At 65.6% G+C, this 444,845-nt stretch carries 429 protein-coding genes, 1 tRNA gene and 3 riboswitches (1 of these 433 cut by a window edge); of the genes, 220 read left to right on the top strand and 210 right to left on the bottom strand.

Translation table 11 applies throughout. The annotated features are described in order from the left end of the window. Positions 1–1,190 carry the 5' portion of a pectate lyase family protein gene (locus ABDB87_RS07665; protein ID WP_345925631.1) on the bottom strand. It extends 205 nt beyond the left edge of the window, so the window shows 1,190 of its 1,395 coding nt (coding positions 1–1,190); its start codon is at positions 1,188–1,190; its stop codon lies off the left edge, out of view. A 219-nt stretch (positions 1,191–1,409) separates the two neighbouring features. Beyond that, entirely contained in the window at positions 1,410–1,874 is a 465-nt protein-coding gene (locus ABDB87_RS07660; RefSeq protein ID WP_345925629.1) for an Lrp/AsnC family transcriptional regulator, read from the bottom strand. 449 nt (positions 1,875–2,323) lie between these two features. On the opposite strand from ABDB87_RS07660, the gene ABDB87_RS07655 reads away from it, so the two are divergent. Both ABDB87_RS07655 and ABDB87_RS07650 read left to right on the top strand, forming a co-directional pair. Further along, the gene (locus ABDB87_RS07655) at positions 2,324–4,048 is read left to right on the top strand and encodes a tannase/feruloyl esterase family alpha/beta hydrolase (RefSeq protein WP_345925628.1); all 1,725 of its coding nucleotides are present in this window, start codon (positions 2,324–2,326) and stop codon (positions 4,046–4,048) included. Positions 4,049–4,282: 234 nt separating this feature from the next. Continuing rightward, a complete protein-coding gene (locus ABDB87_RS07650; protein ID WP_345925627.1) occupies positions 4,283–5,236 on the top strand; it encodes a sensor domain-containing diguanylate cyclase in 954 nt (317 codons plus the stop codon). 18 nt (positions 5,237–5,254) lie between these two features. Here ABDB87_RS07650 and ABDB87_RS07645 read toward each other — a convergent pair whose 3' ends face one another. The 3 genes from ABDB87_RS07645 to polA form a co-directional block, all read right to left on the bottom strand. After that, positions 5,255–6,331 (bottom strand): serine endopeptidase, encoded by a 1,077-nt coding sequence (locus ABDB87_RS07645; protein ID WP_345925625.1) that lies wholly within the window; start codon positions 6,329–6,331, stop codon positions 5,255–5,257. 197 nt (positions 6,332–6,528) lie between these two features. Then, positions 6,529–7,062 (bottom strand): REP-associated tyrosine transposase, encoded by a 534-nt coding sequence (locus ABDB87_RS07640; RefSeq protein WP_345925623.1) that lies wholly within the window; start codon positions 7,060–7,062, stop codon positions 6,529–6,531. A gap of 258 nt (positions 7,063–7,320) precedes the next feature. Then, positions 7,321–10,101 carry a DNA polymerase I gene (polA, locus tag ABDB87_RS07635; RefSeq protein WP_345925621.1) on the bottom strand — a complete coding sequence of 927 codons (2,781 nt, stop codon included), beginning with the start codon at positions 10,099–10,101 and terminating at the stop codon, positions 7,321–7,323. A gap of 156 nt (positions 10,102–10,257) precedes the next feature. On the opposite strand from polA, the gene ABDB87_RS07630 reads away from it, so the two are divergent. The 3 genes from ABDB87_RS07630 to ABDB87_RS07620 are packed head-to-tail and all read left to right on the top strand — an operon-like array spanning position 10,258 to position 12,162. Next, complete coding sequence (locus ABDB87_RS07630) at positions 10,258–10,986, top strand: LOG family protein (RefSeq protein WP_345925620.1); 729 nt, start codon at positions 10,258–10,260, stop codon at positions 10,984–10,986. 49 nt (positions 10,987–11,035) lie between these two features. Beyond that, positions 11,036–11,191 carry a hypothetical protein gene (locus tag ABDB87_RS07625; RefSeq protein WP_345925619.1) on the top strand — a complete coding sequence of 52 codons (156 nt, stop codon included), beginning with the start codon at positions 11,036–11,038 and terminating at the stop codon, positions 11,189–11,191. After that, positions 11,188–12,162, top strand: coding sequence for a Gfo/Idh/MocA family protein (locus ABDB87_RS07620; RefSeq protein WP_345925617.1), 975 nt, complete (start codon positions 11,188–11,190; stop codon positions 12,160–12,162). Before ABDB87_RS07625 ends, ABDB87_RS07620 begins: the two co-directional genes overlap by 4 nt. Positions 12,163–12,225: 63 nt before the next feature. On the opposite strand, the gene ABDB87_RS07615 is transcribed toward ABDB87_RS07620, so the two are convergent. From ABDB87_RS07615 to ABDB87_RS07600, 4 genes are all read right to left on the bottom strand, one after another. Then, positions 12,226–13,272, bottom strand: coding sequence for an OmpA family protein (locus ABDB87_RS07615; protein ID WP_345925615.1), 1,047 nt, complete (start codon positions 13,270–13,272; stop codon positions 12,226–12,228). A gap of 245 nt (positions 13,273–13,517) precedes the next feature. Beyond that, positions 13,518–14,582, bottom strand: a complete 1,065-nt coding sequence (locus tag ABDB87_RS07610) for an OmpA family protein (RefSeq protein ID WP_345925613.1) — start codon at positions 14,580–14,582, stop codon at positions 13,518–13,520. Positions 14,583–14,978: 396 nt separating this feature from the next. Then, a complete protein-coding gene (locus ABDB87_RS07605; RefSeq protein WP_345925611.1) occupies positions 14,979–15,464 on the bottom strand; it encodes a nucleoside 2-deoxyribosyltransferase in 486 nt (161 codons plus the stop codon). Between the two features lie 234 nt (positions 15,465–15,698). Beyond that, a complete protein-coding gene (locus ABDB87_RS07600; RefSeq protein WP_345926066.1) occupies positions 15,699–16,598 on the bottom strand; it encodes a recombination-associated protein RdgC in 900 nt (299 codons plus the stop codon). Between the two features lie 97 nt (positions 16,599–16,695). Here ABDB87_RS07600 and ABDB87_RS07595 point away from each other — a divergent pair, with 97 nt between their 5' ends. Genes ABDB87_RS07595 through murB form a run of 3 tightly spaced genes read left to right on the top strand, consistent with a single transcriptional unit; the run spans position 16,696 to position 18,168 of the window. Continuing rightward, positions 16,696–16,911: a hypothetical protein gene (locus ABDB87_RS07595; protein ID WP_345925609.1), complete on the top strand. Its 216-nt coding sequence runs from the start codon at positions 16,696–16,698 to the stop codon at positions 16,909–16,911. Between the two features lie 36 nt (positions 16,912–16,947). Continuing rightward, positions 16,948–17,121: a hypothetical protein gene (locus ABDB87_RS07590; RefSeq protein ID WP_345925607.1), complete on the top strand. Its 174-nt coding sequence runs from the start codon at positions 16,948–16,950 to the stop codon at positions 17,119–17,121. A 24-nt stretch (positions 17,122–17,145) separates the two neighbouring features. Further along, positions 17,146–18,168: a UDP-N-acetylmuramate dehydrogenase gene (gene murB, locus ABDB87_RS07585; RefSeq protein ID WP_345925605.1), complete on the top strand. Its 1,023-nt coding sequence runs from the start codon at positions 17,146–17,148 to the stop codon at positions 18,166–18,168. Here murB and ABDB87_RS07580 read toward each other — a convergent pair. Then, positions 18,159–18,341 (bottom strand): oxidoreductase-like domain-containing protein, encoded by a 183-nt coding sequence (locus ABDB87_RS07580; RefSeq protein ID WP_345925603.1) that lies wholly within the window; start codon positions 18,339–18,341, stop codon positions 18,159–18,161. The two genes, murB and ABDB87_RS07580, sit on opposite strands and share 10 nt — an antisense overlap. A 67-nt stretch (positions 18,342–18,408) precedes the next feature. On the opposite strand from ABDB87_RS07580, the gene ABDB87_RS07575 reads away from it, so the two are divergent. From ABDB87_RS07575 to purU, 4 genes are all read left to right on the top strand, one after another. Beyond that, entirely contained in the window at positions 18,409–18,885 is a 477-nt protein-coding gene (locus ABDB87_RS07575; RefSeq protein ID WP_345925601.1) for a hypothetical protein, read from the top strand. Between the two features lie 73 nt (positions 18,886–18,958). Further along, positions 18,959–19,579 carry a bifunctional phosphoserine phosphatase/homoserine phosphotransferase ThrH gene (thrH, locus tag ABDB87_RS07570; protein ID WP_345925599.1) on the top strand — a complete coding sequence of 207 codons (621 nt, stop codon included), beginning with the start codon at positions 18,959–18,961 and terminating at the stop codon, positions 19,577–19,579. Positions 19,580–19,584: 5 nt separating this feature from the next. Then, entirely contained in the window at positions 19,585–19,947 is a 363-nt protein-coding gene (locus tag ABDB87_RS07565) for a 5-carboxymethyl-2-hydroxymuconate Delta-isomerase (RefSeq protein WP_345925598.1), read from the top strand. 5 nt (positions 19,948–19,952) lie between these two features. Beyond that, entirely contained in the window at positions 19,953–20,816 is an 864-nt protein-coding gene (purU, locus tag ABDB87_RS07560) for a formyltetrahydrofolate deformylase (protein WP_345925597.1), read from the top strand. Positions 20,817–20,891: 75 nt separating this feature from the next. Here purU and ABDB87_RS07555 read toward each other — a convergent pair whose 3' ends face one another. The 5 genes from ABDB87_RS07555 to ABDB87_RS07535 all read right to left on the bottom strand — a co-directional run bounded on the left by ABDB87_RS07555 (position 20,892) and on the right by ABDB87_RS07535 (position 25,924). Continuing rightward, positions 20,892–21,407, bottom strand: coding sequence for a lipocalin family protein (locus ABDB87_RS07555; protein ID WP_345925595.1), 516 nt, complete (start codon positions 21,405–21,407; stop codon positions 20,892–20,894). Between the two features lie 93 nt (positions 21,408–21,500). Then, entirely contained in the window at positions 21,501–23,150 is a 1,650-nt protein-coding gene (locus ABDB87_RS07550) for a hypothetical protein (RefSeq protein WP_345925593.1), read from the bottom strand. A gap of 174 nt (positions 23,151–23,324) precedes the next feature. Beyond that, entirely contained in the window at positions 23,325–24,824 is a 1,500-nt protein-coding gene (amt, locus tag ABDB87_RS07545) for an ammonium transporter (RefSeq protein WP_345925591.1), read from the bottom strand. Positions 24,825–24,844: 20 nt separating this feature from the next. After that, positions 24,845–25,183, bottom strand: coding sequence for a P-II family nitrogen regulator (gene glnK, locus ABDB87_RS07540; RefSeq protein ID WP_345925589.1), 339 nt, complete (start codon positions 25,181–25,183; stop codon positions 24,845–24,847). A gap of 54 nt (positions 25,184–25,237) precedes the next feature. Next, positions 25,238–25,924, bottom strand: a complete 687-nt coding sequence (locus ABDB87_RS07535; protein ID WP_345925587.1) for a TorF family putative porin — start codon at positions 25,922–25,924, stop codon at positions 25,238–25,240. A gap of 296 nt (positions 25,925–26,220) precedes the next feature. Between ABDB87_RS07535 and ABDB87_RS07530 the strand changes: the two genes are divergently transcribed. The 4 genes from ABDB87_RS07530 (at position 26,221) to ABDB87_RS07515 (ending at position 29,138) form a co-directional block, all read left to right on the top strand. Continuing rightward, positions 26,221–26,484, top strand: coding sequence for an accessory factor UbiK family protein (locus ABDB87_RS07530; RefSeq protein ID WP_345925585.1), 264 nt, complete (start codon positions 26,221–26,223; stop codon positions 26,482–26,484). 52 nt (positions 26,485–26,536) lie between these two features. Continuing rightward, positions 26,537–28,036 (top strand): YifB family Mg chelatase-like AAA ATPase, encoded by a 1,500-nt coding sequence (locus ABDB87_RS07525; RefSeq protein ID WP_345925583.1) that lies wholly within the window; start codon positions 26,537–26,539, stop codon positions 28,034–28,036. Between the two features lie 123 nt (positions 28,037–28,159). Then, complete coding sequence (locus tag ABDB87_RS07520; protein WP_345925581.1) at positions 28,160–28,705, top strand: DUF2628 domain-containing protein; 546 nt, start codon at positions 28,160–28,162, stop codon at positions 28,703–28,705. A 43-nt stretch (positions 28,706–28,748) separates the two neighbouring features. Continuing rightward, positions 28,749–29,138 (top strand): YchJ family protein, encoded by a 390-nt coding sequence (locus tag ABDB87_RS07515; protein ID WP_345925580.1) that lies wholly within the window; start codon positions 28,749–28,751, stop codon positions 29,136–29,138. 4 nt (positions 29,139–29,142) lie between these two features. Here the strand turns inward: ABDB87_RS07515 and queC are convergent, their stop codons facing one another. From queC to ABDB87_RS07500, 3 genes are all read right to left on the bottom strand, one after another. Further along, positions 29,143–29,826, bottom strand: coding sequence for a 7-cyano-7-deazaguanine synthase QueC (queC, locus tag ABDB87_RS07510; protein WP_345925579.1), 684 nt, complete (start codon positions 29,824–29,826; stop codon positions 29,143–29,145). A gap of 81 nt (positions 29,827–29,907) precedes the next feature. Beyond that, on the bottom strand, positions 29,908–30,297 hold the full coding sequence (locus tag ABDB87_RS07505) for a group II truncated hemoglobin (protein WP_345925578.1): 390 nt from the start codon (positions 30,295–30,297) through the stop codon (positions 29,908–29,910). Continuing rightward, positions 30,290–30,874 carry a 5-formyltetrahydrofolate cyclo-ligase gene (locus tag ABDB87_RS07500; RefSeq protein ID WP_345925577.1) on the bottom strand — a complete coding sequence of 195 codons (585 nt, stop codon included), beginning with the start codon at positions 30,872–30,874 and terminating at the stop codon, positions 30,290–30,292. The genes ABDB87_RS07505 and ABDB87_RS07500 overlap by 8 nt, the downstream gene beginning before the upstream one ends. Positions 30,875–30,915: 41 nt before the next feature. On the opposite strand from ABDB87_RS07500, the gene ABDB87_RS07495 reads away from it, so the two are divergent. The 3 genes from ABDB87_RS07495 to ABDB87_RS07485 all read left to right on the top strand — a co-directional run bounded on the left by ABDB87_RS07495 (position 30,916) and on the right by ABDB87_RS07485 (position 33,983). After that, a complete protein-coding gene (locus ABDB87_RS07495) occupies positions 30,916–32,853 on the top strand; it encodes a lytic transglycosylase domain-containing protein (RefSeq protein WP_345925575.1) in 1,938 nt (645 codons plus the stop codon). A 98-nt stretch (positions 32,854–32,951) separates the two neighbouring features. Continuing rightward, positions 32,952–33,590: a glutathione S-transferase family protein gene (locus ABDB87_RS07490; protein ID WP_345925573.1), complete on the top strand. Its 639-nt coding sequence runs from the start codon at positions 32,952–32,954 to the stop codon at positions 33,588–33,590. Next, complete coding sequence (locus tag ABDB87_RS07485; protein WP_345925571.1) at positions 33,591–33,983, top strand: RNA-binding S4 domain-containing protein; 393 nt, start codon at positions 33,591–33,593, stop codon at positions 33,981–33,983. Between the two features lie 31 nt (positions 33,984–34,014). Here ABDB87_RS07485 and ABDB87_RS07480 read toward each other — a convergent pair whose 3' ends face one another. From ABDB87_RS07480 to dksA, 4 genes are all read right to left on the bottom strand, one after another. Further along, on the bottom strand, positions 34,015–34,890 hold the full coding sequence (locus tag ABDB87_RS07480; protein ID WP_345925569.1) for an AEC family transporter: 876 nt from the start codon (positions 34,888–34,890) through the stop codon (positions 34,015–34,017). 12 nt (positions 34,891–34,902) lie between these two features. Next, positions 34,903–35,973 carry a hypothetical protein gene (locus ABDB87_RS07475; protein WP_345925567.1) on the bottom strand — a complete coding sequence of 357 codons (1,071 nt, stop codon included), beginning with the start codon at positions 35,971–35,973 and terminating at the stop codon, positions 34,903–34,905. 29 nt (positions 35,974–36,002) lie between these two features. Further along, a complete protein-coding gene (locus ABDB87_RS07470; RefSeq protein WP_345925565.1) occupies positions 36,003–37,160 on the bottom strand; it encodes an STAS domain-containing protein in 1,158 nt (385 codons plus the stop codon). Between the two features lie 122 nt (positions 37,161–37,282). Beyond that, on the bottom strand, positions 37,283–37,690 hold the full coding sequence (dksA, locus tag ABDB87_RS07465; RefSeq protein WP_345925563.1) for an RNA polymerase-binding protein DksA: 408 nt from the start codon (positions 37,688–37,690) through the stop codon (positions 37,283–37,285). A 156-nt stretch (positions 37,691–37,846) separates the two neighbouring features. Here dksA and ybgC point away from each other — a divergent pair, with 156 nt between their 5' ends. From ybgC to ABDB87_RS07420, 9 genes are all read left to right on the top strand, one after another. Beyond that, positions 37,847–38,275, top strand: a complete 429-nt coding sequence (gene ybgC, locus ABDB87_RS07460; protein WP_345925561.1) for a tol-pal system-associated acyl-CoA thioesterase — start codon at positions 37,847–37,849, stop codon at positions 38,273–38,275. Continuing rightward, complete coding sequence (gene tolQ / locus ABDB87_RS07455) at positions 38,272–38,949, top strand: protein TolQ (protein WP_345925559.1); 678 nt, start codon at positions 38,272–38,274, stop codon at positions 38,947–38,949. Before ybgC ends, tolQ begins: the two co-directional genes overlap by 4 nt. A 3-nt stretch (positions 38,950–38,952) precedes the next feature. After that, on the top strand, positions 38,953–39,360 hold the full coding sequence (tolR, locus tag ABDB87_RS07450; RefSeq protein ID WP_345925557.1) for a protein TolR: 408 nt from the start codon (positions 38,953–38,955) through the stop codon (positions 39,358–39,360). Between the two features lie 11 nt (positions 39,361–39,371). Next, positions 39,372–40,223 carry an energy transducer TonB gene (locus ABDB87_RS07445; protein ID WP_345925555.1) on the top strand — a complete coding sequence of 284 codons (852 nt, stop codon included), beginning with the start codon at positions 39,372–39,374 and terminating at the stop codon, positions 40,221–40,223. A 25-nt stretch (positions 40,224–40,248) separates the two neighbouring features. After that, complete coding sequence (tolB, locus tag ABDB87_RS07440; RefSeq protein ID WP_345926064.1) at positions 40,249–41,535, top strand: Tol-Pal system beta propeller repeat protein TolB; 1,287 nt, start codon at positions 40,249–40,251, stop codon at positions 41,533–41,535. Between the two features lie 47 nt (positions 41,536–41,582). Beyond that, positions 41,583–42,104, top strand: coding sequence for a peptidoglycan-associated lipoprotein Pal (gene pal / locus ABDB87_RS07435; protein WP_345925553.1), 522 nt, complete (start codon positions 41,583–41,585; stop codon positions 42,102–42,104). 71 nt (positions 42,105–42,175) lie between these two features. Then, a complete protein-coding gene (ybgF, locus tag ABDB87_RS07430) occupies positions 42,176–42,934 on the top strand; it encodes a tol-pal system protein YbgF (protein WP_345925551.1) in 759 nt (252 codons plus the stop codon). 48 nt (positions 42,935–42,982) lie between these two features. Next, on the top strand, positions 42,983–43,636 hold the full coding sequence (gene queE, locus ABDB87_RS07425) for a 7-carboxy-7-deazaguanine synthase QueE (protein WP_345925549.1): 654 nt from the start codon (positions 42,983–42,985) through the stop codon (positions 43,634–43,636). 118 nt (positions 43,637–43,754) lie between these two features. Next, positions 43,755–43,928: a hypothetical protein gene (locus ABDB87_RS07420; RefSeq protein ID WP_345925547.1), complete on the top strand. Its 174-nt coding sequence runs from the start codon at positions 43,755–43,757 to the stop codon at positions 43,926–43,928. A gap of 29 nt (positions 43,929–43,957) precedes the next feature. Here ABDB87_RS07420 and ABDB87_RS07415 read toward each other — a convergent pair whose 3' ends face one another. Next, entirely contained in the window at positions 43,958–45,949 is a 1,992-nt protein-coding gene (locus tag ABDB87_RS07415) for a UvrD-helicase domain-containing protein (RefSeq protein WP_345925545.1), read from the bottom strand. A 268-nt stretch (positions 45,950–46,217) separates the two neighbouring features. On the opposite strand from ABDB87_RS07415, the gene ABDB87_RS07410 reads away from it, so the two are divergent. Next, the gene (locus tag ABDB87_RS07410) at positions 46,218–46,727 is read left to right on the top strand and encodes a hypothetical protein (protein WP_345925543.1); all 510 of its coding nucleotides are present in this window, start codon (positions 46,218–46,220) and stop codon (positions 46,725–46,727) included. Positions 46,728–46,799: 72 nt separating this feature from the next. Here the strand turns inward: ABDB87_RS07410 and ABDB87_RS07405 are convergent, their stop codons facing one another. Both ABDB87_RS07405 and ABDB87_RS07400 read right to left on the bottom strand, forming a co-directional pair. Next, positions 46,800–48,263, bottom strand: coding sequence for a tetratricopeptide repeat protein (locus ABDB87_RS07405; protein ID WP_345925541.1), 1,464 nt, complete (start codon positions 48,261–48,263; stop codon positions 46,800–46,802). Then, positions 48,260–49,498, bottom strand: coding sequence for a TIGR03862 family flavoprotein (locus ABDB87_RS07400; RefSeq protein ID WP_345925539.1), 1,239 nt, complete (start codon positions 49,496–49,498; stop codon positions 48,260–48,262). Before ABDB87_RS07400 ends, ABDB87_RS07405 begins: the two co-directional genes overlap by 4 nt. A gap of 227 nt (positions 49,499–49,725) precedes the next feature. Here ABDB87_RS07400 and pta point away from each other — a divergent pair, with 227 nt between their 5' ends. Then, positions 49,726–51,777: a phosphate acetyltransferase gene (gene pta, locus ABDB87_RS07395; protein ID WP_345925537.1), complete on the top strand. Its 2,052-nt coding sequence runs from the start codon at positions 49,726–49,728 to the stop codon at positions 51,775–51,777. Positions 51,778–51,839: 62 nt separating this feature from the next. Here the strand turns inward: pta and ABDB87_RS07390 are convergent, their stop codons facing one another. Further along, positions 51,840–53,540, bottom strand: a complete 1,701-nt coding sequence (locus ABDB87_RS07390; RefSeq protein WP_345925535.1) for a cation:proton antiporter domain-containing protein — start codon at positions 53,538–53,540, stop codon at positions 51,840–51,842. 202 nt (positions 53,541–53,742) lie between these two features. On the opposite strand from ABDB87_RS07390, the gene ABDB87_RS07385 reads away from it, so the two are divergent. The 3 genes from ABDB87_RS07385 (at position 53,743) to arsC (ending at position 55,740) form a co-directional block, all read left to right on the top strand. Then, the gene (locus ABDB87_RS07385) at positions 53,743–54,078 is read left to right on the top strand and encodes an ArsR/SmtB family transcription factor (protein ID WP_345925533.1); all 336 of its coding nucleotides are present in this window, start codon (positions 53,743–53,745) and stop codon (positions 54,076–54,078) included. A 144-nt stretch (positions 54,079–54,222) separates the two neighbouring features. Further along, the gene (gene arsB / locus ABDB87_RS07380; protein WP_345925531.1) at positions 54,223–55,251 is read left to right on the top strand and encodes an ACR3 family arsenite efflux transporter; all 1,029 of its coding nucleotides are present in this window, start codon (positions 54,223–54,225) and stop codon (positions 55,249–55,251) included. Between the two features lie 69 nt (positions 55,252–55,320). Continuing rightward, positions 55,321–55,740, top strand: a complete 420-nt coding sequence (gene arsC / locus ABDB87_RS07375; RefSeq protein ID WP_345926062.1) for an arsenate reductase (glutaredoxin) — start codon at positions 55,321–55,323, stop codon at positions 55,738–55,740. A gap of 25 nt (positions 55,741–55,765) precedes the next feature. Here the strand turns inward: arsC and ABDB87_RS07370 are convergent, their stop codons facing one another. From ABDB87_RS07370 to ABDB87_RS07345, 6 genes are all read right to left on the bottom strand, one after another. Further along, a complete protein-coding gene (locus ABDB87_RS07370; RefSeq protein ID WP_345925529.1) occupies positions 55,766–56,629 on the bottom strand; it encodes an NAD(P)-dependent oxidoreductase in 864 nt (287 codons plus the stop codon). 2 nt (positions 56,630–56,631) lie between these two features. Then, positions 56,632–57,144, bottom strand: a complete 513-nt coding sequence (locus ABDB87_RS07365) for an SRPBCC family protein (protein WP_345925527.1) — start codon at positions 57,142–57,144, stop codon at positions 56,632–56,634. A gap of 118 nt (positions 57,145–57,262) precedes the next feature. Next, positions 57,263–58,081: a Cof-type HAD-IIB family hydrolase gene (locus ABDB87_RS07360; RefSeq protein WP_345925525.1), complete on the bottom strand. Its 819-nt coding sequence runs from the start codon at positions 58,079–58,081 to the stop codon at positions 57,263–57,265. Between the two features lie 58 nt (positions 58,082–58,139). Continuing rightward, on the bottom strand, positions 58,140–58,745 hold the full coding sequence (locus tag ABDB87_RS07355) for a GNAT family N-acetyltransferase (RefSeq protein ID WP_345925523.1): 606 nt from the start codon (positions 58,743–58,745) through the stop codon (positions 58,140–58,142). Positions 58,746–58,783: 38 nt separating this feature from the next. Beyond that, entirely contained in the window at positions 58,784–59,704 is a 921-nt protein-coding gene (locus tag ABDB87_RS07350; RefSeq protein ID WP_345925521.1) for a LysR family transcriptional regulator, read from the bottom strand. Positions 59,705–59,742: 38 nt separating this feature from the next. Continuing rightward, the gene (locus ABDB87_RS07345) at positions 59,743–60,249 is read right to left on the bottom strand and encodes a disulfide bond formation protein B (protein WP_345925519.1); all 507 of its coding nucleotides are present in this window, start codon (positions 60,247–60,249) and stop codon (positions 59,743–59,745) included. Positions 60,250–60,439: 190 nt separating this feature from the next. On the opposite strand from ABDB87_RS07345, the gene ABDB87_RS07340 reads away from it, so the two are divergent. After that, positions 60,440–61,366: a DMT family transporter gene (locus tag ABDB87_RS07340; protein ID WP_345925517.1), complete on the top strand. Its 927-nt coding sequence runs from the start codon at positions 60,440–60,442 to the stop codon at positions 61,364–61,366. Here ABDB87_RS07340 and ABDB87_RS07335 read toward each other — a convergent pair. Genes ABDB87_RS07335 through crcB form a run of 3 tightly spaced genes read right to left on the bottom strand, consistent with a single transcriptional unit; the run spans position 61,357 to position 62,583 of the window. After that, positions 61,357–61,869, bottom strand: a complete 513-nt coding sequence (locus tag ABDB87_RS07335; RefSeq protein WP_345925515.1) for a YkgJ family cysteine cluster protein — start codon at positions 61,867–61,869, stop codon at positions 61,357–61,359. The genes ABDB87_RS07340 and ABDB87_RS07335 overlap by 10 nt on opposite strands. After that, a complete protein-coding gene (locus ABDB87_RS07330) occupies positions 61,866–62,174 on the bottom strand; it encodes a hypothetical protein (protein WP_345925513.1) in 309 nt (102 codons plus the stop codon). Before ABDB87_RS07330 ends, ABDB87_RS07335 begins: the two co-directional genes overlap by 4 nt. Positions 62,175–62,199: 25 nt before the next feature. Next, entirely contained in the window at positions 62,200–62,583 is a 384-nt protein-coding gene (gene crcB, locus ABDB87_RS07325) for a fluoride efflux transporter CrcB (RefSeq protein WP_345925511.1), read from the bottom strand. A gap of 102 nt (positions 62,584–62,685) precedes the next feature. On the opposite strand from crcB, the gene ABDB87_RS07320 reads away from it, so the two are divergent. The 3 genes from ABDB87_RS07320 to ABDB87_RS07310 all read left to right on the top strand — a co-directional run bounded on the left by ABDB87_RS07320 (position 62,686) and on the right by ABDB87_RS07310 (position 66,751). Beyond that, positions 62,686–63,123, top strand: a complete 438-nt coding sequence (locus tag ABDB87_RS07320; RefSeq protein WP_345925509.1) for a copper chaperone PCu(A)C — start codon at positions 62,686–62,688, stop codon at positions 63,121–63,123. Between the two features lie 219 nt (positions 63,124–63,342). Further along, positions 63,343–64,827 (top strand): amino acid permease, encoded by a 1,485-nt coding sequence (locus tag ABDB87_RS07315; RefSeq protein ID WP_345925507.1) that lies wholly within the window; start codon positions 63,343–63,345, stop codon positions 64,825–64,827. Between the two features lie 91 nt (positions 64,828–64,918). Beyond that, positions 64,919–66,751 carry a glycosyl hydrolase family 28 protein gene (locus ABDB87_RS07310; RefSeq protein ID WP_345925504.1) on the top strand — a complete coding sequence of 611 codons (1,833 nt, stop codon included), beginning with the start codon at positions 64,919–64,921 and terminating at the stop codon, positions 66,749–66,751. Between the two features lie 13 nt (positions 66,752–66,764). Here the strand turns inward: ABDB87_RS07310 and ABDB87_RS07305 are convergent, their stop codons facing one another. Then, on the bottom strand, positions 66,765–67,049 hold the full coding sequence (locus ABDB87_RS07305; RefSeq protein ID WP_345925502.1) for an STAS domain-containing protein: 285 nt from the start codon (positions 67,047–67,049) through the stop codon (positions 66,765–66,767). A gap of 147 nt (positions 67,050–67,196) precedes the next feature. On the opposite strand from ABDB87_RS07305, the gene ABDB87_RS07300 reads away from it, so the two are divergent. Genes ABDB87_RS07300 through ABDB87_RS07285 form a run of 4 tightly spaced genes read left to right on the top strand, consistent with a single transcriptional unit; the run spans position 67,197 to position 69,708 of the window. Next, positions 67,197–67,832: a spermine/spermidine synthase domain-containing protein gene (locus tag ABDB87_RS07300; RefSeq protein ID WP_345925500.1), complete on the top strand. Its 636-nt coding sequence runs from the start codon at positions 67,197–67,199 to the stop codon at positions 67,830–67,832. Continuing rightward, positions 67,811–67,966, top strand: coding sequence for a hypothetical protein (locus ABDB87_RS07295; protein ID WP_345925499.1), 156 nt, complete (start codon positions 67,811–67,813; stop codon positions 67,964–67,966). The genes ABDB87_RS07300 and ABDB87_RS07295 overlap by 22 nt, the downstream gene beginning before the upstream one ends. Positions 67,967–67,979: 13 nt before the next feature. Further along, on the top strand, positions 67,980–69,191 hold the full coding sequence (gene hemW / locus ABDB87_RS07290; RefSeq protein WP_345925498.1) for a radical SAM family heme chaperone HemW: 1,212 nt from the start codon (positions 67,980–67,982) through the stop codon (positions 69,189–69,191). A gap of 19 nt (positions 69,192–69,210) precedes the next feature. After that, positions 69,211–69,708 (top strand): GNAT family N-acetyltransferase, encoded by a 498-nt coding sequence (locus ABDB87_RS07285; RefSeq protein ID WP_345925497.1) that lies wholly within the window; start codon positions 69,211–69,213, stop codon positions 69,706–69,708. 132 nt (positions 69,709–69,840) lie between these two features. Here the strand turns inward: ABDB87_RS07285 and ABDB87_RS07280 are convergent, their stop codons facing one another. From ABDB87_RS07280 to ABDB87_RS07270, 3 genes are all read right to left on the bottom strand, one after another. Further along, the gene (locus ABDB87_RS07280) at positions 69,841–70,410 is read right to left on the bottom strand and encodes a hypothetical protein (protein WP_345925496.1); all 570 of its coding nucleotides are present in this window, start codon (positions 70,408–70,410) and stop codon (positions 69,841–69,843) included. A gap of 100 nt (positions 70,411–70,510) precedes the next feature. After that, positions 70,511–71,317 carry a polysaccharide lyase family 7 protein gene (locus ABDB87_RS07275; RefSeq protein ID WP_345925495.1) on the bottom strand — a complete coding sequence of 269 codons (807 nt, stop codon included), beginning with the start codon at positions 71,315–71,317 and terminating at the stop codon, positions 70,511–70,513. Beyond that, positions 71,314–71,703 (bottom strand): hypothetical protein, encoded by a 390-nt coding sequence (locus ABDB87_RS07270; RefSeq protein WP_345925493.1) that lies wholly within the window; start codon positions 71,701–71,703, stop codon positions 71,314–71,316. The genes ABDB87_RS07275 and ABDB87_RS07270 overlap by 4 nt, the downstream gene beginning before the upstream one ends. Positions 71,704–71,808: 105 nt before the next feature. On the opposite strand from ABDB87_RS07270, the gene ABDB87_RS07265 reads away from it, so the two are divergent. Then, positions 71,809–72,339: a hypothetical protein gene (locus ABDB87_RS07265; RefSeq protein WP_345925491.1), complete on the top strand. Its 531-nt coding sequence runs from the start codon at positions 71,809–71,811 to the stop codon at positions 72,337–72,339. Positions 72,340–72,344: 5 nt separating this feature from the next. On the opposite strand, the gene ABDB87_RS07260 is transcribed toward ABDB87_RS07265, so the two are convergent. The 12 genes from ABDB87_RS07260 to rpmH all read right to left on the bottom strand — a co-directional run bounded on the left by ABDB87_RS07260 (position 72,345) and on the right by rpmH (position 81,733). After that, positions 72,345–72,680 (bottom strand): cupin domain-containing protein, encoded by a 336-nt coding sequence (locus tag ABDB87_RS07260; RefSeq protein ID WP_345925489.1) that lies wholly within the window; start codon positions 72,678–72,680, stop codon positions 72,345–72,347. After that, on the bottom strand, positions 72,673–73,209 hold the full coding sequence (locus ABDB87_RS07255) for a hypothetical protein (protein WP_345925487.1): 537 nt from the start codon (positions 73,207–73,209) through the stop codon (positions 72,673–72,675). The genes ABDB87_RS07260 and ABDB87_RS07255 overlap by 8 nt, the downstream gene beginning before the upstream one ends. 40 nt (positions 73,210–73,249) lie before the next feature. Next, positions 73,250–74,107, bottom strand: a complete 858-nt coding sequence (locus tag ABDB87_RS07250) for a ParB/RepB/Spo0J family partition protein (RefSeq protein WP_345925486.1) — start codon at positions 74,105–74,107, stop codon at positions 73,250–73,252. Between the two features lie 16 nt (positions 74,108–74,123). Next, positions 74,124–74,894: a ParA family protein gene (locus ABDB87_RS07245; RefSeq protein ID WP_345925484.1), complete on the bottom strand. Its 771-nt coding sequence runs from the start codon at positions 74,892–74,894 to the stop codon at positions 74,124–74,126. Between the two features lie 8 nt (positions 74,895–74,902). Beyond that, a complete protein-coding gene (gene rsmG / locus ABDB87_RS07240; RefSeq protein WP_345925482.1) occupies positions 74,903–75,532 on the bottom strand; it encodes a 16S rRNA (guanine(527)-N(7))-methyltransferase RsmG in 630 nt (209 codons plus the stop codon). After that, on the bottom strand, positions 75,529–77,436 hold the full coding sequence (gene mnmG, locus ABDB87_RS07235; protein WP_345925480.1) for a tRNA uridine-5-carboxymethylaminomethyl(34) synthesis enzyme MnmG: 1,908 nt from the start codon (positions 77,434–77,436) through the stop codon (positions 75,529–75,531). The genes rsmG and mnmG overlap by 4 nt, the downstream gene beginning before the upstream one ends. A 192-nt stretch (positions 77,437–77,628) precedes the next feature. After that, positions 77,629–77,949, bottom strand: coding sequence for a hypothetical protein (locus ABDB87_RS07230; RefSeq protein WP_345925478.1), 321 nt, complete (start codon positions 77,947–77,949; stop codon positions 77,629–77,631). Between the two features lies 1 nt (position 77,950). Then, complete coding sequence (mnmE, locus tag ABDB87_RS07225; protein ID WP_345925476.1) at positions 77,951–79,303, bottom strand: tRNA uridine-5-carboxymethylaminomethyl(34) synthesis GTPase MnmE; 1,353 nt, start codon at positions 79,301–79,303, stop codon at positions 77,951–77,953. Next, positions 79,278–80,945: a membrane protein insertase YidC gene (yidC, locus tag ABDB87_RS07220; RefSeq protein ID WP_345926061.1), complete on the bottom strand. Its 1,668-nt coding sequence runs from the start codon at positions 80,943–80,945 to the stop codon at positions 79,278–79,280. The genes mnmE and yidC overlap by 26 nt, the downstream gene beginning before the upstream one ends. Positions 80,946–80,988: 43 nt before the next feature. After that, positions 80,989–81,198 (bottom strand): membrane protein insertion efficiency factor YidD, encoded by a 210-nt coding sequence (gene yidD / locus ABDB87_RS07215; RefSeq protein WP_345925474.1) that lies wholly within the window; start codon positions 81,196–81,198, stop codon positions 80,989–80,991. Further along, positions 81,195–81,536 carry a ribonuclease P protein component gene (gene rnpA / locus ABDB87_RS07210; protein ID WP_345925472.1) on the bottom strand — a complete coding sequence of 114 codons (342 nt, stop codon included), beginning with the start codon at positions 81,534–81,536 and terminating at the stop codon, positions 81,195–81,197. The genes yidD and rnpA overlap by 4 nt, the downstream gene beginning before the upstream one ends. Positions 81,537–81,598: 62 nt before the next feature. After that, on the bottom strand, positions 81,599–81,733 hold the full coding sequence (gene rpmH / locus ABDB87_RS07205; RefSeq protein WP_018604832.1) for a 50S ribosomal protein L34: 135 nt from the start codon (positions 81,731–81,733) through the stop codon (positions 81,599–81,601). Positions 81,734–82,044: 311 nt separating this feature from the next. On the opposite strand from rpmH, the gene dnaA reads away from it, so the two are divergent. From dnaA to ABDB87_RS07105, 20 genes are all read left to right on the top strand, one after another. Beyond that, the gene (gene dnaA, locus ABDB87_RS07200; RefSeq protein WP_345925469.1) at positions 82,045–83,484 is read left to right on the top strand and encodes a chromosomal replication initiator protein DnaA; all 1,440 of its coding nucleotides are present in this window, start codon (positions 82,045–82,047) and stop codon (positions 83,482–83,484) included. Between the two features lie 597 nt (positions 83,485–84,081). After that, the gene (gene dnaN, locus ABDB87_RS07195; RefSeq protein ID WP_345925467.1) at positions 84,082–85,182 is read left to right on the top strand and encodes a DNA polymerase III subunit beta; all 1,101 of its coding nucleotides are present in this window, start codon (positions 84,082–84,084) and stop codon (positions 85,180–85,182) included. Between the two features lie 119 nt (positions 85,183–85,301). After that, on the top strand, positions 85,302–85,598 hold the full coding sequence (locus ABDB87_RS07190) for a hypothetical protein (protein ID WP_345925465.1): 297 nt from the start codon (positions 85,302–85,304) through the stop codon (positions 85,596–85,598). Between the two features lie 49 nt (positions 85,599–85,647). Continuing rightward, positions 85,648–88,125, top strand: a complete 2,478-nt coding sequence (gene gyrB, locus ABDB87_RS07185; RefSeq protein WP_345925463.1) for a DNA topoisomerase (ATP-hydrolyzing) subunit B — start codon at positions 85,648–85,650, stop codon at positions 88,123–88,125. Positions 88,126–88,461: 336 nt separating this feature from the next. Next, positions 88,462–89,850 (top strand): amino acid permease, encoded by a 1,389-nt coding sequence (locus ABDB87_RS07180; RefSeq protein ID WP_345925461.1) that lies wholly within the window; start codon positions 88,462–88,464, stop codon positions 89,848–89,850. 47 nt (positions 89,851–89,897) lie between these two features. Beyond that, a complete protein-coding gene (locus ABDB87_RS07175) occupies positions 89,898–91,451 on the top strand; it encodes a M20/M25/M40 family metallo-hydrolase (RefSeq protein WP_345925459.1) in 1,554 nt (517 codons plus the stop codon). Positions 91,452–91,541: 90 nt separating this feature from the next. Continuing rightward, a complete protein-coding gene (locus ABDB87_RS07170) occupies positions 91,542–92,015 on the top strand; it encodes an Lrp/AsnC family transcriptional regulator (protein ID WP_345925458.1) in 474 nt (157 codons plus the stop codon). A gap of 93 nt (positions 92,016–92,108) precedes the next feature. Next, the gene (locus tag ABDB87_RS07165) at positions 92,109–92,723 is read left to right on the top strand and encodes a YitT family protein (RefSeq protein WP_345925455.1); all 615 of its coding nucleotides are present in this window, start codon (positions 92,109–92,111) and stop codon (positions 92,721–92,723) included. A 55-nt stretch (positions 92,724–92,778) separates the two neighbouring features. Next, the gene (locus tag ABDB87_RS07160) at positions 92,779–93,975 is read left to right on the top strand and encodes an amino acid aminotransferase (protein WP_345925454.1); all 1,197 of its coding nucleotides are present in this window, start codon (positions 92,779–92,781) and stop codon (positions 93,973–93,975) included. Between the two features lie 130 nt (positions 93,976–94,105). Then, positions 94,106–94,987: a helix-turn-helix transcriptional regulator gene (locus tag ABDB87_RS07155; RefSeq protein ID WP_345925453.1), complete on the top strand. Its 882-nt coding sequence runs from the start codon at positions 94,106–94,108 to the stop codon at positions 94,985–94,987. A gap of 89 nt (positions 94,988–95,076) precedes the next feature. Further along, positions 95,077–96,477 (top strand): MATE family efflux transporter, encoded by a 1,401-nt coding sequence (locus ABDB87_RS07150; protein ID WP_345925451.1) that lies wholly within the window; start codon positions 95,077–95,079, stop codon positions 96,475–96,477. Positions 96,478–96,576: 99 nt separating this feature from the next. Next, positions 96,577–96,840, top strand: a complete 264-nt coding sequence (locus tag ABDB87_RS07145) for a BufA1 family periplasmic bufferin-type metallophore (protein ID WP_345925449.1) — start codon at positions 96,577–96,579, stop codon at positions 96,838–96,840. A 20-nt stretch (positions 96,841–96,860) separates the two neighbouring features. Then, positions 96,861–97,691 (top strand): MNIO family bufferin maturase, encoded by an 831-nt coding sequence (gene bufB, locus ABDB87_RS07140; protein WP_345925447.1) that lies wholly within the window; start codon positions 96,861–96,863, stop codon positions 97,689–97,691. Further along, entirely contained in the window at positions 97,684–98,478 is a 795-nt protein-coding gene (locus ABDB87_RS07135) for an HvfC/BufC family peptide modification chaperone (protein ID WP_345925445.1), read from the top strand. The genes bufB and ABDB87_RS07135 overlap by 8 nt, the downstream gene beginning before the upstream one ends. Continuing rightward, positions 98,475–98,954, top strand: a complete 480-nt coding sequence (locus ABDB87_RS07130) for a DoxX family protein (RefSeq protein WP_345925444.1) — start codon at positions 98,475–98,477, stop codon at positions 98,952–98,954. The genes ABDB87_RS07135 and ABDB87_RS07130 overlap by 4 nt, the downstream gene beginning before the upstream one ends. Before the next feature lie 7 nt (positions 98,955–98,961). After that, positions 98,962–99,477, top strand: a complete 516-nt coding sequence (locus ABDB87_RS07125) for a sigma-70 family RNA polymerase sigma factor (protein ID WP_345925442.1) — start codon at positions 98,962–98,964, stop codon at positions 99,475–99,477. Next, positions 99,474–100,205, top strand: a complete 732-nt coding sequence (locus tag ABDB87_RS07120; protein WP_345925440.1) for a DUF3379 family protein — start codon at positions 99,474–99,476, stop codon at positions 100,203–100,205. Before ABDB87_RS07125 ends, ABDB87_RS07120 begins: the two co-directional genes overlap by 4 nt. A 42-nt stretch (positions 100,206–100,247) precedes the next feature. Further along, complete coding sequence (locus tag ABDB87_RS07115) at positions 100,248–101,150, top strand: histone deacetylase family protein (RefSeq protein ID WP_345925438.1); 903 nt, start codon at positions 100,248–100,250, stop codon at positions 101,148–101,150. Continuing rightward, on the top strand, positions 101,143–101,967 hold the full coding sequence (locus ABDB87_RS07110) for a DUF429 domain-containing protein (protein ID WP_345925436.1): 825 nt from the start codon (positions 101,143–101,145) through the stop codon (positions 101,965–101,967). Before ABDB87_RS07115 ends, ABDB87_RS07110 begins: the two co-directional genes overlap by 8 nt. Before the next feature lie 30 nt (positions 101,968–101,997). Next, on the top strand, positions 101,998–105,264 hold the full coding sequence (locus ABDB87_RS07105) for a DEAD/DEAH box helicase (RefSeq protein WP_345925434.1): 3,267 nt from the start codon (positions 101,998–102,000) through the stop codon (positions 105,262–105,264). A 28-nt stretch (positions 105,265–105,292) separates the two neighbouring features. On the opposite strand, the gene htpX is transcribed toward ABDB87_RS07105, so the two are convergent. From htpX to def, 4 genes are all read right to left on the bottom strand, one after another. Next, a complete protein-coding gene (gene htpX, locus ABDB87_RS07100; RefSeq protein ID WP_345925432.1) occupies positions 105,293–106,132 on the bottom strand; it encodes a zinc metalloprotease HtpX in 840 nt (279 codons plus the stop codon). A 147-nt stretch (positions 106,133–106,279) separates the two neighbouring features. Continuing rightward, entirely contained in the window at positions 106,280–106,993 is a 714-nt protein-coding gene (aqpZ, locus tag ABDB87_RS07095; RefSeq protein WP_345925430.1) for an aquaporin Z, read from the bottom strand. A 95-nt stretch (positions 106,994–107,088) separates the two neighbouring features. Further along, on the bottom strand, positions 107,089–108,021 hold the full coding sequence (fmt, locus tag ABDB87_RS07090; RefSeq protein ID WP_345925428.1) for a methionyl-tRNA formyltransferase: 933 nt from the start codon (positions 108,019–108,021) through the stop codon (positions 107,089–107,091). Between the two features lie 67 nt (positions 108,022–108,088). Then, positions 108,089–108,592 (bottom strand): peptide deformylase, encoded by a 504-nt coding sequence (gene def, locus ABDB87_RS07085; protein ID WP_345925426.1) that lies wholly within the window; start codon positions 108,590–108,592, stop codon positions 108,089–108,091. Positions 108,593–108,777: 185 nt separating this feature from the next. On the opposite strand from def, the gene ABDB87_RS07080 reads away from it, so the two are divergent. From ABDB87_RS07080 to ABDB87_RS07060, 5 genes are all read left to right on the top strand, one after another. Then, positions 108,778–109,812 carry a LysM peptidoglycan-binding domain-containing protein gene (locus tag ABDB87_RS07080; protein ID WP_345925424.1) on the top strand — a complete coding sequence of 345 codons (1,035 nt, stop codon included), beginning with the start codon at positions 108,778–108,780 and terminating at the stop codon, positions 109,810–109,812. 4 nt (positions 109,813–109,816) lie between these two features. Then, positions 109,817–110,935: a DNA-processing protein DprA gene (gene dprA / locus ABDB87_RS07075; RefSeq protein WP_345925422.1), complete on the top strand. Its 1,119-nt coding sequence runs from the start codon at positions 109,817–109,819 to the stop codon at positions 110,933–110,935. Positions 110,936–110,958: 23 nt separating this feature from the next. Further along, positions 110,959–111,447 carry a Smg family protein gene (locus ABDB87_RS07070; RefSeq protein WP_345925420.1) on the top strand — a complete coding sequence of 163 codons (489 nt, stop codon included), beginning with the start codon at positions 110,959–110,961 and terminating at the stop codon, positions 111,445–111,447. Positions 111,448–111,572: 125 nt separating this feature from the next. After that, entirely contained in the window at positions 111,573–114,152 is a 2,580-nt protein-coding gene (locus ABDB87_RS07065; protein ID WP_345925418.1) for a DNA topoisomerase III, read from the top strand. Between the two features lie 99 nt (positions 114,153–114,251). Beyond that, the gene (locus ABDB87_RS07060; protein ID WP_345925416.1) at positions 114,252–115,055 is read left to right on the top strand and encodes a DUF481 domain-containing protein; all 804 of its coding nucleotides are present in this window, start codon (positions 114,252–114,254) and stop codon (positions 115,053–115,055) included. Positions 115,056–115,128: 73 nt separating this feature from the next. On the opposite strand, the gene ABDB87_RS07055 is transcribed toward ABDB87_RS07060, so the two are convergent. Next, positions 115,129–115,821 carry a hypothetical protein gene (locus ABDB87_RS07055; RefSeq protein ID WP_345925414.1) on the bottom strand — a complete coding sequence of 231 codons (693 nt, stop codon included), beginning with the start codon at positions 115,819–115,821 and terminating at the stop codon, positions 115,129–115,131. Positions 115,822–116,085: 264 nt separating this feature from the next. On the opposite strand from ABDB87_RS07055, the gene gltS reads away from it, so the two are divergent. The 13 genes from gltS to ABDB87_RS06990 all read left to right on the top strand — a co-directional run bounded on the left by gltS (position 116,086) and on the right by ABDB87_RS06990 (position 128,245). Next, positions 116,086–117,279, top strand: coding sequence for a sodium/glutamate symporter (gltS, locus tag ABDB87_RS07050; RefSeq protein WP_345925412.1), 1,194 nt, complete (start codon positions 116,086–116,088; stop codon positions 117,277–117,279). A 42-nt stretch (positions 117,280–117,321) separates the two neighbouring features. After that, positions 117,322–117,581, top strand: a riboswitch (cobalamin riboswitch). A gap of 165 nt (positions 117,582–117,746) precedes the next feature. After that, a complete protein-coding gene (locus ABDB87_RS07045) occupies positions 117,747–118,406 on the top strand; it encodes an energy-coupling factor ABC transporter permease (RefSeq protein WP_345925410.1) in 660 nt (219 codons plus the stop codon). Next, positions 118,403–119,206: a precorrin-4 C(11)-methyltransferase gene (gene cobM, locus ABDB87_RS07040; protein WP_345925408.1), complete on the top strand. Its 804-nt coding sequence runs from the start codon at positions 118,403–118,405 to the stop codon at positions 119,204–119,206. The genes ABDB87_RS07045 and cobM overlap by 4 nt, the downstream gene beginning before the upstream one ends. After that, positions 119,203–120,081 (top strand): sirohydrochlorin chelatase, encoded by an 879-nt coding sequence (locus tag ABDB87_RS07035; RefSeq protein WP_345925406.1) that lies wholly within the window; start codon positions 119,203–119,205, stop codon positions 120,079–120,081. The genes cobM and ABDB87_RS07035 overlap by 4 nt, the downstream gene beginning before the upstream one ends. Then, a complete protein-coding gene (locus ABDB87_RS07030; protein WP_345925404.1) occupies positions 120,081–120,758 on the top strand; it encodes a precorrin-8X methylmutase in 678 nt (225 codons plus the stop codon). The genes ABDB87_RS07035 and ABDB87_RS07030 overlap by 1 nt, the downstream gene beginning before the upstream one ends. Beyond that, positions 120,755–121,969 carry a cobalt-precorrin-5B (C(1))-methyltransferase gene (locus ABDB87_RS07025; protein ID WP_345925402.1) on the top strand — a complete coding sequence of 405 codons (1,215 nt, stop codon included), beginning with the start codon at positions 120,755–120,757 and terminating at the stop codon, positions 121,967–121,969. Before ABDB87_RS07030 ends, ABDB87_RS07025 begins: the two co-directional genes overlap by 4 nt. Further along, a complete protein-coding gene (gene cbiE / locus ABDB87_RS07020; protein WP_345925400.1) occupies positions 121,953–123,308 on the top strand; it encodes a precorrin-6y C5,15-methyltransferase (decarboxylating) subunit CbiE in 1,356 nt (451 codons plus the stop codon). The genes ABDB87_RS07025 and cbiE overlap by 17 nt, the downstream gene beginning before the upstream one ends. Then, on the top strand, positions 123,301–124,122 hold the full coding sequence (gene cobI / locus ABDB87_RS07015; protein WP_345925398.1) for a precorrin-2 C(20)-methyltransferase: 822 nt from the start codon (positions 123,301–123,303) through the stop codon (positions 124,120–124,122). Before cbiE ends, cobI begins: the two co-directional genes overlap by 8 nt. Before the next feature lie 2 nt (positions 124,123–124,124). Next, entirely contained in the window at positions 124,125–124,871 is a 747-nt protein-coding gene (locus ABDB87_RS07010; protein WP_345925396.1) for a cobalamin biosynthesis central domain-containing protein, read from the top strand. Further along, positions 124,868–125,929, top strand: a complete 1,062-nt coding sequence (bluB, locus tag ABDB87_RS07005) for a 5,6-dimethylbenzimidazole synthase (RefSeq protein ID WP_345925394.1) — start codon at positions 124,868–124,870, stop codon at positions 125,927–125,929. Before ABDB87_RS07010 ends, bluB begins: the two co-directional genes overlap by 4 nt. A 55-nt stretch (positions 125,930–125,984) precedes the next feature. Next, positions 125,985–126,971, top strand: coding sequence for a precorrin-3B C(17)-methyltransferase (gene cobJ / locus ABDB87_RS07000; RefSeq protein ID WP_385917463.1), 987 nt, complete (start codon positions 125,985–125,987; stop codon positions 126,969–126,971). Beyond that, complete coding sequence (locus ABDB87_RS06995; protein WP_345925391.1) at positions 126,968–127,345, top strand: (2Fe-2S) ferredoxin domain-containing protein; 378 nt, start codon at positions 126,968–126,970, stop codon at positions 127,343–127,345. The genes cobJ and ABDB87_RS06995 overlap by 4 nt, the downstream gene beginning before the upstream one ends. 93 nt (positions 127,346–127,438) lie before the next feature. Continuing rightward, positions 127,439–128,245 (top strand): hypothetical protein, encoded by an 807-nt coding sequence (locus ABDB87_RS06990; RefSeq protein ID WP_345925389.1) that lies wholly within the window; start codon positions 127,439–127,441, stop codon positions 128,243–128,245. Positions 128,246–128,502: 257 nt separating this feature from the next. Here ABDB87_RS06990 and dmeF read toward each other — a convergent pair whose 3' ends face one another. Further along, positions 128,503–129,450, bottom strand: coding sequence for a CDF family Co(II)/Ni(II) efflux transporter DmeF (gene dmeF, locus ABDB87_RS06985; RefSeq protein WP_345925387.1), 948 nt, complete (start codon positions 129,448–129,450; stop codon positions 128,503–128,505). A 61-nt stretch (positions 129,451–129,511) separates the two neighbouring features. Here dmeF and ABDB87_RS06980 point away from each other — a divergent pair, with 61 nt between their 5' ends. After that, a complete protein-coding gene (locus tag ABDB87_RS06980; protein ID WP_345925386.1) occupies positions 129,512–129,787 on the top strand; it encodes a metal/formaldehyde-sensitive transcriptional repressor in 276 nt (91 codons plus the stop codon). Between the two features lie 172 nt (positions 129,788–129,959). On the opposite strand, the gene ABDB87_RS06975 is transcribed toward ABDB87_RS06980, so the two are convergent. Beyond that, a complete protein-coding gene (locus ABDB87_RS06975; protein ID WP_345925384.1) occupies positions 129,960–131,198 on the bottom strand; it encodes a cystathionine gamma-synthase family protein in 1,239 nt (412 codons plus the stop codon). A gap of 173 nt (positions 131,199–131,371) precedes the next feature. Between ABDB87_RS06975 and eco the strand changes: the two genes are divergently transcribed. Continuing rightward, positions 131,372–131,839, top strand: coding sequence for a serine protease inhibitor ecotin (eco, locus tag ABDB87_RS06970; protein ID WP_345925382.1), 468 nt, complete (start codon positions 131,372–131,374; stop codon positions 131,837–131,839). Between the two features lie 10 nt (positions 131,840–131,849). Here eco and ABDB87_RS06965 read toward each other — a convergent pair whose 3' ends face one another. Then, a complete protein-coding gene (locus ABDB87_RS06965) occupies positions 131,850–132,728 on the bottom strand; it encodes a hypothetical protein (protein ID WP_345925380.1) in 879 nt (292 codons plus the stop codon). Between the two features lie 245 nt (positions 132,729–132,973). On the opposite strand from ABDB87_RS06965, the gene ABDB87_RS06960 reads away from it, so the two are divergent. Then, a complete protein-coding gene (locus ABDB87_RS06960; RefSeq protein ID WP_345925378.1) occupies positions 132,974–133,570 on the top strand; it encodes an outer membrane protein in 597 nt (198 codons plus the stop codon). A 54-nt stretch (positions 133,571–133,624) separates the two neighbouring features. On the opposite strand, the gene ABDB87_RS06955 is transcribed toward ABDB87_RS06960, so the two are convergent. Both ABDB87_RS06955 and ABDB87_RS06950 read right to left on the bottom strand, forming a co-directional pair. Next, positions 133,625–135,142, bottom strand: coding sequence for a fumarate hydratase (locus ABDB87_RS06955; RefSeq protein ID WP_345925376.1), 1,518 nt, complete (start codon positions 135,140–135,142; stop codon positions 133,625–133,627). A 44-nt stretch (positions 135,143–135,186) separates the two neighbouring features. Then, positions 135,187–135,753 (bottom strand): TIGR00645 family protein, encoded by a 567-nt coding sequence (locus ABDB87_RS06950; RefSeq protein WP_345925374.1) that lies wholly within the window; start codon positions 135,751–135,753, stop codon positions 135,187–135,189. 187 nt (positions 135,754–135,940) lie between these two features. Here ABDB87_RS06950 and ABDB87_RS06945 point away from each other — a divergent pair, with 187 nt between their 5' ends. The 3 genes from ABDB87_RS06945 to ABDB87_RS06935 all read left to right on the top strand — a co-directional run bounded on the left by ABDB87_RS06945 (position 135,941) and on the right by ABDB87_RS06935 (position 139,253). Next, a complete protein-coding gene (locus tag ABDB87_RS06945; RefSeq protein ID WP_345925372.1) occupies positions 135,941–136,498 on the top strand; it encodes an adenine phosphoribosyltransferase in 558 nt (185 codons plus the stop codon). 7 nt (positions 136,499–136,505) lie between these two features. Next, positions 136,506–136,991 carry a YbaK/EbsC family protein gene (locus ABDB87_RS06940; protein WP_345925370.1) on the top strand — a complete coding sequence of 162 codons (486 nt, stop codon included), beginning with the start codon at positions 136,506–136,508 and terminating at the stop codon, positions 136,989–136,991. A 177-nt stretch (positions 136,992–137,168) separates the two neighbouring features. Next, positions 137,169–139,253 (top strand): glycosyl hydrolase family 28 protein, encoded by a 2,085-nt coding sequence (locus tag ABDB87_RS06935; RefSeq protein WP_345925369.1) that lies wholly within the window; start codon positions 137,169–137,171, stop codon positions 139,251–139,253. A gap of 42 nt (positions 139,254–139,295) precedes the next feature. On the opposite strand, the gene ABDB87_RS06930 is transcribed toward ABDB87_RS06935, so the two are convergent. The 25 genes from ABDB87_RS06930 to aas all read right to left on the bottom strand — a co-directional run bounded on the left by ABDB87_RS06930 (position 139,296) and on the right by aas (position 170,699). After that, complete coding sequence (locus ABDB87_RS06930; RefSeq protein ID WP_345925367.1) at positions 139,296–140,507, bottom strand: MFS transporter; 1,212 nt, start codon at positions 140,505–140,507, stop codon at positions 139,296–139,298. Between the two features lie 9 nt (positions 140,508–140,516). Beyond that, positions 140,517–141,044: a hypothetical protein gene (locus tag ABDB87_RS06925; RefSeq protein WP_345925365.1), complete on the bottom strand. Its 528-nt coding sequence runs from the start codon at positions 141,042–141,044 to the stop codon at positions 140,517–140,519. 3 nt (positions 141,045–141,047) lie between these two features. After that, positions 141,048–141,962 (bottom strand): oxygen-dependent coproporphyrinogen oxidase, encoded by a 915-nt coding sequence (gene hemF / locus ABDB87_RS06920; RefSeq protein ID WP_345925363.1) that lies wholly within the window; start codon positions 141,960–141,962, stop codon positions 141,048–141,050. A gap of 80 nt (positions 141,963–142,042) precedes the next feature. Next, complete coding sequence (locus ABDB87_RS06915; RefSeq protein ID WP_345925362.1) at positions 142,043–142,357, bottom strand: DUF2782 domain-containing protein; 315 nt, start codon at positions 142,355–142,357, stop codon at positions 142,043–142,045. Between the two features lie 40 nt (positions 142,358–142,397). Next, positions 142,398–144,422: a DUF1631 family protein gene (locus ABDB87_RS06910; RefSeq protein ID WP_345925360.1), complete on the bottom strand. Its 2,025-nt coding sequence runs from the start codon at positions 144,420–144,422 to the stop codon at positions 142,398–142,400. Positions 144,423–144,431: 9 nt separating this feature from the next. Continuing rightward, the gene (rdgB, locus tag ABDB87_RS06905; protein WP_345925358.1) at positions 144,432–145,022 is read right to left on the bottom strand and encodes an RdgB/HAM1 family non-canonical purine NTP pyrophosphatase; all 591 of its coding nucleotides are present in this window, start codon (positions 145,020–145,022) and stop codon (positions 144,432–144,434) included. Between the two features lie 89 nt (positions 145,023–145,111). After that, positions 145,112–146,083: a potassium channel beta subunit family protein gene (locus ABDB87_RS06900; RefSeq protein ID WP_345925356.1), complete on the bottom strand. Its 972-nt coding sequence runs from the start codon at positions 146,081–146,083 to the stop codon at positions 145,112–145,114. Between the two features lie 97 nt (positions 146,084–146,180). Continuing rightward, a complete protein-coding gene (locus ABDB87_RS06895; RefSeq protein ID WP_345925353.1) occupies positions 146,181–147,368 on the bottom strand; it encodes a multidrug effflux MFS transporter in 1,188 nt (395 codons plus the stop codon). Between the two features lie 132 nt (positions 147,369–147,500). Further along, a complete protein-coding gene (locus tag ABDB87_RS06890) occupies positions 147,501–149,390 on the bottom strand; it encodes an MFS transporter (protein ID WP_345925351.1) in 1,890 nt (629 codons plus the stop codon). A gap of 75 nt (positions 149,391–149,465) precedes the next feature. Continuing rightward, complete coding sequence (locus ABDB87_RS06885; protein ID WP_345925349.1) at positions 149,466–151,634, bottom strand: GumC family protein; 2,169 nt, start codon at positions 151,632–151,634, stop codon at positions 149,466–149,468. A gap of 33 nt (positions 151,635–151,667) precedes the next feature. Continuing rightward, positions 151,668–152,711: an acyltransferase family protein gene (locus ABDB87_RS06880; RefSeq protein WP_345925347.1), complete on the bottom strand. Its 1,044-nt coding sequence runs from the start codon at positions 152,709–152,711 to the stop codon at positions 151,668–151,670. Then, positions 152,708–153,820: a glycosyltransferase family 4 protein gene (locus ABDB87_RS06875; protein ID WP_345925345.1), complete on the bottom strand. Its 1,113-nt coding sequence runs from the start codon at positions 153,818–153,820 to the stop codon at positions 152,708–152,710. Before ABDB87_RS06875 ends, ABDB87_RS06880 begins: the two co-directional genes overlap by 4 nt. Before the next feature lie 19 nt (positions 153,821–153,839). Beyond that, positions 153,840–154,844, bottom strand: a complete 1,005-nt coding sequence (locus ABDB87_RS06870) for an acyltransferase family protein (RefSeq protein WP_345925343.1) — start codon at positions 154,842–154,844, stop codon at positions 153,840–153,842. Further along, entirely contained in the window at positions 154,831–155,937 is a 1,107-nt protein-coding gene (locus ABDB87_RS06865; protein ID WP_345925341.1) for an acyltransferase family protein, read from the bottom strand. Before ABDB87_RS06865 ends, ABDB87_RS06870 begins: the two co-directional genes overlap by 14 nt. Beyond that, a complete protein-coding gene (locus tag ABDB87_RS06860) occupies positions 155,934–156,971 on the bottom strand; it encodes a glycosyltransferase (protein ID WP_345925339.1) in 1,038 nt (345 codons plus the stop codon). Before ABDB87_RS06860 ends, ABDB87_RS06865 begins: the two co-directional genes overlap by 4 nt. After that, a complete protein-coding gene (locus tag ABDB87_RS06855; protein ID WP_345925338.1) occupies positions 156,968–158,044 on the bottom strand; it encodes a glycosyltransferase family 4 protein in 1,077 nt (358 codons plus the stop codon). Before ABDB87_RS06855 ends, ABDB87_RS06860 begins: the two co-directional genes overlap by 4 nt. Beyond that, on the bottom strand, positions 158,041–159,294 hold the full coding sequence (locus ABDB87_RS06850; protein ID WP_345925337.1) for a glycosyltransferase family 9 protein: 1,254 nt from the start codon (positions 159,292–159,294) through the stop codon (positions 158,041–158,043). Before ABDB87_RS06850 ends, ABDB87_RS06855 begins: the two co-directional genes overlap by 4 nt. Beyond that, complete coding sequence (locus ABDB87_RS06845) at positions 159,291–160,715, bottom strand: hypothetical protein (protein WP_345925336.1); 1,425 nt, start codon at positions 160,713–160,715, stop codon at positions 159,291–159,293. The genes ABDB87_RS06850 and ABDB87_RS06845 overlap by 4 nt, the downstream gene beginning before the upstream one ends. An 11-nt stretch (positions 160,716–160,726) precedes the next feature. Beyond that, a complete protein-coding gene (locus tag ABDB87_RS06840; protein ID WP_345925334.1) occupies positions 160,727–161,659 on the bottom strand; it encodes a glycosyltransferase family 2 protein in 933 nt (310 codons plus the stop codon). Next, a complete protein-coding gene (locus ABDB87_RS06835) occupies positions 161,656–162,984 on the bottom strand; it encodes an oligosaccharide flippase family protein (protein ID WP_345925332.1) in 1,329 nt (442 codons plus the stop codon). The genes ABDB87_RS06840 and ABDB87_RS06835 overlap by 4 nt, the downstream gene beginning before the upstream one ends. An 8-nt stretch (positions 162,985–162,992) precedes the next feature. Next, the gene (locus ABDB87_RS06830) at positions 162,993–164,324 is read right to left on the bottom strand and encodes a hypothetical protein (RefSeq protein WP_345925330.1); all 1,332 of its coding nucleotides are present in this window, start codon (positions 164,322–164,324) and stop codon (positions 162,993–162,995) included. 18 nt (positions 164,325–164,342) lie between these two features. Continuing rightward, complete coding sequence (locus ABDB87_RS06825; protein WP_345925328.1) at positions 164,343–164,504, bottom strand: hypothetical protein; 162 nt, start codon at positions 164,502–164,504, stop codon at positions 164,343–164,345. Between the two features lie 78 nt (positions 164,505–164,582). Further along, positions 164,583–165,989, bottom strand: a complete 1,407-nt coding sequence (locus tag ABDB87_RS06820) for an undecaprenyl-phosphate glucose phosphotransferase (RefSeq protein ID WP_345925326.1) — start codon at positions 165,987–165,989, stop codon at positions 164,583–164,585. A 311-nt stretch (positions 165,990–166,300) separates the two neighbouring features. Further along, entirely contained in the window at positions 166,301–168,475 is a 2,175-nt protein-coding gene (locus ABDB87_RS06815) for an AMP-binding protein (protein ID WP_345925324.1), read from the bottom strand. Between the two features lie 73 nt (positions 168,476–168,548). Further along, complete coding sequence (gene aas, locus ABDB87_RS06810) at positions 168,549–170,699, bottom strand: bifunctional acyl-ACP--phospholipid O-acyltransferase/long-chain-fatty-acid--ACP ligase (RefSeq protein ID WP_345925322.1); 2,151 nt, start codon at positions 170,697–170,699, stop codon at positions 168,549–168,551. 464 nt (positions 170,700–171,163) lie between these two features. Here aas and ABDB87_RS06805 point away from each other — a divergent pair, with 464 nt between their 5' ends. The 11 genes from ABDB87_RS06805 (at position 171,164) to ABDB87_RS06755 (ending at position 180,967) form a co-directional block, all read left to right on the top strand. Continuing rightward, positions 171,164–171,505, top strand: a complete 342-nt coding sequence (locus ABDB87_RS06805) for an ATP synthase subunit I (protein ID WP_345925320.1) — start codon at positions 171,164–171,166, stop codon at positions 171,503–171,505. Position 171,506: 1 nt separating this feature from the next. Further along, complete coding sequence (gene atpB / locus ABDB87_RS06800; RefSeq protein ID WP_345925318.1) at positions 171,507–172,406, top strand: F0F1 ATP synthase subunit A; 900 nt, start codon at positions 171,507–171,509, stop codon at positions 172,404–172,406. 77 nt (positions 172,407–172,483) lie between these two features. Then, positions 172,484–172,726, top strand: coding sequence for a F0F1 ATP synthase subunit C (gene atpE, locus ABDB87_RS06795; protein WP_385917445.1), 243 nt, complete (start codon positions 172,484–172,486; stop codon positions 172,724–172,726). A gap of 48 nt (positions 172,727–172,774) precedes the next feature. After that, positions 172,775–173,248, top strand: a complete 474-nt coding sequence (locus ABDB87_RS06790) for a F0F1 ATP synthase subunit B (RefSeq protein ID WP_345925316.1) — start codon at positions 172,775–172,777, stop codon at positions 173,246–173,248. Positions 173,249–173,251: 3 nt separating this feature from the next. Then, positions 173,252–173,788 (top strand): F0F1 ATP synthase subunit delta, encoded by a 537-nt coding sequence (locus tag ABDB87_RS06785; protein WP_345925315.1) that lies wholly within the window; start codon positions 173,252–173,254, stop codon positions 173,786–173,788. A gap of 10 nt (positions 173,789–173,798) precedes the next feature. After that, positions 173,799–175,337, top strand: coding sequence for a F0F1 ATP synthase subunit alpha (gene atpA, locus ABDB87_RS06780; RefSeq protein ID WP_345925313.1), 1,539 nt, complete (start codon positions 173,799–173,801; stop codon positions 175,335–175,337). A 13-nt stretch (positions 175,338–175,350) separates the two neighbouring features. Then, positions 175,351–176,220: a F0F1 ATP synthase subunit gamma gene (atpG, locus tag ABDB87_RS06775; RefSeq protein ID WP_345925311.1), complete on the top strand. Its 870-nt coding sequence runs from the start codon at positions 175,351–175,353 to the stop codon at positions 176,218–176,220. Positions 176,221–176,243: 23 nt separating this feature from the next. Continuing rightward, the gene (atpD, locus tag ABDB87_RS06770) at positions 176,244–177,668 is read left to right on the top strand and encodes a F0F1 ATP synthase subunit beta (protein WP_345925309.1); all 1,425 of its coding nucleotides are present in this window, start codon (positions 176,244–176,246) and stop codon (positions 177,666–177,668) included. A gap of 99 nt (positions 177,669–177,767) precedes the next feature. Further along, on the top strand, positions 177,768–178,193 hold the full coding sequence (locus ABDB87_RS06765; protein ID WP_345925308.1) for a F0F1 ATP synthase subunit epsilon: 426 nt from the start codon (positions 177,768–177,770) through the stop codon (positions 178,191–178,193). A gap of 416 nt (positions 178,194–178,609) precedes the next feature. Continuing rightward, positions 178,610–179,008, top strand: a complete 399-nt coding sequence (locus ABDB87_RS06760; RefSeq protein WP_345925306.1) for a hypothetical protein — start codon at positions 178,610–178,612, stop codon at positions 179,006–179,008. Between the two features lie 336 nt (positions 179,009–179,344). Further along, positions 179,345–180,967, top strand: a complete 1,623-nt coding sequence (locus ABDB87_RS06755) for a HAMP domain-containing methyl-accepting chemotaxis protein (RefSeq protein ID WP_345925303.1) — start codon at positions 179,345–179,347, stop codon at positions 180,965–180,967. A gap of 177 nt (positions 180,968–181,144) precedes the next feature. Here the strand turns inward: ABDB87_RS06755 and ABDB87_RS06750 are convergent, their stop codons facing one another. Together ABDB87_RS06750 and ABDB87_RS06745 are read right to left on the bottom strand one after the other, a co-directional pair. Beyond that, positions 181,145–183,271, bottom strand: coding sequence for a putative bifunctional diguanylate cyclase/phosphodiesterase (locus ABDB87_RS06750; RefSeq protein ID WP_345925301.1), 2,127 nt, complete (start codon positions 183,269–183,271; stop codon positions 181,145–181,147). Between the two features lie 462 nt (positions 183,272–183,733). Continuing rightward, positions 183,734–184,081 carry a PilZ domain-containing protein gene (locus tag ABDB87_RS06745; protein WP_345925299.1) on the bottom strand — a complete coding sequence of 116 codons (348 nt, stop codon included), beginning with the start codon at positions 184,079–184,081 and terminating at the stop codon, positions 183,734–183,736. A 402-nt stretch (positions 184,082–184,483) separates the two neighbouring features. On the opposite strand from ABDB87_RS06745, the gene ABDB87_RS06740 reads away from it, so the two are divergent. Together ABDB87_RS06740 and ABDB87_RS06735 are read left to right on the top strand one after the other, a co-directional pair. Then, positions 184,484–185,347, top strand: coding sequence for a M15 family metallopeptidase (locus ABDB87_RS06740; RefSeq protein ID WP_345925298.1), 864 nt, complete (start codon positions 184,484–184,486; stop codon positions 185,345–185,347). Between the two features lie 8 nt (positions 185,348–185,355). Beyond that, positions 185,356–185,805: a hypothetical protein gene (locus ABDB87_RS06735; RefSeq protein WP_345925297.1), complete on the top strand. Its 450-nt coding sequence runs from the start codon at positions 185,356–185,358 to the stop codon at positions 185,803–185,805. Positions 185,806–185,823: 18 nt separating this feature from the next. On the opposite strand, the gene ABDB87_RS06730 is transcribed toward ABDB87_RS06735, so the two are convergent. From ABDB87_RS06730 to ABDB87_RS06720, 3 genes are all read right to left on the bottom strand, one after another. Continuing rightward, positions 185,824–186,372 carry an NUDIX domain-containing protein gene (locus tag ABDB87_RS06730; protein ID WP_345925295.1) on the bottom strand — a complete coding sequence of 183 codons (549 nt, stop codon included), beginning with the start codon at positions 186,370–186,372 and terminating at the stop codon, positions 185,824–185,826. Between the two features lie 72 nt (positions 186,373–186,444). Further along, positions 186,445–187,419 carry a helix-turn-helix transcriptional regulator gene (locus ABDB87_RS06725; protein ID WP_345925293.1) on the bottom strand — a complete coding sequence of 325 codons (975 nt, stop codon included), beginning with the start codon at positions 187,417–187,419 and terminating at the stop codon, positions 186,445–186,447. A 265-nt stretch (positions 187,420–187,684) separates the two neighbouring features. After that, positions 187,685–188,878 (bottom strand): hypothetical protein, encoded by a 1,194-nt coding sequence (locus ABDB87_RS06720; protein WP_345925291.1) that lies wholly within the window; start codon positions 188,876–188,878, stop codon positions 187,685–187,687. Positions 188,879–189,116: 238 nt separating this feature from the next. On the opposite strand from ABDB87_RS06720, the gene ABDB87_RS06715 reads away from it, so the two are divergent. Beyond that, the gene (locus tag ABDB87_RS06715; RefSeq protein WP_345925289.1) at positions 189,117–189,479 is read left to right on the top strand and encodes a hypothetical protein; all 363 of its coding nucleotides are present in this window, start codon (positions 189,117–189,119) and stop codon (positions 189,477–189,479) included. Between the two features lie 65 nt (positions 189,480–189,544). Here ABDB87_RS06715 and ABDB87_RS06710 read toward each other — a convergent pair whose 3' ends face one another. The 6 genes from ABDB87_RS06710 to ABDB87_RS06685 all read right to left on the bottom strand — a co-directional run bounded on the left by ABDB87_RS06710 (position 189,545) and on the right by ABDB87_RS06685 (position 196,674). Further along, entirely contained in the window at positions 189,545–190,660 is a 1,116-nt protein-coding gene (locus ABDB87_RS06710) for a ribonucleotide-diphosphate reductase subunit beta (protein ID WP_345925287.1), read from the bottom strand. Further along, complete coding sequence (locus ABDB87_RS06705; protein WP_345925286.1) at positions 190,657–193,455, bottom strand: ribonucleoside-diphosphate reductase subunit alpha; 2,799 nt, start codon at positions 193,453–193,455, stop codon at positions 190,657–190,659. The genes ABDB87_RS06710 and ABDB87_RS06705 overlap by 4 nt, the downstream gene beginning before the upstream one ends. Before the next feature lie 161 nt (positions 193,456–193,616). After that, positions 193,617–193,810: riboswitch (cobalamin riboswitch) on the bottom strand. A 96-nt stretch (positions 193,811–193,906) separates the two neighbouring features. Further along, positions 193,907–194,464 carry a ubiquinone biosynthesis accessory factor UbiJ gene (locus ABDB87_RS06700; RefSeq protein ID WP_345925284.1) on the bottom strand — a complete coding sequence of 186 codons (558 nt, stop codon included), beginning with the start codon at positions 194,462–194,464 and terminating at the stop codon, positions 193,907–193,909. Between the two features lie 72 nt (positions 194,465–194,536). After that, on the bottom strand, positions 194,537–195,421 hold the full coding sequence (locus ABDB87_RS06695) for a Tim44 domain-containing protein (protein WP_345925283.1): 885 nt from the start codon (positions 195,419–195,421) through the stop codon (positions 194,537–194,539). A gap of 68 nt (positions 195,422–195,489) precedes the next feature. Then, positions 195,490–196,233: a bifunctional demethylmenaquinone methyltransferase/2-methoxy-6-polyprenyl-1,4-benzoquinol methylase UbiE gene (gene ubiE, locus ABDB87_RS06690; RefSeq protein ID WP_345925281.1), complete on the bottom strand. Its 744-nt coding sequence runs from the start codon at positions 196,231–196,233 to the stop codon at positions 195,490–195,492. 9 nt (positions 196,234–196,242) lie between these two features. Beyond that, a complete protein-coding gene (locus ABDB87_RS06685; RefSeq protein WP_345925279.1) occupies positions 196,243–196,674 on the bottom strand; it encodes a gamma-butyrobetaine hydroxylase family protein in 432 nt (143 codons plus the stop codon). Between the two features lie 190 nt (positions 196,675–196,864). Between ABDB87_RS06685 and phoB the strand changes: the two genes are divergently transcribed. Both phoB and phoR read left to right on the top strand, forming a co-directional pair. Then, positions 196,865–197,572, top strand: a complete 708-nt coding sequence (phoB, locus tag ABDB87_RS06680) for a phosphate regulon transcriptional regulator PhoB (RefSeq protein ID WP_345925277.1) — start codon at positions 196,865–196,867, stop codon at positions 197,570–197,572. After that, positions 197,544–198,899, top strand: coding sequence for a phosphate regulon sensor histidine kinase PhoR (gene phoR / locus ABDB87_RS06675; protein WP_345926059.1), 1,356 nt, complete (start codon positions 197,544–197,546; stop codon positions 198,897–198,899). The genes phoB and phoR overlap by 29 nt, the downstream gene beginning before the upstream one ends. Here the strand turns inward: phoR and ABDB87_RS06670 are convergent. The 5 genes from ABDB87_RS06670 to ABDB87_RS06650 all read right to left on the bottom strand — a co-directional run bounded on the left by ABDB87_RS06670 (position 198,874) and on the right by ABDB87_RS06650 (position 203,999). Next, the gene (locus ABDB87_RS06670; RefSeq protein WP_345925275.1) at positions 198,874–200,514 is read right to left on the bottom strand and encodes a hypothetical protein; all 1,641 of its coding nucleotides are present in this window, start codon (positions 200,512–200,514) and stop codon (positions 198,874–198,876) included. The genes phoR and ABDB87_RS06670 overlap by 26 nt on opposite strands. 213 nt (positions 200,515–200,727) lie before the next feature. Next, positions 200,728–201,774 carry a CobW family GTP-binding protein gene (locus ABDB87_RS06665; protein WP_345925273.1) on the bottom strand — a complete coding sequence of 349 codons (1,047 nt, stop codon included), beginning with the start codon at positions 201,772–201,774 and terminating at the stop codon, positions 200,728–200,730. Between the two features lie 10 nt (positions 201,775–201,784). Next, complete coding sequence (locus ABDB87_RS06660; protein WP_345925272.1) at positions 201,785–202,570, bottom strand: ZIP family metal transporter; 786 nt, start codon at positions 202,568–202,570, stop codon at positions 201,785–201,787. Further along, positions 202,567–203,007, bottom strand: coding sequence for a Fur family transcriptional regulator (locus ABDB87_RS06655; protein ID WP_345925269.1), 441 nt, complete (start codon positions 203,005–203,007; stop codon positions 202,567–202,569). The genes ABDB87_RS06660 and ABDB87_RS06655 overlap by 4 nt, the downstream gene beginning before the upstream one ends. 56 nt (positions 203,008–203,063) lie before the next feature. After that, positions 203,064–203,999, bottom strand: coding sequence for a ZIP family metal transporter (locus tag ABDB87_RS06650; RefSeq protein WP_345925267.1), 936 nt, complete (start codon positions 203,997–203,999; stop codon positions 203,064–203,066). Positions 204,000–204,191: 192 nt separating this feature from the next. Between ABDB87_RS06650 and ABDB87_RS06645 the strand changes: the two genes are divergently transcribed. After that, positions 204,192–206,096, top strand: coding sequence for a rhamnogalacturonan acetylesterase (locus ABDB87_RS06645; RefSeq protein ID WP_345925265.1), 1,905 nt, complete (start codon positions 204,192–204,194; stop codon positions 206,094–206,096). Between the two features lie 228 nt (positions 206,097–206,324). Then, positions 206,325–206,582 (top strand): TIGR02647 family protein, encoded by a 258-nt coding sequence (locus ABDB87_RS06640; RefSeq protein ID WP_345925263.1) that lies wholly within the window; start codon positions 206,325–206,327, stop codon positions 206,580–206,582. Positions 206,583–206,714: 132 nt separating this feature from the next. On the opposite strand, the gene ABDB87_RS06635 is transcribed toward ABDB87_RS06640, so the two are convergent. Then, the gene (locus tag ABDB87_RS06635; protein WP_345925261.1) at positions 206,715–207,704 is read right to left on the bottom strand and encodes a M14 family metallopeptidase; all 990 of its coding nucleotides are present in this window, start codon (positions 207,702–207,704) and stop codon (positions 206,715–206,717) included. A gap of 216 nt (positions 207,705–207,920) precedes the next feature. On the opposite strand from ABDB87_RS06635, the gene yciA reads away from it, so the two are divergent. Beyond that, the gene (gene yciA, locus ABDB87_RS06630; RefSeq protein WP_345925259.1) at positions 207,921–208,364 is read left to right on the top strand and encodes an acyl-CoA thioester hydrolase YciA; all 444 of its coding nucleotides are present in this window, start codon (positions 207,921–207,923) and stop codon (positions 208,362–208,364) included. 31 nt (positions 208,365–208,395) lie between these two features. Here the strand turns inward: yciA and ABDB87_RS06625 are convergent, their stop codons facing one another. Then, complete coding sequence (locus ABDB87_RS06625; RefSeq protein WP_345925258.1) at positions 208,396–208,587, bottom strand: hypothetical protein; 192 nt, start codon at positions 208,585–208,587, stop codon at positions 208,396–208,398. After that, on the bottom strand, positions 208,584–209,519 hold the full coding sequence (locus ABDB87_RS06620) for an alpha/beta hydrolase (RefSeq protein ID WP_345925255.1): 936 nt from the start codon (positions 209,517–209,519) through the stop codon (positions 208,584–208,586). The genes ABDB87_RS06625 and ABDB87_RS06620 overlap by 4 nt, the downstream gene beginning before the upstream one ends. A 185-nt stretch (positions 209,520–209,704) precedes the next feature. Here ABDB87_RS06620 and ABDB87_RS06615 point away from each other — a divergent pair, with 185 nt between their 5' ends. Both ABDB87_RS06615 and ABDB87_RS06610 read left to right on the top strand, forming a co-directional pair. Further along, a complete protein-coding gene (locus tag ABDB87_RS06615) occupies positions 209,705–210,136 on the top strand; it encodes a hypothetical protein (RefSeq protein ID WP_345925253.1) in 432 nt (143 codons plus the stop codon). A 30-nt stretch (positions 210,137–210,166) separates the two neighbouring features. After that, positions 210,167–210,598, top strand: a complete 432-nt coding sequence (locus ABDB87_RS06610) for a hypothetical protein (RefSeq protein ID WP_345925252.1) — start codon at positions 210,167–210,169, stop codon at positions 210,596–210,598. 18 nt (positions 210,599–210,616) lie between these two features. Here ABDB87_RS06610 and ABDB87_RS06605 read toward each other — a convergent pair whose 3' ends face one another. Then, complete coding sequence (locus ABDB87_RS06605) at positions 210,617–211,336, bottom strand: rhamnogalacturonan acetylesterase (protein WP_345925250.1); 720 nt, start codon at positions 211,334–211,336, stop codon at positions 210,617–210,619. A 235-nt stretch (positions 211,337–211,571) separates the two neighbouring features. Between ABDB87_RS06605 and ABDB87_RS06600 the strand changes: the two genes are divergently transcribed. The 4 genes from ABDB87_RS06600 (at position 211,572) to ABDB87_RS06585 (ending at position 217,212) form a co-directional block, all read left to right on the top strand. Beyond that, positions 211,572–212,885, top strand: coding sequence for a right-handed parallel beta-helix repeat-containing protein (locus ABDB87_RS06600; protein WP_345925248.1), 1,314 nt, complete (start codon positions 211,572–211,574; stop codon positions 212,883–212,885). 130 nt (positions 212,886–213,015) lie between these two features. Next, positions 213,016–214,422, top strand: a complete 1,407-nt coding sequence (locus ABDB87_RS06595) for an MFS transporter (protein WP_345925246.1) — start codon at positions 213,016–213,018, stop codon at positions 214,420–214,422. A gap of 160 nt (positions 214,423–214,582) precedes the next feature. Continuing rightward, a complete protein-coding gene (locus tag ABDB87_RS06590) occupies positions 214,583–216,622 on the top strand; it encodes a M3 family metallopeptidase (protein WP_345925244.1) in 2,040 nt (679 codons plus the stop codon). A 92-nt stretch (positions 216,623–216,714) separates the two neighbouring features. Next, a complete protein-coding gene (locus ABDB87_RS06585; RefSeq protein WP_345925242.1) occupies positions 216,715–217,212 on the top strand; it encodes a LexA family protein in 498 nt (165 codons plus the stop codon). A gap of 18 nt (positions 217,213–217,230) precedes the next feature. Here ABDB87_RS06585 and ABDB87_RS06580 read toward each other — a convergent pair whose 3' ends face one another. After that, a complete protein-coding gene (locus ABDB87_RS06580) occupies positions 217,231–217,596 on the bottom strand; it encodes a hypothetical protein (RefSeq protein WP_345925240.1) in 366 nt (121 codons plus the stop codon). Positions 217,597–217,815: 219 nt separating this feature from the next. On the opposite strand from ABDB87_RS06580, the gene ABDB87_RS06575 reads away from it, so the two are divergent. Beyond that, positions 217,816–218,202 carry a NirD/YgiW/YdeI family stress tolerance protein gene (locus ABDB87_RS06575; protein ID WP_345925238.1) on the top strand — a complete coding sequence of 129 codons (387 nt, stop codon included), beginning with the start codon at positions 217,816–217,818 and terminating at the stop codon, positions 218,200–218,202. A gap of 31 nt (positions 218,203–218,233) precedes the next feature. Here ABDB87_RS06575 and ABDB87_RS06570 read toward each other — a convergent pair whose 3' ends face one another. From ABDB87_RS06570 to ABDB87_RS06535, 8 genes are all read right to left on the bottom strand, one after another. Beyond that, complete coding sequence (locus ABDB87_RS06570) at positions 218,234–220,258, bottom strand: helicase-related protein (protein ID WP_345925236.1); 2,025 nt, start codon at positions 220,256–220,258, stop codon at positions 218,234–218,236. A gap of 268 nt (positions 220,259–220,526) precedes the next feature. Then, a complete protein-coding gene (locus ABDB87_RS06565; RefSeq protein WP_345925235.1) occupies positions 220,527–221,030 on the bottom strand; it encodes a hypothetical protein in 504 nt (167 codons plus the stop codon). A 132-nt stretch (positions 221,031–221,162) separates the two neighbouring features. Then, positions 221,163–221,546: a nuclear transport factor 2 family protein gene (locus ABDB87_RS06560; protein WP_345925233.1), complete on the bottom strand. Its 384-nt coding sequence runs from the start codon at positions 221,544–221,546 to the stop codon at positions 221,163–221,165. A 233-nt stretch (positions 221,547–221,779) separates the two neighbouring features. Continuing rightward, complete coding sequence (locus tag ABDB87_RS06555; protein WP_345925231.1) at positions 221,780–222,568, bottom strand: LysE family translocator; 789 nt, start codon at positions 222,566–222,568, stop codon at positions 221,780–221,782. Positions 222,569–222,972: 404 nt separating this feature from the next. Next, positions 222,973–223,596, bottom strand: coding sequence for a leucine-rich repeat domain-containing protein (locus ABDB87_RS06550; protein ID WP_345925229.1), 624 nt, complete (start codon positions 223,594–223,596; stop codon positions 222,973–222,975). 96 nt (positions 223,597–223,692) lie between these two features. Then, complete coding sequence (locus ABDB87_RS06545) at positions 223,693–224,253, bottom strand: SMI1/KNR4 family protein (protein ID WP_345925227.1); 561 nt, start codon at positions 224,251–224,253, stop codon at positions 223,693–223,695. A gap of 29 nt (positions 224,254–224,282) precedes the next feature. Next, complete coding sequence (locus ABDB87_RS06540) at positions 224,283–224,765, bottom strand: hypothetical protein (RefSeq protein WP_345925226.1); 483 nt, start codon at positions 224,763–224,765, stop codon at positions 224,283–224,285. A 469-nt stretch (positions 224,766–225,234) separates the two neighbouring features. Beyond that, on the bottom strand, positions 225,235–225,783 hold the full coding sequence (locus tag ABDB87_RS06535) for a GNAT family N-acetyltransferase (RefSeq protein ID WP_345925225.1): 549 nt from the start codon (positions 225,781–225,783) through the stop codon (positions 225,235–225,237). A gap of 151 nt (positions 225,784–225,934) precedes the next feature. Between ABDB87_RS06535 and ABDB87_RS06530 the strand changes: the two genes are divergently transcribed. The 9 genes from ABDB87_RS06530 to ribB all read left to right on the top strand — a co-directional run bounded on the left by ABDB87_RS06530 (position 225,935) and on the right by ribB (position 233,373). Then, positions 225,935–226,570: a 3'-5' exonuclease gene (locus ABDB87_RS06530; protein ID WP_345925224.1), complete on the top strand. Its 636-nt coding sequence runs from the start codon at positions 225,935–225,937 to the stop codon at positions 226,568–226,570. Between the two features lie 107 nt (positions 226,571–226,677). Then, a complete protein-coding gene (locus ABDB87_RS06525; protein WP_345925222.1) occupies positions 226,678–227,130 on the top strand; it encodes a cache domain-containing protein in 453 nt (150 codons plus the stop codon). Between the two features lie 54 nt (positions 227,131–227,184). Next, on the top strand, positions 227,185–228,801 hold the full coding sequence (locus ABDB87_RS06520; RefSeq protein ID WP_345925220.1) for a methyl-accepting chemotaxis protein: 1,617 nt from the start codon (positions 227,185–227,187) through the stop codon (positions 228,799–228,801). Between the two features lie 98 nt (positions 228,802–228,899). Further along, a complete protein-coding gene (locus ABDB87_RS06515; protein WP_345925218.1) occupies positions 228,900–229,319 on the top strand; it encodes a nucleotide triphosphate diphosphatase NUDT15 in 420 nt (139 codons plus the stop codon). Between the two features lie 154 nt (positions 229,320–229,473). Next, positions 229,474–230,454: a TRAP transporter substrate-binding protein gene (locus ABDB87_RS06510; protein ID WP_345925216.1), complete on the top strand. Its 981-nt coding sequence runs from the start codon at positions 229,474–229,476 to the stop codon at positions 230,452–230,454. A 69-nt stretch (positions 230,455–230,523) separates the two neighbouring features. After that, complete coding sequence (locus tag ABDB87_RS06505; RefSeq protein WP_345925214.1) at positions 230,524–231,012, top strand: prolyl-tRNA synthetase associated domain-containing protein; 489 nt, start codon at positions 230,524–230,526, stop codon at positions 231,010–231,012. A 168-nt stretch (positions 231,013–231,180) separates the two neighbouring features. Further along, positions 231,181–231,714, top strand: coding sequence for a hypothetical protein (locus tag ABDB87_RS06500; protein WP_345925211.1), 534 nt, complete (start codon positions 231,181–231,183; stop codon positions 231,712–231,714). An 83-nt stretch (positions 231,715–231,797) separates the two neighbouring features. Further along, on the top strand, positions 231,798–232,415 hold the full coding sequence (locus ABDB87_RS06495; protein WP_345925208.1) for a LysE family transporter: 618 nt from the start codon (positions 231,798–231,800) through the stop codon (positions 232,413–232,415). 74 nt (positions 232,416–232,489) lie between these two features. Next, a riboswitch (FMN riboswitch) is annotated at positions 232,490–232,634 on the top strand. Between the two features lie 106 nt (positions 232,635–232,740). After that, a complete protein-coding gene (ribB, locus tag ABDB87_RS06490) occupies positions 232,741–233,373 on the top strand; it encodes a 3,4-dihydroxy-2-butanone-4-phosphate synthase (RefSeq protein ID WP_345925206.1) in 633 nt (210 codons plus the stop codon). Between the two features lie 20 nt (positions 233,374–233,393). Here ribB and ABDB87_RS06485 read toward each other — a convergent pair whose 3' ends face one another. Continuing rightward, the gene (locus tag ABDB87_RS06485; RefSeq protein WP_345925204.1) at positions 233,394–233,936 is read right to left on the bottom strand and encodes a GNAT family N-acetyltransferase; all 543 of its coding nucleotides are present in this window, start codon (positions 233,934–233,936) and stop codon (positions 233,394–233,396) included. A gap of 189 nt (positions 233,937–234,125) precedes the next feature. Between ABDB87_RS06485 and ABDB87_RS06480 the strand changes: the two genes are divergently transcribed. Together ABDB87_RS06480 and ABDB87_RS06475 are read left to right on the top strand one after the other, a co-directional pair. Then, positions 234,126–234,593, top strand: a complete 468-nt coding sequence (locus tag ABDB87_RS06480; protein ID WP_345925202.1) for a hypothetical protein — start codon at positions 234,126–234,128, stop codon at positions 234,591–234,593. Between the two features lie 101 nt (positions 234,594–234,694). Beyond that, entirely contained in the window at positions 234,695–235,204 is a 510-nt protein-coding gene (locus ABDB87_RS06475; RefSeq protein ID WP_345925200.1) for a hypothetical protein, read from the top strand. Between the two features lie 14 nt (positions 235,205–235,218). Here the strand turns inward: ABDB87_RS06475 and ABDB87_RS06470 are convergent, their stop codons facing one another. From ABDB87_RS06470 to ABDB87_RS06455, 4 genes are all read right to left on the bottom strand, one after another. After that, positions 235,219–235,500 (bottom strand): DUF2164 domain-containing protein, encoded by a 282-nt coding sequence (locus ABDB87_RS06470; RefSeq protein WP_345925198.1) that lies wholly within the window; start codon positions 235,498–235,500, stop codon positions 235,219–235,221. A gap of 12 nt (positions 235,501–235,512) precedes the next feature. After that, positions 235,513–237,024: an AMP nucleosidase gene (locus ABDB87_RS06465; protein ID WP_345925196.1), complete on the bottom strand. Its 1,512-nt coding sequence runs from the start codon at positions 237,022–237,024 to the stop codon at positions 235,513–235,515. 104 nt (positions 237,025–237,128) lie between these two features. Then, the gene (locus ABDB87_RS06460; RefSeq protein WP_345925194.1) at positions 237,129–237,488 is read right to left on the bottom strand and encodes a YbaN family protein; all 360 of its coding nucleotides are present in this window, start codon (positions 237,486–237,488) and stop codon (positions 237,129–237,131) included. After that, positions 237,485–237,955 (bottom strand): GNAT family N-acetyltransferase, encoded by a 471-nt coding sequence (locus ABDB87_RS06455; RefSeq protein WP_345925192.1) that lies wholly within the window; start codon positions 237,953–237,955, stop codon positions 237,485–237,487. Before ABDB87_RS06455 ends, ABDB87_RS06460 begins: the two co-directional genes overlap by 4 nt. Before the next feature lie 204 nt (positions 237,956–238,159). Between ABDB87_RS06455 and ABDB87_RS06450 the strand changes: the two genes are divergently transcribed. Next, positions 238,160–238,720: a gamma carbonic anhydrase family protein gene (locus ABDB87_RS06450; RefSeq protein ID WP_345925191.1), complete on the top strand. Its 561-nt coding sequence runs from the start codon at positions 238,160–238,162 to the stop codon at positions 238,718–238,720. A 154-nt stretch (positions 238,721–238,874) separates the two neighbouring features. Next, the gene (locus tag ABDB87_RS06445; RefSeq protein WP_345925189.1) at positions 238,875–240,929 is read left to right on the top strand and encodes a TonB-dependent receptor domain-containing protein; all 2,055 of its coding nucleotides are present in this window, start codon (positions 238,875–238,877) and stop codon (positions 240,927–240,929) included. Between the two features lie 87 nt (positions 240,930–241,016). On the opposite strand, the gene ABDB87_RS06440 is transcribed toward ABDB87_RS06445, so the two are convergent. Next, positions 241,017–241,523: a DUF1993 domain-containing protein gene (locus ABDB87_RS06440; RefSeq protein ID WP_345925187.1), complete on the bottom strand. Its 507-nt coding sequence runs from the start codon at positions 241,521–241,523 to the stop codon at positions 241,017–241,019. A gap of 199 nt (positions 241,524–241,722) precedes the next feature. Between ABDB87_RS06440 and ABDB87_RS06435 the strand changes: the two genes are divergently transcribed. Beyond that, positions 241,723–243,309 carry a protein adenylyltransferase SelO gene (locus ABDB87_RS06435; RefSeq protein ID WP_345925184.1) on the top strand — a complete coding sequence of 529 codons (1,587 nt, stop codon included), beginning with the start codon at positions 241,723–241,725 and terminating at the stop codon, positions 243,307–243,309. An 18-nt stretch (positions 243,310–243,327) separates the two neighbouring features. Here ABDB87_RS06435 and sbcB read toward each other — a convergent pair whose 3' ends face one another. After that, entirely contained in the window at positions 243,328–244,758 is a 1,431-nt protein-coding gene (gene sbcB / locus ABDB87_RS06430) for an exodeoxyribonuclease I (RefSeq protein ID WP_345925181.1), read from the bottom strand. A gap of 106 nt (positions 244,759–244,864) precedes the next feature. Between sbcB and ABDB87_RS06425 the strand changes: the two genes are divergently transcribed. Together ABDB87_RS06425 and ABDB87_RS06420 are read left to right on the top strand one after the other, a co-directional pair. Beyond that, positions 244,865–246,232 carry an MATE family efflux transporter gene (locus ABDB87_RS06425; RefSeq protein WP_345925179.1) on the top strand — a complete coding sequence of 456 codons (1,368 nt, stop codon included), beginning with the start codon at positions 244,865–244,867 and terminating at the stop codon, positions 246,230–246,232. A gap of 126 nt (positions 246,233–246,358) precedes the next feature. After that, positions 246,359–247,462: an EAL domain-containing protein gene (locus tag ABDB87_RS06420; protein WP_345925177.1), complete on the top strand. Its 1,104-nt coding sequence runs from the start codon at positions 246,359–246,361 to the stop codon at positions 247,460–247,462. A gap of 6 nt (positions 247,463–247,468) precedes the next feature. Here the strand turns inward: ABDB87_RS06420 and ABDB87_RS06415 are convergent, their stop codons facing one another. Beyond that, positions 247,469–248,674 carry an MFS transporter gene (locus tag ABDB87_RS06415; RefSeq protein ID WP_345925175.1) on the bottom strand — a complete coding sequence of 402 codons (1,206 nt, stop codon included), beginning with the start codon at positions 248,672–248,674 and terminating at the stop codon, positions 247,469–247,471. Positions 248,675–248,771: 97 nt separating this feature from the next. Between ABDB87_RS06415 and ABDB87_RS06410 the strand changes: the two genes are divergently transcribed. The 3 genes from ABDB87_RS06410 to ABDB87_RS06400 all read left to right on the top strand — a co-directional run bounded on the left by ABDB87_RS06410 (position 248,772) and on the right by ABDB87_RS06400 (position 251,415). Continuing rightward, entirely contained in the window at positions 248,772–249,671 is a 900-nt protein-coding gene (locus ABDB87_RS06410) for a LysR family transcriptional regulator (RefSeq protein ID WP_345925173.1), read from the top strand. A 251-nt stretch (positions 249,672–249,922) separates the two neighbouring features. Then, positions 249,923–250,822: a DMT family transporter gene (locus tag ABDB87_RS06405; RefSeq protein WP_345925171.1), complete on the top strand. Its 900-nt coding sequence runs from the start codon at positions 249,923–249,925 to the stop codon at positions 250,820–250,822. Positions 250,823–250,962: 140 nt separating this feature from the next. Beyond that, the gene (locus ABDB87_RS06400) at positions 250,963–251,415 is read left to right on the top strand and encodes a CBS domain-containing protein (protein ID WP_345925169.1); all 453 of its coding nucleotides are present in this window, start codon (positions 250,963–250,965) and stop codon (positions 251,413–251,415) included. 21 nt (positions 251,416–251,436) lie between these two features. On the opposite strand, the gene ABDB87_RS06395 is transcribed toward ABDB87_RS06400, so the two are convergent. Beyond that, complete coding sequence (locus tag ABDB87_RS06395) at positions 251,437–251,889, bottom strand: acyl-CoA thioesterase (RefSeq protein WP_345925167.1); 453 nt, start codon at positions 251,887–251,889, stop codon at positions 251,437–251,439. Positions 251,890–251,953: 64 nt separating this feature from the next. Beyond that, positions 251,954–253,126, bottom strand: a complete 1,173-nt coding sequence (locus ABDB87_RS06390; RefSeq protein ID WP_345925165.1) for an Eco57I restriction-modification methylase domain-containing protein — start codon at positions 253,124–253,126, stop codon at positions 251,954–251,956. Positions 253,127–253,178: 52 nt separating this feature from the next. On the opposite strand from ABDB87_RS06390, the gene ABDB87_RS06385 reads away from it, so the two are divergent. Then, positions 253,179–254,618, top strand: coding sequence for a rhomboid family intramembrane serine protease (locus ABDB87_RS06385; protein WP_345925164.1), 1,440 nt, complete (start codon positions 253,179–253,181; stop codon positions 254,616–254,618). On the opposite strand, the gene ABDB87_RS06380 is transcribed toward ABDB87_RS06385, so the two are convergent. Then, on the bottom strand, positions 254,609–256,084 hold the full coding sequence (locus tag ABDB87_RS06380; protein WP_345925162.1) for a hypothetical protein: 1,476 nt from the start codon (positions 256,082–256,084) through the stop codon (positions 254,609–254,611). The two genes, ABDB87_RS06385 and ABDB87_RS06380, sit on opposite strands and share 10 nt — an antisense overlap. A 156-nt stretch (positions 256,085–256,240) precedes the next feature. On the opposite strand from ABDB87_RS06380, the gene ABDB87_RS06375 reads away from it, so the two are divergent. Next, entirely contained in the window at positions 256,241–258,382 is a 2,142-nt protein-coding gene (locus ABDB87_RS06375) for a TonB-dependent siderophore receptor (protein ID WP_345925160.1), read from the top strand. A gap of 27 nt (positions 258,383–258,409) precedes the next feature. Here the strand turns inward: ABDB87_RS06375 and ABDB87_RS06370 are convergent, their stop codons facing one another. Both ABDB87_RS06370 and ABDB87_RS06365 read right to left on the bottom strand, forming a co-directional pair. Next, positions 258,410–259,942: a helicase HerA-like domain-containing protein gene (locus ABDB87_RS06370; protein WP_345925159.1), complete on the bottom strand. Its 1,533-nt coding sequence runs from the start codon at positions 259,940–259,942 to the stop codon at positions 258,410–258,412. A gap of 147 nt (positions 259,943–260,089) precedes the next feature. Then, positions 260,090–260,794 (bottom strand): hypothetical protein, encoded by a 705-nt coding sequence (locus ABDB87_RS06365; RefSeq protein ID WP_345925157.1) that lies wholly within the window; start codon positions 260,792–260,794, stop codon positions 260,090–260,092. 123 nt (positions 260,795–260,917) lie between these two features. On the opposite strand from ABDB87_RS06365, the gene ABDB87_RS06360 reads away from it, so the two are divergent. Continuing rightward, entirely contained in the window at positions 260,918–261,643 is a 726-nt protein-coding gene (locus ABDB87_RS06360; RefSeq protein WP_345925155.1) for a YebC/PmpR family DNA-binding transcriptional regulator, read from the top strand. A 71-nt stretch (positions 261,644–261,714) separates the two neighbouring features. Next, positions 261,715–262,581: a DMT family transporter gene (locus ABDB87_RS06355; RefSeq protein WP_345925153.1), complete on the top strand. Its 867-nt coding sequence runs from the start codon at positions 261,715–261,717 to the stop codon at positions 262,579–262,581. A 6-nt stretch (positions 262,582–262,587) separates the two neighbouring features. On the opposite strand, the gene ABDB87_RS06350 is transcribed toward ABDB87_RS06355, so the two are convergent. The 6 genes from ABDB87_RS06350 to ABDB87_RS06325 all read right to left on the bottom strand — a co-directional run bounded on the left by ABDB87_RS06350 (position 262,588) and on the right by ABDB87_RS06325 (position 268,242). Then, on the bottom strand, positions 262,588–263,970 hold the full coding sequence (locus tag ABDB87_RS06350) for an exonuclease domain-containing protein (protein ID WP_345925151.1): 1,383 nt from the start codon (positions 263,968–263,970) through the stop codon (positions 262,588–262,590). A gap of 72 nt (positions 263,971–264,042) precedes the next feature. Beyond that, entirely contained in the window at positions 264,043–264,228 is a 186-nt protein-coding gene (locus ABDB87_RS06345) for a DUF3460 family protein (RefSeq protein ID WP_345925149.1), read from the bottom strand. A gap of 17 nt (positions 264,229–264,245) precedes the next feature. After that, positions 264,246–266,507 (bottom strand): RelA/SpoT family protein, encoded by a 2,262-nt coding sequence (locus ABDB87_RS06340; RefSeq protein ID WP_345925147.1) that lies wholly within the window; start codon positions 266,505–266,507, stop codon positions 264,246–264,248. A 34-nt stretch (positions 266,508–266,541) separates the two neighbouring features. Beyond that, positions 266,542–266,748: a DNA-directed RNA polymerase subunit omega gene (gene rpoZ, locus ABDB87_RS06335; protein ID WP_385917402.1), complete on the bottom strand. Its 207-nt coding sequence runs from the start codon at positions 266,746–266,748 to the stop codon at positions 266,542–266,544. Positions 266,749–266,764: 16 nt separating this feature from the next. Then, on the bottom strand, positions 266,765–267,373 hold the full coding sequence (gene gmk / locus ABDB87_RS06330) for a guanylate kinase (RefSeq protein ID WP_345925145.1): 609 nt from the start codon (positions 267,371–267,373) through the stop codon (positions 266,765–266,767). 2 nt (positions 267,374–267,375) lie between these two features. Beyond that, on the bottom strand, positions 267,376–268,242 hold the full coding sequence (locus ABDB87_RS06325; protein WP_345925143.1) for a YicC/YloC family endoribonuclease: 867 nt from the start codon (positions 268,240–268,242) through the stop codon (positions 267,376–267,378). Positions 268,243–268,335: 93 nt separating this feature from the next. Here ABDB87_RS06325 and ABDB87_RS06320 point away from each other — a divergent pair, with 93 nt between their 5' ends. The 8 genes from ABDB87_RS06320 to ABDB87_RS06285 all read left to right on the top strand — a co-directional run bounded on the left by ABDB87_RS06320 (position 268,336) and on the right by ABDB87_RS06285 (position 274,777). Further along, positions 268,336–269,289 (top strand): serine/threonine protein kinase, encoded by a 954-nt coding sequence (locus ABDB87_RS06320; protein WP_345925141.1) that lies wholly within the window; start codon positions 268,336–268,338, stop codon positions 269,287–269,289. After that, positions 269,286–270,218 (top strand): PP2C family protein-serine/threonine phosphatase, encoded by a 933-nt coding sequence (locus tag ABDB87_RS06315; protein ID WP_345925139.1) that lies wholly within the window; start codon positions 269,286–269,288, stop codon positions 270,216–270,218. Before ABDB87_RS06320 ends, ABDB87_RS06315 begins: the two co-directional genes overlap by 4 nt. Before the next feature lie 184 nt (positions 270,219–270,402). After that, on the top strand, positions 270,403–271,119 hold the full coding sequence (gene rph, locus ABDB87_RS06310) for a ribonuclease PH (RefSeq protein ID WP_345925137.1): 717 nt from the start codon (positions 270,403–270,405) through the stop codon (positions 271,117–271,119). A 13-nt stretch (positions 271,120–271,132) separates the two neighbouring features. Further along, the gene (can, locus tag ABDB87_RS06305; RefSeq protein WP_345925135.1) at positions 271,133–271,789 is read left to right on the top strand and encodes a carbonate dehydratase; all 657 of its coding nucleotides are present in this window, start codon (positions 271,133–271,135) and stop codon (positions 271,787–271,789) included. Positions 271,790–271,871: 82 nt separating this feature from the next. Then, a complete protein-coding gene (locus ABDB87_RS06300) occupies positions 271,872–272,453 on the top strand; it encodes an SPOR domain-containing protein (RefSeq protein ID WP_345925133.1) in 582 nt (193 codons plus the stop codon). A gap of 40 nt (positions 272,454–272,493) precedes the next feature. Further along, complete coding sequence (locus ABDB87_RS06295) at positions 272,494–273,111, top strand: thiol:disulfide interchange protein DsbA/DsbL (RefSeq protein ID WP_345925131.1); 618 nt, start codon at positions 272,494–272,496, stop codon at positions 273,109–273,111. Continuing rightward, positions 273,108–273,878, top strand: a complete 771-nt coding sequence (locus ABDB87_RS06290; protein ID WP_345925130.1) for an SDR family oxidoreductase — start codon at positions 273,108–273,110, stop codon at positions 273,876–273,878. The genes ABDB87_RS06295 and ABDB87_RS06290 overlap by 4 nt, the downstream gene beginning before the upstream one ends. A gap of 5 nt (positions 273,879–273,883) precedes the next feature. Next, positions 273,884–274,777, top strand: coding sequence for a DMT family transporter (locus ABDB87_RS06285; protein ID WP_345925128.1), 894 nt, complete (start codon positions 273,884–273,886; stop codon positions 274,775–274,777). Between the two features lie 5 nt (positions 274,778–274,782). On the opposite strand, the gene ABDB87_RS06280 is transcribed toward ABDB87_RS06285, so the two are convergent. From ABDB87_RS06280 to lptM, 3 genes are all read right to left on the bottom strand, one after another. Further along, complete coding sequence (locus ABDB87_RS06280; RefSeq protein WP_345925126.1) at positions 274,783–277,530, bottom strand: PAS domain S-box protein; 2,748 nt, start codon at positions 277,528–277,530, stop codon at positions 274,783–274,785. 30 nt (positions 277,531–277,560) lie between these two features. Then, a complete protein-coding gene (locus ABDB87_RS06275) occupies positions 277,561–279,798 on the bottom strand; it encodes an EAL domain-containing response regulator (protein ID WP_345925124.1) in 2,238 nt (745 codons plus the stop codon). A gap of 236 nt (positions 279,799–280,034) precedes the next feature. Beyond that, positions 280,035–280,169, bottom strand: coding sequence for an LPS translocon maturation chaperone LptM (gene lptM, locus ABDB87_RS06270; protein ID WP_345925122.1), 135 nt, complete (start codon positions 280,167–280,169; stop codon positions 280,035–280,037). Positions 280,170–280,223: 54 nt separating this feature from the next. Between lptM and cyaY the strand changes: the two genes are divergently transcribed. After that, on the top strand, positions 280,224–280,556 hold the full coding sequence (cyaY, locus tag ABDB87_RS06265; protein ID WP_345925120.1) for an iron donor protein CyaY: 333 nt from the start codon (positions 280,224–280,226) through the stop codon (positions 280,554–280,556). A gap of 36 nt (positions 280,557–280,592) precedes the next feature. Here the strand turns inward: cyaY and ABDB87_RS06260 are convergent, their stop codons facing one another. Further along, positions 280,593–282,893 (bottom strand): penicillin-binding protein 1A, encoded by a 2,301-nt coding sequence (locus ABDB87_RS06260; RefSeq protein WP_345925118.1) that lies wholly within the window; start codon positions 282,891–282,893, stop codon positions 280,593–280,595. 215 nt (positions 282,894–283,108) lie between these two features. Here ABDB87_RS06260 and ABDB87_RS06255 point away from each other — a divergent pair, with 215 nt between their 5' ends. The 14 genes from ABDB87_RS06255 to ABDB87_RS06190 all read left to right on the top strand — a co-directional run bounded on the left by ABDB87_RS06255 (position 283,109) and on the right by ABDB87_RS06190 (position 301,742). Then, complete coding sequence (locus tag ABDB87_RS06255) at positions 283,109–284,185, top strand: pilus assembly protein PilM (RefSeq protein WP_345925116.1); 1,077 nt, start codon at positions 283,109–283,111, stop codon at positions 284,183–284,185. Next, the gene (locus ABDB87_RS06250) at positions 284,182–284,772 is read left to right on the top strand and encodes a PilN domain-containing protein (protein ID WP_345925115.1); all 591 of its coding nucleotides are present in this window, start codon (positions 284,182–284,184) and stop codon (positions 284,770–284,772) included. The genes ABDB87_RS06255 and ABDB87_RS06250 overlap by 4 nt, the downstream gene beginning before the upstream one ends. Continuing rightward, positions 284,769–285,413 carry a type IV pilus inner membrane component PilO gene (locus tag ABDB87_RS06245; RefSeq protein WP_345925113.1) on the top strand — a complete coding sequence of 215 codons (645 nt, stop codon included), beginning with the start codon at positions 284,769–284,771 and terminating at the stop codon, positions 285,411–285,413. Before ABDB87_RS06250 ends, ABDB87_RS06245 begins: the two co-directional genes overlap by 4 nt. A gap of 13 nt (positions 285,414–285,426) precedes the next feature. Continuing rightward, positions 285,427–285,945: a pilus assembly protein PilP gene (locus ABDB87_RS06240; RefSeq protein ID WP_345925111.1), complete on the top strand. Its 519-nt coding sequence runs from the start codon at positions 285,427–285,429 to the stop codon at positions 285,943–285,945. Continuing rightward, the gene (locus tag ABDB87_RS06235; protein WP_345925109.1) at positions 285,942–288,080 is read left to right on the top strand and encodes a type IV pilus secretin PilQ; all 2,139 of its coding nucleotides are present in this window, start codon (positions 285,942–285,944) and stop codon (positions 288,078–288,080) included. Before ABDB87_RS06240 ends, ABDB87_RS06235 begins: the two co-directional genes overlap by 4 nt. A gap of 117 nt (positions 288,081–288,197) precedes the next feature. Continuing rightward, positions 288,198–288,707, top strand: a complete 510-nt coding sequence (locus tag ABDB87_RS06230; RefSeq protein ID WP_385917680.1) for a shikimate kinase — start codon at positions 288,198–288,200, stop codon at positions 288,705–288,707. Next, positions 288,689–289,771, top strand: coding sequence for a 3-dehydroquinate synthase (aroB, locus tag ABDB87_RS06225; protein ID WP_345925105.1), 1,083 nt, complete (start codon positions 288,689–288,691; stop codon positions 289,769–289,771). The genes ABDB87_RS06230 and aroB overlap by 19 nt, the downstream gene beginning before the upstream one ends. Positions 289,772–289,775: 4 nt before the next feature. Next, positions 289,776–290,903, top strand: coding sequence for a deoxyguanosinetriphosphate triphosphohydrolase (locus ABDB87_RS06220; protein ID WP_345925103.1), 1,128 nt, complete (start codon positions 289,776–289,778; stop codon positions 290,901–290,903). Positions 290,904–290,911: 8 nt separating this feature from the next. Beyond that, entirely contained in the window at positions 290,912–291,616 is a 705-nt protein-coding gene (locus ABDB87_RS06215; RefSeq protein WP_345925101.1) for a transposase, read from the top strand. A gap of 230 nt (positions 291,617–291,846) precedes the next feature. Beyond that, positions 291,847–296,523 carry a glutamate synthase-related protein gene (locus ABDB87_RS06210; RefSeq protein ID WP_345925099.1) on the top strand — a complete coding sequence of 1,559 codons (4,677 nt, stop codon included), beginning with the start codon at positions 291,847–291,849 and terminating at the stop codon, positions 296,521–296,523. Between the two features lie 17 nt (positions 296,524–296,540). Beyond that, positions 296,541–298,022, top strand: a complete 1,482-nt coding sequence (locus ABDB87_RS06205) for a glutamate synthase subunit beta (RefSeq protein ID WP_345925097.1) — start codon at positions 296,541–296,543, stop codon at positions 298,020–298,022. A 154-nt stretch (positions 298,023–298,176) separates the two neighbouring features. Then, on the top strand, positions 298,177–299,310 hold the full coding sequence (locus tag ABDB87_RS06200) for a hypothetical protein (RefSeq protein WP_345925095.1): 1,134 nt from the start codon (positions 298,177–298,179) through the stop codon (positions 299,308–299,310). Between the two features lie 218 nt (positions 299,311–299,528). Then, complete coding sequence (locus tag ABDB87_RS06195) at positions 299,529–300,608, top strand: hypothetical protein (RefSeq protein WP_345925094.1); 1,080 nt, start codon at positions 299,529–299,531, stop codon at positions 300,606–300,608. Between the two features lie 120 nt (positions 300,609–300,728). Further along, on the top strand, positions 300,729–301,742 hold the full coding sequence (locus ABDB87_RS06190; RefSeq protein WP_345925093.1) for a Fe(3+) ABC transporter substrate-binding protein: 1,014 nt from the start codon (positions 300,729–300,731) through the stop codon (positions 301,740–301,742). 38 nt (positions 301,743–301,780) lie between these two features. On the opposite strand, the gene ABDB87_RS06185 is transcribed toward ABDB87_RS06190, so the two are convergent. From ABDB87_RS06185 to ABDB87_RS06175, 3 genes are all read right to left on the bottom strand, one after another. Then, positions 301,781–303,439 (bottom strand): diguanylate cyclase domain-containing protein, encoded by a 1,659-nt coding sequence (locus tag ABDB87_RS06185; protein WP_345925092.1) that lies wholly within the window; start codon positions 303,437–303,439, stop codon positions 301,781–301,783. Between the two features lie 301 nt (positions 303,440–303,740). Next, the gene (locus ABDB87_RS06180) at positions 303,741–304,046 is read right to left on the bottom strand and encodes a hypothetical protein (protein ID WP_345925091.1); all 306 of its coding nucleotides are present in this window, start codon (positions 304,044–304,046) and stop codon (positions 303,741–303,743) included. A gap of 91 nt (positions 304,047–304,137) precedes the next feature. Continuing rightward, positions 304,138–305,838 (bottom strand): ABC transporter permease, encoded by a 1,701-nt coding sequence (locus ABDB87_RS06175; RefSeq protein WP_345925090.1) that lies wholly within the window; start codon positions 305,836–305,838, stop codon positions 304,138–304,140. A 23-nt stretch (positions 305,839–305,861) separates the two neighbouring features. Between ABDB87_RS06175 and ABDB87_RS06170 the strand changes: the two genes are divergently transcribed. Together ABDB87_RS06170 and ABDB87_RS06165 are read left to right on the top strand one after the other, a co-directional pair. Continuing rightward, on the top strand, positions 305,862–306,920 hold the full coding sequence (locus ABDB87_RS06170) for an ABC transporter ATP-binding protein (RefSeq protein ID WP_345925089.1): 1,059 nt from the start codon (positions 305,862–305,864) through the stop codon (positions 306,918–306,920). A 53-nt stretch (positions 306,921–306,973) separates the two neighbouring features. Continuing rightward, complete coding sequence (locus tag ABDB87_RS06165; protein WP_345925088.1) at positions 306,974–307,390, top strand: hypothetical protein; 417 nt, start codon at positions 306,974–306,976, stop codon at positions 307,388–307,390. Between the two features lie 16 nt (positions 307,391–307,406). Here the strand turns inward: ABDB87_RS06165 and pdxH are convergent, their stop codons facing one another. From pdxH to ABDB87_RS06105, 12 genes are all read right to left on the bottom strand, one after another. Then, the gene (gene pdxH, locus ABDB87_RS06160) at positions 307,407–308,000 is read right to left on the bottom strand and encodes a pyridoxamine 5'-phosphate oxidase (RefSeq protein ID WP_345925087.1); all 594 of its coding nucleotides are present in this window, start codon (positions 307,998–308,000) and stop codon (positions 307,407–307,409) included. A gap of 97 nt (positions 308,001–308,097) precedes the next feature. After that, positions 308,098–308,523, bottom strand: coding sequence for a hypothetical protein (locus ABDB87_RS06155; protein WP_345925086.1), 426 nt, complete (start codon positions 308,521–308,523; stop codon positions 308,098–308,100). 172 nt (positions 308,524–308,695) lie between these two features. After that, the gene (locus ABDB87_RS06150; protein ID WP_345925085.1) at positions 308,696–312,619 is read right to left on the bottom strand and encodes a DUF3683 domain-containing protein; all 3,924 of its coding nucleotides are present in this window, start codon (positions 312,617–312,619) and stop codon (positions 308,696–308,698) included. A 131-nt stretch (positions 312,620–312,750) separates the two neighbouring features. Further along, a complete protein-coding gene (locus ABDB87_RS06145; protein ID WP_345925084.1) occupies positions 312,751–313,107 on the bottom strand; it encodes a RidA family protein in 357 nt (118 codons plus the stop codon). 6 nt (positions 313,108–313,113) lie between these two features. Continuing rightward, positions 313,114–314,991 (bottom strand): protein-disulfide reductase DsbD, encoded by a 1,878-nt coding sequence (gene dsbD / locus ABDB87_RS06140; RefSeq protein WP_345925083.1) that lies wholly within the window; start codon positions 314,989–314,991, stop codon positions 313,114–313,116. Then, positions 314,988–315,311 carry a divalent-cation tolerance protein CutA gene (gene cutA, locus ABDB87_RS06135; protein WP_345925082.1) on the bottom strand — a complete coding sequence of 108 codons (324 nt, stop codon included), beginning with the start codon at positions 315,309–315,311 and terminating at the stop codon, positions 314,988–314,990. Before cutA ends, dsbD begins: the two co-directional genes overlap by 4 nt. After that, positions 315,304–316,806: a sensor histidine kinase gene (locus ABDB87_RS06130; protein WP_345925081.1), complete on the bottom strand. Its 1,503-nt coding sequence runs from the start codon at positions 316,804–316,806 to the stop codon at positions 315,304–315,306. The genes cutA and ABDB87_RS06130 overlap by 8 nt, the downstream gene beginning before the upstream one ends. 25 nt (positions 316,807–316,831) lie before the next feature. Further along, positions 316,832–317,440, bottom strand: coding sequence for a glutathione S-transferase (locus ABDB87_RS06125; RefSeq protein WP_345925080.1), 609 nt, complete (start codon positions 317,438–317,440; stop codon positions 316,832–316,834). A 97-nt stretch (positions 317,441–317,537) separates the two neighbouring features. Then, positions 317,538–318,215, bottom strand: a complete 678-nt coding sequence (locus ABDB87_RS06120; RefSeq protein WP_345925079.1) for an alpha/beta hydrolase — start codon at positions 318,213–318,215, stop codon at positions 317,538–317,540. Then, positions 318,212–318,523 (bottom strand): (2Fe-2S) ferredoxin domain-containing protein, encoded by a 312-nt coding sequence (locus tag ABDB87_RS06115; RefSeq protein ID WP_345925078.1) that lies wholly within the window; start codon positions 318,521–318,523, stop codon positions 318,212–318,214. The genes ABDB87_RS06120 and ABDB87_RS06115 overlap by 4 nt, the downstream gene beginning before the upstream one ends. A 330-nt stretch (positions 318,524–318,853) precedes the next feature. Further along, positions 318,854–320,761, bottom strand: a complete 1,908-nt coding sequence (locus ABDB87_RS06110) for an ATP-binding protein (RefSeq protein ID WP_345925077.1) — start codon at positions 320,759–320,761, stop codon at positions 318,854–318,856. Continuing rightward, positions 320,758–322,050, bottom strand: a complete 1,293-nt coding sequence (locus ABDB87_RS06105; RefSeq protein ID WP_345925076.1) for an HD-GYP domain-containing protein — start codon at positions 322,048–322,050, stop codon at positions 320,758–320,760. The genes ABDB87_RS06110 and ABDB87_RS06105 overlap by 4 nt, the downstream gene beginning before the upstream one ends. Positions 322,051–322,195: 145 nt before the next feature. Here ABDB87_RS06105 and ABDB87_RS06100 point away from each other — a divergent pair. Continuing rightward, positions 322,196–322,271 (top strand) — tRNA-Phe (locus tag ABDB87_RS06100). A 164-nt stretch (positions 322,272–322,435) separates the two neighbouring features. On the opposite strand, the gene ABDB87_RS06095 is transcribed toward ABDB87_RS06100, so the two are convergent. After that, positions 322,436–322,840: a rhodanese-like domain-containing protein gene (locus ABDB87_RS06095; RefSeq protein WP_345925075.1), complete on the bottom strand. Its 405-nt coding sequence runs from the start codon at positions 322,838–322,840 to the stop codon at positions 322,436–322,438. A 95-nt stretch (positions 322,841–322,935) separates the two neighbouring features. Here ABDB87_RS06095 and ftrA point away from each other — a divergent pair, with 95 nt between their 5' ends. Together ftrA and ABDB87_RS06085 are read left to right on the top strand one after the other, a co-directional pair. Further along, positions 322,936–323,949, top strand: coding sequence for a transcriptional regulator FtrA (ftrA, locus tag ABDB87_RS06090; protein WP_345925074.1), 1,014 nt, complete (start codon positions 322,936–322,938; stop codon positions 323,947–323,949). A gap of 680 nt (positions 323,950–324,629) precedes the next feature. Beyond that, on the top strand, positions 324,630–326,510 hold the full coding sequence (locus tag ABDB87_RS06085) for a glycoside hydrolase family 64 protein (protein WP_345925073.1): 1,881 nt from the start codon (positions 324,630–324,632) through the stop codon (positions 326,508–326,510). A gap of 122 nt (positions 326,511–326,632) precedes the next feature. Here ABDB87_RS06085 and ABDB87_RS06080 read toward each other — a convergent pair whose 3' ends face one another. The 4 genes from ABDB87_RS06080 to ABDB87_RS06065 all read right to left on the bottom strand — a co-directional run bounded on the left by ABDB87_RS06080 (position 326,633) and on the right by ABDB87_RS06065 (position 329,816). After that, positions 326,633–327,103 (bottom strand): GNAT family N-acetyltransferase, encoded by a 471-nt coding sequence (locus tag ABDB87_RS06080; RefSeq protein ID WP_345925072.1) that lies wholly within the window; start codon positions 327,101–327,103, stop codon positions 326,633–326,635. A gap of 30 nt (positions 327,104–327,133) precedes the next feature. Beyond that, on the bottom strand, positions 327,134–327,580 hold the full coding sequence (locus ABDB87_RS06075) for a GNAT family N-acetyltransferase (RefSeq protein ID WP_345925071.1): 447 nt from the start codon (positions 327,578–327,580) through the stop codon (positions 327,134–327,136). Positions 327,581–327,760: 180 nt separating this feature from the next. After that, positions 327,761–329,002 carry an FAD-dependent oxidoreductase gene (locus tag ABDB87_RS06070; RefSeq protein WP_345925070.1) on the bottom strand — a complete coding sequence of 414 codons (1,242 nt, stop codon included), beginning with the start codon at positions 329,000–329,002 and terminating at the stop codon, positions 327,761–327,763. 214 nt (positions 329,003–329,216) lie between these two features. After that, positions 329,217–329,816, bottom strand: a complete 600-nt coding sequence (locus tag ABDB87_RS06065; RefSeq protein WP_345925069.1) for a TetR/AcrR family transcriptional regulator C-terminal domain-containing protein — start codon at positions 329,814–329,816, stop codon at positions 329,217–329,219. A gap of 146 nt (positions 329,817–329,962) precedes the next feature. Here ABDB87_RS06065 and ABDB87_RS06060 point away from each other — a divergent pair, with 146 nt between their 5' ends. Genes ABDB87_RS06060 through ABDB87_RS06050 form a run of 3 tightly spaced genes read left to right on the top strand, consistent with a single transcriptional unit; the run spans position 329,963 to position 334,153 of the window. Next, a complete protein-coding gene (locus tag ABDB87_RS06060) occupies positions 329,963–331,378 on the top strand; it encodes an efflux transporter outer membrane subunit (protein WP_345925068.1) in 1,416 nt (471 codons plus the stop codon). 53 nt (positions 331,379–331,431) lie between these two features. Next, complete coding sequence (locus tag ABDB87_RS06055; RefSeq protein WP_345925067.1) at positions 331,432–332,580, top strand: HlyD family secretion protein; 1,149 nt, start codon at positions 331,432–331,434, stop codon at positions 332,578–332,580. 10 nt (positions 332,581–332,590) lie between these two features. Next, positions 332,591–334,153: a DHA2 family efflux MFS transporter permease subunit gene (locus ABDB87_RS06050; protein WP_345925066.1), complete on the top strand. Its 1,563-nt coding sequence runs from the start codon at positions 332,591–332,593 to the stop codon at positions 334,151–334,153. 67 nt (positions 334,154–334,220) lie between these two features. On the opposite strand, the gene ABDB87_RS06045 is transcribed toward ABDB87_RS06050, so the two are convergent. Continuing rightward, positions 334,221–334,730 (bottom strand): phenolic acid decarboxylase, encoded by a 510-nt coding sequence (locus tag ABDB87_RS06045; protein WP_345925065.1) that lies wholly within the window; start codon positions 334,728–334,730, stop codon positions 334,221–334,223. Between the two features lie 131 nt (positions 334,731–334,861). Between ABDB87_RS06045 and ABDB87_RS06040 the strand changes: the two genes are divergently transcribed. Beyond that, entirely contained in the window at positions 334,862–335,746 is an 885-nt protein-coding gene (locus ABDB87_RS06040; protein WP_345925064.1) for a LysR family transcriptional regulator, read from the top strand. Here the strand turns inward: ABDB87_RS06040 and ABDB87_RS06035 are convergent. The 11 genes from ABDB87_RS06035 to ABDB87_RS05985 all read right to left on the bottom strand — a co-directional run bounded on the left by ABDB87_RS06035 (position 335,743) and on the right by ABDB87_RS05985 (position 351,007). After that, a complete protein-coding gene (locus ABDB87_RS06035) occupies positions 335,743–336,372 on the bottom strand; it encodes a LysE family translocator (RefSeq protein ID WP_345925063.1) in 630 nt (209 codons plus the stop codon). The two genes, ABDB87_RS06040 and ABDB87_RS06035, sit on opposite strands and share 4 nt — an antisense overlap. 32 nt (positions 336,373–336,404) lie before the next feature. Beyond that, entirely contained in the window at positions 336,405–336,986 is a 582-nt protein-coding gene (locus ABDB87_RS06030; protein ID WP_345925062.1) for a GNAT family N-acetyltransferase, read from the bottom strand. 38 nt (positions 336,987–337,024) lie between these two features. Continuing rightward, a complete protein-coding gene (locus tag ABDB87_RS06025; RefSeq protein WP_345925061.1) occupies positions 337,025–337,510 on the bottom strand; it encodes an arsinothricin resistance N-acetyltransferase ArsN1 family B in 486 nt (161 codons plus the stop codon). 192 nt (positions 337,511–337,702) lie between these two features. Further along, on the bottom strand, positions 337,703–338,575 hold the full coding sequence (locus ABDB87_RS06020) for a spermine/spermidine synthase domain-containing protein (protein WP_345925060.1): 873 nt from the start codon (positions 338,573–338,575) through the stop codon (positions 337,703–337,705). Between the two features lie 27 nt (positions 338,576–338,602). Next, positions 338,603–339,973, bottom strand: coding sequence for an exopolysaccharide Pel transporter PelG (gene pelG, locus ABDB87_RS06015; protein WP_345925059.1), 1,371 nt, complete (start codon positions 339,971–339,973; stop codon positions 338,603–338,605). Next, the gene (gene pelF / locus ABDB87_RS06010) at positions 339,973–341,556 is read right to left on the bottom strand and encodes a GT4 family glycosyltransferase PelF (protein WP_345925058.1); all 1,584 of its coding nucleotides are present in this window, start codon (positions 341,554–341,556) and stop codon (positions 339,973–339,975) included. Before pelF ends, pelG begins: the two co-directional genes overlap by 1 nt. After that, positions 341,553–342,545, bottom strand: coding sequence for a hypothetical protein (locus ABDB87_RS06005; protein ID WP_345925057.1), 993 nt, complete (start codon positions 342,543–342,545; stop codon positions 341,553–341,555). The genes pelF and ABDB87_RS06005 overlap by 4 nt, the downstream gene beginning before the upstream one ends. Beyond that, positions 342,505–343,872 (bottom strand): PelD GGDEF domain-containing protein, encoded by a 1,368-nt coding sequence (locus ABDB87_RS06000; RefSeq protein WP_345925056.1) that lies wholly within the window; start codon positions 343,870–343,872, stop codon positions 342,505–342,507. Before ABDB87_RS06000 ends, ABDB87_RS06005 begins: the two co-directional genes overlap by 41 nt. A 13-nt stretch (positions 343,873–343,885) precedes the next feature. Beyond that, positions 343,886–344,431 (bottom strand): hypothetical protein, encoded by a 546-nt coding sequence (locus ABDB87_RS05995; protein ID WP_345925055.1) that lies wholly within the window; start codon positions 344,429–344,431, stop codon positions 343,886–343,888. A 35-nt stretch (positions 344,432–344,466) separates the two neighbouring features. Beyond that, positions 344,467–348,186 carry a tetratricopeptide repeat protein gene (locus ABDB87_RS05990; protein WP_345925054.1) on the bottom strand — a complete coding sequence of 1,240 codons (3,720 nt, stop codon included), beginning with the start codon at positions 348,184–348,186 and terminating at the stop codon, positions 344,467–344,469. Continuing rightward, on the bottom strand, positions 348,146–351,007 hold the full coding sequence (locus ABDB87_RS05985; RefSeq protein ID WP_345925053.1) for a bifunctional glycoside hydrolase/polysaccharide deacetylase family protein: 2,862 nt from the start codon (positions 351,005–351,007) through the stop codon (positions 348,146–348,148). Before ABDB87_RS05985 ends, ABDB87_RS05990 begins: the two co-directional genes overlap by 41 nt. Before the next feature lie 576 nt (positions 351,008–351,583). Here ABDB87_RS05985 and ABDB87_RS05980 point away from each other — a divergent pair. Next, the gene (locus tag ABDB87_RS05980; RefSeq protein ID WP_345925052.1) at positions 351,584–351,898 is read left to right on the top strand and encodes a DUF2249 domain-containing protein; all 315 of its coding nucleotides are present in this window, start codon (positions 351,584–351,586) and stop codon (positions 351,896–351,898) included. 45 nt (positions 351,899–351,943) lie between these two features. Here ABDB87_RS05980 and ABDB87_RS05975 read toward each other — a convergent pair whose 3' ends face one another. Then, complete coding sequence (locus tag ABDB87_RS05975) at positions 351,944–354,325, bottom strand: membrane-bound PQQ-dependent dehydrogenase, glucose/quinate/shikimate family (RefSeq protein ID WP_345925051.1); 2,382 nt, start codon at positions 354,323–354,325, stop codon at positions 351,944–351,946. Between the two features lie 195 nt (positions 354,326–354,520). Between ABDB87_RS05975 and ABDB87_RS05970 the strand changes: the two genes are divergently transcribed. Beyond that, positions 354,521–354,781, top strand: a complete 261-nt coding sequence (locus ABDB87_RS05970; protein WP_345925050.1) for a DUF2249 domain-containing protein — start codon at positions 354,521–354,523, stop codon at positions 354,779–354,781. A gap of 23 nt (positions 354,782–354,804) precedes the next feature. Here ABDB87_RS05970 and ABDB87_RS05965 read toward each other — a convergent pair whose 3' ends face one another. Further along, complete coding sequence (locus ABDB87_RS05965) at positions 354,805–355,236, bottom strand: DUF6691 family protein (protein WP_345925049.1); 432 nt, start codon at positions 355,234–355,236, stop codon at positions 354,805–354,807. Further along, complete coding sequence (locus ABDB87_RS05960; RefSeq protein ID WP_345925048.1) at positions 355,233–355,667, bottom strand: YeeE/YedE family protein; 435 nt, start codon at positions 355,665–355,667, stop codon at positions 355,233–355,235. Before ABDB87_RS05960 ends, ABDB87_RS05965 begins: the two co-directional genes overlap by 4 nt. A gap of 207 nt (positions 355,668–355,874) precedes the next feature. Here ABDB87_RS05960 and ABDB87_RS05955 point away from each other — a divergent pair, with 207 nt between their 5' ends. Further along, a complete protein-coding gene (locus tag ABDB87_RS05955) occupies positions 355,875–356,357 on the top strand; it encodes a helix-turn-helix domain-containing protein (protein WP_345925047.1) in 483 nt (160 codons plus the stop codon). Positions 356,358–356,675: 318 nt separating this feature from the next. Here ABDB87_RS05955 and ABDB87_RS05950 read toward each other — a convergent pair whose 3' ends face one another. From ABDB87_RS05950 to ABDB87_RS05935, 4 genes are all read right to left on the bottom strand, one after another. Continuing rightward, positions 356,676–357,182, bottom strand: a complete 507-nt coding sequence (locus ABDB87_RS05950; RefSeq protein ID WP_345925046.1) for a hypothetical protein — start codon at positions 357,180–357,182, stop codon at positions 356,676–356,678. A 1,018-nt stretch (positions 357,183–358,200) separates the two neighbouring features. Then, positions 358,201–359,847 (bottom strand): chaperonin GroEL, encoded by a 1,647-nt coding sequence (gene groL / locus ABDB87_RS05945; protein ID WP_345925045.1) that lies wholly within the window; start codon positions 359,845–359,847, stop codon positions 358,201–358,203. 156 nt (positions 359,848–360,003) lie between these two features. Further along, the gene (locus ABDB87_RS05940) at positions 360,004–360,294 is read right to left on the bottom strand and encodes a co-chaperone GroES (protein WP_345925044.1); all 291 of its coding nucleotides are present in this window, start codon (positions 360,292–360,294) and stop codon (positions 360,004–360,006) included. Between the two features lie 229 nt (positions 360,295–360,523). Continuing rightward, complete coding sequence (locus tag ABDB87_RS05935) at positions 360,524–361,585, bottom strand: LysR family transcriptional regulator (protein WP_345925042.1); 1,062 nt, start codon at positions 361,583–361,585, stop codon at positions 360,524–360,526. A 226-nt stretch (positions 361,586–361,811) separates the two neighbouring features. On the opposite strand from ABDB87_RS05935, the gene ABDB87_RS05930 reads away from it, so the two are divergent. The 10 genes from ABDB87_RS05930 (at position 361,812) to ABDB87_RS05885 (ending at position 373,218) form a co-directional block, all read left to right on the top strand. Next, positions 361,812–363,005, top strand: coding sequence for an efflux RND transporter periplasmic adaptor subunit (locus ABDB87_RS05930; RefSeq protein WP_345925040.1), 1,194 nt, complete (start codon positions 361,812–361,814; stop codon positions 363,003–363,005). Between the two features lie 39 nt (positions 363,006–363,044). Continuing rightward, the gene (locus tag ABDB87_RS05925) at positions 363,045–366,233 is read left to right on the top strand and encodes an efflux RND transporter permease subunit (protein ID WP_345925038.1); all 3,189 of its coding nucleotides are present in this window, start codon (positions 363,045–363,047) and stop codon (positions 366,231–366,233) included. Between the two features lie 15 nt (positions 366,234–366,248). Next, on the top strand, positions 366,249–367,742 hold the full coding sequence (locus tag ABDB87_RS05920) for an efflux transporter outer membrane subunit (protein ID WP_345925037.1): 1,494 nt from the start codon (positions 366,249–366,251) through the stop codon (positions 367,740–367,742). 102 nt (positions 367,743–367,844) lie between these two features. Beyond that, complete coding sequence (bamE, locus tag ABDB87_RS05915) at positions 367,845–368,144, top strand: outer membrane protein assembly factor BamE domain-containing protein (RefSeq protein WP_345925035.1); 300 nt, start codon at positions 367,845–367,847, stop codon at positions 368,142–368,144. Positions 368,145–368,327: 183 nt separating this feature from the next. Further along, the gene (locus ABDB87_RS05910) at positions 368,328–368,621 is read left to right on the top strand and encodes a hypothetical protein (RefSeq protein WP_345925033.1); all 294 of its coding nucleotides are present in this window, start codon (positions 368,328–368,330) and stop codon (positions 368,619–368,621) included. A gap of 320 nt (positions 368,622–368,941) precedes the next feature. Next, complete coding sequence (locus ABDB87_RS05905) at positions 368,942–369,235, top strand: hypothetical protein (protein WP_345925031.1); 294 nt, start codon at positions 368,942–368,944, stop codon at positions 369,233–369,235. A gap of 106 nt (positions 369,236–369,341) precedes the next feature. Then, the gene (locus ABDB87_RS05900) at positions 369,342–370,001 is read left to right on the top strand and encodes a response regulator (protein WP_345925029.1); all 660 of its coding nucleotides are present in this window, start codon (positions 369,342–369,344) and stop codon (positions 369,999–370,001) included. 10 nt (positions 370,002–370,011) lie between these two features. After that, positions 370,012–371,367, top strand: a complete 1,356-nt coding sequence (locus tag ABDB87_RS05895) for an ATP-binding protein (RefSeq protein ID WP_345925028.1) — start codon at positions 370,012–370,014, stop codon at positions 371,365–371,367. A 200-nt stretch (positions 371,368–371,567) separates the two neighbouring features. Continuing rightward, a complete protein-coding gene (locus ABDB87_RS05890; RefSeq protein ID WP_345925027.1) occupies positions 371,568–372,743 on the top strand; it encodes a phosphoglycerate dehydrogenase in 1,176 nt (391 codons plus the stop codon). Between the two features lie 106 nt (positions 372,744–372,849). Next, positions 372,850–373,218 carry a VOC family protein gene (locus ABDB87_RS05885; RefSeq protein WP_345925025.1) on the top strand — a complete coding sequence of 123 codons (369 nt, stop codon included), beginning with the start codon at positions 372,850–372,852 and terminating at the stop codon, positions 373,216–373,218. Between the two features lie 171 nt (positions 373,219–373,389). Here ABDB87_RS05885 and ABDB87_RS05880 read toward each other — a convergent pair whose 3' ends face one another. The 3 genes from ABDB87_RS05880 to ABDB87_RS05870 all read right to left on the bottom strand — a co-directional run bounded on the left by ABDB87_RS05880 (position 373,390) and on the right by ABDB87_RS05870 (position 377,753). Continuing rightward, positions 373,390–375,102: a diphosphate--fructose-6-phosphate 1-phosphotransferase gene (locus tag ABDB87_RS05880; RefSeq protein WP_345925023.1), complete on the bottom strand. Its 1,713-nt coding sequence runs from the start codon at positions 375,100–375,102 to the stop codon at positions 373,390–373,392. Positions 375,103–375,274: 172 nt separating this feature from the next. After that, complete coding sequence (locus tag ABDB87_RS05875) at positions 375,275–375,622, bottom strand: hypothetical protein (protein WP_345925021.1); 348 nt, start codon at positions 375,620–375,622, stop codon at positions 375,275–375,277. 175 nt (positions 375,623–375,797) lie between these two features. After that, positions 375,798–377,753, bottom strand: a complete 1,956-nt coding sequence (locus ABDB87_RS05870; RefSeq protein ID WP_345925019.1) for a DUF4914 family protein — start codon at positions 377,751–377,753, stop codon at positions 375,798–375,800. Between the two features lie 181 nt (positions 377,754–377,934). On the opposite strand from ABDB87_RS05870, the gene mtgA reads away from it, so the two are divergent. Then, positions 377,935–378,627, top strand: a complete 693-nt coding sequence (mtgA, locus tag ABDB87_RS05865) for a monofunctional biosynthetic peptidoglycan transglycosylase (protein WP_345925017.1) — start codon at positions 377,935–377,937, stop codon at positions 378,625–378,627. A gap of 95 nt (positions 378,628–378,722) precedes the next feature. After that, positions 378,723–380,054: a magnesium/cobalt transporter CorA gene (gene corA, locus ABDB87_RS05860; RefSeq protein ID WP_345925015.1), complete on the top strand. Its 1,332-nt coding sequence runs from the start codon at positions 378,723–378,725 to the stop codon at positions 380,052–380,054. A 12-nt stretch (positions 380,055–380,066) separates the two neighbouring features. Here corA and ABDB87_RS05855 read toward each other — a convergent pair whose 3' ends face one another. Continuing rightward, positions 380,067–382,058 carry a diguanylate cyclase gene (locus ABDB87_RS05855; protein ID WP_345925013.1) on the bottom strand — a complete coding sequence of 664 codons (1,992 nt, stop codon included), beginning with the start codon at positions 382,056–382,058 and terminating at the stop codon, positions 380,067–380,069. 199 nt (positions 382,059–382,257) lie between these two features. Here ABDB87_RS05855 and ABDB87_RS05850 point away from each other — a divergent pair, with 199 nt between their 5' ends. Beyond that, positions 382,258–383,628, top strand: a complete 1,371-nt coding sequence (locus tag ABDB87_RS05850) for a peptidase U32 family protein (RefSeq protein ID WP_345925012.1) — start codon at positions 382,258–382,260, stop codon at positions 383,626–383,628. Positions 383,629–383,667: 39 nt separating this feature from the next. Beyond that, complete coding sequence (locus ABDB87_RS05845; protein ID WP_345925010.1) at positions 383,668–384,654, top strand: LLM class flavin-dependent oxidoreductase; 987 nt, start codon at positions 383,668–383,670, stop codon at positions 384,652–384,654. Here the strand turns inward: ABDB87_RS05845 and ABDB87_RS05840 are convergent, their stop codons facing one another. The 7 genes from ABDB87_RS05840 to ABDB87_RS05810 form a co-directional block, all read right to left on the bottom strand. Further along, complete coding sequence (locus ABDB87_RS05840; RefSeq protein ID WP_345925008.1) at positions 384,655–385,125, bottom strand: SRPBCC domain-containing protein; 471 nt, start codon at positions 385,123–385,125, stop codon at positions 384,655–384,657. A gap of 6 nt (positions 385,126–385,131) precedes the next feature. Then, positions 385,132–385,566 carry a VOC family protein gene (locus ABDB87_RS05835; protein ID WP_345925006.1) on the bottom strand — a complete coding sequence of 145 codons (435 nt, stop codon included), beginning with the start codon at positions 385,564–385,566 and terminating at the stop codon, positions 385,132–385,134. A 28-nt stretch (positions 385,567–385,594) separates the two neighbouring features. Then, positions 385,595–385,954, bottom strand: coding sequence for a GFA family protein (locus ABDB87_RS05830; protein ID WP_345925004.1), 360 nt, complete (start codon positions 385,952–385,954; stop codon positions 385,595–385,597). Between the two features lie 18 nt (positions 385,955–385,972). Next, on the bottom strand, positions 385,973–386,419 hold the full coding sequence (locus tag ABDB87_RS05825) for an SRPBCC family protein (RefSeq protein ID WP_345925002.1): 447 nt from the start codon (positions 386,417–386,419) through the stop codon (positions 385,973–385,975). A gap of 70 nt (positions 386,420–386,489) precedes the next feature. After that, positions 386,490–386,978, bottom strand: a complete 489-nt coding sequence (locus ABDB87_RS05820; protein ID WP_345925000.1) for an SRPBCC family protein — start codon at positions 386,976–386,978, stop codon at positions 386,490–386,492. A 15-nt stretch (positions 386,979–386,993) separates the two neighbouring features. Next, positions 386,994–387,332: an ArsR/SmtB family transcription factor gene (locus tag ABDB87_RS05815; protein WP_345924998.1), complete on the bottom strand. Its 339-nt coding sequence runs from the start codon at positions 387,330–387,332 to the stop codon at positions 386,994–386,996. A gap of 95 nt (positions 387,333–387,427) precedes the next feature. Further along, complete coding sequence (locus ABDB87_RS05810) at positions 387,428–387,895, bottom strand: hypothetical protein (protein ID WP_345924997.1); 468 nt, start codon at positions 387,893–387,895, stop codon at positions 387,428–387,430. 179 nt (positions 387,896–388,074) lie between these two features. Here ABDB87_RS05810 and ruvA point away from each other — a divergent pair, with 179 nt between their 5' ends. Together ruvA and ABDB87_RS05800 are read left to right on the top strand one after the other, a co-directional pair. After that, complete coding sequence (ruvA, locus tag ABDB87_RS05805) at positions 388,075–388,662, top strand: Holliday junction branch migration protein RuvA (RefSeq protein ID WP_345924996.1); 588 nt, start codon at positions 388,075–388,077, stop codon at positions 388,660–388,662. Between the two features lie 8 nt (positions 388,663–388,670). Next, entirely contained in the window at positions 388,671–389,036 is a 366-nt protein-coding gene (locus ABDB87_RS05800; RefSeq protein WP_345924994.1) for a DUF3592 domain-containing protein, read from the top strand. Here the strand turns inward: ABDB87_RS05800 and ydiK are convergent, their stop codons facing one another. Both ydiK and ABDB87_RS05790 read right to left on the bottom strand, forming a co-directional pair. After that, on the bottom strand, positions 389,037–390,158 hold the full coding sequence (gene ydiK / locus ABDB87_RS05795; RefSeq protein ID WP_345924992.1) for an AI-2E family transporter YdiK: 1,122 nt from the start codon (positions 390,156–390,158) through the stop codon (positions 389,037–389,039). Positions 390,159–390,247: 89 nt separating this feature from the next. Next, entirely contained in the window at positions 390,248–391,273 is a 1,026-nt protein-coding gene (locus ABDB87_RS05790) for a hypothetical protein (RefSeq protein WP_345924990.1), read from the bottom strand. 69 nt (positions 391,274–391,342) lie between these two features. Between ABDB87_RS05790 and ruvB the strand changes: the two genes are divergently transcribed. The 3 genes from ruvB to ABDB87_RS05775 all read left to right on the top strand — a co-directional run bounded on the left by ruvB (position 391,343) and on the right by ABDB87_RS05775 (position 393,831). After that, positions 391,343–392,398 (top strand): Holliday junction branch migration DNA helicase RuvB, encoded by a 1,056-nt coding sequence (gene ruvB, locus ABDB87_RS05785; RefSeq protein WP_345924988.1) that lies wholly within the window; start codon positions 391,343–391,345, stop codon positions 392,396–392,398. Beyond that, entirely contained in the window at positions 392,395–393,036 is a 642-nt protein-coding gene (locus tag ABDB87_RS05780) for a DUF502 domain-containing protein (protein ID WP_345924986.1), read from the top strand. The genes ruvB and ABDB87_RS05780 overlap by 4 nt, the downstream gene beginning before the upstream one ends. A gap of 81 nt (positions 393,037–393,117) precedes the next feature. Then, positions 393,118–393,831: a UPF0149 family protein gene (locus ABDB87_RS05775; RefSeq protein ID WP_345924984.1), complete on the top strand. Its 714-nt coding sequence runs from the start codon at positions 393,118–393,120 to the stop codon at positions 393,829–393,831. 60 nt (positions 393,832–393,891) lie between these two features. On the opposite strand, the gene ABDB87_RS05770 is transcribed toward ABDB87_RS05775, so the two are convergent. The 3 genes from ABDB87_RS05770 to aroE form a co-directional block, all read right to left on the bottom strand. Next, positions 393,892–394,125, bottom strand: a complete 234-nt coding sequence (locus tag ABDB87_RS05770; protein ID WP_345924982.1) for a DUF2789 domain-containing protein — start codon at positions 394,123–394,125, stop codon at positions 393,892–393,894. Between the two features lie 225 nt (positions 394,126–394,350). Continuing rightward, positions 394,351–395,121: a sulfite exporter TauE/SafE family protein gene (locus ABDB87_RS05765; protein ID WP_345924981.1), complete on the bottom strand. Its 771-nt coding sequence runs from the start codon at positions 395,119–395,121 to the stop codon at positions 394,351–394,353. A gap of 119 nt (positions 395,122–395,240) precedes the next feature. Further along, complete coding sequence (gene aroE, locus ABDB87_RS05760) at positions 395,241–396,059, bottom strand: shikimate dehydrogenase (RefSeq protein WP_345924978.1); 819 nt, start codon at positions 396,057–396,059, stop codon at positions 395,241–395,243. Between the two features lie 135 nt (positions 396,060–396,194). On the opposite strand from aroE, the gene ABDB87_RS05755 reads away from it, so the two are divergent. The 9 genes from ABDB87_RS05755 to garD all read left to right on the top strand — a co-directional run bounded on the left by ABDB87_RS05755 (position 396,195) and on the right by garD (position 406,838). After that, positions 396,195–397,085 carry a LysR substrate-binding domain-containing protein gene (locus ABDB87_RS05755; RefSeq protein WP_345924976.1) on the top strand — a complete coding sequence of 297 codons (891 nt, stop codon included), beginning with the start codon at positions 396,195–396,197 and terminating at the stop codon, positions 397,083–397,085. Between the two features lie 191 nt (positions 397,086–397,276). Beyond that, complete coding sequence (locus tag ABDB87_RS05750) at positions 397,277–398,164, top strand: LysR substrate-binding domain-containing protein (RefSeq protein WP_345924973.1); 888 nt, start codon at positions 397,277–397,279, stop codon at positions 398,162–398,164. 234 nt (positions 398,165–398,398) lie between these two features. Next, on the top strand, positions 398,399–399,808 hold the full coding sequence (locus ABDB87_RS05745) for an MFS transporter (RefSeq protein WP_345924971.1): 1,410 nt from the start codon (positions 398,399–398,401) through the stop codon (positions 399,806–399,808). A 55-nt stretch (positions 399,809–399,863) separates the two neighbouring features. Beyond that, on the top strand, positions 399,864–401,204 hold the full coding sequence (gudD, locus tag ABDB87_RS05740; protein ID WP_345924970.1) for a glucarate dehydratase: 1,341 nt from the start codon (positions 399,864–399,866) through the stop codon (positions 401,202–401,204). A 15-nt stretch (positions 401,205–401,219) separates the two neighbouring features. Next, positions 401,220–401,996: a 2-dehydro-3-deoxyglucarate aldolase gene (garL, locus tag ABDB87_RS05735; RefSeq protein WP_345924968.1), complete on the top strand. Its 777-nt coding sequence runs from the start codon at positions 401,220–401,222 to the stop codon at positions 401,994–401,996. A 184-nt stretch (positions 401,997–402,180) separates the two neighbouring features. Further along, positions 402,181–403,071: a 2-hydroxy-3-oxopropionate reductase gene (glxR, locus tag ABDB87_RS05730; protein ID WP_345924966.1), complete on the top strand. Its 891-nt coding sequence runs from the start codon at positions 402,181–402,183 to the stop codon at positions 403,069–403,071. 10 nt (positions 403,072–403,081) lie between these two features. Then, entirely contained in the window at positions 403,082–404,359 is a 1,278-nt protein-coding gene (locus tag ABDB87_RS05725) for a glycerate kinase type-2 family protein (RefSeq protein ID WP_345924964.1), read from the top strand. Next, entirely contained in the window at positions 404,356–405,186 is an 831-nt protein-coding gene (locus ABDB87_RS05720; protein ID WP_345924962.1) for an aldo/keto reductase, read from the top strand. Before ABDB87_RS05725 ends, ABDB87_RS05720 begins: the two co-directional genes overlap by 4 nt. Positions 405,187–405,257: 71 nt before the next feature. Then, positions 405,258–406,838, top strand: coding sequence for a galactarate dehydratase (gene garD, locus ABDB87_RS05715; protein ID WP_345924960.1), 1,581 nt, complete (start codon positions 405,258–405,260; stop codon positions 406,836–406,838). Positions 406,839–406,926: 88 nt separating this feature from the next. On the opposite strand, the gene ABDB87_RS05710 is transcribed toward garD, so the two are convergent. The 3 genes from ABDB87_RS05710 to ABDB87_RS05700 all read right to left on the bottom strand — a co-directional run bounded on the left by ABDB87_RS05710 (position 406,927) and on the right by ABDB87_RS05700 (position 412,690). Next, positions 406,927–408,603 (bottom strand): DEAD/DEAH box helicase, encoded by a 1,677-nt coding sequence (locus ABDB87_RS05710; RefSeq protein ID WP_345924958.1) that lies wholly within the window; start codon positions 408,601–408,603, stop codon positions 406,927–406,929. A gap of 418 nt (positions 408,604–409,021) precedes the next feature. After that, positions 409,022–411,535, bottom strand: coding sequence for a rhamnogalacturonan lyase (locus ABDB87_RS05705; protein WP_345924956.1), 2,514 nt, complete (start codon positions 411,533–411,535; stop codon positions 409,022–409,024). 162 nt (positions 411,536–411,697) lie between these two features. After that, positions 411,698–412,690: a TRAP transporter substrate-binding protein gene (locus tag ABDB87_RS05700; protein ID WP_345924955.1), complete on the bottom strand. Its 993-nt coding sequence runs from the start codon at positions 412,688–412,690 to the stop codon at positions 411,698–411,700. Positions 412,691–412,923: 233 nt separating this feature from the next. Here ABDB87_RS05700 and ccmA point away from each other — a divergent pair, with 233 nt between their 5' ends. The 11 genes from ccmA (at position 412,924) to ABDB87_RS05645 (ending at position 420,993) form a co-directional block, all read left to right on the top strand. Further along, the gene (ccmA, locus tag ABDB87_RS05695; RefSeq protein ID WP_345924954.1) at positions 412,924–413,550 is read left to right on the top strand and encodes a cytochrome c biogenesis heme-transporting ATPase CcmA; all 627 of its coding nucleotides are present in this window, start codon (positions 412,924–412,926) and stop codon (positions 413,548–413,550) included. Further along, on the top strand, positions 413,547–414,212 hold the full coding sequence (gene ccmB, locus ABDB87_RS05690; protein ID WP_345924953.1) for a heme exporter protein CcmB: 666 nt from the start codon (positions 413,547–413,549) through the stop codon (positions 414,210–414,212). The genes ccmA and ccmB overlap by 4 nt, the downstream gene beginning before the upstream one ends. Positions 414,213–414,291: 79 nt before the next feature. Then, the gene (gene ccmC, locus ABDB87_RS05685) at positions 414,292–415,047 is read left to right on the top strand and encodes a heme ABC transporter permease CcmC (RefSeq protein WP_345924951.1); all 756 of its coding nucleotides are present in this window, start codon (positions 414,292–414,294) and stop codon (positions 415,045–415,047) included. Continuing rightward, the gene (ccmD, locus tag ABDB87_RS05680) at positions 415,044–415,220 is read left to right on the top strand and encodes a heme exporter protein CcmD (RefSeq protein ID WP_345924949.1); all 177 of its coding nucleotides are present in this window, start codon (positions 415,044–415,046) and stop codon (positions 415,218–415,220) included. Before ccmC ends, ccmD begins: the two co-directional genes overlap by 4 nt. 2 nt (positions 415,221–415,222) lie before the next feature. Next, the gene (locus ABDB87_RS05675) at positions 415,223–415,867 is read left to right on the top strand and encodes a class I SAM-dependent methyltransferase (RefSeq protein ID WP_345924947.1); all 645 of its coding nucleotides are present in this window, start codon (positions 415,223–415,225) and stop codon (positions 415,865–415,867) included. 18 nt (positions 415,868–415,885) lie between these two features. After that, positions 415,886–416,332: a cytochrome c maturation protein CcmE gene (gene ccmE / locus ABDB87_RS05670; RefSeq protein ID WP_345924945.1), complete on the top strand. Its 447-nt coding sequence runs from the start codon at positions 415,886–415,888 to the stop codon at positions 416,330–416,332. Between the two features lie 62 nt (positions 416,333–416,394). Next, positions 416,395–418,329 carry a heme lyase CcmF/NrfE family subunit gene (locus tag ABDB87_RS05665; RefSeq protein WP_345924943.1) on the top strand — a complete coding sequence of 645 codons (1,935 nt, stop codon included), beginning with the start codon at positions 416,395–416,397 and terminating at the stop codon, positions 418,327–418,329. A 1-nt stretch (position 418,330) separates the two neighbouring features. Further along, on the top strand, positions 418,331–418,858 hold the full coding sequence (locus tag ABDB87_RS05660; RefSeq protein ID WP_345924941.1) for a DsbE family thiol:disulfide interchange protein: 528 nt from the start codon (positions 418,331–418,333) through the stop codon (positions 418,856–418,858). Next, on the top strand, positions 418,851–419,345 hold the full coding sequence (locus ABDB87_RS05655) for a cytochrome c-type biogenesis protein (protein WP_385917326.1): 495 nt from the start codon (positions 418,851–418,853) through the stop codon (positions 419,343–419,345). Before ABDB87_RS05660 ends, ABDB87_RS05655 begins: the two co-directional genes overlap by 8 nt. Further along, on the top strand, positions 419,342–420,529 hold the full coding sequence (gene ccmI, locus ABDB87_RS05650; protein ID WP_345924938.1) for a c-type cytochrome biogenesis protein CcmI: 1,188 nt from the start codon (positions 419,342–419,344) through the stop codon (positions 420,527–420,529). The genes ABDB87_RS05655 and ccmI overlap by 4 nt, the downstream gene beginning before the upstream one ends. Before the next feature lie 170 nt (positions 420,530–420,699). Continuing rightward, a complete protein-coding gene (locus tag ABDB87_RS05645; protein ID WP_345924936.1) occupies positions 420,700–420,993 on the top strand; it encodes a hypothetical protein in 294 nt (97 codons plus the stop codon). On the opposite strand, the gene ABDB87_RS05640 is transcribed toward ABDB87_RS05645, so the two are convergent. The 7 genes from ABDB87_RS05640 to ABDB87_RS05610 all read right to left on the bottom strand — a co-directional run bounded on the left by ABDB87_RS05640 (position 420,909) and on the right by ABDB87_RS05610 (position 426,681). Next, the gene (locus tag ABDB87_RS05640; RefSeq protein ID WP_345924934.1) at positions 420,909–421,655 is read right to left on the bottom strand and encodes a hypothetical protein; all 747 of its coding nucleotides are present in this window, start codon (positions 421,653–421,655) and stop codon (positions 420,909–420,911) included. The two genes, ABDB87_RS05645 and ABDB87_RS05640, sit on opposite strands and share 85 nt — an antisense overlap. Positions 421,656–421,659: 4 nt before the next feature. Beyond that, positions 421,660–422,286 carry a YceH family protein gene (locus ABDB87_RS05635; RefSeq protein ID WP_345924931.1) on the bottom strand — a complete coding sequence of 209 codons (627 nt, stop codon included), beginning with the start codon at positions 422,284–422,286 and terminating at the stop codon, positions 421,660–421,662. 12 nt (positions 422,287–422,298) lie between these two features. Next, positions 422,299–422,991 carry a pseudouridine synthase gene (locus ABDB87_RS05630; protein ID WP_345924929.1) on the bottom strand — a complete coding sequence of 231 codons (693 nt, stop codon included), beginning with the start codon at positions 422,989–422,991 and terminating at the stop codon, positions 422,299–422,301. Beyond that, entirely contained in the window at positions 422,988–423,815 is an 828-nt protein-coding gene (gene thiD / locus ABDB87_RS05625; RefSeq protein WP_345924927.1) for a bifunctional hydroxymethylpyrimidine kinase/phosphomethylpyrimidine kinase, read from the bottom strand. Before thiD ends, ABDB87_RS05630 begins: the two co-directional genes overlap by 4 nt. Then, positions 423,812–424,348 carry a DUF2062 domain-containing protein gene (locus ABDB87_RS05620; protein WP_345924925.1) on the bottom strand — a complete coding sequence of 179 codons (537 nt, stop codon included), beginning with the start codon at positions 424,346–424,348 and terminating at the stop codon, positions 423,812–423,814. The genes thiD and ABDB87_RS05620 overlap by 4 nt, the downstream gene beginning before the upstream one ends. Before the next feature lie 9 nt (positions 424,349–424,357). Continuing rightward, positions 424,358–426,319, bottom strand: coding sequence for a peptidase U32 family protein (locus ABDB87_RS05615; protein ID WP_345924923.1), 1,962 nt, complete (start codon positions 426,317–426,319; stop codon positions 424,358–424,360). 182 nt (positions 426,320–426,501) lie between these two features. Further along, a complete protein-coding gene (locus ABDB87_RS05610) occupies positions 426,502–426,681 on the bottom strand; it encodes a hypothetical protein (protein ID WP_345924921.1) in 180 nt (59 codons plus the stop codon). A gap of 265 nt (positions 426,682–426,946) precedes the next feature. On the opposite strand from ABDB87_RS05610, the gene ABDB87_RS05605 reads away from it, so the two are divergent. Further along, positions 426,947–428,497, top strand: a complete 1,551-nt coding sequence (locus ABDB87_RS05605) for a putative bifunctional diguanylate cyclase/phosphodiesterase (protein WP_345924919.1) — start codon at positions 426,947–426,949, stop codon at positions 428,495–428,497. Positions 428,498–428,612: 115 nt separating this feature from the next. Here the strand turns inward: ABDB87_RS05605 and ABDB87_RS05600 are convergent, their stop codons facing one another. The 5 genes from ABDB87_RS05600 to ABDB87_RS05580 form a co-directional block, all read right to left on the bottom strand. Continuing rightward, positions 428,613–429,830, bottom strand: a complete 1,218-nt coding sequence (locus ABDB87_RS05600) for an ABC transporter permease (RefSeq protein ID WP_345924917.1) — start codon at positions 429,828–429,830, stop codon at positions 428,613–428,615. Further along, complete coding sequence (locus tag ABDB87_RS05595; RefSeq protein ID WP_345924915.1) at positions 429,827–430,531, bottom strand: ABC transporter ATP-binding protein; 705 nt, start codon at positions 430,529–430,531, stop codon at positions 429,827–429,829. The genes ABDB87_RS05600 and ABDB87_RS05595 overlap by 4 nt, the downstream gene beginning before the upstream one ends. Then, positions 430,528–431,808 (bottom strand): efflux RND transporter periplasmic adaptor subunit, encoded by a 1,281-nt coding sequence (locus tag ABDB87_RS05590; protein ID WP_345924913.1) that lies wholly within the window; start codon positions 431,806–431,808, stop codon positions 430,528–430,530. Before ABDB87_RS05590 ends, ABDB87_RS05595 begins: the two co-directional genes overlap by 4 nt. Further along, a complete protein-coding gene (locus tag ABDB87_RS05585; RefSeq protein ID WP_345924911.1) occupies positions 431,805–433,208 on the bottom strand; it encodes an efflux transporter outer membrane subunit in 1,404 nt (467 codons plus the stop codon). Before ABDB87_RS05585 ends, ABDB87_RS05590 begins: the two co-directional genes overlap by 4 nt. 117 nt (positions 433,209–433,325) lie before the next feature. Continuing rightward, positions 433,326–433,874 carry a Spy/CpxP family protein refolding chaperone gene (locus ABDB87_RS05580; RefSeq protein ID WP_345924909.1) on the bottom strand — a complete coding sequence of 183 codons (549 nt, stop codon included), beginning with the start codon at positions 433,872–433,874 and terminating at the stop codon, positions 433,326–433,328. A gap of 170 nt (positions 433,875–434,044) precedes the next feature. Here ABDB87_RS05580 and ABDB87_RS05575 point away from each other — a divergent pair, with 170 nt between their 5' ends. Genes ABDB87_RS05575 through ABDB87_RS05560 form a run of 4 tightly spaced genes read left to right on the top strand, consistent with a single transcriptional unit; the run spans position 434,045 to position 438,294 of the window. Beyond that, on the top strand, positions 434,045–434,731 hold the full coding sequence (locus ABDB87_RS05575) for a response regulator (RefSeq protein ID WP_345924907.1): 687 nt from the start codon (positions 434,045–434,047) through the stop codon (positions 434,729–434,731). A 5-nt stretch (positions 434,732–434,736) separates the two neighbouring features. Further along, a complete protein-coding gene (locus ABDB87_RS05570) occupies positions 434,737–436,122 on the top strand; it encodes a HAMP domain-containing sensor histidine kinase (protein WP_345924905.1) in 1,386 nt (461 codons plus the stop codon). 44 nt (positions 436,123–436,166) lie between these two features. Then, entirely contained in the window at positions 436,167–436,589 is a 423-nt protein-coding gene (gene trxC, locus ABDB87_RS05565; RefSeq protein ID WP_345924904.1) for a thioredoxin TrxC, read from the top strand. 40 nt (positions 436,590–436,629) lie between these two features. Then, complete coding sequence (locus ABDB87_RS05560; RefSeq protein ID WP_345924902.1) at positions 436,630–438,294, top strand: FAD-dependent oxidoreductase; 1,665 nt, start codon at positions 436,630–436,632, stop codon at positions 438,292–438,294. A 47-nt stretch (positions 438,295–438,341) separates the two neighbouring features. Here the strand turns inward: ABDB87_RS05560 and ABDB87_RS05555 are convergent, their stop codons facing one another. Continuing rightward, positions 438,342–440,156 (bottom strand): PHA/PHB synthase family protein, encoded by a 1,815-nt coding sequence (locus ABDB87_RS05555; protein ID WP_345924900.1) that lies wholly within the window; start codon positions 440,154–440,156, stop codon positions 438,342–438,344. A 33-nt stretch (positions 440,157–440,189) separates the two neighbouring features. Further along, complete coding sequence (locus ABDB87_RS05550; protein WP_345924899.1) at positions 440,190–441,209, bottom strand: MBL fold metallo-hydrolase; 1,020 nt, start codon at positions 441,207–441,209, stop codon at positions 440,190–440,192. A gap of 149 nt (positions 441,210–441,358) precedes the next feature. On the opposite strand from ABDB87_RS05550, the gene ABDB87_RS05545 reads away from it, so the two are divergent. The 6 genes from ABDB87_RS05545 to ABDB87_RS05520 all read left to right on the top strand — a co-directional run bounded on the left by ABDB87_RS05545 (position 441,359) and on the right by ABDB87_RS05520 (position 444,824). Next, a complete protein-coding gene (locus tag ABDB87_RS05545) occupies positions 441,359–442,036 on the top strand; it encodes an SDR family NAD(P)-dependent oxidoreductase (RefSeq protein WP_345924897.1) in 678 nt (225 codons plus the stop codon). A 5-nt stretch (positions 442,037–442,041) separates the two neighbouring features. Beyond that, complete coding sequence (locus ABDB87_RS05540; RefSeq protein WP_345924895.1) at positions 442,042–442,245, top strand: DUF1289 domain-containing protein; 204 nt, start codon at positions 442,042–442,044, stop codon at positions 442,243–442,245. A gap of 70 nt (positions 442,246–442,315) precedes the next feature. Beyond that, positions 442,316–443,176: an RNase adapter RapZ gene (rapZ, locus tag ABDB87_RS05535; protein ID WP_345924893.1), complete on the top strand. Its 861-nt coding sequence runs from the start codon at positions 442,316–442,318 to the stop codon at positions 443,174–443,176. Between the two features lies 1 nt (position 443,177). After that, the gene (locus ABDB87_RS05530) at positions 443,178–443,567 is read left to right on the top strand and encodes a NusG domain II-containing protein (protein ID WP_385917311.1); all 390 of its coding nucleotides are present in this window, start codon (positions 443,178–443,180) and stop codon (positions 443,565–443,567) included. Between the two features lies 1 nt (position 443,568). Continuing rightward, positions 443,569–444,126: a Gx transporter family protein gene (locus ABDB87_RS05525; RefSeq protein WP_345924891.1), complete on the top strand. Its 558-nt coding sequence runs from the start codon at positions 443,569–443,571 to the stop codon at positions 444,124–444,126. Positions 444,127–444,224: 98 nt separating this feature from the next. Further along, positions 444,225–444,824, top strand: coding sequence for a flavin prenyltransferase UbiX (locus tag ABDB87_RS05520; protein WP_345924888.1), 600 nt, complete (start codon positions 444,225–444,227; stop codon positions 444,822–444,824). The last annotated feature ends 21 nt before the right edge of the window (positions 444,825–444,845 follow it).

Genomic DNA, 444,845 nt, shown 5'->3' with positions numbered 1-444,845 from the left:
CCCGCCGGTGCGCTGGCGTCATGCAGCTCGGGCTCGTCGTCATCCTTGCCGAGGCAGGCCACCGGGGTGAGCTGCTTGAGCTGCTTGCCCACGCCGGCGTACTTGCGCAGCTTGTTCTTCACGCATTGCGGGCTGACCGTTTCATAGAGATAGGGCAGCGTCTTCGGGAACACGGCGGTGGTCTTCCACTCGATGGCGGTAATCGTGTTGATGCCGTCATTGGGGGTCCAGGTGATGCCGTAGCGGGCGAAGTCGGCCGGGCTGGTCACGTTGTTGTTGCGCAGATCCCACCAGCCGCACAGCGTGGTGTCATAACGGCAGACCACCGGGTTCACCGAGTCTTCGAACCAGTTGCGCTCGATCAGGGTGTAGCCCTCGCGGCGCACGTTGATGCCGGAATCGGTGATGCCGCTGTAGAGGTTGTTGTACATGTGCGTCCAGCCTCCGCGCTGCAGGGGCAGGCGCTGACTCACGTTCGAGTACAGGTTGTGGTGGAAGGTGATCTCGCGGCCGCCGGCAATGTCGGTGCCCGAGGAGCCATCCAGGCCGACCTTCTTGTGGTCGTGGATGTAGTTGTAGGAAACGGTGACGTTGTGCGAATTTTTCTTGATGTCGATCGCGCCTTCGAAAGTCAGGTCGCCTTCGGGCGAACCGTTGCATTCGTGGCTGTTGCTGAGCAGCTCGTTGTGATCGATCCAGATGTTGGACGATGAATCGACGCGCAGCAGGTCGGCATCATTGGCGGCACCGCCCAGGGCGCCCAGTTTCATGTTGCGGATGACGACATTGCTCGAGTTCGTCATCGTGATCCCGAAGTTGCCGGAGGAGCCATCGATCCCCTGGATCGTCAGGCCGGCGGTGTAACCGGTGACCGGCACCTGGCGATAGGTCTCGCTCCAGTGCGGGTTCGGACAGTTGCCGGCGGCATCCGGGTTGTGGTCCATCACGATCTTGGCGATGGCGGCATCTTCATTGCCGGTGTAGGTGATGACAAGCGGATAGGCACCGCCCGCCACGGTCGACGCGGCGGTGATGATGTCGTTGATTTCCTGATAGGTGGCGGCCGTGAAGTGGCGCGCACCGGGCAGGTCACCACCGTCGGTGGTGGCGAAACCGCCGGTCCGGGCGGCGAGTGCGTTGCCTGCCAGCAGCACGAGGGCCGAGGCAAGGGTGGTCTTGATGAGCTTCATTCTGTATGTCCCGGGGAAAGGGTGGTGTTGCAGAAATATGCCGTCTGGGCGTCGTCATGCATTGCGGGTATGCCTTCGTGCTGACAGCGCAGAAGATACGGGTTAACCATTAAGACTTTGGTGATAATCTTTACACTTACCTGACAGACGGTTGCCGCCTCACCCCGAGCGGTCGGAAGAGACTGACGAAATGCCGGCCGGCACCGGCAGGCCCGGCGCTCAGTCGAGCGGCAGGGTGTCCCGACTCACCACCCGGCGCAGCACGAAACTGGTGTGCACGCCGCTGACCCCCTCGATGCGGGTGATCTTTTCCAGCAGCAGGCGCTGGTAGTCATCCATGTCCCGCACGACCACCTTGAGCTGATAGTCGGATTGCTGGCCGGTGATCAGCAGGCACTCGATCACCTCGGGAATCGCGCCGACCGCCGCCTCGAAAGCCTCGAAGCGCTCCGGCGTGTGGCGATCCATCGAAATGCTCAGCAGCGCGATCAGCGAGAGGCCCAGCTTGCGGGCGTCCAGCACCGCGTGATAGCCGGTGATCAGGCCCGATTCTTCCAGCGCCCGCACCCGGCGCAGACAGGGCGAGGGAGACAGACCGACGCGGGCAGCCAGGTCCTGGTTGCTGATGCGGCCTTCATGCTGAAGCACTTCCAGAATGCGGCGGTCGTAGCGGTCGATTTCCATGGGCGGGCGGGATCCGGAATGAATGCGCAATCTTATGCCCTGAAAACCTCACATCAAAGCAGATTACTGTGCAAACAAGGCATTCCTGCAAACACTTCGCAAGCCTATGCCGGGCGGAGAGACGTAAGATTTCTCCCGTAGCCTGATCGCCCCAACGCTCCATCCCGGCGTTGCATGCGCTGACTTCCCGACGCCCACAAGGCCACCGGAAGCCCCCGCTCCCACCAGGAGCGCCAGCCGCGAAACCCGAAGCCACCTGCCTCTGCGTGATCCCCGTCAGCGGCAGGTGGCTTTTTCATGCAGCGGACCCTACCCGGCCTCGATCCGCCCGCGCGCCGCGCTGCCGGCGCCGTCCCTGAACCGCTTTTACACCGTGCTCACAATTGCCTCATATTTCGCGGCAGCTCGCTGTCTATGATGAGGGCATCCCTTCCTGCGGACCCGTCCCGATGCGCGCTCCCACCCTCGCCCTGCTGCTGATGTGCCTGGCACTGCTGCCGCTCTCACCTGCACAGGCCTCAAACGCCCCGCTCGAAACCCTTGCCGCCACAACCAGTTGCGCCTCGCTCGCCAGCCTCGACATTGAAGCCATCGGCGGCGCAGGCAGCCGGATCCGCCAGGCCACCGAACAGGATGAGCAGGGCATTGCCCAATGCGTGGTCGAAGGCACGCTGGCGCCCGCGATCGGCTTCCGGATCAGGCTGCCGGTGAAGACCTGGACGCAGCGCTACCTGCAGATCGGCTGCGGCGGTCTGTGCGGCAACATCTCCGGCCAGGTGGGTGCAGCCGGTGGCTGCGCACCGCTGGCCGCGGGCGGTTTCGTGCAGGGTGCGACCGACATGGGTCACCAGGGCAATGACGCAAGCTTCGGCGACGACGCCGGACTGCGCCGCGACTTTGCCTATCGCGCCCAGCACGTCACCGCGCTGCTCGCCAAATCCCTGATCCGCGCCTATTACGGTCGCCCACAGGCCTATGCCTATTTCAGCGGCTGCTCGGATGGCGGACGCGAAGCCCTGATGGAGGCGCAGCGCTATCCGGACGATTTCGACGGCATCATCGCAGGCGCGGCGGCGCTCAATTTCGGTGTGCAGAATGGCCTCTATCACGCCTGGCAGGCGATGGCGAATACCGGGCCGGACGGCCGCGCGGTCCTGCTCGCGAGCCGTCTGCCGGTGCTGCACCGCGCAGTGCTTGCGCAATGTGACGCGCTCGATGGCCAGACCGATGGCCTGCTGGCCGATCCGCGCCTCTGTCAGCCAGACCTGGCCGCCATCCAGTGCCCGGCAGCCCAGGCCGATACCAGCGCCTGCCTCAGCGCTGCCGAGATCGCCGTGGTACGCAAGCTCTATGACGGCCCCCGGGATCCGCAGAGCGGCGAGCGCCTCACCGCCGGCGGGCCGCAGCCGGGCTCCGAACTGCAATGGGCCGGCGTATTCGTACCGATGGCGGCCGATCAGCGCATCTTCAGCAACCAGATCGCTGAAGAAGCCCTGCGCCATGTGCTCTTCGAGACCAATCCGCCGGCCAGCTTCCGGCTCGCCGATCTGCCCTTCACGCGTGACACCTTTGCCCGCCTCGCCCGGACCCACGCGCTCTATGGTGCCACCAATCCAGATCTGGCCCGCTTTGCCGCCAGCGGCCGCAAGCTGATCCTCTGGCACGGCTGGAGCGACCCGCACATCTCGCCGCTCAACACCATCGCCTACCACGAGGCGCTGAAAGGCCAGCTCGGCGACACGGTAGTGCAGGGCTTCGAGCGGCTCTACCTGCTGCCGGGCGTGTCGCATTGCTCCGGCGGCGAAGGCCCGAGCGAGCTGGATCTGCTGACGCCGATGATGAACTGGGTCGAACAGGGCATCGCGCCCGGGGCCGTTCTCACCACCCAGCCCGACCCCGCCCGGCGCAACAGCTTCGGCCAGCCCGGCGGCGCACCCGGCGCCAAACGCACGGCCGGCGCCGACGGCCCGCCCCCCGGCATGATGGCGCCGTCGACGGTGCGTTCGCCGGTGCAGTCGCGCCCGGTCTATCCCTATCCGGCCGTCTCCCGCTACAGCGGCCGGGGCGACCCGCTGCAGGCGGCCAGCCAGCAGGCCGGCGCGCCACTCTTCACCGGCCCACTGCCGGCCTGGATCGGCAGCGGCCTTTTCGCCCTCTACCGCTTTCAGGACTGATCGCACCCGCGGCGCTCAGCCCGGGTATTTCACCGGCATGCTGCACGAAATCCGCCAGCGGCCCGAGAGGGCCGCCTGACGGATTTTCACAACGGGTTTGAACTTACTGTCGAAAGGGGTATTCAGGCTGTTGGCCGGGTGTGCTGCCGTCAACAATGAATCCGGTGCAGTGCATTGTCGACCGCTGCATTTCCTGATGCCGCACGACCTTTCCGGACTTCGCCCCGCCCCGTCATGAACGCCAGACCTGAAAACCTGCCCCGGCGCCAGGCAGCCCCTGAAACGCAGAGCGATTTCCTGGCGGCATTGGTCGACGCGCTGGAAGAGCAGGTTTCAGTGATCGATGAGGACGGCCGGATCATCTATGTAAATGCCGCATGGCAACGCTTCGGCGAAGAAAACGGCATCCCGCCCGGGGCCGACTGGCTCGGCAGCAACTATCTCGAGACCTGCCGCCAGGCACGGGGAGACCGTATTGCGCAGCGGGTGGCCCGGAGTGTCGAGCACATGCTCTCCGCCCCGCCCGGCTCCTCTGTCACGGTGGAGTATCCCTGTCACAGCCCCACGGCGCAGCGCTGGTTCCTGATGCGTGCGACGCGCATGACCACCGGCGAGGGCCGCTTCGTCGTGATCGTTCATGAAAACATCACCCGCCGCAAACAGGCGGAGCAGCGTGTCGCCGCGCTGGCGCTGCATGACCCGCTGACCGGGCTGCCCAACCGGCGCGCCTTCAACCAGGAGCTGAGCCGTGCCTGGTCACGCTGCCGCCGCAGCCACAGCCCGCTGAGCCTGCTCAGCATCGACGTGGATCACTTCAAGAAAATCAACGACACCTTCGGCCACCCGGCCGGAGACGCCTGTCTGAAATCGGTGGCGCGCATCATCAGGCGGCATGCGCGGCGCCCCGGCGATCTGGCCGCACGCGTCGGCGGGGAAGAATTCTTCCTGCTCCTGCCCGACACCGAAGTCGGCATGGCCCACCACATCGCCGGACACCTGCACCAGGCCATCTCGCATCAGGGCGGTGCCAAAGGCGTGCCGCATGCCACCCTCACCGCAAGCATCGGCCTGGTCGGCGTCATCCCCCGGCATGACCTCCGGCCGGAAGTGCTCCTGACCGCCGCCGACGTCGCGCTCTATGCCGCCAAGCGCGAGGGCCGCAACCGCATCATGCTGGGCGTGGCCTGAAGCGCCTGCGACCGAACCTCACACCGGCGCCGGCTCGCTGCCCGCGCCATCTGCAGCCACAGCCTTCGCCGGCAGCCCGCAGGAGAAGCAGTAGCGCGCAAACGCATTCTTGCGGGCATTGCACCGCACACAGTGGTCATACAGGCTCAGGCCGCAGTGCGGGCAGAAATCGGTCTTGCCGTCATTCATGTCTACGCCGCGCTCGCAGCCCGGGCAGATGTGCTTCGCCATGCGCACCTGTGCCTGGTCATAGTCCAGCTCGCGCTGGCGTGCCTGGGCCGGCTGCGCCTCGGCTGCCTTCTGCTGATCCAGGTAGCGCTGCAGCGCCTGGATCGCGTAGCGCCCGCCCACCACCGTCAACACGATGCCGACGATGTAGCGCACATAGCCGCCATAGCTGGGCAGGTAAGGCACCAGCTCCACGAAGAAGGCAAACAGCGCGAAGAAGATGAAGCCCCACACAAAAGGCCAGGAAGGCGTCTTGCGCTTTTTCGCGAAGAGCCAGCCCGCCGCGACCAGCAGGGGCAAGGTCAGCAGCAGGCGGTAGCCGAACACGCGCAGCTCCTGTGCCCGCCGGGCGCGCTCATACTCGACGCGGGCGCTGTCCTGCAGGTCCTGCAGCTCGCGCTCGGCATGCTCGCGGGCCTGGCGTGCATCCAGCGCCGACTGCTGCTGCGCTTCCATTGCGGCCAGCGCCTCGCGCTCGGCCCGCTTCAGATCATCCAGCTGCTGGGTGCGCGCAATCAGCTCCTGATCCTGCTCGGGACGCGCCGTGACCTTGCGGGTCGCCAGCCAGTTGCCGAAGGTTTCGCGCGCGGCGCGATTGCTCGCCTCGGCAGACTGATAACGCAGCTGTGCCTGATCCAGCGCCTCCTGCGCTTCCCGCGCTTTCTGCTGCGCCACCCGGATCGTCTCCTGCACCGCCGGCGCGCGTGCCGGATCCAGATAATCATCGAGCGAACGCTGGACCTCCACCTGCGGCAGATCGCCCACGATGCTGCTGCCCAGCCCGATCAGGAACCAGGCAAACAGAAAGGCCACCAGCCACAGGCCGCGGTGAAACCACTTCTCGGACAAACGCAGGGTTTTGCTCATGCGGTGCTCCTCATTGTTGAATCCAGTTGCCTTGTTTCACGCCGCCATTCGCAAGGCGGGGTAAGGCAAAACGCGGTCTGATACTGGCGACGCTCAGATGGTCCAGAGTAGCCCGGATGCAGCGTAGCGGAATCCGGGATCGGAACGTCGCAAAAAGGCCCCGGATTCCGGCCTGCGGCCTTCATCCAGGCTACACATCACAACGCTTCACCAAAATCATCTGCGGCGAAATCCATATTCGCGCCCCAATCAGCGGTGATGACACCTCGCTCGATGAAGCGATGGATCGAAGAGTGCGGCCAGCTCGCCGGGCTAGTGACGTAACCGTGTTTCACCGGGTTGTAATGAATGTAATCGACATGCCGGTTGAAATCGTTTTCATCCCGGAGGGTGTGCTCCCAGAAGCGGCGCTGCCACACCTCGGCCTCGCCGCGTGCATTGCGCGCTACCTCAACGCCATGCTTCGTCAGGGCGCGCACAAAACCTGATTTGATGGCGCGCCAGCGCCCGGAGTAATCAGCGTCACCCTCTGGAAGCGTCCAGATGGCATGCAGGTGTTCCGGCATCACCACCATCGCTTCAATGGAGAACGGTCGCTTCGCCTTGATTTCGGCAATGGCCTGCTTCAACAGATCTGCTTGGCGAAGCAAGAGATCCGAGCGCCGATCGCGCAAGGCCACGGTGAAGAAAAACGTTCCGCCTGCGATGTAGTTCCTTCGATAGAGAACCATGTTTCTCCCGGATCGAAAGGGAAGCCCGGCGTCATGGTAGCCCGGATGCAGCGAAGCGGAATCCGGGGCCTTTTCCCACGCCCATCCCCGGATTCCGGCCTGCGGCCTGCATCCGGGCTACCTGTGCACCACGCACGCCTAGAAGGAGGAAGAAATCGTCGCGAGCGGTTCGAGGTCGCGAGGCGCACCGGAGCCGTATGGGAATACGGCGAGGAGCACAGTCGCGAGATCGGGCCATGCAGTAGATTTATTCCCCTTCTAGTGGGCTTCGTCCCAGTTGGCGCCGACGCCGACTTCCGCGAGCAGCGGCACCTTCAACTCTGCCACGCCGGCCATCAGCTTCGGCAGCTTTTCGCGCACCAGGGCCAGCTCCGATTCCGGCACTTCGAGGATCAGTTCGTCATGCACCTGGAGCAACAGTTTCGATTGCAGGCCGTCCCGAATCAGCCAGTCGTAGACGCTGCGCATGGCGAGCTTCACCAGATCGGCGGCGGTGCCCTGCATGGGCGCGTTGATAGCGGCGCGCTCGGCGCCCTGGCGGCGGCCGGCGTTGCTGCTCTTGAGTTCGGGCAGGATCAGGCGGCGGCCGAAGACGGTTTCGACATAGCCCTGGGCACGGGCATTCGCGCGGGTTTCTTCCATGTAGCGGGCCACGCCGGGATAGCGGGCGAAGTAGCAATCGATCCAGCTTTGCGCGGCGCTGCGTTCGATTTCCAGCGAACGGGCAAGGCCGTGGGCGCTCATGCCGTAGATGAGGCCGAAGTTGATGGTCTTGGCATAGCGGCGCTGTTCGCTGCTGACCTCGGCGCTGGACACACCGAAGACTTCGGCGGCAGTAGCGCGGTGCACGTCCTCGCCCTGGGCGAAGGCTTCGAGCAGGCGCTCGTCGCTCGAGAGGTGGGCCATGATGCGCAGTTCGATCTGCGAGTAGTCGGCCGAGACGATATGCCATCCGGATGGCGCGACGAAGGCCTGGCGAATCCGGCGGCCCTCTTGAGTGCGCACCGGGATGTTCTGCAGATTGGGCTCGGATGAAGCCAGGCGCCCTGTGATCGCACCGGTCTGCGAGAAGCTGGTGTGGACGCGGCCGGTGGCCGGATTGACCATGCGCGGCAGCTTGTCGGTATAGGTGTTCTTGAGCTTGGCCATGCCGCGGTATTCGAGCAGCAGGCGCGGCAGCGGGTAGTCGAGCGCGAGTTCGGCGAGCACTTCCTCATCGGTCGAGGGCGCACCGGTCGCGGTCTTCTTCTTGATCGGCAGCTTCTGGCGTTCGAAGAGGATTTCGCCGAGCTGCTTGGGGCTGTTCAGGTTGAAGGGCTGGCCGGCGGCTTCATAAGCCTGCTGCTCGATCTCCAGCATCTTGCGGCCGAGCTCATCACTCTGCTGTGCGAGCAGGCCGGCATCGATCAGCACGCCCTGGCGCTCCATCGCCCACAGCACTTCCTGCACCGGCAACTCGATCTCGCGATAGACGCGGGTGAGCCCCGGCTCGGCCGCGATCTTCGGGGCGAGCTGCTGGTGGACCCGCAAGGTCACGTCGGCATCCTCGGCGCCGTAGGCGGTGGCCTGTTCGAGCGGCACGTCGGCAAAGCTGATGGCCTTGGCACCCTTGCCGCAGACGTCGGCATAGGAAAGCGTGGCGAGATCGGTATAGCGCTTGGCGAGGCCGTCGAGATCGTGGTTCTTGTCGCTCTCCCAGGCCGCGGATTCGAGCAGGGTGTCCTCCGCCACGCCGCGCAGGGTGATGCCCTGGTTGGCGAGTACGTGCATGTCATATTTCAGGTTCTGGCCGAGCTTCGGGCGGCTCGCGTCTTCCAGCCAGGGCTTGAGGGCGGCCAGCACTTCGGCCAGCGGCAGCTGCTCGGCCACGCCGGGTCCGCGATGGGCGAGCGGCAGGTAGGCGGCTTCACCCGGCGTGACGCAGAAGCTCATGCCGACGATCTGCGCCAGCATCGGGTCGAGACTGTCGGTTTCGGTGTCAAAGGCGGTCAGCGAGGCGGCGCTGATTTTCGCGATCCATTTGTCGAGGGCATCTCGGGTGAGGATGCATTCGTAGGCCTCGCGATGCGCGGCACTGCGTTCGACGGCTTCCGCTTGCTCGTGCGTCACGGCAGCCACGGCAGATACGGATGCGCTTCGGGCGGCTTCGGCAAACAGGCCGCCCTGCTCACCCGATGCGGGCAACGGCGCGGCTTCGGCCTGCAGTGCGCGCAGCCAGCTCCGGAATTCCCAGCGGGTGTAATGCTCGATCAGCGTGGCGGTGTCCGGCTCGCGCCAGGTGAGTTCATCGAGCGTCTCATTCAGCGGCACATCGGTCACGATGGTGACGAGCTTGCGACCCATCGGAATGAAGTCCAGTGCCTTCCTCAGGTTATCGCCCACCACGCCCTTGATGCTGTCGGCATGGGCGATGATGTTGTCGAGCGAACCGTATTCGGAGAGCCATTTCACGGCGGTCTTGGGGCCGCATTTCTCGACGCCGGGCACGTTGTCGACCGCGTCGCCCATCAGCGTGAGGTAATCGACGATGCGCTCGGGCGGCACGCCGAATTTCTCGCGCACGCCCTCGATATCGAGCGTTTCGCCGGTCATGGTGTTCATCAGCGTGACGCCGGGCTGCACCAGCTGGGCCATGTCCTTGTCGCCGGTGGAGATGATGACCTCGAAGCCGCGCTCGACGGCCTGACGGGTCAGCGTGCCGATCACGTCATCGGCCTCCACGCCGGGCTCCACGATCACCGGCCAGCCCAGCGCGCGGGTGCAGGTCTGGATCGGCTCGATCTGCGGAATCAGGTCTTCCGGCGTGGGCTTGCGGGTGGCCTTGTATTCGGGATACCAGTCGTTGCGGAAAGTCTTGCCCTTGGCGTCGAAAACGCAAACGGCATGCGTGGCGCCAACGCTGGTGCGCAGGGGCAGCAACATGCTCAGCACGCCGCGCAGCGCACCGGTCGGCTCGCCCGCCTTGTTGCGCAGGTCGGGCAGCGCATGAAAGGCGCGGAAAAGGTAGCTGGAGCCGTCAACAAGGAGGAGTCTGGACATGGCGGAATTCGGCGGAAGGTTTAAATTCGGGCGGGCGCACTTGCCTCGCGACACGGCTTGAACGCAGTATGGAGCCTTGAGCCGGAGCCGGCCTGGTCCGCCGCCCGCATCACAGCGGGCTTTCAGGACCGGCCTCACTGTCAGAACAGGAAAACCATGAGCGCAAAGAACAAGCTGCCGCCCTTCAAGGCCCCCTCGATCAACGAACAGGGCGAGCTGGCCCGCGAGGCCTGGCGGATCTTCGGGATTATGTCAGAGTTCGTCGAGGCGACTGAGCGGCTCAAGCCCATCCGCCCCGCCGTGAGCATCTTCGGCTCGGCCCGCACCAAGCCCGACCATCCCTACTACCAGCTGACCGAGCGCATCGCCCGCCTGCTGTCGGATTCAGGCTTCTCGGTGATCTCGGGCGGCGGCCCCGGCATCATGGAAGCCGCCAACAAGGGCGCTTTCCACGGCAAGGGCCTGTCGGTCGGGCTCAACATCCAGCTGCCGCACGAGCAGAGCGGCAACGCCTTCCAGGACATCTCGCAGACCTTCCGCCATTTCTTCCCGCGCAAGGTGATGTTCGTGCGCTTTGCCCAGGCCTATGTGGTGATGCCCGGCGGCTTCGGCACCCTGGATGAAGTGATGGAAGCGCTGACCCTGATCCAGACCGGCAAGGGCCGCAAGATTCCGGTGATCCTGGTCTGCCGCGAATTCTGGGCTGGCCTGGTCGACTGGTTCCGCGACACCCTGGTGCGCGAGAAGATGATCAATCCGGCCGACATGGACCTTATCCAGATCATCGACGAGCCCGAAGAGATCGTCGCGGCGATCTTCAGCCACTACGAGCGTCGCGGCTTCAAGGATCTGCCGGACGAACACGAGCTGATGCTCAACCTCTGAGCACGCAATCATGGCCGGCCTAAACCGCGAATGGCATGCAGCCCACCGCATGCCCGCGAAGGCCTCGGGCGAACAGCGCATCGCCTGGCACCTCGCGCATGCCGCGGCCTGTGGCTGCCGGCCCATTCCGGCCGGCGTGCTGGCATTGATGGCGGCACGCGGCATCCCTATTTCCCCCTCACAAGAACAGAAAGACCCTCAATGAGCAAGACAGTACGCTGGGGCATCCTCGGATGCGGAGAAGTCACCGAAGTCAAGAGCGGCCCGGGTTTCCAGAAGGCAGAGGGCTCGCAGCTGGTCGCAGTGATGCGCCGCAATGGCGAACTCGCCGCCGACTATGCAAAGCGCCATGGCGTGCCGCGCTGGTATGACGAGGCGCAAGCGCTGATCAATGATCCGGAAGTGGACGCGGTCTACGTGGCCACGCCGCCGGCCTCGCACAAGCCGCTGGCCCTGCTCTGCGCGGCGGCCGGCAAGCCCTGCTATGTGGAAAAGCCGATGTCCATGGGTCACGCCGAGAGCCTCGAGATGATCGAAGCCTTCAGGCAGGCCGGCGTGCCGCTCTTCACCGCCTATTACCGCCGCGCGATGCCACGCTTCGTGAAGGTGCACGAGCTGCTGGCGGCAGGCGCCATCGGCGCGGTGCGCTATGTGAATCTGGTGCTGCACCAGCCGCCCGCAGCGGAAGACCTTGACCCGACAACGCAGCCTTGGCGCGTGGATCCGGCAATTGCCGGCGGCGGCCGTTTCGTGGACATGGGTTCGCACCAGCTCGATTTCATCGATGCGCTGTTCGGCCCGATCACCGATGTGCAGGGCTATTTCGCCAGCCATCTGCCCGGCGCGCGGGTGGAAGACACGGTCAGCGCGAGCTTCCGCTGCGCCTCCGGCGTGATCGGCAGCGCCAGCTGGTGCTTTGCCGCGCCGGACAAGCTCGATCGCTGCGAGATCGTTGGCGAAACCGGCCGGCTGGTGTTCTCGACCTTTGACGAAAGCCCGGTGCAGCTGATCACCGCCGCCGGCAGCGAAGCTTTCGCGATCGCGAACCCGGCGCATGTGCAGCAGCCGCTGATCCAGAACGTGGTCGACTGCCTGCTGGGCCGCGCCGAACCGCTCTCCACCGGCGAGAGCGCAGCGCGCACCGACGCCGTGATCGACCGCATTCTCGGTCGCTGAAGGCGCGCCGAACGCAGCAAAAGGCCAGCCCTCGGGCTGGCCGTTTCATTTGGCGGACGCGGCTTACTGCACGCGGCGCTGCACGACGATGTCTTCCACTTCGACCCGGCGGTTGGGCTCGAGGCAGCGGATCAGCGCCGCGCGATTGCGCTCGTTGCAGGTGACCACCGGATCCGCCTCGCCCCGGCCGGTCGCGTTGAGCCGATCGGGCGGCACGCCCAGCCCGGCCAGATAGGCCTTCACTGCATCAGCCCGCTGCTGCGAGAGCTTGAGGTTGTACTTCTCCGAGCCCAGCCTGTCGGTGTAGCCGATGATGTCTACCGTCCCGACATCCGGATTCGCCTTGATCGCTGCGGCGATCTCGTCGAGCTTCGGTTGCGAGGATTTCAACCGGGCACTGTCGAAATCGAACAGCTCGGTCGCAGACATCGTGGTGCGCTCGAAGCGCGGGGCCGGTGCGGGCGGCGGAGGCGGGGGAGCAACCTGCACCGGAGGCGGCTCGACCGCGGCGACCGGCTGCGGGGCGGGTGCGGGAGCCGGCTTGTCGAAGGCGTAGGTCAGCGCCACGGTCGCCATCTTCGTGTTGGCGCGCGAGAAGCCGTAGCCGCGCGGCTGAACATAGGCATGCATCAGGCGGTAGTCGGCCTGCACGCTGAGCCGGTCATTGATCAGATATTGCGCGCCCACGCCCACATTCACATAGGGAGAGGTGCCGGATTCCTTGAGGCCGTTGCGCTGGATGCGGTCGTACTGCGCGCCGGCACCCGCCAGCAGGAAGGGGCGGAAGCGACTGCGCGAGAACATGTACAGCGCATCCGCGCCGAGGGTGTTCTGACGATACTGGTTGCCGCCGTCCCAGGCGTGGGAGTAGGTGGTGCCGAGCTGCAGGTCCCAGGAGGGGGCGATCGGCTTGCCGACGCGCAGATTGAAGCCGCCGCCATTCGTGGGCTGCTTGAAGTCGTCATCCGGCCAAGTGGCATTGAGCCCCGGCGCGATGTACCACGACGGGTTGTAGGCGGTCTGCGCCTGCGCCGGGCCGGCGGCAAACCCCGCCGAAACAAGTACCGGAATCACGATGGCATGGAGTTTCTTGCTTGCGCGTCTGTTCATGGTGACCTCTTCTGTTCGATGGGCAAGTCGGGGGCCAGCGCCGCAGCGGAGCGGCCGGACCGGTGAAGTCCTGCGGCGCGCGGCGTGCCGCGAGGCAGGACGGGTACCGATGAATGCACTCTAGTGAAGGCCAGGGGTCCGCCGGATCAGCAGGCAGCGCAGCTGCGTGTAGGACAAGGCCGTGCGGCCAGACGCAAAAAGCCAGCCCGAAGGCTGGCTTTCACTGGCGCGAGATGCAGCGCGGATCAGTTCACGCGGCGCTCGACCACGATCTCTTCGATCTCGACGCGACGGTTCGGCTCCAGACACTTGATGAGTGCCGGGCGTGCCTTCTGCGTGCAGGTCACGACCGGGTTGGCCTTGCCCTTGCCCACGGCGTTGAGGCGTTCAGCGGGCACGCCCTTGCCGGCCAGGTAAGCCTTGACCGCATCGGCACGCGCCTGCGAGAGCTTCGTGTTGTAGCGATCCGAACCCAGGCGATCGGTGTAGCCGTAGATGTTGGCCTTGCTGCTGTTCTGGTCAGCCTTCATGCCCTCGGCAATCTGGTCCAGCTTCGGCTGGTCGGCACGCAGCACGGCGCTGTTGAAGCCGAACAGTTCGTTGGCCGACAGGGTCTGGCGTTCGACACGCGGAGCCGGCGCCACCACCGGCGCGACGACGGGCGCGGGAGCGGAAGCTTCGGCCACCGGAGCGGGCGCTGCAGGCAGCGGTGCGGGAGCGGCTTCAGGCTTGCTGAACGCCCAGACCAGACCCACATTGAGCTGCTTGGTGTTGGCACGGCTGAAGCCGAAACCGCGCGGCTTCACATAGGCGTGGGCCACACGGTAGTCGGCCTGCAGGCCCAGGGTGTCGGTCAGCTGATACTGGAAGCCGACACCGGCATTGACGTAGGGCGAGGTGCCGGCTTCGGCCAGCTCATCGCGCTTGATCTTGTCATATTGCGCACCGCCGCCGACGAGCAGGAAGGGACGGAAGCTGCTGCGCGAGAACATGTACAGTGCGTCGAGACCGAGCGTGTTCTGGCGGTAGTTCGAGCTGCTGTCATACGCATGCGAATAGGTCGTGCCCAGTTGCAGATCCCAGGAGTCGGAGATCGGCTTGCCGATGCGCAGCGTAGCGCCATGACCGTTCTTCGGTTCCTGGAACCTGTCGGACGGATAGGTCCAGTTCGCTGCCGGAGCAAGGTAGAACGAAGGGTTGTAGGAGGGCTGGGCTTGCTTGACTTCCTGCGCCTGGGCGGCGACGGTGCCGAACATGCCGAGTGCGAAGACAGATGCCGCGATGGCCTTGATCTTGTTGCCTTGCTTCATGATCACCTCTTGTCAGTCAGACTTGTGTATTTCGGGGGAAGCGCACCTTAACACCCGCCCGGAAACGCTCGTGTTGCAGACTGTTTCAGGCCAGACCGGCACAGCGCTCATCGCCCCTCTGCCACGCCCACACAATGCCTTTGGCATGAAGTTTCATGTAATGCCATGGGCATGACGCTCGTCCCGCGGCCATGTCGGCCAGGGTCGGCACACCGTGCGAATACCGGCGGAAAGCCCCCGCACAGCAGGCGTGACGGGAAGCAGGCCGTGCAGGGAGCCGCGTCGGAGACGGCCGCAGAGTCGCCTGGTCGATCAGGCCCGGCAGGCCTGCTCCGCCGCGCAAGACGGATTCTGTTGCTGAAGGTGTCGACAGGCCTGCACGGCAGGCCGGATGGCTCAGCCGGCGGTGAGCCGGCGCAAGGCGGCCTCGAGGCCGCCCGCCACGATGGCAGCGGCGGACTCGGCCAGCATGAGGTTGGCCGGGTGGCCGAAGTTTTCCACCAGCCAGCCGTCCCGATCGCGCAGCACGCCCTCGACGAGTTCGGGCGCCTGCCCCTGCCAGGCGCGCAGGCGCGAGTGGCTGTCGGCGGGTTCGGTGGTGTAACCGATCACCCGCTTGCCGAGCGCCACCGCATAGCCCGCCTCGAAGCAGGTGCCGGAATCCGGCTCTGCGCCACGGAAGGAATCAAGATTGGCCAGCACCACATCAGCCTGCGCGATCAGCGCAAGGTTGTGCCGATAGATCTCGTCGGCACGGGTCAGCACGCTATCCAGCGGCACCAGCGCCTCGACCCCGAAGGCCGCGCACAGCGCACGTGCCTCCGCCGCCCAGGCGAGCGCGTCGGGCCGGAATACATCGGGGCCTGCGAGATAGGCTTTCATTTCGCTTCGCTGAGGACTGAGGACTGAGGACTGAGGACTGAGGACTGAGGACTGAGGACTGAGGACTGAGGACTGAGGACTGAGGACTGAGGACTGAGGACTGAGGACTGAGGACCGCAAAATGATGGTCTGGCGAGCCGGACCGTCAAGTTTCGGGTGCTATTGCGCCGGCACAGCCGGCGCTGACTTCACTCGGCACTCAGTCCTCGTGACCGAGTCCTGTGCTGCAGGCGCTCAGATCGTCTTCACTTCCCCGCCCAGCGCGTCGAGCAGCGCCGGGAAGAGCTTGCCGAGTTCGAGGCTCATCAGCATGAGGTCGGCGTCGAACTGCTCTTCGCGGGTTTTCGCGTCGCCTTCTTCCTTGGTGTTGAGCGTATCGAGCGGCTGCACCCGCTTGATTTCGAACTTGTCGGTCAGGATGAAGCTGATGCGGTCGTCGAAGGTCAGCGCCAGCTTGCTGACCTGCTTGCCGGCCGCGATGTGCTCGCGGATTTCCTCGCCTTCGAGGCTGTGCCGCACATAGCGCACGGCGCTGGCTTCGTCGGTCACGGCGCGCAGTTCGCAATCCTGATCGATGGTGAAACCTGCAGGCGCTTCGCCGCCGGCCAGCCAGTCGGTCATCGCCGCGGCCGGGCCGCGTTCGGTGTTGAGCAGCTTGAGCGGCAGTTCGTCGAGCGCCTTGTGCAGGGCTTCCACGAAAGGTTCGGCAGCGCTGCGGCTGGAGGCGTCGATCGCGAGCCAGCCGTTCTTCGGGTCGATCCAGGCATAGGCCTTGCGGCGACGCGTGAAGGCGCGCGGCAGGAGCTCCTGGGTCACCGCTTCCTTGAGCTCCTTGAGCTGCTTGCGGCCGGGCTTGAAGCCCTGCTGGGCCTCGATTTCCTCGGCGCGGTCATCGCAGACCTGCTTGACGACGGAGGCCGGCAACAAGCGCTGCTCGACACCCAGTGCGATCAGCCACTGACCACCGACGCTGTGCACCAGCGACTCGTTGACGACCGGCGCCCAGCCGGAGCTGGCCAGATCCTGGCTGCCGCAAGGCTGGAACTGGAGACGTTCGAGTTGTTCGGACAGGCGATCAGCGGTCATGTCCCACTGTTCGGGCAGGCGGTAGAGTTGAACGTTACGGAACCACATGGCAGAAACCCGGAATGAAACGAAAGGCGCGATGATACGTGTTGCCGCCTTGCCTTGCTTGCCTGCGGTCATTCATCCCCTCAAGGAGTGCGCGATCATGAAATGGACGATTTGTGTATCCTGCATGCTGGTGGGCTGGCTTGCCGGCTGCGGCGTGTCGGAAACCGCCGTGACGGCTGCCGCGGCCGGCAAGGGCAAGGCTGAAGAGATCCGCCAGGGCCAGGAAACCCTCAAGCAGGTGCAGACCCGGATCGACGCCGCCACCCAGCAGGCTGACGCGCAGCGCAAGGAGCTGGACGCCGCCGCCCAATGACCCGACCCGGTAACGGGCCTTTTGAAAGGAACTCCCATGCAGAACAAACCCCGCAATCCGGTGGTGCCCGCGATGGCACGCCGATCCGGCGCCGGTGCGCACGGAAAATCCGGCAAGGCGAACCGCCAGGCAGACAAGCGCGCGCTGCGCCAGCTCCTGCGTCGTGGCCGCGATGAAGCGGGTTTTGTCCAGCGCACCGCCGTGTGCTGAACAAAACCCGTTTCCCGCACCTTCATGTCCGTCACCTTCCAGCAAGACGTTCCGCTCGACCGGTACAACACCTTCGGCCTGCCCTGCGTCGCCAGGCGTTATGCCGAGATCATCACGCCGGCACAGCTCTCCGAGCTGGCGCGGGCCGGCGAATTCGGCAGCCGCTCGCCACTGATCCTCGGCGGAGGCAGCAATCTGCTGCTGCCCGCCGAGCTCGATGACATCGTACTGAAGATCTCGATCCGTGGCCGCGAGCTGATCGGCAGCGACGACGACCATCATTTCGTGCGCGCCGGCGCCGGCGAGAACTGGCACGACTTCGTGCGCTGGACGCTGGACATGGGCTGGCCGGGTCTGGAAAACCTCTCGCTGATTCCGGGCACGGTGGGCGCCGCCCCGGTGCAGAACATCGGCGCCTACGGCCTCGAGATGTGCGAGCGCATGCTGATGCTCGAGACGGTCGATCTGCGCAGCGGGGCGCGGGTCACGATGGATTTCGACGCCTGCCGCTTCGGCTACCGCGACAGCCTCTTCAAGCATGAAGGCGCGGGCCGCTTCGCGATCACCGCAGTGACTTTCCGGCTGCCCAAGCGCTGGACGCCGCTGACACGCTACCTGGATGTGGCCAAGGAGCTGGCGGCCCGCGGCATCATCGATCCGACGCCGCTGGACGTCTCCGACGCCATCATCGCGATCCGCCTGCGCAAGCTGCCGGACCCGGAAAAAATCGGCAATGCCGGCAGCTTCTTCAAGAACCCGGTGGTCAGCGCGAGCCTGCATGACGCGCTGCTGGCGCGCTTTCCGGCGATTCCGGCGCATCGCCAGTTCGATGGCAGCATGAAACTCGCCGCGGGCTGGCTGATCGAGCAGGCAGGCTGGAAGGGGCGTGACCTCGGCCCGGTCGGCATGTTCGAAGGGCAGGCGCTGGTGATGGTCAACCGGGGGGGTGCCACCCGGCTCGATGTGCAGAAGCTCGCCGAAACCGTTCAGGCCGATGTGCTCGACAAATTCGGTGTACGGCTGGAGATCGAGCCCGTTCAGCCCTGATCGTCGGCGTCGAGCTGGCGCAGCAGCCAGGCGTCCAGCTCGCGTTCATGGCGGCGCTGCAGCTGCCGATAGATTGTCCACACGCAGGCCTCACCACATTCGTTGCCGCAACAGTCGAAGGGACCGGGCTCCCGCGGCGGCAGCGGGCGCGGGTCTTCTGCGTTCTCATCCATGCCGCGATCTTAACCCGGCATCCTGCCGGCCATAGAATGTGGCCGAACCCGAATCAGCGGAGACGCCATGAACATCCGGATCCTTCTTCCCGCCCTGCTGGGCCTCTCGGCGAGCCTGCCGGCCCTGGCGGCAGACGCCATGCCGGCACTGCAGCCCCTCGCCGCCCGTGACATTCCCGCCGGTTGCGGCTGCAGCTTCGGCACCCGGCGCGGCGAGCCCCTGCTCGTCTGGAGCTGGGAAGAGGAAAAGCAGTACGCCTACATCCGTGAGGCAGAAGGCGGCCTGCGCAAGCTGCGCCTCTACGACGAGAAGTATTTCCCCGCCCAGCACGAACCGCCCCGGCCCGGTGACCGGATGGCGCTGATGTTCTCCTACTCCCGCTGGGCCGTGGAAACCGCCAGCCAGGTCACGAAAACCTGCTCGCCGAAGGCAAAGACCTGCAACGGCACCGAGTACTCGAACATGATCGTGCTGCGCTGGTCAGGCCGGCAGCGCACCGAACTGCGCGGCTGGGGGCACTGCGGCTGTCCGGCCGTGAATTGAGCGCCCGCAGACCGTCTGCACGGGCGGCAAGGGTACAATGCCGGGTTTCCGACAATTCTCGTGAAGGTTCATCGTGCAGATCGTTTGTCTCGACATGGAAGGCGTGCTGGTTCCCGAAATCTGGATCGCGTTCGCCGAACGCACCGGCATCCCCGAACTGCGCCGCACGACACGTGACGAGCCGGACTACGACAAGCTCATGCAGTATCGGCTCGCCATCCTGCGCGAACACAAGCTGGGCCTGCCGGACATCCAGAAAGTCATCGGCGAGATGGGTCCGATGGAAGGCTGCAAGGCGTTTCTCGACGCCCTGCGGCTGGATTACCAGGTCGTGATCCTGTCGGACACCTTCTATGAATTCGCCCGCCCGCTGATGGCGCAGATGGGCCAGCCGACCCTCTTCTGCCACGGCCTCGAAGCCGACGCGAACGGCATGCTGGTGAATTACCACCTGCGCATGCCGGATCAGAAGCGCCATGCGGTGGAAGCCTTCAAGCGCCTGAACTTCAAGGTCATCGCCGCCGGTGACAGCTACAACGACACCGCCATGCTCGGCGCGGCAGACGCCGGCATCCTGATGCACCCGCCCGAGAATGTGGTGCGCGAGTTCCCGCAGTATCCGGTCGTGCGCAGCTATGCCGACCTTCGCGCCGAAATCGACCGGGCGGCGGCACGCATCATCCAGGCAGCCTGAACACGATGCCGCATCTCGTCCTCGAATACACCGCCAACCTGTTGCCGGACTTCGATCCGGCCCAGGCCCTGCACCGCATGAACACCGTGCTGCTAGCCTCCGGTGAGTTCGTGCCGGACCACATCAAGAGCCGCGCGATCCGCTTCGACGATTTTCTCGTCGGCGATGCAGCGCCCGGCAGCTTCCTGCATGCCCGCCTGCATCTGCTCGACGGCCGCAGTCAGCCGGTCAAGCGTGCCATCACCGAAGGGCTGGTTGCCGCGCTGCGCTCCTGCGTGATCGACAATACCGCCCAACCGGTGCAGATCACTGCCGAGGCACTCGACATGGATCGCGGCGCCTACTCGAAAGCCATCATCCCGAATTGACCGCCATGCACACGCAACGCTTCTACACGCTGACAGGCTCCTGCCCCGACCGGGCCGGCATCGTCGCCCGCATCACCGGCTTCATCGCCGAGCACGGCGGCTGGATCTTCGAATCCAACATGCACACCGATCACGAGCAGCAGCGCTACTTCCTGCGCATCGAGATCCGTGCGGATTCCATTCCCTATCTGCTGGCCGAGTTCCGCGAGCGCTTCCGGCCGCTGGCCGACGAGCTGGGCATGGACGACTGGAAGATCAACGACAGCGCGGTGAAGAAGCGCGTGGTGCTGATGGTCAGCAAGCAGGAACACTGCCTCTACGACCTGCTCTCGCGCTGGCAGAGCAAGGAGCTCGATATCGAGATCCCCTGCGTGATCTCCAACCATGACACCTTCCGTGGCCTCGTCGAATGGCACGGCATTCCCTTCCACCATGTGCCGGTGACCGCCGACAACAAGCCCGCGGCCTACGCCGAAGTGCGCCGCATCTATGAAGAAGTGCGCGGCGACGTGATGGTGCTGGCGCGCTACATGCAGATCATTCCGCCCGACATGTGCCGCGACTACCCGGGCCGGATCATCAACATCCACCACAGCTTCCTGCCGAGCTTCGTCGGCGCCAAGCCCTACCATCAGGCCCACGCACGCGGGGTGAAACTCATCGGTGCGACCTGCCACTACGTCACCGAAGAGCTGGACCAGGGCCCGATCATCGAGCAGGACGTGATCCGCATCGACCACTCGGATTCAGTCGACGACATGGTCCGCTATGGCAAGGACATCGAGAAGGCGGTGCTGGCCCGCGGCCTGCGCTACCACCTCGAAGACCGCGTGCTGGTGCACGGCAACAAGACCGTCGTGTTCCGCTGACGCGCCTCGCCCGCGAGCCTTTCCAGACCCCGTCCGGCATTCGCCCGGCGGGGTTTTTCATGTCTGGCAGAGCGCTCAGGGCTGGGCGGGGAAAATCAGCCGGCGGGTGTCAAAACCCAGTGCCGCCGCGCGATCGAGCAGCCGCTGGCGCGTCGCCTCGTCGATCTTCGGCGTGCGCGAGAGCAGCCAGAGATAGGACACGTCCGGCCCGCTGACGAGCGCGTAGCGGTAATCCGGATCGAGCTCGAAGATGCCGTAGGCGCCATAGAAAGGCCCGAAGAAGCTCACCTTGAGGTGGCCCACATCCGGCGCCCCCACCGGATAGGCACGGCCCTCCGCCTCCTTCCAGCGCGCGTTGGCCGTGTCATAACCGCGATTGAGCACGCGCACGCCACCATCTTCGCGCAGGCTGTACTCGGCGCTGACGCGGTCGAGCCCGCGCTCGAAGCCGTGATCCAGCCGGGCCACTTCATACCAGGTGCCGAGATAGCGCGACAGCTCGAAGCCGCGCACCGGCTGGACCTGCGGCGGCAGGCTGGTGCAGCCCGCCAGCCACATGGCGGCGAGCAGGGTTCCGATCAGATGCTTCATGCGATGCTCCTTGCGGCCAGGGGCCGGCGTGAAGATGTGAAAAGGGCCGGCCTCCTGCTGGAAACCGGCCCCTTGAGGGGACAGAACGCCGACTCAGGCCATCGTGAGCGGGTAGATGTCCTTGATGTCCATGATGTTCTTCTTGCTGCCATCCTCGATCTGGATGTCGCCGTGAATGTAGCCGCCCTGCGAACGGAAACCGGGCACGAGCTCGGGGCAGCCGCGTTCGGTCGCAATCAGGGTGAGCAGAGCCAGCGCGTCGGTATCGTCGAAGCGGCAGTAGATGTGCTTGTCGCTCGGCAGGAACATGCCGCGATGGGCGTGTTGCTCCATGATCCGCTCGCCGATGCTCTTCGCCAGCTCGAGATAGGCGGACACACCGGTCGCTCGCGCCACTTCGAGCACGGCGAAAAGCAGGATCGCGTCGGCCTTGCTGGCCGTCAGCCGATCGCCGGGCGCCTTGGGGTCCGCCGGATTCCATTCGCCCAGGCCGAAATTCTTTGCCATCGCGACCACATGCTGCCAGAGCGACTCGCGGCCGGTCATGGCCCAGGCCGTCACGGTGGAGAGGAAGACGATGGTGTTGATCGGCTTGCGCTCGAAGGTCCAGCCCTTGCGGCCATAGAAGCCGCGACGCTGGAAGACCTGACCGGTCAGATCCTTGCCATCGGCAAACATCGGCTTGATCTCGTTGGTCTCCGGCACATAGGCGTAGTGCAGCCAGGCTTCAAGGCCATCGACCGCCCACTTCTTCAGCGTTTCCCCCTTATCGCCGAGCTGGCGGGCGAGCGTGAGCTGGGCGAGCGTGGAATCACCGTAGATGCCCTCGGGGCCGTTCATGGCGTCCGGGTCCATCTTGAACAGCACCCAGGCCTCCTTGGCCACTTCGCCGTATTCCGGGCCGAACTGGCGCTCGGCGCGATCGCCGTAGAAGGAGTAGGTGAATTGCGGATGATTCTCGTCGGTCGGCGCCTCTTCGCGCTTGACCGGACGGTTGAACTGGTAGCAGCCCAGACCGGTTGCCGGGTAACGCGTGCGCACATATTGCCAGGCCATGAATTCGGCCCATTCCAGCGCACGCTCTTCGCCCGGCACCGTCTGGCCCAGCAGGCCGGCGGAATAGATCAGGTCATTGCCGATATTCACGAAGGACAGGCCCTTGGCTTCGCGCAGGATTTCCAGATCGCGGTGCATGGGTTTGTCCCAGAAACCCTTTTCCTGCAGCGGGCGGCCGTAGCTGCCGTGCCGCGTGAGCTCGAGCGTTTCCCAGTTGTCGATGTGGCAGTTCCACTCGGCCTTGATGAGCCGCGCGGTTGCCTGCGGATCAACCTCGAACATCAACTCGTAGAACGGATAGTGATGCTTGATCTCGTGCACCTTGTTCTTGCCCTCGGGGCCCACGGTGTCGAGCGTCTTCAGATCGAGGAAGCAGTGGCCGCCCCAGGTCAGCAGACCCGAGGAATCCGCATGGTCGAAATGCCACTTGATGGCCGCCTTGGCCGCATCCTTGTACCGGCTCTCACCGGTGAGTGCGGACAGCCCCGCCAGGGTGCGAAAGAGGTTTTGCTGCGAAGCGATGTTCGACGGCTCCCAGTCGGTGCCTTCCATGTTCCGCCACTTCACCGGATCACCGGTCAGCGTATTCATCCCGTCAAAGAACAGCGGCGTGCCGTGATAGGGGTCGCGATATCGGTCAAGGATGGTGTCGGCGTACTGACGGATGTATTCAAGCATGGCATTCATGGGCAAAAAATCCTGAAACGGTATTCCGGCGCAATCTCCGGCTCCCGCTAGCTTACGACATGGGCACGATTCACTTGAGCAATTACGCGCAATCTTTCCGATAGCGCAAAAAAAAACGGGCGCCGCAAGGCGCCCGCCGTCAGGAGCCCGCCCGGAGGCAGGCTCTTCTCATGCTCAGTAGTGGTAAGCCGATTCGCCGTGGCTGGTAACGTCCAGACCTTCGCGCTCTTCGTCTTCCGGCACACGCAGGCCGATGAACATATCAACCAGCTTGTAGGCCACCACGGCCACCACGCCCGACCAGACGATGGTCAGCAGCACGGCCTTGGCCTGGATCCAGACCTGGCCAGCGATCGAGTAGTCGGGTGCGACACCGTTGGCCACGTAGTCATAGATGCCGACACCACCCAGCGAGGGCGAAGCGAACACACCGGTCAGCAGCGCGCCGAGGATACCTCCCACGCCGTGGACACCGAACACGTCCAGCGCGTCGTCAGCACCCAGCAGACGCTTGAGGCCATTCACGCCCCACAAGCAGATCACGCCAGCCAGCAGGCCGAGGACCAGCGCACCACCCACGCCGACGAAGCCGGCAGCAGGCGTCACGGCAACCAGACCTGCCACGGCGCCGGATGCAGCACCCAGCATCGAGGGCTTGCCCTTGATCATCCATTCGGCAATCAGCCAGGACATGGTGGCGGCGGCTGTCGCGACCCAGGTATTCACGAAAGCCAGACCAGCGGAACCGTTGGCTTCCAGTGCGGAGCCGGCGTTGAAACCGAACCAGCCCACCCACAGCAGGGAAGCGCCGATCATCGTCATCGTCAGGCTGTGAGGCGCCATGGCTTCCTTGCCGAAACCGATGCGCTTGCCCACCATGAAGGCGCCGACCAGACCGGCCACGGCAGCGTTGATGTGCACCACGGTGCCGCCTGCGAAGTCGAGGCCGCCCCACTGGAAGATCTGACCCGCCGTTGCACCGGCCGCTTCAGCCGCAGCTGCGGTGGTGTAGGCATCCGGACCCGCCCAGTACCAGACCATGTGGCAGACCGGCAGATAGGAGAAGGTGAACCACAAGACGGAGAAGACCAGCACGGCGCTGAACTTCATGCGTTCCGCAAAGGCACCGAGGATCAGGGCCACGGTGATCGCGGCGAAAGCGCCCTGGAAGGCCACGTAGATCAGCTCGCTGACCACGACCCCCTTCGAGAAGGTCGCGGCAGCCGAATCAGGCGTTACACCGGCGAGGAAGAGCTTGCTGAAGCTGCCGATGAAGGCATTGCCCTCGGTGAAAGCCAGCGAGTAGCCATAGACCACCCACAGCACCGTGATCAACGCGAACACCACGAAGACCTGGATCAGCACGGACAGGGCGTTCTTGGTGCGCACCAGGCCGCCGTAGAACAGCGCGAGGCCGGGAATCGACATCATGATGACCAGCGCAGCCGAAATCAGCAGCCAGGCATTGTCACCCTTGTTCGGGGTCGGTGCTGCAGCGGCCGGCGCGGACGCTTCGGCAGCCGGTGCAGCAGTCGCTGCAGCAGCGGGCGCCGGGGCAGGCGCAGCAGCGGAAGCCTCGGTGGCCACCGGGGCGCTGGCAGCCTCTTGGGCTCCTGCAGCGCCGGAAAGCATGACGGAGAAAACCGTCAATGCAATGGCAAGGAATTTCTTCATTTACTTGACTCCCTTGTGGATCAGAGTGCTTCAGCGCCGGTTTCACCGGTGCGGATGCGGATGGCTTGCTGCAGGTCGAACACGAAAATCTTGCCGTCGCCGATCTTGCCGGTGTTGGCGGCCTTCTCGATGGCTTCGATCACCTGATCGAGGAGGGCGTCGTCAATCGCGACTTCGACCTTGACCTTGGGCAGGAAATCGACCACGTACTCGGCGCCACGGTACAGCTCGGTGTGGCCCTTCTGACGGCCGAAACCCTTCACCTCGGTCACGGTGATGCCCTGCACGCCGATCGCGGACAGCGCTTCACGGACTTCGTCGAGCTTGAAGGGCTTGATGATGGCTGATACGAATTTCATGGATTGCTCCTCGATTCAGGAGCGCCGCTTGCGCGACGCGCCCCGGTTTGGAAATCAGAACGACTTGCCGACCGTGAAGACGGCGCGCGGCTTGCTGATGTCGGTATCCACGTAAAACGCGCCGACGGTCAGACCCAGTACTTCCTTGGTGACACCGAGTTTCCAGTCGTTGTAGGAAGTGCCCTTCTCGATGTGCTGGCGGCCGACGTGCGCCGACGCGGTAAAGCCCGCGCCCAGCTCGGCCGAGTAGTTCAGCTCGGGGTAGTAGCTGCCCTTGGAATCCTCGACGCCGAACAGATTGGTCACCGCATGCGAGTACTTGGCGGTCAGGCCCATCCAGGTTGCTGCGGCATAGAGTTCGGTGGTGTCCGCGCTGGTCACGCCATCCACCTTGGCACCGGGATAGATGTACTGCAGCGCGCCCACGTCGAAGGCCACCGGACCGGCGTTGAACTTGTAGCCGCCGTACACGTCCCATTCCATGCTGCTCTTGCCGGAGGCATCCAGCCAGCTGATGTTGCTGGCCCAGGTGCCGGCATAGACGCCGCTGGCGTGGGAATAATCGAAACCGCCCTGGAGCGCGGGCTTGTCGTCGGTCTGGGTCAGACCGCGATACATGTAGTTGTTGGTGAAATTGAAATTGCCGGTGAAGGTATGGGGAGAAGCCGGCGCATCGGCAGCGTGGGTCGGCAGGGTGGCAAACACGGACAGCAGGCTTGCAGCAACGATGGACAGACGCATTTCAGATCGCTCCTTGATTTTTATGGTGATGCCCACAAGGTGGTGCGAGCCCTACTAGCTTGAATCGTGCCAGATGCTTGTAACCCACATGAAATGAAGCGCCTGAGGTGCCCGGGCGAAGGATGCCGGGCGCATCGAGGCACAGATATCGCGCAGGTTTGACGGCTCTGCACCGACACGATGCGTCAAGGTGGTGCATGCGACTCTGAAGGGGTCGGAGAAGCCCAGAAATAAGGAAATACCACTAAACTCAAGCCAAGTCGGGCACACCGCCCGCCAACCTTTGGAGCAGCCTCATGATCGATTCCAGCACCCCCGCCAAGATGTTCGAAGAATTCGGCAACAAGATGAACGAGCTCATGCAGAGCGGGCCGGCCAAAGATTTCGAGAAGAATGCCAAAGCCATGCTCAGCGCCGGATTTTCGAAACTCGACCTCGTCACCCGTGAAGAATTCGAAGTCCAGAAAGCCCTGCTGGAAAACGCCCTGAGTCGCATCGATGCACTCGAAAAGCGCATCGCCGGTCTGGAAGGCAAGCCCGCCCCGACGCTGCCGGAGTGATACCCACGGGCATTGCCGTGTCATGAAGGGAGGGCTTCCCTAGACTCCGCGCATGACACTCGCAATGATCAAAAGCCGTGCCCTCGCCGGCATGGACGCCCCGGAAGTGACCGTCGAAGTGCATCTCGCCGGCGGCCTTCCGTCCATTTCACTGGTCGGTCTGCCGGACACCGAAGTCAAGGAAGCGCGAGACAGGGTGCGAGCCGCCCTGCTGACCTGCCAGTTCGAATTCCCGCAACGTCGTGTCACGGTCAACCTGGCGCCGGCCGACCTGCCCAAGGAATCCGGGCGCTTCGATCTGCCGATCGCCCTGGGCATTCTCGCCGCCTCCGACCAGATCCGGACTGCGGGCCTGGCGGACCATGAAATGGCCGGCGAACTCTCGCTCTCCGGCGAACTGCGTCCGGTTCGCGGCGCGCTCGCGATGGCCTGGCGTGCCGCACAGGCCGGTCGCACACTGATCCTGCCGCACGACAACGCAGCCGAGGCGGCGCTGGTCAAGGGGCTCACCATCCTGCCGGCACGCAACCTGCTGGAAGTGGCCGCCCATTTCAACGGTCAGCGTGCGCTGACGCCCCATCAAGGTGCGGCGCTGGGCAGCCTGCCGGCCTACCCTGACCTGATGGACGTACGCGGGCAACTGCCTGCCCGGCGCCTGCTCGAAGTCGCGGCCTGCGGACTGCACTCCCTGCTGCTCTACGGCCCGCCGGGCACCGGAAAGTCCATGCTGGCCAGCCGCCTGCCCGGGCTGCTGCCACCGCTGACGGAAGTCGAAGCGCTCGAAACCGCAGCCGTCCAGTCCCTCGAGGGTCGCTTCGATCCGGCTCGCTTCCGCAGCCGCCCCTTCCGCAATCCGCATCACTCGGCTTCGGCGCCCGCACTGGTCGGCGGCGGCATGGTGCCGCGGCCCGGCGAGATCAGCCTCTCGCATCATGGCGTGCTTTTCCTGGACGAGCTGCCGGAGTTCGACCGCCGCGTGCTCGAAGCGCTTCGCGAACCGCTCGAAACCGGTCAGATCACCATCTCGCGCGCCACCAGCCGCGCAGAATTTCCGGCCCGCTTCCAGTTCGTGGCAGCGATGAATCCCTGTCCCTGCGGCTATCTGGGCCATCCCTCCCGTCCCTGCCGATGCACGCCCGACCAGGTCGCACGCTATCGCGGCAAGCTCTCGGGGCCGCTGCTCGACCGCATCGATCTCAGCATGGAAATTCCGGCCCCGACGATTGCGGAGCTTCAGGACGCGCCGACGGGTGAAGCCTCGGCCGCCGTGCGTGAGCGCGTGATGGCCGCGCACGCCCGCCAGCATGCACGCCAGGGCAAGGCCAACGCCCATCTTGCTGCCGGCGAGATCGACACCCACTGCCCGCTCGACGACCGTGCGGCCGCGCTGCTGCGCCAGGCGATGGAGCGCATGGGCCTGTCGGCACGGGCGTATCACCGCACCCTGCGAGTGGCGCGCAGCATCGCCGACCTCGCGCAGGAAGAGGTCATCCGGAGCAGCCATGTGGCGGAGGCGGTGCAGTACCGACGCGGACTTCCAACCGGCAAATAAGCCGGAATCGACGAATTCAGCTTGCGTTCGTCGTGTTTCGACGACTTTCTGCGCCGAAAATCACTGACAGCCCTAACAGCGAAGCGCAAGAATGCTGTCGTTAACGCACGCTCCGAGCCCGCCATGTCCGAAGCCCTGTCCTGCATGCCCGCCCCTTCCCGCGCTCTTGCCGATGCGCAGCCCGTCCGGCCGCTCGATGCCGCGGATCGTGCCCGCGCGCAATTCGTCGGCAGCAGCTTTCCGGCCTATCAGGCACGCTGGGAAGCCCTGCGCAGCAAGGGTTTTTCCTGGAACTGGGCAGCCTTCTGCTTCGGGCCGGGCTGGCTTGCCTACCGCAAGATGCCCGTGCCCTGCGCCGCGCTGCTGGGCTTCGTGATGTTCGAGACCTCGCTGGAGCAGATCGCGAGCGTACCGGCCAGCATCACCGCCGCCATCTATCTGCTGATGGCCATCGGTTTCGGCGTTTCAGGCGATCGTCTTTACAGATACCACGTCGACAGCAGCGTGCGGCTCATCACCGGCAGCGGCAGCGCACCGGCGGCCGTCGATGCGGAGCTGATCCACAAGGGCGGCACGAGCCTGTGCCACGCGATGGGTTTCGTGATGCTGCTGGTGGCCGTGCTGGTCGCGATCGTGGTGGTGCTCGCCGAGCCGGCCGCCCTGCCCTGAGCCCGGCAAGGCGCTACACTGGCGCCCCGCCATCCGGTCCATCATGATGTCTCCACGCCATGTGCCCTGTCCCTGCGGCCTGCCGGGCCCCCTTGCAGACTGCTGCGGCCGCTATCATGCCGGCGCCGCCGCACCGACGCCCGAAGCGCTGATGCGCTCGCGTTACAGCGCCTTTGCGCTGGGGCTGGGCGACTATCTGCAAGCCACCTGGCATGCTTCGACACGCCCCGCCACGCTTGATGTGAGCACGCCTCCGCAACCGAAATGGATCGGCCTGAAGGTCGTGGCCAGCGCGCTGCAGGACGAAACCCGCGGCACCGTGCATTTCATTGCCCGCTGCCGGGTGAGCGGACGCGCGGAACGTCTGGAAGAGACCAGCCGCTTCGTGAAGGAAGACGGCCGCTGGTATTACCTCGACGGCGATCTCGCCTGAAGCCTCAGGCGTAACGCGTCGGATCAGCCAGGCCCGCAGCCTGGAAGCCGGCGCGACGCAGCCGGCAGGCTTCGCACAGACCGCAGGCGCGGCCCTCATCATCGGCCTTGTAGCAGGTCACGGTCATGCCGTAATCCACACCCAGCGCAGTACCACGCTGCACGATCTCGGCCTTGGTCAGCTGGATCAGCGGCGCCCGGATCGTCATCTTGAGGCCTTCGACGCCGGTCTTGGTCGCCAGGTTGGCCATGGCTTCGAAAGCCTCGATGAAAGCCGGCCGGCAATCTGGATAACCGGAATAGTCCACCGCATTCACGCCAACAAAGATCGCGTTGGCCTTGAGCACTTCCGCCCAGCCCAGCGCGAGCGACAGCATCACCGTATTGCGGGCCGGCACATAGGTCACCGGAATCACGTTGGCGGCAGACTCGCCGCTGACCGGCACCTCGATGCTGGCATCCGTCAGCGCCGAGCCGCCAAACTGACCCAGGTCGACATGGCCGATGCGATGCTCCTTCGCGCCGAGGGCTGCGGCAACCCGCCCGGCCGCGTTGAGTTCGGCCGCATGACGCTGCCCGTAAGCCACTGACAGGGCATAGGTCTCGAAACCCTCCGAGCGGGCAATGGCAAGACAGGTGGCGGAATCGAGTCCGCCCGAAAGCAGGACGACGGCGCGAGGAGAGCTCATGGGGAACACCCGGAAAAGACTGGAAACGGGCGCGATTATCCTCCGCTTGCGCCGCCCCCCGCTAGCCGGAACGAGCGATACTCAGTTTTCGCGATTGCGCATCCAGTCCGCCAGCCCCACGACGCGCTCCCAGAACGCATCGCGCTGAGGCCCGGCCGGCAGGACTTCCTCGAATGCCATCTGCATGCACATCAGCCAGGCATCGCGCTCGGCTTCGCCAATCGAAAACGGCATGTGGCGGGCTCGCATGCGCGGATGACCATACTTCGATTCGAACAGCGGCGGTCCGCCAAGCCAGCCGGTGAAGTACTCGAAGAGCTTCTGCCGCGCGCTGTCGAGGCTCTCCTGGTGAATCTTGCGGATCACCCAGGCCTCCGGCAGCGTGTCCATGTGGTCGTAGAAGCGGTCGACCAGGCGCCGGATCACCGGCTCGCCGCCGAAAGCTTCGTAAGGTGTCTGTTCTTCACTCATTGTGCGGTCCCACCACGATTCCCGATTCGGTCACGATCCAGTCCAGCGGACGGTCATGCGCGAGCGGAAACACGTCCTCGACACGCGCCAGATCGAAGCCGACGCCGATCGTGCGCGGCGCCGGATCCAGCGCAGCCAGGGTGCGATCAAAGAAACCGCCGCCATAGCCGATCCGGTAGCCCTTCGGATCGAAGCCATTGACCGGAACGATCAAGAGATCCGGCGCAACGAAACCGGTGTCGATCGGCGCCGGGATGCCGAAGCGGTCGGGCGCGGTCGGCACGCCGGGTCGCCAGCTCCGGAAACGCAGCGGCCCCTCCCCTTCGGGAAGCACCGGCAGGCCGAGGGAACGATCCCTGCCCTGCGCCCTCCACAGACTGAGGTACTCACGCAGGTCGGGCTCTCCGCGGTAAGGCCAGCAGAAGCCCACGCACCGCGGCGCCAGGCGATCGAGCAGTTCGCCGAGATGCGGCAGGATCTCCGCCTGCAACTGCAGACGCAGAACGGGCGAGAGGGTTTCACGCTGTGCAATGAGCTCGGAGCGTAACGTTTTGCGATCGGGCCGGGGAAGGGTCACGTGCTATGCTGGTTTGCTGGAATCTGAAGGGATCTTACGTCATGAGATGTGGCTTGTGGGCCGGCGTGCTGCTGCTGGTCGGGGTGGTTGGAAGTGTTGCCGCAGCCCCCGGCGACGACCGCATCCTCCTCGCGCGTGACGCGGCCAGCAAGGGTGACGTCGCCACACTCGCCAGCCTGGCGGCCACGCCGTCGAACCATGTGCTCGAACCCTATGTCCAGTACTGGTTGCTCAGCGCCCGTATCGCACGCCTGACCGAAGCCGTCGACGGCCAGCAGGTCGGCAGTTTCCTCTCGGCCAATACCGGCAGCATGCTGGCCGACCGGCTGCGCGGCGAATGGGTCCGCCGCCTCGGCTACGAGAAGCGCTGGGCGGAATTCGATGCGCAATACGGCTTGTTGCAGCAGGCGGATCTCGCCACCCAGTGCTACGCCATCCAGGGCGGTGGCACCTACGCGGCCGAAGCCAATCGCGCGCTCGCGGCACAGTGGCTCACCCTCAACGACGTGCCCGCAAGCTGCGAACTGCCCCTGCAGAACCTCGCGCTGAGCGGCCAGATCAGTACCGAAAACCTCTGGCAACGCTTCCGCCGTCTGGTCGAGAACAAGCGCTTCGCAGCCGCGCGGAACGTGCTCTCCTGGATCGGCAACGGACAGGTCCCGGCGGCGTTCAACACCGCCCTGAACTCTCCCGAGCGCTATCTCGCCAGCGCACGCGCCAGCACCAGCCGGATGGATCGCGAGCTGATCCTGGCCGCGGTCGCGCGAGCGGCCCGGAATGACGCCCGCACGGCCGCAAGCCGCTGGCGCGGCATCGAAGGCAACAGTTTCAGCAGCGAGGAAAGAGCCTATGCCTGGGGGCAGCTCGGCTGGCTGGGCGGACTCTCGCGCCTGCCGGAAGCCGCCGCCTGGTACAAGCTCGCCCGCGGGACCGACATGAGCGCGGAACAGCGTGCCTGGAACATCCGCGCCCATCTGCGCATCAGCGACTGGGCCGGCGTGCGTCAAGCCATCGAGGAACTGCCGGCCGACCAGCGCGACACCCCCGACTGGGCCTACTGGCTCGGCCGCGCCCTGCAGGCTCAGGGCCAGACCGACGCTGCACGCCAGCAGTTCCTGCGCTATGCCGACACGCCGACCTTCTACGGCATCCTGTCAACCGAAGCACTCGGTCGTGCCTATGCCTGGCCTGCAGCGGCGGCGCCCGCCAGCAACGAAGAGCTGACAATGGTCCGCACCCTGCCGGATTTCCGTCGCGCGGCCGCGCTCTACCAGCTCGACCTGCGCACCGAGGGCATGCGCGAATGGAACTGGGGCCTGCGGGGCGGCAGCGACCGCTACCTGCTCGCCGCGGCCGAACATGCGCGCGAACTGGGTCTCTACGATCGTGCGATCAGCTCGGCCGAGCGCACGCGCAACGAACATGACTTCAGCCTGCGCTATCTGGCGCCCTACTACGACGTTTTCGCGCGCAACGCGGAAGCCCAGCAGCTGGATCTGGCCTGGGTCTACGGTCTGGTCCGGCAGGAGAGCCGCTTCCAGTCGGTCGCCCGCTCCGGCGTGGGCGCCCAGGGCCTCATGCAGGTCATGCCTGCCACCGGAAAATGGATCGCCGGCAAGCAGGGCTGGTCGGACTACCACCCTGGCTGGCTGACCGGCATTGACACCAACGTCAGGCTCGGCAGTGCCTATCTGCGCCATGTGCTGGACAGCCTCAGCAACCATCGCGTGCTCGCCACCGCCGCCTACAATGCCGGCCCCGGCCGTGCCCGACGCTGGCGCGATGCCAGACCGCTGGAAGGCGCGATCTACACTGAGACCATTCCCTTCACCGAAACGCGGGATTACGTGAAGAAAGTCATGGCCAATGCCGAGCTCTACGCGACATTATTCGACAAGCGCCCGGTCTCGCTCGGCAGCCGCCTTGGCACCGTGCCCGCCGCAGTGCAGGATGCTGCTTCAAACGTCGACGAGCCCTGACTCGCCATTCGTCTGTCATTTCCGGCTCACAACGGCGGAGGACGGACAAAGCGCTGTGCCACGCCTATCATCCTCCGGACCCGAACACGGACCCGAACATGAAGCTGATCATCGCGAACCGGACGTACTCTTCCTGGTCATTGCGCGCCTGGCTGGCCGTGAAGGCCAGCGGCCATCCGTTTGAAGAGCAGCTTGTCCTGCTCAGACAAGCCGATACCCGCGCCAGCATCCTGCGCTGGAGCCCCTCGGGCAAACTGCCCTGCCTGATCGACAACGAGCTGGCCATCTGGGACTCACTGGCCATCGCCGAATATCTGGCCGAGGAAACGCCACCGCTGTGGCCGCTCGATGGCGCCTCGCGCGCGGTCGCCCGCTCGATTTCGGCCGAGATGCACAGCGGCTTCCAGGCCCTGCGCAGCCAGATGCCGATGAACCTGCGCCGCAACGCGCCGCTGAAGACCCTGAGCCCTGAACTGGTGGCCGACATCCAGCGCATCGAAACGCTCTGGACGGAATGCCGCCAGCGCTTCGGCGATCGCGATCCGTATCTGTTCGGCGCTTGGTCGATTGCTGACATGATGTATGCGCCAGTCTGTCTGCGCTTCGAGAGCTACCAGGTCGAACTCGGCCCGGTTGCCCGCGACTACCTCCAGCATGTTCTGGCTCATCCGCATATCCTGGAATGGCGCGCAGCTGCCGAACAGGAAACGGCAGTGATTCCCGACTATGACGTGTGAATGCCCATGCCCGAACTGAGCGCAGTCCGCATCGACAAATGGCTCTGGGCTGCACGCTTCTTCAAGACGCGCTCGCTGGCAACCGAAGCCGTCGACGGCGGGCGTGTCCAGCTCAACGGCCTGCGCGTCAAACCCTCGAAGGAAGTGAAAGCGGGAGACCGGGTCGAAGTCAGCATCGGTGACCTGCGCTGGGAACTCAGGGTCGAGGGACTCTCCGAAAAACGGGGCCCGGCCACCGAGGCCCGCAAGCTCTACAGCGAGACCGAAGCGAGCCTGGCCCAGCGCCAGAAGGTGCAGGAGGAGCGGCATCTGCGCGTGGAGCCCGCCCAGGAAATCCACGGCCGCCCGACCAAACGCGACCGCCGCCAGATCGACCGCTGGCGCGGCGACTGAGTCCGGCCGGAAGTCAGGCAGCGGGCGCTGCTCAGGGCAGCGCGAACCAGAGCGCCACAGGCAGCACGACCACGCTGAGCAGGTTGCCGATCATCACGATCGAGGCAACGCGATCCGGATCGGCGTCATAGCGCTCGGCAAAGATGTAGTTCATCACGGCGGGCGGCAGGGCGCCGTAGATCACCAGCAGCCCCTGCTCGAACCCGCGCAGCCCCAGCCCCTCTGCCACGGCCCATGCGATCAGCATTCCGGCGGCGGGCCGAAGCAGGCCGGTGGCAAGCCCCAGCCCCCAGCCGCTGAACGAGATGTCGGTCATCCGGACGCCCAATGCGAAGAGCATCAGGGGAATGCAGATGTCTCCAAGCATGCGCAAGGCCAGCACCGCAGGCTGCCAGACCTGGATGCCACAGAGCGATACCGCCAGCCCCGCAATCATCGCCAGCAGGGAAGGCACCCGCCACATCTGCGAAATCCGCGCCTTGTGATCGAGCAGCCAGAGGCCGAAGGAATAGTGCAGCAGGCTCGAGATCAGGAAGAGCACGATCGCGGGTTGCAGCGCATGGTTGCCGAAGGCCAGCACGGCGACCGGCACACCGAGATTGACCGAGTTGGAAAACATCATCGGCGGAATCAGGATGCGCGGCCCGATCTTCATCCGGTGCGCCATGCCCCATCCCACGACGCCGCAACCGAGGGTCACGCAAAACATCGCCAGCGCGAGCCCGCGGTATTCAAGGATCTGGAAGTTGCGATCGGCCAGCGCGCCGAAGACCAGTGCGGGCACGAACACGTCGGCAATCAGGCGATTGGTTTCGGCGAGGTCCGGTCGGCGCCGGCGGGCCACCAGATAGCCCACGGCGGGAATGAGAAAGACCGGAAACAGGATGGAGACGATGCGTTCGATCATGAGGCTCTGCGCTCAGTGCGCGACGGAAGTTGCGGAGGGCAGCAGCCAGGGCCGGGCGAGGGGCGACGTGAGCACGCAGGCCGGCTGATGCCCGCAGCCCGGAATCACGATCAGCGGCGCCGGCCGGTCCGGACGGATGAAGGTGTTTTCATGGGCCGCAAACGCCAGGCCCCGCTGCAGGCGATAAGGCCCCTGGGCCCGCGCACCGCACGATTTGTCGAGGATCCGGTAAGCGCTGCCCGGCCCTTCGCCGGTATCGAGCGCGCCTTCGAGATAAACGATGTCGGCGGCAGCGCGCCGGGCCTGCAGGATTTCGGGCGGCAGCGCAAGATGCGCCGGCCGATTCCGCAGGCCGAACTTCCAGTCCAGCGCGGCCGGACAGTCCGCGGGCACGGACCAGCTGAAGTCGCACGCGCCCTCACCCGTAGCCGCCGTGCACGCACGCCAGTCTACCGCTTCGCCATGCTTCACCGGCTGCGGACGGCGGTCATCCGGATAAAGCCAGGATCCGGGATCCGCCACCACGAATCGCAGGCGCATGTCCGCAGGAATCTGCGCAAATCCGGCATAACGCTGCACGAACTGGCCGCCGGCGGAAAAACCGGCCAGCGTTACCTGATGTGCCTCCGGCCAGCGCCGGCCGAGTTCAGCCAGCAGACGATCCATCGCCGCAAAGGCGCTCAGCGCGCGGCCATGGGCCAGACCGCCTTCCTGCCAGTCCGAGCAGGTCCATTCCGCATCACCGGCCTCGAAGGCGGGCGTATCCGCACGGCTGCACGCCGCAGCCCCGGTTCGAACCGGAAAGAGGGGGGCGACCACCAGCACTCCGGCGTCCGTGCCAGCCAGCTCCGCTACCCGGAGACCGGCCGCCAGGCTGTCGTTCATGTCGCGTGCATGGCCGTGCAGGATGATCAGGATGCGCTGGACGGGGCCGGATTGACCGGCACGCGCGTGAAACCAGGGAAAGCGGCCCGCCTCGGTTTCCAGCCGCTCCATCACCAAGGGTCCGGCATCGGCCAGCGCTGTGCCGCAGAGCGTCGCGAAGAGGACAACACCGTGCAGCAGGAATGGAGCGAGCTTCAAGGGGCGCCTGCAGCCCACCCGCGGGTGGCCTAGAACTTCTTGTATTCGATCTCCGCGACCTGATCGATCCCCATCACGCGCATCAGTGCTGCCACCATCTCGTTGGGATGGCGGATGACCGTGAGCTTGCCCTGGGTACGGAAGGTGGCGAACTGGTTGAACAGCGAACCGGCACTGACGAACTCGAGACGCTTGAGCCCCGAGGCATTGATCTCGACAGCGTCATGCTCCGAGGCATAGACCGCCAGCTTGCGCAGGATCTCCGGCTGGGGGCCGCCAATGATGCCGTCCATGACGAACCCCGTGGGGGGTGTCTGTTCCGGAACCGGCGCGGCAGGCGCCACTTCGACCGGTGGCTGCAGGATTTCGGGCGGATCCCAGGACGGAGGCGACTCCTCGAAGGTGATGGCGAAGTTGATCGCCATGTCTTCGAAATGTTCCTGCTCACCGAGTTGCTGAAGCATGGCCAGCGCGCAGAGCCAGAAGGCCCGGCCGCCGGGTTCCCCGACCTTGATGTGCGGCTCCAGCAGGGACAAGGCCTGACGCGCGCCCAGCAGGCCAACCGTGACCTTGGCGCGACGCAGGGCATCGATGGTATCGCTGAGCAGCGTGGCGCCGGTTTCGTCGATGCCTTTCAGGCGTGAAAGCTCGATGCGCAACTTGCCGGTCTTGGCGCCGATGCGCGCCAACTGTTCGAACTGCGGCCGGGCATTGCCGGAGAGGTTGCCGGAGAGGTTGACGGCCGGTGCAGCGTCTTTCGGCACGGCGCGCGCGGCTGCCACCGGCGTGGCTTCATCCCAGATCGGAGGCGATTTTTCGAACAGCTGGGCAAACACGACGCCGCGTGATTCGAACGAGGCCCGGTCGCCGGAAAGCCGGTAGAGGTCGAACAGCATGCGCCAGAGCCGGTCGGAGCGCTTGTTGCCGCCCTCCAGCGCCTCTTCGAGCACCGCCTTGGCGCCGCTCTCGTTGGCGTTGGCATACAGGACCGCTGCTTCCTCGATGGCAGCGACGTCCTCGACCGAAACCTCCACGACCTGGATCTTGTCCGCAGCGGCAGCAAGCGACCTGCCAATGCTGCCGGCATGCGTGAACTCCAGGGACGTGGTCGTCTCGCCGAGACTGTTGTCGGAAGCCTTGTTACTGGAGCCAGGTCCTGGCTTCTTGCCGAAAAAAGGTAAAACCATCGTGACTGCAACCTTGCGCTACACGCAGACGGTGTCTGCATCAGTGTTGCACTGAATCAGCACGGTCTGCAGGGATTCGAGCCGGACGGCGCGGAGCACGCCGCCGGCATGGGCCCGGTGATTCAGTCTGCGTACATTTTCTGCAGGCGTTCGCGCCGGGCCTGGGCCTCCACCGACAACGTGGCGGTAGGCCGTGCGAGCAGGCGGGCCAGACCGATCGGCTCGCCGGTTTCCTCGCAATAACCATAGGATTCGTCGTTGATCCGGGCCAGCGCCTGCTCGATCTTCTTCAGCAGCTTGCGCTCACGGTCACGCGTACGCAACTCCAGCGCGTGCTCTTCCTCGACCGTTGCCCGGTCGGCCGGGTCGGCAACAACCTCCTGCTCACGCATATGCTCGACGGTTTCATCCACCTTGAGCTGGAGCTCGTCACGCATTCCAACAAGACGTTCACGAAAGAACTCGAGTTGCTCGGCATTCATGTAATCCGACTCGGGCATCTTCAGCAGTGCAGCTTCTGTCAGCGCCATGGACAGGTCCTCCATCAGGGTTATGCGACCGAAAAGGCGGGCATTTTGCCGAACTCGTCGGGCTTTTCAAGCCTTCGGTCTTGATATTCATGTGGTCTGGTGCAATCAGGCCATCTGCATGCGCGGCACCGTTGGTCCGGGCGGTACAATAGCAGGATGCCCCTGATTCACAATACCAGCTTCGATCCGTCTGTCTGGCCGGTGCGCGTATACTATGAAGATACCGACGCCGGCGGTGTTGTCTATTACGCAAACTACCTACGCTTCTGCGAGCGAGCCCGGACCGAGCGACTGCGTGCCCTGGGCATCGATCAGCGCGCCCTCGCAGCAGAGCACGGCATCGTATTCGTCGTGCGCCGCGTTGAAGCGGATTACCTGCGAGGTGCGGAACTTGACGACGCCTTGCAGGTCATCACCCGAGTCATCGACATGGGAGCAGCATCCCTGAAGTTCGACCAGCAGATCCTTCGTGGCGAAGCGCTTCTCTTCTCGGCCAGCGTCACCATCGCATGCGTTGATTCCCGTCGCTGGCGCGCCACCCGAATTCCAGAATTCCTCCGAACACTCCTTGAAAGCGAAGCATGATTCATTCCGGAGATATGTCCATCCTCAGCCTGATCGCCGAGGCCAGCATTGTCGTCAAGTTCGTCATGGCCATCCTGGCCGGCGTGTCCTTCATGTCGTGGTACTGGATCTTCCGCAAAGGTCTGTCGATCCGTGCCGCACGCAATGAGACACTGGATTTCGAACAACAGTTCTGGAGCGGATCCGATCTGGTCAATCTGTACCGAACCGTGTCCCAGACCCGGGACGAAGCCGGCCCGCTGGCCCGGATCTTCGAGTCCGGCTTCCGCGAATTCTCCAAACTGCATGGCCAGAAAGGCCATGAGGCCGCGGACATCATCAACGGCGCCCGCCGCGCGATGCGCGCCACCTACCAGCGCGAAATCGACGACCTCGAGGCGCATCTGGCGTTCCTGGCTTCGGTCGGTTCGGTCAGCCCCTATGTCGGTCTGTTCGGCACGGTCTGGGGGATCATGAATGCCTTCCGCGGCCTGGGTGATGTCGGCACGGCCACCCTGGCGCATGTGGCACCGGGCATTGCCGAGGCGCTGGTCGCCACCGCCATCGGCCTCTTTGCCGCCATTCCTGCGGTGGTGGCCTATAACCGCTATATCCATGAAGTCGATCGTCTCTCGATCCGCTTCGAGAGCTTCATGGAGGAATTCTCCAACATCCTCCAGCGCCAGTTGAGATAAGCCATGCGACAACGCCGAGTGATGAACCAGATCAACGTCGTGCCCTATATCGACGTGATGCTGGTGCTGCTGGTCATCTTCATGGTCACGGCGCCGATGATGCCCAGCGGCACCGTCGACCTGCCCAGTGTTTCCAAGGCCTCGCAGGTCAAGACCGACCCGCTCAAGATTTCGGTGCGCGGCATGGACCGTTACGATTTTGTCGATGACAAGACCCAGACGCGCCTGCCGTCCGTTTCAGAGGAGAGCCTGCTCGAAAAGCTGCGCGACGCCCAGACCGAGAACCCGGACCGCGCAGTGGTGATCGAAGCGGAAAAGAGCGTCCGCTATGAAGCGGTGATGAAGGTCATGGACCTGCTCCAGCGCAACAACATCAGCAAGGTCGGGCTCCTCGTGAAGCCTGCGCAATAAGTATCGAACGGATGGAACACACCTTTCAGCGCCCCGAACCCGGAAAATGGGCGTCGGCGGTTTTCAGTTTCGCCATGCATGCCCTGCTGCTCGGCGCCCTCTTCTGGGGCGTGCAGTGGCAAAGCAGGCCACCCGAGCCGGTGAGCGTGGAGCTCGTGCGGGCCATGCCCGCGAGCACGCCTCCGACCGTGGAACGCCAGCCCGAACCCGAAGCCCGTGTCGAAACGCCGCCGCCCCGGCCTGAACCCAAGCCGGTCGAGGAAAAAGCCCCCGAGCCCAGACCCGCACCAAAACCCGACATCGCCCTGAAAGAGCCGGAGAAGAAAAAACCGGAACCCAAGCGCGAACCGCCCAAGCCGGAACCGGAAAAGAAGGTCGAGAAGAAGCCGGAACCGAAGCCCGAGCCCAAGCCCGTCGAGAAGAAGGAAGAACCGAAGCCACCGATGTCGGATCTGGACAAGATGCTGGCGCGCGAGAACCAGCGTGTGCGTGAGGTGAAGAATCGCGCCATCCAGGACCAGCAAACGGCCGATCTGAATGCCAAACTGGATGCAGCGGCCAATGCAGCCTCGATGGGCCGTGCGCAGGCCGACTGGGTCCATCGCATCAGCCAGAAAGTGCGCTCGAACCTGATCCTGCCGCCCGGCACCACCGGCAATCCGAAGCTGGTGTTCCGGCTGCAGATCCTGCCCACCGGCGAGATCCTCGGTGAGCCGAAACTGGTTTCCAACACCGGCAATGCTGCACTGGAAGAAGCGGTGCGGCGTGCCATCCTGAAATCTTCCCCTCTGCCCAAACCGGAGAAGAACGAGGTCTTCCAGCGGGATCTCAACTTCAACTTCTTCCCGATGCAGAACGATTAACCCTTCACGGACGAGAACCTTGCCGATGAAAGTCTTCCGCCATGCATTCGCCCTTCTTGCCGCGCTGAGCTGCCTTCTGCTCGGCCTGCCCGCCAGCGCCCAGCTCAATGTAGAGATCTACGGAGCCGGCGCAGACCGCATTCCGATCACGATCGCGGACTTCGGGGACGAGAGCGCGATGCAGGGCGATGACAAGCTGACCGGCATCATCCGCAAGGACCTGGAGCTCTCCGGCATGTTCCGCATGATCAGCCAGGGCACGCTTCCGGCGGTCGAAGGCACCGTACCTGATTACGCAGCCTGGCGCGGCCAGGGCGCTGACGCGCTGGTGGTCGGCAGCCTCAGCCGGAATCCGAACGGCATGGTCGACGTCCGCTTCCGCCTCTATGACGTCACGCGGACCAGCGAGCTGCTCTCGCTCAAGCTGTCGGTCGCGGCCAACCAGAAACGTGCGCTGGCCCACCACATCGCCAACAAGATCTACGAAAAGCTCGTCGGCCAGCCCGGCATCTTCGCCACCCGCATCGCCTATGTCGAAAAGGTCGGCAACCGCTATCAGCTGCTGGTCGCCGATTTCGACGGCGAAAACGCCGTGCCCGCACTGCTCTCCGCCGAACCCATCATGTCGCCCACCTGGTCGCCCGATGGCAAGCAGATCGCCTATGTGAGCTTCGAGAAGAAGAAGCCGATCGTCTATGTGGCCACGCTGGCAACCGGCCGCCGCATCACGCTGGCCAACTACAAGGGCTCGAACTCCGCACCGGCCTGGTCGCCTGACGGCCGCCGGCTGGCCCTGACGCTGACGAAGGACGGTCTCTCGCAGATCTATATCGTCAATGCCGACGGCTCCGGTCTGCGTCGCCTGACCAGCTCGAACGGCATCGATACCGAGCCGCGCTGGTCGCCGGACGGCAGTTCCATCTATTTCACGTCCGACCGCGGCGGCAGCCCCCAGATCTACCGTGCCAGCGTGGATAACGGAAATGCCCAACGCTTAAGCTTCGCAGGGGCGTACAATGTCACTCCGAGAATTTCGCCGGACGGCAAGACGCTGGTATATGTGTCCCGCAACAACGGGCGCTTCCAGATCACCATGATGGACCTGGCCAGTCAGCAAACCCAGGTCCTGACGGACTCCGACCGCGACGAATCTCCCAGTTTTGCGCCTGATGGCCGCACCATCCTCTATGCAACGGAGGTGGGTGGCCGGGGCGTATTGTCGGTTGTCTCCACCGACGGTCGTACGCGTTACCGCCTGAACAACAGGGCCGGTGACGTACGCGAACCGACCTGGGGACCGTTTGAAAAGTAAGTTGTAATCTGAAGCTGTTCGAATCCTCTAGGACTCAGGAGAAACGCATGAAGTACTCGCTCATCGCTACTGCAACCCTGGCCGCCATGCTGGCAGCCTGTTCCACCACCCCGACCGCTCCGGTTGAAGAAAAGGCTCCGGTTGCTGCTGCTCCGGCCGCTGCCGCTGCCAAGCCGGCTGCTGTCACCGCAGGCGATCCTTTCGCTGATGCTGACGCACTGAACAAGATCCCCCTGCTGCAAAAGCGCAGCATCTACTTCGAGTTCGACAGCTTCGCGATCCCCCTGGACTACGTGAGCATCATCGAAGCCCACTCCAAGTACCTGAAGGCCAACGCTGGCGCCAAGGTCCTGATCCAGGGCAACACCGACGAACGCGGTTCGCGTGAATACAACCTGGCCCTGGGCCAGAAGCGTGCTGACGCCGTCAAGAGCAACCTGACCCTGCTGGGTGTCAAGGAATCGCAAGTCGAAGCCGTCAGCCTGGGCGAAGAAAAGCCCAAGGCCACCGGTCATGACGAAGCTGCCTGGACGGAAAACCGTCGCGCCGACCTCGTGTACGGCAACTGATCAGGCGTCCGCCTGAAAAGTCGAAGCGGGCCCTGGTGGCCCGCTTTCCCCTTTTGTGGAGACCCGTGTTGATGAAACTGCGTGACCTGTGCCTCGCCGTAACGCTCGCCACCACCCTGCCTGCTCACGCCGGCGTGTTTGATGATGACGAAGCGCGCCGCCGCATCGACGTCCTGCGTCAGGACACCGATGCCCGCCTGCAGAAGCTCGAGACCAGCGCAGAAAACAATACACGTGCCATCCTCAACCTGAACGCGCAGATCGAGAACGCGCGTCAGGAAATCGCCCGCATCCGGGGCCAGCTCGAACTGCTGACCAACGACGGCGATCAGGCCCAGAAGCGCCAGAAAGACTTCTACATCGATCTCGATTCGCGCCTGCGCAAGCTCGAGGGCAACCTGCAGACCGCAGCCGCCGGCGGCGAACAGTCGGTGCCGGCCGAATCCCGCCCGGCAGACCCCGCGCAGGAAGCGCGGGACTATGAAGCCGGCATCAACCTGCTGCGTGGTGGCAAGCATGCGGACGCCATCGCCGCATTCAAGAAGTTCATCCAGAACTGGCCGAAGAGCAGCTTCCAGCCCGGTGCCCACTTCTGGACGGCCGCCGCACTGGCCCAGACCAAGGATTACGCGGGCGCCAAGGAATACTACGCACGCCTCGTGCAGAACTGGCCCGATGATTCGATGGCGCCTGATGCCCTGCTGGGTCAGGCCAATGCCGAGCAGAGCGCCGGCGCCGCCAAGACCTCGCGTGCCACGCTGGAAAAGCTGATTGCCAGCTACCCGAACAGCGATGCCGCCAAGACGGCGCGCCAGCGCATCAAGAAGTAACCCCGACGGGCCCTGACCGGGTCCGTCCGCCGCAACAGAAATCCAGTCATGAGCCAGCCCCAGCCCCGCCTCCGGATCAGCGAAATCTTCCATTCGCTGCAGGGGGAATCGACAAGAGTGGGCCTGCCCACCGTATTCGTCCGCCTCACCGGCTGCCCGTTGCGCTGTGTGTGGTGCGACACCGAGTACGCGTTCACCGGTGGCGAGATGCGCCAGCTGGACGACATCCTGAGCGAAGTGGCAGGCCACGGTGCCCGTCATGTCTGCGTCACCGGTGGCGAACCGCTCGCACAGAAGCCCTGCCTCGACCTGCTGCGTGCGCTGTGTGACGCCGGCTACTCGGTTTCGCTGGAAACCAGCGGTGCGCTGGATGTGGCACCGGTCGATCCGCGCGTCTCGAAGATCATGGATCTGAAAGCCCCGGGCTCGGGCGAGGTCGACAAGAACCTCTGGTCCAACCTCGAACACATTACCGCCAGCGACGAAATCAAGATCATCATCGCCAGCGAAGCCGACTATGCGTGGGCGCGCGAAGTGCTGGCCCGACACGGCCTCACGCAGCGCTGCACGGTGCTGCTTTCGCCCGGCGCCGGCCTGGTCGACCCGCAGGATCTGGCCGCCTGGATCCTGCGCGACCGCCTGGCCGTACGCATGCAATTGCAGATGCACCGGATCATCTGGGGCGACCGCACCGGCGTCTGAACCCGGCGCCTGCCCGCCTTATCGGGCAATCAGAAAGCAGAATTTGCAGTGCCCCGGACAGGCATCCAAGCTGAAAGCAGAGGCTCCCCCCTTCCTCTGCCCCCTGGAGATGACTGTCATGAATACCTTCCTTGCGCCCCGACACAAGGCGCCGCCTGGCGTCCACCACAGGCCTTTCGAGGCCATTCCGCTGATCAGCATACTGATGAGCATTTTCTCGCGGCCAAGACGCCCGCCCGTGCCGGACAACCCCGACTGGGAGCGCGACGAGCCGATGACCGGGCTTTCCTGATTGAGCCCGCTCCGCGCTGAAAGGCCGCGTTATTTCGCCGGTTTCGCGCTCAGCATGGCGCGCAGATTGGCGAGCTTGGCGCGGCCTTCTTCCTGTGACACCGGTGCCGCATCCTTGCCGGTGCGGCGCAGGCCGTCGCCCATCTCGTCGATGAAGCGCGAAGGATCAACCATCTTTCGCTCGCCCGCCACGCGACGGGTTTCGCAGGCGGTGATCGTGAGCCCGCGCTGCGCGCGCGTCACGCCGACATACATCAGCCGCCGCTCTTCCTCGATGGTGTCGCCATCGATGCTGCTCTGGTGCGGCAGCATGCCTTCCTCCACGCCGATCAGATACACATAGGGCCACTCCAGCCCCTTGCTGGCATGCAGGGTGGCGAGCTGAACGGCGTCCGCCTCGTCCTCGTTCCCCTTGTCGAGCATGTTGATCAACGCAATGGTCTGAACGAGCTCATGCAGGGTCTTCTGATCCTGCTCGCCCTTGCGGCTGAGCCAGTCGACGAAGTCCCGCACGTTGCGCCACTTGGTTTCGGCTTCCTTCACTTCGCAGCTCTCCATCAGCCAGGCCTGGTAACCGATCGCACGCAGCAGCTCTTCGAGCAGCACACCGGCCGACTCCTGGTGGGCACGATGCGAGAGCTGGCGGATGTAGTCACCGAACTTGCGCACGCTCTCCAGCTGGCGCGCCGCGATGTGTTCGCTCACCCCCTCCTCGAACACCGTGGCGAACAGGCTGGCATGACGCCGGCCGGCATAGGTGCCGAGCGCTTCGAGCGTGGCCGCTCCGACGCCGCGCCGTGGCGTCGTGATGGCACGGATGAAGGCGAGGTCGTCGTCCTCGTTGGCCATCAGGCGGAGGTAGGAGAGCAGGTCGCGGATCTCTGCACGGTCAAAGAAACTCTGCCCGCCCGACATCACATACGGAATGTGATGATTCCGCAGCTGCTGTTCGATCACCCGCGCCTGGTGGTTGCCGCGATAGAGGATCGCGTAGTCCCTGAAATGCGTCTTGAACTCGAACTTGTGAGCGGTGAGCTTCATCGCCACGAGCTCGGCCTCGTGGTCGGGGTCGCGCGCCATGCTGATCTGGATCGGCTCGCCCAATCCGTGCTCGCTCCAGAGCTTCTTCTCGAACAGCTTTTCGTTGTTTGCGATCAGGGTGTTCGCGGCACTGAGGATGCGGTTGGAAGAGCGGTAATTCTGCTCGAGCTTGATGACGCGCAGCTGCGGGTAATCCTTCTGCAGCAGGTGCAGGTTTTCCACATCCGCGCCGCGCCAGGCGTAGATGGCCTGGTCATCGTCTCCCACCGCCGTGAAGGCGCCGCGCTGCCCGGCAAGCTGGCGCAGGAGCTTGTACTGGGCCTTGTTGGTGTCCTGATACTCATCGACCAGCAGGTAGCGCAGGCGGATGCGCCAACGCTCCAGCGCCTCCGGCTCGGTATCGAAGAGGCGCACCGGCAGGGCGATCAGATCATCGAAGTCCACGCCCTGATAGGCCCGCAGCGTTTTCTCGTACGCCGGGTAGATCTTCGCGGCGGCATGGCTGATCTCGTCGTTGACCAGCTTTACCGCTTCTTCCGGCCGGATCAGCGCGTTCTTCCAGCCTGAAATGGTCCACTGCAGGCCACGGATGAGGTTCTTGTCGGCGTTGCCCGAGAGCTCGGCCAGGATCTGCTGGAGGTCCGAGGTATCGAGAATGGAAAACTGCGGCTTGAGGCCGACCAGTCTTGCTTCCTGCCGCACGATACGCACCCCCAGGGCGTGGAAGGTGCAGACGGTGAGCTGCCGCGCCGAGCGCGAATCAAGGAGTTTGCCGACGCGTTCCTGCATCTCGCGCGCCGCCTTGTTGGTGAAGGTGATGGCCGCGATGTTGCGCGCCTCCAGGCCGCACTCCTGGACCATGTAGGCGATTTTCTGGGTGATGACCCGGGTCTTGCCGCTGCCGGCACCGGCCAGCACGAGACAGGGGCCGTCGAGGTATTTCACGGCTTCGCGCTGAGGCGCATTCAGATGGGACAGCATGTCGGGCAGGAGCGTTGGAGGCAGTCGGGATTCTAGCCCAGGGCTTTCAATACACCCTTCCGTCTCGGTTAACGGCCGCTTCCGCAAAGATGCCGTCCGGGTTTGCCCTTCGGTCTGCACCTATATTTTTCAAAGACTTGCACAACACCCGTGGGACTCAAACACCGTTCGTCCTGCGTTGCAGCACAAATCGAATTTATCTATTCGCAATCATTTTTCCGCTTCACAGAATGAGAGGAAACAACCCCGACCCACCACAGGATCCAAGATGAACGAACGCTTCCCCGACACCCTTGTCCCCCATAAGACCCTCTTTGGCGCCCGCCTCATTGCCACGCCGGATCCCAGCCTTTCTGCCGCCCTGCGCCGCCTGCTGCTGCTCGCGGACGGACACCGCAACATCGGCACGCTGGCGATGATGATGCCGGAGCGCGACATCCAGCCCGATCTGGGTGAGCTCGTCCAGCGCGGTCTGCTTGAAACCTCGCCGGCCGGTGCCCCTGCCCGCCGCATCGAGCCTGACGAGCACGGACATGAAGACCTGCCCGAAGGCTGGGAAACGGCTTCCGGCTTCATGGCCGCCCGGGCACGCGAAAGTCTCGGCGTGAAAGCCGTCGAGGTCATCGAGGCGCTGGAACATGCCCGTGACCCCGAAGAAGCCCGGCATGCGATGAGCCAGTGGTATCGCGCCATGCGCAACTCCCGCGAAGGCCGCCTGCAGGCCGACGTGGACCGGATCAAGGCGGCAGCCCTGCTGCGCAGTCAGCTGCCGGCCTGAACCCCGCAGTTCCTCCCGTAGCACCCTCGGCCCTGCGCTGATCCGCAGGGCTTTTTTTGGGCGCTTGACGCCTTACCGGCGCAGCACGGTCTCGCGCAGCTCCGCGACAAGCGCGGCGATCATGGGCTCAACGCCTTCGCCCCGGGTGCGACGGAAAAGCCGCGCCGAGGGATACCAGGGGCTGTCAGTGCGCTCAAGCAGCCAGCGCCACTCCGGTGTGGGCGAGAGCAGGATGCAGACCGGTACGCCGAGCGCCCCCGCCAGATGGGCCACCGAGGTATCCACGGCAATGACCAGATCCAGCGCCGCGACCAGGGCTGCGGTATCGGCAAAGTCTTCCAGTCCGGAGCTGGCGTCCAGCAGGCCGGGCCAGGCCTCGAAGGCGGGCCGGTCAAGCGGCCGGAGCGCTTTCTGGAGCGACACGAAGCCTGCATCGAGCGCCTGCAGGGGCTGGAGCGAGGCCAGCGGCAAGGAGCGGTTGGCGTCATCCTGATGAGCTGCGCTGCCCGACCAGACGAGCCCGATGCGCGGCCCGGGCAGGGAGGCCAGGCGTTGCTGCCAGGCCGCCAGCGCCGCTGGGTCCGGCTTGAGATAGGCGCGCTCGCAGGGAATGCTGGCCAGGGTGTCGCCGAAAGCCAGCGGCAGGCTCAGCAAGGGGCTATGGAAATCGGTCTGCGGCAGGGTTTCGCCCTGCGCCAATACCCGGATGCCTGCAAAAGCGTGCTCGCACAAACGCTTGAGCCCGGGCTGGACTTCGAGGATGACTTCGGCGCCTGCGGCACGCAGCCGCGGCAGGTAACGCAGGAACTGCAGCGTGTCGCCCAGCCCCTGTTCAGCGTGAATCAGGAGGCTGCGCCCCTGCAGCGAGGTCTGGCCGAGCCATTGCGGTTGCCTGAAGCTGCGCCGCCGGGAAGTGAAGGAGGGCTTTTTCCAGCGCCACTCATAGGCTTTCCAGCCAGCCGGATAATCCCCTTCAAGCAGCAGGTTCAGGGCCGCATTCCAGTGCGCCTCGGCATAGTCGGGCGCCAGTGCCAGCGCCTGCCGGTAGGCCAGCCCGGCCTCGGCGCAACGCGCCAGCTCATGCAGGACGCGGCCGCGATTATTGTGCGCGTCGGCAGCCTGTGGCTCGATCTGCACCAGCCGGTCAAACATCGCCAGCGCACGTTCATGCTCGCCCAGCGCGCGCAGCAGGTTGCCGAGATTGTTGAGCGTGTCGGCGTGGTCGGGCGCCCTGAGCAGGCCTTGCTCATAGGCCGCGCGCGCGGCAGCGGGCTGGCCACAGCGCTCGCGGGCAAGTCCGAGATTGTTGCAGGCACCCGCGTCATCGGGCTGCAGCGCCAGCAGGCGCTCGAAGCAATCCGCCGCTTCGGCCGCGCGGCCCTGAAGCAGGCAGAGCACGCCCAGCTCGCGCCAGACCTCCGGCAAACGGGCTTGCTCCTGCAGCACGCTGCGATACAGGCCTTCGGCCACGGCCGGCTGGCCTGCGCGCTGCATCTCGCGGGCCATGAGCAGACGCGTACGACAGTCCGGACTCATCCCGCCCTCCCGGCGAGCCAGTCTGCAGCACCCTGCCCTGCCGCGCGCCCGGTCGCCAGGCAGGCCGTCAGCAGGTAACCGCCGGTGGGGGCTTCCCAGTCGAGCATCTCGCCAGCACAGAACACGCCGGGCAAGGCGTGCAGCATGAGTCGCTCGTCCAGCGCGTCGACACGCACGCCTCCGGCCGAGCTGATCGCTTCGGCCAGCGGACGCGGGCGCGCAAGCCGCAGCGGCAGAGCCTTGATGGCCGCTGCCAGACGCGTGGGGTCCCGCATCGTTTCACGATCGAGGCATTCATTGAGCAGGCCGAGCTTCACACCGCGCAGGCCGAGCCGGCCCTGCAGATGCGAGGAGAGCGAACGCGCGCCACGCGGATGCGCGACCTCGGCCGCCACCCTCGCCGCCTCATGGCCGGGCAGCAGATCCAGCAGCAGGCTTGCGCTGCCCTGGTCGCGGCAGCCGTCGCGCAGCGGCGCGGAGAGGGCATAGACCAGGCCGCCCTCGATACCCGTCGCACTGATCAGGGCTTCTCCCTGGCGTTGCCAGAGCTGGCCGTCCGGCCCGGTACAGCTCGCGGCGATGTTCTTCACCGGCTCGCCTGTGAAACGCTCGAGGAAATGCGCGGACCAGGCCACGTCAAAACCGCAGTTCGAGGGCTCGAAGGGTTGCAGCGCCACGCCGCGCTCGGCCAGCCAGGCAGTCCAGGCTGCGTCCGAACCCAGCTGGGGCCAGCTCGCGCCGCCCAGCGCCAGCACCGTGGCGGCCGCGTCGACCCGGTGCTCGCCCGCGGGGGTGGCGAAACGCAGCGCGCCGGCTTCGTCCCAACCCAGCCAGCGATGACGCACATGAATCGTGACGCCACCTTCGCGCAGGCGGTGCAGCCAGGCGCGCAGCAGCGGCGCGGCTTTCATCTCGCGCGGAAAGACCCGTCCCGACGTGCCGACAAAGGTTTCGATGCCCAGGCCGTGGATCCAGTCGCGCAGGGCCTGCGGACCGAAGGTCTCGATGAAGGGTGCGAGCCACGCGCTGCGCTCGCCGTAGCGCGCCAGAAAGCGGTCGGCCGGTTCGGAATGGGTGATGTTCATCCCACCCTTGCCGGCCATGAGGAACTTGCGGCCGACCGAGGGCATGGCATCGAAGATCTCGACGCGGTGACCGGCAGCGGCCAGCTTTTCGGCAGCCATCAGGCCAGCCGGACCGGCGCCTATGATCGCGATGCGGGAGGTGGAATTCATCTGGTGAGCGGACGGAGGACTGCCCGGATTCTAGCCGCCTGGAGTGTCCGGAATAGCCATGAAAATCGTAGGGTCAAGCCGGTCCGGGCGTCTGGCCCAGATCAAAAATTGTCCATTTCGGGTGCCGGAATCTACATGAAAGTTCTAACATTGCGACGGTTTTGACTTCATGTGGCGACGCAGCAACACCTGTCGTCTGTTCGACCCCCCTAACGGTATCCAAGAACATGCAAACCTTCTTCCTTGCACCGACCCGCCAGAATGTGGGTCTGACCTCGGTAGCCCTCGGCGTCGTCCGCGCCCTGCAGCGCCAGGGTCTGCGCGTGGGCTTCGCCAAGCCCGTCACCCAGGACGAAACGGCCAGCGAGCGCTCCGTTCACTTTGCCCGCGAGATCTGCAAGATCGATGCGCCTGCCGCCCTGCCCACCGCCAAGGTCGTGGCACGGATCTCGGAAGGCCAGATCGACGAGCTGCTGGAAGACATCGTGAGCCTGTGCATGAGCGCCGCCAAGGATGCCGACGTGCTGGTCATCGAAGGTCTGCATACCGACCCGAGCTTCTCCTACACCACCCGCCTGAACGCCGACATCGCCCGCAGCCTGCAGGCTGAAATGGTGCTGATCTCCGGCGCGCAGGATGAAGAACTCACCGCCGCCGAAATCCGCCTCACCGCCAGCCAGTTCCGCGCGGCCGGCTGCAAGATCGCCGGCGCCGTGCTGAACAAGGCCGCAGCCGGTTTTGATGCCGCCAAGGCAGCGGCTGCGCTGGAAGACATCCCGCTGTGGGGCGTGGTGCAGAACAACCCCGACCTGCTGGCGCCGCGCACGCTGGATGTGGCCCGCCACCTGAATGCCGAAGTCGTTGTGCCCGGCGAGATCTCCAAGCGCCGCGTGCTCGAAACCGCCGTGGCCGCCCGCTCCGCCGCCGACATGATCGACCGCCTCAAGCCGCACACCCTGATCGTATGCCCCGGCGAGCGTGACGACGTGATGCTCGCCACCGCGCTGGCCGCCTCCAGCGGCACCCAGATCGCCGGCCTGCTGCTGACGCACTCCACCTCGATCGACCCGCGCATCCAGAAGCTGGCTGCACAGGCTTTCGATTCCGGCCTGCCCATCCTGCGCGTCGATACCGACAGCTATGTCACCGCCACCAACATCAGCCGCATCTCGCCGGCCGTCGCCGCTGACGACTCCGAGCGCATGGAGCAGGTGCTCGACGGCGTGGCCGAAGCCCTGAATGCCGACGCGCTGATGGCCAGCGTGAAGGTGCCGGCTTCTACCCGCATGAGCCCGCCGGCTTTCCGCTACCAGCTGATCCAGAAGGCCCGTGCCGCGAACAAGCGCATCGTGCTGCCGGAAGGCGACGAGCCGCGCACCATCAAGGCCGCCGTGATCTGCGAAGAAAAGGGCATTGCACGCTGCGTACTGCTCGGCAAGCCGGAAACCATCAAGGCGGTTGCCGCCGCCCAGGGCGTGACCCTGCCGGCTTCGCTGGAAATCATCGATCCCGACACCATCCGCGAAAAGTATGTGCCGCCGATGGTCGAGCTGCGCAAGAGCAAGGGTCTGACCCCGGGTCAGGCCAACGACCAGCTGCAGGACACCGTGGTGCTCGGCACGATGATGCTGGCCACCGACGACGTCGACGGCCTCGTCTCCGGCGCGGTGCACACCACCGCCAACACCGTGCGTCCCGCCCTGCAGCTGATCAAGACGGCACCGGGCTCCTCCATCGTGTCCTCGGTGTTCTTCATGCTGATGCCCGACCAGGTGCTGGTCTATGGCGACTGCGCGATCAACCCGGATCCGAATGCGCAGGAACTGGCCGAAATCGCGCTGCAGTCCGCCGCATCGGCGACCGCTTTCGGTGTCGATCCGAAGGTCGCGATGATCTCCTACTCGACCGGCACCTCCGGTCAGGGTGCAGACGTTGAAAAGGTCAAGGAAGCGACCGCCATCGCCCGGGAAAAAGCGCCCGAGCTGGCCCTGGACGGCCCGCTGCAGTACGACGCCGCTTCGGTGATGGACGTGGCCCGCTCCAAGGCTCCGGGCTCCAAGGTTGCCGGTCAGGCCACCGTCTTCGTCTTCCCGGACCTGAACACCGGCAACACCACCTACAAGGCGGTGCAGCGTTCAGCCAACGTGGTGTCGGTCGGTCCGATGCTGCAAGGTCTGCGCAAGCCGGTGAACGACCTCTCGCGCGGCGCACTGGTGGATGACATCGTCTTCACCATCGCGCTGACCGCGATCCAGGCTGACGCCCGCGCCAAGGCCTGATCCGGCCTCCCGGCATCCGCCCGAACGGCCCTCCACGGAGGGCCGTTTTCATGGCCGGGCGCTCAGTGCGCCGGTGCTGACTCGCGGCCGAAGCGGCGGCCCACATGCTGGCCGATGGCTGCCGCCAGCTCGGCGTCCTTGAAGAACACGCGATCAGCCCCGTCAGCTTCGAGCAGCTTCGCTTCCTCCGGACTGCCCGCCAGCACCGCGATCTCGATCGCCGGATTGAGTTCGCGCGCCAGCGCCAGAATGCGCCGCACGCTGACCGCATCCGGAATCGTCACCAGCAGCAGGCCGGCATTCGCCACATGGGCCTGCACCAGCACCAGCGGCTCGGTCGCATCGCCCCACACACACTGCACGCCGGTTTCACGCAGGCGGGCCACCCGCTCGCGCTGCTGCTCCGCCACCACATGCGGAATATCGTTGAGCGCCAGGATTTCACCCACGCGATGGCCGATGCGGCCATAGCCCGCCAGCACCACATGACCGGAAAGGAAATCGGCCCGCGTTTCCTGCGGCAGCTCGGCCAGCGGATGCGCCTGGCTCTCGATGCGCCGCGCCAGCGCGGAATTGCGCTGCAGCCAGCCCAATGCGGGGCCGACTGCCTTGAACAGCACCGGATTCACCGCAATCGAGATCAGCGCGCCGGCCAGGATCAGGCTCTGCCCCAGCGGCGGCAGCATGCCCAGCGACACGCCCAGCCCGGCGAGGATGAAGGAGAACTCGCCGATCTGCGCCAGGCTGGCCGACACCGTCAGCGCGGTGTGCAGCGGATAGCGGAAGCCCAGCACCAGAATCGCCGCCGCCAGCGACTTGCCGAAGACGATGATGGCCACCACCACCAGCACTTCGAGCGGATGGGCGATCAGGATCTTGGGGTCGATCAGCATGCCGACCGACACGAAGAACAGCACCGCAAAGGCCTCGCGCAACGGCAGGGATTCCTCGGCGGCACGATGGCTGAATTCGGACTCGCGCATCACCATGCCGGCGAAGAAGGCCCCCAGCGCGAAGGACACCCCGAACAGCTGGGACGCCAGATACGCAATCGAAATCGCTGCCGCCAGCACCGACAGCGTGAAAAGCTCGCGCGAACCGCTTTTTGCCACCCGCCACAGCAGACGCGGCATCAGCTTGCGGCCGGCCAGCAGCATCAGTGCGATGAAGGCAATCACCTGAAGCAGGGTGCGGCCGAGCAGGCTCAGAATGCCGCTGGCATCCCCGCTTTCGCCATTCAGGACGCCCGCCAGCGGCGGTAGCAGCACCAGCACCAGCACCATCACAAGGTCTTCGACCACCAGCCAGCCGACGGCAATGCGGCCGTTCTGCGAATCCAGCACGCCGGCGGATTCGAGCGCGCGCAGCAGCACCACGGTGCTCGCTACCGACAGGGCGAGACCGAAAATCAGTGCGCCGGGCAGTGACCAGCCCCACAGCGCCGCCGCGCCAGCGCCCATCGCCGTCGCCACCACGATCTGCAGGATCGCGCCCGGCAGCGCGATGCGGCGCACCGCGAGCAGGTCATCCAGCGAGAAATGCAGGCCGACGCCGAACATCAGCAGCATCACCCCGATCTCGGCCAACTGGGTAGCGAGCTCGGCATTGGCGACATAGCCGGGGGTGAAGGGCCCGATCAGGATGCCCGCCAGCAGGTAGCCCAGCAGGGCGGGCAGACGCAGGCGCAAGGCCAGGAAACCGAACACCAGCGCGAGGCCGAAGCTCGCCGCGAGGGTGGTAATGAGAGGGTAGTCGTGATGCATGGGGGCGCCACTCCGGTAATCGATGCCAGAGACGGAATCAGGATGAGAGTCAGGTGCGACCATGCTCCCGCCATTTGATTCCTGCAATGCGAAAAGAATTTTTCCGTCCGGGCACCCAGCAGCGTCATGCCTGCCCAGTCCAGCCGCTACCTGTGGGTAACGGGCTTGCCAGACCGGACATTATTTCCATAAACTTGGAAACATGGAAACGAAAACCGCCGTCGCCCAGCTCGCTGCACTGGCCCAGGAAAACCGCCTCGCCATCTTCCGCCTGCTCGTCCAGGCCGGGCCGGAAGGCCTCAGCGCGGGCCGCATCGCGGAAAGCCTCGGGCTACCCAACGCGACACTGTCTTTCCATCTGCGCACCCTGTCGCAGGCTGATCTGCTCAGCGCCACGCAGGCGGGCCGCTTCATCCGCTATGCCGCGAATTTCCCGGCCATGAACGCGCTGATCGGCTTTCTGGGTGAAAACTGCTGCGCCGGCGAAGCCTGCGGCCTGCCGGCCCTGAACTGCTGCACCAAGGAGGAATGCTCATGAAACGCTTTCACGACCACGTCGCGGTCCCGACCTTCAACAAGGGCCAAAATCTGGCCCATGCCCGCACCTGCTGACTCCCGACTCCCGACTCCCGACTCCCGACTCCCGACTCCCGACTCCCGACTCCCGACTCCCGACTCCAAAATGAGTGTATTCGAACGCTATCTCTCCCTCTGGGTCATGCTCTGCATCGTGGCCGGCATCGCACTCGGTCAGGCCTTCCCGGCTGCCGTGCACACCGTTGGCGCGATGGAAATCGCCCAGGTGAACCTGCCGGTGGGTCTGCTGATCTGGGTGATGATCATCCCGATGCTGCTGAAGGTGGATTTCGGCGCCCTGCATCAGGTGCGTCAGCATGTGCGCGGCATTGGCGTGACCCTGTTCGTGAACTGGCTGGTGAAGCCCTTCTCGATGGCCTTCCTCGGCTGGCTGTTCATCCGCAACGTGTTCGCCCCGCTGCTGCCCGCCGACCAGCTCGACAGCTACATCGCCGGCCTGATCCTGCTCGCTGCCGCGCCCTGCACCGCGATGGTCTTCGTGTGGAGCCGATTAACCGGCGGCGAACCGCTGTTCACGCTGAGTCAGGTCGCCTTGAATGACACCATCATGGTCTTCGCCTTCGCCCCGCTGGTGGGCCTGCTCCTCGGCGTAGCCAGCATCTCGGTGCCCTGGGACACGCTCTTCATCTCGGTGCTGCTCTACATCGTGATCCCGGTGATCCTCGCCCAACTGATCCGCCGCGCGCTGCTGGCAAAGGGCCAGGCCGCCTTCGATGCGGCGCTGGCCAGGATCGGCCCGTGGTCGATCAGCGCCCTGCTGCTCACCCTGGTGCTGCTTTTCGCCTTCCAGGGCGAAGCCATCATCCGCCAGCCGCTGGTGATCGCCCTGCTGGCCGTGCCGATCCTGATCCAGGTCTTCTTCAACTCCGCACTCGCCTACTGGCTCAACCGCAAGCTTGGCGAAGCCCACAACGTGGCCTGCCCCTCGGCCCTGATCGGCGCCTCCAACTTCTTCGAGCTGGCCGTGGCCGCCGCGATCAGCCTGTATGGCTTCGAATCCGGCGCCGCGCTGGCTACGGTGGTCGGTGTGCTGATCGAGGTGCCGGTGATGCTGGTGGTGGTGCGCATCGTGAACGCCAGCAAGGGCTGGTACGAAAAAGGCGGTGCTGCATGAGTGCTGAGTGCTGAAATCAGCATGCCCGAAAACCCGTTTACCTACTCCCGACTCCCCACTCCCGAGAAAATGACCACGATCTATCACAACCCTGCCTGCGGCACCTCGCGCAACACGCTCGCCATGATCAGCAATGCCGGCATCGAACCCACGGTGATTGAATATCTGAAGACCCCGCCGGACCGCGCCACACTCGTGAAGCTCATCGCCGACGCCGGCCTCACGGTGCGCGGTGCACTGCGCGAGAAGTGCGAGCCTTACGAGGCGCTGGGCCTTGCGGAAGACCGCTTCAGCGACGACGAGCTGCTGGACTTCATCGGCCAGCACCCCATCCTCATGAACCGCCCCTTCGTCGTCACCGGGCTGGGCACGCGCCTGTGCCGGCCCTCGGAAGTGGTGCTGGACATCCTGCCCGCCGCGCAGCAAGGCGCGTTCAGCAAGGAAGACGGTGAGGCCGTGGTGGACGCCTCGGGCCGGCGGGTGAAGTGAGGCCCGCCGGCTTGCCTTTGCCCGCTCAGCCGGCGAAGAGGCGGATCACGGCCGTCATGTTGTCAGCCGCCAGGCCCCGATCGATGCCCTGACGGAACACGGCCCGGGTGGCGGCCAGGGTCGGTGCGGCGGCCTCGCTGCCGATGGCGGAGAGCAGATAGGCGAAGTCCTTCTCGATCAGCTCGACCGGGAACTGCGGCCGGAAGTCTCCCTGCAGCATGCTGCCCGCCAGCACCTGTGCGACCGCCGAGCACACCGGTGTTGCGGCCACCGCCTGCAGCACGCGGGCCGGGTCAACGCCGCGGCCTTGCAGCCAGGCGATCAGCTCGGCCAGCGCGCTGACCTGGATGCCCAGCAGCGCATTGGTCGCGAGCTTGGTCACACAGCCAACCCCCAGCGGGCCGACATGCCGGATCGCCGCGCCCATCACGCCCAGCACGCTTTCCGCGCGCGCCAGCACGGCCGCTTCACCGCCGACCAGATAGACCAGCTTGCCGGCCTCGGCCGCCGGCCGCGAGCCGGATACCGGCGCTTCGAGCAGCGCAATGCCTCTGGCATGCGCCGCGGCGCCCAGGCGGCGGATGCCGTCCGGCGAGAGCGTGGAGCTTTCGATGGCAATGGCATCCGATGACATCGTGCTGAACGCGCCCTGCGCCGGATCGCACCACACCTGCTGCGAGGCTTCATCGTCGCGCAGCATGGCGATCACGAAGTCCGCCCCTTTTGCCGCGTCGGCCGGGCTGGCCGCGAGTCGGGCACCGGCCTGAACCAGCGCGTCAGCCGCCTGCGGGCTGCGATTCCACACCGTGAGCGCATGGCCTGCCGCGAGCAGGCGCGCCGCCATGCGACTGCCCATGGCGCCGAGGCCGAGAAATGCGATGCGCGCCATGCTCAGGCCTTTGCCTTCAGCGCGGCGGCAACCATGCCCCGCAGCCACTGGTCATGGCCGTTGATCATCGGATTCGGCTCGGCGGCGGCGAGCGCCTGCGCCGGCTTGCCGCGCTGGGTTTCCTGGGTCAGGATGCGCACCCGGCCGCCGGAGAGATCTTCAAGCAGCCAGGCGTGATGCACGTCGAGGCGATCTTCCGGCGTGCTGCCGGCCCAGCCGTGCCAGGCCACGCGGGCCGGTTCACCGGGCTGTGGCGCAACATGCTCCACCACCTGCGCCTCGACCGGAAAGCCGAAAGTCTCGAAGTAGAAGCGCAGGCCGTCCGCCAGCGCCGGGCCCTTGCCATCGTAGAAGCGCACATTGGCCGAGTTGGCGTAATAGGTGGGCCACAGCGCGGGCGTGTTGAGCAGGGGCCAGACCTCAGCCACGCTGAGGCCGGCCACGATCATTTCGTTGGAAGCGAAGTTGTCGGTGAAGCCGGGCAAATAGCCTTCAGGCCAGATGATCTCGTTCATGCTGGATTCCTTGTGTCAGAGCCCGGGCGGTCTGCCCGGCGCAGTGATCACAGGATGCGCAGGAACGAGATATCAATCCAATCGCGTATTTGTATTCAACACATCACACAAATGTATATCACAGCCCCAGCACGCTGCGGATGGTGCGCACCACGCCGTTCTCGGTATTGGCCGGGGCGAGGTGGCGGGCACGCGCCTTGAGCTCGGGATGGGCATTCGCCATCGCGTAGGAGTGCAGGGCTTCGTCCATCATCTCGAGGTCGTTGAGGAAATCACCGAAGACCATGGTCTGCTCGCGGGTGACACCCAGCGCCTGCTGCAGATGGCGCAGGCCGCTGCCCTTGTTGGCGCCCGGCGGCATGATGTCGAGCCAGTGCTGGCCGGAGACCACCACCTGATAGTCCGGCCGCAGCGCCTCGAAAGCCGGCAGCAAGCCCTGCTCCGAGCTGACCGAGTCATGCAGCGCGATCTTGAGGAAATCGTCTTCCACCGCGAGCAGGTCGTCGACGATCTCAAGGCGCAGGTAGTAGCGCGCCACTTCCTCGACGAACCGCGGGTGGGTGCGCTCGATGCGCGCTGCCCCCTTGCCGCACAGCACCACGCCCACCGGCGCGCCGGCCTGCTGCAGTTCGCGGATGCGCAGCACCTGGGCGCGGGCGAGCTCGCGCGGCACGCAGTCGGAACTCAGCTCGCGGCCCTCATGCATCACCAGGCAGCCGTTTTCGGCGATGAAGGCCATCTCGCCGGCCTGCGGCCCGAAGCAGTCGCGCAGATTGTGATACTGGCGGCCGCTGGCCGGACAGAACACGATGCCGCGCCGGTGCAGCGCGTCCACCAGTGGCCAGAACTCGTCATGGATGGCGTGCTGGTCGTCCAGCAGGGTTCCGTCCATGTCGCAGGCGATCAGGCGGATGTCGGGGGCAGCGGGGGATGTCATCGGCAGGCAGGCAGGGTTGAGGCAGACCCGATTCTAGCCCCTGCCGGTTCCGGCAGCCTCAGCCCTCGGGCCGGTCGCGCGCGACCAGTTCGAGGTAGGCGGCCAGCTCGCCGCCGCGCAGCGGCTTGACCATCACCCTCACGTCATGGCGCTGCTCGCCCACCTGCACGTCCTGGCGCAGGCGCACGCAGCGATAGCCGGTTTTTTCCCAGAACCGGGCTGCCCGCGGGTTCTTCACCAGCACGCCCAGGCGCATCCAGTGCGCCTGCCGGCTCAGCGCCAGGTCTTCAAGCCAGCGCACCAGGGACTGTGCCTCGCCACGGCCATGGCGTTCGGTCGCCAGGATGAACAAGCCGATATGCCATACGGATTCAACCATCAGACCACCGATCACCTGCGCCATCGCGCCGAGCCGGTCGTCCGGCGCAAAGAAGCCGAACACCCCCTTCGAAGACCATGAAAGCTCCGGCGGCGGCGCATCCCGCAGGGTTTCGATGGCTTCCTCCGGCCCGGCCGCATGGCCGTCTGAGCGCTGGAAATAGTCCGGGTTCGCATCGAAGAAAGCCTGCAGCAGCGGGGCATCGGCATCCCCGAGCAGCCGCACCGTCCAGCCCGCCAGCGAAAGCGGCGGGAGCACGAACTCGGACATCGGCGGTGGATTCATCAATCATTCCTTTGTCATTTTCTGCCTGTGCTGACGGCTCAGCCCGCCGCGCAGTCTCCTGGCGCCTGGCAGCAGCTGGCGAGCAACTCGCGCAGCCAGCGCTGGCCGGGTTCCTGATGGCTGCGCGGATGCCAGGCGAGCAGCTTGGTGAAACCGGGCACCTCCAGCGGCAGCTCGCGCTGGACCAAACCCGGCTGACCGGCCACGAGGCGTTGCGGCAGCACCGAAACCAGGTCGCTTGCGCGCAGGATGTCGGGCAGCACCAGGAAGGCGGGCACGGACAGGCTGACGCGGCGGCTGCGCCCGAGCCGGGCGAGCGCTTCATCGGTGACGCCGCTGAAGCTGCCACCGGAGCTGGACACCAGCGCGTGCTCCACCGCGCAGAAGCGATCGAGATCGAGCGTGGGCAAGTCCGCCGCCGGATGCCCTGCCCGCATGACGCAGACATAACGCTCGTCGAACAGGCGGCGCGCATGCAGCGCCGCCGGCGTGCTCTCCGGCGTCAGCAGGGCAAGATCGAGCTCGCCGCGCGCCATGGCCTCCTCCAGCCCGGCTTCACGCAGGGGCAGCAAGGCAAGGCGGATGCCGGGCGCGAGCCGGCGCAGTGCGGCCAGAAAGGGCACCGCGACCGCGCGCTGGGCGTAATCGGTCGCGGCCAGGCGCAGGGTGAAGTTCGCCGCGGCCGGGTCGAACATCACCGGCTGCAGCAGGGCGTCGATACCGCCCAGGATTTCCTTGAGCGGGCCGGCCAGCGCCAGCGCACGCGGTGTCGGCACGATGCCGCGCTGGCTGCGCACGAAGAGCGGATCCTGGAAGACATCGCGCAGGCGGGTGAGCATGCCGCTCATGGCCGGCTGCGTCACATGCAGGCGCTCGGCCGCGCGGGTGACGCTGCCTTCGTCGAGCAGCGCATCGAGCGCCTTGAGCAGGTTCAGATCGGTGGTTTTGAGCTCGCGCATGGCGGCAGCATAGCCCGGCCTGCCGCCCGATGGCAGCTTCAGCGTGCTGCGCCGCGCCGGCCGATGAGCCAGGTCAGATAGACCAGGCCGATCACGCAGAAAGCCAGCAGGCTCCACTGCGGCAGCTGCAGGCCAAGGAAGAGCGGCTGGTTTTCGCTGCATTCCACGCCGCCGACCAGCCCGGCCTTGAAGAAGGCTTCATAGTTGCCGATCTGCAGGTAGTACCTGAGCCCGGCGCCGCAGCTGCCGCTGGCCTGCTCCGGATGGATCAGCAGCCAGCTCTGCCGCGCCGCACTCGCGAAGCCCGCCAGCAGGCCGAGCTCGCCCAGACGCTGGGTCAGGATCGCACCCGGCGGCCACGCGGCGGCGAGCAGGAAACCGCTGCCGGCGAGCAGGAAGCCCAGACGCTGGAACCAGCACATCGAGCAGGCTTCCAGATCGAAGAGATAACCCAGCAGCACGGCCAGGCCGACCGAGCCGAAGCAGAACAGGGCGAATGCGAGCAGCACGACGCGGCGATTGGCCTGAAAAAGGCGGGACAGCATGAGGAAAACTCCGTCAGGTTGAGGGGAAGAACAGGCGCTTTGAACCCGGAATGCATGAAGGGTTCGCCCCGTTCATCGCGCCGGTGCCACACTGTACCGGCAGCGCGACCGGGCCGCATCGCGCGGGGTGTCCCTGCCCGCCTGCGCGACGCCGATGCAGACTGCGTCCTCGTATCCGTGGAGTCCTGTCGTGCCTGCCTTGCCAAGCTTTGCCCTCTACCTGCTGTCCAGCCTGATCTGGGGTTCGACCTGGATGGCCATCACCTTCCAGTTCGGCCTTGTCGATCCGGCTGCCTCGGTGGGCTACCGCTTCCTGCTCGCCGGCCTGATCTTCCTGGCCTGGAGCGTGTGGCGCGGCGAGGGCTGGCGCCTGCCGCTGCACCATCTGCGCTGGGTGGCGCTGCAGGGGGTGCTGCTCTTCGGCATCAGCTACACCGCCACCTATGAAGCCGAGCGCCACATCGCCTCGGGCCTGATGGCGGTGCTCAACTCGGCGACCATGCTGTTCAACCTGATCGGCCTGCGCATCGCCTTCGGCAAGCGCCTGGATGCGAAATCCCTCGCCGGAGCCTGTCTGGGTTGCCTCGGCATCGTGCTCGTGTTCTGGCCTGAACTCGCCAGCGTGAAGGACGCTTCGGCCTGGCTGGGCGTGGGTTTCGGGCTGAGTGCCGCGGTGCTGGCCTCGGTGGGCAATCTGGTCGCGCAGCGCAATCACCAGCACAAGGTGCCGCTGCAGGCCGGGATCGGCTGGGCCATGCTCTTCGGAGGTGCTACCGCGCTGCTGATCGCGCTCGGCAAGGGTGAAGCGCTGGTGTTCGACACGCGCCCCGGCTACATCGCCTCGCTGCTCTACCTCGCGATCTTCGGCTCGGTGATCGCGTTCGCCAGCTATTTCACGCTGATCGGCCGCATGGGCGCCGGCCGCGCCGGTTATGTGGCGGTAGCGGTGCCGATTCTCGCGCTGGTGCTGTCGGGCTTCTTCGAAGGCTTTGTCTGGCAGTTGTGGACGGTGCTGGGCATTGCCTGCGCGGTGGCCGGCAACCTGATCATGATGCTGGAGCCGGCGCGCCTGCAGCGCCTCGCCTTCTGGCGGCGCGCGCCGGACGCTCAGGCCTGAGGCGGCCCGGCCCGCCAGGCCGCGTACCAGTCGGTGAGCAGGCGCTGCTCGCCCTGCGCGGCCAGCGCCTGATCCACCGCATCCTGATTGCCCCAGATCACGTCGGCCAGCTCGCCCCGCTCGACCTGCGCCCGGATATCGTCGCAGTACATGCCCAGCTCGCGCTGCACATGAAAACCGTAGCTGCGACAGACCACCGGCCGGTGCGCATAGACCGGGCAGGCCCCGCTCTGCCGGTCCAGAAACGGGCAGACAAAGGGCCGCACCTGCTGCTGCGCCAGCGCCGCCATGCGGGCGTCGAATCCGGCCAGCACCGGGTCCGGCAACACGGCCAGGCCTTCCTGCAGCAGCGCCCATTCGCCCGCGCTGATCACCGGCACCGCGGCAAGCTGGCGACAGCAGCTGTCGCAGCCCTTGCTGCAGAGCCAGTCCGGCTTCTGCGTGCGGATCGCGGCGGCCCGTTCATCCAGCCGCCGATGCAGGCTCAGCAGCGCTTCCCTCATTCGGCCGGCGCCGCGGGCGGCGGATTGCAGCGACCCTTCTTTTCGAGCCAGTAGACGGTGTTGCCGACCACCACGATGCTGCCGGAAATCACCGCAGAAGCCGCGGCCACGGCACCGACCACCGCGGCGCCACCCAGGCAGCCGGCGTTCTGGCACAGACCAAGCCGGACACCGCCGACATTCACCGCTTCCAGACTCATCTCGCGGACATAGATCTGGCAGCTGCGGTCATAGACCTCTTCGGTCTTCGGCATCACCACGCAGCCCGCCAGCAGTGGCAGCACGGCGCTCAGCAGCGCACGCATGGCCGGATGCCGGCGCGACACCGGTTCAGTGCGCACGGAATGCCGCCACGCTCGCCAGGCCTGCCAGCGTCATCAGCAGTGAGCCGACGACATGGATCGCGATCGCGCCGCAGGCCCAGCTCAGCCGGCCCTGCTGCAGCAGCGCGGTGACTTCGGCCGAGAAGGTGGAGAAGGTGGTGAGACCGCCGAGGAAGCCGGTGATCACGAACAGCCGCCACTCCGGCGCCAGCCCCGCATGATGCGAAAAGAAGGCAATCGCGACACCGATCAGGTAACCCCCGATCAGATTGGCCAGCAGCGTACCGGGCGGCAGCGTGGGAAACAGCGCGTTGAGCGCCGAGCCGAGTCCCCAGCGGAGGACTGCGCCGAGCGAGGCACCGGCACTGATGGCAAGGATCGAGGCGAACATGGGCATCCGGAAAAAGGGAAAACTTCGTGGCAAGCATACCGCGGCGTCCGGAAGGCGTCAGTGCCGCGCGTTATCATTCGGGCCTGCCCACGGAGCCCTGCCATGAAAAGAGTTGTTCTCGCCTGCGCCGCCAGCCTGCTTGCCCTCACCGCCCAGGCGGCCGAGGTCGTCATCAGCAAACCCTGGGTGAAGGGCACGCTCGCCAGCGCTCGCAGCTCCACCGCCTACCTGGAATTCCTCTGCGACGAAGCCGGCAGCATCGTCGCGGCCCGCTCACCGCTCGCCAGCTCGGTGAGCCTGCAGGACATGCGCTTCGAGCTTGACGGCGGCCCGCTGCGACCCACACCGGTCAAGTCCCTGCCCTTCGAGAAACGCCGCAAGCTGCTGCTCACGCCGGTGACCGGCCACCTCGTGCTGCAGGGCCTCAGCGGCCCGGTCAAGGCCGGCGACCGCATCCCCCTGATCCTCACCCTGCGCCTGGCCGACGGCAGCGAACAGGAAGTCACGGTGGAAGCGATCGGGCGCGGTGTGATGCCCTGAGCGACTCCGCTTCCGCGCAAGGCCTCCGGCCCCCCCGCCTTCGATCTGAACCCGCGGCGTCACCTCCGGCCGCGCTGCAGCGCATGAGGCAGGCTTGCAACAAACGATGACTGCGGAGGCTCTGCGGCGTCGTGTCGGGATACCATCGCGACCTCATCTTTCCGGACCCTGCTGGCTTGTGGTGTCGGCGGTCCGGCGAGGGATGGAGGATTTTCTCCCATGACTGCTCCTGCAAACGCCCCGCAACAGGGCGAAGGGCTGCGCCGCAGCCTCAAGGCACGCCATCTCACCATGATCGCGATCGGTGGCTCGATCGGTACCGGGCTCTTCGTCGCCTCCGGCGCAACAGTGGCCCAGGCAGGCCCGGGTGGTGCCCTGCTCGGCTATGCGCTGATCGGCCTGATGGTGTATTTCCTGATGACCAGCCTCGGCGAGATGGCGGCCCACATGCCGGTGGCCGGTTCCTTCTCGACCTATGGCGCACGCTTCGTGGAGCCGGGTTTCGGCTTCGCGCTGGGCTGGAACTACTGGTACAACTGGGCGGTGACCATCGCGGTGGAACTCGTCGCCGCGGCGATCATCATGAAGTACTGGTTCCCCGAAGTGCCCGGCATCGTGTGGAGCGGCGCGGCGCTGACGCTGATGTTCGCGCTCAACGCGATCTCGGTGAAAGGCTTCGGCGAAGGCGAATACTGGTTCTCGCTGATCAAGGTCGTGACCGTGATCGTGTTCATCGGCATCGGCCTGATGATGGTCTTCGGGATCATGCACCGGGGCGACACGCTGCCGCTGGAGAACTTCACCGCCGGGGATGCACCCTTTTCGGGCGGCATCATGGCGCTGATCGGGGTGGCGATGATTGCCGGCTTCTCCTTCCAGGGGACCGAGCTGATCGGCATCGCCGCGGGTGAATCGGATGATCCGGCGCGCAACATTCCGCGTGCGGTGCGTCAGGTGTTCTGGCGCATCCTGCTGTTCTACGTGCTGGCGATCCTGATCATCGGCCTGCTGATTCCGCATACCGACCCGAGCCTGCTCAAGAACGATGCCACCGACATCAGCGTGAGCCCCTTCACACTGGTCTTCGAGCGGGCCGGCATTGCCTTTGCCGCAAGCGTGATGAATGCGGTGATCCTGACCGCGATCCTCTCGGCCGGAAACTCGGGCATGTACGCCTCGACCCGGATGCTCTACGCCCTGGCCTGCGACGGCAAGGCACCGGCCTGCTTCGCGCGGCTGACGAAGAACGGCGTGCCCTTCAACGCGCTGCTGGCCACCACCGCTGTCGGCGCGCTGTGCTTCCTGACCTCGATCTTCGGGGACCAGACGGTCTATCTCTGGCTGCTCAACACCTCGGGCATGACCGGCTTCATCGCCTGGCTGGGCATCGCCGTGTGCCATTACCGCTTCCGCCGCGCCTGGCTGCTGCAGGGGCGTGATCTGGCCGAGCTGCCCTACCGCTCGAAGTTTTTCCCCTTCGGTCCGCTGTTTGCCTTCGGCCTCTGCCTGCTGATCGCGCTGGGTCAGAACTGGCAGGCCTTCTCTGCCGAGCGTGTCGACTGGATGGGGCTGATCGCGACCTATATCGGGATTCCGCTCTTCCTGCTGATCTGGGCCGGCTACCGCCTGCGTCGCGGCAGCCGCCTGATTCCGCTTGCCCGGATCGATCTCGACACCGACGCGCTCACCAGGCGCCGCCGCTGAACGCGCACTGCCGCCGGGCTGTCAGTCCGGCGTCAGGCAGGCGCAAGGGCTTGCACCTAGCATGCGGAATCCAACCGATTCCGGAGTCCGCATGCCTTCCTTCTCCCGCCGCCGCCTGCAGCGGGCCCTGTTGTGCAGCCTGCCGGCCGCCTTGCCGCTGCTGGTGCAGGCAGCTGAAACGCCCGGCCAGCCCGAAATCCCGGCCCAGGGGCTGGATGCTCATCACGCGGTACTGATCTGGCAGAAGCCGGCGGACTATCGCGAGGTGGTGGATTACCGGGTCTATCGCAACGGCCAGACCCTGGGCAGCGCGCGCGACAACGCCGCCCGCCTCTCGCCGGTCGCGCCCTATGTTGCGCATTTCGAAGCGGCGGACCGCGCGGCACAGCAGGTCCGCACCGATCTGCATCACTACCGGATCACCGATCTCTCGCCCGACAGCGATTACGATTTCAGCGTGCGCGCGGTCTATCGCGACGGCAGCCTCTCGCGCCCCTCGGCCACGCTACACGTCCGCACGCCGGCCGAATCGCCGCGCTGCGATGTGCGCGAGCAAGGCGCGAAAGGAGACGGCGAAACGCTCGACACCGTCGCGCTGCAGGCCAGCATCGACCGCTGCCCGGCCGGCGGCACGGTCTTTCTTCCGCCCGGCCGCTACCGCAGCGGCGCGCTCTTCCTGAAAAGCCGGATGACGCTGGAAATCGCTCGTGGCGCGACCCTGCTCGGTTCGGACCGCGCCGAGGACTATCCGCTCGACAAGGGCTATCTGCTCTACCCCTACTCCACCGTGCGGCGCCCGCCCTCGCTGCTGAACGCCTACGACCCGCGCCCGGGCAGCCATACCGCTTTCAATGACATTCGCATCGTCGGCGAAGGCGTGGTGGACGGCAACGGCTGGCGGCGTGACGAAGCCGCGGAAGCACCGGATGAAACCGGCCGCACCGCCCCGCGCTACCTGAAAGGCAATCGCAGCAGCGTGGACCAGACCGGCCTGCTGGCCGCAACGCAGGTCAAGGCAGGGCTCGCTGCCGGCCTCAAGCTGGAGACGGCCTATGGCCAGAGCCGGTCGAGCCTGATGACGCTGCGCGATGTGGACGGCGTGTATGTGTCCGGCCCCACCTTCCGCAACCCCGCCAACCACGGCCTGATGTTCCTCGAGGTCCGGCATGCCACGGTGGAAGGCGTCCGCATCGAGACCTTCAACGCCAACAACGGCGACGGTGTGGAGTTCGGCAACAGCACGGACGTGAAGGTGTTCGACAGCTTCTTCGACACCGGCGATGACTGCGTCAATTTCGCCGCCGGCACTGGCGCCGACGCGGCCCGCCAGCCGCCGATGAAGGGGGCCTGGATCTTCGACAACTACATGCGCCACGGTCACGGCGGCGTGGTGATCGGCAGCCATACCGGCGCCTGGATCGAAGACCTTCTGGCTGAAGACAACGTCATGTACCTGACCCAGGTCGGCCTGCGCGCCAAGAGCAATACCGCCAATGGCGGCGGGGGCCGGCAGGTGGTCTATCGCGACAATGCCCACCGCGATCTGGAGCGCGAGGCAGTCGTCATCACGCTCGACTATTCGGATGCCAACCAGCTGCTGGACTTCCGCCCGGCTCGTGAATCCGGCCGCTTCAGCGATTTCCGCATCCTGCACAACTCGGTCGTGGGCCGCCCGCCGGAAGCCGGTGCGGACATGCCGGCCGCCCTCACCGTCACCGCCAACCCGGCACAGCAGGTTTTCCACCAGAACATCAGCATCGAAGACCTGCGCCTGAGCGGCACCGGCGGCCTGCGCATCGACGGCCTGCTGCGCGGCAGCCTGCGGGACATCCGGCTGGACGATTACCGTGGCAGCGGCCCGGCGCTCTCGCTGGCCCATGCACCGGCGCTGAAGCGGGAGCATCTGGTCCTGCCGCAGCCCTGAAGCGCGCGGCGTCTCAGCGCATGCAGACGACGCAGGCGCCCAGCACATGCTCGAGATGATGCACGCGCAGCTGCTCGCTCACGACCGGACTGGGATTGGCCAGCGCCAGATGGGTGCCGGCGCGTGCGGCTTCACGGCGCACCGCGAGCAGCAATTGCAGCCCGGCGCCATCGATGGCGCTGACGGCGGAGAGATCCAGGGCGAGGATGTCTCCGCTGCTGGCGAGATCGAGCAGTTGCGGCAACAGTTCGTGTGCCGCAATCCGGTCGAGCGCGCCTGACACGGCGAGTGCAGTCATCAGGGCAGCTCCTCCTGCAGCCGGGCCGGCCGGAAACCGGCGCTCACGGGCGTTTCCATTACGGAACAGGCCGATGCCGGTTTCCTGAAGCCTGCCCCTTGGTTAGGCTTGGCAGACCGCTTTTCGCACACTGCCCTGCCGGAAACCATGCTGACATCCTTCCGTGAAACGCTCGCCCCCGGCCTCGTGATGGAGGTCGAAGGCCGCCTGCTGGCCAGCGGACGCAGTCCGCATCAGGCCTGGGAAGTCTGGCAGACGCCGGCTTTCGGCCGCCTCTACCGGCTGGACAATCGCAGCATGGCGGCCGAAGCCGATAGCCACCTGTGCCATGAGCCGCTGGTACACGTCGCCGGGCTCGCCCATCCCGGCCCGCAGCGTGCGCTGGTGCTGGGCGGCGGAGATGGCGCGAGCTGTGCGGAGCTCCTGCGCTACCCCACGCTGCGCGAGATCGTGCTTGCCGAGCTGGATCCGGCCGTCCTGGCACTGGCCCGCGAATGGCTGCCCGCGCTGCACGCCGGCGCACTCGACGACGCCCGGGTGACGCTCCGCCTGGGCGATGCGCAGGAGGTCGTTACCGCCTGGCAGCCCGGCGACGAGCCCTTCGATCTGGTGATCTTCGACCTGACCGATCCCGACACCGCGGCCGCCCCGCTGTTTTCCACCGCCTTCTTCCGGGCCTGCTGGCGCGGCTGCGCGAGGTGTTCCGCGAGCTCACGCCGGTCCGGACCAGCATCCCGCTCTATGGCGGCGCCTGGGCGCTCGTGGTGGCGTCCGATACGCTGAAACCCGCGTCGCTCGATCCGGCGCTGCTTGCCCGCCGCCTCGCCCGGCTTGGCGGCGGGCTGCGCCTGATCGATGCCAGCCGGTATCATGCGCTGCTCGCCGGCGCACTGCTGCCGGCCTCCACCGCCCCCTGATCCGCCCGGCACCATGTCCCGCACCATCCCCATCCTTCCGCGCGCTGCCAGCCGCCTGCCGCAGGCACCGCAACTCACCGCACCCCCGCCACTGTCGCTCTACATCCACTATCCGTGGTGCGTGCGTAAATGCCCGTATTGCGACTTCAACTCGCACAACGTGAAGGAAGCCGGCATTCCGGAAGCCGCCTACATCGATGCGCTGCTGCGCGATCTGGAAGGCTCGCTGCCTTCGGTGTGGGGCCGCCGGGTGCATAGCATCTTCATCGGCGGCGGCACGCCCAGCCTGCTCTCGCCGGAGGGCCTGGACCGCCTGCTGACCGCCACGCGCAGCCTGCTGCCGCTGGAGCCGGATTGCGAGATCACGCTCGAAGCCAATCCCGGCACGGTGGAGTCCGACCGCTTCGCGGCCTTCCGCGCGGCCGGCGTGACCCGCGTCAGCGTGGGCATCCAGAGCTTCAACGCAGCCCATCTGAAAGCACTGGGCCGCATCCATGACCGCGACGAAGCGATGCGCGCACTCGAAGCCGCGGCACGGCATTTCGACACCTGGAACGCGGACCTGATGTACGCCCTGCCGCAGCAGAGCCTGGCCGAAGCCGAAGCGGACCTGGATCAGGTGCTGGCCTTCGCGCCGCCGCATCTCTCCTGCTACCACCTCACGCTGGAGCCCAACACCCTCTTCCACCGCGATCCACCGCCGCTGCCGGACGACGATCTGTCGGCCGACATGCAGGAGATGATCGAAGCGCGGCTCGCCGCAGCCGGTTACCTGCATTACGAGACCTCGGCCTTCGCCCGGCCGGGCCACCGCTGTCGCCACAACCTCAACTACTGGCGCTTCGGCGACTATCTGGGCATCGGCGCCGGCGCGCACGGCAAGCTTTCGGATCACCTGGGCATCCACCGCACGATGCGTCACAAGCATCCGAACGCCTATCTGGACGCCGCCGCCAGCGGCCAGTTCACCCAGGATGCGCACGATGTGGGGGTGGCCGACCTGCCCTTCGAATTCATGATGAACGCGCTGCGCCTCACTGAAGGCGTGCCGCGTTCGCTGTTTGCCGAGCGCACCGGCCTGCCGCTGGAAAGCATCGAAAGCCAGCTGCTCGAAGCCCGCAAGCAAGGCCTGCTGGAGATTACCGACAGCCTGATCCGGCCGACGGACCAGGGCCAGCGCTTTCTCAATGACCTGCTCGGGCTCTTCCTGCCCGCGCAGTCCTGAACACCGAAAGGACCGGATCATGATCGACAACGCCGACGAGGGAGCCGTGGAGGTTTCCACCCGCGACTACCAGCCCGCCGATGCCGCGGCACTGGCGGCAGTTTTCCGCGCGGCAGTGCTGGAAACCGGCCCCGCCGCCTATTCGGCCGAGCAATGCGCCGCCTGGGCGGCCAGCGCGGACGACGCTGCGGCCTGGGCACAGCGCCTGCAGGACAACTGGGTTCGCGTGGCCGTGGATGAAGCGGGCGAAATCGCCGGCTTCGGCGCGATCCGCATGCCCGGCCATATCGACCTGATCTTCACCGCGCCCGAATTCAACCGCCAGGGCGTGGGCAGCCTGATCCTCGAAGATCTGCTCGAACTCGCCGCGGCGATGGGCGCGAAGCAGCTCACCACGACCGCCAGCGAGCTCTCCCGGCCCTTCTTCGAAAAGCACGGCTTCCGGGTGCAGGAATCCGGCGCCCACGAGCGCTGCGGCCAGATGCTCACCTGCCACGCGATGGTGCGCGGCCGATAGACCTGCCTGGCCGCTCGGTGCGGTCGACAGTGCCGCTGCCGGGCCGGAGCCGGGCGCAAAAAAGCCGGGGCAGCGCATGCCCCGGCAAACTCAGGAGTGCAGCAGAAATCCGGGGGGCCAGGAGTCGGCCGCTCAGATCGGTGCGATATGGATCGATTCGATTTTCACCGCAGCGCCTGATTCGGCGCGGATCTGCACGAAGGAGCGGGCGTCACCGATCCTGCCCTCGAACACATTGTCTCCGACCTTCAGCTCGCCCACGCTGGCCTTGACCAGCTGCGAGCCGCTGCCCAGCGGGGATTGGTCGCGCTTCGAGGTGCTGTTGTTCACATAGATGAAGAAGTTGTCCTTGCCGGGATGGGTCGCCACCGCCTCGGCCACCCGGATGGTGATCCGGTAGGGTTTGCTGAGATCCAGCACGCCATCGGGCCGGCCGGAACCATCGGAGTCGGCCAGCTTGCCACCGGCTTCGGGCACCGCACCGATGGCAAAGCGGCCATTGGCGAGCACGAGCTTGCCATCTTCGACCACATGCCGGCCGCCGGTGGAGACCAGCATCGGCGTGCCGGGCTGCTCCGGCAGATGCCTGAATGCCGGGCTGAAGGGCTCGCTGCCGGTGAAATGCAGGTCCAGCGGAATGGCGGCCTGGGCCCAGCCCGCCGCGAGGAGCGCCAGGCTGCTGGCGATCAGTTTGAGTTTCATCGTTTGTCTCCGTCTTTTCTGGTCAGGAACAGCGCCGGTCGAGCGACGCTGTCGGTGTTCTTGACCGGATGCGGGGAGACAAGTTCCGCCTCGCAGCGCCTCAGCGCGGGGGCGAATCGAGTTCGAGCGCCTGGATCCGGACTTCCGCCCGGGCCTCCGGCGCATCATGCCGCGCGGGCGCCCAGCCCTTGCGAAGGCAGGCCTGATTCGGCTGGCCGGCGAGATCGGTGGTGCTGCAGGCCTGGATGTAGAGGCCGGCCTTGAAGAAGCAGGCGCCCTCGATGCGCGTCGGGTCGAGCCTGGCCTCGAGCGCGTGGTCCAGACCGCTGGCGAGATTGCGGTAGCGGACCGCAAGCCTGCCCTGGCGGATTTCGATATCTACCGCCATCGGCTGGCCCAGCACATAGGCGGGGTCGAGCGTGCCGGCCCGGGCTGCGTTGTTCCACAGCATCTCGATGCGGCCGGTATCGCTGTGGCCATTCGCACCGGGCGGGCCGACATAGCGCAGCATCAGCTTGTCGTCGCGGGCGTCGTGAATCTGGCCGATCACCACTTCGGGCTTGGCCGGGGTGGTGGCCAGCAGGCGCTGCTCGAGGCGCATCCTGCGGGCAGCCTGGAGGCAATCCCAGGCGGCAGGGCGGCCGGAAGTGTCCATTTCGCGCAGTTCGCTGCGGGCATAGGCCGTGTTGCCCGTGGTCCGCGCCCCCCCCGCTGGCGCACGAAACACGAGGTCCTGCCCGTCCTGCTCGAACCAGGGCGGCACCGATGCACCGGCCGGATCCGCGATTTCATCGGCACGGCCATTGGCGTCGGCATCCACCGGCAGGGTCAGCTTCCAGCGCGAGAGATCGACCCCGGCCTGCGCGGGCAATGCCAGGAGGCACAGCAGCGCCGCCGCCGGCCTCACTTGCGGCGGGTCCAGTAATCGATACGGCGCCCGTCACGCCAGGTGTATTCGTCACGCAGCCGGTCTCCGCTGGCGAGGCTCAGCTGGCTGTCGGTGCGCCATTTCGTGGAGCGGAGCAGGAAGCCGGCGCGCAGGAACTGGCCATCCCACTGGATTTCGGGAATCTCAAACCACTCGTCCGCCTGCATGTCCCGCGCCAGGAGGCAGACCTGCCTGTCGCGCATGAAAAGGGAATACCGGACCTTCCACTGCGCGATTTCCCAGTTGCCGAGAAAGGCACTGTCAAAATGCCGGCCAGGCAGGAAGCAGACCGGATCGGGTTGCGGTGCGGCCTGCGCCGGCAAGGCCAGCAGGGCAGACAGCAGCAGGAAAGCAAGACGGCTCATCGGGCGGGACGGGAGGAAGGCGGACACTGGCGCCGATCTTAGCCCGAAAGGCGCATCATCACACCTTGTGAAAGATGCTCCGGCGCCTCACATGTGTGTCATGTCGTGACCGGAATCACTGCTCTGAAAACAGATCGCCGCAGTTTTTTCCACCGCCTCGCGCGGTCTGCCAGCTTCCCCCTCGTCCTGCTCGCCGCGTGCCTGCTCTGGCTCGAGGACTGGTTGTGGGAGCCGCTCGCGCAGCTGATGCAGCGGCTCGGCCGCCTGCCGCTGCTGTGCCGCATCGAGGCGCTGATCCGCGCCGCGCCCCCCTGGCTGGCACTCGCGTGCTACGGCATTCCGATGCTGGTGCTGCTGCCCTTCAAGTTCGCCGGGCTGTGGCTCTTCGCACGGGGGCATTTCCTGTTCGGCGGGGGCGTGTTCCTGCTCGCCAAGATTGCCGGCACCGCAGTCGCCGCGCACCTTTTCACGCTGACCCGCGCCAGCCTCATGAAGCTGGCCTGGTTCGCCCGCCTGTATGCCGGTTTCATGAAGCTGCGCGACTATGCGTACTGCCGCGTGCGCCGCAACCGGCTCTGGCGGCTGACCCGGATCGGGCGCTGGCGCCTCGGACGAAAGCTCCGCAGCCTGGCCTGAAAGCGTCAGGCCGGCGGAAAGAACAGCGCCAGCCAGACCGTCCGCGAGGCGGTCTGCGCGACCCGGTGCGCACAGCCAGCGGGAATCAGCAGGCTGTCGCCGGCAGTCAGCATGATGCGGGTGTCATCACGGTACTCCAGCTCGGCCGTGCCCTGCAGCAGCAGGACCCACTCGTCCTCGGCCTGCTCGTACCAGAATCCGGGCGGGCTCACCTGCCCGTCCGACACGATGCGTTCGATACGCAGACCCGGTCGTTCAAGCAGCGTGAGAAAGTGCTCCTCGAAGCCTGCCGGCGGCAGATCGCGAAGCAGGGAAAGTCCGCCGGAACGGGCCTCACTCATGCAGGCCTCCCGGCGTGCACAGCGTGGTCGCATGGGTCATCAGCAGGGCAAACGCCAGCGCCAGCGGCAGGCAGAGCAGCGCACCACCTTTCCAGTGCCCGGCAAAGCCACTGGAACGCCTCATGGCGGGCTCGAACAGCAGCGGAAGGGGGGTGACCGCGGCAAGCAGTGGCAAACCGCGTACAAGCCACATCAGTGCGGCGGAAGCTGAACAGGAGGCGAACAGTGCCATCAGGCCGATCACGGTGAGCAGCAGGATCAGCTGCCGGAGGACGAACCGGACACGCTCATGGCGAATCCGCCGACTGAGCCAGAGGCCATACAGCGGCCAGCTCACCGCACCGCTCATCAGCAGCACATGCTGTTCGCGCAGGCTGCTGAGGGCGACCAGCTCATAGACGACCAGCGGAAACAGGATGACCAGCAGCAGCACCAGCAGATGGCCTGCCAGCCGCAACAGGATGCCGGAAATCCGGCGCAGGAGGCCTGACCGGTTTGCGGAGGCCGGCGTGCTGGATGCTGATGTCATGAAAAGTCTCTGGGCGGACGCGAAGATCCGCCCTGCCGGATCAGGCCTGCAGCTTGCCGATCAGGCCATCGAGCTGGTCCAGGCTGGCAAACTCGATGATGAGGCTGCCGGCGCCCTTGCGGTTGGCCTTGATTTTCACCACCGCGCCAAGCCTGTCCGCCAGTTCTTCCTCGAGGCGAGCCACATCGCGATCGGGGGCCGGTTTCGCCTTGAGGCTGTTTTCCTTCGGCTTCACCTGGCTGCTGACCAGCTTTTCGGTTTCACGCACCGACAGGCGCTTGGCCACCACCTGGTTGGCGGTCAGGATCTGATCGGCCGAGGGCAGCGCCAGCAGGCTGCGGGCATGGCCCATCTCGATATCGCCGGCCATCAGCAGTTCCTGCACCGGGCCGGGCAGCTGCAGCAGGCGCAGCAGGTTGGAAGTGGCCGGGCGCGAGCGGCCCACCGCATCGGCAGCCGCCTGGTGAGTCATGCCGAACTCGTCGATCAGGCGCTGGATGCCGGTGGCTTCTTCCAGCGGGTTGAGGTCTTCGCGCTGGATGTTTTCGATCAGCGACATGGCCAGCGCGGCCTCGTCCGGAATCTCGCGGATGATGACCGGCACTTCGGTGAGTTCCGCGATCTGTGCGGCACGCCAGCGACGCTCGCCGGCGATGATTTCATGCCGCCCTCCTCCCACCGGACGCACCGTGATCGGCTGCATCAGGCCCTGGGCCTTGATCGACGCGGCCAGCTCCTCGAGCGAGCCGGCATCCATGCGGGTACGCGGCTGATACTTGCCCGGCTGGAGATTGCCGACCGGCAGCGTGGTGAGGTTGCCGTTGTCGGACGAAGGCAGATCGTCACCGCCGAGCAGGGCTTCGAGGCCTCGACCGAGGCCTTTCATCTTGGGTTTCATGTTGCGTGGATTCCGTTCAGATGGTCTGGATGCGCTCGATCATTTCGGCGGCAAACTGCATGTAGGCCTGCGAGCCGCGGGCGGCCTTGTCAAAGACCACGCCGGGCATGCCGTGGCTGGGGGCTTCGGCCAGCCGCACATTGCGCGGAATGATGGCCTTGAAGACCTTGTCGCCGAAGTGCGCTTCGAGCTGGGCCGAGACCTGTTGCGAGAGCGTGCTGCGGGTGTCGAACATCACGCGCAACAGACCGATGATCTTGAGGTCGCGGTTGAGCTTGGCGTGTACCTGCTTGATCGTGTTCACCAGGTCGGAGAGACCTTCAAGCGCGTAGTACTCGCATTGCATCGGGATGATCACGCCGTGGGCGCCGCAGAGGCCGTTGAGCGTGAGCATGGAAAGGCTGGGCGGGCAATCGACCAGCACGAAGTCGTATTGCTCGTCGACCGCCGCCAGAGCGTCCTTGAGGCGCTTCTCGCGATTGTCGAGACTGACAAGCTCGATCTCGGCACCGGCGAGCTCGCGGTTGGAGGCCAGTACATCGTAGCCACCGGACTCCGACCTGGCGCGTGCTTCCGCCACACTGTTCTGCCCGATCAGGACCTGATACACGGTGGACGGCACCGTGCGCTTGTCGATGCCCGACCCCATCGTGGCATTGCCCTGGGGATCAAGATCGACCAGCAGGACGCGCTGGCCGTGCGCTGCAAGGGCAGCCGCGAGGTTGACGGTGGTGGTGGTCTTGCCGACGCCACCCTTCTGGTTTGCAACCGCAAAGATGCGTGCCATATGCGTGCTCAGGTCCGGGAAATGAAGAGGAGATGTCTTTCGGCATCGACGCCGGGTACCTGCAGCCGGCGCGATTCGAGGAGTTTGCAGCCCGCCGGCAGGGCCGCGAGCTCGTCGTCAGGATACTGGCCCTTCATGGCAATCCAGCGACCACCCGGAGCCAGCAGATGCCCGGTCAGGCTGACGAAATCCGCCAGACTCGCAAAGGCCCGCGAACTCACTGCCGGAAAAGGCTCGGCGGGCTGGAATTGTTCCACCCGGATGTTGTGCACGGAGAGATTGGCGAGCTTGAGCTCGGCCTTCGCCTGGAGCAGGAAACTTGTTTTCTTGCCAACCGTTTCGACCAGCGCCACTTCACAGTCCGGCCGGCAGATCGCCAGCGGAATGCCCGGCAGACCACCGCCGGCGCCGATATCAGCCACCCGGGTGACATCGGCCACATGCGGCAGAATGGAAAGCGAATCGAGCAGATGAAGGTCGATCATCGACGCTTCATCGCGGATCGCAGTAAGGTTGTAGACCCGATTCCATTTCATCAGCAGCGCGCCATAGGCGAGCAGACGTTCCCGGGTTCCGGCATCCAGATCCAGACCGAGCTTTTCAAGACCGGCAGCCAGGCGTTGGGCAGTCGCACTCATGCCTCGGCGCTCCCCTTCATGCGCGAGGCCATCTCGCGCTTCTTCAGGTGAATCAGCAGCAGCGAAATCGCGGCGGGCGTGATGCCCTGGATGCGGGATGCCTGACCAATGGTTTCGGGCTGGTGCTGACGCAGCTTCTGCTGCACTTCGCGCGACAGGCCGCTGACGCTGGCGTAATCCAGATCGGCCGGCAGCACGGTGTTTTCCTGGGTCGCCGCGCGCTGAACATCTTCCTGCTGCCGCTCGATATAACCCTGGTACTTGGCCGAAATCTCGATCTGCTCGACAACTTGCGGATCGGTTTCCGGGTTTTCCGGCGCGAGCGACAGGCTCATCAGCGCCGCGTAAGTCATGTTGGGCCGGCGCAGCAGATCGAAGAAACGGTACTCGCGTTCGAGCTCCTGACCGAAAACACGCTGGGCTTCTCCTTCGACAAGCTTGTGCGGCACCGCCCAGGTGGCACGCAAGCGGGCCGATTCACGTTCGATGGCTTCACGCTTGGTACAGAAAGCTGCCCAGCGTCGCTCATCGATCAGGCCCAGTGCACGGCCCTGTTCGGTCAGACGCAGATCCGCATTGTCTTCGCGCAGGGACAGGCGGAACTCCGCACGCGAGGTAAACATGCGGTAGGGTTCGGTGACGCCGCGGGTAATGAGGTCATCCACCATCACGCCCAGATAGCTCTCGGCGCGCGAAGGCGTCCAGGCAGGTTTGCCCTGAGCCAGCAGTGCGGCATTCACGCCAGCCAGCAGACCTTGTGCAGCGGCTTCTTCATAACCGGTGGTGCCGTTGATCTGCCCCGCGAAGAAGAGACCGGCAATACTCTTGGTTTCGAAACTCGCCTTCAGGTTGCGCGGATCGAAGTAGTCGTACTCGATGGCATACCCGGGGCGCAGAATGTGTGCGTTTTCCAGCCCGCGGATCGAGCGGACCAGCGCGAGTTGCACATCGAACGGCAGAGAAGTCGAGATGCCGTTCGGATAGATCTCGTGCGAGCTGAGGCTTTCAGGCTCCAGGAAGATGTTGTGACTGTCCTTGCCGGCAAAGCGATGAATCTTGTCTTCGATCGAAGGGCAGTAACGCGGCCCCACGCCTTCGATCACGCCGGTGTACATCGGCGAGCGATCCAGCCCTCCGCGGATGATGTCGTGTGTGTGGGCATTGGTTTGCGTCACCCAGCACGGCATCTGCTTCGGGTGCTGGGCGGCATTGCCTAGGAAGGAAAACACCGGCAGCGGGTCATCACTGTGCTGCTCCTGCATCACCGAAAAATCGATGGTTTTGCCATCCAGGCGCGGCGGCGTACCGGTTTTGAGGCGCCCCACCGGCAAAGCCAGTTCGCGCAGCCGATGGGAAAGCGAGATGGCAGGAGGATCCCCTGCCCGGCCTCCGGAGTAATTCTCGAGACCGACGTGGATCTTGCCGTTCAGAAAAGTCCCCGCAGTCAGCACGACCGTCGGCGCTTCAAAGCGCAGGCCGATGGCGGTCACCACACCGCTAACCCGTTCGCCGACGACGGTAATGTCATCAACTGCTTGCTGGAACAGGGTCAGATTTGGCTGATTTTCCAGACGGCGACGGATCGCTGCCTTATAGAGGATACGATCGGCCTGTGCCCGGGTAGCACGCACAGCAGGTCCCTTGGAAGCATTCAGGATCCTGAACTGAATCCCGCCTTCATCGGTTGCCTCGGCCATGGCACCCCCGAGCGCATCGACTTCCTTGACCAGATGCCCCTTGCCGATGCCACCGATCGAGGGATTACAGCTCATTTGCCCCAAGGTCTCGATGTTGTGGGTAAGCAGCAGCGTCTTGCTGCCTGCACGCGCCGCGGCGAGCGCAGCCTCCGTACCGGCGTGACCGCCACCAACGACAATGACATCAAAAGCGTGTGGATACAGCATGGGACAAACCTTCAATTGGGCTGGCAATGATACGCCGCGGGCAGATCAGGGCCTAGTGGATAGATCTGTGGAAAAGCTGTGCAGCAGCTTGTATAAGCTGAATCGCATGTTTCACGTGAAACATGGATAAGCAGCGGAAAGCAGAGCTGCACCAGAAAATTCAGATTGAGGAATGTTTCACGTGAAACAAGCTCAACTCTTTTCAGCCCAGAGCGCACGTGCGACGGCTTTCCAGACGTCGTCACCATGAACTTCCTCCCCCTTGCCTGCGCCCTCTTCCATGGTTCGCAGCATCAGTGCAATGAGACCATAGAACTTGAGACGGGCATGTTCGCGGATATCGCCGGGAGCAATCGGAGCCGAAGAGGCATCCGGTTTGTAAGCCAGTGCTTCACGCGCCAGGGAACGCAACTGCTGCTCGCTGTTCCAGTCGACACCCAGCGCAATCAGAACACCCGCCAATTCGGAGGAAATCTGACGAGCACCCTTCTGCTGATCTTCAAAATCGGACATGTCATTTTCCTATGCAGAATCTGGAAAAAATTACACCGAGCAAATCGTCTGCACCGAATTCTCCGGTGATCGTATTGACAGCTTCCTGTGCAAGCCGGAGTTCTTCAGCCAGAAGATCCAGCTGACTCACCATCTCGAGTGCAGTGCCGACATGTCGGGCTGCTTCGCGCAAGGCTTCAAGATGACGTTCTCTGGCGAGAAACACGTCTTCACCGTGCGCCTCCCAACCGACAATTTCCAGCAGGGTTTTGCGCAAAAGCTCCATGCCTTCGCCGGTTCGGGCGGATATCCAGAGCGCGATACCAGCGTCGAGATTTTCACGCCGGACATTTTCTCCGTGACGATCGATCTTGTTGAAGATCCAGACGACCGGAACACCATCAGGCAATCGCGCATCGATTTCATGGTCTTCAGCCGTAATACCGACACCAGCATCCACCATGCGCAGTACGACATCCGCAGCCGCAATCTCGCGCCAGGAACGTTCAATACCGATTTTCTCGACGACATCATCCGTATCCCGCAAACCCGCGGTATCGATGATGTGCAGGGGAATGCCCTCGATCTGGATTACCTCGCGAAGAACGTCGCGCGTAGTGCCGGCCACTTCCGTCACGATGGCACGATCTTCACCGGAAAGCTGATTGAGCAGACTCGATTTGCCCACGTTGGGCTGACCTGCCAGCACGACCTGCAAGCCACGCCGCAGCAGGCTGCCCTGCTTTGCACGGGAGAGAATGTTTTCCAGTTCACCGCTCAAGGCATGAAGACGGGGAATGGCACGCGCCGACTCGAGGAAGTCGACTTCCTCTTCCGGAAAATCCAGTGTGGCTTCCACCAGCATGCGCAGATCGACCAGCCTGTCCCGCCAGGCATGAATCTCGTCCGAGAACCGGCCCGAAAGCGAGCGCAGCGCAGAGCGCGCTGCCGCCGTTGTCGATGCATCGATGAGGTCGATCACGCCTTCGGCCTGAGCCAGATCGAGCCGGTCATTGAGAAAAGCGCGGCGCGTGAATTCTCCAGGCTCCGCCAGTCTCGCACCTAACTCGACACAGCGCGCCAGCAGCATCTGCATGACCACCGGACCACCATGGCCCTGAATCTCGACGACATCCTCACCGGTGTAGGAGTGCGGCGCAGGAAAATACAGTAGCAAGCCCTGATCAATGGGGCGCTGCTCAGCATCGAGGAAATTCGCCAGGGACGCCAGGCGGGGCTTGGGAAGTCGTCCGGTAAGGGCATCTGCGAAGCTGGAAAGATCCGGGCCGGACACCCGGATCACTCCGATGCCACCGCGACCGGGAGCGGTCGCGATGGCGGCAATCACGTCACTTGGCAGGCTTGACTGCACCATTTTCGATGGACCGCGTGATGTACCACTGCTGTGCGATGGACAGCGTGTTGTTGAGCACCCAGTACAGCACCAGACCCGACGGGAACCAGAGGAACATGAAGGTGAACATGATCGGCATCAGCAGCATCACCTTGGCTTGGACGGGGTCCGGCGGCGTGGGGTTCAGCCTGGTCTGGATCAGCATGGTGGCCCCCATGATGACGGGCAGGATGAAGTACGGATCCTTAACCGAAAGGTCGGTGATCCAGAACATCCAGGGAGCCTGGCGCATTTCAACTACACCCAGCAGTACCCAGTAGAGCGCGATGAAGACCGGCATCTGGATCAGGATGGGCAGACAGCCTCCCATCGGATTGACCTTCTCGGTCTTGTAGAGCTCCATCATGGCCTGATTGAGCTTCATCTTGTCGTCCTTGTACCGCTCCTGCAGTGCCTTCATCTTCGGCATCAGCGTCTTCATCTTCGCCATCGAGCGATAGGATGCGGCAGACAACGGGAAGAAGCAGGCCTTGATCAGGATGGTCACGATGATGATCGCCCAGCCCCAGTTACCGACCAGGGTATGGATATGTGACAGCACCCAGAACAGGGGCACGGCGATGATGGTCACCCAGCCGTAGTCGACGACCAGATTGAATCCGGGAGCAATCGCCTTGAGTTTGTTCTGCTCTTGCGGACCGACATACAGGGGTACATCGATCACGCCTTTCTGACCCGCCGCGACAGCCACCGGCAGCTTCACGCCAGCGCCGAAGACATCACCGGCAATCTTGTGGGTATAGAACTCACGGTCAACATTGCCCTGCGGCAACCAGGCACTCACGAAATAATGCTGGACCATGGCCACCCAGCCGTCCTTGGCACTCTTCACATACTTGGCTTCATCCTTCTCGATCTTCTTGAAATCGATCTTCTGGAACTTGCCTTCCTCTGTATAGACGGCCGGGCCGGTAAAGGAACTCACACCACCAAAGAAACCGGCAGAGTGCTCAACCGGCTTGCTGTCGCGGGCAAGCTGGAAATATGCCGTTGTATTGAGCGCCGCAGCGGTGGTGTTATTGATCTCGTAAGCCACGTCGATCAGATAGGAACCGCGATGGAAGGTCAGAACCTTGCTGACTTCAACGCCATTCACTGCGGGAGCAGTCATCCGGATCTGAACGCTGTCTTCGCCATCCTTGAGCGAATAATCGCCCCCTTTCAGGCTGAACACGGTCTTGTGATTCGGCAGCTCATTGCCGATCAGGCCACTATTGGCTACATAGAAATGCTCGCCCTGATCCTGGAGGACGACGAAATTCTTGCTGTGGTCAGCACTCTGCTTGTGCTGGGTCAGCTCGACATTGATGATGTCACCGCCCTGAGCCGACACCGTGGCAATCAGGGTGTCCGTCCTGACAACTGCGCGGGCAGCCGTCACATAAGCCGATTCGGGACCTTGTGCCGCACCGGGCACTGCCTGGCTCGGCGCTGCTGCGCTCACGCCGGAAGCCATCGGAGCCGGCAAGGCCGCTCCTTGAGCCGTCGCCGACTGGGCTGCAACAGGTGGCAACTTCGGCGCATTGTGCTGCTGCCATCTTTCCCACAGCATGATCACGGAAAAGGCAAACACTGCCATCAGGATAAGACGCTTGTAATCCATCTGCATGATGAGGACTCTGAATGGGAAAGTAGGAACGCCTCTTTCACGGCACCGGATCGTGTCCACCATCACTCCATGGATGGCAGCGACCCAGCCGGAAAACGGCAAGTTTAAGGCCTTTCAGCAAGCCATGCTTCTGCAGGGCTTCCGCGGCATAGGACGAACAGCTCGGGTGAAACCGGCATCGGTTTCCCAGCCACGGGCTGACGAGATACTGATAGGCCCGGATGAGCCCCAGCAGGATGACTTTCATTTCGGCAAACGCCGGAAGAGACCCGCGAGATCTCCCCTGAGTTCCGCCTTGCTCACAGCCTTGGCCGGCGCATTGAGGCGCAGGATCATATCGTGGCAGGGCAGGATTTCGCGCGTATGGCGGAAATGCTCACGTGCCATTCGCTTGATGAGATTGCGCAGCACGGCACGCCGTGCCAACTTCTTGGCAACCACGACGCCAAGACGGGCACAGGCGTACTCGGAAGGCTTGTAATGGAGCACGAAATAGCGCCCTCTTACAGCCTTTCTGAAAGCAAAAACGGATGAATACTCATCCGTTTTGCACAAGCGATACGCGGGTCTGAAAGACCGCGACACTGCCTGCGGATCCGTGTTGCCAGCCGACACCCTGATCAGCCTCGAATCCGCAATCAGCCTGCTCAGACAGCCAGGCGATGACGGCCCTTGGCGCGACGAGCAGCAATCACCTTGCGGCCACCCTTGGTAGCCATGCGAACCAGAAAACCGTGGGTGCGCTTGCGGCGGACCACAGAAGGTTGATACGTGCGTTTCATGATCTTTCCCTAATCCAACTTATGCGGCGAACTCGCGATTAGATAGCTCGAACGCATTTTTGTCAAGCGAAAACATATACATCCCTCTTCCGAAGCTGTGGATAAATACGGGGGGAAACTGTAGAATTCCCACTTCCGGCTCAATCCCCCGCAGCCTTGCACAAGTAGGGGAGCAGCCGGGTTGCCCCCTCTGATCATGCATGCCCGGCCTGCCCTGTGGACAGTTCGGGCGAGCTGCATTGCAACCACCGGTGAAAGCCGCATCTGCCCGCTTGCAGGCAGTTGAGTCAAAGAACAAGCCTGTACAAATCGTGAGTCAAAGCTTCTGGAACGCCTGCCTTGCCCGCCTGGAAAGTGAACTGCCGTCGCAGCAGTTCAACACCTGGATCCGTGCCCTCGAGATCGCCGAGGCCGTCGAAGGAGAAGGCGTTCGCCTGTTCGCACCCAACCGCTTTGTGCTTCAGTGGGTCCGTGAGCGTTACCAGAAACGTCTGGAACAGCTGGCCGAAGAGTTCTTCGGCGGCCCCACTGCACTGAGTTTAGAAGTCCGCGTTCCCAGCAAGAAATCCACCGCTGCTGCGCAACAGCCCATCCGCACCCCTTCGCCGGCCGAGCGCGCCAGCGCCGCAGCCAGTGGCCGCAATACGCCCGTCCCGCCACCTGCCCAGCAGCATCACCAGCCCGAGGCGCCGGCCATCATTACTCCGGCAGGCAACGCATACGAAAAAACCCGCCTGAATCCGTCCTTCACCTTCGACACACTGGTGACGGGCCGCGCCAACGACCTCGCCCGTGCAGCAGCCATTTCAGTCGCCAATAACCCGGGCACCTCGTACAACCCGCTGTTCGTCTATGGTGGCGTCGGCCTCGGCAAGACCCACTTGATTCACGCCATCGGCAACGAAGTGCTGCGACACAATCCCAAGGCCGTCGTGCGTTACGTCCACGTGGAAGACTACTTCTCCGACGTACTGCGCGCTTACCAACAGAAGAGCTTTGACCAGTTCCAGCGCTACTACCGCTCGCTGGACCTGCTGCTGATCGACGACATCCAGTTCCTAGGTGTCGGCAACAAGGAACGCACCCGTGACGAGTTCTTCCACGCTTTCAATGCGCTGACCGAAGCCCGGAAGCAGATCGTCATCACCTGCGACACGTATCCAAAGGATATCCAGGGTCTGGAAGACCGCCTGATTTCGCGCTTCGACTGGGGTCTGACAGTGCAGATCGAGCCGCCCGAGCTCGAGATGCGGATCGCGATCCTCAAGAAGAAGGCCGAGTTCGACAACGTTCCGCTGCCGGATGACGTCGCCTTCCTGATCGCCAAGAACCTGCGCTCCAACGTCCGCGAGCTCGAAGGCGCACTCAAGAAGGTTGTCGCCTACGCCCGCTTCCACAGCCGTGACATCACGCTGGAAGTGGCTCGCGAGGCCCTGCGCGACCTGCTTGCAGCCCACAACCGCCAGATCACCTTCGAACTGATCCAGAAGACCGTGGCGGACTTCTACAAGATCAAGCTCGCCGAGCTGCTCTCCAAGAAGCGGACACGCAATATCGCCCGCCCGCGTCAGGTCGCCATGTATCTGGCAAAGGAACTCACGCCTTCCTCACTGCCCGCCATCGGCGATGCCTTCGGCGGTCGGGATCACACAACTGTGCTTCATGCCTGTCGTACGATTACGGAATTAAGACTTAATGATCAACAACTTAACCATGATCTTCACGTTCTGACGCAAACGCTCAGAGGTTAGATCAGGCTTGTGGACAAAGCCTGTACAAGGCTGCGGAGCAAATGTGCGCAAGGCTGGGCAAATCCCGAAGCATGGAATTCATCCCCACTCGCCCACATCGTTCAAGGAGACTGTTCCACAAGGTCTTCAACATACTCAACGCCTTGTTTTGTATTGGTAAAAATGATTTATCCACAGAAACAGGCTCGATATATTAGTAGTAAACGGTTTATATAAAGACTCTGTTAACAACAACGTCATGACGGCAATTTCAGGCGCGCTGACGCTTGCTGACTGGATGCTGCTCCTAAAGACTTTCCGGTTCACACCACGGAAACCGATCGGAGGAGCTGGTCGGGAATGAAAAGGCGGCTCCGAGACGTTCCAGAAATCGTCGTTTCCCCTGACAATGTGGATAAGCAGGCTGACAAGCCGGGAAGCAAATGTGGACAAGTGTGGTCAATTGCCGGACCCCGATTCTTGTCCCCAATTGCACACAGCGCTCTCCCCCCGGTTTCAAACAGCTTGATCAACGAAGCAAGTTATTGAACAGATTGAAGTTTTAAGTGTTTTCCACAGAAACTGGCCAGATATATTAATAATAGGAGGTTTATATAAATGCTCTTGTTAACAAGCACTCGTGATGCCTTGCTGGCCCCTCTCCAGTCGGTTTCAGGCATCGTGGAAAAGCGGCATACGCTGCCTATCCTCTCCAATGTGCTGATCGAGAAGCGGGGCGATGCCCTGACGCTGCTGGCAACCGACATCGAAATCCAGATCACCACCAACCAGACTTCCCAGGGCGGCGAAGACGCTTCGATCACCGTGGGCGCCCGCAAGCTGCAGGACATCCTGCGTGCACTGCCCGACAGCGAAGTCAGCCTGGTTCTGGACGACAAACGCCTCACGCTCAAGGCTGGCAAGAGCCGCTACAACCTGCAGACGCTGCCGGCGACCGATTACCCGCGCATGCAGCTCAACACCGGCGAAAGCCTGACGGTGCGCCTGCCGCAGAAGGATTTCCGTCGCCAGCTGGCCCAGGTGGCCTATGCCATGGCCGCTCAGGACATCCGCTACTACCTCAACGGCCTGCTGATGCAGGTGATGGGCACCGAGCTGCGCATGGTGGCCACCGATGGTCACCGTCTGGCACTCTCCTCGAGCACGCTGGAGCAGAGCTACGAGAAGACCGAAGTCATCCTGCCGCGCAAGACCGTGCTGGAGCTCACCCGTCAGCTGGCTGACAGTGAAGATCCGGTCGAGATCGTGATTACCGGCAACCAGGCCTGCTTCCGTTTCGGTCCGATCGAACTGATCACCAAGCTCATCGATGGCAAGTTTCCGGACTACGAACGCGTGATTCCGCAGGGCAATCCGAAGCTGGTGACGGCGCACCGTGCAAGCCTGCTCTCCGCGCTGCAGCGTGCGGCCATCCTGACCAACGAGAAATTCCGCGGCCTGCGGGTGGTGCTGGAATCCGGCCTGTTGCGCGTGATCAGCTCCAATGCCGAGCAGGAAGAAGCGCAGGAAGAGCTCGAGGTGTCCTATGCGGGTGACAGCCTGGAAGTGGGATTCAACGTGACCTATCTGCTCGACGTGCTCAACAACGTGAGTACCGACACCGTTGAGATCCACCTCAACGAACCGATGTCGTCTGCGCTCTTCACGCTGCCTGGCAATGAGCAGTTCAAGGCCGTCGTAATGCCGATGCGCATCTGATGCTCGAGCGCCCGATCAGGTCTGCAGCTGTCCGTCTGGCCTGCTGCCTCGTTTTCGCCGGACTGGCTGCCTGCAGCAACCCGTCCGGCGTCCGGGAAGAGCCTGCCGCCGATCCCGGAATGGTGCCTGTCCGAAAAGTCATCGGGCGCGAGCAGCTCGAAGGGCGTATCCTTGGACGTTTTGCTTCCGGCGCCCGCTTTGCCAGTCTCGAGATCGGCATGTCGCGCAGTGAAGTGGAAAAACTGCTGGGTGCCCCTGATTCGGTCGAAATCCATTCTACCGGAACGGCTTGGGTGCCCTACTACTTCGGCGCTGATGCCTGGAGCATTGCCAGCAACTACAAGGGTGAAGGGAGGCTGATCTTCAACGCTGACAGCCTTCTGATCCTCATCGACGCAAGCGGATCCGCGCGCTGAACGCCCGCCTGCCTCGCGCTTCAAAATCACACTGAACGAATCGATCACAATGTCCGAACAGAATCAGCAACCTGCCTACGACGAATCGTCCATCCAGCAGCTCGAAGGCCTTGAAGCCGTGCGCAAGCGGCCGGGCATGTACATCGGAGACACCTCCGATGGCACGGGCCTGCACCACATGGTTTTCGAAGTCGTGGACAACGCGATTGACGAAGCGCTGGCCGGGCATTGCGACGACATCGTGGTTACGATCCACAAGGACAACTCGATTTCCGTTTCGGACAACGGTCGCGGCATTCCGGTGGGCATCAAGTTCGACGACAAGCACGAACCCAAGCGCTCCGCGGCCGAAATCATCATGTGTTCGCTGCACGCGGGCGGCAAGTTCAACCAGAACAGCTACAAGGTGTCCGGCGGCCTGCACGGCGTGGGTGTCACCTGCGTGAATGCGCTCTCCAAATGGCTGCGCCTGACCATCCGGCGCGATGGCAAGAAGCACTTCATCGAATTCAACCAGGGACATGCGGTCGACCGCATCGTCGAGATCCGCGAGGGCGTCGAGGTTTCTCCGCTCAAAATCGTGGGAGACACCGAAAAGCGCGGTACCGAAGTGCATTTCCTGGCTGACGACGAAATCTTCGGCCATGTCGAGTTCCACTACGACATCCTCGCCAAGCGCCTGCGCGAGCTCTCCTTCCTGAACAACGGGGTGGCGATCCGCCTGGTCGACCAGCGCACCGGCAAGGACGAGAACTTCGCTTTCTCGGGCGGCGTGAAGGGCTTTGTCGACTACATCAATCGCGCCAAGACCGTGCTGCATCCCAACGTGTTCTACGCCTCGGGCACCAGCCGGGTCACTACCGGTAACGTTCAGGACGTCGAGCTCACCGTTGAAGTAGCCATGCAGTGGAACGACAGCTACCAGGAACAGGTGCTGTGCTTCACCAACAACATTCCCCAGTCCGATGGTGGCACCCACCTCACCGGCCTGCGCGCAGCGATGACGCGCGTCATCAACAAGTACATCGAAGAAAACGAGATCGCCAAGAAGGCGAAGGTGGATATCTCGGGTGATGACATGCGCGAAGGTCTGGCCTGCGTGCTGTCCGTCAAGATGCCGGATCCCAAGTTCGCCTCGCAGACGAAGATGAAGCTGGTATCAAGCGAAGCCCGGCCGGCCGTGGAAGAAGTCGTGGCCGCCAAGCTTGCGGAGTTCCTGCTTGAGCGCCCGATTGACGCCAAAACCATCTGCGGCAAGATCGTCGAAGCTTCGCGTGCGCGCGAAGCGGCCCGCAAGGCGCGCGAAATGACGCGCCGCAAAGGCGTGCTGGACGGCATTGGCCTGCCCGGCAAGCTCGCCGACTGTCAGGAAAAGGATCCCTCGAAGTGCGAGATCTACATCGTCGAGGGTGACTCCGCAGGGGGCTCCGCCAAGCAGGGCCGCGACCGCAAGTTCCAGGCCATCCTCCCGTTGCGCGGCAAGGTGCTCAACGTCGAGCGCGCCCGCTTCGACAAGCTGATTTCCTCCGAGCAGATCGCCACCCTGATCACCGCGCTGGGCACCGGCATCGGCAAGGACGACTACAAGCCCGAAAAACTGCGCTACCACCGCATCATCATCATGACCGATGCGGACGTCGACGGCGCCCACATCCGCACCCTGCTGCTGACCTTCTTCTACCGCCAGATGCCCGAGCTGGTCGAAGGGGGCCACATCTACATCGCCCAGCCGCCGCTCTACAAGATCAAGCTCGGCCGCAACGAAACCTACATCAAGGACGATACCGAGCTCTCAGCTCACCTGCTGCGCCTGGCGCTCGACGGCTCGCAACTGCTGCCGCGTGAAGGCGCTGATGTGATTCAGGGCGAGGCACTGGCTGAAATGGCCCGCGTCTACCTGCTCGCCGAAGCCGTCATCAATCGCCTGACCGGCTGGATCGATTCCGACGTGCTGCAGGCTGTGCTGGCCCATGGCATCGAACTCTCGCTCGAAGACGAAGCCGCCGCACGCGATTCCGCCACCCGCCTGCAGGCTGTCGCGCCCGCCGGCATTACCGTGACCGCCTACTACCACGAGATCAAGGAAGCCTGGCATCTGGCTCTGGAGCGCATGCATCACGGCAACGTCAAGCGTACCGAAATCGATCCCGAGTTCATTCACTCCGGTGATTACCCGGCCATTCGCCGCGCCAGCGAACTCATCAGCGGCCTGATCGGCGAAGGGGCTGCGATGCACCGAGGCGAAAAGAGCAGCCCGGTGAAGAGTTTCGGTGAAGCCATCACCTGGATGCTCAACGAAGTCGAGCGCAACCTCGGCAAGCAGCGCTACAAGGGTCTCGGCGAGATGAATCCCGAGCAGTTGTGGGAAACGACCATGGATCCTGGCGTGCGCCGTCTGCTCAAGGTGCAGATTGACGACGCCATCGCGGCCGACGAAATCTTCACCACGCTCATGGGCGACCAAGTCGAACCGCGCCGCGATTTCATCGAACGCAACGCGCTCAACGCTCGCAACATCGACGTCTGAAAATGTCGTGTTGTGTGCGAATGCGCAATTCATGATCCACGAAACCTTCCATGCACGTTCGTGCGATATGAAGATTGTTTGTTGCACAAAGCATGCAACCAAATTGTGCGTTAACTCGTTTTCATGCACACGAAAGATGCATTTCGTGTTCATGAACGCATGTTTCGTGCTGTTCGTCGCCCGGGATTGACTACAAGTTATTGTTATTGAAAGAATTTCTATCGCATTCGTAATGCTGGCCTTGTTCTTGCTGAAGAGACGGGCAGGCCGAGCGTTTTGCTGCGAAAGTGCGCTTCCGGTCTGCTTCCCATCCTTTTTTGCCGGAACAGCCTTTCGATGCCTGAACACGACAAGAACCCGGCCCTGAAACGGGGCCTGAAGAATCGCCATATCCAGCTGATTGCGCTGGGCGGTGCCATCGGTACCGGATTGTTCCTGGGCATTGCCCAGACCATCCAGCTGGCCGGGCCTTCGGTGCTGCTCGGTTATGCCGTGGCGGGTCTGGTGGCCTTTTTCATCATGCGTCAGCTCGGTGAGATGGTGGTCGAGGAGCCGGTGGCCGGTTCCTTCAGCCATTTTGCCAATCGCTACTGGGGCGGGCTGGCCGGCTTCATGTCGGGCTGGAATTACTGGGTGCTCTATGTGCTGGTCAGCATGGCCGAGCTGACGGCGGTGGGCATCTATGTGCAGTACTGGTGGCCGGGGATTCCGACCTGGGCGTCGGCGCTGTTCTTCTTTCTCGCCATCAATGCGATCAACCTGCTCCATGTGAAGCTTTTCGGCGAGATGGAGTTCTGGTTCGCGATCATCAAGGTGCTGGCCATCGTCGGCATGATTGCCTTCGGCGCTTACCTGCTGCTCAGCGGTCGCGGCGGTGAGCAGGCCAGCGTGGCCAATCTGTGGCAGCTCGGTGGATTCTTTCCGCATGGCGTGGGCGGGCTGGTGATGGCGATGGCCGTGATCATGTTTTCCTTCGGGGGCCTGGAGCTGGTCGGCATCACGGCGGCCGAGGCGGATGATCCTGCCAGGAGCATTCCGAAAGCCACGAATCAGGTGATCTACCGCATCCTGATCTTCTACGTGGGCGCGCTGGCCGTGCTGCTGTCGCTGTTTCCCTGGGACAAGGTGCAGGAAGGCGGCAGCCCCTTCGTGATGATCTTCCACGCGCTCGATTCCGATCTGGTCGCCACGATCCTGAATGTGGTGGTGCTCACCGCGGCGCTGTCTGTCTATAACAGCTGCGTGTATTGCAACAGCCGCATGCTGCTGGGCCTGGCCCTGCAGGGCAATGCGCCGGCGGCACTGGGCCGGGTCAATCGCCGCGGCATTCCGGTGAGTGCGCTGGGCGTGTCGGCGCTGGCGACCGCCTCCTGCGTGCTGCTCAACTACCTGATGCCGGGCAAGGCCTTCGGTCTGCTGATGGCGCTGGTGGTGGCCGCGCTGATCATCAACTGGGCGATGATCAGCATCACGCATCTGCGCTTCCGCCAGGCGATGCAGGCGCGTGGCATCACGCCGCGCTATCCGAGCCGGGCCGCGCCGCTGACGAACTATCTCTGCCTCGCTTTCATGGCCGGCATTCTGGTCGTGATGTGGCTGACGCCCGACACCCGCATCTCGGTTTCGCTGATCCCGGCCTGGCTGCTTCTGCTGTGGGTGGCGCATGCCCTGCGTCGCCGGCTGCCCGAAGCGGCGGCCGAGGCTGTTCCGGTGCGGAGCAACTGATGATTCCCTTCCCCCTGTCCTCTTCCTGTTTCCTTTCCGGAGTCGCCATGCTGTCTGCATTCTGCGGGGCCCTGCGCCCGCGCCTCGTTCTTCCCCTGCTCCTGCTGGCCGCGCTGCCGGCGCGGGCGCAATATGTGATCCCGGCAGACGAGGCGGTGAAGCTTGCGCGCCAGAGCATGCCGGAGTATTTCGAGTTCCTCTCGCTGCCTTCGGATGCGGTGAATCCGGAAGACATCCAGCGCAATGCCGCCTGGCTGGAGAAGGCCTTCCAGAAGCGCGGCTTCAGCACGAAGCAGCTCGCCAACGAAGGCCGGCCGCTGGTATATGCGGAATACGGCAAGCCGGTGAAGGGCCGCAAGACCATCCTCTTCTACATGCATTTCGATGCGCAGCCGGTGACGCCGGCCGAGTGGAAGACCGATCCCTGGAAGCCGGTGCTCAAGGCGCGCAATGCCGATGGCAGCTGGGCGGAGCTGGATGCCGGGCGCCTGCAGGAGGCGATCGATCCGGAGTGGCGCGTGTATGCCCGCGCCTCGGCGGACGACAAGGGCCCGATCATGATGTTCCTCGCCGCGATGGACGGCCTGCGCGCTGCTGGCAAGGCGCCGGCGGTAAACATCAAGCTGATTCTGGACTCGCAGGAAGAGAAGGGCTCGCCGCGCCTTCACATCGTGATGCAGGAGAACCAGGCGCTGCTCGCCAGTGACGGTCTCATCGTGTATGACGGCGCCATGCCGTCGAGTAATCAGCCGGGCGTGAACTTCGGCAATCGCGGCTCCATCCAGCTCGACCTGACGGTGTTCGGTGCCAGCTCGGCACCGCATAGCGGAACCTATGGCAACGTCATTCCGAATCCGGCCCTGCGTCTGGCCACGCTGCTGGCGGGCATGAAGGATGCGGACGGGCGCGTCACCATTCCCGGCTTCTATGAAGGCGTGGAGATCAGCGCGCAGGATCGCGAAGGCATGGCCGCGATTGCGCCGCCGGCCGGCACGCTCGAAAAGCGCTTCGGCGTGGCGAAGCTCGATGGCCTGGCTGCTGCGGCCAATCCGGTCGAAGCCGTGCAGTACCCCTCGCTCGACATTCTCGGCCTGGAAGCCGCACGTGTCGGCCCGCGCGCTGCCAACGCGATTCCCTCACAAGCCATGGCCAGCCTGAACATCCGCACCGTGCCGGAGATCGCGCCGAAGGCGATGTTCGAGAAAGTCCGCACCTACGTCGAAGGCCACGGCTTCCATCTGATCGAGGGTGAGGCTCCGAGCGCAGAAGAGCGCGCTCGCTATGGCCTGCTTGCCCGCCTGGGGCTGGTGGCCTACCCGAGCACCTCCAGCGCCGCGCGTGTGGCGATGGATTCCCCGCTCGCCAGATGGGTGCTGAGCGGTGTGAAGGCGCCCCGCCAGATCGAGCCGGAAAAGGTGCGCATGGGCGGCTCCACGCTGCCCATGAGCGGCGCGGTGGATGTGCTGAAGATGTCTTACGTGGTCGTGCCGCTGGTGAATGCCGACAACAACCAGCACAGCTTCGACGAGAACCTGCGCCTGGGCAATTACCTGGAGGGCATCCGCACGATCGGGGCGATGCTTACCACGCGTTCGTTCTGAGAGACTGCTCGCAGGCGGCTTGCATCAGGGGCCGCCTGCAGCCGATCATCCGGAGCAGTTGCCACCCACTTTCCCGGAGACCCCAGCAGCATGACCGATTCCATCGACGACAAGGACCGCAGGATGCTTGACCTGCTGCGCCAGAACGGCCGCCTCACCAATCAGGAGCTGGCTGACCTGATCGGGCTCTCGGCGTCGCAATGCTCGCGCAAGCGCATCGCGCTGGAGCAGGCCGGGCTGATCCTCGGCTACCACGCCCAGCTCTCGCCCGAGGCCGATGGCACGCCGGTGATGGGCGTGGTCGAGGTGCGCCTGCAGAACCATACCGGTGAAGCGGTGGCGATCTTTCACGACTTCGTCTGCAAGGCCGACGCGATCCGCGACGTGCTCAAGCTCACCGGTGACTACGACTATCTGCTCAAGGTGGCCGTGGCGGATCTGGCCAGCCTGAGCCGGCTGATCCAGGAGCTGGCCGGCCTGCGCAACTGCGTGAGCCATCTGCGGACCTCGGTGGTGCTGGAGCGGCTGAAGGAAGCCGGGGTGGTCATCCCCGATAAAAGCTGAAAAGCACGGATCGCCTGTTTATTGACTTTATAAGGTTGATTTGTGCGTTTACAACACTAAAATTGCACGATTAACTTGATTCTTACGCTGTAAATGACAACCGCAAGCCTTCCCGACCGCGTTCCCCACACCACGCTCGAAGACGTCATGGCCCTGCTGCTGGGCACCCTCGTCGTCTCCTTCGGCGCCAGCCTGCTCAAGCAGGCCGGCGCACTCACCGGCGGCATGGCTGGCCTGGCTTTCCTGGTGCACTACGCCACCGGCGTGAAGTTCGGCGTGGCCTTCTTCCTGCTCAATGTGCCCTTCTACTGGCTGGCTTTCCGGCGCATGGGCCGGGCTTTCGTGATCAAGACCTTCTGCGCGATCGCGCTGGTGTCGGTGTTCACCGAGCTGCATCCGCACTTCATCGACATCTCGCGTCTGAACCCGCTCTACGCCGCGATCTTCGCCAATGCGGTGATGGGCCTGGGCTTCATCGTGCTGTTCCGCCACAAGGCCAGCCTGGGCGGCGTGAACATCCTCGCGCTCTACCTGCAGGACCGCTACGGCATCCGCGCCGGCAAGGTCATGATGGGGGTGGATGTCTGCATCGTGCTGGCCTCGCTGGCCGTGGTGAGCCTGCCGCTGCTGGCCGCTTCGGTCTGCGGTGCGGTGATCCTGAACCTCATCATCGCGATGAACCACCGCCCCAACCGCTATCTGGCCTGACAGGCCTGCTAATCTTGCGCTCCCGCGCCCTTCAGAAACTTCCGGACTCCGCCCCATGTTCCAGCATATCGACGCCTACGCCGGCGACCCCATCCTGTCGCTGATGGAAACCTTCAAGACCGATCCGCGCAGCGACAAGGTCAATCTTTCCATTGGCCTCTACTACGACGCCCAGGGCGTGATTCCCCAGTTGGACGCAGTGAAGCAGGCCTATGGCCGCATCGAAGGGCGCCGCAACGTGCCGAGCCTGTACCTGCCGATGGAGGGCATGAAGCCCTACCGCGAAGGCATCCAGAGCCTGCTCTTCGGTGCGGACAGCGCCGCGGTGAAGGCCGGCCGCGTCGCCACCATCCAGACCCTGGGCGGCTCGGGTGCGCTGAAGGTGGGCTCCGACTTCCTCAAGCGCTACTTCCCGCAGTCCGAAGTGTGGGTGTCGGACCCGACCTGGGACAACCACGTCGCGATCTTCGAGGGCGCGGGTTTCAAGGTGCATACCTATCCCTACTTTGATCCGAAGACCCTGGGCGTGGCTTTTGACGCCATGCTGGGCGCGCTGTCCGCCCTGCCGGCGAAGAGCATCGTGCTGCTGCACCCCTGCTGCCACAACCCGACCGGCTCGGATCTCACGCCGGCCCAGTGGGATCGCGTGATCGAAGTGGTACGCGCCCGCGAGCTGATTCCCTTCCTCGACATCGCCTACCAGGGCTTCGGCGCCGGTATGGAGCAGGATGCCTACGCGATCCGCGCGCTGGCGGCAGCTGACCTGCCTTTCCTGGTGGCCAACTCCTTCTCCAAGATCTTCTCACTCTACGGTGAGCGCGTCGGCGGCCTGTCGGTGGTGTGCAGCGAGGCTGCCGTGGCCGAGCGCGTGCTGGGCCAGCTCAAGGCCACCGTGCGCCGCAACTATTCCAGCCCGCCCATGCTGGGCGCCGAGCTCGTCAACGCAGTGCTTGCCGACCAAGCGCTCAAGGCCGGCTGGCTCGCCGAAGTGGAAGGCATGCGCACCCGCATCATCGCGATGCGCGAAACGCTCGTGAGCGCGCTCAAGACCACCCTGCCCGGCCGCAATTTCGACTACCTCGTCGAGCAGCGCGGCATGTTCAGCTACACCGGTCTCTCCGCCGCACAGGTCGATCGCCTGCGCGAGGAATTCGGTATCTACCTGGTGCGCAGCGGCCGCATCTGCGTGGCCGGTCTGAATGACGGCAACGTCGGTCGCGTGGCCGAGGCCTTCGCCAAGGTCATGGCCTGATCCCCTGCCGGCGCGCGTCTGCCCGAGGCGCGCCGGCAGAGTCACGCTGGCGGGCGTATTCCCGCCCCGGATCGCAGCCCCCATAATGAGCAGCTGCGTCGTATGCCGACGCCATGCCTGCCGGGGACCCATGCCACTGAGCCTCTTCGCCTATCGTCGTCAGAACGGCAACATGCGCCGTGTGACCAACAGGATCGCGGCGAGTCTGGATGAAGACGTCACGCTCGACGATCTGGCCGCCGCAACGAATCTCTCGCCGGCCCACATGGTGCGGCAGTACAGCCGGCTTTGCGGCGAATCCCCGATGCAGACGCTGCGCCGTCTGCGTCTCCAGCGCGCTTTCGACCAGATCGGCAAAGGGCCTTATGGCCGCTTTACGGCCATTGGCTTTGAGGCGGGCTATGGCTCCAGCGCGGCCTTCACCCACGCTTTCCGGAAGCAGTTTGGCATCGCGCCGAGTGATGTGCCCTCGATCCTCCGGCCCGAGTCGAAGCCCGTGCCGCTGCGCCTCGAATACCTGCCCGAGCGGCTCGTGTGGAAGTTCGACTACGAAGGCCTGTACGCCCAGAACGGCTGGTACAAGGCCCATCTGGTGTGGCAGTGCACTTTGGCCGGACGGGACGATCTGTTTGCTTGGCGAGTGAATGACCGTGACCACCCTTTTTCGGAAAACGGTGGCAATCGAGTCAAGCTCACTCACTTCGTGCCGGCCAGTGATTTGCCCTTGCCGCTGGAGGCTGATCGTCTCACCCTACCCGGTGGTCATTACGTGGTGACCGAAACGGTGTTCAACGAGCGCGTGGGCTTCGTGCGTGCGCTCGAGGACCGGATCCGCGAGGAGCTCGGTTGCAAGCTGATCGACCGCCCGAGCCTCGAACGAGAGCCGGCCGAGCGCTGCTGGCGGGTGCCCGAAGAGCGCCGGGTGGTGATGTATCTGCCGATCGAGCAGATCGATGCGCATGGGCGGCAGCGTTGCCTCGAAGCTGAAGCCATCTGCAGACGCAAATCCTGATCAAAACCTCGCGCTGCGCGTGCTGCAGAGTCAGGGTCTGGCGCAAGCCTTGTCCGCTCCGGGACAGGCGCCCTGCAGAGGATCGGAATATGTCGAGGAAAGCATCCGCAAGCTCGTCGCAGCACGAACTGGGCTTGTATGAGTTGTCCTGGCCCATCTTCGTCGAGATGGCCTTGTTCATGGCGATTGGCACTCTGGGCCTGTGGATGGCGGGTCATGTATCGGCCGCCGCCGTGGCCGTGTTCGGCATGGCCAACCAGCTGCGCACCGTGTTCGACCGCATCTTCCGCGTGGTCAGCATGGGCAGCAGCGTGGTGGTGACGCAGAGCCGTGGCGCAGGCGACGCGGAGGGAGCGCGCGCGCTGGCTCGCGCCGGTTTCTCCACTTCGCTGTGGCTGGGCTTGTGCGCTGCACTGCTGGTCGGCGCCGTGCCGGAGGCGCTGCTGCGCGTGCTGCATCTGCCCGCCGAACTGATGGCCAGCGCCGTGCCCTTCATGCGTGTAATCGCGGTGGCACTGGCCGTCGAGGCGGTGAACATCACCATGTTCGCGGTGCTGCGCGCTTTCACCTTAACCCGCGTGTCGATGCGTCTGGTGCTGGCCATGAATCTGCTGCACGTGCTGGTCAGCGCGCCGCTGGTCTTCGGCTGGGCAGATCTGCCTGCGCTCGGCGTGATGGGCCTGGCCTGGGGACAACTCGCCTCGCGGACGCTGGTGTTCAGCCTGCTGGTGTGGGTGTGGGCACGCCAGCTGGGCATCCGTCTGAGCCCTTTCGATCTGGTGCGGGTGCCGCGCGAACCGTTGCGCTCCATCCTGCGCATCGGCCTGCCCAGCGCCGGCGAGAAGGTTGGCTTCCGCGTGTGCTTCATGGCCACTGTGGCGATGGCCGGCAGCCTCGGCACCGCCGCGCTGGCCGTGCATGCCTATGCCATGCAGATCAACGGCATCGTGAACATGGTGGTGAACGCGGTGGCCAGCGGCGTGGAAATCATCACCGGCCATTTGGTTGGGGCCGGGCGCCTGCGCGAGGCAAATGCGCTGATGCGGCGCGCCTTGCGCATCAGTCTGGTGGCCAGCGGGCTGGGCAGCCTGCTGGCCTGGCTGATCATGCCGCAGGCCGTCGCGCTGTTTTCGGATAACCCGCAGGTGCCGCTGCTGCTCGCCAGCATCCTCGCCATCGAGCTGCTGGCGGGGCAGGGTCGCGCGCTCAACGTGCTGGTCACGGGCGGTCTGCGGGCTGCCGGCGACGTGCTCTTCACGGCCAAGACCAGCATCTACATCAACGTGCTGGCCGGCACCCTGCTGGCCTGGCTGCTGGGCATTCACTTTAATCTCGGCCTGCCCGGCATCTGGCTTGGTTACATGGCAGATGAATGCCTGCGCGGGCTGGTGGTGTTGCTGCGCTGGCAGTGGCGCACCTGGACGCCGCATGCCCGCCTTGCCCGGCGCCGGGCACTGGCGCGGCAGAAGCAGGTGCTGCCGGCAAGCTGATTTATTTGCAGGGAGGATGTAAGGATCGACGGGCTCATCCGGTCTTGTGTCGGGAGAGGCGCATTTTCGCCTCTTCCTTCACTGACAGGAGAGACCCGGATGAACAAGCAGATCCTTACGACTTCCGCCCTCGCGGCCATTCTTTCGCTGGCAGCGGCCCAGCCTGCCTTCGCGGCCGATACCGGGAAGGAAAAGTGTTACGGCGTGGCCAAGGCGGGCGCCAACGACTGTGCGTCGGCGACCGGCGCGCATGCCTGCGTGGGCCAGGCGAAGATGGACAATGACCCCAATTCCTTCAAGCTGGTGGCCATGGGCAGCTGCGAGAAGATGGGCGGCATGCTCAAGCCGGCTGGCAAGAAGTAAGCGGGCAAGGGGCCACAGCCATGTCAGCCAGGCATTCCCGCCCGCGTGTCGGCATCGGGCTGCGCGCCCCGCATTACCGCGAGTTGCTGGGCACCCTGCCCGCACTCGATTTCCTTGAAGTGCATGCCGAGAACTTTTTCCATGCCGGCGGAGCAGTGCTGGCAGTCCTGGAAGCGGTGCGCGCACATTACCCGCTGAGCCTGCACGGCGTCGGCCTGTCGCTCGGCTCGGCGGATGGCTTGCGCGAGACGCATCTCGACAAGCTCGCAGCGCTGGTCGAGCGCGTGCAACCGGAATGGGTGTCGGAACACATGGCCTGGGCGGCGGTGGACGCGCTGCACATGGCCGACCTGCTGCCGGTGCCGACGACCGATGAAGCCCTGACGCGGATGGCCGAGCATGTCGATCGCCTGCAGACACGGCTGCGCCGGCCGATTCTCGTCGAGAACATTTCGAGCTATCTGCGTTATCAGGATGGCGGGCAGGGCGACCTGGCCTTTCTGGCCGGGCTGGCCAGGCGCACCGGCTGCGGCGTGCTGCTCGACGTGAACAACCTGTATGTCAATGCCATCAACCACGGTTTTGATGCGCTGGCCGAACTGCACAGCCTGCCAGCGGATTGCGTGGGCGAAATCCATCTCGCGGGCCACAGCGAAACGCCGCTCGGGCTGATCGATACGCATGGCAGCCCGGTCTGTGAAGACGTCTGGCAACTCTATCGTGCGGCGATTGCACACTGCGGGCCGCAGCCGACGCTGATCGAGCGCGATACCGACATTCCGTCTCTGGCCGAGTTGCTGGCCGAGGCAGATCAGGCTCGCTGCTGCCTGGGGGCGCCCGTACATGTCTGAGCTCCTGACGCTGCAGCGCGAGTTTGCGGCGGCACTGAGGCAGCCGGAGCGGGTGCCGGCCATGCTCGCCCGCCTGATCGGCCCGGCCTCCCGCAATGCGGATCTGCTCTCGATCTACCGCGCCAACTCGGTCGGCAATGCGCGTGCGGCCTTGCGCCTGGCTTATCCGGTCTGCGCTGAAGTGCTGGGCGAGGAATGCTTCAGCCTGCTGGCGCGGCGTTACTGGCAGGCCGTGCCGGCGACGGAGGGGGATCTGAACCTCTATGGCGGGGCAATGCCCGCCTTCATCGCCGGGCAGGAAGATCTGGTGTCGCTGCCCTGGCTGGCCGATCTGGCGCAACTCGAATGGGCGCTGCATGAAGCGGGCATGGCGCCGGATCATGCACCGCGGCCCTTCGTCGAGCTGGCGGCGCTGTCGCCCGAGAGCCTGGCCGGTCTGCGTCTGGGTTTCCAGCCGGCGCTGCGCCTGATCCCTTCTGCCTGGCCGATCGCCAGCCTCTGGCAGCAGCATCAGCCGGCCTGGCGGGCAGAGCATGGCGAAGTCTTCCGGCTCGACGACTGCGGCCCGGAAAACGCGCTGATCCATCGCACTGGATGGCGTCCGGCCGTGCTTGCCCTGCCGCCCTCTCAGGCCCGTCTGCTCGCTGCGCTGCTGGCAGGCGAAGCCCTCGCGACGGCGCTGGCAGCGGCTTCAGCGGAAGATCCGGCGTTTCAGGCCGAACACGCGCTGTACGAACTCTTCAGCTGCGGTCTCGTGACCGCCCTCATTCCCGGAGACGCACCATGAAGCTTGCCCTGCCCGCCCCCCTCCGTCATGGCTGCGAGCGCGGTCTGGCGAGCCTGCGCGAGCTGCTCCTGCTGGCCCTGCGCCTCTACATTGCCTCGGTGTTTTTCAAGTCCGGCCTGACCAAGATCCAGGACTGGCAGGGCACGCTCGCCCTCTTCCAATACGAATACAGCGTGCCCCTGCTGCCTCCGGCGCTGGCTGCAGCAGCGGGAACGGCGGGTGAGCTGCTGTTCTCGGCGCTGCTGGCGCTGGGCCTCTCCGGCCGGTTTGCCGCGCTGGGGCTCGGCATCGTGAATGCGATGGCGGTGCTCAGCTATCCCGCCCTGTGGGGATTCGAGTGCCCGGCGGCGATCCAGTCGCATTTCTTCTGGGCGGGCAGTCTGCTCTTCCTGCTGGCCTTTGGTGCCGGCGCGCTGTCGGTCGATGCCGTTCTGGCGCGTTGGCGGGGCTGTTCCGCGGCGCGTGAGGGCCGATAATTCCGCCATGTTCTTCAAGTCTTCCGCCCAGCGCGAATTCGAACAGGTGGTACGAGCCTGGAGCGCGGAGCTTTACCGCTTCGCCTGGTGGCTCTCGCGTGACCGTTTTCTGGCCGACGAGCTGGTGCAGGAAACCTTTGCCCGCGCCTGGCGCGCCTGGGACCAGTTGCAGGATCCCGCCAATCCCAAGCCCTGGCTGATCAGCATCCTGCGCAACGAGCATGCGCGGCATCATGCCCGCAAGCAGTTCGATTACAGCGACGAAGCCCCCGAGGCGCTGAGTCTGCCGGCCGTGGATGATCACGCCACCCAATACGAGATGGAGAACCTGATCGGCAGCCTGCCGCTTTCGCTGCGCGAACCTTTCCTGCTGCAGACGCTCGGTGGATACAGTTGCGCCGAGATCGCGGCCGAGTTGCAGACCAGCGAGGGCGCCGTCATGGTGCGCCTGACCCGCGCCCGCAAAGCCTTGCAGGAAGCCCTGATCGCACCGGCCAGCGGCCGCCACAGGAAGTTGTCATGAGCCAGGAAAACATTTCCGCCAGCTGTCTGGAATTTCGTCGTGCCTGCCTGGCCGACCCGCGCCATGTCAGCGCCGAAGCGCTGGCTCATGCCGATCAATGTGCCCTGTGCCGGGCCTGGCGCCAGCGGGCGGACCGGGCCGAGCAGCAGCTCACGCAGGCGCTGTCTGCCGTTCCGCTGCCAGAGGGGCTGAACGAGCGCATCCTGCTGCGCGCGCGTGATGCCGCCCCCTGGTACGCGGGTCGCTGGCAAGCCTTTGCACTGGCCGCCAGCCTGCTGATCACCTGCACGCTGGGCGTGGCACTGTGGCATCAGCGACCGGTAGCGGCGGGCGATCTCGCGCTCGCGGCCGTGCGCCATGTCAGTGACGAAGGCCTGGAGCGCTTCACCCATCGCAGCGAGCCGCCCGAACGCTTCGGCGCCGTGCTGGCGAGTTTCGGCGGGCATCTGCAGGCGCCGCTGGGCAAGATCAGCTACATCCATCTGTGCCCGGTGGAAGGTTTCGGCCAGGGCTGGCACATCGTCTACCTCACGCCCGCCGGCAAGCTGACCCTGCTGCTGATTCCGGCGCGTGAAGGCGCTGCCACGGTCCGGACGGTGCAGGTCGAAGGGCGCAGCGTGAAAGTGGAACGTGCGGGGGCCGGCTACTACGCGCTCATCGCCGACAATCCGCACACGCTCGAAGAGGCGGCCCTCAACCTGAAGCAGCGGGTGCGCTGGGGAAGCTGAGCCAGGGGCGCCAGCGCCCGGCGCTTGTGGCAAGCTCCGCGCATGGAGCTTTTCTACACCGATCATTTCGTGCTGCCCCTGCCCGAGGGGCATCGTTTTCCGATGAGCAAGTACCGCCTGCTGCGTGAGCGCCTGATCGCGAGCGGCCGCTTCGGCGAGGCGGATTTCCGGATTCCGCCGGCGGCGACCGACGCACAGCTCTTCCGCGCGCATGCGCCGGATTATGTGCAGCGGGTGGTTCGCGGCGAACTGGCTGCCGCGCAATTGCGCGAGATCGGTTTTCCCTGGTCGCCTGAAATGGTCGAGCGCTCGCGCCGCTCTTCCGGCGCCACCCTGGCCGCGGCGCGTGCCGCGTTGGCAGGCCGTGGCTGTGCGGTGAATCTTGCCGGCGGCACGCATCATGCGCAGTCCGGCAAGGGCAGCGGCTTCTGCGTGTTCAATGATGCTGCGGTCACGGCGCGTGCGCTGCAGGCCGAAGACGGCATCGACAGGATTGCGGTGGTGGATTGCGATGTGCATCAGGGCGATGGCACGGCGGAAATCCTCGGTCATGACGAAAGCATCTTCACCTTCAGCATCCATGGCGAGAAGAATTTCCCGGCGCGCAAACAGCAGAGCCATCTCGACATCGGCCTGCCCGACGACTGCGGGGACGCCGACTATCTTGCCGCGCTCGAAGGCGCGCTGGAGCGGGTCTTCGACGGCTTCCGGCCCGATTGCGTGCTCTATCTCGCCGGCGCAGACCCCTTTGCGGGTGACCGCCTGGGTCGCCTCGCGCTGAGCAAGGAAGGCCTGCTCGAGCGTGACCGGCGAGTGCTGATGCGCTGCCGCATGGCGGGCATTCCGGTCGCGGTCGCGATGGCGGGCGGCTATGCCGACAACATCGAGGACATCGTCGACATCCACAGCGCGACGGTATTTCTGGCGGCGGACCTGTATGGCTGAGATGCGCCTGTTCGGTGTCGATTTCACCTCTGCACCGCGTGCGGGCAAGGCGATCACGGTGGCGTCCGGTCATCTGGATGCACATGGCATGGTCCGGGTCGAAGCCCTGCAAGGGTGTGCTGACTGGCCTGCCTTCGAGGCGCTGCTGGCGCAAGCCGGGCCCTGGTGCGGCGGTTTCGATTTTCCTTTCGGCCTGCCGCGCGAGCTGGTCCTTGAGCTGGGCTGGCCGGGCGATTGGGCGGGGCTCGTCCGCCATGTGAAGGCGCTCGGCAAGCCGGCCTTTCGCGCGGCGCTGGATGCGGTGCGCGAGTCGCGGCCGATGGGCAGCCGCTACATTCATCGCGCCTGTGATCTGCCGGCGAAATCGCACAGCCCGATGAAGCTGGTGAATCCGCCGGTGGGCCTGATGTTCTTCGAGGGTGCGCCGCGTCTGCTTGAAGCCGGCGTCACGCTGCCCGGCATGCACGCCGGTGATCCGCAGCGCATCGCGCTGGAGGCCTATCCCGGTTTGCTGGCGCGGGAGATCGTGCAGGGCAGCTACAAGAGCGACGATCGTGCGCGCCAGACGCCGGCACGGCACGAGGCGCGGCAGATCCTGCTCGGCCGCCTGCGGAGCGGTGAGCATTCGCTGAAGCTGCCGTTGCGCATCGATGCTGCGGCCTGTACTGAAGTACTGGACGACGCCAGCGGTGACCGGCTCGATGCCCTGCTGGCACTGGTCCAGACGGCCTGGTGCTGGCAGCGGCGCGAGCGGGGATACGGATTGTCACCAGGCTTCGACCCGATCGAGGGTTGGATCGCGGCTTGCCGGGGCTAGAATCGACCGTTTGCGTTCCGGTTTGTCCGAATGAATTCCAAAGCGTCTGCACGACTGTTTACCCGCGAGGATGCGAGCCGCTGGTTTGGCGAGAGCACGCTCGCCAAGGCCGAAGACTATGTGAGCCGGGTCAGCCAGCTGCACATCAGCGATTCGGAAATCAGCGCGCTGGTGCAGGGCACCGAGCGGCGTCCCTACACAGTGCGCATCGTGTTCAATGCCGGCAAGCGCGGCACGCTCGTCAACACGCGCTGTACCTGTCCGGCCGGTAGCGGCTGCCGCCATGCCGCGGCGGCGATCCTGCTCGCACTGGCGCAGCGCGACGAACAGAAAGCGATGCCGGATGCGCGCGTGATCGCCTGGCTGAAGGACTTCCGCCTGCTGCTGGGCGAAGCCGCGGCGGCGCAGGCGGCGGGCAGTCCGTCCCGCGAGCAGCTGTTCTACCTGATCCAGCGTGATCCGGCCGATGGCCGCGTCAGCGTGGCCATCAGCAAGGCGCGGCTGCGCAGCGACGGACGCCTGCCGGAAAACCCTTCGCCCTGGGACAACATCGAGCGGGCTCTGGTGCAGCCGCCGGCTTTCCTGGATGAAAACGAGCTGGTGATCCTGCGTCAGCTCTGGCTCGCGCGTGACCGTGAAGGGCTCTACATCCGCCTTCGCCTGGAAGGTCGCAAGGTCGAGGATCTGCTGCCCCGCCTGCTCGCTACCGGGCGATGCCGTTTCGGGGACCTGCAGGCGCCCGCCCTGCAGCCCGGCGAGCGTCGCCAGGGCAGACTGGCCTGGCAGAAGGGGGAGGACGGACTGCTCCGGGCCGGGGTCGAAGCGGGGCACGATCTGGTCGTGCTGCCGACCGATCCGCCCTGGTACATCGACGAGGCCGAAGCGCTGGCCGGTCCGCTGGAAGTCGGCCTGCCGGCCGCACAGGTGCTGAGCCTGCTGTCTTCGCCGCCGCTGCGTCCGGTTGACGCGGCGCTGGTGGCGCGCGAGCTGGCTGCGCTGGATCCGGCCCTGCCGCGACCGGGTTCCGGCCGCGAGGCGGTGCTGCGCGAGTTGCGCGTGAAGCCGGGTCTGGTGTTGCGCGCCTTCACGCGCACGGTGGATACCTGCCGGCCCTGGCGGCAGTACCCGTTGACCGGCCGCTTCCTGCTCGACTATGTGCAGCCCTGCTTCGATTACGGTGGCCTGCTGATCACGCCGGACGAGCGCCGCGAGTTTCACCTGCTCGGCACCGATACCATTCGTCTGGTCCGCGATCGCCGCAGCGAAGCCGCCGCGCTCGAGCATCTGGCCACGCTGGGTTTCGAAGCCCTGCCGGAGCGCATGTTCAACTACTGGTCCATTCCGCAGGAAAAATCCATTCTCGGTCTGCCCGGCGAATCCGCCTGGCAGGGCTGGATGGGGCACATCGTGCCGGCCTTGCGCGCGGCTGGCTGGCAGCTGCGGCTGGGCCCGGATTTCCGCCATCACATCGTGGAGCCGGACAGCGTTTTCGCCGAGGTCAGCCCGGGAGGCACCGGCTGGCTCAAGGTCGGTCTGGGCTTCGAGCTCGATGGCGAGCGCCGCTCGCTCGCCCCCCTGCTCGCCAGCCTGCTGGAGAGTCGCCCCGAGCTGCTCGAAGCCGGCGCGCTCGACCGGCTTCCGGATCAGGGCAGCCTGCAGGTGCAGCTCGACGACGGTCAGCGCCTGCGCCTGCCGGTGGAGCGCATCCGGCCGCTGCTGCGGACCTTCATGGATCTCTTCGACGGCGGCGACAGCCTGCGCGTATCCACGCTCGACAGCGTTCGCCTTGCGGCCCTGCCGCCGGTGCAGAGCGGTGCCGAAGCGGTCAGCCTCGCGCTCGAGCGCGTTGCCGGGCTCGCACGGCCGCCGGCCGTGGCGCAACCGGAAGGCCTCGGCCTGCAACTGCGCAGCTACCAGCTCGAAGGCCTGGCCTGGCTTCAGCAACTGCGCGCACTGGATCTGGCCGGCATCCTGGCGGACGACATGGGCCTGGGCAAGACGGCACAGACCCTGGCTCACCTGCTGGTCGAGAAGCAGGCCGGGCGGCTCGACCGCCCGGCGCTGATCGTGCTGCCCACTTCGCTGGTCTTCAACTGGCAACGCGAAGCCGCGCACATCGCACCGGCGCTGCGCGTGCTCGCGCTGCATGGCCCGGCGCGCGATTTCGCCGCGATTCCGGACCATGACCTCGTGCTGACGACCTATCCGCTGGTCTGGCGCGATGCGGAGCAACTCCGCCAGCATGCCTACCATCTGCTGATCCTCGATGAGGCGCAGACCGTCAAGAACGCTGCCAGCCGCGCCGCAGGCGTGGTGCGCCAGCTCGATGCCCGTCACCGCCTGTGTCTGACCGGCACGCCGATGGAAAATCATCTGGGCGAACTCTGGGCGCAGTTCGATTTCCTGCTGCCCGGCTTTCTCGGCAACGAGCGCGATTTCGCCCGCCGCTGGCGCACCCCCATCGAGAAGCAGGGCGACCTGCTGCGACGCGATCTGCTCGCCCGGCGGGTGAAGCCCTTCGTGTTGCGGCGGCGCAAGGAAGACGTGGCCCGCGAGCTGCCTTCGCGCAATGTCGTCGTGCGCAGCGTGGAGCTGGCCGGCGCTCAGCGCGAACTCTATGAAACGGTGCGTGCCGCGATGGATCAGCGGGTGCGCGAAGCCCTGCACGGCCGGGGCGTGGGGCGCAGCCAGCTCTTGATCCTCGACGCGCTGCTCAAGCTGCGCCAGGTCTGCTGCGATCCACGCCTGCTCGATCTGCCGGGCGCGGCCGGGATCGAGGAACACGCCAAGCTCGACATCCTGATGGAGATGCTGCCCGAGCTGATCGAGGAGGGCCGCCGGGTGCTGATCTTCTCGCAGTTCGTGAGCATGCTTTCGCTGATCGAGACCGCACTGAAGGAGGCAGATATCGCCTTCAGCAAGCTGACCGGGCAGACGAAAAAGCGCGAGGAGGCGGTGGCCCGTTTCCAGGAAGGTGACGTGCCGGTCTTCCTGATCAGCCTGAAGGCCGGTGGTGTCGGGCTCAACCTCACCGCGGCGGATACGGTGATCCACTTCGATCCCTGGTGGAACCCTGCCGCCGAAGCCCAGGCCACCGACCGCGCCCACCGCATCGGCCAGCTGCGGCCGGTCTTCGTCTACAAGCTGATCGTGGCCGGCAGCATCGAGGAGCGCATCCTCTCGCTGCAGGAACGCAAGGCCGAGCTGGCCGCAGCCGTGCTGAGCGGGGAAGCGCAGGGTGACGCATTGTTCAGCGAGGAAGATCTCGCGGCACTGCTGGCCCCGATGCCCGAATGAAAAAGCCCGGCGCGTGGCCGGGCTTTTTTCATCTCATCGCGCGCAGGCGACGGATACGTTCCTCGGTCGGCGGGTGGGTTGAAAAGAGCCCCGCCAGGCCGCCGCCCGAAAGCGGATTCATGATCATCATCTGCGCCGTGGCCGGGTGCTCGTCCGCCACCGGCATCGGGATGCCGCGGGCGTAGTAGTCGATCTTCTGCAGCGCATCGGCCAGCGCATGCGGGTCGCCACAGAAGGCCGCACCGCCGGCGTCAGCCTCGTATTCGCGGGCACGCGAAATCGCCATCTGGATCAGGCTGGCCGCAAGCGGCGCGAGCAGGGCCACCGCAATGCTGGCAATCGGGTTCGCCGGGCGGCCGTTTTCGTCACGTCCGCCGAAGAACATCGCGAAGTTTGCCAGCGCGGAGATCGCGCCGGCCATGGTCGCCGAGATCGTCGAGATCAGGATGTCGCGGTGCTTCACATGGGCCAGCTCGTGCGCCATCACGCCGCGCAGTTCGCGCTCGGTGAGCATCTGCAGGATGCCGGTGGTGGCCGCCACGGCGGCATGCTCCGGGTTGCGGCCGGTGGCAAAGGCGTTGGGCTGATGCTCGTCGATGATGTACACCTTGGGCATCGGCAGCTGGGCGCGCTGGGCAAGCTGCTTCACCATGTTGTAGAGATAGGGTGAGCTTGCCTCGTCGACTTCCTGCGCGTTGTACATGCGCAGCACCATCTTGTCCGAGAACCAGTAGGAGAACACGTTCATCGCGCCACCGAAGAGCAGCGCCAGGATCATGCCCTGCTGGCCACCGATCATGGCCCCCACGATGCCGAACAAGGCCACGATGCCTGCCATCAGGATCGAAGTCTTGAGCCAGTTGAACATTGTCTTAACCTGCCTTCCGCAATTGAAACCGTGCTCATGCACGCGGGGGATTAGATCAGGCCAGAGTGAAAAAATTCAATTGTCTGCAGGCAGAAACACAATAAAAAGCCCGGCAGGCTGCCGGGCTTCGTGTGCTGCGCGAGGCGTTCAGGCGCGTGCGCAGTCTTTCTCGCAGCCGATGCAGCGATAGATCAGTGCACCGAGCACCGCCCCCGCGATCGGAGCGATCCAGAACAGCCACAGCTGATCCAGCGCCCAGCCACCGGCAAATACGGCCACACCGGTGCTGCGCGCCGGATTCACGGAAGTGTTGGTGACCGGGATGCTGATCAGGTGGATCAGCGTGAGGCACAGGCCGATCGCGATCGGCGCAAAGCCCGCCGGCGCCCGCTTGTCGGTCGCGCCGAGGATCACGATCAGGAACATCGCCGTCATCACTACTTCACAGACCAGCGCAGCCATCATCGAATAGCCGCCGGGCGAATGCTCGCCAAAGCCGTTCGAGGCAAAACCGGCCGTCACGTCGAAACCGGCCTTGCCGGATGCGATCAGATACAGCACACCGCCCGCCGCGACGGCACCCAGAACCTGGGAAACGATGTAGGGCAGGAGCTTGCCGGCCTCGAAACGGCCGCCGGCCCAGAGGCCGATGGATACCGCTGGATTCAGGTGGCAGCCCGAGATGTGGCCGATGGCGTAGGCCATCGTCAGCACGGTCAGGCCGAAGGCGAGCGAGACGCCGTGCAGGCCGATGCCGACTTCCGGAAAGGCCGCGGCCAGCACCGCACTGCCACACCCGCCGAGCACCAGCCAGAAGGTTCCCACGAACTCCGCTGCATACGCTTTTGTTGCCGCATTCATTGCTTTTCTCCCTTGGATTCAGGCCGGGAAGATGCCCCGGGCATGAGCGCTGCCGATTCTACGCAGCTGGGAAAAAACAACTGTGGCAGTTCATTTCAGGCCGGCAGATCGAAGTGCTCACCGACGATTAAAGCAAAGCCGCGCAGGAAGTCTCCTGCTGCAAGGCGCTTGCTGCCGGGTTTCTGCAGCACGGTGAGCCGCAGTGCACCTTCGCCGCAAGCCACCATGACGCCGTCCTGACTGGCTTCCAGGATGCAGCCGGGGCTGCCCTTGCCCTCATGGGCAGTGCCCGCCCAGAGTTTCAGCGGGGTGCCGCGGATCGTGGCGGCGCCGCCGGGAAAAGGGTCGAAGGCGCGCAGCTTGCGAGCCAGGACGTTCGCGGGCTGGCGGAAATCGAGCTGACTTTCGGCCTTGTCGATCTTGTGCGCGTAGGTCACGCCCTCCTCCGGCTGGACCGTGGCCGGCAGCGGGCCATTTTCAAGCGCACGCAGCGCCTCGACGATCATCTCGCCGCCGAGCGTGGCGAGCCTGTCGTGCAGGCTGGCGGTGGTGTCGGCAGGCAGGATGGGCACGCCACGCCGCAGCAGCATCGGCCCGGTATCGAGCCCGGCTTCCATCTGCATGATCGTGATCCCGGTCTCCGCGTCACCCGCTTCGATGGCGCGGTGGATCGGTGCTGCGCCGCGCCAGCGGGGCAGCAGCGAGCCGTGGATGTTCAGGCAGCCCAGGCGCGGCAGGTCGAGCACGGCCTGCGGCAGGATCAGGCCATAGGCCGCGACCACCAGCACATCGGGTGCGCAGCTCGCGAGTGCCGACTGCTGCTCTGGCGTGCGCAGGCGCTCGGGCTGATCGACGGCAATGCCGTGTTCGAGCGCGACCTGTTTCACCGCCGAGGGTTGCAGCTGCATGCCGCGACCGGCGGGCCGGTCAGGCTGGGTGAGGACGAGCGGTACTTCGAAGCCCGCTTCAAGGATGGCACGCAGGGCGACCGCGGCGAATTCCGGAGTTCCGGCGAAGGCGATTTTCATGGGAGTCGGGAGTTGGGAGTCGGGAGTGGTTTGGGGGAGGCGGTTTTCCGACTCCCGACTCCCGGCGTTACGCGGTGATGCGTGCCTTTTTGGCAAGCTTGGTCTTGATGCGGTTCTGCTTGAGCTGCGAGAGGTACTCGACGAAAACCTTGCCGTCGAGGTGATCGATCTCATGCTGAACGCATACCGCGAGCAGGCCGTCGGCTTCGAACTCGATCGTTTCGCCCTTTTCATTGAGGGCGCGGACCTTCACCCGTTCGGCGCGGGTCACCGTGTCATAGATGCCCGGTACCGACAGGCAGCCTTCTTCGCAGGTCTGCTCGCCCGAGCGTTCGATGATTTCGGGATTGATCAGGGCCATCAGGCCGCTCTTGTCTTCGGAGACGTCGATCACGATCACGCGCTCGTGAACATTGACCTGGCTCGCGGCCAGGCCGACGCCCGGCGCGGCATACATCGTTTCCGCCATGTCGGCGGCGAGGGTCCGGATACGGTCATCCACGACGGCAACCGGAGTGGCCTTCGTATGCAGTCGGGGATCGGGATAATGGAGGATGGGCAGCAGTGCCATTTGTCTGAAAAACCCTTGCTGTGAGAGCATGCTATGGGCAGAATCTAACGCAAAACATGAAGATCTGCAGCCTTGGAGTGCCTCTCGGCACGATAGAAGCGGCATATCGGAAGCGCCCGGATGACCCGTCTTTCTCACCGCGGAAAGATCCCGCGGGTCGCGACAAACCACGAATGGGGTTCGCAATGCTCAGAAGAACTTTCCTTGCTGTATTCATGGCGCTTGGCGCCGCTTCAGCGATGGCTGCCAGCAAGGTCGATATTGCAGAAAACGCGCCGGACTCCTACGTCGTCAAGAAGGGCGACACGCTGTGGGCCATTTCCGGCATGTTCCTCAAGCAGCCCTGGCGCTGGCCCGAAGTCTGGAAAATGAACCAGGACCAGATCCGCAATCCGCACCTGATCTATCCGGGTCAGATTGTAGTCCTGGATCGCACGACCGGCACGCTGTCGCTGGGGCGTTCGGTTACCAACGGCAATGATCGCCTGTCGCCCCAGATCTACGAAACCGACGCCACGTCGCCCATCGCCAGCATTCCGATGGATGCCATTCGTCCTTTCCTGGTCGAGCCCCAGTTCGGTGATGACGCCGACAGCAGCCGTCTGCCCACCGTGGTGGCCGCACAGGAAGAGCGCGTGCTGGCCGGTGCATTCGGCGACACGATCTATGCCAAGAATCTCGGCTCCGGTGACGTCTGGGACGTCTATCGCCGCGGCAAGGCCATCAAGGATCCGGTGAGCGAGAAGCTGCTGGGTTATGAAGCCCAGTTCGTCGGTTCCGCCAAGGTGACCCAGCCGTCCGAAGGCGGCAAGGCGGCCGAGCTCAGCGTTATCAACGCCAAGCATGAAATCCTCGCCGGCGACCGCCTGGCGCCTGCCGCGAAGTCGGATCTGGTGGCCGTTCCGCCGCACGCTGCGCCGGCTGGCCTGACGGTTTATGTGGCGTCGGTCTATGGCGGTGTGGACATTGCCGGTCGCAATTCCGTCGTGGCGCTGTCCGGTGGCCGCAATGCCGGCCTCGAGCCCGGCCATGTCGTGGCGCTGGCACGGACCAACGGCAAGATCACCTATCGCGCAGACGGCGACAACGAGAAGGTCTCGCTGCCGGATTCGCGTCTGGGCATCGCCTACGTGTTCCGCACCTTTGATCGTCTCTCCTACGCACTGATAATGGATTCGAATGGTCCGGTGCGCGTGGGCGACAAGGTACAGGCGCCCTGAGCGCTTGAGCGCGCCAGACCTGCGCGACTGGCTGCGTCTGTGCCTGATTCCGGGCATTGGTCCCGAGCGTCAGCGCGCCCTGCTTGCTTCATTCGGACTGCCCGAGCGGATCTTTTCTGCCGGGCAGTTTTCCATTGCGCAGGTCATCGGTCAGAAACTGGCACGCCTGCTGCTGACCCACGATAACGCCGCTCAGGTTGATGCGGCACTGGCCTGGGCCAGTGAGCCCGGCAACCTGATCCTCACCCTGGCGGATCCCGCCTATCCGCGAGCCCTGCTCGAAACCGCCGATCCGCCCAGCCTGCTCTATGCCAAAGGCAATGCCGCGCTGCTCGAGACGCCAGCGCTGGCCATGGTCGGTGCGCGCAGCGCCACGCCGCAGGGCGAAGCCAACGCCATGGCTTTTGCCGAAAGTTTTGCCGCGGCTGGCCTGACCGTCGTCAGCGGACTGGCCCTCGGCATCGATGCCGCCGCGCATCGCGGCGCGCTCAAGGCCTCCGGTGGCACCATTGCGGTGGTCGGAACGGGGGCCGACCGCATCTATCCGGCGCGCAATGCGGCGCTCGCCCGGGAAATCGCCCAGCGCGGCCTGGTGCTTTCGGAGTTTCCGCTCGGGACGCCGCCAGCCGCCCACAACTTTCCGCGCCGGAACCGGCTCATTTCCGGGCTTTCGCGTGGCGTGCTGGTGGTCGAGGCTGCGCTCGACAGCGGTTCGCTGACGACGGCCCGCCTGGCGGCGGAGCAGGGGCGCGAGGTGTTCGCGATTCCCGGCTCCATCCACTCTCCCACCGCACGGGGCTGCCATCACCTCATCAAGCAGGGGGCCAAGCTCGTAGAAAGCGCTCAGGATGTGCTCGAGGAGTTGCACTGGGCTTCGCCCGCCGCAGCCGGCTCGCCTGCCGCGCTTCCCGCCTCCGCAGAGGCCGGGGCAGCCGACGACGCGCAGCGTGTGGTGCTCGATGCAATGGGATTCGATCCGGTAGACCCGGATCATCTTGCCCGGCGCACAGGCTTGACGGCAGATGCGCTCTTCGCCATCCTGACCATGCTGGAACTCGAAGGCTGCTTGGCAAGGCTTGCCGGGGGCCGGTTTCAGAGAATCACAGTGCCTTCGTCCGGATGAGAGGGCCTACCAAGGAGGCTGCCATGATCGACATACTGGTTTATCTGTTCGAGACTTATGGCTACGCCGATGCCTGCCCCGAAGAGCCCGAGCAACTCTCGCGCAAACTCGCGATGGCAGGTTTTGAAGAAGCCGATATTGATGAAGCGGTCGAGTGGTTGAAGGGCTTGCGCGTGGCCGCCAGCCAGGAATCTCCCCGCGAAGTGACCGGAAGCCGGTCCATCCGCTTCTACACTGACGCTGAGCAGGCTCGGCTGGATGTGGGCACGCGCGGGTTCATCTCCTTCCTTGAATCTGCCGGCGTGCTCGACATGCGGCGTCGCGAGATGGCCATCGAACGTGCCATGGCGCTGCATGACGCGGAAGTCAGCGTTTCGCAGTTCAAGGTCATCGTGCTGATGGTGCTGTGGCAGGAGCGTGCCAGCGTGGATGCGCTGCTGCTCGATGAACTGCTCACCGATGAAGTCGCTGATCCGGAAGACTTCTGGCAGGAAGCGGTCAGCACCCATTGATCCGGCCGCTGCCCGGGCCGTCGCTGTTAAAACTTGCGCCGCCTTGTGCGGCGCTCCTATCATCGAAATCGGTTTTCGAGATCGCGGCAGACCAGCCGCGTTTATTTTGCCCGTAGCCCTGAGAAATGACCAAACAACTCATCATCGCCGAAAAACCTTCCGTGGCGCAGGACATTGCCCGGGCGCTGGGCGGCTTCACGCGCCAGGGAGACTATTTCGAGAGCGATGAATTCGTGCTGTCTTCCGCTGTCGGCCACCTGCTCGAGCTCGCCGTGCCGGAGGAATTCGAAGTCAAGCGTGGCAAGTGGAGTTTTGCCAACCTGCCGATGATTCCGCCGCATTTCAAGCTCAATCCGATCGAGAAGAGCGCGGAGCGCCTGCGCCTCCTGACCAAGCTGATCAAGCGCAAGGACGTGACCGGCCTGATCAACGCCTGTGACGCGGGGCGCGAGGGCGAGCTGATCTTTACCTATGTGGCGCGACATGCGGGCACCAACAAGCCCGCCCGCCGCCTCTGGCTGCAGAGCATGACGCCGCAGGCCATCCGCGATGGCTTCGGCAATCTGCGTACCGATACCGACATGAGCGGGCTGCGTGAGGCGGCGATGTGCCGCGCCGAGAGCGACTGGCTGATCGGCATCAACGGCACCCGGGCCATGACGGCCTTCAATTCCAAGAGCGGCGGCTTCCACCTGACCACCGTTGGTCGCGTCCAGACCCCGACGCTGGCACTGGTCGTCGAGCGCGAAGCGCGCATCCGTGCATTCAAGGCGCGCGACTACTGGGAAGTCGAAGCCACCTTCGGCGTGTCGGCGGGCGAGTATGCCGGCCGCTGGTTCGACGAAAAGTTCAAGAAGCCCGAAGACGACGAGCATGCCACCGCTCCCCGGATCTGGGATCAGGCCAAGGCCGAGGCGATCCGTGCGAAATGTGCCGGCAAGCCGGGTCTGGTCGAGGAAGAGTCCAAGCCCTCGACCCAGCTCTCCCCGCTGCTCTTTGACCTGACCTCGCTGCAGCGCGAAGCCAACGGCCGTTTCGGCTTCTCGGCCCGCACCACGCTGCAACTGGCGCAGGCGCTGTACGAAAAGCACAAGGTGCTGACCTACCCGCGGACCGATTCGCGCGCCCTGCCCGAAGACTATGTGGCGACCGTCCCCGGCATCCTGGGCGCCTTGCCCGACGAATACACCGGCTTCGCGACGCAGATCCTCAAGCGGGGCTGGGTCAAGCCGAACAAGCGCATCTTCAACAACGCCAAGATCTCGGACCACTTCGCGATCGTGCCGACCGGGACCGCGCCGAAGAGCCTGTCCGAAGCCGAATACAAGATCTACGACCTGGTCACCAAGCGTTTCCTGGCCGTGTTCTTCCCCGCCGCCGAGTACCAGATCACCACCCGCATCACCCGGGTTGAAGGCGAAGCCTTCAAGACCGAGGGCAAGGTGCTGGTGAATTCGGGCTGGCTGGCCATCTACGGCAAGGAAGCCGCGGTCGAGGGCGAAGAGGCCACCGGTTCGCTGGTGCCGGTGCAGCAGGGCGAAGGCGCGCAGACCGAGGCCATCAACGTCAAGCACAGCCAGACCAAGCCGCCCGCACGCTACAACGAAGCCACGCTGCTCTCCGCCATGGAAGGCGCGGGCAAGCTGGTGGATGACGAAGAGCTGCGTGCGGCCATGGCCGGCCGCGGGCTCGGCACGCCGGCCACGCGTGCCCAGATCATCGAGAACCTGATCGCCGAAACCTACATGCTGCGCGAAGGGCGTGAGCTGATTCCGACCGCCAAGGCGTTTTCGCTTGTCACCCTGCTCAAGGGCCTCGGGATCAGCGAACTGGCTTCCGCAGAGCTGACCGGCGAGTGGGAATACAAGCTCGCCCAGCTCGAAAAGGGCGAGATCACGCGCGCCAAGTTCATGGGCGAGATTGAGGCCATGACGCGCGACATCGTCGAGCGCGCCAAGACCTACGATTCCGACACGATTCCGGGCGATTTCGGCCTCATCAAGGCGCCCTGTCCCAAGTGCGGCGGCCTCATCCGCGAAAACTACAAGAAGTTCCAGTGCTCCGACTGCGACTATTCGCTGTGGAAGATCGTGGCCGGCCGCCAGTTCGAGCCGCACGAGATCGAAACCCTGCTGACCACCGGCCGGGTGGGGCCCCTGCTGGGCTTCCGCAACAAGATGGGCCGGGCCTTCAATGCCGAGATCCGTCTCAACGACGACAAGCTGCCCGAGTTCGATTTCGGTCAGCCGCGTGAGGGTGAAACGGCCGAAGCGCCGGACTTTTCCGACCAGACCAGTCTGGGCGCCTGCCCCAAGTGCGGCAGCGGCGTGTTCGAGCATGGCACCACCTATGTCTGCGAGAAGGCGGTCGGCCCCGAAAAGAGCTGCGATTTCCGGTCCGGCAAGGTGATCCTGCAGCAGCCGATCGAGCCCGAGCAGATGCAGAAGCTGCTCGCAAACGGCAAGACCGACCTGCTGCGGTTGTTCGTGTCTTCACGCACCCATCGCAAGTTCTCCGCGATGCTGGTGTGGGACGCCAAGGCCGGTAAGGTCGGGTTCGAGTTCGAGCCGCGCGCCCCCAAGGCGCCTGCCAAGGGCAAGGCGGCTGCGGCAGCGGGTACGGAAGCGGAGGGTGAAGCGCCGGCCACCGCCAAGAAGCCCGCAGCGAAGAAACCGGCCACCCGCAGTCGCAAGACCACGGCCTGATTCCACGCGTAAAATGAAGGGCCTGCCGCAAGGCAGGCCCTTCTGCCATTCAGCCGGCCTTGCGCTTGTCCGGCTCAGTCCCCGCATTTCCTGCAGATCATGAAGCACACCCCCCGTTCAGCCTCCCTCGCCCTTTGCCTCGGTCTTGCCGCCGCCTTTCAGCCGGTACATGCCCAGGATGAGCCCGACCTTCCCTCCGTCGTGCAGGACAGCATGTTCCACAAGCTTGCGGCCGAGCCGGAGCTCAAGGACGGCAACGGGAAATGGAAGGGCTCCTTCGGCGCCGGCCTCACCATGCGGCGTGGCAGTACCAATTCCACCGAGGGCAGCCTGAGTCTGGACGGCACCCGAGTGATGCGCGACAGCCGCCTGGTGGCCACCGCGCTGGCCGTGCGCAGTTCCGAAAACGGCGAGCGCAGCGGGGATACCGCGAACGGCGATTTCCGTGGCGAGCGGCGTCTGGACGAGAAGCTCTTCGGCTTTGCCGGGCTGGGCGCCGAACGCGACGCGATGCAGGACATGACCTTCCGTTCGAGTCTCTCCAGCGGTATCGGCACCCGCCTGATCGAGGAAGACAACACCACACTCAACCTCTACGGCGGTCTGGCCTACAGTGCGGAGCGCTACACGACGGGTGACAAACCGAAGGGCGTCGAAACGCTGCTGGGCTCGGAATTCATGCACCGGCTGACGGCCGGCAGCCGGATCACGCACCGTCTGGTGCTGTATCCCGATTCGGTCAGCGGCGGCACCCGCTTCGCGATGCAGGCCGACCTGACCACAACCATCACCGAGCATTTCGGCCTGCGCCTGTCGGTGCTGCACAAGTACCGCGAGAAGGTGCGTAACGACAACAGCCATGTCGACACGGTGTTCTTCACCGGCATCACCGCCAACTTCTGAAATCACAGCGTCCACCGATGCAGAAACGCCCCGGAAACGGCGGTTTCCGGGGCGTTTCTGCAGGCGCCGGGGCTCAGCGCATCTTCGGATCGTGGTTGATCATCACGACCAGGTGCCGGCCGCCGAAACCGCCCGCGTTGAAGGCGATGCTGCCCTGGCCGCTGTAGATCCATTCCACGCGGGCCGAGTCATTGCCGAAATAGAAGGGGATGAAGGCCTTGCCGGTGACATAGCTGGAAATGTCATCCGGCTCGCCGATGGCCTTGCGGACTTCGCCTTCGGTCATGCCGATCTTCACCTTCGCGAGCTTGCTGCCCGGCGCCGGACTGCCGTAGACCGTGCCTTCCACGCTGCCGTCATCCGACTTCACCTGGCGTGACGGACGATCGCCGTCCTTGCCGGCAGCGGCGCTGCTCGACGAGGCCGAAGCGGCCTGCGCGGCCGGTGTGCTCACGACGGCGTCATAGCCTGCCGGGCACTTGCCATCGGCATCTGCCGGCATCGTTGCCGGAGCGGCCTCGCTGCTCGATGAGGCCGACGATGCGGCGCTAGCCTTCTTGCCCTTCGGCGCCGGCCTGGCCGGTTTGCCCTTTGCGGCAGCCGGTGCGGGAGCGGCCGGCTTCGGCTTGGCAACGCAAGTCACCACGGGTTTGGGCGGCTCTGCCGGCGGGGGCGGCGCAGCGTCTTCCCTGGCTGCGCCGCGACTGCCGCAGGCAGCCAGCACCGATGCAGCCAGCACCGGCAGAAGAAGGGTCTCGATTCTCATGTCACGACTCCGGACAGACGTTTGGGGGAGCGTCGATTCTAGATCCGGGCCCCGGTGCGGCGGGCGTTGAAGGCCCTGTCCTTTCGGCCCCCGCGGCGAGGTTCAGGCATTTCCGCCACAGTTGCAAGCCTGTCTGGTCCCTGCTTGACGCATGGCAAAGCCGTTGCGCGTCGGGCGAACGCAAGCCGCCCGCGCCGGTCTCGAAGCGGATACGGACCGCTTGCCAGACCGGCGGAGCCGTCCGCAACTACAAGGAAATCCCCCATGCAATTCGACAGTTACCTGACGCTTGTCGCGGCCTCCGGCGTTCTTCTGCTTGGCAGGCTGCTCGTCAGCCGGATCCGTGTGCTGCAGAGCTGGAGCATCCCCGAGCCGGTGGCCGGCGGTCTCGCCGTGGCCCTGCTGCTCACGCTGCTGCGCCAGACGAGTGGTTTCACGCTGCAGCTCGACACCAGCCTGCAGGCGCCGCTGATGCTCGCCTTCTTTGCCACCATCGGCCTCAACGCCGATCTGCGCAGCCTTGCCCGCGGGGGCCGCATGCTCGGCCGCTTCCTGCTTGTCGTGGTCGGCCTGCTGATTCTGCAGAACCTCGTCGGCGTGTCGGTCGCGCGTCTGCTGGGTCTGGATGGCCTCGTCGGTCTGCTGGCCGGATCGATCACGCTCTCCGGCGGACACGGCACCGGCGCGGCCTGGAGCAGCAGCTTCGCGAGCGAACACGGGCTGCTCCAGGCCAGCGAACTGGCCATGGCGGTGGCCACCTTCGGCCTCGTTCTGGGTGGCCTCTGCGGCGGTCCGGTCGCGCGCTGGCTGATGCGCCGGCCGGAAGTACTCGCCAGTGCCGCCCCGCCCGACGACGAAACCCTGGCCTACGAGCAGCCCGAGGCTGTGCGGCTCATCACTGCGCCGCGCATGATCGATACCCTGGCCCTGATTGCCGCCAGCCTGTCGCTGGGCAGTCTGCTGGCGGGCGCGCTGGCCGGCACACCGCTCGCGCTGCCGGCCTTCGTCTGCGTGCTGTTCGTCGGTGCCCTGCTGCGCAACCTGCTGGCGATTCCGGGCTGGTACGAGCCGGAAGCCCGCGCGGTGTCGGTGCTGGGCAACGTGTCGCTGGCGCTCTTCCTCGCGATGGCGCTGATGAGCCTGCGGCTGTGGGAACTCAGCGCGCTGGCCCTGCCGCTCCTGGCGATCATCGCAGCCCAGCTGCTGCTGATGCTGGCTTATGCGGTATTCGTGACCTTCCGCTTCATGGGCGGCAACTACGATGCAGCGGTGCTGGCCGCCGGGCATTGCGGCTTCGGCATGGGGGCCACGCCCACCGCGATTGCCAACATGCAGGCGGTGACCCAGCGCTACGGCCCGTCCCACCTCGCCTTCCTGCTGGTTCCGATGGTCGGCGCTTTCTTCATCGACATCGTCAATGCCGCAGTCATCAAGGTCTTCGTCATGCTGATGGGCTGAGCGCTGCGAGAATGCGCTGGTCTTTGTGCGGCGCTCTGGCTACACTCGCCCCCAGCTTCAGGTTCCTGCCGCGTCGCAAGCGTGCGCAGGTTAAACGGGAAGCCGGTGCGTTGCAGCCTGCGGGTTGCGGCAATGCCGGCGCTGCCCCCGCAACGGTAAGCGAGTCAAGGAAGAACCGGTCAGCAGTCCGTCTGCCGATCCTGCCACTGTATCCATTCCGGATATGGGAAGGTGGTTCTCCCCGGCGTGCCCACGGCCCGCCGCTCGCAAGCCCGGAGACCGGCCTGGCGCATTGACGCAGGCCGTTGCGGTGGGCGACGGGGTGCATGTCATGCAGTGCATGCGCCTTGTCGCATGCTGCCGGCACGCCCGGCCCTCATGACGTTCATCCCCTTCTCTCCGCCAGTCCGGCATGCGTCTTTCCATCACCGCATCAGCGCCCGGTGGGGGCGCAAGGGAGAGTCGCAATGCATATCGAACCCGGCCAGCTGGCCGCTTCAACCATTCTTGGCGCCAATCTGGTTGCCGCTTCCGTACTCGTCAGCCAGGCACCGGCTCTGCTGCGCCGCCCGGCGCTGTGGCTGCGCACCCTGCTCGCCGCCGGCTTCTTCTCGCTGCTGATGCAGTCCTGGCACATGCAGGCCGGCGCGTCCGAACTGCATCTGATCGGCGCGATGCCGATCTATCTGCTCTTCGGCTTCCTGCCTTCGCTGTTCGGATTCGCGCTGGGTCTGCTGATGGAGGGCCTGCTCTTCGAGCCGCAGGACCTGATCCATCTGGGTGTGAATGCGCTCTCCCTGATCGTGCCGCTGATTGCGCTGCATGCGAGCATCGGCCCGCGTCTGGCGGCTGCCGCACGCGAGCGTTCGGTGGCGGCCGTGCTTCGACTCGACGCTGCGTACTACGGCGGCGTCACGCTGATGGTCGGCTTCTGGCTCAGCCAGGGTCTGGAAGCCACGCCTTTCCAGGCCTGGCTGCATTTCGCGCTGAGCTACGTGCTGCTGGTGCTGTTCGAGCCGCTGGTGACCTGGGCGCTGGTCAGCCTGCTGGCGCGGCGCGAGGGCGCGGCTCCCGCCTGGCTCACGCTGTGCCTCGATGAAAGCCTGACCCGCCGCAGCGCAGCGTGAGCGCGCCTGCAGAAACGCCTGCCCGCGGCACCGTGTGGTTCGTCGGTGCCGGGCCGGGCGACCCCGAGCTCATCACCGTGAAGGGCCGCGGCCTGATCGAGCGTGCCGGCGCGATCCTGTTCGCCGGCTCGCTGGTCAGCGAGGCCGCGACCCGCTGGGCGCCGCCGCACTGCACGATCGCCGACAGCAAGGACATGACCCTCGAAGCCATGACCGACTGGCTCGCCACCCAGGCGGCCCGGCACGAGATCGTGGTACGCCTGCAGACCGGCGACCCGGCGCTCTACGGCACGCTGATCGAGATGGTGCGTCCGCTCGATGCATTCGGCATACCGGTGGCCGTGGTGCCGGGCGTGTCGTCGGCGATGGCTTCCGCCGCTGCGGCGGTCGAGAGCTTCACCCTGCCGGAAGTGACCCAGACCACGATCTTCACCCGGGTGGAGGGGCGCACGCCGATGCCACCGGGCGAGGATCTGGCCACGCTGGCCGCGCACCGCTGCACGCTGTGCATCTTCCTCTCGATCACCCTGATGCATCGCGTCGAGGCCGGGCTGCGCGAAGCCGGCTGGCCGGAGGAGGCGCCCGTCCTGGTGGTGCACAAGGCGAGCTGGCCGGGCGAGGAGCAGATCCTGCGCGGCACGCTCGCCACCATCCGTCAGCAGTGTCGCGAGGCCCGCATCAACAGCCAGGCCATGGTCATCGCCAGCCCCACCCTAGGCGCGCGCGAATGGCCCGAACTCGCGCGTTCCAAACTCTACGACCCGCGCTTTACCCATCGATTCAGAAAGGCCAGCGCATGAATGACACGACCATCCTGATTGTCGGCCACGGCTCGCGTGAAGAGTCCGGCAATGCCGAAATCCGCGACTTCCTGAGCCAGTGGCGGGCGCTTCGGCCCGGCTGGCGTATCGAAGCCTGCTTCATCGAGTTCGCCCCGCCCTCGCTGCATGACGGCCTGCTCGCGGCTGGCCGCAACAGCCGGCGCGTTCTGGTGCTGCCGCTGATCCTCAATGCGGCCGGCCATGTGAAGATGGAAATTCCGGAAGCCATCGAGCATGCGCGCGCGCACTGCCCCGGCGTGAGCTTCCAGTACGCGCCGCACCTCACCGCCTGCGAGCCGGTGCTGGAGATCCTGCGCCGCCGCCTGCGCGGCGCGATGCACCAGCTCGACATGCCGGACCCGACCACCACCGGCGTGATCCTGCTCGGTCGTGGCTCCTCGGATCGTGGCGCCAATGGCGACATGGCCCGCATGGCGCGCTGGCTGCAGGAAGCGGGCGAGCACGAGCTGGTCGAGCTCGCCTTCACCGGCATCACCTGGCCGCGGCTTGAGCGTGTGGTGCAGCGCCAGAGCCTGATCGGCATGCGCCAGATCGTGGTGCTGCCCTATTACCTCTTCACCGGCACCCTGATGCAGCGCATCCACCGCCAGGTGGCCCATCTGCGCAGCCAGTATCCGCAGATCCGTTTTGCCTGCAGCACGCACTTCGGCTTCGAGCCGGAGATCTTCGCGCTGCTCGAAACGCGGGTGGACGACCTCATCGCCGGTCGCGAAGGCAGCGCCCTGCCCTGCGATGGCTGCAGCTACCGCGAGCTCGCGCATGACATGGGCCATGGTCACTCGCATGAGCACACCCATGCCGCCGTGATTCCGCTCCAGGTGGAGCCCGCCTGATGAGCAGCGTGAATACCGTCACCGAGCAGCTGACCCGCGCCGGTCAGGCGATCGAGCACGACAGCTTCGCGATCATCGATGCCGAGGCCGGGCCGCATGCCTACACCGCCGCACAGTGGCCGATCGTGCGGCGGATGATCCATGCCAATGCGGACTTCGATTTCAACGGCCTGACCGACTTCCACCCGGGCGCCGTGGAGGCCGGCGTGCAGGCGATGCTGCGCGGCGGCGCGGCGATGGTCGCCGATGTGGAGATGATCTGTTCGGGATTGTCGCGGCCCCGCCTGGCGCATTTCGGCATCCAGCCGCAGCAGTTCATCAGTGATGCGGATGTCATTGAAGCGGCGCAGAGGGAAGACAGCACCCGCGCCGTTCAGGCCATGCGCAAGGCGCATCGGCTGGGCCTGCTGTCAGGCGCGATCGTCGGCATCGGCAATGCGCCCACCGCGCTGATCGAGCTGGTGCGCCTGATCCGCGAGGAGGGCGTGCGGCCGGCGCTGGTCATCGGCATGCCGGTGGGATTCGTGTCGGCCGCCGAGTCGAAAGACCTGATGGCGCAGCAGGATGAGGTGCCCTGGATCGTGATCCGTGGCCGCAAGGGCGGCTCCACGCTCGTCGTGGCGGCGCTGCATGCTCTGCTCTCGCTCGCCGAGGCGCGGCAGAAAGCGCAGGCGTGAAGGAAGCAGGCGCCAAACCGCGCGGCACGCGCACCGGCTTCACCACTGGCGCCTGTTCGGCTGCGGCCGCGCGGGCGGCCGCAGTCGGTCTTGTCGAAGGCCGCGTGCCGGACGATATCGAAGCCCTGCTGCCCAATGGCCAGCGGGTGCGCTTCGCGGTGCAGGATGCGCACTGCGAAGGCGCGGCGGACGGGCGAGTTCTGTCGGCTCGCGCGGTGGTGGTGAAGTTCGCCGGCGATGATCCGGACTGCACCGACGGCGCACACCTCACCGCCCTTGTGCAGCGCCTGCCCGGCCGCGCCGGCTGCATCGAGATCGCCGGCGGCGAGGGCGTGGGCGTGGTGACGCTGCCGGGGCTCGGCTTGACCGTGGGCGAAGCGGCGATCAACCCGGTGCCACGCGCGAGCATCGAGGCCAATCTGCGCGAAGCCGTCGCCGGCCTGCTCGAGCGCGATGGCCTGCGCGTGATCGTCTCGGTGCCGCAGGGCGAAGAGATGGCGCGCAAGACGCACAACGCGCGGCTGGGCATTCTCGGTGGCATCTCGATCCTCGGCACCACCGGCATCGTGAAGCCCTACAGCACCGCTGCCTGGCGCGCGAGCGTGGTGCAGGGCATCCAGGTGGCGGCCACGCTGGGCCGTGAAACCGGACGCCCGGTCGTGGTGCTCACCACCGGTGGCCGCACCGAGCAGTTCGCGATGCGCGAATACGAGCAGCTGCCGCCGACCTGCTTCGTGCAGATGGGCGACTTCCTGCGCTATGCGCTGGACGAGGCGGTGGCCCAGGGCATCGCCATCGTGGTGATCGCCGGCATGGTGGGCAAGCTCACCAAGATTGCCCAGGGCGAATCCATCACCCACGCCAACCGCGCCGAGGTCGATACCGCCCTGCTCGCCGAACTGGCTCGCAGCATCGGTGCGGCCGAGGTTGATTGTGCCGACATCGCCGCCTCGCCCACCGCCCGCTTCGCCGCCGAGCGCATGGCCGAACGCGGCCTCCACCTCGCCTTTCACCAGGCACTTGCCGAACGCACCGTGCACACCCTGTGCGACCCCGAAACGGGTCGCTATGCCGGCCGCTTTGCGCTGCAGGTGCTGGTCTGTGATTTCGATGGTCAGAAGATCTGCGAGGCACGCTCGCAGGCACACGACGGAAACCTGGCCGCGCAGCCGCTGGCTGCCTTGCCCGGAACGGATGATGATGAAGATTGAAACCGAAGCCCTGAACGAGGCAGACCGCCACCGCGTGCGGCCCGACCCCTCACCCTGCCGCGTGATCGGCGTGCTCGATGACGGCGCCGCCAGCCTCGCCACGCCTGCGCTGGCCCATCTGCGCGCGGCGCGGGTGGTGATCGGCGCAGCCCGCACCCTGGCCCTGTTCGAAGATGAAATCTCCCCGTCGGCCGAGCGCCATGTGCTGGGTAATCTGGAGGCGGCGGCCGAGCGCATCCGTGCCGCCCGCGAGGCCGGCGATGCTGTCGTCATGCTGGCGACCGGCGACCCGCTCTGTCACGGCATTGCCGGCTGGCTCGCCTCGCATCTGTGCGTGCAGGCCATCGAAGTGCTGCCGAACGTGTCGACGCTGCAGCTCGCCTGTGCGCGGATCGGGCTGCCCTGGGCGGATGCGCGCATCGTGTCCATTCATGCCCGCGATGCCGGTGAATGGGCGCGTGGTGCCGGCCCGTCGCACGGCCTTCATGCGCTGGCCCAGGCCTTGCGCACGCAGGATCGCCTGCTGGTGCTGACCAGCCCGGCCAATACGCCGGATCGCGTCGCGCGCCTGATGCTGATTGAGGGCATGGCAGAGGATTTCCAGCTCGCGGTGGCCGAGCGCCTGAACCAGGCCGGCGAGCGCGTGCTGGCCGATCTGGCGGTGGCGGATGCCGCTGGCATGCGCTTTGCCGACCCCAATGTGCTGCTGATCTGGCGTCAGCGCGCGCGGCCCAATCCGGTGCGCTTCGGCCTGATGGACTCGGCCTATGCGCAGCGCCAGCCGGAGAAGGGGCTCATCACCAAGCAGGAGGTCCGCGCGGTGTCGCTCGCGCGCCTGCAGCTGCGTGCCGACAGCCGGGTGTGGGACATCGGTGCCGGCAGCGGCTCGGTCGGGCTGGAGGCGGCACGCCTGTGCCCGCAAGGCCATGTCTGGGCCATCGAGAAGAATCATGATGACTTTGTTATTGCCGGGCGGAATCGCGATGGCTTCGGCCTCTCCAACTACACCCTGATCCATGGCAAGGCGCCGGAGGGCCTGGAGCTGTGGCCCGATCCGGATGCGGTCTTCATCGGCGGCTCGGGTGGCGAGCTGGCCGGTCTGATCCATCTCTGCCTGGCCCGCCTGCGGCCGGGCGGATGGCTGGTGATGAACTTCGTCACGCTCGAGAATCTGGCGACCGCCACCGCCACGCTGGAGGCGGCTTCTGCCGTCTGGGACGTGCTGCAGTTGCAGGCCGCGCGCAGCCGCCCGATTCTCGCCATGCACCGCATGGCCGCCGAGAATCCGGTCTGGATCGTCTGTGCGCAGGCCGCCGCAAAGGAGGCTGCCCATGGCTGAATCGCCGACGCGCTACGGCACCTTCTACGGCGTGAGCCTCGGTCCGGGCGACCCCGGTCTGATTACCTGCCGGGCCTGGGCGCTGCTGGAGCGGCGCGATGCGGTCTGGGTCTATCCCGCGCGCAGCAGCAGGACCCCGAGCTATGCCTTTGACATTGTCAGCCGTGCCGGGCTGACACCACCGGCGCAGCATCAGACCCTGCTGTTCCCGATGACCCATGACGCGGAAAAGCTGGTCCGCAGCTGGTCGCGCGCAGCCGATGTGGTGCTGCCACTGCTGCAGGCCGGGCGTGACGTGATGTTCCTCGTCGAGGGTGACGCCAGCACCTATGCCACCTTCGGCCATCTGCTGCGCGTGCTGCGCGAGCGGGATGCGGCCGTGCCGGTCGAGGTGGTGGCCGGCGTCAATTCCTTCAGCGCGGCGAGTGCGGCGCTCGCCCGGCCGCTGTGCGAGCAGGACGACACCGTGGCCATCGTGCCGGCGGCCTACGGCGTGAGCGCAATCGATCGCCTGCTGCAGGATTTCGACAGCCTGGTGCTGCTCAAGGTGAAGCCCCTGATCGAGGACTTGTTCGACTGGCTCGAAGCGCGCGGGCTGCTGGCCGACGCCTGCTTCATCGAGCGCTGCGGCGCACCGGACGAGCGCGTCGTCCGCGGTGCCGCGATGCTGGCCCTGCGCGGCAGCACGGTCAGCTATCTGTCATTGATGCTGGTGAAAAGCCCGCACCGGGTGCGCGGCGAGCGCATCCGTGGCTGTCTGAAGAAAGCCGGGCCGGGCGGGGTGTCTGCGCTGGCCACGGCGGAAGAGGAATGAACATGGATGTCTTGCAGCAAACACGGGTGAGCCTGGTGGCGATCACCCGGCATGGCGCGGCGCAGGTCGCCCGCCTCGCGGCGGAAATGCCCGCTGCCACGGTGCGCGTGTCGGCGAAGTTTGCCGCGGCGATGGCGGGCCTCGCCAACCCGGTGCGGGTGCATGAAGGCGCCTTGCGCGACGAGATCGCGGCGATGATGGCGGAGAGTGACCAGATCGTGTTCTTCGTGTCGCTCGGCGCGGTGGTGCGTCTGGTCGCCCCGCATCTGAAGAGCAAGGATGAAGACCCCGGCGTGCTGGTGGTGGACGACGCGGCGCAGTACGTGATTCCGGTGCTCTCCGGGCATGTTGGCGGCGCCAACGCGATGGCGGAGCAGGTCGCCGCGCTGCTCGGGGCTACGCCGGTGATCACCACCGCATCGGATGTGGGCCGCACGATTCCGGTCGATATTCTCGGCCGCGAACTCGGCTGGCGGGTCGAGGCGCCCAAGCTCAACATCACCCGGGTTTCGGCTGCCGTGGTCAATGAAGAGCCGGTCGCTTTCGTGCAGGAAGCCGGCACCCCGCACTGGTGGACCCGGCCCACGCCGCTGCCGGCCAACATCCACCGCTATGCCAGCCTGGCCGAGGTGGATCTCACGCGTTATGCCGCTGTCCTGCTGGTGACGCATGCCGAGCTGAGCCCCGAACAATGGCAGGCGCTGCCCGAGCGGCTGGTGGTGTATCGCCCGCCGCGGGAGGGCACATGAGGATCGCGATCGGTCTCGGGTGTGACCGCGGCACCCCGCAGGCCACGCTGGCCCGGGCCGTCGATGAGGCGCTTGCCCGGTCCGGCTTCGCCGAAGCCGAGGTGGTCGCCGCGGCCAGCATCACGCTGAAGGCGGATGAGCCGGGCCTGTGCGGGCTCGCCCGTTCCCGCGGCTGGCCCTTGCGCTTCTATCCGGCGGAGCTGCTGATGGAGGTGGCGGTGCCGAATCCCTCGGAAACGGTGCGCCGGTATACCGGCACGCCCTCGGTCAGCGAAGCCGCCGCGCTGCTTGCCGCCCAGGCGGAAGACGCCTCCGCGCTGATCGTTGAGAAGCACCGTCTCAAAGGCCTGGACGGACGCAATGCCACCGTCTCCATTGCGCGTGCCAATCCGCATCGCGGACTGTTCAATGCCGCCGAACGTCAGGCGGCCCAGCGCGTGCTGGCGGCGCGGCGCGACATGCGCCATTTCCAGCCCGGCTGCCTGATCGACGACGCCACGCGCGAGCGTCTGCAGATCGCGCTGATGCAGGCACCCTCGGTCGGCCTGATGCAGCCTTGGCGCGTGTTGCGGATCACCGATCCGGTGCTGCGCGAGCGCCTGGCCGCCATCGTGATCCGCGAGTGCGAGGAAACGGCCCGGGCGATGGGCGAGCGCGAGGCAGCGTTCCGTGCGCTGAAGGTCGAAGGTGTGCGCGAGGCCGCCGAGTTGTGGGCCGTGGTGCTGGCGCCGGATGACGGCACGCTCTTCGGCCGTCGCACGATGCCCGACGAAATGGCCTGGTGTTCGGTGGGCGCGGCGGTACAGAACCTCTGGCTGGCCGCACGCGCCGAAAACCTGGGGCTGGGCTGGGTGTCGCTCTTCGATCCGCAGGCGCTGGCCGACGCGCTTGGCCTGCCGCCGGGCGCGATGCCGCTGGGCCTGCTGTGCATCGGCCCGGTCGCCGCCTTCTATCCCGGTCCGATGCTGACCCTCGCCGGCTGGCGCTCGCCCCGCGAGGCGAGCGCACTCTTCGGCGAGAACCGCTGGGCCTTTGCCGCGCCGGAACACACAGGCTGAATCCATGCCATACAAGGAAAAACAGGACACTTTCCCCATGCACACAGACACGCAAATGCCATCGGCATCAGGTGGCCGGATCATGCTGGTCGGCATCGGCCCGGGCAGCACCGAGCACATGACGCTGCGCGCACGCGAAGCGATTGCCGAGGCCGACACCATCATCGGCTATGTCACCTACATCAGGCTGGTGGCCGATCTCATCGAGGGCAAGGAGGTCATCCGCAAGAGCATGACCGAGGAACTCGATCGCGCGGTCGAGGCGCTGGCGCGCGCCCGCGAAGGCCGCAAGGTGGCGCTGATTTCTTCCGGAGACGCTGGCGTCTACGGCATGGCCGGGCCGACCTACGAAGTGCTGTTCCAGGCTGGCTGGACGCCCGACAGCGGCATCGAGGTCGAGATCGTGCCGGGGGCCTCGGCGCTCAACAGCTGTGCGGCGCTGATCGGTGCGCCGCTGACGCACGACTTCTGCGCGATCTCGCTGTCGGACCTGCTGACGCCCTGGCCGGTGATCGCGCGCCGGCTTGATGCCGCGGCGGCGGCGGATTTCGTCGTGGCGCTCTACAACCCCAAGAGCGGCCGGCGCACCCGGCAGATTGTGGAGGCGCAGCGCCTCTTCCTGCGCCATCGTCATCCCGACACGCCGGTTGCCATCGTCAAGAGCGCCTACCGCCGTCGCGAACACATCGTGCTCAGCACGCTCGCACAGATGACGGAGGCGGACATCGGCATGCTCAGCACCGTGCTGATCGGCAACAGCAGCACCTTCGTGCGCGAGGGCCTGATGGTCACGCCGCGCGGCTATGCCAACAAATACGATCTCGATGAAGGGGGCAGCGCACGCGAAGGCGAGCGGGCCGGCCGTTCGCTGTCCACCGGCCTCAACGGCTGGCTCGCCGGCCTGCAGGAAGATCTGGCCGCAGGCATTGCGCTGGAAACATTGGCCGCCCGCCATCGACTGCCCGCGGACTATCTGCGCGAGACCCTGGCCGAGCCGCTGGACCTCCTTGTCGCCAGCGAAGCAGAGGAGGGCGGGGAATGAGCGGAAAGGACCTCATTGAGCCCGTGGTGAAACCGAAGATCGGTGACTACGGCCGCCACCTGCTGGTGTGCACCGGCCCGCGCTGCGCGCAGGACGGTGCCGCGCAGGCGCTGTTCGACAGCCTCGGCGAGCGCCTGAAGGCGGCCGGGCTCAACGAAGGCGCGCTGCGGGTGAAACGCAGCCGGGTCAGCTGTTTCGCCGCCTGCAAGGGGGGCCCCATCGTCTGCGTGCAGCCCGATGGCAGCTGGTATTACAACGTGACGCCGGAAAACATGGACCGCATCATCCGCGAGCACCTGGTCGGCGGTCGCCCGGTGGCCGAACTGTGCTTCCACCAGGGGCCGGGTACGGCCTGCGATGTGCAGCGTGACTGATGCCGAAGTCATTGCCTGCGCTGCGTGCCGGTCGCTGGAGAAAGCCGTTATGCTGCCATGCAGCACCCCCTTGTTGCGGCAGGAGCCTTTCCGATGAATCCTTGTCACGGTTTTGCCGGAATGCTCCGGCGCTTTCTGCAAGCCGGCGCACTCGCTGCGCTGCTGCTGCCCGGTCTGCCGGCCCGGGCGCTGGAACTCAGGCTCGAATTCATCAACGCCCTGCCCACGGTGACGGCGACGCTTCCGGACGGGCAGACCCTGCACCTGCTTGTCGACCTCGGCGGCGACGCTGCCTTGCGGCTCAATCGCGAATGGATCACCCGCCTCGGGCTGACGGCCCTGCCCACAGAAGGCAAGAGTCAGGACGCTTTCGCCCGCGGCCTCGACAACACACGCTACGGGGCGCTGGATCTCCAGCTGGGCGGGGAGCGTTTTCACATTGACGACGTACGCCCCGGCCGTGACCGCCCGGGCATTGATGGCTACATCGGTGCGCCGCTGCTGATGCCGTACCGCATCGTGTTCGAGTATGCGCAGCAGCGCATCCGCCTGCTGCCGCCGGCGCAGGCGGATGCCGTCTGCCAGGGCAAGACCCTGCCGCTGCAGAAAATGGGGCGGCTGCTGGTGGTCGAGGCGCAGAGTGCGCTGGGGCCGCTGCGCCTGGGCATCGATTCCGGCGCGAATTACAACGTCATCCAGCGCAGTCGCCTTCTTGCTGACAGCGACGCCGTCCAGACCCTGCCGGCGCTGCAACTGGCCGGCCTGCCGCAAGCGGACCTGCGCTTCAAGCCCCTGGCGCTGCAGATCAGCGGCCTCGACGGTTTCCTCGGGACGCCATTCTTCAGCGCGCAGCCGGTGTGCATCGACGCGGCGGCCGCGACGATGATCCTCGGCAGCTGAGCAGCCTCCTTCAGCCTCCATGAACCGGGCCTGTGGAAGCGAACCCGGCGCGCGGAGCCTCGTAGGGCGCACTGAGCGAAGCGAACTGCGCCGCAGTCCTGCGCTTCCGGCCCTAGGAATGACTCCGAAAGCAAGCGTTCGACCCAGGCGGATCGGTCGTCCGGCCTGCGGGGCAGCTACGGCGCGCTTCGCTACGCTCAGGGCGCCCTGCGTGTCGGGCACGAGCACATCATCCTGCGCACCCAACACCCGGATTTTCAGGCCGGTTCGATTTCCACCGTCACATGCACCAGTTCTTCATGAATCGCCAGTTGCTGGCGGAAGTATTCGGCGCTGGCGGGTTCGCGGGTGGCGAGGCGCAGGATGCAGGCATAGCTGCCCTTGCCGACGCGCCACACATGCAGGTCGAGGATGCGGGCGGGAATCGGGCTGGCGGCGATGACTTCGCGCACTTCCTCGACCACCGGTGCATCCATTTCGGCGTCCAGCAGCACGCGGCCGGTCTGGCGCAGCAGGCCCAGCGACCATCTGCCGACTAGCACCGCGCCGGCGAGGCCCATCACCGGGTCCAGCCAGTCCGCGCCCCACAGCTTGCCGGCGGCGAGTGCCACGATGGCCGCCACCGAGGTCGCCGCATCCGCGAGCACATGCAGGTAGGCGGCGCGCTGGTTGAGGTCATGGTGATGCTCGTGCCCGTGCCCGTGCCCGTGCCCGTGCGCATGGCCGTGATCGTGATCATGGTCGTGAGGGTGTTCGTCCTTCAGCAGCCAGGCGCAGACCAGATTCACTGCCAGGCCGATGGCCGCGATCAGCATGGCTTCGTCATAACGGATCGGGCGCGGCGCGAAGAGGCGCCCGGTCGATTCGAACACCATCACGCCGGCTACACCCAGCAGGCACAGCGCGCTGGTATAGCCGCCGAGCACTTCGAATTTCCAGGCACCGAAGGAAAAGCGCGGATCGCGCGCAAAGCGGCGTGCCAGCGCATAGGCCAGCAGCGCGAGGCCCAGCGCCAGCGCGTGCGAACTCATGTGCCAGCCGTCGGCCAGCAGCGCCATGGAGTTGTAGTACCAGCCGCCGCTGATCTCGGCGACCATCATCAGCGCGGTCAGCAAGACGGCCCAGCGCGTCTTGCGCTCGGCCAGGGGATTGCCTTCGTCAAACCGGCCGACGTGGCTGCAATGATGGGCAAGACTCGCATTCATGATCGGGGGCGTCCTGTATATACTCCCCCCCAGTATAAGCATCCCACCGGAGAAGCACCATATGGCTCATACCCTGCGTGACAGGAAACCGCTGCTCGCCCGCGTCCGCCGCCTCCAGGGCCAGTTGCGCTCGCTTGAAACCGTGCTTGAGGAGGGCGGCGAGTGCGCCAGGGTGCTGCAACAGATCGCTGCGGTGCGCGGTGCGGTGAATGGCCTGATGAATCAGGTCCTCGAAGGTCACATCCGCGAGCATCTGGCGCGGCCCGACGCCACGCCGGCGGAGCGCGAGGCGGATGCGGATGAGGTGCTGGCGGTGCTTCGCAGCTATCTCAAGTGAAGGGAAGGGCGGGCGTTTGCCGTGCTTGCTGCCGGGGAGGCAGACAGGTGGCGCCCGGCGCAGGGCTTTGGGCGGATGAAGCGGATGGGATGCGCCGCCTTGCGGGAGCAGCGGAGCGCGGAATCCGGGTGCCACGCGTGAGGCGCAGCCCGGATTCCGCATGCGGCCGCGCTCAGCCTGCGCTGGCCAGCGCCTGGCCGAAATCGGCGAGCAGGTCGTCGATGTCTTCGATGCCGACCGAGATCCGCACCGTGCCGTCGGAAATGCCCATCTCGGCGCGGCGCACCGGGCCCATCTCGGCGTAGATGGTGTGCGCAACCGGAATCACCAGAGTCCGGTTGTCACCCAGATTGCTGGCCAGCACCGCGAGTTCCAGCGCATCCAGAAAGCGGAAGCAGTCGACTTCCGGCTTCAGCTCGATGGCCATCAGCGCGCCGAAATGGCGGAAGAGCCCCTGGGCGCGGCCATGCTGGGGATGGGCCTCAAGGCTCGGATGGAAGACCCGGGCGATCGCCGGATGCGCGGCAAACCAGGTCGCCAGCTTGGCGGCATTGGCGGCGGAGCGTTCCTGGCGCAGCGAGAGCGTTTCGGCGCCGATCGCGATGTGATGTGCCGATTCCGGTGCCAGCGTGGCGCCCATGTCGCGCAGGCCCTTTTTCTTGATCTGCAGCAGGCCCCAGTTCTGCGCGGCGCCGGTCTTGTAGGCATCGATAATGTTGGGGAAGTTCGCCCAGTCGAACACTCCGGTTTCGGTGACCGAGCCGCCGAGCGCGTTGCCATGCCCGCCGATGTATTTCGACAGCGAGTTGATGACCAGCCCGGCGCCGACTGCTTTCGGCTGGAAGCACCAGGGCGAGGTCATGGTGTTGTCGACGATGTAGAGCAGGCCCTGCTCGCCGCACAGCTTGCCGATGGCGGCCAGATCGGCGATCTGGGTGCAGGGGTTGGCGATGGTTTCAACAAAGACCGCGCGCGTATTGGGCTGCAGCGCGGCGGCCACGTTGGCGACGTCGGTCGCATCGACGAAGCTCACCTCGATGCCGTAGTTCTTCAGCGTGTTGAACACGCTGTTGGTATTGCCGAAGAGAAAGCTGCTCGACACCAGGTGGTCGCCCGCTTTCAGCAGCGAGAGCAGGGTGGCGCTGATCGCGGCCATGCCGGTGGCAAAGCAGGTGGTGGCCAGCCCGCCTTCCATCAGGCTCAGCTTCTTTTCGAGCGCCACGACGGTCGGGTTGACCTGCCGGCCGTAGGTGTAGCCGGCTTTCTTGCCCTGGAACACGGCGGCGATGTCGGCCGCGGTTTCGTGTTCGAAGGTGATCGAGTTGTGAACCGGTTTGTGCAGCGAGCCGTGTTCGACGCCGATTGCGCGGTCGCTGTGCAGGATCCGGGTAGTGAAGCCTTTCGTGCTCATGTGATGCGTCTTTCTTGCCTGTGGCCGAAAGGAAGGATTCTAGACCTTTCGACGCGGCTTTCGTCCGGCGCCGGCTGCAGCAGGCGAACCCCGGGCGCACACTGTGGTCAGACCCTGAACGGCCGCGGAGCGCCGCCGGCCTTCGAGCCACCCTTGCCGAACCGAGGAGAAACATGTCCGTCCGACTTTTTGCAGCCCTGCTGCCTGTGACCTTCGCCCTGGCCCAGCCCGCGCTGGCCGACGATGCCCTGAAACCCTTTCCGGAGGCCGCGCCGGGCATGGTTCGCCATGTGCTGAAGCTGGCCGAGGTGGCTGATCCGGATGCCTTCCGCGTCGAGATCCTGGCAGGCCGCACGGTGGAGGCCGACTGCAACCTGAAGCGCTACGGTGCCACGATCACCATGCAGGACGTGCCCGGCTGGGGCTACACCTACTACACCGTGTCCCCCTTGCAGGGCCCGGCGAGCACGATGATGGCTTGCCCGCCCGAGCATCGCGAGCGGCGCTTCGTGGCCGCCCGCTTCGGCGACAACGCCCTGCTGCGCTACAACCCGCGTCTGCCGCTGGTGATCTACGCGCCGGCCGATGTCGAGGTGAAATACCGCGTCTGGCAGGCGGGTGCGCTGCAGGACGCGCCCTGAGGCGAGGGGCTCAGCGCGCGTCAGCCTTCGCGGCGGCAAATGCCATCCGCAGCGTCCGGGCCATGGCCCAGAACAGCAGCAGCGGGATCAGCAGCGCCTGCATCAGGAAGTACACGATCAGGTGGATCATGTGATTCACCCACTGATCCGCCTGACTCCTGAGCGTCTCGTAGAGCTGCTTTGCGCTTTGCAGCGGTGAGCTCAGGACTTCGCCTGCCTCGTGCAGGCCACGCATGATGCGGTCGAAGGTGCTGCGCTCTTGCTCGGCAGCCGGTTTCGCGGCGGACATCTGACTGCGCAGGCTGTCGACCTGGTGTGCGCCGCGATCCAGCGCCTGGGTGGCGTTCGAATAGTCCTGCTGCATGAAGCGGGACCACGCCAGATCCGAACCGATGGCCGCCAGTGGCAGGCCGAAGCGCGCCATCAGCAGCACCAGCAGTGCAGACAGAAGCGGGCGCGGAACGCGCCAGCCCTGCCAGGCACAGGCCGCCACCAGTGCCGCGCCCGCACTCAGCAGGAGCGGCAGCAGCGAGCTTGCGCCCATCACCAGCAGCAGCTTTTGCAGTGCGAAGGCGGCGGTGATGAAGAGCATGATGTTGGAGAAGTCTTCCACCATGTCGTTGAGCGGATCGAGCAGCTCGCCCGGCGCGATGCTGCCGCCGCTGCCCAGCAGCGGAATGCTGACATTGACAGTGGTGCTCTGCAGGAAGGAAATGCCCGCGTTCAGGCTGCGGGCCACTGCAAAGGTGGTGGCCGAGCGCTTGAAGCCGGCGTCCACATAGCCGGCAGACAGCGTGTCGAGCAGGGGAAGCCAGGCGATCACGGCCAGAACAATCAGGGCGATGGGCAGCGCCAGCATTCGGGCGCGGGAGGCGGGAGCGGTGTGCATGGGGAGAGTCCGGAACGGGCGAAGAGACCGGCCCTCATTCTTTGGCCTGGCTTGAAAGCCGGCCAGCCGCTGCGCGCAAGCCACCGCTTTTTTTCACAGACTGCAAGGATCCGGAAACTGCCGGGCGCGGCTTTGCCTGCTTTTGCCCGGCTTGATACCCGCTGACCGCGATTCACCTTTTCCCCGTGCAGGATGCGCGCAGCGGTTGCAGTCCGCAGCCGGTATCCCGTCTTCCGGAGAAAAACTTGAAACCCCTCTTCCCAGCCCTCGCCCTCCTCGCGCTCTGCGCGTCCCCTTCCGTTTTCGCTGGCGGCTTTGACGGGCCCTATGTGCAGGGCCTGCTGGGCGTCAATCGTGGCTCCTTGCACGACAATCTGGATGGCTCGAAATCCGGCATGCGTGCGGTCGGCCAGATCTCCGCCGGCTCGACCCGCACCTATGGCGAGAGCGAACTGTTCAACCTCGGCGTGGGCTTTTTCTACACCGCCGGCAGGCAATCCTTCACCAGTGCCGACAGCGCAGGCGCTTCCGCCCGCTACACGGTGAAAGACGCCATGGGCCTCACGTTCGAGCCCGGCCTCAACCTCGGCGCGAACGCGCTGCTCTACACCAAGCTTGGCTATGTGAAGGCCACCGTCGACGCGCGCCGCAGCGACGCGGCAGGCGCCAGCACGAGCGCCGGCAACGGTTATGACGGCATCATCTACGGCCTCGGCGCGAAAGTCCGTCTGAGCGAAACCGTCTACGGCGTGGCCGAAATCCAGCAGTACGCCTTCAACAAGAAGGAAGACGTGAAGCCCGCCTCGCTCGGCGCATATGTCGGCGTGGGCTATCGCTTCTGAGTGTTGTCTGCATGTGAAAACGCCCGCATTGTCGCGGGCGTTTTTGCGTCGGGCTCAGGCTACGGTGACCGGGATCTTGCCGATCTTCGTCTGCCATTCCTTCGGCCCGGTGTTGTGTACCGAAATGCCGGCGGAATCCACGGCTACGGTCACCGGCATGTCCTGCACGGTGAATTCGTAGATGGCTTCCATGCCCAGGTCTTCAAAGGCCAGTACCTTCGCGGCCTTGATCGCCTTGGAGACGAGGTAGGCGGCGCCGCCCACGGCCATCAGGTACACCGACTGGTGGCGCTTGATCGCTTCAATGGCGACCGGGCCGCGTTCGGACTTGCCGATCATGCCGAGCAGGCCGGTTTCAGCCAGCACCTGCTCGGTAAACTTGTCCATGCGCGTGGCGGTGGTGGGGCCGGCCGGGCCGACGACTTCATCACGCACCGGGTCGACCGGGCCGACGTAGTAGATGAACTTGCCGGCCAGATCCACCGGCAGCTTTTCGCCGCGGTTCAACATGTCGGTCATGCGCTTGTGCGCGGCGTCTCGGCCGGTCAGCATCTTGCCGTTCAGGAGCAACACGTCACCGGGTTTCCACGAGGCGACTTCTTCGCGGGTCACGGTGTCGAGATTCACGCGGCGGCCCTTGGACGCGTCGTAAGTGAGGCTCGGCCAGTCATCCAGTGAAGGCGGATCCAGATAGACCGGGCCGGAGCCGTCCAGTTCGAAGTGGGCGTGGCGGGTGGCGGCGCAGTTCGGGATGATCGCGACCGGCAGGTTGGCGGCGTGGGTCGGGTAGTCCGACACCTTCACGTCCAGCACGGTGGTGAGGCCGCCGAGGCCTTGTGCGCCGATGCCCAGCGCATTGACCTTCTCGTAGAGCTCGATGCGCAGCTCTTCGGCGCGATTGCTCGGGCCGCGGGCGATCAGGTCCTGAATGTCGATCGGCTCCATCAGCGCTTCCTTCGCGAGCAGCATGGCCTTCTCGGCGGTGCCGCCGATGCCGATGCCGAGCATGCCCGGCGGGCACCAGCCGGCGCCCATGGTCGGCACGGTCTTGAGCACCCAGTCGACGATGGAGTCGGACGGATTCAGCATCGCGAACTTGCTCTTGGCTTCCGAACCACCGCCCTTGGCGGCGACGATCACGTCCAGCTTGTCGCCTGGCACGATGCTCATGTTGATCACCGCCGGGGTGTTGTCCTTGGTGTTGGCGCGCTTGCCGGCCGGGTCGGCCAGGACGGACGCGCGCAGCTTGTTGTCCGGATGCAGGTAGGCACGGCGCACGCCTTCGTTCACCGCATCTTCGAGCGAACCGGTGAAGCCTTCCCACTGCACGTTCATGCCGACCTTGAGGAAGACGGTGACGATGCCGGTGTCCTGACAGATCGGGCGATGGCCTTCGGCGCACATGCGCGAGTTGATCAGGATCTGCGCCATGGCGTCGCGCGCGGCGGGGCTCTCTTCGCGCTCGTAGGCGGCGGCGAGGCCCTTGATGTAATCAACCGGGTGGTAGTAGCTGATGTACTGCAGCGCGCCGGCGACGCTGTCGATCAGGTCGGCTTGCTTGATGATGGCCATGGCGGTTTCCTGTCAGAGAAATGGGGCTGTGCGGGGCGGTTGGATCAGTGTTCGAGTTCTTTGGTGAGGACAAGCGTGCTGTTCATCAGCTTGTCGGTGTAGGCCATGAGCAGTGCGGAGATCACGAAGGTCAGGTGGATGCCGACCTGGAACATGACGCCGTGCTCGAGCTTGGTCAGCGAAAACGCATCAGGCGCCTGGGCCATCTTGCTGCCGACTTCGATGAAGGTCTTGAGCAGGTGGATCGACGAGATGCCGATCAGTGCGGTGGCGAGCTTGACCTTCAGCACGCCGGCATTCACATGCGAGAGCCACTCCGGCTGATCGGGATGGTCATCCAGATCCAGGCGGGACACGAAGGTCTGGTAACCCCCCACGGTCACCATGATCAGCAGGTTGGCCACCATGACCACGTCGATCAGGCCCAGCACGATCAGCATGATCTCGACCTCGCTCAGCGAGACAGTATGGCTGACGAGATGAACCAGCTCCTGCAGGAACTTGAACACATACACGCCCTGGGCAAAAACCAGGCCGAGGTAGAGCGGGGCTTGCAGCCAGCGGCTGCCGAAGAGGAAGGCTTCGAGGTGGTGCGAGAAGGGTTTGCTCATGGTCTCTCTTCCGGTCTCCGGCCTGCCGTGTGGCGCGCGCGGTGGGCGTGCGCACCGTGCCGGCGCGGCAATCATCAAACGGAATCAAATGGTTGGGAGAAGGTGCCGGATCTGTGCCCGGTCAAGGCAGCAGTATAACAGTGGCGCCGGGCGTGCCTGCCGCGGCTAGAATCCCGGGATTACCCCCATGAAGGCCTGTTCCATGCTGCTCGACCCGAATTATCTGCGTGACCACATCCGTACCGTTCCCGACTGGCCCATTCCCGGCGTGCAGTTCCGCGACATCACGCCGCTGCTGCAGAACCCGGAGAGCCTGCGGGTGCTGGTCCAGCATTTCGTGCTGCGTTACATGCATCAGAAGATCGACGTGGTGGCCGGGCTGGACGCACGCGGCTTCATCATCGGCTCCATCGTGGCTTACGAGCTCAATGTGGGCTTCGTGCCGATCCGCAAGAAGGGCAAGCTGCCCTACACCACGATCGCCGAGGAGTACGAACTCGAATACGGCAGCGCCACCGTCGAGATGCATGCCGACGCCTGCAAGGCCGGCGATCGCGTACTGCTGATCGACGACCTGATCGCCACCGGCGGCACCATGATGGCTGGCAAGAAGCTGCTCGAGCGTCTCGGTGCGACCGTGGTCGAAGGTGCCGCCATCGTCGACCTGCCCGAGCTGGGCGGCTCGAAGCTGCTGCGTGAGGCGGGTCTGAAACTCTTCACGCTGGTCGACTTCGCCGGCCACTGAGCGCGCCATGAAAACCACTACGCACCCTGACGCCATACGCATCCAGCGCCTGCTGGATGCCGCCGGTATTTCCGCCACCGTGGTGGAGTTCGAGCAGAGCACGCACAGCTCGGCCGAAGCCGCGGCCGCGGTGGGCTGCGCGGTCGAAGAAATCGCCAAGACCGTGGTGTTTCGTGGCAGGCAGAGCGGCGCGGCAGCGGTGGTCATCGCCAGTGGTGCCAACCGCATCTGCGAAAAGAAGCTTGCTGCACTGCTGGGCGAGAAGCCCGGCCGTGCGGATGCCGACTTCGTGCTGCAAGCCACCGGTTATGTGGTGGGCGGCGTGGCGCCCCTGGGCCATCCCGCGCCGCTGCGCCTGTTTCTCGATGCCGACCTGCAGCGCTTCCCGCGCATCTGGTCGGCTGCCGGCACGCCCAACGCCGTCTTCCCCCTCAGCCCCGCCCAGCTCGCGCAGCTGACCGCCGCGCCCTGGGCGGATGTCCGCAAGGACTGAGCGGACCACCTCGTCGTTTTGCCCGTCCTGAAGCGTCCGTTTGCGCGCCGTGCGCCTTGGCCGAGGCGCGTCAAAAATCGACCGGAGCGCTGAGAAAAAGCTGAAATTTCAAGCCTCTCCGACCCCCTATACTGCCCCGCACGCAACAGGAACGACGCAAAAAAAGGGGGAGACAGCATGCGGGCAATCAGGGGAGTGCTGGCCGGCGGTCAGATCCGCACGGCGATGCCGTGGATTCTGGCGGGGCTGGTGGGGGCGTGCGGAGGCGGCAATCAGGTGAGCCCTGAAGTGCCGGCCGGCAGCAGCAGTGCCAGTTCGGCCAGTGCATCGAGTCAGGCTGCCAGTTCCAGCGCGGCCAGCAGCGCAGGCAGCTCGGCTGCGGCGAGCAGCAGTACGGCCTCCTCGGCCGCGACGATCCTGCCGCCGGTCGCCCTTCAGGTGCCCACCCTGGCCTATGACGACAGCCATATCGAACTCGTCTGGAAGAAGCCGGAGGTCTATGCCGACATCGTGGATTACAGGGTCTACCTGAACGGCAGCCTGCTGGGCAGTGCCTCGGCGAACGCGCTGCAGCACTCGCCGGCCGCGTCCTACATCAAGGGCTTCCGCGAAGCCGATACGGCGAACTTCCATGTGTCGGTGCGGCACCACGCCTTCAGCGTGAGTGGCCTCAAGGCCGATACCGAGTACCGCTTCACCGTGCGCTCGGTCAACAGCAAGGGTGAGGAATCTGCTGACAGCGCGCCGCTACTGGCCCGCACCGCACCCGCTTTCGCGAAGACGGTGAATGTCGCGGCCGCCGGCGCGAAAGGCGATGGCGCCACGCTCAACACCGCCGTGATCCAGCAGGCGATCGATGACTGCGCTAGGGGCTCCGGCTCGGCCTATGGCTGTCGCGTGCTGATTCCGGGGGACGACGCCAGCGGCAAGGTTTTCGTGACCGGTGCGCTCTTCCTGCGCAGCAACATGACGCTGGAAATCGCGGCCGGTGCCACCCTGCAGGCCTCCTCGAACGCGGCGGATTTCCCGCTCGAAAAGGGTTACCAGCTCTACAGCTTCTTCAACAGCTCGGTGGATGACCGCCGCCCGCCCTCGGTGCTGAACCTGCTCTCGGACGCGCATCGCAACGGCGCCGCGGCCCTGACCGATCACCAGGGTTATGACGACACCCGCAATGTGTTCAGCAATGTGCGCATCGTGGGTCAGGGCGCGATCGATGGCAGTGGCTGGGTGCGTGACGGGGTGACGCTGACCGACGAGATCGGCAACAAGCTGCCGAACTTTCTCAACAGCGGCGTGAAGAACTGGAACGCCTACGGCCTGCTCGTGCGCAGCCAGGTGCTCGCCGCCCAGACCGCGCTGGGTCGTGCTTTCACCAGCACAGAGGAGACCGAGTACTACAACCAGCGGCGCTCGAGTCTGGCGACATTCCGCGGCGTGAAGAACATCCTGCTGAGCGGCCTCACCCTTCTCAATCCGGCCAATCACGGCCCGATGTTCCTCGAGAGCGAAAACGTGGTGCTGGCGGGCACCGCCTCCAAGACCTACGACATCAACAATGCTGACGGCGTGGAGTTCGGCAGCAGCAGCGGCATCACGGTCTACAACAACTTCTTCGATACCGGCGACGACTGCGTGAACTTCGCGGCCGGGCAGGGCAGCGACTATGAAGCCGGCCATCCGGCCGAGCAGGCCTGGATCTTCAACAACTACATGCGCGAGGGGCATGGCGCAGTGGTGGCCGGCAGCCATACGGCGGCCTGGATCCAGGATTTCCTGGTCGAGGACAATGTGATGTATCACACCGACAACGGCCTGCGCATGAAGAGCCAGCCCCAGACCGGCGGCGGCGCGCGGCGTATCGTGTTCCGCGACAACGCGATGAAGGACATGAGCACCAATGCCTTCATCATGACGCTGGCCTACAGCGCGGTGACCACGCAATACAGCAAGGCGAGCGCTGTGGCGCAGTTCCGCGACATCACCATCAGCAACATCTCGCTCGACAACATCTCGGCCGGCGGAGCGCCGATCCTGGTCGATGCCTATGCCGGCACCGACGCTTCGCTGGGCTATCCGGAAACTTTCCATGAGAACGTGGTCTTCCGGGGGGTGAAGATCGCCAACGCGAAGACGGCCACCAAAATCAGCCGTCTCGCCCGCAGCAGCTTCACCGATGTGAGCGTCACCAACAGCGCGTCGGGTTTCTGGGTGGTCAGCGACTCGCCGGCTCTGGTCTTTACAAATGTGACCGGCAAGTGAGGAGCGTGCCCGGGTCACTCGCCCGGGCGCCGCAGTGGGTGTTCATCGCACCGGAGCGCAGCGGCGGCCGACCCATGTCGCCACGCCCAGCAAGGCCAGCAGCGCGACGCTGCCGTCGAGCAGGAAGAGCGCTGACACGCTGAGGTGAGGAATGAGCAGGGCGGCCACCCAGGGCGCGATCAGCATCGCGCCGCTCTGGAAGGCCTGCATTCTTGCGCTCGCGAGGGCCACGCCCTGCGGAAAGCGCTGTACCACCACCACGCTGGACTGGATGGTCTGCACCGATGCGCAGAGGCCGGTGCAGAAGAAGAGCAGGCCGGCGAACCAGGGTGCGAGCGCCGGCGGCAAGCGGAAGGCGAAGCCGAGTCCGATGAAGCAGACCGCAACGAGGCCGCTGGCGAACAGGGTGAGGCGCAGCGGATCCGGCCCGGCCTGTGCGGCCCGCTTGCGGCGGGCCAGCCAGGCGGCCGCCAGGATGCCGCCCGCGCCGGAGCAGGACACCAGCAGGCCCAGCAGCGCCTTGTCGAAACCTGCCTTGTGCAGCAGTACCGGCAACTGGTTGTTGATCAGGAAGACCATGAAGGAAAAGACGGTCACCGTGCCCAGCAGGGTGCGCAGCAGATCGCGGTTTTCATCGACTGGCGCCCCGCTGGCAGGGACCGGGGCTTCGCGCACCGGCTTCGGCGTGCCGGGGCCGATGGCGGCCTGACCCCGGAAGGCCGCGGCCAGCAGGGCGAGCGCGATCAGGCTCAGCAGGATTGATGCGCTCAGCGCCGAGGCTTCGCCAAAGCGTGAGGCCAGCGTGCTGCCGATGACCGGTGCGGCGATCTTCGAGGCATTGCGCAGCACGCCCAGCATGCTGAAGTAGCGCGGCACGTCTTCCGTTTTCACGACGCGGGCCACGAGCAGATTGGCGGCGGACTCCGTCGGCGTGTTGAACAGCGCGCGCAGCACCAGCAGCCCGCAGAAGAGCGCGACGGGTGCCTGCAGCAGCAGAAGGCCGGTGCTGAGCGTGCGCAGGCCCAGCGCGGCGAGCAGGATGGGCAGCGGCCGGCTGCGGTCCAGCCAGCGCCCGATGCGCGGCCCGAGCAGCATCGAGGGCAGCACGAAGATCGCGCTGATCAGCGCCATCAGGCTGGCGCTGGCCTGATACACATAGGCCGCCAGGGTCAGGATCGCGAGAAAGTCGATCCAGCCGCCAAAGCCGGCCAGCGCGGTGCCCAGCATCAGCCCCCGCGTGGTCCTGTTCCACATCCTGCGGGCCTACTTGCCGGGCAGGCGGGCGGAGAGGGTGACGAGGAAGGGGAAGTCGCGGTCGGCGCGCTCGCGCAGGCGAGCCTCAGGCCCCAGCGCTTCCTGCAGACGGGCTTTCAGCGCTTCGATATCGACCGCTTCACAGCGCAGATCCGCCATCACTTCGCCTTCGTTTTCATAGACCGGAAAGTCGCTGCAGCCGACCGGCTTGAGCGGCGTGGTGTAGACCGTGCAGCCGCAGGCCGGGTCGAAGGCCGGGCAGGGGCGGCTGTGTGCGTAGTAGAGGCCGTTGGCCGGGCGGATCTCGATCGGGCCGCGGCCGCTGGCGAGGCGCTTGTCGAATTCCTTGCGCGACTCCTCCAGCTTCCAGAGACCTTTGGTCTGCGCCCAGTCGAGCTCCAGCACCAGCTTGTCGAGCTTGCAGCAGGGCGCGGCGCAGCTCGGGCAGTGCGGGATGACGGACTCGCGCTGATAGCGGGCGGCGGTGTCGGCGAGCGTTTGCGTCAGGTGCTGGCGGGCCTTGTTCGGAGTCGCCATGCTTCAGACCCAGTCCCGCACCGGCAGGAAGTCGGTGTAGAGCACAGCTTCCGGGCTGCCGGGCTCCGGTTGCCAGTCGTAGCGCCATTTCACTTCCGGTGGCATCGACATCAGGATGGATTCGGTCCGCCCGCCCGACTGCAGGCCGAAGAGCGTGCCGCGGTCGAAAACCAGGTTGAACTCCACATAGCGGCCGCGCCGGTAGGCCTGGAAGTCGCGTTCGCGCTCGCCGTAAGGCGTGTCACGGCGTCGCTCGATGATCGGCAGGTAGGCGGTGAGGAAGGCATCCCCCACGCTGCGGGTCAGCCCGAAGCTCTGCACGAAGCCGGTCTCGTTGAAATCATCGAAGAAGAGCCCGCCCACGCCGCGCGCCTCGTTGCGGTGTTTCAGGTGGAAGTAGCGGTCGCACCAGTCCTTGAAGCGCGGATGCAGCCCGGCGCCGAAGGGTTCGACGGCCGCCTTGCAGCTGGCATGGAAGTGGCGCACGTCTTCAACATCACCGTAGTACGGAGTCAGGTCCATGCCGCCGCCGAACCACCACACCGGTTCGACCGAGGCGTCCTGCGGTCTGGCAATGAAGAAGCGCACATTCATGTGCACCGTGGGGCAATACGGGTTGCGCGGATGCAGCACCAGTGACACGCCCATCGCCTCGAAACCGCTGCCGGCAAGCTCCGGGCGGCCGGCCGAGGCCGAAGGCGGCAGCCTGCTGCCGAAGACATGCGAGAAATTCACCCCGCCACGTTCGAAAAACCGGCCGCCTTCGATGACGCGGGTGAGGCCTTCGCCGCCTTCGGGCCGCTGCCAGCGGTCGCTGCGGAAAGCCTGGCCGTCAAAGGCTTCGAGGCTGCGGACGATCTGGTCCTGCAGGCCGGTGAGGTAGTCGCGCACGGCGGTGGCGTCGGGGCGGTCAGTCATGTCGGGGCAATTCCGTTGCGGAGGGCAGGAAGAAAAAAGCCGCCGGGTGGCGGCGGCCGGGGCGGCGCCTCAGTGGGGTCTTACCACTTGAAGAGGACCCATTGGGTCACGGTGCGGGCACGGTCGAGGTCGTCGACGCGCTCGAAGGCGCCGCCTTTCTCGCGCGAGACCAGGTAATACGGTTTGCCGACGCGGGGGGTCACCTTGATCATGTAGAGCTGGCCACGCACCCGGTATTCCTCATAGCGGTCTTCACCCCGCTGGCGGATGGTGACATCGGGCTCTTCGTCAGTGACGCCGGGGGGCGCGGGCGGATCGGGAATCGGTTCGAGCTTCTGGGCGATTGCCAGCTGCGCAGTCAGCGCAAGGGCTGCGGCAAATGCGGTTTTTTTCATGTTCATCTCCCGGTGCAGGCGGAGTTTGCCTGCCTTGATTCTAGCCCGCCGCCCGCTGCTCGGCGGTTTCGGCTGCCAGTTCGAACAATGCTTGCATGGGAATCGGCCGGCCCGCCGGAATGCCCGAGCGCCCGAGCCAGTGCGCCGGCAGGATGAGGCGGAAGTCGCCATCCAGCGTGGCGCCGAGCAGCACGCGCGGATGGCCCTCGACCCAGCTCAGGCGCAGCCGGCGCCAGCCGTGTTCGGGCACTTCGAGGTCGAGGCACTGACCCGCAACGAGCTGGCCGACCCAATCCGGCAGGCCCCGATCGGGCTCGGCCGTCGGCGGCAGGCGCAGCACGAAGGCGCCCGGCAGGCCATTGATCGGCTCCACGCGTGGCGGGCTGGCCGACATGATGTCGTTGTCGGGCGAGTTGTCCGGCTTGCGGCCGTGAATGATGGCGCTGTGAACCGAGGCGAAACTCTTGAAGGCCCGCTCGCGCAGGGCTTCGGGCACGCCGATCGCATCCAGCCCGGCGCGCAGCTCGGCCAGCAGCGGCGGCAGGCTGCTCAGCAGGGCGTCGCGCGAGTTGATGTCGCGCGGCTCCACGCTTTCGACCAGCTGGTTTGCGGTGTGGAGTGCACGCAGCCAGGCGCCGGACTTGTCGCCGCCGCCATGCTGGTGGATGACCGCCAGCACGCGGATCCAGAGCTGCTCCAGAAACACGCGGACCGGGCGCGGCAGATCGGTGCCGGTGCACAGCGCCCGGATCGCCCGTGCGGCGTGATGGCGGGAGTGCTCGCGCTGGGCTTCATGGCGCGCCTGCGGCAGCAGCGCTGCGCAGGCTTCGGCGTGCGCGGCGAGCAGCCGCGTTTCAAGGGCTTCGAGGCTGGCCCCGGCCTCGCTGAAAATGGCCTGGTCCAGTTCGAATTCCTGCTGGATACGCCGGGTGGCGGTCTCGATGGCCTGGCACACCGGGTGCTCTTCGCCCGTTTGCGGCGGCAGGCTGAAGCCCAGGCGCAGCACGGTCTCGAGGAAGCGGCGCGGCGGATGCTCCAGGCTGGCGGGGAAGCCGCCGGCCATGAGCGCTACCTTGCTCACCGGCAGGCGCAGCCGGGCGAGGCTCGCGCGCACCGGCGCGCAGAGCCGCGTATCGCTGCCGAGCACGTCGAAGGCCATGCCGATCGCGTCGATGGCGGCATTGCTGGGCGCGGGCAGCAGCGGCCGCAGTTCGGTCAGGTTGGTGCTTTCGGTGGTGCTGGCGCTCTGCTGGCGCTCGGTGAGCCAGATGAACACGCGCTCCATGATGGCGGCGAGCAGGGCCGGGTCGAGACTCGGCGCGGCGCTGGCGCCCGCCCCGGCGGCCTGCCGGCGCATCAGGCGGCTCTGCAGGCGACCGAGCGGGCCATCCAGCGTGTGGCCGGACTCCAGCACTTCGTTCTGGCCGGCGGCGCTGTAGCCGCCGCCGTGACCGAGGCTGCCGGGCGGGCCGGCGAAGACGTCTTCGCCCCCGGGCGGACGCGTGGGGGCCGGCGCCTGGCCGCTGCGGGTGAGCGAGGCCGGCTCCACGCCGCTGTCGCCCAGTTCGCGGGTGAGATCGGCATAGAACAGGCGCAGGGCTTCGATGAGATGCGGCTGGGCCAGGCGCGGCAGGTTCTGGCGCAGGTCGGGCGGCAGCTCGCCGGAGTCACACAGGCCACGCAGCGCGATGCAGACGGCTTCCGGCCCGACCGGGAGCTGGTCCTGCACGGCATTGTGCTGGTCGAGCAGGCGCATGAAGAGCAGGTGCAGGCGCGGCAGCTCGCGCTCGCAGGCGTCGGTCAGCGCATGGCTCAGGTTGATCAGGTCGACCGTGAGGTCCATGTCCTCGGGGTGGACCAGGCTGATGCGTGAGGCGGTGACGCTGCGTTTGCGCTGATAGTCTTCCTTGCTGCGCAGCTCGGCCAGCTCGTCAAAAGCACTGCCGGCCGCACGCTCCACGGCCTGCAGCAGGGGCGGCAGGCGCAGGCCGCATTCCCGCAGCGCCAGCACCAGGGTGGCGGCGAAGCGGCTGCGGCTGAGTTCGAGGAGCTGGCGGGTTTCCATGAGAAGAAATTATCCCAGCGCCCGCAGACGTTCGATCAGATGGCGACAGGCGGCGCCGCGGTGGCTCAGTGCGTTCTTGAGCGCCGGGTCGAGCTCGGCCGCGGTCTGGCCCATCTGCGGCAGCAGGAAGTAGGGGTCGTAGCCGAAACCGCCTTCACCGCGCGGGCTGCTGATGACTTCGCCATGCCATTCGCCTTCGCCAATGATCGGCTGGGGGTCGTCGGCGCTGCGCACCATGACCAGCACGCACACGTAATGAGCGCCACGATCCTGCTCGCTGGCGAGCTTCTCGATCAGCAGGGCGTTGTTGGCCGCATCCGACTTCGGTTCGCCGGCAAACCGTGCCGAATGCACGCCCGGCGCGCCGCCCAGCGCATGCACGCAGATGCCGGAGTCATCCGCCAGCGCGGGCAGGCCGGTGTGGGCCGAAGCGTGGCGGGCTTTCGCCAGGGCGTTTTCGACGAAGGTGCAATGCGGTTCTTCGGCTTCGGGCACGCCCAGTTCGGCCTGCGGAATCACCGTCCAGCCCAGCGGCGCCAGCAGGGCCTGGAATTCACGCAGCTTGCCGGCGTTGTTGGAGGCGAGGACGAGTTTTTTCATGGCTGGGTGTCCGGATCCGGGATTCCGCCCATTCTAGGCGCACAGATCATGCGTCTGACGGCCGGCTTGAGGGAATTTCCCGTGTTATTTCAAGAACTGCAAGTTTCGCAGGCGGCTTCCATCCGCGCCATGATCTCGGTCGTCAGACGCGGCAGAATCTCCAGCGCCTTCATGTTTTCGTCCACCTGCGCCACGCGGGAGGCGCCGGTGATCACCGAAGAGACCTGCGGATGCTTCAGGCACCAGGCCAGGGAGAGTTGTGCCAGGCTGCAGCCGAGTTCATCGGCCAGCGGCTTGAGGCGGGCCGCCGCCGCGTTGCGCTCGGCATTCACCAGGCGTTCGCGCAGCCATTCGTAGCCGGGCAGCGTGCCGCGCGAGTCGGCGGGGATGCCTCCCACATATTTGCCGCTCAGCACGCCGGAGGCCAGCGGGCTCCAGGTGGTGAGGCCCAGTCCGATGTCCTCGTACAGGCGCCGGTATTCCTGCTCGACCCGCTTGCGCACGAAGAGGTTGTACTGCGGCTGCTCCATGACCGGCTTGTGCAGGTGGTGGCGTTCGGCGATGTCCCAGGCCGCGCGGATCTCGTCCGCGCTCCATTCCGAGGTGCCCCAGTAGAGCGCCTTGCCGCGCGAGATGATGTCGTGCATTGCCCACACGGTTTCCTCGATCGGGGTGTTGGGGTCCGGGCGGTGGCAGTAGATCAGATCGAGGTAATCCAGACCGAAGCGGCGCAGCGAGCCGTCGATGGCACCCATCAAGTATTTGCGGTTGAGCGTGTGATGCACATTGGGGTCCTCGCTCAGACCCCAGAAGAACTTGCTCGACACCACATAGTGCTCGCGCGCCCAGCCCAGTTCGCGGAAAGCCGCGCCCATGATGCGTTCGGACTCGCCTGCGGCGTAGGTTTCCGCGTTGTCAAAGAAATTCACGCCATGGTCGCGGGCGGCGGCCATGATCTCGCGGGCGCTGGTGGCATTGACCTGGTTCGAATAGGTCACCCAGGAACCCAGCGACAGCGCGCTCACCTTGAGGCCGGAACGGCCCAGACGACGGTATTCCATCTGCAATCCTCCTGAATGGACAGGCGGCCCGCGATGGGCGGGCGCCCGGAAAAATGCGAATGTACGCCCGGCCGGGCGGGGGTGCCAGCCGCCGGGATCAGGCGCGGACGAGCTTGCGGCTGGCGGTGTAGAGCAGGAAGGACAGCGCGCACATCACCGCCATCGCCACCGCCATCTGGCGCGTCGAATCCCACAGCAGCGGGGCCAGTACGCCGGCGACGGCCGACATGATCAGGGTGTGGATGAAGCCCTGGCAGCTTGCCGCCATGCCGCGCCGGTGCGGGAACATGTCCAGCGCGATCAGGGTAAGGCTGGGAAAGGCCAGGTTCATCGAGAAGCTCTGCAGCGCGAGCTGCGGGATCCGGGTGAGCACCGTGTCGGGCAGCAGGAAGTTTGCCAGCAGGTTCCAGACCGCGGCGAAGGCCGACACGCAGAAGGCGATGCCGATGATCCTGCCGTAGCTGTAGCGGTGCGAGAGCTTCACCGCGGTGAAGGAGCCGCAGATCATGCCGGTCACGAGCGGCACGAAGAGATAGCCGAACTGGGTGGCGCTCAGGCCGAGGTGATCCATCAGGAAGACCGGGGCCGACATGACGTAGAGGAAGAAGCCGGTGAAGATGAAACTCATCGACAGCGCAATCAGCACGAAGCGGCCGCTGCCCAGCACCGCCAGATAGCCGGCGAAGAGGTTGCGCGGCGCGAGCGCCTGCCGCTTCTCGACCGGCAGGGTTTCGGGCAGATAGCGCCAGGTCATGAAGAGCTGGGCGGCCGAGAGCAGCACCAGGAACACGAAGATCGAGCGCCAGCCGAGGCTTGCGGTCAGCCAGCCGCCCATGATGGGCGCAATGGCCGGTGCGATCGCGAAGACCATCGCCACATGCGACATCATGCGCTGGGCGGCCGGGCCTTCCAGCACATCGCGCACCACGGCGCGACCGACGATCACGCCGCTGCCTGCCGAGAGGCCCTGCAGCACGCGGCCGATCAGCAGCACATGGATGTTCGGCGCGAAGGCGCAGAGCAGCGAGGCGACGAAATACACCAGCAGACCGGCCACGATGACCCGCTTGCGGCCCAGCGCGTCGGAGATCGAGCCGTGCCACAGCATCATCACCGAGAAGGGGATCATGTAGGCGGTAAGCGATTGCTGCATGGCCACCGCATCGGTGGCCAGCGCTTTCTGCATCGCCGGAAAGGCCGGCAGGTAGGCGTCGATCGAGAAAGGGCCGATGGAATTGAGGAATGCCAGCATCAGCGCCAGCATCGGATAGGAAATGTTTTTCATGGTGCAGCGGAGGGGAGGGGACGTGCCGGTGATGAGCCCCGGCACAATCCACAACCCTAGCATGCGGCGCAGCAAAAGTCCGTCAGACAAGGTCTGACACGCGCCTTCACCGCGTCTTGCGGCGCGGCGTGCTCAGGGCCGCTCGCCGCGCAGGGCGACCACTTCCTCACGCAGGCGCGAAGGGGTGAGCCCTTCCGGAGCCAGCGGCTCGCCGACCGTGAGCAGCACCCGGTTGAAGGCGCCGCGCACGAAGGGCCGCGTCATGGCGCGACCGTACTTGCGCGAGAAGAAACTGCCCCACAGCCCGGACAGCGCCATCGGAATCACCGGCACCGGATTGCGGCGCAGGATCTTGTTGAGCCCGCCCTTGAAGGGCGCGATCTCGCCATCCGGACTCAGCCGGCCCTCGGGAAAGATGAAAACCAGATCGCCGGCTTCGAGCGTGGCCGCGATCTCGTCATAGGCGCGCTGCACGCTGTGGCGATCTTCATGCGCGCTGGCCACCGGAATCGTGCGGCTGGCGCGGAACAGCCAGCTCACCAGCGGCGTGCGGTGGATCTGCTGGTCGATCACGAAGCGCGGCAGGCGCGGCAGCACGCCCATCAGCACCACCGCATCGGCAAAGCTCACATGGTTGCAGATCAGCACCGCAGGGCCGCGTGCCGGAATGTGTTCCATGCCCTGGCGCTCCACGCGGTAGATCACATGGGTCAGCGTCCAGGCAATCGCGCGCAGGTAGAACTCCGGCACGCGCAGGAAGAGGAGCGCGCCGACGACCAGGTTGGCGCCCGCGCAGGCCAGGAACAGCCCGGCCACGCTGAGGCCGCTGCCCAGCAGCAGCATGGCGCACAGCGAGGCCACGACCATGAAGGCCGAGTTCAGAATGTTGTTGGCGGCGATGATGCGCGAGCGCTCGGCGACTTCCGAACGGCTCTGGATCAGCGCATACAGCGGCACGGTGAAGAAGCCACCGGAGACCCCGATCATCACCAGGTCGAACAGGATGCGCCAGCTCCCCGGCTGCGCAAGGAAGCGGCCGAGATCGGTCGGCATCGCCGCGGCCGGGCTGGCCAGCCAGAGGTCCGCGGCAAACAGCGACAGGCCCAGGCAGCCCAGGGGCACCAGGCCCAGCTCCACCTGGCGTGCCGAGAAACGCTCGCAGAGGAAGGAGCCGGCCGCGATTCCGATGATGAAAGTGCCCAGCAGCGTGGTGACCATCAGCTCGTCGCCCCCCAGCGTGTCTTTCACATAGGGGGCGAACTCGGTCAGCAGGATGGCGCCGAAGAACCAGAACCAGGAAATGCCGAGCAGGCCGGTGAAGACGGTGCGGTCCCGGGCCGCGAGGCGCAGGTTGCGGAAGGTCTCGCCGATGAAGTTGTGATGGATCTTCAGCTCGGGCGCGGGCGGCGGCGCGGCGGGAATCCTGCGGCTGGCCGCATAGCCGGCAAGCGCAACCAGCAGGGCGAGGCCGCCGCAGAGCTCGGGTCCGATCGGCGGGACGGCCATCAGCAGGCCGGAGAGCACGCTGCCGGCCAGGATCGCGACGAAGGTGCCGCTCTCGACCCAGGCATTGCCGCCGACCAGCTCTTCCCGGCGCAGATGCTGCGGCAGGATGGAATATTTCAGCGGCCCGAAGAAGGTCGAATGCACACCCATCAGGAACAGCGTAACGAGCAGCAGCTCGGCATGCCGGCTGACGAAACCGATGGCCGCGATCAGGGCGATCGCGATTTCGGCCAGCTTGATCAGGCGGATGAGGCGCGTTTTCTCGTACTTGTCGGCCAGCTGCCCGGCCAGCGCCGAGAACAGGAAGAAGGGCAGTACGAAAAGCCCGGCCGCGAGCTGCACTGCCACCGCAGGCGCCAGCCCGAACACCGCACCGCTCTGGAAGGTGATCAGCAGGACCAGCGAGTTCTTGAAGACATTGTCATTGAAGGCGCCGCAGAACTGCGTTGCGAAGAGCGGGCCGAAACGGCGGCGGGCAAGCAGCGAAAAGGTCGAGCCGGATTCACGCGAAGACATGTTGGCAGGCAGGAAAGGGAAGCGCACCGAGCATAGCGCAGCTTGCCGTCCAGGGGCGCTGCCGTGTGGCTGCGCTCAGTTCATCAGGGCGTCGGAGAGCTCGATCGGCTCGGCAGCGTGCTGCACTTCGGGCCGGCGGCTGTCGTTGAAGGCGATCCCCAGCGGCCGGGCGCGGCTGCGGGAGAGCAGGGCCAGGCTGCGGCGCAGTACGGACCAGGGCGTCAGGCGCGCCCTCACCACCAGCAGCGTGCGGTCGCACAGCGCCGCAATCAGCTGTGCATCGCTGACCGGCAGCAGCGGTGGCGAGTCGATCACGATGCTGTCGTAGCGCGGCGCGAGCCCTGCGAGCAGATCGGCGAAAGCGGTGCTGGAGAGCAGCTCCAGCGGCTGCTCGCTCAGACTGCCACTCGGAATCAGGTCCAGGCCGGCCTCGCGGCGGTGGATGCAGTCCACGCGTTCCGGGCGGGCGAGCAGATCGCTCAGGCCGGCCTGCTCGCGGGACAGGCCGAGTCGCCCGCTCAAGCCGGCCCGGCGCATGTCGGCATCGATCAGCAGACAGCGGCCGGTGGCGGCCAGCGAATAGGCCAGGTTGGCGGCCAGGGTCGTCTTGCCTTCGCCGGGCAGGCTGGAGGTGACCAGGATGCGCCGGCAGGGCAGGTCGATGTCGCTCAGCAGCACGGCCGAGCGCAGGGTGCGGACCGCTTCTGAAAAGCCGCTGGCGGGGCGGTTCAGCGTGGTGCGCGCCAGCGCGGCGGGATCGAAATCCTCGTCGCTCGAGAGCTCCGCCAGCACCGGCAGCCCGCTGCGCTGCTCGAGTTCCTGGGCGTCGTGGAACACGAGCCAGAAACGCTCCCGGATCAGCACGGCGAGCGCACACAGCAGCATGCCGCCGACGAGACCGCCCAGCCCCAGCAGCAGCGGAGAGGGGCGGTGCGGGGTGAATTCGGGTCGTGCAGGCTGGATCAGGCGGACCGGATCGGCCTTGATGTCGCGGAGGGCACTGAGCTCGTTGCGCCGGTTGCGGGTGATGTCGTAGAGCTGACGATCGCCGGCGGCATTGAGCGAGAGCGTGTCGAGCGCGGCTTCATTGCGGTTCAGATCCTGCACGCGCGAACGGGCGATCGCCAGCTCGGTGCGCAGCGCGGTTTCGGCTGCACTGGCCGCCAGGGCGTCGCGCTCGAGTGCGGCAACGGCCTGCTGGCTCAGCTGGTTCAGATGCGCGCGGGCCGTGTCTTCTTCGGCGCGGGCTTCGAGCATGCGGGGATGCTCCGGGCCGTAGCGCTGGGAGAGCTCGGCAAGCCTGACCCGCGCGGCATCCAGCTGCGAAGCGGCTTCGCCCACGCCGGCACCGGCCTGCACGCCGGGCAGATGTGCGTAGTCCGCAGGGGCGGTGTTGCGGGCCTGCTCCCAGGCCGACTCGGCGGTCACGCGGCGGGTGTGGGCCTGGGCCAGGCGGCCGGTGAGCTGGGCGATCTGCAGGGCGACCAGGGTCTGGTCGGAGCCGTTCAGCCGGGCCATGCCTTTGGCATTGCGGAAGGACTGGAGTGACTGCTGCGATTCGTCGAGCTGCGCCAGCAGGCGGTTTTCCTCGGCGCTCAGGCGGGCGCTGGCGTGATCATTGAGCATCAGGCGCGTGGCCTGCAGGGCTTCGAGATAGGCATTGACCACCGCGTTGCTGACGCGGGCGGCGAAGGCTGGCTCGGTGGCACTGAAGCTCACCAGGATGAGCCGGCTTTCCGGCACCGGGAGGATGCGCAGGCTTTTCGCGAAGCGCCCCCAGCAGGCTTCGGCCAGCAGTTCCGGGGTCCAGTCCGGCTGGGGCCGCGGCCGGCCGGCCAGGGCCAGCAGGCGGTCGAGCGGAGAAGGCGGTTCGCGGCGCGGGTCGAAGCCGGGTTCTTCCCACAGGGCCAGCGAGCTGATGACCTGCAGGCCCAGCTTGTAGGACTGGAGGTATTCCAGTTGCGTCATGTAGTGCGCGCGTCCGCCTGCGCCTTCGCTGGTCGTGTCATCGATCGAGAGGATGCGGCCCCCCTCGTCGTCGACCAGCAGCATGGCGGTGGACTCGAAGCGCGGCGTGGCCTGCAGCGCCAGGAAGATCGCCAGCGCGGCGCAGAAGCATCCGCAGCCGAGCACCAGCCAGCGCTTGCGTGCGATGCTTCTGGCATAGCCGGCGAGCTCGGAGAGCCCGGTGGCGCCAGGCGCACTGCGTTCGAAGCGGAGGTAGCGGGCTTCCAGTCTGGACATGGGCGATCCGGCACGGGGCATTCGGGATGCCCGCTAGTGTTTCAGGTAATCCGTGAGGCGCCGTTCGACATGAACGTGCATCAGGCGCCCCAGCACGCAGGCGCCGATTACGGCCAGCACCCCGGCGACCACTACTGCGGTCATCGACTCCGCCAGCGCGCCCTTGAGCAGCCGGGCCAGCACGATCATGACGAAACCGTGGCTCAGATAAAGTGTATAGGAAGCATCTCCCATGCCGGTCAGCCACCGGCCTGTACGGCCACCCGCAAAGGGACGACCGGTGCTCACCGCCACGATCAGCGCAGCCGGCACGCCCCAGGCCAGCCACCGGACGCTGTCGGACAGGCCGGCCGTTTTCGCGTCGGGCCACCAGAGGCAGGCGGCCACCATCATGAAGCAGGCCGCGATCAGGACTGGTGCATGCCAGGCTTTGCGGCCGGCTGGTGCGTGCAGGGCGCCGAGTCCGAGTCCGAAGCAGAATTCCAGCACGATCGGGTCGGCATACCAGCTCTCGCCGCTGTGCCAGCCGGCCAGCCCGGCCAGCACCGGCAGGCCGCCGAGCAGCAGCAGGATGAAGAGCGGGCGCAGCCGCACCGGGCGCAGGCACAGCGCCATCGTGCAGACCGCGTAGAAGTACATTTCATACACCAGCGTCCAGGCCACGCCGACGATCAGCGAGCTGTCGCGATCGATGCCCGGAATCAGGCTCAGGGATGAAAACAGCAGCACTGGCGAGAGCTGCAGCGAGCGGTAGCCGATGCCGCTGGCCCAGATCAGCAGCAGCAGGCCGAGGCAGAACCAGTAGATCGGATAGATCCGGAAAAAACGCCGCCGCAGGAAGCCCAGCGGTGACACGCCCTCGGCAAAGCCGCGCGTGCTGTGCCACATCACGTAACCGCTGATCACGAAGAAGATGTCCACCCCGCAGGCGCCCACGGTGGTGAGTGCATAGGGCAGCTGCACCAGCGGGCTGGCATGCAGCTCCTCGAGCACATGATGGATCAGCACCAGCAGCGCCGCGAAGAAGCGCAGCTGCTGCAGGCCCTCGAGCCGGGCAGAGGACGGGCTCCCGCTCATCGCGTGATCCGGGCGATGATGTCGAGGAAGCGGGCGCGGAAAGCCTCGGTCGAGAATTTCTCTGCATGCTGGCGACATACCGCCGGATCGAAGGCCGGGCCGCGCTCGAAGCGCTCCACTGCCGCAATGATCGCGTCGGCTTCCTGCTCGGCGAAGAAGAGCCCGGTGCGCTGTGCCGGGTCCTCGCTCTCCACCACCGTTTCAAGCGCGCCGCCCCGGCCGAAGGCAATCACCGGTGTGCCGCAGGCCTGGGCTTCGACCGGCGCGATGCCGAAATCCTCCTCGGCCGCGAAGACGAAGGCGCGTGCCCGCTGCATGTGGCTGCGCAGCGACTCGAAACTCTGGTAGCCGAGGATCTTCACGTTGGGGCCGGCGGCGGCGCGGCAGCGGTCCATGTCGGGCCCGTCGCCGATCATCACCAGTTGCCGGTCGGGCATTCTGGAGAAGGCTTCGACGATCATCGGCATCTTCTTGTAGGGCACCATGCGCGAGGCGGCGAGGTAGAAGTCTTCCTTCTCCGTCGCCAGCGCGAAGCCGGAGACATCGACCGGCGGCGGCAGCACCTCGGCCTCGCGGCGGTAGACCTTGCGGATGCGGCGGGCGATGAAGCCCGAGTTGGCCACGAAATGATCCACGCCATTCGCGGTGCGCAGATCCCACAGGCGCATGTAGTGCAGCAGCCCGCGCGCCAGCCAGCTCTTCAGGCCGCGGGTGAGGCCGGACTCCTGCAGGTACTGGTGCTGCAGATCCCAGGCATAGCGGATCGGCGAATGGCAGTAGCAGACATGGATCTGGTCCGGCCCGGTCAGCACGCCCTTGGCCACCGCATGGTTGCTCGAAATGATGAGGTCATAGCCGGAGAGATCGTGCTGCTCGACGGCCAGCGGCATCAGCGGCAGGTAATGGCGGAACCAGCGCGCCGCTTTCGGCAGCTTCTGGATGAAGGTGGTGCGCGGCGTCCTGCCCTGCAGGAAACCGCGCTCCTTCTCCGGCACGAAATCCACCACCGAAAAGAGATCCGCCTGCGGAAACATGAGCAGGATCTGCTCGAGCACCTTTTCGCTGCCGGCGTAGGTGGCCAGCCATTCATGGACGACAGCGATCTTCAAGATGCATTCCTTTCAGGTTTCAGCCCAGTCCGGCCAGGCGGTTGAGGTCATGGCGGCGCGCCAGCCAGGTGATGAACATCGGGATCAGGATGCCGGCCGCCATCTGCAGCGGCATCACCAGTGCGGCGTTGTCGACATGGAAAAGCTTCACCAGCACGATGCGCAGGCCGGCCACCACCATCACATGCAGCACGTAAATGCCCATGGAATAAAGGCCGAGGGTGCGCAGCCAGCCGGAGGATTCACCATACCGGCGGCTCAGCAGCAGCAGGGCGATCATGCCGCCGAGCGTGGCGGGCAAGGCGATGAGGGAACTGCCGGAGGCGGCCCCGCTGAGCCGGGCGTATTCCGACGCGACCGCACAGAGCACGACAAGGATCAGCGACAGCGGCAGCGTGAGCGACTTCAGGCGCTCGTCACCGGGGAAGATGCAGCGTGCCGCGCAGGCAGCGCCCCAGTAATAGGCCCAGGTGACCTGCATCGTCCAGGCCAGGACGCCGTCAGGCATCCAGAGGTGGCCGGCCAGTGACACCAGCACGGCGATCACCAGCCCGGCCGAGGCCGGCAGGCGGCACAGCAGCAGCGCGGAGAGGTGCAGCAGGCACAGCGAATACAGGAACCAGAACTGCGCGGCCGGCGCCCACAGGAAGGCGATCACGCGGTCGGCATCGAAGGGATACTGGTGGTTGGTATAGGACGCCGCCAGGTGATTCAGGCCGCTCTGCAGGAAGCTCCACAGGAAGTACGGCCAGACGATGCCGATCAGCAGCGCCCGCAGGAAGTTGGGCCGGCTGCGCTCGATGCGGCTCCTGACAAGGCTGCCGGCGAGCCAGAAGAACACCGGCATGTGGAAGGTGTAGATCATGAAGAACAGGCGGTCGAAAAAGCCGCCTGCGGGCAGCAGCCCGCCATCGCGCAGGCCACCGATCACATGGCCCAGTACGACGAGGATGATGCCGGCTCCGCGTGCTGCGTCGAGCCAGCCCAGGCGTGCCTTGCCTGACTGTGCTTCAACGGAAGCCATGCTGGTGTTTTCTCAGGAAGTTGCGTGGATAGAAGAAGAGCTGCCCGAGGCTGTGCCGGTTGAGCAGCGCCCGGTCCAGGACGACCGGAATCAGCAGGCCGCCGGTGAAGCCCAGCCAGGGGCCGATGCCGCCCCCGATCCGGCTCAGGCTGTGCTGAATCATCGGGTGCAGCACCATGACCGCCAGGCTGCTGCGACCGATCCAGGCGGCAAAGCGCAGTTGCTGGCCGGAGCGGCGCAGCAGCAGGATCCAGAAGGTGCAGCCGGCGAGCGCGGCCAGGGTGGTCCAGGCCGGATCCGGGCCGATCTGGGCGTGGGAGAGATCGAGCGTCCAGGGCAGCATGCCGGCACCGGAGCGCAGGAAGCAGCCGATCCAGAGCAGGCCGAGGCAAGCGATTGCGACGCCGGCCACGGCCGGCCGGGCCTCAGGCAGCCGGACCAGCGCGCGTCCGAGCAGGATGAAGCCGGTAATGAAGGGGACGATATTCGCCGTCCAGGGCCACAGACGCTGCGTTCCGGCGCCGGCCCAGGCCAGTTGTTTGGTCATGGGGCTGCGGTCGATGTCATGCAGGCCAGCGCTGCCCAGCGTGACCAGCAGCAGCGCGAGGCCGAAGAGCACGAAGCCGCGGCGACGCTCGTCGCCGATCCGTGTCTCACAGGCACTCACGATCGGCCAGGCCAGGAGGCAACCCAGGGCGAGTACGGGCAGAAACCACAGCGTATCGATCCGGATCGTGCTGGAGACGCCATAGGCAATACCGGCCAGGATGTTGGGCAGGACCGGTTGCGGAGTCGGGATGAAATTGCCGTCATGCATCAGCGCGAGCGGCAGGAAAACGAGCGACAGCATGGCGTAGATCCACAGCAGCGAGAGCGTCCGCTGCGCCCATTGCGCCGGTCGCAGCGCGCACAGCGTGAGGCCGCTCAGGGCAAAGAACATCGGCATGTGGAAGGAATAGATCAGCCCGCGCAGCGCGCCGTAGCCGACCAGCTCCGGATTGTGGCCGAAGACGACGAGCGCCACGCCGAAGCCCTTGAGGGCGTCGATCCAGATCTCGCGTGCAGCAAGCGGCGCGGCGGATGGGGTCGTCAAGCCGCACCTCCACGGTGGTTTGGCAGCGGATGATGTTCGCTGAGCCCCATGCGGCCGCCTTCGCCGTCATGCATCGCGGCACGCAGCAGGCGCAGCCGGCCAAGCCGGCCCCAGGCGAGCGCGCAGCCCGCCAGCAGGCTCCAGAACATGGCCCGGTTGAGGCGGTTCATGAGCCCGTAATGGCCCTGCTGCTGCTCGAGATTGCAGCGGTTGCGGAACTCGTAATAGGTCCGGAAATCGCTGCTGCCGCAGAGCAGGGAGACAAATACGTTCGGATAGATCGCCGCCGAATGACCGGAATTGTCCACGTCCTCGATCCGTGCCCGGCTATCGAGCACGATCCGGCCGCCGGCCGCCACCAGTCGCATGCTCCACTCGATATCGTCGTTGTAGAGCACATAGTCGGCGCGGGGCAGACCGATGCGTTCGGGCACCTGGCGGTGAAACAGCAGCCCGCCCCAGGGCGCCCAGCGCAGCTCCGCCGGCATGGCCGGCACCGCCGCCGCGCGACGCCGGGCAGGATGGAGATGGTTCAGGATCTTGGCCGGCAGATCGAGGATGCGGAAGCCGAGATAGGCGTCGGCATGGCCCGAGAAATCGCTGCTGCTGAGCGACTCGGCGACAAAGTGCTCGTCACGCAGCGCCAGTACGGCCAGTGCGTCCGCGGCCGTGGTCCGCAGGCCTTCCGCATGCGTGGCCAGCATTCTCGACAGGGCGCCCGGCGTGAAGACATTGTCATCATCCAGCAGACACAGGAGGGCGTGCGGATGCCGCATCGCTTCGCGCATGCCGGCATGAAAACCGCCGGCCGAGCCCAGATTGCGCTCAAGGCGGATGAGGCTCACGCGCTCATCGAAGCGCCGTTGCAGCTGGGCTGCGGTGTTGTCGGCCGCGCCGTTGTCGACCACGGTCACATGACCGGCCCCTTCATGCAGCGCTGCTTCGATGGTCTGCTCGAGCAGGCGCCAGCGATCGCCATAGGTGACCGTCACCACGTGAACGCTGGCGGGCGGAAAGGGGGACGCGGAGCTCATGGCAGCGCCTCGAGCAGCGCATGTGCGGCCAGCGACCAGCGCCAGCGTTCGCTGCGCAGCTTGCCGGCTTCCCGCGCGGCCTGCTGCCAGGCCGTGTCGGCCAGACTCGTTTCGAGCAGGGCAGCCAGCTCGCGATCATTGCCCGGCTCGAAGTAGCGGGCGGCTTCACCGCAGACTTCGGGAATCGAGGCGGCCCGCGCCGCGATCACCGGGCAGCCCAGTACCATGGCCTCGGTCAGTGGCAGACCGAAGCCCTCGTAATAGGAGGGGAAGACGAAACAGGCCGCGTGCTCGTAGAGCGCGCGCAGCTCGCCATCGCTGACATAGCCGGCATGACGGACCGACTCGGGCAGGCGGGCACCGGCAAAGATGCGCGGATCGGTGCCCCCGGCAATCACCACGTCGAACCCGGCCTGGTCACCCAGCTGCTCGGCGGCGCGGACCAGCGTGGCGAAATCCTTGTGCGGCACCATGCTGCTGACGGCCAGCACGAAGGGTCGGGCATGCAGCCCGAGGCGGTCCAGGATGGCGGTGTCGGGCGTTACCCGCAACATGTGTTCGCCGGACTCGGGCAACACCCGGATCTTGTTGCCGGGAATGCCATAGGCCGCCGCGATTTCCCGGCGCGAAAATTCCGACACGGTCAGCACGCGGCGCGAGAGCCGGCCCAGCCAGGGCATCAGCAGTCGGTACCAGAGGCGGAAGCGGAAGCCGTAGGACTCGGGGACGCGGGCCGGCGCGGCGTCATGGATGGTCACGATCTGGGCGCGCTTGAAGAGCGGCGCGGCATTGCACAGGCTCAGCAGCGGGCGCCCGCGGGCCGCCTGCGGCAAGTCGATCTGTTCCCACGCAAAGCCCTGGCGCTGGCCGACCTGCTCGCTCGGGATATGGCGGAATTCGGTGAGCACGCCGCTCGGCACCAGCAGCCTGAAGCGCGGCGGGTTGGTGCCGGCGGGCGCCAGCCCGATCAGCTCGTCGAGTGCGCGCAGCAGTTCATGCGCGAAGCGATCCACGCCGGTGGGGCGTCGGCCGAGGAAGCGGCCATTGATGAGGATTTCGCCGGACGCGCTCATGAGCTCACTCCAGGACGCAGCAGATCATCGAGCGCCAGGCTCGCGGCACTGGCGGGCGTGTCACGCAGACAGCTCATGCGGCTGCAGCCGCCGGGCAGGAAGCAGGGCGAGCAGGGCATCGGCGTGGTCACGATCCGTGCCCGGCTGCTGGCGGGCCGCCAGCTGCCATCCATGATGCCGGGCTGGATGCCGACCAGGGGCACGCCAAACGCGGCTGCAAGGTGAATGGCCATCGAGTCGAGCCCCACAAACAGGCGGGCACCGGCGATGCAGGCTGCGAGCTCGGCGAAGGCGAGGCGTCCGGCCAGATTGACGGCGCCCGGGGCGGCGGCTGCAATGCGTCCGGCCAGGGCTTCTTCCTCCCGGCCGAAGCCCAGCAGCACGATCGGCAGGCCGTGGCGTTCCGCGTCACGGGCCAGCGCGATCCAGGCCGATTCATGCCATTGCTTGAAAGCGCCCCCCGCGCCGACATGGAAGCACAGATAGCTGGCGGTGACGCCGGCTGCGGCGAGCTGGTCGCGGCAACGTGCGACAGCTTCCGGCACCAGCGGAAAAGAAGGTGCGAGGGCGTCGAGATGCGCCTGGCAGGCCGGGATGCTTGCCAGCAGGCGACGATGCCATTCGAGTACATGCAGGCCCGGCAGCTGCCAGTCCCGGGCATGGGTCAGAAGCCCGCCGAAGCCACCGCTCGCCCAGCCCAGGCGGACCGGGATGCGCGCCGCACGCAGCAGCGGGACGCTGTTCGGGAAGTAGGCGTAGAGATCGATGGCGAGATCGTAATCACGCGACCGCAGCTGGTGCAGCAGGCCACGACGCTGCCGCAGGTAGTTCAGCATCCTGCGCCACAGCGGCTGGCCCGAACGGTCGAGCTTCCAGTGCGTGAGCACATGCAGCTGGTCCAGATCGGGGTGGCCGGCCAGCAGGTGGGCGGCGGCGGGGTGGACGAGGAAATCGATCTTTGCCTCCGGCCAGGTGGCGCGGAGTACCGGAATGGCCGCGCTGGCGTAGATGAGATCGCCGATGTGGGCCTGCATGCAGAGCAGCACGCGGCGAGGCGCGGCAACACTGACCGGCCCCGTTTCAAGCCGGCGTGACAGCCCGGTGAGCGCGTCAAAGACCCGCATGAAGACATGCTGCGCCCGGTTGAAGAACAGGTAACGCCCCCGCGACAGGCCGCTGCGCAGCGGCCGGCCATCCGGCGTCAGGCGGGGCGGAGGCTGCATGGCGTGCGGGGAGGGTGTGGCGTTCATGCGGCGACTCCTGCCAGGCGGGTGTTCGCGGCCGGCTCGCGCACCGGTCGGTAGAGCATGGCCGGCGTGCACGCGATCGCGCAGAACACGTAGAACAGCACACCGAGGTCGAACACCGAGGCGACCAGCACCGCCACGATGAGGGCGGCGCCTACGCCATGGCGTGCGGCCTTCGTGATGGCACGGTGCTGCGGGTCGATGCCGGCGGGCAAGCGGCCGAGCAGGACCTGCCAGATGAAGGCCAGGAAGAGCAGGGTGCCGGGCAGACCGAGGTTGGAGACCAGTACCATCGGCAGGCTCGAGGCGCGCGCACTGCCGAGCCCGACGCCCAGCCCCCAGGTGTCGAGGAAGGCGTTCCATGACACCAGGTTCCATTCGCCGCGCTCCATGGCCGAGGAGCTCTCTCCCTTGTAGAGCAGCGTGCTCTCGATAATTGTCCAGGCCTGCTCGCGCAACGAGGGCAGTGCCAGCAGCAGGATCGTGATGGCGAGCGCGCCCCAGGCGCCCAGGGCCATGTAGTGGCCGACATGGGTCTTGCCGCCCTGGCGCAGACCGCTTGCCAGCGAAACTGCCACTGCGCAGGCGGCATAGAGCGCAATGCCGCCATAGCCGGCGCTGGAGGTCGAGAGCAGCAGGACGACCAGACTGGCCAGTGCCAGGGGGCCGGTCGTGCGGCGCCACAGGCCTTCGCGATAGAGCACATAGCAGAAGGCCAGCACCGGCAGTGTGAAGCCGGCAAATGCGGAGGCTTCGGGGAAGGTGCCGTTGATGCGCTTGATGCCGGCGAAGGCGGCCTCCGGCATGAAGGCGAAACTCGCCGTCTGCAGCGGTTCGAGCAGATTGCCCAGGCCGCTGTAGAAGCCGAAGAGGTCGATGCAGGCAGCCAGCACATTGAGCCCGGCTACCCAGATCACTGCCCGCGCGGCGAGCCTCAATCCGTCTTCAAGCTGAAGGAAGATCAGCGCGACGGAGAACACCGCCAGTTCGCCGACGACATACAACGGCTGGGTGATGTTGCCCGAGCCGGGGGACAGCAGATCGATCGGCACACCGTCACCGGCTCCGAAGGCGGCGCGATTCATCGAGACCACGCTCACATCGCCGCTGAAAAGGCGCGGCAGCACCGAGGCCGAGAGGATGCCCCAGAGCGTCAGCAGCAGGAGCCAGAAACCCGCCTTGCCCGGCGCCATGCTTTCGAACAGGTTGTTGAGATGGCCGAATTTCAGGATGCAGACCGACAGGATCGCGAGGCACAGCAGCGCCGGCGCCACGGTGGTGCCGCCCAGTGCAGGCAGGCTGATCGCGGCGCTGCCGCCGAACACGGTCGCCACGATCTGCAGGCCGAGCAGGCGCTCCGGCCGTGACCACAGGAACACCATGGCCACCGCCAGAAACACCATGCCGATCCACTCGAGCGCCATGTCGTGTCGTCCTAGAGCGAGAGGATGCGTGTCGGGTGAAGCTTGCCCAGACCTGCATCAAAGAGCGCCTGGAGATTGCCGCGCAGGCGTCCGGAATAGTCCTTGCGCCGGTTCAGGCGCAGCGTGTTGAACAGGTTCGAGGCGATGTTGCGGCAGGCCAGGCGCGTGCCGAAACCGGCCCGCATGCTGCCCTTGCGGATCAGGTAGGCCGGGTTGGCAATCTGCGAGTAGCCAAACCGGACGCCGCTCGTGCGCGCACCCTGCACGCCCATATGCACGCCCCGGCAGGCCGGATCGCAGACGAGGCGGCCCAGTTTGCGCGCGCGGCCAGCGTAGTCGATGTCTTCCTGCCAGCCGTAGAGCGGCAGATCCTCGTCGAAGCGCTGAGCAAGGGCCACCGTGTCGCGGTAGGCCATGTTGCAGCCGTACAGTCCGTCGGCGAGTTCGGTCAGCGTGCGATGGGCCCAGTGGGCTTCAGGCGGGCGCCGGCCGATCAGGTAGTCTCGGGCCGTCCCTTCATCAAAACCGGTGGTGCGGATGCCATCGGCCAGAACGTTGCCGCATATGCCCGCGACATCCGGCGAGGTGCTGAAGCGCTGGCTGCAGTGCTCGAGCCAGTCGGCAGCGGGCCGGAAGTCGTCGTCGAAGAAGACCACGAACCAGGGATCGGCGGTGAGCGTCGGCGCCAGCCGTGCGAGCGCGTCGAGCCCTGCATTGCGCTGGATGGTGAGGCCTGCGCGCGGCGCGATCAGCGTGCTGGCCTTGCCGGCCAGTGTCAGCGGATGGCGGTCGAGCCCCGCAATGTCGGCCGGCTCGCTGCCGGCGATGAGGATGTGCAGCGGCGCCAGGGTCTGGCTGGCGAGACTGTCGAGCAGGTGGAAGGTCTCGACGGCTCGTCCCTTGGTTGCAACGATCACGAAGCCTTGCATGGCCTGTCCGTTCATGATTTTCTCCGGGAAAAATCCGCAACAAGCCGCCCGAGGATGCCCATGCGCCAGAGGGCATGGATCAGCAGGCTGGCCACGACGGCTTCGCCGACCACGCGTGCCACCGCCATGCCCATCGCGCCCCAGGCCAGCGAGGCCGGAATGGCAATGAGCAGGTTCAGCACGGCGCCGCCGATCGTGATGCGGGTAAGGATCTTTTCCTGGTGAAGCGGGACCAGGATGTAGTTGCCGATGATCAGCGTCAGCGCGGCGAGCGGGAACACGCAGGCCAGCATCCTGAGGATCGGTACGCTGCCCGCGAAGCCCTGGCCGAAAATCAGCGGAACGATCCAGGGCCCCAGCGCCAGACTGAAACACAGCCCGGCCACGCCGGTGCCGAAGAGCACCACCAGGGCCTTGCGGATTTCGCCATAGGCGGCGCGCTCGTCACGCGCGAACAGCGCGGTAATCCGGGGAATGAAGATCTGCCCTGCCGGGCCCATGACGCTCAGGCCGACACTGACGAGCCGCTCGGCAGCACCGAAGTGGCCGACTTCGCTGCTCGATGCGAGCAGGCTCAGCAGGAAGGTGGAAGATGCGACCAGGATGGCCGAGCTGCAGTTGTAGATGAACAGGGTGCTGGTCTCCGACACCAGCTTCAGGCCGCGCTCGCGTACGAAGCGCAGCGGGAGGATTTCCCGCTTGACCCACCAGTGCGCCAGCAGGAGCGAGAGGAAGGCCGAGACGAGCAGGCAGGCCAGCACGATGATGGCGTCATCCTTGTGGCGGACCAGCAGCAGGATGGGCACCAGGCTCAGGATGAAGCCCAGCACTTCGAGCTTGACCGTTGCGCGCGGCCGCTGGCTGGCGGTGAAATACCAGCCGAGGTTATAGGCCGACACGATGCCCAGCAGCACGGCACAGACGCCGATCAGGGGCTGGCGCGCCAGCACGGGCGAGGCAAAGCTGGCGACGATGCCGGCAACCAGGGCCAGGCCGGCCAGCAGCGTGCGGGCCGAGAAATGGCGCCAGAAGATGTCGCCATAGGTGCTGCGCGAAGCGGTGGCAATCTCGCGCCCGCCGGCCGGCACGAAGCCCCAGCTTACGAACAGCCAGACCATGTTCATCAGTGACATCGCGGCCAGTACCTGGGCATAGCCGTCTACGCCGAGTACACGCCCGTAGAAGGGCGTGAGTACCAGCAGATAGACATAGCGCAGGGCGTAGGCCGCATAGACGAAGACAAGATCCGCCCGCTCGCGGCCGCTGCGGACCGGCGGCGTGCTGTCCGCCGGCATGGGCATGCCGTCGGCGGTGGTCGGAAAACCGGAAAGACCTGACATGTCCGGCCTCACTGCAGCGTGTCCGGAACGTTCAGGGCGACGTCCGTGGTGGCAGCTTTTCTGCCGGGGGTGGCGTCAGGCTTGACGGGCTCGATGGCCGAAGGGGCCGCGCATGCCGGAGCGACCGCCGGGCGCTGGTAATCCACACGGCCGCTGTCGGAGAGGGCCGGCATGGCGCGCCAGCTGGCCACGATCGGCCCCCGGGTGTCCTGGAACAGGAAGGACAGCTGCCGGGAGTTGGCCGGGCCGCTCGATGGCAGCTGGCAGATGTAGCGCGAAGCACCCAGTTCGGCGTTCAGCTGTTTGTAGGCGGCATAGGCGGCCCGCTTGCGGCCGCCGTTTTCCGTCAGGCCCATGGGACCATCCACCGAATCCTGACTGCTGAACCAGCAGGTGGCTTTTGCACCGGCCGCCGCTGCCAGGATGAAGGCGCGCGGCAGGTAGCCTGCAACCGTTTCCTCGCGAACTGGCCCCAGCGGCGAGTTTTCGCCCACGCCCCAGCCCCATTCGGTGAGCCAGATTTCGGGCCGCTTGCCCAGCTTCTGCTCCCCGAAGGCAAACAGGCGGCGCATCGCGGAGCCGAAGCTGCGGTCTTCGTCGACGACCGTATAGGGGCGCGTCCAGTCGGTGTCATGGGTGACTGCCGTGAGTTCCGGCATGTCGCCTCCGGTATAGGGGTGTACGCCCAGGCCATCAATCTGGCGGGTCAGCCCGCCGGCCAGGAAGTGGTAGTGGATGACCCACATGTCATCGTCGTTGATCACCTTGATGGCGGGGTCTACTTTCTTGATCTGGGCCGTAGCCGTTGCAACCATCGCCAGATAGTGATCGACCCAGGGCGAGGGCGGTGCCGCATTCCAGTTCCCGCCCAGCGTGTGGTAGAGACTGTTGTGCGGCTCGTTCCAGAGCTCGATGATGAAGGTGAGACCCATCGCTTTCAGGCGGCGCGCCATCTCCGCGGCATAGCGGCCATAGGCCTCGGGCGAGATGGAGTTGTGCGGTTTCTGCGGGGTGTCCGGATAGGCGCGCGCGTTTTCGTAGGCAAGCAGCATGACAAGGCCGATCCGGTTCTTGCGGTAATACTCAAGCCGCTGAGCCAGCGCGGGAGGGAAGTCGACGTACTTGCCCGGCGAGGGCTCGATGTCGAACCACGGCACCGTGTCGCGAACCCAGCGTACGCCAAGGTCCTTGAGCATCGGCAGGTCGTCGAGCGGCTGCCCCTGGGCGAACTTCACATTCAGGCACAGGGTGTCACCGAACCTGCCATCGCCGGCCCGGGCGGGCTGGGCCGTCGATAGCGCCAGCGCCAGCAGCGCGATCCAGCCAGGGCGCGTGTCCATGCTGCAGCCTCGCGGCGCTTACTGGCTGCGGTCGACGCGCGCGGTCATCGCCGGCGCGGCCGTGCTGACGGATGCGTCCTGCGCGACCGGGGTCGTGCCCTGGGGATTCGGGGAATGGCTGATGATGACAAAGCCAAGGCAGGCGATGCAGGCGAAAACACAGCGAAGGACGAGGTTCATGAGGGTTCTCCAGGGGAGTTGCAGGATCAAACGGGCCGGCTCGCAGTGCGGCAGGTCTTGTTGGAAACGTGTCGTGAATCAGTAGGCCGAGCTGTCTTTTGCAACCAGTCCGACCGTCCTGAGGATGATCCGGAGGTCCAGTGCGAGGGACCAGTTGCGCAGGTATTGCAGGTCGTAATAGATGCGCTTGGTCATGTGCTCGAGGTCGTCGCCGCCGCGGTAGCCATTGACCTGCGCCCAGCCGGTAATGCCGGGCCGGACCTTGTGGCGGACCATGTAGCCCGAGATCTGGGTCCGGTATTTCTCGTTCACCGCGACCGCGTGGGGTCGGGGCCCGACGATGCTCATGCGGCCCTGCAGCACGTTGATGAACTGCGGCAACTCGTCGAGCGAGGTCTTGCGGATGAAGGCGCCGACCTTCGTGACGCGAGCGTCCCCCTTGCTGACCTGGGTGTAGGCCTTGTCACCGTCTTCGGTAACGGTCATCGAGCGGAACTTGTAGACGATGACTTCCTTGCCATCGAGCCCGTAACGGCGCTGGGCAAAGATGACCGGACCGGGCGAGCTCAGCCTTACCGCCAGCGCGACAGCGGCCAGAAGCGGCGAGATCATCAGAACGATCAGGCCACCGATGATCAGATCCTCGGCCCGCTTGATGATGCCGTTGATGCCGGTGAAGGGGCTTTCGCAGACCGCGACGGCCGGAATGCCGCTCACATGCTCCACCCTTCCCTGGATGAGTTCGGTCACGAACAGGTCGGGCACGAAATAGATCGAGGCCGTCGTATCGCGCAGCTGCTGGAGCAGCGACAGGATCCGCGGTTGCGAGGCCATGGGCAGCGCGATGTAGATCTGGTTCACCGCGTTGTCCTTCACATAGCCGGAAAGATCCTCAAGATTTCCGAGAACCGTCCGATTACCGATTTGCAGGCCCATTCGCTCGCGCGGCCGGTCATCGAAAAAGCCGAGGAAGCGTGAGCCGACGTAGCGGTCCTGCTCGAAGTGGGAGGCAAGTTCGATGCCGGTATCGTTGGCACCCACGATCACGACCCGGCTGGCGTTGTGGGCGAGCGTGCGCGTGAGCCACTGGCGTGCGATTTCGTGCGCCACCAGCAGCACCCCGAGGGTGGAGACCTGCCAGGTCAGGATCACGGAAGCATTGAAGTACTCGCTGAAATGCGTGACATGGCCGATCAGCATCAGTGTGCCGCAGAGCAGCATCCAGGCGAGCGAAGCCTTGGCGGCCATCCGCCAGTGGTTTTCGGAGATGCGCAGGATGCCGGGGAAGAGCAGAAGGAAGGTCAGCAGCGCCAGCGCGAAATACTGCCTGCCGAAAGTCTCGCCATGCAGGACGGTGCTCACATAGAGCATGGCCACGGCCAGCGTCGGGCCGAGCAGGGTCTCGACGACCCCGACAACAGGGAATCGCGAGCGGAGATTATCGGTTTCTCCGGACCATGAAATTGAAGAAGCAGACGTCTGCATGCTTGAGCCCCTCCCGGCCGAATCAGCATGGAAACAAGCATAGATGACATCAATGTGGCACGGCGCGGGGTGCGCCGGCCGGTCAGATGCTGCGATGCGGCATTCGTGACGAAGCACGTGACATGCCCGGTCTGTCGGCGGGAGGCGGCAGAACTGCGCCGGAACCCTCTTGAATACTAGGGTTGACGCGTATGTCGGATTTCAGTTTGTCCTAAAGGGCAGGTTGAAAAGCCAGGAACTATTTCACGATTTTGCTCAATTCCTTGCCGTATGGGCAGGGCATCCCGGAGTGCCCTTTCGGCCGAATTAAGTCAGCCGGAATGTGAAGTTTGACCGTTTATCAGCTCCGTGTTGCGTCGCAATATTCCGTAATCCGGCTTGTTGCTGGCGGTTTCCAGCGGAATTTCATCGATCGTGACGACTTTGATGGCTTCGGGGGGCGGGGTCAGACCGGCTGCACCGAAATGCGCCATGGCTGCTTCGTGATCGAGCATGGGGTCGGTACTGAACACCGTCAGCGAAGGAGGAGTGGCTTCGTCCGACACGACGGCATGTCTGCCAGCCGGCCGGTTTTCGTCGAGAATCATTTCCAGCACGCCGAGACAGACCTGGCTGTCCCCCAGCCTGAGCTCGAGCCGTGCCCGCCCCCGCAAATATACGAAGCCGTCGGGGTCGATTTCCACGATGTCTCCAGTGTCATGCCAGCCCGCTTCATCCGGGATTGCTGTCGCGGCAGGCGGGGTGTCCATGCCGGCGAGATAGCCATCCATGAGATTGGGGCCCGCGACATGAAGCTGACCGCAGCGGCCGCCATGGATCGGGACCACGCCTGCCAGTGGCATGAGGCGGTGACGCAGGCTGGGCAGGAATTGCCCCACGCTGCCAAGACGGCAGGCCATCGGGGTGTTGATACTGATGACCGGCGCCGTTTCGGCCGTGCCGTAGCCTTCGAAAATGCGGACCCCGAACTTCTCGAACCAGAGCTGGCGCACCGTATCGCTGACAGGCGCGGTCCCGGCAATTACGTAGCGCAGCCCGTGCAGGTCGAAGGGGCGCGCATTCTCGCCGTAATGGGCGAGGAAAGTGTTGCTGCCGAACAGGATGCTGCAGGGGGCCGTATAGGACATTTCCGGAATGACGCGGTAATGCTGTGCGGAGGGGTACAGGAACAGCCTCGCACCGCACAGCAGCGGAATCAGCGCGCCGCAGGTCAGTCCGAAGGGGCTGTTGAGGGGCAGCGCGTTGATGATGACGTCATTGGACGAAAAGTCCAGCACCGACCTCAGCTGCGAAACATTCGACAGGATTGCGCGGTGCGACAGCACAACGCCTTTGCAGCGACTGCCCGAGCCGGCCGTAAACATGACCAGCGCCGGGTCTTCGGGCCGGCCCTGCGGCACGACATGCCGGGCGCGCGCTTTGGCCCACAGCAGCCACCACAGGTGATCGCCGAGGCTCACCGTTTCATGCAGATCTTCGATCAGGATCAGTTCGATGCCGCCCAGTGCCGCAAGCTTTGCGGCAAAACCGGGTTGTGTGGTCAGGCTTCGCGTGGTGATGATCGTACGCAGCCCGGCACCGGCCGCACCGGTGCGCAGCAGCTCGCAGTCCGCTGCCGGGTTGAGCAGCACGGGCGGATGGCGGAAGGCGGAGAGGCCGAAGAGCAGTGCCAGCAATGAGGCGGAGTTCGGCAGCAGCAATCCGGCGCGTTCGTCCTTCGCCAGGCGAGCATCGAGTTTGCGGCCGAAAATCAGCGCGCTGCGCAGCAGATCGTTGTAGGAATAATCAACCCGCTCCACATCACCCAGGAAGCGCCAGTTGCGGCCTTGCAGGCGGGCGGCTTCGAGCAGGGCGGCGTACAGGGTCTGCTCGGAGCGGCCGGCGAACATGAGCCCGGTCATTACGCGGTGCATCGATTCGGCGGCAAGGTGGTGCTGCTCGCTGTGGGAAACCTTCTCGTTCTCGATGCGGGTCGGCTCCTGCACGAAGAGCCGGATGCGCGGGAAAAGCGTGCGCGGGAAGCGCCCCTTCACGAGCGAGAAATGGCTGCGTGCCGCACCTTCGATACGCACCGGCAGGATGGTTGCACCGGCCTTGGCCGCGATGAAGCCCGGGCCGTCATAGGTTTTCATGAGATTGCCGGTCGTGGTGACGCGGCCTTCGGGAAAGATCAGGACCGGGCGTCCGGTTTCGAGCAGCCGGATGACGGCCTTGAGTTCCAGGGGGTTGTTCGGGTCGATCGCGAGATAGTCGACCAGACCGAGCGCGAAGAAGCGGAAAAGGCGGTTATGCGTAGCGCTGGCATACACCACGATGACCGGGCGCTGGGGCAGAAAGAGCCCCAGCAGCAATTCATCGAGGAAAGACTCGTGGTTGGCGACGATCAGCAGACGGTCGGCACGGATGTCGGGATTGCCATGCACGCGCACCCGGAACACAAGGCGGAACATCAGGCGCAGCAGGGCTTTCAGGACGGGTTGCAGCATGGGTACTCCAGCGGAATTTCCGGGTATCCCGGCCGGAGGTGGCCGGGACGGCATGGCGGGCAGGGCGGTGTTGTCAGGCTGTTTCGGCCCATTGCTTCAGCGTCACGTAGTCGGTCTTGCCCGAGCCCAGCACCGGCAATTCCTCGACCACGATGATCTTTCGCGGCACCGCGATTTCCGGTGAGCCGGAGGCCTTGGCCGCGGCCTGGAGCTGATCGCGCGTCAGTGACTTGTCTGTCGTGTAGAGCAGAATGTTTTCGCCGCGGGCCGCATCCGGCTGGCTGGTCGCGGCATGGATGCCCTTGTCGGACGCCTGGTTCGCCAGGCGTTCGACCACCTCCAGCGAGATCATTTCGCCTGCCACCTTGGCGAAGCGCTTGAGGCGGCCAACGATGTAGAGATAGCCGTCAGCATCGATATCCACAATGTCGCCGGTGGCGTACCAGCCCTTGCCAACTTCGGACGAGGGCGGCTCCAGCACACCGGGATTCTCCGCACGCAGGTAACCACTCATGATGTTCGGGCCGGACACATGCAGCGCACCGCCCACTTCCACGCCGGGCACCGGCACCAGTTTCGCTTTCATCCCGGGCAGCAGCTGGCCGACCGAGCCGGTGCGGTAGGCCATCCGCGTGTTGACGGCCAGCACGGGGGCGCACTCTGTTGCACCGTAGCCTTCAAGGATGCGGATCCCGAATTTCTCGAACCAGTTCGCGCGGACGGTCTGGGTCAGTTTTTCCGCACCGGCGATCACATAGCGCAGGCGATAGAAATCATAGGGGTGCGCATGCTTCGCATAGTTCGAGAGGAAGGTGCTGGTGCCAAGCAGGATGGTGCAGTTGCGGTCGTAGACCAGTTCCGGAATCACCCGGTAATGCAGTGGCGAGGTGTAGAGGAAGACGTTGGCGCCCGAGATCACCGGCAGCAGGCCGCCGGCAGTCAGACCGAAGGAGTGAAACAGCGGCAGGGCGTTGAGCAGCTTGTCCTCGCAGGAAAAGTCGATCACCGCCCGCGCCTGCTGGATATTGGCCAGGATGGCCCGGTGCGACAGCACGACCCCCTTCGGCTTGCCTTCCGAGCCCGAGGTGAAGAGGACGGCGGCGGGTTCTTCCGCATCCGAAGCCGGTACCGCCAGACCCGGGAAGCGCAGGGCCCACAGCATGAGCCAGGCCTTGTCCCAGGCCGTCATCTCGCCGCGCAGGTCTTCCAGGTAGATGATTTCGTGCTGCGCGGCCAGGGCCGCAACCTTGTCTTCCAGCTTCGCCTGCTCGATGAAGGCACGCGAACTCACCACGCGCTTGAGACTGGCTGCCTCGCAGGCGGCCAGCATGCCTTCTGCACCCGAGGTGTAGTTCATCATGGCCGGCACGCGGCGGAAAGCCGAGAGACCGAAGATCAGCCCGAGGGTGGGCGCGAGGTTCGGGAGCAGAACGCCAACCCGTTCGCCGGGCGCACACTTGCGCGACACCAGCCGCCCCAATGCGAGCGTCATCTTGAGCAGATCGCCATAGCTGTACTCGATCTGCTTGATGTCCTCGACCAGACGCCAGGAGCGGCCGTGGATCGAGATGGCGGTCAGCATCGCTTCATAGAGCGTTTGCCGCGGCCGGCTGGCGAAGATCATCTCCTGCATCAGTCGCCGCATGGCTTCGCCGGCGCGACGGCGACGCTCGCGTGCCGTCCCCTCGGTCGGCCACTCGATCCGGGTAGCGGGCTGGACACTGATCGTGATGCGCGGGAACAGCTGGCGCGGCTGATGATCCGACAGGCGTGAGAAATAGGTGCGTGATGCCCCGTCTATCCGGACGGGCAGCAGCGTGGCACCCGTCCGCGCTGCCACGAATGCCGGACCGTCATAGGTCTTCATGAGGCTGCCGGTGGTCGTGATCCGGCCTTCCGGAAAGATCACGACGGGGCGACCGCTGTTGATCAGGCGGATGACCGACTTCATTGCCATCGGACTCGTCGGGTCGACAGAGAGATGGTCGACCGCGCGCAGGATCAGTCGGAAGAACGCACTGCGTTCCGTGCCCGTATGGACGACGAAGACTGGCGAATACGGCAGCGTGATGCCCAGCAAGAGGCCGTCTAGGAAAGACTCGTGGTTGGCAATGATCAGAAGCTTGCTCGTGTCCACGCGGACATTGCCGCGCACTTCAATCCTGAAAAGCAGGCGACAGATCACGCGGAGCACGATGAGACCGATGCGTTTCGCAGCGCTCATTTTGATGGATCCTTGGAAACAGACCGGCGCAAATCCGGCGTCCGGCAAAGCCGAGCGGCGACTTTAGCGCAAACGGGAGCGCCCGGGCGTGCTGCGTTGCAATAGTGCCAATCCCGCGAAATACCCATGGCAAGGGCTTTTGAAGTCATTTCAGCAGCCCGGATTGCGCGTATTGCTACGAAATCCGGCCTGATTTCAAGATGGCCAAACGAACATCCAATTTGTTTTTGAGTTTGATCAATCAAAAAATGCCGTGCTGTTGCGCACAATCAACCTGCGGCCAAGAAGATTTCACGACTCGGCTTTTTCGCGACAATATCCTTGCCAGGCATGGCTTTGAGCCCTCGAAACCGGGCGAAAGCTTTGTGTGGTACGGGTTTGCCGCAATGCAGCAGGTTTGACTTGTGTCATGGCGGCTTCTAAGATTGCGCGGTCTTTTTTGCCGCCCGGTCCCCCTGATCACCATGTTCAAGCTCGTCGGATTACAGATCCTGTTCGCGCTTGCCTGCATGATCGGCGCCTGGCTGATCGGCGGCTCACGTTCGGCTGTATCGGCGGGGCTGGGCAGCACAGTGTGCTGGCTGCCCACGCTTGCGTGTGTGCTGTATCTGTTCAACAGCAGGCGCAGACCGAGCGGAACTTCGGCGCTGGATATTTTTGTGGGAGAAGCGATCAAGATCGCCCTGGCTCTTTCCTTGCTCGTGATTATCCGGGCGGAATTTCCGGGCTTGAGCTGGCCGGCTCTGATTGCCGGACTGATCGTGACGCTTCAGGCGAATTTTTTGGCTTTATTGGTGAAAACCTGACATGTCCGTCGAAAACGAAACTGCACAGCATGGCATGAGTGCCGGCGAATACATCGCCCACCACCTGACCTATTTCAATGGAACGGGTGGCAAGCAGAAAGCACTGATCGACTGGACGATGCTCAACTATGACACGGTGTTTTTCTCCGTGGCGCTGGCAGTCATTGGTGGCCTGATCCTTTTCTGTGCGGCACGCAAGGCGACTTCCGGTGTGCCCAGCCGTTTCCTGTGCGCCATCGAAATCCTCATCGAGATGGTGGCCGACCAGGCCAAGGGCCTGATCCACAGTGCAGAATCCCGCAAGTTTGTCGCGCCGCTGGCCCTGACCGTGTTCCTCTGGGTTTTCCTGATGAACGCCATGGACTTCCTGCCGCTCGACGTGCTGCCGCGCATCTGGGCAGGCATCTACAGTTCGACCGGCGGCGACGCACACCACGCCTATCTGCGCGTCGTGCCGACGGCTGACATCAACGCGACGATGGGCATGGCGCTGACCGTGCTGCTGATCTGCCTCTACTACAACATCAAGATCAAGGGTTTGGGTGGCTGGGCGCACGAGCTTGTGGCAGCGCCTTTCGGCACCAGCAAGAACCCGGTGTTTGCCGTCGCGCTCGGCATCATCAACTTCGCCATGCAGATCATCGAGTTCTGCGCCAAGACCGTTTCGCACGGCATGCGGCTGTTCGGCAACATGTTTGCCGGCGAACTGATCTTCATGCTGATCGCGCTGATGGGCGCGACCTGGACCGGTCTCAATGCGCCCTCCGCTTTCCTCTGGCTGGGCCAGATCGTGGCGGGTTTCGCATGGGCCGTATTCCACATCCTCGTGGTCACGCTGCAGGCTTTCATCTTCATGATGCTGACGCTGGTGTACATCGGCCAGTCGCATGAAGGGCACTGACAGGGCGCAGCCCTGATCCGGAAAGAATTGTTCTCTACTTCATACCCACGTTTTACCCCACCATTAAAGGAGCTGTCATGGAACAAGAGTTTGGCCTCATCGCACTGGCTTGCGGTCTGATCATCGGTCTGGGTGCTGTCGGTGCCTGTATCGGCATCGCGCTGATGGGTGGCAAGTATCTCGAATCGTCGGCCCGTCAGCCCGAGCTGATGAACGCCCTGCAGGTCAAGATGTTCCTGCTGGCTGGTCTGATCGACGCTGCATTCATCATCGGTACCGGTATCGCCCTCTGGTTCGCCACCTCGACGTTCCTGAAGTAAGCCTTTCCTGAGCGACATCGCTACTCATCATCAAGAAAGGCTAGTGCCGTGAATCTGAACGCTACGCTTATTGCGCAGCTCGTTGTGTTCCTGGTGTTCGTGCTGTTCACGATGAAATTCGTGTGGCCGCCGATCACCAAGGCGCTTGATGAGCGTGCCCAGAAGATAACCGAAGGACTGGCGGCGGCAGACAAGGCAAAGACTGATCTGGCGCTCGCCGAGAAGCGCGTGGGCGAAGAGCTCCGCAAGGCTCGCGAGTCGGCATCCGATCTGCGTGGCACGGCTGAAAAGCAGGCCGCCCAGATCGTTGACGAAGCCCGCGCCCAGGCCGCATCGATTGTTGCGGCGGCTCGCGAGGCGGCGGAAGCCGAAGCCGAGACCGTTGTGCAGCGTGCGAAGGAAGAACTTCGTGCACAAGTGGCGGCTCTGGCCGTTTCCGGTGCCGAACGCATCCTGCGTCGCGAAATCAATGCCCAGGTCCATGCCGAGCTGCTGTCAAACCTGAAACAGGAACTGAACTGAACCATGGCCGAGAACGTCACCCTTGCGCGCCCTTACGCCGAGGCGGTGTTCGCGCTTGCCCGCGAGGCTGGCGCGCTCGACGCCTGGTCGGGGCTGCTCGAGCGTCTGGCGACGGTTGTCGCCGACGCCCAGGTGCAGGCTTGTTTCGGCAATCCCCGCCTGAGCTCGCAACAGATCACCCGCCTGCTGGTGGAAAGCTCCGGGCGTGAGGTTTCGAAGGAAGAAGCGAATTTCGTGGAAGTGCTGGTCGACAATGAACGCGCCCAGTATCTGCCCGAAATCCGCGAGCTGTTCGAGCAGCTCCGGAGCGAACACGAGGGCGTCCGTGACGCAGTCGTAAGCTCTGCTTTCCCGATCGAACCCGCCGCCCTTGCCGCACTGACTGCCGATATCGAGGCGCACTTCAAGTCGAAGGTGCGCGTCGCAGTCGAGATCGATCCCGAACTCATCGGTGGCATCCGTATCGCCGTCGGCGACGAAGTGATCGACGCATCGGTACGCGGCAAGCTCAACACCATGGCCGCTGCGCTACAGAACTAGGAGCACATTCATGCAACTCAATCCTTCTGAAATCAGCGATCTCATCAAGAGTCGCATTCAGAACCTGCAACTGGCGGCCACTGCTCGCAACGAAGGTACTGTCGTCACCGTGACCGACGGTATCTGTCGTGTCCATGGCCTGACTGACGTGATGCAGGGCGAAATGCTCGAATTCCCGAACAACACCTTCGGCCTCGCGCTCAACCTCGAGCGTGATTCGGTCGGCGCGGTGGTGCTCGGTGATTACACCCACATCTCCGAAGGCGACACGGTCAAGTGTACCGGCCGCATTCTGGAAGTCCCCGTCGGCCCCGAACTGCTGGGGCGCGTGGTGGACGCACTCGGCAACCCGATTGACGGCAAGGGCCCGATCAACGCCAAGCTGACCGACAAGATCGAAAAGGTCGCTCCGGGCGTGATCTGGCGGAAGTCCGTGTCCCAGCCGGTGCAGACCGGTCTGAAGGCCATCGACTCCATGGTGCCTGTCGGCCGTGGCCAGCGCGAGCTGATCATCGGTGACCGCCAGACCGGCAAGACCGCGGTGGCCGTCGATACGATCATCAACCAGAAGGGCAAGAACCTCTTCTGTATCTATGTGGCGATCGGTCAGAAGGCCTCCACGATCAACAACGTGGTGCGCAAGCTGCAGGAGCAGGGCGCGCTGGAATACACGATCGTGGTGGCAGCTTCGGCTTCCGATTCCGCCGCGATGCAGTACATCGCCGCCTACTCCGGCTGCACGATGGGTGAATACTTCCGCGACCGCGGTCAGGATGCCCTCATCATTTATGACGATCTGACCAAGCAAGCCTGGGCCTATCGCCAGATTTCGCTGCTGCTGCGTCGTCCGCCGGGCCGTGAAGCCTATCCGGGTGACGTGTTCTACCTGCACAGCCGCCTGCTCGAGCGCGCCGCACGCGTCAACGAGGAATATGTCGAGAAGTTCACCAACGGTGAAGTCAAGGGCAAGACCGGTTCGCTGACCGCGCTGCCGGTGATCGAAACCCAGGCCGGTGACGTGTCGGCCTTCGTGCCGACCAACGTGATCTCGATTACCGACGGCCAGATCTTCCTGGAAACCGACCTCTTCAACGCCGGTGTCCGCCCCGCCATCAACGCCGGTATCTCGGTGTCGCGCGTCGGTGGTGCCGCCCAGACCAAGGTCGTCAAGAAGCTCTCCGGCGGTATCCGTACCGACCTCGCACAGTATCGTGAGCTGGCCGCTTTCGCACAGTTCGCTTCCGATCTGGACGAAGCCACCCGCAAGCAGCTCGAGCGTGGTCGTCGCGTCGTGGAAGTGCTCAAGCAGCCGCAATACACGCCGCTGCAGGTCGCTGAGATGGCTGTCACGCTGTATGCGGTGACCCGTGGCTACGCCGACGACGTCGACGTCAAGCGCGTCCTGGCTTTCGAAACCGGTCTCCATCAATACCTGCGTACCAGCTACGCGGAACTGATGAACAAGATCGATTCGACCAAGGATCTGGATGCCGACGCTGAAGCAGCGCTGAAGGCTGCGATCGTCGAGTTCAAGAAGAGCTGGGCGTAACCGGGAAAACATCATGGCTGGCGGAAAAGAAATCCGGACGAAGATCAAGAGCGTCCAGAACACCCGCAAGATCACCAAGGCAATGGAAATGGTCGCCGCATCCAAGCGCCGCAAGGCGCAGGAAAAGATGCGGCAGGCCCGCCCCTATGCCGAAAAGGTGCGTCGGCTTGCAGCCAACCTGTCACATGCGAATCTGTCGGACTATCGTCACCCGTTCCTGACGGTGCAGAACTCCGGCAAGGGCGTGGGACTGGTTCTGGTCACGACCGACAAGGGCCTGTGCGGTGGCATGAACACCAACGTGCTGCGCGTGGTGGTCAACGCCATGCGCGAGTGGCAGGCTGCGGGCGAGAAGGACATCGCGGTCACGGCAATCGGCAACAAGGGCCTGGGCTTCATGCAGCGCATGGGGGCCAACGTCGTGTCGCGTGTCGTACAGATCGGTGATACGCCTCATCTCGAGAAGCTGATCGGTCCGGTCAAGGTGATGATCGACAAGTACCTCGCGGGTGAGGTCGACAAGGTCTACATCGCCTACACGCGCTTCGTGAACACGATGCGTCAGGAGCCGGTGGTCGAGCAGTTGCTGCCCCTCTCCGGCGACATCATGGGCGCGCCGACCCACACCTGGGATTACTTCTACGAGCCCAGCCCGCAGGTGGTCATCGATGAACTGCTGCTTCGCTACGTCGAAGCGCTGGTCTACCAGGCCGTTGCCGAGAACATGGCTTCGGAGCAGAGCGCACGGATGGTCGCGATGAAGGCTGCGTCGGATAACGCCGGAACGGTCATCAAGGATTTGCAGCTGGTCTACAACAAGACCCGTCAGGCTGCGATTACGAAAGAGATTTCGGAAATCGTCAGCGGCGCCGCCGCAGTTTGAATCTAGTTATTGAGGATATGACAATGAGTCAAGGATCCGTTGTTCAGTGTATCGGCGCCGTGGTGGACATCCAGTTCCCGCGTGACGCCATGCCCAAGGTCTATGAAGCCCTGACGCTCGACGCCAGCGAAGAAAACGCGCTGGTCGAGAAGGGCCTGACTTTCGAAGTGCAGCAGCAGCTGGGTGACGGCATCGTCCGTACCATCGCCATGGGCTCCTCCGACGGCCTGCGCCGCGGCATGAAGGTCAATGGCACCGGCGCCGCCATTTCGGTTCCGGTCGGCCACGGCACGCTGGGTCGCATCATGGACGTGCTGGGTCGTCCGATCGACGAAGTCGGCCCGGTCGAGTGCGAAGAGCGTCGCGAAATTCACCAGCCGGCTCCGAAGTTCGACGAGCTGTCGCCTTCGGTGGACCTGCTCGAAACCGGCATCAAGGTGATCGACCTGATCTGCCCGTTCGCCAAGGGCGGCAAGGTCGGCCTGTTCGGTGGCGCCGGCGTGGGCAAGACCGTGAACATGCTGGAGCTGATCAACAACATCGCCAAGCAGCACTCGGGTCTTTCCGTGTTTGCCGGCGTGGGCGAGCGGACCCGTGAAGGGAACGACTTCTACCATGAGATGGCTGAAGCGGGCGTTATCAAGCTCGACAACCTGAAGGAGTCCAAGGTTGCGATGGTGTTCGGTCAGATGAACGAACCCCCGGGCAACCGTCTGCGCGTGGCACTGACCGGCCTGACCATGGCCGAGAAGTTCCGCGACGAAGGCCGCGACATCCTGTTCTTCGTCGACAATATCTACCGCTACACCCTGGCCGGTACCGAAGTGTCCGCACTGCTGGGCCGCATGCCTTCCGCCGTGGGCTATCAGCCGACGCTGGCCGAAGAAATGGGCAAGCTGCAGGAGCGCATCACCTCCACCAAGGTCGGCTCGATCACCTCGATCCAGGCCGTGTATGTGCCGGCGGATGACTTGACCGACCCGTCGCCTGCCACCACCTTCCTCCACCTTGACTCGACCGTTGTGCTGTCGCGTGACATCGCTGCACTGGGTATCTACCCCGCAGTGGATCCGCTCGACTCTACCAGCCGCCAGCTCGACCCGCTGGTCGTCGGTGAAGAGCATTACTCCGTGGCGCGTGGCGTGCAGCAGACCCTGCAGCGCTACAAGGAACTGCGCGACATCATCGCGATTCTCGGCATGGACGAACTGGCGCCGGAAGACAAGCTGATCGTGGCTCGCGCCCGCAAGATCCAGCGCTTCCTGTCCCAGCCCTTCCACGTGGCTGAAGTGTTTACCGGCTCGCCCGGCAAGTACGTGCCGCTGAAGGACACCATCAAGGGCTTCAAGGGCATCGTCGCCGGTGAATACGACCATCTGCCCGAGCAGGCTTTCTACATGGTCGGCACCATCGAGGAAGTGGTCGAGAAGGCCAAGACGCTGCAGTAAGGCAGGGAGTGGGGAGTGGGGATCGGGGAGTCGGGGCGCGCGTGCGCCGGACGGTTTCCCGACGCCTGACTCCCGACTCTCCACTCACGGAGAAACACAATGGCAATGACCGTTCATGTCGATGTCGTCAGCGCGGAAGAGGAAATCTTCTCCGGTCTGGCCGAGCTCGTTTCGCTTCCGGGCGAAATGGGTGAGCTGGGCATCCTGCCCGGCCATGCGCCGCTGATGACCCGCATCCGTCCGGGCACCGTGCGCATCAAGCTGCCGAACAGGAACGAAGAGGAAGTCATTTTCGTTGCCGGCGGCATGCTGGAAGTCCAGCCGAATCTGGTGACCGTTCTGGCCGACACCGCGATCCGTGGCAAGGATCTCGACGAAGCCAAGGCGCTGGAAGCCAAGAAGCGCGCAGAAGAGCTCATGGCCAATCGCCAGCAGGAAGTGAATTACGCTTCCGCGCAGGCCGAACTGGCCGAAGCCATTGCCCAGCTGTCCACGATCGACCGTTATCGTCATCGTTCGCACTGAGCACGGCTTTGCAGGAACCGGAGGCGCCGCAGGGCGCCTTTTTCATTTGCGGGGCAGAGCCCCCCGTGTGCGTCTCCGCAAGCGTCGGGGGGCGCTGCGGAAGTCCGTCGTTTTGCGGAGAGACCCTGGCCGCTCCTCGGCGCGAATGATCCTCCGCGAAGCGGGCAGGGCCGGCATCACTGGCGGCCGGCCGCTGACCTGAAAGCCCGGCTTTTCAAGCAGCCAAGAGCTCCCGACCTTCATCCGGACGGACATGGCAGAGCCGGGCGATCGATACCCCGGAAGCGCCATCACGCCAACCCGCGGCGTTCCGCTCATGAGCGACGATCTACTACTTTGGTGTAGTTCGTTGCATCCGCGCAAATCCTCTCAGGCATTCGCGGAAGAGAATGCACGACAGGCCTCAAGGCAGGTCGGTGTCCCGCAATAATGTCAGCACGATAGTGCGGGCTGTGCAGGGCAAAGCAGCGGGTCAAGAGATGAAAGCGTGTGTCAGTTACTGGACGGTAGGCTGCGTCAAGCCGCGCAAGGACAACAAGCGCCCACGACTGACAGACAGTCGTTATGTCTCGGCGACTGGCGAAGTCCGCGACTATTCCATGCACTGCATGATTGACGATCGCGCGACAGCCCTTGATTTCGCCAACACCGTCCGGCCCGACATCCTGCGTCAGCAGGATCCCGCCTGCCAGTTGGTGGTCGAGCAGGTGAGCATCCTCATCTCCTGGCAGGAGAAGGCGCGTCTTGAACGGCGAATCGTGCAGCAGTCCGCTGCGGTCAAGAAATTCCTCGCCGGGCGTTTCACCGGCTTCTGAGCCCGGCGCGGAATGATGCAGGCCGGCTGCCCGGCCTCTCAGCGGCTGGTGCAGCAAGGCACTCCTCTGCCTTCAGGCCTTGATCCCTTCACGCACAAATCCAGGCGCCAATGCTCTGCTGCACGAGGTCCGCTGTCAGCGCGGGCCGGTACCAGGACACCGCGGCCTTGCTCCCGGCTGTATTGCCGCCATTCCTGCCTGAGAGCAGGGCTGACACCGGATCGGGTAAACCCATGCTAACGGACGCGTCAAAAAATGCCGTTGTCAAGAGACGATCCGGAGCTCGCTTGACCATCAAGTCTGCTTGCCGGCAGAACTTATTCAGCGGGGACTCTCATGACCATTGCACGCAAACTGCTTGCCTTCATTCTTCTGGCGCTCTTCACCCTGATCCTGACCCTGGGGGTCACGCTCTACGAGAACCACCAGATCAAGCTGCAGCAGGAATACATCAGCAAGACGGTGCTGCCTTCGATGCGCGCCTTCCGGGACATTACCGAATATGTGGGCGAATACCGCCGCCTCTTCACCAGCTTCCAGCGGGTGGTTGGCACACCTGAAGAGAAATCGCTGAAGGTCGTGGAAGGCATGGAGGAGACTGGCGCCAGGCTGCAGAGCTCGTTCGCCGAATACGAGAAAACCGTGCAGGCCGGAGAAGATCGCGCACTCTTCGACAAGAGCCTCGGCTACTGGAAAATCTACTTCGCGACCGTGCAGGAAAGCCTGCCGATTTCCCGCTCCAACGACAAGGAAGCGATGGAAGCCAAGCGCGTGATCATTCGCCAGGCAGGCGCCGACTTCTTCAAGGCCCTGCGGGCCCAGGTCGACTACCTCAAGACGCAGCAGGACGAAGCCGAGCAGGCCATGCAGGCCGCACAGCGCAACGCCGTGCAGGTGACCTCCGCCGTGATCGTGATCGCCGCGCTGCTGCTTGGCACGCTGGGCTGGGAGCTGTTCCGCACCTCCGTGCCGCCGCTCAAGCGCATGATCCGGACCATCGAACAGATCCGCGATGAACGCAATCTCGCCCTGCGCCTGCAGGCAAAAGGTGCGGACGAGCTGGCCACGGCATCCCGCGCGCTCAATGCGCTGCTGGATGGATTCGCGGCGGATTTCCGCGTGCTGCGCGAAGCCGGCGCCGGTCTGCAGTCCGCCGCGGTGACGCTCGCCAGCACCGCCGGGCAGGTGTCTGAAACGGTTGCCACGCAAAGCGAAGCCTCTTCGTCGATTGCGGCAGCGACCGAGGAGCTGACCGTCAGCATCCATCATGTGGCGGCGCGCGCCCTCGACAGCCGCAAGGGCTCGGACAGCTCGGGCGAACTCGCGAAGTCCGGCGTCGCGATCATCACCGACACCGCGGCAGAGATTGAACGCGCTTCCGGTGCGGCGCGCAGGACGGAAGAACTCATGGGCGAGCTGCAGAGTCGCGCCGCGGAAGTCGAGAAAGTCGTCGCGGTGATCCGCGGATTGGCTGATCAGACCAACCTGCTGGCCCTGAACGCCGCCATCGAAGCCGCGCGCGCGGGCGAGCAGGGTCGCGGTTTCGCGGTGGTGGCGGACGAAGTGCGCAAGCTTGCGGAAGATACGACACGCGCCACGGTCAGCGTGACCCAGAGCATCAACAACATTCTCGCGGGCACACAGGGGGCCACGACGAGCGTACGCGAAACGGTTGCCTCGGTGGTGCAGGGCGTCACCCGCACGACCGAAGCCAGCGGCGTGATCGGGCAGATCAGCGAGCACGCGCAATATGGCGTTGCCATGTCGGAAGAAATCGCCAGCGCGCTGAAGGAGCAGACTCAGGCCGCAGACTCGATTGCACGCCAGATCGAGCAGCTGGCCCACATGACGGACAGCAACCGTGAGGCGTCGGATCGCACCAGCGAGGCGGCCCGCTCACTCAACACCATGGCGGCACAGCTCAACAGCATGGTGACGCGTTATCGCCTTGAAGCCTGAGGTGGCTGTGGCCGGCGTACCGGCCACGTTTTCCCGCGCGGAGCGCTTCTGACGCGATCGGGCCCCGGGCGCCTGTCCGAGCGCCCTTCCGGGCCGTCCATGGCCTGCTTCAAGAGCGCGTCATCCTCCGGACACTCGCGCGTCCGATCTGCCCGTATCGGACCTCTGTTGCGCCGTTCAGCGCAGCGCGCCCGCGGGCCCCAGGCCCGGTGGAATCGGCGCGTCGAGCGCGGGCCCGCTTGCCTGGGCCAGGTAGAGTCCGGCCGCTTCAGCCTCGAGCGGTGCGGAATACAGATAGCCCTGAAAGACCGGACAGCCCAGCTCGCGCAGGCGGTGCGCCTGTTCTTCGGTTTCCACGCCCTCGGCCACCACATCCAGCTTGAGCTTGCGCGCCAGTGCAATGGTGCTCGCACAGATCTCGAAACTGGTGGCGTCCTGGCACAGGCCGTCGACGAAGCTGCGGTCGAGCTTGAAGGCCTGCACCGGCAGCACACGCAGATAGCTCAGCGAGGAATAGCCGCTGCCGAAATCGTCGATCGAGAGCCGGAAGCCCAGCTCCCGCAGCGCAAGGAAGCGCTCGACCATGCGGTCCGGGTCTTCGATGAGCACGGACTCGGTGATCTCGAGTTCCAGTTCGCCCGGCTGTATGCCGTGAGCCGCGACCGCCTTGAGCAGGACGTGTTCGAGGCCGGGATCGATCAGCTGGACCGGGGAAATGTTGACGGCGACATACAGCTGCGCATGCCCTGCCTGGCGCCATGCGGCAAGTTGCGCGCAGGCCTGGTCGATGACCCAGGCGCCGATCCTGCCGATCTGGCCGCCGGCTTCGGCGAGCGGAATGAAATGCACGGGCGGAATCAGACCGTACTCGGGATGCCGCCAGCGCAGCAGGGCCTCCATGCCCACCGTGCGCCCGCTGTCGGCACAGACCTGGGGCTGGTAGCAGAGGAAAAACTCCTGCCTGTCCAGTGCTTCGCGCAGTGCGGATTCGAGGCCGATGCGCTGGCGCAGGCTCTCCTTCATGGCCGGATGGAAGTGTCGCAGCAAGCCCGAGCCCGCACGCTTCGCGTCATGCAGGGCCAGCTCCGCGGCGGCCAGCAACTCGGCGGCGGTCAGTGCGTCGTCCGGAAACACCGCAACGCCTGCACTCGCATTGAGCCTGAAATGCAGCTCCCCGACCTGCATGGTTTCGGTCAGGCTCTGGCGGATCTTGTCGCAGAACACGCTGACGCCGGCATCGGTCCGGATCAGGTTGCCCACCAGTGAAAAACCGTCGCCCGGTGAGCGCGCCAGCAGATCGTTGTCGCGGATCCGGCTGCGCAGGCGGCGGCTCGCCTGCAGCAGCAGTGCATCACTGATCGCGAGCCCATGGGTGCCTTTCACCGCGCCCAGGTGATCGATGTCGAACAGCATCACTACCAGCCTCGTGCCTTCGCTGCCATTCTGCGCGATCAGGCGCTCCAGGCTTGCGAGGAAGGCGTTCCGGTTCGGCAGGCCGGTCAGCAGGTCCTGATGCAGGATCTGCTCGGTCAGCGCGTCTGCGCGGCGGCGATTGAGGGATTCCTTGGCGAGCGCACGGGTGATGCGTTTTTCGAGCCGTTCGTGGGCCACCATTTCCCGCTTGACCACCAGGGAGAACGAAGCGGCCAGCACCACGAAACCGAAACCGCCCAGATAGGGCAGGGCGAAGACGCCGGAATCCGACATGCTGGAGAGCAGCAGCGTCAGCAGCATGGTGCCGAGGCCCAGCCAGATCACGAATCCGGACAGGCGATCCCGGGTGCGGATGCGCGACAGCGCCACATTCAGCGCGTAGACCAGCACGCACAGCGAGACCAGCCGCATCGCGCGATAGACGATGCCGGGCTGCCCGCGTACCAGGCGGATCTGTTCGCCCCAGGGCAGGGTGAGGAGCTGGTCGGGGTCCAGCGTGTGGAAGCGGTAGCCATAGGGCGAGGTGAAGTTGTCCGCCACCAGCAGCACGGCCATGGCCAGCAGGCCGCCGAACCATTGGGGCGAACGCTGCCTGCGATCGAACGAGCGGGCCGCAAAGGCCATCAGCGGCACGATGGCGATCGAAAACAGGTTGAACCAGCGATGGATGGCCAGTGCGCTCGCCTCGTCAGGCGCGGAATACTGCAGGGCGCAGCACAGCTGGTAACCGGCAAAGCCGAGGCAGGCCAGCGCGAAAGCCGTGCTGTTGCGCGCATGATCGCTGCCATGGGCCAGGATGGCGGCATGCGCGGCCGTCATCAGCAGGACGCCCACGGAAATCAGATAGGCCCAGATCAGTGGAGAGGTCATCGGTGCTCGGCAGGAACGGGTTTGGCGCGCCCGGCGTCATCGGTACAAGCATACTGGCTGTCACGCTGCCCGGGGCGGTCTCGGGCCGCAGGCGGACGCAGTTCAGGCAAAGCCGCGTCAAGCGGCGTTTGCCGACGGGCACCGGCATGTCGCGGCGAGGTGCCCGGCCTTGCCCGGCAGCCCCGCGAACGGGCAAGCACGCCGCATGCGGACCGCGATTCGCACGCCCTTGCGGCAGCGGGCTCGCCTGCGATGCGGACTGTATCGCGCGGCGGCCGGAGCGATGTTCCGGCCTGATCTTCCAGTGCGTGACCCACGATTTCTCCTCTGCCACCAGCCCGATCGCCGGCTGCAGGTCCGGGCAGATCGGGCTGCAGCGGATGAACTGGCTGCAAACGGGAACGCGGCAGGCGCGGTGCGACAGCGTCTGCCGGCAAGCCCGCGCGCTCGACGCCCGGTGGCTCAGCGTCGGCTGCGGATGTGGCTGCTGATGGTCTTGACCAGACTTTCCGGCGGACTCAGGAACTGCACACCGACGCGGAACTGGCTGGTGCGGCTGTCCAGCACGCTCTGGATCACTTTCGACCGGCAGCTCAGCAGACCGTCAGCGCTGCCCGGCAGGGGAAAACTCAGACGCAACTCCGTGCCCGCAGGCAGGTTCGCCGGTCCGAACAGACTCATCCCGCCCGTGCTGATATCGGCGGAATGGCCCTTGAACCCGCGGCCATCGTTGAGGATGCAGGTAACCGGAACGCGCAGCGTCAGGCGCTCGCTCTGGCGGCGCTCGGTGATATCGGATGGATTGCTCATGCGAGATATTTCTGGCCGGCGATACGGACAAAAGTCTGTCCCCTTCAAAGCTATTACGCCCTGACCCCGGGAAACTTGAGCCTCTTTGTTGCGCGTCGAGGGTGACTTCGCGAATCCCGCGAGGTCGGCGGGCCAGCGCAGGTCTTGACTGAAAGCGGTGCAGAGCGGGCGAGCTTCGGTGCCACCCGGGCGGTGGCGTTTATCGCTATTCGCTGCCACATCCGGCGTCTCTGTTTTTATTGGCGATTCGGTGTTTTCCGCCCGTCCGGAAATCCTGCCTGAAAGGTCTTTCCTGCTTGCCGGTGGGCGCCTGTTGCGCGAGCTTCCCGCCTCGGATCTTCATGACGGACCCGCGGCCGACCCCGTATCGGCCCGGGCCGTTTCATCAACCGGAATCGAGACATGGCAGACACGATCAGTGCTTCAGTCGGGGTCGGCGGACGCAACCAGCGCGCCGATGTTGAAACCATCCAGCGCTTGCTGGGACGCCGGGGCTTCAATCCCGGCCGGGTTGACGGGCGCTGCGGCCCGAAGACGGCCCGCGCGATCCTGAATTTCCAGGCCGGCTTCATGTCGAGGCCGGACGGCCGGATCGATACCGGCGGGCAGAGCTGGCGCCGGCTCGTGTCAGCGCCGGCGATGCCAGCCGGGGGGAATGCGTCCGCGTCGCGGCCTGCGATGGCCATGCCTGCCGCGGCGCCCGTGCCCACCGGCAATGCGCGCAGCGATCTGCTCACCCTGATCCCGAGACCGTCGGGCGATCTGGTCAATCGCGGGCTGGTGCCGGTCTCGCCGGCCTTCATGAAGCAGAAACTGGGTGAGCCGCGCCGCTCTTACACGGCGGAATGTCAGCCGATGACCAACGAGAAACTCAAGGCACAGGTGGTGACCGCTTCGATGGGCCGCTTCAAGGTGACCGGCCTGCGGCCGGCCGTGGAGAGCCTGCAGATGGCGCTGGCACAGGTCCAGCGTGAGCTGCCTGAGGTACATTCGGCGCTCGGCACGGCCGGCATGCTCTGCTGCCGGCTGATCCGGGGCTCGGCGAGTGCGGTCTCGAACCACGCCTGGGGCACGGCCATCGATTTCACGCTCAATGGCGCGCTGGACCGCCGCGGCGACGGTCGGGTGCAGCTGGGCCTGAGCCTGATGGCCCCGATCATGAATCAGCATGGCTGGTACTGGGGAGCCGCCTTCCGCACCGAAGACGCCATGCATTTCGAGGCCAGCCAGGGGCTGATCCTGCGCTGGGCCTCACAACTGGGTTGAAAGTCCACATGAAAAAACAACTTTGTCATGCCGTGTTCTCACTGGCGCTGGGCGCCTGCACGCTCCAGGCGACGGCTGCCGGCTGCGATTTCACCGTACCGGAAGGCTGGAATGCAGCCGGCGTCCGCTGGGAAGGCGAGTGCCGTGACGGGCGTGCAGACGGGCCCGGCGTCCTCAAGGCCTATGAAAGCGGCAAGGTCGTGCGTTTCTTTTTCGGCACGCTCAAGGCCGGCGAGCCGGCGATTGGCGTGATCGACAGCGAGGAGGGCTATCGCGCCGGCCGTTTCACCCAGGGCAGGCTGGTGTCCAACGAGGATCGCAACACCCTGATCCGTGCCTTTGACAGCGCATCGAAGGCGGCACAGGCCGTTGCCGGCCGCTTCGGCAAGACCGGCAACAAGGCTTCCGCCAGCTTCTATGAGGGCAAGGCGCGGGCACTGCGCGAGCAGATGGATTGAGCCCCCGGCCTGCGTGCTTCAGGCCGGGTAGTGAATGCCTGCGCTGCGGGCGAGATGCTGCAGGTAGAGCGTGATGCGCTCGCGATGGCGGAAGGCGAATTCGAGCGAGTCCACTTCCTCCAGCGGCAGCCAGCGGATGTCGGAGGTCTCGCCCGGCTCGTTGTGCGCGTTGCTGACCGCAGGCAGGGCATTCACCTGCGCATGCAGGCCGTGATGGATGGTCACGTTCTGGCGGTTGTCATGCGGCACGGAGCTGATATCCCAGGGCTGGCTGAAGAATTCGCAATCGGCGTGGGTCAGCAGTTCGAGGGCATTCACGCCGCATTCTTCCCACACTTCGCGCACGGCGGCTTCAGTCGTCGACTCGTCGTAATCCAGATAGCCGCAGGGCAGGTTCCACATGCCGCGGCAGTCGGGCGCGCCCGGCCCGCGCTGATTCACCAGGATGTAGGGGCGGCCTTCGCAGACCAGCAGGATGCAGACTGCCACCGTGACGCTGCGCGAGACCCAGATCTCGCGGCCATCGGTGGTGGTGACACATTCGTTCGGACGATTCCTGAATTGCATGAGACGGCTTTCGCTTGGGGCATGAAACAGCTGACAGGATAGCCCAGGCCGATGACGGATTCGTGCGCGGCTTCAGTGCGGGCGGCTGAACTGGCGGACCAGCTCGACCTTGCTGCGGATACCCAGCTTGCGATAAATGACATGCAGCTGGTTGCGGATGGTGGCCGGCGAGACGCCAATGGCCCGGGCTGCGGCCTTGTAGTTGCCATGCCGCACGATCATGTCCACGACGCGCAGTTCCGCTTGGGTGAGGCGCTCGCCTGCTGCGCGCGGCCGCAGCTCCAGGCGGATGAGTTCCGCCAGCGGTCGCAGGCTGACTTCGATGTGTTTACCGATGTGGCGTTGTGCGGCGCTGGCGGTCAGGGCGGAGACGAGTTCGATCGGCAGCAGGCTGGAGAGCCAGCCCGGGTATTCGCGCCGCAGCAGGAGCAGCGCGCCATCGTCGATGTGGCGGATCAGGCCGCTGCGGTCGGCGATGATCTGGTTCTCGCCGCCCAGCTCCTCGAGCGTGCTGCCCCGCATGCGGCGGTTGAGCGTGATGGCCTGACGCAGGTGGCTGGTAATCAGGCCGACCATGCGCTGATCCCTGGCAGTGAACACGGCCTTGTGAGTGGCGCGCCACATCGAGCAGACGTCGACCCGGCCCGAGGCGTGGGTGAAGGCCATGGCTGCGGCCTGTGCGGTGTCCGAGCGGCGCGTGTATTCCTGCACGCCCGGGTCTTTCAGTGCGGCACAGGGCAGCACATGGGCCTGCCCCTGCTGACTCAGCGCTTTGGCCAGCAGTGGATCGGGCCCGCGATAGCCGTGCTGCGGGTCGTAACGTTCCTCGCCAACCAGCTCGGCGCGCAGCGCGGGCTTGTCCGGATGGGATTCGAAGGGCAGTACGGAGGTGATGGCCAGGCTGCCATCGCTGCGCGGAAAGAAGGAGATCATGCCGGCCGAATCGAAGCGGATCAGTCCGCGCGCCGACTGGTAGGCTTCCAGATGGAAGCGGGCGGGGTCGGCCTGCTGGGCCCGTTCGTAGAGTTCGAGAATGAAGCGGGACAAGCGCTGCTGCATGAATGGGCGGGCGGGGGTTGCGTGATGCAGTGATGCTAATGGCATCCAGCGCTGCCGCAAGGAACTGCTTAACGCTCATCGCCTGATGCCCGATATGCCCACGCGATGGCTGCTGCGCCGGCCCGTATTGTCTGCAACACGGTGTCGCCGACATCGTTCGGACTGTCATGTCCGGGGAATTTGCCGGCCGCGTGGCGGCAGGCAGGCGATCGCGGGGCGGTTGGTCCGTCCTTTCCCGCCGGCCGGATCCGGTTCAGGGCAGGGCGTAGCGCGGCGCGGCATCCGCCCAGAATCTGCCCCCGAGCGTGCTGCCGCTCTCGCGCAGCGACGTGCCGAAATAGCTGTCGAAAGCGTTCAGGAAGTTGCCCGTGCCCCCGCTGGGGCAGCCGTTCTGCTGGCCGTACTGGCGCAGGAAGCCGAAGAGGTCGGATTCGTTGCGGCCGGTCTCGCCGAGCAGGGTGTCAACGGCGAGGCGATAGGCCATGTAGCGGTCGAAATTGGCGTTGGCGGTGTTGTTGGTGTCGTCAAAAGGGGTCGGCGTGCTGCTGTTGAACGCTGTTTGCAGGCTGGCAAGTTCGGCCACATAGGGCTGATCCTGGCCCGCCACGCGCAGGGCCATGCCTTCCAGATACCAGCGTTCGAAGGCTGGGCTGCTGCTCTGGCACTTGAGCAACTGGGCCTGTGCCACATGCGTCATCTCGTGCAGCACCAGGCGCTTGAGGCCGGAGTTGTCGTCGGCGGTGAGCTCATCCTTGGCCGACTGGGTCTTGCCGTTCAGCGGTGAGGACAGCGTGGCCACGATGAAGCTGCGGTAGCCGGCCGAGCCATCGCCGATCGTGAGGCCGCTGTCGGCGCAGATGCGCACCCGGTTGCCGTCCATGCCCACGGTGGCGGCGGTGAGACCCAGCCTGGCCTTGATCGTCTGCACGGCGGCTTCGGCGTAGGACGCGATCTGCTTCTGGTCGGCCAGCGAGGTGCCGGCGGTGGCCCAGGTGGTGGTGTTGTCACCGCTGATCACGGTCTGGCTGCTGCCGCCGGTCAGTGCATAGCAGCGGGCGGGAGCGGCGCTCTCGAAGGCCATGTTCTCGCTGGCCAGGTAGAAGGCGGCGCTGCTGGTGCTTTCGGTCAGCGTGAGGCTGGCGGGGGACACCGTGAAGATCGCGCTGCTGCTCGACGATTGCGAGGCGGCGGAGCTGGCACGGCTGGAGACGCTCGACGCACTGGCCGAGGAGGCTGATGAGGCTGATGAGGCCGATGCGGCGCTGGCGGCACTCGAACTCGCGGCGGAAGTACTGCTGCGGGCGGAGGACGCGGTCGAGGCGGTCGCCGAAGAGGTGGCGGCGGCACTGCTGGCGGGTGAGCTGCCGTCCTGCGAATCACCGCCGCCACAGGCAGTAAGGAGCAGGGCGGGCAGGCTGAGGCAGGCGGCGGCAAAGCGGAGATTCATGGCGTGTTTCCGGGGCAGAGGATCTGGAATGGCTCCGATTGTTCCGTCCGTCGCGGTGCTGCGGAATGGAACAGATGTTCCATGTCGTGGCGCGGCGCCCGGCAGGATTGCAATCCGCCGGACGACCCCCATCTGAAAGTGACGCGCGGGCCACGCCGGGAATCTTTTGCCGGATCCGTGTTCTGAGTGCTTACCTGACCATGACCGGGCCCGGAACGGCTCGCAAGGAATGCCTGCCATGTCTTCCCCTGCCTTCATCCGCATTGCTTCTTCCCGCTCGACAGCGTCGCGCGGTCTTCTGGCGACGGTGCTGACCTGGCTTTTCAGCCTGGTCGTGATCGTCGGACTGCTGATGTTTTCGGTCGTCGCGGCCGGTGTGCTGCTGGTTGGTGGCGCCGTGTTCCTCGGCTATCTGTGGTGGAAAACGCGTGCGCTGCGCCGGGCGCTGCGCGAGCGCGGGGCGATGCCGCAGGCGCCATCCGCCGCGCATTCGCCTTTCGGCACGGGGCGGGCCGCGGCAAACGATGACGGGATGACGCTCGAGGGCGAGGTGATCCGCGAAGTGCCGGAAGACGAAGCCGGCAGAACACCGCGCGGCTGATCCGCCGCCGGAATGAAAAAGGCCACTTCCGCGGAAGTGGCCTTGTTGCGTGAACGCTCCGGAGATCAGTCCCAGCTCAGTGCGCCGCCGGTCTGGTATTCGGTGACGCGGGTTTCAAAGAAGTTCTTCTCCTTGCGCAGGTTGGCCTGTTCGTCCAGCCAGGGCAGCACGTTCTGCGCGCCCGGGAAGGGCTCGTTGAGACCCAGCTGACGCGCGCGGCGGTTCGCGATGAAGCGGAACTGGGCGCGGTGCAGGTCGGCCGAGTAGCCGAGGATGGGCTCGCGCAGGATGTAGCCGGAGTAGGCCGATTCGGCCGCCTCGGCCTCTTCCCACAGTCGCTGCACTTCACGCGGATCGAGCGTCAGATCGTTTTCCTTGAGCAGCTCGCGCACCACGCGGATGCCGAAGGCGCAGTGCAGCACCTCGTCGCGCATGATGTATTGCAGCTGTTCGGCGGTGCCCTTCATGAGGCCGCGGCGCTGCAGCGCGAAGATCGGGGTGAAGCCGTTGTAGAACCAGCAACCCTCGAAGATGCCGGCGAAGAACATGTAGGAGAGCGCGAACTCGTGCAGGTTGTCGCGATCGGTGAGGTCCATGTCCGAGCGCAGCACGCGGTTCAGGCGCCGGTTGGCCAGCGCGATCTTGCCGTGGATTTCGGGCACCACGCGATAGCGGTTGTAAATCTCCTGCTGGTCAAGGCCCAGGCTTTCGATGCAGTGCTGGTAGGTCCAGGTGTGGAGCGCTTCTTCATACACCTGACGCGCCTGGTAGATCTGCAGCTCGGGCGCGGTCATCTTCTCCATCACCGCGAGGCCGATGTTGCGCATCGCGAGGATGTCGGAGGTAGTCAGATAGGCCAGCACGTTCTCGAATACATGGCGTTCGGCCGGCGTGAGCTTGTGGTTGTAGTCGTGAACGTCCTGCGCCATCGAGATCTCGAGCGGCGTCCAGTGGTTCTTGTTGGCGTTGAGGAAAAATTCCCAGGCCCAGGGATACTTGAAGGGCGCGAGCTGGTTGATGTCGCCCTGGCCGCCGACGATGCGCTTGTCCTGCGCGGACACCGCTGCCAGCGCCGGCCTGGCGGCCGGGCTGCCGGCGGCCTGCCCGGCGCCGGGCGAGCCGGCCTGAGGCGCCACGCCGGTGGCGACAGCACCACCGAAATCTTCGAAGTTCAGGCTCATTGGCAGGCCTCGCAATCAGGGTTGTCGATGGAGCAGAACTTGGGCTCCGGTGCCGGGGCGGGCGCGGCGGCCTGCTCGGTCGGGCTGCTGGTCTTTTCCATCGCGGTGGCGCCGAGCGTGCGCAGGTAGTAGGTGGTTTTCAGACCACGCTTCCAGGCCAGCTTGTAGATCTCGTCGAGCTTGCGGCCGGACGGTGCGGCCAGATACAGGTTCAGCGACTGAGCCTGGTCGATCCACTTCTGGCGACGCGCCGCGGCTTCGATCAGCCAGGTCGGGTCGACTTCGAAAGCGGTGGCGTAGCGCTGCTGGATTTCGGCCGGGATGCGGTCGATGCGCGACAGCGAGCCATCGAAATACTTCAGGTCGGCAATCATCACCGAATCCCACAGGCCCAGCGCCTTCAGGTCTTGCACCAGATATTCGTTCACCACGGTGAATTCGCCCGAGAGGTTCGACTTCACGTAGAGGTTCTGGTAGTCCGGCTCGATACAGGCCGACACGCCGATGATGTTGGAGATCGTTGCGGTCGGCGCAATCGCTACGCAGTTGGAGTTGCGCATGCCGTGGCGCTGGATGCGTTCGCGCAGGGCGTTCCAGTCCAGACGAGCGCTGCGGTCGACCTCCACCGCCTCGCCGCGGCCTTCTTCGAGCAGGCGGATCGAGTCCAGCGGCAGGATGCCGCGATCCCACAGGCTGCCGCGGTAACTGGAATACACGCCGCGCTCTTCGGCCAGCTTGCTGGAGGCTTCATAGGCGAGGTAGCAGACGGCTTCCATCGAGCGGTCGGCAAACTCCACCGCCTCGTCGGAGGCGAAGGGCAGGCCCATGCGGTGCAGGCAGTCGGCGTAGCCCATGATGCCCATGCCGACCGGGCGGTGGCGCAGGTTGGAAGTGCGGGCCTTGGGCGTGGCGTAGAAGTTGATGTCGACCACGTTGTCGAGCATGCGCATTGCGGTGCCGATGGTGCGGGCGAGCTTGGCGCGGTCCAGTGCCCAGCGGCCGTCAACCTGCACCAGGTGGGCAGGCAGGTTCACCGAGCCGAGGTTGCAGACGGCGGTTTCGCTGTCAGAGGTGTTCAGCGTGATTTCGGTACACAGATTGGAGCTGTGCACCACGCCGGCGTGCTGCTGCGGCGAGCGCAGGTTGCAGGCATCCTTGAAGGTGATCCAGGGATGGCCGGTTTCGAACAGCATGGTCAGCATCTTGCGCCACAGCTGCACCGCCGGCACCTTCTTGAAGAGCTTCAGCTCGCCACGCGCGGCCTTGGCTTCATAGCCGGTGTAGGCCTCGGCAAAGGCGCGGCCGAACTTTTCGTGCAGGTCGGGCGTGTCGGAGGGCGAGAACAGGGTCCAGTCCTCACCGGCAATCACGCGCTGCATGAAGAGATCCGGAATCCAGTTCGCGGTGTTCATGTCGTGCGTGCGGCGGCGCTCGTCGCCAGTGTTCTTGCGCAGCTCGAGGAATTCTTCGATGTCCAGGTGCCAGGTTTCGAGGTAGGCACAGACCGCACCCTTGCGCTTGCCGCCCTGATTCACCGCCAGCGCGGTGTCGTTCACGACCTTCAGGAAGGGAATCACGCCCTGGCTCTTGCCGTTGGTGCCCTTGATGCGGGCGCCCAGCGAGCGCACCGGCGTCCAGTCGTTGCCGAGGCCGCCGGCATACTTCTGCAGCAGCGCGTTTTCCTTCACCGCCTGGTAGATGCCTTCCAGATCGTCTTCCACCGTGGTCAGGTAGCAGGACGAGAGCTGCGAGTGGCGGGTGCCGGAGTTGAACAGGGTGGGCGTGCTGCTCATGAAATCGAAGCTGGCGAGCAACTGGTAGAACTCGATGGCGCGCGCTTCGCGGTCGATTTCATTCAGCGCCAGGCCCATCGCGACACGCATGAAGAAGCTCTGCGGCAGCTCGATGCGGCGATCCTCGATGTGCAGGAAATAGCGGTCATACAGCGTCTGCAGGCCGAGGTAGTCGAAGCGCAGGTCATTGCTGGCAGTGAGTGCAGCGGCCAGACGCGGCAGGTCGTATTCGGCCAGGCGCGGGTCCAGCAGGCCGGCTTCCACGCCTTCATGGATCAGGCCGGGGAAGGCGTCGCGCAGGCGCTCGTCCTGGGCGGCGAGGCCGAGGTCTTCGCCCAGCACTTCCACGCACACGCTGCGCAGCAGCAGGCGGGCAGCCACCTTGCTGTAGGCCGGGTCCTGCTCGATCTGGGTGCGCGCGGCGAGAATCAGCGACTGGCGCACGGCGCTCATCGCCACGCCGTCGTAGAGGTTGTGCAGGGTCTGCTCCAGCACGGTTTCGGCCGACACATCGCTGAGGCCTTCGCAGGCTTCGCGGATCTGCTGCAGCAGGGTGGTCTGGTCGAGGGGGCGCTGCACGCCGTTGTCGATCACCGTCAGGCGGGCTTCCTCGGCAACCGGGCTGGCGGCCTGCACGGCCGCGCGTTCGGCGGCGCGCTTCTCGCGGTAGAGCACATAGGCGCGGGCCACGTCGTGCTGACCGGCGCGCATCAGCGCGAGCTCGACCTGATCCTGGATGTCTTCGATATGGAGCGTGCCACCGCTGGGCAGGCGGCGGGCAAAGGCCTGCACCACGCTGTCGGTCAGGCGGGCCACGAGGTCGCGCTGGCGCGCGGAAGTCTGGCTGTCACTGCCTTCGACGGCGATGAAGGCCTTGCCGATGGCAATGGCGATCTTCTCCGGCGTGAAGATGGCGATGCTGCCGTCACGACGGATGACTTCGAAGGATTGCGCGGCGCCGGCGCTGACGAGACTGTCTTCCGGGCGAGTTGTGACCTGCATGCTGGGCTCCCTGTTGTTCGGTGCCGGGTGCCAGCGGCAGGGTCGGACGAGCATCCGATGCGGAGCTTGCCGACACACACGCCTGGAGGCACCCCGCCCCGGGTTGAAAATCCGCCTGGCTGACAGACTGCCGGGGGCGGCAGTCGCAATGCACGGGCGGATCCGGTCTGTTTTCGGCGGCAGGTCTCCTGGCTGGCGCATCAACGCCGGATTCGGCCTTCCCGGGTCATGAACCCAGTGGCTTGCGGCGTATCCGTACTCCACGCTTACAGTTGCGGGGGCAGCTCCGGAATGGCAGATGCGGCACCGGATTCCCTTTTGATCCCCGAGGGGAACCGTCGAGCAGGCAATGTAACCGGAAGCGGGGTGACTGACAAGGCTTGACTACTAGCGGTAGTAGTGCGTGCGCTGCCCGGCTACCGTCTATAGTTGTTTGCGCAAACGGCGTCGCTCAGCGTTTTTCGAGCCTGTCAAGCCGTTCCACGAGGGTCGAGAGCCGGCTCCGGAAGTCCTGGAACTCCGCCCGGGAGGGCAGGGGGCCGTCGCTCTGGCGAAGCAGTTCGAGCCCGGCGCTGCCCAGGCGGCGGCCGGTTTCGACGCCAGCCCTGCCAAGCTGCTGCGCGCTGCTGACCAGGCGCTGTGCCAGGATGTCGCCCAGCCGGGGCGCCAGCCAGGCCGCCGGATCGGGGCGCAGGTGCTGGAACAGCATGGCCAGGCTTTCGGCAAAGCCGGCATGGCCTTCGATGCGGGCGGCGCTGCGCAGGGCTTCGGGGCCATCGGCCAGTTTGCCGAGGGCTTCGAACGGGATGCGGATGCTGGCGTCCGGCGATCCGGTATCACCCGCGCCGGCAGGCTGGAGCTGGCCGTCCGCGCCCACCGTGAAGCGCAGCGTCAGGCCGCCCACCTCGATCAGCGCGCGCTGGCCGACATGGGGCTGCAGCAGCTGGCGGGCCCAGGGCTCGGCGCTGAGCAGGCGATTGAGCGCGGCAAGTGGAAGGTCGGCAAGCATGAGGGGCGCTGGAATGAAAAACGGCCGCCCGAGCATAACCCGGCGGCCGTTCCGAAACCAGCAATGAGACGATCAGGCGGCTTGCTGGATGCCTGCCAGTGTCCAGCCGCGATTGCCATCCACCGGCTTCACCAGGTGCCAGATCTCGTCGAAGGGCGCCGGGCCGGCGTTCGCTTCTTCACGCAGCGTGCCGTGGTAGCGCACGCTGGCGATGTACTGGCCGGCTTCCTCGACGACTTCCAGCACGTCGGCGTTGAGCACGACCACATCCGTCTTCTGCGGCTTGCCGCCACGTTCGTCCAGACCCAGCTTGATCTCGGCAAAGATCTCGGGCGAGGTGAAGTCACGGATGTCGGCGAGATCGCCGGCGTCGTTCGCCGCCTGCAGGCGGATGAAGTTCAGCTTGGCCTGGCGCTCGAAGGCGGTCACGTCGAAACCCGCCGGGAAACTGCCCTGGCTGGATTCGGGTGCGGCGGCTGCACTGCCACCATAGGCGGGCTGCTCGTGGGCTTCACGCGTCATCGGCGAGACATTGCCGGCATAGGCCGGTTGCGGCTGCTGATTGCGCGCGGCGCCGCCCATGAAGCGGCGCAGCAGGGCGAAAACGATCACTGCACCCAGCGCGAGCATCAGCAGGCCGGCGACTTCACCGCCCATGCCGAAGTGCGACAGCAGTGCGGCGATGCCCAGACCGGCGGCGAGGCCGGCCAGCGGGCCCATGAAACGGCGCCAGCCGGAAGCCTGCGGCGCGGGGGCGGGTGTGCCGGCCCGGGCGGTGGCCGGTGCGGCCTGCTGCGGGGTGGCTGTCGGCGGCGTGGCCTGGCGCTGCATCGGAGTGACCTGGCGTTGCATGCCGGTGCTGCGACCGCCACCGAGACGCTTGGCTTCGGCGACTTCAAGGCTCATGCCGACCACGGCGGTCACCATGGCGACGGACAACAGGAATTTCTTGATCATGGAAGACTCTGTGGGTGAGTTGCGCAAGCTGCGCGACAGAGTCTTTGATGGGGTCGGCGCGGAAAAGTTCAAGCGCGCAGCTTGTAGCCCCGATGCAGTGCTACCGCGCCGGCGGCAAGGTTGAAGTACTCGACGCGATCGAGCCCGGCCGCGCGCAGCATGCCGGCCAGCGTCGGCTGATCCGGATGCATGCGGATCGATTCGGCGAGGTACTGATAGCTGGCCGAATCGTTCGCGACCTTCTTGCCCAGCCAGGGCAGAACCTTGAAGGAGTAGACGTCGTAGGCCTTCGACAGCGGCTTCCAGATGTGCGAGAACTCCAGCACCAGGAGGCGGCCGCCGGGGCGCAGCACGCGGCGCATCTCGGCCAGTGCGACGTCCTTGTGGGTCATGTTGCGCAGGCCGAAGGCCACGGTGACGAGATCGAAATGATTGTCCGGAAAGGGCAGTTTCTCGGCGTCACACTGCGCCACCGGCAGCAGGAAGCCCTTGTTGATCGTCCGGTCGCGGCCGACGGAAAGCATCGAGTGATTGATGTCGGTGAGCCAGACCTGGCCGCTGCGGCCTGCGCGCTCGGCAAACGCCAGCGACAGGTCGGCCGTGCCGCCGGCCACGTCCAGCACACGTTCGCCGGGACGGACATTCGCGAGCTCGACCGTGAAGCGCTTCCAGAGGCGGTGCATGCCGGCCGACATGAGGTCGTTCATCACGTCGTATTTCTGCGCCACGGACGAAAACACGCCGCGCACACGGCCGGCCTTCTCGCTTTCGGCGACCTGTTCGAAACCGAAGTGGGTGGTCTTGTCTGTCATCACGGGCTTTCAGTGATTGCTGCAGCCGCCGCGCGGGGCGGGCTGGAGATGTTCGGGAACTGGAGCCGAGGGATCACGGCTGGCCCCCTCGACTTCGAGGCGGGCGATGTATTCCGACCACAGCGCCTCATGCTGGCTCGCGAGGTCGTAGAGGTAATCCCAGGAATACAGGCCGCTGTCATGGCCGTCGGAAAAGATCAGCTTCACGGCATAGTTGCCGACCTGCTCGACATCCACCAGCACTACGTCACGCTTGCCGACCTGCAGCACTTCCTGGCCGGGGCCGTGACCCCGGACTTCCGCCGAGGGCGAATAGACGCGCAGGAACTCGTGGCTCAGCGTCGCTTCAAGCCCGTCTTCGAAAGCGATTTCGAGCGTGCGCGCGCGCTGCTGGACGGTCAGCGAAGTGGGAAGCGGGGTGTCGCGATCAAGGCCTGCCATGACTGCCGGGGATGGATTGCTCGGGAGGGGGAATGATACCCGTGTGCCGGCAGGGCGTGGAAACGGCTGTAAAGCCGGGCTGTCCGGACGCTTGCCTCAGCGGGCATGTTGCAGAATGCTTACGTGTCACAAAAGAGTCATGGGCGCGCAATAGACTTGCCTCACCCATCCAGATCGAGAGAGACCGACCATGCCCGCCAACATCCTGCTTGTTGAAGATGAGCCCGCCATCCAGGAGCTGATCGCCGCGAACCTCACGCGCGCCGGCCATACCGTGATGCGCTCCGGCGATGCGGAAACGGCCCAGCGCATCGTGCGTGACGCCTTGCCTGACCTGGTGCTGCTCGACTGGATGCTGCCCGGCATGTCCGGCGTGGAATTCGCCCGCCGCTTGCGCAATGACGAGCGCACACGCGGCATTCCGATCATCATGCTGACTGCCCGCAGCGAGGAGCAGGACAAGATCATGGGCCTCGAAATCGGCGCCGACGACTATGTGACCAAGCCCTTCTCGCCGCGCGAGCTGGTCGCCCGCATCAAGGCGGTGCTGCGCCGGCGCGCGCCGCAGGTCACGGAAGACGTCGTCGAGGTGGGCGGCCTGCGTCTCGATCCGGCCACCCACCGCGTCAGCGCCAAGGGCGAGCTGGTCAATCTGGGGCCGACCGAATTCCGCCTGCTGCACTTCCTGATGACCCATGCCGAGCGCGTGCATTCGCGTGCCCAGCTGCTGGATCAGGTCTGGGGCGACCATGTGTTTGTCGAAGAGCGTACGGTGGACGTGCATATCCGCCGCTTGCGCAGCGCGCTGGAGCCGAGCCTGCAGGATCGCCTGATCCAGACCGTCCGCGGCAGCGGCTACCGCCTCTCGACTGCCGTGCCGGCAGTCGAGGTCGAGTGAAGGAGGGCGCAAGATTCTCGCCAGCCGCTATATCCGTGTTTCCACCGCCGCCACGCTGACCGCGATCTGCGCCGTCGCCGGCGTCGTCTGGATCTTTTCCAGCCTGACCCTTGCCCTGGCCGTCCTCGCGGCCCTGCTGGTCCTCGTGCTGCTCCATCACCAGCACAACATGGGCCGCGTGGTGAGCTGGGCCCAGCAGGCACCGGGCACGCCGCTGCCCAGAGGCATCGCGGCCTGGGACTACATCTACGCCAGCCTTGCCCGGCGCGAGCGCCAGGCGCAGGAGCAGCGCGCACGCCTCACCCGCAGCCTCAAGCGCTTCCGCGAGGCCACCCAGGCGTTGCCTGACGGTGTGATCTACCTGACGCGCCAGCGCACCATCGAGTGGGTGAACGAGGCCGCGGCCAGCTATTTCGGACTCGATGCCGAACGCGACATCGGCCGCGCCGTCACGTCGCTGGTGCGCGAGCCGGCCTTCGTCAGCTACCTTGCCAACCCCTCGGCCGAACCGGTGATCCTGCGCGGCGGGCACCATGAGGGCCTGACCCTGGCGGTGCAGGTGATTCCCTTCGGCGAGGACCAGGAAATGGTGCTGGCGCGCGACATCACCCAGCTCGAGCGACTCGACATGATGCGGCGCGATTTCGTGGCCAACGTGTCGCACGAACTCAAGACGCCGCTGACCGTGGTCAGTGGGTTTGTCGAGACCCTGATCGACGGCGACGAGGACTTCTCGGTGGAAGACCGCCGTCATTTCCTCGAGCTCACGCTCAGCCAGTCGCAGCGCATGCAGCGCCTGGTCGATGATCTGCTGACGCTCTCCAGCCTGCAGTCGGGCGATGCGCCGCGGGGCGAGGAAGTGGTGGACGTGCAGGCCCTCGTGCAAGGCGTGCTGAACGAGGCCCGGCTGCTGTCGCGCGGCCGGCACGAGATCGTCTGCGAGCAGGGGCCGGCCGCCGCCATCGTCGGCAGCCAGAAAGAGCTCTACAGCGCCTTTTCGAATCTCGTCAGCAATGCCGTGCGCTACACGCCGGAGCACGGCGAGATCCGCGTTTCATGGTCGGTTCTGGAGGACGGCTCGGGCCGTTTCGCGGTGGAAGACAGCGGCATCGGCATCGAGCCGCAGCACCTCGAGCGCCTGACCGAGCGTTTCTATCGCGTGGATCAGGGCCGATCGCGTGAAACCGGCGGCACCGGCCTGGGGCTGGCGATCGTCAAGCATGTGCTGACGCGCCACAACGCGCAGCTGGGCATTGCCAGCCAGCCGGGGACGGGCAGCTGCTTCACCGCCCACTTCCCGGTCAGAAGGCTTCGCCTCCCCGGCTGAAAACCACCCGGTCGAAGTTCGCGCCGCGTGAGAGCAGTTTGGTCATGCGGGCCACCCAGGGCTGCTCGCCGCGGACTTCTACCCGCCGGTCAGCCACATACCAGCCCGCAGGCACGATCAGTGTGGCGTCGGTCTTGAGCGCCGGCACCGCCGGAACCAGGAAGCCCAGCCGGAAGCGTTCGCGCGTGCCGGGTCGTTGCGGATCGATCAGACGGACCGGAAAAGGCGCGGGCGGGCCGGGCATCAGCGAGATACCGCAGGAGAGCACGCCGTTCTGGCGGTATTGCAGCCAGCTGATCTCGGCCAGCAGCATGCGGTCCGGCGTGCCGTTGCGAACGCCGATGAGCTGGCGATGATCGAGGCGTGATTCGCCCTGGGCGCGGGCCAGACGGAAGCCGGCGACCGACTGATCCAGCACGTCCCAGCTCTCCAGCGTGAAGCCCAGCTGCAGGGCCTTTTCCTCGAGCTGAGCGTCGGTCAGGTCCGCCTGTTCGGCCCGTTCGCCGAGCGCCAGCATGGCCTCGGTGCGGGTGAAGTTGTTGTAGCGGGCCAGCTCTTCGTCCGGAATCTCGAAACGCCTCCCGCTCAGGAAGAAAGCCACGCCTTCCGGGTCGGCACAGAGCTGGAGGTGCCCCTGCGAGGGTTTGCGCGGGAACTTGCGGCCGCTCGAGGCCAGCCCCCAGGGTCGGTAGAGCGAGATGATCAGGCGTGCGCAGGCCGGCTGCACGCAGTCGTCCCCGAGGCCCAGCGAGGCGGCCGCAACGCCGCTCTTGAGCTGGCCGACCACCGCCTGGATGTGTGCTGCGAGCTTGGCGGTGTCGAGCAGGCGCTGGCATTTCCGGGCGGTGAGCGCCGAGGCGGGACGCAGGCCGTGATCCGCTTCGGTGTCGAGGACATAGGCATTCGCCTGTGCTTCCTCGGCATGGCTGCGCAGGCTGCAGTAGGGCGCGAAGCGCTGGGCCCAGCGCGTGATCCACTGGAATTCGCGCGGTGTGCGGCTGTAGGGGCTGGAGGCGTCGACCAGCAATACGGCGACATAGGCTTCGAGCGGGCTCTGCGCCCCCCAGGTTTCGTTGAGCACATCCGGCACGCGGACCTGCGCGGTGCCGGCGCGTTCGGTCGAGAGGAACAGCGCATGGAGGTCATTCCACAGCTGGGCCGGAATTTCCTGGCGGGCGCGGAAATACTCGGTCATCGCCAGCGCCTGGTAGCTGATGCGGCGGTGGCTGATGAGCGCGCGCTTGTCTTCCACACCGCCCTCGGTGGCAAGGGCCGAGCGGCGCGCAACAAAGCCGTAGTTGCTTTCCATCAGCGACCACAGCCGCACGACCTGCGAGAGCGTGGCCTCTTCGCTGCCCGAAGGCGGCAGCGGGCGCGAGGCGTAGCGGCGCGAGACTTCCGTCTGCACGTAATCAAGCGTGGGGCGCAGGTCTTCGAGGATCTGCAGATGCGGCGCCGGCGGCGGGCTGGCGACGGCCATGCCCTCGAGCAGCTGCAGCAGGAGATGGGAAGACTCTTCCAGATTGGTGACGCTGACGCGCTCGAGCAGGGCGCGGCATTGCGCGGGCTGATCGAAAGCGATAATCGTCGGGGCTTTTGCGGGCATCAGAGTCATGCTCGGCTTCCTCTCGTGTGGGGGTTGTGCGTAATCGGGGATGACGCGTCCGGGACTGGTTCAGCGGCCGCTGCAACGGCGACTGGAGGCTTTTGCCAGCCCTCTCCCTTCCGGGCAGTCCTGTTAGCCCAGTATCGGATGCTGCGCTGCGAAAAGCTGTCGGGGATCTCTGCCCGACGTGACCTGCTTCACGCCCTGCCCGAAGGGTCGTAGTTATTCCGGCGTGCTGTCGCAGAAGGCCGAGAAGAGCTTCTCGATGACGCTGCGAGGCAGATCATTGACGATGAAAACCAGCCGGCTGCGGTGGTCCTCATCCGGCCAGGCCGACAGGCTGCTGTCCGGATAGCGCTCGTGCTGGACGGCGTGAATCACCCGCGGCGCCGCTTCGCCCTCGACGGCGAGCAGGCCCTTGATGCGCAGGATCTGCCGGCCGACCACCGACAGCAGCGCATCCATCGCGCGGGAGAATTCCGCCGGATGGAAAGGCTTGCTGAAGCTGAGTACATGCGACTGCACGGCTTCGTCATGGATGGCCGGTGCCGGCCGACCGAACACGCCCTGTTTCGCTTCCAGGCGCTGGCGGGCCAGGATCGCTGCGTCACCCAGCCAGCGCTGCACGTCGGGTGTCTTGCGGTCGGCGTCATAGAGGCCAAGCCCTTCGAGCAGGCCGGAAGGCATCCGGCCCGGCTCCGAGCGCACCTGCGGCGCGCCCGGGTTGAGTGCGGCCACGCGTTCTTCCGCCTCGGCGATCTGCAGGCTGTCGGCCAGATCGCATTTGGTCAGCACGATGCGGTCCGCCATGGCGACCTGTTTGACCGCTTCCGGATGCTGGCCCAGTTGCCAGGGCACGTTGCGCACATCCACGGTGGTGATCACGCCTTCCAGGCGGAAGCGTTCGGCGAGGAAGAAGTCGCGCAGCAGCGTGTGGATCACCGGTGCCGGATCGGCCAGGCCGGTGGTTTCGATGACCACCCGGTCCAGCGCACCGATGGCGCGGCGCAACCGTCGCAGGAAGAGGTCGCGCAGGCTGCGCGTCAGATCGCCCCGCACCGCGCAGCACAGGCAGCCCGATTCGAGCAGGCTGATTTCCTCGCTGAGCTCCTCGACCAGCAGATGGTCGAGGCCGACGGCGCCGACTTCGTTGATCAGTACCGCGCTGCCGGCCATGGCCGGGTCACGCAGCAGCGCCGAGAGGAGGGTGGTCTTGCCGCTGCCCAGAAAACCGGTGAGCAGGATGACGGGAATGCGTTTGTCATCCATGGCGGGGCGCTCAGTGGGCGTGACCGATCGAGCCGATCGCAATGGCGGCTACACCGGCCAGCAGCGAGACGGTCTGCCAGATCGAGGTCGGGCGATGCTGCTCGCTGCGCAGCATCGGCAGCAGGTCGGAGATCGCGATGTAGAGGAAGCTCGAGGCCGCGATCGTCAGGATGTAGGGCACGGCGGCCTGCATGTGGCTCAGCGCGAAATAGCCCAGCACACCGCCGATGATCGAGGTCAGGCTCGACAATCCGTTCCACAGCAGCGCGCGGCGGGTCGTCATGCCGGCGGCCCGCAGGATCGCGAAGTCACCCGCTTCCTGCGGAATCTCGTGGGCGATCACCGCGAAGGCGGTGCTCCAGCCCAGCGCCGGACTGGTCAGGAAGGCGGCTGCGAGCAGTACGCCGTCGACCAGATTGTGAAAGCTGTCGCCGACCATGACCGATAGCACCGTGTGCCGGCCGACCTGGCCGTGATGATGGTGGCCGTGGGTCGGGCAGTGATGGTCGTGCCCTTCCTCGTCCACATGCGCATGGCGCCAGACGGCGGCGCGCTCCATGCCGTAGAAGGCCAGCAGACCCAGCAGCAGCGTGAGAAAGAGGTTGTGCGGTTCGACACCGGATTCGAAGGCTTCCGGCAGCACGTCGAGCAGGGCGACGGCCAGCAGCACGCCAGTGGCGAAACCGACCAGGCGCGGCAGCCAGCGCTGCGGAAAACCGGCAATCAGCAGGGCAGCGGCGAGCAGGCTGAGAAGGCCACCGGCGATGGTGGCGGCAATGATGGACAACAGGGTCATGAGTGATCCTTGTGATCACAGCGGGCGCATTGCCCGGTGATGCAGTACTCGACAGCCTTGCCGGAAAAGCCGGCAGGCAATGGCGCGGTGGGCACGGGCACATCGTCCAGGCAGAACACCTTGCCGCAGGCTTCGCAGCGGAAGTGGGCGTGTTCGCCGTGTGCGGCGTTCGCAGGGGAGGCAATGCTGAAGCGGAACACGCGCTCCGCGTCCGTCACCCGGTGGCCCAGGCCGCTTTCAACCAGCCAGTCCAGCACGCGATAGAGCGTGACACGGTCAAAACCGGAAGAGAGCGCCTCCTCGATCTCGCGGTGGCTCAGTGCCTGCTCAGCCCGTTCCAGCAGGCCCAGCACGGCCAGCCGTGCCGGCGTGACGCGCGCGCCGATGGCGTGGATGCGGGTCGCCCAGTCAGAGGCGGGAGATAGACGGGATGCCATGATTCAATTCCACCATAAACAGCTATCAATTGCAACTGAGTTGCATGAGCGCGCGCTCAGCCCAGCGCCGTATCGAGCAGCATCATCAGCGCAAAGCCGGCCATGAGGCCCAGGGTGGCGGGCGTCTGGTGACCGTTGCGATGGGTTTCCGGAATCACTTCATGTGACACCACGAAAAGCATCGCGCCGGCCGCCAGACCGAGGCCGACCGGATAGGCCAGCGCGAAACCGCCGGCGAGCCCCAGCCCGAGCAGTGCGCCGAGCGGCTCCATCAGCCCGGAGAGCGCTGCCAGGATCACGGCACGCAGGGTCGGAATGCCGGCCGCGCGCAGCGCCATCACCACCGCCAGGCCTTCCGGAATGTCCTGGATCGCGATGGCCGTCGACAGTGGCAGACCGACACTCATGTCGCCCTGTGAAAAGCTCACCCCCATGGCCATGCCCTCGGGCAGGTTGTGCAGCGTGATGGCCAGCACGAAAAGCCAGACGCGGGAGAGACGATCCGAGCCGGGGCCGCAATCGCCGCAGCTCTCATGGGTGTGCGGCGTGAATTGATCCAGCCCGAGCATCAGCAGCACGCCCAGACCCAGGCCTGCCACCACCGTGAGCGCGCCCAGCGTGCCGCTGCCGGTGAGCGTCCGGCCCGCCTCGATGCCGGGCAGGATCAGCGAGAAGGAACTGGCCGCCAGCATCATCCCGGCCGCAAAGCCCAGCATGCTGTCTTCCGCTTTCTGCCCCACATCGCGCAGCACCAGTCCGCCTGCCGCGCCGAAGGCCGTGGCCAGAAAACCGGCCGTACCCGCCAGCAGGCCCTCGGTGAGGCCCAGGCTGGCCGTACCGGCCAGGATGGCGCGGAGGCTGTTGACCAGCAGCACCGCCACGGTGGCCAGCCCCAGCAGCAGGCCAGCTGTAACCAGCGGATGCTTTCTGGCCTGGCTGAGCCAGGCGGCGCGCAGCGAATGGGTCGGGAGGGCAGGGCTCGCAGTATCCATCTTCATTCCTCAGTGATTCGGCGGGATTCTGGCCTCCGAGCGGCCATTCTGTCGCCTATCGCCGCAATCAGGGGGTTTTTGGCACTTCCGGCTGAAACAGCAATTCCGATCAGGTTCAGCGCTTGCCCCTTGCTCTAGTGTTACCGATAACCGACCCCGCAGAGGGGGGGTTCATATCAATCGGAGACAAGCATGAAACAACTCTCAACGCTGATCGCGGCGCTTCTGCTCGCGGTTGGAATCAGTGCATGCGGCGGTGGCGGCGGTTCGGGCGGCGACGCCGGCAGCCCGGCCACCAGCTCGGCAAGTTCCAGCAAGGCAAGCAGCAGCGCCAGCGTATCGTCCGGCAATGCGAGCAGCGCCAGCAGTTCGGGCGCCACAAGCAGCTCGAGCAGCTCAAGCAGCGCGGCTTCGTCCTCCGCCACCACGGCAATCACGATCCACATGCTGGGCGACTCGACGATGACGACCTATACCGATGATCGTCGGCCGCAGTATGGATGGGGCGAAAAATTCGGACAGTTCTTCAACGCGTCCGTGACCATCAGGAACTGGGCCGCCGGCGGCCGCAGCTCGCGCAGCTTCTTCTACGAGACTGGCAAGTGGGACAGCGCATCTGCTGCGATCCAGGCTGGCGATTACGTGATCATCCAGTTTGGTCACAACGATCAGAAATACGGCACGACCGACTCCACCGGCCCTTACTCGACCTACGGCACCTATGCCTTCTGCAGCGACCCGGCGGTGACGGATGGCGAAGCCTGTACCGGCGGCACCGACGTGGTCGACAGCACGACCACGCGTGAGGAGCATTCCTATTACCAGTTCCTCAAGCGCTATGTCACCGCAGTTCAGGCGAAGGGTGCTCATCCGGTGCTGATGACCCCGATCGTGCGCCGCTACATCAGCAATGGCGCAGTGACCGCGGAAGGCCAGCATGATCTGAGCGCAGTGACCAAGTCCGGCGAGAGCAATCCGCGTGGCAGCTACACGGCGGCGATGAAGGCCGTCGCCAGCAAGTACAGCGTGCCGATCATCGACATCACCGCCGGCACGAAGGCGCTCGTCGAGAGTCTGGGCAGCGGCGCGGTGGTCACGCCGAACCTGTACTACCCGGATGACACTCACCTCAACGGGCTGTATGCCACGCTGGTGGCGAAGATGGCGATCGATGGGCTGAAGAGCCAGGGCTTGCTCGCGAGCTACATGACGAGTGCGCCCGCCGTGGCAAGCAGCGTGTCGTCGCTGAGCTTTGCCAACACCTACTCGGGTTCGACGACGACACTCTTCGCGAACGTTTCCGGCTACGACCTGAGCCCGGCGGCAGGCACCGCGTCGCTGACGGCACCGACCGGCTTCAAGCTCTCGCTCGACCAGACCACCTGGAGCAGCACGCTCGACATCAGCTACACCGGCGGCAGCTTCAACAAGACGGTGTACGTGCGCTTCGAGCCGGCGGCGGCGCAGGCTTACAGCGGTACGGTTGGGGTGACTGTGGCGGGCAGCGCGCTGGCCTCGCTCAGCGTGAGCGGAACCGGTCTTGCCACGGTGGGGGGCTCTGCCTCCACCGCACTGTGGGCGATGCTGGACAACTCGCTGGCGGGCACGCCGACAGGCTCGGTATCGGTGTCTGATGCCGTGCTGGGATCGGGCATCACGGTGGGTTCGCTGACCAATGGCGTGGTCGGCAGCACGACCTATACCGGGCGCGTCAACCGCTACTCTGCGGTCGGTGTCACGGCGGCGGATGCCACGCGCTATGTCGAATTTTCGGTGGCGCCCACCAGCGGGACGCTGACCGTCACCGGCTTCAGCGCCTATCTCGGCGGCAGCGGGGGCTCGGGCGTGTATGCGGATATCGTTTATTCGACGGACGGATTCGCCAGCGCCACGACGCTCGCCTCCAAGATCAATCCTCCCAATAACGGCAGCAGTGCGGGCTACGTCATGACCCAGTTCAGCTATCCGGGTCTGGCCATCGCCGTACCGGCAGGGCAGAAACTGTCGGTGCGTTTCTATCCGTATTACAAGGATGCGACCTCGACCAGCAAGTTCCTCTCGATGGCAAACGTGCTCATCGAAGGTTCCGTTCAGTAAGGGCTGGGACCAGGGGTGAAGGCCGGGGCCCGTCCCCGGCCTTTTTCATGGGCGGGCAGAACGAAGTTGCCCGGGGTTTGTCCATCAGGAACTCACGCGTTCCGGTGTGAAAATCAAGGGCGCCTGACCTGCCTCAATCCCTCGTGCCGGGCGTCCGGCACGGCGCGCAGGAAGCGATTCCGCAGGCTAAGATGCTGCCAAGCCAGAACCATAAAGAAGGAGACCTGAATGGCCGTCACATCCGAACTGTTGCACGAACTCGATACGCTGCTGCGTTTCGATCTGGCCACCAGCCAGCAGGGCATCAAGATCCATCACGATGCCGACCCGCTGCTCATCAAGGCGGCAGCCCGCCTGCACGACAAGGGTCTGATTACCCAGATCGACGGCGGCTACCTGACGCCGCTGGGGCGGGACGCCGCCGAGCACGCCCAGACGGTGATGTCCATCCTGACCACCTCGCCCGGTCTGGGCGGCACGCCCTGAGCCTTTCCGGTCCGCCAAAAAAACCGCCGGCTGTGATGCCGGCGTTTTTTTTGTGCCCGTTGCGGCGCGATTCGGCGCGCTCATGAGCCTGCGCACGCGCGCCTCATCCGGGGCACATCCGGCCGGTGCGTGTCAGAGCGCGCGGCTGCTCGGCAGGGCGAAGTAGAACCACTCGTTGCCGGGCAGCGACTTCGGGTTGGGGAAGACGATGAAGCCGCTGCCCTGTGCGCGCACTTCGCTGCCATCGTGGCGCAGGCCGATCACTTCGCCTTCGGCCACCGGATCGAAGCTCTTCCATTCCTTCACGAAGCGGTCGTCCGGATGCATGCGGTCGATCACGTCTACCAGGCGCAGCAGTTCCGGCGCCGGATGGGCCGCCGGTTGCGGGGCTTCGATCAGACCGAGCAGGGCGAGGGTGTTGCAGATGGCCTTGTAGGCGACTTCCGGCGCGGCGGGGTCTTCATGCTGGCCGCATTCCAGCGTGATGGCGTAGCCGCCGTGGGCCCGCATGTATTCGGTGGTGCCCACGCCGTAGCTCGGATCGGTGCTGAGCATCTGCGCGCGCAGCGAGGCGTCCGGATAGGCGAGGCGGCGGGCGACGCCGCGTGCGTAGGTGTCGAGCCAGCCTTCGACGATGCGGCGCACGCCCAGACGCACGGCCATCGCCTGCTCCGCCTGCGCATGGGCGAAGGGCTCCAGCGTGCCGGTGTTGTCCTGCGGGCCGAGCATTGCGAAGGGCTCACCGCCAGTGTGGAAGGAGTGCAGGTCGAGCAGCACATCGTGGCTTTCCAGCAGCGGGCACAGCGCGTTGGCGATGCGGTCTTCGAAGTCGACGGGCTCGTCGGTGGGGCGCAGGTTGCGGTTGAGGTTGCGGTCGCCCATGCGCTGCTTGAGGTGCCAGGCGAGCGGGTTGGTCACCGGGACGAAGGTGAGCGTGCCGCAGCGCAGGCTGCGACCGCCGGAATCGAATTCGGCGATCAGGCGCTCGATCGCGCGCGAGCCGCAGATCTCGTTGCCATGCACGGCGCCCAGCACCAGCAGCTTCGGTCCTTTTTCCAGACCGGCGAAACTGTGGACGCGCAGTGCGGTGGTGGACGGTTTGGTGCGGACAGGATGGCTCATGGCGGGCTCCGGTGAATGGGAAATGGCGGGGCTGAGTCGGTGACACCGGCGTTTGCCGGGCCGCCATTGTCGCAGGAAGCTCGCTGGCGCGGGGCTATCGCGGCATTTTGCGCATCCCGCGCAGGCCGGAGGCATAATCACTGGCAGGAAAAAGATTCTGTGCAATCAGGACTTTCCTTCCCCTTTCAGAGAAACCCGGAACCTCACGGAAATACCATGGACGAAACCTCCCGTACGCCGCGCGGCACGATGATGCTGCGCACCCTGGCCATGCCGGCCGACACCAATCCGGCCGGTGACATCTTCGGCGGCTGGATCATGTCGCAGATGGACTTGGGCGGTGCCATCCTGGCGAAGGAGCTTTCCCGCGGTCGCATCGTGACGGTGGCGGTCGACGGCATGAGCTTTCATCGCCCGGTGTCGGTGGGCGACGTGGTCTGCGTGTATGGCGAGTGCGTGCATGTGGGCCGCACCTCGCTGAAGGTGAAGGTGGAGGTCTGGGTCAAGAAGGTGACCGGCGAGCAGATCGGTGACCGCTTCTGCGTGACCGAGGCTACCTTCAGCTATGTGGCCGTGGGCTCCGACAAGCGCCCGCGCGTGATTCCGCGCGACGGCAATGCCGAACTGCAGGCGGTGGTTGCCCAGCTGGGCCAGGCCTGATTCACCGCCCGAGCCGCCCGCCGCGGCAGGCTCAGCGCAACCAGACGAGCAGCAGGATCAGCAGCAGTGCCAGCGCCGCCAGGCTGCGCCCGCTCGCGGCGAACCGGGGCAGGGCGGGTCTGCGTGTCGGCGGCGTGGCCGCCGCGAGCCGCTGCCGCAGGGCCTCGGTGCGTCGCGCCTTGTCCGCCTCGCTGCGCGCGTGGCTGCCGGCCGGCGTGCTCATGGCGCGGCCGCTGCCAGGCGGCTGATGAAGGCGTCGACCCGCGTGGTGTAGGCGCCCGGCTTGCCGAGTTCGCCGTTGATTTCCGCATGGCTCAGGGCCTGCTCGCTGACCTCGACTTTCGCGCCGACGCGGCTCGCGAGCGCGGCGAAGTCGTGGGTGGCCGGGCAGGGCTGGTCGGGCCTGCGGGTGGAGCAGATCGCAAGCATCGGCGGCGCGTCGGCCGAGATCTGCTGCTTCGGCGAGGCCTGCCGCCAGAAGGTGGGATCCGTGCCGAAGGCGGTGTCATAGAAGCGGTAGTGGTGCTGCGTCATCGTGGCGACGATGTCCATTGCCGCGGTATCGAGTGACACGGCGCCGCGCCAGCGGTGCGCGCCCATGGCGAGTGCCAGCGCCGGCGCCGCATTCACCAGGCTCACCAGATGGGCGCCGGCGGAATGCCCCATCAGCACGAAGGCGTCCGGGTCCGCGCCCCAGTCATGCGCCTGCTGCTGGGCAAACACCAGCGCGCGGCGCACATCGTCGGCCTGCACCAGCGGGTCGGCGTCGGGCAGCAGGCGGTAATTCACCGAGACGAAGAGGTAGCCACGCGGCAGCCACCAGGCGATCTTGTTGTCCACCACCCGGCTCATCGCCTTGTCGCCGGTGCGCCAGGCGCCGCCATGCACCATGAAAATGACGGGCGCATGCTGCGGGCGGGCCGGCAGATACACGTCGAGACGCTGTGCGGGGTCGGCGCCGTAGGCGAGGTTGCGCAGCACCCGGCTGCCCGCGGGCAGCGTGCCGGCCGAGCCGGTGTCGGTGCCGTCCTCCAGGCCTGAAGACTCCGATGAGGCCCGCACCTGGCGATGCTCGCGCAGCGCGTCGCGCAAGGGACCGGCCGCAGCACCCGAGAGCGCCAGCGCGGCAAGCAGACCCGCCAGGATGCGTTTCACGATGATTCCCCCCGTCTCGAGGCCGGAAAAAACCGGCCGGTCATGATGCGGCCCATGTTCGGTCGGCCGCGGCCGCGGGGTCAAGCACGAAAGTGTTACCGGATATTCCGTAGAGGTCAGCCCCGATGGCAGGACGGCGAAGGCAGGCCTAGTGTGCAGTCAGCATCCGCTCCGGAGGGCGTTTCATGTCCCGCACTGCGCATGGCCGCTTCAACATCTGCTGGTGTGACCAGGCCTGTCTGGTCGTGCTGGAAGACAGCTTCAACCGCGAGGGGGTGGAGGCCATGCTCGAGGGCATCCGGGCGGCCTGGCAGGCGGCGGGTTCGCCCACCGGCTGGGCGCATGTCATGGACCTGCACCACTGGGAAGGCGGCACGCCCGACGGCTTCGCGGCCTCGCATGATCTGCTGCGCTGGGTGACCGCGCACGGCGCGCAGGCCATCGTCCGCATCCACCTGGACAGTTTTCTTGCGCGCATGACCGAAGGGCGCGGCGTCTTCGATGACATCGACGTACCGGTGATCACCGTGGCCACGCGCGAAGAGGCCTGCGAATGGCTGCAGGCGCGCGGCATCCGGTGTGACGGCTGTGCTTTGCGCTTTGCCGGTTCCCGCTGAGAATGACACGCTCGAAGAGGAGCCTGAAACATGTCCCGACCCGCTCATGGAAACTGCACTGTTCACTGGTGTGACGAGGTCTGCCTGGTCGTCGTGAAAGGCAGTTTCAACCGGGAAGGCGTCAGCGCCATGCAGACCGCCATCCGCAGCTCATGGCAGGATGCCGGCGCCCCGGCCCGCTGGGCGCATGTGATGGACCTCCGGCAGTGGGAAGGCGGCACGCCCGACAGCTTCGCCACCGCCCGCGAGCTGGCGCTGTGGACCGTCACCCACGGCGCGGTCGCCGTGCTGCGCATCCACGCGGGCAGCTTTCTCGGCCGGGTCACTGACCGGCAGGGCGTGCTCGACGACCTCGGCGTGCCGGTCATCGACTGCAGCAGCGTCGGTGAGGCCTGGCTGTGGCTCGACCAGCACGGCCTCGCCTGCGCAGCCTGCCGCGGGCTGATCGGCGAATCCTCCTGAGCCGCGCGAGGTGTTGGCCTAGTTCGGCGCGTCGGCTTCGGCGGGCAACTGCACTTTCGCGGCCAGCGGCGTATCCAGCCCGCGGATGGCCTGCGCCACCAGGCGGGCGATCACCTTCGCGCCGGCCGGCGTGAAATGGGTGTCGTCCTTGCCGTCGATCGAGGCGATGTAGAGCGGCTTGATCTCGCTGAACGAGGTCTTGCGGACGAGATTCTCGCTGAGTGTCGTCAGATCGATCGCCAGCACCTGCTGCTCTTTCGCCAGATCCAGCATCGCGGCCGGATAGCGGCCATGCGAACCGATGCTGCTGGACTTCTTCATGCCGCCGCGCGCCACCGGCGTCACCAGCACCGGAATGCCCCCCGCCTTGCGCGTATCCGCGATGTAGCGGCCGAGGAATTCCTGGTAGCTGCCATAGGCGTCGGTGTGGCGGTCGGCGTCCATCTTCTCGTCGTTGTGGCCGAACTGGATGAACACGTAATCCCCCGGCTGGATCTGCGCCAGCACCGGCTCCCAGGCGCCCTCTTCCAGAAAGCTCTTCGAGCTGCGGCCCGGAATCGCGAAATTCTTCACCGTCACACCGGCAGCGAAGCTCGGCGGAATGGCCTGGCCCCAGCCCTGGCGCGGGTCGGGCAGCTTGTAGTCGGCCACGGTTGAATCACCGATCAGGAACACGGTTTCAGCGTGGGCAAGGCTCGTCATCAGGGCAAGGGGCAGCAGCAGGTGGCGGAGTTTCATGAGGGCAGGGATGCGTGGCGGAAAGGACAACGGCATTGTGGCCGAACTCCTGCCCGAAGCGTTGCGCTGCTTGCAGGAATTTGCATTGCAGCGCGCCGTGACCGGTCACGCGCTGCTTGTTCGCCGCTGATCGGCGCATCTGGCGATCGGATGCCGGCGGGCCTAGGCTGCGCACCGCAGCATCCGAAAACCATAAAGCATGAAGACGCCTTCGGGCAGAACTCTGGAGACCGACATGAACGCATCACAACTCGCCCGCCTGCTGGGCGGACTCTTCCTCGCCGGGCCGGCCCTCGTGCTGGCGGCCACGTATTACGTTGCGCCCTCGGGCAGTGACACCGCCGCCGGCACGCTCGCCGCGCCCTGGAAAACACTCAGCCGCGCGCAGACGGCAGCGGTGGCCGGCGACACCGTGTACCTGCGCGGCGGCACCTACAAGATCACCACCGGCGCGAACACCTGTGCCTCGCAGACCGACACGGTCAACGCGATCCTGCTCAACAAGAGCGGCAGCACCAGCAACCCGATCCGCTACTACGCCTACACCGGCGAAACGCCGGTCTTCGATTTCAGCGGGCTCACCGCTGACTGCCGGGTGAAGGGCATCAACCTCTCGGCGTCCTGGGTTTATCTCAAGGGCATCGAGATCAAGGGCGTACTGCAGGGCAACTACCTCAACAACGAGTCCTGGGGCATCTGGATCAATGGCAGCTACAACGCCATCCAGCAGCTCAACGTGCATGGCATCCAGGGCCCCGGCGTGTTCCTCTCCAACGGCGCGAACAACCTGATCGTGAACACCGACTCGCATGACAACTACGACCCCAAGAGCAAGAGCGGCGCGGGCCAGAATGCCGACGGTTTCGGCGCCCATGTGAAGGCGGACAACCCCGGCAACGTATTCCGCAACTGCCGCGCCTGGAACAACACCGATGACGGCTTCGACCTCATCAACGCCTATTCCGCGATCACCATCGAAGGCTCCTGGGCCTGGCACCAGGGCTATCTGCCGGGCACCGACACCGCGGTGGCGGCCGGCAACGGCAATGGCTTCAAGGTCGGCGGCTATGGCGGCGGCTATGTGGCCAGCGCGCCGAAGCATGTGGTGCGCCGTTCGGTGGCCTTCAGCAACAAGGCCAACGGCTTCTATGCCAACCACCACCCGGTGGCCAACGACTACTTCAACAACACCGCCTACAACAATGCGGTGAATTTCAACATGCTGGGGGTGGCTTCCGACGGCAGCGCGGCCAACCTCGGCACCCTGCGTAACAACATCGCCTACAAGGGCACGCTGCTCGCCAATACGTCCGGCGTGAACACCCGCTACAACAGCTGGGATAGCGCCACTGGCGTCACCGTGTCCGACATCGACTTCCAGTCGGTCTCCACCAGCGGCTGGGACGCCGCGCGGCAATCCGACGGCAGCCTGCCCGAGCTCACCAGGCTGCATCTGGCGAGCAGCTCCGACCTGATCGACAAGGGCGGCGTGGTGAGCGGCATCACCTACACCGGTACCGTGCCTGATCTGGGCGCTTTCGAGCGCTGATCCGGCCAGGGCCGGCAAGCGCTTTCAGGGCCCGCCGCAAGGCGGGCCTTGTGCTTTCAGGCGCGGCCGGGCGGCGAAGCCGGTTAAAATCCGGGGCAGGGCATCCCCTCGAGTCGCCCGCACGTTCCTCATGAGCACGCTCCATCCCGATACCCGCCGCACCGCGCTGATCGTTGCCGCTGCCTCTTTCATGCAGATGCTCGACGGCGCCATCCTCAACACCTCCATGCCGCAGATGGCCGCCAGCCTGGGCGTGCAGCCGGTGCAGATGAGCGTCGGCATCACCACCTACATGCTGGTCGTGGCGATCTTCATGCCGCTTTCGGCCTGGCTCGCCGAGCGCTGGGGCGCGGTGCGCATCTTCCTCGCCGCGATTCTCGTCTTCACGATCGGTTCGCTCGCCTGCGGGCTGGCCCAGTCACTGGCGCAATTCATCTGCGCACGCGCCCTGCAGGGGCTCGGCGGCGCAATGATGGTGCCGGTGGGCCGCATCATCGTGATGCGTCAGGCCAGCAAGGCCGAGCTGCTTGAAGCGAACACCTTCATCACCTGGCCGGCGCTGATCGCGCCGGTGATCGGCCCGGTCATCGGTGGCGCGATCACCACCTACATCGGCTGGCGCTGGAACTTCCTGCTCAACCTGCCGCTGGGGCTGGCGGGCTTCTGGCTCTCGCGCCGCTATCTGGTCGAGCAGCCGCTGCGCGAAGACCATCCGCTTGACTGGGCCGGCTTTGCCTATACCGCGCTCTCACTGGCCCTGATGCTGTATGGCCTCGAAATGATGGGGCACGGGCTCATCACCCATCCGCTTCCCTGGAGCCTGATCGCGCTGGGCGCGGTGATCGGCGGGCTGGCGATCCGCCACCTGCGCCGCAGCCCCACGCCGCTGCTGGATCTCAAGCCCTTCGCGCTGCAGAGCTTTGCGCTCTCCACGCTGTCTGCCGGCACCTGGATCCGCATCGGCATCAGCGCCACGCCCTTCCTCCTGCCGCTGCTCTACCAGGTGGGCTTCGGGCTCACCGCGCTGCAGGCCTCGAGCTTCCTGCTCGCCTACTTTCTCGGCAACCTCGGCATGAAGGCGATCACCACGCCCACGCTGCGCCGCTTCGGCTTTCGCCGCGTGCTGAGCACCAATGCCGCGCTCTGCGGGCTCTCGATTGCCGCCTGCGCGCTGTTCGAGGCGGATACCGCGCGCGGACTCATGTTTGCGAGCCTGTTCTTCGCCGGCCTCACCCGCTCGATGCAATTCACCTCGCTGGCGACCTTTGCCTTTGCTGATCTCGATCGCGCCGCGCGCAGCTCCGCCAGCACGCTCACCAGCATGCTGCAGCAGCTCGCGATGCTGCTGGGCGTGGCGCTCTCGGCGCTGATGCTGCACGCTTCGCAGGCGGTGCGCGGCGCCAGCGGCCCCGGCCTGACCGACTTCCGCGTCGCCTTTCTGCTCAACGGCCTGATGGTGCTGGTCGCGGCCTTCATGTTCCTGCGCCTGCCGGCGGATGCCGGTGCCGAGGTTTCCGGCCACAAGCCGCGCCGTTGAAGGCTTATCAGCAAATCGACAAGGCGGATATCCGTGCCGCCGGCTTGCCAGATGCGGGGCGCGCACAGAAACTCCCCCACCCGGCGTCCTGCGGCCACAAGTTGCAGGATGTCACTCCGCCACGCCCGGCCGACCGGCCCGGCCTCCGACGAGGACTCCCATGCCTGAGACCAATCCCCTGCTTCGTCCCTGGAACACGCCCTTCGGCCTGCCGCCCTACGGCGACCTGCATGACGAGCACTTCCTGCCCGCCATCGAAACCGCCATGGCCGAGCACCGCGCCGAGATCGCCGCGATCGTGGCGAACCCCGAGCCGGCCAGCTATGAAAACACCATTCTGGCCATCGACCGCAGCGGCCAGCTGCTGCAGAAAATCGCGCTGCTGTTCAGCAACCTGGCGGGCTCTGCGACCTCGCCTTCGATCCAGGCCATCGAGCTGACGCTCAATCCGAAGCTCGCCGCCCACCAGACCGCCATCGCGCTGGATGCCGGCCTCTTCGCCCGCATCGAAGCCGTGCATGCCGATCGCCACCAGCTCGGGCTGGACGCCGAATCGCTGCGCCTCACCGAACGCGTGCACCTCGACTTCGTGCTCTCCGGCGCACGCCTGGCCGGCCCGCAGCGCGCGCGTTATGCCGCCATCGTCGAGCAGCTGGCGGGGCTTACCGCCCGCTTCGCGCAGAACGTGCTCGCCGATGAAGCCGCCTTTGTGCTGCATCTGGAACGCGAATCCGACCTCGCCGGCCTGCCCGCCGACCTGCGCGCCGCGGCCGCCGCTGCCGCAAAGGATCGCGGCCTCGAAGGCTGGGTCATCACGCTCTCGCGTTCGCTGGTCTCGCCCTTCCTGAGCTTCTCGTCGCGACGCGATCTGCGCCAGCGCGCCTATGAAGCCTGGCTCGCCCGTGGCGAACACGAAGGCGAGCATGACAATCGTCCGCTGATCCGCGAGATCCTGATCCTGCGTCACGAGCAGGCCCAGCTGCACGGCTACCCGACCTATGCCGATTTCATACTCGTCGACACCATGGCCGGCACGCCTGACGCCGCCCGTGCGCTGCTCGAACGCGTATGGACCCCGGCCCGCAGCCGCGCCCTTGAAGAGCTGGAAGCCCTGCGCAGCCTGGCCGCCGAGCTCGGCGAGCCGACCGACATCCAGCCCTGGGACTGGCGCTATCTCGCCGAAAAGCTGCGCCAGCGCCGCTACCAGCTCGACGACGCCGAGATCAAGCCCTACTTCTCGCTCGAAGGCGTCCGCGCCGCGATCTTCGATTGCGCCGCCCGCCTCTTCGGCATCGAGATGCGCGAGCGTGCCGACCTGCCCGCCTATCACCCGGACGTGCGCAGCTTCGAAGTGCATCGCAACGGTCAGCTGATCGGCATCTTCCAGGCCGACGACTTCGCCCGCCCCACCAAGCAGGGCGGCGCCTGGATGAGCGAGCTGCGCGGCCAGGCTCGCATCGATGGCGAGCGCGTGCTGCCGCTGGTGCTCAACAACAACAACTTCAACCGCGGCGAGCCGACCCTGCTCAGCTTCGATGACGTGCGCACGATGTTCCACGAATTCGGTCACGGCCTGCACGGCCTGCTTTCCGACGTGGGCCCGGCGCGGCTGGCCGGCACCAACGTGCTGCGCGACTTTGTCGAGCTGCCCTCGCAGATCATGGAAAACTGGGCGCTCGAGCCCGAAGTGCTGCGCCGGCATGCGCGCCATGTCGACACCGGCGCGCCGATTCCGGATGCGCTGATCGAGCGCATCCGCGCCGCCGGCAACTTCAACAAGGGCTTCGAGACGGTGGAGTACCTCTCCTGCGCGCTGCTGGACCTCACGCTGCACCAGACCGACCCGGCCGACCTCGATCCGACTGCCTTCGAAGCCCGCGAGCTGGCCCGCATCGGCATGCCGGCCGAGATCCGCATGCGTCACCGCCTGCCGCACTTCGGCCACCTGTTTGCGGGCGACGGCTACTCCTCGCGCTACTACGTCTACATGTGGGCAGAAGTGCTCGATGCCGACGGCTTCCAGGCCTTCAAGGAAGCCGGCCGGCTGTTTGACGCCGACACCGCCAGGCGCCTGCTGCGCCACATCTTCAGCGCCGGCAACAGCGTGCCGCCGGCCGAAGCCTATCGCGCCTTCCGCGGGCGTGATCCGGTCGTGGAACCGCTGCTGCGCGCACGCGGGCTGCTGCCGGCCGAAGCCTGATCCGGCAAGCGATCCGGCCTGCGCGGCCGGATCGCTTGACAGCGGCATCGCGCCTTACGATACTGTACAAACATACAGTTTCACGCGATGCCATGTCTCCCCAGCTAGCGCTCCCCTTCGTCGCCATCGTCGGCGCCTCGTCCTCGGCGCCTCCCGAAGCCCTGCCCGAAGTGCGTCGCACGCGTCGCAGCAGCCTGCGCCGCACCGCGATGCCGGTCAGCCCGCGCTCGGCCGAAGCCCCGCCCGGGCCGGCCACCGACGACACCCGCGGCTGCATCGATGTGCATGACTATCTCGTGCGTCATGACGAAGCCAGCTTCATCGTCGAGATGCGCGGTGACGCGATGACCGGCGCCGGCATCCTCGATGGCGACATGCTGATCGTCGACAAACGCATCCAGCCCGCCCACGGCCACATCGTGCTCGCCTGCGTGAATGGCGAGCGCCTGGTCCGCCGCCTGCATCACCGTGGCCGCAAGACCGCGCTGCAGGCCGAGCATCCCGACATCCCCGAAATCCAGCCCGAAGACGGCAGCGAGCTGACGATCTGGGGCGTGGTGGTCGGCGAGTTCAAGCGCTTCGGCGTCTGAGCAGGCGGCTTCGCGGCCTCAGTTGCGCTGCTCGCCCAGCAATTGCTCGAAACGCTGCAGCGTATTCCAGCGCGCGCTCGGTTTCGTCACGCTCTGGCAGAACTGCGTTTCGGTGGCACCGGCCACCTGCGAGCGCTGGCTGGTGATCTGGCAGGCCGCATAGGCGGCGCAGCGCACCGGGCGTGAAGCCTCATTGGTATCGCGGAACATCGTCTTCATGCAGATGTCCCGGATCTGCGTGCGGCTGTCATGCACTTCCGGATGATTGAACTGCCAGTCGCCCTCGGCCGCTACCGGCGTCATGCCCGACTTCTGGATCTGTACGCTGCCGCAGCCTCCCAGCAGCAGCGTGGCGATGACGCAGGCGGTGATGGATCGGATCATGTGTGTCCCCTTGTTCTTGTCATGTCCTGCGGATGCAGGGTGAGGGATCATAGCCCGGAGCATTCGTTTGTCATGAATTGACCGAAGGCGAGTGTTGTGTTGGTCACACCTTCCGAGCGCTGCTCCACCGCTTCCCGTTCAGCGGCTGTTCAGCTCGCCGCCGCCACACTGCCTTCCATGCCGCGCATCCCGTTGCGGCGCCGATCAGGGAAGTCAGCCATGAACACACGCCTTGCCACCACCCTTGCCAGCCTGAGCCTGCTCGGCTGGCTGGCCTTGCCCGCTTCGGCCCAGTATGTGGGCCCGGCCGCTGCGGCGACCGATGTCAAAACGCTGCAGGGCAGCCTCGTCGACCGTTACGTGACCCTGACAGGCCACATCACGCGCCAGCTCGATCACGATCTCTACGAGTTTTCCGATGGCAGCGGCAGCATGCTGCTTGATGTCGACGACGATCACGATCACAAGAAAAAGCACCGCGTGTGGCCGTGGCCGGCAGGCAGCGCCATCGATCAGCACACCCGGGTCGAGATCCAGGGCAAGTATGTGGGCAAGGCCCTCGGTTACAGCAAGGTGAAGGTGATCGCCATTCGCGTCGTGCAGTGAAGCCTGGCTGCATGCCGGGCGTTTGCCTGCCTCAGCGCCGGCCGCGTCTCAGCATGCCGCCTCTTGATTCGCCCGAGCGATGCGGCGGGCGGCGGGTATCGCGGGCGCCGGCACGGCGGCCATCCTGGTTCTGGGCGGCCAGCATGCGGTCGACCCGCGCCGAGGTCTCGCGCGCGATCTCGACCGCCGCTTCCGCATCCGGGAAGAAATCCGGCAGGCGGTAGCCGAGCCAGGCATAGGCCGAGTATTTCTTGCAGGCGTCTTCTGCGGCCTGCAGCGGATACTTCGCCCGCTCGAAGGCCTCCAGATCATCGCTCAGATAATTGCGGCGGCCATTGGCCACCTTGCGCGCCCAGGCCTGCCAGGCATCGTTGAGCATGGTCACGCGGCTGGAGAAAGGCACCAGCGAAAAGGTGAAGCGCTCCGGCAGCGAGAGCCGCAGCACATCCAGCCAGCGGGCGCGGTCGATCTGCTCGGCAAAATCCCCCGGCAGGAAGAAGTCGTCCGACAGATCGATGTTGCGCGAGAAGGTTTCCAGCAGCTTCGCGAGCGACTGTTCGCCGGTCGCGCGCGAAATGCTCTGCAGCTGCTCCAGCGAAGGCGTCACATAGAAACCGCGCGAAGGCAGGTCTTCCGGATGGGTCTTCATCAGGCGTGCGATGGCGCGATGCGTGCTGTCGTCGAAGCCGGCGATGTGGCCCGCCTCGTGAATGCCGAAGCGCCCCGCACGCCCGGCGATCTGGTGCGTGAGCCAGGCCGGCAGGATGTCTTCCGATATGCCGTCGTATTTCTTGGCGGTGGTGAACACCACCCGCCGGATCGGCAGATTCAGCCCCATGCCGATGGCATCGGTGGCCACCACCACATCCGCCTCGCCATCGCGAAAGCGCTGCGCTTGTGCACGCCGCACTTCCGGCGAGAGGTTGCCGTAGAGCGTGGCCACGCGCAGACCGGCGCGGGCGATGCCCGCCGCCCATTCCAGCACCTCGCGGCGCGAGAAGGCGATCACCGCATCCCCGCGCTGCAGCTGACCGATGCTGCCCACCGCATGCGGCTCCATCGACAGGGGCGACTTGCGCTGCAGCACATGGATTTCCAGCGGGCAATCGAGCCGGTGCGCCAGCGCCTCCACCGCCGGCTTCGCCGCCAGCGAACCGAGCAGGTACACGGTGCGTGCCGGCGCGCCGCAGACCGCGGCCGTCCACGCCGAGCCGCGCTCCAGGTCTTCCAGCATCTGGATCTCGTCGATCACCGCCACCTCCACCTGGCGGCCGGTGTCCAGCATCTCGATGGTGCTCGCCACATGCGTTGCCCCCGGCGTGAGGCGGCGCTCCTCGCCGGTCACCAGGCTCACTGCTACATCGCGGTCGAGCAGGCGCTCGTAGTTCTCCAGCGCCAGCAGGCGCAGCGGCGCCAGATACACGCCGGATTTCGCCGCGGTCAGCGCCTCCATCGCCTGGTGGGTCTTGCCGGAATTGGTCGGGCCGAGAATCGCGATGAAGCGCCGGCGCATGCCGGACGCCAGCTCGAAGGATTCCGGATAGCGCGCCAGCGGCACCGAGCGCAGCGCGGCATCGCGATGCTCCGTTTCCTCGCGCCGGTGCAGCGCTTCCTCGAGGCGGTTTTCCACCACCTGGCGCCGCCGGCTGAACAGCTCGCGCCCGGTCTGCAGCGCGCCGAGAAAGGCCACCGCATCCACGCCGGACTTGCGCGCCCGCTTCTGCACGTCGATCACGAAATCCGCGATGTCGTCTTCCAGCGCGTCGTGAATTGCCGGCGTCATCCGCTCCTGCACCAGCGCCAGCCGCTGCTCCGGGCTCAGCCGCCGCCACTTGGCAATCTTCGCCAGCGAGCCCTGATCCGGCACCAGCCGGTAGGGCAGGGGCGCGCCGCCCGGAATCAGCCCCTCGATCTCGCCAGCCACCTCGATGGCCACGACTTCATTCACATGGATCAGGCGCGCGCCGAAACGGGCGAGATGCTGCTGGATCGCCTCATCCGGCTGGATCAGCTCCAGCAAGGGATCGGCTTTCGGATTCGGAGTCGTGTTCTGCAAGGGAAGCGTGCCGGCCCGGCAGGGCCAAGAGGGATTGATCGACCGGGGGAAGATAGCAGCAGCGCGCAGAGCGGCAAAGCCGCAAACGCCTTCAGGCTTTGCGAATCAGGTGCGAGGGCTTCCAGTCAAGGAGGCAGGGATCGACTTGGCAGGGTGCGCAATGCGCACCACCGGCTTCTGATTGCGTAGCCCGGATGCAGCAAAGCGGAATCCGGGAGCGGGCATGTGGCGAGGAATAACCCGGATTCCGGCTTCGCATTCATCCGGGCTACTTGCTGCTTTGCTGCTTGTGCAGCCTGGCTGGCTGGAGCTTTCTGATGAAGCAGGTGACGATGGAAATCAGCAGACCTGCCACCACGAAGATCTGCCACAAGGCATGTGCCGTAAAGACCGGTGCGGCGTGCATGGAACTCAGCAGCCAGAATATCGCCCAGGGAAGAAACGCCAGAAGCAGCAACAAGGCGCGATGCACATGTCGGCGCGGACCGAACCGGGCGACGCAGGCCATGAAAACGGATTCCAGCGCTGACAAGGCAAGCACAACGACAAGATCTTTGGCTGGAGAAGTGACAAGCCCGTTTCTGATCGCATAGCCGTCTGGCTGCAACACGAAATAGCTGTAAAACACGAACGCCGAAAGCCAAAGCGCAACAGGTGATGAAGCCGCGACTCGACGAAATATCGGACCGGCAGCGCTGCACTCGCGCGCTTGCAGAAAATAGACCGCAGCGACAAATCCAAGAATCAGTACAAACGCACTGAAGACAGGCATCTTTCCATGTTCCCGTGTGGCGTGAAGGATTGCCAAAAAACAGGGTGAGCTTAAACGAGGCGCACAGAAAACCCGGCCTCGCCGCAAGACGGCAAATTCTGAGGCCTGCCTTAAGACGATGGAATCAAAGGGTCAGGCAGCGCTCTGTACTGGGACATGGATTGTCTTTTGCCCCAGTGCAAACGACGCCTTCTGAATTCGACTTTCTGCAATCTCGTAGATGCAGAGCATTTCCTGAGTGCCGAGGCCCTCTTCAAAGTCTCGGGTGATCAACTCTGAGTCGGTGACGATGTTGCCGACGACGATTCGGGCCATGAGCTTGGCATGCAGGTTCGGTTCCTTGAATCTCGCGAGAAAGCGCGAACGTAATTGGTCGTGACCTTTCGCCAGCAGATCGCCGTGCAATGTGTATTGCTCGGCATCTGGTGCGTAGGTTTCAAGCAGCGCCTCGATGTCTTTGGCGTTGTAAGCATCAAGCTGCGCTTGTACGACTGAGAGAGGTGTTCTTGTAGGCATGGGTCGTTCGATGTGCTCGTGGAGACAGATTGTGCCGATTAAGGAGGGGGTAGAAAAAACCTTCACCACTGTGACGATGATTCAATACAGGGTGTCTTGAGAGCTCGATTTTCGGCCCCAAACATTCCCGACTTTTCACAGCGGGTTTTTCTAGCGCCTCAACCTGGATTCTCCCGAAGCAGTGTCGCCCCATGAAGGTTTGAGCGAAGAATCACGTCTGCCCTAGCAAAAGCTCAGGCTGCGCTGCGCCTGGCCGAGGCAAGGACTCCGGCGGCGAGCAGGAAGACTCCGCCTGTGGCTCGATTGAACAGTTGCGCGCGGCCGGGGTGTTGCAGCCAGCGCTTTGCCCGACTGCCAAGCGCTGCATAGGTGGTGAGCCAGAAGAGCTCGAACGCCACGAAGGTCGCGCAGAGCAGCAAAAGCTGCGGAAGCTGCGGACGCGCTGGATCGATGAACTGCGGAAAGAGCGCGGTGAAGAAGATCAGCGCTTTGGGATTGCTTGCCCCGACGAGGAAGCCGCGCACGAAGCTGTGAGCCTGGATGGAGCCCCCCTCATCGGTGAGCGTCAAGTTGCCGCCAGACGAGAAGAGCGAAGCAATGCCCAGGTAGGCGAGATACGCCGCGCCAGCCCACTTGAGCAGGTTGAACAGCAGTTCGGACGTAGACAGGATGGCCCCCAGACCGACCGCTGACAGCAGCATGATGCAGACGACGGCACTCGTACTGCCCAGGGCAGCAAGAACAGCCTGGCGGAAGCCGCGGTTGACGGAGGTGGAGACCGCCATCAGCACGGACGGGCCGGGCGTGACCGTGAGCACGAAGACGGCGGCGACGAAGACAAGCCAGGTATTGAGGGGCATGGGTGTTGTTCTCGGCTGCGTAACGAATGAAAGAGGCTTTTCCGTCCCCCAGCCGCGCCGGACGCCGCCTGATGGCGGCTTCATCAACACGGCGTCGAAAGGGACGTCACGAGCATTATTGTCGTCGGGATCGATCTCGCCAAGAACGTATTCGCGGGGCATGGCGTGAATGACTCAGCGCCGCAGGCCGGGAAAGCCGCATGCGCCATCTGACACCTGGCGATACAAGAAAGAGCAACCGGGCTGCTTGCGGCGAGGCCGCATTCGACCCGTTGCGGGTGTGTGGCGAATCGAAATGCGGCCATTCGTGTCGTTCAATTCACGCCATCGCCGCCAGTAATTCCCGAACGTCGGAAGGCGCTTCGCTTTTCCGACCTACGATTCGGGCACGCATTCCGGGTTACGGCCGTTGCGGCGAGGCCGCATTCGACCCAAAGGCGACGGTTAGGAGATTGATAAGCGGACGTTTGACGCTAGGGGCCGGCTGTAAAGGGTCCGGTTGTCGAACAGGTTAGCCGCCATTCTCACGCTGCGCCTCAATGGCTCGCTTGACTTGAGAGGCGATTTCACCGCTGACTCGGGATGTGACGGCAAGACTCGACTTCGACTTTTGTCAGTTTTGCGTGCTCAGCTATAGGCTGAAGTGACCGCAGATTTGGGCAAGCATAAAGATCAAGGTGTTGAAGCTCTGTCAGAGTTCCGATGCCTGCCAATGATTTGAGTTTGCGTGATGTAAGGGACAGACGTTGAAGGCCTGACAGCTTGCATAGTGAGGAAAGATCTTCGAATGGAAAATTCACGACATTCAAATATCGAAGACTTTGTGCCGAAAGCAGCGCCTCCATGCCCTTAGACCACCGGAGTAATGCTACGCGCAGCGATGGAAAGTTTTCTGCACCCAGCGTAGTTTTCGCGTTGGTTTGTAGCCCCAACACTTCAAGCATATTCAAAAAATTAAGTGGCTGGATGTCTTTGACCGCAGAGGAGTAGATCTCGACCGAGCGCAAGCTCTGAAACTGAGACAGAAATCCTAAGTCTGTATCGCGAAACCCAGCTGACTCACTCAATCGAACAGCTCTCACATCCCCGATATTCAAGCGAAACGAACACTCGGCATTCCAAGAGCCTCTGGGTATAAGGACTCGTCCAATCCCATGTTCATCATCACGAAGTTCATATGAAGCGGACATTGATTAAAACGCCTAACGTTTGAGATCAGGGGCAGCGGAGCGAAGCGAGGGAACCACCAAGCGCCAGCTTGTTGGCTGTCCCGCTCGACTGCAAAGTTAGACATCGTCTGCATTGATGAGTCCACCATACTCCTCGGAGTAGACGTACTTCCCGGTGAGAACGCCAGACACATAGGACTCAAAGTACTCGCCAAAACTCTTGGCTTTTAACTCTCGGGCCTCCATGTCGTGCCACATAGTGATGATCTGGCCAGCCGATCCTGACGCACTGGGATCAAGATCGAGACAAAGATGGTCGCCGCCGCCGTTGTGAGTGAACGGAATCCACTTTGAATTCCACCAGTCGCTCTTAATTCCTTCATCAGGCTCAGAGGAAATGTCTTTGAAATCTCCTCCGTCCAACAGATCCTTCCAGACAAACCATTGGCTATAGATTTCCTCGCACGACAAGAACTCCATGCCATCAAACACTGACGAAAACCCGTTTTGGCCGTTATGAACTTTGAGGCAAGCAACGAAATCGGCCGGGAGCTTTGCTTCGAGCTGTGACTCAAGCTGAGCAATCTGTTCGTCAGACGCTGGTGGATTCAAACAGGAGAGGCCCTCGGGCCAATTCTGTGCAAGCCACTGCTCAAACTTTTGCCAAGTATGTTCCATCGGAAATTCCTTGTTTGTCTAACGTGGAGCTAAGGGGCGGAGCCACGCAGTGGCGGAGTCCCACTTGAGCGGCGGGTTAGGTTGCGTATGGATCCAGCAAGAATTGAAATTATGGATGCCAACCATGTGTAGTAACCAAGACCCATAGAGTAGATAGCCCCTTCACCTCCGCCCTCATTAATTGCTATCTTCTTCAGGAAATATACTGACAGAGCGAAAAGAAATGCTGCAACAAAAAACTGAAAAGCGCGTGAGAAGCGTTTCTTCGCATAAAACAACATTCCGATAGCCCAGAGTGGATTTGAAAGCCAAGCAAACACTCCTTGAAACACCCCGATCCAACCTAGAATTAAAACTAAAAAGCCGGGCCAAAGGTCGTTGCCGGAAGAAAACTTGAACCACACCTCATCTTCAGAGAAACGAAACGCTGGCATAGCCAAAGACAGAGCGAACAGGACGATGCTCGACACCGCAAAAAAATCAGGAGATAAAGCGGTGATGAACTTACGCATTAGTAGCAACCTAACTATAAATTTGGACAGCAATTTTGCTGTATAACTCCGGGCGCTGCTGGATAACATCCCGGCTAGGAAACTGGGTAAAACCGCTTCCTCCCTATCTTTCCGGCGAGTAGGAGCGGTTTTCTACCCGAGTAAACGCCGACGAAAAGCAGCAGCTGACCTGCATGGTACAAAAGATCTGAGTGACTGCTTTGCATTCGGCGGTTGTCTGTCTGCTTCTGGCCGGAAGCAGCCGACAACGTTGTCGCCACACAAGGCATCAAACTACGCCTTCATCCTGACTCCTTCCTATGACGAAAATCACAAATGCGCGGCGCTGATTGAAAAACGCTCCGCCTGCTGCGTGCATTCCACAATTCCGAAAGGCATTCATTGAAATACTGGCGGAATGCGGGCAGAAGATTTAAGTCACCCAATCCAACCCCTCGCCATCACGCCGCGCCCGGCTCTGCGAATCGGCTTATTCCGGCGCGGCAAATCCCGTCGTGGCGTCGGCCAGCGCACGCAGGCTCGGCCAGTGCATCTTGAAGAGGGGAATGCGGCCGCCGCCGGGGGCGTCCCATTGTTCGGTGCCGGCCATGCGGGCGCCGAAGCGGGTGTAGAAGGCCTGGGCGGCGAGGTTGCCTTGCAGCACGAACAGGAACATGCCGCGATCCGGCGCGCTGGCGAGGCTGCTGGTCGCTGCGGCATGGAGCAGGGCGCGGCCGTAGCCCTGGCGCTGGGCCGAGGCCATGACGTGGAGGTTGTTGAGGAAGGCGCCGAGGGCCGGGGCGTGATCGCCGAAGACGCAGCAGAAGCCGGTGGCCCCCGCTTCGTTGCCGCTGAGGAAGACCTGCTGACTCGGCTCCGGCTGCGCCAGGCGTGCTTCCCAGAATTCACGTCGGTTCGACACCACGTCGGTGTCGAGGAATTCATCACTCAGCGCGCCCCGGTAGGCCAGCCGCCAGCTGGCGGCATGCAGTTCGCCGAGCACGGCGGCATCGGTCTGAAGGGCCTGACGGATCCACATGGCAGCTCCCGGGAAGGAGGGGGAAGTTTGATGATGACGGAATATCCGGGCGGGCGGGAAGGCCGTCGTTGCGGAGGCGGCCTTGCCGCCGGCCCGAAGCCTGAGGGCGCAGCGCCTACAATCGCGCTTTCGCTTTCCGGATTCTGCCGACATGACCGACACCCCCAGCGCCGCCCCTAAAAAGAAGAAGGGCCCTTCCAAGGCGGAAACGGCGCTGCTGCCGCCTTTCCCCGTTCTCACCTTGGCGCAGGTGGTGGTGCCCGCCACGGCGGAGGGCTTCGCGGCGGCGGCTGCCGAGATTCTGGCGGCGGGCGTGGCCGGTTTCGATACCGAATCGAAGCCAACCTTCCGGCCGGGCGAAGTCAGTGACGGGCCGCATGTGTTCCAGTTCGCGATCGATCGCAAGGCCTTCCTGTTCCAGACCTGCCACGCGGCCTGCCATGAGGTGCTGCGCGAGCTGCTGGCGTCTGCCGCGCTGCAGAAAGTGGGCTTCGGCCTCAAGTCAGACCGCAGCCAGACGCGCAGCAAGCTGGGCGTGCAGCCCGCCGCGCTGCTGGACCTCGACAGCGTGTTCCGCCAGGAGGGTTACAGCGGCGACATGGGCGTGCGTGCCGCGGTGGGCCTGGTGCTGGGCCAGCGCTTTCACAAGTCGCACAAGGTCACGACTTCCAACTGGTCGCTGCTGGAGCTCTCACCCCAGCAGAAGCTTTATGCGGCCAACGATGCCTGGGCCGCGCTGGCGGTGTGGCAGGCGCTGCGCGCGCCGGGGGCGGCCGGCCGCGGCTGACTTGGGGCAAGCCCGTACAGGCCCGAAGGTACGTTCAAGCGGCGCAAGGCTCCGTCGTTAGGTTCTGGACACGCCCTGTTGCGGGCAGCCCAACCGTCGGAGGAATCATGAAAGCCCTGGCCATCGCGACTACCGCCTTGCTCGCCCTTTTTCCGGCTGCCCATGCGGCCGAATCCTATGCCTCCGCGAAGGAGGCCGAAGCGATGGTCGCCAAGGTGTCGGCCGCCATCAAGGCCAACCGGGCGGCCACGCTCGACGAGATCACCGCCAAGGCGCCGAAGTGGATCGACCGCGATCTCTATCCGGTGGTCTATGACATGACCGGCAAGGTGTTGGCCCACGGGCAGAACAACAAGATGGTCGGCAAGGATCTGCTCGATTTCCGGGATCCGGACGGCAAGTTCTTCGTGCGCGAGCGCGTCGAGCTGGCGAAGAGCAAGGGCAAGTTCTGGCAGGACTATGCCTTCACCGATCCGATCAGCAAGAAGGTGCTGCCGAAGCAGGCCTATTGCGAGCGGCTGGGCGAAGACATCGTGTGCGCAGGCGTCTACAAGCGCTGAGCCCGCTCCGGATCGCCGGCACGGGTTTTTCTTCAGGCTGACCAGGACCAGATCATGCGGATCATTCACCGGATGCTCGCTGCGCCCCTGCTGTGCGTGGTGCTGATGCTCGCGCTCGGCGCCACCGGCGTGTATTCGATCAACTCGATGCACGGTGCCTTGCGTGAGCTTTTCGAGCAGCGCTTCAGCCAGGTGCTGCTGGTCAAGGGGCTGGAATCCTCGCTGCTGCAGACGCATGCTGACGCCTACAGCCTCTTCACCGCGCTCGACGGCATGCCGGCAGACCGTGTCAGCGCCCGCATCGCCGCGATCGACAATGCGCTGGTGCGGCTGGACGGACAGGTGCAGGCGCTGCGCGCGTCAGACACCTTTCCGGAAGCGGACCGCGCCACGCTCGGCCAGGTCGCCGAAGCGCTGGCGAGCTATCGCAAGGCAGTGAGTACCGCACTCGACATGGCCACGGTCGATCCGGCCATGGGTCGATCCGGCATGCAGACGGCGGACGACCTCTTCCGCCAGATCGCCTCCGGCGTGGCCGAGGCCCTGCAGGCCCAGACCGATTCCGCCCGCGAGCGCTATGAGGCGGCCGACAGCGATTCGAAACGCGCGCTGACCTTCTCCGGCCTGATCCTGGTGGTCTCGCTGGTGCTCGCGGTGTGCACCAGCATCTTCATGGCGCGCCGGATTGCCCGCCCGATGGCGGAAGCGGTCAGGGTTGCGGCGCGGGTGGCCGACGGTGACCTCACGCTGCGGATCGCGCCCCGCTCGAAGGATGAAGTCGGCCAGCTGCTGGCCGCACTCTCGCGCATGCAGGAAGGCTTGCGCGGCGTGATCGCGGAAGTGCAGGCCGGTGCCCGCGAAGTGGAAACCGCGTCGCACTCGATGAGTGAGATGGCCTCCGGCGTGGCCGACAGCGTCAGACTGCAGGGCGAATCGCTGGAGCACATCTCCGAAATGGTGGCCGGGCTCAGCCTGGGCGTGCAGAGCGCGGCCGAGCGCACCGAGGCGGTGGTGCGCGTGGCGCACGAAACCTCGCAGACAGCCAGTGCCGGGCGTGACCAGGTGCTGCGCGCGTCTAGCGAGGTTCGCAAGATCGTGAGCACGGTCGACGACACCGCCAGCTCGATGACCCGGCTGGTGAGCAGTGCGGAAGAAATCAGCGGGTTTGCCAATGTCATACACGAGATTGCCGACCAGACCAATCTGCTCGCGCTCAATGCCGCCATCGAGGCGGCGCGGGCCGGCGAGCAGGGGCGGGGCTTCGCGGTGGTGGCCGATGAAGTGCGCAAGCTCGCCGAGAAGACCTCGGCGGCGACCGCGCAGATCCAGCAGATGATCGAGCATGTGCAGCAGCAGGCGCTGCAGGCGGCAGGCGGCATGGAAACCGCGCGCAGCCATGTGGAGTCCGGCGCGGCGGAAGTCGAAAGCCTGCGCGAGCCGCTTTGCCGGCTCGATGAGGGCGCGCTGCAGTCCCTCGCCAATCTGCAGGAGCTCAACGAGGTGGCGCGCCAGCAGAGTTATGCGTCGAACGATATCGCGCAGCGGGTCGAGGAAATCAATCGCGGCAGCACCGCCAACTCGACCGCTGTCGGCCGGGGGCGCGAGGCGGCAGACGAACTGGAGCGCCTGGCCCAGGGGCTGCTCGATACCGTCCAGCGCTTCCGCTGCTGAGCAGGGCGCCTGACGGCAGGCTTGCAGGGGCTGGCCCGGTGCGGGCCATGAAGGCATCATGACCAGCCCATTCACCGCACCGCAAGGCGAACCGACCCATGAGTGACACCACTTGCCCGCCCGTGCCCCGCATCGGGGTGGGCGTGATCCTGATGCGCGCCGGCCGCGTTCTGCTCGGTGAGCGAAGCGGTGCGCATGGCGCCGGCAGCTGGGCCTTGCCCGGCGGCCATCTGGAGTTCGGCGAGGGCGTGGAAGACTGTGCCCGCCGCGAAACCCTGGAGGAAACCGGCCTCACGCTGCTGAATCTGCGTCGTGGCCCGTGGAGCAATGACATCTTCGAAGCCGAAGGTCGCCACTATGTGACGCTCTTCATGCTGGCGGACGCCGGCCCCGGCGAGCCGCAACGGCTGGAGCCCGCAAAGTGCCGCGGCTGGCAGTGGCATGAATGGTCCGCCCTGCCGCAACCGCTCTTTGCGCCGCTGGCCACGCTGGTTGCGAGCGGTTTCAGGCCGGCGTGATGCGCCCGCGCGGCGTCGGCCGCGCCGCGGAATTCACGCTTGTTTGCACCCGCCCGCATGCGGCCGGATGGATATTCGCTGATACCCCCGCACGCCGTGCGACAGGCCCGGGCCTGCGCCCGGCCGTGTTTCAAACCATGCAAGGAAAACAGGGATGAAAAACCTCAAGCTTTCTCAGGCACTGCTGACCGTGCTGCTGTGCGCGGCCTCATTCCAGGGCAAGGCCCTGGAGCTCGTCTCGCCCGATGTGCAGGGCCGGGAGCATGTGGCCGTGCGCACCGTCGAGCGCATTGCCGATCTGGTCCGCACCCGCAGCCGCGGCATGCTCGACATCAAGGTCTGGCCCAACAGCGTGGCCGGCAGCGAGCTCGACACCCTGCGCGGGCTGCAGAACGGCACGATCGCGATGACCCGCGTCAGCCTGGCTGTGCTGGAGCCCTTCTCGAAGACCGCCACCTTTGCCAGCCTGCCCTATCTGCTGCGCTCCGAGTCGCACATGTGGAAAGTGCTCACCGGCAGTTTCGGCCTGCAGCTCGAGAAGGAACTCGAAGCCAACGGCCTCGTCGGCCTGAGCTACATGGCGACCTCGCCGCGCAACTTCATCTGCCACAAGCCGATCCATGACATTGCCGACTTCCGTGGTCGCAGCATCGGCGGGCTGGGCACGCCGGTGCTGCGTGCGCTGATCACGGAGCTGGGCGCCACGCCGGTGAGCCTGGGCGACGCCGAGCTGGGCGAAGCCTTCCGCAGCGGCAAGGTCGACTGCACGGCCGACGAGACGGTGAACTTCCTCAGTGTGGCGAAGGAGGTGAAAGGCGTTTACCTGATCCAGGACGAGCATGTGCGCGTGCCGAACATGCTGGTGATGTCGCGCAAGGTGTGGCTGGGCCTGACGGCCGAGCAGCAGGCGCTGCTGCGCGATACGGCCCGCGAAGTCACCCGCCAGCAGTCCGGCGAGTGGAGCCGGCGTGAGGCCGAGTCGATCGCCGCGGCCCGCCGCCGCGGGCTCAACGTGATCGCGCGCGAGGACATGGCCAGCAGCGCCATCGAGGAAGCAGCGGTGAAGATCTATCCGCGCTTCGTGACCCGTCCGGAAGACCTCGATGCGGTGCTGAAAATCGTCGGCACGCATTGAGCCCGCAGGGGTGTGACCGCCCGGGCGGCCCGGGTTATCCTTGGCCGCTCCGTCCTTCATCCCTGCGTCATGCAACCCGATCTTGCCGCCCTCTTCAGCCGCCTGGGAATCTGCCCCGTCCGGCATGAGCATGAAGCCGTGTTCACCTGCGAAGCCGCGGCTGCGCTCGATATCGCGATGGATGGCCTGCCCACCAAGAACCTGTTCCTGAAGGATCGCAAGGGCCGGCGGCACTTTCTGGTGGTGATGCATGACGCGCAGCGGCTCGATCTCAAATGGCTGGCCGGCGCGCTGGATACCGACAGCCTGAGCTTCGCCTCAGCCGAGCGCCTGGACCGGCATCTGGCCAGCACGCCCGGCTCGGTCTCGCTGCTGGACATCCTGTGTGACCGCGCCCAGGCGGTCGAGCTGGTGATCGACGCCACGCTGTGGCAGGGTGAGGCGCTGCAATGCCATCCCTACACCAACACCGCGACCCTGGTGATGGCACTGGCAGACGTCCGCCGGCTGCTGGACGATGCCGGGCGCAGCGTGCGGGTCATCGAGTTTCCCGCCTGAATCGGGCATTGCCGCGCCCGCGCCGGGCACGCCGCCTTTGCCACAAACCGCCACACACCGCCCGCCTGCGCTTCCCTAGACTCGCCTGATCTTCCGGCACGCCCGCCCGCATCGCCTGCGGCGCAAGCGGCGGCCCTTGTTCCACCGCACAGGCATGACAGGCGCACCATGGATCCGCACACCCGGCTCAGCAAGAGCGAAGTTCTCAAACTCGTGACCCGACTTCAGCAGGAAACCGAGCGCGGCGATCTGAGCGCCGGGCGGCGCGGCATCCTCGGGTTGCTGTTCGGCGCAGCGGCTGCCGGTGTCGTGGCGCTGGGCAAGCTGCCGGCGCTGCTGGCCCTGCGCACGCTGGTCGTGCACGGCGTCATGGCGGCGACCCCTGTCGGCTGGGCCGGCGCCGCGGCGGCCAGCGGTGTGGTCGCCTGGGGCGCGTCACGCTGGTGTGATCCGGGCAGCGCACGCGGCATGGCCCGTCAGCTGGTCGAGGCGCGTCGCCGTCGCGCCACACCGCCCGCGAGCGTTTTCGAGGGGTCGGCGATCCGCAGCGATTTCTTTCACTGCCTGCGCGCGCTGCTGGAAGCGGATGCGATTGCGCCGGCTAATGCCTTCGGCTTCGTCCGCGCCGTCGAATCGGGCCTGATGCCGGTGGATCAGGCCCATGGCATGGTGCTGAGCCGGCTGTACGCGCACGAGGTCTGAGCCGGCGCGGGCTGCAATTTTTTCCAAGCCAGGCGCGGCGGCGGCAGGCAGCATGGGGGCGTCGAGTTGCCCCCCGCCCCGCCATGATTGAAGCCCTGTCCGTTGTCACCCTCTGCACCCTGGCCGCGATCAGCCCCGGCGCCGATTTCGCGATGGTCACGCGCAACAGCCTGCTGCGCTCGCGTCGTGCCGGCGTGCTCACCGCACTGGGCATCGCGCTGGCCCTGCTGCTGCATGTGAGTTACACGCTCGCCGGCATCGGTCTGCTGATCGCGCATTCGCCGCTGCTGTTCAACCTGATCCGCTATGCCGGTGCGGCCTATCTGGTCTGCCTCGGCGTGAAGATGCTGCGCAGCACGCCCGGTGCCGTGAGCGGTGACGCACCAGCGGCCGCGCTGAGCGATTTCGCCGCGCTGCGCACCGGCTTCCTGAGCAATCTGCTCAATCCCAAGGCGCCGCTCTTTACCGTGGCGCTCTTCACCCAGGTGATCGGCCCGGCCACGCCGCTGCCCGCGCAGCTGGCCGCTGGCGCCTTCCTGTCGTTGATCCATCTGCTCTGGTTTTCGCTGGTGGCCTGCGTGTTTTCTTCGGAGCCTGCCCAGCGCGTCTTCGGCCGCTCCCGCGTGATCCTGGAGCGAAGCCTCGGCGTGCTGCTGGCCGCTTTCGGCCTGGGGCTGGCGGTGATGGCGCAGCCGGTCTGAGTCCGCCCCGCCTGCCCGAAAGTTCAGGCGGCGGTGCCGCGGCGTAGAATGGCCGCGCCGGTTCGCCGGCAAGAGCACGTCTTCAGGGCGGGGTGAAATTCCCCACCGGCGGTAGGGCCCCACGGGGCCGAGCCCGCGAGCGCCTGTCATGCGACAGGGTCAGCAGATCCGGTGAGATGCCGGAGCCGACGGTTACAGTCCGGATGAGAGAAGACCTGCCAGCACCCTTGCCTGCCCTGGTTCGCGCCAGCGCAGGCGTTCGCGCTTGGCCTGGCCATCAGCCCTGAAACGTTTTTCGCCCACTTTCCGCGAGAGCGTTTCAATCATGCAACTGACACAAGACCTTCCCCTCGATACCCCCTTTGCGGCCCGCCTCGCGCGTGCGCTGCAGGATCTGCGCCGGGGGCATCCGGTCATCCTGATGGATGACTTTGACCGCGAGAACGAAGCCGACCTCATCATGGCGGCGGAAAACATCGACACCGCCGCGATGGCCCGGCTGATCCGCGATTGCAGCGGCATCGTCTGCCTCTGCCTGACCGATGCCGACATCGAGCGCCTGCAGCTGGCACCCATGGTGCGGCAGAACGAAAGCCGCTTCGGCACCGCCTTCACCGTGTCGATCGAGGCACGCCGCGGGGTGAGCACCGGCGTCTCGGCGGCCGATCGCGTCACCACCATCCGCGCAGCCCTCGAAGGGCCGGCGGAGGCCATCGTGAGCCCCGGCCATGTCTTCCCGCTGCGCGCACAGCCCGGCGGCGTGCTGACCCGGCGCGGCCACACCGAAGGCTCGGTCGATCTGGTGCGCCTGGCAGGCCTCGCGCCGGCGGCCGTGCTGTGCGAACTGATGAATCCGGACGGCAGCATGGCGCGCGGTGAAGACATCACCGGCTACGCCGCGGCGCATGACATGGTGATCCTCACGATCGCCGAGCTGGCCACGCATCTGGCAGGTTGAGCCCGGCTGGCGCGGCACGCTTACCAGCGGGCCGCGTCTTCCGGCACCAGCGAGAACACCAGCGCGTCATGCGCCTGGCCGCCGAGCCAGACCCGGTTGCGGGCCAGGCATTCGCGCTGCGCGCCCACCGCTTCCGCGACCCGGATGCTGGCGGCATTGCCGGGGAGCGCCACGATCTCGAGCCGGGTGAGCCCGAGCTCGCTGAAGCCGAAGCGCGCCATTTCGCGCGCGGCGAACCGGGCCACGCCCCGTTTCGTGCAGGGCGTGCTCACCCAGTAGCCGATGTTGCCGGTGCGATGCGCCGGATCGATGCGATTGATGCCGGTGCCGCCGATTACGGCGCCGGTGCCGGCATCGAAGATCCCGAACAGGCGATCCTTGCCCTCCTGCCAGACCTTGCAGGTGTGATCGATCCAGGCCTGCGCATCCGCCAGCGCGTAGTCCGCTTTCCACCAGGGCATCCATCTGGCCAGCGCCTCCGGGGAGGCCTGCACGGCCGCGAGGAATGAAGGGGCGTCGGTGTCGACGAAGCGGCGGATGACCGGTCGGAATGCGGAAGTCATGGCGGGTCCTGTGCGCTGGAGCAGGCGGCGGGAATGATTCCGTCATGCTGAACGGCCTGGCGTCGCAATTCAAGCCAGTCCGGATGTGACAAAACGCTACACACCTTGCGGGAGGTGGGTGCTTGAATGAAGACGCCGGATCGCTGCGCGCTGCAACACCGGCCCTGTCTTTTCCCCGTCCTGATTCTCATGCAAGTCTTCGATTTTCCCCTTGCCGAAGCCCGGCTGGAGCTCGCGCTGCTCCAGGCCGAAGCGAATGTCACGTGCAGTGCGGATTTCTATCTCTGGCTGCGTGGCAGCGGTCTGCCCGCCGAGGTTTCCGCCCGCCTGTTCAGCCTGGCCGAATGCAGCTGCCAGGTGGAAGGGCGGGCGGTGGCGCTTGGCAAGATCGTCGCCATCAAGCTGGCGGAATTCGTTCGCGCCCATCCCGACCTGCCGGGTTTCACCGCGCTCGTCGCAGCGGTGTCCTGTCTGGTGCGGCGCCTGCCGGTGGCCGCTGCGCTGCTGCAGCCGCTCATGCAGACGCTCGCGGATGCGACCGCCGGACATGCCTCGCCTGCCGGTGAAGCGACGCCTGAACTGCTCGCCGGCCGCTTCTTCCAGCCCCTGATCGACCTGCTCAACACGCTCTGCCCGCATCCGGTCGCGAGCGTCTGAGCCGTGCGGGCCGCCCGGGCCGGCTGACATGAAAAGTTCATTGGTCTGATCCGGGGGCGGGCGCTTAGTATCCGGGCCTCTGTCGTGCTCCGCTCCCGCAAATGCCCACTCCAGCGCCCGTTTCCAGGCCGCTGCCGCCGCCGCGCAAGACCGCTGCCGGGGCGGAGGCCCTGGCCCGCCGTGACCCCCGTTTCAATGCTGTCCAGCGTCGCCTGCTGATCCTGATCGATGGTCGGCGCGATGCGCTCATCCTGCAGGGACTGTTGCCGGATGCCGATGTGCCGGCGGAGCTTGAGCGGCTTGCCGGGGCAGGGCTGATCGATTCAGGGGCGGATGCGCCACCGTCGGTTGTGCCGCCCGTGCCGGTGGAGGAGGCCGTGGCGAGCCTGCCCGGTAACTGGCCCGAGATCCGGGCGTGGATGAGCGAGCAGGCGCGCAGCAGCCTCGGTGTGCTGGCCGTGCCGCTGCTTGCGCGGCTCGAGGGGGTGGCTGATGCCGGTGCCATGCGCAGCGCGATATCGCAATGGCATCTCGCCGTGCGTGGCTCCCGGCTCGGTCAGGCGCTGGCGGATGACGGGCTGGCCCGCATCCATGAAATGCTGGGCGCCTGAGCGGCCGGCCGCACTCAGCGCTTGCCGCGCCCGGGTGCGGCCTCGTCGTACTTCCGCCAGTAGCGGAAGCCTTCCTCATGCACTTCGATGTCGAGGTCTTCAACCCGGGCGAGCATCCGCGCCTGCGCGTCCGCCACGCCCTGGTTGTAGATCGCCGGGCCGATTTCCTCGATGAAGAATCCGAGCAGGGCGCCTGCGCCGATGTTGCCGAGGGGCTCCTCCATGTTTTCGCGGAAGTAGCGCTGCAGGGAGGCGATCGCTTCCTCGCGGGTCTGCTTGTCGAGCTCGATCGCCATGCCGGTCTCCGCCTACAGGAAGGCCACTTCGGCGAAGCTGCGCAGCTTGCGGCTGTGGAGCGAACCGGGGCCGCTCTCACGCAGGATTTCCAGCGCGCGGATGCCGATCCGCAGATGCTGGTCGACCCGTTCGCGGTAGAAGTTGTTGGCCATGCCGGGCAGCTTGATCTCGCCATGCAGGGGTTTGTCGCTCACGCAGAGCAGGGTGCCGTAGGGCACGCGGAAGCGGAAACCGTTGGCGGCGATGGTGGCGGATTCCATGTCGAGCGCCACTGCGCGGCTCTGCGAGAAACGGCGCTGCGGCGTGTTGTCCGGCAGCAGCTCCCAGTTGCGGTTGTCAGTGGTGGCGACGGTGCCGGTGCGCAGCACGCCCTTGAGCTCATGGCCGGTGAGGCCGGTCACGTCGGCCACTGCGGTGGCGAGTGCCACCTGGATTTCGGCCAGCGCCGGAATCGGCACCCACACCGGCAGGTCTTCGTCGAGCACATGGTCTTCACGCACATAGGCGTGGGCCAGCACATAGTCGCCCAGCTCCTGCGTGGTACGCAGGCCGGCGCAGTGGCCCAGCATCAGCCAGGCATGCGGGCGCAGCACCGCGATGTGGTCGGTGATGGTCTTGGCGTTGGCCGGGCCGACGCCGATATTCACCATCGTGATGCCGCTGCCATCTTCGCGCACCAGGTGGTAGGCCGGCATCTGCGGCAGGCGCGGCGGGACCTTGCCCAGCGCGTCCAGCTCACCGGCGGGCAGGCCGCTGCGGCGGGTCACCATGTTGCCCGGTTCGACGAAGGCCACATAGGGGCTGGCCGGGTCCTGCATCGCTTCATGCCCCATGCGCACGAACTCGTCGATGTAGAACTGGTAGTTGGTGAAGAGCACGAAGTTCTGGAAGTGCTCGGGCGAGGTGCCGGTGTAGTGGCGCAGGCGCTGCAGCGAGTAGTCCACCCGCGGGCCGGTGAAGAGCGAGAGCGGGCGGGCTTCGCCGGGCTGGGTGTCATGCGTGCCGTTGGCGATGCCGTCGTCCATCACCGAGAGGTCGGGCAGGTCGAACACGTCGCGCATCAGCTGGCGGCGCTCGGTGCTCATGCTGCCTTCGATGTGGTCGTAGTCACCGAAGGAGAAGTGCACCGGAATCGGCTGCGAGCTGATGCCGACCTCGATCTCCACGTCATGGTTCTGGATCAGCAGGCGGAACTGCTCGCGGAAGTAGCCGGCGAAGAGATCCGGCCGCGTCAGCGTGGTTTCGTAGTGGCCGGGGCCGGCCACGAAGCCGTATGACAATCGCTTGTCCGCGCCGCGCGCGCGCGCCACGGTGCTGGTCTGGATTCGCACGAAGGGATAGCAGGCCCGCACCCGCAGCGGGTTGCGGCCATCTTCCGGCACGAAATCCTCGCCGGCCACGAAGCGCTGCAGCGCCTCGCGCAGATGGTTGATGCTGGTGTTGTAGATGAGCTGAACCTGGGCGAGGGCAGCGTCGGCATCGGAGAAACGGACCGGTGCAATGAAGGGCGGGCGGAGTGGCATCGTGTTTTTCCTTTCTCGTTATATGAGCCGGGCGTCTCGGGGCGCCTCGGCCTCTACATTACCCCGAACCGGCCAGCTCGCGGCGGGCGGCATGGCGCGCGGTCTCAGGCTTCCGGCCGGCGCCAGATCCAGATCGCGACGGCCAGCATCAGCATCGGCACGCCAACCCTGACTGGCAGCGGCGCGGGGCTCGCCAGGAGCAGGGCGGCGCTGACGGCCATCATCAGGCTGGAGAGCCATTTCGCGCGCCGCGGCATGGCGCCGTGCTCGCGCCAGTTGCGGATCGGCGGCCCCCAGCGCGGATGCGCCAGCAGCCAGGCTTCAAGGGCGGGCCAGCCGCGGCCGCCGGCCCAGGCGGCGAGAATCACGAAGGGCACGGTGGGCAGGCCCGGCAGCACGATGCCGATCAGGCCGAGGATGAGGGCGGCGATGGCGAGCAGCCGCCAGAGCAGGAGGCGCATCATGCGTGCGCACCGCCGGCAGTGAGGGCACTGCGGTATTTCACGAAACCCTGCTTGGCACTGCCCGAGAAACCGGCACGGGCGAAGAAGCGGTGGGCGGCTTCACGCTGTGCGCTGCTCAGCAGCATGATCTTGGAGCAGTCCTGCGCGAGGCAGAAGGCTTCGATGTGCGCCATCAGCGCCGAGCCGAGTCCGCTGCCGCGCAGCGCATCGTCGATGACGAAATTCTCGACCACCGCATAGGGCTGGCGGCCGAACATGACATCGGCACACAGCGATACCAGAGCGGTGCCGGCCACGGCGCCACCCTGCTCGCATACGAACAGCCGGGTGGCCGGATCGTCTGCCAGCGCGGCGATGCGCCCGGCCTGCACATTCACGCCGGGGTGGCTGACGAGCTGCCGGTAGAGCCGGTCAATGGCGGGCGCGTCGCTGGCCTGGGCGGTCCGGAAGCGGGGCGTGTGCGGCATCGGGGCGGATTCCTGGAAGTCTCGGCGGATGTGCCGACTGTAGCAGGCAAACTGCGCCGGATCGAAAAACACCACCGGCGGCATTGTTGCGGTGCGGGAGGTCGCGTGGTCAAATCCCCGGCTGCGGGCCACGGCCTGCGCGCCCGGCAGCCCTCCGGTTCCCGTCCTGGCCGGCGCGGAATGTCTCATGCAGAAGGAAATCCCATGATCCGCAAGAATCCCAGCGGCGATCTGCCCCAGATCGCCGAATCCGCTTTTGTCGACCCGACCGCGATCCTCTGCGGCAAGGTCATCGTCGGTGAGAACGTGTTCATCGGTCCCTATGCCGTGATCCGCGCCGACGAGGTGAATGCGGAAGGCGGGATGGAGCCGATCATCATCGGGGCGCATTCCAACATCCAGGACGGCGTGGTGATCCATTCCAAGTCCGGCGCCGCGGTGACCATCGGCGAGCACACCTCGATTGCCCACCGCAGCATCGTGCACGGCCCCTGCAGCATCGGCCGGCGGGTGTTCATCGGCTTCAACAGCGTGGTCTTCAACTGCAGCGTGGGCGAGGGCTGCGTGGTGCGTCACAACTCGGTGGTGGATGGCTGCGATCTGCCGGCGGGTTTCTATGTGCCTTCGACCACTCATATCCATCCGGACACTGACCTCGGCACCATTCCGAAGGTGACGGCGTCTGCCACCGAATTCTCGGAGGATGTGGCGCGGACCAACAACGAACTCGTGGCCGGTTACAAGAAGCTGCAGAACGAGTTCTGAGTGCGCGGGGGCGGTACCCCGGCGTGCGCTGCCGTCCGGGCCTTCGTCGCCGGAATTCCATCAGCTTATGCAACCTTGTTGCATGAGGAGTGAAAATCGTTAAAATGCAACTTGATTGCATCTGGCGTTTTCACCCCTGTCCAACGGAATCCGCATGAGCTCCCGACCCCTCTCCCTCCGCCCCCTTCCCCTCGCCATCCGTTTCGCCCTGCCGCTGCTGGCCGCCCCCGGTCTTGCCGCGGCTGCGGAGCCGGCACCGACCACCGTGCTGGCCCCGGTCACGGTGACGGCCAGCCCGCTGCAGAGCGGCAGCAGCGAACTGCTGACGCCCAACAGCGTGATCGAAGGCGATGAACTCGTGCGCCGGCGTGCCACCAGCCTCGGCGAAACCCTCGCCGACGAGCCCGGCATGGCGGCCAGCCACTTCGGCACGGCCGCCAGCCGGCCGATCATCCGCGGTATGGACGGTGCGCGCGTGCGCGTGCTCTCCGACGGCGCCGAGATCCAGGATGCCTCCACGATCAGCCCGGACCACGCCGTGGCCACCGATCCGATGCTGGCCACCGGCATCGAGGTGCTGCGCGGCCCGTCCGCACTGGTCTATGGCGGCGGCGCGACCGGCGGCGTGGTCAATGTGCTCGATGAGCGCGTGCCCACCGCGATCCCCGAAAAAGGCGTCAGCGGCAATGTGGAGATGCGTGCCGGCACCGCCGCGCGCGACTACGCCACCGCCTTCGGTCTGACGGCCGGCGCGCGCCAGTTCGCGCTGCATGTGGAAGGCCTCAACCATCATGCCGGCGACTATCGCGTCGGCCGCGACTGGTCCGGCGGCGACCGCGTCTATGGCAGCGCCTCGCGCGGCAACAGCGGCAGCATCGGTGCCTCCTGGATCGGCGAGCAGGGCTTCTGGGGCCTGGCCTTCAGCAGCCAGCACCGCACCTACGGCCTGCCCGGCCATGCGCATGATCTGGAAGGCTGCGAAGCCGACGGCAATACGCTGGCCTGCCCGGCGCACGAAGAGGAAGAAGGCCACGATCACGAGGAAGGCGTGCCCGATCTGGTCATGCGCACCGAGCGCTGGGATCTGCGCGGCGAGCAGCGCAATCCCTTTGCCGGCATCAGCCGCGTGCGGGTGCGCGGCAGCCTGACCGACTATCGTCACGACGAAGTGGAAGAGGGCGAAGTCGCCACCACCTTCCGCAATCGCGCCGGCAACGGTCGCATCGAAGTCGAGCATGCGCCGCTGGCCGGCTGGCGGGGCCTCGTCGGCACCGAGCTGAGCCGCCGGCGTTTTTCCGCCATCGGCGAAGAGGCTTATCTGCAGCCGACCGACACCCGCCGCCAGGCGCTCTTCGTGCATGAAGAGCAGCGCTTCGGTGACTGGCATGTGGAGGGTGCGGCCCGCCAGGAATGGCAGCGCATCGATGTGGAAAGCGATCAGGGCAACCGCACCCACAACGGCACCTCGGTCTCGGCTGGCACGAGCTGGCATTTCACGCCCGGCTGGCAGGCCGGTGCGAGCCTGACTCGGGCCCAGCGCCTGCCCACCGCCGAGGAGCTGTATGCCAATGGTCTGCACCTCGCCACCCGCACCTGGGAGCGCGGCAATGCCGACCTCAAGCGTGAGACCTCGAACAACCTCGATCTCTCGCTGCGCAAGACCGAAGGCGACACCACGCTGAAGCTGGGCGTCTATCACAACCGGGTGCAGAACTACATTCACGCCCGCACGCTGGACGAGCTCGATGGCCTGCAGCTGATCGAATACAGCCAGCGGGATGCGCGCTTCACCGGCTTCGAGGGCGAGCTGCGTCAGGCGCTCGGGCGTGACTATGCGCTGAGCCTGCTGGGCGACTATGTGCGGGCGAAGCTCGCCAACACCGACGACGGCCAGAACCTTGCCCGCATTCCGGCGGCCCGCGCCGGCCTGCGGGGTGAATACAGCCGCAATGCCTTCAGCGCGCGTGCCGAGATCTTCCGCGTGGCCAGTCAGCGCCGCGTGGCTGATCATGAGACCAGCACGCCGGGCTACAACCTGATCAATCTCGGTGCGAGCTACACGCTGCGGCAGGCCGGGCTGGAATACCAGTTCTACACGAAGCTGGACAACCTCACCAACCAGCTCGCCTATGCCCACTCCAGCTTCATCAAGGATGCGACGCCACTGACCGGCCGCAACCTCACCCTGGGCGTACGGATGAGCTTCTGATCGGGCGCTGGAAGCAGAAGGGGCCGCGTCATGCGGCCCCCGTCACAGCGCGGGCAGCCCGGGAAACCGGCCTGCCCGTTGCGTTGCTCAGATCGCGCCGAGGAAGTCCGCCTTGCCCAGCTCCACGCCGTTGTGGCGCAGGATCGCGTAGGCCGTCACGGTGTGGAAATGCAGGTTCGGAATCGCGTAGCCGGTGAGGTAGCCGAGTCCCTTGAAAGAGAGCTCGCGCGGACCGGCTTTCAGCGAGATGTCGCGCGTTTCCGAACCATTGATCTGCTCGGCGCTCACCGATTCGATGAAGGCCAGGGTCTTCGCGATGCGTGCATGCAGGTCGGCGAAGCTCTGCTCGTTGTCTTCGAACTTCGGTACTTCCAGGCCAGCCAGGCGGGCGGTCGCACCCTTGGCGTGATCGGTTGCGATCTGTACCTGGCGGGTGAAGGCAAACATGTCGGGAAAGAGGCGCGAGGCCAGCAGCACGGCCGGATCGATCTTCTTCGCGGCGGCGTGGTTTTCCGCCTTGGTCAGCACGCCATCAAGGGCGCGCAGGATGCGGGCAAAGCAGGGAACGCTGGCGTCGTACATCGTCATGCTCATTGTGTCATCTCCGTCAGGATGCCGGCGGCAGCGGGGGTGTGCCGCCGGCGGGGGTGGTGTCGCCGCAGGGCGCGTGCAATCGCGGCGAGGAAGAGACTCTACGCCAGCCGGCGCCCTGCGTGGCGGGCAATGCCGTCAGACGGCCGGGTCCTTGCTTCGCTACACTGACATCCAGCCCCGACCGAAAACAGAGACTCCCATGAACCACCCCGACTCACTGGCCCGCCTGAGGCTGGACACCCGCTTCACCGACGCCCTGCCGGCCGATCCGCTCGAACTCGCCCGCCCCCGCAGCGTGCAGGGCGCGGCCTATTCCTTCTGCATGCCGACGCCGGTTGCCGCGCCGCGCCTGCTCGCCTGGTCCGCCGATTGCGCCGCGCTGCTGGGCCTGCCGGCCACGCCGGATGACGCGGAGACTTTCGCCCGGGTGTTCGCCGGCAACCAGCTGCTCGACGGCAGCCGGCCCTATGCCACCTGCTACGGCGGCCACCAGTTCGGCCAGTGGGCCGGTCAGCTCGGAGACGGCCGCGCCACGATGCTCGGCACGGTGATCGCGCCGGACGAGCGTCGCTTCGAAGTGCAGTTGAAGGGCGCCGGGCTCACGCCCTATTCGCGCCATGCCGATGGTCGCGCCGTGCTGCGTTCCTCGATTCGCGAATACCTCTGCAGCGAAGCGATGCATCATCTGGGTATCCCGACCACGCGTGCGCTGTGTCTCGTCGATACCGGCGAAGACGTGATCCGCGACATGTTCTATGACGGCCGCCCGCGCCCCGAGCGGGGCGCCATCGTGACCCGCGTGGCGGAGAGCTTCCTGCGCTTCGGCCACTATCAGCTGCCGGCCGCGCGCGAAGACCTGCCGCTGCTCAAGACCCTGGTCGATTACACGATCACCACGCATTTCCCCGAGCTGGGTGCGCCGTCGAAAACGGTCTATCTCGCCTGGTTCCGCGAGGTCTGCCGCCGCACCGCACTGCTGATGGCGCACTGGCTGCGGGTGGGCTTCGTGCATGGCGTGATGAATACCGACAACCTCTCGGTGCTGGGGCTGACCATCGACTACGGCCCCTATGGCTGGCTGGATGCCTTCGAGCCCGGCTTCACGCCCAACACCACCGATCAGGGCGGGCGCTATGCCTATGCCGAGCAGGCCAGGGTGGCGGGCTGGAATCTCTCCTGCCTCGCGAACGCGCTGATGCCGCTGGTGGACGACATTCCGGCGCTGGAGCGCTGCATGGATTTCTATGCCGACAGTTTCGAGAGCGCCTACCTTGCGATGCTGCGCGACAAGCTCGGCCTGCCGCAGCAAGGCGACCAGGCGGAAGACTTCAGACTCGTCAGCGCGCTCTTCGCCTGTTTCGGAGCGCATGACACTGACATGACAATCTTCTATCGCGCGCTCTCCCGGATCGACGCGCACACCTCACCCGCCGACGCGATGGCGCTGATCGAGCCGGCTTTCTATGGCGAGCCGGCTGACGCTGCCCGTGCCGCCTTCGCGACCTGGCTGGCCGACTGGCAGGCGCGCCTTCGCGAGGCAGGTGAATCGCATGACGAACGCATGGCGCGGATGAACGCGGCAAACCCCTGGATCATTCCGCGCAACTGGCTCGCACAGAATGCGATCAAGGCGGCGGAAGCGGGCGACCTGTCGGTGCTGGAGCGCCTGATGCGCGCGATCCGCGAGCCTTACCGCGAGCAGCCGGAGTTTGCCGATCTGGCGGCTCGCCGCCCCGACTGGGCGCGTAACGAGCCGGGCTGCTCGGCGCTCTCCTGCAGTTCCTGATCCGGTTTCCGGCCCGACTCAGGGGGCGGGCGGCGCAATGCTTTCGGCATACTCGTAGAGTTCGCCGAGAATGTGCTCGCCCTTTTCGTCCGCGTCTTCGCTGAGGCGGTCGATGTCATCGAAGAAGCGGATCAGCGAGCGCGCGCCGGCGTCTTCATGCAGGCAGGCGACGCGGTGTTCCAGCCAGCGCTCCTGCTCGGCCTCGTTCAGCGAGTCGGGGAAGTTGCGCGCACGGTAGCGGAAGAGCAGCTCTTCCAGGCGCGGATCGGTGAAGCTCAGCGGCTCGCGGGCGAGCTGCTCGGGGCGCAGGCGCCGCAGCTCGTCGAGCTTCCGGCGGTCGGTGTTGCCGATGAAACCGCCATAGAGGTCTTCGTCCACATCGGCACGGCCTTCGCTGGCGGGCCGCTGGAAAACACCGGCCCAGACCGCGGCGAGATCGGGCAGCCGGCGGGCGGCTTCGGCATGGGCTTCGATGCGCGCCATGTCGATCTGCCAGCGTGTGATGCTGGCGGCATCGAGCACCTTCAGGTTGCCGATCACGATGGGTGACTTGTTGAGGTGGATGGTCTTTACCGGCAGGCGCTCGACGCCTTCGGGCAGTTCGCTGGCGCGGGTGAACATGCGCAGGCGCAGCGTGTCCTGATCCAGCCCGGCGAGTTCGGAGGGGTCGGCCGACAGATCCCAGACGATGATCTCGTTCTTGTTGGTCGGGTGACGCGCGAGCGGCCAGCATAGTGCCAGACAGCCGCGCTCGGGGCCGAACATGCCGGAGATGTGCAGGAAGGGCTTCGGGTTGAGCAGATCGATCTGGCTGGCGGCGAATTCCTTGCGCCGCAGTTGCAGGCAGAAGTCCCACAGCTTGGGCTGGCGCTCGCGGATCAGCCGCGCCAGCGCGATGGTGGCGCGCACGTCGGAGAGCGCATCGTGCGCGGCTTCATGGGCCAGGCCGTTGGCGCGGCTCAGGTGCTCGAGCTTGAAGGAGGGGCGGCCATCCTCATGCTGCGGCCATTCGATGCCTTCCGGGCGCAGCGCCCACACGGTGCGCACCACATCGAGCAGGTCCCAGCGGCTGCAGTCGTTCTGCCACTCGCGCGCATAGGGGTCGATGAGATTGCGCCAGAAGAGGTGGCGGGTCACTTCGTCATCGAAACGGATGGTGTTGTAGCCCACGCCGATGGTGCCCGGCTCGGAGAGCTCGCGCGCAATGGTGGCGGCGAAGGCATGCTCCGGCACGCCATGCTCAAGGCAGGTCTGCGGCAGGATGCCGGTCAGCAGGCAGGATTCGGGATCGGGCAGGTAATCCGGCGCCGGCTGGCAGTAGATCATCATTGGGGTGCCGACTTCCTGCAGGGTTTCGTCGGTCCGGATGCCGGCGAACTGCGCGGGGCGGTCCCGCCGCGGCGAGATGCCGAAGGTTTCGTAGTCGTGCCAGTAGAAGGTGTTGGGCATGGAAGCAGCGCCGGAGCAGGGAATGCCGCATTCTACGGGATGCCGGGACAGGGCCGGCTGTGATAGCTTTCCCGCTGCGGCCGAGAGGCCATGTCTTTTTTCCACGATGCGTCTCACGATTCGCCCTGATGTCTGGAAGCTCACCGCGCCGGTGCTGGTCGAGCAGTTCTTCGTCAATCTGCTGAGCAGTCTGGGCGCGATCATGGCGGCCCGACTGGGCACGGAAGCGGTGTCGGCCATCGGCAATGTGGAAGCCTTCACGCTGGTGATCAGCTCGCTGTTTTCGGCGCTGGCGATCGGCGCCACCGTGATCGTGGCGCAGTCCATTGGCTCGGGCCGGCATGAGCGTGCGGGCGCTGCCGCTCGTCAGGCGCTGGGCTCGGGGCTGGCGCTGGCCCTGCTGATCGCGCTGGGCACGGCACTGGCCGGCCGCCCCTTGCTCAAGCTGCTCTATCCCGATGCCAGTCCGCTCCTGGCGGATCACATGTGGCAATACCTGATGTTTTCGGCCGCGACCTATCCGCTCACGGCGCTGACCCTTCTTGCCTGCGGTGCGCAACGCGGAGCCGGCAACACGCGGCTTGCCATGCAGGTCAGTTCGCTGGTGACCGCGCTCAATGTGGTGCTGGGCTACGGGCTGATCTACGGATTCGAGCTGCATACCGGCTGGTTCAGCGTGAGCGTGCCGCGGCTCGAGGTGGCGGGCGCAGGGCTGGCGCAATGGCTGGCACGGCTGGCCGGATGCGCGTGCCTGGCCTGGCTGTGGCAGCGTGACGGCTTGCTTTTCAGCTGGCGGGACTGGCGCGGATTCCGTCCGGAAATCGGGCTCCTGCGCGCCTTGTATGCTATTGGCATTCCGGCGAGCATCGAGTCACTGGCCTTCAACGGCGGCAAGCTGCTGGTTCAGGTGATGGTGATGACGCTTGGCCCGGCTGCCGTGGCCGCGAACTATGTCGCCTTCTCGGTCGCAGGCCTGATGAACATTCCCGGCAATGCGCTCTCGGTGGCCAACACGACGCTGGTCGGACGCGATGTTGGCCGTGGCGACGAGGCCGCTGCCGCGCGGACAATGCGCCATGTGCTGAGACTGGGCTGGCTGGTCACGGCTATCATCGCCCTGTGTTTCGCGCCGCTGGTGCCTGCGGTGGTCGGTCTTTACACCGCAGAACCCGACGTTGCGCGCCAGACCTGCTGGCTTCTGTGGCTCAATTGCGCTTTTCTGGTGGTGTTCCCGACGACCTTCATCCTGCCCAACGGTTTGCGTGGCGCGGGCGATGCGAAATTCGCGCTGCTGACGACGATCATCGGCATGCTGCTGTTCCGGATCGGTCTGGGGCATGTTTTCGGGCTAATGTTGGGTTGGGGCATTACCGGCGTGTGGCTGGGCATGTTTACCGACTGGCTGCTGCGCAGCGCGCTGTATGTGTGGCGTCTGCGCAGCGGAAGCTGGCGCGGCCGGGCCATGACAGGCTGACGGCCGGTTTCATGATGATCGGGTCGCTGACTTACCCTTTCGGTCAGAGTTGGGGATTGCGCCTGTCGCAATCCGGTTGCAGGCAGCGCGTGTGCGTGGTGCCATGCAGTTTTAGCGGAGAGTTGAGTGGATTCACAGTGGGCGATTGAGCTGATCGGAACCGACGGAACACGCGTGTCACGCAGCGTGTCACCGCTTCCTTTCCGGATCGGTCGCGATCCGGACAATGAGCTGGTCATCACCACGCCCGGTCTCAGCCGCCGTCACGCCCTCATTTCGCGTGATATCAGCGGTCGCCTGAAGCTGACCGATCTCAACAGCACCAACGGCAGCTTCGTCAATCGCGAGCGCGTGGAAGGCAGCTGCCTGCTCAAGGACAACGACATCCTCCATTTCGGCACGTCCGAATTCCGCCTGCGCGAACAGCTGCATGACAGCGAGCCCTTCGGCCGTGACAGTGACATCCGCACGATGCTGGTGCCCAACGGCATGATGCTCTCCGAGCTTTTCGTGCCGAACGAGGCCGAGTTCATGGAGCTGCTCAACGGGCACGGCATGTCGGGCGCGGCGCAGCCCATCGTGAGGCTCGCCGACAATTCGGTGTTCGGTTACGAACTCCTGGGCCGCGCGAGTCACCCCTTGCTGCCGGTGCTGCCGGCCCGGCTCTTCGAGCTGGCCAGCGCGCTGGATCGCGAAGTCGACCTCTCACGCGCCTTCCGCCGCTTCGGCATCGGCACGATCGCGCCGCGCCTCAAGGGTTTTCCGCTCTTCGCCAATACCCATCCGAAGGAAACCTTCAGCGAGGAATTCTTCCGCTCGCTGACCGAGCTGCGGACCGAAATGCCCGATCTCGACCTGATCGTCGAGATCCATGAAACCGCGGTAACCGAGGTGGCTTCACTGACCGAACTGGTCGCGCGTTTTCGCGACATCGGCGTGCGCTTCGCCTATGACGATTTCGGCGCGGGCCAGGCCCGGCTCAACGAGCTGGGCGACGCGCCGGCCGATTTCGTGAAGTTCGACATGGGCCTGCTGCACGACCTGCACCTGGCCAGCGAGCGCAAGCGCCGGGTCGTGCGCGATCTGGTCAAGCTGGTCCGCGATCTGGGCTCGGTGCCGGTGGCCGAGGGCATCGAGATGCAGGCCGAAGCCGATGTCTGTCGCGACATCGGCTTCGAGCTGATCCAGGGTTATCTCACCGGCAAGCCGATTCCGGCCGACCAGATCTGAAGTCTTTCAGGCTTTGCGCGCCGGCCAGAGCCGGGTGATCAGGGCCACCACCCCGCAGGCTGCGGCAAACAGCGCCACGCCGCGCCAGCCGGCGTTCGCCAGCGCGTAGCTGCCCAGCGCCGAGCCGGCCGACATGCCGATGAACATGCTGCCGATCAGCACCGCATTGAGTCGGCTGCGGGCGGCCGGTTCCAGCCCGTAGATGATGCTCTGGTGCGCGATCAGCGAGGCCTGTACACCCAGATCGAAGAGCACCGTGCCGGCAATCAGCAGCCAGAGGTTTTCCGGCACGATGGCGAATGCGGCGAAGCTTGCGATGACCAGCACCGCGCCGAGCCGGGTGACCGGCTCTGGCCCGCGGCGGTCGGCAAAATGCCCGGCCATCGGTGCCGCGACGGCGCCAACCGCGCCGGCCAGGCCGAAGGCGCCGGCCGCAGCACTGCCGAGGCTGAAGGGCGGCTGGTGCAGCATCACGGCCAGCGTCGACCAGAAGGCGCTGAAGGCGGCCGAGAGACACAGCTGCGCAAAGGCCGCCCGGCGCAGGGCCGGATGGCGGCGGCAGAGCGTGAGCAGCGAGCCGAGCAGCTTCAGATAAGGCTCCCGGGTGGTCGGTGCAAAGGCCGGCAGGCGGCGCTGCATGATGAGCGCGAGGCTCAGCACGGCGATGCCGCCCAGCACGAACATCGTGCGCCAGCCGAAGGCGGCGGCCACCGTGCCCGACACCACGCGCGAGAGCAGGATGCCCAGCAGCAGGCCCATCATCACATGGCCCACGATCTTGCCGCGGCGCGATTCGGGCGCCAGCGTGGCGGCAGCCGGCACGCAGTCCTGAGCGACCGAGGCGGCCGCCCCGATGGCGAGGCTGGCGGCGCAGAGCTGGGCCAGCGACTGTGTCAGGGCCATCGCGAAGAGGCCCGCCGCCAGGATTACCAGCTTCACCAGGATCACGCGGCGGCGGTCATAGCGGTCGCCCAGCGGTGCCAGCAGCAGGATGCCGATGGTGTAGCCGATCTGGGTCAGGGTCGGGATGCGGCCGATGGCGGTGGGGGAGGCGTCCAGCTCGCCGGCGAGCAGGCCGAGGATGGGCTGGTTGTAGTACAGCGCGGCGCAGGTCAGGCCGGCCGCACAGGCCAGCAGCAGGACCAGCATCGGGTCCAGCTCGGCGGGCCGTGCCGGGGCGCCGGTGGCAGTCGTGGAAGTGGCGGAGTTCATGATGCACGCTCTGTGGGGGTTGGGATGGCGAGAGTGTGCTGCGCTGCGGCGAAAGACGGAAGACGTATGGTTTGCAGAACTGTTATACATTGAATGCATGACCGGAAACGCCGACCGCCTGCTGCTCACCGAAACCTTTGTCCGCATCGTCGAGGCCGGCAGCCTCTCTGCGGCTGCGGCGCAGATGAACACCACCCAGCCCACGGTGAGCCGGCGCCTGCAGGCGCTCGAGCGCTCGCTGGGGCTCACTCTGGTGCAGCGCTCGACCCATGCTCTGCGGCTGACTGAAGCCGGCGCCCGCTACTACTCGCGGGCGCGGGAGCTGGCGATGGCCTGGAGCGAGTTCGAATCCGACCTGCGCGGCGAGGTGGACGCGCCCCAGGGCCTGTTGCGGGTGGTGGTGCCGCATGCTTTCGGGCAGAACCATCTGGTCGGGCCGATGGCGGAATACCTGCGGCAGCATCCGCGCGTGTCGGTTGAGTGGCTGCTGCATGACACACCGCCGGACTTCATCGCCGAGGGCATCGACTGTGCGATCCGCGTCGGGGAGGTCAGCGATCCGTCCGCCGTGGCGATCCGCATCGGCGAGGTGCCGCGCATCCTGGTGGCCTCGCCTTCGCTGCTGGCGGGCCGGCCGGTGCCCCGCACGCCCGAGGATCTGGCCGATCTGCCCTGGCTGGCGCTGCTGCCGTTCTACCGGCGCGAGGTGCGGCTGCATTGCGGTGCGGAGACCCGCACGCTCGCGATCCAGCCGCGGGTGACGACCGACAGCCTCTACGCGCTGCGCAACTCGGTCTTGCAAGGGCTGGGCGTGGCGCTGGCCTCCGAATGGCTGCTCAAGGACCCGGTGGCGAGCGGCGAGCTGCTGAATGTGTTGCCGGACTGGCGCGGTGAGCCCTTGCCGGTGCACATCACCTATCCCTATGCGGCCTTCTATCCGGCGCGGCTGCGGGTCTTCGTCGAGATGATGCGCGACACCGTCCGCCTGCTCGGCTGAACCAGTGCCCGGCCGCACGCGTGGCAAACGATGGCATGGTCACCGCAGCAGAGGATTGCCGACGCGTGGAATTCATCCGTCATGCCCGTTCCGGTCCCCTTTTCATGCGTGTCAAATGGCGCCTTCGACGTGCCTTTCATGCCGGCCATCAAGAGGCTGACACACGGGGAAGACGAAATCCTGCAGGGCGTGGCGAGCGGAAAGATTGCCTGGCTGAACAAAATCGCCCGGTCTGTCATACGATTGGCGGGATGCGATCACGTCTCCGGCGTCTGGATCATCCCGTCCTCCTTCTCGTGCTGACCGTGCTGTTCTGGTCAGGCAACTGGGTGGTCGGGCGCGGCATGCGCGGCGAGGTGCCGCCGGTAGCCCTGGCCTTCTGGCGCTGGGTCATCGCGCTGGCCTGCACGCTGCCCTTTGCCTGGCCTTCCCGGCATCAGGCCCTGCCGGCGCTGCGTGCGCACTGGCCGGTGCTGCTGGCGCTGGGCCTGCTGGGCATCAGCGGCTACAACACGCTGGCCTATCTCGGCCTGCGCTACACCACTGCCACCAACGGTGTGCTGCTCAATTCCTTCATCCCCATCGTGATCATCCTGCTGGGCTGGATGTTTCTCGGCAAACGGATGCGCTGGCAGCAGGCGCTCGGGCTGTGCGTGTCACTCTGTGGCGTGCTGGTGGTGGTGGCGCATGGCGAGCCGGCCCGGCTGGCGAGCCTGAGCTTCAATCCGGGCGACCTCTGGATCATGGTCTCGGTGTTCGTCTGGGCCGCCTACACGCTGCTGCTGGCGAAGCGGCCGGAGGGGCTGCATCCGATGCTGCTGCTCGCCCTGCTGACGGCAGTCGGTGTGCTGGGCCTGCTGCCACTCTATGCCTGGGAACTGGCACAGGGGCTGCGCCTGCAGCCGAGTGCGACAGCCCTGGCGGGGATTGCCTACACCGGCATCTTTCCCGCCTTCCTCGGCTACGTGTTCTGGAACCGCGCCGTGGCCCGGGTCGGCGCAGCGAGTGCCGGGCTCTACATCCATCTTATGCCGGTAGCGACCCCCTTGCTCTCCGCCCTGTTTCTCGGCGAATCGGCCCGGCTTTACCATCTGGCGGGCATGGCGCTGATCATCGGCGGCATCCTGGTCTCTAACCGCACCGGGCGCTGAGCCGCTGCGCCATCCTCTCGTTTGTCATGACATGACCGGCTGGCCGCCTTGCGCTATCTTGAAAGCCGGAGGCAAGCTGGCGGCCGTGTCCGCAGCACAGTCCGAACCACCGACAACAACAGGCAGAGAGGCTTTCGAACATGACCACGACCGTCCGCCAGATTCTCGACAGCAAGAAGAAAAACCAGATCATCTCGGTGTCGCCCGATGATGTGGTGCTGGAAGCGCTCACCAAGATGGCCAGCAGTGATGTGAGTGCGGTGCTGGTGCTCGAAAACGAACGGCTGGTGGGCATTTTCACCGAGCGCGACTACGCCCGGAAACTGGTGCTGCAGGGGCGGGCTTCGAAAGACACCCGGATCGGCGACCTGATGACGCAGAATCTGCTCACGATCTCGCCCTCGCAAACGGTGGATGATGTGATGAACCTGATGACCGAGAACCGCTTCCGCCATCTTCCGGTGGTCGATCGGGGTCAGCTGATCGGCATCGTCACTATCGGCGATGCGGTGAAGGCGGTCATCGACGAGCAGAAGCAGACCATCAACCAGCTCGCCGGTTACATCTCCGGCGATCTTGCGCCGGGCCAGTAAGCCCGACTGGCGGTGGCCGGCTCAGGCCACCGGCTCGAGCAGCAGACTGTCGATTTCGGCGTCGTCACCGACTACGGCAAAGCTCTGCCTGACTTCATCGGTAATCGGCCGCGGCAGGCCGGTGCGCAGATCGATGAAGACCCAGTTCGATTCCGCACGGGCCAGCACCTGCCGGTCCGATTCGCGCCAGAACAGGTATTTGCGCAGTGAGGAGCGCTCGCCGATGCTCGACACCCAGGTCAGCAGGCGGACCGGATCATCCAGCAGGGCGGGGCGCAGGTACTCGATGCCGTGGGTGCGGACCACCCAGCAGACACGCTCCTTGAAGTAGCGCTCCATCGGCCAGCCCAGCGCCGTCGAGTGGGCGATGGCCACGTCCTGCATCCAGCGCAGGTACTCCACATTGTTCACATGCTTCTGCATGTCGATGGCTTCGGCCGGCACGCGGAAGCGATGGCTGTAGATGCGGATCATGGCAGGACGCTCCAGAACATTCGACAGCGTATTGTGCCATGCAGCACACCCGCTGCAGCGGCGTTCAGCGCGCCGTCAGGTGCTCGAAGCAGGCCGGCAGGAGGCAGTTCTGCAGACTGCGCTGGGTGAAGAGAAAGCGGCCGTCACAGACGAAGCCGAGCTCTTCCCAGTTGACCGCGGTGTTCAGCAGGTCAAGGGCCTGACCGAGGTCGAATGAGGGCGCTTTCGGGAAGAGCGCCAGGATCGAGCCGTCGTAATTGAGGCAGGGATGGGTGAAGAAGGGATTGGCTCGCCGCGTCTTGCCGTTCACATAGATGCGCGGTGAGTTCGAAACATGATGCGTGCGGCCCCATTTCCACCAGTTCGATTCGTCGAAGGGCTTCACCCGGCGCGCCAGCAGCAGGTCCTTGTGAGCGGCGAGATGGGTGTTCTGCACATCGAAGAACATCCGCCGTGTCTCGCCGGTCTCGCGGGTCTTCGAGCAGACGAAATCCATGTTGCCTTCGGGATGGGTGAAGACCGCATCCGCGCCGGAGACCGCACCGACCCGCACATCGAAGAGCTGCGACAGCGGCAGCCGGTAGTCGCCGGATAGGAACATCAGCTGGCCGTCGACGAGCTCGAAACGGCGGCCGTCATGCATGCGGCGATCCATGCGGCCGCGCTCGAACCGGAAGATCGCGCAGTTGGGCACATAGGGGCCGAAGATGCCGCTGTCACCTGTCTCGATGAAGTCGGTGATCGTGCCCTGCTCATACAGCCAGGCATTGAGCTGGCGGGCGGCGGTCAGCTTGATGAAGTCGCGCGGCACGATGAAGATCAGCTCGCCGCCGGGTTTCAGGTGACGCACGCACTTCTCGATGAAGAAGAGGTAGAGGTTGCTGCGAGAATCGAAGCGGTCCATCGCCAGCAGCGTGCGGGTGGCGGGCAGGATGTCCTGATGCCGCACATAGGGCGGATTGCCGATGATGGTGTCGAAGCGCTCGCTTTCCGGATAGCTGAAGAAGTCGATGTTGAGCGCATCCGGCGGCGCCACCCTGGCGTCGAGTTCGATCGCGACACAGCCGGGCAGCGCGCGCGAGAAGGCTCCGTTGCCACAGGAGGGCTCGAGCACCCGCCCCGTATTGCGGCGCAGGGCGAGCATCTGCTGCACGACGGCGGGAGCGGTGAAAACCTGACCGAAATGTTCGACGGGGTCGTGAAGCACTGCTGCTTTCGGGGCGGGGAAAGGCCGCATTGTAAACTTTGTGGCGCATCGTCGTTGCCGGAGTCGATAGAATGCCCATGCCATGATCATGATGCCCTGGATTGCCAGCCTGACCCGCTCCCGGATTCCCGTCGGAGTGATCCTCATCGTGCTGGTCAATGCCTTCGTTTTCTTCGTGCTGCAGGGCGGAGACGAGCATCGTGAAGCGCTGATGGGGGAGTACTACAGCGGCAGCGCGCTGCCCGCGATCGAGTTGCCGGCCTACGAGCGCTATCTCGAAAGCCGGGCCGAGCGCAAACCGCTCGAGCGGTTGCGCAGGATGAAGAAGGCCAATGCCGTGCTGCCCGCGGCCGGAATGATGGAGCGGGACGCGGACTTCATGCGCGAGCTGCGCGCCGGCCGGATCGTCAGCGACGAGGACGAGCGTTTTGCGGAATGGCGTCTGGCGCGCACGCATTTCGATGCCATGCAGGATCGGCTCTTCACCTCGAAGTATTCCTTCCAGCCCGACCGGCCCGGCGTCATCCAGGCGTTCAGCCACCAGTTCCTGCATGCCAACCTGGGCCACATCGGCGGCAACATGCTGTTCCTGATCCTGATCGCACCGGCCGTTGAAGCCCTGATCGGAACCGGCGCTTTTCTGCTCGTCTATCTCGCCGGTGGCCTGGGCGCGCTGGGCATGCACTTGCTGCTCGCGCCGGCCGGTGGCGGGCTTCTTGGTGCCAGTGGCGCGATTTCCGCGGTGATGGGTGCATTTGCCGCGCTGCTTGGCATGCGGCGGATCCCCTTCTTCTACTCCATCGTCATTTATTTCGACGTGATCCGCGCGCCCGCCCTGCTCGCGCTGCCGCTCTGGCTGGCCAACGAGGCGGTGCAGTTCATCTGGTTCTCCGAAGCCTCGAATGTGGCCTATGCCGCGCACTTTGGCGGCCTGTTGACGGGCGCGCTGCTGGTGCTGCCGCTGCGGCGCAGGGCGCTGGCCAATCTCTTGCCGGAGGCGCCCGCCGGGCAGGATGCGGCCCGCGCGACGACCGCTTCCGCCACCGCCCAGGCCCTGCAGCAGGCGCGCCGGCTGATGGCCAGCCAGCGTTTCGAGGAGGCGCGGAAAGCCTATCTGCGCGCCGCGCAGGATCCTGCCTGCCGCCCGGAGGATCTGCGCGAGGCGAGCAATCTGATGCGTCTGGCGCCAGCGAGTGCGGAGTATCACGCGCTGATCGGCCTGGTCTGCGGCCGCCTGCTGGCAGAGCCCCGGCTGCCGGCCGGACTGATCGAGCCCCTGACCGACTATCTCAAGCAGGCGAAGCCGGCGGTACGGCTCCGGCCCGAAAGCCTGATCGCCCTGATCGAGCGCTTTGCGCAGGCCGGCCAGCTTCCGGCGCTTGAAGGATGCGCGCGGGCCTTGCAGGACCTTGCACCGGCGCATCCCGATGCGGCCCGTGCCTTGCTGCGCGCGGCACAGACGCTTCAGGCCGGCGGGGCCTGGCAGGCAGCGGCCGCCCTGGCGCGCAAGCCTCAGGCCTGAGCCGGGCCTTCCGCCTTGGCCGCGTCGGGCTTGTTCGCGGAAGCCTTGCGCACGCGCTGGATCACGTCGCGCATGCGCAGCGCATCTTCCACCCGTGCGTGTTGCGGATAGCGGGTGCACAGCGTGGCGAAGTAGCGATCCGCGAGCTCGTCCTTGTGGAAGTCCTCGCAGAGAATGCAGCCGCCGAGGTAGTAGGCATCCGGCACCAGCGGGTGATTGCGGAAGGTCTTGTCGAAGCCGTTGAGCAAGTCCATCGCGCGTTTCGGATCACGGTTGGCGCGGGCCGCTTCGGCCAACTGCAGCACATGGGCAGGCTGTTCAAGCTGGAACTCCGGCACCCGTTCGCGACAGCGCTGCCAGGTTTCCAGCGCCGCCCGGCCGTTTCCGCTGCCCAGCTGCATCGGGATCAGGCGCTGGGCATGGTTGGCCAGCCGATCATCCTTGCCGGCCAGGTGCAGCAGCTTGTTGTAGCGCTCCTGCGCTACCGGATCATGCGGGTTGAGCCGTTGCGCCTCGTAGGCAACGTCCAGCGCCTTGTCCATGCGGCCTTCGGCGATATGCGCGGCAATCTGTTCGGACTCGATGTCGGTCGGCGTCTTCGTGGCCGCCGCCTTGCCGCGCTGGCCGGGGAGCACTTCCACTTCCAGCCCGAGGGCCTGGTGATACTGGTAGAGCACATAGCCGAGCATGCTCGACGCAATCAGCGTGAAGTACATGGCTACCGTGCTGATGAGCCAGATCGCCCCGGCCAGAGTCGGTTTCATGGTCTTGAAAAAACCGGTGATGTCGGCCACGGCCCGGTCCAGCGCTTCTTCGTCCTGCGCTTCGAAAGCCTGCTGGGCTTCGGCCTGGAGCAGCGCCCAGCGCTCGAAGAGCGGCACCAGACGCAGTTCGCCGAGCTTGACCATCAGGAAGATCTGGCCGGTGGTCAGGCACAGCAGAAAAACGCAGAGCAGCAGATAGGGCTTGCCGATGCCCTGGATGATGCCCCAGCTCGCGGAGGGATTCAGCCCGGTGCCGAGGCTGCGGCTGATCACCAGCGCCATCAGCGCAGCGGGCGTGACGAAGGTGACCGCGAGGTTTGCCGCCATGCCCAGCGTCTCGCCGAGCAGCGCGGTGATCAGGCCGACCAGAAAGCCCGGAATCATGAACAGTGCCATGATCTTGTAGGGCAGGTGGGCGAGGCTTTCGTCCGGCAGGGGCGAGTAGTCGGCTACCGAGAGCCGGCCCAGCGAGGTTTCGTTGAGCACCCGGCTCGCAAAGCGCAGCAGGAAGATCCAGGCCAGCAGGGAAAGCCCGCCGAACAGCACCATGATCGCGACCGGGCTGGTGCCGAAAGCACTCGCTGCGGGCAGTGCGGCGAAGACGATGACGCGCCACAGCACCGACGGCTGCAGCGGGAAGAGGAAGAAACGGGGCACGCGGGTCCAGAAAGCCGCGATGCCGAGAGAATTGCCGGCGGTCATGAGCGTGAATCCAGGCGGGAGGTTTGTGCGAATTATGCCGAGCCCTTGATGAAAATCCTGTGTGTTGCAAAAAATTGTTAAAGCATGGATAAGAATAAGAAAGATTCGCGTTTACGATAAGATCGGCGGCCGTTTCATCTTTCCGGGTTTTCCGCCATGACGAATTCTCCCCGCCTGCTGTCGGCTGCCGTGGCCGCCTGCCTGACCGGCAGCCTGCATGCACAGACGACCAGTTCTCCCGCCTCCGCACCTTCGCCCGAGGCCTCTGCACCGGCAGCGGTCACGCTGGCGCCAGTGGCGGTGACGGCTGCAGGCGCCGATCAGACGCCCACCGAGAAGCGTGGCGGCTATGCTGCACGCAGCAATACCGGTGTGACCGGCTTTGCGCTGAGCCAGAAGGACACGCCGCAGTCGGTCAGCGTTGTCACGCGCGCCCGGATGGATGACTTCAAGAGCACGACCGCGAACCAGGTGCTGGACGGCGTGACCGGCGTGACGGTGCAGCGCTACGAGGAGGACCGCGCCTACTACACCGCACGCGGCTTCGACATTACCAACTTCCAGACCGATGGCATCGGTCTGCCCATGGCCTTCGGCCTGGTCGAAGGGGATCTGGACACCGCCCTGTATGACCGTGTGGAGGTCATTCGCGGGGCGAACGGCCTGATGTCCTCGACCGGCAATCCGTCGGCCACGGTGAACTTCATCCGCAAGCGGCCGACGAAGGAATTCCAGGCTTCGGCAAGCCTCGGTTACGGGTCCTGGAACACGAAGCGCATCGATGGCGATGTGTCCGGTTCGCTGATTGAATCGGGCAAGCTGCGCGGGCGTCTGGTCGCCGGCGCGGAAGACGGGGATTCCTACCTCGACCGCTATCACAAGCGGAAGACCTTCCTCTCCACCCTGCTTGAAGCCGATGTGGCGCCGGGCACGACCCTGAGCGGCGGCTACACGCTGCAGAACAACCGGCCCACCGGCGTGATGTGGGGCGGTCTGCCGCTGACCTGGGCGGATGGCACGCAGACGGGCTTCGATCGCTCGAAGAGCACCGCGCCGGACTGGAGCTACTGGCAGACGAAAACACAGACACTCTTTACCGAGGCGCGACACGTGTTCGACAGCGGCTGGCAGACCACGGCCACGCTGACGCGCCGCGAGAGCAAGCAGGATGCGGAACTGCTCTATGTGTGGGGATCGCCGGACCAGGCGACCGGCAGCGGGATGGGGGGCACGCCCTCCCACTACACGCTGGATGGCAGTCAGAATCAGTTCGACCTGCGCGCCAGCGGGCCCTTCGAACTCTTCGGCCGCGAGCAGGAAGCCATCGTCGGCATGGGCTATGCACGCTCGACGATGAAGGAGTACTCGGGCTATGCGAGCAACCCGCCCTCGATCGATTCGATCTACACCTGGAACGGCAGCTATCCGCAGCTGGCGCTGGATGCTTCATCCAGTGGTTCGGATTACTGGATGCGCCAGCGCAGTCTCTACGCTGCCACCAGGCTGGATCTGGTCGACCGCTTCAAGTTCATCTTCGGCGCCAACAACACCCGCATCACCTCCGCCGGTGACAACTACGGCATCGATTACGGTCGCGCGAACTCGGCGACCAGTCCGTATGCGGGAGTCATTTACGGGATCACGCCGCGGCTGTCGGCCTACACGAGTTTCAACTCGATCTTCACCGCCCAGAACCAGCAGAGCACGAGCGGCAGCCGTCTGGATCCGGCCAAGGGTTATGCCACCGAAGCCGGGCTGAAATTCGAGTCGCAGGACGGTCAGCTGAACGCCTCCGCCGCGGTATTCCGCTCGCGCCAGGACAATCTCGCCGAGTATGTGGAAACCGTGGGGACGCGTGACCTCTATACCGGCGTCGACACGCATTCGCAGGGCTACGAGCTGGAGGTGGCGGGGCAGGTGCTGCCGTCCGTGCAGCTCTCCGCCGGCTACTCCGCGCTGAGCATTCGCGATGGCGCTGGCCGCGTCACCCGCAGCTACATGCCGAATCACGCGATGAACGCGGCCGTGCGCTGGCAGGCGAGCCCGGCCCTGAAGCTCGGCGCGAAGATGCGCTGGCAGGGCGACACGCACAGCGATGTGTCAGACAGCAGCCGCGTGCAGCAGGAGGCGTATGCGATCTTCGACCTGATGGCGGGTTACGCTTTCGATCGCCATTTCTCGGTGGATCTCAACGTCAACAATCTCACCAACCAGAAGTACTGGAACAGCGTGCGCTGGAGCCAGGCCTATTACGGCGCACCGCGCAGCGCCAGCGTGTCACTCAACTGGAAGTACTGAGCCACGCGGGCGCTGCGGGCCGAGCGTTCAGCGCCGCCGTCCGCCCAGGATGGAACCCAGCACGCCACGCACGATCTCGCGGCCGACCGAGCTGCTGATCGTGCGGGTGAGTGTCTTGGCGGCTGTCTGGACGAGGCCGTCATGCTGGCCGCCGCGCGGCCCGACCTTGCCGAACAGGATTTCGCCCAGCGCGCCATCAAGCAGGCCGCCGCCCTGACCTTCTGCCGGAGTCTGGGCGGGTACGCCGGGGCGGGTCGGTGCGGAGGTACCGGCGGGAGCGGCGGCTGCGGCGCCGCGCAGTTTTTCGTAAGCCGATTCGCGGTCCAGCGCTTCTTCATAGGCGCCATAGACCAGCGAGCCGTTGATGGCAGCATTGCGTTCATCCGCCGTCATCGGCCCGATGCGTGAAACCGGCGCGAGCACGAAGGCACGCTCCACGATGCAGGGCGTGCCTTTGGCGTCCAGGAAAGAGATCAGCGCTTCGCCGACACCGAGTTCGGTGATCGCGGCTTCAGTGGAGAAGCGCGCATTGGCGCGCATCGTTTCCGCAGCGACCTTGACCGCTTTCTGGTCGCGCGGCGTGAAGGCACGCAGCGCGTGCTGCACCCGGTTGCCGAGCTGGCCCAGCACCGTTTCAGGCACGTCCAGCGGGTTCTGGGTCACGAAATACACGCCGACCGCCTTGGAGCGGATCAGGCGCACGACCTGCTCGATCTTTTCGATCAGTGCGGGCGGTGCGTCGTTGAAGAGCAGGTGGGCTTCGTCGAAAAAGAACACCAGTTTGGGCTTGTCGAGGTCGCCCGCTTCGGGGAGGTTCTCGAAGAGCTCGGAGAGCAGCCACAGCAGGAAGGTGCCGTAGAGCTTGGGCGCATTGCAGAGCTTGTCGGCCGCGAGGATGTTGATGACGCCGCGCCCCTTGCCGTCGGTCTGCATCAGGTCGGCGATGTTGAGCATCGGCTCGCCGAAGAACTTGTCGCCGCCCTGCTCCTCGAGCGCGAGCAGGCCGCGCTGGATCGCGCCGATGCTGGCGGCGGACACATTGCCGTAGTCGGTTGTCAGCGTGCGGGCGTTTTCCCCCACCCACTGCACCATCGCCCGCAGATCCTTCAGGTCGAGCAGCAGCAAGCCACTGTCATCCGCCACGCGGAACACGATCTGCAGCACGCCGGCCTGGGTTTCGTTGAGCGAGAGCAGGCGTGCGAGCAGCAGCGGACCCATGTCGGAAATCGTGGCGCGCACCGGATGACCCTGTTCGCCGAACACATCCCAAAGCGTGGTGGTAAAGCTGTCGGCCTCCCAGTCGCTCACGCCGAGCGCATCGAGCCGCTCCTTCAGCTTCGGCTTGAGTTCGCCCTTTGCGCCGAGGCCGGACAGGTCACCTTTCACATCGGCCATGAACACCGGCACCCCGATTTTCGCGAAGGATTCGGCCAGCTTCTGCAGGGTGACGGTCTTGCCGGTGCCGGTGGCGCCGGTGATCAGGCCGTGGCGGTTCGCATACTGCGGCAGCAGTGCGATGTCGGTGGATGCGTGGCGGGCAATGACGAGCGGTTCTGACATGTTCTGTGGGCCTCCTCTGGAAGCGGCCATTAAACCCGAAAACGGTTTGGGCGGATGTGCCGGCATTGTTGCAATGCCTTGCCGGGCAGCGTCTGCGGCATGAAAAAGGGCGCCAGTGGCGCCCTCGGGGACACGGGCGTCGTGCGCCTACTTGCCGGCGCAGCCCTTTACGCACTGGTCGAAGCTTGCCTGGCAGCTGCTGCCGCGGCCGCAGCTGAAGAGCCGGTTGCCGCAGCTCTGCGTGCAGGCATTCCAGGCCGGGCTGGCATTCGGTTTGTCCAGGCTCAGCGCATTGCCCTTCACCACTTCGGTGGTGGCGCCGTCTGCTTCTGCAGCCTTGGCTTCGCCCGCCTTCGGGGCGGCAGCGATCTTCGCGCCCGGCTTGCAGAGGGCGGGGTCCAGCGTGCGCGGGCCGCCAGGCACCATCGGCCAGACTTCGGGAGAGATCTCCATGTCGGTCTGGATGCCTTCGGCCGCATTGCCCTTGAGCATGCCCGAGCGGCGCAGCGCGTCAAAGGCCCAGCAGTCGGCGCGGCGCGTCTGCTCTGCGGTGCGTTCGCGGTCGATCGGCAGCCCCAGGCGCGTGATCGCGCAGGCGTGGGCATAGAAGAAGGCGCGGGTTTCCGGCAGCAGCTGCGGCATCATGCTGGGGTTGTAGACGATCACGCGGTTGCCTTCGAACTGCTGCACGTCCACCAGTGAAGCCAGGGCGGGTTCGGCGCGGCTGGCTACCGGGCGGTTCATCGTGTCGGTACAGCCGGCAAAACTGAAGCTCACGGTTTCAGCGGCCAGAGCGGGCGCGGCAAGCAGGGCGAGCAGGAGCGCGAAAAGCGCTGCCAGTGGGTTTTTCATGAATTCCTCCGGTTTGACCGAATTAATCTAGCAGGCTTGCGCAAACCCGCTTGGTGGCCGCCTGATGGGCGGCTGTATAATGCTGACCTTTGATTTTTCAGCATTCATTCGAAAGAGGGCAACATGGCCGGTCACTCAAAATGGGCCAATATCCAGCACCGCAAGGGCCGTCAGGATGCCAAGCGGGGCAAGGTATTCACCAAGCTCATCAAGGAAGTCACCGTTGCAGCCAAACTTGGCGGCGGTGATCTGACGTCAAATCCCCGTCTGCGTCTGGCAGTGGAAAAGGCCAAGGCCGAATCCATGCCCAAGGACAACATCGAGAACGCGATCAAGCGTGGCACCGGCCAGCTTGAAGGCGTGGTCTATGAAGAAGTCCGTTACGAAGGCTACGGCATTGGCGGGGCGGCTGTCATGGTCGATTGCCTCACGGACAACAAGGTGCGCACGGTAGCCGATGTACGCCATGCCTTCAGCAAGTATGGCGGCAACATGGGCACCGATGGTTGCGTGGCCTTCCAGTTCAAGCACTGCGGCGCGCTGCTCTTCGTGCCGGGCACCGATGAGGACGCGCTGATGGATGCGGCGCTCGAAGCCGGCGCCGAAGACGTGGTGACCAACGACGATGGCTCGATCGAAGTGCTGACCGGCCCGTGGGAGTTCTCGACCGTCAAGGACGCGCTCGAAGCGGCCGGTTTCAAGGCCGAGTTCGGCGAAGTCACGATGCGCGCGCTCAACGAGACCGAGTTGTCGGGGGATGATGCCATCCGCATGCAGAAGCTGCTCGACGCCATCGAGTCGCTGGACGATGTCCAGGAGGTGTATACCTCCGCAGTGATGGACGAATAGTTCACACTGTCGGGCCCGTCACCGAGGCGACGCGATGCGTCGCCTTTTTTGTTGCCCCGGTTTCCGCTGCCATGTTCGAACGCCTGCTCGCCCCGCTTTTCGTGCTGCTCTGGAGCACCGGTTTCATCGGTGCGAAGTATGGCTTGCCCTACGCGGATGCCCTGCATTTCCTGAGCGCGCGCTATGCGTTTGTCGTGTTGCTGATGGGCGCTGCGGCGCTGATGTTCAGAGCGCCCTGGCCGCGCAGTGCGGACCGCGTCCTGCATGTGGCGGTGGCGGGCGTACTCATGCAGGCGGTCTATCTGGGCGGTGTGTTTCTCGCCATCGGGCGTGGCCTGCCGGCTGCGCTGACCAGCCTGATCGTGGGTCTGCAGCCACTCATTACCGCGCTGATGGCGGGTCTGCTGCTCGGTGAGCGGGTCAGCCGGCAGCAATGGACCGGGCTTGCGCTGGGCTTTGCCGGCGTGCTGCTGGTGGTGAGCGACAGCCGCCATCCTGGTCTTGGTCAGAGCTGGGGCGTGACCGCGCTGTGGCCGGCGCTCATGGCGCTGGCGGGCATTACGGCCGGCACCCTGTATCAGAAGCGTTTCTGCCCGGTGTTTGACCTGCGCAGCGGGGCGGTCATCCAGTTTGCAGCCAGTTTTCTCGTCACCGCACCGCTGGCGATGGCCCTTGAGCCGCGCCCGATCGAGTGGACGCCCACCTTCATGTTTGCACTGGCCTGGCTGGTGCTGCTGCTCTCGCTGGGCGCGATCAGCCTGCTCAACGTTCTGATCCGGCGCGGATCGGCGGTGAAGGTGACGAGCCTCTTCTATCTCACGCCGGGCGTGACCGCGCTGTGTGCCTGGCTGTTGTTTGACGAACGGCTCGGGCCGTTCGCCGTGCTGGGCATGGTGGTGGGCGCGCTGGGCGTTTGGCTGGCACGCGCCCGGGCCTGAGGGGCCTCAGCCCGCGAGAGGCCTGACCTGGGCTGCATGGCCGGGCTGGGCAAGCCAGCGGCTGAGGATGCGGTAGATGTCGGCGTCGAAGCGGCGGGCAGGGTGCGCGTTGCGCAGATCCTCCAGCCCGCTCTCGTCGGTCACGCTGCCGAGCAGGCACCAGTGATCGAAGAGGTGAAGCTCGCTGCGGCCGCTGCTCTCGTGATGCTCGGCGATGGCCACCTGGCCCAGCCAGGGCCAGGCCGTGAGGCGAAGCGCGGCCATCACGGTTGCCAGGCGCAGGTCATGGACCCGCGCTTCTTCCCGACCGACACAGACGCCGTGACAGCGCCCCAGATGCACGGCCTGGCATGGGCCGCCGCCTGCTTCCAGGCCGATGCGGGTGGCACACAGCCGGTGCTGGCGGGCCAGCTCCTGCAGGGCGGTACGGGCCTCACGCTCGCCGCGGAAGCAGCCGGAGATGTCCTGCCAGTCGGCCGGATCGCTGCCTCCCAGCTCGACCAGCTGGAGCACCGGCGCTTTCAGGGCATGGCGCAACCACTGCCAGCCGAAGGCTGCGGTGGGAGGCTGCTCGCGCAGATCCCGGGCGAGGCGGAGTTCCCTGAACTGGGCGCCGAGTTCGCCGGCGCAGGGAAAGCTCGCCACATCATGGACGGCCGCAGCGATCTTGCGGTTTTTTGCGCTCTGGCGCGGACCGGTAAAAAAACCGAGCACTTGGGAGCGCAGATCGCGCGCCCGGGCGATTTCAAGGATCTGGCCGGTCGCCGAGCGGAACACGTAGGCGCCGGGGCTGTCCGGCAGGGCTTCGAGATCACCCAGCGGCAGGCGGGGGACGCTGCTGGTCGAGAAGGCACGGTCCCACGCATGCTGCAGTCGCTCGCTGCCGGCGCGCTCCTGTGCGTCCTGCAGGAATTGCCACACGATGCGGGCGTCATCAAGTGCACGGTGGCGTGATTCGATCGTGTAGCCGCTGCGCGCGATGATGGCGTCCAGCCCATGCTTGGCGAACTCCGGATCCAGCGCACGTGAGAACTTCACCGAGCACATGACGGGAGCATCCCACGGCTTGCCGAGCTGCTCGAAGGCGGCGCGCAGGAAGTTGTAGTCGAAGCGTGCGTTGTGAGCGACGAACACCGCGCCTGCCAGTCGTGCATGAACCGTGTCGGCCAGATCCGCGAAGCGCGGCGCGTCGGCCACCATTGCGTCGGTGATGCCGATCAGCTCCTGGATGCGCAGCGGGATCTCCATGCCGGGATTGACCAGGCTGCTCCACTGCTCGACGAGTTCGCCATTTTCCGCGATCAGGATCGCGATTTCGGTGATGCGGTCACGGTTGGGGTCGGCCCCGGTGGTTTCAAGGTCGACAATGGCAAGACGGGGAAATTGCATCGGCAGCAGCGTGAGGTGGGTCGGGCGTGAATCATCATGGAGATCGACGCTCGACCCCCGGGCGGGCCGGCATCAATCCATCGAGAAATACGGATAGGGCTTCTGCGGCACGCGCGAGGTGGCATTGGATTGCTGCACGGCGGGGTCCTGCGGCTTGTCCCACCACAGGGCGCGACCTTCCTGGCGTGTGCGGAGCTCTTCGGGATGCTCTTCGAGCCAGCCATTCATGAACTTTGTGAATTCGGAAACGTAGGGCATTGCGTTCTCTCTGAAGGTCAGTGTTTTTCGCCGGGGCGGTCGGTCGTGCGGTCACGCACGATACGGACGACGTCCGGAATGTGGCGCACCGCGCGCATGATCTGCGCCAGATGCGGCCGGTTCTTCACCTGGATCGTGAAGTGGATGATGGTGTCGCCACCATTCTCGTTTTCCATGTTCACGTTCTGGATGTTGGCTTCCTGGTCGGCGATGGCCGCCGCCACGCGGGCAAGGATGCCACGACGATGGTGGATCAGCACGCGGATGCCGACGTCGAAAAGGCGCTCGGCACCGGCTTCCCATTCGACATCGACCCAGCGGTCGCGTTCGGCCGAGTGGTTGCGGGTCAGCACCGGGCAGTCATTCATGTGGACTTCCAGGCCCTGGTCCTTGCGCAGCAGACCCACGATCGGGTCGCCTGGAATCGGCCGGCAGCAGCGGGCCATCTGGATCGCCATGCCTTCGCCGCTCTGGATCAGGACCGGTGCGATCACCCGCGTCTTGCTGACGGGCTCGCCATCGCTGACCGATTTCTCGTCCTGCAGGTCGGCCAGACGGCGGGCTACCATGGCTGCGAGCCGCTTGCCCAGACCGATGTCGGTAAAGATGTCCTCGCGCAGCTTGGTCGAGAACTCCTTCAGGAAGCGCTCCCAGGCCGTGGTGCCGATGTCTGCGAGTTGCAGGTCGAGATGTCGCAGCGCCTGGGCCAGCAGGCGTTCGCCGAGCTGGGTCGCTTCTTCCTGATGCACCGTCTTCAGGAAATGGCGGATTTCGGCGCGGGCCTTGCCGGTCCGGACGTAGGAGAGCCAGGCCGGATTCGGGTGGGCATGCTGGGCCGTGGTGATTTCGACCTGGTCACCGTTCTTCAGCTCGGTGCGCAGCGGGCGCAGCTCACCGTTGATCTTGCAGGCGACGCAGCGGTTGCCGACGTCGGTGTGCACTGCATAGGCGAAATCGACGGCCGTCGCGCCGCGCGGCAGGTTGCGGATCTGGCCTGCCGGCGTGAAGACAAAGACTTCGCCCGGGAAGAGATCGATCTTCACATGCTCGAAAAACTCGGACGAATCGCCGGAGGTGGATTGCAGCTCCAGCAGGGACTGCAGCCAGTTGTGCGTCTTGCGCTGCAGGTCGGACAGTGATTGTGCCGTGTCGTCCTTGTAGAGCCAGTGCGAGGCAACGCCGGACTCGGCAATCGCATGCATCTCGTTGGTCCGGATCTGCACCTCCACCGGCAGGCCGTTCGGACCGATGACGGTGGTATGCAGTGACTGGTAGCCGTTCGCCTTGGGCAGCGCGATGTAGTCCTTGATCTTGCCGGGCACGGGCTTGTAGAGCTCGTGCAGGGCGCCCAGTGCCAGATAGCAGCCGGGAATGTCGCTGACCAGGATGCGGAAACCGTAGATGTCGAGAACCTGTTCGAAGCTGAGGTTCTTGTCGACCATCTTGCGATAGATGCCGAAGAGATGCTTCTCGCGCCCGAAGACTTCCGCTTCCACTCCCCAGGCAGGCATGCGCTCGCGGATACTGCTCATCAGTCGCGTAATCAGCTCGCGCTGATTGCCACGCGCGGCACGCAGTGCATTGCCCAGCACCCGGTAGCGCATCGGGTGAGTGTTCTTGAAGGAGAGTTCCTGCAGCTCGCGGTAGAGGGTGTTGAGCCCGAGCCGGTTGGCAATCGGCGCAAAAATTTCGAGCGTTTCGCGTGCGATGCGGCGCCGTTTGTCGGGACGCACGGCGTCCAGCGTGCGCATGTTGTGCAGGCGGTCGGCCAGCTTGATCAGGATGACGCGGACATCACGCGCCATCGCGAGGAACATCTTGCGGAAGTTCTCGGCCTGCGCCTGCTGATAGGTCTGTGACTCGATCTTGTCGAGCTTGGAGACACCGTCCACGAGTTCGGCCACTGTTTTGCCGAAGCGGGATTCCAGATCGGTTTTGGTGACGTGGGAGTCTTCCATCACGTCATGCAGCAGGCCCGAAATCAGGGCCTGAACGTCCAGATGCCACTGGGCCAGGATTTCGGCCACCGAGAGTGGATGGAAGACGTAGGGCTCGCCGCTGATGCGGAATTGCCCGGCATGCGAGACACAGGCCAGCTCGAAGGCTTCTTCGAGCCGGTCCAGGTCATCGGGCTTGAGGTAGCGTGCGGCCTTCGCACGCAGACTGGAGAACGCAGCGGCTTCTTCCACATGGTCGAAGCGTGTGGCGCCGCTGTCCGGCAACTCCACGGGAGTGGCCGGAGCAGCTTTGAGGGCCGTGGCCACAGGCCGGGTCTCCATGGCTGTTGTCCGGTGCAGACGGCCGGCCGGTGACTCAGGACTGACCGCGGGTCAGCATCTCGCGCCCGACCTTGCCTGCAGCGATTTCACGCAGCGCGACGACGGTGGGCTTGTCACGTTCGGCTTCCACCATCGGGGTGTTGCCGGTGGTCAGCTGACGGGCACGGTAAGTGGCAGCCAGGGTCAGCTCGAAGCGGTTGGGGATCTTGTTGAGGCAGTCTTCGACGGTAATGCGGGCCATGGCGTGTTCCTTTGAATCAGAGGGCAGGGAGAAAACTTTGCGGGCAACGGCCGCGAACCTGGGCAATGCGAAGGCGTGCGGCCCTGGCAACGCAACAGAGCTCATCGAGCGCTATTTGCAAGTCATTGTTAATTATAACGTAATCAAAGTGGTCTACCTGACGCATTTCGTCCTCGGCCGCCGCAAGGCGCTGGGCGATCACTTCGGCGCTGTCCGTACCCCGGCCGCGCAGGCGCTGTTCGAGTGCTTCGAAACTGGGTGGCAGGATGAAAATGCCGATCGCTTCCGGAAAGATCGAGCGCACCTGGGCTGCGCCCTGGCAGTCGATTTCGAGCAGCACATCATGGCCGGCGGCAAGCTGCGTTTCCAGCCAGCGGCGTGAGGTGGCGTAGTAGTTGCCGTGCACCTCGGCCCATTCCAGGAACTCGCCGCGGTCGCGCCGGGTCATGAAGTCGGCAATGCTGGTGAAGTGGTAGGCGACGCCGTCCACCTCGCCCTCGCGAGCCTTGCGGGTGGTGAAGGACACTGACAGATTGACCGCCGGATCACGCTCCAGGAGACCTCGTACGAGCGTGGTCTTGCCGGCTCCGGAAGGGGCTGCGACGATGAAAAGGGATCCCGCCATGGTCACTCCAGATTCTGCACTTGTTCGCGCATCTGTTCGATGTAGACCTTGAGATCGACGGATATTTCCGTAAGTTGAGGCGATACGGCCTTTGAGCCCAGCGTGTTGGCCTCGCGGTTGAGCTCCTGCATGAGGAAGTCCAGACGCTTGCCGACAGCGCCGCCCTTGGCGAGTACGCGCTCGACTTCGTCGAGATGCGCGTTGAGCCGGGTGATTTCTTCGGCGACATCGGCGCGTTGCGCAAAGAGCGTCACTTCCTGGCGGATGCGGTCTTCATCGAGGCTTGCCACCGCTTCGCGCAAGCGTGCGGTGAGCCGTTCGCGGTATTCGCTGACGGCCGCCGGCACGATGGGCGCGGCAACGGCAACCCGCTCGCGGATCAGGCTGACGCGTTCGCGCAACATCGCGACAAGCTTCTCGCCTTCACGTGCGCGAGAAGCGCGGAGCTCGGCCAGTGCGTCCTTCGCGATCTGCTGAACGGCGGCGCCGAGTTCGTCACTGCGCAAGCCCTCTTCAGCCAGAACGCCCGGGTAGCGCAGGATTTCCCCGGTCGAAAGGGGCGCTGCATCAGGGAAAACGGCACGCACCTTGTCTTGCGCTTCACGCAGCTGGTCGAGCGCGGCGGTATTGATCGAAAGCCCGCTGCTGACAGCAGCGACCGCTTGTAAACTCATTCGGCACTCGATCTTGCCGCGTGATACGCTGCCGTTGATAAGCTCCCGCACGATTGGCTCGGCAAAGCGCAAGTCTTCCACGACGCGAAAAGCCAGATCGAGGTAGCGGGAATTCACGCTGCGCAATTCGATCTGAAGGGATGCGTTGCCGACGTCGCGCGAGAGCGCGGCGTAGCCGGTCATGCTGAATACCATGGGGATTCTTTCCTGGGCAGGCAGTGGCCGCCTTTACACGGCAAGACCAAAACCTGAAAATTGATTGACAAGCGGATCATAACGCCCGGATACATGGCCTCTCAAGTTAATAGCCCACTGCCGCCCGGCTTCCAGCTGGAACAATACCGGATCGAGCAGCAGCTCAGCCTGGGTGGATTCTCGATTGTCTATCTCGCGACGGATCACGAGGGCAAGCCGGTCGCCATCAAGGAATACCTGCCGAATTCGCTGGCTCTGCGCAAGAACGGCGAGATCGAACCGCAGATCGATGAAGAGCATCAGGCCGCTTTCCGCTATGGCATGAAATGCTTCTTCGAGGAAGGCCGCTCGCTCGCGCGGCTGATGCATCCCAACGTCGTACGGGTGCTGAATTTCTTCCGCGCCAACGGCACGGTCTACATGGTCATGCAGTTCGAGCGCGGCCGCACCCTGCAGGATTTCATCCAGCGCAACAAGGGGCACATCAAGGAGCGTTTCATCCGCGGCGTGTTCACCCGGATGCTCAATGGCTTGCGCGAAGTCCATGCGCACAAGCTGCTGCACCTCGATATCAAGCCTTCGAACATCTACCTGCGCAACGACGGCACACCGGTACTGCTCGACTTCGGCGCCGCGCGCCAGACGCTGGCGCAGGATCAGCCGATGCTCAAGCCCATGTACACGCCGGGCTTCGCACCGCCCGAGCAGTTCCATGACCGTGAGCATCTGGGGCCCTGGAGCGACATCTACAGCACCGGTGCCGCGATGTACGCCTGCCTGGCCGGGGTGGCGCCGCAGCGTTCGGACGAGCGTCTGAAGAAGGATCTGATGGAGCCCGCGGTCAAGCGCTGGGCCGGCCAGTATTCCCCGCACCTGCTTGAAACCATCGACTGGTGCCTCAATCTCGACCCCCTGCAGCGCCCGCAAAGCGTGTATGCGCTGCAGAAGGAGCTGCTCGCCCGGACGCGTTTCGTGGCCGAGGAAGCTCCCAGCACCCTGTTCGGCAGGGTCGTTCATCGCCTGCGGGCTCTGACAGGTAAAGCATGAAGTTCACGATCTATCAGGAAAGTCGTCCCGGCGGACGCCCCAATAACCAGGACCGCGTGGCCTACAGCTACACGCGCGAGTCCCTGCTGCTGGTCGTGGCGGATGGCATGGGCGGCCATCTGCATGGCGAGATCGCCGCGCAGATTGCGGTGCAGTACATCATCGAGGCCTTTCAGCGCGCGGCCAAGCCGGTCATTCATGACGAATCGATGTTCCTGTCGCGCAGCCTCGGCAACGCCCATGCGGCGATCCAGGATTACGCCTTCGACAAGAACCTGCCGGAAGCGCCCCGCACCACCATCGTGGCCTGTCTGATCCAGAACAGCGTGGCGTTCTGGGCGCATGCCGGGGATTCGCGTCTGTACCTGATCCGCCGGGGTCGCATTGCCCAGCAGACCAAGGATCATTCGCGGCTGCAGATGATGCTCGACCAGGGGCTCATCGATGAAGAGGCCGCCGCTCGTCATCCCGCGCGAAACCGCATCTTCAGCTGTCTCGGCGGCTCGCATTCGCCGCAGATCGAGTTTTCCTCGCCGGTGCCGCTGTTTGCCGACGACCTCATTACGATCTGCACCGACGGCGTCTGGGGCAACCTGACCAATGAAGACTTCACCGGCAGGCTGGGGGACGCGAACATCCTCGACGCCTCGCCCCGTCTGCTGGATCTGGCAGAGCGGCATGGCGGCCTGACCTGCGACAACCTGTCGATGCTGGTCATGCGCTGGCATGACGACTATGCCGACGAGCAGGGCTCGTCGATCTCGACCGCCGCGATGCCGGACGATGGCATCACGACCAAGATGGAAGGCTTTGCGCGGCAGCGCTCGGGCTCGGACAGTGCCAACCTGAGTGACTCTGACATCGAGAAGGCCATCGACGAGATCAACCAGGCGATCCAGAAGTATTCCCGTTTCGATCCGGGCAAATGAGCGGGAACCCGTCGGGCTGACGGGTTCCGTCCTGCCTCTGGAGAGGCGCGCCGGACGAGTCTCGTTCGGGCCGTTTGCCACGGTTCTGCGCCGCCACATTGACAGAGCCCCCTGGCTGCCGGGTTGTCCGGCAGCGGCCCGCGCTCCTACAATCCTCCCCCCACCCACCTTCCGGTTCCCCAGCATGCGCCCCTCCAGCCGACGCCCCGATCAGTTGCGCGAAGTCCGTCTTACCCGCCAGTACACCTGCCATGCGGAGGGTTCTGTGCTGGTCGAGTTCGGCCACACCAAGGTGCTGTGCACCGCGTCGGTCGAGGAAAGCGTGCCGCCCTTCCTGCGTGGCAGGGGCGAGGGCTGGGTGACCGCCGAATACGGCATGCTGCCGCGCTCGACGCATTCACGCATGTCGCGCGAAGCGGCCAAGGGCAAGCAGAGCGGACGCACACAGGAAATCCAGCGCCTGATCGGCCGCAGCCTGCGCGCGGTGGTCGACCTCAAGGCGCTGGGCGAGCGTCAGATCACGATCGACTGCGACGTGCTGCAGGCCGACGGCGGTACGCGCACGGCCTCCATCACCGGCGCCTGCGTGGCGCTGCATGACGCTCTGCAGGGCCTTGTCGCAAGCGGCAAGCTGGCGGCGTCGCCCCTGAAGGACTGGGTTGCGGCCGTGTCGGTCGGCATGTTCGAGGGGCAAGCGGTGCTGGATCTGGACTATCCGGAAGACTCCGCCTGCGATACCGACATGAATGTGGTGATGACCGGCTCGGGCGGTTTCGTGGAAGTGCAGGGTACGGCCGAGGGGGCCCCCTTCGCACGCCAGGAGCTCGATGCCCTGCTTGAACTCGCCGGCAAGGGAATCGGTCAGCTGGTGCTGTTGCAGAAGGCTGCAGTTGCAGCTTGAGCGGGGAGATTCGATGACGATCCCGCTGGAAGAGCTGCTGGCCCGGAACCGCGCCTGGTCCGAAAAGGAACGGCAGGCGGATCCGGAGTATTTTTCCCGCCTAGTTGCGCAGCAGAATCCCGAATTCCTGTGGATCGGCTGCGCGGACAGTCGCGTGCCGGCAAACGAGATCATCGGCCTTGCGCCGGGGGAAGTCTTCGTCCACCGCAACGTCGCCAACGTGGTGGCGCACACCGATCTGAACTGCCTGTCGGTGATGCAGTACGCGGTCGATGTGCTCAAGGTCAAACACATCCTGGTCGTCGGGCACTACGGCTGCGGCGGCGTGCGTGCCGCCCTGACCGATACCCGTGTCGGGCTTGCCGACAACTGGCTCCGGCATGTGCAGGATGTGCGCGACAAATACCGGGCCTGGTTGCGCGGGATCGACGACATGGACATCCGCGCCGACCGGTTGTGCGAGCTCAATGTGGTGGAGCAGGCGCTTAACGTCAGCGAAAGCACGGTGGTTCGCGATGCCTGGGCGCGCGGCCAGGAAGTGGTCGTGCATGGCTGGATCTATGGCCTCGCGGACGGACTGGTGCGCGAGCTGGGCGCCGACATGTGCCGCGACGAAGAGGCCTTCGATGCGTATGAAAGTGCGGTGTCCCGGATCATGCAGCGCGGCTGAAGTCCTGCCGTACGCCGGCGCCCTGGCGCGGTCCGGAAGGCCCTGCGGTTATACTCCAACAAATTTTTCCGGGGGTTCAGGAATGTCCTGTCGATCCAAACTGCTTTCCCGCCAGCGCGGCAGCACCGTCGCTGGGGTGCTCGTCGGCCTGCTGATCGGTGTGCTGATTGCGGCGGGCGTCGCGCTCTACATCAATTTCGGCCCGAAGCCTTTCGTGAACAAGGTCGATCAGGCTCCGCGTGCCACGCAGTCCGAAACCCAGGCGCAGTCTGCGCCGATCGCGCTGCCGGGCAAACCCGGCGACACGCCGGTCAATCAGGCCGCGCCGGCCGACAAGCCCAAGTACGACTTCTACAAGATCCTGCCGGGCGGCGAACAGGCTTCCGCGCCGGTCAGCGTCAAGCCGGCCGAGCCCCCCGCGGCAAGCGACCGGATCTTCCTGCAGGCCGGGGCTTTCCAGAACCCGCTTGACGCCGACAATCTGCGCGCGCGGCTTGCCTTGATGAGCATCGAATCGAACGTTCAGCGGGTTGATCTGTCCGAGAAGGGCGTGTTCTATCGCGTTCGGGTCGGGCCGTTTGCAACGGCTGACGGTGCCGACGCGATGCGGGCGCGCCTCCTGACTGAAGGCATTGAATCCAGCGTGGTTCGCCCCAAGTCCTGAGCACCCCAGAGCAGTCCCCCCATCAACAGGAGAGCAACAGATGCAGCGTCGCAATACCCTCAAGCTTTTTGCCGCCGGTCTCATCCTGGCCGCTTCGGGCCTGATGCCCGCCCAGGCGCAGCAGGGTGTCACCCCGATCAACCCGCCGCAGCCGACGCTGCCCAGCGGCCAGATCGAAGTTGTCGAGTTCTTTTCCTATGGCTGCCCGCATTGCGCGCATTTCGATCCGATCCTGACGAAGTGGCGTTCGGAGCAGCAGAAGGATGTGGTCTTCAAGCGCGTGCCGGTGTCTTTCGGCCGCTCTGAATGGGCAGCGTATGGCCGTCTTTACCTTACGCTGAATGCGCTGGGCGTGTCCGACAAGCTGGATGCGGCGGTGTTCGATGCCATCCACAAGGATCACGTCAAGCTGGAAAAGGAAGACGTGCGTAACGACTGGCTGGCCAAGAAGGGCGTCGACGTGAAGAAGTTCAACGACACCTGGCGCTCGTTTGCGGTCGACACCCAGGCCAAGCGTGCCGAGCAGGTCGGTGCCGCTTACAAGGTCATGGGCGTGCCCTATCTCGCGATTGCAGGCAAGTTCGGCATTGAGGGGGGCGATCCGAATGGCCTCAAGACGGCCGACGAGGTGATCGCGAAGATCCGTAGCGGCAAGTGAGCCTGAAAGTCGTCATCACCGGTGCTTCGAGCGGCATCGGCGCAGCCCTGGCGCGCGCCTATGCCACTCGCGGCGCCACGCTGGGGCTGGTGGGTCGGCGTGCTGACGCACTCGAGGCGCTGCGCAGCGAGCTGCCCGGCGAGCATCTGGTGATGGTGGCCGATGTCGCCGACGCCGAGGCCCTGAGCGGTGCCGCGCGGGACTTCATGAACCGCTTCGGTGTGCCGGACGTCGTGATCGCCAATGCCGGGGTGTCCGCGGGGACTCTGAGCGAGGAACGAGGCGACCTGGCCGTTTTCAGCCGCATCCTGCAGACCAATCTGCTGGGCATGGTGGCTACCTTCCAGCCGTTCATCGTGCCGATGCGTCGCGCACGGCACGGGCATCTGGTCGGCATTTCCTCGGTGGCCGGGGTTCGCGGTCTGCCCGGGGCCGGCGCTTACAGCGCATCCAAGGCGGCGGTCAGCCGCTACCTCGAGAGTCTGCGGGTGGAGATGCGCGGGACGGGCGTTGCCGTCAGCGAAATCCGGCCCGGCTACATCCGCACGCCGATGACCGATGTGAATGGCTACCGCATGCCCTTCATCATCGATGCCGATGACGCTGCGGAGCGTTTCATCCGGGCACTCGAACGCGCGCCGGCACGCGCCACGATTCCCTGGCAGATGGCCTGCGTCGCACCCTTGCTCGCGGTCCTGCCGGCCTGGCTTTATGACCGCCTCGCCGCAAGGGCCGGGCGCAAGCCGCGCAACCTGCCCCGTCTCTGAACGCGATGAGGGAGGTTTCGGTCCGGGGCATCTACCTGCGCCTGGTGCTGACCACCTTTTTCTGGGGCGGAACCTTCATCGCCGGGCGTTACCTGGCCCAGACCGTTCCGCATTTCATCGCAGCCAGTCTCAGGTTTCTCTTTGCCCTGGCCGGCATGCTGGTGTTCGCGTGGCTCAGTGGCCGCGCCATCCAGTGGCCTCGTGGCCGGCAATGGGGCGTGGCCGGCTTGCTCGGCCTGACCGGGATCTTCGCCTACAACGCCGGTTTCTTTGCCGGACTGGCGCATGTGCAGGCCAGTCGGGCCGCGTTGATCGTGGCTGCAAGCCCGGTCATGACGCTGTGCGCGGTCAAGCTGATCCAGGGCTCGGCCTGGTCCCTGCGAGCGCTGGCGGGTGTCGCGCTGTCTTTCTGCGGCGCCGTACTGGTGGTCTCGCATGGCGACCCGGCGACTCTGCTTCACGGGGCGCTTGGCATCGGCGAAGTCTTCATTTTCGGTGCGGTGGTGGCCTGGGTGGCTTACACGCTGGCTGCACGCTATCTGGCAAAGGGGCTGGATGCGCTGTCGATGACCTTGTCCGCAACCCTGTGCGGGACCGTGATGCTGCTCATCCCGGCCGCTTTCGAGGCGGGCAACGGTGGCTGGCCTCCGATCGACTGGCGCGCCTGGCTTGCGCTGGCCTACATGGGGCTTCTCGGTACCTCGCTGTCATTCGTCTGGTATTCGCAGGCGGTTGCAATGATCGGCGCGGCGCGCTCGACACAATTCACCAATCTCGTGCCGGTCTTCGGCGTGCTGCTGTCCGTGCTGCTGCTGGGCGAGGCCTTGCCCTGGGCGAGCGTGGCCGGGGGCCTGATGGTCGTCGCGGGCGTTCTCTGGGTGAATCGGCAGCCGTCCTGAGCGGCTCAGGCATCCATCGTTTCGGGATCGTCTTCGCGAAGGGTTTCAGGCGCATGCCGTGGCAGCGTGACGCTGAAGCAGGTGCCCTGGCCAAGTGTGCTGTCGACCGAAATTTCGCCGCCCAGCATGCCGGTGACGATGTTGTGGACGATGTTGAGACCGAGGCCGGTGCCGTCGCGCCCGAGTCGTGTCGTGAAGAAGGGGTCGAAGACCCGTTTCAGATTGGCGGGCGTGATGCCGACGCCATCATCCCGGCATTCGAGCCTGAGATGCTTTTCGCCCTCGGGCGTTGCCTTCAGGATGATGGTGCCGTGCTCACGGCCGTCGAAAGCGTGAAGCAGCGAATTGTTGAGCAGGTTGGCGATGACCTGGCCCAGCGGACCGGGATAGCTGTCCATCCGCAGGCCGGCGGGAATTTCGACCAGCAGCCGGTGCTGGCTCTTGCGCAGCACCGGCTGCATGGTGATCACGATTTCGTTGATGACTTCGCCGAGATCGAATTCCCGGCGCTGGGAACTGGTCTGGTCGACCGCAACCTGCTTGAAACTGCTGATGAGTTCGGCTGCGCGCTGCAGGTTGCGCATCAGGATGTCGGCGGCAGAGCCCGCTTCTTCCACATAATTGTCGAGGGTCGAGCGCCGCAGTCCGTTTGCGACCTGCTCCCGGAATTGGCGGTTTGCATCATGGAGCGTGCTGGCGACCATCAGGCTGTTGCCGATCGGGGTGTTGAGTTCATGCGCAATGCCTGCCACGAGCGAGCCGAGAGCAGCCAGTTTTTCGGAGCGGACAAGTTCGTCGAGCGTGCGTTTGAGCTTGTCGAGCGTGGACGCGAGTTCGGCATTGCTGGCGGCGAGATCCTGCGTGCGCGAGGCCACGCGTGCTTCCAGTGACTGATTGAGCGCTTCGATTTCGTGGCGTGCCTCGACCAGCGAGGTGACGTCTACTACCGCAATGAGCAGACAAGGCTCTTCGTCCATGGTGACCGGGCGCAGATGCAGCAGACAGTTGCGGGCCGCGCCCTGGGCGGTCAGCAGACGGATGGCCGTGCCCGAGCTGGCTTCGCTCGCTTTCAGCAGATTCTTCAGCAGCAGCCGGTCTTCCTCGCTGGCGTGCAGGCGGGCTTCGAGCAGGGGCTTGCCGACGAGGCGCTCGCGTGTGAAACCGAAGTTGCCGACGAATCCCGGATTGACGTCGAGGCAGCAGGTGTCGCGCTGCCGCAGCACGCAGATCGGAATCGGCGAATGCTGGAAGATCGAGAAGAATTTGAGCTCGCTGTGGCGGAGGGCCTCGGCTGTCTGGCGGCGCTCGGTCACGTCGGTCAGGAGGGCGGCCCATTGCAGGATGCCGTGATCCGGTCCGCGGATCGCCCGCAATTCCACCGCCGCCCAGAGTGGCATGTTGCCGGCGCCGAAGCAGGGCAGCTCGACGCCACTGAGCTGACGTCCGCCCGCGATCACATCATGGATCAGCGGATTCGGCGCAGCGGGATTGTCCGCATGATGGACCGACAGCACATCGGCGAGCTTGCGCTGCAGCACGGACTCGCCATCGCTGTCGAAACGCCTCAGGAAGGCCTGATTCGCCCATTCGATCGTGCCGTCGGCATCGGTCAGCGCGATGAGGTTGCTGGTCAGGCGGACCACGGTTGCCAGCCGGCGCACTTCGTCGTCGGTCCGCTGGCGCACGGTGATGTCTTCGACGAGCGCCATGATGCGCTCGGGCGCGCCTGCAGAATCGTGAATGACACCGTAATACCAGTGACAGACGATGGATTGGCCGTCTGCGCGCAGGCATTCCTGTTTCACGGTGAGCATGTGTCGCGCGTCCTGCCGGTGTCCGCTGAGCAGATCCATGCCTTCGCTCTGGGCGCTGCCATGCAGCACACTGGCATCACGCCCGATGATTTCCCGGGCATGCCAGCCGAATATGTGCTGGGCGGCGGCGTTCCAGTCGAGGATCTGCCAGCCGAGATCGAACTCGATGACAGCCAGCGGGCTCTGATCGACCAGGGCACTCAGGCGCTGTTCGCGATCGCGCAGGGCGGCCTCTACGCGCCGCCGCTCGCCCAGGTCCGTTTCGAGCGCTTCGTTTTTCTGTTCGAGCGTGTGGATCAGGTTCTGAAGCGCCTGACGGGTGAGCTCGAGCTGTGTCTCGACGTTTCCGATCTCGTCGTCGCGCAGTGACACGATCGGTCGATCGAGTTCGCCGCGCGCCAGCATCACGGCCTCGGCGCTGAGTTTCTGCAGGGGGCGACCGACCCGCCTTTGCAGGACGAAGAGGATCAGCAGCACGCTGACCACCAGTTGCAGCGCAAGCAGGCTGATCAGGCGAACGAGCTGTTGCTGGAGTGATTCGCGAAGTGCGCTGTCCGAGAGCACGAGATGGACATGTCCGATGGCTTCGCCGCGGTACATGACGGCGCGTTCGATCTCGTGAAGCTGGCCGGTGTTGCGTTCGGGCAGGTTGCGCGAGACGACGTGGCCCAGATTCGGGTCGCGGATGTCGATGGTGACGATCGAGGAATCCTGCATGACGGCGTCGAGCAGCGCCGTGGCCGAATCGTTGTCGAGCGCCCAGAGGCTTTCCCGCACACCCAGCGCTACGACATCGGCCTCATGATTCAGGCGGGTGCGGATCTCCCGATCGAGTGCGTGGTTGTAGTCGGTGGCCAGATACAGTCCGATGCCCAGCGCGGGCAGCAGCATGCCCAGCAGGACGGCATTCACGACGGCACGGCGGACAGTGGATTTCAAGCCGGTTCCCCTCGGGAATGTGCCTGGGTTTCAGGACGGTGCGCTTTCAAGCCAGCGCAGGAGTTCGGCGGCTTCCATCGGGTGGGCGTAAAAGAAGCCCTGGGCGTCGTCGCAACCGAGGCGGGAGAGGAGCGCTGCCTGCTCTGCGGTTTCGACGCCTTCGGCCAGAACCGACAATCCCAGGCGGTGGCCCAGCTGGATGACGACCTCCGGAATGCCCTGGTCCCGCTCGCCCTTGCACATTCCGGCAATGAAGCTGCGGTCGATCTTGAGGCGGTCTACGGAGAGTCGCTGCAGATAGGCCAGCGAGGAAAAACCGGTACCGAAGTCGTCGACCGCGATCCGCACGCCCAGCTTCTTGATCGCTTCAAGCGTGCGGGTGAGACTGTCGGCCTCTTCCATGGCCATGGATTCAGTGATCTCCAGCTCGATCAGCTGCGTGGTCGCGCCGCTGTCTTCGAGTGCCCTGTTCAGCGTTGCCAGGAAGCGCGGATGGCGGAGCTGGCCGACCGACACATTGATGCCCATGGTGACGGTGTTGTGCCCGGCGCGGCTGAGAGCTGCCTGCTGGAAGCAGGCCATGCGCAGCACCCATTCGCCGATGCCCACGATCATGCCCGAATGCTCGGCGATCGGGATGAAGCGAGCCGGCTCGATGAGCCGGCCGTCTTCCGTGCGCCAGCGCAGCAAGGCTTCGACACCCCGGACCTTGCCGTCGGCCAGTGCAATCTGCGGCTGGAAGCACAGGAACAGCCGGTGCCGTTCGATCGCCACGCGCAGGGCCTGAAGCAGCCGAGAGCGCTCCCGGATCTCCAACGCCATGTCGCGGGTGAAATAGACAAACTCGCCCCGGGAACTGCTCTTCGCGCGCCGCAGCGCGAGATAGCCATTCTTGACGGCTTCGGAGCCGTTGCCATCCACATCCACGAGATGGGCAATCCCGACCGTGGCGGAGAGCACGATCTCCTGCTCCTGCACGATGAAGGCTTCCCGGAAGATCGTCTGCAGCTTGGTGGGGAGTAACTGTTCGATCTGCCCCAATGCGGCGAAGGTGTCGCCCGACAGGCGGGCCAGCATGCACTGGCTGCCCAGCATGCTCTGGAGTCGCTGGGCGACGGCCTTGAGGAGTTCGTCGCCATAGTGGTTGCCCAGCGTGGCGTTGCTCTCCGCGAAACCGTCCAGATCGAGCAAGGCCAGGGCGTAGCGGCCACGCTCGCCCCCCAGCAGGCGTTCGTCGAGTTTCTTGATCAGGCTGCGCCGGTTGGGCAGGCCGGTCAGCGAATCGAAATAGGCGAAATCGTGCAGCTGGGCGAACAGCAGGGTGTTCTCGAGGCCGACCGAGATATTGGCGCAGAAGACTTCCAGCAGCTTCCGGTTGCTGTCATCAACGGCCATTGGTGCATCAAGATAGGCCGCCATGTTGCGTCGGGTGCGACTGCCGAAGAACAGCGTGGTGCTGTGATGACTGAAAATGTGCTGCCCCGCATCGAGGCAGCTCGAGATCGCACCGAAGACGGCGGGGTCACCGATGTCGCCCACCGGCATGTTGATGAGCGGGGCGTACTTGCCAGCGGCGGCAATGACCACCGTGCCTTCATCATGCCCGTTGATTTCCGGCGGGCGCTGCGCGCAGATGAGGCCCTCCGGGCGTACGCCGAGCAGCGCTGACATCTGGGTGATGACGCCCGCTGCGAAATTCCGGATGCCTGAGAGTGCGAGCAGCTCGCCGCTGGCATGGACGATGAGATCCAGCCCCCGCCGGTTTTCGTTGATCGTCCGGATCTGGCGGTAGGAGCGCACTGCGGAAGTAAGCGTGGTGAAGAGCTTGTTGCGTGTGAGCTCGGATTTGGTCTTGTAGTCGTTGATGTCGTAATCGCGGATGGCATCAAGTTCCGGCGCATAGCCGGGCTGACCGGTGCGCAGGATGATCCGCGTTTCGTCCATGCAGAACTCTTCCCGGATGTGGCGGACAAGCTTCAGCCCGGAGTCTTCCTCCTCCATCACCACATCGAGCAGGATGACGGCGATGTCGCGGTCGCGGGCGAGCAGTTCGCGGGCCTGGGTGGCCGAGTCGGCGTGCAGGAAAGTCAGCGGGCAGCCCAGGATCTCCGTGCCGCGCAGGGCGAAGGTCGTGGTGGTGTGGACGTCGGGATCGTCGTCCACAATGAGGATCCGCCAGGGTGTTCTGGACGCGGGAGGTGCAACCGGCGACAGTTCGCCCGTTTCGTCTGAAAAAATCAGCTCGTCCTGGCTGGCCTCTTTGCCCACAGCAGTTTTCCCTTCTTGTTCTGACAACAAATCAGGATTCCGGATCAGCTCAAGCCCCGTTGCGTCCGGGGCCGTCACAGCATAACGGATAGGCCGGACAGGAACTTGACTGTACCGGCAGGCAGGGCTTGATGCTTACACGGGTTTGCCCATATTGTGGGCCGGCTGTCGGGCAGGGCTGCGAAGGGCGCCGGATGGCCGGCGGCCTGAGTGGCGCTAGAATCCCTGCCTGAACGTCAGGGCGTGACCGGCTGCGGGCTGGTCTTTGCCGGCTGGGCTTGAGGTTGAGGGCGTGGCAACTCAAGGGGACCCTTGATGCCACAGGCAGACAGGGCGAAGCCCAGGATGCCGATCAGAACGAACGGACGCATGGTGTATTCCTGATGATCGGGAGGACAGCCATCTTAACAAAAGGGGCAGGCAGCATGGATGAAGCGGCATTTCTTGAACAGGCGGAAGAGATGCTGGTCTGCATCGAGGACCTGATCGGTCGCGCGATTGACGAGCAGGATCTCGATCTCGACCTGGAGCTTCAGGCCGGAGGGATTCTCAAGCTCGAGTTCGACAACGGCAGCCAGATCATCATCAACAAGCACGCCGCTGCGCGCGAAATCTGGATTGCCGCGCGCAGCGGGGGTTTCCATTTCCGTCCGGAGGGGGACGACTGGATCGGCACCCGTGATGGCAGGCCGCTGCTGGCAGTGCTGGAGGAAGCCATGACCCAGCAGGCCGGCAAGCCGGTGGTCCTGGCGCGCTAGCGGCGCAGCAATCATGACCGGCTTGCGCCGGTCAGATTACTGCTGAGGTGCCGGCGCAGATTCGGCGGCTTCCTCAGGGGCGGCCAGTGGAGACGAAGGCAGGTGCTCGGCGTAGATGTAGTCCGGGCCTTCATTTGCGAAGGTCGGCTGAACCTGCACCAATCCTTCCGGCATCGGCAAGAGCTGCTCCGGAACATCCTTGAGTGCGACCTTCATGTAGTCGATCCAGATCGGCAGCGCCAGCGTGCCGCCGGTTTCGCCCGAGCCCAGCTTTCTCGGCTGATCGAAACCGACCCATGAAACGCCGACCAGCGTCGGCTGGTAGCCGCAGAACCAGGCGTCAACATAATCATTGGTCGTGCCCGTCTTGCCGGCCAGGTCTGAGCGCCCGAGGCTCATTGCCTTGGCCCCGGTTCCGCGGCGAACGACGTCCTTCATCATCATGTCGGTCAGGAACACGTTGCGGGGATCCAGCACCCGCTCGGTGCCTTCGCTGCCGGCAACCGTGGGCTCGACCCGGGCGATGACGCGATCATTGGCGTCGCGCATTTCCTTCACGATGAAGGGGCGGATCCGGTAGCCCCCGTTTGCGAAGACGGCATAGGCCGAAGCCATCTGCCAGGGCGTGACCGAGCCCGAACCCAGGGCCAGCGTCAGGTAAGGCGGATTCTTGGCCGGATCGAAGCCGAACCGGCTGGTGACGTAATCCTGTGCATAGGCTGGCGTGATGGCCTGCAGCAATCGGATGGCAACCACATTCTTCGATTTGGCCAGTGCGGTCCGCAAGCTCATCGGACCGGCATAGTGGTTGTCATAGTTGCCCGGGCTCCAGGCCTGGCTGCCCGTCTGTTCAGCCGAGAAACTCACCGGACTGTCGTCCATGACCGAACCCGGGGTGTAACCCTTGTCGATGGCTGCTGAAAAAATGAAAGGCTTGAAGCTTGAGCCGGGCTGACGCCATGCCAGCGTGGCGTGATTGAACTTGTTGCGGTTGAAGTCGAAGCCACCGACAAGCGAATTGATCGCGCCGGTTGCCGGGTCCAGCGAGAGAAAGGCGCCTTCGACGATTGGCGGCTGGACGACCTGCCAGGATTTGCCGACCATTGCGACACGAATCACCGCGCCGGGGGAGAGCCGCTTCTGCTGCGGCGCATTGGGGGCCAGCATCGGTCCGGGAAAGCGCAAGGCCTGTCCGGTCAGGGTAACCGTCTCGCCGCCACGCAGATATACCACCAGCTTGTCCCGCGAAGCCTCCGTCACGATGCCCGCGCGCATCTCGTCGAGATCCGGATAGGGTTCGATGAGCTCTTCCAGCGAAGTCTCGTTGCCCTCGGCTCCCAGTTGAGCCAGATCGACACGGGCTTCGGCACCGCGATAGCCATGCCGGCGTTCGTAATCGAGCAGGCCTCTGCGCAGGCCTTCATAAGCCGCCTTCTGGTCTGCCTGTCTGATCGTGGTAATCACCTTGATGCCGCTGGTATAGGCACTATCCTTGAACTGGTCGTAGGCGAGCTGGCGCGCCATTTCGGCAACGAACTCGGCATGTACCGACGGCGAGCTGCGATCCTGGCTCCGGCTTTGGGCAAGCCGCAAGGGGGTCGCACGCGCGATCTCTAGATCCTTGTCGGAGATGTAGCCCAGCTCGTTCATGCGTCGAAGCACATAACGCTGTCGGGCCGTTGCGCGCTCCCTGTTTACGACGGGGTTGTAGCGGGACGGTGCCTTCGGAAGACCCGCAAGCATGGCGGCCTCCGCAACGTCAAGTTCCTTCAGCGTCTTTCCGTAATAGGCCTGAGCAGCAGAAGCAAATCCGTAAGAGCGTTGCCCGAGGAAAATCTGGTTGATATAGACCTCCAGAATCTGATCCTTGCTCAGGCTGTGCTCGATCTTCAGGGACAGGAGGATTTCATACAGCTTGCGACTGATCGTTTTTTCCCGGCTCAGGTAGAAATTCCGGGCGACCTGCATCGTGATCGTGCTGCCGCCCTGCCGATTGCCACCGGTGAGATTGAGAAGGGTTGCGCGAAGCAGGCCGGCAACGTCAACACCGGAGTGCTCGAAGAAGCGATCGTCTTCCGCGGCAAGGATCGCATGCTTGACGAGGTCGGGCACCTCCCGTATGGCGACGAATGTACGACGCTCCTCCCCGAACTCGCCGATCTGTGCACCATCTGCGGTATATATCCGCAGCGGGATCTTCGGGCGGTAGTCGGTCAGCGCATCGAGCGAAGGCAGTTGAGGCCAGGCAAAGGCCGCAGCGACAGCGAGTGCGGCAGCGCCCAGCAGGGGAATGCCCAGAACGATGAACAGACCGGCAAGAAGCTTCTTGTTTCGCATGATTTATCCAGACGGATTCGAGCATCGATTATATGCGCAGCTGTTTCGACACATCCTGTTGTGACCGCTTGCCCACGAAACCGCCGCTGTGCCTACCGTTCAGCGCCAGCAGGCTTTACTTGCACGAGAGCTTGCTGCTAGCATCTAAAGTAATTTATCGTAAGTTGACGTAACTGTCTGAAATTAAAACGAAATCTAGAGGGCGATCAGGCATCATGGACATCCAAGCTCTGCTGGGGGGAAGATCTAAAGCCTTGATAGGGCTGGATATCTCGTCGTCCTCGGTCAAATTGGTCGAACTGGCGGAGGCCGGGGCCAATCAGTTCCGGTTGGAGCGCTATGCGATCGAACCGCTTCCTCGTGACGCAGTGACAGACGGCAACATCGCCAGTCTCGAAGCCGTGGCCGAATCCATTCGCCGCGCATGGAAGCGCCTGGGATCCTCGACCCGACAAGTGGCGCTGGCCTTGCCTGCCGCGGCGGTCATTACCAAGCGCATCACCTTGCCCGCCGGGCTGCGCGAACTGGAAATGGAAATTCAGGTCGAGTCCGAGGCGAACCAGTACATCCCGTTTGCAATCGAGGAGGTGAACCTCGATTATCAGGTGCTCGGCCCGGCCGCAACCGATGCGGACGAAGTCGAAGTTCTGATCGCGGCGTCCCGCAAGGAAAAGGTCGAGGATCGTGTTGCCGCCGTAGAGGCTGCCGGCTTGAAGGCGGTCGTGATGGACGTCGAGTCCTTTGCTTCACAGGCGGCGTTCGACCTGATCAAGAGTCGTCTGCCCGAAGCAGGCAAAGGCAAGGTTGTCGCAATGGTCGACATCGGCGCGCAGATGATGAAAGTCACCATCCTGCGTGATGAAGCGGTGCTGTACTCCCGGGAACAGGCTTTCGGTGGCAATCAGCTTACTCAGGACATTTCCCGCAGTTACGGCATGAGCACCGAAGAGGCAGAGGCTGCGAAGCGTTCGAGCAGTCTGCCCGAAAACTATGAGCACGATCTGCTCAAGCCGTTTACCGAGAGCGTGGCGCTCGAAATTTCTCGCGCGCTTCAGTTCTTCTTCACTTCCACCCAGTTCAACCAGGTGGATCACATCGTCCTGTCAGGTGGTTGTGCCGTGATTCAGGGTATAGACCAGGTTGTTGCCAGCCGGACGCAGGTTTCGACAGAGGTCGCCAACCCGTTCGTCGGCATGTCGCTGTCCCAGAAGGTGAGACCAAAAAATCTGGCCGCCGAGGCCCCTGCCTTGCTTGTTGCATGTGGTCTGGCGATGCGGAGGTTTGACGCATGATACGCATCAATCTATTGCCCCACCGCGAGCAGGCGCGCAAGGAGCGCAGGCAACAGTTCATTTCGATGGCTGTGCTGACGGCGATTGTCGGAGCGCTCATCTGGTTTGTCGGCAGCACCCTGATCGGCAGCCAGATTGATGACCAGAACAGCTCGAATGATTTCCTGAAGCGCGAGATCTCTTCGCTTGACAAGGAAATTGCTGAAATTTCGAGCCTCAAGGAGCAGACGCAGTCCCTGCTCGCGCGCAAGCAGGTCATCGAGTCCCTCCAGAGCAACCGGACCGAAACGGTTACGGTGTTCAATGAGCTGGTCAAGCAGATGCCTGAAGGTGTTTTCATCAAGCTGCTCAAGCAGACGGGGAACCAGATTACCTTCACCGGCATCTCGCAGTCGAATGCACGGGTTTCGCAACTGATGCGCAACTTGGATGCTTCCCCGATCTTTGAAAAACCCATGCTGCAGGAAATCAAGGCGACTACTTTCAAGGGGCGTGTTGCAGGTGAGTTCGTGCTGGCGGTCAGCATCGAGAAGCCCGCTCAGGACGCGGACAAAGCCGAGCAGCCCAACAAGGGAGTCACGCCATGAACGTGCGTCTCGATCGCATCATCAATGATTTTCGCCAGCTCGATCCCAATGATCCCGGGGTCTGGCCACTGGCCCCCAAGGTTGCAGCGCTGATTTTCCTGCTCGCAGCCGTTGTCGCTGCAGGTTGGTGGTTCGACTGGAAAGACAAGTTCGAAGAGCTCGATCGTGCGCGCCAGCAGGAAGCCACACTCAAGGAAGAATGGCTGGGCAAGAAACGCCAGGCAGTCAATCTGGACGAGTATCGCAAGCAACTGGCCGAAATGAACCGTCAGTTCGGTGCGTTGCTGAAGCAGCTCCCGAACAAGTCCGAAATGGAATCGCTGCTGATCGATATCAACCAGGCTGGGCGCGGTCGCGGGCTGCAGTTCGAGCTGTGGAAGCCGGGTCAGGAGGCGATCAAGGAGTTTTACGCCGAGTTGCCGATCGCGCTGACGATTACCGGGGGGTATCACGATTTCGGCCAGTTCGTCAGTGACGTTTCGAAACTTCCCCGGATCGTGACACTGCGTGACGTGCAAGTCGGGCCTGGCAAGGACGGCATTCTTCGTCTCGACGCCTCGGCTGTGACCTATCGGTATCTGGATGACGAGGAAGTCGCCAAACAGAGACGCGAGAAGGCCGCGGCGGCAAAGAAGAAGTGAGGCCGGAGAGAAAATGATGAAAACAATCTGGTTGGTTCCGGTCCTGGTATTGCTGGCGGCGTGTTCGAACGAAGAGCACCAGGATTTGAGAGCCTGGATGGATACCCAGGCAAAGGGCATGCAGGGGAAAATTCAGCCCCTGCCGAAGCTGACACAATTTCCAACGGTGGATTACGAGGTAGCAGGACTGGTCGATCCCTATCAGGCGTCCCGTCTTGAGCCGGAGAAACGGGGAGGCAAGGCGAGTCCCCGGAACGATTCACGACGCCGTGAGCCGCTTGAAGCCTATCCGCTGGAAACCCTGCAGATGGTTGGCATGATGATGACGGCCGGCAAGCCGGTCGCTCTGATCAAGGCGGACAAGAACATCTATCAGATCCGGGCAGGGAATTACCTCGGACAGAATTTTGGGATGGTGACGAAAATCACCGAGAACGACCTTACGTTGAAAGAGCTGATCGAAGACGCCAACGGCGACTGGATCGAGCGTTTCAGCACCATGCAGCTGCAAGAGCAGGAGACTAAGAAATGAAAACCGTAACGCGTTTTATTGCGCCGGTCTTGTGTGCTCTCATCGGAGCTTTCTCTGTGGGTGCCGCGCTCGCGCAATCCACGCCGCCCGTTCCTGCCGCTGCGGAAGGAAAGAATGCGATCGAATCCATCCAGGCAAGTCAGTCTGGTGGAGGCATTCAGATCAAGGTCGGTTTGAAGCAGGCACTTGAAGGTCAGATCGGAAGCTTCAGTGTGTCGAACCCGGCACGCATCGCGATCGATTTGCCCGGTACCTCCAATGCGACCGGCAAGACTGTGCAGCCGGTTGGAGAGGGGGACGTCCGGAATATCAACATCGTTCAGGTGGCAGACCGTACCCGTCTCGTCATCAACCTTCTGCGTCCGCTGAGCTATGAAACGCGCGTAGAAGGCAACAACCTTGTGATTTCGCTGGCCGTTGCGACCGCAAAATCCCCGGAAGCAACCACGACTGCGAGGTTTGCCGAGCAGAAGGGCGGGCCGGACAATCATGCAATCCGCGATATTGCATTCCGCCGCGGCAAGGACGGTGAAGGTCGTGTGGTAATTGACCTCTCCGATGCCAATACCGGTATCGACATTCGTCAGTCGGGCTCGAATCTTGTGGTGGATTTCCTCAAGACTTCGCTGCCGGAGCGCCTGCGCAAATCGCTGGACGTGACAGACTTTGGCACACCGGTCACCAATGTGACGACTACCCAGCAAAACGGCTCGGTACGCATGGTTGTGAAGCCCACGGGCCTGTGGGAACACAATGCCTATCAGACAGACAACCAGTTTGTGCTGGAGGTCAAGTCGGTTCAGGAAGACCCGCGCAAGCTGGTGCAAGGCACCTCGCGTGCGGTGAAGTATGCGGGCGAGAAACTGTCGCTCAATTTCCAGAACATCGACGTGCGGTCTGTGCTGCAGGTCATTTCCGATTTCACGAACTTCAACATCATCACCAGTGATTCCGTAACCGGTTCTCTGACCCTGCGCTTGAAGGATGTGCCGTGGGATCAGGCGCTGGAAATCATTCTTCAGGCCAAGGGGCTGGACTCCCGCAAGAATGGCAACGTCATCTGGATCGCTCCGCGTGAAGAGCTGGCTGCGCGTGAAAAACTCGAGTTGGAGTCCAAGGCCCAGGTCAATGATCTGGAGCCGCTCCGTACCGAGACCTTCCAGATCAATTATCACAGCGCGAAAATCATTTTCGACAACGTGCTGAAAGACAAGGACAAGACCATCCTGTCGAAGCGCGGCTCGGTCATTGCCGACGAGCGTTCGAACAAGCTCATCGTTACTGATACTCCGGGACGCCTGGATGATGTCCGTCGCATGCTCAATGACATCGACATTCCCTCGCGTCAGGTTCTGATCGAAGCACAGATCATCGAGGCGGAAGACACCTTTCAGCGCAATCTTGGTGCTCGCTTCGGGATTCACAGTACCGGCGGGACCTCGAACGGCCGTAACGCTGTTGGCAGCACGATTACCGACACCGGCTATCACACTGGCCAGGTTTCGGATACGCCAGACTTCCTGACCGATGGCACCATGTGGAACGGTGCGGCGAGTGCGATTTCGGGACAGCAGGCGGGCTCCTTTGCGCTGACGCTGTGGAACGCGGCCGCCACCCGCTTCCTGAACCTGGAGATCTCAGCGCTTGAGGCGGATGGCCGTGGTCGCGTGGTATCCCGTCCCCGTGTGATGACGGCGGATCAGATCGAAGCGGTGATCGAGCAGGGGGTTGAAATTCCCTACCAGCAAGCGACGAGTTCTGGCGCCACTTCTGTTTCCTTCCGCAAGGCTAATCTTGCGCTGAAGGTCAAGCCTCAGATCACGCCTGATGGCCGCGTTTCGATGGCACTCGATATCAACAAGGACACGCCGAACACGACGATCTCCACTGGCGCAGGCATCGCGATCGATACCAAGCATGTGAAGACGGATGTCCTGGTTGAGAATGGTGGCACGGTGGTGATCGGCGGGATCTTCCAGCAGACAGTTACCGGCACCCTTTACAAGGTGCCCCTGCTGGGCGATATCCCGGTTCTTGGCTTCTTCTTCCGTCAGGACAGCAAGAAGGACAACAAGACCGAACTGATGGTTTTCATCACGCCGAAGATCCTGACTGACCAAGTCGTCTTCCGCTGAGAACGCAAAGGCCAGCGAAGCCCGCCCACCGCAAGGTGAGGCGGGCTTTCTTTTGGCGGAAAGGCCGCCTGCTGCTGCTAGAATCGTGGCGTGAATACGAGTCAAGCCAACATCTTTCTGGTCGGCCTGATGGGATCTGGCAAGACAACCATCGGCAGACAGCTCGCCCGGCGCATGGGACGGGCTTTTTACGATTCCGACCATGAAATCGTGAATCGAACCGGCGTGCGGATTCCGGTCATCTTCGAACTCGAGGGTGAAGAGGGGTTTCGCCGGCGTGAGGCGCAGGTCATCTCCGAACTCGCAAACGAAGGCGGGGTCGTTGTGGCAACGGGAGGCGGAGCCATTCTGAATCCTGAAAACCGGCGGTGCATGCAGGCTTCGGGCTGGGTGGTCTATCTTGATGTGCCCACACAGATTCTGCTCGAGCGGACGCGACACGACACCAACCGGCCCTTGCTCCAAGTAGCTGATCCTGCCGCCAAGCTGAATGCACTGAGAGCCGAGCGTGATCCGCTGTATCGCGAAATCGCGTCGCTGATCGTGGATGGTTCGCGGCAGAATTCGCAGATAGCCGTTACGAAAATCCTTGGAGAGTGGGAAAAGCGATGCGCACTGTCAATGTAGCTCTGGCCGAACGCAGTTACCCGATCAGGATTGGCGGCGCTTTGCTCGGCCAGGGTGAGCTCATCGCGTCAAGCCTTCGCACGCCGCGTGCTGCAATCGTGACCAATGCCACCGTTGCGCCGCTTTATCTTTCCCGTTTGAGGGACGCTCTCGCCGGCGCAGGCGTCGACCTGACCGAGGTCGTGCTGCCGGATGGCGAAGCGCACAAGGATTGGGCAACGCTCAACCTGATTTTTGACGGACTCCTGTCCGCGCGCTGCGAGCGCAAGACCACGCTGGTCGCATTGGGCGGGGGCGTGATTGGTGACATGACCGGCTTTGCGGCCGCGACCTATCAGCGCGGCGTGCCCTTCATCCAGATTCCGACCACCCTGCTTTCACAGGTGGATTCGTCAGTGGGCGGCAAGACCGCAATCAACCACCCCTTGGGCAAGAACATGATCGGGGCTTTCTATCAGCCTCGTCTGGTCGTCGCCGACATCGATACCTTGCAGACCCTGCCGGATGCAGAGCTGAAAGCGGGCCTGGCCGAAGTCATCAAGTATGGCCTCATCCGCGATCTGCCCTTTCTGGAATGGCTTGAGGCTCACATGGATGCGCTGCTGGCCCGTGACACGGACGCCCTCGCTTACGCGGTCGAGCGCAGTTGCGTGAACAAGGCAGAGGTCGTGGCGGCAGACGAAACCGAGCAGGGCGAGCGGGCAACGCTCAATCTCGGCCATACCTTTGGCCACGCGATCGAGGCGGGCATGGGATTTGGCAACTGGCTGCACGGCGAAGCGGTTGCGGCAGGCACCATCATGGCGGCCGAGTTGTCTGCACGTCTTGGTTATCTTGATGCGGCGGCCCTGAGCAGGGTCAGACGGATTTTCGAACGGGCCGGCCTCCCGGTTTCGGGCCCGAAGCTGGGGGTCGAGCGCTACATCGAGCTGATGCGTCACGACAAGAAGGTGGAGGACGGCAAGCTGCGCCTGATTCTGCTGGAGTCGGTCGGTCGCGCCATCATTCATGACTCGGCGCCGATGGCCGATATCGCAGCCAGTATCGAGACCTGCTGCAGCTGAATCGGTGACGAAGGTGCTTGCTTCCTACGCCGTTCAGGAAAACAACAGCCGGGGGCGCCAGCATCCCGAGGCATCACCTTCGACACGCAGCGAGTTCCAGCGTGACCGTGACCGGATCATCCATTGCACCGCATTCCGGCGGCTGGAGTACAAGACCCAGGTGTTCGTCAATCACGAGGGCGACCTGTTCCGGACGAGGCTGACCCACAGCATCGAGGTTGCCCAGATCGGACGCTCGCTGGCCCGGTCCCTGGGGCTGAACGAGGACCTCGTCGAAGCCATCGCGCTCTCGCACGATCTGGGGCACACGCCATTCGGACATGCGGGGCAGGACGCGCTCAACGAATGCATGAAGCCTCATGGCGGCTTCGAGCACAATCTGCAGTCGCTGCGGATCGTCGATCAGCTCGAAGAGCGTTATGCGAGTTTTGACGGTCTGAATCTGATGTACGAGACGCGCGAGGGAATCCTGAAGCACTGCTCCCTTCCGAACGCGGAAAAGCTCGGGGAGCTGGGCAGGCGCTTCATCGAGCGCCGCCAGGCCTCCCTTGAGGCGCAACTGTGCAACCTGGCTGATTCCATCGCCTACAACAATCACGACGTGGACGACGGCCTGCGTGCCGGCTTGCTGACACTTGAGCAGCTTGATCAGATTCCGGCCTTTTCGGCCCACAGCAGTGAGGTCCGCGCCTTGCATCCCGGTCTGAGCGAACGTCGCATGATTCATGAGACCGTCCGCCGCATGATCAACGCCCAGGCCAGCGACCTCATCGAACGAACACGGGCCAATATCAGGGGCGCCGGTGTCGAGACCCTTGATGAGGTTCGCGCCGCGCCAGTACTGGTGGCCTTTTCCGATGCCATGCGTCAGGAACTTCAACAGCTGCAGCAGTTCCTGCGTGACAACTTCTACTGGCACTACCAGGTATTGCGGGAAATGAACAAGGCGAGGCGGATCATCATCGACCTCTTCCGGGTGTTCATGGACGACATCCGCCTGCTGCCACCCCAATACCAGACGCAGGCGCGTGACGACCGGCCCCGCGCGGTCGCTGATTACATTGCCGGCATGACTGACCGCTATGCCATGAAGGAACACCGTCGCCTGTTTTCACTGGCCGAAGGGCGCTGAGTGGTGCGATGAGCCGTCTGCCCCGACTCTTCGTGCCGGGCCTGCCGTTGCTGATCACCCAGCGCGGCAATAACGGCAGCAGCATCTTTCATGATGAAGCCGACTATCGCCAGTATCTCCAGTGGCTGCGGGATGCGTTGCGTGAATCGTCCATCGCCCTGCATGCCTACGTGCTGATGCCCGACCATGTCCATCTTCTGGTGACGGCCGGTGACGAGAAGAGCCCGGGCCGTTTCATGCAGCGCCTGGGCCGTCAGTATGTGCGATGGTTCAACGACCGTCACCACCGCAGCGGCACGCTGTGGGAGGGACGCTATCGTTCGACCGTGCTGGAGCCCACTGCCTGGCTGTTGCCCGCGAGCGGTTATGTGGAGCTCAACCCCGTCAGAAGGGGGCTGGTCGCGGATGCGGAGCACTATCCCTGGTCAAGCTGTCGTCATCATTTCGGGCTCGGCCACGATCCGCTGGTCACCGACCATGCGTTGTACTGGGCGCTGGGCAACACGCCATTCGAGCGTCAGGCCGCCTATCGCCGGATCATTGAAGCCGGACATACCACCACCCAGCTTGCCGGCATCCGCTATGCGGCGCATTACGGCTGGATGCTGGGAGAGCCTTCCCCTGGCATGCAGGATTTCCCGCCGACCCGCAGAACCTCTCCGCTTCCCAAGGGCCGTCCCCGCAAACAAACCAAGCCTCATCAGGACCAGTAGCCGGGCGATCTCGGCTGCATTTGGCAGAGAAGGGTGCATGTGCGCCATTTTGAATCTGTCCCTATTTATAAACGCGCTATCGCGGTGCGTGTATTTAATATTACTCTGACCCCTTTTATTTGTTCTTGAGGCACTTGCTCAATCGTCCTATAGTTCAATCCCTTACGATCGCGAGTGGTATGCCGGGCAGGCACGCGGTCCGATGAATATCCGGTTTCGGGAGTGAAATCATGCAAGAGCGCCAGGGACTTTACGATCCCGCCAATGAACACGACGCCTGCGGCGTGGGCTTCGTTGCCCACATCAAGGGCAAGAAAAGTCACGAGATCGTCCAGGGCGGTCTGCAGATCCTGAAGAACATCGACCATCGTGGTGCCGTGGGTGCGGATCCGCTGATGGGGGATGGCGCCGGCATCCTGATCCAGGTTCCGGATACCTTCTATCGCGAGGAGATGGCCGCGCAGGGGGTCAAGCTGCCCCCGGCTGGCGAGTACGGTGTCGGCATGGTTTTCCTGCCGAAGGAAGCCGCCTCGCGCCAGGCCTGCCAGCAAGAACTGGAACGTGCGGTGCGCGCCGAAGGCCAGGTGGTGCTGGGATGGCGTGACGTGCCGGTCGACCGCGAAATGCCGATGTCGCCCCGCGTGCGTGCCAAGGAGCCGGTGATCCGTCAGATCTTCGTGGGCCGTGGCCCGGATGTGATGGTGACCGAAGCGCTCGAGCGCAAGCTGTACGTCATCCGCAAGATGGCGAGCCATGCCATTCAGCAACTCAAGCTCAAGCACGGCAAGGAATACTACGTGCCGTCGATGTCGGCACGCACGGTGATCTACAAGGGCTTGCTGCTGGCCGATCAGGTCGGCGTGTATTACAAGGACCTGGCCGACCCGCGTTGCGTCTCGGCGCTGGCCCTGGTGCACCAGCGTTTCTCGACCAACACCTTCCCCGAATGGCCGCTGGCTCACCCCTACCGCCTGGTTGCCCATAACGGCGAGATCAACACGGTGAAGGGCAACTTCAACTGGCTGCGTGCCCGTGAAGGCGTCATGCGCTCGGCCGTGCTGGGTGACGACCTGAAGAAGCTCTACCCGGTGGCTTACGACGGCCAGTCGGATACAGCTACCTTCGATAACTGCATCGAACTGCTGACCATGGCGGGTTATCCGCTTGCCCAGGCCGCGATGATGATGATCCCGGAAGCCTGGGAGCAGCACACGCTGATGGACGAAAACCGCCGCGCCTTCTACGAATACCACGCCGCGATGATGGAGCCGTGGGACGGCCCCGCGGCCATTGCCTTCACCGATGGCCGCCAGATCGGCGCCACGCTGGATCGCAATGGCCTGCGTCCGGCACGCTACATCGTGACGGATGACGACATCGTCATCATGGCTTCCGAAGCCGGCGTGCTGCCGGTGGCCGAGAGCAAGATCGTCAAGAAATGGCGTCTGCAGCCGGGCAAGATGTTCCTGATCGACATGGAAGCCGGTCGCATCATCGACGACAAGGAACTCAAGGACGCGCTGGCCAACGCCAAGCCCTATCGCGAGTGGATTTCGCGCATCCAGATCAAGCTTGACGAGGTGGATGGTCCCGAGCCCGAGCTCGAGGAGCGCGCTTCGCTGCTCGATCGCCAGCAGGCCTTCGGCTACACCCAGGAAGACATCAAGTTCCTGATGGCGCCGATGGCCGCGAGCGGCGAGGAGGCGATCGGTTCGATGGGCAATGACTCGCCGCTGGCCGTCATGTCCAACAAGCACAAGACGCTCTACAGCTACTTCAAGCAGTTGTTCGCGCAGGTGACCAACCCGCCGATCGACCCGATCCGCGAGGCGCTGGTGATGTCGACGGTGTCCTTCATCGGTCCGAAGCCCAACCTGCTCGACCTCAACAACATCAATCCGCCGATGCGCCTCGAGGTGTCCCAGCCGGTGCTGGACTTCAAGGACATGGCGAAGATCCGCCACATCGAGAAGTACACCGACAACAAGTTCAAGTCTTTCGAACTGGATATCTGCTATCCGGTGGCCTGGGGCAAGGAAGGGGTCGAGGCACGCCTGGCGTCGCTGTGTGCGCAAGCCGCAGAAGCCGTGCGCTCGGGCTACAACATCCTGATCGTGTCGGACCGCAAGCTCGACGCGCAGAACGTGGCGATTCCCGCACTGCTGGCAACCAGCGCGATCCATCAGCACCTCGTCAAGCAGGGCCTGCGTACTTCGACGGGTCTGGTTGTTGAAACCGGTTCGGCCCGCGAAGTGCATCATTTCGCACTGCTTGCCGGCTACGGTGCCGAAGCCGTGCATCCCTACCTGGCCATGGAAACCCTGCGCGAGATGGCGCTGGGCATGTCCGACGTCGATGGCGACAAGGCCATCTACAACTTCACCAAGGCCGTCGGCAAGGGTCTCAACAAGGTCATGTCGAAGATGGGCATCTCGACCTACATGTCCTACTGTGGCGCGCAGATCTTCGAAGCGATCGGCCTGAACAAGGCGCTGGTCGAGAAGTATTTCCGCGGCACGCCGTCGAACGTTGAAGGCATCGGCATCTTCGAAGTGGCCGAAGAGGCCCTGCGGCTGCATGGTGACGCATTCGGCAAGGCACCGGTCTTGGCCGACCAGCTGGATGCCGGTGGCGAATATGCTTTCCGCATTCGTGGCGAAGAGCACATGTGGACGCCGGACGCGATCGCCAAGCTGCAGCACTCGACCCGCACCGGCAACTTCCAGAACTACAAGGAATACGCGCAGATCATCAACGATCAGAGCAAGCGCCACATGACGCTGCGCGGCCTCTTCGAGTTCAGGATCGATCCCGCTCAGGCCATTCCGCTGGACGAAGTCGAGCCGGCCAAGGAAATCGTCAAACGCTTCGCCACCGGCGCCATGTCGCTCGGCTCGATTTCCACCGAAGCGCACTCCACGCTGGCCATTGCCATGAACCGGATCGGCGGCAAGTCGAACACCGGTGAAGGGGGTGAGGATCCGGCGCGTTACAAGAACGAGATGAAGGGCGTCTTCATCAAGAAGGGTGAGACCCTGGCCGGCATCATCGGCAAGGACCGCATCGAGCGTGACATCGAGCTCAAGGATGGCGACTCGCTGCGCTCGAAGATCAAGCAGGTCGCCTCCGGCCGTTTCGGCGTGACGACCGAATACCTCAGCTCGGCTGACCAGATCCAGATCAAGATGGCGCAGGGCGCCAAGCCTGGCGAAGGCGGTCAGCTGCCCGGCGGCAAGGTGTCCGAATACATCGGCAAGCTGCGCTTCTCGGTGCCGGGCGTCGGTCTGATCTCGCCGCCTCCGCACCATGACATCTATTCGATCGAGGATCTGGCCCAGCTGATTCACGATCTGAAGAACGTCAATCCGAAGGCTGACATCTCGGTCAAGCTGGTGTCCGAAGTGGGCGTCGGCACGGTGGCCGCGGGCGTGGCCAAGTGCAAGGCCGATCACGTGGTGATCGCCGGTCATGACGGTGGCACGGGCGCGTCGCCCCTGTCCTCGATCAAGCACGCCGGTTCTCCGTGGGAGCTCGGTCTGGCTGAAACCCAGCAGACGCTGCGCATCAACGGCCTGCGTGACCGCATCATTGTTCAGGCCGATGGCCAGATGAAGACCGGCCGCGACGTAGTCATCGCCGCCTTGCTGGGTGCCGACGAAATGGGCTTCGCCACTGCGCCGTTGGTGGTGGAAGGCTGCATCATGATGCGCAAATGCCATCTGAATACCTGCCCGGTCGGTGTCGCGACGCAGGATCCGGTACTTCGCCAGCGCTTCTCGGGTCAGCCCGAGCATGTGGTGAACTACTTCTTCTTCGTCGCTGAAGAAGTGCGCGAACTGATGGCCCAGCTTGGCATCCGCAAGTTCGAAGACCTGATCGGCCGCGCTGATCTGCTCGACAAGAAGCGTGCGATCGAGCACTGGAAGGCACAGGGCCTGGATTTCGCCCGCGTTTTCCATGTTCCGGCCGTCGAGTCGCCGAGCCGCGTCGTCGCGACGCAGGATCACGGTCTCGAGAAGGCGCTGGATCACAAGCTGATCGAGAAAGCGGCTGCAGCCCTCGACAAGGGCGAGCGCGTGTCCTTCATCCAGCCGATCAAGAACGTCAACCGCTCGGTCGGTGCGATGCTCTCCGGCGAAGTCGCGACGCGATACGGGTTTGATGGACTGCCCGATGACACCATCCACGTCCAGATGACCGGCACCGCCGGTCAGAGTTTCGGCGCCTTCCTGGCGCACGGCGTGACCCTGGATCTGGTGGGCGAAGGCAACGACTATGTGGGCAAGGGCCTGTGCGGCGGCCGCGTGATCGTGCGCTGTCCGAACGACTTCCGTGGTTTTGGTCCGGAGCACATCATCGTCGGCAACACCGTGCTCTTCGGCGCGATCGGCGGCGAAGCCTATTTCAACGGCGTGGGCGGCGAGCGCTTCGCGGTGCGCAACTCGGGCGCCGCGGCTGTCGTCGAAGGCGTGGGTGACCACGGCTGCGAATACATGACCGGCGGCACCATCGTCGTACTGGGCGAGACCGGGCGCAACTTCGCGGCCGGCATGTCCGGCGGCGTGGCCTACGTCTATGACCCGGATGCGATTTTCGCGAAAAAGGCCAATACCTCGATGGTCGATCTTGACCCCGTCCTGTCGGCTGCAGAGCAGGGCGAAAAAATGGATCGTGACATCTGGCATGCCCCGAAGCGTGGCGCCCAGGGCGAAGCAGACGAAACCATCCTCAAGCGGCTCATCGAGAACCACTTCAAGTACACCGGCAGCCTGCGTGCCAAGCAGTTGCTGGAGAACTGGGATGAATCCCGCAAGGCTTTCGTCAAGGTCATGCCGAAGGAATACCGTCGTGCGCTCAAGGAACTGGCTGTCGCAGCACGTGCCAAGTCCGAAACGGTCGCCGCCTGAGAATCGAAGGAACAGAAATGGGAAAAGTTACAGGCTTTCTTGAGTTCGAACGCCAGGATGAAGCTTACGAGGCGGTCGAAACGCGCAAGAAGAACTACAAGGAATTCGTCATCGCCCTGAGCGACGACAAAGCCAAGATCCAGGGCGCACGCTGCATGGACTGCGGCATTCCGTTCTGCAACAACGGCTGCCCGGTGAACAACATCATTCCGGACTGGAACGATCTGGTTTACAAGCAGAAGTGGCAGGAAGCGATCGGGGTGCTGCATTCGACCAACAACTTCCCGGAGTTCACCGGCCGTATCTGTCCGGCACCCTGTGAAGCGGCCTGTACCCTGGGCATCAATGCGGCACCGGTGGGCATCAAGTCCATCGAGCACGCCATCATCGACAAGGCCTGGGAAAACGGCTGGGTCGTGCCGCAACCGGCCGCGAAGAAAACCGGCAAGAAGGTCGCTATCGTCGGTGGCGGCCCTGCCGGTCTGGCTGCTGCCCAGCAACTGGCCCGTGCCGGCCACGCCGTGACCGTGTTCGAGAAGAGCTCGCGCGTCGGCGGTCTGCTGCGTTACGGCATCCCCGACTTCAAGCTCGACAAGTCGATCATCGACCGTCGCATGAAGCAGATGGAAGCCGAAGGCGTGGTCTTCAAGACCGGCGTGTACATTGGCGAAGCCGATCTGCCCAAGGGCATCAACAGTGATGCCAAGGAAAAGATCAGCCAGAAGAAGCTGATGAAGGATTTCGACGCCGTGCTGATCACCGCCGGCTCCGAAGTGCCGCGCGATCTGCCGGTGCCGGGCCGCGAGCTGGCTGGCGTGCATTACGCGCTGGAATTCCTGATTCCGCAGAACAAGGAAGTCGCCGGCGACGGTGCCAACCCGATCAGCGTGAAGGGCAAGAACGTGCTGGTCATCGGCGGTGGTGACACCGGCTCCGATTGCGTGGGCACCTCCAACCGTCACGGTGCAGCAAGCATCCTGCAGATCGAGCTGATGCCCAAGCCCCCGGTGCAGGAAAACAAGTCCACTACCTGGCCGTACTGGCCGAACAAGCTGCGCACCTCCTCGTCGCACGACGAAGGCTGCCAGCGCGAGTGGGCCGTGACCACCAAGGAGTTCAAGGGCGAGAACGGCAAGCTCAAGTCCGCAGTGATCGCCAACGTCGAGTGGGCCAAGGACGAGAAGACCGGCCAGATGAAGATGACTGAAGTGGCCGGTTCGCAGCGCGAAATCGCTGCTGAAGCCGTCTTCCTCGCCATGGGCTTCACCAACCCGGTGGCCTCCCTGCTCGAAGGTTTCGGCATCGAGAAGGACGCCCGCGGCAATGCCAGGGCGACGACCGATGGCGCCGGCTGCTACGCCACCAATGTGCCCAAGGTCTTCGCGGCAGGAGACACGCGTCGTGGCCAGTCACTCGTGGTCTGGGCGATCCGCGAAGGCCGCCAGGCTGCTCGCGAGGTTGACGCTTTCCTGATGGGTGAAAGCGCGCTGCCGCGCTGAAAATGCGCGGTTCATCCACGGGGATGAACGGCGTGCAGCAAAAAACGGGTCGCCGGGCGACCCGTTTTTTTATCCGTCTGTTATCGGTTTCATATCTCTGTGACAAAGCTTTGCTGTAGCGTTCGGCTGCGCTGCCGTTAACCCGCCAACACAGGTGAAACGCTGCCTGACCTGCCCGCGTGAGCGGGTAATTATTGCCAGAGGCCTGAAACCGATGTTCCGCATCGAATTCGACGGGAAAATCCTTCCCGGCTTTGAACCACAGATCGTGCGTCTGGAAGTCGCCGTGCGCCTGCGTTTGCGTGATGTACAGGTTGAGCGGCTCTTTTCGGGCCGCACCGTCATCCTCAAGAAGCAGGTGCGTGCCGGCAACAGTGCGGCCTACCTGAACGAACTGCGCAGCATGGGGCTGGACGCCCGCCTCGTGCCGGTGGGCGAGCAGGTGGATACACCGCTGACCGGCCCGTGCAAGGCGGTTTTCTGGGGACGAACCCTGCCTGACTTCAACCGCACGGCCGTGATGACAGCGGCTGTGCGCAAGCTCCGCGTGAGTCCGGCCCAGCTCAAGCAGATTTTTTCGGGCGTGAAGGTTGTCTTGAAGCGTCGCCTCGACGTGGACGACGGCCGCATGTTCATCGCTGAAATGGCCGGCATTGGCATGCAGGTCGAACTGGAGCCGGACGAGCTGCCCCAGCCGCTACCCGAACCGGCGCCCGAGGCCGCTGCGCCGGCAGCCAGGCCGGAGGCTTCGCCCGACGCGCAGGCCGAAGATGCCGCGTTCGGCGCCTTGCTGACGACCGCCTGCGATCTGTCCGGAACGCCGTTCGCAGGCTATGACACCTCTTCCGACTTCGCGGCCGACGACGGCGAGGAGACGGTGATGGTCATGCCGCCTCCGGCGCCGGTCAAGCGGGTGCTCGCGCGCGAAGGCTTCGATGCGGCCAATCAGGACGGCTACCTGAATTGCCCCCACTGCGGCCGTTACCAGCCTGCGGCGGAGACCTGCGTGAGCTGTGGCGGCGTGATGCCGCCGCAGCGCAAGCTCTATGTCGGCAAGGCTGGCAGCTTCATCGACAACTCGCCGACCACCCTGGTCACACCCGAGCACGGCCGGGCCAACCGCCTGCATCCGGGCGAGCTTCCTGTACGCAAGCCCTCGCTGCAGGAGCAGCTGGAGCAGCAGATGGAGCGCCCCTCACCAGCTTCCCGCGCATCGCGCCGGATTCTGATCGTGCTGGTCATCCTGGCGGCGGGTGCCGCCGCCGCGTTCTTCTTCCTGCGGCGTTAGTCGCACGTCCCATCCGGCTCGGGGCAAGGCCCGGGCCGGATCGGCAACCCTACTCCTTTAGTCATACTTGCCAGAATCAGACACATGGCGGCCGGACATGCCATGAGAATCTTGCCGGGGCGTTTTCCGCATGTCCTAATGCCTCCTGCCGGTTAAAAACAACCAGGGCGGGCCGGCGAGTCAAGCAGCTCAGACTGCGCAAGACAGGAACGGGGAAAATGTATTGCATCGTATTCAACGGGCGAGTGCTGGACGGCCACGACCCCGCACAGGTGCGAGCCGCGGTCGCGGCGCGCATGAAGCTTTCGGCAACCGAGCTGGACCGGCTCTTCAGCGGGCGGCGTGCCATCCTGCGCAAGAACGTGCCGGAGTCTTCGGCCCAGCACTATCTCTCCATTGTCCGGGGGCTCGGCCTGAATGCCGCGCTGGCCAGGATGCCGGCGAAGGCCGAAGCGCGGACGCGTGCTTCCGGCAAGTTCAAGGTCGTATTCTGGGGCCGGGTCATCGATGGCTTTGCCCTCATCGGCGTGATGCGGGCCGCCGAGCAGCGCTTCGGCCTTTCGCGCGAGCAGACCGAACGGCTTTTCGAAGGGGACAAGGTTGTTCTCAAGCGGGGACTCACGGCGGAGCGCGCCTCGCGCTATGTGCGTGAGCTGGCGCTGATCGGCATGGTGATCGAGCTCGAGGAAGAACTGCAGGGCGCGCCGGTCGCGGCAGCGCCGGCGCCTGCGAAAACGGTTCGCCGGAGCGCGGCCGGGGAAGAGGCGTTTGCCGGCATGCTCGGCACTCAGTTTGAGTTGCCGCCTACCAATGATCCGGCGTTCGCAAGCCCCGATCCGGGGCCGGTGCCGGTTCCTGCCCCCCCTGCCGCGCAAGCCCGCCGTGCTCCTTCGGCCGCGCCTTCCGCAGCGGCCCCGATCCTGGCCAGCCAGGAGCGGGGCCATGTGCGCTGCAGCCAGTGCGGACACCGTCAGGCATGGCGGCCCCGCTGCGCGGTCTGTGGCGTGAACATCGATCGTCGCGAGCTTGACCGGCGCAGTCTGCCCAAGGTGCCGATGGATGCGTCCGCCCATGCCACGCCTACAACCGTGCTGGGCAACATGCCGGTGGGCCTCATGCGCAACAGCTCTGCGGCCCCCGCAGCACCGGCGCCCAGCCTGCGTGAGGAAATGCGCAAGCGCCAGGCCGGTCTGGCGCCGGCTGCCGAAACCGTGCGCAAGGCCTTCATCGTGGAGCAGCAGCGCCGGATCGTGGTGGTAGCTGTCCTGCTGGTGGCGCTGGTCTGTCTGCTCTGGTGAGCGTTGAACTCTTCCTGACTTCGGAAGTCAATGATTGAGAATCGTTTGCAACTGAGAGGGCCGCTCAGTATGATTTTGCGGCCTGCCGACCGATTCCATTCCCTGACTTCCGGAGTCCCGATGAGAAAACTGCTGTGTCTGGCCGTGCTGAGCACGGTTGCCCTGTCTGCCGCCCAGGCGGCCGATCAAGAACTCAACCTGTATTCGGCGCGTCACTATCAGACCGACGAAGCCCTCTACAAGAATTTCGAAAAAGCCACCGGCATCCGCATCAACCGCATCGAGGCGCAGGAAGACGCGCTGCTCGAACGCATCCGCAATGAAGGCGCCAACAGTCCGGCGGACGTTTTCATCACCGTGGACGCGACCCGCCTGGCCAAAGCCGACGAAATGGGCCTGTTCGCACCGGTGAAATCTGCCGTGCTCGAAGCGCGGATTCCGGAGCATCTGCGTACCGGGGAGTGGTTTGCGTTCTCGACCCGAGCCCGCGTGATCGTCTACAACAAGCTCGCCATCAAGCGCGATGACGTCCAGACCTACGAGCAGCTGGCCGACCCGAAGCTGAAGGGCCAGGTCTGCGTGCGCGGTGGCATGCATCCCTACAATCTGTCGCTCGGGGCGGCCATGATCGCGCACGAAGGCGAAGCGAAGACCGAAGCCTGGGTCAAGGGTCTGGTGGCCAACTTTGGCCGCGCGCCCAAGGGCGGCGACACCGACCAGATCAAGGCGGTGGCCGCCGGGGAATGTGGTGTCGCGCTGGCCAACTCCTACTATGTCGCTCGCATGATGCGGTCTTCCGCGCCGGAAGACCGCAAGGCAGTGGAGGCGATCGGCGTGGTGTGGCCCAACCAGAAGACCTGGGGCACCCACATCAACGTCTCCGGCGGGGGCATGCTCAAGACGGCACCGCACAAGGAGGCTGCCGTGAAGTTCCTCGAGTATCTGGCGTCCGACGAGGCCCAGATCTACTTTGCGGACGGCAACAACGAATGGCCGACGGTGGCGGGCGTGAAGGTGAAGAACCCTGCGCTCGACCGGCTGGGCCCGTTCAAGGCGGACACGCTGGAAATCGGCAAGACCTCGAAGGGCGCCATCCAGGCCCAGAAGATCTTCGACCGCGCCGGCTGGCGCTGAGCACGGGTAGCCGGGCCGGGCGCACCAGTGCGGCCGGCTCAGCTGGAGGCCTGCCACCAGGCGAGGCGTCCGCGCCCGTTGCGCTTGGCTTCATAGAGCGCTTCATCCGCACGCGGCAGCAGGGTTTCGGGGAGTTCGCCCTGCAGCCCTGCCGCTGCCCCGATGCTGCAGCCGACCTGAAGCGTCTGGCCGTCCACCCGGATGCCGTCCTCGAAGCAGGCCAGGATGCGCGCGGCCACGATGTTCGCATGGGACACCAGCTGGTCCGGCGTGCTCATCATCAGCACCACGAACTCGTCGCCACCCAGGCGCGCGAGCATTTCCTCGCGCCGCACGGCCTTGAGCAGACGGCGTGCGACTTCGCGCAGCAGATCGTCGCCAGCGGCGTGGCCCAGGGTGTCATTGACCTGCTTGAAACCATCCAGATCGAGCGCGAAGACCACGAATTGTTCGCCCGAGCGGCCGACACGGGCCGCCGCGGTTTCCATCTGCAGCTCGAGCGCGCGGCGGTTGTGCAGACCGGTCAGCGTATCGCGATGGGCCAGATGATGGAGCTGGGAGCGCTCTCTTTCGCTGTGGAGCAGGCTGTCGATCATCTGCTGCAGGGCTCTGGCGAGGCTGTCGACTTCCTCCAGGTGCGAGCCGGTCGGAATGCTGCGTGATTCGCCGTGGGCGATTGCATCGGCCGTCGCCGCAATCCTGGCCAGCGGCCGCGAGATGCGGCGGGCCTGGATCCAGGCCAGGAGCAGGATCCCGAGCGTCAGCAGGCCGGCAGCCACGCCCAGCTGCAAGCGAAGGGTTCGCACCGGGCCCAGTGCGATTTCGGCAGGCTGCCGCACGATCACGCGCCAGCCCAGGGTGCCGATCAGGCTGGTATCCGGCGGTTGTGCGCTCCAGGTCATCAGATAGCGCCTGCCGTCTGCCTCGGCATGCTCCTGCCATACCCGCGGACTGCCCGGTTCGAGCAGTCCGGAGGAGGCCGGCAGGGTGAAGCTTCCCTGCACCTCGGGGTCGCGCGAAACCAGCATGACCTTGCCATGGCGATCGATCAGATAGATCTCGAGCCCGACCTGCCCGTCATGACCGGTGCGCAGATCGTCGACCAGCTCCCTGATCCAGGCCCATCGGACCTTGCTGATCAGCACGCCTTCAAGCGCCATCTGCTCGCTCAGGATACCTTGCGAGATGCCCAGGAAGCGGCCGGAATCCGGCCCATGCGCTGCACTCCCGGCGTGCAGATCGAGCAGCGGCTCCGCATGGAGGTCTGCCACATGCAGCCCGTGGCGGGCCTCCCGGAAATCGGGCCAGTCGGTTACCGAGCGGCCGGTAAGCTGGTTGTTGCTGGCCGAGAGCAGAAGGCCCTGCGCGTCGGCGAAGCCGATCCAGGCAAAGGCGGGTTGCCGCATGAGCTTGTTGTCGAACAGGCGGCGGGCGGCGGCGCTGTCGAAATAGTCGGGCGTGGTCGCCAGCCATGCCAGCTGGATGACATCCTGGACGCGCTCGCCGAGCTGGTAATCGAGGGTCGTGGCCGTACGCTGGGCAATGCCGTTGAGTGAGTTGCCGATGAACTGCCGCTCGCGCTGCTCGGCCAGCACGCCCATGAGCAGCATCAGCGCAAGCGCGAAAGCGCCCAGCGGCATGGCCATGCGCAGGATGAGTTCGGTGCTCAGGCTTCGTGAAACGACGAAGTTCGGCATCTGCAGCGGGCGGGAGGAAGAGGTGCAGCGCAGCCGGAGGGCTGCCGCCAGTGAAAGCCTAGTCTATTGCCGGCTGATCTGTCGTGAAAGCGGGACGGCGGGCAATAGACCGACTGCAACAATCAGACAATCGAGCCTTTCCTGCGGTCGGTCTGCCACGCCTTGCACGAACCCGTACTTCATCGGCCTGACTGGCATGCAGCCCTGATGCGTGCATCAGTCCGCTTCGTCAGGAATCCGCTCCCGCCCGGCATTGCGGTTCGCCTGCCAGCCCGTCTTGCGGGGTGTCCATCGATGCCGGTCAGCGCAGTGATCGGATCAAGCCAGTCAGAAGCAGCAGATACAGCGCTCCAACGGCCAGGGGCAATGCATTCCACCACACGCTCAAGTAGCGCGAATCGATGACATGGAGCACCGGCAGCAATACAGCCACCCCTGCCGCGCTGCCTGGTACCAGCAGCATGCAGCGGTCCAGCAGGGTGCGCTGCCATGGCGCCAGCCTTGGGTTGCTCGCCAATCCGCAGGCCGAAAAAGCCACCAGCATGAACAGGGCATAGGCCAGCATCAGCTGAAGAAAAATGCTGCCCAGCAGACTCAGGACAGACATGGCTGCTCCTTGGGAAAATGGCTGCCTGAGTATGACGGCAGCGGCGTGATGCGCCATGAATCCGGCTGTGTCTTCATCAGTGCATGGGCGCTCAGGCCGTGCCGGTCCTGCTGATTCGTCGTGACAGCAGAATGACCGGCAGCAAGCCCACCAGCACGATGGCCAGTGATGCCGTGGCCGCTTCGGCCAGACGCTCGTCCGATGCCAGCGTGTAGGCCTGGGTGGCCAGGGTGTCGAAATTGAAGGGGCGCATCACCAGGGTGGCCGGCAGCTCCTTCATCACGTCGACGAAGACCAGCAGGCCAGCCGTCAGCAGACTGCCGCGCAGCAGCGGCCAATGCACCCGGCGCAGCGTGGTAGCGCGGCTGCAGCCAAGGCTGCGCGAGGCTTCGTCCATCGAAGGCGTGATGCGGGCGAGGCCGGATTCCACACTCCCCAGCGCCACCGTCAGGTAGCGCACGAGGCAGGCGTAGACCAGCGCGGTGATGCCACCGGTGAGCAGCAGACCGGGGTTGCTGCCAGTGAAATGCTGCACCGTTGCGGCCAGCCAGTGGTCGAGCCGGGTCACCGGAATCAGCACGCCGACCGCGATGACCGAGCCCGGCAGCGCATAGCCCAGCCCGACGATGCGATTCATGAAGCCCGGCAGCGGGCTGCTGGCCAGGCGTGCCGCATAGGCCAGCAACACGGCCAGGCCGACCGCGCAGGCGGCGGTGACGCCGGCGACCAGCAGGCTGTTGTGCACCAGATCCAGATAGCGGCTGCCGAACTGCGCATCGCCCTGATTGAAGGCCATGCGCAGCAGGAGCAGCCCGGGCAGCAGGAAGCCGCCGGCCAGCGGCAGCGCGCAGGCGAGCCAGGCCGCGAGGGCGGCGGGACCGTGCAGGCGGGCGCGCGTGGCCGGCCGGGCGCGCGGCCCGGCTGCATGACGGGCGCGGCCACGCGAGGCTTTCTCGAGTGCCAGCAGAAAGGCGACGCAGACCAGCAGGGCGGCGGCGAGCTGGGCGGCGGCAAGCCGGTCTCCCAGCGAGAACCAGGCGCGCATGATGCCGGTCGTGAAGGTCTGCACCGCGAAGTAGGACACCGTGCCGAAGTCGGCCAGGGTTTCCATGAGTGCCAGACTCACGCCCGTGACCAGAGCGGGCCGCGCCAGAGGCAATGACACGCGCATGAAGGCGGCCCAGGGGCCGAGGCCGGCCGAGCGCGCCGCTTCGGTCAGGCTGCCGGCCCGCTCGAGGAAAGCCGCGCGGGCCAGCATGTACACATAGGGATAGAGCACCAGTACGAACATCACGCAGGCCCCGCCGACGCTGCGTACGTCCGGAAACCAGTAGTCGGCCCGCGTCCAGTGGAAGGTTTCGCGCAACCAGCTCTGCACCGGCCCCACGAACTGCAGGAAGTCGGTGTACATGTAGGCCAGCACATACGCCGGAAACGCCATCGGCAGCACCAGCGCCCACTCGAACATGCGCCGGCCGGGGAATTCCGTCATGGCGGTGAGCCAGGCGCAGCCCACGCCGATCAAGGCCACGCCGGCCCCGACGCCCAGCACCATGATCAGGGTGTTGAGCAGGAATTCCGGCAGTACCGTGCTGGCCAGATGCGCCCAGGTTTCGCCGGTGCCCCCTGCGAAAACGCTGCCCGCCACCACGAGCACCGGAACGGCCAGGATCAGGGCGCAGAGAAATCCGGTGCTGCCGGTCAGGCTGAAGGCTTTGGGCAGACGAAGCGGAGGCAGGGGCACGGGCAGCAGGGACGGGTAAGGGCTTGCGGAGATTATAATGATTCTCATCTGAATCCCGGCCACGAATCCACATGTCCAGCCCCGTCCTCACGACGCGTGACCTGCGTCTTGCCTATGGCAGCCATGAAGTCGTTCACGGCCTCGGTTTCTCCCTCGCTGCGGGCAGCATCGCCTGCCTGCTGGGGCCATCGGGCTGCGGCAAGACCACCGTGCTGCGCGCGATTGCCGGCTTCGAACCGGTACGGGCCGGCGAGATCCGCTTCGAGGGCCGCCTGATTGCGGGTGAGGGCGTGCAGCTGCCGCCGGAAGCGCGCGGCATCGGCATGGTGTTCCAGGATTACGCGCTGTTTCCGCATCTGGATGTGGCCAGCAATGTCGGCTTCGGCCTGGGCCGGCTCGACAAGGCCGCGCGAACCGCCCGTGTCGCCGACATGCTGGCGCTGGTCGGCCTGGCGAGCGAGGCGCGCAAGTATCCGCACGAACTCTCCGGCGGTCAGCAGCAGCGCGTGGCCCTGGCCCGTGCGCTGGCGCCGAAGCCGGCGCTGGTCCTGCTGGACGAACCGTTCTCCAACCTCGACTCGGAAATGCGCGAGCGCCTGTCGCTGGAGGTGCGTGACATCCTGAAGGCCGCTGGCACCAGCGCCATTCTTGTCACCCACGACCAGCACGAGGCTTTCGCGATGGCCGACGAGATCGGCGTGATGCATGCCGGCCGCATCCAGCAGTGGGACAGCGCCTGGCAGCTCTACCACCGCCCGGCCAACCGCTTCGTGGCCGACTTCATCGGCCAGGGCGCCATCCTGCCCGGCGTGGTACGGGTGCCCGGCACCGTGGACATCGAGCTGGGCCGGCTTGGCGTGGCCATGCCGGATGAATATCTGCATGGCGGCGCCGAGTGCGAGGTGGATGTGCTGCTGCGACCCGACGACGTCGTGCATGACGACGCAGCACCCCAACAGGCGGTTATCGTTCGCAAGGCCTTCAAGGGTGCTGAAATCCTCTACACGCTGCGCTTGCCCGGCGGCGCTGAAGTCCTCTCGCTCGTACCCAGTCATCATGACCACGCCATCGGCCAGCAGATCGGCATCCGGCTTGATGTGGAGCAGGTGGTCAGTTTTCCCCGTGCCTGATCCGGCAAGGCCTGGCGCGGGCTTCAGGGAGTCTGCGTGAAAACCTCGCCGCTTTGATTGCGCGGTCGGCCGCCTGCGATGCGCTGGCGGGCTTTGAAGACGCCAGCGGCCCGATGCTGCAGCCTGGCGCGCTCCATGAGCGGATCAGCCAGCAGCTCAAGGGCCAATGTCCGCCTCGCGTCAGCATCCGCGAAAGTGATACGCCCGGCATCTCGATGTTCAACCCCCGGACCGCCGAGATCCTGATCAGCCGCAACAACCGCAAGCTGGTTAGCACCATCGCCGATGAAACCGTGCATCTGTGCATGCATCACATGTCGAGCGGCCGCGTCGTCGACTCCATCGAGCGGCGCGACGCCGATGCGGCGGTGAAGCTGATGGAGCAGCATCTGCTCACGCTGGAGGCAAATGTCTGCGTCGAGGCGGAAACGCCGCACAACAGCCTCGCCCGCATGCTGGACCTGCAATAGCCCGGCCCGGAGCGGTTCAGGGGAAGAGGATGTCGGTCGTCCAGCCGCCGTCTCCGGCAGGGCGATACACCACGCGTTCATGCAGGCGGAAGGGTTTGTCGCGCCAGAACTCGATCTTCGTCGGAATCACGCGGAAGCCGCTCCAGAATTCCGGCCGCGGAATTTCACCGATGCCGAATTTCAGCGCAAATCTGGCCACCCGCTGCTCCAGATCGAAGCGGCCCGTCATCGGCTGCGACTGCTTCGAGGCCCAGGCACCGATGCGGGAGTCGCGCGCGCGGCTGGCATAGTAGGCGTCGGCCTCCGCATCGCTGACCTGCTCCACCAGACCCTCGACGCGAACCTGGCGCTTGAGGGACTTCCAGTGGAAGCACAGCGCAGCCTTGGGGTGAGCCAGCAATTCCTGCCCTTTCTGGCTGCCGAAGTTGGTGTAGAAGACGAAGCCGCGTTCGTCGAAACCCTTGAGCAGCACCATGCGCACCGAGGGCATGCCGTCCGGGCCGACGGAAGCGATGGACATCGCATTGGGATCATTGGGTTCCGTCTTGCCGGCTTCGTCGAGCCATTCACGGAAAAGGTCGAAGGGAACTGCGTGCGCGATCGTATTCATCAGGTGCATCCTTGCAGCAGGGGCCGGCATCTCGCATGCCGGCCGGAACACCCGATTGTGCCTGCCTGGTCCGCTGCGGGCCAGTACCGCGACGGCTTCAGAACCCGAGACAGCGCAGCACCAGCGGTGCCGACTTGTGAAAGCCCTTTTCCGGCGTGCCGAGTTCGTAGATCGAACCGCTCGCGGTGCGGATGCGGCGGGTGGCCGGGTCGATCGAGGCGATCGGGCTGGTGCGGCCGCGTGCGATGCGCACCACCGCGCCGATGATGTGGTTGGGCGTGATCTGCAGGTTGTCGCTGCGGGCGCCCGAGAGCCGCCAGTTTTCGAGGCGCGCGCTGGCGGGCTCCAGCGAGAGGCAGACCGTGGGGATGAAGGGAAGCGGGTCGTTGGCGGGCTCGTCCTGCTCGCGGACCAGCAGGGTGGAAGGAAACTGGCTGTGGCCTGCGCTGCGGTATTCCCAGGCGTCCAGATCGAAGCAGGTGGTGGTCTGGGTGGACTGCTGCGAAGCCTGACTGGTTTGCATGGCGTGCTCTTCGTGCTGTGAACGGAACAGCACGATTTTATGGATCACCCTTTCGCAATAAGGGTTGTTCCACAGAGGCTGTGAATTATGTCACGGCAATATTTGCCGTTTGCCCGAGGGGGCAGATCGGCGAGGTGCAGACCCGCCATGAAGCGGGCCTGCGGAACGCGGCTCAGAGCAGCACGCGCTCGATGCCGCCGGCATTGGCCTGCCTGACATAGTCGGGCAGCCAGTTCTCGCCGAGGATGTTTTTCGCCAGTTCGATCACGATGTAGTCGGTGTCGAGCTTGTCCACATCTTCCTTGTAGCGTTGCAGGCCTTGCAGGCAGGCCGGGCAGGAGGTGAGTACCTTCAGCTCGCCATCGAAGCCATCGGCGCGCAGCTTGTCGGCACCCTTCACGAGTTCCTCTTCCTTGCGGAAGCGCACCTGGGTGGAGATGTCCGGGCGGGCGACGGCCAGCGTGCCGGATTCGCCGCAGCAGCGGTCCGACTTCTCGATCTTCGCCTGACCCGCCACACCCGTGATCAGGGCGTTCACGGTCTTGAGGGGATCCTGCTGCTTCATCGGGCTGTGGCAGGGATCGTGGTACATGTAGCGGGTGCCGGACACGCCTTCGAGTTTCACACCCTTTTCGAGCAGGAACTCATGGATGTCCACCAGGCGACAGCCGGGGAAGATCTTCTCGAACTGATACTTGGTGAGCTGATCGAAGCAGGTGCCGCAGCTGACCACCACGGTCTTGATGTCGAGGTAGTTGAGCGTGTTGGCCACACGGTGGAAGAGCACCCGGTTGTCGGTGGTGATCTTTTCGGCCTGATCGTCCTGCCCCGATCCGCGCTGCGGATAGCCGCAGCACAGGTAACCGGGCGGCAGCACCGTCTGCACGCCGACGTGATAGAGCATGGCCTGCGTCGCGAGCCCGACCTGCGAGAAGAGGCGCTCGGAGCCGCAGCCAGGGAAGTAGAACACCGCTTCCGAATCGACCTTGGTTTTCTGCGGATCGCGGATTACCGGCACGACGTGATCGTCTTCAATGTCGAGCAGCGCACGCGAAGTCTTCTTCGGCAGGTTGCCCGGCATCTTCTTGTTCACGAAGTGGATCACCTGCGCCTTGATCGCCGGCTTGCCGAGCGAGGCGGGCGGCTGCTTTGTGCTGCCTTTGCTGAACGGGCGTAGCAGATCCACGCCCAGGCGTTGCGCCTTGTAGGCCCACTCGATCGAGACCTTGCGCAGGAACTTGATCTTTTCCGGCGAGGTGGTGTTGAGGAAGGCCATGGCCAGGGTCTTGGCCGGGTTGAAGCTCTGCTTGCCCATCTTGCGCAGGAGGCTGCGCATCGCCATCGACACGTCGCCGAAGTCGATGTCCACCGGGCAGGGCGTGTAGCACTTGTGGCAGATCGTGCAGTGGTCGCCCACATCCTCGAATTCTTCCCAGTGCTTGATCGAGACGCCGCGGCGGGTCTGCTCTTCATACAGGAAGGCTTCGATCAGGAGAGACGTGGCGAGGATCTTGTTGCGCGGCGAGTAGAGCAGGTTCGCGCGTGGCACATGCGTGGAGCAGACCGGCTTGCACTTGCCGCAACGCAGGCAGTCCTTCACCGAAGCGGAGATCGCGCCGATGTCGCTCTGCTGCATGATCAGCGACTCGTGGCCCATCAGGTTGAAGGAGGGCGTGTAGGCGTTGCGCAGGTCGGCACCCGGCATCAGCTTGCCGGCGTTGAAGCGGCCTTCCGGGTCCACCTTCTGCTTGTAGGCATGGAAGGGGGCGAGCTCCTCTTCGGTGAGGAACTCATACTTGGTAATGCCAATGCCATGCTCTCCGGAGATCACGCCACCCAGGCCACGCGCGAGATGCATGATGCGTTCGACGGCGGCATAGGCTTCCTGCAGCATCTCGTAATGATCGGAGTTCACCGGCAGGTTGGTGTGCACATTGCCGTCGCCGGCGTGCATGTGCAGCGCCACGAACACGCGGCCACGCAGTACTTCCTTGTGGATCGCCTCCAGGCGCTCGATGACCGGCCGGTAGGTGTTGCCCTCGAAGATCTCTTCGATGGCGGCCTTCAGTTCGGTCTTCCAGGAGATGCGAACGGAATAATCCTGCAGCCTGTGGAAGAGGCGCAGTTCGTCGGCCTTGTTTTGCAGCGTGCCGGCGTTGATGCCCAGCTCCGCGAATTTCGCTTCGGCCTCGGCAAGCGGCAGGTCCAGATGCTCGAGGATCCAGGTCCAGCGCGTGTTGATGGTGTCGATGACTTCCAGCGCACGCAGGCGGCGGTCGCCGATCAGCTCGTCCTTTTCCAGCGCCGACTCGTATTCGCGCAGCGGCAGGTCGCCGCGGAAGAAGCGGTCGATCGCCTGGACCAGGCGCAGCTTGTTGCGGATCGAGAGTTCGATGTTGATGCGCTCGATGCCATCGCAATAATCGCCCATGCGCGGCAGCGGGATCACCACGTCTTCATTCACCTTGAAGGCGTTGGTGTGCTTGGCGATCGCCGCGGTGCGCGAGCGGTCGAGCCAGAATTTCTTGCGGGTTTCGGCGGTGACGGCGATGAAGCCCTCCGCGCCGCGTGCATTGCACAGGCGCACGACTTCGGAGGCCGCCTGGGCGACCGCGTTTTCATCGTCACCGACGATGTCGCCGATCAGCACCATCTTCGGCCGGCCATGGCGCTTGGCCTTGGTGGCGTAGCCCACCGCCCGCACATAGCGCTCATCCAGGTGCTCAAGGCCGGCGAGCATCACGCGGTTGTTGCCGGTCTTGGGCAGGGTTTCGATGAAATCCTTGATCTCGACGATCGCCGGCACCGCTTCGCGTACCTGGCTGAAGAATTCCAGGCAGACCGTGCGGGTGTGCGGCGGCAGCTTGTGCAGCAGCCAGCGGGCGCTGGTGATGATGCCGTCGGTGCCTTCCTTCTGGATGCCGGGCAGGCCGCCGAGGAATTTGTCGGTCACGTCCTTGCCCAGCCCCACCTTGCGGAAACGTTCGCCGGGAATCGTCAGGAATTCTTCGCCGAGCAGCTTCTTGCCGGAGGCGTCAAAGCGCTTCAGGCGGAACAGCACCTCGGCCTGATCGTGGATCTTGCCGAGGTTGTGGTTGAGACGCTCGACTTCGAGCCAGTTGCCGTCCGGCGTGACCATGCGCCAGGACGCGAGGTTGTCGAGCGCCGTGCCCCACAGCACCGCCTTCTTGCCGCCGGCGTTCATCGCGATGTTGCCGCCGATGCAGGACGCGTCCGCCGAGGTCGGGTCGCAGGCAAAGACCAGGCCGTTGTGCTCGGCCAGATCCATCACCCGCCGCGTGACCACGCCGGCACCGGTAAAGACGGTGGCATAGGGCTGGTCCACGCCGGGCAGCGAGGTCTGGCTGTCGACTTCGCCGATATCGATGAGCTTTTCGGTGTTGATGACAACGGAATTGGCTGTGAGCGGTACGGCGCCGCCGGTGTAACCGGTGCCGCCGCCCCGCGGAATGATGGTGAGGCCCAGCTCGATGCAGCTGCGCACCAGATGGCCGATTTCCTCTTCGGTGTCGGGATAGAGCACGACGAAGGGGAATTCCACGCGCCAGTCGGTGGCGTCGGTCACATGGGCGACGCGGGCATAGCCATCGAAGGCGATGTTGTCGCGCCGGGTGTGTTTCGATAGCAGGCGCAGCGCGCGCGCGCGCAGGCTGGCGGTGCGCTCGAAATGGGCTGCAAAGGCATCCACGGCCTTGTTGGCGGCCGCGACCAGCAGGCCGACTTTCTCGCTGCGGTCCGCGTCTTCGGAGCGGGAGTCGAGGCGACGTTTCTCGACTTCGTTGAGGCGATGGCGCAGGGCGTCGAGCAAGGCCTTGCGGCGACCCGGGTTGTCGAGCAGGTCGTCTTCCAGATAGGGGTTGCGCTGCACCACCCAGATGTCGCCCAGCACTTCGTAGAGCATGCGTGCGGAGCGACCGGTGACGCGCTCGGTGCGCAGGCTGTCCAGCACGGACCACATCTCGTCGCCCAGCAGGCGGATCACGATCTCGCGGTCGGAGAAGGAGGTGTAGTTGTACGGAATCTCGCGCAGGCGCACGGGGGCCGGGGCGGTCATGAACTCGGGTGCAACTTGCATGGTCGGGGGGCGCTCTGTGGGGAAGGCTTGCCGGGGGCTGGCAGGCGGCCCATTTTAGGGCTTTGCGCGGGCAAAGGCGACCCGCACGACATTGGGGGGAATGCTGACCGGCGTGGCCGCCGGCCTCCGGCTCAGGTGGCGGCAGCCATCACCGCGATCTCGACGCGCCAGGCGGGGTCGGCGAGGCGCACCACCTGCACGCAGGCGCGCGCCGGGGCGCAGCCCGCCGGCAGCCAGGCCTCCCAGGCTTCGTTCATGCCGGCGTAGTCGGCCATGTCGGTGAGGTAGATCGTGGCCATCAGCAGCCGATCCTTGCAGGCGCCGGCGCGTTCCAGAGTCGCCTCCAGCGCCTTGAGCATCGAGGTGGTCTGCTCATGGATGCCGTCGGTTGCGCTGGCGGGGACTTCCACTGCCTGGACGATGCCGGCGAAGCAGGTTGCATCGGCGTAGCGGGCGGAGGGGTTGAGGCGGGTGATGGTCTGGGTCATGGCGGTTCAGGGGGTGGTGGAGGCTGCGTCGAGTACGCGGCCGAAACGCTCGGCGCCCATGAAGCCGACCACGCGCAGCGGGCGTCGTTCATCGGCCTGGCCGGGGGCGAAGAAAAGGATGCCGGGCGGCCCGTAGAGGCCGAAGCGCTTGAGCAGCTCGCGGTCGGCCGGCGTGTTGGCGGTCACGTCGGCCTGCAGCAGCGTGAAGCCGGCCAGACGGGCGGCCACATCAGGGTCGGTGAAGGTGCGGTGCTCCATTTCCTTGCAGCTCACGCACCAATCGGCATAGAAATCGAGCATCACCGGCCGGTCGCTGGCTGCAATCCGCTGATCCAGCTCGGCGCTGCTGCGGATGCGTTCGAAGGCGGGCTGAGCGGTCGCTGCGGCCGCGCTGCCACGCAGCCCTGCCAGCGGTTGCAGCGGGTCGCGGCTGCCGGCGAGCGCGCCGATGAAAATCGCCGCGCCGGCCAGCAGTGCCAGCAGGCCGAGGCCTTTCTGCAGGCGCTGCAGCGGGCGCGCGCCGGCCGGCAGGCTGTCGAGCGCGTGCAGGAAGAGCCCGCCCATGACCAGCAAGGTGGCCCAGCCCAGCATCGTCAGCAGCGGCGGCAGCACCGGGGCGACCAGATACAGCGCGGTGGCGAGCAGCAGGAAGCCGAAGAAGCGCTTCACGCCTTCCATCCAGGGACCGGGCTTGGGCAGGTAGCGGCGTGCGGCCACGCTGACTACCACCAGCGGCACGCCCATGCCGAGTCCGAGGGCGAACAGCGCCAGACCGCCGAGCAGTGCGTCGCCGGTGCGGGCGATGTAGAGCAGGGCGCCCACCAGCGGCGCGGTGACGCAGGGACCCACGATCAGGGCGGAGATGGCGCCCATGATGGCCAGCTGCGGCACCGAGCCGCCGTGATGATGGGCGCGGGTCGACAGCCGGTGCTGCCAGCGGGCCGGCAATTGCAGCTCCCAGGCGCCGAACATGGCCAGTGCGAGCAGTACGAAGAGCAGCGCGAAAGCGCCCAGCACCCACACGTTCTGCAGCCAGGTCGACAGCAGCTGACCGGAGAAGGCCGCGGCCACCCCGGCCAGGGCATAGGTGAGCGCCATGCTCAGCACATAGGCGAGCGAGAGCGTCAGCGCGCGGCGCGTGCTGATGCGGTGACCGTGACCGACGATGATGCCGGAGAGGATCGGCACCATCGGCAGCACGCAGGGGGTGAAGCAGAGCAGCAGCCCGACGCCGAAGAAGCTGGCGAGGATCAGCGCGAGCTTGCCTTCGCCCAGCAGGCGGGCGACGCCGTCGGCATCCTCGGTGGAGGCCGCGGCGGCGTCCGTCGAGGCCGCTCCGGGGGCGACGGCTGCCGTCACGACGGCCGCGGGCGTGTCGATCCGCAGGTCCTGCGCGGGCTGGTCCAGCCCGGCGATCAGCGAGTGGCCCGGCTTCTGGAGCGCGGTGGACATGTTGGCGAGCCTGAGCTCGACCGGAACTTCGCTGGGCGGATAGCAGATGCCGAAATCGGCACAGCCCTGATGCAGCACGGTGAGGGTGAGCGGGCCGGTGGCGGGCCGGGTCAGGCGCAGCGTGAGCTGCAGGCTGTCGCGATAGATCGGCTGCTTGCCGAAGAAGCGGTCTTCATGTGGCAGGCCTTCGGGCAGCGTGTAGGCGGCGAGCGCGTTGTCGCCGGGGGCGAGGCGGAAGCCCAGCTTGTCGCGGTAGAGGTAGTAGCCCGGCGCGATGGCGAAGCGCACCTCGACGGTCTGCTCGTCAATCAGGCTCGCACTGAGCCGGTAGGCCTGCTCGGGCGGGAGCGGTTCGGGGGCGGCGGCCAGCACGAGGCGGGCAAGACACGACAGGGCGAGGCTGAGCAGTAGGGCAGGGAGCAGGCGCTTCATTCGGCTCGGGTTTCCTGACTGACCCAGCCCAGATACGCGGGCAGGCCGGCGCTCACGGGCAGGGCAATGATTTCGGGTACTTCATAAGGGTGCAGTTCGCTCAGGGCGGCAGACAGCGCGGCGAAGCATGCAGCGGTGGTCTTGATCAGCAGCGGAATCTCGTGCTGCGTCTCGACCTCGCCCTGCCACCGATAGACCGAGAGGCAGGGATGGAGGATGTTGACACAGGCCGCGAGCCGGCGTTCCACCAGTGCGCGGGCGATGCGCTCCGCGCAGCCGGCATCGGGCACGTTGCAGAGCACGACGAGGGCTTCAGTCATGGGGCGGCACCAGGGGCGCGGGCGGTGTCTGGTGCGGTGCTTCGAGCGGCAGCAGGATGCGGAAGGTGCTGCCTTCGCCCGGTGTCGAGCTGACCTTGATGCTGCCGCCCAGCACCGTGGTGACGATGCGGTGCACGATCGAGAGCCCCAGTCCGGAGCCGCCGCTGCCCAGCCGCGTGGTGAAGAAGGGGTCAAAGATCCGCGGCAGGTGTTCGGCGCTGATGCCGCTGCCATTGTCCGAGATGCGCAGCTCTGCCTCGTGTTCGCCGCTCAGCAGCGCTTCGATGCGGATGCTGCCCTGGGCCACGTCGGCCAGGCCGTGGATCAGCGCGTTCTGGACCAGATTGACGATCACCTGCCCCAGCGGGCCGGGGTAGCTGTCCATCGTGATGGCCTTGTCGAGCAGCACCTTGAGCTCGACCGGACGGTGGCGCAGCGAGGGGCGCAGGGTGTTGAGCACATCATTGACGAGCTCATCGAGCATGAACCTGCGGCGGCGTTCGGAGCTCTGGTCCACGGCCACCTGCTTGAAGCTGGTCACCAGTTCGGCGGCGCGCTCCAGGCTGCGGGTGAGCAGGCCGCTGCCCTGGTCGAGATCGTCGAGGAACTCATCGAGCGCGCTGCGGGTGAGCGGGCCGTCGTGCAGGCGGCGGCGGAAGCCCTGGACCTGGTCATGCAGCGAGCTGCCGAGTGTCAGCGCATTGCCCAGCGGCGTGTTCAGCTCGTGCGAGATGCCCGCCACCATCGAGCCCAGCGAGGCCATGGTTTCAAAGTGAACCAGCTCGTCGCGGGTCAGCTTGAGGGTGCCCAGCGAGGCTTCCAGCGAGGCGTTTGCACGGGCCAGCTCGGCGGTGCGTTCCGCCACCCGCTGCTCGAGTCGCGCGTTGAGCTCGATCAGGCTGGCTTCTGCCTGCAGCTGCTCGGTGATATCGACATAGGCGCTGAAGATGCAGGTGACCCGTGCATACTCGATGATCCGGCAGTGCGAGAGGAAGTGCCGGATCTTGCCGTTGCGCAGCCGGAAGCGCACGGGCAGGTTGTCGATGCGGCCGTCCCGCTTGAGCACGGCGAGGTAGTCCGCCCGCTCGGCATCGGAGACCCAGCCGTTGATGTCGCGCGTCGTGCGGCCCAGCACTTCATCGCGTGACCAGCCGGAAACGCGCTCCCAGGTCGCATTCACCTCGAGATGGACGCCATCGGCCAGGCGCACGATGGAGACCGGCACCGGCGTCAGCGCGAACAGGGTATTGAAGTGCGAGGGGCCGGAGCCGGGCGCACCGGGCTCCTCGGGCAGCAGCAGGCTGCTCGTGCTGCGCCGCTCGCTGGCGAGCATCGTCTGGCGGAAGAGGTAGAGCAGCACCAGCACTACCACCAGACAGAGCAGGCCGATGGACCACAGCAGCGGGCCCGAGACGTCCTGGCCGCTGCCGTGGTTGGCGCGGGCCAGCGCAGGCATGAGCAGCAGCCCGGCCGCCGCGTGGCGAGCCGGTGTCATGCCTGGCAGTCCGGCCTGCGACAACTCAGAGCACCGGCACGGTCTGGGCGAAGCTGGGGCGCTCCGAGAGACGGGCCACGAAGGCCGCCACGCCGGGATGCCTGCTGCGCCAGTCGAAGCTGCCGAGGCGGAAATCGAGCCAGAGCAGCGCACAGCCGACGGCGATGTCGGCGCGCGAGAGCGCGTCGCCGCGCAGCCATTCCCGGCCCTGGATGCGTTTTTCCAGCTCGCCGAGGCTGCGCAGGATCTTGCCGCGCTGGCGCTCCATGGCTTCGGGCATCTGCTTGTCTTCGGGTCGCCGTGTTTCCAGAAACCAGGCCACGCCCGCGTCCACGATGCCGTCGGCGAGGGCTTCGATCTGGCGGATGCGCACGCACTCCATGGCATCGGCGGGCAGCTCGGGGGCATAGACGCCCAGGGTTTCGAGGTAGTCCGCGATCACCGGCGAATCGAAGAATACCTCGCCGTCATTGGTGACGAGCGCCGGTACCTTGCCCAGCGGGTTGAAGTCCGGAACATGGGTGGTGGCTTCCCACGGCGAGTCGAGTACCAGCTCGAAGGGGATGCCTTTTTCGAGCAGCAGCACGCGGATCTTGCGCACGTAGGGACTGGTCAGCGAGGCGATGAGTTTCATGTCGGAAGCTCCACAGGTTTGCAGCGGAAAATCTGGCGAGGGCGGCTGCGCCGCGCCGGCAAGGTCGCATCATCGCCCTTGCCGGGCGTGCGGCAGATCAGGTGTGTCCCTCTTCCGGCTCGCCGCATTCGCAGGCGGCGCGGTTGATGATGTCGCGCAGGACGTGCAGGCGGCCATGGAAGAAGTGGTCGGCGCCGGGCACGACGATGACCGGCACCTCGAGCGGCTCGGCCCAGGCCAGCACGTTTTCGAGCCGGACGGTTTCATCCTTCGAGCCGTGAATGACCAGGGTATCCGGCCCGACCGCCTCGGTGTCGTACTGGCGGGCGCCTTCGACGAAGCCGGCTGCGGTGCCGACGAGGATCAGCCAGCTGGCCGGGTGCCCCGCTTCGGCCAGGCGGCGGGCGACGCGGGTCTGCACGAAGGCGCCGAAGGAAAAGCCGGCGAGCACGACCGGGCTGCTATCGTCCAGCTCCCAGTTGGCGCGGGCCCAGTCCAGCACGGCCCGCATGTCGGCCGTTTCGGCGCCACCGTTGTCATGGGCGCCTTCCGAGCGGCCCACCCCGCGGAAGTTCGGTCGCAGCGCGATGTAGCCGAGGTCGCGGAGCGTGCGGGCGAGCGTGTGGGCGACCTTGTTGGTGTTGGCGCCGCCGAAGAGCGGATGCGGATGGCAGACCAGGGCCACGCCGCGTGCCTGTTGCGGCGCGTCGACGAGCAGTTCGATGGTGCCGTCCGGCCCGTCGATGAGCAGGGTTTCGGTGGGCAGCGCCTTCATCGCTTGAGGCGCTCCACCACGCGGCCGTGCTGCAGGTGCTCGGTGATGATTTCGTCGATGTCTTCGCGGTCGACGAAGGTGTACCAGACGCCTTCGGGATAGACGACCAGCACCGGGCCGTCGTCACAGCGGCCGAGGCAGCCGGCCTTGTTGATGCGGATGCTGCCCTTGCCGGCCAGGCCCAGTTCGCGGATGCGGTCCTTGGCATAGGCCTGGAGCTCGCTCGCGCCGTGGTTCTCACAGCTGGCATCGGGAGCTGCGCGCTTGTTGCAGCAGAAGAAGACGTGGTGTTCGAAGAACTGGCTCATGGGGTCAATACCGTTCGGTCGGGTGATGGGCATGCCTGCCCGCTGTGTCCGCACGGGCCCGGCTCGCGAAGAGGCCGGAGCAATGACCGGCGGCAGCCTTCGGGAGACCGTGCACCTTCCTTCTCATTTGCCGCCTTCGGCCGCGCTCGGGAGCGGTCCGGCGCGCGGCCTGTCCGTCATGTGCGGCCTGTCGGGGCAGGCGCGGCCGGTCGGGCGCTGGCACGGGATCGCGAGCGGACTTTCAGGAACTGCGCAGGCTCATGGGGTCGGTTGTCGTGTATCGGGCGGGTCGCCCATTATAGGCAGACTGCCTTCGCCCCGGGATCGTCCTCAGCCCGGCAGCGGTCGCCGTGCGAGCCAGCGTTCGAGGGTCTGGCGCAGGGCTTCGAGCGCGATCGGCTTGGTCAGGTAGTCGTCCATGCCGGCTTCGAGTGCTGCCGCATGGTCGCTGGCCATGGCGTCGGCACTGCAGCCCACGATGTGTGCCTCGATGCCGCGGGCGCGCAGCGCGCGGGTGGCACTCAGCCCGTCCATCTTCGGCATGTGGGTGTCCATCAGGATCAGGTCGAAGCGGGCCTGCTGGCAGCAGTCGAGAGCCTCCAGACCGTCCCGCGCGGTGCGTGCTTCGCTGGCGCCGAGTTTGCGCAGCAGCTTGCCCAGCACCATGATGTTCACGGTGTTGTCTTCCACGATCAGGATGCGCGCCTGGGCCGGAATGACGAGTTCGGGGCCGGCGCGCTCGGCGGGCGCGTCGGGTTCGGCAACGGCCTGGCCCAGCCAGATCTCGAACCAGAATTCGGCGCCCGCGCCCGGTTCGCTCACCAGCCCGATCTCGCCCTCCATGAGCTCGCAGAGCATGCGGCAGATCGACAGGCCCAGGCCGGTGCCCCCGAAACGCCGGGTGGTGGACATGTCGGCCTGCTCGAAGGGCGTGAAGATGTGGGCCTGCTTGTCCAGCGGAATGCCGATGCCGGTGTCACGCACCGAGAAGCGCAGCCGGCAGCGGGAATTGGCCCGGCCGACCTCCTGCACCGACACCTTGACGCTGCCGCTGGCGGTGAATTTCATGGCGTTGCCGACCAGATTCAGCAGGATCTGGCGCACCCGCACCGGGTCGCCGATCAGCGCATTGGAAACCGTGCCGTCGACGCGGCTCTCGAAGAGCAGACCTTTTTCGCGCGCCTGCAGCGAGAACAGGCGGCTCAGGTCGTCCAGCATCCGGTCCAGCCGGAAGCTGGTGGATTCGAGCTCCATCTTGCGCGCCTCGATCTTCGAGTAGTCGAGGATGTCGTTGATGATGGCCAGCAGCGCGTCGCCCGACGATCGCATGGTGCGCACGTAATCGCCCTGCTCGGCGTTGAGCGGCGTGGTTTCGAGCAGCTGCGCCATGCCGATGATGCCGTTCATGGGGGTGCGGATTTCGTGCGACATCATCGCCAGGAATTCGCCCTTGGCGCGGCTGGCGGCGGTGGCGGCGTCACGGGCGGCGATGAGTTCCTGCTCCGCGCGATGACGCTGGGTCACGTCGGTAAAGCAATACACTCGGCCGATCACCTGCTCGCCATGACGCGCCGGGCGTGACTTGCATTCGAAAATGCGGCCATCGACCAGCGGCACCGTGTCGAAGGTTTCCCGCGTCTCGTCGGCACCCAGTTCCATCAGATGCTTGGCATGCAGATCGGGCTGCGCGATGCGGGTCAGCATGTATTCGAGCAGGCGACCGTCTTCATGGCGCAGCAGCAGCTCGTCAGGCAGCTGCCACATCTTCGAGAAGCGCCGGTTCATGTTGGTGATCCGCTTCTGGCGGTCCAGCACGAGAATGCCGTCGGCGGTCGCTTCCAGCGTGGCCCGGAGCTGAGAGGTCATCAGCGCGAGCTCTTCCTCGGCGCGTTTCTGATCCGCAATGCTGCGCGCGCGCACCACGATCCAGCCCGGCTCGCCGGGCAGCCGGCTCACGCTCTTGAGCGTGGCCAGCATCTCGCCGTCGGCACGCTGGTGCAGGCCTTCGGCGTCGTTGAGTTCGGCACTGCCGCCATTGCGGACTTCTTCCCAGAAGAACACGTCGGAGAGTGCGCATTCGATGTCGGTGATCGGCCGCCCCACCAGCGCTTCGCGCGCATGGCCGAGTTCGCGCAGCGCGGCCGCGTTCGCCGCCACGATCTCCAGCGTGTCGGGCGCCACCAGCAGGAGGATTTCGCTGCTGGCATCAAGCAGGAGGGCTTCGGGTGAGGCGCTCATCGTGCCGGGCCGGCATTGCCGGCGTCGAAGAAATAGGTCACCCGGCGGCGCGGGCTGAGGTAGTCGAGTGCTGCGGCGGGCAGCTGCACCGGCCGGATCGCCTTGCTGATGTTGATGTCGGGCTCCTGTTCGAGGTCGATCATGATCGCCTCTTCCTTGGGCACGTCCGGGTCATAGACCAGCACCCACGGGCGCAGCGGCTTCTGCGGATTGACCGACTGCACGAGCCCCAGCGCCTCGTTGGAGAGCCGCACCACCGTGCCGGGCGGATACACGCCCAGATTCTTGATCATGAGCTGCAGCAGCTTGGCGTCGAACTTGCTGCGCCGCTGCGCGAACATCAGCGAGAGCGCTTCATGCGGCGTCAGCGCCTTGGCGAGGCTCAGCGGATTGCACAGGTTGTCGTAGTAATTGACCATCGAGACGACCCGCGCGAGCGGCAGGATCGCGTTGCCCGAAAGCCCCCGCGGATAACCGCTGCCGTCGGCCAGCTCATGATGCTGATAGATGACGGCCAGTACGCTGTCGGGCAGGCCGGCCTGCTTGCCGATGCGGATGCCGTAATCCACATGCATCCGGCGCAGCTCGATCTCGGAACTGGTGAGGTCTTCCGTTTTCTTCAATACCTTGTCCGGGATCTCGATCAGGCCCACGTCATGCAGCAGGGCTGCGAGCCCGAGCGTGCGGCCATCCTCCACCGGCATGCCCATCTCGCGGGCGAGCATCATGGCGAGGATCGAAGTGTTGAGCCCGTGGTAGTAAACCTCCTCGCCGCCGGCCTTGGCGCCCATCACATGCAGGGTCAGCTCCGGTGCTTCGAGAAAGGCCGTCGCCATCTGGCGCACCAGTTCGCTGACTTCCTCCAGGCATTCCTTCGGCCGCGACAGGATGTTGCGGTTGATGTTGCGCATGATCGCCGCCGCCTTGGCGAAGGCCTTTTCCACATTCGCGATGCGCTCGCGCCGCTCCCGCAGCACGGCCGCCCGTGCCCGCTTGCTGCTCAGGGCCGGGTCTTCCGCGTCTGCCTGCGCTGGCTCGCTGACCGGTTCGGCGGCTTCGGCGACCGGCGCTGTGGCCGGAAACTGCGGCGCGTCGCTGCGGTCCGGGTCGTAGCGGAAGCGCTTGACGCCGAGCCCCCGCAGCGTCTGGATCTGATCCTCGCTGCGGATCTTGAAGCTGTTGAAGCTGAAGGGATGGCTGAACCAGGGCAGGTCGATATAGACGAACAGCCCGATCCCCAACTGGTCCGGCGTCACGAAATAGCTGGTTTCTGCCTGCTCGCGATTCATCCTGATGGTTCCTGTGAGCCTCTCGATCATCTGCAGGTAATCGGCAGGCGCGGCCGGAAGTTGACTGGCAACACCCGTCCGGCTGCGTCGGCCTCAAAAAAAACTTGCCCACGCAGGGAGCCTTTGCTATATTCCTCGGCTCACCGGCCAGTTAGCTCAGTTGGTAGAGCAGCGGATTGAAAATCCGCGTGTCCGTGGTTCGATTCCGCGACTGGCCACCAGGAATACCCGAAAAGCCCCGTCCCCGTGACGGGGCTTTTTCGTTTCCGCGCGCAGCTCCTTTCATTTCAGACCGGGCAGATTCCGTTCTCACCTGACCGTCGGGACGTTTGCGAAGCGGTGGCGCGCGCCAGCAGCCCGGCCCCGAACGTGGCCGGCCGCGCGCTCAGTCTGGCGTTGCCTCGCGGGCCAGTTCAAAACCCTCGTCGATCCAGCCTGTGATGCCGCCGGCCATGATTTTCACCGGGCGACCCAGCCGGGCGAGACGCAGCGCGCCGCGGGCGGCGCCGTTGCAGTGCGGCCCGGCGCAGTAGGTCACGAAGAGCGTCCCGGCCGGCCACTGGGCGAGCTTGTGCTCGACGAGCTTGCCGTGCGGCAGGTTGATGGCGCCCGGAACGTGGCCGCGGGCAAACAGCGCCGGGGAGCGGACATCAAGCAGGACAAAGTCTGCGCCGGCCGCCAGGCTTTCATGCACGTCCCAGCAGTCGGTCTCGAAGCTGAATCCGGCGGCGAAATGCGCTTCGGCAATTGAAGAAGGGGCGGCGGGAATGGTGCTGACTGCGGTGGGCATGGCGGGCTCCGTCTGTAAGGTGCTTGCATGGTGTCGGAGGCTGTGCGGCCCTACAATTGGCAGGAAAGCCACTTATCGATCATTTTCTGCCAGCCATGGAATCGGGTTCGTTCGCTCCGGAAGATCTGATAGGCCCCCTGGTCGTCGCGCTCGTCTATGACGGCCTGTGCACCTTCGAATTCGCCATCGTTGCCGAGGTGTTCGGATTGTCCCGGCCTGAAATGGGACGCGACTGGTATCGCTACGCCAGCGCGGCCATCGAGCCGGGGCCGCTTCGCGCCCATGGCGGGCTGACCCTTGCCGCGACTGCGGGGCTGGATCTGCTCGACCGTGCCGACCTGATCGTGGTGCCGGGCTGGAAAGGGGCGGCCGTGCCGGTGCCCGCCACGCTTGCCGATCGGCTGAGACGTGCCTGGGAACGTGGTGCGCGTCTGGCTTCCATCTGCTCCGGCGCTTTCGTGCTTGCCGCGACAGGCTTGCTGGACGGCCGCCGTGCGGCAACGCACTGGCGCTATGCCGAGCTGCTGAAGGCACGCCATCCTGAAATCGAAGTGGATGCCAGCGTTCTGTATGTGGAGGAGGGGCGGGTGTATACCTCGGCCGGCAGTGCTGCCGGCATTGATCTGATGCTCCACATCATCCGCCAGGACTATGGTGTGGATGCCGCCAGTTCCGTGGCCCGGCGACTGGTCATGCCGCCCCACCGCGGGGGCGGCCAGGCCCAGTTCATCGAAAGACCCGTTCCGGCGGATCGTGATGATCGGCTGGCCGGTGCGCTGGACATCATCCGGGCACAGCTGAACGCGGACTGGCCGGTGGAGCGCATGGCCGGTCTGCTGGCAGTGAGCCCCCGGAGCTTCTTCCGGCGTTTTCTGGACGCAACCGGGATGACGCCTGGCCAATGGCTGATCGACCAGCGTATTTCGCAAGCACGCCGCCTGCTGGAAACAACCCGCCTGCCGGTCGAGCGGGTGGCCGCCGAAGCGGGCTTCGGCAGCGTTCAGGTACTGCGCCACCACTTCCGCGAACGGCTGGCGGTTTCGCCCCGGGAATACCGCAAGAGTTTCGCTGCGCCCGGATCGGGTTCCACTGGGGCCTCGCGGTCCTGAAAGCCGCTCGCTGCGGTCTGCCCTCACCGGGCCGGAATGGCCGTGCTGCCGGTCGGATGTGCCCGAGCCGTCCCTGAGGTCATGCCATGCCGCGCACCGCTGCACAAGGAATGCGGACCTGTTGCCAAGGCCGCGATCCGGAACCGGTTCTCACTGGCCGTATTGAGCGACGCACCGATCGTGATGGTTCTCCAGACCCTGGTCGCCATGCTCACGAACCGGGGCGAACTGCACGGTGCCTCGCACAGCTTGCCGGGGGTCGCGTTGATCGGGCTGTTTTGCGGCCGCGTGTGCAAACCGCTTGGTCAGCACCTTCAGTCATCTGCTGATGGACAGCATCATGCATGCTGACGTCATGCCGTTTCGCCTTTCGTCATGGCAAGCCCCCTGTTTGGCCTCATCAGTGTGGAGTTCGTGCATCGATGCTGCCTCGCGGGGATCCTGTCAGGCGGACTGATCTGTCGGGCAAGAAAGAGAATCCGCGGCCGGGCGTGAGTTGCGCGGGCCTGCGCTCATGCGTCCGATCCGACCGTCTGTCCCGCGCAGCAAGTCATTGAATGACATACGGATCTCTCCTGCTGCCTCCTGTCTCTTGAGGCTTGTCAGCGCCTTCCGGCAAAACCTATCGTGCTCCCGGTCTGGGCGTCAGCCGGCGCCCCGCCGTCATGGAAGGGAAAACAATGACAGCCATATTCCGACGCGTATTTCTGCTGCTGATGCTGTGGGCGAGCAGCCTGCTTCCGGTGGCTCAGGCTGCGGACTTCACCGCAGGGAGCGAATATGCCAGTGGCAATGTAACGATCTGGTTCGAGTCACAGGTGAACACGAGCTGGGTCGATGCGCACTACAGCCTCGCAGGAGGCGGTCAGCAGAATGTGCGCATGAGCTGGAACGCGTCCAGCAGCCGCTACGAATACCGTTTCGCCGCAACGCTGGGCCAGTCGCTCAGCTACTGGTTTACCTACAACAATGGCAGTGCGGCCTACAACTCGGCCAGCACAAGTACGATCGTGAGCCAGGCCGCCACGACCGGGGCGAATTACACCGCGGGTGCCACGCTTGCCAACGGCAAGGCGACGCTGTGGTTCGTCTCGAAGGTGGCAACGACCTGGGTGGACGCGCATTACTCGCTGGCGGGTGGCGCGCAGCAGAACGTGCGCATGAGCTGGAATGCTTCCACCGCACGCTATGAGTGGAGTTTCCCCGCGCAGGCCGGGCAGACGCTGAACTACTGGTTCACCTACAACAACGGCACGCCGGCCTACGATTCGCCCAGCGCCAGCCTGGTGCTCGGCAGTGCCGGCAGCAGTTCGGCCAGCAGTGTGGCGAGCAGCGCCGCGAGCAGTAGCGCGGCCTCTTCGGCCTCCTCCAGCCGCGCCAGTTCGTCGGCCGCGAGCAGTGCCAGCAGCGTGAGCAGCAGCGCGGCTTCATCGATTCCGGTCGGCTCGCGCACGATGACCGTGCAGCTGAAGAACGGCACACGCGGCAACTTTGCGGACAGCCAGATCTACTGGGCCATCATCGGCCTGAATCCGGCGACCAAGGCCATGTCATACATCGCGAAGGACGGCAGCATGCAGCCGGCGCTGGTGTCCGACAATGATGCGAGTGGCCACCTCAGCAAGGCGGGCGTGAATTACGCCAACTATTTCCACACGCTGGCCGAGGCTTCCTGGGTGTCGATTGCGCCGCTCGAAGGCGCACGGCTCTTCATGAGCGTGGGCTCGCCGATGTACATCCGCATCGTGATGGGCGCGGACGGCAAGGTCGGCTTTGCCGGTGCGAATCTGGGCAATCCGCAGGATCCGAACCAGGACGTGTATTTCGATTTCGCCGAATTCACGCTGCTCTCGACCGGCTTCTGGGGCAACACCACCCGCGTCGATCAGTTCGGCTTCCCGCTGACCGCACGGCTTGTCGGCAACGACGGGGTGGACAAGACGGTTGGCGAGACCGAGACCCGCGCGGGCCTCTTCACCGCTTTCCAGCGCGAGGTGCCGGATGCCTTCAAGGGGCTGGTAAAGCAGCCCTACCGCATCCTCGCGCCGGGCAAGGGCACGATGGCGCCCGGGGCGGCCTACGCCGGCTACCTCGACAGCTATGTGAACGAGGTGTGGGACTACTACCGTACGAACGATCTGAAATTCTCCTTCCCGGATCAGGGCGTGATGTCGAGCTTCGTGGGCCGGGTCAGTGGAGACGTGTTCACCTTCAGCAAGAACGGTGGCGCGGAGTACGCCTACATCCGCAGCAAGCCTTCCACGCTGAACGTGCTGGAAGGCTCCGGCCCGCTGGCCTCCGGCTCACGCCTCGATCTGGTGGTGCAGGCACAGATCTGCGCCGCACTCAATCGTCATCTCGTGAAGACGGTGGCCGGCGAACTGTGGAGCGATGCGAGCACCTACTACGCCACCGCGCCGACCAACTACTACGCGAAGTTCTGGCATCAGCACAGTCTCGACAACCTGGCCTACGGTTTTGCCTACGATGACGTGCGGGACAAGAGCACGCTGCTGTATTCGTCGAAGCCGAAAGCGCTGGTGGTGAACATCGGCTGGTAGCCTCTTTCCTCGTTGCCTGGCGATTTGCCTGGCTCGTTCATGACCCGTGCTTCGGCGCGGGTTTTTTTGGGCTCTGCCGGTCTGCGCCGATTGCGGCAGGGGCACCCGGGCTGGCCTGAGGCTCACATCGGGTGCGGCGTTGCGGGCAGGGGACGGAGGTAGGTGTTGTCGAACTCGGCCTGCTCGATCAGCTGGAAGCCGTGCGCCAGATAGAAACGGTTGGCCGCGCTCTCGCGCAGCGCGCACACGCGGACAGGCAGGTTCAGCGCGGCCGCTTCATCCAGCACCTGCGTCATGACCGCATGGCCGATGCCGCGCCCCTGGTGTGCGGGCAGAAGGTAGAGATGGTCGAGCAGCAGGCAGTCGCGCAGGGCTTTCGTCACGACGAAGCCCACACGCTGGCCCTCATGCTCGATATGACGGGTGTCGGCGGGCGAGAAGCCGGCAAGCAGGCGGGCTCTGGCACGTGCCGGGTCAAAGCGGCCGATGCGCGTCAGGCTCTCCCGCATGGCCTCGATGCGCAGGGCAAGCAGGGCTTCGAAGTCTTCCGGCTGGGCGGCGCTGAAGCGGATGTCCGGCAATGTCGATGGCATGTCGTGTCGGGGGGATGAAAACCGGATCGATCAGGGTTTGGACTTGTAAATATCCGGCCGCAGGATTTCCATCATGCGGGCCGGATTGGCCAGCGACTCGAAACCGAACTGCCGGTAGAGGCCGTGCGCATCCCGGGTCGCCAGCATGAAGCGGCGCAGGCCCTGCAGCGCCTCATGCGCCATGATCGCGCGCATCAACTGCTTCGACAGTCCCTGGCCCCGGTGCGCCTCGAGAATGAATACGTCGGCGAGGTAGGCGAAGCTCGCGCGGTCGGTCACCACCCGGGCAAAGCCGACCTGCGCGCCCTGGTGATACACACCGAAGCACAGCGAGTGCCGGACGGCCCGCGTCACGACCTCCAGCGGAACGCCGGGCGACCAGTAACTGGTGCTGAGATAGCCGTGGATCACGGCCATATCGAGTCGCCCCGGATCGCTCGAGATTTCATAGCCGGGGACTTCGGACGTGTCGGACATGGGGCGTGTGACTCCGCAGGGTGTTCAGGATGATGCGGGCTTCATCGGCGCCTGCCGGCTCGCGATCCGCTCAGGCCTTCCATGATGCGCAATTGGCGCCGGCGAAGAAAGGGCTCGCGGCACTCCGCTGCGCGCGCCCGCTCTGCTCAGCCTGGCACGCGCTTGCTTGCCGCCCCCGGCTCAGCTGCCGAATCGATCCGGCAGGAAGGGGGTGGCGTCGACATAGGGCGTCTTCCCGTCGAACAGATCGGCGAACAGCCGGCCGGTCGCCGGGCCCAGCGTGAAGCCCTGGTGCGCATGACCGAAGTTGAACCACAAGCCCGGGTGCCGCGGCGCGGCGCCGATCACCGGCTTCATGTCGACCGTGCAGGGGCGCGCACCCAGCCAGGGCTGGGCCTCCACCGGCTCGCCGAGCGACAGGGCACGGCGGGCGACTTTCTCGGCCATCGCGAGTTGCACCGGCGAAGGCGGCGCGTCGCGCGGCGCGAGTTCGGCGCCGGTGGTGATGCGCAGGCCGGCGCGCATCGGAGCGAGCATGACGCCATCATCCGCACAGAGCAGCGGCATGCTGAGCTGGCGGGGTACCTGATAGTGGCGGTGGTAGCCACGCTTCACGAAGAGCGGCAGGCGATAGCCCAGCGGCAGGATCAGGTCTTCCGCCCAGGGGCCCAATGCGACGACCGCATCGCTCGTCTGCTGCGGGCCTTCTTCGGTGATCAGCGACCAGCCCTTGCCGGCCTGTTTGAGGCTGGAGGCGTCACCGCGCATCAGGCGCCCGCCACGCGCCGTGAAGAGCGCGGCATAGCGCGCCACGAGCTCACCCGGATCGTTCACCGCCCAGGGGTCGGTCCAGTGCACGCCACCGGCAAAGCGCTGCGTGAGCGCGGGTTCGGCGGCGCACAGCGCTTCGCCATCGAGCGCCGAGAACTGCACGCCATACTGGTCGTGATAGCGCTGCGCCTTGGCGAGGCCTTCACGGAAACTCGCGGCATGCCGCCAGGCGAAGTGGAAACCTTTCTTGCGCACCAGATCCTGCGCACCGGCCTGTTCGATCCAGTCGGCATGCTCGCTGGTCGAGTGCGCGATCAGCGTGGCCCAGTCTTTCGCGATGCGCGCATGCCGCGAAGGCATCGACGCCCACCAGTAGGCGGCAAGCCTCGGCATCAGGCCGGGCAGCGCACACAGGTGGTAGCTCACCGCCGGGCTCAGACGCAAGGCATGCTGAACGAGTTCGGCCGGCTCATGCGGCAGCGGATAGGGCTCGACCGCTTCGCGCTGGATGAGCCCTGCATTGCCGTAGGAGGTCTCGCGGCCGGGCGCCTTGCGGTCGACCAGCAGCACCTCATGGCCCCGCGCCTGCAGGTGAAGCGCGGTACTCACGCCGACCATGCCGGCACCCAGAACGATCACGCTGCGTGTCATGCGCGCCCCCTGCCGGAGAGGGGGCGGCGCAGGAGGAGACCGGGCGGGGAGGATTGCGCTGTCATGAGGGAATCCCTGTCTGAAATGGGGAGGGGCCGGACTGCGCCGCGCGGCGGGCGAGTTCCTGTTTCCGTCATTGTGCGCTGCAGCGCGCCTTACCAACAAGCCTGATGCGAAGCCCGGCCATCGCGGTCCGGCAACGACCGGTCTTCATTCAGACGGCATAAGCCCGCAGAAAGGCGTCCACCGCCCGCCCTGCCATGGCGCGGCCTTCGGCTTCGGGCACGCTGTCACGCACGCCCAGCAGCAGCACGTCGATGCATTCCGATTTGAGCAGGCCCATCAGATGTTGCGCGGCGACGGCGCTGTCGGCCTGCCGCAGGCTGCCTGCAGCCATGCAGCGCGCCAGATAGGCCGAGAGATTGGCCTGGCCTTCGGCCGGCCCCAGCTTGTAGAAGAGCTTGCCGAAGTCACCCTTGCAGGCTTCCGAGAACACCGTGCGATGCCAGCTGATCAGCTCCGGCTGGGCAATCAGCAGCAGGAAGCGTGCGCCGAAGGCGTGCAGCGCCTCGGCGGGGGTGCGCAGCGGGTCCAGCTCGCGGAAGACGCCTTCCATGTGCGTTTCGGCGAACTCGCGCATGGCGGCGGAAAACAGCTCGTCCTTCGAGCTGAAATAGCTGTACAGCGTGGCCTTCGAGCCACCGGCCCGGGCACAGATCTCCGACATCGAGGCCGCACCGAAGCCCAGCTCGCGGAAGACTTCCTTGGCGGCGTCGACGATGCATTGCCGCTTTGTCTCGCTTTTGGTTCTCACGTTTAACCTTTTTTGAACTTACCAGTACAGTTTTGATTGACAAGGGCGATCTGTCAAGGATACTGTACCGTACAGTTCAGTTAAGGACGCCGCTTGTGACAAACAGACACTCCCTCCCCCAAGGTGGTGCCCGCAACAGGGCACCTTTGCGCCGCACGCAGACCCTCGGTCTGCTGGCGGCCTTTTTATTCCTCGGTGCCTGCGCGCAGTTGCCGGATCTCGGCGAAGCGCCGCATCTGCGCGCTGCCGATGCCTGGCAGGCCGGCACCAGCCTGCGCGGTTACAGCCAGGTCTGGCCGGGTGGCAACTGGTGGCTGGAATATGGTGATCGTCAGCTGGACCAGCTGATCGCCGAAGCGCTGACGGATGCGCCCAGCCTGCGCGCCGCCCAGGCCCGCCTGCAGAAGGCCGAGGCCGGCGTGGCGAGCACGCGCTCGAATACCGGCCCGCAGATCAGCGGCAACGCCTCCTTCAACGAAGCCAAGCAGAGCTACAACTACCTCACGCCGAAGAGCATGGCGCCGCAGGGCTGGAACGATTACGGCCGGGTGTCGCTGGATCTGAGCTGGGAGCTGGATTTCTGGGGCCGCAACCGTGCGGCACTCGCTGCCGCTACCTCCGAGCGTGAAGCCGCTGCGGCCGATGCGGCCCAGGCCCGTCTGGTGCTGGAAACGTCCATCGCCAGCGCCTACGCCGAACTCGCCCGGCTGTTCGCGGCGCGTGATACCGCCGCCGCTGCCGTCGAAGTGCGCAGCAAGACCTCGCAGCTTTTCCATGAGCGGCAGGCAAACGGTCTCGAGACCCTGGGCAGCGTGAGGCAGGCCGAGGCGCGCCAGACGGCGGCCGAAGCCGATCTGCTGGCGGTGGATGAAGACATCGCCCTGCAGCGCAATCGCATCGCTGCGCTGATGGGTGCAGGGCCGGATCGTGGTCTCGGCATTTCCCGGCCGGCGATCTCGCTCGAGCGTGCGCCAGGCCTGCCCGCCGCCTTGCCCGCCGCGCTGCTCGGCCGCCGGCCCGACGTGGTTGCGGCACGCCTGCGTGCGGAAGCCGCCGCGAAGCGGATCGACGTGGCCGAAGCCGGTTTCTATCCGGATGTGAATCTCTCCGCCTTCATCGGCGCTCAGGCGCTGGGCATCGACAAGCTGTTCAGCTCGGGTTCCGACATCGGCAGTGTCGGCCCGGCGATCTCGCTGCCGATCTTCAGCAGCGGCCGGCTCAAGGCGCAATACCGCAGCAGCCGTGCCGACTATGACGAAGCGGTGGCGAATTACGACAGCACGGTGACCCGCGCGCTGCAGGACGTGGCCGATGCGGCCACCAGCCAGCGCGCGCTGGCCGAGCGTCTGAGCAAGACCGGTGAATCCGTCGAAGCCGCCCGCGAAGCCTGGCAGATCGCCCGCAACCGTTATGACGGTGGTCTTTCGAACTACCTCGAAGTGCTCAACGCCGAAGACAGCCTGCTCTCCGCGATGCGCGGACTCAGCGATCTGCAGTCCCGCGCCTTCACCCTCGATGTGGCGCTGGTGCGCGCCCTCGGCGGTGGCTACCGCGCGAGCTGAGGCGCGAGCCGAGATTTTCCTCCCCCCGGAACCGTTTTCAGGAAGAACCCGACATGTCAGAAATCAATCCCGTCGAAACCAGCGCCGTCGCCGAAGTGGATGCCCGCAACGGCCAGCGCCGCAAGACCCTGTTCACCGCCCTGGGCTGCGTCGTGGCACTCGCCGCGATCGGCTATGGCGCCTACTGGTCGATGTATGCCTCGCATTTCGTGACGACCGACAACGCCTATGCCGCCGTCGAGATCGCCCAGGTCACGCCGTCGGTGGGCGGCACGGTCAAGGAAGTGCGCGTGACCGATACTCAGGCCGTGAAGGCCGGCGAAGTGCTGGTCGTCATCGATGACAGCGACGCGCGCCTCGCGCTCGCCCAGGCCGAAGCCGAATATGGCCGTGCGGTGCGCAAGGTGCGCGGCTACCAGGCCACCGACACCGGGCTGGCCGCCCAGATTGCCGCCCGTGAAGCCGACGAGCAGCGCGCGGTGGCCCAGTTGGCGTCGGCCCAGTCCGACTTCGAGCGTGCCGACATCGACCTCAAGCGCCGCGAAGCGTTGATCGGCTCCGGCTCGGTCTCGGGCGATGAACTCACGCGTGCCCGCAATGCCTTTGCCGGTGCCCGCGCGGCACTGGAATCCGCCCGCGCCAGCCTCGCCCAGGCGCGCGCCAACCATGCTGCAGCAGTCGGCACGCGCAAGGCCAATGAAGCGCTGATCGACGACAGCACGCTTGAGACCAACCCCGAAGTCACGCTGGCCCGCGCCCGTCGCGATCAGGCGAAGATCGATCTGGACCGCACCGTCGTGCGCGCACCGGTCAATGGTGTCGTGGCGCGTCGCCAGGTGCAGGTAGGGCAGCGCATTGCGGCCGGCACCGCCCTGCTGAGCGTGGTGCCGGTAGACCAGATGCATGTGGACGCGAACTACAAGGAAGTGCAGCTCGAAGACGTGCGCGTGGGCCAGCCGGTGGAACTGCATGCCGACATCTACGGTAGCGGCGTGACCTACCGCGGCACCGTCAGCGGCTTCTCCGGCGGCACCGGCGCGGCCTTCTCGGCGATCCCGGCACAGAATGCCAGCGGGAACTGGATCAAGGTCGTGCAGCGCCTGCCGGTGCGCATCGAGATCAACCCGGACGATCTGAAGGCGCATCCGCTGCAGGTCGGCCTTTCCATGCATGCCACGATCGATACCCGCAGCAGCAACTGAGGCAGTTGTCATGAGTACGCAAAACGCATTGACGGATGAGATCAAGCCGCTGCATGGCGGCATGCTGATCATCGCTGCGCTCACGCTGGCGCTGGCGAACTTCATCGCCGTGCTGGACATGACCATCGCCAACGTGTCGGTGGCGACCATCGCCGGCGCGCTTGGCGTGACCAGCTCGCAGGGCACCTGGGTCATCACGTCCTATGCAGTGGCCGAGGCCATCACCGTGCCGCTGACCGGCTGGCTCGCCGGGCGCTTCGGTGCGGTGCGGGTCTTCGTGACCTCGATGGCGCTCTTCGGCATCGCCTCGATGCTGTGCGGCTTCTCGAATTCGCTGGGCCTGCTGGTGGCCGGGCGCATTCTGCAGGGTCTGGCCGGCGGGCCGCTGATGCCGCTGTCGCAAACCCTCCTGCTGCGCATCTTCCCGAAGGACAAGGCAGCGGCCGCGACCGGCCTGTGGGCCATGACCACCCTGATCGCGCCGGTGCTGGGCCCGATCGTGGGGGGCGTGATCTGCGATCGCGCGCACTGGTCCTGGATCTTCTACATCAACGTGCCGATCGCGCTGGCCTGTGCCTGGTTCGCCTGGGGGCTGCTCAAGCGCTACGAGTCGAAGCTGGTGCGTCAGCCCATTGATGTCATCGGCCTGGTGCTGCTGATCGTTTGGGTCGGTGCGCTGCAGATCATGCTCGATGAAGGCAAGGACCTGGACTGGTTTGCTTCGCCCGTCATCGTGGGTCTGGCCATTGTCGCCGTGATCGGCTTCGCGGCCTTCATGATCTGGGAGATGACCGAGCGCCATCCCATCGTTGATCTGCGCGTGTTCCGGCATCGGGGCTTCTCGATGGGCGTGCTGACCCTGGTGCTCGCTTTCGGCGCCTTCTTCAGCGTCAATGTGCTGACCCCGCTCTGGTTGCAGCAGCACATGGGGTACACCGCGACCTGGTCGGGGATGACGACGGCATGGAGTGGCGTGCTGGCAGTGTTCTGCGCACCCTTTGCCGCGATCCTGTCGGAGAAGATCGATGCGCGCCGGCTGGTGTTCTTCGGCGTCAGCTGGCTGGCCGGCATCACGCTGTGGCGCTCCTTCGCGACCACCGACATGACCTACTGGCAGATCTCCCTGCCGCTGCTGATCATGGGGGTCGGCCTGCCTTTCTTCTTCGTGCCGCTGACCGGGCAGACGCTGGGCAGCGTGGACGATGCGGAAACCGCTTCGGCTGCCGGGCTGATGAACTTCCTGCGCACGCTCTCGGGGGCTTTCGCGACCTCGATCACCAATGCCGCGTGGGACGACCGCATCCAGCTCAACCACGCCGAGATCGTCGCGCGCATCGATCAGGTGAATCAGGCCGGTCTGGTCGGTCAGATGGATCCGACCATCAATGCTGCGCGTGCGCTGCAGGACGCCGGCATCCTCTCGTCGATCGACCGGCTGGTCGAGAGCCAGAGCGTGATGCTGGCCACCAACCAGCTCTTCATGGCGATCGCGCTGATCCTGTTCGTGGCCGCCTGCAGCATCTGGCTCGCCCCGAGGGCGACCCGCGCGGTCGATCCCTCCGCCGCGCACTGAGCCCGCCGCAAACAGAAAGCCCCCGCATGCCGTCGGGCATGCGGGGGCTTTTTCATGCCTGCTGCGCTCAGCGCTTCAGGTTCGCCGGAAAGTCGGCCGGCAGCTCGCTGGCCGGGCAGCTGATGATGCTGTCGTCATCGGCGCCGCAGTCGCGCACGAAGGTGATGGTGGCGAATTCATCGATCACTTCGGTGGGATAGGCCGGGCCGGCGGCGCGGTACGACTCCATCAGCGGGATGTGCTCGTTCTGGAAGCACACCGTCTTCTCCGGGTTGTTCACCACCCAGCGCGGGAAGAAAATCGTGCCGTGGTAGATCATGTCGGTGAGGTTGGCGATCAGGCTCACGTCGGTGCCGGTGGGCTCGGTCCAGGAGATCTTCCAGGTGTTTTCGCCGACGCGGGCGATGAACACGCGCTGGTCCTTCACCCAGCGGTTGGCGACGATGCCGCTGTGGATGCGGTAGTCGATGGTGTGATCGTTCTTCACATAGATTTCGTAGTTCCAGCCGTTGTCGTAGGTGTAGATGATGTGCTTGCCGACGAAGGCGGAGAGGTCGTGCTTGTCGAATGTGGCCATGATGGGCTCCCTGGGTGAGTGGTGAGCCTTCATTCTGGCGAAAACACCCAGATTGATTGACGCTGAATTTCGATGCAATTCATCGGACTGGCGGATATATTCAGAAGGTCTTTTCTTTCCGATGGGCTGCCATGTCGCCGGGAACCACGCTTGAACAATGGCTTGTGCTGCAGACCGTGATCGAGGAAGGCAGCTATGTGCGCGCGGCCGAGCGCCTGTGCCGGAGCCAGTCGTCGGTGAGCTATGCGCTTGCCTCGCTGCAGGAACGCCTGGGCATCGAGTTGCTCGAGATCGTGGGTCGCAAGGCGGCGCTGACCGAGGCCGGGCGCCTGATGCTGGAGCAGGTACGGCCGCTGATCGAGGGCTTCCGTCTGCTCGAAGCACGCGCCTCGGGCATGCGTGAAGGGCTGCGCCCGAGCGTGTCGCTGATCGTGGATTCGGTGTTTCCCAAGCCGCAGCTTTTCGCGGCCTTGCGCGCTTTCCAGAGTGCCTATCCGCAGGTGCAGGTGCACGTCGCCGAGCTGCTGCGGACCGAAAGCGAGCAGGCCCTGCGCCAGCACGAAGCCGAGCTTTACGTGATTACCCAGAAGCCGGAAGACCGGGCCGGCGCGTCATTGCTGATGGAAGTGGAATTTCTCGCCCTGGCGCGTGCCGATCACCCGCTGCAGACCATTGGAGGCCCGCTGGGTGCGGCCCAGCTCGAGCAGCATCCGCTGGTGATGATTGCCGACCGTACCGAGCAGCGCACGCGGATTCGCGGTCAGGGCTCGGTGTGGTCCTTCACCACCATCGATGCCGCGATCGAGGCGGTCTGCCATGGTGTCGGCTATGGCTGGCTGCCGCTGCACCGGGTCAGCGGCCAGATCGAACGCGGCGAGTTGCGAGCACTGGCGCTGCTGGCAGGCGAGCGGCGCAAGACGCCGCTCTACCTGGTGTTCGACAATGAGGGGCTGGCCTATGACAGAGCCGTTGCCGCACTGGCCGGCTTTCTGCGCGAGGCGGGTGCGCCGGCCTAGCGATTGCTGCTGAAGGCGAGCCGGCAGGCCAGAGCGACGAAGATGCCGCCGGCGATGCGGTTGATGAGCTGCTGCGCGCGGTCCGATTGCTTGAGCCAAGCGCCGATCAGGCTGGCCGCCCAGGCGATGAGGCCGAAGATCACCAGCGCGGTGAGCATGAAGAGCAGGCCCAGCAGCATGACCTGCTGCGGAACCGGCCCACGGGCGGGATCGGTGAATTGCGGCAGGAAGGCCAGAAAGAAAATCGCGACCTTCGGATTGGTGATGTTCATAACGATGCCTCTGGCATAGAGGCGAAGGCCGCTGGTGTTCGCCTGATCCGGCCCGGAAATGTCCGAAGGCCGGGCGGTGAAGGATTTCCAGGCCAGGTAGAGCAGGTAGCCGGCGCCGGCCATCTTCAGCAGGTTGAAGGCGAGGGCCGAGGACTTCAGGATCGCCGCCACGCCCAGCGCGACCGCGCTGATGTGAAAGAGCAGGCCCGAGCAGAGCCCCAGGGTGATGATCAGTCCGGTGCGTCGGCCGTGCAGTGCGGACTGCGTCAGCACGAAGAGATTGTCCGGCCCGGGGGCGACCGAGAGGGCGGCGGAAGCCGCGATGAACAGCAGGATGACGTCGACGGGAATCATGGGCGGAATGCGGTGGCCGGGGGATGCCGCGACTATAGCGCGCCCGGCCGGTGATGTCCCTGTGCCGGCCGGCTCAGCTTTGCCGCGCGCCCATGCTGCCGGGGGCCGGCAGCCGGCAGCAGGTCGAGCGTGAGGCACGGATGATCTGGCGGGATCACGGTCCGCGGCGGCAGTTCGTCTGCCGGCAGGAAGCCCAGTCGGCGCAGCAAGGCCAGACTGCGCGCGTTGCCGGGGGCGGCGGCCGCGACGACCCGCTTGCAGCCGCCAGGCTGCGCGTGCCGATCCAGCAGTGCCCTGATGCACTCGCTCGCCAGCCCTTGGCCCTGGACCGCCGGTGCGAGCCAGTATGACAGCCAGTACGTGCCCGGCCTGCCCTCGGGGAAGAGGCCAATCTGGCCGATGCAGGCCGGCGAGGCGAGCAGGGTGAGCGACCGCAGCCGGGGCTCGCCATCATGCCGGCAGCATTTCTCCAGCCAGGCTTTCAGCTCGCCGGCGCGGTGCATGCGGGCCAGCGGCAGATCTGCAGGAAAGGCCGGGTCGCTCACCGCCTCTTCGAGCGCGGCGAGGTCCTCAGGCTGCGCCGGCCGGATCCGGCAGCGCGGGGTGTCGATCAACAGCTCCGGCACGATCTGGCTTACTGCGCCGCGATGCTTCACAGCCGCTTTTGCCAGTAGGCCACGTCCAGCCACTTGCCGAACTTGAAGCCGACCTCTTCGAAATGCGCGATCTTCTTCATGCCGAGCTTCTCGTGCAGCGCGACGCTGGCTTCGTTCGGCAGGGCCACTCCGCCGATCACCGAATGGATACCGCGCCGGGCGAGTTCGGCGAAGAGCGCTTCGTACAGCAGCCGGCCCAGGCCACGGCCGGTGCAGTCATGCCGCAGATAGACCGAGGACTCGACCGAGAAGCGGTAGGCCGAGCGCGGCTTCCACTTGCTGGCGTAGGCGTAGCCTTTCAGCTGGCCGTCTTCCTCGAAGACCAGCCAGGGCAGCGAGGCTTCGCTCACGCTCTTCAGGCGGTTTTCCATCTCGGTCGTGCTGACCGGTGCTTCCTCGAAGCTGACGGTGGTGCCGGTGATGTAGTGGTTGTAGATCGTGGCGATGTCAGCGGCATCGGAGGGGCAGGCGCTACGGATCAAGACAGGCTCCCTGTGAGGCGGGGGAAAGCTGGGGGATTCAGGGACGTCCTGACCAGGCACTGGCCACCGCAGGGTGTGTGCGCAGGGGTTTGTCCCTGAAAGCGGGTTCGGCGCCATTGTCATCCACGCAGTCGGCGCCGGCAATTGCCTGTCATGAATGGCGCCGGATGCTGCCGGCGAATGAGCCGGGCTTTAGCGCCGCTTGCGCCGCGCACGCTGGGCGCTGCGCTCCATGTCGCGCAGCAGTTTGCCGAACTCGATGGGATGGGCGGATTCGAGCTCGCGCGCGCTGCGGGAGAGCTTCGTCCAGGGCGGCGGGAAGGTGGGGTCATTGAAGGCATACACGATGCGGTTGCCGTCACTCATCACGTCAACCACCACCTTGCGGCCATCGAAGACTTCGTCGATGAGCTCGATATGGGTGTCGGCCGTCAGGCCGTGGCCCGAGATGTTGGCGACCAGCAGGCCGCGCGGCTTCAGATGGCGGCGCAGGCTGGCGTAGAAGGCGGCGGTGCAGAGCTGCGGCGCGACGCCTTCCTCGTCATAGGCGTCGAGCAGGATCGCGTCGGCGCCATCGGCCTCGCCGGCGAAGTAGTCGGCGGCATCGGCCTGCACGATCTTCAGGCGCTCGTCGTCGGGCGGGATCATGAACCAGTCGCGGCAGGCGATCACGCCTTCCATGAGCTCCACCGTCGTGACCCGGCTGCGGGCGAGCTGGCGGTAGCAGTACTTGGTGAGCGAGCCGCCGCCGAGCCCGACGATCACCACATGCTTCGGGATCGGGTGAAACAGCAGGAAGCCGAGCATCGCGCGGGTGTAGGCGATGGAGAGCGTGTCCGGCGCATCGAGCCGCATCTCGCTCTGCACCAGGCGCAGGCTGAAGTGCAGGCGGCGCACCGTGCCGTCGTCGATCACGAAGGGGTGCGGATAGATGCCGTCCATGAGCTGGTGCAGCAGCAGCTGGCGGTTGCGGCTTTCGGGTTCGCGCAGCCAGATCAGGCCGGATTCCTTGAGGTGGCTGGCGGGCAGGCTGATCCAGCCGGCGGGGGCGGGTGAAGCGGGCATTCGGTGTCTCGCATGCAGCGGCGGGCGCTACTGCAGCATGAAGGTTTCGTATTCCAGGTGGTCGAGCTTGTGGTCGAGCAGGTAGAGGCCCAGCACCAGGGTCAGCAGCGTGGCCGCGCAATAGCCGTAACCATACCAGCCGGCACCGAGTCGCAGGGTGACCAGGGTCAGCAGGAAGTTTGCCAGCGCGAAGCAGAGCGTGAGCATCAGCACGATGCGGCGCTGATCGAGATAGAAGAAGACGTTGAGCAGGGCGAGCAGGCCCACCTGCAGGCTGGCGCCCACGGTCTGGATGTAGAAGAGCGACAGGTAGAGCTCCGAGATGCCCAGCGCGCGCAGCGCCGCCGGGCCGGCGACCAGCGCCACAAGCAGCGCGAGCGTCTGGATCTTGGCGATCTCGAGCAGGCCCTGGCGGATCGCATAGACCATTTCGTCGCGCATGGTCTCGATGTAGGCCAGCGAGCCACCCGAACGCACCGCATCGTAGAAGCGGTCGTAATACTCCACGAAATCGGTCTCGATGCGGACCAGGAATACGGCCATGCCGGGAATGATGAAGAGGTAGGCCATGAACACCGGCAGGTCGTAGATCACCGAGGCGCGCAGCGGCCCGATGATGGCCGAGGAGGTGTCGGGGAAAAACCAGAAGATGAACTTGTCGGCCCACACGCCGAGGTTGTAGAAGAAGCCGATCGCCATCAGCGAGGGATACAGCGTTTCGATCCGGGTGAATTCGAAGCTCACGAACTGCGGCGAGCGGAAGTGCCACACCACCAGCAGCCACATGCCGAAGAAGAGCAGGAACTGGCCCAGCACGAAACCGGCCAGCAAGCCTTCCAGACCCCATGGACGGGCGAGCAGCGCACCGACCACGACGACGGCATAGCCGCCGGCATACAGCGCGACGATTGCGCCGTAGCGCTTGAGCCCGGAGAGCAGGATGGTGGTGATCCAGATGCAGCAGAGCAGCACGAAACCGCTGAGCATCAGCAGGCGATAGACCACGCCCATGCCCGAGAACAGGGTCAGCGCCAGCACGACACCCAGCCCGCCCGCCACCAGCGCGGTCAGCATCAGCACGCCGTTGAGGCCGGAGAACACCAGCTCGTCGCGGTGTTCGAACAGGCGGTCTGAAATGAAGCGGGTGAAGGCCAGCTGCACCGCGCCGGTCAGGATCAGGGAGCTGGCGATCAGCCAGGTCACCGAGACCTGGAACTGCGTGATCTGCACGCCCGGCACCACCACCGCATGGGAGAGCAGGCCGATCGCAAGGATGCCGACGATGGACAGGATCCATGGCCCCGAGCCGATGACGCCTGCATAAGCGTAGGCCTGCAGCAGACCCAGCAGGGTATCTTTCCTGAGCAGCTTGCGCAGCTCGAAACCGATGCCGGCCATCAGCCACCTTCCTTCCGGTGGACCGGGCAGCGCAGCGGCGCCGCCTCTGCGGCTGACGCGACCGGCGCCGTGAGTGCCCGGTCATAGACCTCGCGGTAACGGTCGAACATCATGTAATCGGCATAGTATTTCTCGACCCGCGCGATGCCGGCGGCCTGCGCGGCATGCCAGTTGTCCGGCTGCAGCAGCTCGATGGCCGCTTCCGCAAAGGCCTGCGGATCGGCGATGCCCACCACCCGGCCGGCCGCGCCCAGTGCGCGGTCTTCTTCGCCCAGGCCATAGACCAGTTGCCGGCAGGAGCCGACATCGGTGGCGAGCGCGGGCACGCCCGCGGCATAGCCTTCCAGGATCACCAGCGGCAGCGCTTCGGAAATCGAGGAGAGCACGGTGATGCCGATCTTCGGCATCAGCTCGTCGATCTTCTGGAAGCCGAGGAACCTGAAGCGATCGCCCAGCCCGAGGCCTTCGGCCAGCTCGCGGCATTCGCGCGCATAGCCCGGGTCTTCATCCTCCGGTCCGGCGATCCAGCCTTCGGCTTCCGGCATGCGATTGAGCAGGATGCGCATCGCGCGGATGAAGGTTTTCACATCCTTGATCGGCACCACCCGGCCGATCAGGCAGAGCACCGGCGGGATGTGGTCGGCACGCTTCGCTCGCAGGGCGGAGAGGCGGCCGATGGCGACGCCATTGGGAATGTTGAAGGTACGTTCAGCTCGGGCGCCATCCGCCACCTGGCGAAGGCGATTGTTCTCGTAGAGCGCGATGATCGGATCGGCCGCGTCATAGCACATGCGGCCCAGCCATTCGAAGAAGTGGATCCACATCGTGCGGAAGTAGGAGAGCTCGGTCGAATCTTTCTGGAACACGTTGCGGTTGTCGCGGATCCACTCGCTCTGATAGAGGTCGATCTTGCGTTCCTTGGTGTAGATGCCGTGCTCGGAGAGGATCAGCGGAATGCCGCGCGAGCGCGCCAGCAGCGCACCGAGGAAGCCGGCGTAACCGGTCGAGATGGTGTGCAGCGCACGCACCGGAATCAGCTCTTTCGCGACCCGTGCCAGCATCCACAGCGGCAGGTGCATGATGCGCACCGTCCAGAAGTAATCGACGAAGGAAGGGTCGGTGCAGAAGCGCCGGTAGTTCGCGCTGATGAAGCCCCAGGCCTGCTCCGAATGCAGGAAGTCTTCGCTGGTGAGGCTGCCGCCGGGCATCAGCTCGCTGGCGAGCGCTTCGAAGGCGGAGAGATCCGGCGTGCCTTTCTGGCGGAAGGCTTCATGCAGTGCGACCACGCGCGCGAAGGCTTCCATGTTGCCCGCGCGCGGTGCCACCTCGATGCCGTGGCGGCCGAGGTCGTCGTGCATGAAATGGGTTTCGAGATGCACCACATTGTCGGGCAGGGCATAGCGCGGCTCGCCATAGTCGCTGCGCCGGCTGCCGAGAAAGACCAGCGCGAAGCGGATGTGGGGGAAGGCGCGGATGATCTGGTTCACCCAGCTCGACACGCCGCCCGACACATAGGGAAACGTGCCCTCCAGCAGCAGGGCGACATCGGCTTCGGCCGCCTTCGGGAATGCCTGTTCGCTCATGCCTCGCTCCAGAATCTGAGCACCGGTTCGAGCCGGCGCTGGTCGGGATATTCGCGCAGCGACATCAGGAGCCGGCGCACCTCGGCGAAGTCCCGGCGCAGGAAGGCCAGCTCGGCCAGATAGGGATTCACGCGCGGCGCCGGCAGGCCCAGTTCGATCGCGCGCCGGTAGGCTGCTTCCGCGGCCTCGTTGCGGCCCAGCTCATGCAGCAGGCGGCCGTGGCGCAGATGCAGGCTGGCGTCCGCGTCTTCCAGCGAGGCTTCAAGGAAGCGCAGGGATTCCTCCGCCGCATGGCGGCGCAGGTCGCCCTGGGCAAGCTCCTGATAGATGGTCTCCCAGTAGAGCGCCGAGAGGCGGCGTGCGGCGGCGCGGCGTGCGGTCTCGCTGCCGGCGTCCTGCCAGGCGAGGCGCCAGGTGTGGATCTCGGTATTGAGGCGCTTCTCGCGCGTCTCGAGCATGCCGTAGGCGAGCAGGCGCAGGTCTTCGGAGGAGGCCGAGAGCAGGTCGCGCAGCAGCGGGCTGGAGAAACGCGCCGGCGCATTCTGCAGGCCCACCAGGGCGCGCAGGCGCTGCTCGACCGGCGCGCGGTCATTGCGCAGGAACTGGCCGAGCCCTGCCTGGCGGAAAGCACCGGTCTGCTGGTACTCATGCGGATCAAGCGCCGGCAGGCTCAGCGAATGGAAGCGGCTGCGGCTGCCGGGCGCGGGCAGCAGCGGCAGGCAGACCAGGCCCAGCAGCACGCCCACCATGCCGAGCACCGGAATGAAACCGGAGAGGCTGAAGATGAAGAGCCAGGTGCGACGCCGTGAGCCGGGCACGCGGCCGTGCAGGCTCAGCAGGACCAGCGAGGCCAGCACCGCGCTGGCCAGCAGGTGGGTGAGCAGGAAGGAGACGAAGAGCAGGTCGGACTGGCTGCGCGAGACGAGCAGCTGCAACCCGGCCGAGAGCTCAAACAGGAGTGCGAGGCAGGCGAGCTTCAGCTGCGACATCACAGGTCTCCAGTATTCGGGCCAGCAGATCGGGCGGGGCTTCCTGGCCCAGATGCCAGACGCGGCTGTGGATGCCCAGTCCGGCCAGATCGCTGTCGTAGTTGCCGGCCAGCCAGCGTTCGATGCGGGCGAGGTAGCCCTCCACCGCGGCGTCCGGCGCCAGCGGCAGGATGGCGAGCAGGCAGCGCGGCTCGCCCGCCGCATTGCTGATCATCCAGGTCACGTCGAGCGAGCGCTGCTGGCGCAGCATCCACATCGGCAGGTCTTCCGGCAGATCGCTGGCCGGGAAGACCATCGCCACCAGCGCGCTGGGCACGCCGGATTCGCACTTCAGCCGGTGCAGACGCTGCAGCTCCAGCGCGAAGGGTGCGGGGCAGGCCGGCCAGGCCGCCTGCAGCGGGGCCACGAGGGCCGACATTGCAATGCTGTCGGCATAGTAGCCGAGCATCAGGTTGAGCACCTGCAGGTTGTCTTCCTGCAGCGAGAGGAAGGGCAGGGCCTCGATCACCAGCAGGGCACGCAGACCGTGCGCCGCATCCGTCACCGGCGCCACCACCAGATAGCGGCTGTCTTCGCGATGCTCGGCCGTCTGGCTGGCAACATGGCTCAGCTCGCCGTGTTCCAGCGCATGGCGGATCAGCGGATCGGCCGCGTCGAGCATGAAGGCGGTGCCCAGAAAGCTCGCGGCTTCCGGCTGCAGGCCGCCATCGCTCACCGGTACGACAGCGGCATGCTCCACCTGGCAGAACTGCACGGTCAGCTTGAGCAGCTTGTCGGCTGCGGGCAGCGTACCCTGGTGCGTGTCTTCGAGCCCGGCCACCAGTTCGCGCAGGCCGACCAGCGCATCGCGCATCGAAACCGGCCGGGAAAGCAGGTCCTGTTCCAGGCTCTCGTGCGAGAGGCGCAGCAGGTAGTGGGTGCGGGTGAGGCTGTCGAGGCGCCGGTCGAGATAGTCCTGCGTGGCTTCGGCGCGGCCCAGGCGCGCGCGCCATACCGAGGCGAACTCGCCGGCCAGCATGGTCATCATCAGCCCGCCGAGGAAGTAGAGCTTGGGCAGCACCTGACTGCCATGCAGGCCGACCAGCACGAACCAGCCGGCCAGCAGCACGCCTGCCGCGCCAAGCCCCGCAATGGGGCCGTAGCGCAGGGCGAGCAGCAGCGGCGCGAGCCAGGCCCAGGGAAAGCCGCTGCGCACGAAGAGCGGATCCTCGGGGCTGATCCAGGCACCGAAGGTCATCATCAGGACCGGCAGCGCCACGGCCTCGAAAACCGTGGCGACGCGGGGATCCGCAATCGGCGCAAGCAGGCGGGTGAAGCGTTCTTTCATACCGGACGCGGCATCAGGGCTTGCCGATGCCGGCGGCGAGCATGCGCTTGATCAGCCCCTGCGCCACGCCGGCGAGCGTTTCGCGGCTCCAGCCCGAGCGCGCCGCCACGGCACTCCAGAGCACCTTGCCGCTGCCGACCTCGATGATCTGCAGGCTGACACCCACGGCCGGCTCGCCGTCTACGCCGACCTTGTAGCGCCACTCCTGCACGCTGCCGGCGAGCGCATAGCGCGCGTTGCTGCTGCGTGCCCAGCCCATGGCCTGCTCCATGCCGCGGGCCTGGCCGGTGTCGAAGAGGCTGTCGTCCTGCATCGATTGCGGGTAGCGCTGCACGCTGGCGATGCCCTGGCTCTGCAGCAGGCCCAGCGCGATGCTCTCGGCACGCTGGGCGGCCAGCGGCGTTTCGGTCGCGTTGCTGAAGGGCAGCACGACCCAGGCCGCGCCGCGGTCGGGCCGGATCGGCGGAGCGCTGTCGAGGGTGGCGCAGGCGGCCAGTGCCAGCGCGGCCAGCAGGGTGAGGCCGCGCCGAAGGCGGGTGGGGCTGAGGGAGATCTTCATATCCGATCCTTTCCTGTTTTTCATCTGTCTGTCATTCAGAAGGCCCGCCAGTACTGCAGGCCCATCCGTGTGCTGCGGGCGACGGCGCCGCTGCCGCCCTTGTCGGTGCTGAGGCCGACGGCCAGGTGATCGGCGCCGCTGACGCGGCCCGCCGCGCCCAGCGTGAGGCCGTAGCCGGCGCCGCTGGCGGTGTTCCAGGTCAGCGCCAGCGAGGCATAGGGCCGGATGCTGCGGGTCCAGGCCTCCTCGCGGCTCATGCCCTGAGACAGGCGCAGACCGTAGAAGGCGTAGCTTGCCGGCATCAGGCTGGCCACGCGTTCGCTGGCGGGCGTGTCACCGGGCAGGCGGGTGGCGAGCGCCTCGACTCGTTCGTCATCCGGCAGGCCCGCGGCGCGGAAGCGGTTCCAGCTCCAGAAGAGCTCGGCCTGGCGCTCGCGCAAGGGGTCGAGGCTGTGGTTGAGGCTGGTCGCGAGCTGGGTGCCGCTGCCCAGCGGCAGTCCGTTCTGGGTGGCATATCGGCTTTGCTGCAGGGCCAGCGACAGGCTGCTGAGCGGATCCAGCGCCTGGCGTGCTTCAAGGCGCAGCCGGTCACGCCAGCCGAGTGCGCCCAGCGCCAGACTCTCGTCGGCCACTTCATGCCGGCCCGCCCGCAGCACCAGGCTGCGTCCCGGCTGTTCGAGCAGCGATTGCTGCAGGCCCAGCGAGGTCCAGTGGGTGAGGCTTTCGTTCTGCCCGATGCGCAGCTCGCCCTGCTTCAGGCTGAGACCCAGGCTGGCGTATTGCGCCCGCCGCGGGGCGTCGAGCACGGCGCTGTCTAGCTCGCGGCTGATGCGGCTGACCTGGGTGCTCAGGCGCAGTGCAGGGCTGATCCGTGTGCTGGCCGCCAGACGCAGCTCGTGTTCGAGCCAGCGGTCGAACTGCCGCCGCTCGCTGCGCAGATCGACCCGCGGCGCTTCTTCGAGCAGCACGTCGCTGAGTGCGAGCTGCAGCGGCTCGTCATCGCGCTGCAGGGTCTGGCCCTCGAAGGCCAGCGTGGCGGCGAGGCCACCGGCACCGACAGCGCGCGCGGTGGCCAGTGCATCGTCGCGGCTCAGTGCGCTGGCGCGGCGTTCGAGCTCCTCACCCAGCATGGCCCAGTCCTGTTCCGCCATGGCGACCGAGATCCGTGCCCAGCCGGGGCTGGCCAGGCGCTGCGCATGCCGGGTCCAGAGCCAGGCATGCACGGCAGCGCTTTCGCCCTGTGCGAGTTGCCAGGCCGCAGCCAGCTCGCGGGCCGCGCTCTCGTTCCGCTCGATGCCTTTGTCATCGAGCCGGAGCAGCTCGCGGAGCACCGCCAGCGAAGGGTCACCCGGCCGGCTGGCGAGCATCAGGCGGGCGCGCGCTTCGCGCAGCATGGCCGTGGATGTGGCGGCCGGGGCGATGCGCGGCGGATGGGCGATCAGGTACTGGCGCAGGCGCCAGGCGAGATCGGCGCGCCGATCCTGCTCCAGCACATCGGCATAGTTCAGCAGCCACAGATGGTCGTCGCGGTGAGCCTGCAGGCGCGGCGTGAGATAGCGCTCCAGCGCGACATGCGGGGCCGACAGCGTCTGCCAGGCGGCAGCCAGTGCGTCATGCAGGCGCGGGTTGGCCGCCCATGCGGTTTCATGGCGCGCCAGCAACACCCGGAGGGCCGGGCCGTCGTGCGTGTCGGCGAGCAGCCAGAGCAGGCTGGCCTGCGCGTTTTCGTCGTCCGGGCTCAGGCTGATCCAGCGGGTGAGATCCCGCGTGGCTTCGCGCCGGTGGCCGCTGGCGCGCGCGGCCTCCGCGCGCAGGGCGAGGAATTCGGGCCAGTCTTCGCCCCGCGCCTGCCAGACGGCTGGCAGACCGGCGAAGACCTGCCAGCTCTGCCCGGCACTGCCTGCACGCAACTGCAGCGAGAGGCCGCGCAGCAGCAGCGGGCGGTCGTCGAAACGCAGCGCGGCCTGCAAGGCGAGGGCCGAGGCCTGCAGGGCTTCATCGTCGGCGAGGAGTTCGACGTAGCTCTCGAAATCGGCGCGGGTGGCGTCGTTCAGGGTCACGATGCGCGCCAGCGCGGCACGGGCGTTGTCGTCGTCCTGCACGCGGATCGAGAGTTCGCCGAGCAGGCGCCAGAAGCGGTCGTCGCTGGCGGGCACCGAGTCGCGCAGGCTGGCCAGTGCGGCCTGGGCTTCCCTGACCCGGCCCTGGCCCAGCAGCAGGGCCGCAAGGCTCATCGCTCGCTCGCGGGTGTTGCCGTGCCGGGCGATCAGTTCCTGCGTGGCGGCAATGGCCAGTGCCACATTGCCGTTGCGCCGGGCGAGCTCGGCGAGCGCCTGCAGCGGGCCCGGCATGGGCGTGCTGCGCACGACCGACTGCAGCACGGCGATGCCTTCTTCGGGCAGGCCGAGCCGCTCATAGGCATCGATGAGGGCGCGCAGCAGTTCGGGCGAATCGGGCTGTTTCGAGAGGCTGTACCGGAGGCTCAGGATCAGCGCGCGATCGTCGAAGAGGCCGGGTGCGAGCCGCAGGATGGCTGCCGAGGCTTCATCGCGCTGCGCGCGCGGCAAGCCCCCGCCCTGTTCCATGATCCATCGCCACTGGTCGATCGCGGTTTCCGGCCGGCCGGTCCATTCGCTCACGCGGGCCAGGCGCAGGCGCCAGTCGAGGCTCTGCGGCACCTGGCGCACGGCATACTCGGCCACCCGCCAGGCATCTTCCAGATTGCGGTTGCCGATGAAGGCGTCATAACCCAGCACATAGATCCGGTCATTGAAGGGCAGGCCCGGCGGGCCACCTTCGGCGGGCCGGTCCTGGCTGTCGGCCACCGGGTGTCCCTGGACCGCGAGGTCGCCGAGGGCGAGCTGTTCGAGTGCCTGCGCGAGCGACAGGCGCAGCATGAGCCGGGCATAGCGCGCGGCCGCTTCCGGCTGGTTTGCCGCACGCGCGAGTTCGACCATGAAGACCAGGGTGTCGAGGTCGCCGGCGAGACTGCCCAGTGCGTCTTCCGCGAGTTGCAGGGCTTCGGCCGGATGCCCCTGCGCCAGGCGGATGCGCACCGCCTGCATGAAGGCCTCGCGGCGCAGGCCGATGCGCTCGGCGCGCTGGCGGGCGAGCAGGTAGAGCTGGATCGCCGCTTCATGGCTGTGCGGATCCTGCTGCCTGAGGCGGGCGCGATCCATCAGGCTGACCGCGTCAAATTCCGGCGCTGCGCCGGCCGCGATGCGGTAGATGCGCAGGGCGAGCGCCCGGTCGCCGAGTTCGAGCGCGCGCTCGGCGATGTCGAGGCGGTTGGCTTCGTCCAGATGGGTCAGGCCGGCGAGCGCTTCGAGCTCGGCCAGCAGGCCCTGGCGCAGCCTCTCGCGGGCGTCGGGGTCGCGGGTACGGCGCCAGGATTCCTCCCCGGCGCGCCACAGCAGCAGGCGCGCGGTGATGCGCTTGTCATCATCGGTGGAGTCGAGCACGTCGTGCAGCGTGACGCGCATGCCTGGGAAGTCTCCCGAGGCGAGCTGCTGGCGGGCCAGACGCAGGGCGAGCTCGTCATTGTGCGGATCGGTGCGCAGGAGGTTGCGCAGATAGGCGATGACGAGTTCATCCCCGCGCTGGCCGCGCAGCACCTGGTCCATCAGCACGCGATAGGGGTACATGAGGACGAGCCCGCCGGCCACCAGCACACTGAAGGCCAGCAGCACGCCGGGCGGCACCAGGCGGGGGCGCTTAGCGCCCTCGACAGCCAATGTCGAGCGTTGTCTCAGCATCGGTGAGCCTGTAGCGCAGCAGTTTGCCGGCGGGGGTGCCGGTGAGCGGGCCGGCGGGCGTGCGCACGCTGCAGCCCGCCGCATTGGCGAGTTCGAAATCGAGTGGCTGATGGCCGGCGAGCCGGGCCTGGATGTGGTCGCCCTCCCGCGACCATGCGAGCACCTTGCCATTCGCACCGGCGAGCCGGGGGAGGGCGTCCTGCCCCGCAGACAGCGCGAAGGAAGCTTCGGCCGCGCTCAGAATCAGGTAGCGGCCGTCCGGCCCGTCGGCCCAGCCGGCGAGGCCCTGGCTGTCTGCCAGCGCGGGCGCGTTCAGCTCGGCCGGCATGCGCAGCGAGCGCAGGCTGCCGGCATTGCGCACGCTGAAGCGCGCCTGCTGCAGATCGCGGGCTATGACGACGGTATTGAAGTCGGTGGCGATGCGCATGAATTCGGAGGCGTAGACCGGGTGCAGCGGCCGCGCCAGCGCCCAGTCATAAGCACTCTGCAAGGCACGCAGCGCCGCGGGTTTGCTGCCGGAGTAGGTGTGGTAGTAGATGTCGACCGGCTTGATGCGGCGAGGTTCGCCGGTGAGCTCGAAACTTTCGGTGACATGCGCGAAACCGTAGAAGGGGCCGCGCCAGAGATTGGTGTAGACGTTCTCGTTGGTGATCGGAGCGAAGACCTGGAAATGCCCGCCCAGGCGCGCACCCAGCGGCGAGATGCGGGTGAGGCTGGGCTTCTCGCGGGTGGGCATGGTGCTGCCGCCATTCATGTTGAGCAGGCCATCGCGGCTCACCCAGGCGATGGCCGAGGGCGTGGGCGCGGCGTCACCGCTCCAGAGCAGGATGTTGACCGGTTTGCCGGCCGGCGCCAGGGTGCGCACATAGGCTAGCGAGCCTTCGACTTCGCGCGCCAGCGAAGGCACATAGCCGGGAATGTCGAGGTGGTAGTCGGCGTCCGCATCGGCGCTGGCGTCGCCGGCCTCCACCTTCACCCAGCGGAAGGGGTGGGAATAGGTGTGGCTGGCGATTTCCACATTCGGCTGGGCAAAGATGCGCCGCGCGATGGCTTCCATCGCCGGGCTGTCTTTCGGATAGATGCCCTGCGGCGAGACTTCACCCTCGATGACCGACATGGTGTGCGGCACGCCCGGATAGCGGCGGATCACCTGGTCGAGGATCACCTGCGCGGCGAAGGGACTGCCGGGGAACTCGGCGCGCGAGGCGAAGCCATCGCCATCCATGTGGGCGAAGAACATCCGGCGGCCCGCGAGGCTCGTGGTGTCGGGCACCGGCATGGCCGGCAGGGCGAGCGCCTGCTGCAGGAAGCGCCAGGGGTCGATGACCCAGCGGCGGCCGTTGTCGTCGTCGCCCGCCACGCCGAAGGGGCGCCAGACGAAGCCGCCCTGGCGGGTGATGCCGGCGCCATCATAGAGCTGGCCGCGGGCGTCGCGCAGACGCAGCCAGCTGACCCCGCTGCCAGGCGCCAGGCGCAGCGGCTGCAGCAGCTGGCGGCGTGGCAGCGGCTCGGTTTCATAACCGATGGCCGCATTGCGGCTGAGGATCTCGACCCGCCCGTCCGGCTCGGGGGCCGCCTGCAGATCCATCAGGCCCAGCACGCTGCTGGTGGCCGGCAGGCCGGGGTCGCTCAGCATCGCGATGCGGAAACCCTCGCCGAGACGGGCCGCGAGCCAGCGTTCGTAACGGCTGGCCGCGGCCGTCTGCAGGCCGCCGTCGAACCAGCTCAGCAGGCCGGCGTACACGCCCGGATCGGGTACCGGCAGTGGCTTGTTGACGTCGGCATAGTCGGCCACATAGCCCAGATAGTTCAGCAGCATCTCGGTGTAGCGGTGGGCGGCGCGATAGTGCATGCCGGGCGCTTCGCGGCTGTCATGCAGGATCAGGATGCGGCGCGGCATCACCTCGATGCGGCTCATGCCCAGGGTGTCGAGCTGGCCGCTGGCCACCCAGGGGATGAAGCCGTGCTGCAGGATCCGGCGGGCGGTATCGCGCATCTGCGCGCGCTGCGCAGGCGGCAGGTAGTCGATCACGATCACCGGCAGGCGATAGCGCTGGTGGGCCTCTTCGAGTCGGGCAAGCAGCCATTCGCGATCGGCCTCCGGCACCTCGCGGTATTGCCGCGCACTCTGGTTCCAGCCGCGATAGAGCGACTCGGCGGCGATCGCCTCGAGCTCGCTGCCGATGTCGGGCAGCAGTTCGAAGCCGCGGTTGGCAATCAGCCGGATGCCCGGGAAACGCGTCCGCAACGCGCGGATGAGGCTCACCAGTCCGGCCTGCTGGGCGGCCGGGTCGGCGGCGGCTCCGCCCAGCTGGTAGCTGTCCAGCGTGTCGAGGAAGAAGCCGCGATAGCCGCGCTGCCACAGCGGCGCGAAGATGCGCGTCAGCGCGAATTCGCGCCAGGCCGGATTGCGCTGGTCCATTACCGTCGAGGCCCAGGCCTCGTTGCGCCCCAGCTTCCAGCTCTGCGGAATCTCGCCGGCCCAGCTGCGCGAGGGATGCACCTCGCCCACGCTCACATAGGCATACAGCTCGCCGCTGCCGCGCCGCCAGAGCTCGGGGTCGAAACCGTGATCCGGGTCGACCACGGTGACGTCGAAGGCGTGGAATTCCTGCAGCCGGGTGTCTGCCCCGTAATAGAAGCCGACCGACTGCAGCGCGGCCTGGGCCGGCAGCAGGCCGAGCCCGGCCGCAAGCAGCACCAGCATGCGCAGCCCGGCGCGCAGCAGCGCGCCCGCCCCGGCAGGGCGTGCAGGCGGGGCGGCAGGGCCGGCGGACCGGTCTTGACCGGAGTGGTCTGCAGGGCGGCAAAGTGCGGGCAAGGTGCACCTCAAGGCATGGCTCCGATCGGTGTCGATCTGGCGGGATTCTCGTTCGTTTCAACGGCTCCGTCCGGTCCGGGTACAGCGGTCCGGCCGCGGATCGGTGGGCGCCGCATTATCGTTTCAAGCGCTTGTGCGGCCCGGGCGCCTTTACGGCGTTTGAGTTGTCATGCAACTGTGCTGGCATTTTTTTGTGCGGATCGGGTTTTCATGACGTTTTCAGAGCGGGCGCGCAGCCTATCACCTTGACCTGCTGGCTGAAGTCGAGACTTGCCCGGTGCGCCGGAGCGCGGTTGGCCGTATGGGCCGGAGAGCCTGTGTTGTCAGACTTTTGACTGCCCCTGCCCTGAGGGGCAGGTCACGCGACGGCGCTCGCCCCGATTCGACCTGCCTGCGGTCCGAACCGTTCCCGCCAGGGGCTCGGGCATGTGCGGCGGTCAGTCGGCAAAGCGTCCGGGGGAGGGGCGGCATGACGGTTCCCGGGCGGCTCCGCGAACCTGTCCCGGATCAAGGAAATGGCGTGCCTGCCTTGCCCACAATCCGGTTTTCAACCCCTGTTTCACGAGGTCCGACATCATGGATTGCAGCAGCCAGAACCATCTCGATACCCATGTCTTCGACGCGCGCGGCATCAGCAAGCGCTTCCGTCATTCGGCGATTTTCGGTGCGATCGAAGCGCTGGAAGACGGCGAGGTGATGCGCTTCATCAACGACCACGATCCGCTGCCCCTGCTGGCGCAGATTTCGCAGCGCTACGGCGATCAGGTCCGTCCGGAATATGTGGACCGCAGCGGCCCGGTGGTGATCGATTTCCACATCCATGCCTATCAGCAGGCTGGTGAAGGCGCCGGTTCGTGCGGTGGCTCGGGCGGCTGCGGCTGCAGCCACTGAGCGACCACGCCTGCCCGGTGCGCAGCCGGGCAGGCGTGAAGCCTTTCAGCGTGCCGGCTGGCCCGGCTCCTTGGGCAGGGCCCAGGCCATGATGTGGTCGCCCGTCTTCGTGCCGAGTGACCCGTGGCCGCCGGCTACGACGACGACCAGCTGCCGCCCCCGCGCATCCTGGTAGGTCATCGGGGTGGCCTGGCCGCCGGCGGGCAGGCGGGCGCGGAAGCGCTCGGTGCCGGTGGCCACGTCGTAGGCGCGCAGATACTGGTCCAGCGTGCCGGAGAGGAAGCTCACGCCGCCCGCCGTGCTGACCATGCCGCCCAGCGCGGGCACGCCCATCCTGAATGGCAGGGGCAGCGGCGAGTTGTCGCGCACCGTGCCATTGCGGTGTTGCCAGAGCGTCTTGCCGCTGCGCAGGTCGACCGCGGCCACATAACCCCAGGGCGGCGCCTGACACGGCAGACCCAGCGGTGACAGCAGCGGGCCCATGTCGAAGTCATACGGAATGCCGTCCACGCGCTGCTCGCCCTCCCGTTCGCTGACGGCTTCCCTGCGGCCGTCGTCGCTGCCCTTCGGAATCAGGCGCGAGTAGAAGGCCATGTAGGCGGGGCTGACGATCGCGAGCTGGCGCAGCGGATCGATGCTGACGCCACCCCAGTCGAACACGCCGAAGTTGCCCGGATACACGATCGAGCCCTGCAGCGAGGGCGGGGTATAAGGGCCTTCATAGCGCAGCGAGCGGAAGCGCAGCCGGCACCACAGCTGATCGAGCGCGGTGGCGCCCCACATCGAGGCCTCGGTGAGCGGCTCGGGGCGGAAGTGCACGGCTGACATCGGCTGCGTCGGCGACAGATGATCGTCGGGCACGGTGCCCTGCGGCACCGGCACTTCGGCGACCGGAAAGATCGGCGTGCCGTCGCGGCGGTCCAGCACATAGATGCTGCCCTGCTTGGTCGAGGCGATCAGTGCCGGACGCAGGCCTTGCGGCGTCTGCAGATCGACCAGACTCGGTTGGCCGCCCACATCCATGTCCCACAGGTCGTGGTGGGTGAACTGGTAGTGCCAGACCATCCGGCCGCTGCGTACATCCAGCGCCACGACGCCGGCCGATACCATCTCGGCACCGGGCGTGCGCTCGCCGCCCCACTGGTCCGGCGTCTGATTGCCCATCGGCAGATAGACCAGATTCAGCGCCGGATCCGCACTCATGATCGACCACATGTTGGGCGAATTGCGCAGGTAGCGTTCGCCCGGCTTGAGGGGTGAATTGTCTTCCGGCCGGCCGGCGTCCCAGTACCAGAGCTCATGGCCATCCTTCGCGTCGAAAGCGCGGATCACACCGGAGGGCTCGTCATTTGAGCTGTTGTCGGTGACGTGGGCACCCATGACGACGACATTGCCCACCACCGCCGGCGGCGAGGTGGAGTAGTAGCCCCCCGGCTTGAAGGCGCCGATGCCCCGGCGCAGATCGATCTGGCCGTGGTCGCCGAAGCCCTCGCAAACCTTGCCGCTGCGCGCATCTACTGCCATCAGGCGGGCGTCTGCGGTGGGCAGGAAAATCCGGCTCGCGCAGGGCCGGTTGTTCGAGACCGCGACCGGATCGGCGTGGTAGCTCACGCCGCGGCAGGTCATGTGGGCGAAATGCCGGAAGCCGACCGGGCTCTGGATCTTCGGATCGAAACGCCAGCGCTCGGTGCCCTCGGTCGCGTCGAGCGCGATCAGGATGCTGTGCGGCGTGCAGGCGTAGAGCGTGTTGCCGATCTTGATCGGGGTGTTCTCGTCGGTGGTTTCATTGGGGTCACCGCCGTTCTTCGCGTCACCGGTGCGAAAGTGCCAGGCCAGCTCGAGGTCGGCCACATTCGCCGGCGTGATCTGATCCAGGGTGCTGAAGCGTTGGCCGGCCGAGGTGCCGCCGTAATCGGGCCAGTCGGCGCCGGCCATGGCGAGGCCCGAAGGAGCCGGGGTGTAAGGACCATCCCATTTGCCGGCCACCTCGTGCGGATTCGCGGCCAGTGTGGCGAGACCGGTGCCCACGCAGAGGATCATCACCAGCGCCAGCGTGCGCGAGGGCCGGGTGCCCAGCGCGCGGCACACCCCTGGCAGCAGCAGCCAGCCGCCGATCACGAACCACAGCGGCACGCGGGGCGTGAGCTGCCACCAGTCGAGCCCCACCTCGTAGAGCGCCCACACCAGGGTGGCCGCCAGAAAAGCCGCATACAGCGGCGTGGCGGCCGGGTGGCGCCGCGCAAGCATGACGCCGCATGCCATCAGCATCAGTCCGCCGATCAGGTAGTAGAGCGAACCGCCGCTGACTGCCAGCCAGCCGCCGGCAATGCTCATGTAGAGCCCGAGCGCGCCGACGAAGCTGCCGGTGGCCAGCGCCACGATGTGTCGATCTTCGGGATCGCTCCCGCCCTGCGCAGCGTCTGCCATGTCCGATCCTTCCGCGATGCACCTGTTCCTGCCCCAGACGATGCACTGCGCGCGCGGGAGCGACGATCAGACGAGGCGGGCGGCGAATGTCAGCACCGTCCTACAGGGCAGCTGGCAGTTTTTGAATGAACCAAGCCCGGAGCCCGCGGTCCATCAGAAAGGAGCACCCCGGAAACCGGACAAGGAGGAAACATCATGGAGACCATCAACCGCAACAACACGCAGGTATTCGACGCACGCGGCATCAGTGCCGGCGTTCGCCACACCGCATTCTTCGGCGTCATGGACAGGCTCGAAGCCGGCACCGTCATGCGTTTCATCAACGATCAGGATCCGCAGTCGCTGCTGGCCCAGATTGCCCAGCGCTACGGCGACCGCGTCCGCCCCGAGCAGATCGAGGGCGTCGGCCGCGTCGTCATCGATTTCCACATCGGCAGTGACCGCCGCGCCGCCTGAGACCTGCCGGTCGCCGACGCCATTCAGCCCGGGCGACCCGGCAGCAGGCTGAAAAGCCCGAAGCCCCCCAGCATGCCGGCACAGAAGATCAGTGCCGGCTGCCAGGCCGAGCCGAGCCCGACCAGCGCCGGGCCCGGGCAGAAGCCGGCCAGGCCCCAGCCGATTCCGAAGAGCACGCTGCCCAGCACCAGGCGCGGCGTGATGCCGTGGGATGCCGGCAACTGCAGCGGCGCCCCGCCAAGCGTCCGCTGCCGCCGGCGCAGCCACTGGAAAGGCAGCACCGCCACACCGATGGCACCGGCCATCACGAAGGCCAGCGAGGGATTCCAGCTGCCCGCCGGATCCAGAAAATCCTGCACCCGCGCGGGGTCCGTCATGCCGCTCAGGATGAGTCCCAGGCCAAAGAGGAGCCCGCACAGCGCGGCGATCGCGGCCTCGGCCGCACGCGACTTCATGCGCCACCCCACACATGGCGGAGCAGCCACACGGTGAGGAACCCGGCGGCCATGAAACTCGCCACCGAGACCAGCGAGCGCAGCGAAAAACGCGCGAGCCCGCAGACACCATGACCACTGGTGCAGCCATTCGCCATCCGGGTGCCGAGGCCCACCAGCAGGCCCGCGCCGAGCAGCATTCCGGGCGAGGCCGCGCTGTGCGGCGTAGTGCCGGAGTCGCTCACCAGGCGCAGCAGCCAGGGCGCGGCCAGGAGCCCGCCGAGGAAGGCAATGCGCCAGAGGCGATCCGGCGTGCCGCGCGTCAGCAGCTGGCCGGCGATGCCGCTGATCCCGGCAATGCGTCCGCAACACAGCGCCAGCAGCGCCGCCGCCAGACCGATCAGCGCACCGCCGGCGAGTGCGCTCCAGGGAGTGAAATTCACGAGGTGCATGGCATCAGCGCTTCAACACGAGACCGCCAGTGTAGTGGCGTCCGCCGGGTGTGTGCAGCGCAGGGCGGCAGGCGCCGGTTGCCCCTGACAGGGCCCTGGCGGCAAACTGTCGCAGGAATGGCGGGCTTCTGGCGGCATCGCCCGACGCCTCCGCAGGGACACTTGCCTCACCCCGATCAAGCGTGAGGACGCAGCATGGACATCAGCATGAACGCACAACAGATCCGCCGGCTGCGCGAAGCGCGCGCCTGGTCCCAGGAACATCTGGCCGAAGCCGCGGGCCTGAGCCTGCGCACCATCCAGCGCGTCGAAGCCGAAGGCAAGGCCTCGGCCGAAACCCGGCTCGCCCTGGCGGGGGCCTTCGGCATTCCGGTGGCCGAGCTCTCGGCCGGCCCGGCCGAGATCAGCCCGGAGCCCGCCTCCCGCGGTCCGGCTGCAGAGACCGGCGACACCCCTGCAGCGATTCCCGTCACGGCACCGATGGCCGCGCCGCCGGCCAGGCAACGCATGAGCTGGGCGCAATACCGCGTGCTGCGCATCCTCGTCATCATCGCCTTCCTGCTCGCGCTGGACGTCTTCCAGCACGGCACCATCACCTGGTCCCGCTGGCCGCTGCTGGGCCTCTCACTCGTCTGCCTGCTCCGCTGGCTGCGCTGCCAGTACGTCGAGCCGAAACCCGAGCGCCGCTAGGGGCGGTTGAGGTCTGGGGTGCGCCATGACACAGGCCTGATGTAGCCCGGATGCAGCGCAGCGGAATCCGGGGGCGACACTCCGACAAATCCCGGATTCCGGTTTTCGACATGCGGCGCAGTTCGCTTTGCTCAGTGCGCCCTACGAGCTGAAGAGCAGGTGGCGCCGGTTTACCAGTGAGGAGCGTGTCGTGAGCGTTTTCGCGGTGTGTGAGGCGGAGGATCAGGCTTGAAGCGCCCTGCAAGCTCCGGACGCTGGCTTTGATCCCTTACCCGGGTGACTTGCTGCCTTCGCCGTGCGTGCCGTTGTGCTGCGGGCTCAGGCCTGCGCCGGGGGCGGTGGTGCGCACAGTTGGCTGACGAGCCAGGTGCAGCCTGCGATGGTCGCCACGAAGCCGGCGAGGAACCAGGGGAAAGGCAGCACGCCGTAGGCCAGTGGCTTGGCCACGCCGAGGAAGCTGCCGTAGAGCAGGCTGCCGGTCGAGATGCCGAACATCAGATTGCGGCGCAGGGGCGACGCGCGCTGCAGGGTCCGCCGGATCAGCCAGGAATTCGCGCCCCACAGCAGCACCAGGCTCACCTTGGTCCACAGCTTGGGGTTGTTCAGATAGGTCATCGGATCGTTCAGGTAGAGACCGACGCCGATCAGGATCGCGCCTGAGATCCACAGATGCGCCTCGCCCCAGCCGAAGACATGGCGCCACAGCGGGTGACTGCTTTCCTCGCCGCGCAGCACGCGGGCAAAGTGGAACACGGCCATCATCGCCGCCACGGTGGCGAGCAGATGGTAGAGCGCCGCGAGCGCGACGATGAACTTGGCAAACATGGCAGGCAACACGATCCGGAGGGCGCAGCACTCCCCGGGAGTGAGGAGGTGCTTATCATACGCAAATGATACCTACTCTCATTTGAAGGCTATTCATCTGCATCAAGAAAGGCTCACTACGGAGGGCTTTGGCGAGGAGTGGTGACGAGTTCAAGCTGTGAAGGGGTTTGAGCGAACGCGTAGCCCGGATGAAACGAAGTGGAATCCGGGGTTGAGGCTCCGAGAAGCCCCGGATTCCGGCTTTTAGCCTTCATCCGGGCTACTTGCTGCGCGCCGGAGAGGCAAAAAGCGAGGCCTGACCCCGGTTTTCGGAGAGGACCAGCTGGCGCTGGTTTCCGTAGGGTGCGCATTGCGCACCATTTCGCAGAGTCCGCGTGCGCGGTGCGCACCCTACCGGGCTGGGAGGACTTTGAATGGCTGATAGCGTAGCCCGGATGCAGCGTAGCGGAATCCGGGTTGAGGCTCGGACAAGCCCCGGATTCCGGCTTTCAGCCTTCATCCGGGCTACTTGCTAGCTCCGGCCTTTACCCCGTCCCTCTACCTGCAATTCGCGCATAGTGTCTTGCTTGAGCAGATGTTCGATAGTGCGGACTGGCATCCCGCCAAGGTCGCAGGGGGTAACACATGAACGAACCACAGAAGGTAACTGCACACAAACGCTGTCCTGTTAAAGGTTTTAGGGTTTGCGTCAGTCATAAGTACCAAGAAGGCATGCCACCTCATAGTTTCGACTGCACACGCAAGCTTGAATGCCATGTGTCCACGCCTTATCCAGGCGGAGCTGGCAGAAGTGTCAATTTGCACCTTTGCCCGCTCAACACTCAGAAACCTTAGAAAGACGAAACCCCGCCGAAGCGGGGTTTCGTTTTGATGCTTTGGTGCAAAGGCTGCACCGGTCGCGGGAATCGTAGCGAGCGGGCCGAGGTCGAAACGCGGAGCGGAAACGTACGAGCAGTACGTTGAGCACCACAGTTTCGAGATCGGCACGCGCAGTAGATTCCACGCGTGCCGGAGGGCATTACATGCCCATGCCGCCCATGCCACCCATGCCGCCCATGTCGGGCATGCCGCCGCCAGCCGGCTTGTCTTCGGCCAGTTCGCCGACCATGCAGTCGGTGGTGAGCATCAGGGATGCCACGGAAGCGGCGTTCATCAGCGCGGTGCGGGTCACCTTGGCCGGATCCAGCACGCCCATTTCGACCATGTCGCCATAGACGCCGGAAGCGGCGTTGTAACCGTAGTTGCCCTTGCCTTCCAGGACCTTGGAGACGACCACGGAGGGCTCGTCACCGGCGTTCTGGACGATCTGGCGCAGCGGCTCTTCGATCGCGCGCAGCACGATCTTGATGCCGGCTTCCTGATCGGGGTTGTCACCCTTCACCGAGCCGATGTTGGCACGGGCACGCAGCAGGGCCACGCCACCACCGGCGACGATGCCTTCTTCCACTGCAGCGCGGGTAGCGTGCAGGGCGTCTTCAACGCGAGCCTTCTTTTCCTTCATTTCGACTTCGGTGGCAGCGCCAACCTTGATCACGGCCACGCCGCCGGCCAGCTTGGCCTTGCGTTCCTGCAGCTTTTCGCGGTCGTAGTCGGAGTTGGAAGCGTCGATCAGGGCGTCGATCTGGGCCACGCGCGACTGGATGGCGTCAGCGGAACCGGCGCCGTCGATGATGGTGGTGTTTTCCTTTTCGACTTCAATGCGCTTGGCTTGGCCGAGGTCGTCCAGGGTGGCCTTTTCGAGCGACAGGCCGACTTCTTCGGAGATCACCTGGCCACCGGTCAGGATGGCGATGTCTTCCAGCATGGCCTTGCGACGGTCGCCGAAGCCCGGAGCCTTGACGGCCACGGTCTTCAGGATGCCGCGGATGTTGTTCACCACCAGGGTGGCCAGCGCTTCGCCTTCGACGTCTTCAGCCACGATCAGCAGCGGACGGCCAGCCTTGGCGACCTGTTCCAGCACCGGCAGCAGGTCGCGGATGTTGGAGACCTTCTTGTCGAACAGCAGGACGAAGGGGTTGTCCAGGGTGGCGATCTGGCGATCCTGGTTGTTGATGAAGTAGGGCGACAGGTAGCCGCGGTCGAATTGCATGCCTTCGACGACATCCAGCTCGTTGTCCAGGCTCTTGCCGTCTTCAACGGTGATCACGCCGGCCTTGCCGACCTTGTCCATCGCGGTGGCGATGATTTCGCCGACGGATGCGTCGCTGTTGGCGGAAATGGAACCGACCTGGGCGATTTCCTTGCTGGTGGAGCAGGGCTTGGCGGTCTTCTTCAGCTCTTCGATCAGGGCGGCGACAGCCTTGTCGATGCCGCGCTTCAGATCCATCGGGTTCATGCCGGCGGCCACGAACTTCATGCCTTCGCGCACGATGGCCTGGGCCAGCACGGTGGCGGTGGTGGTGCCGTCACCGGCCACGTCGGAGGTCTTGGAAGCGACTTCCTTGACCATCTGGGCGCCCATGTTCTCGAACTTGTCCTTCAGTTCGATTTCCTTGGCGACGGAGACACCGTCCTTGGTCACGGTCGGGGCGCCGAAGGAGCGCTCCAGCACCACGTTGCGACCCTTCGGGCCGAGGGTCACCTTGACGGCGTTGGCGAGGACATTGACGCCAGCAACCATGCGTTCGCGAGCGGAATCGCCGAACTTGACTTCTTTAGCAGCCATTTCTTACTCCAGAAATTTGAATGAATTCGTGTGGGGAAAGTCGGGAGGCGCGCGTCGCGAGCGGGGCGCGATGAAGGCGAGGAGCGGAAACGTACGCGTTGTACGTTGAGCACCACAGCCTTCAGCCCGGCCCGCGCAGTAGCGCGAGACCGATCTTTAGGCTTCGATCACGCCGAAGATGTCTTCTTCACGCATCACGAGCAGTTCAACGCCATCAACCTTGACGGTCTGGCCGCTGTACTTGCCGAAGATCACCTTGTCGCCAACCTTCAGTTGCAGGGCGCGGACGGAGCCGTCGTCCAGCAGCTTGCCGGTGCCCACGGACACCACTTCGCCCATGTCGGGCTTTTCAACGGCAGAGCTGGCCAGAACGATGCCGGAAGCAGTCTTCTCTTCGGCTTCAACGCGCTTGACGACAACGCGGTCGTGCAGGGGACGAATCTTCATATTCACTCCTGTTTAAGGGCTTGATTCAAAAAACTTGGGCACCAGGCCCGGGGGTTTCCGGGGGCGGGCCGACCGGCATGAACCGGTTTTGTTAGCACTCACCCCTGACGAGTGCTAATGATAGGGGCGGGGTAGGGTGATTTCAAGGGCAGGGTTTTCAAAATAATCATGGACCTGCCGCATGGCCCGATGGCGCGGCTCGCGCCGTGCAGCCCTGCACGCCTCGGGCTCAGAGACCGCCGGCGGGGGCGTGCGCCGGCAGGGTGTCGGGCGCCTGCAGCAGGCTTTCGGCGAAGTTGTGGGCTTCGGCCAGCGAGCGCAGGGTGTTGCTGCCAGCCGGTGTCTTGAGCGAGGCACAGCTTGTTTCGCTGCCGAGCTGGCAGCCGCTGCTGAGCGGGCAGCCGGCAAAGAGTTCGGCGGCCCAGTCGGCAAACACGCGGACTTTCGGCGACAGGTGCCGGTTGTGCTGATAGAGCACCGAGATCGGCATCGGGGCGGACTGCAGATGCGGCAGCACCTCGATCAGATCGCCGCGCTGCAGTTCGCGGAACACCATGAAGCGCGCCGGCTGGATCAGGCCGAAGCCCTGCACGCCGCAGGCCACATAGGCGTCGCCGTCATTGACCGAGACGACGCCGCGCATCTTGATCTCGGTCGTTTCGCCGTCGACCAGGAAATCCCAGTCGATGTTGCGGCCGGTGCGGCTGGAGAAGTAGTGCACCGCCTGGTGGTGCTCCAGCAGATCCTCGATCGAGGTCGGAATGCCGTGGCGCTCGATGTAGGCCGGGGCGGCGCAGACCACGCTGCGGAAGGTGCCGATGCGGCGGGCGATCAGGGAGGAGTCGCGCAGCTCGCCGATGCGGATCACGCAGTCCACCGCCTCGCGCACCATGTCGACCGGGCGGTCGGTCATGCCGATCACGATCTCGAGATCGGGGTAGCGCTGGTGGAACTCGCACAGATTGGGAATCAGGATCTGGCGCCCGATCACCGGCGGCACGTCGATGCGCAGGCGACCGCGCGGGCCACGCTCGGCGTCAATGAACGAAGCTTCGGTGTCTTCGAGCTCGTCGAGGATGCGCACGCAGCGCTCGTAATAGGCCGCGCCGTCCGGCGTGAGGCTCAGGCGCCGCGTGGTGCGGTTGAGCAGCCGCACCTTGAGGCGTTTCTCCAGACTCTGGATGGTGGTGGTGACGGTCGCGCGCGGCAGGCCGAGGCTGTCGGCTGCCGCGCTGAAACTGTTGGCATCCACCACCCGGGTGAACACCTGCATGGCCTGGAAGCGATCCATTTCCTGCTCCTGAGGGAGGCCCGATGTCGCTGCGCGAGCCCAAGGGTCTCGATTGATTATTCGTGAGTGCTGAATAGTGTTGCCGGAATTTGCGTATTTATTCAAGTTAATTCCTCCGACATCATTCACTCAGGCCCACGCCGCACCCCAGCGACGAAGCACCGGACCTTCGATCCGTGCCGCTTTTCCCACCCCCGCCTCATCAGCAAGTTCCAGGAGTCGTCTCATGTCTTCCGAATCCCGCTCCCAACTGGCGCTTGCCGTGACCATGACCCTCATGATCGCGGCTGCTGCCGGTCTCGGTGCTTTCAGCATCACCGCCGCCGAAGCCGATGAACCCGCTGCCGCCCCGCCCGCCACGGCGGTGGAGGTGGCACGCGTGCCCAGCCGCAAGGTCGTTGACTGGCAGCGCTACTCCGGCCGGCTCGAAGCCGTCGAGCGGGTCGAGATCCGGCCGCAGGTCTCCGGCCAGATCACCCGAGTGCATTTCCAGGATGGCAGCCTGGTGAAGAAGGGCGACCCACTCTTCACGATTGATCCGCGTCCGTTCCAGGCCGCACTCGACCAGGCACGCGCGAGTCTCGCCGCGGCGGAGGCCCGTGCGGCTTTCACTGCGTCCGAACTGGCGCGCAGCGAGCGCCTGCTGGCCGACAACGCGATCGCGCGCCGCGATCACGAGAGCCGGCAGAACGCGGCCCGCGAAGCCGACGCCAATCTGCTCGCCGCCCGTGCAGCGGTCGAGGCGGCGAAGCTCAATCTTGCCTACACCAGCATCACCGCGCCGGTTTCGGGCCGCGTCTCCCGCGCCGAAGTGACGGCCGGCAATGTGGTGGCTGCCGGTGCGGCTTCGCCGGCGCTGACCTCGGTGGTGTCGGTGGCCAAACTGTATGCCGCCTTCGATGTGGATGAGCAGACCTATCTGCGCAGCATCGCGGCCAGCCGCCAGGGCAAGGCCGCGCCGGTCTTCCTCGGGTTGGCCAGCGAAGACGGCTACCCGCGCCAGGGTCAGGTGAGCTCGGTGGATAACCGCATCGATGCCTCCTCCGGCACGATCCGCGTGCGGGCGGTTTTCGATAATCCCGATGGCATGATGCTGCCGGGGCTTTATGCGCGCATCCGGCTCGGCGGTACTGCCGAGCATGAAGCCGTACTCGTCGATGAGCGCGCCGTGTCGACCGATCAGGACAAGCGCTTCGTGCTGGTGCTCGACGACAGCAACCACGCGCAATACCGCGAGGTGCGCCTGGGGGCGGTGCAGGACGGCCTGCGTGTGGTCGACAGCGGGCTCAAGGCTGGCGAGCGCATCGTGGTCAATGGCCTGCAGCGGGTGCGCCCCGGCGCCTTGATCGCGCCCACCGAGGTGCCGATGCAGGCGCCCGGAAGTGTCGCACCGAAGCTCGCCAGCGCTGCCCATGGCTGAGCCACGCGGCGAAAACAAGAAAATTCCAGGGAGCCCCCCATGAATATCTCGAAGTTCTTCATCGACCGCCCGATCTTCGCGGGCGTGCTGTCGGTGCTCATCTTGCTCGCCGGTGTGCTGGCGATGTTCAAGCTGCCGATTTCCGAATACCCGGAAGTGGTGCCGCCCTCGGTGGTGGTGCGCGCGCAGTATCCCGGCGCCAATCCGAAGGTGATCGCCGAAACCGTGGCTTCGCCGCTGGAGGAATCCATCAATGGCGTCGAGAACATGCTCTACATGCAGTCGCAGGCCAACAGCGACGGCAACCTCGCGGTGACCGTCTACTTCAATCTGGGCATGGACCCGGACAAGGCCCAGCAGCTGGTGCAGAACCGTGTCTCGCAAGCCTTGCCGCGTCTGCCCGCCGACGTGCAGCGCCTCGGCGTGACGACCACCAAGAGCTCGCCCACGCTGACCATGGTGGTGCACCTGCTCTCGCCGGACGACCGCTATGACATGACCTATCTGCGCAACTATGCGCTCATCAACATCAAGGATCGCCTGGCGCGGATTCCGGGGGTCGGAGAGGTGGCGCTGTGGGGCGGCGGGAATTATTCCATGCGCATCTGGCTGGATCCGGGCCGGGTGGCGCAGCGCGGTCTCACCGCGAGCGAGGTGATTGCCGCGATCCGCGAGCAGAACGTGCAGGTGGCCGCCGGCGTGATCGGCGCCTCGCCGAGCGCGCCCGACGTGCCCTTGCAGCTCTCGGTCAACACCCAGGGCCGCCTGCAGACCGAGGAGCAGTTTGCCGACATCATCCTGAAGACCTCGTCCGATGGCGGCGTCACCCGCCTGGGCGACGTCGCCCGCGTCGAGCTCGCCGCTTCCGAATACGGCCTGCGCTCGCTGCTCGACAACAAGCCCGCGGTGGCGCTTGCCATCTTGCAGTCGCCCGGGGCCAATGCGTTGGACGTCTCCGCCCGCGTGCGCGAGACGATGGACGAGCTGGCGAAGGAATTCCCTGCCTCGGTCGAGCATCGCATCGTGTACGACCCGACGCAGTTCGTGCGCGCCTCGATCGAGGCGGTGATCCACACCCTGCTCGAAGCCATTGCGCTGGTGGTGCTGGTGGTGATCGTGTTCCTGCAGACCTGGCGTGCCTCGGTGATTCCCCTGCTGGCGGTGCCGATCTCCATCATCGGAACCTTTTCGCTCTTGTTGGGCTTCGGCTATTCGATCAACGCGTTGAGCCTGTTCGGCATGGTGCTCGCGATCGGCATCGTGGTGGATGACGCGATCGTGGTGGTGGAGAACGTCGAGCGCAACATCGAGGCCGGCCTCTCGCCGCGCGATGCGACTTACCGCGCGATGCAGGAAGTCAGCGGGCCGATCATCGCGATCGCGCTGACCCTTGTGGCGGTGTTCGTGCCGCTGGCCTTCATGACCGGCCTGACCGGGCAGTTCTACAAGCAGTTCGCGATGACCATCGCGATCTCCACGGTGATCTCGGCTTTCAACTCGCTGACGCTCTCGCCGGCGCTGGCCGCCATCCTGCTCAAGAGCCATGGCGCCGAGCCCGACTGGCTGACCCGCGTGATGAACCGCGGTTTCGGCGGATTCTTCCGCGTCTTCAACCGCTTCTTCGGACGTGCCTCGGAGCGCTACTCGACAGGGGTTGCTGGTGTCATACGCCGCAAGGGCGCCAGCATGGGCGTGTATGCGCTGCTGCTTGCTGCCACGGTCGGCATCGCGTGGATCGTGCCGGGCGGCTTCGTGCCCGGGCAGGACAAGCAATATCTGGTGAGCTTTGCGCAGCTGCCCAATGGCGCGTCGCTGGATCGCAGCGAGGCGGTGATCCGTCGCATGACCGACATCGCGCTGGCGCAGCCTGGCGTCGAGAGCGCGGTCGCTTTCCCTGGTCTGTCGATCAACGGCTTCACCAACAGCTCCAGCGCCGGCATCGTCTTCGTGACGCTCAAGCCGCATGAGGAGCGCCGCGGGCCGGCGCTCTCGGCCGGTGCGATCGCAGGTGCCCTGAACCAGAAGCTCTCGGTCATCCAGGAAGCTTTCGTGGCGGTCTTCCCGCCGCCGCCGGTGCTGGGCCTGGGCACGCTGGGCGGCTTCAAGATGCAGCTCGAAGACCACGACGCACTCGGCTATGCCGAACTCGATCGCGCAACACAGGCCTTCCTCGCCGCCGCGGCGAAGGCGCCCGAACTCGGGCCGTCCTTCTCGAGCTACCAGATCAATGTGCCGCAACTCGATGTGGATCTGGATCGCGTCAAGGCGCGTCAGCTGGGCGTGCCGGTGACCGATGTGTTTGACACCATGCAGATCTATCTCGGCTCGCTGTATGTGAATGACTTCAACCGCTTCGGTCGCGTGTATCAGGTGCGGGCCCAGGCCGATGCGCAGTTCCGCGCGCATCCGGAAGACATCCTCCAGCTCAAGACCCGCAACCGTGATGGCGAGATGGTGCCGCTCTCCTCCCTGGTGCAGGTGAAGCCCGGCTTCGGCCCCGAGATGGTGGTGCGCTACAACGGCTATACCGCGGCCGATATCAACGGTGGCCCGGCGCCCGGCTATTCCTCGGACCAGGCGCAGAAGGCGGCCGAGCGCATCGCCGCGCAGACGCTGCCCAAGGGCATCCGTTTCGAATGGACGGACCTGACCTACCAGAAGATCATCGCCGGCAACGCGGGCATCTGGGTCTTCCCGATCAGCGTGCTGCTGGTCTTCCTGGTGCTCGCCGCGCAATACGAGAGCCTGACCCTGCCGCTGGCCGTGATCATGATCGTGCCGATGAGCATCCTGGCCGCGCTGACCGGTGTCTGGCTCACGCATGGCGACAACAACATCTTCACCCAGATCGGGCTGATGGTGCTGGTGGGGCTGTCGGCGAAGAACGCGATCCTGATCGTCGAGTTCGCCCGCGAGCTGGAGCTGCAGGGGGCCAGCCCGCTGCAGGCCGCGATCGATGCGAGCCGGCTGCGCTTGCGGCCGATCCTGATGACCTCCATCGCATTCATCATGGGCGTGGTGCCGTTGCTGACCTCTTTCGGTCCGGGGGCCGAGATGCGGCATGCGATGGGCGTAGCGGTGTTCTTCGGCATGATCGGCGTCACCTTCTTCGGCCTCTTCCTGACGCCGGTCTTCTACGTCTTGCTGCGTACCCTCAACCGTCGCCATGCGCTGCATTCGGCGAGTCACCATGAAGCACCGCTCGCGCCGAAGCATGCCGAACACTGAGCAGGGAGAACGAACATGAAAATGACATATACCGGTCGTGCGATCGGGCTGCTGGCCGCGCTGCTGATCCTCGCGGGCTGCTCGCTGGCACCGCATTACGAAGTTCCGGACATGAGGCTGCCGGTTGCATGGAAGGAAGCGCCGGCCACCGGCGCGGACGGCGCCTGGAAAGCCGCCGAGCCCGCGGAAGCGGCCGCGCGTGGCGAGTGGTGGAAGCTCTTCGGTGACAGCCGTCTGGACGCGCTCGAAACCGAGGCGATGAGCGCCAACCAGAACCTGCGCGCCGCGGCCGCCCGCCTGCAGCAGTCGCGCAGCCTGCTCGGTACAGCGAAGGCCGACCGCCTGCCGCAGATCGGCGCCGGCTTCGGCCCCACGCGCCAGCGTCCCTCGCCGGCGTCGCAAGGCTTGCCGCCGGATGCCGACACCGGTTTCAGCAGGCTCTGGCGCGCACAGGGCACGGTGTCGTACGAGGCTGATCTGTTCGGCCGCGTCGCAGCCAGCGTGGATGCCGCAAGGGCCGATGCCGCGCAGAACGAGGCGCTCTTCCGCTCGCTGCAGCTCGCCCTGCAGGCCGATGTGGCGAATGCCTGGTTCCAGCTGCGCGAGCTCGATGCCGAGCAGGCGCTCTTCGACCGCACGCAGGAGCTGCGTGGCCGGAACCTGAAGCTCGCGCAGCAGCGCTTCGATGCGGGAGACGTGGGCGAACTCGATCTCGCCCGGGCGCAGACCGAGTACGCGTCGGCGCAATCTCAGGCGCAAGGCGTGGCGCTGCAGCGCGCGACTACCGAGCATGCGCTGGCGTTGTTGCTGGGCAAGACCCCGGCCGAACTCGATCTCGCGGCGCTACCGCTCGAACGCATGAGTCTGCGGCTGCCGGCCGGCCTGCCCTCCAGCTTGCTCGAACGGCGGCCCGACATCGCGGCGGCCGAGCGTGCCATGGCCGCCGCCAATGCGCGTATCGGGGTGGCGCGTTCGGCCTTCTTCCCGAGCCTGGTCATCACTGGCAGCGCCGGCTATGAATCCGCCGGGCTGGGGGATCTCTTCAACTGGTCGAGCCGAAGCTTCCTGCTCGGACCGCTCGCCGGCACCATGCTGAACCTGCCTATCTTCGATGGTGGCCGGCGCGGCGCCGCGCTGGATCGTGCGTGGGCCGCGCATGAGGAGCAGGTCGCGAACTACCGCCAGAGCGTGCTGAACGCCTTCCGTGAGGTGGAGGACGGCCTGGCCGGTCTGCGCCTGATCGATGCGCGCATCCAGGCCCAGGACGAAGCGGTGAAGGCCTCGCGGCGGGCGCTGGAACTCGCCCGCACACAGTACCGCGAGGGCTACACCAGTTCGCTCGAAGCACTGGATGCGGATCGCAGCCTGCTCGAACAGCAACGGCTCGCGGTGCAGCTCGACGGCGAGCGGGCGCGTACCACGGTGGGCCTGATCCGGGCGCTGGGCGGCGGATGGCAGGGGCTGGAGGCAGCCCCAAGGGGCGAAGCGGAGGCGGGGCCCGGCGCTTAAGTTTCGGCTAAGTCCGGGGTTCCAGAATGCTTTCCATGGACAGACGCGATGCGTCTTCCCGGAATCCCTCCCCCTACCCCGGACAGAAAAAAGGACGCCATCATGAAACTCCATCTCTCCCTCATCGCCGCCACCCTCGGTCTTGCTGCCGCTGCCGCCAGTGCCGCCCCCGGCGCGGCCACCGAACGCCAGATCAACGCGATCAAGGCCGGCCAGTCCCAGGCCGAAGTGCTGCAGACCCTCGGCAAGCCTTCCTACACGCCGAACTGGGCCGACGGCAGCCATTCGCTGGTCTATTACGTGTCGGACGCCCATGACCACAGCACCCGTGCCTATATCGATGTGGGTCGTGACAACAAGGTGCTCGACGTGCAGTTCGGTGACGACGGCGAAGACAACTGAGCGCCTCTTCCCCATGTGCCCAACCCGGCTCCGGCCGGGTTTTTCATGTCCGCAGGAAATGCTCATGGCATTCATTGCGCGCTGTGCCCGGCTTAAGTCAGGCCTAAGGAAACACCTCCAGAATGCGCTTCATGGACAGACCCAAGAGCTGTCCTTCTCCCCCGTACAGAAAAGGATTCCATCATGACCCGCAATGCTTCCTTCCTTGCCGCCGCTCTCGGCGCCGCCGTTCTTTCCGTTTCCGCCAGTGCGGCCGACATCGGGCAGATCAATGCCATCGAGCGTGGCGCCAGCCAGACTGAAGTCGTTCAGAGCCTGGGCCAGCCCCGCGACACGCCCAGCTGGCTCAACGGCACGCATTCCTTGGTCTATGAAGTGCCTGGCGCGCTGGACCCGAGCCGTGTGGCCTATATCAACTTCGGCCGCGACAACAAGGTCATCAACGTCCAGTTCGGTGACGACGGTCGCAGCAACTGAGCGCGCGCTCGTCGCGCATGGCAGGCCCGGCTTCATGCCGGGCTTGTGCTTTCTGAAGGCCGTGCGGAGGCCTCTGCCTTGCCCGCATGCCCGTCATGCCGGCCTGCTTCGTTCCGGATCGCCCCGGGTGCGGCGTTCCGTGCCGGTGCCCTGCTGCCGGCGGGGCATTCCATGAAATGCCAAAGGCATTTTCAGGGCGCGCCGGCGAAAAACGGCTTGTCTTAAGTTCTGTCTAAGGAAGCGCCGGTAGAGTACTTCACATGGACAGACGCAATGACTGCCCTGACTTTCCCCCCAAGACAAAAAAACAGGAGTTCATCATGACCCGCAATGCTTCCATCATCGCCGCCGCTTTCGGCTTCGCAGTCCTCTCCGTTTCGGCACAGGCTGCCAAGATCGAACAGATCAACGCCATCCATCGTGGCGACAACCAGGCTGACGTCGTTCAGAGCCTGGGCCAGCCGCGCAACACTCCGGCCTGGTTCGATGGCACCCACTCGCTGGTCTATGCCGTGCCGACCGCCATTGAGCCGACCCGCGTGGCCTACATCAACCTGGGCCGTGACAACAAGGTCATCAACGTTCAGTTCAGCAACGACGGTTCGACCGAGTAAGCCGTCTTCCGGCTGCCAGAGAGCAGCTGATTGCCTTTGGCAAGCGGACGAAGCCCGCCATAATGCGTGCTTCGTCCGCGTCGTTTCCGGAACAGGGATTCCACCCATGCGCCTGCTGCTCGTTGAAGATGACATGATGATCGGCGAGGCCGTGCTGGACCTGCTGCGTGCCGAGACCTATGCGGTCGACTGGGTGCGTGACGGCAAGATGGCGGAGTCCGCGCTGGCGACCGGTGAATATGACCTGGTGCTGCTGGACCTCGGCCTGCCGGGCAAGGATGGTCTCGAAGTCCTGCGCGGCATCCGCGCCGGCAAGCTGCGCGTACCCGTGCTGGTGGCCACTGCGCGCGACGCCGTGCCCCAACGCATCGAGGGGCTGGACGCCGGGGCCGACGACTACATCGTCAAACCCTATGATCTCGACGAGCTGCTCGCGCGCATCCGCGCGCTTCTGCGGCGCAGTGCCGGCCGTGCCGAGCCTGTTTACGAATATCAGAACGTGAGCATCAACCCGGCAAGCCGGGAGGTGCTGGTCGACGGTCAGCCGGTGCTGCTTTCCGCCCGCGAATGGGCGGTGCTCGAGCCCCTGCTGGCGCGGCCGGGCCTGATCCTGTCGCGCGCCCAGCTCGAGGAGAAACTCTTCAGCTGGAAGGACGAGGTCAGCAGCAATGCGGTCGAAGTCTATGTGCACGGCCTGCGCAAGAAGCTTGGCGCCGGCGTGATCCAGAATGTGCGGGGCGTCGGCTACCTCGTGCCGAAGGTGTAGGGAGCAGAGCATGTCCGGCCGTACCTCCATCCGCAAGCGCATCCTCGTGATCGTGGGCCTGGGCGTGGCCCTCACCGGCCTGCTGCAGGTCATGATTGCCTATCGCGTCGCCTTGTCGGAGGTCGATGCGATTGCCGATTTCCACATGGTGGAAATGGCGCGTGCGGTGCGGCGCGCCATGCCGGAAACGAGCACGAGCATCGTGCCCGCGCCCGGTTCGGCGGCCTTGCCGGCCAGCGAGGAAAACTGCTTCACGCTGCGTGTGCAGCGCGTGGATTTTCCTGCCGTCCTCACCGACATGGACAAGCGCGGGCATCGCCACTTCGCCATGCGGCGCGAAGGGACACAGCTGTTGCGCGTGCTCTATGTGGAGGCGCCCGGCATCCATATCGAGGTGTCGCATGACATGGCCATTCGCGCCAGAACGGCGCGCGACCTTGCCTTCCGTACCACCTTGCCGATTCTTGGCGTGGTGCCGCTCCTGCTGCTGATCATCTGGTTCGGCACGACCCAGGCGCTGCGCCCGCTGCGTCACACCCGCAACGAAATCGCCCGCCGCAAGGCAGATGACCTCAAACCGCTGTCGACGCAGCGCGTGCCGACCGAAGCGCTGCCCTTCGTCGAGGAAATCAACACGCTGTTTACGCGGATCAATCGCGAGTTCGAGGCGCGCCAGAATTTCGTGGCCGATGTGGCGCACGAGCTGCGTTCGCCACTGGCGGCACTGAGCCTGCAGGTCAAGTGCCTGCAGCGTGCCCAGTCGCCGGAGGCTCGGCAGCAGGCCAGCGAACGGGTCATGGCCGGCATCACCCGCGCGACGCGGCTGGTCGAGCAGTTGCTGGTGCTGGCACGCGAGGGGGCGGCGCAGCCGGTTACCTCCGTCATCACCCTGCCGCAGGTCGCTCGCCTGGCCATGTCCGACATGCTGACCCATGCCCAGGCGCGCCAGATCGATCTCGGTGCCGACTTCCAGGAGCAGCTGCCGGAAGTGGTATTTACCGTGCGCGGTGACGTCGAAGCCCTGCGCGTGCTGCTGCGCAACCTGCTCGACAACGCGGTGAAATACACGCCGCAGGGCGGGGTGGTGAATCTCTCGCTGCTGCGGGAGCCGGACGCCATCGTGCTGCGCATCGAAGACAGCGGCCCCGGCATTCCGGAGACCGAGCGTGATCGCCTGTTCGAACGCTTCCAGCGAGGCAGCAGCGGCCTCGATACCGGCGGCAGCGGTCTCGGGCTGGCGATCGTGCGCACGATCGCGGCCAACCACGGCATCACGCTGTCGATGGACCAGTCGGCTACGCTGGGCGGGCTGGCGGTGAGCCTGCGCTTTCCGCCGCTCGAGGGCCCGAAAGCCTCTGCGGCCTGAGGCGGTCCGGGAGCACTGGTTGCGGGCGTGCCGGCAGACTGTCCGCACGGGCGCCGAATTGACCCGCTTCAATAATCTTGTCCGGATAAGCCCGTACAATGCCCGCTCCCCATCACCCAGTGGCGGGGCCGGGAGGGCTCGCGGCAACAGGCCGCCAGTCACATTGATCCAGCCATCAGAACCGTTTGAGGATGCCCACGATGTTCAAGATCCAGACGCTCAACAAGATCGCCGCCTGCGGCCTCGATCGCCTGCCGCGCGACAGCTACGAATCCGCCACCGAGATCGTCAACCCGGACGGCATTCTGCTGCGCTCGGCCGACATGCACAGCATGGACATCCCGGCCTCCGTGAAGGCCATCGCCCGTGCCGGCGCCGGCGTGAACAACATCCCGCTCGACAAGTGTGCCGAGCGCGGCATCGTCGTCTTCAACACGCCGGGCGCGAACGCCAACGGCGTGAAGGAAATCGTGATCGCTGCCATGCTGATGTCCTCGCGCAACCTGTTCGAAGGCATCACCTGGACGAACACGCTCAAGGGCAAGGGCGCAGACGTGCCGCCGCTGGTCGAGAAGGGCAAGGCCCAGTTCGTCGGCCCCGAAATCCAGGGCAAGACCCTCGGCGTGATCGGTCTCGGCGCGATCGGCGTGAAGGTGGCCAATGCCGCTTCCGCACTGGGCATGAACGTGCTGGGCTTTGACCCCTTCGTCAGCGTGGATGCCGCCTGGAGCCTTTCGCGTGATGTGAAGAAGGCCGCCAGCCTGGATGTGCTGATCGCCGAGTCGGACTACATCACCATCCACGTGCCTGCCACCAAGGACACGAAGAACATGTTCAACGAAGAGCGCATCGCCCGCATGAAGAAGGGCGCGCGCCTCATCAACTTCAGCCGCAACGGCCTCGTCGACAATGCTGCGATCAAGGCGGCCATCGCCTCCGGCCACATTGCCGGCTATGTGATCGACCTGCCGGAAGACGAGCTGCTGGGCGTCGACAAGGTGCTGTGCGTGCCGCACCTGGGGGCGTCCACGCCCGAGTCGGAAGACAACTGCGCGGTGATGGCGGCTGACCAGATCCGCGAATACCTGGAGCGTGGCAACATCCGCAATTCGGTGAATTTCCCGGCCTGTGAACTCGCCCCCACCGGCAAGACCCGCATTACCGTGGCCAACCGGAATGTGCCGAACGTGATCAGCAGCCTCACCGCCGCCATCGGCGCTGCCGGCCTGAACATCGACGACATGATCAACAAGAACCGTGGTGACTATGCCTACAACATCATCGACGTATCGGGTGATGTGGCCGATGACTTGGTCGCCCGCCTCAAGGCGGTCGAAGGCGTGATCATGGTGCGCGTGATTCCGGCCTGCAACTGAGCGCCGCTGATCCGGCACCCTCGAAGGCCTGTCTGCGGACAGGCCTTTTTCGTGATCCGGCGTTCAGGCTTTCCTGTTTGTTTCATTCCTTGTAACGGAGTTTTCGATGATCGGCTATGTAACCCTCGGTACCAACGACCTTGCCCGCGCCCAGACTTTCTATGACGCGCTCTTCGCCACCCTTGGCGCGACGAGGCAGTGGGAATCCGAGCGCTCCACCGGTTGGGGCACCAGCCCGCAGGCGCCAGCCCTGGCCGTGATCAAGCCCTTCGACGGCCAACCCGCTACCGTGGGCAACGGCGTGATGGTTGCGCTGGTGATGCCCAGCCGCGAAGCGGTAGACGCCTTCTACGCCAAGGCCATCGAACTCGGCGCCACCGACGAAGGCAAGCCCGGCCCGCGTGGTACCGGAGGCTACTATGGCTCCTACTTCCGTGATCCGGATGGCAACAAGATCGCGGCTTACCATGATTGAGTGCTGAGTGCCGGGGACTGAGGAGGGCGGTTGCAGGATCATTTTTGCCGACTCCCGACTCCCGACTCCCGACTCCCGACTCCCGACTCCCGACTCCCGACTCCCGACTCCCATGAAAAAGGCCCGCTCTCTCGAACGGGCCTTCCCTTTTCCAGCGGTGCCGGACGAGGCTTACTCGCCGATCCTGAACAGCAGCGCGTCGGCGCCGTCATTCAATGCGACCGTCATCGGCATCTGCTTGGCGGCCGGGCCCCACAGCTGGCGCGGGCCGGGCGAGGCGAAGAGGTCGTCGGCGGCCCAGGCTTCGCGGCGCGATACGAAATACTGCATGGCCGGTGCGTGGGTACGCACCAAGGCCTTCTCGATCACGTATTCATCCTTGCCGTGGCGGCGCTCGATGTTGAGCAGGCCGGACAGCGGGATGGCCAGCGGCTCGCCGCCGGAAGTGAGGCCCGAGACACTGGCCATGTAGCCGGTGCGGCCGTCCAGGATCAGCGCGCCCACTGTGAGGCCGAGGTTCCAGGTGTAGGCGGCGTCGAAGAGCGTCGGGGCGCCGCAGCGGCCTTCGTAGCCGAAGAAATGGTGCTGGGTGGCGAAAGGCACTTCCGGTGCGGTTTTCTTCAGATGGGCCGCGACCATGTCGGAGAGCAGTTGCTCGGTCGGGATCAGCGAGACCTGCAGGTTGCCGTGCGAGTCGCGGTCGGCCAGCAGCATCTTCACGATGTAGCCGGGGAGCGACGCGAACAGTGCGGCGCTGCCGGCCGAGAGCTTGCCGGCGATGAAGGCCGGGCGGGCGGCTTCTTCCTGTGCGGCGAAGGCGTCGGCGTGGTGGGCCAGCAGGTCGTTGAGTTCGGCGATCAGGGCGTTCATCTCGGGGATGAATTCGATCAGGCCTTCCGGCACCAGCACGACGCCGTGCTTGAGTTCCTTGCTGCGATAGCGCGCCACGACGGCGTCAGCGATCTGGCCGACGATGGCGCCGAGCGACAGCTTCTTCTCGGCGACTTCTTCCGAGATCAGGGTGATGGCGGGCTTGGCCTGCAGGGCGACTTCCAGTGTCACGTGCGAAGCGGAACGGCCCATCAGCTTGATGAAGTGCCAGTATTTCAGCGAGGAGCGGGTGTCCTGCAGGATGTTGCCGGCGAGTTCGGCGTAGATGCGCGTGGCGGTGTCGAAGCCGAAGGAGATTGGCAAGAGGCCCGGCACCTGCAGGTCGCCGTCGATGGTCTTGGGCGCACCGATGACCTGCACGCCGGAGCCGTCGGCCTTGATGCCGGAGAACAGGAACTCGGCCAGGATCGCGGCATTGGTGTTGGAGTCGTCACCACCGATGATCACGATGGCGTCGAGATTGTGCGCGATGCAGGTCTGCCTCACCTGCTCGAACTGCTCCGGCGTCTTGATCTTGGTGCGGTCGGTGCCGAGGAAGTCGAAACCGCCGGTGTTGAGGATGCTGTCGGCATCCGCGTCACTGATTTCGAAGAGCTTGCCCTGCAGCAGGCCCTTGGGGCCGCCCTTGACGCCCAGCAGCGTGTTGTCGGCGCCGAGCATCTTCTTCAGGCCGCACAGCACGTTGTGGCCGCCGGCAGCCGGGCCGCCGGAGAACAGCGCGGCGACGCGCTTTCCGGAAACGCGGGTGGGCGCCTTGCCGGCCGAGCGCAGCACGGCATTGCCGGAGGCTTTCACGGTCTGGGCGAAACGCTCGGCGACGGTGGCGCTGTCTTTCGTTGACAGCACCTGGCCGCTGGCGGCGAAGGTGATGGCTTGCGGAGCGGCGGCGGAGCCGAAGGCGGTGCAGGTGGGCAGCGGGAGTTTGCGGACTTCGTTCTCGAAGACGGAGCGGTGGGCTTCCATCTGCTGCAGCTGGGCGGCAAGAGTGCTCATGGGGGCTTCCTCGGATCTGGACAGGCAACAGCCGGCGAGGGCCGGCTGTCTTGATGGCGCGATTGTACCGCCAGAGTGCGCTTTGCCTGCCGGTGCTTGAACATGCGGGCGCTTCCAGGCGGCAGATGGTTGCGCAAGCCGTGACGCAGTTCGCGGAAGGCGAGGGGGCCTTTCAGCGCATGCGCTGGCAGTCGTCCGGCGTATTGATGCCGGCGCAGCGGGCCTTGCGCTGGGCGGCTTGCCAGTGTGTGCCGCTGATTGCATTGAAAAGTTTCAGGCCGGATTTCACCGCACAGGGGCCGGCCGCATCCTCGCAGCGGGCGCTGCCGACTGCCGCGAGCGGCGAGCTGGCCGCAGGGCGGTCTGGCGTCAGGTCCACGGCGGGCGTATCGCTGCGGGCAAATTCCCTGGCAAGTTCGCGGTCGAGGCTGAGTTTCGGGGCCGCCTGCTGGGCATGGGCGACTAAGACGCCGAGCAGTGCGAGGGTGCTCAGGCTGTATCTGACGCTGCGGTTAATCATGTGGGCGCCTCTCCGTGCGGATGCTGTGCGTGGATGCCTTCAGCATAAGCAGGTGTGGCCCGGGCGGCAATGTCTGGTTATCGGGGAAGGGCCGACCAGGGAACACGGTGGCTGGACGCAAAAAAGCCGCCTGACGTTTCCGTCCGGCGGCTCTGCGTTTCAGGCAAGGCGGCGCTTATTCCTTGAAGATCTGGTGCGGAATCAGCTTCCAGTAGTCTTCCTGGCTGGCGTCGTCCAGGCAGGCCTGGATGATCTTGCGGCCCAGCGGGTCGAGCTCAGGGGTCAGGAAGGGCCTGAGTTCGCGGTGGAAGAAGTCGCGCCACATCTTCGCGCCATGCTCGAAGACCTCGGTGCCGCCTTCGAGCTGGTTCTGCACATGCAGCAGCACCGGCGGGATCATCGAGCCTTCAACCTTCATCTGGCGCGGCACATAGCCCAGCAGCGAGCAGGGCGACTCGACCAGATGCTCGCGCTGGAAGCGGGCCGAGCCACGACGGGCGAGGTATTCGCGCACGATCCATTCCGACATGAAGCCGACCTTCCAGGCACCGATGTACTGGTTCGGGATCAGTACATGGCGGGTATCGGTATTCGCGACGATCTGGCGCAGCAGCAGGTTGGCCTGGTCGACACGTTTGCCGGTACAGAAGGCCCAGTAGGAGCCCACGCCTTCGCACTGCATGCCGCCGCCCTGATCCTGGATCGAGGGGTTGGCGTGGCCGCGCGGCGCGGCGAGGCGCCACAGCCAGGCCAGCGCGGGGGAGAGCACATGCAGCATGCCGAGGATGCCGTAGAGCTGGCTGTCCTTGTGCGTGGGCGGGCAGCGCACGCCGAAGCTGCGGATGTTCACCGCCACCGGGCCTTCCTGCACGTCATGCACCATGTCGCGCGGGATGATCAGGCGCGGGTTCGGGCAGGGCTTGCCGGGGGCGTCTTCGATGTGTTCCCAGAGCAGGGCCTGGCCGCCGGGCACGATGTAGTGGTTCAGGAAGATCAGCGGGCGCTCGGGATGCATCACCAGGCGCTCCAGGTGCGGATCGGTGCCGTAGCCCTTGATGTGGTCGACGCGCACGAACCAGCCGGCTTCCGCATCCTTGATGTTGAGCTTGCTCTGGCCGGCGTTGTAGTGCGGGTGGGCGCAGGCCATGTCGTCGGCCATCGGGTTCAGATGGCAGGCTTCCGGCAGGTTCAGCGTGCGTTCCTCGCCGGAAACGACGTTCTTGCCCAGCAGCAGGCGGCCGTCTTCCATGCGATGCACATGCTCGGTCATCTCGCTCTTGCCGCCACCCGAGGCGCCTTCGTGCATGATGATGGTCTGGTTGTCATAAGGCGTGACCACGCCGACGGCTGCGCAGTGGTTGGTGGTCCAGCCTTCGCGTTCGCCGATGTCCAGCAGCAGCGAATACACCCCCTTCTTGGCCGAGGGGCCGGGGTAGAGGTTGTAGGCGAAGATTTCCTGATGCGTCTCGGAACGCGCATGCACCACGACCTGTTTGCCTTCGAAGTGGGTGTGGCGGAAGGGCGGGGCGATGAAGATGGCGCCGCCTGAGAGCTTGAAGTTCGACGGCACCTGGCTGTTCGGGATCATGCCCTGCAGATCGGCCAGCGCGCCGGCAAAGAAGGCGGCGCTCTTCGGCACGATGGCCAGCGCGCCGTAGCCCAGCTCGTCCGGACCGGCGTAGAAGGGCACCACGATCAGCTCCTGCGTCTTGAGCCAGTCGAGTGTCTTCTGACGCATCTTGTCGAAGCTTTCGCCGAAGCGTTCCTGATAGGTCGGCTTGTCGGTGGGCAGGCTGTCGCCGATGACCATGGCATCCGGATCGCGGCGGCGCATCTTCGGGTCGACGAAGTTGATCGCGATGCCGTTGCGGGCCTTGGTGACGATGGCTTCGGGCACATAACCGACGCCGGGCACCTCGAAGCCGACTTCGATCTCGCCCTTGTCCTCGCGATTGCTGTGACGCCAGTCGGTGGTGCCGGGTTCGCGGTTGAGCGCCCAGTTGAGCAGGTCCTCACGATGCTCCGCGACGTGGATCGCGGGTGCTGCACTCAGGACTTCGATGACATGTGCCGGCAGGCCCAGTTTGGGCCAGTCGTTCTTGAAATCAATGGGTCTGATCGCTTGAGTCATGGTCGGCGTGGGCTCCTCGCCCTCTGGTTGCTGGAGATGAATCTCCCGGGTAAACCCGAAAGGATACAGCGACTTCCCGGGGCCGAATTGATCTGAGCCGGGTTCACCGCAAGTCGTCACGGCTTGCCCGGATCAGCCGGCTCTGGAATGCTGGCGGCCAATTACGCCCACCCCTCCGGAAATGAAAACCCTGCTGCACTGGATGAGACGCCTTCTGCTCGGACTCTGTCTGATTGTTCTGGGCTGGCATCTCTGGATCTTCGGTTGGCTGTTCTACTGGAAGAGCCACGATCCCGGCCAGACCAGCTTCATGAAGATCCGTCTGGCGGAGCTGCGCGAGAAGGATCCGGCGGCGGTCCTGCAGCGGCAGTGGGTGCCCTACCGCAGCATCTCGGTGCATCTCAAGCGTGCGGTCGTGGCTGCCGAGGACGACCGCTTCGTGGATCATGACGGCTTCGACTGGGACGGCATCCAGAAGGCGATGGAGAAGAATCAGAAGAAGGGGCATGCGGTGGCGGGGGGCTCCACCATCAGCCAGCAGCTCGCCAAAAACCTCTTCCTGAGCCCCACGCGCAGCTATCTGCGCAAGGGGCAGGAGGCCGTGATCACGCTGATGATCGAAGCCCTGTGGGACAAGCAGCGCATCCTCGAGGTCTATCTGAATTCGGTGGAGTGGGGGAACGGAATTTTCGGTGCCGAGGCCGCAGCGCGGCGTTACCATGGCGTGTCGGCCGCGAAGCTCGGGCCCGCCCAGGCCGCCAGGCTCGCGGTCATGCTGCCGAACCCGCGCAAATACGAGAAAAACTACTCGCCCCGGCTGGCTGCCCATGCCGCCAGGATCCAGCAACGGATGGGGAATTCCTACGTGCCCTGAGCGCTCGTCTGACGTTTGCCTGACGCGGCTGCCATGCAACGCCTTAATTGCAGCAATCCTGCGTAAAATCACGGCTTTTCCACCGGGGTGCCCTCATGACCGAACCCGAAGACATCCAGCACGAGAGCGACGAGCGCTTCACCCAGCATCTGCATGAAGTGCAGATGCTGCTCGGCCGTCACCGTCTGGTGGAGGATCTGGTCAAGCGTCAGGAAATGGCCCGCCATGACCTGGTCGAGGGCCTGGTCCACAAGCAGAATCTCGTCGAGCTGCAGAAGAAGCTCGATTCGCTGGAAGTCAGCGAGATCGCCCGCATCCTGGCCGAGCTGCCGCACAACGAAAGCCTCGTTGTGTGGGAGCTGGTGCGCGTGGGGCGCGGCGATGAAATCCTCGACGAGCTGCCCGAAACCATCAGCGAAGGCCTCACCCGCGAGCCCGAGCAGCCGGCCAGCAAGCCGCTGATGCTCAATGCCTTCGAGCTGCAGAACGGTCGACTGCGCCAGACCACGATTGAAACGCGGGGTCAGCTCGCGGCCGCCAAGCCGATCTGGATCGACCTGGTTGCCCCCGGCAAGGCGGAGCTGGACTGGGTGAAGGAAGTTTTCGGCCTCTCGCTGCCCGACCCCGAAGGCCTGACCGACCTTGAGGAGTCGGCGCGCTTCTACATCGAGGATGAAAACGAGCAGGTTCACCTGCACTCGGATTTCCTGCTCGACAAGGAAGACGAGTCACGCAACGTGCCGGTGGCCTTTGTGCTGCATCAGGGCATCCTGTTCTCGATCCGCAATGTGGAGCTGCCGGTCTTCCGCCTGCAGCGGCTGCGCGCGCGCATCCAGCCGGGCTATGTGAGTGACGGCAAGGATGTGCTGCTCGACCTCTATGCCGCCGACGTCGAATACTCCGCCGATGCGCTCGAAGACGTGTATGCCTCGCTCGAAGCCGTCGGCAAGCAGGTGCTCAGCAATGACATGACCGACACCGAGGCGGCCCGGATCCTCGCGGCGATCGGTGCCGAGGAAGACCTCAACGGGCGGATCCGGCGCAATGTGCTGGATACCCGCCGCGCGGTGTCCTTCCTGATCCGGGGCAAGTTCCTGTCCAAGGACCAGGTCGAGGATGCACGCCAGATCCTGCGCGACATCGAATCGCTGGACGGGCACACCGCCTTCCTCTTCGACAAGATCAACTTCCTGATGGATGCCACCGTCGGCTTCATCAACATCAACCAGAACAAGATCGTGAAGATCTTCTCGGTGGCCAGCGTGGCACTGCTGCCGCCGACGCTGATTGCCAGCGTCTATGGCATGAACTTCCAGGTCATGCCCGAGCTGCAGTGGCGGATGGGCTATCCCTTCGCGCTGGGGCTGATGCTGACCTCGGTGATCGTGCCCTTCTGGTTCTTCCGCCGCAAAGGCTGGCTGCAGTAGGCAAAGCCGGGTTCAGCCGGCATCCAGCACGCGCTGGCGTCCGGCCTCCTTGGCCGCATAGAGCGCGCGGTCGGCCGCGCGCAGCAGGCTTTCGGCATTGTTGCCATGTCGCGGCGCTTCTGCGACGCCGGCCGAGAAGCTGATTCCGGGCAGGTGCACCGAGTCGAGGTGGAAGACGGTGGCGCAGACCTCGTGCAGGATCCGCTCCATGCGCTCATGCGCCTCGGCCAGCGTGGCGCCGGGCATCAGCACCACGAATTCCTCGCCACCGAAGCGGCAGGCCAGGTCCGAGCTGCGCAGATTCGAGCGCAGGATGGCGGCAGACTTTGACAGCACGGCGTCACCGGCTTCATGGCCGAAGTTGTCATTGACCCGCTTGAAATGGTCCAGATCCAGCATCACCAGGCTCAGCGTGCGCTGTTCGCGCAGGCTGCGGGCGATTTCGCGCGGCAGTGCTTCGTCGAGATAGCGGCGGTTGAGCAGGCCGGTCAGGGGGTCACGCGTGGCCTGGTCGTGCAGGGCTTCGCGCAAGCGAACGTTCGAGAGCGCGAGCTTGAGCGATTCCGCCACCATGCCGGCCAGATGCGTGAAGCGCGCCCAGTCAACCTCGTCCACGTCCTGCCCGGCCCGCAGGGTCAGGAGCCCCAGCGGCTCGCCCAGCACCTGCAGCGGCAGGCAGATGTAGCCGTGGCCGGCATCCGGCTCGAAATGCTTGCAGCCGGGGCCGTCATTGGCGGTGCAGACGGTGTGGCGCAGCCCGCGCCGCAAGGCCCAGCAGGCGCTGTTCGCGAACTGGGCGCTGACCCGGCCGCCGTCGCCCCAGCGGGCCACCGTGCGCATCGTGCCCGGCGCGGCGTCGGGCACGGAGAGTGCGCCACCGGTGCCGATCTCGAGCCGGCTCATTGCGTTTTCGACCACTTCAAAGGCCTCGCCGGCATTCAGGCAGCTCTGCAGGCCTTCATTGAGCTCGTTGAGCCGGGTCAGATCGGCCGCATGACGGGCGAGGGATGAGAGCGAGAGCGAGAGCTGGCGGTTCGTTTCCTCGAGGTGGATGCGGGCGGCGCGCTCTTCGGTGACGTCCCGCACCATGCCGACCAGACGGTCTCCCTTGCCGTGGCTGCCGCTGATGCGCTCGCCCAGCGGCTGCAGCCAGCGCTGGCTGCCGTCGGAGAGGTTGATGCGGTGCTCCACCATGAAGGGGCGCGAGCTGTGCAGCGTGGCCGAGATGGCATCGAAGACGGCCTGGCGATCGCTTTCGGGGATGCAATGGATCACATCATCGAAATGCCGGATCGGCGCATCGGGATGCTGGCCGAACAGGCGCTGGCATTCGGCCGAGCTTTCGAGCCGGAAACTGTCCAGATCCAGTTCCCAGGAGCCGGTCCGTGCGGCGCGCTGGGCGCGCGCGTGGCACTCTTCGCTGCGCAACTGCTCCGCCCGGATGGCCTGCAGGGCGGCATCGCGCTGGGCAAGCGTCTGTCTGAGTTCGCCGACGTCGTCGAGCAGGGCCGCGATGGAGGCGTCACGCCGTTCGAGCCCGGCAAGCCGGGCCGCTTCCGGGCTGGCGCCCTGCTCCAGGGCAGCGATCTCGGTGGCCAGTGGCAGATCGGCGCAGAGCAGGTGACGCATGATTTCGCGGCTCAGTACGGCGCCGCGCTGACGCAGCACATCTGCATGCGAGGCTTCGGGCGATTCATGGCGGAGCTGGCCCATCCGTGCGCGCAGCTGCCGGTGAAGGGTGACGTGACGTTCGGTGCTTGCCGGCGCGAGGCCGTAGCGGCTCATCAATGCCTCTTCATGGGCAAAGTGATCGTCGAGATTTTTCAGCAGCGTGTCGAAGAGCGCTTCCGCCATTGCGGCGTCGCCGGCCTGGCCGGCGAGCTGGTCGAGCCGGCCGAGCAGACCCGCGAGCTGGGCATGCTCGTGATCGATCGCAGCCAGCCCGGTTTCAAACCGGTCCGACCACTCGAACACGCTGGTCCCGCGCGCTTCTGCTGCCGCCATGTCGCCCCCTCCGATTTGTCAGCGATATCTGCGTCAGGCTCCGGTGCATTCTTGAGCAGGGCTACCGAACCTGCCCGAAAGTCTCGCTGCCGGCGGTCAGGCGCGTCGGAGAGAGAAATCAGGGCTGCGCGGCGATGTCACAGCGCGCGCTCCTATAATGCGGGCAGCCCCGCAGAACCAGAATACGGAAAGCCCCGGAATGCCCCCTGAATCCTCTCCCCTCCGTCGCAAGACGCCCGAACTGCTCGCGCCCGCCGGATCCCTCGCCATGTTGCAGACGGCGCTGGCCTATGGCGCCAACGCCGTCTACGCCGGCCAGCCCCGCTACAGCCTGCGCGTGCGCAACAACGATTTCGGCTCGCTCGAAACGCTCAAGACCGGTATCGATACGGTGCACGCGGCCGGCGGCCAGTTCTACCTCGTCTCCAACATCTATCCGCATGGCGCCAAGCTCAAGACCTATGTGCGCGACATGGAGCCGGTGATCGCGCTCAAGCCCGATGCGCTGATCATGTCCGACCCCGGCCTGATGATGATGGTGCGTGAGACCTGGCCCGATCAGCCGATCCATCTGTCGGTGCAGGCCAACACGGTGAATGCGGCCGCGGTGAAATTCTGGGCGCGCAATGGCGTTTCCCGCGTGATCCTGTCGCGTGAGCTCTCGCTGGATGAAGTCGCCGACATTCGCCAGGCCTGCCCGGAGGTGGAGCTGGAAGTCTTCGTGCATGGCGCGCTGTGCATCGCCTACTCGGGCCGCTGCCTGCTCTCCGGCTACTTCAATCACCGCGACCCGAACCAGGGTACCTGCACCAACTCCTGCCGCTGGGATTTCAAGGTGCACCCGGGCCGCGAGGATGCCAGCGGCGACGTCTTCCTGATCGAAGAGCGCGAGCGCCGCGGCGGCAGCTACAACCTGATCGAGGAAGACGAGCACGGCACCTACATCCTGAATTCCAAGGACCTGCGCGCCATCGAGCATGTGCAGCGTCTGATCGAGATCGGCGTTGACTCGCTGAAGATCGAAGGCCGCACCAAGAGCCCGTATTACGTGGCCCGCGTGGCGCAGGCCTACCGTGCCGCGATTGACGCAGCGGTAGCGGGCGAAGCGCTCGACCCGGCGCTGGTCGATTCGCTCGACGGCCTGGCCAACCGCGGCTACACCGGTGGCTTCTTCGACCGCCACCAGGAAGCCTCCGCGATGCAGAACTATGCCCGCGGCAGTTCCGAATCTTCCCGCAGCCTGTATGTGGGCGACGTGCTGCAGCATGACGCCGCACGCGGCATGGCCGAAGTGGTGGTCAAGAACCGCTTCGCGGTGGGCGACCGTTTCGAGCTGGTGCAGCCCTCCGGCAATCGCATCTTCACGCTTGAGCGCATGGAGCAGGCCGACGGCAGCGCCACGCCGATCGCGCCGGGCAGTGGCCATCGCGTCTGGATTCCCTTGCCCGCCGGCTCCGAGGGCGCCTTCCTGACCCGTTTCGTCGACGGTTTCGAAGCACGCCTGCCCGACCCCGCGCTGGAGGCCGAAGCGGCGGGCTGTGGCTCGGGTGGCTGCGGCAGTTGCGGCTGAGGGCTTGATATCGAGCCGCCTCAACCCGATCTGCCAGTCATGACAGCCTTCTCCGTTCTCGATCTTTCCCCGGTCACGCTCGGCAGCGATGCCGCGCAGTCCTTCCGCAACACGCTGGACCTTGCGCAGCACGCCGAGCGCTGGGGCTATCACCGTTACTGGCTTGCCGAGCATCACGGCATGCCCGGCATCGCCAGTGCCGCCACCGCTGTCGTGATCGGCCATGTCGCGGCCGGCACGTCCACGATCCGTGTCGGTGCTGGCGGCATCATGCTGCCCAACCATTCGCCTCTGGTGATTGCCGAGCAGTTCGGCACCCTGGCCTCGCTCTTTCCCGGCCGGATCGATCTGGGCCTGGGCCGCGCGCCCGGTTCCGATCAGGCGGTGGCTCGCGCGCTGCGGCGCAGCCCGGACAGCGGCGACGAATTCCCGCAGGACGTGACCGAGCTGCTCGCCTTCTTCGAGCCGGCCAGCGAGGATCAGGCGGTGCGCGCCGTGCCCGGCGAGGGGCTGGACGTGCCGGTGTGGATTCTCGGCTCCAGCCTCTTCGGCGCCCAGCTTGCCGCTGCGCTGGGCCTGCCTTTCGCTTTCGCCTCGCATTTCGCGCCGGCCTACCTGATGCAGGCGCTGGACATCTACCGCAGCCGCTTCAAGCCTTCGGCCCGGCTCGAAAAACCGCATGTCATGCTGGGTTTCAGCGTGTTCGCCGCCGACGATCAGCAGGACGCCGAGCTGCTCGCCACCTCGATGCAGCAGGCTTTCGTGCAGCTGCGCAGCGGCCGGCCCGGCAAACTGCCGCCGCCGGTGGCGGACTATGCCCTCAGCTTGCCGGCCCATCACCGCGCGATGCTGGAGTCCGCCCGCCTCTGCTCGGCGACCGGCACGAAAGAGGTGGTGCGCGCCGGGCTGGAAGCCTTCATTGCGCAGACCGGTGCCGACGAAGTCATGATCACCTGCGCGATGTACGACCACGCTGCACGCCTGCGCTCCTTCGAGATTGCCGCGGAGGCTGCTGCGGGGCTCTGATCAGTGCTGCCGCAGGTAGTGCGCAAAGCCTTCCAGCGCACCCAGCCAGCTCGACTCGAATCCGTGTGATCGCGCTGCAGCGAGGGCTTGGGGGCTGGGGAAGCGGGTGTGCAGGGTGAGGCGGGTGCGGCCGTCTTCTTCGGCCAGGCTCACGGTGACGCGGCTGTGCGGTGGCAGGCCGCTGCCGCAGGGGTGTGTGGCCGGGCCGGTGCCGCGGAAGACCAGGCGCTCGGGCGGCGTGACTTCCTCGAATACCCCTTCGCAGGGGTAGTCCTGACCGTCCGGGCTGCGCATGCCGAGGCGCAGCACGCCGCCCGGCCGCGGATCGACTTCGCAGGCGGTGTTGGTGAAGCCGGGGGGCAGCCACCAGCGGGCGAGATGGGCCGGATCGATCCAGCAGCGGAACACCTGCTCGCGCGGGGCGTCGAGCAGGCGGCTGATCACGAGTTCATGGCTGGCGGGCGCGTTCATCCGGGCTCAGGCTTTCGGCAGTTCGTAATTGACCATCCACTGCACGCCGAAGCGATCCGAGCACATGCCGAAGATCGCGCCCCAGAACATCGGCTGGTAAGGCATCTGCACCGTGCCGCCGGCCGACAGTGCATCGAAGAGCCGACGGCCTTCGGCTTCGGATTCCGGATGCAGCGAGAGCGACACATTGCTGCCCACGGTGACCGGCGGGCACATCGGCGGCAGCGCGTCGCTGGCCATCAGCATGTTGTCACCGATGGGCAGGCTCACATGCAGGATCTTCTCGGCGAGCTCGGGCGGAGCGCTGCCGCAGCCATCGGTTTTCGGGCCGTCCTTGTAGCGCTGGAGCATGAAGAATTCGCCGCCGAACACGGACTTGTAGAAGTTGAAGGCTTCCTCCGCATTGCCGGGGAAGTTGAGGTAGGTGTTGAGTTTCGTCATCACGCGCTCCTTGTGCGGGGGCAGGGCTTCAGGCTTCGAGCGGGAGGGCCCGCCCGTTGTAGTGTTCGACGGCGAGGCTGTCCGGTTCGATGCCGTCCACGCAGCGCAGATTGATGGCCATCATGTGCCGGCCATCCGGCAGCGTGCCTTCGCCGAAAGCGTGGATGCCGCAGACCTTGCAGAAGCGGTGCCGGATCACATGGCGATTGAAGGTGTAGGTGCTCATCGCGTCTTCCGGCGTGAGCAGCCGGAAGGCGGACGCCGGCACGAAGGCCATCAGCGCGCCCTTGCGTTGGCAGATCGAGCAGTTGCAGACCATGGCTTTCGCCACTTCCATTTCGGCCTCGAAGGCCACGGCGCCGCAGTGGCAGCTTCCCCGGTATTTCATCGGCATATCCTCCGGCGTTCAGTCGCGGATGTCGGGCTCGACCAGCTGGGCGAGCTGCAGCAGGGACTCCTGCCAGCCGAGGTAGCACATCTCGACCGGGATTGCCGCCGGAATGCCTTCCTGCACCACGCGCAGCCCGGTGCCGCAGCTCACTGCGGCGAGGGTCACGGTGACGGTCAGCGTGCCGGGCAGGTTCGGGTCGTCGAACTTGTCGGTGTAGCGGAGGCGCTCGTTCGGCACCAGCTCCAGGTAGTCGCCGCCGAAGGAATGGCTGTGACCAGTCGTGAAGTTGGTGAATGACATCCGGAAGCTGCCGCCGACGCGGGCATCCAGGTGGCTCACGCTGCAGAGGAAGCCATAGGGTGGAATCCAGCGCGCAAGCGCGAGTGGATCGAGGAAAGCGCGATAGACCTTTTCAGGTGGCGCGCGCAGCACGCGGTGAAGTTCGACAGTGCCTGTCGTCATGGGTGGGCTCTCCGTGGGGACTGCGATGAAAAGCGTACGCGCCGTGTGTGCCGGCTTTGCGCACGCCGGGTCAGGGCTGGCGGGCTCGTTGCGGCAGCCAGGCAGCGAGCCGTGCCAGAGTTTGCCGGCCGCCTTCGATGGCACCGTATTCGCGCACCACCAGATCGCGTTCGTCCGGGCTGTCGAATACCATCAGGATGGTGACGCGGGTGCGCTCGCCGGGCAGCACCTCGAAGGTCCAGGTGGCGGTGAAGTTCGCGCCCGGCCCGCCTTTTCTGGCGCCGCCGTGCTGATAGACCAGGCGCTCGGGCGGCACGACTTCGCGGAACACGCTGCTGTTCGGGTAATCGGTGCCGTCCGGGCCGTGCATGGTGTGCTTCCAGACGCCGCCCACTTTTACTTCCATCCTGTGGATCGAGGTCGAGAACCCGTCCGGCCCCCACCACTTCACCACCTGCGCCGGATCAGTCATGGCCTGCCAGACCCGTTCGCGTGGCGCATCCAGTTCGCGTGAAATCCGGATTTCATGGACGGCTTCGGGCAGGGTGGCGTCGTTCATCGCACAGATTTCCTTTCAGGTCTTGCCGGGCTGTGACTGCAGCGCGCGAAGGTAGTCTTCGAGCCGGTCCAGACGCAGCTCCCAGAAGCGGCGGTATTCCTCGATCCAGCCTGCCGCTTCCTGCAGCGGGGCCGTCTCCAGCCGGCATGGACGCCATTGCGCCTGCCGCCCCTGGCAGACAAGACCTGCGCGCTGCAGCACCTTCAGATGCTTGGTCACGGCCGGCAGGCTCATCTCGAAAGGCGCGGCGAGCTCGCTGACCGTGGTTTCGCCCTGGGCGAGACGGGCCAGAATGGCACGGCGGGTCGGGTCGGCGAGGGCGGAGAACGTGGCGCTGAGGGGATCGGACTGCATCGGGTTCGAGTGTTTATTTAACCTTATGGTTAAGTTAGTCGTGCGCTGGGGTGGCGTCAAGCTCCTTCATGCAGGGAAGGGGCGGCTTCTGGAGATCAGTTCCCGAGGCGCAGGGTCAGGAAGCTCTGGATGATGCGGGCCATGTCGAGGTAGCGGGTGAAGCCGTTGACGGCCTTGGCGACCTCCGGCTCGGCGAAGGTTTTGCGCGCCGAGGCCTGGCCGAAGATCTCGACCGCCTGCTTGAGGCCGCGCGGGCCTTCCTGGCTGAGCATCTGCTGGGCCTGGCTGCGGCAGGCTTCAGTCACCATGCGTTCGAGCAGCTTGGCCATGGCGCGGTCGGTTTCCTGCTGGGCCGCCGGTGCGATGGTGGCGAGGTCACGCACTTCCGGCTGCTGCGCCAGCACGATGAAGAGCCAGCGCGAAATGGTGGTCTTCTCTTCCGCGCTGGTCGAATCAACGAAGCACTGGCCCAGTGCCTCGGCCTGGGGACCGGCTGCGGCGGGCAAGGCATGCAGGCCGAGACTCAGAAGGGCGGCGGGCAACAGGAGGCGGGCAGGCTTCATGCGTAAATCCTTTCGGTGATGCAGGTGACGATGCCCGGCGAGGGCAGGCGGATCACCTTGCCAGAGCATGTGAGCCAGGGCAAGCCCGGGTCCGGTCGTCAGCGCCTGGCCGCGGGCAGGCGGGAAGTGCTGCGGCTTTGTTATCCTGCCGGGACACGAACACCCGCACGGAACTCAACATGATCGGCCGCCTGACCGGAACCCTGCTTGAAAAGAACCCGCCCCAGATCCTGCTCGACGTGAATGGCGTCGGCTACGAGGTCGAGGTGCCGATGAGCACGTTCTACAACCTGCCCAATCTCGGCGAGCGGGTGGTACTGGTGACGCACATGGCGGTGCGCGAGGATGGTCACTTTCTCTATGGCTTCGGCGGTGAGGACGAACGCGCCACCTTCCGTCAGCTGCTGAAGATTTCCGGCATCGGCGCACGCACCGCGCTGGCGGTGCTCTCCGGCATGTCGGTGGCGGATCTGGCGAGTGCGGTCGCGCTGCAGGAGTCGGGCCGGCTGGTGAAGGTGCCCGGCATCGGCAAGAAGACGGCCGAGCGTCTGCTGCTGGAGCTCAAGGACAAGCTCGCCAAGGCGCTGCCGGGCGTGTCCGGTACCAGTGTGTCGCCGCAGTACGCGGCGCAGAGCGACATCGTCAACGCCCTGCTGGCGCTGGGTTACAACGACAAGGAAGCGAACGCCGCCCTCAAGCAGCTGCCGGCCGACATCGGCGTGTCGGAAGGCATCCGTGCCGCGCTGAAGCTGCTCTCCAAGGCATGAGGCCCACGATGATCAGCCTGCTTGCGGTGCTGGTCCTCGGGCTGATCGCGGGCGGGGTCTGGCATGTCTGGAGCCGCCAGCAGGCCAGCCGGAGCTGGCCGGCGGTGGAGGGCGAGATCGTGTCGGCCCGCATTGTCGAGAGTGATGACGGCAGCAACAACGGCGAAGGCAGCCGGCGCTTCACGGTGGAGGTGGGCTACACCTACACGGTGGCCGGGCAGAGCTATCGCGGCACGCGCATCCGCTACGCCCATCAGGGGCACCGCGAGCGCAGCAAGGCGGAAGCCGAGCTCGCGGGTTATGCGCCCGGCCGCCGGGTGAAGGTCTTTCATGACCCGGCGGATCCGGCGCAGAGCGTACTGGTGCAGGGCTGATCAGGCGGGCGGCGTTTCTTCCGGAATCGGCGCGTAGCCCTCGGGCGGCAGCGCGCCCGGCTCGGGCTCGTCGCTTTCGCTCATCCACCAGTTCGTCAGCGTATAGCTCAGGGCCAGCAGCAGCGGGCCGAGAAAGATGCCGACCAGGCCCATGCTGATGATGCCGCCGATGACGCCGGCAAAAATCAGCAGCAGCGGCAGGTCTGCGCCGCGCTGGATCAGCCAGGGCCGCAGGAAGTTGTCCAGATTCACCACCACGATCATCCAGATCAGCAGGAACACCGCCCAGCCGGTCTGGTCGTTCCAGTAGAGCCAGATCACCGCCGGCAGCAGCACCGGCACCGCACCGAGCTGGGCAATGCAGAGCATGAACATCAGTGCGGTGAGCAGGGTGGCAAACGGAATCCCGGCCGCGAACAAGCCCAGCCCGCCCAGCACGGCCTGCAGCAGCGCGGTGACGCCCACTCCGAGTGCCACGCCGCGGATCGCGCCGGCGGCGAGCAGCACCATTTCCTCGCCGCGGCGGCCGCCGAGCTTGCGCATGAAGCGGCGCAGCGTGGCGGCGGCGGTTTCGCCCTGGTAGTAGAAGATGGCGGAGATGCTGACGGCCAGCAGGATCTGGACCAGCAGCATGCCCAGCCCGCCGATGCGGTCGGCAAACCAGCGGCTCAGGCTGCCGGCGTAGGGCGCGGCCTTGGCGGTGAGCCCCTGCACGCCGAGCGCGGCGCCCTGCGTCCAGAGCTCGCCCAGACGCTTGCCCAGCCAGGGCACCGAAGTGAGCCATTGCGGTGGCGTGGGGGCGACGAAGTCCTTCAGCGACGCGGCCAGCGCGGCAATGTCAGCGGCATGATCGACGAGGGTGAAGATCGCCAGCGTGAAGGGCAGGAAGATCATCAGCAGCAGGCCGGTGATCAGCGTCAGGATGGCGAGGCTGCGATAGCCGCGGAAGAAACGCTCGAGCCGGATCATCAGCGGCCAGGAGGCCACGGTGATCATCGTGGCCCAGGTGATGCCCAGCAGGAAGGGCGAGAGCACCCACAGCGAGGCCAGCAGCAGCATGCTCGTCAGCGCGATGGTGATCAGCGTCCGCGTCAGGTTGAAAGAGGCGTGGGGCTCGGGCATGACGGGATCCGGAATGAGTGCGGTGGGCACATCATAAGGGATTCCCGCCATCCGGCCCCGCCGCCCGCCGCAAGGGCGGTGCGGCCGCTTCAGAGCCAGCGTTCGGCGTTTTCCAGGGTGAGCTTACGGCCCTCGCCGATCAGGCCGCGATCGACCACCAGTGGCACGAAGGCGCGGGTCACCGGGCGCTGCCGCATGAAGGTCACGACGCCGAACTCCACCGCTTCGCCGGTTTCGGCATCGACCACCGCGTTCATGCTGTCGAGATGCAGGCAGCGCTTGTCGACGCTGACATAGTTCATCGGCTCGGCCAGCACTTCGGCGAGGTAGTCGAGCTGACGGTCGAGGCTTTCGCTGGGGCTGCCGAGTGCGGCCAGGCGGGTTTCGTTTTCCTCCAGCCGACGCAGCAGGCGCTGCGACTCTTCCGGGCTCAGTGCGGCACCGGCTTCGCCAAGGAAGGATTCCGCGCCCATGCCGCGCTGATTGAAGGTGTTGAGGCGGGCGCCGAGCAGCTGCCGGTCTTCCTCCAGCTCACGGCGCGCGTCGGTTTCGGCCTGCATGCGCTCGAGCGAGATCAGGGCCAGCTCGTCGAAGAGCCGGCGCGAGAAGGCGCGGGCCAGATCGTCCTCGCTGCGGGCGAAGAGTCGCATCCGGTAATGGCTGAAGCTGAGCGCGGTGCGGGCGACGTCGCGAACCACCATCTGGCCCTGCAGGCCGGTGCCGAAGCGCTGCTGCTCTTCGAAGTCCATACCGAGGATGGTGTAGATCGGATCCATCGCCGGCGCGCTCGCGGCGTAGTCGCGCAGCATGTCGCAGCGCTGGAAGGTGCGGACCAGATCGGCGGACTGCCCGAACATCGCGCGCAGCGTCGGATCGATCGACCAGGACATGCTGTTTGCATGGCGCGTGGCCGGCATCAGGCCGCGCTGATCGTGCAGATATTCGAGGGTGCGGGTGACCGGGCCGGCCAGGCGCGGCCGGTAGTGATTGACGAGCGTCAGGCGGGCGTCGGTGACCTTCACGACATAGTCGATCGCTTCGTCGATGGCCGCCTGCGAGATCCGTGTCTCGTCGAGTTTCGGCGTACTGCTGCGGAACCAGTCAAGCAAACCCATGCTGACAATCCTGTTTTCTTGGCTGACCAAGGGTACGCCATTCATACGGGCTGTGCTATGTTCCAGCGCATGATCCAGACAGACCAGCTCAACGCGCCACGCATCGTGTCCGCGGCCGCTACCACGCCGCAGGAAGACGTCATCGAGCGTGCGCTGCGGCCCAAGCGGCTGGCCGAATACGTGGGCCAGAAGAAGATCCGCGAACAGCTCGAGATCTTCATCCACGCTGCGAAAAACCGTGGCGAAGCACTCGACCATGTGCTGCTCTTCGGTCCGCCGGGGCTGGGCAAGACCACGCTGGCGCACATCGTGGCCGCCGAGATGGGCGTGAATCTGCGCCAGACTTCCGGCCCGGTGCTGGAGCGCGCCGGTGATCTGGCAGCTCTCCTGACCAACCTCGAACCGCACGATGTGCTGTTCATCGACGAGATTCACCGCCTCTCGCCGGTCGTTGAAGAAATCCTCTACCCGGCGCTGGAGGATTACCAGATCGACATCATGATCGGCGAAGGCCCGGCCGCGCGCTCGGTGAAGCTCGACCTGCCGCCTTTCACGCTGGTGGGCGCCACCACTCGCGCCGGCATGCTCACCAATCCGCTGCGCGACCGCTTCGGCATCAACGCGCGCCTGGAGTTCTACACGCCGGAAGAACTGGGCTTCATCGTCAGCCGCTCGGCCGGTCTGCTGGGCGTGGCCATCGACGACGAAGGTGCGCTGGAAATCGCGCGCCGCTCGCGCGGCACGCCCCGGATTGCCAACCGCCTGCTGCGCCGCTGCCGTGACTATGCCGAGGTGCGCGCCGATGGCCGCATCAGCAAGGCAGTGGCCGATGCGGCGCTGTCGATGCTTGATGTGGATCATCTGGGCCTCGACCTGATGGACCGCAAGATGCTCGGCGCGATGCTGGAGAAATTCGCCGGCGGCCCGGTCGGCCTCGAAAACCTCGCCGCGGCAATTGGCGAAGCGCCCGACACCATCGAAGACGTGCTGGAGCCTTACCTGATCCAGCAAGGCTACCTGCAGCGCACGCCGCGCGGCCGGGTTGCCACGCCGGCGATCTGGCGCCATTTCGGACTGGTCCAGCCGCGCAGCGGCGCGCCGGATCTTTTCGAGGGCGGAGAATGAAACAGTTCTTCAAGGCGCCCTTCAACACCTTTCTGGCCGGGCTGCTGGCTTCGCTGCCCCTGATCCTGACCTTCATCCTGCTCGGCTGGGTGGCCGGCATCGTGCGCCAGTTCCTCGGCCCGGACAGCCTGCTTGGCCGGCTGCTCGCCGCGATCGGCCTGCAGCTCGTGGAAGACGAATGGAAGGCCTACATCCTCGGCGCACTCTTGCTGGGCGCGGCGGTGTTCCTGCTGGGCCTGGTCGTGCAGACCGGGCTGCGCCGCTATGTGAAGGCCGCGGCCGACCGCACCATCAAGCGCCTGCCCCTGATCGGCACCCTGTATGACGCGACCGACCGCTTCGTCGGCCTGTTCGACCGCAGCCAGAAGGCCGACATGACCGCGATGAGTCCGGTCTGGTGCCATTTCGGCGGCGAGGGCGGAGTGGCCGTGCTGGCGCTGATGCCGAACCCCGAAATCATCGAACTCGGCGGCCGGGCCTACCGCACGGTGCTGGTGCCGACCGCGCCGATTCCGGTGGGTGGCGGCCTGCTGTATGTTCCGACGGAATGGGTCAAACCGGCCGACATCGGGGTGGAGCAGCTCTCCAGCATCTATCTTTCAATGGGCATTACGCCACCCCTGCGACAGAACACCTGAGCGGGGCACCGTTTTTCCTAGGTCGGGCCGGCCTTTCGCGCGACAATGGCCCGGATCCATTCAGTCAGGACACGTCTATCCATGAAGCCCGATCTTCACACTCCGCTTTCCGATGCCGACTTCGAGGAGCTTGACGAGCTGCTCGAGCGTTATCCCGGTTCCTGCGCCATCGAGGAGCTCGATGGCCTTTTCTGCGCGCTGATCACCGGCCCGGAAACCATCCTGCCGGCCGAATGGCTGCCGGTCGTGCTGGGCGAGGAAGAGGAAGAAGACATCAGCGAGGAAGACACGCGTCGCGTCTTCGAGCTGCTCCTGCGGCACTGGAATACCGTGGAGTCGGGCTTCCGCGAGGACTGGTCCGGGCTCTCGGCCGAGGAAGGCTCCGAGCTGATGTACTTCCCCTATCTCGACGATCCGGGCGAGAGCGGCTGCCCCTTGGCCGAAGGCTGGGCGCGCGGCTTCCGGGACGGCCTCGACTGGCTCGAAGACCAGTACTGGGATGCGCTGGAGCAGGACGAGGAATGCGTTGCCGTGCTCAACCTGATCGCGGCCTTCGACACCGGCGAGAAGTCACCGGGCAATCCGCTCACCGAAAAGGAGCGGGACGAAGTCATCAGCCTGCTGGTGGCCGGCCTGCAGTACATCTATGTGTTCTGGCGCCGCTACCTGCGGGTCACCACTGCGCCGCGCGAGCCGGCGCGCGCCGAAGACGTGCCCGGCCGCAACGAGGAATGCCCCTGCGGCAGCGGCAAGAAATACAAGAAGTGCTGCGGCGCGCCCGACAAGCTGCACTGAGCCCGCATCAGGATGAACGCGAAACGCCGGCGCAAGCCGGCGTTTCCGTTTCCGCGTGGCTCAGCCGCGCAGGCTCAGATTGAGCTGATCGATGACCACTGCCCAGTCCGCATCCTGCTTGAACGCCTCGCGCAGGAAGGCCGCCTGGGAGGCGGTCCAGAAGGGCGCATCGAAGAGTGCGAGCTCTTCGGCCAGCGGGGAATACTGTCGGATGAAGGCCTGCACGCTGGCTTCATCGCTCGCCAGCCCCAGCTGTTCAAACAACGCATGCATCGTGTGTTCGCCGGTATCCATCGGTTCCTCCTTTTGCCGGGACCGTCTGAATCATGGCAGGCGCCGGGCCGGCTGTCTGTCAGCCGAGGCCGCATAATTTTTGGTGCTGGGTGCTGGGTGCTGGGTGCTGGGTGCTGGGTGCTGGGGACTGCTGTTGCGGGATCATTTCTGCCGACTCCCGACTCCCGACTCCCGACTCCCGACTCCCGACTCCCGACTCCCGACTCCCGACTCCCGACTCCCGATTCATAACCAGACGCGGACCGTCTCCCAGCTCAGCTTGGCCAGCAGCAGGATGGCGAGCGTGAGGAAGAGCCTGCGGATCCAGTGATTGCCGCCCTTCATGGCCAGATGCGAGCCGGCGATGGAGCCGGCGATGGCCGCGGCGCCCAGTGGCACGGCGAGGCTGTAGTTGACCATGCCGGCCGGGATCAGGAAGACCAGCGTGGCTGCGTTCGTGCCGCAATTGACCACCTTGGCGCAGGCCGTCGCGCGCAGGAAGTCGAAATGGAAGAAGCGTACGAACAGGAAGAGCAGGAAGCTGCCGGTGCCGGGGCCGATGAAGCCGTCATAGAAACCCAGCGCCAGGCCGAGCGCGGCGCCCTTGGCGAGATCCTGCCGGGTCGGCGCGCGGCTGGTGTCCTGATGGCCGAACTGCGGTTTGAACCAGGTGTAGGCCAGCATCACCGCGAGCACGACGATCACGATCGGCCGCATCCAGTGGCTGGGCATCAGGTCGAGCATGCGCACGCCGAGATAGGCGCCGGCAAAGGCCGTCAGCGCGGTCGGCAGGATCAGGCGCCAGGGCAGATCCATCTTCGCCGCATACTGGCGGATCGACACCGCATGCCCCATCACCGAGGAAAACTTGTCCACCCCCATGATCTGCGCCGGCGTGTAGCTGGTCAGCACGCCATACAGCGCCGGCACGCCGATCAGGCCGCCACCGCCCACGGCGGCATTGATCGCGCCAGCGATGAAGGAAATCGGCAGAAGGAGGAGGAGTTCGTGAGTCACTGGTCTGGGGAGTGGGGAGTGGGGAGTGGGGAGTGGGGAGTGGGGAGTGGGGAGTGGGGTGTGAGTGCCGGACCATCTGGTCCTCGGCACTCAGCACCCGGCACGCCGGCGAAGCCGGTTCAGCGCAGTGCGGCGATGACCGGGGCGGTGTCGGGGCGCTTGCCGCGCCAGAGGAAGAAGCATTCCGCGCCCTGTTCCACCACCATGCCGAGGCCGTCGCTGGCCTGGCCCACGCCGGCCGCACGCGCGGCGCGCACGAAGGCGGTCGGCTCCTTGCGGTAGGCCATGTCATAGGCGAGCGAATCCTTGTCCCATATGCCGGCGGGCAGCGGCGGCACTTCGTCGCTCATGCTGGAGGCGGAGCCGTTGATGATCACGTCGAAGCGGCCGGCGATGTCGGCAAAGCCCCCGCCGGCCAGCCGGATGCCGCCCGCCTGGGCGCTGAACTCCGCGGCCAGATCCACGGCCTTGCTGGCGGTGCGGTTGGCGATGAAGATCTCGGCCGGCTGCTCGTCGAAGAGCGGCAGCAGCGTGCCGCGCACGGCGCCACCGGCGCCCAGCAGCAGTACGCGTGCGCCCTTGAGCGAGCGGCCGAGGTTGTGGGTGATGTCGCGCATGATGCCGAAGCCGTCGGTGTTGTCGCCGAGGATCGTGCCGTCGGCACGCAGCGTGAACATGTTGATTGCGCCGGCCGCCCGGCCGCGTGGCGTGAGCTCGTCGGCCAGCTCGAAGGCGTCGAGCTTGAAGGGCATGGTGATGTTCATGCCCAGCCCACCGCTGCGCTGGAATTCGCGCACCGCTTCGGCAAAGCGACCCGGCTCGCCGAGGATCGCGCCATAGCTCATGTCCTCGCCGAACTGTTGCGCAAAGGCGGTTTGCAGGGCGGGCGATTTGGCCTGGGCCACGGGATTGCCGATGATGGCGTAGCGATCGGTCATGGGAAGCTCCGGAAACGGTGACTGGGCAGGCCGCACATTCCGGCGGCATGCCGGAGAAGAACCCGGGATCTTAGGAGGCAGGAAACAGGCTGTCCAATATATATTTCCGCATCAACTGATCTGCTGGAGATATGAATGGAGCTGCGCCATCTGCGTTACTTCGTGGCCGTGGCCGAGGAGCTGCACTTCACGCGGGCGGCGGCCCGGCTGCACATCGGACAGCCGCCGCTCTCGCAGCAGATCCAGGCGCTCGAAGCCGAGCTGGGCGTGCAGCTCTTCCGCCGCACCCGGCGCACGGTGCAGCTCACCGAGGCCGGTCAGCACCTGCTCGGGCGGGCGCGCGAGATCCTGGCCGCCAGCGGCGGCGTGCCGGCCGAGCTGCAGCGCATCGCGCGGGGCGAGGTGGGCGAGCTGCGCATCGGTTTCACCTCCAGCGGAGTGTTGATCGGCGAGCTTTCCCGGGCGCTCAAGCGTTACCGGGAGGCCTTTCCGGCGGTGGTGATGCGGCTGCGCGAGATGTACACCTACGGCCAGTTCGCGGCGCTGCGGGCGGGCGAGCTGGACATCGGTTTCGTGCGCTACAACGAGGCCGAGGCACCGCCCGGCCTGGTAGTGCGGCCGTTGCAGCGGGACCGCTTGTGCCTCATCGTGCCGCAGGAGCATCGCCTGGCCGGGCGCAGCGAGGTGTCGATCGCCGAGGTGCGGGACGAGGCCTTCATCGGTTATCCCGCCGGGCTCGGGGCGACGCTGGTGGGCTATCTGGAAGACCTCTGTCTGTGTGCCGGTTTCCGTCCGCATGTCACCCAGGAAGCGCGCGAGGCGCTGACGCAGATCGGGCTGGTGGCGGCCGGCATGGGCGTGGCGGTGCTGGCCGCGCCGATGGCGACGCTCAGCGTCGGCGGCGTGCGCTTCATTCCGCTGGCGGACGAGGGCGCGGAACTCGTGCTGGCGCTGGCCTTGCGAAGCGAGGAGAACTCGCCGCGGGTGCAGGCCTTCATCGAGGCGCTGGCCTCGGCACAGGCCTGAGCGGCGGGGGTCTGCCCCGCGATTCGCGCGCACCCCGAACCCTGCCGCGGCCGGGCCGGTCCAAGCGCAACGGGGTGCAGAGGCCCGCGCGCAGGGAAATCCGGCATGGTCAGGGCAGGGCGAACTTGTCATGATCATCGACCGCATCCGCGCGTGAGCGTCGCGCCGGAGTGAATGCGCCGGAGATTACGATGTTCGAGTTGAGCCAGATCCGCTGTTTCGTTGCTGTGGCCGAAGAGCTGCATTTCAGCCGTGCCGCCGAACGCCTGAACATGACCCAGCCCCCGCTGAGCCGCCAGATCCGCCTGCTCGAGCATGCCGTGGGCACGCAGCTGCTCGAGCGCAGCAATCGCTCGGTGCGCCTCACTGCGGCAGGCAAGGCCTTCTTTCCGGAAGCCTCGCGCATCCTGCGCATGGCCGAAGAGGCTGCCACCATGGCGCGACGGGTGGCCAAGGGTGAAGCCGGTTCGCTTTCCATCGGTTTCACCGCGGCTTTCGGCTACCACCTGCTGCCGCAACTGGTGCGCAGGCTCAAGGCGCGTGCGCCGGGCGTGTCCCTCACCCTCAAGGAAATGGTCAGCACTGCACAGCTCGAAGCCCTCAGTGGCGGCCAGCTGGATGTGGGCCTGCTGCGCCCGCACCCCGGTCATGGCGATCTCGAATCGCGCGCGATGGGCGGGGAGACCCTGCTGCTGGCAGTGCCCGAGCAGGATGCCGCGCTGTGGCCGGAAGAGGTCGCGCTGACCCAGCTGCAGGGGCGCAACTTCCTGATGTATTCGCCCTACGAGGCACGTTACTTCCACCAGCTGCTGCTGGGGTGTTTCGACCGTGCCGGCGTGGCGCCGCGGGTGGTCGAGCATGTCGGCCAGATCCACACCATGCTCGCGCTGGTGGCTTCCGGCCTGGGCGTGGCGCTGATTCCCGAATCCGCCAGCCGCCTGCATCTGGAAGGCATCACGCTGCGTACGGTGCCGGAGCTGGGACCCATCGTCGGGCGAGTCGTCTCGTTCCGGCGCGACAACGACAACCCGATGCTCTCGCTCTTCCGGCGCGAGATTCTTGCGCCCCTGATGCGCTGAGGGCCGGGCAAGCGGGTGACGCGGCCAGTCTGACCGGCTCTTGCCGGCGGGGCTGCGTGGCCAGTGCGCGGCGCTTTGCGAAGGCATTCCGGGTTAACCCTGTCCGCAATACAGTTTTTGAATCAATCGAGACATTCATTGGTTTGATGGACGCATAAGCAATACTCACAATTCTCCTCATCACAACGACAAGCGCGGTCTCACTGGCCGCACCTACAAGTCAGGAGGAGCACCATGAATCAACCTCAAACCGGGGCCGCCATTGCGCCAGACGCAGCCGGCGCCCCAGTCAAGGCCGATACGGCCAGGCCCGCCAAGGTCCAGCTGGATTCCCGCGCACGCTGGGGCATCCTCGCGATGCTTTTCATCGTGACCACCATCAATTACGCCGACCGCGCCACGATCTCGATCGCCGGCCCGGAAATCCGGCGCGTGTTCGATCTCACGCCGGTCGAGATGGGCTACATCTTCTCGGCCTTCGGCTGGTCCTATGTGCTGGCACAGCTGCCCGGCGGCTGGCTGCTGGACCGCTTCGGTTCCAAGGTCACCTATTTCTTCAGCATCTTCCTGTGGTCGCTGTTCACGCTGATGCAGGGCGCGATCGGTTTCTTTGCGGGCGGGGCCGCGGTTGCGGCGCTGATCTGTCTGCGCCTGCTGGTCGGTGCGGCCGAAGCACCGTCCTTCCCCGGCAACAGCCGCATCACCTCGGCCTGGTTCCCCACGCATGAGCGCGGGCTGGCGGCAGCCATCTTCAACTCCGCCCAGTATTTTGCGACCGTGCTCTTCGCGCCGATCATGGGCTGGATGGTCCATGAGCATGGCTGGGAGAGCGTGTTCTTCGTGATGGGCGGCCTGGGTATTCTGGTCGCTGCGCTGTGGCTCAAGGTGATCCACAGCCCCAAGGCTCACCCCTCCATCAGCAAGAGCGAGCTCAGCTACATCGAGGAAGGCGGCGGCCTGGTGCATCTGGATGCCGGCCAGGGCGCCGCCAAGAAGGCCGCGCAGGTCGATACCTGGGCCTGCATCAAGGAGCTGCTCTCCAGCCGCATGCTGCTGGGTGTGTATATCGGGCAGTACTGCATCACCACGCTGACCTACTTCTTCCTGACCTGGTTCCCGGTGTATCTGGTCACCGAACGCCACATGACCATCCTGAAGGCCGGCTTCGTGGCCTCGCTGCCCGCCGTGGCCGGTTTCCTCGGTGGCGTGTTCGGCGGCTGGCTGTCTGACCGCCTGACCCGCCGCGGCTGCTCGCTGTCGGTGGCCCGCAAGACGCCGATCGTGTTCGGCATGCTGATGTCGATGAGCATGATCGCCTGCAACTACATCTCGACCGATGCGCTTGTCATCGCGATCATGTCGCTGGCCTTCTTCGGCAAGGGCGTGGGCGCACTCGGCTGGGCCGTGGTGGCAGATACCTCGCCGAAGGAAGCCGGCGGTCTCTCCGGCAGCCTCTTCAACACCTTCGGCAATACCGCCGGCATCACGACGCCGATCGTCATCGGCTACATCGTGCAGGCCACCGGTTCCTTCGCCGGCGCCCTGGTCTATGTCGCCGCCTGCGCTGCACTCGCCATCGCCTGCTACCTCTTCGTGGTCGGTGACATCAAGCGTGTGACGCTGACGAAATCGATCCGGAACTGAACACGCATTCCATCCCTCCCCCGAATCCCAGAACAGAACATCCAGGAGAACGAACATGAATACCAAGATCCCGAACGCCCCGGTCATCCGGGACATGAAGGTGATTCCGGTCGCCGGCCAGGACAGCATGCTGCTGAATCTCTCGGGCGCACACGGCCCGTGGTTCACCCGCAACATCGTCATCCTCACCGACAGCGCCGGCAACACCGGCCTGGGTGAAGTGCCCGGCGGCGAGAAAATCCGGCAAACCATCGAGGACGCCCGCGAGCTGATCATCGGCCGCTGTCTGGGCGACTGGAACGCGGTGCTCAACGCCATGCGCCGTGCATTTGCCGACCGCGATGCCGGCGGCCGCGGCCTGCAGACCTTCGACCTGCGTACCACCATCCATGCGGTGACCGCGGTGGAGTCCGCCTTCCTCGATCTGCTCGGCCAGTTCATGAACGTGCCGGTCGCGGCCCTGCTTGGCGAAGGCCAGCAGCGTGACGCGGTGCAGATGCTGGGCTACCTCTTCTATGTGGGCGACCGCAGGAAGACGACGCTGAACTATCGCGAAGAACCGGCTGCCGACAATGACTGGTTCCGCCTGCGCAACGAGGAAGCGCTCACGCCGGAAGCGGTGGTGCGGCTGGCCGAGGCCACTCACGAGCGCTACGGTTTTGCCGACTTCAAGCTCAAGGGCGGCGTGCTGGCGGGCGAGGTCGAGATGGAAGCCATCATCGCGCTGCACGAACGCTTCCCCGAAGCGCGCATCACGCTGGACCCGAACGGCGCCTGGTCGCTCGAGGAAGCCATCCGCCTGTGTCGCGACAAGCATGGCATTCTCGCCTATGCCGAAGACCCCTGCGGTGCCGAAGCCGGCTTCTCCGGCCGCGAAGTGATGGCCGAGTTCCGCCGCGCGACCGGCCTGCCGACCGCCACCAACATGATCGCCACCGACTGGCGCCAGATGGCCCATTCCTGCTCGCTGCAGTCGGTCGACATCCCGCTCGCCGACCCGCATTTCTGGACCATGCAGGGCTCGGTGCGCGTCGCCCAGTTGTGCGAGATGTTCGGCCTGACCTGGGGCTCGCACTCCAACAACCACTTCGACATCTCGCTGGCGATGTTCACCCATGTCGGCGCGGCCGCGCCCGGCAAGGTGACCGCCATCGACACGCACTGGATCTGGCAGGACGGCCAGCGCCTCACCAAGGATCCGCTGAAGATCCGTGGCGGTTTCATCCAGGTGCCGGAGAAGCCGGGCCTGGGCATCGAGATCGACATGGCCGAAGTGGAAAAGGCTCACCAGGCCTACAGGAACATGGGTCTGGGCGCACGGGACGACGCGGTCGCCATGCAGTTCCTGATTCCCGGCTGGACTTTCAACAACAAGCGCCCCTGCCTGGTGCGCTGAAAACAGGACGACGCCATGAGCAGCGAGATCTACACCCCCGTTCCCAACAGTTTCAAGCGCCGCCTGCACGCCGGCGAGCGCCTCATCGGCTGCTGGCAGCAGCTCACCAGCCCGTTCTCGGTCGAGATCATCGGTCTGGCCGGTTTCGACTGGCTGCTGATCGACGCCGAGCATGCGCCCAATGACATGCAGACCCTGGTCATGCAGCTCATGGCGCTCAAGGACAGCCCGAGCGCGCCGGTGGTGCGGCCGCAGTGGAATGATCCCGTCGTCATCAAGCGTCTGCTCGATGCCGGCTTCTACAACTTCCTCATTCCCTTCGTGGAAAACGCGCAGCAGGCCGCCGCTGCGGTGGCCGCCACCCGCTACCCGCCGGAAGGCATCCGTGGCGTGTCGGTTGCCACCCGCAGCAACCGCTACGGCACGGTGCCGGATTACCAGAAGGTGGTGAACCACAACATCGTGGTGGCGGTGCAGGTGGAAACCCGCTCGGCGGTGGCTGACATCGAGGCGATCTGCCAGGTGCCGGGCGTCGACGTGCTGTTCATCGGCCCCTCCGATCTGGCCGCCGGCTACGGCTATCTCGGCAATCCGCTGCATCCCGAGGTGCAGGAAGCCATCGCCACGGTGGTGGCGGCCGGCAAGAAGCATGGGGTGCCGGTGGGCATTCTCGCGCCGGTGGAGGCCGACGCGCGCCGCTACATTGAAATGGGCATCACCATGGTGGCCGTGGGCAGTGACATCGGTCTCCTGCGTTCGGGCAGCCAGGCGCTGCGCGACAAGTACCTCTGAACGGCCATCATGAACTTTCTGATCCACGCTCAGGCGCCCGTTCATGCTTCGACAAGCGCAGCACGAACGGGGTTTCAAGTTTGCGCTCACCCCAGAACCGTTCGCCCTGAGCCTGTCGAAGGGTGAAGCGGTTCCGGGTCAGGACCAAGGTTTTCGGATTCATTCACTTCAAGGAGATTCACACATGAGCAAACTCGGTTTCGTAGGTCTCGGCATCATGGGTACGCCGATGGCGGCCAACCTCATCAAGGGCGGTCATGAGCTGTCGCTGTTTACCATCGGCCCGGTTGCCCAGGCGCTGACGGATGCCGGCGGCAAGGTCTGTGCCAGCGGCAAGGAAGTCGCGCAGAATGCCGACATCATTTTCATCATGGTGCCGGACACCCCGCATGTGGCCGCCGCACTCTTCGACGAGAACGGCATTGCCGCAGGCCTGACCGCCGGCAAGATCGTGGTCGACATGAGCTCGATCTCGCCGATCGAAACCAAGGAGTTCGCCGCGAAGATCCGCGCGCTGGGCTGCGAGTATCTGGATGCGCCGGTCTCCGGTGGCCAGGTCGGCGCTGAAGCCGCCACGCTGTCGATCATGGTCGGCGGCGAGCAGGCCACGTTCGACAAGGTGCTGCCGCTGTTCCAGTTGATGGGCAAGAACATCACGCTCGTCGGTGGCAATGGCGACGGCCAGACCGCCAAGGTCGCGAACCAGATGATCGTCGCGATGAACATCCAGGCCGTCGGCGAAGCGCTGCTGTTCGCCTCCAAGGCCGGTGCCGATCCGGCGCGTGTGCGTCAGGCCCTGATGGGGGGCTTCGCTTCGTCGAAGATCCTTGAAGTGCATGGCGAACGCATGATCAAGCGCACCTTCAACCCGGGCTTCCGCATCGAGCTGCACCAGAAGGACCTGAACCTCGCGCTCACCTCCGCCCGCAAGCTCGGCGTGGCTCTGCCCAACACCGCCACCTGCCAGGAAATGTTCAACACCTGCGCGGCGCACGGCGGCGCGGCCTGGGATCACTCGGCCCTGGTGCGCGCGCTGGAGATCATGGCCAACTTCGAAGTCGGCCAGAAGGACTGAGGGCCGCGTCATGAAGCCAGACCTTTCTCCTCCCGACCTCCTGCGCAGGATGTTCGAAGCGGCGATTGCCGCCGCGCAGCCCACGCTGTGCATTCCGCCATTCCTGCCGGAAGCACCGCGCGGCCGGCTCATCGTGATCGGCGCCGGCAAGGCCTCCGCCGCGATGGCTGCCGCAGTGGAAGCGCACTGGCCGGGCCCGCTGGAAGGTCTGGTCGTCACCCGCTACGGCTATGCCGTGCCCTGCGAGCGCATCGAGATCGTCGAGGCCGCGCATCCGGTGCCGGATGCGGCCGGCCTGGCTGCGGCAGAGCGTATCCTGGCGCGGGTGAGCGGGCTCAGCAGCGATGACACTGTCCTGTGCCTGATTTCGGGCGGCGGCTCTTCGCTGCTGCCGCTGCCCTTGCCGGGCATCACGCTGGAAGACAAGCAGGCGATCAACCGCGCGCTGCTGAAGTCCGGTGCCACGATCAGCGAAATGAACTGCGTGCGCCGTCATCTCTCCGCGATCAAGGGCGGCCGGCTGGCTGCGGCCTGCCATCCGGCCCGGGTCGTGACCCTGCTGATTTCCGATGTGCCGGGCGACAATCCGATTGACATCGCTTCCGGCCCGACCTGCGCCGACATCACGACCTGCGAAGACGCGCTCGCCATCGTTCGCCGCTATGGCATCGAGCTGCCGGCACATGTGCGTGAGGTGCTGGAGCGGGGCACGGGCGAGTCGATCAAGCCTTCCGATCCGCGCCTGGAGGGCAACGAGATCCATCTCGTGGCCACCCCGCAGATGGCGCTGGAGGCCGCCGCCGCGGTGGCGCGCGAGGCGGGGGTCACGCCCTGGATTCTCGGTGACAGCATCGAGGGCGAGGCGCGGGATCTGGGCAAGGCCATGGCCGGCATCACCCGCCAGGTGGCGACGCGCGCCCAGCCCTTCAGCGGGCCCTGCGTGCTGCTCTCCGGCGGCGAAACCACGGTCACCGTGCGCGGCAACGGCCGCGGCGGACGCAATGTCGAGTTCCTGCTTGCGCTGGGTGTGGCGCTCGATGGTCTGCCCGGCGTGCATGCGCTGGCGGGCGACACCGATGGCGTCGACGGGCTGGAGGAAATCGCCGGCGCCCTGCTGCATCCCGACAGCCTGATGCGGGCCTGGGAGCAGGGCATGCGGCCGCGTGAGCATCTCGACAACAATGATGGCCACGGCTTCTTCGGCGCGCTGGGGGACGCCGTGGTGACCGGGCCGACGCTGACCAATGTGAATGACTTCCGCGCCATCCTGATCGGAGCGTCGTCATGAAAACCGTCAGCCTGCCCGGCGGCGAGCGCGTGCCTGCGCTGGGCATGGGCAGCTGGATGATGGGCGAGGTGGCGGCCAACCGGGCGAAGGAGCTCGCCGCGCTGCGCGCCGGGCTCGATGCCGGACTGAGCCTGATCGACACCGCCGAGATGTATGGCGACGGCGAAGCCGAGCGGCTGATCGGTGAAGCGATCGAGGGCCGCCGCGACGAGGTCTTCCTCGTCAGCAAGGTCTATCCCTTCAATGCAGGGCGTCGCGCCATGCTCAAGGCCTGCGAGCAAAGCCTGCAGCGGCTGGGCACTGACCGGCTCGATGCCTATCTGCTGCACTGGCCCGGCAGCGTGCCGCTCGATGAAACCCTGGAGGCCTTCGAGCGCCTGCAGCGCGACGGCAAGATCCGCTACTGGGGCGTGAGCAACTTCGATGCCGAGGGCATGGAAGAGGTGATCGCCGCAGGCAGCGGTCTGCCGGTCTGCAACCAGGTGCTCTACAACCTCGGCCGACGCGGCATCGAATGGGATCTGCAGCCCTGGCTGCGCGAGCAGGGCATTCCGCTGATGGCCTATTCGCCGCTGGAGCAGGCGCGCCTGCTGCGCCAGCGCGAACTGCTGGCGCTCGCGGCCTCGCTGGACGCCACACCGGCCCAGCTCGCACTCGCCTGGTTGCTGCGCCATGACGGATGCATCGTGATTCCGAAAGCTTCCAGCCCGGCGCGTGTCGAGGAGAATGCCGCCGCGCTGGCGCTGAAACTCGATGCCGCAACGCTGGAGCGCCTTGACCATATTTTTCCACCCCCGTCCGCGCCGACTCCGCTCGAGATGCTGTGAGCGACACGGACGGGACACACCGGATTTGAAGCCCCCGCACGGGGCAGATCGAATCGAGGAAGGAGACAGACATGAACAGTCCGCAAACCGAGAGGGCACCCCTCATCATCCGGATGCACCCGGATGACAATGTGGCGGTGATCGTGCGTGCCGGCGGCATGCCGGCCGGCACCGAAGTGGCACCCGGCGTGGTGCTGCGCGAGCATGTGCCGCAAGGCCACAAGGTCGCGCTGGAAGACATTCCCAAGGGCGGCGAAGTGCGCCGTTATGACGTGGTGATCGGCCGCGCGCTGGAAGACCTCGGCACCGGCCGCTGGGTGAACGAGAAGCTGCTGGCGATGCCGGAAGCCGTCGGGCTGTCCGGCCTGCCAATGGCCACCCGCCCGGCGCCTGTGCGTGAGCCCCTTGAAGGCCACACCTTCATGGGCTACCGTAATGCGGACGGCAGCGTCGGCACGCGCAACCTGCTCGCGATCACCACCACCGTGCAATGCGTGGCCGGTGTCGTCGAGCACGCCGCGCGCCGCATCCGCGAAGAACTGCTGCCGAAGTATCCGAACGTGGATGGCGTGGTGGCGCTGAACCACACCTATGGTTGCGGCGTGGCGATTGACGCGCCGACCGCGATCATTCCGATCCGCACCGTGCGCAACCTCTCGCTGAACCCCAACTTCGGCGGCGAGGTGATGGTGGTGAGCCTGGGCTGCGAGAAGCTGCAGCCCGAGCGTCTGGAGATTCCCGGCGCGATCCTGCTCAAGCAGGAAGACAGCGACACCACCGGGCTGGATGTGGTCTGCCTGCAGGACGAGCAGCACCTCGGCTTCAACGACATGATCGAATCCATCATGGCGCGCGCCGAGCGGCATCTGGCGCGGCTCAACGCCCGCCGCCGCGAGCCCTGTCCGGCCTCCAGCCTGGTCGTTGGCATGCAGTGCGGCGGCTCGGACGCCTTCTCCGGCATCACCGCCAACCCGACGCTGGGTTTTGCCGCCGACCTGCTGGTGCGGGCAGGCGCCACCGTGATGTTCTCCGAAAACACCGAGGTGCGCGATGGCGTGCGCCAGCTTACCGAGCGCGCCGCCACGCCCGAAGTCGCGCAGGACATCATCCGCGAGCTCGGCTGGTATGACGATTACCTGAAGCTCGGCCAGGTCGACCGCAGTGCCAACACCACGCCCGGCAACAAGAAGGGCGGGCTCTCGAACATCGTGGAAAAAGCGATGGGCTCGATCGTGAAATCCGGCTCCTCGGCCATTTCAGGCGTGCTCTCGCCGGGCGAGCGCCTGGCCGACCGTGGCATCACGAAGGGGCTGGTCTACACCGCCACGCCGGCGAGCGATTTCATCTGCGGCACGCTGCAGCTGGCGGCCGGCATGAACCTGCACATCTTCACCACCGGTCGCGGCACGCCTTACGGGCTCGCCGAATGCCCGGTGATCAAGGTCGCCACGCGGACCGATCTGGCCCGTCGCTGGCATGACCTGATGGATGTGAATGCCGGCCGGATTGCGGATGGCGAAGCCACCATCGAGACCCTGGGCTGGGAGGTCTTCCACCTGATGCTGGATGTGGCGAGTGGCCGCGAGACCTGTGCCGAGAAGCTCAAGCTCTACAACGCGCTGACGCTCTTCAACCCGGCGCCGGTGACCTGAGCGCGCAGCGCTCCGCCATGAAAAATGCCGTCAGCACGGATGCTGACGGCATTTTCATTTGAAGCGCCGCGAAAGGCGGATTCGCGTATCAGTCCGCGAGGTCGCGCAGCGCACGGATGCCGCGCGCAAACACGCCCTTGATGCCGCCACGACCGGGCTCGGCGCGATTGCCGTCGACATCGCGCGCGGGCTTCGGCTGCACATTGCCGTTCACCTCGGGGCGCTGGCGCGGGGCCACGTTGCCGTTGGCTTCGCCCCGTGCGTTGCGCGGGCTGCGCGAGGGCGAGCCGGGGCGCTGCGGACTGCGGCCGGGCTGGCCTTCCCGCCGGGCCGGGGCACTGCGGCCTTCGCCGCCGCGCGCATCGGCATGGCGACGCGGCTGCGCCGGACGGCTCTCGCCGTTGCGCGGGGCATCGCTGTCGCGCACATTGCGCTGGCCATTGTGGTCAGGGCGGGCTGCATCGCGTGGCGTGCTGCGCTGGGCATCGCGGGGGGCACGTTGCCCTTCGCGCTGGCCTTCACGTTGGCCTTCACGCGGTGCGCTGCGGCGCGGCTGGCTCTGGGCATTGCCGCCACGGCCGCGGCCCTGGGGCTGGCGGGGCGGGCGATCGTCGGTTTCGCTGGCGGCACCGGCCGGCATGTCGAAGGCCGGCACCGGGGCGCGCTCGATCGTGCGCTTGGTGAATTTCTCGATGTCGCGCAGCAGCTTGTCCTCGTCCGGCGAGACCAGCGAGAGGGCTTCACCGCTGGCGCCGGCGCGGCCGGTGCGGCCGATGCGGTGCACATAGTCTTCGGGCACGTTGGGCAGCTCGAAATTCACCACATGCGGCAGCTCGACGATGTCCAGCCCGCGTGCGGCGATGTCGGTCGCCACCAGCACCTGCAGGTCGCCCGACTTGAACTCGGCGAGCGCACGGGTGCGGGCGTTCTGGCTCTTGTTGCCGTGGATCGCCATCGAGTTGATGCCACCCTTGGTGAGCTGCTCCGCCAGGCGGTTGGCGCCGTGCTTGGTGCGGGTGAAGACCAGCACCTGGAACCACTGCTTTTCCTTGATCAGGTGGGCCAGCAGATGGCGCTTGGCCTTCTGGTCGACCTGCATCACGCGCTGGGTGACCATTTCGGTGGTGGTGTTGCGGCGCGCCACTTCGATCATTTGCGGCTTGTTCAGCAGGCCATCGGCCAGCGCCTTGATCTCGTCCGAGAAGGTCGCGGAGAAGAGCAGGTTCTGACGCTGCTTCGGCAGCAGGGCCAGTACCTTGCGGATGTCGCGGATGAAACCCATGTCGAGCATGCGGTCGGCTTCGTCCAGCACCAGGATCTCGACGTTCGAGAGGTCCAGGGTCTTCTGCTGCACATGGTCGAGCAGGCGGCCCGGGGTGGCGACGAGCAGATCCACGCCGCGGCGAAGCGCGTCGATCTGCGGATTGATGCTGACGCCGCCGAACATCACATAGGAGCGGATCGGCAGATGCGCGCCATAGAGGCGCACGGATTCCTCGACCTGGGCGGCGAGTTCGCGGGTGGGCGTGAGCACCAGTGCGCGGATCGCGCCCTTCTTGCGGGCGGGGGTTTCGGTCAGGCGCTGCAGCAGGGGCAGCGTGAAGCCGGCGGTCTTGCCGGTACCGGTCTGGGCAGCGGCCATCAGGTCGCCGCCGTTCAGGACGGCCGGGATGGCCTGGGCCTGGATGGGCGTGGGGGTGGTATAGCCGCGCTCGGCAACGGCGCGGACGAGGGGCTCGATGAGCCCGAGGGAAGCAAAGGACATATCACTCCAGAAAAGGGAGTGCTGCGTCGACCTGCCGCTCGCGGAATGATCCAGGCGGCACCAGTCGAGGAGGACGAAGCAGGTTCGTTGGTTTGCAGGGAACGGATGCAGAGTGTGCAGACGTGCTACAGGCAGTGGCGAGGGGACTGGTACATGCCACCGGAGACCGAGCATACGCGGGATGTGCCGGGGTGCAAAGTGAATTCTGGTGTCGGGTGGCGGACGGCAAGGCCGGGCCGCAGGTGGCGCCGCGCCCGGGGCCTGAAATGAAACAGCCCGGAGACCGGCCCTTCACCGGCGTCCGGGCTGCAAATGCGTGGCGTCTCAAGGGAAACGCCTCACACTTCCTGCAACACTCAGCACTCAGCACTCAGCACTCAGCACTCAGCACTCAGCACTCAGCACTCAGCACCTTGTTTCAAGGCGTCCTGATTGCCGGCAGCGTGACCGTGCCCATGCCGTTGCCCAGGAAGAAGCCAGGGTGCGGGGGCTGGTTGTAGCCGGCGTTCTGGGCGGCCACCTGCACGCGGTACTGCGCATCGTGCATCAGCGTGGGGAAGCGGTAAGTGGTGGGGTAGGGCGTGGTGAAGATCAGCAGCGCGGTGTTGTCCGCATTGCGCCATACCACTTCCTCGCGCCAGTCACCGAAGAGGTCGGCCGAGACGACCGGCGTGGCCTTGGTGCTGTTGTTCGACGCGGCGCCGTAGTTGTAGGCGCTCAGCAGGCGGCTGGTGGATTGCGAGCTGGGCACCCACTTGTCGATCTTGGTGTCGTCGAGCAGTTCGCGCGAGAGGTCGCCATCCCACCACACGCCGAAGTTCGTCGGGCTCGGGCGTTTGGTGCTGGAAATCTGCACGCCGGCCGCACTCATCAGCACGGTGCCGGCCGTGCTCCAGCATTCGTTGCCGGGGTAGGCCGGATCGATGTCCATGCACACGCCCCGGCCCACGTCGGTCGAGGAACCATAGCCCCAGAGGATCGCGCCGGTGGCGGCGTCATGCATTTCCATGCCGCGGTTGCTGCCGTAGTAGGTCGGCTCCTCATGCACCATGAAGACCTGCTTGCCGCTGCGGTTGGGGTTGTGAACGCCGACATGCAGCGCATCGCCGTGGGCGAGCGTCGTGTTGTAGAGCAGGGTGCCATCGTTCTTGATGGTGGCCGCGCCGTAGACGATGTCGTCCTTGCCGTCGTTGTTGACGTCGGCCACCGCGAGCCAGTGTGCGCCCTGGCCATAGGCCGTGCTGCTGCTGCGGGTGTTGCCGCTGTCATAGGTCCAGCGCTGGGTCAGCTTGCCGTCGCGCCAGTCCCAGGCCACGATCACCGCACGGGTGTAGTAGCCGCGCGAGAACACGGCAGAGGGCCGGGTGCCGTCCAGATAGGCGACGCCGCCCAGGAAACGGTCGACGCGGTTGCCGTAGGAATCCCCCCAGCTCGACACCGTGCCGCGTGCCGGCAGGTAGTTGGTGGTGGCCATCGCGGCGCCGGTCGCGCCATTGAACACGGTCAGGTATTCCGGCCCGGAGAGGATGTAGCCCTTGCTGTTGCGGTAGTCGGCGGAGGCAGATCCGATCACCGTGCCCTTGCCGTCGACGGTGCCGTCGGCGGTCTTCAGCATCACCTCGGCCTTGCCGTCGCTGTCGAGGTCATACACGACCATGGTGGTGTAGTGCGCGCCGGCTCGGATGTTCTTGCCCAGGTCGATGCGCCACAGGCGCGTGCCGTTGAGCTTGTAGGCATCCACGAAGGTATTGCCGGTGTAGCCCGACTGCGAGTTGTCCTTGGCGTTGGTGGGCTGCCACTTCAGCACGATCTCGTATTCGCCGTCACCATCGAGATCGGCCACCGTGCCGTCGTTGGCGTCATAGGTGTAGGCCACGCCGTCGGGCGAGGTGCCGCCTGCCGGCTTGCTGAGCGGAATCGAGAGATAGGGATTGGCCAGCACGCGGGCGCTGGCCGCGGTCTGCTCCACGCCATTGATTACCGGCCGCACCGAGTAGCTGGCGCCGCTTGTGCCGGCGGTGTCATTGAAGCTGGTCACGCTGGTGAGCACGCTGCCGTTGAGCTTCGTGCTGCCGCGATACACATTGAAGCCGATGCCGGAAGGATCGGTGCCGAGCAGGCGCCAGCTCACCAGCATGCCGCTGGCAGCGGGCACGGCCACCACGCCGCGGTCGAGCTTTTCCATGTAGCGACCGCTGGCGGCACTCGAGCTGCTGGACGCCACCGAGGAGGACGCTGCGCTGCTGCTCTTGCTGCTGGCCGACGACGCTGCGGCTGAGGAGGCCGCGGCCGAACTCGCCACGCTGCTGCTCGACGCGCTCTTCACCTGGCCGGAAGCGGCGTTGGAGTTGGTCGAGACGCTGTCGGTGGTGTTCTTGATCCAGTAGTAATACTTCGTGCCGGCCACCGCGCTGGTGTCGGTGTAGGTGCGCACGTCGGCGCCCACGCTGGCGAGGCGGCTGCGGCCTGCAGGGTCGGAGTCGGTATCGCGCATGATTTCCTGCACGCCGGTGGCAAGATTGCTCACGGACCAGTAGAGCACGATGCCGTTGCTGGCGCCGGTGGCCGTCAGGCTGATGCCGGCGCTGGCGGCCGCACTCGATGAAGAGGAGGCAACGGAGGACGAGGCCGCGCTGCTCGCCGCGGCGCTGCTGGCCGAGGCATTGCTGATCGTGCTGGCGGAATAGGAGCAGTAGCGGGTGCCGGCGACGCTGCTGGCCGGGAAGAGCGATGCCTGGCAGGTGAAGCTGCCGGAGAGGTCGGCATAGACGAAGCTGCCGGACTTGCCGAAGGCGACATGGCGGGTGCCGCTCATGGCGCAGCTGTCGCCTTCCTTGGCGCATTTCGTGTAGCCGGTCGGGTAGTCGGTGGCGGCCAGCGCATGGCCTGCCATCAGGAGGGCTGCGACGCCTCCCAGGTGTCTGATTTTCATGGGTTCTCCAGTGTCTGTCGTTGAGTCGGGCGCGTGGCCGCGCCTCTGGGCAGTTCGTCGCCTGTGCACCGGATTCAAGCAGGGGGCGCCTGCCGGCGTAATGACATCCGGATAGGCGCGGCGAATCCGGCGCGGAGCGGCGAGCAGCCGCTCCGCGGTGCATTACATGGCGCGCACCTCGCGCCAGCTGGTGACGGTCCACTTGGTGGCAAAGAGGCTCTGGATGGCGGCTTCGGCCCGCCGCCGGATGGCTTCGGCATCCGGGGTGATGACCTGCATGCCAGCCGCGCGCAGGGCATCGAGCTGGGCGGACTCCGACATTTCGCTGTACTGCGTGGCCCAGGCGGTGGCTTCGTTCATCGCCTCGCGCACCGCTTTCTGGTCGGCCGCGTCGAGTTCCTTGCGGAAGAAGCAGGCATTGGCCAGCGGCATGCCGAAGCCGACAAGATGGCGCGTCAGGATCAGGGTGTTCTGCACTTCATGCAGCTTGAGCGAGCTGATCTGGCTCAGGTCGCCTTCAGAGGCCTCGGCCTCACCCTTGCCCAGCGCCTCATGGATGCGCGGCAGCGGCACCTGAACCGGCGTGACTTCCAGCGCCTGCCAGACGGTGATCCAGTCCGGTACCGGCGGCAGGCGCAGCTTCACATGGCGGAAGTCTGCCGGCGAGCGGATGGCCTTGTTGGCGGTGAAGTGGCGGAAGCCGCGATAGAGCGGATCGAAGGTCACCATGTTGCCGTTTTTCTCGATCAGCCCGGCCATCGCCTTGCCGGTGCCGCTGCGCCAGAGCGCCTGAAGCTGCGCGAAGTCGCGGATCACATAGGGGCCGTTGAAGAAGAAGAAATCCGGCGCGTAGTCCTGGATCGGCTGGCCGCCGGTGAGCAGGATCTCGCCGACCCGGGCGCTGGCCTCGCAGCTGCCGAATGCGGGGTCGATGCGCTGCTCGTCCAGCACGCCGGTCTGCACGCTGACCTTGATGTGAGGGGCTTTCTGCGCCAGCGCCTCCTTGAAGCGCGCTCCGGTTTCGGCGAGCAGGTGTCCGCTGGCGAAGGGGGTGACGACGCGCAGTGCGATGCTGGGGCGTTCGTCCGCCGCCTGGGCGAGGCAGGGCAGCAGCACGGCCAGCATGGCCAGGCCGCGAAAAAGCTTTGCGTTCATGAATCCTCCCGGGATCGTGATCTGTTCTGGAAAGGGCTGTGCACCGGGCAATCATCCTGCGCCGAAGTCATGACAGGTGAATGGCACGTCCGACAGCCGACGGCAATCCTGCCCCCGGGAGGCAGGTGGCGGCGAGACCCGGGTGGCAGGCAGACCACGCTCTTGCCCGCGAGGGCAGACCCGCTGCCCCGACAAACTGGTCGCCGGGCAGGACTTGTGCTTGAATCCCGGCCATGCTCGAAACCCGCCAACTCGGCTGCCAGCGCGGCGACCGTCTGCTTTTTCGCCGTCTGGACCTCTTTGCCGGGCCGGGTGAGCTGTGGCGGATCGCCGGCGCCAACGGCAGTGGCAAGACCAGCCTGCTGCGCCTGCTGGCGGGCCTGGCCCAGCCGGCAGCCGGTGACATCTGCTGGCAGGACGAGGCCATCGGGCGTTCGCGCGAGGCTTTCCATGCCGCGCTGCTCTATCTGGGCCATGCGCCCGCGCTCAATGATCTGTTGAGTCCGCTCGAGAACCTGCGCTTTGCCTGCGCCACGGCAGGCCTCGCGATCACGGCGGAGGCCGGCCGGCAGGCGCTGGAAGGGCTGGGCCTGAGCCGCCAGCTGGCCCTGCCTTGCCAGGTGCTCTCCCAAGGGCAGCGCCGCCGCGTGGGGCTGGCGCGGCTGGCGCTGTCGGCCTCGCGTCCGTTGTGGATCCTGGACGAACCCTTCACCGCGCTGGACGTGGACGCCGTCGCCGCACTGGCCGCGCAGCTCGATGCGCATTGCGCAGCCGGCGGCATGGTGATCTTCACCTCGCATCAGGACGTGCCTTTCGCCACGCCGCTGCGGGTGCTGGACGTGGAGGCCTTCGCGCCATGAGCCTCTTCCTTGCCGTGCTGCGGCGCGACCTGCTGCTGGCCTGGCGTGCGCGGGCCGATCTGCTGGTGGCGCTGTCCTTCTTCCTCATCGTGGCGAGCCTGTTTCCCTTCGGTGTTGGCGCCGATCCGGTGCGCCTGCGCGCCATCGGGCCCGGCGTGGTCTGGGTGGCGGCGCTCCTGGCGGTGCTGCTGGGCCTGCCGCGTCTTTTCGAGAAGGATCATGAATCCGGTGTGCTGGAGCAGTTGCTGCTGTCGCCCGAACCCGCCGTGATCTGGGTCGCCGCCAAGATCACCGCGCACTGGCTGGCGACCGGTCTGCCGCTGGTGCTGGTTTCGCCGTTGCTCGGGCTGATGTATCGCCTTGAGGATGCGGAACTCGTGGTGCTCGCGGCCGGTCTGCTGCTGGGCACGCCGGCGCTCTCGCTGATCGGCGCTATTGGCGCCGCGCTGACCCTGGGCCTGCGCGGCGCAGGCTCGCTGCTGGCCCTGCTGGTGCTGCCGCTCTTCGTGCCGGTGCTGATTTTTGGCGCCGGAGCGGTGGATGCGTGGAGTGCCGGCATGGGGGTGTCGGCGCAGTTTTCGCTCATGGGCGGCGGTCTGCTTGCCGCGCTCGCGCTGGCGCCCCTGGCCTGTGCGGCCGCGCTGCGCCTGGCTGCGGAATGAGTGCCCGCCGCCTGAAGCCGGCCCGCGGCGGACTTTCCTGCGTATCATCCTTCCGGCCTGATTCCGGACGCCCCTCGACATGAACATCTTCAGGTTCTCTTCACCGCAGACTTTCTATCCGCTCGCCGGCCGGCTGGTGCCGGTCTTCGCGGTGCTGGCCGCGCTTTTCACTGCGGCCGGGCTCTGGATCGGCCTTTTCGTGGCACCCTCCGACGCGGTGCAGGGCGAGGTCTATCGCATCATCCACATTCATGTGGCGGCGGCCTGGATGAGCATGTTCATCTACATGGTGATGGCGTTCTGGGCGGCGATCGGGCTGGGCCTGGGCACGCGGCTCTCCTTCTACATGACGCAGGCGCTGGCACCGACCGGCGCGATGTTCTGCTTTCTCGCGCTGTGGACCGGCGCGCTGTGGGGCCGGCCGACCTGGGGCGCCTACTGGGTGTGGGATGCACGCCTGACCTCCCAGCTGCTGCTGCTCTTCCTCTATGCCGGTTTCATCGCGCTCACGCGCAGCATCGAAGACCCGCGCCGGGCCGACCGCGCCGGCGCCATCATCGCGCTGGTGGGTGCGGTGAATGTGCCGGTGATCTATTTCTCGGTGAAGTGGTGGAACACCCTGCATCAGGGCGCGTCGGTGAACATGAAGGGCTCCAGCATGGCCAGCGTGATGCTGGTCGCAATGCTGCTGACGGCGCTGGGCTGCTGGTTCTACAGCATCGCGGCGAGCCTGACGCGGGCCCGGCGCATTATCCTGGAACGCGAACGTCATACCGACTGGGCGGCGGCCGAGATCGCGCGGCTCACCGCAGGGCCGGCCGGAGGAGGGCAATGATGTACTGGCAGTCGCTGGCGGATTTTCTTTCGATGGGGGGGCGCGGCTTCTTCGTCTGGGGCAGCTACGGCGTGGCGTTTCTGCTGGTGGTGCTGGAAATCTGGCTGCTGCGTCGCAGCCGGCGCCAGAGCCTGCGCCGCCTGCAGCAGCTGCAGGCGCTGGAGCGGGACTGAGCATGGATCCGATGCAGGCCTATTACGCGCAGCGGGCGCCGGAATACGACGCGGTCTATCAGAAGCCGGAACGGCAGGCCGAGCTGCGCGAGCTGGAAGCCTGGTTGCCGGGCTGCTTCGCAGGCCGCCATGTGCTGGAAGTGGCTGCCGGCACCGGCTACTGGAGCCGCTTCATCGCGCCGGCCGCGGCCTCGCTGACCCTGACCGACGCGAGTCTTGAAACCCTGGCGATCGCGCGCAACCGGGTGCTCGGCCGGGCGGTGTTCGTGCAGGCCGATGCCTGGGCGCTGCATGAGGATCTGGGCAGCTTCAATGGCGCTTTCGCCGGCTTCTGGCTGTCGCATGTGCCGGTGGCGCGCCGTCGCGAATTCATCACCGGTCTGCAGCGTCGTCTTGCGCCGGACTCGGTCGTGGTGATGATGGACAATCGCTTCGTGGCCGGCAGCAGCACGCCCATCGACAGCCGCGATGAGGAAGGCAACAGTTACCAGTTGCGCACGCTGGCCGATGGCAGCCGGCATCGCATCCTGAAGAATTTTCCCGGCGAGGCGGAACTGCTCGCCATGCTTGACGGTCTGGGCGAAGAGCCGGTGATCCGCTGCACCGAGCACTTCTGGACCCTGCAATACCTGACGCCGGGCGTCTGAAACCGGCACGGAGATACAATGAAAGCCCGCCACAAACGCTTCCTGCTCATCGGCGTCGCCCTGGTTCTGCTCGGCGCGGCGACCGCGCTGGTGCTCAACGCCTTCCGCAGCAATCTGGTCTTCTTCCACACGCCCAGCGAAGTGGCCGCGGGCGAAGTGCCGCACGGGCGTACCTTCCGCGTCGGGGGCATGGTGCTGGCGGGCTCGATCCAGCGCGAAAGCGACGGTCAGACGGTACGCTTCTCGATCACCGATACGGCGAAAGTGGTGCCGGTCGTCTATCGTGGCGCGCTGCCCGACCTCTTCAAGGAAACCAAGGGTGCGGTGGCCGAGGGGCAGCTGGGAGACGACGGCGTGTTCGTCGCCACCCAGGTGCTGGCCAAGCACGATGAGAACTACATGCCGCCCGAAGCCAAGGACGCAATCGACCGCGCCCACCGGACGGCCACCACGGTCTCGGAATGAGACAGCACGCGCGGCGCGGCTGAGCCCGGCCACGCGCGCCAGACACTTGCAACGGTGCTTCGATGATTCCCGAACTCGGTCATTTTTCCCTGATCCTCGCCTTTCTGGTGGCGCTCGTGCTGGGGGTGCTGCCGCTGCTGGGGGCGGCGCGCGGCCAGGCCGCCCTGCTCGGCGTGGCGCGGCCCGCAGCGCGGCTGGAGTTCGCGCTGATCCTGCTGGCTTTCCTGTGTCTGACCCAGGCCTTCATTGCCAACGACTTCTCGGTGGCCTATGTCGCCTCGCACTCCAACACCCGCCTGCCGCTGGCCTACCGCATCACTGCGGTATGGGGCAGCCATGAGGGCTCGCTGCTGCTGTGGGCGCTGATGCTCGGTCTGTGGACGCTGGCGGTCTCGTTCATCCGCAGCCTGCCGGAAGTGTTCGTGGCCCGCGTGCTGGCGGTGATGGGCCTGGTGGCGGCGGGCTTCCTCGCCTTCATGCTGTTTACGTCCAATCCCTTCACCCGGCTGCTGCCGGGCGCGGCCGAGGGCAATGACCTCAATCCGCTGCTGCAGGACCCGGGCATGATCATCCACCCGCCGCTGCTCTACATGGGCTATGTCGGTTTCTCGGTGGCGTTTGCCTTCTCGATTGCGGCGCTGCTCGGCGGGCGGCTCGATGCGGCCTGGGCGCGCGCCTCGCGCCCCTGGACGCTGACCGCCTGGGTCTTCCTGACCCTGGGCATCATGGTCGGCTCCGGCTGGGCCTATTACGAACTCGGCTGGGGCGGCTGGTGGTTCTGGGATCCGGTCGAAAATGCCAGCTTCATGCCCTGGCTGGTCGGTACCGCACTGGTTCACTCGCTCTCGGTGACCGAGAAGCGCGGCGCCTTCAAGAGCTGGACCGTGCTGCTTGCGATCAGCGCCTTTTCGCTCTCGCTGCTGGGCACCTTCCTGGTCCGCTCCGGGGTGCTGACCAGCGTGCATGCCTTCGCCACCGACCCGAGCCGCGGCATGTTCATTCTCGCGCTGCTGGTGCTGGTGATCGGCGGCTCGCTGCTGCTCTATGCCTGGCGGGCGACAAGCCTGGCCGGCGGTGGCCGCTTCGCCCTGCTCTCGCGCGACAGCCTGCTGCTGGTCAACAACGTGCTGCTCTCGGTGGTGGCGGCGACCGTGCTGCTCGGCACACTCTATCCGCTGCTGGTCGATGCCTTGTCCGGCGCCAAGCTCTCGGTCGGGCCGCCCTATTTCGAAGCGGTGTTCTTCCCGCTGATGCTGCCGGTCGTGCTGCTGATGATGGTGGCCCCCTTCGTGCGCTGGAAGGAGCATGACGGCGCCCGCCTGCTGCGCCAGGTGCTGCCCGGCCTGATCAGTGCCTGCCTGCTGGGATTCCTGCTGGCCTGGCTGGCGGGGCGCTTCTCGGTGCGCGCGGCGCTGGGCCTGTCGCTCGCGGCCTGGGTGCTGCTCGCCAGCGCACAGCAACTCTGGCTGCGCCTGCGCGGGCCGGACGCCACGCTGGCGAAGATTCCACGCGCCTGGTGGGGCATGTGGGCCGCGCATCTGGGCATCGGCCTCTTCATCATCGGCGTGAGCATGGTGAAGACGCATGAAGAGAGTCTCGACATCACGCTCAGGGTCGGCAGCAGTGCCGAACTGGCGGGCTATACATTCCGGCTGGATCGCGTCGAGGAAGTGCAGGGCCCCAACTATGTGGCCGCGCGCGGCATCGTCGAGCTGCGTCGCGCTGAGCGGGTGATCAACATCCTGCACCCCGAGAAGCGCATCTATACCGCGCGCCAGATGCCGATGACAGAGTCATCCATCGATGTCGGCCCCTTCCGCGATGTCTATGTGTCGCTGGGTGACGCCGCCGGGCAGGACAGCTGGGTGCTGCGCCTCTACTACAAGCCTTTCGTGAGCTGGATCTGGGCGGGCTGCCTGCTGATGGCGCTGGGCGGCGTGCTGGCCGCGACCGATCCGCGCTACCGTCGCCAGGCCGGTCGCCGGCAGGAGGCCTGAGATGAAAGCCAAAGCCCTCATTCCGCTCGGCATTTTCGTCGCGCTGGTGGCGCTGCTCGGGATCGGCCTGACGCTGAACCCGCGCGAGATTCCCTCGCCGCTGATCGACAAGCCTGCGCCCGCCTTCCGCCTGCCGCAGCTGCAGAAGCCCGAAGCGCTGTCGCTCGACGACATGCGCGGCCAGGTCTGGCTGCTCAATGTATGGGCCTCCTGGTGCGTGGCCTGTCGCGAAGAGCACGAGACGCTGGTCGACTTTTCGCGTCGCGGCGTGGTGCCCCTGATCGGGCTGAATTACAAGGACAAGCAGCCCGACGCGCTGGCCTGGCTCTCGCAGCATGGTGACCCGTATTCCACCAGCATCGTCGATGCGGATGGCCGCGTCGGGATCGACTATGGCGTGTATGGCGTGCCGGAAACCTTCCTCATCGACCGCAATGGCCGCATCCGCTACAAGCACATCGGTCCGCTTTCGCCGGAGTCGGTCGAAAAGGAATTGATGCCGCGCATCAGGGAGCTCAAGGGTGCATGACGAATCCATTACCCGGCTGAAGCGCCGGGCGGCCGGCTTCCTGGCAGCCGCCATCTGTGCCGGGCTCCTTGGCGTGGCCGGTGCTGCCGGCAGCGACGCGGCACTCGATGCGCGCGTCATGAAGATTTCGGAAGAGCTGCGCTGCCTCGTCTGCCAGAACCAGTCGATTGCCGAGTCGAATGCGGATCTCGCGCAGGACCTGCGCCGCGAGGTGCGCGAGATGCTGGCCGCCGGCAAGACCGAGGCGGATGTGCGCGAATTCATGGTCGAGCGCTATGGCGACTTCGTGCTCTACGACCCGCCGGTCAAGCGCAGCACGCTGCTGCTGTGGATCGGCCCTGGCCTGGCCGCGGTGATCGCGCTGGGCGGGCTGTGGTGGCAGCTGGCACGGCGCCGGCGCACACGGGCGGGTGACGAGGCGGATGCGCCGGATGAGGCGGCACTGGCACAGGCCCGTGCGCTCCTCGATGCAAAGGACGAACAATGACCGGATTCCTCATTGCAGCGCTGCTGGTGCTGCTGACCGTTGCCGCTTGCCTGGTGCGGCCCCTGCTCGCTCCGCGTGCGAGCGTGCAGGCGCCTGACGAACGCCCGGCGCTGCGGATCCTGCGCGAGCAGCGCCGCGAGCTGGCGGCCGAGCTGGCCGCCGGCCGCATCAGCGCCGATGCGCATGCCGAGAGCATGGCCGAGATCGAACAGCGTGCCGCGCGCGAGATGCAGGCGGTCGAAGTGCCGCAGCAGCTGCGCCCGTCGCGGGTCTGGGCCGTGGCCATGGCAGCCGGGCTGCCGCTGGCCGCGATCGGGCTCTACCTGCTGCTGGGCCAGCCCGCCGGGCTGAATCCGGCCAATACCGCGCCGCCTGCCACACTGGGGCCGGGCGAAATCAATGCGATGGTCGAGCGCCTGGCGGAAAAGGTTGCGGCCAATCCGGAGGATCTGGAAGCCACCCGCATGCTGGCACGGTCCTACATGGTGCTCGAGCGCTATCCGGAGGCGGTGAAGGTCTACCGTGCGCTGGCGGCGAAGACGCCTGACGATGCACAGGTCTATGCCGACTGGGCTGATGCGCTGGGCAGCGCGAACGGCAACTCGATGGCGGGCGAGCCGGCGGAGCTGGTGACGCGCGCACTGGCGATCGATCCCAACAACGTGAAGGCCCTGGCGCTGGCCGGCAGCATGGCCTTCGAGCGCGAGGACTATGCGCAGGCCCGGGACTTCTGGACCCGCATGGCGGCCCGTGTCGATCCCGAAAGCGAGATCGGACGCAGCGCCGCGGCCATGCTGGAGGAAGTGAGCCGGCGCCTGGGCAAGCAGCCCGAGCCGGCAGCCGCCCCGAGCGGTCTGCGGCTGCAGGGCGAGATCCGGATCAGTGATGAGCTGCGGGCGGCTGCCCAGCCGGGCGACGCGCTTTTCGTGTTCGTGCGTCCTTCATCGGGCGGCGCGCCGGTCGCCGCGCAGCGTCTCAAGGTGGGCGACTGGCCGCTGCATTTCGACTTCTCCCGGGTGCCGCTGATGGCCGGCAGCGAGGGCACGGCGCCCTATGTGATCGGTGCGCGGATCTCGAAGCAGGGCACCGCCAGCGCCGTCAGTGGTGACCCCGAGGGCTTTTCGGCGGTGGTGATGCCGGACGAGGCCGGCATCGTGGTCGAGATCTCCCGACGCCATCCCTGAGCTCTTCGCATTGAGCGGCAAGAATCCGGCTTTTCCGTGATTTTTGTCACAAGCGACCACAAGGCGTTGCGGGGAATCAGCCATTCGGTGCGGGCCGCCAGCCGGGCGGCAGCGCGGGAGCGGGGGTCTGGCCGATAACATTTCCGCCTGTATTACAGGAATTCGCGCGAATGTTCGACGTTGCCACCTATGCCAAGACTGCCCGCGGGCGTGCCGAAGTCAGCGAGCGCAAGCTCGGGCTGCCTTCGCGCCTGCGCCGTGCGCTGATCATGGTGGATGGCCGTACGCGCTTCGGCGATCTGCGCCGCATGCTGGAGCCGCTCGGTGATCCGGTCGAGATCGTGCAGCAGCTCTCCGACATGGGGCTCATCGAGTCCGACTACGATCTGCCGCCCATGCCGGTGATCGGCGGCATGATCCTCGACGATCCGACCACGATCATGGAGCTCCACGCGACCAGGTGATGCTGGCTTGGCGTGATGGACCAGGGCGCGCAGGCCTGCGCGGGCAGGTGTTCAAAGCTGCCATGGTCATGGATCCGGCGCTCGCGGCCGCCTCGGCCCGACGCATCGCCCGGCCAGTAGCGCTGCAGGATCGCTTCCAGTGTTTCTGACCCCTTGAGCGTCAGCGCGCTGTCGCGCCGAGGCGCTTCGCTGCAGGCGGCCAGGTCGTGACAGCTCGCCCAGCTTGCGCCCTGCATGGCGTCGAGCAGGGCCGCCGGCCAGCGCGGGTCGATACGATCAATGAGCTGACCCAGCAGGTTCGAGAACAGGAAGGCGGCGCCGGGAAAGCGCGCACGCAGCATGGCCGGCCCGTGAACGCCTGCGCAGCAGTCCAGCACTTCATGTTCGAAACGGCAGGCCGGAAAGCGGCGGGCCAGCAGCCAGCGCGCGAGCGGATCCGGTTCGAGAATCACGATTCGCGCGAAGCGGCCGAGAAACGCCGCATCAAGCGTGTAGCCCGCATTCGGGCCGATGATCACCAGCCTGTCTTCCGGCGGCTGCCACGCGCTCAGCCAGAGGGCGACCTGGCGGGTGAAGGGCTGCCACAGGCTGCGCCGGTAGCGCAGCGCGCGGAAATGGTAGGAGAGGCCGCCGCTGTCGTCGAGCAGGGCGCCCGCTCCCATCGCCTCAGCGTGCCTTGAGAGCTTCGACTTCTGCCCGCAGCGCGGCGACTTCCTCGCGCAGCGCCGCCACTTCGGCCGCCAGCCCGCTGCTCTCCGCCACACGGGGGGCTGCACCCGCTTGCGGCAGGCTTGGCGTGCCGCAGAGCAGATGCGCCCAGCGGCTTTCCCGGGCGCCCGGAGCGCGCGGCAGCAGCAGGGTCAGCGCGCCGGCGCTGCGCTCGGCGAGTTCGGCCAGGAAGGCTTCGAGCGAGGACGCGTCGGCAAAACGGTAGAGCCGTTCGCTGTTGGCCCGCAGCTCGGCCACGGTCTGCGGGCCGCGCAGGATCAGCGTCGCGAGCAGCGCCACCGACGGGGTCGGCAGCTGGTAGACGCGGCCCATGTTGTGTGAATACTTGGTCACGCGGCTGCCCGAGGATTCGATGACGAGGTCATGGCTGCGGAGCATGTCGAGCGCTTCGAGGGCTTCGGACTCGCTGACTTCCATGACCGGATCGCGGGCGGTTTTCTGGTTGCAGCCGGTGACCAGTGAATTGAGCGACATCGGATAGGTGTCGGGGACGGTCGCGGCCTTTTCGATCAGGACGGCGAGCACACGTGCTTCGACCGGGGAGAGCTGTGCGGGGACGGGCATGGTGTTCCTTTTTCAGGGCCAGGGCAGGGACCAGGGCGCGCCGGTCAGCTGATCGGCGCTGCGCGCAAAGTACTCGCCTTCATCGGGTTTGTGCAGGAAATCGAAGGCCTCACCGAACCAGGAGAAGCGCAGCGCATAGGCGTGCAGATAGCCGCGGTCTGCAGGGCTGCCGCCATAGCGTTCGTCTCCCAGGATCGGCGAGCCGAGGCTTTTCAGCGCGACCCGCAGCTGATGCGTGCGGCCGGTCAGCGGGCTCAGCACGAAGAGGCGCAGGCCATCGCCCGCCGAGAAGCTGAAGAACTGTGTGGCGCAGTCGATCTCACCCTCGCGCGAGAGTCGCCAGCTGCCGCCGCGCCCCTTGAGCATCGCCCCCTTGATGCAGCCCTGCTTCTTGCTCGGGCGGTGATCGGAGAGCGCCAGATAGCATTTGCGGATCTCGCCCGCTTCGAACATGCGGCCGAATTCGCGCGCCGCCTCGGCATGCCGGGCCAGCAGCACCAGGCCCGAGGTGATGCGGTCGAGCCGATGGACCGGGTGCAGGCCGGGCTCGTCGAGCAGCGCGCGCACCTGCACCACGAAGCCGGCCTCGCCGTCTTCGCTGTGGAAGTTCATGCCGGCCGGCTTGAGCGCCAGCACGAAGTCGCGGTGCTCGGCGAGTACGCGCAGCGCGGTGGCAGGCGCGCCGGCCTGGCTGGAAGCGCTCATTTCCACAGTGCGTGGAAGTGATGAACCGGGCCATGACCGCTGCCGACCTCAAGCTGCCCGGAGGCGGCAATCGCGCGGCGCAGCCAGTCGGTGGCGGCACGGACCGCGTTCTCGGTGCGGCGGAACTCACCGGCCTGCGGCAGCAGCGCCGCGATGGCGGACGACAGCGTGCAGCCGGTGCCGTGCGTGTTCTTCGTTTCGATGCGCGGCGCCGGCATCTCGACCATGCGGTCGCCATCGAAGAGCAGATCGACCACTTCGCTGCCGGGCAGGTGGCCGCCCTTGAGCAGCACCCAGCGCTCGGAGGAGAGCGGCAGCATGTTGCGCAGGCGCTCGGCCGCGCGGTACATCTCCTTCACCGTTTCCGGTGCGCGCTGCTCGAGGAGCACGCCTGCCTCGGGCAGGTTGGGCGTAATCATGTAGGTCTGCGGCAGCAGCGCTTCGATCAGCATCGCCACCGCGCTCTTCGCCAGCAGATGATCGCCGCTCTTGGCCACCATCACCGGGTCGCACACCACCCAGGGCGCCTGCCAGTGCGCGAGGCGCTCGGCGACGGTCTGCACGATGTCGGCGGAGCCGAGCATGCCCAGCTTCACCGCATGGATCTTCACATCGGCGAAGAGGGTGTCGATCTGCAACTTCAGAAAATCGGTGGGCGGCACATGCACGCCGGTGACGGCCTGGGTGTTTTGCGCGGTGAGCGCGGCGACCACGCCGCAACCGTAGGCGCCCAGCGCCGAGAAAGCCTTGAGGTCGGCCAGAATGCCGGCGCCGCCGGAGGGGTCCACACCGGCGATGGAAACAACATTGGGAATGCGGCTCATGCAGACGTCCTGTGAAGATCGGTTTTGCGCCAGCCCTGCCGGAACTGGCTGAGGCTGCGGCCGAGAAGATAGCCTGCCAGCGCCGCGAGCGGGGCCAGGATGAGCAGGCCCAGCAGCACCTCGCCGCTGGCGGCCCCCATGCTGCCGAGCAGGCTCTCCGACACGACATGGGTTTCGTCGGCCAGATGCGCAGCTTCGCTCACCACATCGCCCGGCAGCCAGGTCTTGATCAGCTTGCCGGTTTGCCAGGCGGCATAGTAGATCGGCGGGAAGGTCAGCGGATTCGAGATCAGCGTGCTCAGGGCGGCGCTCAGCAGATTGCCGCGCAGCACGACGGCCAGTGCCACCGCACAGAGGATCTGGCCGAAGGGCAGCAGGATGCCGAAGAAGCAGCCCACCGCCATGCCGATGCCGACGGCATGAGGCGTGACGCGCCAGAGCCCGCGATCGAGCAGGCGCTTCGCGAAGGGGCGCAGCGGACGCGAGCGGATCAGGCGCAGCGGCGAGATGCGGAAAGCGGAAAAACGGGCCATCGGAAATCTTCAGTGGGCAGGGCGCCGCGCGTGAAAGGTCATCGGCACGGCTTCCGGGCTGCCCGGCGGCGGGCTCTGCAGGATGTTCTTGCGGATGCGGCCGATGACGTGCATTTCACAGGGCTTGCAGTCAAAGCGCAGGGTCAGGCGCTCCTTGCCGTTGATGAGCGTCATCGGCTCGGCGCGGACCTGGCCTTGCACGCCGGTCACGCCCTTGGCCTGCTTGGGGCACAGGTTGAACGAGAATCTCAGGCAGTGCTTGGTGATCATCAGGCTGGCTTCGCCTTCTTCCTCATGGGCTTCATAAGCCGCGGCGATGAGCTTCACGCCGTGGCGGGCATAGAAGCGCCGGGCAGCCTCGTTATACACATTGGCGAGGTAGCTCAGCGACGCTTCCGGATAGACCGCCGGCGGCTCGGAGGGTTCAAAGCGCGGCGGCCGGCCCAGCGCTGCAAGGCGCGTGGCTTCCAGCGCTTCGATGGCCTCGCGACGCAGGGCGTTGAGTTGCGAGGCGGGCAGGAACCAGGGCTGCTGCCAGTCGACCGAGATCTCGCGCGCCGAGAAGATCGTCGCGCCGAGCTTGGCGAGGTGCTCGCGCAGGCTGGCTTCACTCTTTTCCGGATGCTGGGCGGGCTGCTTGTCGCAGGCGAGGCGCGCGGTGGCCTCCGCGCCGGATTCATCGACCACGCGCAGCGCGAAGCCGTCTTCGGTTTCGGAAAAATGCAGATCCAGCGCGATGCGGCGTTCGGCGGATTTCTTGAGCAGGGCCTGCTCCCAGGCGTGGTCACGGTTGCGCGAGATTTCCGCACCGACGACCAGCCCCGGCAGCTCGCTGATTTTCTGGTTCGGCGTCACGCGCCACACATTACCGGTCTGCTTCACCGTATCGGCCTGCACACCCTGCAGGCGGCGCTTGTGCATCCAGGTGAGGCCGTCGCTGTTGGCGAGCGGCAGCGCGGATTCCAGCTCGAACCAGTCCGGCCCCACACGGGTCACCGTGCCGAGGCGCTCGCCCTCGTGGCTGGGCGCGTCGAAGGCGCCGATGTCTTCCTTGCGGCCCTGCACGAAGTAGTCGGTGCTGCTGCGGTTGAAGCTCTTGTCCGGGTCGGGCTGGAAGCTGAAGCTGCTCTTGCCGTGTGAAGCTGCAGCCAGTTCCGGGCGTTCCTCCAGGATGCCGTCGAGCAGCTGGCGGTAATGAGCGGTGATGTTCTTCACATAGCCCATGTCCTTGTAGCGGCCCTCGATCTTGAAGCTCTGCACGCCGGCATCGATCAGCGCGGCGAGGTTGGCGCTCTGGTCGTTGTCCTTCACCGACAGCAGATGCTTGTCGAAAGCCACTACGCGGCCCTGCTGGTCTTCCAGCGTGTAGGGCAGGCGGCAGGCCTGCGAGCAGTCGCCCCGGTTGGCGCTGCGACCGGTATGCGCATGGCTGATGTAGCACTGGCCGGAGAAGGCCACGCACAGCGCGCCGTGGATGAAGAATTCGAGCGGCACGGCCGGATTCACCGCGGCGCGCATCGCCGCGATCTCCTTGAGCGTGAGTTCGCGTGCCAGCACCAGCTGCGAGAAGCCGACTTCGCCGAGGAACTTCGCCTTCTCCACGCTGCGGATGTCGCACTGGGTGGAGGCATGCAGCGCGATCGGCGGCAGGTCCATCTCGAGCAGGCCCATGTCCTGCACGATCAGCGCGTCCACGCCGGCGTCATACAGCTCGTGCACCAGCTTGCGTGCAGGCTCGAGCTCCGCGTCGTGGAGGATGGTGTTGAGCGTGACGAAGATGCGCGCGCCGTAGCGATGGGCGAATCCGGCGAGGTCCGCGATGTCGCTGACGCTGTTGTCGGCCGAGGAGCGGGCGCCGAAGGCGGGGCCGCCGATATAGACCGCGTCGGCGCCGTGAAGCACGGCTTCACGCCCGATCTCGGCGGTCTTGGCGGGGGCGAGGAGTTCGATCTGCTGCGGTTTGAGGCTCATGACGCGGGGCAGGCAACCGGCAGGCTTGCGCAGGATCGCAAGCAGGCGGAATTGCCTGAAATTTCTCGGTTTTCTGATTGGAGCCGAATCTTAGCGCGAAGCCGGGGTGGCGGGCGTCGACGCGTGCCGGGCGCGGCCCCGGCCCGGCGGATGCCCGCCGGCGCGGAGCCTGCCGGAGCATTTCAGGCGGCGGTGCGCAGGGGGTCGGGGCGGACGGCGGCCGCAGCGTCTGCGCCATCCTGGCGCGGTGTGCTGCGCTTGTCCGCGCCGGGCGCTTCGGATTCGAGGGGGCTGCCCGAGGCGTCCGGCGCCGAGAGGGCCGTTGCCAGAAGGAGCATCAGGAACATCGGGGGGTGCTTCATGGAGTTTCTCCGTACTGCTGGTGAGGTGAAGCATAGGAAGCGGTTTACCCCGACACAAGGGCCGTTTTGGTGTTCACCCGGCGCAAAGTCTGATCCGGATCAATGTTCCGCGGCCCGCCGGCGCCGCTCGCGGATCCCGAGAGGGAGGCCAGACGGGCGGCGTGATCAAGTTCCGGGCTCGGCAGGACGTTGTTGAAAGACCCGGATCAAAAAGTGAAACGATGTGTGAGCAGCAGTCGTGTTTCCCCGCAGGAGTTCCATGGCCATGAAACGCTGGCGCATGCTGACGCGCCGTGCGCGCTTCGATCTGTACGTCTTTGTCGTCAGTTCGGTGCTGCTGGCCTCGCTGATGATTCACCAGAACGCCTTCGAGGGCTTCTTCACGCTGAGCCGTACGCACGAGTCCTGGCAGCTCGACGAGATCGCGATCGTGTTCTGCGTGCTGGGCGCCCTGGGCTATGTGTATGCGGTGCGGCGCATGCTGGACCTGCGCGCCGAAGTCCGCATGCGGCAGGTGGCCGAGCGCGAGGCGCGCGAGCTCGCCGCCCGCGACCTGCTGACCGGCGTGCCCAACCGGCGCGCGCTGCATGCGTTCTTCGATGCGATGTTCGGCCACAGCGCGGCGCCCGAGCCCTTCTTTCTCGCGATTCTCGATCTGGATGGCTTCAAGGCCATCAACGATCTCTACGGGCATCTCGCCGGCGACGCCCTGCTGCGCTGCATTGCCGGACGCCTGAAGGCGGCGGTGCCGGTGCCCGATTTCGTTTGCCGTCTTGCCGGCGACGAGTTCGCGCTGGTGATTCGCTCGCAAGCCGATGCGGCCCGGGTGCGCGCGCGGGTCGAGGCGATCGCCGAAGTCCTGCAGCAGCCGATCGTGATCGAAGGGCATGAGCTGCAGATTTCGGCCACCTTCGGCATGGCTGCCTTTCCGGCCGATGGCGACACGCTGGGCCTCTTGCTGCGCCGCGCCGATGTGGCGCTGTGCCAGGGCAAGACGTTCGGCCGCGCTACCGTGCGCTTCTTCAACGAGGCGCTGGACCGCCAGATCGAATCGCGCTCGCGCATCGAGGCCGCGCTGCGTCAGGGCCTGGAGCAGAACCGCCTGTTCGTGCATTTCCAGCCCATCGTCGATCTCGCCAGCGGGCGGATTGCGGCTTTCGAGGCGCTGGCGCGGCTGACCGATCCTGAGCTGGGCAGCATCTCGCCACTGCTCTTCATCGAAGCCGCCGAGCACACCGGCCTGATCCTCAAGCTCTCGGACCACCTGCTGCGGCTGGCCTGCGAAACCGCGCGGCAATGGCCGCAGGAGGTGCATCTTTCCTTCAACCTCTCGCCGCGCCAGCTGCGCGACCCGATGCTGGTCCGTCGCCTGCTGGCGATCCTCACCGAGGCCGGCTTTCCGCCGCAGCGGCTGGAGCTGGAGGTCACCGAGAGCGGCATGATCAGCGATGCCGACGGGGCCGAGGACGTGCTGCGCAGCCTGCGCGCCGAAGGCATCCGGATCGCGATCGACGATTTCGGCGCGGGTTATTCGAGCTTCGCGCGCCTCTCGCGCTTTGCCTTCGAACGCATCAAGATCGACCGCAGCTTCGTCAACGGTCTCGGTAGCGAACACCGCGCCGAGCCGGTGCTCGCATCGGTGATCCATCTGATCGACGCGCTGGGCAGCATTTCGCTGGCCGAGGGCATCGAGACCCAGGCGCAGCTCGACTGGCTGCGCGCGCATGGCTGCCGTTTCGGCCAGGGCTATCTGCTCGGGCGCCCCGAGCCTGCGGAAAGCACACTGGCCCGCCTCAGGGCGCAGCGGCCCGACTGAGTGGCGAGCCGCCCGCAAGCCCCGGAAAAAGGGGGTCGCTCGTGCTGGGGCGGGTGCGTTTCCGGGTTGCGCGCGCGCCCGGCCCGCGCCGCCTCATTGCCGTGTTGTCAGCCCGTCATTCATGGCGCAGCGCTTCGATCGGATCGAGCTGCGCGGCACGCCGCGCCGGCACATAGCCGAACAGCACGCCGATGCCCGCGGAGACCGCGAATGCCAGCAGCATGATGTCGACATCGAGCACGAAGGGCAGGCCCAGCGCGGTGGTCAGGCCGAAGGACGCAAGCAGGGCGAGCGCAATCCCGACCAGACCGCCGAAGGAAGAGAGCGCGACCGCTTCCACCAGGAACTGCAGCAGCACTTCGCGTTCCAGTGCGCCGATGGCGAGCCGCGTGCCGATCTCGCGGGTGCGTTCGGTCACCGACACCAGCATGATGTTCATGATCCCGATGCCGCCGACGAGCAGGCTCACCGCCGCGACCGCGCCGAGCAGGCTGGTCAGCACGCGGGTGGTGGAGGAGAGTGCTTCCGAGATCTGGCGGGTGTCGAAGACCGAGAAATTGTCGTTCTCGTTGGGGGCAATGCCGCGCCGCTCGCGCATCAGCACCGACACATCGCGCACCACCCGTTCGGTCGAGAGACCGTCGCGCACCGAGAGCAGCAGGGTGCCCACGTCCTGCCGGCTGCGCCGGCCCGCGACGCGGCGCTGCCAGGACTTGAGCGGCATCAGCACCATGTCGTCCTGATCCTGGCCCATCGCCGACTGACCCTTGGGCGAGAGCACGCCGATCACCTCGCAGCTCACGCCACGGAAGCGGATCTTCTCACCCAGCGGGCTGCCGCCCTGGAACAGCGCCTTGCGCACCGTGTCGCCCAGCACGCACACCGTGCGGCCTGCGCGCTGCTCGCCGTCGTGAAAGAAGCGGCCTTCCGCGAGATGCCAGTTGCCCACTTCCAGATAGCTCGGCGAGCTGCCGATCACCGGGGTGAAGGTGCTCTCCGTCATGTATGACACCGTGCTGCCGCGTTGCGACACCGAGGCGACTTCGCGCACTGCATGCACCGCGTCGAGAATGGCCTGGGCGTCGTCTTCCTTGAAGGCCGGCGCCCAGCCCGCAGGCTGACCGGGTGACATGCGCTGCCCCGGGCGGACGATCACCAGATTGCTGCCCAGACTGGAGACCTGCGCGGTGATCAGTGCGGTGGCACCGTTGCCGAGCGTGACCATGGTGATTACCGCTGCCACGCCGATGATGATGCCGAGCACGGTCAGCGAGGCGCGCAGCAGATTGCGGCGGATCTCGCGCAGCGCGAGGAGCAGCGCATTCCAGATCATGCCGGCACCTCGGCGCTGTCATGATCGACAAGGCCGTCAACGAAGCGCAGCGTGCGCGAGGCCCAGGCGGCCATGTCCGGCTCATGGGTCACCATCAGCACGGTGATGCCGTGCTCGCGGTTGAGTCGGGTGAGCAGCTGCATGATCTCGACGCTGCGTTCCGAATCGAGGTTGCCGGTCGGCTCGTCGGCCAGCAGCAGGGTGGGGCGGGTGACGATGGCGCGGGCGATGGCCACGCGCTGCTGCTGGCCGCCGGAGAGCTCGGCCGGCGTGTGATGTTCCCAGCCGGTCAGGCCCACCAGCGCCAGTGCTTCGCGTGCCTGGGCATGGCGCTCGGCCAGCGGCAGGCCGCGATAGAGCAGGGGCAGCTCGACGTTTTCGAGCGCGGTGGTGCGGGCGAGCAGGTTGAAACCCTGGAAGACGAAGCCGAGGCAGTGCCGGCGCAGGATGGCGCGCTGGTTGCGGTCGAGCTGCTCCACATGCTGGTCGAGAAAGACGTACTCGCCGCTGGTGGGTACATCGAGACAGCCGAGGATGTTCATCACTGTCGACTTGCCCGAGCCGGACGGCCCCATGACCGCCACGAACTCGCCTGCCGCGAGTTCGAAGCTCACGCCCTTGAGCGCCTGGAAGGCGGCCTGACCGCTGCCATAGGTCTTGGTTACGCCGCGGACACGGATCAGGGGGGCGGCTTCACTCACCTGGGCTGCTCGGCGGTGTCGATGATGATCTCGTCACCCGGCTTGAGTGACTTCGATTCGATTTCGGTGTTGCGGCCATCGCTCAGGATGGTGCGCACCGCGACCGGCTGCGGGCCCTCCACGCCCTTCACCCAGACCCGCGCGCGATTGCGGTTGCTGTTGCCCACCTGGGGCTTGGGCCGGTCCTGGGTGCGCGGCAGGAGCATGCCGAGCAGGCCGCCCTCCTTCTTCTCCACTTTTTCCGGCGGCTTGAAGCGCAGGGCCGCGTTGGGCACCAGCAGCACGCCCTTGTGCTCGGCCACCTTGATGTCTGCGGTCGCAGTCATGCCGGGGCGCAGGCGGAGATCGGGGTTCTTCACCTGCAGTACGGTCTGGTAGCTCACCACGTTGTCGACGTTGGTCGAGCCGAAGCGCACCTGGCGGATCTTCGCCGGGAAGGTCTTGTCGGGCCAGGCATCGACGGTGAAGTTCGCGTCCATGCCTTCATGCACTTGTCCTACATCGGCTTCCGAGACCGCGACGATCAGCTCCATCTCGGACAGGTCTTCGGCCAGCGAGAACAGCACCGGCGCCTGCAGCGAGGCCGCCACGGTCTGGCCCGGCTCCACGCTGCGCTTGAGCACGATGCCGTTGGTGGCCGAGCGGATGGTGGCTTTCGAGAGGTCGGTCTCACCCTGTTTCACCGCGCCGGCAGACTCGGCGGCGGCGGCTTCGGCGGTCGCGAGATCGGCCTTCGCGCGGGCAAGCTTGGCCCGGGCGGCATCCAGCTCGGCAGCCGAAGGCACCTTGCCGCCGGAGAGGCGCGCCACTTCCTCGAAGCGGGCGAGCGAGGTGGCGGATTCGTCCAGGGTGGCGCGCGCCTGCAGCACGCGGGCCTGGTTGGCGGCAAGCGTGGCGCGCGAGCGCTCCAGCGCGGTGGCGAGCTTGGTGGTGTCGAGCCGCGCCAGCACCTGGCCCTTCTTCACCCGGTCGTTGAAGTCGACCAGCACCTCGGCCATGGTGCCGGAGATCTCGGAGCCGACGTCGACCGTGTTGATCGGCTGCAGGTTGCCGGTGGCGGTCACGGTGACGGTGATGTCCCCGCGGCTCACGGCGGCGGTGACGAACTGCGGCCCGCGCGCGCTGCGGCTCGTGTGCCAGGCGGCCAGGCCGCCGGCGATTATCAGCAGGGCCAGCACGCCGAGGCCGATCAGCAGACGGCGGTTGCGGGGCGCCGCGCGATGGCTGGCGAGCAGCTGGCTGAGGTCGGCGGCGGGGCCGGTGGATGACTTTGTCATGGGGTTCCCGTTTCCTTGCCCGGGCCGGGCATGTCGAAGCCGCCCCCGAGCGCCTTGTAGAGTGCGACGGCGGCCGCCAGCTGCTCGCCCTGCGCGCTGGCGCTTGCGTCGCTGGCGGAGAGCTCGCTGCGCAGCGTGTCCTGCAGCGTGGCGTAATCGATGAGGCCTGCGGTGTAGCGGTCGCGGGCGAGGCCGGCGGCGAGGCTGGCGCTTTCTGCTGCCGCGGCCAGGTTGCGCAGGCGGGTGCCGCTGCGATCGAGCGAGACGAGCGCGCTTTCCACATCGGCAAGCGCCTGGGCGACGGTTTTCTCGTAGCTGATCAGCGCCTGCTCGAGCTGGGCATTGCGGACGTCTACGGTGCGGCGCAGGCGCCCGCCATCCAGCAGCGGGGTGCTCAGACCGGCGAGCAGGCTGCTGCCGAGCGAGGCCGGGCGGAACAGCGTATCCAGCCCGCCGGAGGAGAGGGCGAGCGTGCCGGAGAGCTGCAGCGAAGGGTAGAGCGCGGCGCTGGCCACGCCGACGCTGGCGCTCGCGGCGGCCAGGCGGCGCTCGGCCGCGCGCAGGTCCGGGCGCTGGCGGATGAGTTCTGCCGGCAGCGGCACGGCGACTTCGGCCGGGGCGGCGGGCAGGGCGCTCAGGTGTGCGGTGCGCCCGGCGATCTCTGTGCGCGGCGCGCCGCACAGCACGGTGAGCCGGTCCAGCGCGGTCTCGATGGCGGCTTCGAGTGCCGGGATGCGCGCCCGCGCGGTCTCCAGCGTGCTGGTCGCCTGCAGTGCATCGAGCGAGCTGGCGAGGCCGGCCTGCTCGCGCCACCGGATCAACCGGTGCGTCTCCTCCAGACTGGCGAGATTGCTGCGTGCGATCGCAAGCCGGGCCTGCTGCGTGCGCAGATCGAGATAGACGCGTGCGACTTCGGCGCTCAGCGTGAGCCAGGCGTCGCTCACCCCGGCTTCGCTTGCTTCGAGCGTGGCCCGGGCGGCTTCCACACTGCGCCGCGTGCCGCCGAAAAGATCGATCTCCCAGCTTGCGTCGAAGCCGACGCTGTAGCTGTCAGCCGCGCTGCCGGCGCCGGCGGATTCGGTGCGGCGCGCGCTGTTGTCCTGGCTGAGACCGGGCCATTGCGCGGCCCGGGCCACGCCCAGGCTCGCCCGCGATTCGCGCAGCCTGGCGCGTGCGCTGCGCAGATCCGGGCTCTGCGCCAGCGCGGTGTCGATCAGGGCGTTCAGCGTGTCGTCGTGAAAGCCGCGCCACCAGTGCACGAGGGAGGCGCCCTGCGGCGTCGCGGCGGCCTGCCAGCTGGCGGGCAGCGCGGGCCGGGGCGCGGCGTAATCGGGGCCGGCGCTGACGCAGGCTGCGAGCAGGCTGCAGGAGAGTAGCGGCAGAAGGGGGCGCGGAAACATGATGCGAGCGTAGCGGATTTCGCGCCGCTGCAGACGAAGCGCGCGTCTGCCGCACGGGCGCGGGTCGGCGAAGTGTTGCGGGCCGTGCGGCAACGGCCCGCTCGCGCCGGATCGGGCTCAGCCCTTGTCTGCAGGCCGTCCGCGTTCACCGTCGCGCCCCGGTTTGCGGGCCGCTGCGAGTTGAGCAAGCTTCGTGCGCTGTTCGGGCGTGAGCACCTGCATCATGCGGTGCGCCTGCTCTGCGCGGGCGAGGATTTGCGCGCTGTCCTGGGTCGCGATCCGGCCGGCGAGTTCCTTCGCGCGGGCGTCGCTGTACTGCTCACCGATGACCAGATCGCGCAGGGCCTTGCGCGAAGCCATCAGCGCCTCGCGCTGGGTGCGGCGGGCTTCACGATCGCTGTCGGCAAGCTTCTTCAGCTCGTCGCGCTGTGCCTGGCTCAGGTCGAGCGCCTTGATCAGGCGCGGGTTGAGCAGGCCGGCGCGCTCACCTTCGCCCCTCTCGCGATGGTGGAAGCGACCCTGCGCCGGGCCGTCCGCGCGATCCGTGGCCGGGCGAACTGCCGCGGCAGGTGCACTGACCTCCTGGGCATGGCTGCTGAGCGGCAGGCAGAGGGCCAGTGCACTGGTCATCAGGAAGCGGCGGAGGTTCGGATTGATCTGCGGCATTTTCGTTCTCCTTCAATGTGTTGTGAGCGTGGGAGAAGTCTGGGCCGCATGGGCGTAAAGGCCGGTCAGCCGACGGTAAAGCTTGGTTAAGGAAGCGTAAGCGCGCTTTGGCCGTCTGCGGCCGCGCCGTATCATGAGCCGCATCTTCAGTTGCTGGGACGGGCGGGAATATGGCAAGGGTGCTGCTGGTCGATGACGACACCGAACTGTGCGCGCTGCAGGCCGAATACCTGCGCGCTGAGGGTTTCGAGGTCGAAGCCGTCTACGACGGCGAGCAGGGCGCCGGGCTGGCGCTCGAAGGCGGTTTCGACATCGTGGTGCTCGACGTGATGATGCCGCGCACCAACGGCATCGAGGCCCTGCGCCGCATCCGGGCGCGCAGCCGCATTCCGGTGATCATGCTGACCGCGCGCGGCGACGATATCGACCGCGTGCTGGGCCTGGAGCTGGGGGCGGACGACTATGTGCCCAAGCCCTGCACGCCGCGCGAACTCGTCGCCCGCATCCGTGCCATCCTGCGTCGTGCCCAGGGCACGCCGGGGCCGCGCGAAACCCAGGTGCTCGGCGTGGGCGCGCTCTGCGTGCGGCCCGAGCAACGTCGCGCGGAATGGCAGGGGCGCCTGCTGGAACTGACCAGTACCGAGTTCAACCTGCTCGAAGTGCTGGCGCGCTGCGCCGGCAACCCGGTCAGCAAGAACGAACTCTCGGAGAAGGCGCTGGGCCGGCCGCTCGCCCGGTATGACCGCAGCATCGACGTGCATGTGAGCAACCTGCGCGCCAAGCTGGGCGACCTGCCCGACGGCCGCTCGCCGATCCAGACCGTCCGCGGCATCGGCTACCAGTACATCGTTTCCTGATCGTCATGGGTCGCCTTTTCTGGAAAATCTTTGCCGGCTTCTGGATCACCCTGCTGCTTACGGTGATCGGGGTGTCGGCCGCGCTGATGATCCGGGAAGAGGCGCGTCGCAGCGAGGAAAGCGCGATTGCGACCGGGCCGCGCTCGACCTATGCCCTGCGCATGGCCTGGACGGTGGCCAGTTTCGGCGGCGGTGAAGCGCTGGCGAAATATGTGGCGCAGTGGCCGGTGCGGGAAGGCGAGCCGCCGCTGGTGGTGGATGCCGGGGGCAATGACCGTTTCGGTCGGGCCGTGCCGGCCGAGGCGCTGGAGCAGGCGCGGGCCGCGCTGGCGGCCGAGACCGGCAATGACCGGCGCCGCAAGGCCCGCCGCTGGAAGGATGACGCCGGCAAGGAATGGCTCATGTTCTTCCCCCAGGGCAGCACGCGCGAGCCGCCGCGTGCGTCCCCCGTGCCCGAGTTCCGTCTGGAAGGCCCGATCCTGGCTGCGCTGGCGGCCCTGCTGGCGAGCGTGCTGGTCAGTGCGCTGCTGGCCCGCAATTTCTCGCGGCCCATTCATCGTCTGCAGGGCGCCTTCCAGGCGGCCTCGGACGGGCAGCTCAACGTGCGCGTCGCACAGGGCATGGCCGGCCGGCGCGACGAGCTCGGCCAGCTCGGGCGTGAGTTCGACGGCATGGTGCAGAAGCTGCAGCAGCTGGTCGGCTCGCAGAACCGGCTGATGCATGACGTCTCTCACGAACTGCGTTCGCCGCTGGCCCGCCTGCAGGTGGCGGTCGGCCTGGCACGGCAGAATCCGGCTCAGGTCGAAACCGCGCTCTCGCGCATCGAGCGCGAAGCGGAGCGGCTGGATGAACTCGTCGGCGAAGTGCTGACCCTGGCGCGACTCGAAGGCCTGATGCGGCAGCCCGCGGAAGACTATGTGGATCTGATCGAGCTCCTCGACAGCGTGGTCGAGGATGCACGTTTCGAAGCCGAAGGCAGTGGCCGCAAGGTGATGTTTTCGACCTCGCATGAAGGTGAGCTGGTGATCCGTGCGCGCGGCGAACTGCTGCACCGCGCGTTCGACAATGTGGTGCGCAATGCGCTGCGGCACACTCCGGTCGACAGTCTGGTGGAGGTCAGTCTGGTGCATCAGGCCCGGGCCGATTCGATGCACATCACCGTGGCCGACGCGGGCCCCGGCGTGCCGGAGAACGAGCTGGAGTCGATCTTCGATCCCTTCCACCGCGGCGAATCGGCAGGCGGCGCAGGCTACGGGCTGGGGCTGGCGATCGCGCGGCGGGCCATCGAGGCCCACGGCGGCCGCATGTGGGCGCAGAACCGCCAGCAGGGCAGCGGGCTTGAAGTGCACTTCCGGCTGCCGCTGGAACAGACTTCGTTGAAAACTGTATAACCATGTAGTAATGTTAGGTCTGTCCAGTACGGGAGCTTTCCGTCATGCAGATCGTCTGTTGCCATTGCCACACCACCAATCGCCTGCCTGAGGCACGCCTGGCCGAAGGGCCGGCCTGCGGGGCCTGCCACCGTCCGCTCCTGCCGGCCACCCCGGTTCCGCTGAGCGACGCCGATTTCGCGAACTTCATCGCCCGCACCGAACTGCCGGTGCTGGTCGACTTCTGGGCGCCCTGGTGCGGACCCTGCCGCACGATGGCGCCGATGTTCGAGGAGGCTGCACGGCAGCTCCAGGGCAAGGTCATCCTCGCCAAACTCGATACCGAAGCCAGCCCCGCGACGGCCGCGCGATACGGCATCCGCAGCATTCCGACCCTGGCGCTGTTCCGCGCCGGCCAGGAAGTGGCGCGCGAGGCCGGCGCCCGCCCCGCCGCCGAAATCCTTCGCTGGGTCAGCCGATTCCTGTGAGCCCGCTTCTCATCCTTTTCACTGCCGGGAGCTCCCAGTCATGAACCCGCCTCTCAGACTCCTTGTCATCGGTGGCGTTGCGGCCGGTGCGTCCTGCGCCGCGCGTGCCCGCCGGCTCGACGAGCATGCATCCATCATCATGCTCGACCGCGGGCCGGACGTTTCCTTTGCCAACTGCGGCCTGCCGTATCACATCGGCGGCGAGATCGCCGAGCGCGGCGCGCTGGCCGTGCAGACGCCCGCGGGCCTGAAGTCGCTGCTGAACCTGGATGTGCGGACCGGCTGCGAAGCGCTTCGAATCGATCGCGCGGGCAAACGGGTCGAGGTGCGTCAGGTTGCGGACGGGCACTGCGAATGGATCTCGTATGACAAGCTCATGCTCGCGCCAGGCGCGTCGCCGCTGCGGCCCGCGCTGCCCGGCATCGACGACGCCCGCGTCCACACGCTGCGCAATCTGCAGGACATGGACCGCATTCTGGCCGCCGCCGGCACCGCCCGGCGCGCTGTGGTGATCGGTGCCGGTTTCATCGGCATCGAGATGGCGGAGCAGCTGCGCCATCGTGGCCTGGCGGTGCAGCTGGTGGAGTTGCAGGAGCAGGTGCTGCCCCAGCTCGACGCGCCGATGAGCGCCCTGCTCGCCAGCGAGCTCCAGCGCCAGGGCGTGACAGTGATGACCGGCGAGCGGGTGACGGCCTTCGAGCCGGCGGATGCGGTGCTGCATTGCAGGCTGGCCTCCGGCCGCGTGCTGGAGGCCGATCTGGTGATCCTGTCGATCGGCGTGCAGCCCGAGACGACCCTGGCGCGCGAGGCCGGTCTGGCGCTCGGGCCGCGCGGGCACATTCTGGTGGATGAATTCATGCGCACGTCCGACCCCGACATTCATGCCGCGGGTGATGCAGTGCTCACGCGTGACCGCATCGATGGCTCGGCGGTCAGCGTGCCGCTGGGCGGGCCGGCCAACCGGCAGGGGCGCGTGGCGGCCGACTGCATGCTGCTGGGTGACAGGGCGCGTCCGTATCCCGGCTCGCTCGGCACGGCGATCGTGCGTGCCTTCGACGTGGTGGCCGGCATCACCGGCTGGAGCGAGAAGCGCCTGCTGGCGGCAGGCAAGGCCCATGACAGCATCACGGTCAATGCCGAGCATCATGCGGGCTACTATCCCGGCGCGAAGCCGATGAGCCTGAAGATTCTGTGGGAGCCGGACACCGGCCGCCTGCTGGGCGCGCAGGCGACAGGTTTCGAAGGTGTCGACAAGCGTCTGGACGTGCTTGCCACCGCGCTGGCAGGCGGCATGACGGTGGACGATCTCTGTCACCTTGAACTGGCCTATGCACCGCCTTTCGGCTCGGCCAAGGACATCGTCAATCTGGCCGGCTTTGCGGCCTGCAACAAGCGCGACGGCCTCGTCACGCCGGCCGCCAGCCTGCCGGCAGACGCGAACGTACAGGTGCTTGACGTGCGGCCGAAGGCGCTGGCGGAGGCTTTTCCGGTGCCGGGCGGAGCGATCAACATTCCTTTCCCTGCGCTGCGGGCCAGTCTGGACCGGCTCGATCCTCGGCGCCCCGTCGTCACGGTGTGTGCGTTCGGCAAGATGAGCTACTTCGCAGCGCGCATTCTGGCCCAGCAGGGTTTCGAGGTCAGGAGCTTTGCCGGCGGCATGCGCGGCAATGTGGACCCACGCTCGCCGGGCAAAATGCCCGGCTGAAATGCGGAACGCCCCGCAGTGCGGGGCGCTCCGGGGTGAGCCAGGCTTCAGCGGCTGCTCTTGTCGAGCCGCGCCTTCACATAGCTGCCCGGCGCATCTTCCAGCACTTCAAGCGGGCCTTTTTCAGGATCCCGCGCAGCCACCTGCTTGCTGTCGAGAGCGGTGACCCAGCCCTGCCAGTCGGTCCACCAGGAGCCGGGATGCTGGGTCGCGCCCTTGAGCCATTCGTCGCTGTCTTCGGGCAGCTCGCCGTCTTCGCGGACCCAGTAGCCGTACTTGTTGGCTGCCGGGGGATTGACGATGCCGGCGATGTGGCCGGAGCCGCCGAGCACGAAGCGCGGAGCCTTGCCGAGGGTCAGCGCGCCGAGATAGGTGGTCTTCCAGGGCGCGATGTGGTCTTCGATGGTGGAGATGAAGTAGCAGGGCGCCTTGATCTTGCCGAGGTCGATCTTGACGCCGCAGAGCTCGATCGCGCCCGGCTCGCGCAGCGCGTTCTCGAGGTACATGCGGCGCAGGTAGAAGCTGTGCATGCGGGCCGGCAGGCGCGTAGAGTCGGAGTTCCAGTAGAGCAGGTCGAAGGGGAAGGGATCCTTGCCCATCAGGTAGTTGTTGATGACGAAGGACCAGATCAGATCGTTGGCACGCAGCATGTTGAAGGTGCCCGCCATTTCCGCGCCCTCGAGATAGCCGCGCTCGTTCATCTTCTTCTCGAGTGACTGCACCTGCTGCTCGTCGATGAAGACGCCCAGTTCGCCTGGCTGCGAGAAGTCCAGCAGCGAGGTGAAGAAGGTCCCGGAGGCGATGCGCTTGTCACGCCGCGCGGCCAGCCAGGCCATGGTGGTACCCAGCAGCGTGCCACCCAGGCAGTAGCCGGCGGCATTGATTTCCTTCGCCCCGGTCTGCTCGCAGATCGCATCGATGGCAGCGAGCACGCCTTCCGACATGTAGGCGTCAAAACCCTTTTCGGCGTGGCGGGTATCCGGATTGACCCAGCTGATGACGAACACGGTGTGGCCCTGATCCACCGCCCACTTGATGTAGGAATTCTTGTCGCGCAGGTCGAGCACGTAGTACTTGTTGATCCAGGGCGGCACGATCAGCAGCGGGCGCTCGAACACCTTGGCGGTGGAGGGCGTGTATTGCAGCAGCTGCATCATGTCGTTCTGGAAGACCACCTTGCCCGGCGTGGTGGCCACGTTGCGGCCGAGTTCGAAGGCTTCGGTGTCGGTCATGCGCACGCGCAGCTGGCCGTCACCGGCTTCGAGGTCGCGCAGCAGGTTGTTGAAGCCCTTGATGAGGTTCTGGCCGCGGGTGCGGCAGGTTTCCTCCAGCACTTCCGGATTGGTCAGCGCGAAGTTGGAGGGCGCCATGGCATCGACATACTGGCGGGTGTAGAAATTCACCTTCTTCTGCGCGGCTTCGTCCAGACCATCGATGCAGCAGACGGTGTCGTGGATGTTGCGGGCGGCGATCAGGTAGCTCTGCTTGATGAAATCGAAGACGAAGCTGTCCTGCCATTCCTCATGCTTGAAGCGCTTGTCGCTTTTCTCTGGCGTGGCGACCGGTTCGGGCGTGAGGCCCCAGAGCCGCTGCACGGAGTTCTGCCACAGGCTGAAATAGTCGCGCAGCAGGTTCATCTGGTTGGTGGCGAGCCGCACCGGATCGCTCATCAGCTTGGCCATCATGTCGAAGAAGGCCTGCGCCACACCCATTTCATCGTCCGGGGGCTCGACCCCCTTTGATACCTGGCGCTGGATGTATTCGCTCAGGAGCTTCGATGAGCGCTGTGCCACTTCGGCATAGGTCCGGGCGAGTTCCTGCGTATCAGGCAATCCGGCTTGCTGCGTATCGGTGCTGGCCATGAATCTGTCTCCTGAGCGGGTGATGGATGAGGTTCAGCTTGTCTGCTGGTAAAGGATGTTGCCGTCGCTGTCTTCCAGGCGCTTGAGGCGGTCGCGGCGCCAGAGGTGGTTCAGGTGGGCGATCGCTTCGCCCATTGCAAAGAGCAATTGATGAGTGTCCAGCGGCCGCGGGAAGAGCACCGGCAGGAGTTCGGCGGCGCTGCGCGGGGTGTCGAGCGCGGCGAGCATGCTGGCGTCGCGCTCGTCATGATGGGTGAAAAGCTGGTCCAGCCGCGCATGCATGCCACGGAAGGGCAGGCCGTGAGCGGGCAGGACCAGGGTTTCGGCCGGCAGCGTGCGGAATTTCTGCAGCGACGCCAGGAAGCGCGCAACGGCGTCTTCTTCCGGCATCGCGGCCGGTACGCTGATGTTGGTGGTGATGCGCGGCAGCAGCATGTCGCCGGAAATCAGCACGCCCGCTTCGGGGCAGTGCAGCGAGATGTGCTCCGGGGAATGGCCGTGGCCGGCGATGGCCGTCCAGTTGCGGCCCCCGATGCGGAGGCGGTCGCCCTCGAGCAGGCGGACGAACTGCGCGGGCAACTCGGGTACGCCGCGGCGATAGATGTTGCCGCGGGCCTCCATGCGGGCCAGGCGTTCGCTGTCCAGCCCGTGGCGGCGGAAGTGCTCATGGAAGCTTGCCATGTCGTAGCCGGCGCTCTGGCTGTGCAGCGCATGGGCCAGCAGGTATTCGCCGAATGACATGTGGATTGCCGCACCGGTCTGTGCGGCGAGCCATTGCGCGTTGCCAAGGTGGTCCGGATGGTAGTGGGTCGCGATGATGCGGCTCAGCGGCCGGCCCAGGGCCTGCAGGATCTGCGGCCACAGCGCGCGCGTGGCGTCGTCGCCCAGTCCGGTGTCGACCAGCGCCCAGGCCGCGCCATCGCGGATCAGCCACAGGTTGATGTGGTCGAGCGCCCAGGGCAGCGCGAGGCGCAGCCACTTCACGCCCGGCGCGACCTCGAGCGTCTCCGGGGCTTGCGGCGCGGCAGGGAAAGGGTGGCTCAGGTTTCGCATGGGCATGTCGGCGGAATGAAAAATGATGATGCATTGCAGCAAGACGGGCTGCAACACAGGCTTCCCCCTAGTCTACCTTTCACCCTGAGGAGCACCCATAATGGGCGCACGCCGTGCTTGGCGGATTCCTTGATCAACACAGGGCAGACATGAGCAAGACCGTACTGATTGCGGGTGCCAGCCGTGGCATCGGCCTGGAGCTGGCCGTCCAGTATGCCGCTGAAGGCTGGCGCGTGATCGCCGCCTGCCGGGCGCCCGAGCAGGCCCGTGGCTGGCTGCCGGCCAGCGTGGATGTGCAGGCGCTGGATGTGACCAGCCCCGAATCGATCGCGGCGCTGGCCTGGTATCTCGATGACGCGCCGCTGGATCTGCTGATCTGCAATGCCGGCCTGTTCGGGCCGGATACCGGCAGCTTCGCCGCTCCCGGCGATGCGGCGTTCGATGAGGTCATGCACACCAATGTGCTGGGGCCGATGCGCCTGATCCAGGCCTTCGGCAGCAATGTGGCCGCTGCGCGCGGGGTGCTGGCGGTCATGTCGTCGAGCATGGGCTCGATCCAGGATACGAGTGGCTCCGATGCCATCGCCTACCGCTGCTCCAAGGCGGCAGCCAACATGGTGGTCAAGACGGCCGCCAACGAGTACGGCCCGCTGGGCGCCTGCGTGGTTTCGCTGCATCCCGGCTGGGTCCGGACAGAGATGGGCGGAGATGATGCAGCGCTGGGCGTGAGCGAGTCGGTTGAAGGATTGCGCCAGGTGATGGCCGAGCTGGACGAGGACGACAACGGCCACTTCATCGATTACCGCGGGCACCGCCTGCCCTGGTGAGCGCAATGGCCGACGAATTGCCCGCCTCCCCCTGCGTGCGCCTGTGCTGTCTGGATGAGCCGGGCCTGATCTGCGTGGGCTGTTTCCGCAGTCTGGCCGAAATTACCGGATGGCATGCGGCCGACGCCCGGGAGCGTGAGGCCATCCTGCAGCGCTGTGCCGAGCGGCGGGCAGAATGGCGTCTGAAGCATCCCGGCTCGCCGGCTTGAGCGCGAGGCCGGTTTTTTTCGTTATGCTTGTCCGCAAAGGCCGCGATCTGCCGCGGCGACGGAATCCAGCATGCAACTCACCCTGATCAGCGGCCTCTCCGGCTCGGGCAAGAGCATCGCCCTCAAGCTGCTTGAAGATACCGGTTACTACTGCGTCGACAATCTGCCGGCGAGCCTGCTGCCGCAGCTCGTCGAACAGCTGCGCCAGGAGGGCTATCACCGCGTTGGCGTGGCGATGGATGTGCGCTCCGGCGCGAGCATCGAAGCCCTGCCCGAAATCGTCTCCGAGGTGCGCCTGCAGGTGCCCGACCTGCGCTTCATCTTTCTCGATTCGCGTGACGAGTCGCTGATCGCGCGCTACTCCGAGAGCCGTCGTCGTCATCCGCTGGCCGAAGGCACGGTCACGCTGCAGGAGGCCATCCATCGCGAGCGCGAACTGCTGCAGCGGGTGGCCGAGCTGGGGCAGCGCATCGACACCAGTGCGCTGCATCCCAACGTGCTCCGCTCCTGGCTGCGCGAGCTGATCGAATCGGCGCCTGGGCGCGGTCCGACCTTACTGTTCCAGTCCTTCGGTTTCAAGCACGGCTTGCCGGTGGATGCGGATTTCGTGTTTGACGTGCGCTGCCTGCCCAATCCATTTTATGACCCTGCCATGCGCGCGCTGACGGGGCTCGATCAGCCGGTGATCGACTTCATGGAAGCCTCGGACGATGCCATGCGCATGGCACATGACATCCGCCGCTTCGTCGCCGACTGGCTGCCGGCTTTTTCGCATGACGGGCGCAGCAACCTCACCATCGGCATCGGTTGCACCGGCGGCCAGCATCGTTCGGTCTATCTGGCCGAGTGGCTGGCGAAGGAGTTTTCCGGCCAGGCGCGGGTGATGGTGCGTCATCGCTCGCTCGATGCGAACCACAGGAAAGCCGGGTGACGTGAAGCCCGCCATTCGCCCCTGGCTGCAGCTGATGCATCCCGGCGACTGGCTGTGCGTTCTCGCTGCGCTGTCGATCACCCTGTATGCCGCGATGAGCTTGTGGAGCCCGGACCGGCCGACGCGCGCGATTGTCCGGGCCGGCGGCCGCACGGTGGCCACGCTGCCGCTCGACCGCGCTGCTCGCTACGAGGTGCGTGGCCCGCTCGGGCTGACCCTGATCGAGATCGAGCCGGGTCGTGCCCGGGTGAAGTCCGATCCAGGCCCTCGCCAGTATTGCGTGAAGCAGGGCTGGCTGAGCCGCAACGGCGCGGCTGCGATCTGTGCGCCCAATGAGGTCAGCCTGCAGCTGGCGGGGCGCAGCGAGACCTACGATTCGATGGCCTACTGACATGACGCCCACGCGCATCCTGCACGCCGATGAGTCGGACTACCGGGTGGCCCGCTACGCTGCCGCGGCCATCGCACTCAGCGTGGCAGAGGCCGCCATTCCCACGCCCCTGCCGGGCGTGAAGCCGGGGCTGGCGAACATCATCGTGCTGCTGGTCCTCATGCGGCATGGCTGGATCGAGGCGGTCTGGGTAGCGTTGCTGCGCGTCTTTGCGGCCAGCCTGCTGCTGGGGCAACTCTTCGCCCCCGGCTTCTTCCTGAGTCTGGCCGGCAGCCTCTGCAGTCTGGCGGTTCTGGGCTTGGCCCGGCATCTGCCGCGACGCTGGTTCGGTGCGGTGAGCCTGTCCCTGCTGGCCGCTTTCGGCCATATCGGCGGCCAGATGATCCTCGCCCGGCTCTGGCTCGTGCCGCATGACGGCATCTGGGCCCTCTGGCCGGTTTTCTCCGCAACGGCCACCCTCTTCGGCACGGCCAACGGCCTCATCACTGCCCGGCTGTTGCGGGAGGGCACCGATGAAGAAGTCCGTGTGGCCGGCAGCGGCGACGCGGCCGTAGGCTGAGGCGCTCAGCACGGCCTGTTCGCTGCGGGAGCCGGCCCCTACAATGTGCCGACTCCCGACTCCCGACTCCCGACTCCCGACTCCCGACTCCCGACTCCATGAAAACCATTGCAGTTGCACTGACCGGCGCCTCGGGCATGCCTTACGGCCTGCGCCTCATCGAAAGCCTGATCCGCGCGGGTTGCCGCGTGCAGCTCGTCTATACCCAGGCCGCCCAGATCGTGGCGAAGCAGGAAATGGATCTCGCCCTCGCCGGCACGCGAGAGACGGCCGAGCTGCTGTCAGCGCGCTTCGGCGCCGCCGAAGGGCAACTGCTGGTCTACGGCCGAGAGGAGTGGTTTGCCCCGATCGCCTCCGGCACCAATCCGCCGGATGCAATGGTGATCTGCCCCTGCACCATGGGCACCCTGGCCTCCGTGGCGGCCGGGCTGTCCAGCAATCTCATCGAACGCGCGGCCGACGTCTGCCTCAAGGAAGGCCGCAAGCTGGTCATCGTGCCGCGCGAAGCCCCGTTCTCCACGCTGCACCTGGAAAACATGCTCCGCCTCTCGAGAATGGGCGTCGTCATCCTGCCCCCCTCACCCGGCTTCTACCACCACCCGCAAACCGTGCAGGATCTGGTCGACTTCGTGGTGGCACGGGTGATGGACCAGATCGGGGTGGAGCATGGGTTGATGAAGCGGTGGGGTGATACCTGAAATGAAAACGCCCTCTCAAGG

The sequence above is a fragment of the Uliginosibacterium paludis genome, assembly GCF_039631355.1.
Classification (GTDB): domain Bacteria; phylum Pseudomonadota; class Gammaproteobacteria; order Burkholderiales; family Rhodocyclaceae; genus Uliginosibacterium; species Uliginosibacterium paludis.
This window is presented reverse-complemented; position numbering and strand designations above follow the sequence as displayed.

Excerpts from the sequence above, each read along its gene's own strand:
- ABDB87_RS07660 (WP_345925629.1), bottom strand. The coding sequence starts at position 1,874 with ATGGAAATCGACCGCTACGACCGCCGCATTCTGGAAGTGCTTCAGCAT.
- ABDB87_RS07655 (WP_345925628.1), top strand. The coding sequence starts at position 2,324 with ATGCGCGCTCCCACCCTCGCCCTGCTGCTGATGTGCCTGGCACTGCTG.
- ABDB87_RS07650 (WP_345925627.1), top strand. The coding sequence starts at position 4,283 with ATGAACGCCAGACCTGAAAACCTGCCCCGGCGCCAGGCAGCCCCTGAA.
- ABDB87_RS07645 (WP_345925625.1), bottom strand. The coding sequence starts at position 6,331 with ATGAGCAAAACCCTGCGTTTGTCCGAGAAGTGGTTTCACCGCGGCCTG.
- ABDB87_RS07640 (WP_345925623.1), bottom strand. The coding sequence starts at position 7,062 with ATGGTTCTCTATCGAAGGAACTACATCGCAGGCGGAACGTTTTTCTTC.
- polA (WP_345925621.1), bottom strand. The coding sequence starts at position 10,101 with ATGTCCAGACTCCTCCTTGTTGACGGCTCCAGCTACCTTTTCCGCGCC.
- ABDB87_RS07630 (WP_345925620.1), top strand. The coding sequence starts at position 10,258 with ATGAGCGCAAAGAACAAGCTGCCGCCCTTCAAGGCCCCCTCGATCAAC.
- ABDB87_RS07625 (WP_345925619.1), top strand. The coding sequence starts at position 11,036 with ATGCCCGCGAAGGCCTCGGGCGAACAGCGCATCGCCTGGCACCTCGCG.
- ABDB87_RS07620 (WP_345925617.1), top strand. The coding sequence starts at position 11,188 with ATGAGCAAGACAGTACGCTGGGGCATCCTCGGATGCGGAGAAGTCACC.
- ABDB87_RS07615 (WP_345925615.1), bottom strand. The coding sequence starts at position 13,272 with ATGAACAGACGCGCAAGCAAGAAACTCCATGCCATCGTGATTCCGGTA.
- ABDB87_RS07610 (WP_345925613.1), bottom strand. The coding sequence starts at position 14,582 with ATGAAGCAAGGCAACAAGATCAAGGCCATCGCGGCATCTGTCTTCGCA.
- ABDB87_RS07605 (WP_345925611.1), bottom strand. The coding sequence starts at position 15,464 with ATGAAAGCCTATCTCGCAGGCCCCGATGTATTCCGGCCCGACGCGCTC.
- ABDB87_RS07600 (WP_345926066.1), bottom strand. The coding sequence starts at position 16,598 with ATGTGGTTCCGTAACGTTCAACTCTACCGCCTGCCCGAACAGTGGGAC.
- ABDB87_RS07595 (WP_345925609.1), top strand. The coding sequence starts at position 16,696 with ATGAAATGGACGATTTGTGTATCCTGCATGCTGGTGGGCTGGCTTGCC.
- ABDB87_RS07590 (WP_345925607.1), top strand. The coding sequence starts at position 16,948 with ATGCAGAACAAACCCCGCAATCCGGTGGTGCCCGCGATGGCACGCCGA.
- murB (WP_345925605.1), top strand. The coding sequence starts at position 17,146 with ATGTCCGTCACCTTCCAGCAAGACGTTCCGCTCGACCGGTACAACACC.
- ABDB87_RS07580 (WP_345925603.1), bottom strand. The coding sequence starts at position 18,341 with ATGGATGAGAACGCAGAAGACCCGCGCCCGCTGCCGCCGCGGGAGCCC.
- ABDB87_RS07575 (WP_345925601.1), top strand. The coding sequence starts at position 18,409 with ATGAACATCCGGATCCTTCTTCCCGCCCTGCTGGGCCTCTCGGCGAGC.
- ABDB87_RS07565 (WP_345925598.1), top strand. The coding sequence starts at position 19,585 with ATGCCGCATCTCGTCCTCGAATACACCGCCAACCTGTTGCCGGACTTC.
- purU (WP_345925597.1), top strand. The coding sequence starts at position 19,953 with ATGCACACGCAACGCTTCTACACGCTGACAGGCTCCTGCCCCGACCGG.
- ABDB87_RS07555 (WP_345925595.1), bottom strand. The coding sequence starts at position 21,407 with ATGAAGCATCTGATCGGAACCCTGCTCGCCGCCATGTGGCTGGCGGGC.
- ABDB87_RS07550 (WP_345925593.1), bottom strand. The coding sequence starts at position 23,150 with ATGAATGCCATGCTTGAATACATCCGTCAGTACGCCGACACCATCCTT.
- amt (WP_345925591.1), bottom strand. The coding sequence starts at position 24,824 with ATGAAGAAATTCCTTGCCATTGCATTGACGGTTTTCTCCGTCATGCTT.
- glnK (WP_345925589.1), bottom strand. The coding sequence starts at position 25,183 with ATGAAATTCGTATCAGCCATCATCAAGCCCTTCAAGCTCGACGAAGTC.
- ABDB87_RS07535 (WP_345925587.1), bottom strand. The coding sequence starts at position 25,924 with ATGCGTCTGTCCATCGTTGCTGCAAGCCTGCTGTCCGTGTTTGCCACC.
- ABDB87_RS07530 (WP_345925585.1), top strand. The coding sequence starts at position 26,221 with ATGATCGATTCCAGCACCCCCGCCAAGATGTTCGAAGAATTCGGCAAC.
- ABDB87_RS07525 (WP_345925583.1), top strand. The coding sequence starts at position 26,537 with ATGACACTCGCAATGATCAAAAGCCGTGCCCTCGCCGGCATGGACGCC.
- ABDB87_RS07520 (WP_345925581.1), top strand. The coding sequence starts at position 28,160 with ATGTCCGAAGCCCTGTCCTGCATGCCCGCCCCTTCCCGCGCTCTTGCC.
- ABDB87_RS07515 (WP_345925580.1), top strand. The coding sequence starts at position 28,749 with ATGATGTCTCCACGCCATGTGCCCTGTCCCTGCGGCCTGCCGGGCCCC.
- queC (WP_345925579.1), bottom strand. The coding sequence starts at position 29,826 with ATGAGCTCTCCTCGCGCCGTCGTCCTGCTTTCGGGCGGACTCGATTCC.
- ABDB87_RS07505 (WP_345925578.1), bottom strand. The coding sequence starts at position 30,297 with ATGAGTGAAGAACAGACACCTTACGAAGCTTTCGGCGGCGAGCCGGTG.
- ABDB87_RS07495 (WP_345925575.1), top strand. The coding sequence starts at position 30,916 with ATGAGATGTGGCTTGTGGGCCGGCGTGCTGCTGCTGGTCGGGGTGGTT.
- ABDB87_RS07490 (WP_345925573.1), top strand. The coding sequence starts at position 32,952 with ATGAAGCTGATCATCGCGAACCGGACGTACTCTTCCTGGTCATTGCGC.
- ABDB87_RS07485 (WP_345925571.1), top strand. The coding sequence starts at position 33,591 with ATGCCCATGCCCGAACTGAGCGCAGTCCGCATCGACAAATGGCTCTGG.
- ABDB87_RS07480 (WP_345925569.1), bottom strand. The coding sequence starts at position 34,890 with ATGATCGAACGCATCGTCTCCATCCTGTTTCCGGTCTTTCTCATTCCC.
- ABDB87_RS07470 (WP_345925565.1), bottom strand. The coding sequence starts at position 37,160 with ATGGTTTTACCTTTTTTCGGCAAGAAGCCAGGACCTGGCTCCAGTAAC.
- dksA (WP_345925563.1), bottom strand. The coding sequence starts at position 37,690 with ATGGCGCTGACAGAAGCTGCACTGCTGAAGATGCCCGAGTCGGATTAC.
- ybgC (WP_345925561.1), top strand. The coding sequence starts at position 37,847 with ATGCCCCTGATTCACAATACCAGCTTCGATCCGTCTGTCTGGCCGGTG.
- tolQ (WP_345925559.1), top strand. The coding sequence starts at position 38,272 with ATGATTCATTCCGGAGATATGTCCATCCTCAGCCTGATCGCCGAGGCC.
- tolR (WP_345925557.1), top strand. The coding sequence starts at position 38,953 with ATGCGACAACGCCGAGTGATGAACCAGATCAACGTCGTGCCCTATATC.
- ABDB87_RS07445 (WP_345925555.1), top strand. The coding sequence starts at position 39,372 with ATGGAACACACCTTTCAGCGCCCCGAACCCGGAAAATGGGCGTCGGCG.
- tolB (WP_345926064.1), top strand. The coding sequence starts at position 40,249 with ATGAAAGTCTTCCGCCATGCATTCGCCCTTCTTGCCGCGCTGAGCTGC.
- pal (WP_345925553.1), top strand. The coding sequence starts at position 41,583 with ATGAAGTACTCGCTCATCGCTACTGCAACCCTGGCCGCCATGCTGGCA.
- ybgF (WP_345925551.1), top strand. The coding sequence starts at position 42,176 with ATGAAACTGCGTGACCTGTGCCTCGCCGTAACGCTCGCCACCACCCTG.
- queE (WP_345925549.1), top strand. The coding sequence starts at position 42,983 with ATGAGCCAGCCCCAGCCCCGCCTCCGGATCAGCGAAATCTTCCATTCG.
- ABDB87_RS07420 (WP_345925547.1), top strand. The coding sequence starts at position 43,755 with ATGAATACCTTCCTTGCGCCCCGACACAAGGCGCCGCCTGGCGTCCAC.
- ABDB87_RS07415 (WP_345925545.1), bottom strand. The coding sequence starts at position 45,949 with ATGCTGTCCCATCTGAATGCGCCTCAGCGCGAAGCCGTGAAATACCTC.
- ABDB87_RS07410 (WP_345925543.1), top strand. The coding sequence starts at position 46,218 with ATGAACGAACGCTTCCCCGACACCCTTGTCCCCCATAAGACCCTCTTT.
- ABDB87_RS07405 (WP_345925541.1), bottom strand. The coding sequence starts at position 48,263 with ATGAGTCCGGACTGTCGTACGCGTCTGCTCATGGCCCGCGAGATGCAG.
- ABDB87_RS07400 (WP_345925539.1), bottom strand. The coding sequence starts at position 49,498 with ATGAATTCCACCTCCCGCATCGCGATCATAGGCGCCGGTCCGGCTGGC.
- pta (WP_345925537.1), top strand. The coding sequence starts at position 49,726 with ATGCAAACCTTCTTCCTTGCACCGACCCGCCAGAATGTGGGTCTGACC.
- ABDB87_RS07390 (WP_345925535.1), bottom strand. The coding sequence starts at position 53,540 with ATGCATCACGACTACCCTCTCATTACCACCCTCGCGGCGAGCTTCGGC.
- ABDB87_RS07385 (WP_345925533.1), top strand. The coding sequence starts at position 53,743 with ATGGAAACGAAAACCGCCGTCGCCCAGCTCGCTGCACTGGCCCAGGAA.
- arsB (WP_345925531.1), top strand. The coding sequence starts at position 54,223 with ATGAGTGTATTCGAACGCTATCTCTCCCTCTGGGTCATGCTCTGCATC.
- arsC (WP_345926062.1), top strand. The coding sequence starts at position 55,321 with ATGACCACGATCTATCACAACCCTGCCTGCGGCACCTCGCGCAACACG.
- ABDB87_RS07370 (WP_345925529.1), bottom strand. The coding sequence starts at position 56,629 with ATGGCGCGCATCGCATTTCTCGGCCTCGGCGCCATGGGCAGTCGCATG.
- ABDB87_RS07365 (WP_345925527.1), bottom strand. The coding sequence starts at position 57,144 with ATGAACGAGATCATCTGGCCTGAAGGCTATTTGCCCGGCTTCACCGAC.
- ABDB87_RS07360 (WP_345925525.1), bottom strand. The coding sequence starts at position 58,081 with ATGACATCCCCCGCTGCCCCCGACATCCGCCTGATCGCCTGCGACATG.
- ABDB87_RS07355 (WP_345925523.1), bottom strand. The coding sequence starts at position 58,745 with ATGAATCCACCGCCGATGTCCGAGTTCGTGCTCCCGCCGCTTTCGCTG.
- ABDB87_RS07350 (WP_345925521.1), bottom strand. The coding sequence starts at position 59,704 with ATGCGCGAGCTCAAAACCACCGATCTGAACCTGCTCAAGGCGCTCGAT.
- ABDB87_RS07345 (WP_345925519.1), bottom strand. The coding sequence starts at position 60,249 with ATGCTGTCCCGCCTTTTTCAGGCCAATCGCCGCGTCGTGCTGCTCGCA.
- ABDB87_RS07335 (WP_345925515.1), bottom strand. The coding sequence starts at position 61,869 with ATGAGGGAAGCGCTGCTGAGCCTGCATCGGCGGCTGGATGAACGGGCC.
- ABDB87_RS07330 (WP_345925513.1), bottom strand. The coding sequence starts at position 62,174 with ATGCGTGCGCTGCTGAGCGCCGTGCTGCCACTGCTGGCGGGCTGCGTG.
- crcB (WP_345925511.1), bottom strand. The coding sequence starts at position 62,583 with ATGTTCGCCTCGATCCTTGCCATCAGTGCCGGTGCCTCGCTCGGCGCA.
- ABDB87_RS07320 (WP_345925509.1), top strand. The coding sequence starts at position 62,686 with ATGAAAAGAGTTGTTCTCGCCTGCGCCGCCAGCCTGCTTGCCCTCACC.
- ABDB87_RS07315 (WP_345925507.1), top strand. The coding sequence starts at position 63,343 with ATGACTGCTCCTGCAAACGCCCCGCAACAGGGCGAAGGGCTGCGCCGC.
- ABDB87_RS07310 (WP_345925504.1), top strand. The coding sequence starts at position 64,919 with ATGCCTTCCTTCTCCCGCCGCCGCCTGCAGCGGGCCCTGTTGTGCAGC.
- ABDB87_RS07305 (WP_345925502.1), bottom strand. The coding sequence starts at position 67,049 with ATGACTGCACTCGCCGTGTCAGGCGCGCTCGACCGGATTGCGGCACAC.
- ABDB87_RS07300 (WP_345925500.1), top strand. The coding sequence starts at position 67,197 with ATGCTGACATCCTTCCGTGAAACGCTCGCCCCCGGCCTCGTGATGGAG.
- hemW (WP_345925498.1), top strand. The coding sequence starts at position 67,980 with ATGTCCCGCACCATCCCCATCCTTCCGCGCGCTGCCAGCCGCCTGCCG.
- ABDB87_RS07285 (WP_345925497.1), top strand. The coding sequence starts at position 69,211 with ATGATCGACAACGCCGACGAGGGAGCCGTGGAGGTTTCCACCCGCGAC.
- ABDB87_RS07280 (WP_345925496.1), bottom strand. The coding sequence starts at position 70,410 with ATGAAACTCAAACTGATCGCCAGCAGCCTGGCGCTCCTCGCGGCGGGC.
- ABDB87_RS07270 (WP_345925493.1), bottom strand. The coding sequence starts at position 71,703 with ATGAGCCGTCTTGCTTTCCTGCTGCTGTCTGCCCTGCTGGCCTTGCCG.
- ABDB87_RS07260 (WP_345925489.1), bottom strand. The coding sequence starts at position 72,680 with ATGAGTGAGGCCCGTTCCGGCGGACTTTCCCTGCTTCGCGATCTGCCG.
- ABDB87_RS07255 (WP_345925487.1), bottom strand. The coding sequence starts at position 73,209 with ATGACATCAGCATCCAGCACGCCGGCCTCCGCAAACCGGTCAGGCCTC.
- ABDB87_RS07250 (WP_345925486.1), bottom strand. The coding sequence starts at position 74,107 with ATGAAACCCAAGATGAAAGGCCTCGGTCGAGGCCTCGAAGCCCTGCTC.
- ABDB87_RS07245 (WP_345925484.1), bottom strand. The coding sequence starts at position 74,894 with ATGGCACGCATCTTTGCGGTTGCAAACCAGAAGGGTGGCGTCGGCAAG.
- rsmG (WP_345925482.1), bottom strand. The coding sequence starts at position 75,532 with ATGAGTGCGACTGCCCAACGCCTGGCTGCCGGTCTTGAAAAGCTCGGT.
- mnmG (WP_345925480.1), bottom strand. The coding sequence starts at position 77,436 with ATGCTGTATCCACACGCTTTTGATGTCATTGTCGTTGGTGGCGGTCAC.
- ABDB87_RS07230 (WP_345925478.1), bottom strand. The coding sequence starts at position 77,949 with ATGTCCGATTTTGAAGATCAGCAGAAGGGTGCTCGTCAGATTTCCTCC.
- mnmE (WP_345925476.1), bottom strand. The coding sequence starts at position 79,303 with ATGGTGCAGTCAAGCCTGCCAAGTGACGTGATTGCCGCCATCGCGACC.
- yidC (WP_345926061.1), bottom strand. The coding sequence starts at position 80,945 with ATGGATTACAAGCGTCTTATCCTGATGGCAGTGTTTGCCTTTTCCGTG.
- yidD (WP_345925474.1), bottom strand. The coding sequence starts at position 81,198 with ATGAAAGTCATCCTGCTGGGGCTCATCCGGGCCTATCAGTATCTCGTC.
- rpmH (WP_018604832.1), bottom strand. The coding sequence starts at position 81,733 with ATGAAACGCACGTATCAACCTTCTGTGGTCCGCCGCAAGCGCACCCAC.
- dnaN (WP_345925467.1), top strand. The coding sequence starts at position 84,082 with ATGCTCTTGTTAACAAGCACTCGTGATGCCTTGCTGGCCCCTCTCCAG.
- ABDB87_RS07190 (WP_345925465.1), top strand. The coding sequence starts at position 85,302 with ATGGTGCCTGTCCGAAAAGTCATCGGGCGCGAGCAGCTCGAAGGGCGT.
- gyrB (WP_345925463.1), top strand. The coding sequence starts at position 85,648 with ATGTCCGAACAGAATCAGCAACCTGCCTACGACGAATCGTCCATCCAG.
- ABDB87_RS07180 (WP_345925461.1), top strand. The coding sequence starts at position 88,462 with ATGCCTGAACACGACAAGAACCCGGCCCTGAAACGGGGCCTGAAGAAT.
- ABDB87_RS07175 (WP_345925459.1), top strand. The coding sequence starts at position 89,898 with ATGCTGTCTGCATTCTGCGGGGCCCTGCGCCCGCGCCTCGTTCTTCCC.
- ABDB87_RS07170 (WP_345925458.1), top strand. The coding sequence starts at position 91,542 with ATGACCGATTCCATCGACGACAAGGACCGCAGGATGCTTGACCTGCTG.
- ABDB87_RS07165 (WP_345925455.1), top strand. The coding sequence starts at position 92,109 with ATGACAACCGCAAGCCTTCCCGACCGCGTTCCCCACACCACGCTCGAA.
- ABDB87_RS07160 (WP_345925454.1), top strand. The coding sequence starts at position 92,779 with ATGTTCCAGCATATCGACGCCTACGCCGGCGACCCCATCCTGTCGCTG.
- ABDB87_RS07155 (WP_345925453.1), top strand. The coding sequence starts at position 94,106 with ATGCCACTGAGCCTCTTCGCCTATCGTCGTCAGAACGGCAACATGCGC.
- ABDB87_RS07150 (WP_345925451.1), top strand. The coding sequence starts at position 95,077 with ATGTCGAGGAAAGCATCCGCAAGCTCGTCGCAGCACGAACTGGGCTTG.
- ABDB87_RS07145 (WP_345925449.1), top strand. The coding sequence starts at position 96,577 with ATGAACAAGCAGATCCTTACGACTTCCGCCCTCGCGGCCATTCTTTCG.
- bufB (WP_345925447.1), top strand. The coding sequence starts at position 96,861 with ATGTCAGCCAGGCATTCCCGCCCGCGTGTCGGCATCGGGCTGCGCGCC.
- ABDB87_RS07135 (WP_345925445.1), top strand. The coding sequence starts at position 97,684 with ATGTCTGAGCTCCTGACGCTGCAGCGCGAGTTTGCGGCGGCACTGAGG.
- ABDB87_RS07130 (WP_345925444.1), top strand. The coding sequence starts at position 98,475 with ATGAAGCTTGCCCTGCCCGCCCCCCTCCGTCATGGCTGCGAGCGCGGT.
- ABDB87_RS07125 (WP_345925442.1), top strand. The coding sequence starts at position 98,962 with ATGTTCTTCAAGTCTTCCGCCCAGCGCGAATTCGAACAGGTGGTACGA.
- ABDB87_RS07120 (WP_345925440.1), top strand. The coding sequence starts at position 99,474 with ATGAGCCAGGAAAACATTTCCGCCAGCTGTCTGGAATTTCGTCGTGCC.
- ABDB87_RS07115 (WP_345925438.1), top strand. The coding sequence starts at position 100,248 with ATGGAGCTTTTCTACACCGATCATTTCGTGCTGCCCCTGCCCGAGGGG.
- ABDB87_RS07110 (WP_345925436.1), top strand. The coding sequence starts at position 101,143 with ATGGCTGAGATGCGCCTGTTCGGTGTCGATTTCACCTCTGCACCGCGT.
- ABDB87_RS07105 (WP_345925434.1), top strand. The coding sequence starts at position 101,998 with ATGAATTCCAAAGCGTCTGCACGACTGTTTACCCGCGAGGATGCGAGC.
- htpX (WP_345925432.1), bottom strand. The coding sequence starts at position 106,132 with ATGTTCAACTGGCTCAAGACTTCGATCCTGATGGCAGGCATCGTGGCC.
- aqpZ (WP_345925430.1), bottom strand. The coding sequence starts at position 106,993 with ATGAATGCGGCAACAAAAGCGTATGCAGCGGAGTTCGTGGGAACCTTC.
- fmt (WP_345925428.1), bottom strand. The coding sequence starts at position 108,021 with ATGAAAATCGCCTTCGCCGGAACTCCGGAATTCGCCGCGGTCGCCCTG.
- def (WP_345925426.1), bottom strand. The coding sequence starts at position 108,592 with ATGGCACTGCTGCCCATCCTCCATTATCCCGATCCCCGACTGCATACG.
- ABDB87_RS07080 (WP_345925424.1), top strand. The coding sequence starts at position 108,778 with ATGCTCAGAAGAACTTTCCTTGCTGTATTCATGGCGCTTGGCGCCGCT.
- ABDB87_RS07070 (WP_345925420.1), top strand. The coding sequence starts at position 110,959 with ATGATCGACATACTGGTTTATCTGTTCGAGACTTATGGCTACGCCGAT.
- ABDB87_RS07065 (WP_345925418.1), top strand. The coding sequence starts at position 111,573 with ATGACCAAACAACTCATCATCGCCGAAAAACCTTCCGTGGCGCAGGAC.
- ABDB87_RS07060 (WP_345925416.1), top strand. The coding sequence starts at position 114,252 with ATGAAGCACACCCCCCGTTCAGCCTCCCTCGCCCTTTGCCTCGGTCTT.
- ABDB87_RS07055 (WP_345925414.1), bottom strand. The coding sequence starts at position 115,821 with ATGAGAATCGAGACCCTTCTTCTGCCGGTGCTGGCTGCATCGGTGCTG.
- gltS (WP_345925412.1), top strand. The coding sequence starts at position 116,086 with ATGCAATTCGACAGTTACCTGACGCTTGTCGCGGCCTCCGGCGTTCTT.
- ABDB87_RS07045 (WP_345925410.1), top strand. The coding sequence starts at position 117,747 with ATGCATATCGAACCCGGCCAGCTGGCCGCTTCAACCATTCTTGGCGCC.
- ABDB87_RS07035 (WP_345925406.1), top strand. The coding sequence starts at position 119,203 with ATGAATGACACGACCATCCTGATTGTCGGCCACGGCTCGCGTGAAGAG.
- ABDB87_RS07030 (WP_345925404.1), top strand. The coding sequence starts at position 120,081 with ATGAGCAGCGTGAATACCGTCACCGAGCAGCTGACCCGCGCCGGTCAG.
- cbiE (WP_345925400.1), top strand. The coding sequence starts at position 121,953 with ATGATGATGAAGATTGAAACCGAAGCCCTGAACGAGGCAGACCGCCAC.
- cobI (WP_345925398.1), top strand. The coding sequence starts at position 123,301 with ATGGCTGAATCGCCGACGCGCTACGGCACCTTCTACGGCGTGAGCCTC.
- ABDB87_RS07010 (WP_345925396.1), top strand. The coding sequence starts at position 124,125 with ATGGATGTCTTGCAGCAAACACGGGTGAGCCTGGTGGCGATCACCCGG.
- bluB (WP_345925394.1), top strand. The coding sequence starts at position 124,868 with ATGAGGATCGCGATCGGTCTCGGGTGTGACCGCGGCACCCCGCAGGCC.
- cobJ (WP_385917463.1), top strand. The coding sequence starts at position 125,985 with ATGCCATCGGCATCAGGTGGCCGGATCATGCTGGTCGGCATCGGCCCG.
- ABDB87_RS06995 (WP_345925391.1), top strand. The coding sequence starts at position 126,968 with ATGAGCGGAAAGGACCTCATTGAGCCCGTGGTGAAACCGAAGATCGGT.
- ABDB87_RS06990 (WP_345925389.1), top strand. The coding sequence starts at position 127,439 with ATGAATCCTTGTCACGGTTTTGCCGGAATGCTCCGGCGCTTTCTGCAA.
- dmeF (WP_345925387.1), bottom strand. The coding sequence starts at position 129,450 with ATGAATGCGAGTCTTGCCCATCATTGCAGCCACGTCGGCCGGTTTGAC.
- ABDB87_RS06980 (WP_345925386.1), top strand. The coding sequence starts at position 129,512 with ATGGCTCATACCCTGCGTGACAGGAAACCGCTGCTCGCCCGCGTCCGC.
- ABDB87_RS06975 (WP_345925384.1), bottom strand. The coding sequence starts at position 131,198 with ATGAGCACGAAAGGCTTCACTACCCGGATCCTGCACAGCGACCGCGCA.
- eco (WP_345925382.1), top strand. The coding sequence starts at position 131,372 with ATGTCCGTCCGACTTTTTGCAGCCCTGCTGCCTGTGACCTTCGCCCTG.
- ABDB87_RS06965 (WP_345925380.1), bottom strand. The coding sequence starts at position 132,728 with ATGCACACCGCTCCCGCCTCCCGCGCCCGAATGCTGGCGCTGCCCATC.
- ABDB87_RS06955 (WP_345925376.1), bottom strand. The coding sequence starts at position 135,142 with ATGGCCATCATCAAGCAAGCCGACCTGATCGACAGCGTCGCCGGCGCG.
- ABDB87_RS06950 (WP_345925374.1), bottom strand. The coding sequence starts at position 135,753 with ATGAGCAAACCCTTCTCGCACCACCTCGAAGCCTTCCTCTTCGGCAGC.
- ABDB87_RS06945 (WP_345925372.1), top strand. The coding sequence starts at position 135,941 with ATGAAGGCCTGTTCCATGCTGCTCGACCCGAATTATCTGCGTGACCAC.
- ABDB87_RS06940 (WP_345925370.1), top strand. The coding sequence starts at position 136,506 with ATGAAAACCACTACGCACCCTGACGCCATACGCATCCAGCGCCTGCTG.
- ABDB87_RS06935 (WP_345925369.1), top strand. The coding sequence starts at position 137,169 with ATGCGGGCAATCAGGGGAGTGCTGGCCGGCGGTCAGATCCGCACGGCG.
- ABDB87_RS06930 (WP_345925367.1), bottom strand. The coding sequence starts at position 140,507 with ATGTGGAACAGGACCACGCGGGGGCTGATGCTGGGCACCGCGCTGGCC.
- ABDB87_RS06925 (WP_345925365.1), bottom strand. The coding sequence starts at position 141,044 with ATGGCGACTCCGAACAAGGCCCGCCAGCACCTGACGCAAACGCTCGCC.
- hemF (WP_345925363.1), bottom strand. The coding sequence starts at position 141,962 with ATGACTGACCGCCCCGACGCCACCGCCGTGCGCGACTACCTCACCGGC.
- ABDB87_RS06915 (WP_345925362.1), bottom strand. The coding sequence starts at position 142,357 with ATGAAAAAAACCGCATTTGCCGCAGCCCTTGCGCTGACTGCGCAGCTG.
- ABDB87_RS06910 (WP_345925360.1), bottom strand. The coding sequence starts at position 144,422 with ATGGAAACCCGCCAGCTCCTCGAACTCAGCCGCAGCCGCTTCGCCGCC.
- rdgB (WP_345925358.1), bottom strand. The coding sequence starts at position 145,022 with ATGAAAAAACTCGTCCTCGCCTCCAACAACGCCGGCAAGCTGCGTGAA.
- ABDB87_RS06900 (WP_345925356.1), bottom strand. The coding sequence starts at position 146,083 with ATGGAATACCGTCGTCTGGGCCGTTCCGGCCTCAAGGTGAGCGCGCTG.
- ABDB87_RS06895 (WP_345925353.1), bottom strand. The coding sequence starts at position 147,368 with ATGAAAAACATTTCCTATCCGATGCTGGCGCTGATGCTGGCATTCCTC.
- ABDB87_RS06890 (WP_345925351.1), bottom strand. The coding sequence starts at position 149,390 with ATGTCTTCGCGTGAATCCGGCTCGACCTTTTCGCTGCTTGCCCGCCGC.
- ABDB87_RS06885 (WP_345925349.1), bottom strand. The coding sequence starts at position 151,634 with ATGTCCAGACTGGAAGCCCGCTACCTCCGCTTCGAACGCAGTGCGCCT.
- ABDB87_RS06880 (WP_345925347.1), bottom strand. The coding sequence starts at position 152,711 with ATGAGCGGGAGCCCGTCCTCTGCCCGGCTCGAGGGCCTGCAGCAGCTG.
- ABDB87_RS06870 (WP_345925343.1), bottom strand. The coding sequence starts at position 154,844 with ATGGCTTCCGTTGAAGCACAGTCAGGCAAGGCACGCCTGGGCTGGCTC.
- ABDB87_RS06860 (WP_345925339.1), bottom strand. The coding sequence starts at position 156,971 with ATGAGCTCCGCGTCCCCCTTTCCGCCCGCCAGCGTTCACGTGGTGACG.
- ABDB87_RS06855 (WP_345925338.1), bottom strand. The coding sequence starts at position 158,044 with ATGAGCGCGTCCGGCGAAATCCTCATCAATGGCCGCTTCCTCGGCCGA.
- ABDB87_RS06850 (WP_345925337.1), bottom strand. The coding sequence starts at position 159,294 with ATGAACGCCACACCCTCCCCGCACGCCATGCAGCCTCCGCCCCGCCTG.
- ABDB87_RS06845 (WP_345925336.1), bottom strand. The coding sequence starts at position 160,715 with ATGGCGCTCGAGTGGATCGGCATGGTGTTTCTGGCGGTGGCCATGGTG.
- ABDB87_RS06840 (WP_345925334.1), bottom strand. The coding sequence starts at position 161,659 with ATGAACGGACAGGCCATGCAAGGCTTCGTGATCGTTGCAACCAAGGGA.
- ABDB87_RS06835 (WP_345925332.1), bottom strand. The coding sequence starts at position 162,984 with ATGTCAGGTCTTTCCGGTTTTCCGACCACCGCCGACGGCATGCCCATG.
- ABDB87_RS06830 (WP_345925330.1), bottom strand. The coding sequence starts at position 164,324 with ATGGACACGCGCCCTGGCTGGATCGCGCTGCTGGCGCTGGCGCTATCG.
- ABDB87_RS06825 (WP_345925328.1), bottom strand. The coding sequence starts at position 164,504 with ATGAACCTCGTCCTTCGCTGTGTTTTCGCCTGCATCGCCTGCCTTGGC.
- ABDB87_RS06820 (WP_345925326.1), bottom strand. The coding sequence starts at position 165,989 with ATGCAGACGTCTGCTTCTTCAATTTCATGGTCCGGAGAAACCGATAAT.
- ABDB87_RS06815 (WP_345925324.1), bottom strand. The coding sequence starts at position 168,475 with ATGCTGCAACCCGTCCTGAAAGCCCTGCTGCGCCTGATGTTCCGCCTT.
- aas (WP_345925322.1), bottom strand. The coding sequence starts at position 170,699 with ATGAGCGCTGCGAAACGCATCGGTCTCATCGTGCTCCGCGTGATCTGT.
- ABDB87_RS06805 (WP_345925320.1), top strand. The coding sequence starts at position 171,164 with ATGTTCAAGCTCGTCGGATTACAGATCCTGTTCGCGCTTGCCTGCATG.
- atpB (WP_345925318.1), top strand. The coding sequence starts at position 171,507 with ATGTCCGTCGAAAACGAAACTGCACAGCATGGCATGAGTGCCGGCGAA.
- atpE (WP_385917445.1), top strand. The coding sequence starts at position 172,484 with ATGGAACAAGAGTTTGGCCTCATCGCACTGGCTTGCGGTCTGATCATC.
- ABDB87_RS06785 (WP_345925315.1), top strand. The coding sequence starts at position 173,252 with ATGGCCGAGAACGTCACCCTTGCGCGCCCTTACGCCGAGGCGGTGTTC.
- atpA (WP_345925313.1), top strand. The coding sequence starts at position 173,799 with ATGCAACTCAATCCTTCTGAAATCAGCGATCTCATCAAGAGTCGCATT.
- atpG (WP_345925311.1), top strand. The coding sequence starts at position 175,351 with ATGGCTGGCGGAAAAGAAATCCGGACGAAGATCAAGAGCGTCCAGAAC.
- atpD (WP_345925309.1), top strand. The coding sequence starts at position 176,244 with ATGAGTCAAGGATCCGTTGTTCAGTGTATCGGCGCCGTGGTGGACATC.
- ABDB87_RS06765 (WP_345925308.1), top strand. The coding sequence starts at position 177,768 with ATGGCAATGACCGTTCATGTCGATGTCGTCAGCGCGGAAGAGGAAATC.
- ABDB87_RS06755 (WP_345925303.1), top strand. The coding sequence starts at position 179,345 with ATGACCATTGCACGCAAACTGCTTGCCTTCATTCTTCTGGCGCTCTTC.
- ABDB87_RS06750 (WP_345925301.1), bottom strand. The coding sequence starts at position 183,271 with ATGACCTCTCCACTGATCTGGGCCTATCTGATTTCCGTGGGCGTCCTG.
- ABDB87_RS06745 (WP_345925299.1), bottom strand. The coding sequence starts at position 184,081 with ATGAGCAATCCATCCGATATCACCGAGCGCCGCCAGAGCGAGCGCCTG.
- ABDB87_RS06740 (WP_345925298.1), top strand. The coding sequence starts at position 184,484 with ATGGCAGACACGATCAGTGCTTCAGTCGGGGTCGGCGGACGCAACCAG.
- ABDB87_RS06735 (WP_345925297.1), top strand. The coding sequence starts at position 185,356 with ATGAAAAAACAACTTTGTCATGCCGTGTTCTCACTGGCGCTGGGCGCC.
- ABDB87_RS06730 (WP_345925295.1), bottom strand. The coding sequence starts at position 186,372 with ATGCAATTCAGGAATCGTCCGAACGAATGTGTCACCACCACCGATGGC.
- ABDB87_RS06720 (WP_345925291.1), bottom strand. The coding sequence starts at position 188,878 with ATGAATCTCCGCTTTGCCGCCGCCTGCCTCAGCCTGCCCGCCCTGCTC.
- ABDB87_RS06715 (WP_345925289.1), top strand. The coding sequence starts at position 189,117 with ATGTCTTCCCCTGCCTTCATCCGCATTGCTTCTTCCCGCTCGACAGCG.
- ABDB87_RS06710 (WP_345925287.1), bottom strand. The coding sequence starts at position 190,660 with ATGAGCCTGAACTTCGAAGATTTCGGTGGTGCTGTCGCCACCGGCGTG.
- ABDB87_RS06705 (WP_345925286.1), bottom strand. The coding sequence starts at position 193,455 with ATGCAGGTCACAACTCGCCCGGAAGACAGTCTCGTCAGCGCCGGCGCC.
- ABDB87_RS06700 (WP_345925284.1), bottom strand. The coding sequence starts at position 194,464 with ATGCTTGCCGACCTTCCACTTGCCGCGCTCAATCGCCTGCTCAGCGCC.
- ABDB87_RS06695 (WP_345925283.1), bottom strand. The coding sequence starts at position 195,421 with ATGATCAAGAAATTCCTGTTGTCCGTCGCCATGGTGACCGCCGTGGTC.
- ubiE (WP_345925281.1), bottom strand. The coding sequence starts at position 196,233 with ATGACAGACAAGACCACCCACTTCGGTTTCGAACAGGTCGCCGAAAGC.
- ABDB87_RS06685 (WP_345925279.1), bottom strand. The coding sequence starts at position 196,674 with ATGGCAGGCCTTGATCGCGACACCCCGCTTCCCACTTCGCTGACCGTC.
- phoB (WP_345925277.1), top strand. The coding sequence starts at position 196,865 with ATGCCCGCCAACATCCTGCTTGTTGAAGATGAGCCCGCCATCCAGGAG.
- ABDB87_RS06670 (WP_345925275.1), bottom strand. The coding sequence starts at position 200,514 with ATGACTCTGATGCCCGCAAAAGCCCCGACGATTATCGCTTTCGATCAG.
- ABDB87_RS06665 (WP_345925273.1), bottom strand. The coding sequence starts at position 201,774 with ATGGATGACAAACGCATTCCCGTCATCCTGCTCACCGGTTTTCTGGGC.
- ABDB87_RS06660 (WP_345925272.1), bottom strand. The coding sequence starts at position 202,570 with ATGACCCTGTTGTCCATCATTGCCGCCACCATCGCCGGTGGCCTTCTC.
- ABDB87_RS06655 (WP_345925269.1), bottom strand. The coding sequence starts at position 203,007 with ATGGCATCCCGTCTATCTCCCGCCTCTGACTGGGCGACCCGCATCCAC.
- ABDB87_RS06650 (WP_345925267.1), bottom strand. The coding sequence starts at position 203,999 with ATGGATACTGCGAGCCCTGCCCTCCCGACCCATTCGCTGCGCGCCGCC.
- ABDB87_RS06645 (WP_345925265.1), top strand. The coding sequence starts at position 204,192 with ATGAAACAACTCTCAACGCTGATCGCGGCGCTTCTGCTCGCGGTTGGA.
- ABDB87_RS06640 (WP_345925263.1), top strand. The coding sequence starts at position 206,325 with ATGGCCGTCACATCCGAACTGTTGCACGAACTCGATACGCTGCTGCGT.
- ABDB87_RS06635 (WP_345925261.1), bottom strand. The coding sequence starts at position 207,704 with ATGAGCCATCCTGTCCGCACCAAACCGTCCACCACCGCACTGCGCGTC.
- yciA (WP_345925259.1), top strand. The coding sequence starts at position 207,921 with ATGGACGAAACCTCCCGTACGCCGCGCGGCACGATGATGCTGCGCACC.
- ABDB87_RS06625 (WP_345925258.1), bottom strand. The coding sequence starts at position 208,587 with ATGAGCACGCCGGCCGGCAGCCACGCGCGCAGCGAGGCGGACAAGGCG.
- ABDB87_RS06615 (WP_345925253.1), top strand. The coding sequence starts at position 209,705 with ATGTCCCGCACTGCGCATGGCCGCTTCAACATCTGCTGGTGTGACCAG.
- ABDB87_RS06610 (WP_345925252.1), top strand. The coding sequence starts at position 210,167 with ATGTCCCGACCCGCTCATGGAAACTGCACTGTTCACTGGTGTGACGAG.
- ABDB87_RS06605 (WP_345925250.1), bottom strand. The coding sequence starts at position 211,336 with ATGAAACTCCGCCACCTGCTGCTGCCCCTTGCCCTGATGACGAGCCTT.
- ABDB87_RS06600 (WP_345925248.1), top strand. The coding sequence starts at position 211,572 with ATGAACGCATCACAACTCGCCCGCCTGCTGGGCGGACTCTTCCTCGCC.
- ABDB87_RS06595 (WP_345925246.1), top strand. The coding sequence starts at position 213,016 with ATGAGCACGCTCCATCCCGATACCCGCCGCACCGCGCTGATCGTTGCC.
- ABDB87_RS06590 (WP_345925244.1), top strand. The coding sequence starts at position 214,583 with ATGCCTGAGACCAATCCCCTGCTTCGTCCCTGGAACACGCCCTTCGGC.
- ABDB87_RS06585 (WP_345925242.1), top strand. The coding sequence starts at position 216,715 with ATGTCTCCCCAGCTAGCGCTCCCCTTCGTCGCCATCGTCGGCGCCTCG.
- ABDB87_RS06580 (WP_345925240.1), bottom strand. The coding sequence starts at position 217,596 with ATGATCCGATCCATCACCGCCTGCGTCATCGCCACGCTGCTGCTGGGA.
- ABDB87_RS06575 (WP_345925238.1), top strand. The coding sequence starts at position 217,816 with ATGAACACACGCCTTGCCACCACCCTTGCCAGCCTGAGCCTGCTCGGC.
- ABDB87_RS06565 (WP_345925235.1), bottom strand. The coding sequence starts at position 221,030 with ATGCCTGTCTTCAGTGCGTTTGTACTGATTCTTGGATTTGTCGCTGCG.
- ABDB87_RS06560 (WP_345925233.1), bottom strand. The coding sequence starts at position 221,546 with ATGCCTACAAGAACACCTCTCTCAGTCGTACAAGCGCAGCTTGATGCT.
- ABDB87_RS06555 (WP_345925231.1), bottom strand. The coding sequence starts at position 222,568 with ATGCCCCGCGAATACGTTCTTGGCGAGATCGATCCCGACGACAATAAT.
- ABDB87_RS06550 (WP_345925229.1), bottom strand. The coding sequence starts at position 223,596 with ATGTCCGCTTCATATGAACTTCGTGATGATGAACATGGGATTGGACGA.
- ABDB87_RS06545 (WP_345925227.1), bottom strand. The coding sequence starts at position 224,253 with ATGGAACATACTTGGCAAAAGTTTGAGCAGTGGCTTGCACAGAATTGG.
- ABDB87_RS06540 (WP_345925226.1), bottom strand. The coding sequence starts at position 224,765 with ATGCGTAAGTTCATCACCGCTTTATCTCCTGATTTTTTTGCGGTGTCG.
- ABDB87_RS06535 (WP_345925225.1), bottom strand. The coding sequence starts at position 225,783 with ATGTGGATCCGTCAGGCCCTTCAGACCGATGCCGCCGTGCTCGGCGAA.
- ABDB87_RS06530 (WP_345925224.1), top strand. The coding sequence starts at position 225,935 with ATGACCGACACCCCCAGCGCCGCCCCTAAAAAGAAGAAGGGCCCTTCC.
- ABDB87_RS06525 (WP_345925222.1), top strand. The coding sequence starts at position 226,678 with ATGAAAGCCCTGGCCATCGCGACTACCGCCTTGCTCGCCCTTTTTCCG.
- ABDB87_RS06520 (WP_345925220.1), top strand. The coding sequence starts at position 227,185 with ATGCGGATCATTCACCGGATGCTCGCTGCGCCCCTGCTGTGCGTGGTG.
- ABDB87_RS06515 (WP_345925218.1), top strand. The coding sequence starts at position 228,900 with ATGAGTGACACCACTTGCCCGCCCGTGCCCCGCATCGGGGTGGGCGTG.
- ABDB87_RS06510 (WP_345925216.1), top strand. The coding sequence starts at position 229,474 with ATGAAAAACCTCAAGCTTTCTCAGGCACTGCTGACCGTGCTGCTGTGC.
- ABDB87_RS06505 (WP_345925214.1), top strand. The coding sequence starts at position 230,524 with ATGCAACCCGATCTTGCCGCCCTCTTCAGCCGCCTGGGAATCTGCCCC.
- ABDB87_RS06500 (WP_345925211.1), top strand. The coding sequence starts at position 231,181 with ATGGATCCGCACACCCGGCTCAGCAAGAGCGAAGTTCTCAAACTCGTG.
- ABDB87_RS06495 (WP_345925208.1), top strand. The coding sequence starts at position 231,798 with ATGATTGAAGCCCTGTCCGTTGTCACCCTCTGCACCCTGGCCGCGATC.
- ribB (WP_345925206.1), top strand. The coding sequence starts at position 232,741 with ATGCAACTGACACAAGACCTTCCCCTCGATACCCCCTTTGCGGCCCGC.
- ABDB87_RS06485 (WP_345925204.1), bottom strand. The coding sequence starts at position 233,936 with ATGACTTCCGCATTCCGACCGGTCATCCGCCGCTTCGTCGACACCGAC.
- ABDB87_RS06480 (WP_345925202.1), top strand. The coding sequence starts at position 234,126 with ATGCAAGTCTTCGATTTTCCCCTTGCCGAAGCCCGGCTGGAGCTCGCG.
- ABDB87_RS06475 (WP_345925200.1), top strand. The coding sequence starts at position 234,695 with ATGCCCACTCCAGCGCCCGTTTCCAGGCCGCTGCCGCCGCCGCGCAAG.
- ABDB87_RS06470 (WP_345925198.1), bottom strand. The coding sequence starts at position 235,500 with ATGGCGATCGAGCTCGACAAGCAGACCCGCGAGGAAGCGATCGCCTCC.
- ABDB87_RS06465 (WP_345925196.1), bottom strand. The coding sequence starts at position 237,024 with ATGCCACTCCGCCCGCCCTTCATTGCACCGGTCCGTTTCTCCGATGCC.
- ABDB87_RS06460 (WP_345925194.1), bottom strand. The coding sequence starts at position 237,488 with ATGATGCGCCTCCTGCTCTGGCGGCTGCTCGCCATCGCCGCCCTCATC.
- ABDB87_RS06455 (WP_345925192.1), bottom strand. The coding sequence starts at position 237,955 with ATGCCGCACACGCCCCGCTTCCGGACCGCCCAGGCCAGCGACGCGCCC.
- ABDB87_RS06450 (WP_345925191.1), top strand. The coding sequence starts at position 238,160 with ATGATCCGCAAGAATCCCAGCGGCGATCTGCCCCAGATCGCCGAATCC.
- ABDB87_RS06445 (WP_345925189.1), top strand. The coding sequence starts at position 238,875 with ATGAGCTCCCGACCCCTCTCCCTCCGCCCCCTTCCCCTCGCCATCCGT.
- ABDB87_RS06440 (WP_345925187.1), bottom strand. The coding sequence starts at position 241,523 with ATGAGCATGACGATGTACGACGCCAGCGTTCCCTGCTTTGCCCGCATC.
- ABDB87_RS06435 (WP_345925184.1), top strand. The coding sequence starts at position 241,723 with ATGAACCACCCCGACTCACTGGCCCGCCTGAGGCTGGACACCCGCTTC.
- sbcB (WP_345925181.1), bottom strand. The coding sequence starts at position 244,758 with ATGCCCAACACCTTCTACTGGCACGACTACGAAACCTTCGGCATCTCG.
- ABDB87_RS06425 (WP_345925179.1), top strand. The coding sequence starts at position 244,865 with ATGCGTCTCACGATTCGCCCTGATGTCTGGAAGCTCACCGCGCCGGTG.
- ABDB87_RS06415 (WP_345925175.1), bottom strand. The coding sequence starts at position 248,674 with ATGAACTCCGCCACTTCCACGACTGCCACCGGCGCCCCGGCACGGCCC.
- ABDB87_RS06410 (WP_345925173.1), top strand. The coding sequence starts at position 248,772 with ATGACCGGAAACGCCGACCGCCTGCTGCTCACCGAAACCTTTGTCCGC.
- ABDB87_RS06405 (WP_345925171.1), top strand. The coding sequence starts at position 249,923 with ATGCGATCACGTCTCCGGCGTCTGGATCATCCCGTCCTCCTTCTCGTG.
- ABDB87_RS06400 (WP_345925169.1), top strand. The coding sequence starts at position 250,963 with ATGACCACGACCGTCCGCCAGATTCTCGACAGCAAGAAGAAAAACCAG.
- ABDB87_RS06395 (WP_345925167.1), bottom strand. The coding sequence starts at position 251,889 with ATGATCCGCATCTACAGCCATCGCTTCCGCGTGCCGGCCGAAGCCATC.
- ABDB87_RS06390 (WP_345925165.1), bottom strand. The coding sequence starts at position 253,126 with ATGCGGCCTTTCCCCGCCCCGAAAGCAGCAGTGCTTCACGACCCCGTC.
- ABDB87_RS06385 (WP_345925164.1), top strand. The coding sequence starts at position 253,179 with ATGATCATGATGCCCTGGATTGCCAGCCTGACCCGCTCCCGGATTCCC.
- ABDB87_RS06380 (WP_345925162.1), bottom strand. The coding sequence starts at position 256,084 with ATGACCGCCGGCAATTCTCTCGGCATCGCGGCTTTCTGGACCCGCGTG.
- ABDB87_RS06375 (WP_345925160.1), top strand. The coding sequence starts at position 256,241 with ATGACGAATTCTCCCCGCCTGCTGTCGGCTGCCGTGGCCGCCTGCCTG.
- ABDB87_RS06370 (WP_345925159.1), bottom strand. The coding sequence starts at position 259,942 with ATGTCAGAACCGCTCGTCATTGCCCGCCACGCATCCACCGACATCGCA.
- ABDB87_RS06365 (WP_345925157.1), bottom strand. The coding sequence starts at position 260,794 with ATGAAAAACCCACTGGCAGCGCTTTTCGCGCTCCTGCTCGCCCTGCTT.
- ABDB87_RS06360 (WP_345925155.1), top strand. The coding sequence starts at position 260,918 with ATGGCCGGTCACTCAAAATGGGCCAATATCCAGCACCGCAAGGGCCGT.
- ABDB87_RS06355 (WP_345925153.1), top strand. The coding sequence starts at position 261,715 with ATGTTCGAACGCCTGCTCGCCCCGCTTTTCGTGCTGCTCTGGAGCACC.
- ABDB87_RS06350 (WP_345925151.1), bottom strand. The coding sequence starts at position 263,970 with ATGCAATTTCCCCGTCTTGCCATTGTCGACCTTGAAACCACCGGGGCC.
- ABDB87_RS06345 (WP_345925149.1), bottom strand. The coding sequence starts at position 264,228 with ATGCCCTACGTTTCCGAATTCACAAAGTTCATGAATGGCTGGCTCGAA.
- ABDB87_RS06340 (WP_345925147.1), bottom strand. The coding sequence starts at position 266,507 with ATGGAGACCCGGCCTGTGGCCACGGCCCTCAAAGCTGCTCCGGCCACT.
- rpoZ (WP_385917402.1), bottom strand. The coding sequence starts at position 266,748 with ATGGCCCGCATTACCGTCGAAGACTGCCTCAACAAGATCCCCAACCGC.
- gmk (WP_345925145.1), bottom strand. The coding sequence starts at position 267,373 with ATGGCGGGATCCCTTTTCATCGTCGCAGCCCCTTCCGGAGCCGGCAAG.
- ABDB87_RS06325 (WP_345925143.1), bottom strand. The coding sequence starts at position 268,242 with ATGGTATTCAGCATGACCGGCTACGCCGCGCTCTCGCGCGACGTCGGC.
- ABDB87_RS06320 (WP_345925141.1), top strand. The coding sequence starts at position 268,336 with ATGGCCTCTCAAGTTAATAGCCCACTGCCGCCCGGCTTCCAGCTGGAA.
- ABDB87_RS06315 (WP_345925139.1), top strand. The coding sequence starts at position 269,286 with ATGAAGTTCACGATCTATCAGGAAAGTCGTCCCGGCGGACGCCCCAAT.
- rph (WP_345925137.1), top strand. The coding sequence starts at position 270,403 with ATGCGCCCCTCCAGCCGACGCCCCGATCAGTTGCGCGAAGTCCGTCTT.
- can (WP_345925135.1), top strand. The coding sequence starts at position 271,133 with ATGACGATCCCGCTGGAAGAGCTGCTGGCCCGGAACCGCGCCTGGTCC.
- ABDB87_RS06300 (WP_345925133.1), top strand. The coding sequence starts at position 271,872 with ATGTCCTGTCGATCCAAACTGCTTTCCCGCCAGCGCGGCAGCACCGTC.
- ABDB87_RS06295 (WP_345925131.1), top strand. The coding sequence starts at position 272,494 with ATGCAGCGTCGCAATACCCTCAAGCTTTTTGCCGCCGGTCTCATCCTG.
- ABDB87_RS06285 (WP_345925128.1), top strand. The coding sequence starts at position 273,884 with ATGAGGGAGGTTTCGGTCCGGGGCATCTACCTGCGCCTGGTGCTGACC.
- lptM (WP_345925122.1), bottom strand. The coding sequence starts at position 280,169 with ATGCGTCCGTTCGTTCTGATCGGCATCCTGGGCTTCGCCCTGTCTGCC.
- cyaY (WP_345925120.1), top strand. The coding sequence starts at position 280,224 with ATGGATGAAGCGGCATTTCTTGAACAGGCGGAAGAGATGCTGGTCTGC.
- ABDB87_RS06260 (WP_345925118.1), bottom strand. The coding sequence starts at position 282,893 with ATGCGAAACAAGAAGCTTCTTGCCGGTCTGTTCATCGTTCTGGGCATT.
- ABDB87_RS06255 (WP_345925116.1), top strand. The coding sequence starts at position 283,109 with ATGGACATCCAAGCTCTGCTGGGGGGAAGATCTAAAGCCTTGATAGGG.
- ABDB87_RS06250 (WP_345925115.1), top strand. The coding sequence starts at position 284,182 with ATGATACGCATCAATCTATTGCCCCACCGCGAGCAGGCGCGCAAGGAG.
- ABDB87_RS06245 (WP_345925113.1), top strand. The coding sequence starts at position 284,769 with ATGAACGTGCGTCTCGATCGCATCATCAATGATTTTCGCCAGCTCGAT.
- ABDB87_RS06240 (WP_345925111.1), top strand. The coding sequence starts at position 285,427 with ATGATGAAAACAATCTGGTTGGTTCCGGTCCTGGTATTGCTGGCGGCG.
- ABDB87_RS06235 (WP_345925109.1), top strand. The coding sequence starts at position 285,942 with ATGAAAACCGTAACGCGTTTTATTGCGCCGGTCTTGTGTGCTCTCATC.
- aroB (WP_345925105.1), top strand. The coding sequence starts at position 288,689 with ATGCGCACTGTCAATGTAGCTCTGGCCGAACGCAGTTACCCGATCAGG.
- ABDB87_RS06215 (WP_345925101.1), top strand. The coding sequence starts at position 290,912 with ATGAGCCGTCTGCCCCGACTCTTCGTGCCGGGCCTGCCGTTGCTGATC.
- ABDB87_RS06210 (WP_345925099.1), top strand. The coding sequence starts at position 291,847 with ATGCAAGAGCGCCAGGGACTTTACGATCCCGCCAATGAACACGACGCC.
- ABDB87_RS06205 (WP_345925097.1), top strand. The coding sequence starts at position 296,541 with ATGGGAAAAGTTACAGGCTTTCTTGAGTTCGAACGCCAGGATGAAGCT.
- ABDB87_RS06195 (WP_345925094.1), top strand. The coding sequence starts at position 299,529 with ATGTATTGCATCGTATTCAACGGGCGAGTGCTGGACGGCCACGACCCC.
- ABDB87_RS06190 (WP_345925093.1), top strand. The coding sequence starts at position 300,729 with ATGAGAAAACTGCTGTGTCTGGCCGTGCTGAGCACGGTTGCCCTGTCT.
- ABDB87_RS06185 (WP_345925092.1), bottom strand. The coding sequence starts at position 303,439 with ATGCCGAACTTCGTCGTTTCACGAAGCCTGAGCACCGAACTCATCCTG.
- ABDB87_RS06180 (WP_345925091.1), bottom strand. The coding sequence starts at position 304,046 with ATGTCTGTCCTGAGTCTGCTGGGCAGCATTTTTCTTCAGCTGATGCTG.
- ABDB87_RS06175 (WP_345925090.1), bottom strand. The coding sequence starts at position 305,838 with ATGAGAATCATTATAATCTCCGCAAGCCCTTACCCGTCCCTGCTGCCC.
- ABDB87_RS06170 (WP_345925089.1), top strand. The coding sequence starts at position 305,862 with ATGTCCAGCCCCGTCCTCACGACGCGTGACCTGCGTCTTGCCTATGGC.
- pdxH (WP_345925087.1), bottom strand. The coding sequence starts at position 308,000 with ATGAATACGATCGCGCACGCAGTTCCCTTCGACCTTTTCCGTGAATGG.
- ABDB87_RS06155 (WP_345925086.1), bottom strand. The coding sequence starts at position 308,523 with ATGCAAACCAGTCAGGCTTCGCAGCAGTCCACCCAGACCACCACCTGC.
- ABDB87_RS06150 (WP_345925085.1), bottom strand. The coding sequence starts at position 312,619 with ATGCAAGTTGCACCCGAGTTCATGACCGCCCCGGCCCCCGTGCGCCTG.
- ABDB87_RS06145 (WP_345925084.1), bottom strand. The coding sequence starts at position 313,107 with ATGACCCAGACCATCACCCGCCTCAACCCCTCCGCCCGCTACGCCGAT.
- dsbD (WP_345925083.1), bottom strand. The coding sequence starts at position 314,991 with ATGAAGCGCCTGCTCCCTGCCCTACTGCTCAGCCTCGCCCTGTCGTGT.
- cutA (WP_345925082.1), bottom strand. The coding sequence starts at position 315,311 with ATGACTGAAGCCCTCGTCGTGCTCTGCAACGTGCCCGATGCCGGCTGC.
- ABDB87_RS06130 (WP_345925081.1), bottom strand. The coding sequence starts at position 316,806 with ATGACACCGGCTCGCCACGCGGCGGCCGGGCTGCTGCTCATGCCTGCG.
- ABDB87_RS06125 (WP_345925080.1), bottom strand. The coding sequence starts at position 317,440 with ATGAAACTCATCGCCTCGCTGACCAGTCCCTACGTGCGCAAGATCCGC.
- ABDB87_RS06120 (WP_345925079.1), bottom strand. The coding sequence starts at position 318,215 with ATGAAGGCGCTGCCCACCGAAACCCTGCTCATCGACGGGCCGGACGGC.
- ABDB87_RS06115 (WP_345925078.1), bottom strand. The coding sequence starts at position 318,523 with ATGAGCCAGTTCTTCGAACACCACGTCTTCTTCTGCTGCAACAAGCGC.
- ABDB87_RS06110 (WP_345925077.1), bottom strand. The coding sequence starts at position 320,761 with ATGAGCGCCTCACCCGAAGCCCTCCTGCTTGATGCCAGCAGCGAAATC.
- ABDB87_RS06105 (WP_345925076.1), bottom strand. The coding sequence starts at position 322,050 with ATGAATCGCGAGCAGGCAGAAACCAGCTATTTCGTGACGCCGGACCAG.
- ABDB87_RS06095 (WP_345925075.1), bottom strand. The coding sequence starts at position 322,840 with ATGCCCACCGCAGTCAGCACCATTCCCGCCGCCCCTTCTTCAATTGCC.
- ftrA (WP_345925074.1), top strand. The coding sequence starts at position 322,936 with ATGGAATCGGGTTCGTTCGCTCCGGAAGATCTGATAGGCCCCCTGGTC.
- ABDB87_RS06085 (WP_345925073.1), top strand. The coding sequence starts at position 324,630 with ATGACAGCCATATTCCGACGCGTATTTCTGCTGCTGATGCTGTGGGCG.
- ABDB87_RS06080 (WP_345925072.1), bottom strand. The coding sequence starts at position 327,103 with ATGCCATCGACATTGCCGGACATCCGCTTCAGCGCCGCCCAGCCGGAA.
- ABDB87_RS06075 (WP_345925071.1), bottom strand. The coding sequence starts at position 327,580 with ATGTCCGACACGTCCGAAGTCCCCGGCTATGAAATCTCGAGCGATCCG.
- ABDB87_RS06070 (WP_345925070.1), bottom strand. The coding sequence starts at position 329,002 with ATGACACGCAGCGTGATCGTTCTGGGTGCCGGCATGGTCGGCGTGAGT.
- ABDB87_RS06055 (WP_345925067.1), top strand. The coding sequence starts at position 331,432 with ATGTCAGAAATCAATCCCGTCGAAACCAGCGCCGTCGCCGAAGTGGAT.
- ABDB87_RS06050 (WP_345925066.1), top strand. The coding sequence starts at position 332,591 with ATGAGTACGCAAAACGCATTGACGGATGAGATCAAGCCGCTGCATGGC.
- ABDB87_RS06045 (WP_345925065.1), bottom strand. The coding sequence starts at position 334,730 with ATGGCCACATTCGACAAGCACGACCTCTCCGCCTTCGTCGGCAAGCAC.
- ABDB87_RS06040 (WP_345925064.1), top strand. The coding sequence starts at position 334,862 with ATGTCGCCGGGAACCACGCTTGAACAATGGCTTGTGCTGCAGACCGTG.
- ABDB87_RS06035 (WP_345925063.1), bottom strand. The coding sequence starts at position 336,372 with ATGATTCCCGTCGACGTCATCCTGCTGTTCATCGCGGCTTCCGCCGCC.
- ABDB87_RS06020 (WP_345925060.1), bottom strand. The coding sequence starts at position 338,575 with ATGCCCGCTTCACCCGCCCCCGCCGGCTGGATCAGCCTGCCCGCCAGC.
- pelG (WP_345925059.1), bottom strand. The coding sequence starts at position 339,973 with ATGGCCGGCATCGGTTTCGAGCTGCGCAAGCTGCTCAGGAAAGATACC.
- pelF (WP_345925058.1), bottom strand. The coding sequence starts at position 341,556 with ATGAGCGAACAGGCATTCCCGAAGGCGGCCGAAGCCGATGTCGCCCTG.
- ABDB87_RS06005 (WP_345925057.1), bottom strand. The coding sequence starts at position 342,545 with ATGTCGCAGCTGAAGCTCGCCTGCCTCGCACTCCTGTTTGAGCTCTCG.
- ABDB87_RS06000 (WP_345925056.1), bottom strand. The coding sequence starts at position 343,872 with ATGAAAGAACGCTTCACCCGCCTGCTTGCGCCGATTGCGGATCCCCGC.
- ABDB87_RS05995 (WP_345925055.1), bottom strand. The coding sequence starts at position 344,431 with ATGAAGATCTCCCTCAGCCCCACCCGCCTTCGGCGCGGCCTCACCCTG.
- ABDB87_RS05990 (WP_345925054.1), bottom strand. The coding sequence starts at position 348,186 with ATGCTGAGACAACGCTCGACATTGGCTGTCGAGGGCGCTAAGCGCCCC.
- ABDB87_RS05980 (WP_345925052.1), top strand. The coding sequence starts at position 351,584 with ATGGATTGCAGCAGCCAGAACCATCTCGATACCCATGTCTTCGACGCG.
- ABDB87_RS05975 (WP_345925051.1), bottom strand. The coding sequence starts at position 354,325 with ATGGCAGACGCTGCGCAGGGCGGGAGCGATCCCGAAGATCGACACATC.
- ABDB87_RS05970 (WP_345925050.1), top strand. The coding sequence starts at position 354,521 with ATGGAGACCATCAACCGCAACAACACGCAGGTATTCGACGCACGCGGC.
- ABDB87_RS05965 (WP_345925049.1), bottom strand. The coding sequence starts at position 355,236 with ATGAAGTCGCGTGCGGCCGAGGCCGCGATCGCCGCGCTGTGCGGGCTC.
- ABDB87_RS05960 (WP_345925048.1), bottom strand. The coding sequence starts at position 355,667 with ATGCACCTCGTGAATTTCACTCCCTGGAGCGCACTCGCCGGCGGTGCG.
- ABDB87_RS05955 (WP_345925047.1), top strand. The coding sequence starts at position 355,875 with ATGAACGCACAACAGATCCGCCGGCTGCGCGAAGCGCGCGCCTGGTCC.
- ABDB87_RS05950 (WP_345925046.1), bottom strand. The coding sequence starts at position 357,182 with ATGTTTGCCAAGTTCATCGTCGCGCTCGCGGCGCTCTACCATCTGCTC.
- groL (WP_345925045.1), bottom strand. The coding sequence starts at position 359,847 with ATGGCTGCTAAAGAAGTCAAGTTCGGCGATTCCGCTCGCGAACGCATG.
- ABDB87_RS05940 (WP_345925044.1), bottom strand. The coding sequence starts at position 360,294 with ATGAAGATTCGTCCCCTGCACGACCGCGTTGTCGTCAAGCGCGTTGAA.
- ABDB87_RS05935 (WP_345925042.1), bottom strand. The coding sequence starts at position 361,585 with ATGGATCGCTTCCAGGCCATGCAGGTGTTCACCCGGGTGGTGGATGCC.
- ABDB87_RS05930 (WP_345925040.1), top strand. The coding sequence starts at position 361,812 with ATGTCTTCCGAATCCCGCTCCCAACTGGCGCTTGCCGTGACCATGACC.
- ABDB87_RS05925 (WP_345925038.1), top strand. The coding sequence starts at position 363,045 with ATGAATATCTCGAAGTTCTTCATCGACCGCCCGATCTTCGCGGGCGTG.
- ABDB87_RS05920 (WP_345925037.1), top strand. The coding sequence starts at position 366,249 with ATGAAAATGACATATACCGGTCGTGCGATCGGGCTGCTGGCCGCGCTG.
- bamE (WP_345925035.1), top strand. The coding sequence starts at position 367,845 with ATGAAACTCCATCTCTCCCTCATCGCCGCCACCCTCGGTCTTGCTGCC.
- ABDB87_RS05910 (WP_345925033.1), top strand. The coding sequence starts at position 368,328 with ATGACCCGCAATGCTTCCTTCCTTGCCGCCGCTCTCGGCGCCGCCGTT.
- ABDB87_RS05905 (WP_345925031.1), top strand. The coding sequence starts at position 368,942 with ATGACCCGCAATGCTTCCATCATCGCCGCCGCTTTCGGCTTCGCAGTC.
- ABDB87_RS05900 (WP_345925029.1), top strand. The coding sequence starts at position 369,342 with ATGCGCCTGCTGCTCGTTGAAGATGACATGATGATCGGCGAGGCCGTG.
- ABDB87_RS05895 (WP_345925028.1), top strand. The coding sequence starts at position 370,012 with ATGTCCGGCCGTACCTCCATCCGCAAGCGCATCCTCGTGATCGTGGGC.
- ABDB87_RS05890 (WP_345925027.1), top strand. The coding sequence starts at position 371,568 with ATGTTCAAGATCCAGACGCTCAACAAGATCGCCGCCTGCGGCCTCGAT.
- ABDB87_RS05885 (WP_345925025.1), top strand. The coding sequence starts at position 372,850 with ATGATCGGCTATGTAACCCTCGGTACCAACGACCTTGCCCGCGCCCAG.
- ABDB87_RS05880 (WP_345925023.1), bottom strand. The coding sequence starts at position 375,102 with ATGAGCACTCTTGCCGCCCAGCTGCAGCAGATGGAAGCCCACCGCTCC.
- ABDB87_RS05875 (WP_345925021.1), bottom strand. The coding sequence starts at position 375,622 with ATGATTAACCGCAGCGTCAGATACAGCCTGAGCACCCTCGCACTGCTC.
- ABDB87_RS05870 (WP_345925019.1), bottom strand. The coding sequence starts at position 377,753 with ATGACTCAAGCGATCAGACCCATTGATTTCAAGAACGACTGGCCCAAA.
- mtgA (WP_345925017.1), top strand. The coding sequence starts at position 377,935 with ATGAAAACCCTGCTGCACTGGATGAGACGCCTTCTGCTCGGACTCTGT.
- corA (WP_345925015.1), top strand. The coding sequence starts at position 378,723 with ATGACCGAACCCGAAGACATCCAGCACGAGAGCGACGAGCGCTTCACC.
- ABDB87_RS05855 (WP_345925013.1), bottom strand. The coding sequence starts at position 382,058 with ATGGCGGCAGCAGAAGCGCGCGGGACCAGCGTGTTCGAGTGGTCGGAC.
- ABDB87_RS05850 (WP_345925012.1), top strand. The coding sequence starts at position 382,258 with ATGCCCCCTGAATCCTCTCCCCTCCGTCGCAAGACGCCCGAACTGCTC.
- ABDB87_RS05845 (WP_345925010.1), top strand. The coding sequence starts at position 383,668 with ATGACAGCCTTCTCCGTTCTCGATCTTTCCCCGGTCACGCTCGGCAGC.
- ABDB87_RS05840 (WP_345925008.1), bottom strand. The coding sequence starts at position 385,125 with ATGAACGCGCCCGCCAGCCATGAACTCGTGATCAGCCGCCTGCTCGAC.
- ABDB87_RS05835 (WP_345925006.1), bottom strand. The coding sequence starts at position 385,566 with ATGACGAAACTCAACACCTACCTCAACTTCCCCGGCAATGCGGAGGAA.
- ABDB87_RS05830 (WP_345925004.1), bottom strand. The coding sequence starts at position 385,954 with ATGAAATACCGGGGAAGCTGCCACTGCGGCGCCGTGGCCTTCGAGGCC.
- ABDB87_RS05825 (WP_345925002.1), bottom strand. The coding sequence starts at position 386,419 with ATGACGACAGGCACTGTCGAACTTCACCGCGTGCTGCGCGCGCCACCT.
- ABDB87_RS05820 (WP_345925000.1), bottom strand. The coding sequence starts at position 386,978 with ATGAACGACGCCACCCTGCCCGAAGCCGTCCATGAAATCCGGATTTCA.
- ABDB87_RS05815 (WP_345924998.1), bottom strand. The coding sequence starts at position 387,332 with ATGCAGTCCGATCCCCTCAGCGCCACGTTCTCCGCCCTCGCCGACCCG.
- ABDB87_RS05810 (WP_345924997.1), bottom strand. The coding sequence starts at position 387,895 with ATGAAGCCTGCCCGCCTCCTGTTGCCCGCCGCCCTTCTGAGTCTCGGC.
- ruvA (WP_345924996.1), top strand. The coding sequence starts at position 388,075 with ATGATCGGCCGCCTGACCGGAACCCTGCTTGAAAAGAACCCGCCCCAG.
- ABDB87_RS05800 (WP_345924994.1), top strand. The coding sequence starts at position 388,671 with ATGATCAGCCTGCTTGCGGTGCTGGTCCTCGGGCTGATCGCGGGCGGG.
- ydiK (WP_345924992.1), bottom strand. The coding sequence starts at position 390,158 with ATGCCCGAGCCCCACGCCTCTTTCAACCTGACGCGGACGCTGATCACC.
- ABDB87_RS05790 (WP_345924990.1), bottom strand. The coding sequence starts at position 391,273 with ATGGGTTTGCTTGACTGGTTCCGCAGCAGTACGCCGAAACTCGACGAG.
- ruvB (WP_345924988.1), top strand. The coding sequence starts at position 391,343 with ATGATCCAGACAGACCAGCTCAACGCGCCACGCATCGTGTCCGCGGCC.
- ABDB87_RS05780 (WP_345924986.1), top strand. The coding sequence starts at position 392,395 with ATGAAACAGTTCTTCAAGGCGCCCTTCAACACCTTTCTGGCCGGGCTG.
- ABDB87_RS05775 (WP_345924984.1), top strand. The coding sequence starts at position 393,118 with ATGAAGCCCGATCTTCACACTCCGCTTTCCGATGCCGACTTCGAGGAG.
- ABDB87_RS05770 (WP_345924982.1), bottom strand. The coding sequence starts at position 394,125 with ATGGATACCGGCGAACACACGATGCATGCGTTGTTTGAACAGCTGGGG.
- aroE (WP_345924978.1), bottom strand. The coding sequence starts at position 396,059 with ATGACCGATCGCTACGCCATCATCGGCAATCCCGTGGCCCAGGCCAAA.
- ABDB87_RS05755 (WP_345924976.1), top strand. The coding sequence starts at position 396,195 with ATGGAGCTGCGCCATCTGCGTTACTTCGTGGCCGTGGCCGAGGAGCTG.
- ABDB87_RS05750 (WP_345924973.1), top strand. The coding sequence starts at position 397,277 with ATGTTCGAGTTGAGCCAGATCCGCTGTTTCGTTGCTGTGGCCGAAGAG.
- ABDB87_RS05745 (WP_345924971.1), top strand. The coding sequence starts at position 398,399 with ATGAATCAACCTCAAACCGGGGCCGCCATTGCGCCAGACGCAGCCGGC.
- gudD (WP_345924970.1), top strand. The coding sequence starts at position 399,864 with ATGAATACCAAGATCCCGAACGCCCCGGTCATCCGGGACATGAAGGTG.
- garL (WP_345924968.1), top strand. The coding sequence starts at position 401,220 with ATGAGCAGCGAGATCTACACCCCCGTTCCCAACAGTTTCAAGCGCCGC.
- glxR (WP_345924966.1), top strand. The coding sequence starts at position 402,181 with ATGAGCAAACTCGGTTTCGTAGGTCTCGGCATCATGGGTACGCCGATG.
- ABDB87_RS05725 (WP_345924964.1), top strand. The coding sequence starts at position 403,082 with ATGAAGCCAGACCTTTCTCCTCCCGACCTCCTGCGCAGGATGTTCGAA.
- ABDB87_RS05720 (WP_345924962.1), top strand. The coding sequence starts at position 404,356 with ATGAAAACCGTCAGCCTGCCCGGCGGCGAGCGCGTGCCTGCGCTGGGC.
- garD (WP_345924960.1), top strand. The coding sequence starts at position 405,258 with ATGAACAGTCCGCAAACCGAGAGGGCACCCCTCATCATCCGGATGCAC.
- ABDB87_RS05710 (WP_345924958.1), bottom strand. The coding sequence starts at position 408,603 with ATGTCCTTTGCTTCCCTCGGGCTCATCGAGCCCCTCGTCCGCGCCGTT.
- ABDB87_RS05705 (WP_345924956.1), bottom strand. The coding sequence starts at position 411,535 with ATGAAAATCAGACACCTGGGAGGCGTCGCAGCCCTCCTGATGGCAGGC.
- ABDB87_RS05700 (WP_345924955.1), bottom strand. The coding sequence starts at position 412,690 with ATGAACGCAAAGCTTTTTCGCGGCCTGGCCATGCTGGCCGTGCTGCTG.
- ccmA (WP_345924954.1), top strand. The coding sequence starts at position 412,924 with ATGCTCGAAACCCGCCAACTCGGCTGCCAGCGCGGCGACCGTCTGCTT.
- ccmB (WP_345924953.1), top strand. The coding sequence starts at position 413,547 with ATGAGCCTCTTCCTTGCCGTGCTGCGGCGCGACCTGCTGCTGGCCTGG.
- ccmC (WP_345924951.1), top strand. The coding sequence starts at position 414,292 with ATGAACATCTTCAGGTTCTCTTCACCGCAGACTTTCTATCCGCTCGCC.
- ccmD (WP_345924949.1), top strand. The coding sequence starts at position 415,044 with ATGATGTACTGGCAGTCGCTGGCGGATTTTCTTTCGATGGGGGGGCGC.
- ABDB87_RS05675 (WP_345924947.1), top strand. The coding sequence starts at position 415,223 with ATGGATCCGATGCAGGCCTATTACGCGCAGCGGGCGCCGGAATACGAC.
- ccmE (WP_345924945.1), top strand. The coding sequence starts at position 415,886 with ATGAAAGCCCGCCACAAACGCTTCCTGCTCATCGGCGTCGCCCTGGTT.
- ABDB87_RS05665 (WP_345924943.1), top strand. The coding sequence starts at position 416,395 with ATGATTCCCGAACTCGGTCATTTTTCCCTGATCCTCGCCTTTCTGGTG.
- ABDB87_RS05660 (WP_345924941.1), top strand. The coding sequence starts at position 418,331 with ATGAAAGCCAAAGCCCTCATTCCGCTCGGCATTTTCGTCGCGCTGGTG.
- ccmI (WP_345924938.1), top strand. The coding sequence starts at position 419,342 with ATGACCGGATTCCTCATTGCAGCGCTGCTGGTGCTGCTGACCGTTGCC.
- ABDB87_RS05645 (WP_345924936.1), top strand. The coding sequence starts at position 420,700 with ATGTTCGACGTTGCCACCTATGCCAAGACTGCCCGCGGGCGTGCCGAA.
- ABDB87_RS05640 (WP_345924934.1), bottom strand. The coding sequence starts at position 421,655 with ATGGGAGCGGGCGCCCTGCTCGACGACAGCGGCGGCCTCTCCTACCAT.
- ABDB87_RS05635 (WP_345924931.1), bottom strand. The coding sequence starts at position 422,286 with ATGCCCGTCCCCGCACAGCTCTCCCCGGTCGAAGCACGTGTGCTCGCC.
- ABDB87_RS05630 (WP_345924929.1), bottom strand. The coding sequence starts at position 422,991 with ATGAGCGCTTCCAGCCAGGCCGGCGCGCCTGCCACCGCGCTGCGCGTA.
- thiD (WP_345924927.1), bottom strand. The coding sequence starts at position 423,815 with ATGAGCCGCATTCCCAATGTTGTTTCCATCGCCGGTGTGGACCCCTCC.
- ABDB87_RS05620 (WP_345924925.1), bottom strand. The coding sequence starts at position 424,348 with ATGGCCCGTTTTTCCGCTTTCCGCATCTCGCCGCTGCGCCTGATCCGC.
- ABDB87_RS05615 (WP_345924923.1), bottom strand. The coding sequence starts at position 426,319 with ATGAGCCTCAAACCGCAGCAGATCGAACTCCTCGCCCCCGCCAAGACC.
- ABDB87_RS05610 (WP_345924921.1), bottom strand. The coding sequence starts at position 426,681 with ATGAAGCACCCCCCGATGTTCCTGATGCTCCTTCTGGCAACGGCCCTC.
- ABDB87_RS05605 (WP_345924919.1), top strand. The coding sequence starts at position 426,947 with ATGAAACGCTGGCGCATGCTGACGCGCCGTGCGCGCTTCGATCTGTAC.
- ABDB87_RS05600 (WP_345924917.1), bottom strand. The coding sequence starts at position 429,830 with ATGATCTGGAATGCGCTGCTCCTCGCGCTGCGCGAGATCCGCCGCAAT.
- ABDB87_RS05590 (WP_345924913.1), bottom strand. The coding sequence starts at position 431,808 with ATGACAAAGTCATCCACCGGCCCCGCCGCCGACCTCAGCCAGCTGCTC.
- ABDB87_RS05585 (WP_345924911.1), bottom strand. The coding sequence starts at position 433,208 with ATGTTTCCGCGCCCCCTTCTGCCGCTACTCTCCTGCAGCCTGCTCGCA.
- ABDB87_RS05580 (WP_345924909.1), bottom strand. The coding sequence starts at position 433,874 with ATGCCGCAGATCAATCCGAACCTCCGCCGCTTCCTGATGACCAGTGCA.
- ABDB87_RS05575 (WP_345924907.1), top strand. The coding sequence starts at position 434,045 with ATGGCAAGGGTGCTGCTGGTCGATGACGACACCGAACTGTGCGCGCTG.
- ABDB87_RS05570 (WP_345924905.1), top strand. The coding sequence starts at position 434,737 with ATGGGTCGCCTTTTCTGGAAAATCTTTGCCGGCTTCTGGATCACCCTG.
- trxC (WP_345924904.1), top strand. The coding sequence starts at position 436,167 with ATGCAGATCGTCTGTTGCCATTGCCACACCACCAATCGCCTGCCTGAG.
- ABDB87_RS05560 (WP_345924902.1), top strand. The coding sequence starts at position 436,630 with ATGAACCCGCCTCTCAGACTCCTTGTCATCGGTGGCGTTGCGGCCGGT.
- ABDB87_RS05555 (WP_345924900.1), bottom strand. The coding sequence starts at position 440,156 with ATGGCCAGCACCGATACGCAGCAAGCCGGATTGCCTGATACGCAGGAA.
- ABDB87_RS05550 (WP_345924899.1), bottom strand. The coding sequence starts at position 441,209 with ATGCGAAACCTGAGCCACCCTTTCCCTGCCGCGCCGCAAGCCCCGGAG.
- ABDB87_RS05545 (WP_345924897.1), top strand. The coding sequence starts at position 441,359 with ATGAGCAAGACCGTACTGATTGCGGGTGCCAGCCGTGGCATCGGCCTG.
- ABDB87_RS05540 (WP_345924895.1), top strand. The coding sequence starts at position 442,042 with ATGGCCGACGAATTGCCCGCCTCCCCCTGCGTGCGCCTGTGCTGTCTG.
- rapZ (WP_345924893.1), top strand. The coding sequence starts at position 442,316 with ATGCAACTCACCCTGATCAGCGGCCTCTCCGGCTCGGGCAAGAGCATC.
- ABDB87_RS05525 (WP_345924891.1), top strand. The coding sequence starts at position 443,569 with ATGACGCCCACGCGCATCCTGCACGCCGATGAGTCGGACTACCGGGTG.
- ABDB87_RS05520 (WP_345924888.1), top strand. The coding sequence starts at position 444,225 with ATGAAAACCATTGCAGTTGCACTGACCGGCGCCTCGGGCATGCCTTAC.